The sequence below is a fragment of the Streptomyces sp. NBC_00457 genome (assembly GCF_036014015.1).
GTDB lineage: Bacteria > Actinomycetota > Actinomycetes > Streptomycetales > Streptomycetaceae > Streptomyces.
Genome location: NZ_CP107905.1, coordinates 2,288,204 through 2,749,576, shown reverse-complemented (window position 1 = coordinate 2,749,576; position 461,373 = coordinate 2,288,204). Strand labels below are relative to the sequence as shown.

General features: G+C 70.4%; 404 protein-coding genes, 9 pseudogenes and 2 riboswitches (2 of these 415 only partly in view). Of the genes and pseudogenes, 209 read left to right on the top strand and 204 right to left on the bottom strand.

Translation table 11 applies throughout. The features are described from left to right. Nucleotides 1-281: the 3' portion of an SSI family serine proteinase inhibitor gene (locus tag OG828_RS12550; RefSeq protein WP_328501173.1), read on the top strand. Its footprint begins 139 nt before the window's first position; the window shows 281 of its 420 coding nt (coding positions 140-420); the start codon falls outside the window, past its left edge; its stop codon occupies nt 279-281. 92 nt (nt 282-373) lie between these two features. On the opposite strand, the gene OG828_RS12545 is transcribed toward OG828_RS12550, so the two are convergent. The 3 genes from OG828_RS12545 to glgX form a co-directional block, all read right to left on the bottom strand. Beyond that, nucleotides 374-1,624: a M14 family zinc carboxypeptidase gene (locus tag OG828_RS12545; protein WP_328501172.1), complete on the bottom strand. Its 1,251-nt coding sequence runs from the start codon at nt 1,622-1,624 to the stop codon at nt 374-376. 603 nt (nt 1,625-2,227) lie between these two features. Further along, nucleotides 2,228-4,576 (bottom strand): malto-oligosyltrehalose synthase, encoded by a 2,349-nt coding sequence (gene treY / locus OG828_RS12540; protein ID WP_328501171.1) that lies wholly within the window; start codon nt 4,574-4,576, stop codon nt 2,228-2,230. A 64-nt stretch (nt 4,577-4,640) separates the two neighbouring features. Beyond that, the gene (gene glgX, locus OG828_RS12535) at nt 4,641-6,758 is read right to left on the bottom strand and encodes a glycogen debranching protein GlgX (RefSeq protein WP_328354390.1); all 2,118 of its coding nucleotides are present in this window, start codon (nt 6,756-6,758) and stop codon (nt 4,641-4,643) included. A 183-nt stretch (nt 6,759-6,941) separates the two neighbouring features. On the opposite strand from glgX, the gene OG828_RS12530 reads away from it, so the two are divergent. The 4 genes from OG828_RS12530 to OG828_RS12515 all read left to right on the top strand — a co-directional run bounded on the left by OG828_RS12530 (nt 6,942) and on the right by OG828_RS12515 (nt 11,316). After that, nucleotides 6,942-7,754 (top strand): Tat pathway signal sequence domain protein, encoded by an 813-nt coding sequence (locus OG828_RS12530; RefSeq protein ID WP_328354387.1) that lies wholly within the window; start codon nt 6,942-6,944, stop codon nt 7,752-7,754. 55 nt (nt 7,755-7,809) lie between these two features. Continuing rightward, entirely contained in the window at nt 7,810-9,132 is a 1,323-nt protein-coding gene (locus OG828_RS12525) for a copper amine oxidase (protein ID WP_328354384.1), read from the top strand. 102 nt (nt 9,133-9,234) lie between these two features. Beyond that, entirely contained in the window at nt 9,235-10,473 is a 1,239-nt protein-coding gene (locus tag OG828_RS12520; RefSeq protein ID WP_328504859.1) for an SAV2148 family HEPN domain-containing protein, read from the top strand. A gap of 105 nt (nt 10,474-10,578) precedes the next feature. Next, nucleotides 10,579-11,316, top strand: coding sequence for a 3'-5' exonuclease (locus OG828_RS12515; RefSeq protein ID WP_328437936.1), 738 nt, complete (start codon nt 10,579-10,581; stop codon nt 11,314-11,316). Between the two features lie 163 nt (nt 11,317-11,479). On the opposite strand, the gene OG828_RS12510 is transcribed toward OG828_RS12515, so the two are convergent. Together OG828_RS12510 and OG828_RS12505 are read right to left on the bottom strand one after the other, a co-directional pair. Next, nucleotides 11,480-12,001: a YbaK/EbsC family protein gene (locus OG828_RS12510; protein ID WP_328437935.1), complete on the bottom strand. Its 522-nt coding sequence runs from the start codon at nt 11,999-12,001 to the stop codon at nt 11,480-11,482. Then, a complete protein-coding gene (locus OG828_RS12505) occupies nt 11,947-12,939 on the bottom strand; it encodes a DMT family transporter (protein WP_328437934.1) in 993 nt (330 codons plus the stop codon). The genes OG828_RS12510 and OG828_RS12505 overlap by 55 nt, the downstream gene beginning before the upstream one ends. Before the next feature lie 91 nt (nt 12,940-13,030). Between OG828_RS12505 and OG828_RS12500 the strand changes: the two genes are divergently transcribed. Both OG828_RS12500 and OG828_RS12495 read left to right on the top strand, forming a co-directional pair. Then, nucleotides 13,031-14,011 carry a LysR family transcriptional regulator gene (locus OG828_RS12500; protein ID WP_328501170.1) on the top strand — a complete coding sequence of 327 codons (981 nt, stop codon included), beginning with the start codon at nt 13,031-13,033 and terminating at the stop codon, nt 14,009-14,011. An 88-nt stretch (nt 14,012-14,099) separates the two neighbouring features. Beyond that, nucleotides 14,100-15,344, top strand: coding sequence for a hypothetical protein (locus tag OG828_RS12495; protein WP_328354370.1), 1,245 nt, complete (start codon nt 14,100-14,102; stop codon nt 15,342-15,344). 43 nt (nt 15,345-15,387) lie between these two features. Here OG828_RS12495 and OG828_RS12490 read toward each other — a convergent pair whose 3' ends face one another. After that, complete coding sequence (locus OG828_RS12490) at nt 15,388-16,251, bottom strand: phosphotransferase enzyme family protein (protein WP_328501169.1); 864 nt, start codon at nt 16,249-16,251, stop codon at nt 15,388-15,390. Between the two features lie 191 nt (nt 16,252-16,442). On the opposite strand from OG828_RS12490, the gene OG828_RS12485 reads away from it, so the two are divergent. The 4 genes and pseudogenes from OG828_RS12485 (at nt 16,443) to mgt (ending at nt 20,748) form a co-directional block, all read left to right on the top strand. Next, complete coding sequence (locus tag OG828_RS12485; RefSeq protein WP_443062392.1) at nt 16,443-17,384, top strand: carbohydrate ABC transporter permease; 942 nt, start codon at nt 16,443-16,445, stop codon at nt 17,382-17,384. Further along, entirely contained in the window at nt 17,381-18,214 is an 834-nt protein-coding gene (locus tag OG828_RS12480; protein WP_328501168.1) for a carbohydrate ABC transporter permease, read from the top strand. The genes OG828_RS12485 and OG828_RS12480 overlap by 4 nt, the downstream gene beginning before the upstream one ends. Next, the gene (locus OG828_RS12475; RefSeq protein ID WP_328501167.1) at nt 18,214-19,494 is read left to right on the top strand and encodes an ABC transporter substrate-binding protein; all 1,281 of its coding nucleotides are present in this window, start codon (nt 18,214-18,216) and stop codon (nt 19,492-19,494) included. Before OG828_RS12480 ends, OG828_RS12475 begins: the two co-directional genes overlap by 1 nt. Nucleotides 19,495-19,502: 8 nt before the next feature. Further along, nucleotides 19,503-20,748 (top strand): annotated as a pseudogene (gene mgt, locus OG828_RS12470) (macrolide-inactivating glycosyltransferase). A 59-nt stretch (nt 20,749-20,807) separates the two neighbouring features. Here the strand turns inward: mgt and OG828_RS12465 are convergent. After that, entirely contained in the window at nt 20,808-23,063 is a 2,256-nt protein-coding gene (locus OG828_RS12465) for an MMPL family transporter (RefSeq protein ID WP_328501166.1), read from the bottom strand. A 228-nt stretch (nt 23,064-23,291) separates the two neighbouring features. Between OG828_RS12465 and OG828_RS12460 the strand changes: the two genes are divergently transcribed. Both OG828_RS12460 and OG828_RS12455 read left to right on the top strand, forming a co-directional pair. Continuing rightward, a complete protein-coding gene (locus OG828_RS12460; RefSeq protein WP_328501165.1) occupies nt 23,292-23,837 on the top strand; it encodes a DUF1697 domain-containing protein in 546 nt (181 codons plus the stop codon). Continuing rightward, nucleotides 23,830-24,261 carry a nuclear transport factor 2 family protein gene (locus OG828_RS12455; protein WP_328501164.1) on the top strand — a complete coding sequence of 144 codons (432 nt, stop codon included), beginning with the start codon at nt 23,830-23,832 and terminating at the stop codon, nt 24,259-24,261. The genes OG828_RS12460 and OG828_RS12455 overlap by 8 nt, the downstream gene beginning before the upstream one ends. On the opposite strand, the gene OG828_RS12450 is transcribed toward OG828_RS12455, so the two are convergent. The 15 genes from OG828_RS12450 to OG828_RS12380 all read right to left on the bottom strand — a co-directional run bounded on the left by OG828_RS12450 (nt 24,216) and on the right by OG828_RS12380 (nt 39,200). Then, entirely contained in the window at nt 24,216-24,965 is a 750-nt protein-coding gene (locus tag OG828_RS12450; protein ID WP_328501163.1) for a sirohydrochlorin chelatase, read from the bottom strand. The genes OG828_RS12455 and OG828_RS12450 overlap by 46 nt on opposite strands. 5 nt (nt 24,966-24,970) lie before the next feature. Continuing rightward, nucleotides 24,971-25,855: an ABC transporter permease gene (locus OG828_RS12445; protein ID WP_328354343.1), complete on the bottom strand. Its 885-nt coding sequence runs from the start codon at nt 25,853-25,855 to the stop codon at nt 24,971-24,973. Further along, nucleotides 25,842-26,660 (bottom strand): ABC transporter ATP-binding protein, encoded by an 819-nt coding sequence (locus OG828_RS12440; RefSeq protein ID WP_328354340.1) that lies wholly within the window; start codon nt 26,658-26,660, stop codon nt 25,842-25,844. The genes OG828_RS12445 and OG828_RS12440 overlap by 14 nt, the downstream gene beginning before the upstream one ends. 12 nt (nt 26,661-26,672) lie before the next feature. Next, nucleotides 26,673-27,776: an aliphatic sulfonate ABC transporter substrate-binding protein gene (locus OG828_RS12435; protein WP_328501162.1), complete on the bottom strand. Its 1,104-nt coding sequence runs from the start codon at nt 27,774-27,776 to the stop codon at nt 26,673-26,675. A gap of 223 nt (nt 27,777-27,999) precedes the next feature. Beyond that, entirely contained in the window at nt 28,000-29,355 is a 1,356-nt protein-coding gene (locus tag OG828_RS12430; RefSeq protein WP_328437923.1) for a sulfate adenylyltransferase subunit 1, read from the bottom strand. A 2-nt stretch (nt 29,356-29,357) separates the two neighbouring features. Next, nucleotides 29,358-30,293 (bottom strand): sulfate adenylyltransferase subunit CysD, encoded by a 936-nt coding sequence (gene cysD / locus OG828_RS12425; RefSeq protein WP_328501161.1) that lies wholly within the window; start codon nt 30,291-30,293, stop codon nt 29,358-29,360. Beyond that, nucleotides 30,290-30,832, bottom strand: a complete 543-nt coding sequence (gene cysC / locus OG828_RS12420) for an adenylyl-sulfate kinase (RefSeq protein WP_328371787.1) — start codon at nt 30,830-30,832, stop codon at nt 30,290-30,292. The genes cysD and cysC overlap by 4 nt, the downstream gene beginning before the upstream one ends. A gap of 20 nt (nt 30,833-30,852) precedes the next feature. Further along, nucleotides 30,853-31,563, bottom strand: a complete 711-nt coding sequence (locus tag OG828_RS12415; protein ID WP_328437921.1) for a phosphoadenylyl-sulfate reductase — start codon at nt 31,561-31,563, stop codon at nt 30,853-30,855. After that, nucleotides 31,560-31,739, bottom strand: a complete 180-nt coding sequence (locus tag OG828_RS12410; protein WP_210579381.1) for a hypothetical protein — start codon at nt 31,737-31,739, stop codon at nt 31,560-31,562. Before OG828_RS12410 ends, OG828_RS12415 begins: the two co-directional genes overlap by 4 nt. After that, complete coding sequence (locus OG828_RS12405; RefSeq protein WP_328354317.1) at nt 31,736-33,433, bottom strand: nitrite/sulfite reductase; 1,698 nt, start codon at nt 33,431-33,433, stop codon at nt 31,736-31,738. Before OG828_RS12405 ends, OG828_RS12410 begins: the two co-directional genes overlap by 4 nt. A gap of 124 nt (nt 33,434-33,557) precedes the next feature. Beyond that, complete coding sequence (locus tag OG828_RS12400) at nt 33,558-33,641, bottom strand: putative leader peptide (protein ID WP_310591794.1); 84 nt, start codon at nt 33,639-33,641, stop codon at nt 33,558-33,560. Nucleotides 33,642-33,791: 150 nt separating this feature from the next. Further along, nucleotides 33,792-34,364 carry a GNAT family N-acetyltransferase gene (locus tag OG828_RS12395; protein ID WP_328501160.1) on the bottom strand — a complete coding sequence of 191 codons (573 nt, stop codon included), beginning with the start codon at nt 34,362-34,364 and terminating at the stop codon, nt 33,792-33,794. A 119-nt stretch (nt 34,365-34,483) separates the two neighbouring features. Beyond that, entirely contained in the window at nt 34,484-35,803 is a 1,320-nt protein-coding gene (locus OG828_RS12390) for a hypothetical protein (RefSeq protein ID WP_328501159.1), read from the bottom strand. A gap of 153 nt (nt 35,804-35,956) precedes the next feature. Next, a complete protein-coding gene (locus OG828_RS12385) occupies nt 35,957-37,237 on the bottom strand; it encodes a GAF domain-containing protein (RefSeq protein WP_328501158.1) in 1,281 nt (426 codons plus the stop codon). Nucleotides 37,238-37,565: 328 nt separating this feature from the next. Continuing rightward, a complete protein-coding gene (locus OG828_RS12380; protein WP_328501157.1) occupies nt 37,566-39,200 on the bottom strand; it encodes an acyl-CoA dehydrogenase family protein in 1,635 nt (544 codons plus the stop codon). A 134-nt stretch (nt 39,201-39,334) separates the two neighbouring features. Here OG828_RS12380 and OG828_RS12375 point away from each other — a divergent pair, with 134 nt between their 5' ends. Beyond that, a complete protein-coding gene (locus tag OG828_RS12375; protein ID WP_328354303.1) occupies nt 39,335-40,486 on the top strand; it encodes a YihY/virulence factor BrkB family protein in 1,152 nt (383 codons plus the stop codon). Between the two features lie 44 nt (nt 40,487-40,530). Here OG828_RS12375 and OG828_RS12370 read toward each other — a convergent pair whose 3' ends face one another. Further along, nucleotides 40,531-41,367: an NmrA family NAD(P)-binding protein gene (locus tag OG828_RS12370; protein ID WP_328501156.1), complete on the bottom strand. Its 837-nt coding sequence runs from the start codon at nt 41,365-41,367 to the stop codon at nt 40,531-40,533. An 80-nt stretch (nt 41,368-41,447) separates the two neighbouring features. On the opposite strand from OG828_RS12370, the gene OG828_RS12365 reads away from it, so the two are divergent. Continuing rightward, nucleotides 41,448-42,386: an AraC family transcriptional regulator gene (locus tag OG828_RS12365; RefSeq protein ID WP_328501155.1), complete on the top strand. Its 939-nt coding sequence runs from the start codon at nt 41,448-41,450 to the stop codon at nt 42,384-42,386. A 10-nt stretch (nt 42,387-42,396) separates the two neighbouring features. Further along, on the top strand, nt 42,397-43,080 hold the full coding sequence (locus tag OG828_RS12360) for a helix-turn-helix transcriptional regulator (protein WP_328501154.1): 684 nt from the start codon (nt 42,397-42,399) through the stop codon (nt 43,078-43,080). A gap of 28 nt (nt 43,081-43,108) precedes the next feature. Here the strand turns inward: OG828_RS12360 and OG828_RS12355 are convergent, their stop codons facing one another. The 8 genes from OG828_RS12355 to OG828_RS12320 form a co-directional block, all read right to left on the bottom strand. Next, on the bottom strand, nt 43,109-43,498 hold the full coding sequence (locus OG828_RS12355; RefSeq protein WP_328501153.1) for a VOC family protein: 390 nt from the start codon (nt 43,496-43,498) through the stop codon (nt 43,109-43,111). Nucleotides 43,499-43,624: 126 nt separating this feature from the next. Further along, nucleotides 43,625-44,641, bottom strand: coding sequence for a DUF5954 family protein (locus tag OG828_RS12350; RefSeq protein ID WP_328501152.1), 1,017 nt, complete (start codon nt 44,639-44,641; stop codon nt 43,625-43,627). A gap of 67 nt (nt 44,642-44,708) precedes the next feature. Beyond that, nucleotides 44,709-45,749 carry a LacI family DNA-binding transcriptional regulator gene (locus OG828_RS12345; RefSeq protein ID WP_328354285.1) on the bottom strand — a complete coding sequence of 347 codons (1,041 nt, stop codon included), beginning with the start codon at nt 45,747-45,749 and terminating at the stop codon, nt 44,709-44,711. 207 nt (nt 45,750-45,956) lie between these two features. Then, entirely contained in the window at nt 45,957-46,880 is a 924-nt protein-coding gene (locus OG828_RS12340) for a carbohydrate ABC transporter permease (protein WP_328354282.1), read from the bottom strand. Next, nucleotides 46,880-47,764, bottom strand: coding sequence for a carbohydrate ABC transporter permease (locus tag OG828_RS12335; protein WP_328437910.1), 885 nt, complete (start codon nt 47,762-47,764; stop codon nt 46,880-46,882). Before OG828_RS12335 ends, OG828_RS12340 begins: the two co-directional genes overlap by 1 nt. 11 nt (nt 47,765-47,775) lie before the next feature. Then, nucleotides 47,776-49,110 carry an ABC transporter substrate-binding protein gene (locus OG828_RS12330; RefSeq protein WP_328501151.1) on the bottom strand — a complete coding sequence of 445 codons (1,335 nt, stop codon included), beginning with the start codon at nt 49,108-49,110 and terminating at the stop codon, nt 47,776-47,778. Nucleotides 49,111-49,490: 380 nt separating this feature from the next. Continuing rightward, nucleotides 49,491-50,579 carry a LacI family DNA-binding transcriptional regulator gene (locus OG828_RS12325; RefSeq protein WP_328501150.1) on the bottom strand — a complete coding sequence of 363 codons (1,089 nt, stop codon included), beginning with the start codon at nt 50,577-50,579 and terminating at the stop codon, nt 49,491-49,493. A gap of 572 nt (nt 50,580-51,151) precedes the next feature. Beyond that, nucleotides 51,152-52,165, bottom strand: coding sequence for a hydroxyacid dehydrogenase (locus tag OG828_RS12320; RefSeq protein ID WP_328501149.1), 1,014 nt, complete (start codon nt 52,163-52,165; stop codon nt 51,152-51,154). A 477-nt stretch (nt 52,166-52,642) separates the two neighbouring features. Between OG828_RS12320 and OG828_RS12315 the strand changes: the two genes are divergently transcribed. The 7 genes from OG828_RS12315 to OG828_RS12285 all read left to right on the top strand — a co-directional run bounded on the left by OG828_RS12315 (nt 52,643) and on the right by OG828_RS12285 (nt 63,711). Beyond that, nucleotides 52,643-53,989 (top strand): extracellular solute-binding protein, encoded by a 1,347-nt coding sequence (locus OG828_RS12315; protein WP_328501148.1) that lies wholly within the window; start codon nt 52,643-52,645, stop codon nt 53,987-53,989. Continuing rightward, nucleotides 53,986-54,984, top strand: coding sequence for a carbohydrate ABC transporter permease (locus OG828_RS12310; RefSeq protein ID WP_328354260.1), 999 nt, complete (start codon nt 53,986-53,988; stop codon nt 54,982-54,984). The genes OG828_RS12315 and OG828_RS12310 overlap by 4 nt, the downstream gene beginning before the upstream one ends. After that, entirely contained in the window at nt 54,981-55,826 is an 846-nt protein-coding gene (locus tag OG828_RS12305) for a carbohydrate ABC transporter permease (RefSeq protein ID WP_328437904.1), read from the top strand. The genes OG828_RS12310 and OG828_RS12305 overlap by 4 nt, the downstream gene beginning before the upstream one ends. A gap of 45 nt (nt 55,827-55,871) precedes the next feature. Then, complete coding sequence (locus OG828_RS12300; RefSeq protein ID WP_328501147.1) at nt 55,872-57,404, top strand: glycosyl hydrolase family 28 protein; 1,533 nt, start codon at nt 55,872-55,874, stop codon at nt 57,402-57,404. After that, nucleotides 57,401-60,736 carry an alginate lyase family protein gene (locus OG828_RS12295; protein ID WP_328501146.1) on the top strand — a complete coding sequence of 1,112 codons (3,336 nt, stop codon included), beginning with the start codon at nt 57,401-57,403 and terminating at the stop codon, nt 60,734-60,736. The genes OG828_RS12300 and OG828_RS12295 overlap by 4 nt, the downstream gene beginning before the upstream one ends. A 26-nt stretch (nt 60,737-60,762) precedes the next feature. Next, complete coding sequence (locus OG828_RS12290) at nt 60,763-62,007, top strand: alginate lyase family protein (RefSeq protein WP_328501145.1); 1,245 nt, start codon at nt 60,763-60,765, stop codon at nt 62,005-62,007. A 96-nt stretch (nt 62,008-62,103) separates the two neighbouring features. Further along, a complete protein-coding gene (locus OG828_RS12285) occupies nt 62,104-63,711 on the top strand; it encodes a carboxylesterase/lipase family protein (RefSeq protein WP_328501144.1) in 1,608 nt (535 codons plus the stop codon). A gap of 5 nt (nt 63,712-63,716) precedes the next feature. Here the strand turns inward: OG828_RS12285 and OG828_RS12280 are convergent, their stop codons facing one another. The 5 genes from OG828_RS12280 to OG828_RS12260 all read right to left on the bottom strand — a co-directional run bounded on the left by OG828_RS12280 (nt 63,717) and on the right by OG828_RS12260 (nt 70,005). After that, nucleotides 63,717-64,766, bottom strand: coding sequence for a LacI family DNA-binding transcriptional regulator (locus OG828_RS12280; protein ID WP_328501143.1), 1,050 nt, complete (start codon nt 64,764-64,766; stop codon nt 63,717-63,719). A 207-nt stretch (nt 64,767-64,973) separates the two neighbouring features. Beyond that, nucleotides 64,974-66,533 carry an amidase gene (locus tag OG828_RS12275; protein WP_328501142.1) on the bottom strand — a complete coding sequence of 520 codons (1,560 nt, stop codon included), beginning with the start codon at nt 66,531-66,533 and terminating at the stop codon, nt 64,974-64,976. Next, the gene (locus OG828_RS12270; protein WP_328354236.1) at nt 66,530-66,817 is read right to left on the bottom strand and encodes a hypothetical protein; all 288 of its coding nucleotides are present in this window, start codon (nt 66,815-66,817) and stop codon (nt 66,530-66,532) included. Before OG828_RS12270 ends, OG828_RS12275 begins: the two co-directional genes overlap by 4 nt. A gap of 86 nt (nt 66,818-66,903) precedes the next feature. Beyond that, complete coding sequence (mmuM, locus tag OG828_RS12265) at nt 66,904-67,812, bottom strand: homocysteine S-methyltransferase (protein WP_328354233.1); 909 nt, start codon at nt 67,810-67,812, stop codon at nt 66,904-66,906. Between the two features lie 90 nt (nt 67,813-67,902). Then, nucleotides 67,903-70,005, bottom strand: coding sequence for an autotransporter (locus OG828_RS12260; protein WP_328501141.1), 2,103 nt, complete (start codon nt 70,003-70,005; stop codon nt 67,903-67,905). Nucleotides 70,006-70,188: 183 nt separating this feature from the next. Between OG828_RS12260 and OG828_RS12255 the strand changes: the two genes are divergently transcribed. From OG828_RS12255 to OG828_RS12225, 7 genes are all read left to right on the top strand, one after another. Continuing rightward, on the top strand, nt 70,189-71,277 hold the full coding sequence (locus OG828_RS12255; protein WP_328501140.1) for a glycoside hydrolase family 43 protein: 1,089 nt from the start codon (nt 70,189-70,191) through the stop codon (nt 71,275-71,277). Nucleotide 71,278: 1 nt separating this feature from the next. Further along, a complete protein-coding gene (locus OG828_RS12250; protein ID WP_328501139.1) occupies nt 71,279-72,691 on the top strand; it encodes an RICIN domain-containing protein in 1,413 nt (470 codons plus the stop codon). 79 nt (nt 72,692-72,770) lie between these two features. Then, a complete protein-coding gene (locus tag OG828_RS12245) occupies nt 72,771-73,832 on the top strand; it encodes a rhamnogalacturonan acetylesterase (protein ID WP_328501138.1) in 1,062 nt (353 codons plus the stop codon). 225 nt (nt 73,833-74,057) lie between these two features. Continuing rightward, nucleotides 74,058-75,746 carry a DUF2264 domain-containing protein gene (locus OG828_RS12240; RefSeq protein ID WP_328501137.1) on the top strand — a complete coding sequence of 563 codons (1,689 nt, stop codon included), beginning with the start codon at nt 74,058-74,060 and terminating at the stop codon, nt 75,744-75,746. A gap of 148 nt (nt 75,747-75,894) precedes the next feature. Then, nucleotides 75,895-76,986 carry a sugar ABC transporter substrate-binding protein gene (locus OG828_RS12235; RefSeq protein WP_328501136.1) on the top strand — a complete coding sequence of 364 codons (1,092 nt, stop codon included), beginning with the start codon at nt 75,895-75,897 and terminating at the stop codon, nt 76,984-76,986. A gap of 82 nt (nt 76,987-77,068) precedes the next feature. Continuing rightward, nucleotides 77,069-77,860: an ATP-binding cassette domain-containing protein gene (locus tag OG828_RS12230; protein ID WP_328501135.1), complete on the top strand. Its 792-nt coding sequence runs from the start codon at nt 77,069-77,071 to the stop codon at nt 77,858-77,860. Next, on the top strand, nt 77,857-79,155 hold the full coding sequence (locus OG828_RS12225) for a sugar ABC transporter permease (RefSeq protein WP_328501134.1): 1,299 nt from the start codon (nt 77,857-77,859) through the stop codon (nt 79,153-79,155). Before OG828_RS12230 ends, OG828_RS12225 begins: the two co-directional genes overlap by 4 nt. A gap of 55 nt (nt 79,156-79,210) precedes the next feature. On the opposite strand, the gene OG828_RS12220 is transcribed toward OG828_RS12225, so the two are convergent. After that, nucleotides 79,211-80,077, bottom strand: a complete 867-nt coding sequence (locus tag OG828_RS12220; protein WP_328354206.1) for a LysR family transcriptional regulator — start codon at nt 80,075-80,077, stop codon at nt 79,211-79,213. Between the two features lie 108 nt (nt 80,078-80,185). Here OG828_RS12220 and OG828_RS12215 point away from each other — a divergent pair, with 108 nt between their 5' ends. The 4 genes from OG828_RS12215 to OG828_RS12200 all read left to right on the top strand — a co-directional run bounded on the left by OG828_RS12215 (nt 80,186) and on the right by OG828_RS12200 (nt 83,309). After that, the gene (locus tag OG828_RS12215; RefSeq protein WP_328501133.1) at nt 80,186-80,944 is read left to right on the top strand and encodes a cyclase family protein; all 759 of its coding nucleotides are present in this window, start codon (nt 80,186-80,188) and stop codon (nt 80,942-80,944) included. Continuing rightward, a complete protein-coding gene (locus OG828_RS12210) occupies nt 80,937-82,313 on the top strand; it encodes a hypothetical protein (protein ID WP_328501132.1) in 1,377 nt (458 codons plus the stop codon). The genes OG828_RS12215 and OG828_RS12210 overlap by 8 nt, the downstream gene beginning before the upstream one ends. A gap of 84 nt (nt 82,314-82,397) precedes the next feature. Beyond that, on the top strand, nt 82,398-82,772 hold the full coding sequence (locus tag OG828_RS12205; protein WP_328354196.1) for a VOC family protein: 375 nt from the start codon (nt 82,398-82,400) through the stop codon (nt 82,770-82,772). A 111-nt stretch (nt 82,773-82,883) separates the two neighbouring features. Continuing rightward, nucleotides 82,884-83,309 (top strand): NUDIX hydrolase, encoded by a 426-nt coding sequence (locus tag OG828_RS12200; RefSeq protein ID WP_374104734.1) that lies wholly within the window; start codon nt 82,884-82,886, stop codon nt 83,307-83,309. On the opposite strand, the gene OG828_RS12195 is transcribed toward OG828_RS12200, so the two are convergent. Genes OG828_RS12195 through OG828_RS12180 form a run of 4 tightly spaced genes read right to left on the bottom strand, consistent with a single transcriptional unit; the run spans nt 83,296 to nt 86,848 of the window. Further along, nucleotides 83,296-84,021, bottom strand: a complete 726-nt coding sequence (locus tag OG828_RS12195) for a hypothetical protein (protein ID WP_328354193.1) — start codon at nt 84,019-84,021, stop codon at nt 83,296-83,298. The genes OG828_RS12200 and OG828_RS12195 overlap by 14 nt on opposite strands. 54 nt (nt 84,022-84,075) lie before the next feature. Next, entirely contained in the window at nt 84,076-85,476 is a 1,401-nt protein-coding gene (locus OG828_RS12190; protein WP_328501131.1) for a hypothetical protein, read from the bottom strand. Between the two features lie 54 nt (nt 85,477-85,530). Further along, nucleotides 85,531-86,358: an alpha/beta fold hydrolase gene (locus tag OG828_RS12185; protein ID WP_328501130.1), complete on the bottom strand. Its 828-nt coding sequence runs from the start codon at nt 86,356-86,358 to the stop codon at nt 85,531-85,533. Nucleotides 86,359-86,413: 55 nt separating this feature from the next. Further along, nucleotides 86,414-86,848: an Rrf2 family transcriptional regulator gene (locus OG828_RS12180; protein ID WP_328354187.1), complete on the bottom strand. Its 435-nt coding sequence runs from the start codon at nt 86,846-86,848 to the stop codon at nt 86,414-86,416. A gap of 129 nt (nt 86,849-86,977) precedes the next feature. Here OG828_RS12180 and OG828_RS12175 point away from each other — a divergent pair, with 129 nt between their 5' ends. Continuing rightward, entirely contained in the window at nt 86,978-87,727 is a 750-nt protein-coding gene (locus OG828_RS12175) for an SDR family NAD(P)-dependent oxidoreductase (protein ID WP_328501129.1), read from the top strand. Between the two features lie 230 nt (nt 87,728-87,957). Here OG828_RS12175 and OG828_RS12170 read toward each other — a convergent pair whose 3' ends face one another. Further along, nucleotides 87,958-89,274 (bottom strand): jacalin-like lectin, encoded by a 1,317-nt coding sequence (locus tag OG828_RS12170; RefSeq protein ID WP_328354181.1) that lies wholly within the window; start codon nt 89,272-89,274, stop codon nt 87,958-87,960. Between the two features lie 255 nt (nt 89,275-89,529). On the opposite strand from OG828_RS12170, the gene OG828_RS12165 reads away from it, so the two are divergent. From OG828_RS12165 to OG828_RS12155, 3 genes are all read left to right on the top strand, one after another. Beyond that, nucleotides 89,530-91,257, top strand: coding sequence for a PHP domain-containing protein (locus tag OG828_RS12165; RefSeq protein WP_328501128.1), 1,728 nt, complete (start codon nt 89,530-89,532; stop codon nt 91,255-91,257). Next, nucleotides 91,239-91,766: a hypothetical protein gene (locus OG828_RS12160; protein WP_328501127.1), complete on the top strand. Its 528-nt coding sequence runs from the start codon at nt 91,239-91,241 to the stop codon at nt 91,764-91,766. The genes OG828_RS12165 and OG828_RS12160 overlap by 19 nt, the downstream gene beginning before the upstream one ends. A gap of 112 nt (nt 91,767-91,878) precedes the next feature. After that, nucleotides 91,879-92,256 carry a nuclear transport factor 2 family protein gene (locus tag OG828_RS12155; RefSeq protein ID WP_328501126.1) on the top strand — a complete coding sequence of 126 codons (378 nt, stop codon included), beginning with the start codon at nt 91,879-91,881 and terminating at the stop codon, nt 92,254-92,256. 144 nt (nt 92,257-92,400) lie between these two features. Here the strand turns inward: OG828_RS12155 and OG828_RS12150 are convergent, their stop codons facing one another. Further along, nucleotides 92,401-94,029 (bottom strand): ISAzo13 family transposase, encoded by a 1,629-nt coding sequence (locus tag OG828_RS12150; protein ID WP_328501125.1) that lies wholly within the window; start codon nt 94,027-94,029, stop codon nt 92,401-92,403. Beyond that, nucleotides 93,990-94,475, bottom strand: a complete 486-nt coding sequence (locus tag OG828_RS12145) for a glutaredoxin domain-containing protein (RefSeq protein WP_328501124.1) — start codon at nt 94,473-94,475, stop codon at nt 93,990-93,992. The genes OG828_RS12150 and OG828_RS12145 overlap by 40 nt, the downstream gene beginning before the upstream one ends. Between OG828_RS12145 and OG828_RS12140 the strand changes: the two are divergent. Together OG828_RS12140 and OG828_RS12135 are read left to right on the top strand one after the other, a co-directional pair. Continuing rightward, a pseudogene (locus OG828_RS12140) lies at nt 94,426-94,944 on the top strand (NF041680 family putative transposase); the annotation flags it as partial. The gene OG828_RS12145 and the pseudogene OG828_RS12140 sit on opposite strands and share 50 nt — an antisense overlap. Before the next feature lie 642 nt (nt 94,945-95,586). Then, nucleotides 95,587-98,364, top strand: a complete 2,778-nt coding sequence (locus tag OG828_RS12135; protein ID WP_328501123.1) for a tetratricopeptide repeat protein — start codon at nt 95,587-95,589, stop codon at nt 98,362-98,364. A gap of 56 nt (nt 98,365-98,420) precedes the next feature. Here the strand turns inward: OG828_RS12135 and OG828_RS12130 are convergent. Then, nucleotides 98,421-98,591, bottom strand: a pseudogene (locus OG828_RS12130) (RacP protein); the annotation flags it as partial. Between the two features lie 271 nt (nt 98,592-98,862). Here OG828_RS12130 and OG828_RS12125 point away from each other — a divergent pair. Continuing rightward, nucleotides 98,863-100,092, top strand: a complete 1,230-nt coding sequence (locus OG828_RS12125; RefSeq protein ID WP_328504857.1) for an MFS transporter — start codon at nt 98,863-98,865, stop codon at nt 100,090-100,092. Nucleotides 100,093-100,112: 20 nt separating this feature from the next. Here the strand turns inward: OG828_RS12125 and OG828_RS12120 are convergent, their stop codons facing one another. From OG828_RS12120 to OG828_RS12075, 10 genes are all read right to left on the bottom strand, one after another. Beyond that, nucleotides 100,113-100,919 (bottom strand): ABC transporter permease, encoded by an 807-nt coding sequence (locus OG828_RS12120; protein WP_328354160.1) that lies wholly within the window; start codon nt 100,917-100,919, stop codon nt 100,113-100,115. A 1-nt stretch (nt 100,920) separates the two neighbouring features. Further along, nucleotides 100,921-101,724 carry an ABC transporter permease gene (locus OG828_RS12115; RefSeq protein WP_328501122.1) on the bottom strand — a complete coding sequence of 268 codons (804 nt, stop codon included), beginning with the start codon at nt 101,722-101,724 and terminating at the stop codon, nt 100,921-100,923. A 1-nt stretch (nt 101,725) separates the two neighbouring features. Then, nucleotides 101,726-102,721 (bottom strand): ABC transporter ATP-binding protein, encoded by a 996-nt coding sequence (locus OG828_RS12110; RefSeq protein WP_210582705.1) that lies wholly within the window; start codon nt 102,719-102,721, stop codon nt 101,726-101,728. A gap of 140 nt (nt 102,722-102,861) precedes the next feature. Continuing rightward, nucleotides 102,862-105,765 (bottom strand): glycoside hydrolase family 2 TIM barrel-domain containing protein, encoded by a 2,904-nt coding sequence (locus tag OG828_RS12105; protein WP_328501121.1) that lies wholly within the window; start codon nt 105,763-105,765, stop codon nt 102,862-102,864. 27 nt (nt 105,766-105,792) lie between these two features. Then, nucleotides 105,793-106,668: a carbohydrate ABC transporter permease gene (locus OG828_RS12100; RefSeq protein WP_328354152.1), complete on the bottom strand. Its 876-nt coding sequence runs from the start codon at nt 106,666-106,668 to the stop codon at nt 105,793-105,795. Further along, nucleotides 106,665-107,633, bottom strand: coding sequence for a carbohydrate ABC transporter permease (locus OG828_RS12095; RefSeq protein ID WP_210582708.1), 969 nt, complete (start codon nt 107,631-107,633; stop codon nt 106,665-106,667). Before OG828_RS12095 ends, OG828_RS12100 begins: the two co-directional genes overlap by 4 nt. Nucleotides 107,634-107,653: 20 nt before the next feature. After that, nucleotides 107,654-108,916, bottom strand: coding sequence for an ABC transporter substrate-binding protein (locus tag OG828_RS12090; RefSeq protein ID WP_328437872.1), 1,263 nt, complete (start codon nt 108,914-108,916; stop codon nt 107,654-107,656). A gap of 226 nt (nt 108,917-109,142) precedes the next feature. Beyond that, nucleotides 109,143-110,999, bottom strand: coding sequence for a glycoside hydrolase (locus OG828_RS12085; RefSeq protein WP_328504856.1), 1,857 nt, complete (start codon nt 110,997-110,999; stop codon nt 109,143-109,145). Between the two features lie 113 nt (nt 111,000-111,112). Next, the gene (locus tag OG828_RS12080) at nt 111,113-112,354 is read right to left on the bottom strand and encodes an ROK family transcriptional regulator (RefSeq protein WP_328437870.1); all 1,242 of its coding nucleotides are present in this window, start codon (nt 112,352-112,354) and stop codon (nt 111,113-111,115) included. 125 nt (nt 112,355-112,479) lie between these two features. Beyond that, nucleotides 112,480-113,724 (bottom strand): FAD-binding protein, encoded by a 1,245-nt coding sequence (locus OG828_RS12075; RefSeq protein WP_328501120.1) that lies wholly within the window; start codon nt 113,722-113,724, stop codon nt 112,480-112,482. Between the two features lie 177 nt (nt 113,725-113,901). Between OG828_RS12075 and OG828_RS12070 the strand changes: the two genes are divergently transcribed. Both OG828_RS12070 and OG828_RS12065 read left to right on the top strand, forming a co-directional pair. Next, the gene (locus OG828_RS12070) at nt 113,902-115,221 is read left to right on the top strand and encodes a radical SAM protein (RefSeq protein ID WP_328354138.1); all 1,320 of its coding nucleotides are present in this window, start codon (nt 113,902-113,904) and stop codon (nt 115,219-115,221) included. A gap of 243 nt (nt 115,222-115,464) precedes the next feature. Continuing rightward, on the top strand, nt 115,465-116,946 hold the full coding sequence (locus tag OG828_RS12065) for a cellulose binding domain-containing protein (protein ID WP_328501119.1): 1,482 nt from the start codon (nt 115,465-115,467) through the stop codon (nt 116,944-116,946). A gap of 23 nt (nt 116,947-116,969) precedes the next feature. On the opposite strand, the gene OG828_RS12060 is transcribed toward OG828_RS12065, so the two are convergent. Continuing rightward, a complete protein-coding gene (locus tag OG828_RS12060; protein ID WP_328501118.1) occupies nt 116,970-117,260 on the bottom strand; it encodes a hypothetical protein in 291 nt (96 codons plus the stop codon). A gap of 57 nt (nt 117,261-117,317) precedes the next feature. Here OG828_RS12060 and OG828_RS12055 point away from each other — a divergent pair, with 57 nt between their 5' ends. From OG828_RS12055 to OG828_RS12040, 4 genes are all read left to right on the top strand, one after another. Further along, complete coding sequence (locus OG828_RS12055; RefSeq protein ID WP_328501117.1) at nt 117,318-118,790, top strand: AAA family ATPase; 1,473 nt, start codon at nt 117,318-117,320, stop codon at nt 118,788-118,790. Between the two features lie 251 nt (nt 118,791-119,041). Next, nucleotides 119,042-120,133 carry a ribosome small subunit-dependent GTPase A gene (gene rsgA / locus OG828_RS12050; RefSeq protein WP_328501116.1) on the top strand — a complete coding sequence of 364 codons (1,092 nt, stop codon included), beginning with the start codon at nt 119,042-119,044 and terminating at the stop codon, nt 120,131-120,133. A 65-nt stretch (nt 120,134-120,198) separates the two neighbouring features. After that, nucleotides 120,199-121,575, top strand: a complete 1,377-nt coding sequence (locus OG828_RS12045) for a bifunctional transcriptional activator/DNA repair enzyme AdaA (protein WP_328504855.1) — start codon at nt 120,199-120,201, stop codon at nt 121,573-121,575. Continuing rightward, nucleotides 121,572-122,051 (top strand): methylated-DNA--[protein]-cysteine S-methyltransferase, encoded by a 480-nt coding sequence (locus OG828_RS12040; RefSeq protein WP_328501115.1) that lies wholly within the window; start codon nt 121,572-121,574, stop codon nt 122,049-122,051. Before OG828_RS12045 ends, OG828_RS12040 begins: the two co-directional genes overlap by 4 nt. Nucleotides 122,052-122,130: 79 nt before the next feature. On the opposite strand, the gene OG828_RS12035 is transcribed toward OG828_RS12040, so the two are convergent. The 3 genes from OG828_RS12035 to OG828_RS12025 all read right to left on the bottom strand — a co-directional run bounded on the left by OG828_RS12035 (nt 122,131) and on the right by OG828_RS12025 (nt 125,584). Beyond that, complete coding sequence (locus OG828_RS12035; protein WP_328501114.1) at nt 122,131-122,502, bottom strand: PPOX class F420-dependent oxidoreductase; 372 nt, start codon at nt 122,500-122,502, stop codon at nt 122,131-122,133. Between the two features lie 103 nt (nt 122,503-122,605). Further along, nucleotides 122,606-124,936 (bottom strand): glycosyl hydrolase family 95 catalytic domain-containing protein, encoded by a 2,331-nt coding sequence (locus OG828_RS12030; RefSeq protein WP_328501113.1) that lies wholly within the window; start codon nt 124,934-124,936, stop codon nt 122,606-122,608. Between the two features lie 165 nt (nt 124,937-125,101). Continuing rightward, on the bottom strand, nt 125,102-125,584 hold the full coding sequence (locus OG828_RS12025) for a DUF456 domain-containing protein (RefSeq protein WP_328501112.1): 483 nt from the start codon (nt 125,582-125,584) through the stop codon (nt 125,102-125,104). 388 nt (nt 125,585-125,972) lie between these two features. Here OG828_RS12025 and OG828_RS12020 point away from each other — a divergent pair, with 388 nt between their 5' ends. After that, nucleotides 125,973-127,925 carry a PP2C family serine/threonine-protein phosphatase gene (locus OG828_RS12020; RefSeq protein ID WP_328501111.1) on the top strand — a complete coding sequence of 651 codons (1,953 nt, stop codon included), beginning with the start codon at nt 125,973-125,975 and terminating at the stop codon, nt 127,923-127,925. 30 nt (nt 127,926-127,955) lie between these two features. Here OG828_RS12020 and OG828_RS12015 read toward each other — a convergent pair whose 3' ends face one another. After that, nucleotides 127,956-129,383, bottom strand: a complete 1,428-nt coding sequence (locus OG828_RS12015) for a helix-turn-helix domain-containing protein (RefSeq protein WP_328501110.1) — start codon at nt 129,381-129,383, stop codon at nt 127,956-127,958. Nucleotides 129,384-129,598: 215 nt separating this feature from the next. Here OG828_RS12015 and OG828_RS12010 point away from each other — a divergent pair, with 215 nt between their 5' ends. Together OG828_RS12010 and OG828_RS12005 are read left to right on the top strand one after the other, a co-directional pair. Then, complete coding sequence (locus OG828_RS12010) at nt 129,599-130,204, top strand: hypothetical protein (protein ID WP_328437860.1); 606 nt, start codon at nt 129,599-129,601, stop codon at nt 130,202-130,204. A gap of 420 nt (nt 130,205-130,624) precedes the next feature. Continuing rightward, nucleotides 130,625-131,041, top strand: a complete 417-nt coding sequence (locus OG828_RS12005) for an ATP-binding protein (protein WP_328504854.1) — start codon at nt 130,625-130,627, stop codon at nt 131,039-131,041. A gap of 64 nt (nt 131,042-131,105) precedes the next feature. On the opposite strand, the gene OG828_RS12000 is transcribed toward OG828_RS12005, so the two are convergent. Both OG828_RS12000 and OG828_RS11995 read right to left on the bottom strand, forming a co-directional pair. Then, on the bottom strand, nt 131,106-132,155 hold the full coding sequence (locus OG828_RS12000; protein WP_328354097.1) for a DUF2637 domain-containing protein: 1,050 nt from the start codon (nt 132,153-132,155) through the stop codon (nt 131,106-131,108). Nucleotides 132,156-132,420: 265 nt separating this feature from the next. Beyond that, nucleotides 132,421-133,269 carry a (2Fe-2S)-binding protein gene (locus OG828_RS11995; RefSeq protein ID WP_328501109.1) on the bottom strand — a complete coding sequence of 283 codons (849 nt, stop codon included), beginning with the start codon at nt 133,267-133,269 and terminating at the stop codon, nt 132,421-132,423. Nucleotides 133,270-133,436: 167 nt separating this feature from the next. Here OG828_RS11995 and OG828_RS11990 point away from each other — a divergent pair, with 167 nt between their 5' ends. Then, a complete protein-coding gene (locus OG828_RS11990; RefSeq protein WP_328501108.1) occupies nt 133,437-134,264 on the top strand; it encodes a GntR family transcriptional regulator in 828 nt (275 codons plus the stop codon). 189 nt (nt 134,265-134,453) lie between these two features. Here the strand turns inward: OG828_RS11990 and OG828_RS11985 are convergent, their stop codons facing one another. Both OG828_RS11985 and OG828_RS11980 read right to left on the bottom strand, forming a co-directional pair. Beyond that, complete coding sequence (locus OG828_RS11985; protein WP_210571526.1) at nt 134,454-135,221, bottom strand: hypothetical protein; 768 nt, start codon at nt 135,219-135,221, stop codon at nt 134,454-134,456. A 144-nt stretch (nt 135,222-135,365) separates the two neighbouring features. Further along, a complete protein-coding gene (locus OG828_RS11980; protein WP_328501107.1) occupies nt 135,366-137,066 on the bottom strand; it encodes a PucR family transcriptional regulator in 1,701 nt (566 codons plus the stop codon). A 332-nt stretch (nt 137,067-137,398) separates the two neighbouring features. Between OG828_RS11980 and OG828_RS11975 the strand changes: the two genes are divergently transcribed. From OG828_RS11975 to OG828_RS11950, 6 genes are all read left to right on the top strand, one after another. After that, nucleotides 137,399-138,289 carry an FAD binding domain-containing protein gene (locus OG828_RS11975; protein WP_328501106.1) on the top strand — a complete coding sequence of 297 codons (891 nt, stop codon included), beginning with the start codon at nt 137,399-137,401 and terminating at the stop codon, nt 138,287-138,289. After that, the gene (locus tag OG828_RS11970) at nt 138,289-138,858 is read left to right on the top strand and encodes a (2Fe-2S)-binding protein (RefSeq protein WP_210571532.1); all 570 of its coding nucleotides are present in this window, start codon (nt 138,289-138,291) and stop codon (nt 138,856-138,858) included. The genes OG828_RS11975 and OG828_RS11970 overlap by 1 nt, the downstream gene beginning before the upstream one ends. A 4-nt stretch (nt 138,859-138,862) precedes the next feature. After that, nucleotides 138,863-141,259 (top strand): xanthine dehydrogenase family protein molybdopterin-binding subunit, encoded by a 2,397-nt coding sequence (locus tag OG828_RS11965; protein ID WP_328501105.1) that lies wholly within the window; start codon nt 138,863-138,865, stop codon nt 141,257-141,259. Nucleotides 141,260-141,550: 291 nt separating this feature from the next. Further along, entirely contained in the window at nt 141,551-143,008 is a 1,458-nt protein-coding gene (locus OG828_RS11960) for an NCS2 family permease (protein ID WP_328501104.1), read from the top strand. 61 nt (nt 143,009-143,069) lie between these two features. Then, complete coding sequence (locus OG828_RS11955; protein ID WP_328501103.1) at nt 143,070-144,227, top strand: XdhC family protein; 1,158 nt, start codon at nt 143,070-143,072, stop codon at nt 144,225-144,227. A 4-nt stretch (nt 144,228-144,231) separates the two neighbouring features. Next, entirely contained in the window at nt 144,232-145,044 is an 813-nt protein-coding gene (locus tag OG828_RS11950) for an amidohydrolase family protein (protein ID WP_328501102.1), read from the top strand. 37 nt (nt 145,045-145,081) lie between these two features. Here OG828_RS11950 and OG828_RS11945 read toward each other — a convergent pair whose 3' ends face one another. Next, on the bottom strand, nt 145,082-145,522 hold the full coding sequence (locus OG828_RS11945) for an SRPBCC family protein (RefSeq protein WP_328501101.1): 441 nt from the start codon (nt 145,520-145,522) through the stop codon (nt 145,082-145,084). 195 nt (nt 145,523-145,717) lie between these two features. Between OG828_RS11945 and OG828_RS11940 the strand changes: the two genes are divergently transcribed. Together OG828_RS11940 and OG828_RS11935 are read left to right on the top strand one after the other, a co-directional pair. Continuing rightward, the gene (locus OG828_RS11940) at nt 145,718-146,731 is read left to right on the top strand and encodes a DUF2278 family protein (RefSeq protein ID WP_328501100.1); all 1,014 of its coding nucleotides are present in this window, start codon (nt 145,718-145,720) and stop codon (nt 146,729-146,731) included. A 35-nt stretch (nt 146,732-146,766) separates the two neighbouring features. Further along, entirely contained in the window at nt 146,767-147,990 is a 1,224-nt protein-coding gene (locus OG828_RS11935) for a cytochrome P450 (protein ID WP_328501099.1), read from the top strand. 174 nt (nt 147,991-148,164) lie between these two features. Here the strand turns inward: OG828_RS11935 and OG828_RS11930 are convergent, their stop codons facing one another. The 6 genes from OG828_RS11930 to OG828_RS11905 form a co-directional block, all read right to left on the bottom strand. Further along, a complete protein-coding gene (locus OG828_RS11930) occupies nt 148,165-149,394 on the bottom strand; it encodes a MalY/PatB family protein (RefSeq protein ID WP_328501098.1) in 1,230 nt (409 codons plus the stop codon). A gap of 95 nt (nt 149,395-149,489) precedes the next feature. Continuing rightward, nucleotides 149,490-150,800, bottom strand: coding sequence for an ABC transporter substrate-binding protein (locus OG828_RS11925; protein ID WP_328501097.1), 1,311 nt, complete (start codon nt 150,798-150,800; stop codon nt 149,490-149,492). A 68-nt stretch (nt 150,801-150,868) separates the two neighbouring features. Further along, a complete protein-coding gene (locus tag OG828_RS11920) occupies nt 150,869-151,627 on the bottom strand; it encodes an ABC transporter ATP-binding protein (protein ID WP_328354051.1) in 759 nt (252 codons plus the stop codon). Between the two features lie 53 nt (nt 151,628-151,680). Continuing rightward, entirely contained in the window at nt 151,681-152,640 is a 960-nt protein-coding gene (locus tag OG828_RS11915) for an ABC transporter ATP-binding protein (protein ID WP_328437846.1), read from the bottom strand. Continuing rightward, nucleotides 152,606-153,586 (bottom strand): branched-chain amino acid ABC transporter permease, encoded by a 981-nt coding sequence (locus tag OG828_RS11910; RefSeq protein ID WP_328437845.1) that lies wholly within the window; start codon nt 153,584-153,586, stop codon nt 152,606-152,608. The genes OG828_RS11915 and OG828_RS11910 overlap by 35 nt, the downstream gene beginning before the upstream one ends. Before the next feature lie 4 nt (nt 153,587-153,590). Next, nucleotides 153,591-154,841, bottom strand: coding sequence for a branched-chain amino acid ABC transporter permease (locus tag OG828_RS11905; protein WP_328501096.1), 1,251 nt, complete (start codon nt 154,839-154,841; stop codon nt 153,591-153,593). Between the two features lie 430 nt (nt 154,842-155,271). On the opposite strand from OG828_RS11905, the gene OG828_RS11900 reads away from it, so the two are divergent. Then, on the top strand, nt 155,272-156,174 hold the full coding sequence (locus OG828_RS11900; protein ID WP_328371772.1) for a LysR family transcriptional regulator: 903 nt from the start codon (nt 155,272-155,274) through the stop codon (nt 156,172-156,174). Nucleotides 156,175-156,228: 54 nt separating this feature from the next. Here OG828_RS11900 and OG828_RS11895 read toward each other — a convergent pair whose 3' ends face one another. The 5 genes from OG828_RS11895 to OG828_RS11875 all read right to left on the bottom strand — a co-directional run bounded on the left by OG828_RS11895 (nt 156,229) and on the right by OG828_RS11875 (nt 160,132). Next, complete coding sequence (locus OG828_RS11895) at nt 156,229-156,621, bottom strand: SCO5389 family protein (RefSeq protein ID WP_328354039.1); 393 nt, start codon at nt 156,619-156,621, stop codon at nt 156,229-156,231. 54 nt (nt 156,622-156,675) lie between these two features. Beyond that, complete coding sequence (locus tag OG828_RS11890) at nt 156,676-157,635, bottom strand: ATP-binding protein (protein WP_210571570.1); 960 nt, start codon at nt 157,633-157,635, stop codon at nt 156,676-156,678. Nucleotides 157,636-157,770: 135 nt separating this feature from the next. Then, entirely contained in the window at nt 157,771-158,592 is an 822-nt protein-coding gene (locus OG828_RS11885; RefSeq protein ID WP_328501095.1) for a class I SAM-dependent methyltransferase, read from the bottom strand. A 71-nt stretch (nt 158,593-158,663) separates the two neighbouring features. Next, nucleotides 158,664-159,854 (bottom strand): GTP-binding protein, encoded by a 1,191-nt coding sequence (locus OG828_RS11880; RefSeq protein ID WP_328501094.1) that lies wholly within the window; start codon nt 159,852-159,854, stop codon nt 158,664-158,666. Between the two features lie 86 nt (nt 159,855-159,940). Continuing rightward, nucleotides 159,941-160,132, bottom strand: coding sequence for a hypothetical protein (locus OG828_RS11875; RefSeq protein WP_328354031.1), 192 nt, complete (start codon nt 160,130-160,132; stop codon nt 159,941-159,943). A 2-nt stretch (nt 160,133-160,134) separates the two neighbouring features. On the opposite strand from OG828_RS11875, the pseudogene OG828_RS11870 reads away from it, so the two are divergent. Next, nucleotides 160,135-160,473, top strand: a pseudogene (locus tag OG828_RS11870) (sigma factor-like helix-turn-helix DNA-binding protein); the annotation flags it as partial. On the opposite strand, the gene OG828_RS11865 reads toward OG828_RS11870, so the two are convergent. The 10 genes from OG828_RS11865 to OG828_RS11820 all read right to left on the bottom strand — a co-directional run bounded on the left by OG828_RS11865 (nt 160,394) and on the right by OG828_RS11820 (nt 173,284). Further along, the gene (locus OG828_RS11865; protein ID WP_328501093.1) at nt 160,394-161,320 is read right to left on the bottom strand and encodes a sugar phosphate isomerase/epimerase family protein; all 927 of its coding nucleotides are present in this window, start codon (nt 161,318-161,320) and stop codon (nt 160,394-160,396) included. The pseudogene OG828_RS11870 and the gene OG828_RS11865 sit on opposite strands and share 80 nt — an antisense overlap. Then, the gene (locus OG828_RS11860) at nt 161,317-161,925 is read right to left on the bottom strand and encodes a nucleoside deaminase (RefSeq protein ID WP_328501092.1); all 609 of its coding nucleotides are present in this window, start codon (nt 161,923-161,925) and stop codon (nt 161,317-161,319) included. Before OG828_RS11860 ends, OG828_RS11865 begins: the two co-directional genes overlap by 4 nt. Then, entirely contained in the window at nt 161,922-163,451 is a 1,530-nt protein-coding gene (locus OG828_RS11855; RefSeq protein WP_328437839.1) for a GMC oxidoreductase, read from the bottom strand. The genes OG828_RS11860 and OG828_RS11855 overlap by 4 nt, the downstream gene beginning before the upstream one ends. A 48-nt stretch (nt 163,452-163,499) precedes the next feature. Beyond that, entirely contained in the window at nt 163,500-164,639 is a 1,140-nt protein-coding gene (locus OG828_RS11850) for an ROK family transcriptional regulator (protein WP_328504853.1), read from the bottom strand. Between the two features lie 23 nt (nt 164,640-164,662). After that, on the bottom strand, nt 164,663-165,544 hold the full coding sequence (locus tag OG828_RS11845; protein ID WP_210571596.1) for a carbohydrate ABC transporter permease: 882 nt from the start codon (nt 165,542-165,544) through the stop codon (nt 164,663-164,665). Continuing rightward, entirely contained in the window at nt 165,541-166,473 is a 933-nt protein-coding gene (locus OG828_RS11840) for a carbohydrate ABC transporter permease (protein ID WP_443060122.1), read from the bottom strand. Before OG828_RS11840 ends, OG828_RS11845 begins: the two co-directional genes overlap by 4 nt. A gap of 7 nt (nt 166,474-166,480) precedes the next feature. Further along, nucleotides 166,481-167,779, bottom strand: a complete 1,299-nt coding sequence (locus tag OG828_RS11835; protein WP_328501091.1) for an extracellular solute-binding protein — start codon at nt 167,777-167,779, stop codon at nt 166,481-166,483. A gap of 219 nt (nt 167,780-167,998) precedes the next feature. Then, nucleotides 167,999-170,317: a 5-methyltetrahydropteroyltriglutamate--homocysteine S-methyltransferase gene (gene metE, locus OG828_RS11830; protein ID WP_328501090.1), complete on the bottom strand. Its 2,319-nt coding sequence runs from the start codon at nt 170,315-170,317 to the stop codon at nt 167,999-168,001. 151 nt (nt 170,318-170,468) lie between these two features. Next, nucleotides 170,469-170,694, bottom strand: a riboswitch (cobalamin riboswitch). Next, nucleotides 170,693-172,552, bottom strand: a complete 1,860-nt coding sequence (locus tag OG828_RS11825) for a SpoIIE family protein phosphatase (RefSeq protein WP_443062391.1) — start codon at nt 172,550-172,552, stop codon at nt 170,693-170,695. Its footprint overlaps the riboswitch before it by 2 nt. 42 nt (nt 172,553-172,594) lie before the next feature. Continuing rightward, nucleotides 172,595-173,284 (bottom strand): class I SAM-dependent DNA methyltransferase, encoded by a 690-nt coding sequence (locus OG828_RS11820; RefSeq protein WP_328437836.1) that lies wholly within the window; start codon nt 173,282-173,284, stop codon nt 172,595-172,597. Between the two features lie 160 nt (nt 173,285-173,444). Between OG828_RS11820 and OG828_RS11815 the strand changes: the two genes are divergently transcribed. From OG828_RS11815 to OG828_RS11795, 5 genes are all read left to right on the top strand, one after another. Next, nucleotides 173,445-173,951: a SigE family RNA polymerase sigma factor gene (locus tag OG828_RS11815; protein WP_210571625.1), complete on the top strand. Its 507-nt coding sequence runs from the start codon at nt 173,445-173,447 to the stop codon at nt 173,949-173,951. Between the two features lie 10 nt (nt 173,952-173,961). After that, complete coding sequence (locus OG828_RS11810) at nt 173,962-174,486, top strand: hypothetical protein (protein WP_328501089.1); 525 nt, start codon at nt 173,962-173,964, stop codon at nt 174,484-174,486. An 85-nt stretch (nt 174,487-174,571) separates the two neighbouring features. Continuing rightward, nucleotides 174,572-175,843 (top strand): glycosyltransferase, encoded by a 1,272-nt coding sequence (locus OG828_RS11805; protein ID WP_443062390.1) that lies wholly within the window; start codon nt 174,572-174,574, stop codon nt 175,841-175,843. Continuing rightward, entirely contained in the window at nt 175,840-177,099 is a 1,260-nt protein-coding gene (locus tag OG828_RS11800; RefSeq protein WP_328501088.1) for a hypothetical protein, read from the top strand. Before OG828_RS11805 ends, OG828_RS11800 begins: the two co-directional genes overlap by 4 nt. Nucleotides 177,100-177,126: 27 nt before the next feature. Then, complete coding sequence (locus OG828_RS11795; protein ID WP_328501087.1) at nt 177,127-178,350, top strand: hypothetical protein; 1,224 nt, start codon at nt 177,127-177,129, stop codon at nt 178,348-178,350. Between the two features lie 36 nt (nt 178,351-178,386). Here the strand turns inward: OG828_RS11795 and OG828_RS11790 are convergent, their stop codons facing one another. Next, nucleotides 178,387-179,175 carry an IclR family transcriptional regulator gene (locus tag OG828_RS11790; RefSeq protein WP_328501086.1) on the bottom strand — a complete coding sequence of 263 codons (789 nt, stop codon included), beginning with the start codon at nt 179,173-179,175 and terminating at the stop codon, nt 178,387-178,389. Nucleotides 179,176-179,290: 115 nt separating this feature from the next. On the opposite strand from OG828_RS11790, the gene OG828_RS11785 reads away from it, so the two are divergent. The 4 genes from OG828_RS11785 to OG828_RS11770 all read left to right on the top strand — a co-directional run bounded on the left by OG828_RS11785 (nt 179,291) and on the right by OG828_RS11770 (nt 183,550). Then, a complete protein-coding gene (locus tag OG828_RS11785; RefSeq protein WP_328501085.1) occupies nt 179,291-180,250 on the top strand; it encodes a 5-dehydro-4-deoxyglucarate dehydratase in 960 nt (319 codons plus the stop codon). 88 nt (nt 180,251-180,338) lie between these two features. Further along, nucleotides 180,339-181,676: a gluconate:H+ symporter gene (locus OG828_RS11780; RefSeq protein ID WP_328437830.1), complete on the top strand. Its 1,338-nt coding sequence runs from the start codon at nt 180,339-180,341 to the stop codon at nt 181,674-181,676. 70 nt (nt 181,677-181,746) lie between these two features. Next, complete coding sequence (locus tag OG828_RS11775; RefSeq protein WP_328353984.1) at nt 181,747-183,075, top strand: enolase C-terminal domain-like protein; 1,329 nt, start codon at nt 181,747-181,749, stop codon at nt 183,073-183,075. A 112-nt stretch (nt 183,076-183,187) separates the two neighbouring features. After that, entirely contained in the window at nt 183,188-183,550 is a 363-nt protein-coding gene (locus tag OG828_RS11770) for a hypothetical protein (protein WP_210571638.1), read from the top strand. 120 nt (nt 183,551-183,670) lie between these two features. Here the strand turns inward: OG828_RS11770 and OG828_RS11765 are convergent, their stop codons facing one another. From OG828_RS11765 to OG828_RS11755, 3 genes are all read right to left on the bottom strand, one after another. After that, a complete protein-coding gene (locus OG828_RS11765) occupies nt 183,671-184,108 on the bottom strand; it encodes a PH domain-containing protein (RefSeq protein WP_328353978.1) in 438 nt (145 codons plus the stop codon). Between the two features lie 122 nt (nt 184,109-184,230). After that, nucleotides 184,231-185,043 carry a DUF817 domain-containing protein gene (locus OG828_RS11760; RefSeq protein ID WP_328501084.1) on the bottom strand — a complete coding sequence of 271 codons (813 nt, stop codon included), beginning with the start codon at nt 185,041-185,043 and terminating at the stop codon, nt 184,231-184,233. A 514-nt stretch (nt 185,044-185,557) separates the two neighbouring features. Beyond that, the gene (locus OG828_RS11755) at nt 185,558-187,321 is read right to left on the bottom strand and encodes a hydroxysqualene dehydroxylase (protein WP_328501083.1); all 1,764 of its coding nucleotides are present in this window, start codon (nt 187,319-187,321) and stop codon (nt 185,558-185,560) included. 443 nt (nt 187,322-187,764) lie between these two features. Here OG828_RS11755 and OG828_RS11750 point away from each other — a divergent pair, with 443 nt between their 5' ends. Then, complete coding sequence (locus OG828_RS11750; RefSeq protein WP_328501082.1) at nt 187,765-188,379, top strand: hypothetical protein; 615 nt, start codon at nt 187,765-187,767, stop codon at nt 188,377-188,379. Nucleotides 188,380-188,694: 315 nt separating this feature from the next. On the opposite strand, the gene OG828_RS11745 is transcribed toward OG828_RS11750, so the two are convergent. Both OG828_RS11745 and OG828_RS11740 read right to left on the bottom strand, forming a co-directional pair. Next, the gene (locus tag OG828_RS11745; RefSeq protein WP_328504850.1) at nt 188,695-189,150 is read right to left on the bottom strand and encodes a class I SAM-dependent methyltransferase; all 456 of its coding nucleotides are present in this window, start codon (nt 189,148-189,150) and stop codon (nt 188,695-188,697) included. A gap of 166 nt (nt 189,151-189,316) precedes the next feature. After that, nucleotides 189,317-190,819, bottom strand: a complete 1,503-nt coding sequence (locus tag OG828_RS11740; protein ID WP_328501081.1) for a phosphoesterase — start codon at nt 190,817-190,819, stop codon at nt 189,317-189,319. A 252-nt stretch (nt 190,820-191,071) separates the two neighbouring features. On the opposite strand from OG828_RS11740, the gene OG828_RS11735 reads away from it, so the two are divergent. From OG828_RS11735 to OG828_RS11710, 6 genes are all read left to right on the top strand, one after another. Continuing rightward, on the top strand, nt 191,072-191,407 hold the full coding sequence (locus tag OG828_RS11735; protein ID WP_328353965.1) for an ArsR/SmtB family transcription factor: 336 nt from the start codon (nt 191,072-191,074) through the stop codon (nt 191,405-191,407). A 52-nt stretch (nt 191,408-191,459) separates the two neighbouring features. Further along, complete coding sequence (locus tag OG828_RS11730) at nt 191,460-192,461, top strand: cation diffusion facilitator family transporter (protein WP_328501080.1); 1,002 nt, start codon at nt 191,460-191,462, stop codon at nt 192,459-192,461. A 303-nt stretch (nt 192,462-192,764) separates the two neighbouring features. Beyond that, nucleotides 192,765-193,100 (top strand): ArsR/SmtB family transcription factor, encoded by a 336-nt coding sequence (locus OG828_RS11725; protein ID WP_328353959.1) that lies wholly within the window; start codon nt 192,765-192,767, stop codon nt 193,098-193,100. A gap of 391 nt (nt 193,101-193,491) precedes the next feature. Beyond that, nucleotides 193,492-193,908 (top strand): hypothetical protein, encoded by a 417-nt coding sequence (locus tag OG828_RS11720; protein WP_328437822.1) that lies wholly within the window; start codon nt 193,492-193,494, stop codon nt 193,906-193,908. Between the two features lie 356 nt (nt 193,909-194,264). Beyond that, complete coding sequence (locus OG828_RS11715; protein WP_328501079.1) at nt 194,265-195,176, top strand: peptidase M10; 912 nt, start codon at nt 194,265-194,267, stop codon at nt 195,174-195,176. 33 nt (nt 195,177-195,209) lie between these two features. Next, nucleotides 195,210-195,623, top strand: coding sequence for a DUF6281 family protein (locus OG828_RS11710; RefSeq protein ID WP_328501078.1), 414 nt, complete (start codon nt 195,210-195,212; stop codon nt 195,621-195,623). 246 nt (nt 195,624-195,869) lie between these two features. On the opposite strand, the gene OG828_RS11705 is transcribed toward OG828_RS11710, so the two are convergent. The 3 genes from OG828_RS11705 to OG828_RS11695 are packed head-to-tail and all read right to left on the bottom strand — an operon-like array spanning nt 195,870 to nt 197,580. Continuing rightward, on the bottom strand, nt 195,870-196,502 hold the full coding sequence (locus OG828_RS11705) for a methyltransferase family protein (protein WP_328353948.1): 633 nt from the start codon (nt 196,500-196,502) through the stop codon (nt 195,870-195,872). Beyond that, the gene (locus OG828_RS11700) at nt 196,499-197,245 is read right to left on the bottom strand and encodes a cation transporter (RefSeq protein ID WP_328501077.1); all 747 of its coding nucleotides are present in this window, start codon (nt 197,243-197,245) and stop codon (nt 196,499-196,501) included. The genes OG828_RS11705 and OG828_RS11700 overlap by 4 nt, the downstream gene beginning before the upstream one ends. Further along, nucleotides 197,245-197,580 carry an ArsR/SmtB family transcription factor gene (locus OG828_RS11695; RefSeq protein ID WP_328504849.1) on the bottom strand — a complete coding sequence of 112 codons (336 nt, stop codon included), beginning with the start codon at nt 197,578-197,580 and terminating at the stop codon, nt 197,245-197,247. Before OG828_RS11695 ends, OG828_RS11700 begins: the two co-directional genes overlap by 1 nt. Before the next feature lie 113 nt (nt 197,581-197,693). Between OG828_RS11695 and OG828_RS11690 the strand changes: the two genes are divergently transcribed. The 3 genes from OG828_RS11690 to OG828_RS11680 all read left to right on the top strand — a co-directional run bounded on the left by OG828_RS11690 (nt 197,694) and on the right by OG828_RS11680 (nt 199,529). Next, a complete protein-coding gene (locus tag OG828_RS11690) occupies nt 197,694-198,113 on the top strand; it encodes a hypothetical protein (protein WP_328501076.1) in 420 nt (139 codons plus the stop codon). A 142-nt stretch (nt 198,114-198,255) separates the two neighbouring features. Next, on the top strand, nt 198,256-198,903 hold the full coding sequence (locus OG828_RS11685; RefSeq protein WP_328437817.1) for a DUF3105 domain-containing protein: 648 nt from the start codon (nt 198,256-198,258) through the stop codon (nt 198,901-198,903). Next, nucleotides 198,900-199,529 carry a DUF305 domain-containing protein gene (locus tag OG828_RS11680; protein ID WP_328437816.1) on the top strand — a complete coding sequence of 210 codons (630 nt, stop codon included), beginning with the start codon at nt 198,900-198,902 and terminating at the stop codon, nt 199,527-199,529. The genes OG828_RS11685 and OG828_RS11680 overlap by 4 nt, the downstream gene beginning before the upstream one ends. Nucleotides 199,530-199,571: 42 nt before the next feature. Here OG828_RS11680 and OG828_RS11675 read toward each other — a convergent pair whose 3' ends face one another. Continuing rightward, on the bottom strand, nt 199,572-200,645 hold the full coding sequence (locus OG828_RS11675) for a cation diffusion facilitator family transporter (RefSeq protein ID WP_443062389.1): 1,074 nt from the start codon (nt 200,643-200,645) through the stop codon (nt 199,572-199,574). A 218-nt stretch (nt 200,646-200,863) separates the two neighbouring features. Here OG828_RS11675 and OG828_RS11670 point away from each other — a divergent pair, with 218 nt between their 5' ends. The 8 genes from OG828_RS11670 (at nt 200,864) to OG828_RS11635 (ending at nt 207,654) form a co-directional block, all read left to right on the top strand. Next, entirely contained in the window at nt 200,864-201,544 is a 681-nt protein-coding gene (locus tag OG828_RS11670) for a hypothetical protein (protein ID WP_328501074.1), read from the top strand. 87 nt (nt 201,545-201,631) lie between these two features. Next, a complete protein-coding gene (locus OG828_RS11665; RefSeq protein ID WP_328501073.1) occupies nt 201,632-202,216 on the top strand; it encodes a copper resistance CopC family protein in 585 nt (194 codons plus the stop codon). After that, a complete protein-coding gene (locus OG828_RS11660; protein ID WP_328501072.1) occupies nt 202,206-204,251 on the top strand; it encodes a cytochrome c oxidase assembly protein in 2,046 nt (681 codons plus the stop codon). Before OG828_RS11665 ends, OG828_RS11660 begins: the two co-directional genes overlap by 11 nt. Beyond that, nucleotides 204,248-204,919 (top strand): DsbA family protein, encoded by a 672-nt coding sequence (locus OG828_RS11655; RefSeq protein ID WP_328501071.1) that lies wholly within the window; start codon nt 204,248-204,250, stop codon nt 204,917-204,919. Before OG828_RS11660 ends, OG828_RS11655 begins: the two co-directional genes overlap by 4 nt. A gap of 108 nt (nt 204,920-205,027) precedes the next feature. Continuing rightward, nucleotides 205,028-205,507 carry a DUF3093 domain-containing protein gene (locus OG828_RS11650; protein ID WP_328353916.1) on the top strand — a complete coding sequence of 160 codons (480 nt, stop codon included), beginning with the start codon at nt 205,028-205,030 and terminating at the stop codon, nt 205,505-205,507. Nucleotides 205,508-205,588: 81 nt separating this feature from the next. Beyond that, complete coding sequence (locus OG828_RS11645; RefSeq protein WP_328501070.1) at nt 205,589-206,296, top strand: hypothetical protein; 708 nt, start codon at nt 205,589-205,591, stop codon at nt 206,294-206,296. Further along, nucleotides 206,251-206,985 carry a DUF1775 domain-containing protein gene (locus tag OG828_RS11640; RefSeq protein WP_328501069.1) on the top strand — a complete coding sequence of 245 codons (735 nt, stop codon included), beginning with the start codon at nt 206,251-206,253 and terminating at the stop codon, nt 206,983-206,985. The genes OG828_RS11645 and OG828_RS11640 overlap by 46 nt, the downstream gene beginning before the upstream one ends. Nucleotides 206,986-207,153: 168 nt before the next feature. Further along, entirely contained in the window at nt 207,154-207,654 is a 501-nt protein-coding gene (locus OG828_RS11635) for a DUF6174 domain-containing protein (protein ID WP_328501068.1), read from the top strand. A 157-nt stretch (nt 207,655-207,811) separates the two neighbouring features. On the opposite strand, the gene OG828_RS11630 is transcribed toward OG828_RS11635, so the two are convergent. The 6 genes from OG828_RS11630 to OG828_RS11605 form a co-directional block, all read right to left on the bottom strand. Next, on the bottom strand, nt 207,812-209,806 hold the full coding sequence (locus tag OG828_RS11630) for a copper resistance CopC/CopD family protein (protein ID WP_328501067.1): 1,995 nt from the start codon (nt 209,804-209,806) through the stop codon (nt 207,812-207,814). Between the two features lie 66 nt (nt 209,807-209,872). Then, nucleotides 209,873-210,364, bottom strand: coding sequence for a hypothetical protein (locus OG828_RS11625; RefSeq protein ID WP_328501066.1), 492 nt, complete (start codon nt 210,362-210,364; stop codon nt 209,873-209,875). Between the two features lie 126 nt (nt 210,365-210,490). Then, nucleotides 210,491-211,963: a SulP family inorganic anion transporter gene (locus OG828_RS11620; protein ID WP_328501065.1), complete on the bottom strand. Its 1,473-nt coding sequence runs from the start codon at nt 211,961-211,963 to the stop codon at nt 210,491-210,493. Between the two features lie 80 nt (nt 211,964-212,043). Continuing rightward, nucleotides 212,044-212,652: a carbonic anhydrase gene (locus OG828_RS11615; RefSeq protein ID WP_328501064.1), complete on the bottom strand. Its 609-nt coding sequence runs from the start codon at nt 212,650-212,652 to the stop codon at nt 212,044-212,046. A 106-nt stretch (nt 212,653-212,758) separates the two neighbouring features. Continuing rightward, the gene (locus tag OG828_RS11610) at nt 212,759-213,160 is read right to left on the bottom strand and encodes a hypothetical protein (protein WP_328501063.1); all 402 of its coding nucleotides are present in this window, start codon (nt 213,158-213,160) and stop codon (nt 212,759-212,761) included. Between the two features lie 345 nt (nt 213,161-213,505). Further along, nucleotides 213,506-214,648, bottom strand: coding sequence for a magnesium and cobalt transport protein CorA (locus OG828_RS11605; RefSeq protein ID WP_328504848.1), 1,143 nt, complete (start codon nt 214,646-214,648; stop codon nt 213,506-213,508). A gap of 192 nt (nt 214,649-214,840) precedes the next feature. Between OG828_RS11605 and OG828_RS11600 the strand changes: the two genes are divergently transcribed. After that, nucleotides 214,841-215,953, top strand: coding sequence for a winged helix DNA-binding domain-containing protein (locus OG828_RS11600; protein WP_328437804.1), 1,113 nt, complete (start codon nt 214,841-214,843; stop codon nt 215,951-215,953). A gap of 119 nt (nt 215,954-216,072) precedes the next feature. On the opposite strand, the gene OG828_RS11595 is transcribed toward OG828_RS11600, so the two are convergent. Then, nucleotides 216,073-216,864, bottom strand: coding sequence for a S1 family peptidase (locus tag OG828_RS11595; RefSeq protein WP_328353887.1), 792 nt, complete (start codon nt 216,862-216,864; stop codon nt 216,073-216,075). A 201-nt stretch (nt 216,865-217,065) separates the two neighbouring features. After that, nucleotides 217,066-219,990 (bottom strand): helix-turn-helix transcriptional regulator, encoded by a 2,925-nt coding sequence (locus tag OG828_RS11590; protein ID WP_328437803.1) that lies wholly within the window; start codon nt 219,988-219,990, stop codon nt 217,066-217,068. A gap of 383 nt (nt 219,991-220,373) precedes the next feature. Between OG828_RS11590 and OG828_RS11585 the strand changes: the two genes are divergently transcribed. The 7 genes from OG828_RS11585 (at nt 220,374) to OG828_RS11555 (ending at nt 231,963) form a co-directional block, all read left to right on the top strand. After that, a complete protein-coding gene (locus OG828_RS11585) occupies nt 220,374-222,044 on the top strand; it encodes an AMP-binding protein (RefSeq protein ID WP_328501062.1) in 1,671 nt (556 codons plus the stop codon). 14 nt (nt 222,045-222,058) lie between these two features. Then, nucleotides 222,059-223,639 carry an AMP-binding protein gene (locus OG828_RS11580; protein ID WP_328504847.1) on the top strand — a complete coding sequence of 527 codons (1,581 nt, stop codon included), beginning with the start codon at nt 222,059-222,061 and terminating at the stop codon, nt 223,637-223,639. Nucleotides 223,640-223,736: 97 nt separating this feature from the next. Further along, on the top strand, nt 223,737-224,768 hold the full coding sequence (locus OG828_RS11575) for a LacI family DNA-binding transcriptional regulator (protein ID WP_328501061.1): 1,032 nt from the start codon (nt 223,737-223,739) through the stop codon (nt 224,766-224,768). Between the two features lie 262 nt (nt 224,769-225,030). Beyond that, on the top strand, nt 225,031-226,161 hold the full coding sequence (locus tag OG828_RS11570) for a GH12 family glycosyl hydrolase domain-containing protein (protein ID WP_328501060.1): 1,131 nt from the start codon (nt 225,031-225,033) through the stop codon (nt 226,159-226,161). A gap of 105 nt (nt 226,162-226,266) precedes the next feature. Beyond that, nucleotides 226,267-228,516, top strand: coding sequence for a glycoside hydrolase family 3 N-terminal domain-containing protein (locus tag OG828_RS11565; protein ID WP_328501059.1), 2,250 nt, complete (start codon nt 226,267-226,269; stop codon nt 228,514-228,516). Between the two features lie 42 nt (nt 228,517-228,558). Continuing rightward, nucleotides 228,559-230,772 carry a glycoside hydrolase family 6 protein gene (locus tag OG828_RS11560; RefSeq protein WP_328501058.1) on the top strand — a complete coding sequence of 738 codons (2,214 nt, stop codon included), beginning with the start codon at nt 228,559-228,561 and terminating at the stop codon, nt 230,770-230,772. A 102-nt stretch (nt 230,773-230,874) separates the two neighbouring features. Next, complete coding sequence (locus OG828_RS11555) at nt 230,875-231,963, top strand: lytic polysaccharide monooxygenase auxiliary activity family 9 protein (RefSeq protein ID WP_328437798.1); 1,089 nt, start codon at nt 230,875-230,877, stop codon at nt 231,961-231,963. 58 nt (nt 231,964-232,021) lie between these two features. On the opposite strand, the gene OG828_RS11550 is transcribed toward OG828_RS11555, so the two are convergent. Next, nucleotides 232,022-232,705, bottom strand: a complete 684-nt coding sequence (locus OG828_RS11550) for a hypothetical protein (RefSeq protein ID WP_328353864.1) — start codon at nt 232,703-232,705, stop codon at nt 232,022-232,024. A gap of 217 nt (nt 232,706-232,922) precedes the next feature. On the opposite strand from OG828_RS11550, the gene gcl reads away from it, so the two are divergent. Further along, the gene (gcl, locus tag OG828_RS11545) at nt 232,923-234,707 is read left to right on the top strand and encodes a glyoxylate carboligase (RefSeq protein WP_328501057.1); all 1,785 of its coding nucleotides are present in this window, start codon (nt 232,923-232,925) and stop codon (nt 234,705-234,707) included. A 215-nt stretch (nt 234,708-234,922) separates the two neighbouring features. Here gcl and OG828_RS11540 read toward each other — a convergent pair whose 3' ends face one another. The 16 genes and pseudogenes from OG828_RS11540 to OG828_RS11465 all read right to left on the bottom strand — a co-directional run bounded on the left by OG828_RS11540 (nt 234,923) and on the right by OG828_RS11465 (nt 249,911). Continuing rightward, nucleotides 234,923-235,177 (bottom strand): hypothetical protein, encoded by a 255-nt coding sequence (locus OG828_RS11540; RefSeq protein WP_328501056.1) that lies wholly within the window; start codon nt 235,175-235,177, stop codon nt 234,923-234,925. Between the two features lie 326 nt (nt 235,178-235,503). Next, nucleotides 235,504-235,668, bottom strand: a pseudogene (locus tag OG828_RS11535) (catalase); the annotation flags it as partial. A 106-nt stretch (nt 235,669-235,774) separates the two neighbouring features. After that, on the bottom strand, nt 235,775-236,665 hold the full coding sequence (locus OG828_RS11530; RefSeq protein ID WP_328501055.1) for a 2-hydroxy-3-oxopropionate reductase: 891 nt from the start codon (nt 236,663-236,665) through the stop codon (nt 235,775-235,777). A 156-nt stretch (nt 236,666-236,821) separates the two neighbouring features. Continuing rightward, nucleotides 236,822-237,661 carry a TIM barrel protein gene (locus OG828_RS11525; protein ID WP_328501054.1) on the bottom strand — a complete coding sequence of 280 codons (840 nt, stop codon included), beginning with the start codon at nt 237,659-237,661 and terminating at the stop codon, nt 236,822-236,824. A gap of 179 nt (nt 237,662-237,840) precedes the next feature. Then, nucleotides 237,841-238,572 carry a hypothetical protein gene (locus OG828_RS11520; RefSeq protein WP_328501053.1) on the bottom strand — a complete coding sequence of 244 codons (732 nt, stop codon included), beginning with the start codon at nt 238,570-238,572 and terminating at the stop codon, nt 237,841-237,843. A gap of 50 nt (nt 238,573-238,622) precedes the next feature. Next, a complete protein-coding gene (locus tag OG828_RS11515; protein WP_328501052.1) occupies nt 238,623-239,159 on the bottom strand; it encodes a hypothetical protein in 537 nt (178 codons plus the stop codon). Then, nucleotides 239,156-240,430, bottom strand: coding sequence for an MlaD family protein (locus OG828_RS11510; protein WP_328501051.1), 1,275 nt, complete (start codon nt 240,428-240,430; stop codon nt 239,156-239,158). Before OG828_RS11510 ends, OG828_RS11515 begins: the two co-directional genes overlap by 4 nt. Continuing rightward, a complete protein-coding gene (locus OG828_RS11505) occupies nt 240,427-241,737 on the bottom strand; it encodes an MCE family protein (RefSeq protein WP_328501050.1) in 1,311 nt (436 codons plus the stop codon). Before OG828_RS11505 ends, OG828_RS11510 begins: the two co-directional genes overlap by 4 nt. Next, a complete protein-coding gene (locus OG828_RS11500) occupies nt 241,734-242,855 on the bottom strand; it encodes an MCE family protein (protein ID WP_328501049.1) in 1,122 nt (373 codons plus the stop codon). The genes OG828_RS11505 and OG828_RS11500 overlap by 4 nt, the downstream gene beginning before the upstream one ends. Then, entirely contained in the window at nt 242,852-243,931 is a 1,080-nt protein-coding gene (locus OG828_RS11495; RefSeq protein ID WP_443062388.1) for an MCE family protein, read from the bottom strand. The genes OG828_RS11500 and OG828_RS11495 overlap by 4 nt, the downstream gene beginning before the upstream one ends. Next, complete coding sequence (locus tag OG828_RS11490; protein WP_328501048.1) at nt 243,928-244,965, bottom strand: MlaD family protein; 1,038 nt, start codon at nt 244,963-244,965, stop codon at nt 243,928-243,930. The genes OG828_RS11495 and OG828_RS11490 overlap by 4 nt, the downstream gene beginning before the upstream one ends. Continuing rightward, nucleotides 244,962-246,173, bottom strand: coding sequence for an MCE family protein (locus tag OG828_RS11485; RefSeq protein ID WP_328501047.1), 1,212 nt, complete (start codon nt 246,171-246,173; stop codon nt 244,962-244,964). The genes OG828_RS11490 and OG828_RS11485 overlap by 4 nt, the downstream gene beginning before the upstream one ends. Nucleotides 246,174-246,181: 8 nt before the next feature. Next, nucleotides 246,182-246,997: an MlaE family ABC transporter permease gene (locus OG828_RS11480; protein WP_328353828.1), complete on the bottom strand. Its 816-nt coding sequence runs from the start codon at nt 246,995-246,997 to the stop codon at nt 246,182-246,184. Between the two features lie 3 nt (nt 246,998-247,000). Then, on the bottom strand, nt 247,001-247,771 hold the full coding sequence (locus tag OG828_RS11475; RefSeq protein ID WP_328501046.1) for an MlaE family ABC transporter permease: 771 nt from the start codon (nt 247,769-247,771) through the stop codon (nt 247,001-247,003). Next, nucleotides 247,768-248,682 carry an ABC transporter ATP-binding protein gene (locus OG828_RS11470; RefSeq protein WP_328501045.1) on the bottom strand — a complete coding sequence of 305 codons (915 nt, stop codon included), beginning with the start codon at nt 248,680-248,682 and terminating at the stop codon, nt 247,768-247,770. The genes OG828_RS11475 and OG828_RS11470 overlap by 4 nt, the downstream gene beginning before the upstream one ends. Before the next feature lie 185 nt (nt 248,683-248,867). Then, nucleotides 248,868-249,911 carry an RNA polymerase sigma factor gene (locus OG828_RS11465; RefSeq protein ID WP_328501044.1) on the bottom strand — a complete coding sequence of 348 codons (1,044 nt, stop codon included), beginning with the start codon at nt 249,909-249,911 and terminating at the stop codon, nt 248,868-248,870. 710 nt (nt 249,912-250,621) lie between these two features. Between OG828_RS11465 and OG828_RS11460 the strand changes: the two genes are divergently transcribed. The 5 genes from OG828_RS11460 (at nt 250,622) to OG828_RS11440 (ending at nt 256,626) form a co-directional block, all read left to right on the top strand. Beyond that, complete coding sequence (locus OG828_RS11460) at nt 250,622-251,272, top strand: (2Fe-2S)-binding protein (RefSeq protein ID WP_328501043.1); 651 nt, start codon at nt 250,622-250,624, stop codon at nt 251,270-251,272. Between the two features lie 12 nt (nt 251,273-251,284). After that, nucleotides 251,285-252,265, top strand: a complete 981-nt coding sequence (locus OG828_RS11455; RefSeq protein ID WP_328501042.1) for an FAD binding domain-containing protein — start codon at nt 251,285-251,287, stop codon at nt 252,263-252,265. Continuing rightward, nucleotides 252,262-254,448, top strand: coding sequence for a xanthine dehydrogenase family protein molybdopterin-binding subunit (locus tag OG828_RS11450; protein WP_328501041.1), 2,187 nt, complete (start codon nt 252,262-252,264; stop codon nt 254,446-254,448). The genes OG828_RS11455 and OG828_RS11450 overlap by 4 nt, the downstream gene beginning before the upstream one ends. An 80-nt stretch (nt 254,449-254,528) precedes the next feature. After that, the gene (locus OG828_RS11445) at nt 254,529-255,665 is read left to right on the top strand and encodes an XdhC family protein (RefSeq protein WP_328501040.1); all 1,137 of its coding nucleotides are present in this window, start codon (nt 254,529-254,531) and stop codon (nt 255,663-255,665) included. An 85-nt stretch (nt 255,666-255,750) separates the two neighbouring features. After that, nucleotides 255,751-256,626, top strand: coding sequence for a helix-turn-helix transcriptional regulator (locus OG828_RS11440; RefSeq protein ID WP_328501039.1), 876 nt, complete (start codon nt 255,751-255,753; stop codon nt 256,624-256,626). On the opposite strand, the gene OG828_RS11435 is transcribed toward OG828_RS11440, so the two are convergent. The 9 genes from OG828_RS11435 to OG828_RS11395 form a co-directional block, all read right to left on the bottom strand. Beyond that, nucleotides 256,581-257,225 carry a TetR/AcrR family transcriptional regulator gene (locus OG828_RS11435; RefSeq protein ID WP_328353802.1) on the bottom strand — a complete coding sequence of 215 codons (645 nt, stop codon included), beginning with the start codon at nt 257,223-257,225 and terminating at the stop codon, nt 256,581-256,583. The two genes, OG828_RS11440 and OG828_RS11435, sit on opposite strands and share 46 nt — an antisense overlap. A gap of 28 nt (nt 257,226-257,253) precedes the next feature. Further along, entirely contained in the window at nt 257,254-257,658 is a 405-nt protein-coding gene (locus OG828_RS11430) for a PaaI family thioesterase (RefSeq protein WP_328353799.1), read from the bottom strand. A gap of 46 nt (nt 257,659-257,704) precedes the next feature. Continuing rightward, nucleotides 257,705-259,096 (bottom strand): MFS transporter, encoded by a 1,392-nt coding sequence (locus OG828_RS11425; protein WP_328501038.1) that lies wholly within the window; start codon nt 259,094-259,096, stop codon nt 257,705-257,707. Further along, complete coding sequence (locus OG828_RS11420) at nt 259,093-259,578, bottom strand: MarR family winged helix-turn-helix transcriptional regulator (RefSeq protein WP_328437780.1); 486 nt, start codon at nt 259,576-259,578, stop codon at nt 259,093-259,095. The genes OG828_RS11425 and OG828_RS11420 overlap by 4 nt, the downstream gene beginning before the upstream one ends. A gap of 84 nt (nt 259,579-259,662) precedes the next feature. Further along, complete coding sequence (locus OG828_RS11415) at nt 259,663-260,511, bottom strand: PHB depolymerase family esterase (protein WP_328501037.1); 849 nt, start codon at nt 260,509-260,511, stop codon at nt 259,663-259,665. Next, nucleotides 260,508-260,840, bottom strand: coding sequence for a DUF4387 domain-containing protein (locus OG828_RS11410; RefSeq protein ID WP_328353787.1), 333 nt, complete (start codon nt 260,838-260,840; stop codon nt 260,508-260,510). Before OG828_RS11410 ends, OG828_RS11415 begins: the two co-directional genes overlap by 4 nt. A 3-nt stretch (nt 260,841-260,843) precedes the next feature. Next, a complete protein-coding gene (locus OG828_RS11405) occupies nt 260,844-262,205 on the bottom strand; it encodes an acyclic terpene utilization AtuA family protein (RefSeq protein WP_328501036.1) in 1,362 nt (453 codons plus the stop codon). A gap of 43 nt (nt 262,206-262,248) precedes the next feature. Beyond that, nucleotides 262,249-263,511 (bottom strand): MFS transporter, encoded by a 1,263-nt coding sequence (locus OG828_RS11400; RefSeq protein ID WP_328501035.1) that lies wholly within the window; start codon nt 263,509-263,511, stop codon nt 262,249-262,251. 105 nt (nt 263,512-263,616) lie between these two features. After that, nucleotides 263,617-264,336, bottom strand: coding sequence for a GntR family transcriptional regulator (locus tag OG828_RS11395; RefSeq protein ID WP_328353778.1), 720 nt, complete (start codon nt 264,334-264,336; stop codon nt 263,617-263,619). Between the two features lie 163 nt (nt 264,337-264,499). On the opposite strand from OG828_RS11395, the gene OG828_RS11390 reads away from it, so the two are divergent. After that, nucleotides 264,500-265,180 carry a response regulator transcription factor gene (locus tag OG828_RS11390; RefSeq protein WP_328501034.1) on the top strand — a complete coding sequence of 227 codons (681 nt, stop codon included), beginning with the start codon at nt 264,500-264,502 and terminating at the stop codon, nt 265,178-265,180. 96 nt (nt 265,181-265,276) lie between these two features. Here the strand turns inward: OG828_RS11390 and OG828_RS11385 are convergent, their stop codons facing one another. The 4 genes from OG828_RS11385 to OG828_RS11370 form a co-directional block, all read right to left on the bottom strand. Beyond that, complete coding sequence (locus tag OG828_RS11385; RefSeq protein ID WP_328501033.1) at nt 265,277-266,692, bottom strand: sensor histidine kinase; 1,416 nt, start codon at nt 266,690-266,692, stop codon at nt 265,277-265,279. Next, nucleotides 266,689-267,408: a response regulator transcription factor gene (locus OG828_RS11380; RefSeq protein WP_328437772.1), complete on the bottom strand. Its 720-nt coding sequence runs from the start codon at nt 267,406-267,408 to the stop codon at nt 266,689-266,691. Before OG828_RS11380 ends, OG828_RS11385 begins: the two co-directional genes overlap by 4 nt. 100 nt (nt 267,409-267,508) lie before the next feature. Further along, the gene (locus OG828_RS11375) at nt 267,509-269,695 is read right to left on the bottom strand and encodes an MMPL family transporter (protein WP_328501032.1); all 2,187 of its coding nucleotides are present in this window, start codon (nt 269,693-269,695) and stop codon (nt 267,509-267,511) included. Nucleotides 269,696-269,877: 182 nt separating this feature from the next. Next, nucleotides 269,878-270,804 (bottom strand): LysR family transcriptional regulator, encoded by a 927-nt coding sequence (locus OG828_RS11370; protein WP_328501031.1) that lies wholly within the window; start codon nt 270,802-270,804, stop codon nt 269,878-269,880. A 208-nt stretch (nt 270,805-271,012) separates the two neighbouring features. On the opposite strand from OG828_RS11370, the gene OG828_RS11365 reads away from it, so the two are divergent. From OG828_RS11365 to OG828_RS11330, 8 genes are all read left to right on the top strand, one after another. Beyond that, a complete protein-coding gene (locus OG828_RS11365; RefSeq protein ID WP_328501030.1) occupies nt 271,013-272,167 on the top strand; it encodes a tartrate dehydrogenase in 1,155 nt (384 codons plus the stop codon). Further along, nucleotides 272,164-273,843, top strand: a complete 1,680-nt coding sequence (locus OG828_RS11360) for a hydantoinase B/oxoprolinase family protein (protein ID WP_328353757.1) — start codon at nt 272,164-272,166, stop codon at nt 273,841-273,843. Before OG828_RS11365 ends, OG828_RS11360 begins: the two co-directional genes overlap by 4 nt. Then, nucleotides 273,840-275,912 (top strand): hydantoinase/oxoprolinase family protein, encoded by a 2,073-nt coding sequence (locus tag OG828_RS11355; protein WP_328501029.1) that lies wholly within the window; start codon nt 273,840-273,842, stop codon nt 275,910-275,912. Before OG828_RS11360 ends, OG828_RS11355 begins: the two co-directional genes overlap by 4 nt. Nucleotides 275,913-275,979: 67 nt before the next feature. Beyond that, nucleotides 275,980-277,254 (top strand): MFS transporter, encoded by a 1,275-nt coding sequence (locus OG828_RS11350; protein ID WP_328501028.1) that lies wholly within the window; start codon nt 275,980-275,982, stop codon nt 277,252-277,254. Nucleotides 277,255-277,315: 61 nt separating this feature from the next. Beyond that, nucleotides 277,316-278,302 (top strand): phosphoglycerate dehydrogenase, encoded by a 987-nt coding sequence (locus OG828_RS11345; RefSeq protein WP_328501027.1) that lies wholly within the window; start codon nt 277,316-277,318, stop codon nt 278,300-278,302. 83 nt (nt 278,303-278,385) lie between these two features. Continuing rightward, nucleotides 278,386-279,771: an acyclic terpene utilization AtuA family protein gene (locus tag OG828_RS11340; RefSeq protein WP_328501026.1), complete on the top strand. Its 1,386-nt coding sequence runs from the start codon at nt 278,386-278,388 to the stop codon at nt 279,769-279,771. Beyond that, the gene (locus tag OG828_RS11335) at nt 279,764-280,093 is read left to right on the top strand and encodes a DUF4387 domain-containing protein (protein WP_328353742.1); all 330 of its coding nucleotides are present in this window, start codon (nt 279,764-279,766) and stop codon (nt 280,091-280,093) included. Before OG828_RS11340 ends, OG828_RS11335 begins: the two co-directional genes overlap by 8 nt. A gap of 12 nt (nt 280,094-280,105) precedes the next feature. Beyond that, the gene (locus tag OG828_RS11330; RefSeq protein WP_328501025.1) at nt 280,106-281,509 is read left to right on the top strand and encodes a DUF6351 family protein; all 1,404 of its coding nucleotides are present in this window, start codon (nt 280,106-280,108) and stop codon (nt 281,507-281,509) included. A 41-nt stretch (nt 281,510-281,550) separates the two neighbouring features. Here the strand turns inward: OG828_RS11330 and OG828_RS11325 are convergent, their stop codons facing one another. Further along, on the bottom strand, nt 281,551-281,847 hold the full coding sequence (locus OG828_RS11325) for a hypothetical protein (protein ID WP_328501024.1): 297 nt from the start codon (nt 281,845-281,847) through the stop codon (nt 281,551-281,553). A 143-nt stretch (nt 281,848-281,990) separates the two neighbouring features. Here OG828_RS11325 and OG828_RS11320 point away from each other — a divergent pair, with 143 nt between their 5' ends. From OG828_RS11320 to OG828_RS11310, 3 genes are all read left to right on the top strand, one after another. Beyond that, nucleotides 281,991-283,061, top strand: a complete 1,071-nt coding sequence (locus tag OG828_RS11320) for a hypothetical protein (protein ID WP_328501023.1) — start codon at nt 281,991-281,993, stop codon at nt 283,059-283,061. 112 nt (nt 283,062-283,173) lie between these two features. Next, entirely contained in the window at nt 283,174-287,856 is a 4,683-nt protein-coding gene (locus tag OG828_RS11315) for a cation-translocating P-type ATPase (protein WP_328501022.1), read from the top strand. Nucleotides 287,857-287,890: 34 nt separating this feature from the next. Further along, nucleotides 287,891-288,052, top strand: a complete 162-nt coding sequence (locus OG828_RS11310) for a hypothetical protein (protein ID WP_328501021.1) — start codon at nt 287,891-287,893, stop codon at nt 288,050-288,052. A 16-nt stretch (nt 288,053-288,068) separates the two neighbouring features. On the opposite strand, the gene OG828_RS11305 is transcribed toward OG828_RS11310, so the two are convergent. Then, complete coding sequence (locus OG828_RS11305) at nt 288,069-289,088, bottom strand: STM4015 family protein (protein WP_328437758.1); 1,020 nt, start codon at nt 289,086-289,088, stop codon at nt 288,069-288,071. 182 nt (nt 289,089-289,270) lie between these two features. On the opposite strand from OG828_RS11305, the gene OG828_RS11300 reads away from it, so the two are divergent. From OG828_RS11300 to OG828_RS11285, 4 genes are all read left to right on the top strand, one after another. Beyond that, a complete protein-coding gene (locus OG828_RS11300; RefSeq protein WP_328353724.1) occupies nt 289,271-289,459 on the top strand; it encodes a hypothetical protein in 189 nt (62 codons plus the stop codon). A 66-nt stretch (nt 289,460-289,525) separates the two neighbouring features. Then, nucleotides 289,526-289,651 carry a hypothetical protein gene (locus OG828_RS11295; protein WP_328353722.1) on the top strand — a complete coding sequence of 42 codons (126 nt, stop codon included), beginning with the start codon at nt 289,526-289,528 and terminating at the stop codon, nt 289,649-289,651. Nucleotides 289,652-289,831: 180 nt separating this feature from the next. Continuing rightward, nucleotides 289,832-290,083, top strand: a complete 252-nt coding sequence (locus OG828_RS11290; RefSeq protein ID WP_210571751.1) for a hypothetical protein — start codon at nt 289,832-289,834, stop codon at nt 290,081-290,083. Between the two features lie 47 nt (nt 290,084-290,130). Then, nucleotides 290,131-290,487, top strand: coding sequence for a helix-turn-helix domain-containing protein (locus tag OG828_RS11285; protein ID WP_328504846.1), 357 nt, complete (start codon nt 290,131-290,133; stop codon nt 290,485-290,487). A gap of 25 nt (nt 290,488-290,512) precedes the next feature. Here OG828_RS11285 and OG828_RS11280 read toward each other — a convergent pair whose 3' ends face one another. Genes OG828_RS11280 through OG828_RS11265 form a run of 4 tightly spaced genes read right to left on the bottom strand, consistent with a single transcriptional unit; the run spans nt 290,513 to nt 295,061 of the window. Further along, nucleotides 290,513-291,208 carry a TetR/AcrR family transcriptional regulator gene (locus OG828_RS11280; protein ID WP_328501020.1) on the bottom strand — a complete coding sequence of 232 codons (696 nt, stop codon included), beginning with the start codon at nt 291,206-291,208 and terminating at the stop codon, nt 290,513-290,515. A 39-nt stretch (nt 291,209-291,247) separates the two neighbouring features. Continuing rightward, nucleotides 291,248-293,434 (bottom strand): xanthine dehydrogenase family protein molybdopterin-binding subunit, encoded by a 2,187-nt coding sequence (locus OG828_RS11275; protein ID WP_328501019.1) that lies wholly within the window; start codon nt 293,432-293,434, stop codon nt 291,248-291,250. After that, nucleotides 293,431-294,441 (bottom strand): FAD binding domain-containing protein, encoded by a 1,011-nt coding sequence (locus tag OG828_RS11270; protein WP_328501018.1) that lies wholly within the window; start codon nt 294,439-294,441, stop codon nt 293,431-293,433. The genes OG828_RS11275 and OG828_RS11270 overlap by 4 nt, the downstream gene beginning before the upstream one ends. Then, a complete protein-coding gene (locus OG828_RS11265; protein WP_328353710.1) occupies nt 294,438-295,061 on the bottom strand; it encodes a (2Fe-2S)-binding protein in 624 nt (207 codons plus the stop codon). Before OG828_RS11265 ends, OG828_RS11270 begins: the two co-directional genes overlap by 4 nt. A gap of 236 nt (nt 295,062-295,297) precedes the next feature. On the opposite strand from OG828_RS11265, the gene uraD reads away from it, so the two are divergent. The 5 genes from uraD (at nt 295,298) to OG828_RS11240 (ending at nt 300,376) form a co-directional block, all read left to right on the top strand. Beyond that, nucleotides 295,298-295,807: a 2-oxo-4-hydroxy-4-carboxy-5-ureidoimidazoline decarboxylase gene (gene uraD, locus OG828_RS11260; protein ID WP_328501017.1), complete on the top strand. Its 510-nt coding sequence runs from the start codon at nt 295,298-295,300 to the stop codon at nt 295,805-295,807. A gap of 46 nt (nt 295,808-295,853) precedes the next feature. Further along, nucleotides 295,854-296,246, top strand: a complete 393-nt coding sequence (uraH, locus tag OG828_RS11255; protein ID WP_328437753.1) for a hydroxyisourate hydrolase — start codon at nt 295,854-295,856, stop codon at nt 296,244-296,246. Nucleotides 296,247-296,252: 6 nt separating this feature from the next. Continuing rightward, on the top strand, nt 296,253-297,209 hold the full coding sequence (gene pucL / locus OG828_RS11250) for a factor-independent urate hydroxylase (RefSeq protein WP_328353702.1): 957 nt from the start codon (nt 296,253-296,255) through the stop codon (nt 297,207-297,209). Between the two features lie 119 nt (nt 297,210-297,328). Next, a complete protein-coding gene (locus OG828_RS11245; protein WP_328501016.1) occupies nt 297,329-298,705 on the top strand; it encodes an 8-oxoguanine deaminase in 1,377 nt (458 codons plus the stop codon). Nucleotides 298,706-299,008: 303 nt separating this feature from the next. After that, nucleotides 299,009-300,376 (top strand): nucleobase:cation symporter-2 family protein, encoded by a 1,368-nt coding sequence (locus tag OG828_RS11240; RefSeq protein WP_328501015.1) that lies wholly within the window; start codon nt 299,009-299,011, stop codon nt 300,374-300,376. A 24-nt stretch (nt 300,377-300,400) separates the two neighbouring features. Here OG828_RS11240 and OG828_RS11235 read toward each other — a convergent pair whose 3' ends face one another. Continuing rightward, nucleotides 300,401-301,000, bottom strand: a complete 600-nt coding sequence (locus OG828_RS11235; protein ID WP_328501014.1) for a 3'-5' exonuclease — start codon at nt 300,998-301,000, stop codon at nt 300,401-300,403. 71 nt (nt 301,001-301,071) lie between these two features. Further along, nucleotides 301,072-302,511, bottom strand: coding sequence for an MFS transporter (locus tag OG828_RS11230; protein ID WP_443062387.1), 1,440 nt, complete (start codon nt 302,509-302,511; stop codon nt 301,072-301,074). A 121-nt stretch (nt 302,512-302,632) separates the two neighbouring features. On the opposite strand from OG828_RS11230, the gene OG828_RS11225 reads away from it, so the two are divergent. Continuing rightward, entirely contained in the window at nt 302,633-303,034 is a 402-nt protein-coding gene (locus OG828_RS11225) for a winged helix-turn-helix transcriptional regulator (RefSeq protein ID WP_328437749.1), read from the top strand. Nucleotides 303,035-303,185: 151 nt separating this feature from the next. Here the strand turns inward: OG828_RS11225 and OG828_RS11220 are convergent, their stop codons facing one another. The 6 genes and pseudogenes from OG828_RS11220 to OG828_RS11195 all read right to left on the bottom strand — a co-directional run bounded on the left by OG828_RS11220 (nt 303,186) and on the right by OG828_RS11195 (nt 306,889). After that, nucleotides 303,186-303,608 carry an acyl-CoA thioesterase gene (locus OG828_RS11220; protein ID WP_328353684.1) on the bottom strand — a complete coding sequence of 141 codons (423 nt, stop codon included), beginning with the start codon at nt 303,606-303,608 and terminating at the stop codon, nt 303,186-303,188. A gap of 117 nt (nt 303,609-303,725) precedes the next feature. Beyond that, nucleotides 303,726-304,361: a hypothetical protein gene (locus OG828_RS11215; protein ID WP_328501013.1), complete on the bottom strand. Its 636-nt coding sequence runs from the start codon at nt 304,359-304,361 to the stop codon at nt 303,726-303,728. 231 nt (nt 304,362-304,592) lie between these two features. Next, nucleotides 304,593-304,877 carry a histidine phosphatase family protein gene (locus tag OG828_RS11210; protein ID WP_443062498.1) on the bottom strand — a complete coding sequence of 95 codons (285 nt, stop codon included), beginning with the start codon at nt 304,875-304,877 and terminating at the stop codon, nt 304,593-304,595. A gap of 171 nt (nt 304,878-305,048) precedes the next feature. After that, nucleotides 305,049-305,122, bottom strand: a pseudogene (locus OG828_RS49510) (histidine phosphatase family protein); the annotation flags it as partial. Between the two features lie 3 nt (nt 305,123-305,125). Beyond that, entirely contained in the window at nt 305,126-305,659 is a 534-nt protein-coding gene (locus tag OG828_RS11200) for an HAD domain-containing protein (protein ID WP_328353675.1), read from the bottom strand. Nucleotides 305,660-305,680: 21 nt separating this feature from the next. Beyond that, nucleotides 305,681-306,889, bottom strand: a complete 1,209-nt coding sequence (locus OG828_RS11195; RefSeq protein ID WP_210571778.1) for a pyridoxal phosphate-dependent aminotransferase — start codon at nt 306,887-306,889, stop codon at nt 305,681-305,683. Nucleotides 306,890-306,970: 81 nt separating this feature from the next. Between OG828_RS11195 and OG828_RS11190 the strand changes: the two genes are divergently transcribed. Then, entirely contained in the window at nt 306,971-307,597 is a 627-nt protein-coding gene (locus OG828_RS11190; RefSeq protein ID WP_328501012.1) for a winged helix-turn-helix transcriptional regulator, read from the top strand. 19 nt (nt 307,598-307,616) lie between these two features. Here OG828_RS11190 and OG828_RS11185 read toward each other — a convergent pair whose 3' ends face one another. Beyond that, nucleotides 307,617-309,125 carry an IucA/IucC family protein gene (locus tag OG828_RS11185; protein ID WP_328501011.1) on the bottom strand — a complete coding sequence of 503 codons (1,509 nt, stop codon included), beginning with the start codon at nt 309,123-309,125 and terminating at the stop codon, nt 307,617-307,619. Between the two features lie 113 nt (nt 309,126-309,238). Between OG828_RS11185 and OG828_RS11180 the strand changes: the two genes are divergently transcribed. From OG828_RS11180 to OG828_RS11125, 12 genes are all read left to right on the top strand, one after another. Continuing rightward, on the top strand, nt 309,239-310,750 hold the full coding sequence (locus OG828_RS11180; RefSeq protein ID WP_328504843.1) for an IucA/IucC family protein: 1,512 nt from the start codon (nt 309,239-309,241) through the stop codon (nt 310,748-310,750). A gap of 34 nt (nt 310,751-310,784) precedes the next feature. Then, nucleotides 310,785-311,444 (top strand): hypothetical protein, encoded by a 660-nt coding sequence (locus tag OG828_RS11175; protein WP_328501010.1) that lies wholly within the window; start codon nt 310,785-310,787, stop codon nt 311,442-311,444. Between the two features lie 141 nt (nt 311,445-311,585). After that, nucleotides 311,586-312,326 carry a DUF1775 domain-containing protein gene (locus OG828_RS11170; RefSeq protein ID WP_328501009.1) on the top strand — a complete coding sequence of 247 codons (741 nt, stop codon included), beginning with the start codon at nt 311,586-311,588 and terminating at the stop codon, nt 312,324-312,326. Between the two features lie 165 nt (nt 312,327-312,491). Beyond that, complete coding sequence (locus OG828_RS11165; RefSeq protein ID WP_328501008.1) at nt 312,492-313,682, top strand: sensor histidine kinase; 1,191 nt, start codon at nt 312,492-312,494, stop codon at nt 313,680-313,682. Between the two features lie 2 nt (nt 313,683-313,684). Continuing rightward, nucleotides 313,685-314,353 (top strand): response regulator transcription factor, encoded by a 669-nt coding sequence (locus tag OG828_RS11160; RefSeq protein ID WP_328501007.1) that lies wholly within the window; start codon nt 313,685-313,687, stop codon nt 314,351-314,353. Nucleotides 314,354-314,429: 76 nt separating this feature from the next. Continuing rightward, nucleotides 314,430-315,347 (top strand): ABC transporter ATP-binding protein, encoded by a 918-nt coding sequence (locus tag OG828_RS11155; protein ID WP_328501006.1) that lies wholly within the window; start codon nt 314,430-314,432, stop codon nt 315,345-315,347. Further along, nucleotides 315,344-316,111 carry an ABC transporter permease subunit gene (locus OG828_RS11150; protein ID WP_328501005.1) on the top strand — a complete coding sequence of 256 codons (768 nt, stop codon included), beginning with the start codon at nt 315,344-315,346 and terminating at the stop codon, nt 316,109-316,111. The genes OG828_RS11155 and OG828_RS11150 overlap by 4 nt, the downstream gene beginning before the upstream one ends. Before the next feature lie 43 nt (nt 316,112-316,154). Beyond that, entirely contained in the window at nt 316,155-317,261 is a 1,107-nt protein-coding gene (locus tag OG828_RS11145) for an alpha/beta hydrolase (RefSeq protein ID WP_328501004.1), read from the top strand. A gap of 36 nt (nt 317,262-317,297) precedes the next feature. Then, nucleotides 317,298-318,122: a sulfotransferase family protein gene (locus tag OG828_RS11140; RefSeq protein WP_328437736.1), complete on the top strand. Its 825-nt coding sequence runs from the start codon at nt 317,298-317,300 to the stop codon at nt 318,120-318,122. 47 nt (nt 318,123-318,169) lie between these two features. Continuing rightward, the gene (locus tag OG828_RS11135; protein ID WP_328501003.1) at nt 318,170-318,496 is read left to right on the top strand and encodes a hypothetical protein; all 327 of its coding nucleotides are present in this window, start codon (nt 318,170-318,172) and stop codon (nt 318,494-318,496) included. A gap of 73 nt (nt 318,497-318,569) precedes the next feature. Further along, complete coding sequence (locus tag OG828_RS11130) at nt 318,570-319,481, top strand: HipA family kinase (protein ID WP_328501002.1); 912 nt, start codon at nt 318,570-318,572, stop codon at nt 319,479-319,481. Further along, complete coding sequence (locus OG828_RS11125; protein ID WP_210571799.1) at nt 319,478-319,756, top strand: SelT/SelW/SelH family protein; 279 nt, start codon at nt 319,478-319,480, stop codon at nt 319,754-319,756. The genes OG828_RS11130 and OG828_RS11125 overlap by 4 nt, the downstream gene beginning before the upstream one ends. 3 nt (nt 319,757-319,759) lie before the next feature. Here OG828_RS11125 and aceB read toward each other — a convergent pair whose 3' ends face one another. Both aceB and OG828_RS11115 read right to left on the bottom strand, forming a co-directional pair. After that, nucleotides 319,760-321,385, bottom strand: a complete 1,626-nt coding sequence (gene aceB / locus OG828_RS11120; protein ID WP_328501001.1) for a malate synthase A — start codon at nt 321,383-321,385, stop codon at nt 319,760-319,762. 196 nt (nt 321,386-321,581) lie between these two features. After that, entirely contained in the window at nt 321,582-322,181 is a 600-nt protein-coding gene (locus tag OG828_RS11115; protein ID WP_328437733.1) for a nucleotidyltransferase family protein, read from the bottom strand. A gap of 187 nt (nt 322,182-322,368) precedes the next feature. Between OG828_RS11115 and OG828_RS11110 the strand changes: the two genes are divergently transcribed. Further along, nucleotides 322,369-322,692 carry a DUF5955 family protein gene (locus tag OG828_RS11110; RefSeq protein ID WP_328437732.1) on the top strand — a complete coding sequence of 108 codons (324 nt, stop codon included), beginning with the start codon at nt 322,369-322,371 and terminating at the stop codon, nt 322,690-322,692. On the opposite strand, the gene OG828_RS11105 is transcribed toward OG828_RS11110, so the two are convergent. Both OG828_RS11105 and OG828_RS11100 read right to left on the bottom strand, forming a co-directional pair. Further along, nucleotides 322,689-323,375 (bottom strand): DUF6304 family protein, encoded by a 687-nt coding sequence (locus OG828_RS11105; RefSeq protein ID WP_328353622.1) that lies wholly within the window; start codon nt 323,373-323,375, stop codon nt 322,689-322,691. The genes OG828_RS11110 and OG828_RS11105 overlap by 4 nt on opposite strands. Next, nucleotides 323,375-324,175 carry an IclR family transcriptional regulator gene (locus OG828_RS11100; protein WP_328353620.1) on the bottom strand — a complete coding sequence of 267 codons (801 nt, stop codon included), beginning with the start codon at nt 324,173-324,175 and terminating at the stop codon, nt 323,375-323,377. Before OG828_RS11100 ends, OG828_RS11105 begins: the two co-directional genes overlap by 1 nt. 268 nt (nt 324,176-324,443) lie before the next feature. Here OG828_RS11100 and allB point away from each other — a divergent pair, with 268 nt between their 5' ends. From allB to OG828_RS11085, 3 genes are read left to right on the top strand one after another with little or no spacing between them, the layout of a single operon-like run. Beyond that, on the top strand, nt 324,444-325,781 hold the full coding sequence (gene allB / locus OG828_RS11095; RefSeq protein WP_328501000.1) for an allantoinase AllB: 1,338 nt from the start codon (nt 324,444-324,446) through the stop codon (nt 325,779-325,781). 44 nt (nt 325,782-325,825) lie between these two features. Continuing rightward, entirely contained in the window at nt 325,826-326,941 is a 1,116-nt protein-coding gene (gene alc / locus OG828_RS11090; protein WP_328500999.1) for an allantoicase, read from the top strand. Between the two features lie 54 nt (nt 326,942-326,995). After that, entirely contained in the window at nt 326,996-328,009 is a 1,014-nt protein-coding gene (locus tag OG828_RS11085) for a hypothetical protein (protein WP_328500998.1), read from the top strand. A 3-nt stretch (nt 328,010-328,012) separates the two neighbouring features. Here OG828_RS11085 and OG828_RS11080 read toward each other — a convergent pair whose 3' ends face one another. Next, a complete protein-coding gene (locus tag OG828_RS11080) occupies nt 328,013-328,756 on the bottom strand; it encodes an SDR family oxidoreductase (RefSeq protein ID WP_328500997.1) in 744 nt (247 codons plus the stop codon). Between the two features lie 90 nt (nt 328,757-328,846). Between OG828_RS11080 and OG828_RS11075 the strand changes: the two are divergent. The 3 genes and pseudogenes from OG828_RS11075 to OG828_RS11065 form a co-directional block, all read left to right on the top strand. Then, a pseudogene (locus OG828_RS11075) lies at nt 328,847-329,208 on the top strand (AIM24 family protein); the annotation flags it as partial. A 74-nt stretch (nt 329,209-329,282) separates the two neighbouring features. Next, nucleotides 329,283-329,909 carry a dihydrofolate reductase family protein gene (locus OG828_RS11070; RefSeq protein WP_328437728.1) on the top strand — a complete coding sequence of 209 codons (627 nt, stop codon included), beginning with the start codon at nt 329,283-329,285 and terminating at the stop codon, nt 329,907-329,909. Between the two features lie 131 nt (nt 329,910-330,040). Beyond that, entirely contained in the window at nt 330,041-330,427 is a 387-nt protein-coding gene (locus tag OG828_RS11065) for a ribonuclease domain-containing protein (protein ID WP_328500996.1), read from the top strand. A gap of 3 nt (nt 330,428-330,430) precedes the next feature. Here OG828_RS11065 and OG828_RS11060 read toward each other — a convergent pair whose 3' ends face one another. Beyond that, nucleotides 330,431-330,631 carry a hypothetical protein gene (locus OG828_RS11060; protein WP_328353273.1) on the bottom strand — a complete coding sequence of 67 codons (201 nt, stop codon included), beginning with the start codon at nt 330,629-330,631 and terminating at the stop codon, nt 330,431-330,433. Between the two features lie 180 nt (nt 330,632-330,811). Here OG828_RS11060 and OG828_RS11055 point away from each other — a divergent pair, with 180 nt between their 5' ends. From OG828_RS11055 to OG828_RS11045, 3 genes are all read left to right on the top strand, one after another. Next, on the top strand, nt 330,812-332,062 hold the full coding sequence (locus tag OG828_RS11055) for a sensor histidine kinase (protein ID WP_328500995.1): 1,251 nt from the start codon (nt 330,812-330,814) through the stop codon (nt 332,060-332,062). A 47-nt stretch (nt 332,063-332,109) separates the two neighbouring features. Next, complete coding sequence (locus OG828_RS11050) at nt 332,110-332,790, top strand: response regulator transcription factor (protein ID WP_328353267.1); 681 nt, start codon at nt 332,110-332,112, stop codon at nt 332,788-332,790. Nucleotides 332,791-332,887: 97 nt separating this feature from the next. Further along, on the top strand, nt 332,888-334,066 hold the full coding sequence (locus OG828_RS11045; RefSeq protein ID WP_328500994.1) for a cytochrome P450 family protein: 1,179 nt from the start codon (nt 332,888-332,890) through the stop codon (nt 334,064-334,066). Between the two features lie 366 nt (nt 334,067-334,432). Here OG828_RS11045 and OG828_RS11040 read toward each other — a convergent pair whose 3' ends face one another. After that, nucleotides 334,433-335,455 carry a Gfo/Idh/MocA family protein gene (locus OG828_RS11040; RefSeq protein WP_328353261.1) on the bottom strand — a complete coding sequence of 341 codons (1,023 nt, stop codon included), beginning with the start codon at nt 335,453-335,455 and terminating at the stop codon, nt 334,433-334,435. 130 nt (nt 335,456-335,585) lie between these two features. Between OG828_RS11040 and OG828_RS11035 the strand changes: the two genes are divergently transcribed. From OG828_RS11035 to OG828_RS11015, 5 genes are all read left to right on the top strand, one after another. Beyond that, nucleotides 335,586-336,323, top strand: coding sequence for a GntR family transcriptional regulator (locus OG828_RS11035; protein WP_210572238.1), 738 nt, complete (start codon nt 335,586-335,588; stop codon nt 336,321-336,323). Nucleotides 336,324-336,464: 141 nt separating this feature from the next. Beyond that, a complete protein-coding gene (locus OG828_RS11030) occupies nt 336,465-337,649 on the top strand; it encodes an ROK family glucokinase (RefSeq protein ID WP_210571822.1) in 1,185 nt (394 codons plus the stop codon). Next, the gene (locus OG828_RS11025) at nt 337,646-338,227 is read left to right on the top strand and encodes a sugar kinase (RefSeq protein ID WP_328437697.1); all 582 of its coding nucleotides are present in this window, start codon (nt 337,646-337,648) and stop codon (nt 338,225-338,227) included. The genes OG828_RS11030 and OG828_RS11025 overlap by 4 nt, the downstream gene beginning before the upstream one ends. 103 nt (nt 338,228-338,330) lie before the next feature. Next, nucleotides 338,331-341,165 carry a DEAD/DEAH box helicase gene (locus OG828_RS11020; protein WP_328500993.1) on the top strand — a complete coding sequence of 945 codons (2,835 nt, stop codon included), beginning with the start codon at nt 338,331-338,333 and terminating at the stop codon, nt 341,163-341,165. A gap of 383 nt (nt 341,166-341,548) precedes the next feature. Beyond that, nucleotides 341,549-343,561, top strand: coding sequence for an SWIM zinc finger family protein (locus OG828_RS11015; RefSeq protein WP_443062386.1), 2,013 nt, complete (start codon nt 341,549-341,551; stop codon nt 343,559-343,561). A 35-nt stretch (nt 343,562-343,596) separates the two neighbouring features. On the opposite strand, the gene OG828_RS11010 is transcribed toward OG828_RS11015, so the two are convergent. From OG828_RS11010 to OG828_RS10990, 5 genes are read right to left on the bottom strand one after another with little or no spacing between them, the layout of a single operon-like run. After that, on the bottom strand, nt 343,597-345,621 hold the full coding sequence (locus OG828_RS11010; protein ID WP_328500992.1) for a right-handed parallel beta-helix repeat-containing protein: 2,025 nt from the start codon (nt 345,619-345,621) through the stop codon (nt 343,597-343,599). Nucleotides 345,622-345,661: 40 nt separating this feature from the next. Further along, on the bottom strand, nt 345,662-346,897 hold the full coding sequence (locus tag OG828_RS11005) for a mandelate racemase/muconate lactonizing enzyme family protein (protein WP_328500991.1): 1,236 nt from the start codon (nt 346,895-346,897) through the stop codon (nt 345,662-345,664). A gap of 1 nt (nt 346,898) precedes the next feature. Further along, nucleotides 346,899-347,726, bottom strand: coding sequence for a carbohydrate ABC transporter permease (locus OG828_RS11000; protein WP_328500990.1), 828 nt, complete (start codon nt 347,724-347,726; stop codon nt 346,899-346,901). Next, on the bottom strand, nt 347,726-348,685 hold the full coding sequence (locus tag OG828_RS10995; protein ID WP_328500989.1) for a carbohydrate ABC transporter permease: 960 nt from the start codon (nt 348,683-348,685) through the stop codon (nt 347,726-347,728). Before OG828_RS10995 ends, OG828_RS11000 begins: the two co-directional genes overlap by 1 nt. A 31-nt stretch (nt 348,686-348,716) precedes the next feature. Beyond that, complete coding sequence (locus tag OG828_RS10990) at nt 348,717-349,982, bottom strand: ABC transporter substrate-binding protein (protein WP_328500988.1); 1,266 nt, start codon at nt 349,980-349,982, stop codon at nt 348,717-348,719. 144 nt (nt 349,983-350,126) lie between these two features. Here OG828_RS10990 and OG828_RS10985 point away from each other — a divergent pair, with 144 nt between their 5' ends. After that, on the top strand, nt 350,127-350,897 hold the full coding sequence (locus OG828_RS10985; protein WP_328353243.1) for a FadR/GntR family transcriptional regulator: 771 nt from the start codon (nt 350,127-350,129) through the stop codon (nt 350,895-350,897). Nucleotides 350,898-350,964: 67 nt separating this feature from the next. Here OG828_RS10985 and OG828_RS10980 read toward each other — a convergent pair whose 3' ends face one another. Beyond that, nucleotides 350,965-351,972, bottom strand: coding sequence for an AraC family transcriptional regulator (locus tag OG828_RS10980; protein WP_328500987.1), 1,008 nt, complete (start codon nt 351,970-351,972; stop codon nt 350,965-350,967). 144 nt (nt 351,973-352,116) lie between these two features. Between OG828_RS10980 and OG828_RS10975 the strand changes: the two genes are divergently transcribed. After that, the gene (locus OG828_RS10975; protein ID WP_328353237.1) at nt 352,117-352,869 is read left to right on the top strand and encodes an SDR family NAD(P)-dependent oxidoreductase; all 753 of its coding nucleotides are present in this window, start codon (nt 352,117-352,119) and stop codon (nt 352,867-352,869) included. Between the two features lie 441 nt (nt 352,870-353,310). Here the strand turns inward: OG828_RS10975 and OG828_RS10970 are convergent, their stop codons facing one another. From OG828_RS10970 to OG828_RS10950, 5 genes are all read right to left on the bottom strand, one after another. Beyond that, nucleotides 353,311-354,153, bottom strand: coding sequence for an alpha/beta fold hydrolase (locus tag OG828_RS10970; protein ID WP_328500986.1), 843 nt, complete (start codon nt 354,151-354,153; stop codon nt 353,311-353,313). A 64-nt stretch (nt 354,154-354,217) separates the two neighbouring features. Continuing rightward, entirely contained in the window at nt 354,218-355,507 is a 1,290-nt protein-coding gene (locus tag OG828_RS10965; RefSeq protein WP_328500985.1) for a glutaminase, read from the bottom strand. 21 nt (nt 355,508-355,528) lie between these two features. After that, a complete protein-coding gene (locus tag OG828_RS10960) occupies nt 355,529-355,960 on the bottom strand; it encodes a hypothetical protein (RefSeq protein ID WP_328500984.1) in 432 nt (143 codons plus the stop codon). A gap of 24 nt (nt 355,961-355,984) precedes the next feature. Further along, nucleotides 355,985-356,662, bottom strand: coding sequence for an NADPH-dependent F420 reductase (locus OG828_RS10955; RefSeq protein WP_328500983.1), 678 nt, complete (start codon nt 356,660-356,662; stop codon nt 355,985-355,987). Further along, nucleotides 356,659-357,729: an LLM class flavin-dependent oxidoreductase gene (locus tag OG828_RS10950; RefSeq protein ID WP_328504841.1), complete on the bottom strand. Its 1,071-nt coding sequence runs from the start codon at nt 357,727-357,729 to the stop codon at nt 356,659-356,661. Before OG828_RS10950 ends, OG828_RS10955 begins: the two co-directional genes overlap by 4 nt. 536 nt (nt 357,730-358,265) lie before the next feature. Here OG828_RS10950 and OG828_RS10945 point away from each other — a divergent pair. Continuing rightward, a complete protein-coding gene (locus tag OG828_RS10945) occupies nt 358,266-358,712 on the top strand; it encodes a nuclear transport factor 2 family protein (RefSeq protein ID WP_328353220.1) in 447 nt (148 codons plus the stop codon). 241 nt (nt 358,713-358,953) lie between these two features. Here the strand turns inward: OG828_RS10945 and OG828_RS10940 are convergent, their stop codons facing one another. Then, on the bottom strand, nt 358,954-359,421 hold the full coding sequence (locus tag OG828_RS10940; RefSeq protein WP_328353217.1) for a MarR family winged helix-turn-helix transcriptional regulator: 468 nt from the start codon (nt 359,419-359,421) through the stop codon (nt 358,954-358,956). 166 nt (nt 359,422-359,587) lie between these two features. Between OG828_RS10940 and OG828_RS10935 the strand changes: the two genes are divergently transcribed. Continuing rightward, a complete protein-coding gene (locus OG828_RS10935; RefSeq protein ID WP_328353214.1) occupies nt 359,588-359,896 on the top strand; it encodes a GNAT family N-acetyltransferase in 309 nt (102 codons plus the stop codon). A gap of 38 nt (nt 359,897-359,934) precedes the next feature. Then, a complete protein-coding gene (locus OG828_RS10930) occupies nt 359,935-360,345 on the top strand; it encodes a (4Fe-4S)-binding protein (protein ID WP_328500982.1) in 411 nt (136 codons plus the stop codon). Between the two features lie 318 nt (nt 360,346-360,663). Here OG828_RS10930 and OG828_RS10925 read toward each other — a convergent pair whose 3' ends face one another. After that, complete coding sequence (locus tag OG828_RS10925) at nt 360,664-361,152, bottom strand: carboxymuconolactone decarboxylase family protein (RefSeq protein ID WP_328437685.1); 489 nt, start codon at nt 361,150-361,152, stop codon at nt 360,664-360,666. Between the two features lie 121 nt (nt 361,153-361,273). On the opposite strand from OG828_RS10925, the gene OG828_RS10920 reads away from it, so the two are divergent. The 8 genes from OG828_RS10920 (at nt 361,274) to OG828_RS10885 (ending at nt 368,275) form a co-directional block, all read left to right on the top strand. Then, nucleotides 361,274-362,263 (top strand): pirin family protein, encoded by a 990-nt coding sequence (locus tag OG828_RS10920; RefSeq protein ID WP_328500981.1) that lies wholly within the window; start codon nt 361,274-361,276, stop codon nt 362,261-362,263. A gap of 22 nt (nt 362,264-362,285) precedes the next feature. Beyond that, the gene (locus OG828_RS10915; RefSeq protein WP_328500980.1) at nt 362,286-362,624 is read left to right on the top strand and encodes a GNAT family N-acetyltransferase; all 339 of its coding nucleotides are present in this window, start codon (nt 362,286-362,288) and stop codon (nt 362,622-362,624) included. An 86-nt stretch (nt 362,625-362,710) separates the two neighbouring features. After that, nucleotides 362,711-364,447, top strand: coding sequence for a pyruvate dehydrogenase (locus tag OG828_RS10910; RefSeq protein ID WP_328500979.1), 1,737 nt, complete (start codon nt 362,711-362,713; stop codon nt 364,445-364,447). Nucleotides 364,448-364,473: 26 nt separating this feature from the next. Continuing rightward, nucleotides 364,474-364,716, top strand: a complete 243-nt coding sequence (locus tag OG828_RS10905; protein WP_328353196.1) for a hypothetical protein — start codon at nt 364,474-364,476, stop codon at nt 364,714-364,716. Nucleotides 364,717-364,955: 239 nt separating this feature from the next. Further along, the gene (gene pcaDC / locus OG828_RS10900) at nt 364,956-366,251 is read left to right on the top strand and encodes a bifunctional 3-oxoadipate enol-lactonase/4-carboxymuconolactone decarboxylase PcaDC (protein ID WP_328353193.1); all 1,296 of its coding nucleotides are present in this window, start codon (nt 364,956-364,958) and stop codon (nt 366,249-366,251) included. A gap of 31 nt (nt 366,252-366,282) precedes the next feature. After that, nucleotides 366,283-366,918, top strand: coding sequence for an MBL fold metallo-hydrolase (locus OG828_RS10895; protein WP_328437680.1), 636 nt, complete (start codon nt 366,283-366,285; stop codon nt 366,916-366,918). A gap of 45 nt (nt 366,919-366,963) precedes the next feature. Then, nucleotides 366,964-367,743 (top strand): exodeoxyribonuclease III, encoded by a 780-nt coding sequence (locus OG828_RS10890; RefSeq protein ID WP_328500978.1) that lies wholly within the window; start codon nt 366,964-366,966, stop codon nt 367,741-367,743. A gap of 124 nt (nt 367,744-367,867) precedes the next feature. After that, nucleotides 367,868-368,275, top strand: coding sequence for a DUF6278 family protein (locus OG828_RS10885; RefSeq protein WP_328353185.1), 408 nt, complete (start codon nt 367,868-367,870; stop codon nt 368,273-368,275). Between the two features lie 272 nt (nt 368,276-368,547). On the opposite strand, the gene OG828_RS10880 is transcribed toward OG828_RS10885, so the two are convergent. Next, a complete protein-coding gene (locus tag OG828_RS10880; RefSeq protein WP_328500977.1) occupies nt 368,548-369,306 on the bottom strand; it encodes a hypothetical protein in 759 nt (252 codons plus the stop codon). An 82-nt stretch (nt 369,307-369,388) separates the two neighbouring features. Here OG828_RS10880 and ggt point away from each other — a divergent pair, with 82 nt between their 5' ends. Further along, nucleotides 369,389-371,188 carry a gamma-glutamyltransferase gene (gene ggt, locus OG828_RS10875; protein ID WP_328500976.1) on the top strand — a complete coding sequence of 600 codons (1,800 nt, stop codon included), beginning with the start codon at nt 369,389-369,391 and terminating at the stop codon, nt 371,186-371,188. A gap of 58 nt (nt 371,189-371,246) precedes the next feature. Here ggt and OG828_RS10870 read toward each other — a convergent pair whose 3' ends face one another. Together OG828_RS10870 and map are read right to left on the bottom strand one after the other, a co-directional pair. Continuing rightward, nucleotides 371,247-373,772 carry an ATP-dependent Clp protease ATP-binding subunit gene (locus OG828_RS10870; RefSeq protein WP_328437678.1) on the bottom strand — a complete coding sequence of 842 codons (2,526 nt, stop codon included), beginning with the start codon at nt 373,770-373,772 and terminating at the stop codon, nt 371,247-371,249. A gap of 208 nt (nt 373,773-373,980) precedes the next feature. Further along, on the bottom strand, nt 373,981-374,748 hold the full coding sequence (gene map / locus OG828_RS10865) for a type I methionyl aminopeptidase (protein WP_328353173.1): 768 nt from the start codon (nt 374,746-374,748) through the stop codon (nt 373,981-373,983). 32 nt (nt 374,749-374,780) lie between these two features. Here map and OG828_RS10860 point away from each other — a divergent pair, with 32 nt between their 5' ends. The 9 genes from OG828_RS10860 to OG828_RS10820 all read left to right on the top strand — a co-directional run bounded on the left by OG828_RS10860 (nt 374,781) and on the right by OG828_RS10820 (nt 386,272). After that, on the top strand, nt 374,781-375,035 hold the full coding sequence (locus OG828_RS10860; RefSeq protein WP_210571873.1) for a helix-turn-helix domain-containing protein: 255 nt from the start codon (nt 374,781-374,783) through the stop codon (nt 375,033-375,035). A 158-nt stretch (nt 375,036-375,193) separates the two neighbouring features. Then, the gene (locus OG828_RS10855) at nt 375,194-377,026 is read left to right on the top strand and encodes a hypothetical protein (RefSeq protein ID WP_328500975.1); all 1,833 of its coding nucleotides are present in this window, start codon (nt 375,194-375,196) and stop codon (nt 377,024-377,026) included. Between the two features lie 179 nt (nt 377,027-377,205). Beyond that, complete coding sequence (locus tag OG828_RS10850; protein WP_328353165.1) at nt 377,206-378,048, top strand: nitrilase-related carbon-nitrogen hydrolase; 843 nt, start codon at nt 377,206-377,208, stop codon at nt 378,046-378,048. Then, nucleotides 378,045-379,331, top strand: a complete 1,287-nt coding sequence (locus OG828_RS10845; protein ID WP_328500974.1) for an aspartate aminotransferase family protein — start codon at nt 378,045-378,047, stop codon at nt 379,329-379,331. The genes OG828_RS10850 and OG828_RS10845 overlap by 4 nt, the downstream gene beginning before the upstream one ends. 25 nt (nt 379,332-379,356) lie before the next feature. Further along, a complete protein-coding gene (locus OG828_RS10840) occupies nt 379,357-380,934 on the top strand; it encodes a PucR family transcriptional regulator (protein WP_328500973.1) in 1,578 nt (525 codons plus the stop codon). A gap of 155 nt (nt 380,935-381,089) precedes the next feature. After that, nucleotides 381,090-381,932 carry a nitrilase-related carbon-nitrogen hydrolase gene (locus tag OG828_RS10835; protein WP_328437674.1) on the top strand — a complete coding sequence of 281 codons (843 nt, stop codon included), beginning with the start codon at nt 381,090-381,092 and terminating at the stop codon, nt 381,930-381,932. Nucleotides 381,933-382,026: 94 nt separating this feature from the next. Further along, complete coding sequence (gene hydA / locus OG828_RS10830; RefSeq protein WP_328500972.1) at nt 382,027-383,430, top strand: dihydropyrimidinase; 1,404 nt, start codon at nt 382,027-382,029, stop codon at nt 383,428-383,430. Nucleotides 383,431-383,577: 147 nt separating this feature from the next. Then, nucleotides 383,578-384,597 carry a TIGR03842 family LLM class F420-dependent oxidoreductase gene (locus OG828_RS10825; protein ID WP_328500971.1) on the top strand — a complete coding sequence of 340 codons (1,020 nt, stop codon included), beginning with the start codon at nt 383,578-383,580 and terminating at the stop codon, nt 384,595-384,597. Nucleotides 384,598-384,745: 148 nt separating this feature from the next. Then, nucleotides 384,746-386,272, top strand: coding sequence for an NCS1 family nucleobase:cation symporter-1 (locus OG828_RS10820; protein WP_328437673.1), 1,527 nt, complete (start codon nt 384,746-384,748; stop codon nt 386,270-386,272). An 18-nt stretch (nt 386,273-386,290) separates the two neighbouring features. On the opposite strand, the gene OG828_RS10815 is transcribed toward OG828_RS10820, so the two are convergent. Continuing rightward, complete coding sequence (locus OG828_RS10815) at nt 386,291-386,956, bottom strand: hypothetical protein (protein WP_328437672.1); 666 nt, start codon at nt 386,954-386,956, stop codon at nt 386,291-386,293. 228 nt (nt 386,957-387,184) lie between these two features. Between OG828_RS10815 and OG828_RS49505 the strand changes: the two are divergent. From OG828_RS49505 to OG828_RS10800, 4 genes and pseudogenes are all read left to right on the top strand, one after another. Next, a pseudogene (locus tag OG828_RS49505) lies at nt 387,185-387,391 on the top strand (gamma-glutamyltransferase family protein); the annotation flags it as partial. Between the two features lie 163 nt (nt 387,392-387,554). Continuing rightward, nucleotides 387,555-388,412 (top strand): inositol monophosphatase family protein, encoded by an 858-nt coding sequence (locus OG828_RS10810; protein WP_328500970.1) that lies wholly within the window; start codon nt 387,555-387,557, stop codon nt 388,410-388,412. Between the two features lie 132 nt (nt 388,413-388,544). After that, complete coding sequence (locus OG828_RS10805; RefSeq protein ID WP_328371726.1) at nt 388,545-389,954, top strand: phytoene desaturase family protein; 1,410 nt, start codon at nt 388,545-388,547, stop codon at nt 389,952-389,954. Continuing rightward, nucleotides 389,951-390,460, top strand: a complete 510-nt coding sequence (locus OG828_RS10800; RefSeq protein WP_328500969.1) for an O-acetyl-ADP-ribose deacetylase — start codon at nt 389,951-389,953, stop codon at nt 390,458-390,460. Before OG828_RS10805 ends, OG828_RS10800 begins: the two co-directional genes overlap by 4 nt. 67 nt (nt 390,461-390,527) lie before the next feature. Here OG828_RS10800 and meaB read toward each other — a convergent pair whose 3' ends face one another. The 7 genes from meaB to OG828_RS10765 all read right to left on the bottom strand — a co-directional run bounded on the left by meaB (nt 390,528) and on the right by OG828_RS10765 (nt 398,766). After that, nucleotides 390,528-391,502 carry a methylmalonyl Co-A mutase-associated GTPase MeaB gene (gene meaB / locus OG828_RS10795; protein WP_328500968.1) on the bottom strand — a complete coding sequence of 325 codons (975 nt, stop codon included), beginning with the start codon at nt 391,500-391,502 and terminating at the stop codon, nt 390,528-390,530. Next, entirely contained in the window at nt 391,499-393,661 is a 2,163-nt protein-coding gene (scpA, locus tag OG828_RS10790; protein ID WP_328437668.1) for a methylmalonyl-CoA mutase, read from the bottom strand. Before scpA ends, meaB begins: the two co-directional genes overlap by 4 nt. Continuing rightward, the gene (locus tag OG828_RS10785) at nt 393,661-395,460 is read right to left on the bottom strand and encodes a methylmalonyl-CoA mutase family protein (RefSeq protein WP_328500967.1); all 1,800 of its coding nucleotides are present in this window, start codon (nt 395,458-395,460) and stop codon (nt 393,661-393,663) included. Before OG828_RS10785 ends, scpA begins: the two co-directional genes overlap by 1 nt. A gap of 327 nt (nt 395,461-395,787) precedes the next feature. Next, nucleotides 395,788-396,621, bottom strand: a complete 834-nt coding sequence (locus tag OG828_RS10780) for an ATP-binding cassette domain-containing protein (RefSeq protein WP_328500966.1) — start codon at nt 396,619-396,621, stop codon at nt 395,788-395,790. Continuing rightward, a complete protein-coding gene (cbiQ, locus tag OG828_RS10775; protein WP_328353125.1) occupies nt 396,618-397,367 on the bottom strand; it encodes a cobalt ECF transporter T component CbiQ in 750 nt (249 codons plus the stop codon). Before cbiQ ends, OG828_RS10780 begins: the two co-directional genes overlap by 4 nt. Before the next feature lie 5 nt (nt 397,368-397,372). Further along, on the bottom strand, nt 397,373-398,077 hold the full coding sequence (locus OG828_RS49500; protein WP_443062385.1) for an energy-coupling factor ABC transporter substrate-binding protein: 705 nt from the start codon (nt 398,075-398,077) through the stop codon (nt 397,373-397,375). Next, nucleotides 398,074-398,766: an energy-coupling factor ABC transporter permease gene (locus OG828_RS10765; RefSeq protein WP_328353121.1), complete on the bottom strand. Its 693-nt coding sequence runs from the start codon at nt 398,764-398,766 to the stop codon at nt 398,074-398,076. Before OG828_RS10765 ends, OG828_RS49500 begins: the two co-directional genes overlap by 4 nt. A 30-nt stretch (nt 398,767-398,796) precedes the next feature. Next, a riboswitch (cobalamin riboswitch) is annotated at nt 398,797-398,981 on the bottom strand. 192 nt (nt 398,982-399,173) lie between these two features. Between OG828_RS10765 and OG828_RS10760 the strand changes: the two genes are divergently transcribed. Then, nucleotides 399,174-403,064, top strand: a complete 3,891-nt coding sequence (locus OG828_RS10760; protein WP_328500965.1) for a glycoside hydrolase family 2 TIM barrel-domain containing protein — start codon at nt 399,174-399,176, stop codon at nt 403,062-403,064. A gap of 92 nt (nt 403,065-403,156) precedes the next feature. Here the strand turns inward: OG828_RS10760 and OG828_RS10755 are convergent, their stop codons facing one another. Beyond that, nucleotides 403,157-404,101, bottom strand: coding sequence for an endonuclease/exonuclease/phosphatase family protein (locus tag OG828_RS10755; RefSeq protein ID WP_443062384.1), 945 nt, complete (start codon nt 404,099-404,101; stop codon nt 403,157-403,159). A gap of 142 nt (nt 404,102-404,243) precedes the next feature. Between OG828_RS10755 and OG828_RS10750 the strand changes: the two genes are divergently transcribed. Together OG828_RS10750 and OG828_RS10745 are read left to right on the top strand one after the other, a co-directional pair. Further along, complete coding sequence (locus OG828_RS10750) at nt 404,244-405,716, top strand: AlkA N-terminal domain-containing protein (RefSeq protein WP_328504839.1); 1,473 nt, start codon at nt 404,244-404,246, stop codon at nt 405,714-405,716. A 26-nt stretch (nt 405,717-405,742) separates the two neighbouring features. Continuing rightward, entirely contained in the window at nt 405,743-406,225 is a 483-nt protein-coding gene (locus OG828_RS10745; protein ID WP_328500964.1) for a methylated-DNA--[protein]-cysteine S-methyltransferase, read from the top strand. Here OG828_RS10745 and OG828_RS10740 read toward each other — a convergent pair. Further along, a complete protein-coding gene (locus OG828_RS10740; protein WP_328500963.1) occupies nt 406,222-406,947 on the bottom strand; it encodes an SIR2 family NAD-dependent protein deacylase in 726 nt (241 codons plus the stop codon). The two genes, OG828_RS10745 and OG828_RS10740, sit on opposite strands and share 4 nt — an antisense overlap. Before the next feature lie 59 nt (nt 406,948-407,006). On the opposite strand from OG828_RS10740, the pseudogene OG828_RS10735 reads away from it, so the two are divergent. Next, nucleotides 407,007-407,126: pseudogene (locus tag OG828_RS10735) on the top strand (DUF2191 domain-containing protein); the annotation flags it as partial. A gap of 36 nt (nt 407,127-407,162) precedes the next feature. Here the strand turns inward: OG828_RS10735 and OG828_RS10730 are convergent. Continuing rightward, complete coding sequence (locus tag OG828_RS10730; RefSeq protein ID WP_328353109.1) at nt 407,163-407,654, bottom strand: NUDIX hydrolase; 492 nt, start codon at nt 407,652-407,654, stop codon at nt 407,163-407,165. Nucleotides 407,655-407,689: 35 nt separating this feature from the next. Further along, complete coding sequence (locus OG828_RS10725) at nt 407,690-408,760, bottom strand: ADP-ribosylglycohydrolase family protein (RefSeq protein ID WP_328437662.1); 1,071 nt, start codon at nt 408,758-408,760, stop codon at nt 407,690-407,692. A 128-nt stretch (nt 408,761-408,888) separates the two neighbouring features. On the opposite strand from OG828_RS10725, the gene OG828_RS10720 reads away from it, so the two are divergent. Next, on the top strand, nt 408,889-410,040 hold the full coding sequence (locus OG828_RS10720) for a glycerate kinase (protein ID WP_328500962.1): 1,152 nt from the start codon (nt 408,889-408,891) through the stop codon (nt 410,038-410,040). Between the two features lie 75 nt (nt 410,041-410,115). On the opposite strand, the gene OG828_RS10715 is transcribed toward OG828_RS10720, so the two are convergent. Continuing rightward, nucleotides 410,116-411,336 (bottom strand): PucR family transcriptional regulator, encoded by a 1,221-nt coding sequence (locus OG828_RS10715; protein WP_328500961.1) that lies wholly within the window; start codon nt 411,334-411,336, stop codon nt 410,116-410,118. Between the two features lie 181 nt (nt 411,337-411,517). On the opposite strand from OG828_RS10715, the gene OG828_RS10710 reads away from it, so the two are divergent. Genes OG828_RS10710 through OG828_RS10690 form a run of 5 tightly spaced genes read left to right on the top strand, consistent with a single transcriptional unit; the run spans nt 411,518 to nt 416,326 of the window. Continuing rightward, nucleotides 411,518-412,324, top strand: a complete 807-nt coding sequence (locus OG828_RS10710) for an ABC transporter ATP-binding protein (RefSeq protein WP_328500960.1) — start codon at nt 411,518-411,520, stop codon at nt 412,322-412,324. A 1-nt stretch (nt 412,325) separates the two neighbouring features. Continuing rightward, complete coding sequence (locus tag OG828_RS10705; protein ID WP_328437659.1) at nt 412,326-413,096, top strand: ABC transporter ATP-binding protein; 771 nt, start codon at nt 412,326-412,328, stop codon at nt 413,094-413,096. Further along, on the top strand, nt 413,093-413,983 hold the full coding sequence (locus OG828_RS10700; protein WP_328437658.1) for a branched-chain amino acid ABC transporter permease: 891 nt from the start codon (nt 413,093-413,095) through the stop codon (nt 413,981-413,983). Before OG828_RS10705 ends, OG828_RS10700 begins: the two co-directional genes overlap by 4 nt. A gap of 25 nt (nt 413,984-414,008) precedes the next feature. Then, nucleotides 414,009-415,067 (top strand): branched-chain amino acid ABC transporter permease, encoded by a 1,059-nt coding sequence (locus OG828_RS10695; protein WP_328504838.1) that lies wholly within the window; start codon nt 414,009-414,011, stop codon nt 415,065-415,067. Continuing rightward, nucleotides 415,064-416,326 carry an ABC transporter substrate-binding protein gene (locus OG828_RS10690; RefSeq protein WP_328500959.1) on the top strand — a complete coding sequence of 421 codons (1,263 nt, stop codon included), beginning with the start codon at nt 415,064-415,066 and terminating at the stop codon, nt 416,324-416,326. The genes OG828_RS10695 and OG828_RS10690 overlap by 4 nt, the downstream gene beginning before the upstream one ends. Before the next feature lie 58 nt (nt 416,327-416,384). On the opposite strand, the gene pssA is transcribed toward OG828_RS10690, so the two are convergent. Then, complete coding sequence (gene pssA, locus OG828_RS10685) at nt 416,385-417,206, bottom strand: CDP-diacylglycerol--serine O-phosphatidyltransferase (protein ID WP_210572267.1); 822 nt, start codon at nt 417,204-417,206, stop codon at nt 416,385-416,387. A 22-nt stretch (nt 417,207-417,228) separates the two neighbouring features. Then, nucleotides 417,229-417,885, bottom strand: a complete 657-nt coding sequence (locus tag OG828_RS10680; RefSeq protein WP_210572070.1) for a phosphatidylserine decarboxylase — start codon at nt 417,883-417,885, stop codon at nt 417,229-417,231. Between the two features lie 2 nt (nt 417,886-417,887). On the opposite strand from OG828_RS10680, the gene OG828_RS10675 reads away from it, so the two are divergent. Continuing rightward, nucleotides 417,888-418,010: a hypothetical protein gene (locus OG828_RS10675; RefSeq protein WP_301985536.1), complete on the top strand. Its 123-nt coding sequence runs from the start codon at nt 417,888-417,890 to the stop codon at nt 418,008-418,010. A 46-nt stretch (nt 418,011-418,056) separates the two neighbouring features. On the opposite strand, the gene OG828_RS10670 is transcribed toward OG828_RS10675, so the two are convergent. From OG828_RS10670 to OG828_RS10640, 7 genes are all read right to left on the bottom strand, one after another. Next, nucleotides 418,057-419,262, bottom strand: a complete 1,206-nt coding sequence (locus OG828_RS10670; protein WP_328437655.1) for an acyl-CoA dehydrogenase family protein — start codon at nt 419,260-419,262, stop codon at nt 418,057-418,059. Nucleotides 419,263-419,264: 2 nt separating this feature from the next. Then, complete coding sequence (locus tag OG828_RS10665; protein WP_210572074.1) at nt 419,265-419,777, bottom strand: MaoC family dehydratase; 513 nt, start codon at nt 419,775-419,777, stop codon at nt 419,265-419,267. A 5-nt stretch (nt 419,778-419,782) separates the two neighbouring features. Continuing rightward, nucleotides 419,783-420,745 (bottom strand): HpcH/HpaI aldolase/citrate lyase family protein, encoded by a 963-nt coding sequence (locus OG828_RS10660; protein ID WP_328500958.1) that lies wholly within the window; start codon nt 420,743-420,745, stop codon nt 419,783-419,785. Continuing rightward, nucleotides 420,742-422,769: a protein meaA gene (locus OG828_RS10655; RefSeq protein ID WP_328353065.1), complete on the bottom strand. Its 2,028-nt coding sequence runs from the start codon at nt 422,767-422,769 to the stop codon at nt 420,742-420,744. Before OG828_RS10655 ends, OG828_RS10660 begins: the two co-directional genes overlap by 4 nt. 9 nt (nt 422,770-422,778) lie before the next feature. Then, complete coding sequence (gene ccrA, locus OG828_RS10650; protein WP_328371714.1) at nt 422,779-424,116, bottom strand: crotonyl-CoA carboxylase/reductase; 1,338 nt, start codon at nt 424,114-424,116, stop codon at nt 422,779-422,781. Between the two features lie 415 nt (nt 424,117-424,531). Beyond that, nucleotides 424,532-425,344, bottom strand: a complete 813-nt coding sequence (locus OG828_RS10645; RefSeq protein WP_328437654.1) for a TetR family transcriptional regulator — start codon at nt 425,342-425,344, stop codon at nt 424,532-424,534. A 160-nt stretch (nt 425,345-425,504) separates the two neighbouring features. After that, complete coding sequence (locus tag OG828_RS10640) at nt 425,505-427,310, bottom strand: 3-hydroxyacyl-CoA dehydrogenase family protein (protein ID WP_328500957.1); 1,806 nt, start codon at nt 427,308-427,310, stop codon at nt 425,505-425,507. Nucleotides 427,311-427,681: 371 nt separating this feature from the next. Here OG828_RS10640 and OG828_RS10635 point away from each other — a divergent pair, with 371 nt between their 5' ends. Next, entirely contained in the window at nt 427,682-428,257 is a 576-nt protein-coding gene (locus OG828_RS10635) for an adenylosuccinate lyase (RefSeq protein ID WP_328500956.1), read from the top strand. Between the two features lie 4 nt (nt 428,258-428,261). Here the strand turns inward: OG828_RS10635 and OG828_RS10630 are convergent, their stop codons facing one another. The 3 genes from OG828_RS10630 to OG828_RS10620 form a co-directional block, all read right to left on the bottom strand. Next, the gene (locus OG828_RS10630) at nt 428,262-428,762 is read right to left on the bottom strand and encodes a GNAT family N-acetyltransferase (RefSeq protein ID WP_328504837.1); all 501 of its coding nucleotides are present in this window, start codon (nt 428,760-428,762) and stop codon (nt 428,262-428,264) included. 171 nt (nt 428,763-428,933) lie between these two features. Continuing rightward, the gene (locus tag OG828_RS10625) at nt 428,934-430,502 is read right to left on the bottom strand and encodes an alpha/beta hydrolase (RefSeq protein WP_328500955.1); all 1,569 of its coding nucleotides are present in this window, start codon (nt 430,500-430,502) and stop codon (nt 428,934-428,936) included. 136 nt (nt 430,503-430,638) lie between these two features. Then, nucleotides 430,639-431,676 carry an Rv2578c family radical SAM protein gene (locus tag OG828_RS10620; RefSeq protein ID WP_328353052.1) on the bottom strand — a complete coding sequence of 346 codons (1,038 nt, stop codon included), beginning with the start codon at nt 431,674-431,676 and terminating at the stop codon, nt 430,639-430,641. Between the two features lie 169 nt (nt 431,677-431,845). On the opposite strand from OG828_RS10620, the gene OG828_RS10615 reads away from it, so the two are divergent. The 4 genes from OG828_RS10615 to OG828_RS10600 all read left to right on the top strand — a co-directional run bounded on the left by OG828_RS10615 (nt 431,846) and on the right by OG828_RS10600 (nt 438,378). After that, nucleotides 431,846-432,289: an SRPBCC family protein gene (locus OG828_RS10615; RefSeq protein WP_210572083.1), complete on the top strand. Its 444-nt coding sequence runs from the start codon at nt 431,846-431,848 to the stop codon at nt 432,287-432,289. Nucleotides 432,290-432,440: 151 nt separating this feature from the next. Continuing rightward, entirely contained in the window at nt 432,441-434,831 is a 2,391-nt protein-coding gene (locus tag OG828_RS10610) for an MFS transporter (RefSeq protein WP_328500954.1), read from the top strand. 144 nt (nt 434,832-434,975) lie between these two features. After that, a complete protein-coding gene (locus OG828_RS10605; RefSeq protein ID WP_328500953.1) occupies nt 434,976-437,447 on the top strand; it encodes a SpoIIE family protein phosphatase in 2,472 nt (823 codons plus the stop codon). 205 nt (nt 437,448-437,652) lie between these two features. Further along, nucleotides 437,653-438,378: a class I SAM-dependent methyltransferase gene (locus OG828_RS10600; protein WP_328353041.1), complete on the top strand. Its 726-nt coding sequence runs from the start codon at nt 437,653-437,655 to the stop codon at nt 438,376-438,378. 7 nt (nt 438,379-438,385) lie between these two features. Here OG828_RS10600 and OG828_RS10595 read toward each other — a convergent pair whose 3' ends face one another. Together OG828_RS10595 and OG828_RS10590 are read right to left on the bottom strand one after the other, a co-directional pair. Then, nucleotides 438,386-439,066 carry a response regulator transcription factor gene (locus OG828_RS10595; RefSeq protein WP_328353038.1) on the bottom strand — a complete coding sequence of 227 codons (681 nt, stop codon included), beginning with the start codon at nt 439,064-439,066 and terminating at the stop codon, nt 438,386-438,388. Further along, nucleotides 439,063-440,382, bottom strand: coding sequence for a sensor histidine kinase (locus OG828_RS10590; protein ID WP_328500952.1), 1,320 nt, complete (start codon nt 440,380-440,382; stop codon nt 439,063-439,065). The genes OG828_RS10595 and OG828_RS10590 overlap by 4 nt, the downstream gene beginning before the upstream one ends. Nucleotides 440,383-440,583: 201 nt before the next feature. Between OG828_RS10590 and OG828_RS10585 the strand changes: the two genes are divergently transcribed. Both OG828_RS10585 and OG828_RS10580 read left to right on the top strand, forming a co-directional pair. Beyond that, the gene (locus OG828_RS10585; protein ID WP_328500951.1) at nt 440,584-441,273 is read left to right on the top strand and encodes an ABC transporter ATP-binding protein; all 690 of its coding nucleotides are present in this window, start codon (nt 440,584-440,586) and stop codon (nt 441,271-441,273) included. Further along, the gene (locus OG828_RS10580) at nt 441,270-443,603 is read left to right on the top strand and encodes an ABC transporter permease (RefSeq protein ID WP_328500950.1); all 2,334 of its coding nucleotides are present in this window, start codon (nt 441,270-441,272) and stop codon (nt 443,601-443,603) included. Before OG828_RS10585 ends, OG828_RS10580 begins: the two co-directional genes overlap by 4 nt. A gap of 12 nt (nt 443,604-443,615) precedes the next feature. Here the strand turns inward: OG828_RS10580 and OG828_RS10575 are convergent, their stop codons facing one another. Continuing rightward, nucleotides 443,616-444,470 (bottom strand): helix-turn-helix transcriptional regulator, encoded by an 855-nt coding sequence (locus tag OG828_RS10575; protein ID WP_328353026.1) that lies wholly within the window; start codon nt 444,468-444,470, stop codon nt 443,616-443,618. 139 nt (nt 444,471-444,609) lie between these two features. On the opposite strand from OG828_RS10575, the gene OG828_RS10570 reads away from it, so the two are divergent. From OG828_RS10570 to OG828_RS10540, 7 genes are all read left to right on the top strand, one after another. Next, a complete protein-coding gene (locus OG828_RS10570) occupies nt 444,610-444,831 on the top strand; it encodes a 4-oxalocrotonate tautomerase family protein (protein ID WP_328353023.1) in 222 nt (73 codons plus the stop codon). Nucleotides 444,832-444,954: 123 nt separating this feature from the next. After that, nucleotides 444,955-445,788: a M55 family metallopeptidase gene (locus OG828_RS10565; RefSeq protein WP_328500949.1), complete on the top strand. Its 834-nt coding sequence runs from the start codon at nt 444,955-444,957 to the stop codon at nt 445,786-445,788. Beyond that, on the top strand, nt 445,781-447,085 hold the full coding sequence (locus OG828_RS10560) for a M20/M25/M40 family metallo-hydrolase (protein ID WP_328500948.1): 1,305 nt from the start codon (nt 445,781-445,783) through the stop codon (nt 447,083-447,085). The genes OG828_RS10565 and OG828_RS10560 overlap by 8 nt, the downstream gene beginning before the upstream one ends. A gap of 4 nt (nt 447,086-447,089) precedes the next feature. Beyond that, nucleotides 447,090-449,009 (top strand): dipeptidyl-peptidase 5, encoded by a 1,920-nt coding sequence (locus tag OG828_RS10555; RefSeq protein WP_328500947.1) that lies wholly within the window; start codon nt 447,090-447,092, stop codon nt 449,007-449,009. Then, nucleotides 449,006-449,929, top strand: a complete 924-nt coding sequence (locus tag OG828_RS10550; protein ID WP_328500946.1) for a S66 peptidase family protein — start codon at nt 449,006-449,008, stop codon at nt 449,927-449,929. Before OG828_RS10555 ends, OG828_RS10550 begins: the two co-directional genes overlap by 4 nt. A gap of 134 nt (nt 449,930-450,063) precedes the next feature. Further along, entirely contained in the window at nt 450,064-451,857 is a 1,794-nt protein-coding gene (locus OG828_RS10545) for a CocE/NonD family hydrolase (protein WP_328500945.1), read from the top strand. Nucleotides 451,858-451,906: 49 nt separating this feature from the next. After that, nucleotides 451,907-452,458 carry a GNAT family N-acetyltransferase gene (locus OG828_RS10540; RefSeq protein WP_328353005.1) on the top strand — a complete coding sequence of 184 codons (552 nt, stop codon included), beginning with the start codon at nt 451,907-451,909 and terminating at the stop codon, nt 452,456-452,458. Nucleotides 452,459-452,477: 19 nt separating this feature from the next. On the opposite strand, the gene OG828_RS10535 is transcribed toward OG828_RS10540, so the two are convergent. Both OG828_RS10535 and OG828_RS10530 read right to left on the bottom strand, forming a co-directional pair. Then, complete coding sequence (locus OG828_RS10535; RefSeq protein ID WP_328353002.1) at nt 452,478-452,825, bottom strand: VOC family protein; 348 nt, start codon at nt 452,823-452,825, stop codon at nt 452,478-452,480. Nucleotides 452,826-452,896: 71 nt separating this feature from the next. Further along, on the bottom strand, nt 452,897-453,445 hold the full coding sequence (locus tag OG828_RS10530; protein WP_328352999.1) for a hemerythrin domain-containing protein: 549 nt from the start codon (nt 453,443-453,445) through the stop codon (nt 452,897-452,899). 106 nt (nt 453,446-453,551) lie between these two features. Here OG828_RS10530 and OG828_RS10525 point away from each other — a divergent pair, with 106 nt between their 5' ends. Beyond that, complete coding sequence (locus OG828_RS10525) at nt 453,552-454,082, top strand: phage holin family protein (RefSeq protein WP_328500944.1); 531 nt, start codon at nt 453,552-453,554, stop codon at nt 454,080-454,082. Between the two features lie 24 nt (nt 454,083-454,106). Then, a complete protein-coding gene (locus tag OG828_RS10520) occupies nt 454,107-455,135 on the top strand; it encodes an SDR family oxidoreductase (protein WP_328500943.1) in 1,029 nt (342 codons plus the stop codon). A gap of 7 nt (nt 455,136-455,142) precedes the next feature. Here the strand turns inward: OG828_RS10520 and OG828_RS10515 are convergent, their stop codons facing one another. Then, nucleotides 455,143-456,234 carry an enolase C-terminal domain-like protein gene (locus OG828_RS10515; protein ID WP_328500942.1) on the bottom strand — a complete coding sequence of 364 codons (1,092 nt, stop codon included), beginning with the start codon at nt 456,232-456,234 and terminating at the stop codon, nt 455,143-455,145. Between the two features lie 22 nt (nt 456,235-456,256). Then, nucleotides 456,257-457,222, bottom strand: coding sequence for an LLM class F420-dependent oxidoreductase (locus OG828_RS10510; protein ID WP_328500941.1), 966 nt, complete (start codon nt 457,220-457,222; stop codon nt 456,257-456,259). Between the two features lie 149 nt (nt 457,223-457,371). Between OG828_RS10510 and OG828_RS10505 the strand changes: the two genes are divergently transcribed. The 3 genes in view from OG828_RS10505 to ligD are tightly spaced (each overlapping or abutting the next) and all read left to right on the top strand, a layout consistent with a single transcriptional unit that may run on beyond the window. Then, nucleotides 457,372-458,835, top strand: coding sequence for an NAD(P)/FAD-dependent oxidoreductase (locus OG828_RS10505; RefSeq protein ID WP_328500940.1), 1,464 nt, complete (start codon nt 457,372-457,374; stop codon nt 458,833-458,835). Further along, nucleotides 458,832-460,688 (top strand): transketolase, encoded by a 1,857-nt coding sequence (locus tag OG828_RS10500; RefSeq protein WP_328500939.1) that lies wholly within the window; start codon nt 458,832-458,834, stop codon nt 460,686-460,688. Before OG828_RS10505 ends, OG828_RS10500 begins: the two co-directional genes overlap by 4 nt. Further along, on the top strand, nt 460,685-461,373 hold the 5' portion of the coding sequence (ligD, locus tag OG828_RS10495; RefSeq protein WP_328500938.1) for a non-homologous end-joining DNA ligase. Its footprint extends 238 nt past the window's final position; only the first 689 of its 927 coding nucleotides appear in the window; its start codon is at nt 460,685-460,687; the stop codon falls past the right edge of the window. Before OG828_RS10500 ends, ligD begins: the two co-directional genes overlap by 4 nt.

The following is a 461,373-nucleotide window of genomic DNA, read 5'->3' as shown; positions in this document are numbered from 1 at the left end:
AGGGCGACGCCCGGGCCGGCGAGACGCCCGGCAAGCTGCTCCTGTGCGACCCGCCCAAGGGGCCCGCGCGCACGGCTGACGCCTGCGCGGAGCTGGAGGCCGCGGGCGGCGACATCGGCGGCATCCCGCAGAAGGACACCTTCTGCACGATGATCTACGCGCCGGTGACCGTCCACGCGCGCGGGGAGTGGAACGGACGGCCGGTCACGTACACGAAGACGTTCTCGAACCGGTGCGTGATGGCGGCGTCGACGGGGGCGGTGTTCGCGCGCCCCGCCTGACCGTCGGGCGGGCCCGGCCGGTACGCGCGCGTGACGGAATCCGCAAAATCACCGGCACGCGCGCGTGAACGCTCAGCGAGTCACTCGGTGCGTCACGTCGCCCGGTCGCGTGCGTGCCGTACCGCCGCGACGACCGTACGGGACTGGTGCTCCACCTGGTGCTCCAGCGGCACCCAGCGGGCGCGGAAGCGTTCCGCGAAGGCGTCGCTCCAGGTCGCGACGAGGCGCTCCAGCCGCGGCGCCGCGCGGTCGCCGTTCTCCTGCAGGACGCGCATCAGCATGGCCGCCGCCCGCAACGGCAGCCGGCGCGCGAACGCGTCCACGCTTCCGACGTACGCCATGGAATCGTCGGCGGGCTGTGTCCGCATCCAGTCCTCGGCGAGCCCCGGAACCAGCTCCAGCGCCCATCTGGCCGCGCGCAGCAGGGGCCCGTCGACGTCGGCGAGCCGCGGCAGCGCCTCGGCGAGCACCCGCTCCACCTCCAGCGAGTCGCGCAGCAGCCGCTCCGCCAGCCGCCGTATCTCGGCTGCCGGAGCCGGATGCGGCGCCGGGTCGTCCACCAGGTCGCTCGCCCACATCGGCACCTCGACGACCGCGGTCAGACCGCCGTACCGGTGCACGTGGTACCAGGTGCTGTGCCGCGCGTCGTCCGGCATGCTCGGGTACGCGGCGCCCGCGCCGGGGCCGGGCATCACATGCACGCCGGGTCCGGAGGCGGGCCAGCCGGCGACGTCGGAGGCGCCGGTCTCCACCGGGATGTGCAGCTGCGCCGCGGACTTGGCGAACGGCTCGGCGAGGCCGGGGACGTCCTTCGTCAGCTGCACCCAGCTGCCGCCCAGGTCGGTGCCGTGCAGGGTCACCTGGAGGAAGGGTCGCAGTTCGTCGATGACGCGGGTCAGGGCGCGGGTCTCCGGCGGCAGCCGGTCCGGTGGCAGAGCGGACGGCGCCCATTCCGGCTGCTCGGGTGCGGCGGGCCGGAAGAAGCCGCGGTGGTAGTCGTGGAGGCTGCGCGGCGCCGGGGTCACATGCAGGCTCGCCCCGTCGGGGTCGGCGCACAGCAGGAAGTGCCAGGAGGTGTCGGCCCGCAACTGCCGCTCGTGCAGCACCCGTTCCGCGAGGGCGAGGGTCGTCGAGCCCCCGGTCGGTTCATTGGCGTGAGCGCCGGCGACGACCAGGACTGCGCGGCGGGCGTGGCCCATCGACAGCAGGTGGAGGGGTCTGCCCGCCCGGGAGACCCCCACTTGTCTCAGGGCACAGAGGCCGGGCCGGTGAGCGGCCAACGTCCGGGCGGAGGAGACAAGTTCGGAAACGGTGGGGTAGCGCAGCTCCGGCAGGAGACTCACCCCCGTCACATCCGCCCGGCTTCGCAATCCGCAGTACCCCACGGTCACCGTGCAGTGTCAAGGCGGTGGCGGGGGAGGCTCCAGGGGGCGCCCGGATGCATTGACCGGCACCCGGAAAGGCCGTTGGTGCCTGCCGGGTTGCCGGTTCCCGTGCGGTGCAGATGCGTAGGTCCCGGCGCCCTCCGCGCTCGCCTCGAATTCACCCGAATGGGTGTATGCGGCTGCCGCTGGACGGGCAAGGTGGCCGCTTGGGTACGGCATCCATCCGTGCGCCGGGCACGGACCACCAGCTCCCCGCTCGTACGGCGTGCACCACGGCGTGGACGACCGACGCGCGCGCCCCTCCAGGGGCGACTCGTCCAGGGCTCGCGGGCTTTCCCCCGTCGAGCCGCGCCAAGCGGCTCTCGCGAAGTCGGCTGCGGTTCGGCAGCGCCCCGAAGGGGCGCGGGGCTGTGCCGATATGCGGCTCCGCCGCGATGGGGGTCCCCCCGCTCGAGCGAGTTCGAGAGTGGGGGAGCGCCCAGCCACGACGGGCCCGCAGGCGATCGACGGCCCATCGCCGCCCCGCGGCGGAGCCGCATATCGACACAGCCCGCGGAGCGCTCAGCCCACGCGCTCCAGCAGCGCCACCGGCAGCCGCTCGAACAGCTCGTCCGCGCGTGCGTGCCCGGTGAACTCACGCTCCGGAGCCAGCACATCGGCCCACCGCCCCGGCGGCAGCGGCAGCAGCGTGTCGCGCCAGCCGCCCGCCTCGGCGAGGCGCAGGGACAGCCGCGTCACGGCGGTCACCACCTCACCCGACCGCACGAACGCCACACAGTGCGCGGCGCCCGGACCCTCCGCGGCCAGCGGCGCGTACGTCGCCGAGTCACCGAAGACGTCGGCGCGTCGCCTGCGCAGCCGCAGGGCCGCCGCGGTCACCGCGCCCTTGTCGCCGGGGTGCTCCGGAGGGAAGGACACGGGCCGCCGGTTGTCCGGGTCCACCAGCGCCCGGTACTCGGCCTCCGTGCCCTGGTAGAGATCGGGCACGCCCGGCATCGTCAGCTGGACCAGGGCGGTGCCCAGCACGTTCGCCCGGATGTGGGGCTCCAGGGTGGCGCGGAAGTCGGTCACGTGTCCGCCCGGAGCCCCGCACGGCCCCGCCGCGACGAACGCGGCCACCGCGTCCTCGTACGGGGGCTCCTGTTCCGTCCAGCTCGTGTACAGCCCGGCCTCCCGCACATGCTTCAGCAGCGCCCCCTGCACCCGGTCCGCGTCCGCCGTGCCGAGCCCGAACACGGTCTGCCAGGCCGCCCACGCCAGCTGTGCGTCCGGGACGCCCTCGCCGGTGCGGGTCACCTCGGCCAGGACGTCCGCCCAGCGCTGCGGAGACTCGGTGAGCACGGCCAGCGCGGCCCGTACATCGGCGCTGCGCTTGGTGTCGTGCGTCGAGGCGACGGTCCCGGTGGCCGGCCAGTCGCGCTGCACGCGCGCGCAGTACGCGTGGAAGTCCTCCGCAGACACCGCCGGGCTGCCCGGGTTTCCACCCACCTCGGTGGCCGACAGCAGCGGCACATAGCGGTAGAACGCGGTGTCCTCCACGGACTTGGCGCGCAGCGCGGACGCGGTCTGGGCGAACCGGGCCCGGAACTCCGCGTGGCCGGGCCCGTCACCGGCCCGCCCGAGCACCAGATCGCGTACGACGTCGACGGCGCCGGCCTCCTCGGGGACGACGAAGGCCTGTCGGGACTCGGCCGCGGCCTCCTCGGTGACGACCGCGGCGGCGTCCCCGGACTCGTAGGGCCGGTAGACCTCCAGACGGACCAGGAGCTCCTGCAGGGCGGTGCGCAGCGCCCAAGGAGCCCGGTCGCGCAGCACGGGGTCCGGCGACGTGTCGCACAGGCGGCTCGCGACCCGGGTCAGCCGTTCGACCTCGGCGGCCAGCTCATGCGTGAGCACCTTGTACGCCGCCCGCCGTACGGTCGCCTCCCACTGCCCGCCACGGTCGGTCTGAGGGGCCGCGAAACGCCGGTACTGGCCGAGGAGTTCCCCGTACCCCGCCGGATCCGTGAAGAGGCCGTCCACGTGCCGCAGGGCGTCGTATCCGGTGGTGCCCGCAACCGGCCAGGACGCCGGCAGGTGCTCACCGTCCGACAGGATCTTCTCGACGACCGTCCAGCGGCCGCCGGTGGCCTCGTGGAGGCGCCGCAGATACGCGTCCGGGTCGGCGAGTCCGTCGGGGTGGTCGATCCGCAGCCCGTCGAACACGCCCTCGTGCAGCAGCTGCAGGATCTTGGCGTGCGTGGCCTCGAAGACCTCCGGGTCCTCCACCCGCACCCCGATGAGCTCCGAGATGCTGAAGAACCGCCGGTAGTTCAGCTCCGTACGCGCAAGCCGCCACCACACCGGGCGATACCACTGCGCGTCCAGGAGCTGAGGCAGCGGCAGCTCCTCGGTGCCCTCACGCAACGGGAACTCGTGGTCGTAGTAGCGCAGGACGTCGCCGTCGACCGCCAGCGCGTCCATCTCCGCCCCGACGGGATGTCCGAGCACCGGCAGCAGCAGCCGACCGCCCTGCGCCTCCCAGTCGATGTCGAACCAGCGCGCGTACGGTGACTTCGGGCCCTCCCGGAGCACCTCCCACAGGGCGCGGTTGTGGCGCGGGGCCATCGCCATGTGGTTGGGGACGATGTCGGCGATCAGACCGAGACCGTGCTCCCGCGCGGTGCGCGCCAGCCGCCGCAGCCCTTCCTCGCCGCCCAGCTCGCCGCGCACGCGCGCGTGGTCCACGACGTCGTAGCCGTGCGCGGAGCCCGGGACGGCCTCCAGGACGGGGGACAGGTGCAGATGCGAGACGCCGAGCGACGCCAGGTACGGCACGGCGGTCGCGGCGGCCTCGAACGGAAAGTCGGGCTGCAGCTGCAGCCGGTAGGTGGCCGTCGGCACCACCGGCTCAGGACGCTCAGGTGTCATGGAAACCTACGTACCCGCCCTGCACCCTTTCGTGTCATCGACTCCCCTGGACGAGTCCGTCCCCCTACACGGGCCGCTGCAACACCGTCATGCTCCGGTCCACCAGCGTCAGCCGGTCCCCGGCCTGCACCTTCGCTCCCGTGCCCGGCGGAACGCCGTCCGCGCGAGCGGTGTCGACGACCACCTCCCACTGGCGGCCGTGATTGACCGGCACCACGAAGTCCAGTGACTTGTGCGAGGCGTTGAACATCAGCAGGAACGAGTCGTCGCTGATGCGCTCGCCGCGCGAGCCGGGCTCCGAGATCGCGTTCCCGTTGAGGAACGCCGTCAGCGCCGACGCCTGCGCCGAGTCCCAGTCCCGCTGGACCATCTCCTTGCCCTCGGGGGTGAACCAGGCGATGTCCGACAGCTCGTCGTGGGTGCCCTCCACGGGCCGGCCGTGGAAGAAGCGGCGCCTGCGGAAGACGGGGTGCTCCTTGCGCAACCACACCAGCGCGCGCGTGAACGCGAGCAGCTCACCGCCGTCCTCGGAATTCTCGGGCCAGGGCACCCAGGCCAGCTCGTTGTCCTGGCAGTACGCGTTGTTGTTGCCGCCCTGGGTGCGCGCGAACTCATCCCCGTGGCTGATCATCGGCACACCCTGGGACAGCATCAGCGTGGCGACGAAGTTGCGCATCTGCCGCCGGCGCAGCTCCAGCACCGCCGGATCGTCGGTCTCGCCCTCGGCCCCGCAGTTCCACGACCGGTTGTGGCTCTCGCCGTCCCGGTTGTCCTCGCCGTTGGCGTGGTTGTGCTTGTCGTTGTACGACACCAGGTCGTGCAGCGTGAAGCCGTCGTGGCAGGTCACGAAGTTGATGGAGGCGAGCGGACGTCGGCCGTCGTCCTGGTAGAGGTCCGAGGAGCCCGTGAGCCGGGAGGCGAACTCCGCCAGCGTGCGCGGCTCGCCCCGCCATACGTCCCGTACCGTGTCGCGGTACTTGCCGTTCCACTCGGTCCACAGCGGCGGGAAGTTGCCCACCTGGTAGCCGCCCTCGCCCACGTCCCACGGCTCGGCGATCAGCTTCACCTGCGAGACCACCGGGTCCTGCTGGACCAGGTCGAAGAACGACGACAGCCGGTCCACCTCGTGGAACTGCCGGGCCAGCGTCGCCGCGAGGTCGAAGCGGAAGCCGTCGACGTGCATCTCGGTGACCCAGTAACGCAGCGAGTCCATGATCAGCTGAAGGACGTGCGGCGACCGCATCAGCAGGGAGTTGCCCGTGCCGGTGGTGTCCATGTAGTAGCGCGGGTCGTTCGCCAGCCGGTAGTACTGCGGATTGTCCAGGCCCCGGAAGGACAGCGTCGGGCCCAGATGGTTGCCCTCGGCCGTGTGGTTGTAGACCACGTCCAGGATGACCTCGATACCGGCCTCGTGCAGCGCCCGCACCGCCGACTTGAACTCCAGGACCTGCTGGCCGCGGTCGCCCCAGGAGGCGTACGCGTTGTGCGGGGCGAAGAAACCGATCGTGTTGTAGCCCCAGTAGTTGTTCAGGCCCATGTCCACCAGACGGTGGTCGTTCACGAACTGGTGGACCGGCATCAGCTCCAGCGCGGTGACGCCCAGCTCGGTGAGGTGCTCGATGATCGCCGGATGCGCGAGGGCCGCGTACGTGCCGCGCAGCTCCTCCGGCAGCCCCGGGTGCCGCATCGTGAGGCCCTTGACATGCGCCTCGTAGATGACGGTGTGGTGGTACTCGGTACGCGGGCGCCGGTCGTCGCCCCAGTCGAAGTACGGGTTGACCACGACCGACGTCATCGTGTGCGGGGCGGAGTCGAGGTCGTTGCGCTCGTCGGGCGCGCCGAAGTGATAGCCGTACACCTCCTCGCCCCACTCGATCGAACCGCTGATCGCGCGCGCGTACGGGTCGAGCAGCAGCTTCGCGGAGTTGCAGCGCAGGCCGTGCTCGGGGGCGTACGGGCCGTGCGCCCGGAAGCCGTACCGCTGGCCCGGCATGACGCCGGGCAGGTACGCGTGCCGCACGAACGCGTCGCTCTCCCGCAGTTCCACCGCCGTCTCCGAGCCGTCGTCGTGCAGCAGACACAGCTCTACTCGGTCCGCGGACTCCGTGAAGACCGCGAAGTTGGTCCCGGCGCCGTCGTACGTGGCACCGAGTGGATACGCCTCTCCAGGCCAGACCTGCATGGATACGACTCTTTCAGGTGTGCCTCGCCGCTGGGGGCGCCTTGGCCCCGAGTCTCCCCGAAAGTGAGGGAACCTCCTATGACTTACGTCCCTCTTACCTCACGACCAGTGCATACACACGTATGCCGAACCAGTGGGGCAACAGGTACTCCCAGGGATGTCGGGGGAGTAGGGGGCAACAACGTGCGCAACGCAGTGCACCGTCATCTGGGCAAGGTGGTGGCCGGGGCCGCCATCGCGGTGGCCTCGACCGCCGTGATGGTCGCCGTCACCCTTCCGGGGTCGGCGGGGGCCGACGAAACGGATGGCCGGCAGGCGGCCGGCGGGGCCGGACAGCAGGCGGTACCGGGGCAGGGCGAGGCCGTCGCACCCGGTGTCGTCGAGGAGGCCCCGGCCGAGGGCGAGAAAGGCAAGGGCAATGACCCGCTGACCGACGACGAGATGAAGCGGGCCGAACAGCTCGCGGTCAACCGGCAGTTGCTCAACGCAAGCGAGGACGTCGAGGGCGAACGCGGACCGCAGCGCGTGAGCATCGACCTGGCCGAGCCGGAGGCCGACTCCGGCGCCGGCGCGGACGGGCCCCGGCGTGCCGACGTGACGTTCTACGACTACCGGGACGACGCCCTCGTCACCAGGACCGTCGACCTCGACACCGGCAAGGTCGTGGAGACCACCAGCCGGCAGGGCGTCCAGCCGCCGCCCAGCCGGGCCGAGAGCATCGAGGCGGCGAGCCTGCTGATCGCCGATCCGCTGGGCGCGGACCTCAAGGCGGACTACAAGGACGCGACCGGCAAGGAACTCACCTCACCGGACCAGCTGCGGCTGAGCGGAGGCATCTACCGGGCCTCGCCGGGCGCCCAGCCCGCCGTACTGGACAAGTGCGGCGAGCACCGCTGCGTACGGCTGTTCACGAAGGTCAAGAACGGGTCGTGGATCGACACCATGTCCCTGGTGATCGACCTGAGTGCCCGCAAGGTCGCCGACCTCGACGGCTGAGCCGACCCTCCGTCCACTTTTCCAACCCGCACCTCCTGCAGGGAGTCACTTCTTCATGCGCGTGCAGAACAGAATCAGCCGTGCCCACCGCCGGACGGCGGCCCTCGGTGTCGCCGTGGCCGCGCTGGCCACCGGTCTGACGACCGGGACCGGACCGGCCGCCGCCCAGCCCAAGACCGCCGCCGCGGCCGCCGCCGACTGCAGCGCCGCCTACCGCATCGAGCAGAAGCTCACCGGCGGCACCACCTGGCGGATGTGCTGGAGCTACCACAGCAAGGCCGGCCTCGTCCTGGACGACATCTCCTACCAGCCCAAGGGCGAGGCCAAGCCGATCAAGGTGCTCAACAGCGGCCGGCTCGGCCAGATCCACGTCCCGTACGACGACGGAAACGCGGAGTACGACGACCTGACGGGCCAGGACTTCGCCAAGGACCTGATGCCGCTTGCGCCCGGCGAATGCCCCGGCGGCACCATCAAGACCGTCAAGGTCCCGGACCCGCACGAGGGCGAGAACCCGAACGTCAAGGGCCTGTGCACCACCACCCGCGCGCGGGGCCACGCCTACCGGATGCAGGGCGACACCGCGAACAAGGTCTTCCAGGCCCAGGGCAAGGACCTGCTCGTCTACACGGTCAACCAGGTCGGCTGGTACGAGTACATGACCGAATGGCGCTTCCAGGACGACGGCACGATCAACATGAACGTCGGCGCGACCGGCAGCCTCTCCCCGGTCGACTACGACGCGGGCGACGGACGCGGCTGGCCGATCGGCAAGGGGCCCAAGGCCAAGGCCACCAGCCACAGCCACAACGCCTTCTGGCGGCTCGACTTCGCCCTCGACGGCTCCACCAAGAACCGGGTCGAGCAGTACGACTCGACCGTCTCCCCGCCTCGCGGCCAGCAGTTCGCCCCGACGACCAAGACCACCAGCACCAAGGTCACCAAGGAACTCGCGGGCGACGCCAAGGGCTACCGCTGGTGGCGGATGGTCAGCGCGACCGGCAAGAACAAGGACGGCCACGCGCGCTCGTACGAGTTCGTCCCCGGCCCGAGCACCAAGTACCCGGGCCGCAGTTTCACCAAGCACGACATCTACTTCACCCAGTACAACAAGTGCGAGCTCTTCGCCAGCAACAACCCGGGCTGTGCCGGCTCCCACCCCAAGTCCGTCGACAAGTGGGTCGGCGGACAGACCCTCAAGCACCCCGTGGCCTGGGTCAATGTGGGCTTCCACCACATAGCCCGGGACGAGGACCAGCAGCCCATGCCGGTCCACTGGCAGGGATTCTCCATCGCCCCGCGCGATGTCACCGCCATGAATCCGCTCACTCCGGCTGAGCTGGCCGATCAGAACGGCAATCCCATGGACGGTAGTTGAGAAACGGTCCGTCCATCCGGCTGCACCTCGGGCCGCTCCCGGAGTACCCTTCCTTGATCGTTGACACGGGGAGTGCTCGGGGGAGCGGAAGGCGGTGCGCGGGTGGGCTCGGGAGGGCTGGAGCTGCCCCCTGGTGACGAGGGTCACGAGGGGAACTCCACAGACGCCCCGCCCGGCACGGTGTCCTTGGCCCGTCCGATGGACACGGGCTCCATCGGACCGGAGCTGGACTGGGACGCCGAGGCCTGGCGCGAGGTACGTACACGCGCCCAGCGAGCCGGCCGGGCCTACATCTGGCTGAACCTCGTCGAACAGCGGCTGCGCGCGGTCGTGGCCGCTGTTCTGCGTCCCATCTACGAACCCGTCCACGGCGACGAGTGGGTGGTCGCCGCGGCCGGACCCGCCGGGCAGGAGTGGGTGCAGCGCGCGGTCGCGGTACGCGAAGTCAGCCGCCGCAAGGGCTACTTGCTCGACCCGGCCGACGACAACGTGCTCAGCTTCCTCACCCTGCCGCAGCTGCGCGAGCTGATGGTGCAGCACTGGCCGTGCTTCGAGCCCTACTTCGACGAGCGCCGGGACGTCGAACTCGCCCTGGACGAGCTGGAAGTCACCCGGAACGTCGTCTCCCGCAACCGGGCCCTGTCCGAAGCGGTCCTCAACCAGGCCGAGCGGGCCTCCGCCCGCCTCCTCGACATACTCGGCACGGGCACCGACGTACCGTCCGCGCGCCGGCTGCCCGTCGACGCGGTCGAGGACCTCGTCGGCGACCGGTACGCGGACGTGGTCGCCGTGCACCCCGACCGGGTGCGGCTGCTGCGGCAGTTCCCCGCCGAGGACATCTTCGGCGGCGCCCGCCGGCTCGACGCCGTCGGTATCGGCCTCAACCTGCTCGTGCAGAACTTCTCCGGGCGACGGCTGGTCCGGCTGGCCGAGACGGGCTGCCGGGTGCGGCTGCTGTTCCTCAACCCGGCCTCCAGCGCGGTCAAGCGCCGCGAGCGTGAACTCGGCATCAAACGCGGGGAGTTGAGCCGCGCGGTCGAGATGAACATCCTGCACATGCGGCGGGTGCGGTCCAGGCTGCGCGACCCGGGCGCCTTCGAGATCCAGGTCTACGACGAGACGCCGCGCTTCACCGCCTACCTCGTCGACGGCGACGGCTCGGACGGGATCGCCGTCGTGCAGTCCTATCTGCGGCGGGCGCGGGGCATGGAGGCGCCGGTGCTGGTGCTGCGCAACGGCAACAAGGTGGTCAAGCCGGGCGAAGTCGATGAGAGCGGGCTGTTTCCGACGTACCGCGAGGAGTTCGAGCAGGCTTGGGCGGATTCGCGGCCGGTGTCCTGACAAGTCCCCCACCGGGTAAGCGGAATGCCGGTCCTCTGATTGTCAGTGGCCCATGGGAAGGTGGAGACCACTGGGGGAAAGCACCACCGAGAAGGGGGGCCAGGCATGGGCTGGCACCGAGAGCTGCTGATCGGCTTCGACCTGGAGACGACGGGCACGGACCCGCGCAAGGCGCGGATCGTCACGGGGGCCGTGATCGAGGTCAGGGCCGGGCAGCCCATAGGGCGCCGGGAGTGGCTGGCCGATCCCGGGGTGGAGATCCCGGCGGACGCGGTGGCGGTACACGGCATCAGCAATGAGCGCGCCACCGCCGAGGGCAGGCCGGCCGACCAGGTCGCGAACGCCATCGCGGACGTCCTGGCGACGTACTGGAAGACGGGCGTTCCGGTCGTCGCCTACAACGCGGCCTTCGACCTGACCCTGCTGGCGGCCGAGCTGCGGCGCCATGGCCTTCCGTCGCTGCGTGACCGCCTGGGCGGCGTCGACCCCGCCCCGGTCATCGACCCGTACACCATCGACCGGTCCGTCGACCGCTACCGCCGCGGCAAGCGCAACCTCGAAGCGGTCTGCGCCGAATACGGCGTCGCCCTCGACTCCGCCCACGACGCCACCTCCGACGCCCTCGCCGCAGCGGAACTGGCCTGCGCCATAGCCACCCGCCACCCCAAGATCGCCGCCCTCGGCCCGGCCGAACTCCACCGCCGCCAGATCGACTGGTACGCCGAAAGAGCCGCCGACTTCCAGAACTTCCTGCGCAGCAAGGGCGAGGCAGACGCGGTGATCGACGGGACATGGCCACTGCGGGAACCGGCGGAGGAGACAGTGCCGGGCGAGGCGATCTGAGCCCGGTGGGCGAGACGAACCGCGTGTCGGTGGAAGAGGCGGGGCGGACGGAGTCGGTGGACCGGGCGAAGCCATGCGTCACGTTCGGCGCGGCGGTTCGGCCGTGAACCGGCCCGCGACAGGGATGCGCCGGGCTTGATCCCCGTCGCGATGCCCCCCTCCCTCACGCCGGTGCGGGCGTTGCGATGCGTTCGATGCGGGGCTTGGCCAGTCGCTCGTAGTCGGCGCCCGAGATGAGCAGCGAGCGGTCGAGCCGGGCCGCGTTGAAGTACATCTTCGGCTGCGCCACGACGTCCGGATCGGCGACCAGTTCGAGGTCGGGATCGAAGCTGAATGGCAGGACGGTGCCGGGGACGGCACGGGCCAGCCGCTCGGCGGTCTCCGGGTCGCTGAAGGCGACGTAGCGGGCGTCGAAAAGCGCCCGGACCGCGTCCAGGTCCACCCGCCGGTCGCCGGGGACGACCGCGAGGACGTGACGTGTGGTGCGGCGGTCCACCTTGACCCGCAGCACGATGCACTTCGCGGCTTCGTGGGCCGGGTGCCCGCGCAGGGCGCAGACGGCTTCCGTTGAGCCTTCGGGTTCATGGTCGATCAGGCGGTAGTCGATGTGGGAGGCGTCCAGCAGGGAGGTCAGGTGCTCGTAAGTGTCGTGGTGGGGGAGGTCGTGGTGGGCGTGCTCGGGCATGCGGAGTCCTTGTCGCGATCCTTGTCGAGGGCCGGGGCGGAGAGGAGCCGGGGTTCTTGTGCGCTTCGGTGGGCCCGTTCCACGGCCTGCCCCCAGTAGGTGCCGGCGAGCATCAGGGCCGCCCCGAGGCCGGTGAGCGGGGTGAGGTGTTCACCGCCTAGCGCCACGCCCACCGCGACCGCCCACACCGGCTCGGTGCCCAGCAGCAGGCTGGCCCGGCTGGCGGAGGTGCGCTGCACGGCCCAGGTCTGCGCGAGGAAGGCGAACACGCTGCAGAACAGGGCGAGATAGACGAGCTGGGCCCAGGTCGCCGGGTCCGCACGGACCAGCGTCGGCAGGTCCAGGGCCGCGGCCGGCAGGAACAGGGCCGTGCCGACGAGCGTCTGCACGGTCGTCAGGTGCAGGGGACGGATCGCCCGCCCGGTAGTGAAGCGGCCGACGAGGGCGACATGCCCGGCCCGGATCAGCGCGGCGCCGAGCATCAGCAGGTCGCCGAGGCGGAGCGCGTGGAAGCCGTTGCCGGACATGAGCAGACCGACGGCCAGGACACAGACACCGGTCGCGGCGAAGAAGGAGACAGGCAGTGCGCCGCGGTGGCCGCCGCGGTCGAGGAGCGGGGTGAGGACGATGGTCAGGCTGATGATGAGGCCGGCGTTGGCGGCGCTGGTGTGCGCGACGCCGTACGTCTCCACACCCAGGACCGCGGCCTGCGTCACCCCCAGGGGCACGCCGGCCCGCAGCTCGTCACGCGTCCACCGGCGTGACCCGCGCCAGGAGGCGACCAGGCCGAGACAGGCGACGGCGGACAGGGCGTAGCGGGCGAACAGCACGAGAAGGACGGGGAGCGCGGCAGTGGCCGTCTGGGCGGACAGATAGCTGGAACCCCAGACGAGCGCGACAAGGAGGAGTACCGCATCGGTACGGCGGACGTTGGACACGCGCCCACAGTGCACCGGAGACATCCTTGAAGCCCAGTGCCACCTTCTAAAACAACCATTTAGCGGAGCTACAGAGTTCTACACTGGGGCGATGGACGAACGGCAGCTGCGGATCCTGCGGGAGCTGGGCGAACTGGGCAGCGTCACGGCGGTCGCCGAGGCGCTGCTGGTGACGCCATCGGCGATCTCCCAGCAGCTACGGCTGCTGCAGCGCGCGATCCCGGTCCCGCTCACCGAACGTCAGGGGCGCCGCCTGGTGCTCACCGACGCCGGACTGGCGCTGGCGGGCGCGGCCGTCGAGGTGGAGACGGCGCTCGCGCGGGCGCGGCACACGGTCGAGGCGTTCGTCGGGCGGCCGGACGGGGAGGTGTCGGTGGCGGCGTTCCACAGCGCGGGCGCGGCGTTCTTCCCGCTGCTGCTCCGTGCGCTGGCCGGCCCGGGCAAGCCGGTGCCGAGGCTGGCCGACGAGGACGTGCCCCAGGAGGACTTCCCCCGACTGACCCGGGACTACGACCTCGTCCTCGCCCACCGCCTGGAGCACGCCCCGCCATGGCCGGACATGGTGGCCACGACGACGCTGCTGCGCGAGCCACTGGATGTGGCCATGCCGGCCGACCACCCCCTGGCCGCCAAGCGCCGCGTCACCCCACGCGACGTGGCCGACGAGCCGTGGATCACCGTGCACGACGGTTTCCCCGTCCTGGCAGTCATCGAGGCCATCGCCGCAGCGGCCGGCCGTCGCCTCCATCTCGCCCACCGCATCAACGAGTTCGCGGTCGTGGCCGAGGCCGTGGCGGCCGGAGGCGGTATCGCCCTGATGCCACGCTGGACGATGCGCCCACACCCCGAGCTGGTCCTCAGACCCCTCAGCGGCGTCCAGGCAAGACGCCACATCGACGCGGTGCACCGCCCCGAGCGCACAGCAAGGGCAGCTGTTCGCACGGTTCTGGCCGAACTGCGCCGCGCCGCGCGAACCATCCGGGACGTCGACCGCGACAGCGAGGAGACGCGCTCAGGGTTCGCGGCAACGAGGACACCGCTCGCGAACTCGCGGACAGAGCCACCCAGTTGAGCTTCCCTGTGTTTGCCCCCGCGGAGTAGGCGCCTGCCGCGCAGGCTGGTTATAAAGGAACATCGTGTGTCACCGTCGGGGGGCGAGGATGGCGCAGCTGAAGACCTTGGAACCGCAGTTGATCGGTGGAGTCTTCCGCTCATCCGCGCCCGTCGGTATCCGCTTGGCGATGCGCCTGTTGCGGAGAGTGCCGAGGCCGTGTCGGGAGGCTGCTCGCCTGCTGATCAGCCTGCTGTACTGGCCGCTGACAGCCAAGACCAAGATTCTGCTGATCAGCCTGGTCGCGTCCGTCACCCTGCTGGGACTGGCAGAAGCGGGCGGAGCCCTGGGACCGTCGCCTGACCCGGACAGACGGTGGGCGCTGGCCCACTTGTTCTCCGCCGATGCCGAACTGAGCGGCGTAAGCCTGTCCCTCCTCCAGGATCTGGCCGGCCTGATCGTGTTGACTGTTGTCTTCGTCACGCCCCTCTTCTGCTGCCAGCAAGTGCAGGCCATCGCCGACTTCGTTCAGATGAACGAGCGCAATGGCGGAGGGACCCGGCTGTCCCCCGAACAGATCCGTCGACACGACACGCTGGTCCGCAAGACCAACGCGTGGTTCCGAATGCTGGGCCGCAGGAGTGTCTCCGCGGGCATCATGGTGGCCGCGGCGACTGGCACGATCGCGCTGTACGCCTTCGTCAACGCTCATGGCCTCATGGAGACATGGAATCCGACCGCGCTCCCTGACGCGATCTGGCGCGACGAGGTCTACGCCGGTTGGTGGGCCAACTGGCACACCCACCCCGAAATGGCGGTGGCCTTGTGTGCAGCCGGCACCTACGCCTTCCACTTCCTGGCCAAGCAATTGGTCATGGGCGTCGTCTTCACCGGCTACCTGTATCGGTCCGCGGCACTCGGTTTCGGGGTGACGCCGAACATGAGATTCGACAGCGACGGTTTCCAGGGGCTGCGTCCGTTGCGCCGCTTCATGCTGTGGACTTATGGCTCCGCCTTGGCTCACATGATCGGCTTGCTGGTCCTCTTCATGGTCTGGCTGCCGGCGTCACCTTGGATGGTGTTCATTGTGCTGGGGGTGATGCTCGTGGACATGGCTGTGATCGTCTATCCCTCCTCGATCGGTTACCACTTCGCGTTGGATGTCAAGAAAGCTCACGTCGAGTCTCTGTACGCAAGCGGCCTTCCCAGTGATGAATGTGACGCGGCGGTAGCGCGGATCTGGTCCACTCCCGTGCTTCCGGTCACGACCCGCAAGGCCGTGACCGGAATCGGTCTCTATCTACTGGCCCCTGCCATGCCTGCCCTGATCCAAGTGCTGTTCCAGCATCTTTGAGAGGTCGCCAACACTCAGCGGGCATCGGACAGTTCAGCAGGTGTCAAAAGGAATACCACCGCACCGTCTCATCCCCGTCCCGCAAAGACGCCACCCGTCGCTGAAACTCGGCCAACGCGGCAGGGTTGCTCGGCGCATGCTGGGCGACCCACGCGCAACTGGCGGTCTCCCGGGCGCCGCGCAGCACCGAGCACCCGTCCCACTCGCGCACATCCCAGCCATACGCGTCGGTGAAGGAGTCGTACGCCGCCGCAGGGAGCCCGTAGCGGTCGCGGGAAAGGGCCATGACCACCAGGTCGTGCTCCCGCAGATCAGTCGAGAACGTCTCCAGATCGACCAGCACCGGCCCGTCCGGCCCGACATGCACATTGCGCGGCAGCGCGTCGCCATGGATCGGCCCGGGCGGCAGACGCGGGACCAGGGCAGCCGCGGCCGTCGCGAAGCCGTCCCGGCGCGCACGCAGAAAGGCCGCGTCGGCGGGAGAGATCGCGTCGCCCGCAAGCCGCAGCCAGCGTTCCACCCCGCCCAGCAGATCGCGGGGCGGCAGCTCGAAGGAGGGAGAGGGCAGTGCGTGGACGACCCGTAGCAGTTCGGCCAAATCCCGCGGCTCCGCGGGCCGTACGGGATCGGGCAACCGATGCCACACGGTCACCGGATGCCCCTCGACCAGGAGTGCCTTCGGCGCGGCGGCACGCACCGCCGGCACACCCGCCGCCTCCAGCCAGAGCGCGATGTCCAGTTCCCGCCGGGCCCGGTCCAGGAGTTCGGCGTCGCGGCCCACCTTGACGACCAGGTCACCGGCGGCGAACACGGCGTTCTCACCCAGGGCGAGCAACCGCGCATCCCGTACCGGTCCGGGCAACACCCCTGCCGCGGCCAGCACGTCCCGCGCCCGTGCCTCGTCCATCGTCCACCTCCGAGTGATCCCGAGTGATCCTGAGTGATCCCTGTGCGTCCGCGTACGGCGTCACCTTCCCGCCATCCGCCGGTCAGTGTCGCATTCGCACAGGTCGCGCCGGGCGCGCGGTGTCTTGACGACACCGACCGCCTTCACGACCATGACGGGGCCCGTCCGAGCCGCGCAAAGGGGCTGATTCCGTGACATTGGTGACCGAGGTGCGAGGGGAGGGCGCGGCGAAACGCGCGCCGAGCACCGGCCGGAAACGCCCTGCCGCCGACCACGGCGCCTGGTTCCTGGTCTTACCCGCCCTGATCCCGATCCTCCTGCTGAGCGTCGGACCGCTGCTGTACGGGATCCTGCTGGCGTTCACCGACGCCCAGTCGGGCCGCACCGAGCCCACGGAGTGGATCGGCACGCTCAACTTCCGGGATCTGCTGCACGACACGCTGTTCTGGGAGTCGTTCCGGATCGGGTTGGTCTGGGCCGTCGGCGTGACCGTGCCGCAGTTCCTGCTCGCCCTCGGGCTCGCCCTGCTGCTCAACCAGGAGCTGCGCCTGAGATGGCTGGCCCGCGCGCTGGCCATCATCCCGTGGGCGATGCCCGAGGTGGTCGTCGGCGTCATGTGGCGGCTCGTCTACAACCCGGACGCGGGCATCCTCAACGAGACCCTGCGCGACCTCGGCCTCGGCGACGGCCGGGACTGGCTCAGCGGCCTGGCGACCGCCCTGCCCGCGGTGATCGTCGTCGGCGTCTGGGCGGGCATGCCGCAGACGACGGTCGCCCTGCTCGCCGGGCTGCAGAACACCCCGCGCGAACTCCACGAGGCGGCCGCGATGGACGGCGCGGGCGCCTGGCGCCGGTTCCGTACGGTCACCTGGCCCGCCCTCAGACCGGTCGCGCTGGCGATCACCGCGCTCAACTTCATCTGGAACTTCAATTCGTTCGCGCTGGTCTATGTGCTGACCAGCGGCGGACCCGGCGGCCGCACCCGCCTGCCCATGCTGTTCGCCTACGAAGAGGCCTTCCGCTATGGGCAGTTCGGCTATGCGGCGGCGATGGGATGCGTGATGGTCGCGGTGATCTCGGTGCTCCTCGCCGTCTTCCTCGCCGGCCGTCTGAGGGGAGGACAGGACACATGAGGACCAGCCAGGCGGCCCGCGCGGGCCAGTACGCGGCGCTGCTCGGGTATCTCGTCTTTCTCGCCTTCCCCTTCCTCTGGCTGATCTCGACCGCGTTCAAACCGCCACGCGAGCTGGGCAGCCTGCACCCCACCTGGATCCCGGAGAACCCCACCCTGGCCAACTTCCGCCAGGCCTTCGACGAACAGCCGCTGCTGCACGCCGCGCTCAACTCCCTCGTCGCGGCGCTCGGGGCCGCGGTGATCGCCGTACTGATCGCGACACCGATGGCGTACGTCATGGCCCGGCACCGCACCCGGCTCGCGAGGGCCGCGACCGGCTGGGTGGTCGTCAGCCAGGCGTTCCCGCTGGTGCTGGTGATCATCCCGCTGTTCCTGGTGCTCAAGAACCTGGGGCTGATCAACTCGGTGCCCGGACTGGTCATGGTGTACGTGGTGTGGGCGCTGCCGTTCGCGCTGTGGATGCTCGTGGGGTACGTACGCGCGGTGCCCGCAGAGTTGGAGGAGGCGGCGGCCGTCGACGGCGCCGGACGGCTGCGCACCCTCGTCTCGGTGGTCGCGCCGCTGCTCGCGCCGGGGATCGTGGCGACGGCGCTGTTCGCGTTCATCACCGCGTGGAACGAGTTCTTCTTCGCGCTCGTGCTGCTCAAGACACCGGAGAAACAGACGCTGCCGGTCGTGCTCACCCACTTCATCGGCGCGGAGGGCGTCGCCGACCTCGGCCCGCTCGCCGCCGCCGCGTTCCTCGCCACCCTGCCCTCGCTGGTCGTCTTCGCGCTCATCCAGCGACGGATCACGGGCGGCATGCTCGCCGGGGCGGTGAAGAGCTGATGCGGATCCGATGGATCGCCGCGCTCGTCACGGGGCTGCTGCTCACCGGCTGCACCAGCGGCGACGACGTGGCCGACGACGGCCGCGTCACCCTGCGCTTCCAGTCCCTCGCCTGGCAGGAGGAGTCCGTCGCCGCCAACAAGGAGCTGGTGGCGCAGTGGAACGCGTCCCATCCCGACGTCAAGGTCGAGTATGCGCAGGGGAGTTGGGACAGCGTCCACGACCAGCTCCTCACCTCCTTCGAGGGCGGCGAGGCGCCGGACATCATCCACGACGCCTCGGACGACCTCGCGGACTTCGCGTACGGCGGCTATCTGGCCGACCTCACCGACCTGCTGCCGCGGCGGCTGAAGTCCGACATCCCGCAGCGCAGTTGGCGCACGACGACCTTCGGGGACGGGATCTACGGCGTGCCGTTCCTCCAGGAGCCCCGCGTGCTCATCGCCAACGCGAAGTGGCTGAAGGAGTCCGGCGTACGCATCCCGACACCCGAACGGCCGTGGAGCTGGGCGGAGTTCCGGCGGATCACCGAGCAGCTCAGCGGGGACGGCACGTACGGCGTGGCCTGGCCGCTCAAGGAACCCGTCTCCGCCACGCTCAACCTGTCCCTGTCCACCGGCGGACAGCTGTTCCACCGGAATCAGGACGGCAAGGTCACCATCCGCTTCGGGACGGCCGACCAGGTGGTGCCGGACACCATCCACGACCAGGTCAACACCGACCGCAGCGCCTCGCCCACGACTCTCGGCAGCGGAGGCTCGGACACCCTGCCCGGGTTCTTCGGCGGGAAGTACGCGATGGTGCCCCTCGGCTTCTCGTACCGCCAGCAGATCGTGCAGCAGGCTCCCAAGGGCTTCGACTGGCAGGTGCTGCCTGCCCCCGCCGGAGCCGACGGGCTCGCCCAGGGAGTCAGCCCGCAGACGCTGTCCGTGGCCGAGGACAGCCCGCACAAGAAGGAGGCCGCCGAGTTCATCGACTTCCTGCTCCGGCCGGAGAATATGGTCCGACTGGCCCTGGGCGACTGGATGCTCCCCACCGGCACACAGGCACTGAAGGACCCCGCCCTGCACACCGCCGAACACGACTGGGCCACCGGCACCGCCCTCGCCGCCCACTTGCGCTCGGCACCCGCGCAGTCCGTCCGCGGCTATCCCGAGTGGAAGGACAAGGTGGCCACCCCGGCGTTCCAGGAGTACTACAGCGGCGCGATCGGACGGGACGAGCTGCGGGAGCGGCTGGAGGAGGACGGGAACCTGGTGTTGGCGCGCTACCAGCGCTGACAGCCCATATACTCCGGTTGCACGAGACGTATCGTCTCGCATACTGTCGTTCACATGACCGCCCCCGCACACATCGCCATGTTCTCCATCGCCGCCCACGGCCACGTGAACCCGAGCCTCGAAGTGATCCGCGAGCTCGTGGCACGCGGGCACCGGGTCACGTACGCGATTCCGCCGGCCTTCGCCGAGAAGGTGGCCGGGACGGGCGCCGAGCCCAAGCTCTGGAACTCCACACTGCCCGGCCCCGACGCCGATCCGGAGGCCTGGGGCACCACCCTCCTGGACCACGTCGAGCCGTTCCTGAACGACGCGATCCAGGCGCTGCCCCAGCTGATCGCCGCGTACGAGGGCGACGAACCGGACCTCGTGCTCCAGGACATCACCGCCTACCCGGCCCGCGTCCTGGCTCACCGCTGGGGCGTGCCCGCGATCTCGCTCTCCCCGAACCTCGTCGCCTGGGAAGGCTATGAGCAGGAGGTCGCCGAGCCCATGTGGGAGGAGCCGAAGAAGACCGAGCGCGGGCGTGCCTACTACGCCAAGTTCCACAACTGGCTGCAGGAGAACGGGATGACCGAGCACCCCGACCCCTTCGTCGGCCGCCCCGCCCGCTCCCTCGTCCTCATCCCGAAGGCCCTCCAGCCCCACGCCGACCGGGTCGACGAGAGCGTGTACACCTTCGTCGGCGCCTGTCAGGGCGACCGCTCGCACGAGGGCGACTGGCAGCGGCCGGCCGGCGCGGAGAAGGTGGTCCTGGTGTCGCTGGGATCGTCCTTCACCAAGCAGCCCGGTTTCTACCGCGAGTGCGTCAAGGCGTTCGGCGAGCTGCCGGGCTGGCACCTGGTCCTCCAGATCGGCAGGCACGTGGACCCCGCCGAACTGGGCGCCGTACCGGACAATGTCGAAGTACGGTCCTGGGTCCCGCAGTTGGCGGTCCTCAAGCAGGCCGATCTGTTCGTCACGCACGCCGGGGCGGGCGGCAGCCAGGAGGGAATGGCGACGGCCACGCCGATGATCGCCGTACCGCAGGCCGTGGACCAGTTCGGCAACGCGGACATGCTCCAGTCGCTCGGCGTGGCCCGGCACCTTCCCATGGAGGAGGCGACCGCCGAGGCGCTGCGCACCGCCGCCCTCGCGCTCGTCGACGATCCCGAGGTCGCCCGGCGGCTGCGGAGCCTCCAGGCCGAGATGGCCGAGGAGGGCGGCACGCGGCGGGCGGCGGACCTCATCGAGGCGGAGCTGCCACGGAAGAAGTGAGCAGGAGAGAGGGCCCGTTGGCTCCCCTGTAGCCAACGGGCCCTCCGTTCGGGGTGAGGTCAGACCCTCACCGGCTCGCCCTCGTCGTCCCGCGACGGCGTTTCCCGCGTCACGGCCTCGGGCGCCTCGTCGTGCGTGAGATCCGGCATCCGGTTCAGCCACTTCGGCAGATACCAGTTGCGCTCGCCCAGCAGTGCCATCACCGCCGGGAGCAGCACGCCCCGGATGATCGTCGCGTCGATGAGCACCGCGGCCGCGAGGCCCACGCCCATCTGCTTCATGGACTGCATGGACAGCGTCCCGAAGATCGCGAACACGGCGACCATGATGACCGCGGCGCTGGTGACGACGCCGGCCGTGGTGACCACACCGTGGGCGATCGCGTCCTTCGTCGTACGGCCGCGCAGTCGCGCCTCGCGGATCCGCGAGACCACGAACACGTGGTAGTCCATCGACAGGCCGAACAGGATCACGAAGAGGAACAGCGGCAGCCAGGTGATGATGGCGCCGACACCCTCCGCGCCCACCAGGGACGCGCCCCAGCCGTGCTGGAAGACGGCGACGAGGATGCCGTACGCCGCACCCACCGACAGCAGGTTCAGCACGATCGAGGTGATCGCGATGGTCAGCGAGCGGAAGCACAGCAGCATCAGCAGGAAGGCGAAGACCACGACGAACACGAAGACCGGGACGACCGCTCCGGCCAGCTGGTCGTTGAAGTCCTTCGAACCGGCGACCTGTCCGGTGATCGGCGCCTCGACGCCGTCGACCTTGCCGAGCGTGGCCGGCCGTACCTCGTCGCGCAGCTTGTCCAGGCTCGCGCCCGCCTTGTCCAGGTCGGAGCCGCCGACCAGCGGGACGTAGACGAAGGCGACGTTCTGCGCGTCGTGCAGCTTGATGTCCACCGGGCCGCGCGAGGCCCCCGAACTGATCGCCTGCTCACGGAAGTCCGTGAGCGCGGCCTGCACCTGGGGAGCGTTGATGTCGTCGGCCTTGACGACCACCTCGGCCGGCTCGGAGCCGCCGGGGAAGGCGTCGTTGACGCGGTTGTACGTCTGCACGATCGGCAGCGAGTCGCCGAACTCCTGGTCCAGCGTGAGGTTCTGCGTCTTCATGCCCACCGCAGGAGCCGCGATCGCCAGCAGTACACCGGCCGCGACGACGACGGAGGCGAGCGGCTTCGCGAGCACGCCCTTGAGGACGGCGGTCCAGAACCGGCTGTCCGAGCCGCCGCCCTTGCGCTGACGGCGGCGCAGGAACGGAATCCGCCCCTTCTCCACCCGTCCGCCGAGCAGCGAGAGCAGCGCGGGCAGGACGGTCACGGAGCCGACCATGGCGACGGCCACGACCATCAGCGAGGCCAGGCCCATCGCCTCGAACTCGGCGAGCCCGGTGAACAGCATGCCCGCCATCGCCACGCACACCGTGACACCCGAGACGATGATCGCGCGCCCACTGGTGGCGGCGGCGATCCGCAGCGCGGTCTGCGCGTCCCGGCCGGCCTCCCGCTCCTCGCGCTCGCGGCGCAGATAGAACAGGCAGTAGTCGACGCCGACGGCCAGACCGACCAGCAGCATCACGGAGTTGGCGGTCTCACTCATCGGCATCACATGGCTGACGATGCCCATCAGACCCATCGTCGCCATGATCGCGGTGATCGCCAGCAGCACCGGCAGCAGCGCCGCGACCAGCGCGCCGAAGGCGATCAGCAGAATGCCGAGGGCCACCGGCACCGCCGAGAACTCGGCCTTCTTGAAGTCGTCCCCGAACGCGTCGTCGAACGTCTTCATCATGCTGGCGGAGCCGATCTCCTCGATCCGCAGCGCCTCATGGTCCTTCTGAACGTCCTCGACGGCCTTGAGGACCGGCTCGACCCGCTCGCCCGCGGTCTCCGCGTCCCCGCGAATGTCGAACTGCACGAGCGCGCTGCGGCCGTCCTTCGAGATCGTGTCGCTCTCGTACGGCGACGTCACGTCCGTGACCTCACCGGTCCCCTCGACCGCCTTGACCACGGACTCGACCGCGGCCCGGAAGTCAGCGTCCGTGGCCTTGACGCCGCCGTCCTTCGCCTGGATCAGGACGGTCTCACCGGCCGGCTCGTCGATCCCGGCGTCCTCGATGATCCTGGCGGCGGTGTGTGTCTCGCCCTTGAGCTGATCGCTGTCCTTGACGTCGACCCGGCCCGCGGCCGACCCCAGCCCCATCGCCAGGACGACGAACAGCACCCAGATACCGACGGCAGCCCATCGGTGCCGGGCGCTCCAGCCGCCGGCCCGGGCGGCGATGCCCCGCACCCGTATATCTCCGTTCCCCATGACGGGCTTGCCCCCTCGTCAACGGTGCCGGCCCCCTGCCGTCACCTCCACTTCGAAGGTATGGGCCGGATAAAGCCATCTCGTCGTGCTGCCCGGTGAAGTGCCCTGCCCGCGACTCATCACTTCGGATACCGAGGTCTCACCACTGGGGAGGACTGTGGTCCCTTACATCTACTCGGAGTTCTCGGGGGCGGGGCCCAGGGTGCCCCAGCCGCATAAGCTGGGCGGATGACGACATATGCGGCGCTGCTGCGCGGAATCAACGTGGGGGGCAGCAGGAAGGTCCCGATGGCCGAGCTGCGCACGCTCATGGAGGGCCTCGGTTACGACGGCGTACGCACCTATCTGCAGAGTGGCCAGGCCGTGTTCTCCAGCGGCCACGGCGACGAGGAATCCCTCGCCGCGGAGCTGACGCGGGCGATCGAGAAGCACTTCGGCTTCGGCGTCGACGTGATCGTGCGCGACCACGCCTATCTGAAGGCGGTCGCCGAGGCCTGTCCGTTCCCGGCCGCCGACCTCGAGGCCAAACAGCTGCACGTCACCTACTTCTCCGCGCCGGTCGGCCTCGACCGCTTCGCCGAGATCGACCAGGCCGCCTACCTCCCCGAGGAGTTCCGCCTCGGCGACCGCGCGCTGTACCTGTACGCGCCGAACGGCCTGGGCCGCTCCAAGCTCGCCGAGCACCTCTCCAAGCCCCGGCTGAACAAGGGCGTGATCGCCACGTCCCGCAACTGGAACACGGTCGTCAAGCTCGTGGAAATGACCAGTGACTGAGCACGATTCCGCAGTGAAGGCGGCCATCGAGGGCGAGTTGAGGCTGCTCGCCCCCGACGTCCGCCGCTCGCCCGAACTGCTCGGGGCGCTGCTGCACCCCGACTTCCACGAGTTCGGCGCGTCCGGACGGCACTGGGACCGCGCCTCGATCATCACCGCCCTGACCTCCGGTACGGACCCCAGCTCCCGCCACGTCGTCCCCTCCCACCTGCACGGCGTCCAGCTCGCCCCCGACCTGGTCCACCTCACCTACGACACGGAGAGCAACGGCACCCGGGCACACCGCAGTTCACTGTGGCGACGGGCAGGGGAGCGGTGGCTGTTGTACTTCCACCAGGCGACACCGTACTGCTCTCAGGCGTTCCCCCCAGAACGGGCTCAGGCGCCCACGGCCACCGGCATCGGCGTGCGTGCCGCGTCGTAGCGCTTCAGCAGTACCCGCGCCACCTCCGGTGCCGGGCCCAGCACGTCGGCCAGTACGTCTGCCTCGGTCGCGCCGCGGGCGATGCGGTCCGGCAGGAAGCCGGGGGCCAGGACGTACGGGGCGACGGCGATCTTCGAGCAGCCCAGGGACCTGAGTTCCCGCACCGCGTCCTCGGTGCGGGGCAGGGCCGCGGAGGCGAACGCGGGTCGCACGGCGCACCAACCGGTGTGCCACCACTCCCGCGCGATGTCGGCGATCACCGCGATCGCCTCCGGGTCTGTGGACCCCGCCGAGGCCAGCACGACCCCGGTCGAGGACTTGTCGGCGGGCGTCAGTCCCGCCTCGTACAACCGCCGTTCCAAGGCCTGCAGGAGCAGCGGGGACGGGCCCAGTACCTCCGCCTGGCGGATCCGCAGCCGCGGCGGGGCGTCCCGCAGTACGGCGGGGATGTCGGCCTTCGCGTGGAAGGCGCGGGTCAGCAGCAGCGGCAGGGCTACGACGTCCCGGACGCCCTCCGCCGCCAGGGACTCCAGCACGCCCTGGACGGACGGGACGTTGAAGTCCAGGAAGCCGGTCTCCACGCGCAGCCCCGGCCGCCGCGACCGTACCCGGCGTACCAGGGCATGGACGGTCGCGGCGTGCCGCGGGTCGCGGCTGCCGTGGGCGATGACGAGAAGGACCGGCTTCTTGGAGATCGTGTGCATGGGACTCAGCTCTTCACCAGCAGACCGCGGGTGCGCAGGACCCAGCGCTCCAGCGGGCTGAAGATCAGCAGATCGATGGCGATACCGACGAACAGGATGAGCAGGATGGCGAGGAAGACCGTCGCCATGCTGCTGTTGGTGCGGCCCACCTCCAGCAACTGGCCGAGTCCCACGCCCAGGTCCGGTGCCTGCGCGATGATCTCCGCGGCCATCAGCGAGCGCCAGGAGAACGCCCACCCCTGCTTCAGCCCCGCCACATAGCCGGGCAGCGCCGCGGGCATCACGATGTGCCAGGTACCGCGCAGTCCGGTCGCCCCCAGCGTCCGCCCCGCGCGCAGGATCAGCGGCGGCACCTGGTCGACGCCGGACACCAGACCGTTGGCGATCGACGGCACCGCGCCGAGCAGGATCACCGCATACATCATCTCGGGCTTCAGGCCCAGCCAGATCACGGCGGCCGGCACCCACGCCACCGACGGCAGCGACTGCAGCCCGGACAGGATCGGGCCGATCGCCGCGCGCACGAACTTCACCCGGGCCACGAGCAGGCCGAGCGGCGTGCCGATGACGAGGGCGAGCGCGAAGCCGAACAGGCCCCGCGAGACGCTCGTCCAGATGTAGTCGAGCAGCGTGCCCTTCAGCCACGCGTCCTCGACCTCGGCCCACACGGCACCGGGGGAGGGCAGCTTCGCGGGGTCGTCGACGATCTTCAGGGAGATCAGTCCCTGCCAGACGACGAGGACCACGGCGATGGCGATGACCGGCGGCAGGATCTTCTCGCGGAGGGTCTGCCGGAAGGGCGGCCGGCCGCTGACCGAGGTCTCCAGCGCGTCGAGGCCCGCCTCGATGCTCCCGGGGTCCTCCGTCGTCTTCGAGTCAGTGCTGGCCATGACGGCGGATCTCCCCACGCAGTACTTCGGTGATCTCGACGGACAGTTCCGCCACGGGCGCGTCCTCGATGCGGCGGGGCTGCGGGATGCCGACCGTCCACTCGCGGGCGATCCGGCCGGGCCGCGACGACAGCAGGATGACGCGCTGCGCGAGCCGCACCGCCTCACGCACGTTGTGCGTGACGAAGAGAACGGACACCCCGGTCTCCGCCCAGATCCGGGTCAGCTCGTCGTGCAGGACGTCCCGCGTGATGGCGTCCAGCGCCGCGAACGGCTCGTCCATCAGCAGCAGCCGGCTCTCCTGGGCGAGCGCGCGGGCCAGGGCGACGCGCTGGCGCATACCGCCGGACAGCTCGTGCACCCGCTTGCCGTGCGCGCCCTTGAGCCGGACGAGTTCGAGGAGTTCCTCGGCCTTGTCGCGGCGCTCGTTCTTCGCGACGCCCCTGAGTTTGAGGGCGAGTTCGATGTTCTTGCCCGCGGTCAGCCACGGGAAGAGGGCGTGCTCCTGGAACATCAGGGCCGGGCGGCCGTCCGTGGTGATGGACCCGGCGGTGGGCGCGTCGAGCCCGGCCACCAGGTTCAGCAGCGTGGACTTGCCGCAGCCCGAGGCCCCCAGGAGCGTGACGAACTCGCCGGGCGCGACATCGATGCTGATGTCGTCCAGCACGAGCTGCTGCCCGGCGGGGCCCGGAAACGACTTCGAGACGTGCTCGATCCGGGCGGCGTGTGCGGCCGTCGCGGCGTCGTCTGCGGCCTTGGCGAGGGTCGTGGTCGTGGCCATGGTCGTCACCTCCTGGGAACTCATCGGGTCGTTCGGTCAGCTCGCGCCGAGACCGGCGTCGTCGACGGTGCTCTCGCCCTCGGCCTTGAGGACCTTGTTGAGCAGCGTGAGGTCGTAGATGCCCTTGAGGTCGGGCTTCTCCAGCAGGCCGGCCTTGACCGCGTGCTCCGCCTCGGTGTTGAGGGTGGCGGCCAGCGGGTCGTCGGTGAACTGGATCGACGTCCAGGCCGGGTCGATGACCTCGGCGGGCAGCGCCTTGCCCGAGTCCGTCTCCAGCTGCTTGTTCGCCGCGGCCTTGGCCTCGTCCGGGTTGGCGTTGATCCACTTGTTGGCCTCGACCGAGGCCTTCAGCACCGCCTCGACGGCCTTCGGGTGCTCCTTGAGGAATTCCTGCCGCACGATGATGTTCGTGATCACGAACTTCTTGTCCGGCCACAGGTCCGACTCGTCCAGCAGCACCTTGCCGCCCTCGGCGACCAGCTTGGACGCGGTCGGCTCCGGCACCCAGGCACCGTCGATGGAGCCGGACTTGTAGGCGTCCGGCGTGATCTTGTTGTCGGTGCGGACCACGGAGACATCGCCCTTGCCGCTCTCCGCGTCGACCCTCCAGCCCTGCTCCGAGACCCAGTTGAGGAACGCCACGTCCTGTGTGTTGCCCAGCTGAGGAGTCGCGATCTTCTTGCCCTTGACGTCCTTCAGGGACTTGATCTTCTCCGGGTCGACGACCAGCTTCACACCGCCGGACGCCGAACCGCCGATGATGCGCAGGTTCTTGCCGCCCGACGCGGTGTAGCCGTTGATCGCAGGGGAGGGGCCGATCCAGCCGATGTCGATGGAGTCGGAGTTCAGCGCCTCGATCTCGGAGGGACCGGCGTTGAAGATCTGGTACTGGGCCTCGGTCGCGCCGAGCGCCTTCTGGAAGTAGCCCTTGTTCGCGCCCACCAGCGCGGTCCCGTGGGTCAGGTTCCCGAAGTAGCCGATCCGGACGGAGTCGAGACCGTCGATCTTCTCCGCTCCCGCGGCCACCTTGGCGGTGCCGTCGTCCTCGGCCTGAGAGCCGTAGCCGCAGGCGGCGAGGGTGAGGAGGGGGAGCGCGGCGATCACCGCGAGGGTGCGACGTACGGCGAATGTGGCAGGCACGGGAGGGGTTCCTCTCGGAGGCCCGGCGGTCACGGTCTCTCAGGTCGCGGCCGGGAGGGCGGCAGGTTTTCGTCTACGGCGGTGGGGGGTGAGGGCGCGCGAGCGGTGCGCGTACGTCAGCACGCACATCGCGCCACCCCGCCCTGCCCGCTGCCGAGAGCGCCGCTGCCGACGCGGCCGCCCTCCTTCGCGAACGTGGAGTAGACATCGGGGGAGTTCATGGTCAGAAGTCCCACCCGTCGTCGTCGCCCTCGTCCCGGACCGGCTCCGGGGAGGCGAACGACTCGCCGACCATGCCCGCGGTGAGCGTGGTGCCGTCGTTCGGGTCGATCAGGATGAACGAGCCGGTGCGGCGCGAGTCGGCGTAGGAGTCGACCGGCAGCGGCTCGGCGGTGCGGATCTTCACCCGGCCGATGTCGTTGGCGACGAGCTGTCCCGGGTGCGGGTGCAGGGACAGGTCGTCGAGGGTGAGCCGGGACGGGATGTCCTTGACGATCGCCTTGACGGTACGGGTCCCGTGCTTGAGCAGCACCCGGTGGCCCACGGTCAGCGGGGCGTCCGCGACATGGCAGACGGTCGCCTCGATGTCCTGCGTGGTGGGCGGGGCGTCCTTGCTGGGCACGATCAGGTCGCCGCGCGAGATGTCGATGTCGTCCTCGAGCAGGAGCGTCACCGACTGGGTGGTCCAGGCGACGTCGACGGGCTCGCCGAGCAGGTCGATACCGCTGATCTTCGTCGAGCGGCCGGCCGGCAGGACCGTGATCTGCTCGCCGACGTGGAACGAACCGGCCGCGATCTGGCCCGCGTAGCCCCGGTAGTCCGGGTGCTCGGCGGTCTGCGGCCGGATCACGTACTGCACGGGCAGCCGGGCGTGGCAGTGGCTCAGGTCGTGGGCGACGGGCACCGTCTCCAGGTGCTCGAGCACCGTCGGGCCGCCGTACCAGTCCATGACCGCGGACGGCTCCACCACGTTGTCGCCCGCGAGCGCCGAGATCGGGATCGCGGTGACCTCGGGGACGCCCAGCTCGGTCGCGTACGCCGTGAACTCCTCGGCGATCGCGGCGAACACGGCTTCCTTGTAGTCGACGAGGTCCATCTTGTTGACGGCGAGGACCACGTGCGGAACCCGCAGCAGCGCCGCCAGCGCCGCGTGCCGGCGGGTCTGCTCGACGACGCCGTTGCGCGCGTCGATCAGGATCACCGTCAGCTCGGCGGTGGAGGCACCCGTCACCATGTTGCGGGTGTACTGCACATGGCCGGGCGTGTCGGCGAGGATGAAGCGGCGCTTGGGCGTGGCGAAGTAGCGGTAGGCCACGTCGATGGTGATGCCCTGCTCGCGCTCGGCGCGCAGGCCGTCGGTGAGGAGGGCGAGGTCGGGGGCGTCCTGACCTCGCGAGGCCGACGCGCGCTCAACCGCCTCCAGTTGATCGGTGAGGATCGACTTGGAGTCGTGCAGCAGCCGTCCGACGAGCGTGGACTTGCCGTCGTCGACCGAGCCCGCCGTCGCGAAACGCAGCAGGGTGGTCTCCGACAGCTGCTCGACCGACAGCGGCTCGGTGGGTTCGGTGGTGCTGGACATCGTTAGAAGTACCCCTCGCGCTTGCGGTCTTCCATCGCGGCCTCGGAGAGCTTGTCGTCGGCGCGGGTGGCGCCGCGCTCGGTGAGCCGGGACGCGGCGATCTCGGTGATCACGGCCTCCAGCGTCGTCGCGTCGGAGTCGACGGCGCCGGTGCAGGACATGTCGCCGACGGTGCGGTAGCGGACCTGCCGCTTCTCCACCGTCTCGGTCGCCTGCGGCCCGCCCCACTCGCCGGCCGTGAGCCACATTCCGGCCCGCTGGAACACCTCACGCTCGTGTGCGAAGTAGATCTCCGGCAGTTCGATGCCCTCGCGGGCGATGTACTGCCACACGTCCAGCTCGGTCCAGTTGGACAGCGGGAAGACGCGGACGTGTTCGCCGGGTGCGTGGCGGCCGTTGTAGAGGTTCCACAGCTCGGGGCGCTGGCGGCGGGGGTCCCACTGCGAGAACTCGTCCCGCAGCGAGAACACCCGCTCCTTGGCGCGGGCCTTCTCCTCGTCGCGGCGTCCGCCGCCGAAGACGGCGTCGAACTTCTCCGCCTGGATCTTCTCGGTCAGCGGCAGCGTCTGCAGCGGATTCCGCGTCCCGTCCGGGCGCTCCTTGAGGACACCGCGGTCGATGTAGTCCTGCACGGACGCGACATGCAGCCGCAGCCCGTGCTGGGCGACCGTACGGTCCCGGTACTCCAGCACCTCGGGGAAGTTGTGGCCGGTGTCCACGTGCAGCAGCGAGAAGGGAATCGCCGCGGGGGCGAACGCCTTCAGCGCCAGATGCAGCATGACGATGGAGTCCTTGCCCCCGGAGAAGAGGATCACCGGCCGCTCGAACTCGCCCGCCACCTCCCGGAAGATGTGCACGCCCTCCGACTCCAGGGCGTCGAGGTGGGACAGGGCGTACGGGGTGTCCGTACCCTCCTGCGTCGTGACCACGGTCGTCATGCCAGTCCCCTTTCGGTGAGCAGGCCGTGGAGCGCGGCCGCGGACTCCTGCACGGTCTGGTTCTGCGACTCGATCCGCAGGTCGGGCGACTCGGGCTCCTCGTACGGGTCGTCGACCCCCGTCAGCCCGGTCAGCTCGCCCGCCGCCTGCTTGGCGTACAGACCCTTCACATCCCGCTCGCTGCACACGTCGACCGGGGTGGCCACATGCACTTCCAGGTACGGCGCCCCGCTCTCCTGGTGGCGCTTGCGCACCGCCTCGCGGCTGTCGGCGTACGGCGCGATCACCGGGACCAGGGCCTTGACGCCGTTACGGGCCAGCAGTTCGGCGAGGAAGCCGATGCGCTGCACATTGGTGTGCCGGTCCTCGCGGCTGAAGCCGAGGCCGGCCGAGATGAACTCGCGGATCTCGTCGCCGTCGAGTACCTCGACACGGTGGCCCTCCGCGCGCAGCCGGCCGGCCAGCTCGTACGCGATCGTGGTCTTGCCGGCGCTCGGCAGACCCGTGAGCCAGACGGTGGCTCCGGTCGTCACTTGCATCTCCAGGGTCGGGTTGATGGTCACAGGTGCAGCCCGCACTCGGTCTTGGCGCGGCCCGCCCAGCGGCCGGCGCGTGCGTCCTCGCCCTCGAGGACACGACGGGTGCAGGGGGCGCAGCCGATGGAGGAGTAGCCGTCCATCAGCAGGGGGTTGGTCAGGACGCCGTGCTCGGCGACGTAGGCGTCGACGTCGTCCTGACTCCAGCGGGCGATCGGCGAGATCTTGACCTTCTGGCGCTTGTCGTCCCAGCCGACGACGGGGGTGTCGGCCCGGCTCTCGGACTCGTCGCGGCGCAGTCCGGTCGCCCAGGCCGCGTAGTCCTTGAGGCCTTCCTCCAGCGGCTGGACCTTGCGCAGCTTGCAGCACAGGTCGGGGTTGCGGTCATGCAGCTTGGGGCCGTACTCCGCGTCCTGCTCGGCGACCGTCTGACGCGGGGTCAGGGTGATGAGGTTGACGTCCATCACCGCCTCCACCGCGTCCCTGGTCCCGATCGTCTCCGGGAAGTGATAGCCGGTGTCGAGGAACACCACGTCAACACCGGGCAGCGCACGGGAGGCGAGGTGTGCGACGACCGCGTCCTCCATGGAAGAGGTAACGCAGAAACGGTTACCGAAGGTACGGGCGGCCCACTGGAGAATCTCCAGCGCCGAGGCGTCCTCCAGGTCACGGCCCGCCTGCTCGGCGAGCGCCTTGAGATCGTCGGTCGTGCGCTCTTCCTGAACGGTGTTCATATCTGCTCTCCCCCTGACTCCGTCTGCCGAAGCCCCCGGGCAAGCAGCCCGAGGAACTTCAACTGGAATGCGCGGTTGCACGCCGCGCATTCCCACGCGCCGTGGCCCTGTTCGCTGGGACGAAGGTCCTCGTCGCCGCAGTAGGGGCAGTAGAAGGGAGCCGCGCGCTCGCTCATGAGAGGGACTCCTCACTGGCCCGCGAGGCCCAGGCGGCGAACCGCTCGCCCTCCTCGCGCTCGGCCTCGAAGCGCTTGAGCACGCGCTCCACGTAGTCCGGCAGTTCGTCCGACGTCACCTTCAGACCGCGCACCTTGCGGCCGAAGCCCGCCTCCAGACCGAGCGCGCCGCCCAGGTGCACCTGGAAGCCCTCGACCTGCTCGCCCTGGTCGTTGAGGACCAGCTGCCCCTTGAGACCGATGTCCGCCACCTGGATACGGGCGCAGGCGTTCGGGCAGCCGTTGATGTTGATGGTGATCGGCTCGTCGAAGTCCGGGATACGGCGCTCCAGTTCGTCGATCAGCGCGGAGCCGCGCGCCTTGGTCTCGACGATGGCGAGCTTGCAGTACTCGATGCCGGTGCAGGCCATGGTGCCGCGCCGGAACGGCGAGGGCTTCACCGTGAGGTCCAGCGCCTCCAGGCCCTCGACCAGCGACTCGACCTGCTCCTCGGTGACATCGAGGACGAGCATCTTCTGCTCGGCGGTGGTCCGCACCCGGCCCGAGCCGTGGGCCTCGGCCAGCTCGGCGATCTTCGTCAGCGTGGTGCCGTCCACGCGGCCCACGCGCGGGGCGAAACCGACGTAGAAACGGCCGTCCTTCTGCCGGTGCACACCGACGTGGTCGCGCCAGCGCTCCACGGGCTGGGCGGGCGCCGGGCCGTCGATGAGCTTGCGCTTGAGGTACTCGTCCTCGAGGACCTGGCGGAACTTCTCCACGCCCCAGTCGGCGAGCAGGAACTTCAGCCGGGCGCGGGTGCGCAGCCGCCGGTAGCCGTAGTCGCGGAAGATCGAGACGACGCCCTCGTAGACGTCCGGGACCTCGTCGAGCGGGACCCAGGCGCCGAGGCGCTGACCGATCTTCGGGTTGGTGGACAGCCCGCCGCCGACCCAGACGTCGAAGCCGGGGCCGTGCTCGGGGTGGTTGACGCCGACGAAGGCGACGTCGTTGATCTCGTGCGCCACGTCGAGGAGCGGCGAGCCGGAGACCGCGGACTTGAACTTGCGGGGCAGGTTCGAGAAGTCCTTGTTGCCGACGATCCGGCGGTGGATCTCCTCGATCGCCGGGGTGCCGTCGATGATCTCGTCCTCGGCGATACCGGCGACGGGCGAGCCGAGGATCACACGGGGGGTGTCACCGCAGGCCTCGGTGGTGGACAGGCCGACCGCCTCCAGCCGCTCCCAGATCTCCGGCACGTCCTCGATCCGGATCCAGTGGTACTGGACGTTCTGCCGGTCGGTGATGTCGGCGGTGCCCCGCGCGAACTCCTGCGAGATCTCACCGACCACCCGCAGCTGCTCGGTGGTGAGCCGGCCGCCGTCGATGCGGACGCGCAGCATGAAGTACTCGTCGTCCAGCTCCTCCGGCTCCAGGATCGCGGTCTTGCCGCCGTCGATCCCGGGCTTGCGCTGGGTGTACAGGCCCCACCAGCGCATCCGGCCGCGCAGGTCGTTGGGGTCGATCGAGTCGAAGCCCCGCTTGGAGTAGATCGTCTCAATGCGTGTCCGCACATTGAGACCGTCGTCGTCCTTCTTGAACTGCTCGTTGCCGTTGAGCGGGGTGAAGTGCCCCGCGGCCCACTGGCCCTCACCGCGGTGACGGCTCACCTTGCGGCGGGGAGTCGCGGCGGCAGGGTTCTGCGGGGTGGCGGCCATGGTGGTAGTCCTTCGGACAGGCGGGAAGCGGCTCTGACCTGCGCGCGTACGGCGCATGGGCATACGTGCGCGACATTGCGCGGGAAATCGGATGGAACTGGGGGATGTCGGCGCGGCTGGGCTCTCAGCGGGCCGGACAGATGGCGCTGGACATGCGGCCGAGGTCGACGTGCCGCCGACTCACCAAGGCAATTCCAGTTCCAGACATGATGGAAGCGTGTCACGGCGATCTGGACACAGTCCAGCTTCGTCCATCATGCGGACACCCTTGTCCCGCATCGTGGGACAAGGGTGTCGTCGGTCACATGGCCCGAAACAGCCGGTGTCTGCCCAGGTCAGACAGGGTACGCCGAAGGCCTCAGGCGGGGTGCGCCCCAGGCCAGGGGCCCGGCGCGGCCACCGCCGGCTCCTCCTCGACCTTGGTGTCGAAGAGCTTGAAGCCCCGGCGCTGATAGTTGTCCATCGCGAACTCGCCGTCCTTGCTGCAGGTGTGCAGCCACACCCGCTTCGTCGGCGCCCGCCCCGGCCAGCGGTCTGCGAGATCCCACGCGCGGGCGGTGCCGTACGACAGCAGATACCCGCCGATCCGCCGTCCGCGGAAGGCCGGGATCAGCCCGAAGTGCTCGATCTCGACGACCCCGTCGTCCTGCGGGACCAGCTCCACATACCCCGCGGGCGTGCCCCGGTCGTAGGCGACCCAGGTCTCCACGCCCGGCCGGTCCAGGTGCTCCTGCCACTGCGCGTACGTCCAGCCGAGCAGGTCGGTCCAGCGGATGTCTCCGCCGACGGATGTGTACAGGAAGCGGCTGAACTCGGGGGAGGGGACTTCGGCGCGGACGACTTTCACGTCGCCCTGCGGGGCTTGGGCCGGGAGGAGGTCGGTCGGTGCGGTCTGTTCCAGGGACCAGGTGGTCACGGCGATGTTGGGCATGTCGGCCAGGGAATCATCCGGGTGGGGGAGCTGTCGATCGGCTGCGGGTTCGTTGTGGCTGGTCGCGCCCGCGCGGCGGAGCCGCATATTGATACAGCCCCGCGCCCCTTCGGGGCGCTTCAGCCTAGCGATCTGTCTACTGACGCCAGCGGCAGTGCGAACAGCACTCGGCCCGACTGTGACCAGACTTCCCCCAGCGCCTCCCAGTAGGAGAGGGACGCGGTGTGGGCGCTCCAGCAGCGGTGTGTCTCGTCGGCCCCGCATTCCGTGGCCCGGGCGTCCTCGTCGTTCTGTCGCCACAGCGTGCCGCGCCCGGCTCCCGTGCCGGCCAGGTACCAGTCGGCGCGGGCGGCGCCGGCCTCCTGGTGGGAGAGGACGCCCCCTATGCCGGCCGTCTTCGTCCGGTACGCCTCGTCGGCGTGTACGCGCCCGGCCGGGTCGGTGGCGAGCAGCCCGGTGCGGGCGGGGTCGGTGCTGAGGGAGTAGCGCCACAGGCGGGTGGGCCGGTCGTCGTCCGGGCCGGCCCGTTCGCTCACGGCCAGGCTGTCGGGCGTGGAGCTGCGGTCGAGGGAGATACCACCGAGGCAGGGGATGCCGGTGTCCGTGTCCGAGTCGCAGGCACCGCCGGTCAGGCGGTACGAGGCGACGGCGGGCAGCACCCACCGGTTGCCGTGCGCCGACCAGCCGCCATGCACCCGGCCGACCGCGGCACTGGTGACGGTGGTGCGCTGGACGCGGTCCATGTCGTACACATACAGCGCGGTGCTGTCCCCGCCGTCCGCGGTGACCAGCAGCTTGTCCTGGTACCAGACCATGCCGGACAGCCGCGAGCCGAGGGCGCGGTAGTCACGTCCGCCGTCGACCGGCACGGCGAGCAGCGCCCAGGTGTAGCTGAGCCGGCCCAGGTCGTTCGCGTCGACGAAGGCGACCCGGGCGAGGCCCTGTGCGCCGGCGGCGTCGGATCCGCTCCAGCCGGAGAGGATCGCCCGGTTCCCGCCCCACCAGCCGTCGTCGTCGGCGTCCCCGGAGGAGGTGACCGCACCGGGCTGCCAGCCCAGGGTGTCGGCCTCGTCCCAGCAGTACGCGCGGGTGGCCGCCGGTTCGACGGGCAGTGCCGTGCGCTCGGCGGCCGTGCAGCCCGAGGCGGTGCGCAGGGTGCGGTCGGCGCTGTCGAGGACGGCTCCGACACCGACGGGCTTGCCCATCTCGTCGGCGAGCCGGTCGAGCGTGCGCGCGGGCACGAGGTCTTCCTGGAGCCGGAGCGGGTCGGTGTCCGCGGCGGAGGCGAGCGGCTTCAGCGCTCCGGTCTCCTTGCCGACGTCGGCCTGTGAGGCGCTGACAATGGTGGCGGCCGCGGTCAGCGCGAGGGCGGTTCCGGCGAGGGCAGCGCGCAGCGCCCTGCCCCGATTGCGTCGGCGGTGTCGGCCGCGACTCATCATCCAACCTCCAGACGCGAGCCAACTGCGCCTGTTGGTCCTTGCGTTGACCGAGGAGCAGGTGGGGTGTGGCCCGTACAGGGATGCTACGGCAGTCCGTGGCCGCCCATGACGAAGACCCTGCAATTATGCGGAAGATGCCACCTCTTGTCCCCCTCAGGACACATGAATCGACATCCGTCCCCTGGCCACCGCCGGAGCCGTGGAGTGCGGCAGCACCGCATGCGGATCGTCCGGTAGCACGATGTCGACCTCGGCGTCCTCGCGGAAGCGGTAGGGGCGGTGCTCCAGGAACCCGCCGAGATAGCGGCGTACGCGCGACATCTCGGCGCGGACCGTCACCGTGCGGCCCGGATCGCCGAACAGGTCCTCGGCCAGCCCGGCCGCACTGCGGCCGGTGCGGTGCAGGGCCAGCAGATAGAGCAACTCGGCATGCCGGGGACTCAGTTCATGGGTCCAGGAGCCCGCGCCGCCCGACGCCGTCACCGTCACCGACCAGCGGCGCGGCTGCGTCAGATCCAGCGTGATCCGTGCGCCGCCGTGCGCCACGGGCTCGTCGTCGGCCCGCACCAGCCAGCCCTCGGCCAGCGGCTCCACCGCGCAGAAGCCCAGCGCGGGCATCCACCGGCGGCCCGGCGACAGGGACTTGGGCAGCGCGATCCGGTCCGTGTACGGCATCCCGGTCACCGCGGCCGTCCAGCCGTCCCGGTCCACCACCAGGGCCCGGCCGGCGATCCGGGCCAGCGCCGGCGCCCCGACCGCGCGCAGCCGCTCCAGCGACACCAGGTGCAGTTCGCGCAGCCTGGCCTCGGCGAGCTTGGCCACCGAATCGACCCAGGCGAGCGTGGCCGGATGCATGGTCTCCAAGGGGCCGCTGACGTCGACGACGCCGATCGGGCGGCCGTCCCTGGGGTCGGTGATCGGGGCGCCCGTACACGTCCAGGAGGCGTGCGACCGTACGAAGTGCTCCGCGGCGAAGACCTGTACGGGCCGGCGCACCACCGCCGGTGTGCCCACGCCGTTGGTCCCGACGACGTCCTCGCGCCAGTCGGCGCCGAGTTCGAAGCCGAGTCCGTCGGCCTTGCGGAGCACCGGCGAAGACCCCTCGCGCCACAGCACCCTGCCCTCCGCGTCCGCGACCACCATGATGTGGTGGGCGACGTCCGCGACCGACAACAGCCCTTCCCGCAGCACCGGCAGCACATGCCTGAGCGGCGAGTCCTCCCGGCGCCGCTGGATCTCCTCGGTGTTCAGCAGCCCGGACCTGAAGTCGTGGTCCGGGTCGACACCGCCGCGCAGCATGCGTCCCCACGACTCCCCGATCACCGGGCGCGGGGGCAGGCGGGTGCGCTGCCCGGCGAGGGTCGCGTCCCGGACCTCGCTGAGCACCCGCGCCGCCTGCGCCGCGTCGACGGCGGCGAGTTGGGTCAGGTTCATCGGCGTCCCTTGTTGAATGTTCGTCTTATAGTGCCGTTCACGGCGAGCGGAGGGATGTCCTCCGCACACAGACGTCAACAAGTTGCAACCCCTTGCAACCCTGGTGGTCTGCGCGCGCCCTGACTGAAACTTGAGCAGCGCGTCGCTTTCGGGCGGCGTTCGTGGCCTCGAATGGGCCAATGGCGGGGGTGGTGCCGTGTCGGCGCAGCACCACCCCTGCCTCCGGCGGTTGGGCCGCGTTGCGCCTACGGGGGTGTGGCTCTCGGTTTCGTTGGCGTCTGCGGGGCGGTGGGGGCTGGTCGCGCAGTTCCCCGCGCCCCTGGGTTGGTCAGGTCACCGGCGTTGCCCGGTCCACGATGGCCGCCAGGTCGAGGCTGTGGGGCAGCGTGCCGAACGCCGCGCCGCCGTCGCCGCCCAGGCGTGCGGCGCAGAACGCGTCGGCTACCTCCGGTGGGGCGTGGCGGACCAGGAGGGAGCCCTGGAGTACCAGTGCGAGGCGCTCGGTCAGTCGGCGTGCACGGGCCTCGATGTTCTCCAGGTCGGCAAGTTCCGTCAACAGGTCCTTGATCGCCGCGTCCAGGCGGTGGTCGGCACCGCGTGCCTGACCCACCTCCTGCAGATAGGCGTTGAGGGCCATCGGCTCTCGCTGCAGCGCTCGCAGCACGTCCAGGGCCTGGACGTTGCCCGCGCCCTCCCAGATCGAGTTCAGCGGAGACTCGCGCACCAGACGGGGCATCCCCGACTCCTCGACGTAACCGTTTCCGCCCAGGCACTCGGCAGCCTCCACCGTCACCGGCGTACAGCGCTTCGTCACCCAGTACTTGGCGGCCGGCACCGCCAACCGCAGGAGTGCCAGCTCCTGTTCGCCGCCGTCGTCGTAGGCGGCCGCGAGCCGGAGCGCGAGGGTGGTCGCCGCCTCCGACTCCAGGGCCAGATCGGCCAGTACGTTGCGCATGAGCGGCTTGTCGAGGAGCTTCCCGCCGAACGCCTCGCGGTGGGTGCAGTGATGCACCGCCTGTACGACGGCCTGCCGCATCAGGCCCGCCGAGCCGAGGACGCAGTCGAGCCGGGTCGCGGCCACCATGTCGATGATGGTGCGCACTCCGCGCCCTTCGTCGCCGACCCGGCGTGCCCAGGTCCCGTCGAACTCGACCTCGCTGGAGGCGTTCGACCGGTTGCCCAGCTTGTCCTTGAGCCGCTGGAGGAGAAACACATTGCGGGTGCCGTCCTCCAGCACACGCGGGACGAGAAAGCAGGTCAGGCCCTCCGGAGCCTGCGCCAGCACCAGAAAACCGTCGGACATCGGTGCCGAGCAGAACCACTTGTGCCCGGTCAGCGCATACCTCCCGTCCTCGGCCAGCGGCACGGCGGACGTCGTGTTCGCGCGCACGTCGCTGCCGCCCTGCTTCTCCGTCATGCCCATCCCGAACAGCGCCCCGGCCTTCAACGGCGCCGGGCGCAGCTCACGGTCGTAGATCATGGACGTCAGCCGCGGCTCCCACTCGGCGGCCAGCGCCGGGTCGGTGCGCAGCGCGGGCACCGCCGCATGAGTCATCGACAGCGGGCAGCAGTTGCCCGCGTCGACCTGTGTCCACACCAGGAACGCCGCCGCCCGCCGCAGATGTCCGCCGGGCCGGCCCCAGGCCGCGGTCAGGCCCGCTGAGACGCCCTTGCCGAGCAGCCGGTGCCAGGCCGGATGGAAGTCGACCTCGTCGATACGACGGCCGTAGCGGTCATGGGTGCGCAGCCGGGGCGGATTCTCGTTCGCCTGGACGCCCCACTCCTGCACCTGCGCCGACCCGGCGGTGCGGCCGAGCGCCGCCAGCTCGCCGCGGACCTCGTCGAGGAGGGCGGGGTCGAGGTGCCGTTCGACGGCCTCGGTCAGGGCCTTGTCGGCGCTGTAGACGTCGTATCCGACCAGCGGTGGGGGCTGGTTGGTCACGGTATGGGTATTGCCGGACATGTCTGCGAACCTACCCCTCGGTACGGCGCGGGTCACCACACTGGCACGACGCGCCTCACAGGGGACGGACGCGGTGACCCGGCCGCGCCACCAGGGGATGAGCCCGAGCGTCCCGCGGCGGATACCTTTGGTTCGTGCAGCCAGCAAGTGATTCCTCCGAGACGCCCCCCTCAGGCCGTCTCCACCGGGCTCGTGCCCTCTACCGGAACGTCTCCAAACGCCGGACCGCCTGGCTGTTGCTCAAGGACACCGTCAACTCGTGCATCGAGTACCGGATCCTGGGTCTCGCGGCGGAGGCGGCGTTCTTCACGCTGCTGTCCGTCCCCCCGCTGCTGCTGAGCATGATCGGGCTGCTCGGCTACGTCGACGACTGGACCGGCACCGACACCATCAGCAGCCTGGAGACGAACCTTCTGGAGGCCTCCCGCACGGTCCTGTCGGACAAGGGGGTCTCGCAGATCGCGCAGCCGATCCTGGACGACGTGATGAAGGGCGGCCGTCCCGACGTCATCTCCATCGGCTTCCTGTTCGCGCTGTGGTCGGGATCGCGTGCGGTGAACGTCTTCATAGACACGATCACCGTGATGTACGGCCTCGACGGCGTCCGCGGCATCGTCAAGACACGGCTGGTCGCCTTCGTGCTCTTCCTGGTGGCCCTGGTGATCGGCTCGGTCGCGCTGCCGCTGATGGTGGCGGGCCCGGACGCGGTGCTGAACGTCCTGCCGTGGTCGGAGACCCTCGTGCAGGTGCTGTACTGGCCCGTGGTCATCGTGCTGTCCATCGCGTTCCTGACGACGCTGTACCACGTGTCCGTGCCGGTGCGCTCGCCGTGGATCGAGGACGTGCCGGGCGCCTTGGTGGCCCTCGGGATGTGGGTGCTGGGCAGCTTCCTGCTGCGGATCTACCTGACCAACACGGTCGAGGGCGCCACCATCTACGGCTCGCTGGCCGCCGCCGTCGCCGTGATGCTGTGGATCGGCGTGTCCGCCTTCGCCGTCCTCGTCGGGGCCGCCGTCAACGCCGCCATCGACCGGGTCTGGCCGGCCGCCGCCACCGCCGCGGCCCGCGCCGCCAACGAACGGATGCGCGAGGCCCAGGTCGCCGAGTACGTCGCCCGCGCCGCCGCCCACCGCGGCGACACCGACCCCGACGACCCGGACATGCCGTCCGAGTTCCCCGAACGCTGGTCCCGCTTCCTCCCCCCGGAGGACGTGACCTCACGCCTGCGCACCCATGCGAAGAGCGCGCCGAAGGGGGAGGAGGCGGGGACGCCGGAGGGGCAGTGAGAGCCCGTGTCACACCCCCGGCTCCGAGGTCCGCTCGGCCCCGGTCAGCGTTTCCAGGCGCCGGCCGCCGCTGATTCCCGTACGAACTCCGCGAAGTCCCGCGCCTCGCGCCCCAGCACCTCCCGCACCCCGTCCGTGACATGGGCGTTGCGCCCGTCCAGCAGCCCCTCGAAGACCTCCACCAGGAAGTCCGCCTCCTCGGCCGGGACGCCCATGCCGGTCAGGAACTCCCCGTACGCCCGCGCCGGGACCGGTGTGTACCTCAGCTCGATCCCGGTGGCCGCGGCGATCTCCGCCACCGCATCCCGGAAGCTCAGCAGCCGCGGCCCCGTCAGCTCCAGCGTCCGCCCCGCATACAGCGACCCGGACGTCAGCACGGCCGCGACCACGTCCCCGATGTCCCGCACGTCCAGGAACGGCTCGGGCACCTCACCGGCCGGGAACACCAGCTCGCCCGTCTGCACCAGCCCCTCCACCAGCGGCCCCTCGCTGAAGTTCTGCGCGAACCACGTACACCGCACGATCGTCCAGTCCGCCCCCGACGACTTCAGCGCCTCCTCGGTCGCCCGTGCCTGCTCCTCGCCGCGCGCCGACAGCAGCACCAGGTGCCGTACGCCGAGCCCCACCGCCTCCCGGGCGAGCGCGCCGATGCCCTCGGCCGCCGCCGGGGAGCCGACGTCGGACGGGTACATCAGATACGCCGCGTCGGCGTCCCGCAGGGTGTCCGCCCACGTCGTCGGGTCCTCCCAGTCGAAACCCCGGGCGCGCGAGGCCGCGCGCACGCTCAGGCCGGCGCCCCGCAGGGAGTCGGCGACCCGGCTGCCGGTCCGCCCGGAGGCGCCGGTCACCACAACCGTCATGTTCTGCGTGTTCTCCGTCATGCCTCCAGCCAACGGCAGCGCGCGCCAACAGCCCATCGCTGAACGGCTCATTCCCATACGTGCGCGTCTACGCTGGCCTCATGGACGCTCTCGCAGGCCTTCTCGAGGGTCCACGTGCGCGTGGCGCCTTCATGATCCGTGCGTGCTTCGAGCCGCCGTGGGCGATCCGCATCGAGGACCGCGCCCCGCTCACGGTGATGCTGATGGTCCGCGGCGCCGCCTGGATCCTGCCGGACACGGGGGAGCCGGTTCGCCTGACGCCCGGCGACCTGGCGATCGCCCGCGGCCCGGACCCGTACACCTGCGCCGACGCCCCCGGCACCGCCCCGCAGGCCCTCATCCTGCCGGGCCAGGAGTGCCGCTACCCCGACGGCCGCTCCCTGAACGGCTCCATGGACCTCGGCGTCCGCACCTGGGGCGACCGGCTCGACGGCTCCGCGGTGATGCTGATCGGCACCTACCCGATGCAGGGCGAGATCAGCGGCCGGCTCCTTGACGCGCTGCCGCCGCTGATCACCCTCACCTCCGATGTGTGGCAGTGCCCGCTCACCCCGCTGCTCATGGAGGAGATCGTCCGCGACGAACCGGGCCAGGAGGTCGTCCTGGACCGCCTTCTCGACCTGCTGGTCATCGCCGCGCTGCGGGCCTGGTTCTCCCGCCCCGACGCGGAGGCCCCCGCCTGGTACCGGGCCCTGGCCGACCCCGTAGTCGGCCGCGTCCTCCGCCTCGTCCAGGACGACCCGGCCCACCCCTGGACGGTCGCCTCCCTCGCCGCCAAGGCCGGCGTCTCCCGGGCCGCCCTCGCCCGCCGCTTCACCGACCTCGTGGGCGAACCCCCGATGTCCTACCTCACCGGCTGGCGCCTCGCCCTCGCCGCGGACCGCCTCCGCACCACCGACGACACCATCGCCGCCATCGCCCGCCACGTCGGCTACGGCAGCGCGTTCGCCCTGTCCAGCGCCTTCAAGAGGGTGTATGGCGTGAGTCCGCAGGAGCATCGCACGCGGGTGACGTCGTAGCCTTTCGTACGTGTACACCGAGCGGGCGTCCCGGCTGCCGGGCGCGGTCGTGTGGCGCCGGACCATCGAGGACCCTGTCGTCCGGCCCGTACTGCCCGACGGCTGCATGGACCTGCTGTGGAACGAGGGTCGGCTGCTCGTCGCGGGACCCGACACCCAGGCATACGTTCCCCAGGGCGGCCCGCGCCACTGGGCGGGCGTCCGCTTCTACCCCGGCACCGCGCCCGCGTTCCTCGGCGTCCCCGCACACGAACTGCGGGACCGGCGCGTGGAGTTGGCCGACCTGTGGCCGGCCACGGAGGTACGACGCCTGCGCGGCCGTATCGAGGCGGCCGCGGACCCCATGACGGCGCTGGAGGACGTGGCGTTGCAGCGGGCCGCCGACACCGACCCGCCCGACCCGCTGCTCCTTCGGGTCGTCGCGGCACTCGACACCGGCCGCCCGGTCGCCGCCACCGCCGACGAACTCGGACTCAGCGCCCGCCAGTTGCACCGCCGCGCTTTGGTCGCCTTCGGTTACGGCCCCAAGACGCTCGCCCGGGTCCTGCGCCTGCAACGCGCGTTGGCGCTGGCGCGTGATGGGGTTCCCCTCGCCGAGACGGCGGTACGGGCGGGCTTCGCCGACCAGGCACATCTCGCGCGGGATGTGCGGGAGTTGGCGGGCATGCCGCTCAGCCAACTACTGGGACGGTGACGACCCTAGGGGGCGCGCTGCCGAACCGTCACAGGGGGGAGAACAGGTCGACCCCGTGTCCGTCCGGGTCGTGTACCACCGCGTACCGCTGGCCCCATTCGGCGTCCCACGGCTTGTGTCCGCCCTCGTACCCGGCACTTACCAGGTCCTCGTACACCCGGTCCACCTCACCCGGGCTGTCGCACAGCAGCGCCAGCGAATGCCGGCCACCACCGGCCGGAGGCTGCCACCCGGCGACAATCGACCGGACCATCTCCTCGGTGTCCAGCATCAGCCGCAGCCCGCCGGGCAGTTGGGCCTCGGCGTGCGGTCCGTTCTCGGCCCCCTCGGGGAAGGCGAAGCCGACTCGGCGGTAGAAGGCGACAGAGGCAGCCATATCGGCGACGATCAGGCCGATCGCATCGAATCGTGGAGTCATGCGACCACCGTAGGCAGCGCAGCGACGGGGGTCTTGAAAGAATCGGACACAGCAGCGCCCCGAAAGGGGCGCGGGGAACTGCGCGACAAGCCCCCACCGGCCCGCAGGCGATCGACTACGCACCCCTCACTCATGAGTGAGGCTGCCATCCAAGGGATCCATCGTCGGATGCATCTTCATCGGCCCGTACTCGTCCACGTCCGACGCCCGCGGCATCTCCGGCCCGTCCGCACCCGTGCGGAGCAACCGCTCCACCCGGCAGATCCGGAAGACCTGGCCGTCCACCTCGAACTCGTCGGCGTGGCCGAGCGCCCGGTACTCCTCGGCCGCCCGCGCGTACCGGGCCTTCTTGGTGTCGTCGAACTGGTACAGCATGGCCCAGATCTCGGCCATCCCGTCATAGAGCACGCGCCGCGCGTCATGCGGCGTGGGCTGCAGCGTGCTGCGCGGATGCCAGCCGTCGCCACCGCGCTCGACCACACCGAAACCCGTGGGCAGCAGCACGAGTTCGGGATGTGTGGTGACCGCCCGCTCGGAATCCGCGCGCACGTCGGCGGGGAAGCGGGAGCCCCGGTACGCGAAGTCCCGCAGCCCCAGCGTCAGCGCGCCCGCGGACGGCCCGTCCAGGTGCTCCGGATCGAGGACGAACTCCACGTCCAGGGGCGTGTGGCGCGTCTGCCGATCCCACGACCGCTCCACCGGCTCCCGGTCGGTGGGCCGGGGCGGCTCCAGACCGTCGTCCCCCATCCGCGCGAACTCGTCCCCGCGCACCACCCGGTACCGCACCCCGCACGCCGTCACCTCGTCCGCCGGCTCCCGCTCCAACACCTCCACCGCCGCCAGCAGTTCACGCCGTACGGCCGGATCGTCGGTGTCGTCCTTCGCGGTGAAGAACAGATGCGACTGCAGCCCGTCCCGCGCCACCTGAGGCATCCCGTCCACCAGCGGCTTCACCACCCGCCACTGGGGCCCCACGGCCGGGTCCTGCGCCGCGATCCCGAACACCGGCCCGCGCAGGGCGATGCGGGGATACCGCACAGTAGCCTCCATCGCGTCGGCCTCCCGCACCCAGGCGGCGGGGTCGTCACGACGGACCAACTCCTCCTGGAGGGCGTCGATTCGTTGCTGCCAGTCATCAGTCATACACGCATTGTCGCGGTCGATCGGTATGCGCAGAGGCCGTTCCGATGCAACAACCGTGATGGTTGACTCACCGGACCGGGGCCGTGCTCTCCCGCTGCACCAACCGCGTGGACAGTTCCGTGCGGGTGCTCTCCGGCCGGTCGCCCTCCATCATGCGGACCAGCAGCCGCAGGGCCGTCGCCGCCATCTCCGACAGCGGCTGGCGAATCGTGGTGAGGGCCGGCGTGGTCCAGCGGGCCTCGGGCAGATCGTCGAAACCGACGACACTCAGGTCGTACGGCACGCTCAACCCCCGCTCGGCCAGGGCCTCGTAGACACCCAGGGCCATCCGGTCCGAGCACACGAAGACCGCGGTGGGCGGCTCGGGCAGGTCGAGGAGTTCCAGCGTGCGGCGGCGGGCCGCGCCCTGGTCGAAGCCGGCGTGCCGGACGTACTCCGGCCGCTGCCGTATCCCCGCCGTCACGAGCGCCGAGCGATAGCCGGCGATCCGCGCGCTGCTGCACATCGTGTGCGTGCCGCCGGCGACCACGGCGATGCGCTCGTGGCCCAGCGACAGCAGATGCTCGGTCGCCGTCACCCCGCCGTGCCAGTTCGCCGCGCCCACCGACACCACGCCGGGCGGCGGATCGAGGACCGGGTCGATCAGCACGTACGGGATGCGGTGCTGCTCCAGCCACGCGTGCTGGGACGGCGTCAGCTCCGCCAGGTTGAACAGCACGCCCGACGAACCGCGTGCGGTGAGCTTGTCGAGCCAGCCGCGCTCCGGACGGCCGACCCGCGTCCGGTTCGGACCGGCCGACACGACCACTTCCAGACCGGCGTCGTGGGCCGCCGCCTCCACCCCGTGCAGCACCGCACCCGACCAGGAACTCTCCAGCGAGTGCAGCACCAGGTCGACCATCCCGGACACCCTCGCGGTGTCGAACCTCGGTCTGCGCACATAACCGAGCCGGTCCAGCGCCTCGGTGACCCGGCGGCGGGTCTCGGGTGCCACGTCCTCCCGGCCGTTGACGACCTTGGACGCGGTCGGCACGGACACGCCCGCCTCCCGGGCGACCACGGCCAGCGTCGGCCCGGCCGCCACGCTCGCACTCCCTGTACGGCCCATCGGACCCACCTCTCCGGCCCGCCCGCGGGGCCATGAAAGTTTCGACCAGCGCAGAAACAGTCGGCGCGAAATAGTAAGCGCTTCCTACCCTAGGTTCACCACAGTTCGGCGGGAAGAGGCCGGACTTCGGCGTGATCCGACGGGCCTGGGCTTTCGAAACTTCGAACGGAGTCAGCGGTCAGCCGGGGACCGCGTATGGCAGTTGGGTCACTTGAGGGCTCCCAAGGTGACGCCGGTCCGCCAGTAGCGGCGCATCGCGACCATCATGATCGCCATCGGGACGATGGACAGCAGGGCACCGGTCAGCACCAGGCTGGTCAGGTCGACGCCGGACTCCAGGCGTTTCCCGGACCAGTTGTAGAGGCCCAGGTTGAGGGTCCAGTTCTCCTCGCCGCGCAGCACGGTGAGGGGGAGGAAGAAGGCGTTCCAGGTGTTCACGAAGGCGAGCAGGAACACCGTGGCCCCGCCCGTCGTCATCATGCGCAGCACGATGCTGAAGAAGATCCGCAGCTCGCCGGCGCCGTCGATGCGGGCGGCTTCGAGGAGTTCGTAGGGGATGGTCGCTTCGGTGTACACCTTGGCCAGATAGACGCTGAAGGGATTGATCAGGCAGGGGATCAGCATCGCCCAGGGCGTGTCGACCAGCCCGATCTCCGAGAACAGCAGGTACAGCGGCAGGGTGAGCAGGGCGATCGGGATCAGGAACGAGCCGACCACCGCCGCGAACACCAGATTGCGCCCGGGGAACTCGAAGCGGGCCAGTCCGTAGCCCGTGGCCAGCGCGAGCAGCGTGCCGCCGAGCGAGCCGAGGCCCGCGTACAGGAACGAGTTGGCCGTCCAGCGCAGGAAGATGCCGTCCTCGTAGGTGAACAGCTGCTCCAGGTTGTCCCACAGGTGCCAGCCCGAGAACCACAGGCCGTTCGACTGGTACAGGCCCGTGCGGTCCTTCGTCGAGGCGACGATCAGCCACCACACCGGGAACAGGCTGTACATGCTGGCCAGGATCAGCCCGACGAGCAGAAACCGCTGGCCGCCACGGGAGCGGGCGGCGGAGTCCGGCCGGTTCAGGCGCCGGACGGGACGGCCCGCCGACTCCTTCGTGTCCTTCATGGCCTTGTCCGTCAGCACCATCAGTCCACCTCCCTCGAGGTCAGCTTGTAGAAGAGGAAGGAGGCGACACCGAGGATCAGGGCGAGCAGCACCGACAGCGTCGCGGCGTAGTGGTAGTTGCCGGCGTTGAACGCCTGGTTGTAGATGATCATGATCGGGGTGAAGGTGTCGCTGACCGTCTGCGGGGTGACGTTCCGGAACAGCGCGGGCTCGTTGAAGATCTGCAGCATCTGGATGATCGACAGCATGCCGGTCAGGACCAGCGCGCCCCTCACGAACGGGATCTTGATGCTGCGCGCGATCCGCCACTCGGAGGCACCGTCGAGCCGCGCCGCCTCGAACAGCTCACGGGGTACGCCCTGGAGCGCCGAGTAGATGATCACCATGTTGTAGCCGATGCCGTGCCAGGTCAGCAGGTTGCCGATGGCCGGCCAGACCATCGACGGGGCGAAGAAGTTCCAGTCGAAGCCGAAGAGTTCGCCGAGCGGGGTGAGCGGGCCGACCTCGGGGCTGTAGAGGTTGATCCAGACGATGGCCGCGACCACGCCGGGGATCATGTACGGCACCAGCAGCAGGATCCGGAACCGGCCGGCCACCTTCGAGGTGAGCGCGTCCAGGAGCAGCGCCAGCGCCAGGCTGATCAGCAGCATCACCGGGATCTGCACGCAGGCGAACAGCATCACCCGCAGTACGGACCCCATGAACGCCGAGTCGGTCAGACCCTGCCGGTAGTTGTCGAAGCCGGCGAACTGCTCGGTGGCGCCGCCGAGCCCGAGCCCGGACTGCTGCTCGCGATAGAGCGACTGGTAGACGGCGTAACCGATGGGGAGCAGGTACAGGAAGACGAAGCCGAGCTGGAAGGGGACCGTGAACGCGGCACCCTTCCAGCGCTGGGAGCGAATCATGTGGAAGTGCCTCAGCCCTTGACGCTGATACCGCGGGACTTCAGATCCTTGACCGTCCACTCCTGCATGTGCGCGAGCAGATCGGTGACCTTCTGCTCCTTGCTGACGACCTTGGCCCAGCCGGCCTGCATCTCCGTGAACATGGCCGTCCAGTTCGGGCCGAAAGTCCAGTCGGTGGTGACGGTGCCCAGGCTGTCCTTGACGACCTTCTGCGCAGGCGCGTAGTTCGTGCCGAGCAGCTTCTCGGAGATCGCTTCGGGGACGTACGTGTCACTGTCGGCCAGGGCCGGCATCACGCCGTTCCCGGTCTCCGGGCTCGCCATCGTCTTCACCGCGGTGGTGTCGGTGGACATCCACAGAGCCGCCTCCGCGGCCTGCTGCCGGCTCTCGCAGTCCTCGGTCACCAGGGTCACGCTGGCGGTCAGATTGGTGCCCGCCGGGGTCTTGGCCGCCTCACCCTTGAACGTCGGCCACGGCGAGAGCGCCCAGTCGCCGAACGACTTGGTGAAGTTCTGCACCATGCCGGCCATCTGCCAGGTCGAGATCTGCCGGGTCGCGGTGGAGCCGTTGTCGTAATTGCGCTGCACGGCCGCGTAGTCGGCGAAGGACAGCTTCGAGTTGAGGTCGTTGTCGATGACCTCCTGGATCACCTTCGCGGCCTTCAGCGTCCCCGCGTCCTGGAAGTCCACCTTCCAGGCGTCGCCGTCGATCGAGTACCAGTGCGCCCCGGCCTGCATCGCCAGCACCTCCAGGGTGCTCGGGTCCTCACCGGCGTAGTTGGTGATCTTGACGTTGTGCTTCTTCAGCTCCTTGCCCGCGGCGATGAAGTCGTCCCAGGTCGCCGGGGGCTCGATGCCGTACTTCTCGAAGATGTCGGTGCGGTAGATCGTGAAGTTCGGCGAGGAGCTGGTGGGGACGCCGTAGAACTTGCCCTGCACCTGAGCGGTCGTCCAGGCCCCAGGATTGAACTTGCCTTTTTCACCCTCGACATACTCCGTGATGTCGGCGAGCGCGCCCTGGGACACCCAACTCGTCACGTACTCGCCGGTGTTCTGCACCAGACAGGGCGCGTTCCCCGCCTTGACCGCGTTGGTCAGCTGCTTCTGCATCGTCAACTGGTCGGTGACCTTGGTGTACTTGAGCTGGACGTCCTTGTGACTGGCGTTGAACGCCTTGACGACGGCCTCCTGGCCGTTGGCCCAGCCCCAGAAGTCCAGGGTGACCGGACCCGAGGAGTCCTCCCCGGAGCCGGAGCCGGACCCACCGCAGGCCGAGAGCAGACCTGCGAGGGCGAGACCCGCGACGGCGGCGGAGGCGAACCTTCTCCGGGGAATGGTGAAGTTCATCTGACCGTGATCCTTCGGATGAGGGCGTTCTTGCGGAACGGCGGCGGCTCGGTGGGCTGGCCAGGAACGGCGGCCGGAAACCGGCGGCTCGCGGTTGCGGGGGGTCGGCCAAGCGGAAGCTGTAGTAAGCGGTTGCAGGGACGGTAGGCCGACGCCCGCGCGCATAGCAAGAGGGGTGCGGAACTTTTGTTACGCGGGTAGGTCCAGGAAGTTATGCGTGGACGCATGCCCGGCGATCACGAACAAGAGGGCAAATGACCAGCTCAGCGGCGGTACACCCTGCCCTCGAACGACCGTCGACAACGTTCTCGAAGCCCCCGCCCCCGACCCGGCAAAGCCTTCGGAAAACGCTTACGTAACGAACACCAATCCATCCTCCGTCAGTCGCGCCGAGCGGGCGGCTGCACGGAGTTGCGTACGACGACATGGGTGCCCAGCACCAGATGGTCGCCGTCGCTGCCCTTGCCGCGGCCGGTGTTGCCCTCGCGCCGGTCGGCCACCGCCCGTAGGGCGACGCGGCCCATCTCCTCGTACGGCACGTGCACGGTGGTCAGTTGGGGCGTGAGCTGGGAGGCGAGCGGGATGTCGTCGTAGCCGACGATCGACACGTCCTCGGGAACCCTGAGCCCGGCCGCGCGCAGGGCCTGCATGGCGCCCGCGGCGAGCACATCGGTCCCGGCGAGCACGGCCGTGAAGTCCGGCCCGTCTCGCAGGCTTGCCTCCACGGCCCCGTACCCGTGCTGGTAGTCGTACGGGCCGTACCGCACCATGCCCGGATCGAAGGGCACGCCGTACGCCTCGAAGGCGCGCTGGGCCCCCTTCAACCGGCCCCGGGCGGTGCTGAATTCGGCGTCGCCGGGCAGGACGAGGACCTTGCGGTGACCGGCCGACAGCAGATGGCTCGCCATCGCGTAGGCGCCGCCCTCGTTGTCGTAGTCGACCGTAGTCGCCGGCACGTCGCCCTCCAGGGACGGCCGGCCCACCAGGACGAGATGGGAACCGGCCGCGTCGAGAGAGCGGGCAAAACGGGCCATCCGCAGCTGGTACTCGTCGTGGTCATAGGCACCGCCGAGCAGGACCACCGCGGCGACGCCCTGCTGGCGCATGAGGTTGACCAGGGCGAGTTCCCGCTCGGGGTCGTTCCCGGTGGTGCCGACCAGGGAGAGCCAGCCCCGGAGCGTGGCGGCGCCCTCGACGCCCTTGGCCACGTGGGCGAACGCCGCACCGGTGATGTTGTCGATCAGGATCGCCACCGTGGGCGTACCACCGCCGGCCAGCGAACGGGCGTGGGCGTTGGTGACGTAGTCCAGGTCCCGGACGACCTTCATCACACGACGCCGCAGATCCTCCGACACCGGGTAGTTGCCGGACAGAACGCGCGACACACTCGCGACCGAAACACCCGCCCGCTCCGCCACGTCCCGGATGGTGGCCCGACCGACGTCAGAAGACGCCCTGCGCTGACTCACCCCTGCGGCTCCTTCACCGTCATAACCCCGTCCCACCCACGCCCAGCACCTGCCAGACACCGGTACAGAAACCGTATCCCATGCCTACTCCGGCCCACTGAGCCTGCGCCCAACCCCGGGCAAGGGCCCACCAACCCCCACTGGTCCCACGCGCCGGCCGCGAGGGAGCCGCAGGGGGCGCGCCGGTGTCGAGACGGCGAACGCGCGGAGGCGCGAAGCGTCGAGCACGATCGCCGTCTCGACACCGGCATTAAGCGCCCCCGGAGGCGACCGAGCCAGATATTCGGCACGCCAGCTGCAAGGCTGCTCGGCGTGAAGGTGCCGTCGCTTGCAAGGCTGCTCGGCGTGATCGTGCCGTCGCCTGCAGGGCTCTCGGCGTGAAGGTGCCGTCGCCTGCAAGGCTGCTCGGCGTGATCGCGCCGCCGCCTGCAGGGTGTCTCGGCGGGAACGCACCGCCCCCGCAAGGTTCTCGGCGCCAATGCACCGCCCCCCGCAAGGTTCTCGGCGCCAATCCACCGCCCCCGCAAGACCGCACCCCCCACCCCCAACCCCCCACCCCCAACCCCCCACCCTCAAGCCACCCGCCCCAAATCCCCCACCCGCACCTCATGCACCAACGCATCCCCCCCACCCACCCTCTCCATCTCCTCCACCACAATCCGCCCCAGCCGCTCCAACTCGTTCCCGAGCGACCCGGCGATGTGCGGCGTGAGGAACACGTTGGGCAGTCGGTACAGCGGCGATCCAGCCGGAAGCGGCTCTGGCTCCGTGACATCGAGGATCGCGTGCAGCCGGCCGGAGACCAGCTCGTCGGTGAGTGCGTCGTGGTCGACCAGGGCGCCGCGCGAGGTGTTGATCAGTACGCCGCCGTCCCGGATGAGGGCGAGCCGGTCGCCGTCGAGCATCCGGTAGGTCTCGGGGATGTCGGGGGCGTGCAGGCTGACGATGTCGCTGTGCCGCAGGAGGTCCTCCAACGACAGTAGCTGGGCCCCGAGTTCGGCGGCCTCGGCGGGGCTGACGTACGGGTCGTGCAGCAACACGGTGAAGTCGAAGGGCCGCAGCAGCTCCAGCAGCCGTCTGCCCACGCGCGAGGCGCCGATGACGCCGATCCGGCGGCCGACGTTGCCGGTGGAGGCGGTCTCCTCGTTGGTCGGGTAGGTGTGCGTGGCGCGGAAGCGCTCGCGGTGCGTGAACGTGTCCTTCCCGGCGAGCAGGATCATCGCGAGCGTGTACTCCGCGACCGGCAGCGCGTTGCCGGTCACCGCGCTGGAGACGGTGACGCCGTGCTTCCACAGGGCGTCACCGATCAGCGAACGGACCGAGCCCGCCGCGTGCAGGACGGTGCGCAGTTCGGGCGCGGCCACGAGGGCGTCGGCGTCCAGGTGGGGGCAGCCCCAGCCGGTGATCAGCACCTCGGCCCGGGTGAGGGCGCCGGCTGTCCTTGGGTCGGTGAGGTCCTGCACGACGAGGGCGGGGTCGATGTCGGACGCCTGCTTCAGCCGGGCCATCAGCGGCGGAGGGAAAAGCAGGGGGAGGTGCACCGGATCCATCGCGAACACGGCCCTCGGCGGGTGCGGGCTGGGCATGACTCTCCTGACATGCTGATAGAAACGTTTTCAGAAAGCGCCTTCTACGGTAGATCTGCCGAGAACGGCGGGTCAATCAGTTGGACGCACTGGAGGATACGCACTCTCTCCAAGCCGTTTCTGCGGCGTACACGCATGCAGAACAGGACGAGGCGGCAGAAACGCAGAAATCGGTTACTCCATTTTCCGCACCGGAACCCGCTCGCGGCAACCGGTTCCCGGAACCTCCACGGAGATCACCCGCACGCGCCCCGCCCACGCCCCGCAGGCGACGATGATCAAGCCGTCCTTCGGAGTGCCCCTCCCGCCCCCCACCTCATGTCGCCCAGGTTACTCAGTCTTTTCGAAAGTTCGCCCAGAGTCTTGACGCGGTATCCGCGCAGGAAGAAGCTCTGCCCCACTGCCCGACAACCGGTTGTCCAACCCGGTTGTCCACCCGCTTGTCCGGCCAGATCCCCCGTGAGAGGTGGTGCGCCCATGCACCCACGCCCCGGTGCCTCCCTGAGCCGCCGCCGATTCCTCGCCCTGTCCGCAGGAGGTGCCGCGGCCGGATCGGCGGCCCTCAGCGGCTGTGCCCTGTCGACCGCGGGAGCCGCACTCGGCGGCGGCGAGAGCATCACGATGATGGTCAAACTCGACGACATCTCCCCGGAGCTGATCCAGCAGGCCCAGAAGGAACTCGGCGTCAGGATCACCGTGGTGCAGGACGACATCACCCGGCTGATCGCGATGCTCACCAACGGCAATCCGCCGGACCTCGTCCGCGGCCTCGGCGCCCTGGACGCGCCGTACTTCGCCGCCCGGGGTGTGGCAGAGGACCTGGACCCGTACTTCGCCAAGTCGACCATCCTCAGGACCGACGACCTGGACCCGGCCAATGACGTGTGGCGGTACGACGGCACGACCCAGGGCAAGGGCCCCCGCTACGGCATGGCGAAGGACTTCTCCCAGGACTCGATGTTCTGGTACAACACCGCGCTCTTCGACAAGAGGGGCGTCGACCACCCCTCCGAGACCGATCCGATCACGTACGAGGAATGGCTGGAGAATGCCAAGCGCCTGGTCCAGCGCAAGAACGGCCAGACGACCGTGTACGGCGGCAGCTACAACGGCGTGAACCTCACCGGCCTCCTGACGAGCCTGACGGCCACCGCCGGAGGCAGCCTCTTCTCCGCGGACTTCAGCCGGGTCGACTTCACCACCCCCGAGGCCCGCAAGGCCCTGACCTGGTACGTGGAGTACGCCAAGACCAGGGTCGGGCCGAGTCTCATCCAGCCCAACCCCGACACCTGGGACGGTCCCACGTACGTCGCGAACCGCATGGCCATGTCCGGCAGCGGCTACTGGCTCGGCGGCATGATCAACGCAGACCCGAAGATCGCGAAGATCTCCCGCCTCGCCCCCGCACCCGTCTTCGAGGGCGGCCCACGGCTCAGCTCCTGCCAGGCCGGCACCGGCCTGTGGATGCCGAAGAGGGCACGGAACAAGGACGCCGCCTGGCGGGTCTTCGAGTGGTTCTTCGGCGAAGCGCCGGCCAAGGCGCGCGCGGAGGGCGGCTGGGGGATACCGACGCTCAAGTCGCTGCGCCCGCTGATGCCGCAGAAGGACTACCAGAAGCGGGTCCTCAAGGTGCAGCAGGCCGAGTTGGAGCACTTCTCGGTGACTCCTTTCACCCCCTACGCCAAGTGGGACGCCTTCGAAGCCCTGATCAACCAGGTCATGCCGGCCGCGATGAACGGCCAGATCTCCGTCGATCGCCTGGCGGGACGCCTCAACTCGGCCCTCAACGAGCAGCTGAAGCGCGGTAAGGAGCAGGTGGGATGACAGTCGGCGAGATACCAGAAGTCGCGGAGCTGCCCAAGGCCGTCACACGCACCGGCGCCGTACGCTCCGGCGACGCGCCCCGCACCTCCATGACCGCCCGTCGGCACCGGGCGTTCTACATGTTCACCTCGCCCTGGATCATCGGCTTCCTGCTGCTGACCATCGGCCCGATGGCGTACGCGCTGTGGCTGAGCTTCACCACCTTCGACGGCATCTCCCCCAACTGGCGCTACGTCGGCCTCGGCAACTACGAGGAGCTGCTCTCCGACCCGGTGACCTGGGACGCCCTGGGGCGCGCCGGTCTGTTCGCCATCACCTCGGTACCGCTGTCGATCATCGCCGGAATGGGGCTCGCGGTCCTGGTCAACCGGCCGCTCAAGGCGCGCGGCCTGTGGCGCACCCTGCTCTACCTGCCGGCCGTGGTGCCGCCGGTGGGTGCCGGCCTCATCTTCAAGCAGCTCTTCAACCGGGACTCCGGCGCCACCAACGGCGTCCTCAACATCTTCGGCATCGACGCCATCGCCTGGCTCGACGACCCGTACGCCCGCTACGTGATCCTGATGACGGTCCTGTGGGCAGCCGGAAACATCATGATCATCTCGCTGGCCGGGCTCCAGGACGTACCCCGCGAACTCCACGAGGCGGCCCGGATCGACGGCGCGAGCGCCTGGCGTACCTTCCGCAGCGTCACCGTGCCGCTGCTCTCGCCGGTCCTGCTCTTCCAGGCCGTGACCGGGATGATCGCCTCGGTGCAGACCATCATGCCGATGCTGCTCGCCGCCAACGCCACCCCGGCGGGGGTCACTTCGATCCCGCAGTCCAACTACATGTACATGATGCACGTGTTCGCGCAGTACTTCGCGCTCGGCCGTTACGGCTACGCCTCCGCGCTCCTGTGGGTGCTCTTCGTCCTGATCCTCATCGCGACCGGCCTGATCTTCAAGTTCACGTCCGGTGTGGTGTTCTACAACGTCGACCCGGAGGCGAAGAAGTGACCGCCACCACCGTGACCCCCAAGGTACGCACGTCCCGTCTCGTCCTCTACACCGTGCTCGTCGTGGTCACCGGCCTGATGCTCGGCCCCTTCGGCTGGCTGGTCATCACCGGTCTGAAGACCACGCCCGAACTGGCGGCCTCCCCGGTGCGCTGGCTGCCCGAGAACTTCCAGTGGCACAACTTCGCCGATGCCTTCACCGCCATCGACTTCCTCGGCTACGCCCGCAATTCCCTCATCATCTCCCTGATCTACGCCACCCTCGTCACCCTGAGCTCCGCCTGGGTCGGCTTCGGCTTCGCCCGCCTGAACGCTCCGGGCAAGAAGGTCCTGTTCGGCGTGCTGCTCGGCTCGATGATGCTGCCGCAGATGATCACGCTCTTCCCGACGTACCTCATCTTCGCGAAGGTCGGCATGGTCGACACCTACTGGCCGTGGGTGCTGTGGGGGCTGTCGGCCGCTCCGTATCTGGTCTTCCTCTTCCGGCAGTTCTTCGCCGGGATGCCGAAGGAACTGGAGGAGGCCGCGATCGTCGACGGCGTCGGTTACGCCGGGATCTTCTGGCGGATCTTCCTGCCGCAGTCCTGGCCGGTCCTGTCCGCGAGCTTCGTGATCGCCTTCACCTGGAGCTGGGGCGACTTCATTGCTCCGATGCTGCTCCTGTCCAGCGACAGGACCACGCTCTCCGTCGCCATCATGACCTCCTATGTCACGGACGGCGGGTTGCCGGTCAACAACCTCCTTGCCGCGGGCTCCGTGATGTACGTCGTCCCCATCCTGCTGATCTTCCTCGTCGCCCAGCGCGGCTTCGTCGCCGGGATGTCCACCACCGGTCTCAAGTAGCTCTCAAGTAGCCCCTCTTACCGAACCTTTTGCAAGGAGTTACGCATGAACGCGCCCTTGTCACGCCGGACCACCCTCCAGGCCGCCGGTGTCATCGCCGCCGCCGGCTTGGCGAGCAGCATCGCGGGCACCGCCCAGGCCGCCGTAGCCGAGGAGACCGGAACCGCCGGCGACAGCGTGGTCATCCACCCGACGCTTCCGAAGGTGCCTGTCAACAACTCCTTCACCGTCAAGGTCCGGACGCTGGGCGGCACTTGGCAGAAGCTCGGCGTCTACCTCGCCAAGCTCGCGCTGATCGACGCGAACACCGGCAGCAACAGGGCCCAGAACTCCTCCTGGGCCGCCTTCGACTTCTCCGGCACGGTCGAGGTCGAGGTCACGTACAACCCGGGCGGCGGCGAGAAGGTCCGTATCCGCCCGGACTCGTACGGCATCAAGCCCGAGGTGCTCGGCAGCACCGCGCGCTTCACCCTGGACCGGCCCCGCAATCTCGTCGTCCAGATCGACGACAAGATCTTCGACTGCCTGCACCTGTTCGCGAACCCGATCGAGCAGAACGTGCCCACCGAGGGCGACAAGAAGGTCATGTACTTCGGGCCCGGTCTGCACACCCACCCCGACCGGACGCTGAAGGTGCCCGACGGCACGGCCGTCTACCTGGCCGCGGGCGCCGTCCTCACCTCCGCCGTGATCTTCGAGAACGTGGAGAACGCCCGGCTGATCGGCCGCGGCGTGGTCTACGACACGACCGGCGGCGCTGTCTTCGTCCGCAAGTGCGAGAACGTCACGATCGACGGCGTCACGATCCTCAACCCCCGGTACGAGAACATCAGGGTCGCCGAGTCCAAGAACCTCACCATCAGGAATCTGCGTGCCTTCAGTCACCAGGGCTGGGGTGACGGCATCCAGCTCTACTGCTCCGAGAACGTCACGATCGACGGCTGCTTCCTGCGCACCTCCGACGACTGCGTCGCCCTCTACACCCACCGCTGGGACTTCTACGGCGACACCCGCAACATCACCGTCAAGAACTGCTCCCTCTGGGCCGACGTCGCCCACCCGATCAACATCGGCGTGCACGGCAACACCGACACCCCCGAGGTGCTGGAGAACCTGCGCTACGAGAACATCGACATCCTCGACCACCGCGAGCCGCAGGTGACGTACCAGGGCGCCATCGCCTTCATGGTCGGCGACAGCAACATCGTCCGGGACGTCAGGTTCGACGACATCCGCGTGGAGGACTTCCGCTGGGGCCAGCTCATCCACATGCGGGTCGAGTACAACCCGAAGTACAACACCTCGGCAGGCAGCGGCATCGAGTCCGTCTACATCAAGGACCTCACCTACAACGGCAAGAACGCCGACCTCTCGATCATCGCCGGCCTCGACGCGGAGCACGCGATCAAGGACGTCACCTTCGAGAACCTCCGCGTCAACGGCAGGGTGATCGCCGACAGCACGGGCAAGCCGGCATGGTATCTGGCCGCGGACGGCGTGCCCATGTTCGTCAACGAGCACGTGACGAACCTCAAGTTCCTCACCACCGCCGAGGCAGAGGCGGCCGCCGCGTCATGACGACTCCCGCCCCGAGCCGCCGGGGCTTCCTCGGTGGCACGGCCGCCCTGCTGCTGGTGGCGGGCGCGAGCGGGCTGCTCGCGCCCGGCACGGCCCGGGCGGCCGGGAAGAAGACCGCTGCCGGCTCCTTCACCCACCCCGGCTTGCTGCACAGCGCCGCCGATCTGGCGCGGATGAAGGCCGCGGTCGCCGCGAAGGAGTCGCCCGTCCACGACGGCTACCTCGCCTTCGCGGCCCACGCCCGCTCGCAGTCGACGTACTCGATCCAGAACACCGGCCAGATCACCTCCTGGGGCCGCGGCCCCACCAACTTCCAGAGCCAGGCCGTCGCCGACTCTGCCGCCGCCTACCAGAACGCCCTGATGTGGTGCGTGACCGGCGACCGCGCCCACGCCGACAAGGCCCGCGACATCCTCAACGCCTGGTCTGCCTCCCTGACGATGATCACCGGAGCCGACGGGCCACTCGGCGCCGGGCTCCAGGTCTTCAAGTTCGTCAACGCGGCCGAGCTGCTCCGCCACAGCGGCTACGACGGCTGGACGGACGCGGACATCGCCCGCTGCGAGCGGTCCTTCCTCGACGTCTGGTATCCGGCGATCTCCGGCTACATGCTCTACGCCAACGGCAACTGGGACCTGACGGCCCTTCAGTCCATCCTGGCCATCGGCGTGTTCTGCGAGGAGCGCACTCTCTTCGAGGACGCGCTGCGGTTCGCCGCGGCGGGCGCGGGCAACGGCAGCGTCCGCAACCGAGTCGTCGCCGACACCGGTCAGGGCCAGGAGAGCGGACGCGACCAAGGCCACGAGCAGCTCGCCGTCGGCCTGATGGGCGACGCCGCGCAGGTCGCCTGGAACCAGGGCGTCGACCTCTGGGCCTTCGACGACCACCGCATCCTCGCGAACGCCGAGTACGCCGCCCGCTACAACCTCGGCGGCGACGTCCCCTTCACCCCCGACCTCGACCGCACCGGCAAGTACATCAAGACGACCGTCTCGGACCGCGTCCGCGGCAACATCCCCCCGATCTACGAGATGTACTACGCCCACTACGCCGGCGTCCGCGGCCTCGACACCCCGTACACCGAGGCGGCCGTCTTCCGCGGCACGGGCGGCGCCCGCGTCGTCGAGGGCAGCAACGACGATCTGCCGAGCTTCGGTACGTTCACCTACGCGGGCACCAGGGCGCCCGCCCCCACCGTCCCGACGGCCCCGGCAGGCGTCACGGCAACCGGCCATGACAGGGGAGTCACCCTGGCCTGGCTGCCCTCCGCGTGGGCGACCTCGTACACCGTCCGCCGGGCGAGCAGCCCCGAGGGGCCGTACGAGGAGATCGCGTCGGCAGTCGACGGAACACTGCACACCGACGACGGCGTACGTCCCGGCCGGACGTACCACTACACGGTCACCGCTACGAACTCCCAAGGAAGCAGCGGCGATTCGGCGAGCACCTCCGCCACCGCCGGTCTCCCCGCCCCCTGGTCCACCCACGACATCGGCCCGGTGAAGATCCCCGGTTCCGCCGCCTTCGACGGTGAACGGTTCGTCCTTGAGGCGTCCGGCACCGCCGACACCTACCGCTCGGTCCACCTCCCGCTGCCGGGAGACGGCACGATCACCGCGCGGATCGTGTTTCCGCTCAGCTCGCAGTACGCCAAGATCGGCGTCACCCTGCGCGACTCCCTCGACGCGGACGCCGCGCACGCCTCGATGCTGATCCAGGGACTGCCGCTGCACACCTGGAGCGGCGTGTGGAGCGTACGGCCCAAGACCGGGGCCGCTGTCTCCGGGACCGGCAGCACGCCCGTGCCGCCCACCCAGCAGCAGGCGATCACCGTGAACGCAGCCTTCCCGATCTCTGACCTCGGCTCCCTGCCGGAGTCGGCGACCCCGCTTCAGGCCCCGTACGTCGAAGGCGCGGGTGACGGCTACCGGCTGCGGGCGCCCTACTGGGTGCGGGTGACCCGCAGAGGCCGTCGCTGCACCGGCGCGATCTCCCCGGACGGCATCCGCTGGACCGAAGTCGGCTCCACACAAGTCGAGTTGGGCCGCACCGCCGCCGCGGGCCTGGTCCTCACCTCCTGCCTCGGCGTCGACGAGGAGTACGCGGAGACCGGCACCGGCGCCTTCGACAACGTCACCGTCCTCTCGGCCTCGGCCGGCGAGGTCTGGTCGGTGCCCCGCCCCGCTCGCAGAGCCACCGGCCTCAAGGCGTCCACCGGCGCCGACGCTGTGGAGCTGACCTGGACCGACCCCGATCTCTCCGCCCGCTACAAGGTGCTGCGCTCCACGGGCGCCGAGGGGCCCTTCGAGACGATCGCGACAGGCATCGGCCCTGTCGGTTTCGGCACCCGCGTCCGGTACGCGGATGCCACCGGGACGCCCGGGACGACGTACCACTACGTCGTAGCGAAGACGAACTGCGCCGGACGGGGCCCGCTCTCCGAACCGGTCTCCGCCCCGATGCCGACCCCGGGCGTTCCCCAACTCGCCTCCACCACCGAGGCGTTCGGCAACAAGGGCATCCCCTTCCACCACCTCCTGCGCGCCTCGCACGAGCCCATACGGTTCGGCGCGGACGCGCTGCCCGACGGCCTCCGGCTCGACAGGCGCACCGGCCTGGTCTCCGGAACGCCCACCGAGAGCGGCGAGTTCAGGGTCACCACCACCGCGGCCAACGCCTCCGGCACCGGCACCGGCACGCTCACCCTCACCGTCGGCACACCCCCGCCCGCGCCCTGGACGTACGGCGACCTCGGTGACCCGGTCCTCGACGAGCGCGCCTTCGGGACGCTGGGCGTGGTCGCGATCCGCACGCCGGGCAGCACGTCGTACCACGACGGAACCTTCACCGTGCGCGGTGCGGGCGTCGATCTGACCGTCAACAACCAGGGAATGACAGGGCAGTTCGTACGACGGCCCGTCACCGGCGACTGCGAGATCACCGCCCGGCTCGTCTCCCGCACGGGCGCGAGTGCCGACCGGGTGGGCCTGCTGATGGCCAAGTCGCTGTCACCGTTCGACCAGGCCGCCGGGGCGATCGTCACCGGCGGGACCACCGCGCAGCTCATGCTGCGCACGACCGTCGCCGGACGGTCGGCGTTCACCGGGAACGGGGCAGCCGCCCTGCCCTCCCTGCTGCGGCTGAAGCGCGTCGGGACCGCCTTCACCGCTGCCCTGTCCACCGATGACGGCGCCACCTGGACCACCCTCGCCACCGGCGAGATCCCCGGGTTCGGTGACGCCCCCTACCACGTGGGCCTCGTGGTCTGCTCCCGCGACCAACTGGCCCGCTGCACCACCGAGTTCGACGAGGTGAGCATCACCCCCATGTAGATCCTCCACGGAACGGAGATGCACCAATGAGCCGCACTTCCCCCCACCGGCACCTCCCCACACCAGAGTTGAGCCGCCGCGGTCTGCTGAGGACCGCCGGCGGGCTCACCGCCGCCCTCGCCGCCGGCGGGTCCACGGCCGTGCTGACGGGCAGCACGGCCGGCGCGGCCCCCGCGACCTTCACCCACCCCGGCATGCTGCACAACGCCGGTGACATCAACCGGGCCAAGGTCAGGGTCGCCGCGGGCGACGACCCCTGGCTGTCCGGCTGGCGGAGGCTGACCGCCAACGGCCGCTCGCAGTCCACCTGGACACCCCGCGCGACGGCGACCGTCATCCGCGGCGGTGACGGCCAGAACTACCCCCAGCTCTACAACGACATCGCCGCCGCCTACCAGAACGCGCTGCGCTGGCACGTGGGCGGCACCCGGGACAACGCCGACTGCGCCGTGCGGATCCTCAACGCCTGGTCGTCGACGCTCACCACCATCACCGGAAACGCCGACCGGTTCCTCGCCGCCGGGATCTACGGCTGGCAGTTCGCCAACGCGGCCGAGCTCATGCGCGGATACCCCGGCTTTGACCTCGGCCGGTTCCAGAACATGATGCGCGACGTGTTCTACCCGCTGAACAACCAGTTCCTCACCCAGCACAACGGCGCCTGCATCACCAACTACTGGGCGAACTGGGACCTGTGCAACGTCGCGTCCGTCCTGGCCATCGGCATTCTGTGCGACGACGGTGCCAAGTACGACCAGGCCGTGAACTACTTCAAGAACGGCGCGGGCAACGGCGCCATCCGCAAGGCCGTGCCGTTCCTGCACCCGGACAACCTCGGCCAGTGGCAGGAGTCGGGCCGGGACCAGGGCCACACCGTCATGGGCATGGGCCAGATGGGCGCCATCTGCGAGATGGCCTGGAACCAGGGCGAGGACCTGTACGGCTACGACGGCAACCGGTTCATGAAGGCCGCTCAGTACGTCGCCAAGTACAACCTCGGTGAGACCGTGCCGTTCACGAAGTACACCTGGGGAACCGGCGTCAACTGCGACTACCGGGAGCACACGGTCATCTCCGACGCCTCCCGCGGCCAGGTCCGCCCGGTGTGGGCCATGCTCGACTCCCACTACCGGCGCCGCCGCAACCTGGCCGTCCCCTACCTGCAGCGCATCGCCCAGTCGGTCCACCCGGAGGGGGGCGGTGGCGACTACGGCTCCACCAGCGGAGGTTACGACCAGCTCGGCTTCGGCACGCTGATGTACGCCAAATAGCCCTCCAGGCCACCTCGCTCACCGGAATAGTCGATCGTGATGTGGTGCTCTGACATGTGCAGGGTGCACGAAGCGCGGCGAGAAGCAGGTGGGCGCATGGCGGCAGACCAGGTGGGGCAGGTGACGGAGCCGGCGGAACGTCCGGTGATCAGGACACCGTACGGGGCCGTGCGCGGCCGGTACGAGCAGGGCGTCGCGGTGTTCCGGGGCATCCCGTACGCGGCGCCCCCGTTCGGCCCCCGCAGGTTCCGGCCGCCCGAGCGGCCGGAACCCTGGGACGGGGTGCGGGACGCGGGCGCCTTCGGCCCGACCCCGCCGAAACCGCCGTACTCCGAGGCCTTCGCCCAGTACCTCTCCGACCCGGTCGTCCCCGGCGACGACTGTCTCAACCTCAATGTCTGGACCCCCGAACCCGGCCCGGGCGCCCGGCTCCCGGTCATGGTGTGGCTGCACGGCGGCGCCCTGACCCGCGGGTCCTCCGCCGTACCGGTGTACGACGGAAGCAGCTTCGCCCGCGACGGCGTCGTCTTCGTCTCGGTCAACTACCGACTGGGAGTGGAGGGCTACGGACTGTTTCCGGACACCCCCGCCAACCCCGGCCTGCGCGACCAGCTCGCCGCACTGCAATGGGTGCACGCCTCGATCGAGGCCTTCGGCGGCGACCCCGCGCAGGTGACCCTGTTCGGCCAGTCGGCCGGCGCGATCAGCACCGGCGCACTGCTGGCCGCCCCGCAGGCGCAGGGCCTGATCCGGCGTGCGGTGCTGCAGAGCGGGCCGCCGGAGGCCGCCGAGCGGGACAAGGTACGGCGGATGGTGCGCCGTATGGCCACCCGGCTGAAGATCCCCGCCACCGCCGCGGCCTTCGCCGACGTCGACCGGGAACTCCTCCTGCGCACCCAGGCCGACGTGGGCAAGCTCAGCAGCCCCGTGCTCGGCGGGCCCGCCTTCGGCATCGTGGTCGACGGCGATGTCGTCCCGCGCGACCCCTTGGAGGCCCTGGTGGAGGGCGACGCGGCGCGGGGCGTCGAACTGATGATGGGCTGGACCCGCGACGAGTACCGGCTGTGGCTGGTCCCCGGCGGTCTGCTGGAGCGCGTCGACCGGCTCGGGCCTGTCGCCCTGGCCGGCGCCATGGCCCGCTGCCGCTGCGGTCACGAGGTGCCGCGCGGCTACCGCGCCCTGCGCCCGGACGCCGGCACCGCCGAGATCGTCGGCCAGCTGGTCACCGACCACCTGCTGCGTCTGCCGCTGCTCCGCCTGGCCGACGCCCGCCCGCGGTCGTCGTACGTCTACGAGTTCACCTGGCCCTCCAGCCTCCCCGACCTCGGCTCCTGCCACGCCCTGGAGCTCGGCTTCGTCTTCGACACCGGCGACGTCCCCGAGTCACGGAAACTGGCCGGCGAGGGCGCCCCGCAGGAGCTGGCGGACGCGATGCACTCGGCTTGGGTGCGCTTCGCGACCGACGGCGACCCGGGCTGGCGGCACTGGGACGGCACCCATCCGGTCCGCATGTTCGGCGACGGCGAGCCGGAGATCGCGTTCGGCCCGCGCGATGCGGAACTCGCCCTGTGGGCCGCCGACGCGAGGGCTCGGGAAGCCGTGCCGGAATCGGAGCCCGCGGACGGCGCGGTCGTCGCGCGCGGTGCGGAACTGCGGTCGGTCGTACGACGGTTGCGGCTGCCGGGTACGGTACGGCGGTCCTGAACCGGCTACTTCGCCGCCACGGAGTTCCGGACGACGACATGCGTGCCCAGCAGCAGGTGCTCGTCCGGGGTCTCCGAGGTGCGGCCCAGTGCCGTACGGACGGCGAGACGGCCCAGCTCCTCGTAGGGGACGTGGACCGTCGTCAGGGCCGGGTGGAGGTCGCGGGCGAAGGGGATGTCGTCGTAACCGGCCAGCGAGACATCGCCGGGAACGGTCAGGCCCGCCTCGTGCAGAGCGGTCAGCGCGCCAGCGGCGACCATGTCGGTGGCCGCGACCACGGCCGTGAACTCCAGCCCCCGCTTGAGCGCCTCGCGGATCAGACGGTGGCCGGAGTCGCGGGTGAAGTCGCCGTGGAGGAGCAGCGCCGGGTCGGGTTCCAGGCCGCGGGCGCGGTGCGCGGCGAGGTAGCCGCGCTCACGGCCCTGCGCGGTGGTGTGGTCGGGCTTGCCGCCGAGGAACAGCACCCGGCGGTGGCCCTGGGAGAGGACATGGGCGACCAGGGCGTAGGCACCGCCCTCGTTGTCGTACTCGATGACCGTCACCGGTGCGCCCGGCCCCAGCGGGGGGCGGCCGCACAGGACCAGCCGGGAGCCCGCCGACGCCAGCTGGTCGGCCATCCGGCGCGTGCGCTCGCGGTACTCGGGGGTGTCGGCGGAGCCACCGACCAGGATGACGGCGGCGGCCCGCTGGGCACGCATCATCTCGACGAACTCCAGCTCGTGCCGGACGTCGCCGTCCGTGCTGCACACCACGCACAGATGGCCGAGCCGGGTCGCCTCCCGTTCCACGCCGTGCGCCATGTGCGCGAACGACGGTCCGGTGATGTCCTCCAGCACGAACGCCAGCGTGGGCGTGCCGACCCCCGCGACCGCCTTGGCGCGCGCGTCGGCGACGTAGTCCAGCTCGCCCACCGCCCGCATGACCCGGGTCCGGGTCGCCGAGCTCACCGGATACACCCCGCCCAGCACCCGCGACACCGTCGACGCGGACACACCCGCGCGCGCCGCCACATCCCGGATGGTGCTACGGCTCGCGTCCGCGCTCTTCCTCGTCATGTCCCGCCCACCCCGCTGTTCAGCTGCGGCAACACGGCGGCAACCGGTTCCCGATGCGGAGGCTAGCAGTGGGGGACGGCCGGGGACGAGAGAGCTGCGGCGGTCCGCCCGCCGGAGGGCCGGGGACGAGAGAGCTGCGGCGGTCCGCCCGCCGGAGGGCCGGGGACGAGAGAAGTGCGGCGGTCCGTCCGCCGGAGGGCCGCGGGGCTATGCCGAGGCTTCCGCGGCCTCCTCCGCCGACAGTCGCGGACGCGGCACCGTGGCTTTGAGCCGGGCCGTCGTCGTCGCCGGATCCGCCGGCCGCCGGGTGTGCCAGTCGGTGACCGCCTGATAGGCCGCCGCGAGCTCCAGCAGCCGGTCCTCCTCGTACGGGTGGCCGCCGAGGATCGCGCCGACCGGGAGGCCGGCGGCGTCGAAGCCGATGGGGAAGGCGATCTCGGGCAGCCCGAGGATGTCGAAGGGCACCGGGCCGGTCTGCAGGACGACGTCGCAGCGGCTCATGACCCCGTCCAGCACCTCCCGCAGCAGATGGTTCTTGGCCCGCTGGGCCGTGATCCACTCGTCGCCCGACAGCATCAGGCCCTGCAGCCAACTCAGCAGCGAGACACCGAACTTGGCCGGATCCGTACGCAGCCAGTGCCGGAAGGGCTCGGTGCGCTCCGCGAGCCGGGCGGCGTTGAAGGTGCCCGTCAGCAGGGTCCAGTCGTCCGGGTACGTGACCCCGACGAGCGTCACGCCGGCCAGCGCCTCCAGCCGGTCCAGGAACGCACCGCGCAGCTCCTTCTGCCCGGACAGGAAATCGGCGGGCACCCCGACCCGGGTGGCCCGGCGCATCCGGACCGCGCCCTTTCGGGAGACGACGGGTGTGGCGGCGCGGACGAGGTCGGGCACGGCGGGCAGCCCGAGCGTGCGGGGGTCCTTCGCGTCCGGCCCGGCCATGATCTGCGTCATGATCGCCGCGTCCATGGCGTCCCGCGCGAGCGGTCCCGCGTGGTCGCGGGTGAAGGAGAGCGGGATGACGCCGTGCACGGACACCCGGCCCATCGTCGGCTTCAGTCCCGTCAGGTTCTGCTGGTTGGACGGCAGGACGATCGAACCGCCGGTCTGCGTCCCGATCGACGAGGCCGCGAGCCGCCCCGCCACCGCACAGGCCGGACCGGTCGACGAACCGCCCGGGTCGACGGACGGGTCCTCGGGCGTCCAGGCGTTGACCGTGGTGACCGTGCCGTTCGGCTTCGTGGCCCGGGTCGTGGCGAGCGGCCCCATCTGCCCCTTGCCGAGCACGATCCCGCCGGCCGCGGTCAGCCGCGTCACGGCCGTGGCGTCCTCGTCCGGGACGAAGTCCTCGAAGATGTACGAGTTGCAGCGCGTCGGCACGCCTCGCGTGAAGTAGTTGTCCTTGATGCACAGCGGAATGCCGCGCAGGGCGCCTCCCGATCCGCGGTCCGCCGCACGCGCCGCCTTGAGCGCGGCCTTTGAGGTGACCTCCGCGTACGCCTGATAGGTGGCGTCGTAGCGCTCGATCCGCTCCAGATACGCCTCGGTCAGCGCCGTGGACGTGAGCCTGCGGCGCCTGATGAGGGTGACGGCCTCGGCGAGGGTGGCCTCCGTGGGGTCGGTCCGGGCGGCCTGCCGTACGTCGACGTCGGGGATGCGTACGGGCGTTGCAGCGGCCCGCGCCGGGGTCGCGGACGCCTGGAGTGCCGCTCCGCTCGCCACGGCCATCGAACTCGCCAGAAACACACGCCGGTTGAGAGCACGGCTCATCGCGGGTCCGCCTTCCCGGTCCAGGCCTCGGTGATCGACGGGTACAGCAGCGGCGGCGCGGCCTGTTGGGCGTACTCGGGCCCGTCGGCCGGCGGAGCCCAGCCGGAGATCGCGCCGGGCGTGGCCGCCACGAACGACCGCAGTGCGGCGAGTGCCTGGGCCCGCGTCGGCACCCCGGTGTCGGGGTCCGCCTCCTCCGGCAGCAGGGCGAGATCGAACCCGGCCAGCGCCAGCCGGGTTCTCACATAGGCGTCCAACTGGTCCTGCGTGGGCGGCTCGGACACGGCTGCCTCCATGATCGGCGGACGGGTATGAGGACTTCATCATCGGCGCGTGAAGTCCTCATTGAGCCCATGCTTCGCAGGAGTTACTACAGCGAGCGCGCGATCGAGGTGATCGCCTGAGGCCCCACCCGGCAGCACCCGCCGATCAGCCGCGCCCCCGCGTCCTGCCAGCCCCGCACCTGCTCGGGCGCGAAACTGGAGCGGCCGGTCCAGGTACGGGCCCCGGCGTCCCAGGCCTCGCCGCTGTTGGGGTAGACGACGACCGGCTTGCCGGTCACCCGGGCCGCGATCCGGATCGCGCCGTCGACGTCCTCGGGCGCGCAGCAGTTCACCCCGACCGCGATCACCTCGTCCGCGTCGGCGGCCGGCGCGAACGCCTCCTCCAGCGGCTGACCGGCACGCGTGCGCTCCCCGTCGACCGTGTACGACAGCCAGGCCGGGACGCCGAGTCCCCGCACCGCCCGCAGCAGCGCGGTCGCCTCGTCGGCGTCGGGCACCGTCTCCAGCGCCAGTACGTCGGGCCGGGCGCCGGCCAGCACCTCGAGCCGCGGACGATGGAAACGCTCCAGCGCGTCCACGCTCAGCCCGTACCGCCCCCGGTACTCGGAGCCGTCCGCGAGCATCGCCCCGTACGGGCCCACCGACGCGGCCACCCACAGCGGCCGGTCCGTCCGCGCGCGACGAGCGGCCTCGCGGGCCAGCTCCACACTGAGCGCGAGCAGCTCGGCCGCCCGCTCCTCGCCGATCCCGCGCTTGCCGAAGCCCTCGAAGGTGGCCTGATAACTGGAGGTGATCGCCACATTCGCGCCCGCCTCGAAGTACGCGAGGTGGGCCTCGACGATCGCCTCAGGTTGCTCGGCGAGCAGCCGCGCCGACCACAGCTCGTCACTCAGGTCGTGCCCGGCGGACTCGAGCTGGTTGGACATACCGCCGTCGAGGACGACGGTTCCGGCGGCGAGGGCGTCCGCCAGGGAGAGAGAGGTGTCGCTGGTCATGTCACGACGCTAGTCGAGCACGCGGCGGACGGCCGTCCGTGTCCAGTGCGTGAGCGGATCACCCACCATGTGGGGCGCCCCGCTCTTCCACTACGCCGCGTGCCGCCCGCCCCGCCGCCGTCCCCCATGGCCCCGTATCCGTCGCGTCGCCGGCACCATCAGCCCGCCCAGCAGGCCGAGCCCCAGCGCGTACGGCCACCAGCCGAACGTCTCGCTCTCCGCGCTTGCCGTGGGCGTGTCCGCGGGCGCCGCGCCGGCCGCCGCGCGGGTGGAGGCGGTCGGGGAGGAGCTCGCGGTGGCCGCCTTCGTCGTCAGGACGACGTCGTTGCCGTCGCCGCCCCGGTAGCTGATCCGGTACGTCGTGTTCGCGAGCTTCAGCCGGGCGCCCTCCTTCAGACCGGTGAACGTGCCGGTGGTCTTCGCCCGGCCGGTGTGGTTGAGGACGGTGATCTCACGTGCGGGCCGCGTACCGGCGGCGGATACATCGAGGTCCCCGGCCAGCCTGACCGCTCCCGCGACCTTCAACGGCTTTTCTGCCAGGACCAGTTGGCCCTTAGCGCGCTGTGTGTAGTCACCGGTCACGGCGACACCGCCCGCGACCACGCCGTCGTTCGTCACGGAGCCCTTCACCGTGCCCTTGCCGGAGAGGGCAGTGGCCACACGCAGTACCCCCGTACCCGCGTCCAGCCGTGCCCCCTCCGACAAGAGCCGAATCGCCCTGCTGCGTACGAGCGTTGCCCCGTCCCGCAGCGCCAGGGTGCCCTTTTTGACGGTCGTGGTCCCGGTGTACGTCACCGAGCCGCCCGTGAGCGTGGTCGTCGCCGCGCCCGACTGCACGAGCGACCCGCTGCCGCTGACGTGCGTCAGTTTCACCGGGTCGGTCACGTTCCGCACGACGAGCGTGCCGTCGTTCACCACCCGCCGCTGCTCCGTGCCCGTCAGCAGCGAGCCGTCGCCGCCCCGCTTGCCCGAGCCGAGTCGCAGCACCGCCCTCTTCTCCACGGTGGTCGAGCCGTCGTAGTACTGCTTGGCCGCGAAGGTGACGTCGTTGCCGGGTGTCCCGGCGATGACGATGTCGCCGGCGCCGGGTGCGGACAGCGTGTCGTGGAAGACGCCGCCGCCGATGGGGGCGCCCAGGGTCACCGGCCCGTTGTAGTCGAAGGTGAGCAGTGAACGGGACCTGGCCGCGAGCAAGTTGATGTAGACGGTCTCGGCGGTCCCCGGCATGAAGATCTTGTTCGTGGTGCCGTCGCCCCACTGGACGTTGGCGCCCTTGATGTTGGTGCCGCGCTTGTTGATGTTCTTGCGTGCGGGCGTCCAGTTCAGGGCCGGGTCGCTGAGCGACGGGTCGGTGTCGCCGCCCTGGTTCGACCAGCTGTACTGGCCGGTGAGGACGACCTTGCTGCCGGGCCGGGACTGGACGTTGATGTCGCTGCCGTACTCGCGCTGGTAGAAGTCCATGCGCTGGGTGACGGTCTGGCTCAGCGGGGTGTCGACGGTCCAGGTGCCCTGGTTGAGGACCTTGCGCATGTTGGGCAGTGACGTCGCGTACTCCGGTCGTCCGGCGTTCGCCTGTGTGCCGTTGTCGATCACCCCGGAGAAGGGGTGGGTGCCCGAGATGTCCCAGGTGCCCCAGAGGAACCTCGGCTGGGTGATCAGCCCGGAGCCGCTGATGGTGCCCAGGTTGTAGGCGCTCTTCAGGGAGAGCCGCAGGGTGCCGTCGACCCGGATGTTGTCCTGGTTGAGCCGGAACGCCGGGGTGTTGTACGGGAAGCGGCCGATCAGCCCGGTCGTGCCGCCGTTTCCGTACTGCAGCGTCGCCCCGCGCTCGACCGTGACCGCGGGCGGGTCCGGGTCGGCCGTGGTGACGTACGGGTGGTTGCCGCCCTGCGTCGTGACCCTTTGCCGCTGCCGGGACTTCGGCAGCGTGAAGTCGCTGTCCTTGGTCAGGACCAGGGTGCCGGTGCCGCGCACGGTCAGGGTGCCCTCGCCGTGGAACGCGCCGTCGTACGTCGTCGTCCCCGACGGCACGGTGACGACCGTGTCGCCGGTGAGTGTCACGTCTCGGTCCGCGAGGACGTCGGCGGTGACATCCCGGGTGCCCGCGGCCTCGGCAGGGGGAGTGGTCACCAGGAAGGCGACGGCCGCGAAGGCGCCCGCCGCCGCTGCGGTCTTGTGGGGGAAGCTGCTCACGCACAGGAGACGCGCCGGTCGGTGACGGATAACAGAAATCTGCCCGACCAAAATTCGGCGCGTCAGTCCCGTTGACCTCCCCGTGGCACCCCCATACCTTTTCGGCGTTCGTAATCACAGATGACGTTCGTGATCCCGAACGAGCCGCACATCAAACTTCTCGCCCCCCGAGAGGCAGCCCGAATGAGCCGCTACGAATCCCATGCCCTCGACCGCAGACTGATGCTGAAGGGCGCCCTGGCCGCGGGTGCCCTGGTCGCCGCCCCCTCGGTGGCCCACGCCGCCACCGACGTACCCAGCCGGAAGGCCGCGCCGTTCGTGAACCCGCTCGTCCGCAACCGTGCCGACCCGCACATCCACCGCCACAGCGACGGCCACTACTACTTCACGGCGACCGCCCCCGAGTACGACCGGATCATCCTGCGCCGCTCCCGCACCCTGAACGGGCTCGCCACCGCCGCCGAGTCGGTCGTCTGGACCAAGCACGCCACCGGCCCCATGGGCGCGCACATCTGGGCGCCGGAGATCCACCGCATAGGCGGGAAGTGGTACATCTACTTCGCCGCCGCGCCCGCCGAGAGCGTGTGGGACATCCGGATCTGGGTCCTGGAGAACTCCAACAGAGACCCGTTCAAGGGGACTTGGGTGGAGCGCGGCCAGCTGAAAACGGCGTGGGAGACGTTCTCCCTCGACGCCACCACCTTCACCCACCGGGGCACCCGCTACCTCTCCTGGGCGCAGCACGAGCCCGGCATGGACAACAACACCGCGATCTGGCTCTCGAAGATGGCCGACCCGCTGACCCTGACGGGCCCTCAAGTACGGCTCACCACCCCGGAGTACGACTGGGAGACCATCGGCTTCAAGGTCAACGAGGGCGCGTCGTTCATCAAGCGCAACGGCCGCATCTTCATGTCGTACTCGGCCAGCGCGACCGACCACAACTACTGCATGGGCCTGCTCACGGTGGACGCCGACGCCGACCTCATGAACCCGGCGAACTGGTCGAAGTCCCCGACCCCGGTGTTCACCAGCAACGACACCACCAAGCAGTACGGGCCGGGCCACAACTGCTTCACCGTCGCCGAGGACGGCCGCACGGACGTCATCGTCTACCACGCCCGCCAGTACAAGGAGATCGTCGGCGACCCGCTGAACGACCCCAACCGGCACACCCGCGTCCAGAAGCTCGGCTGGAAACCGGACGGCACCCCCGACTTCGGCATCCCCGTGGCCGACACGGCGGCCGGTTCCGCGAAGGAGAGTGCGTGAGATGAGACGTGTGTACGCGGTTCTGCTCGCCCTCTGTCTGGCCCTGGCCGGCGCCCTGGTCACCGCGGGCCCGGCCCAGGCCGCACCCCAGACCATCGTGAACGGCACGCAGTTCACCGACGTCAACGGTTCCCCCGTGCACGCCCACGGCGGCGGGGTCATCAAGGTCGGCTCGTACTACTACTGGTTCGGCGAGCACCGCAACGCCGACAACACCTTCCGTTACGTCGACGCCTACCGCTCCAGCGACCTGAAGAACTGGGAGTTCAGGAACCACGTCCTGACCGAGGCCAGCGACCCGGAGCTCGCCACCGCCAACATCGAGCGCCCGAAGGTCATGTACAACGCGTCCACCGGCAAGTTCGTGATGTGGATGCACAAGGAGAACGGTTCCGACTACAGCGAGGCCCGGGCCGCCGTGGCCGTCTCCGACACCGTGGACGGCAACTACACCTGGCGGGGCAGCTTCCGCCCGCTCGGCCAGCACATGTCCCGCGACATCACGGTCTTCGTCGACACCGACGGCGCCGGCTACATGATCTCCGCCGCCCGCGAGAACTACGACCTCCAGATCTACCGCCTGACCAGCGACTACACCGGCATCGCCGCCCTGGTCGCGGACCCCTGGCACGGCGGCCACCGCGAGGCCCCGGCGCTGTTCAAGCGGGGCGGCGTCTACTTCATGCTGACGTCGGGCGCGACCGGCTGGAGTCCCAACCAGCAGCAGTACGCCACCGCCACGAACATCACCGGCCCGTGGACCGCGATGAAGAACGTGGGCGACTCCACGACCTACGGCTCGCAGACCGCGTACGTCCTCCCCGTGCAGGGCACGTCGACCACCTCGTACCTCTACCTGGGCGACCGCTGGGGCAACTCCTTCGGCGGCACCGTCAACGACTCCCGCTACGTCTGGCTGCCGCTGACCTTCCCGACCTCCACCTCGATGTCGATGTCCTGGTCGCCGGAGGTCACCATCGACACCGCCACCGGCACGATCAGCGGCGCGAGCGCCACGTACAACACCCTGATCGCCCGGCACAGTTCCAAGTGCGCCGACGTGACCAGCCAGTCGCTGTGGCAGGGCGCGCAGCTCAAGCAGTACGACTGCAACGGCGGCGCGAACCAGAGGTACTGGTTCAAGTCGGTGGGCAGCGGCTACTACCAGTTGGCCGTGAGAAACAGCTCCCTGTGCGTCCAGGAGAACGCGAACACGGTCACCCAGGAGAACTGCAACGCGTCGGCCACCAGCCAGCAGTGGTCGCTCACCACCACCGGCAGCTACGTGAACGTGAAGTCCCGCGCGACAGGCGAGTGCTTGGACGTGAACGGCGCGTCCACCGCCAACTCCGCCGCGATCATCACGTACACCTGCAACGGCGCGAGCAACCAGCAGTGGACGCGCGGGGTCTAGAAAGCGCTTGCCAAGCGCGATACGGTCCAGCGGCCAAGCCTTGTCGAGCCTGCCGCTGTTGTCGTCGGAGGAGCCGCGCATGAGACGTTTCGCCCTGACCGCCCTGGTGGCGGTCACGCTGGGAACCGCGCTGTCCGCCGCACCCGCCCAGGCCCGCCAACGGCCGCTGGACCTGTCCCACTGCACCGCCACCGCCTGCCACTTCGACCTCCCGCCCGGCACGTACGACGTGAAGGTCCTCATCGGAGGCGAGACCGCGTCCAGCACGAGCATCACCGGCGAGACCCGCCGCGCTCTCCTCCCCGAGACGGCCACCGAGGCTGGCGATCGCGTCGCCCGCAGCTTCACCGTGAACGTCCGCACCCCCGAGGGCGAACCGACCGGACCCGACGGCACCGCGGGCCTCGACCTGGCGATCGGCGGCTCGGCCCCCGCCCTCGCCGACATCGAGGTCACCCCCGCCCGGCGCGCCCGCCAGATCTTCCTCGTCGGCGACTCCACGGTCTGCGACCAGCCCGGCGACCCGTACGCCGGCTGGGGCCAGCAATTGCCTCAGTTCCTCCGCAAGGGCGTGTCCGTCGCCAACTACGCCGACTCCGGCGAGAGCACGGTCAGCTACCTGCAGAATCCCCGACTGTGGGCCACCGTCCAGCCGTTGATCCACCGCGGCGACCTCGTCCTGATCCAGCTCGCCCACAACGACAAGACGACCGACGGGGCGACATACCGCGCCAATCTCGAGACACTGGTCGCGGGCGTACGCGAGAAGGGCGGGACCCCGGTCCTGGTGACCCCCATCGTGCGACGCTGGTTCAACTCCGACGGCACCCTGAACAACGGCACCGCGCTCCTGGTCAACGGCCTCGGCGTCGACCACCCGGCCGTGACCCGCTCGGTCGCCGCCGCGCACGACGTCCCGCTGATCGACTTGACGGCGAAGACGAAGACGCTCGTGGAGTCCTTGGGAGTCGAGGCGTCCAAGGCGCTGTACCTGTACAACGAGAAGCGGGACAACACGCACACCTCCGTGCACGGGGCCACGGTGTATGCGGAACTGGCCCGTGCAGAACTCGTCGCCCAGCATCTGGTGCCAGGGCCTGTCTTTCGGACCGGCCCGACATTGTCCTACGGCGCCTCTTGAGCCAGGGTGAGCGGGGTCTGGTGCGTGCAGCTGCAAGGCGGAGGAGGGAGTCATGGCGGAGCCATGGCGACTGACGACAACGCGGCAGATGTGCGTGCCAGACCCCGCGGCCCAGGGCTGGTCCGAAAGACAGGACCTAGGCCTGGTGCGGGTGGGATGAGCCCCTGGGGCGCTTCGACCGGAACCGGAGCGCCCCAGGCCTTTGCCGGAAGGAAAGCGCTGTTGATGGAACTGCCCCGCGACGACCGTGACCTGAGCCCGTACACCGGATACACCCGCGCCCACTGGGAGGCCGCCGCCGACGCCCTGCTCGCCGCGGTCGAGCCGTACGCGACCGAGGACCGTGCGCTGTACCACCTGCCCGGCGACCGCACGAGCTGGTCCGGCCGGCTGTCGGACGGCCTGGAGGGCTACGCCCGTACGCTGCTGCTGGCGGCCTTCCTCCGGGACGAGACCGCGCTGGAGCGTTACGCGGACGGTCTCGCGGCGGGCGTCTCGGGTATCTGGCCGCGTATCGAAGACCGCAGCCAGCCGCTGGTGGAGGCGGCCTCGATCGCCCTCGCCCTGCGACTGACCCGCCCCCTCCTCTGGGACCGTCTCGACGACGGCGTCCGGCAGCGCGCCGCGGCCTGGCTCGGCGACGCGCTCACCGCCGAAGCCTGGCCCTGCAACTGGGAGTTGTTCCCGGTCACCGTGGGCGGCTTCCTCCAGGACATCGGTTACGAAACCGACGCGTCCCGCGCGGCGATCGACCGCGGTCTGGAACGCATCGAGAAGTGGTACATCGGCGACGGCTGGTACACCGACGGCGACGGCCGCAAGTTCGACTACTACAACGGCTGGGCCATGCACCTCTACCCGGTGCTGCACGCCTGGCTCGCCGACGACCCCGAACTGCTCGACCTCTACGGCGGCCGGCTCGCACGCCATCTGGAGGACTACGCCCGGCTGTTCGGCGGCGACGGCGCCCCCATGCACCAGGGCCGCTCCCTGACGTACCGGTTCGCCACGACGTCCCCGCTGTGGCTGGGCGCGCTGACCGGCCGTACCCCCCTGTCACCGGGCGAGACCCGACGGCTGGCCTCGGGAGCGCTGCGCTACTTTCTCGACCGGGGTGCCGTGGACGACAACGGCCTGCTCACCCTCGGCTGGCACGGCCCCGACGAGGCGCTCCTGCAAGGCTATTCGGGCCCGGCGTCCCCCTACTGGGCCAGCAAGGGCTTCCTCGGCCTGCTCCTGCCGCCGGACCACGAGGTGTGGACGGCGACCGAGGAGCCAGGACCGGCGGAACGCTCCGACGCCGTGACCCCGGTCCACCCGGTCAACTGGCTGATCCACTCCACCCGTTCCGACGGCCTGGTCCGCCTCCACAACCACGGCAGCGAGGACGTCCGCTACGACCCGTACTACACCCGGCTCGCCTACTCGACGGTGACGCGGCCCTCACCGTCGTACGACAACAGCGTGATCGTCGACGACGACCCGAGCCGCACGGACATCGTGCCGCTGGGCGTGGGGGAGGGCTGGGTCGCCTCCCGGCACCGGACGGCGGGCGGGGCCCGGGTGACGAGCCTGGTGCTGGCGCGCGGGGCGGTGGAGGTGAGGGCCTTCAGGGTGTCCGGTGCTCCGGAGGGCACCTCCGTGCGGATCACCGGATGGGCGGCGCAGGACGGGGCGCGCGCCGAACTCCTGCCCGTGGTGGGCCTGAACGACGACCTCGCGGGATCGACGACCGACGGCACGCTCTTCGTCGCGCTCGCCCGGCTGACCGCCGACCCGGAACCGGTCCCTCTCGCGGACTCGGCCGCCGTACATCTCGACGAGGCGGGGGAGTTGACCGTCCGCTGGAGCGACGGCACCGAGACGCGCGTCCGGCTGCACGACGGATCCGCGCATTTCCCTGATCCCGGGTAAGAGGCTCGCCCTATCGCCGAAGAGGAAACCGGTCTTTGTAACAAGCGGACGAATGCGGCTTGACTGCTCTGCTAAAGGCATACGGCAGTCCCCAGCCGGCCGCCATCTTGCGGCCCTTTCTCGAAGGCATTCCGAAATGAACGCACCGATGCGCAGATTCGTCATAGGCACTGCCGCGGTTTCGCTGGCTTTTTCCGTGGCCGCCTGTGGGAAGGCCGGGGACGACGATTCCGGCAGTGACAGCACCGGCTCCTCCTCGGGCGGCAACTCCGTCGGCCTCCTCCTGCCGGACAGCGTCACCGAGCGCTACGACAAGTTCGACAAGCCGTACTTCGAGGCCAAGGTCACGTCCCTCTGCCCGGACTGCACCGTCGAGTACGCGAACGCCGCCGGCGACCCCGCCAAGCAGGCTCAGCAGATCAGCAGCATGGTGACCAAGGGCGTCAAGGTCCTCGTGGTCGACCCGCAGGACTCCGCCGCGATCAAGTCCTCCATCCAGTCCGCGGTGGACAAGGGCATCAAGGTCATCGCCTACGACCGCCTGGCCCAGGGCCCGGTCTCGGCGTACGTCTCCTTCGACACCGTCAAGGTCGGCGAGCTCCAGGGCCGGGCCCTGCTCGCCGCGCTCGGCTCCAAGGCGACCCCGAAGTCCAAGGTCGTCATGGTCAATGGTGACGACGCCGACCCGAACGCCGCCAAGTTCAAGGAAGGCGCCCACAACGCCCTCGACGGCAAGGTCGACATCGCCTACGAGCAGTCCGGCCTGTGGAAGGACACCGTCGCCGCGCAGAAGATGTCCGCCGCGATCACCCAGCTCGGCGCGACGAACATCGCGGGCGTCTACGCCGCCAACGACGGCATGGCCGGCGGCATCGCCAACACCCTCAAGGGCGCCGGCATCAGCGGCATCCCGCTGACCGGTCAGGACGCCGAGCTCGCCGCCATCCAGCGCATCCTAAGCGGAACCCAGTCGGCCACCATCTACAAGGCCTTCAAGCCCGAGGCCGAGGCCGCCGCCCAGCTCGCGGTCAACCTGCTGCGGGGCAAGGACATCTCCGCCCTCGCCACCCAGACCGAGACCAGCGGCTCCGGCGACAAGGTCCCCTCCCGGCTGCTGACCCCGGTGTCGGTCACGGTGGACAACATCGACGACACGGTCGTCAAGGACGGCCTTTACACGGTCGCCGACATCTGCACCGCCGGCTACGCCGCCGCCTGCGAGAAGGCCGGCCTCGAATAGGCGTCTCTTGTCATCCACCTCTTGTCATCCACCGCGCCCGCCCCGGCGCGCACGGTATTCCCGCCGGTCAGCGGCGAAGGAGATGGTTCACGTGTCCGCTACGCCCGTGCTGGCGTTGCGCGGAGTCTCCAAGCGATTCGGTGCGGTGCAGGCACTCACCGACGTCGAGCTGGAGGTCCATGCCGGAGAAGTGGTCGCCCTGGTGGGCGACAACGGCGCCGGAAAGTCCACCCTGGTCAAGACGATCGCGGGGGTCCACCCCATCGACGAGGGCGTCATCGAGTGGGAGGGCACGCCGGTCGGCATCACCAAGCCGCACGACGCCCAGGGTCTCGGTGTCGCGACCGTCTACCAGGACCTCGCGCTCTGCGACAACCTCGATGTGGTCGGCAACCTCTACCTCGGCCGCGAGCTGCTGCACCGGGGCGTCATCGACGAGGTGTCGATGGAGAAGAACGCCCGCGAGCTGCTGTCCACGCTCTCCATCCGCATCCCCAGCGTGCGCATCCCGATCGCGAGCCTCTCCGGCGGTCAGCGCCAGGTCGTCGCCATCGCCCGCGCGCTCATCGGCGACCCGAAGGTCGTCATCCTCGACGAGCCCACCGCCGCCCTCGGCGTCGAGCAGACCGCGCAGGTCCTCGACCTCGTCGAGCGGCTGCGCGAGCGCGACCTCGGCACCATCCTCATCAGCCACAACATGGCCGACGTCAAGGCGGTCGCGGACACCGTCGCCGTCCTGCGCCTGGGCAGGAACAACGGCTCCTTCCCCGTGAAGGACACCAGCCACGAAGAGATCATCGCCGCGATCACGGGTGCCACGGACAACGCCGTGACCCGTCGTGCGGGGCGTCGTACCGCGGAGGCGGCACAGTGAGCAACACCTCGAAGACCCTGAACCCCCGCTCCGCGGCCGCCGACGACCCCACCGCCGCGCCGGTCGCCGTCGTCGACCCGCGCCTGCTGGTCCGTGAGGAGGGCCTCAAGGGCTACGTCACCGAGTTCCAGCGGAAGATCAAGGGCGGTGAGCTGGGCTCGCTGCCGGTGGTCATCGGCCTGATCGTCATCTGGGCGATCTTCCAACTGCAGAACGACCGCTTCCTGAGCGCCGACAACCTGGCGAACATCAGCTACTACCTGTCGGCCACCGGCATGCTCGCCATCGGCCTGGTGTTCGTGCTGCTGCTCGGCGAGATCGACCTGTCCGTCGGCTCGGTCAGCGGTCTGGCGTCCACCCTGTTCGCGGTGTTCGTGGCAAACCAGGGGCTGAACGCCTGGCTCGCGCTCGCTCTCACGATCATGACCGGCATCCTGATCGGTGCGCTGCACGGCTGGTTCTTCGCCAGGATCGGCGTACCCGCCTTCGTGGTGACCCTGGCCGGCTTCCTCGGCTGGAACGGTCTGATGCTGTGGCTGCTGGGCGACAGCGGCACCATCAACATCCCGTCCGACTCCGGCCCGGTCCACCTGCTCGGCCAGAGTTCCTTCTTCATGGACCAGGCCATCATCGGCGCCTACCTGCTGGCCGGCCTCGGCGTCGTGCTGAGTCTCGTCGGCAACGTCAACGAGCAGCGCCGCCGCAAGGCCGCGAACGTGCCCTTCCGGCCCACCGGCGAGATCCTGCTGCGCGTCATCCTGCTGGCTCTCGTGTCCTTCGCCGCGGCGGCCGTGCTGAACAACTCCGCCGGCGTCTCCAACGCGCTGGTCATCTTCCTGGCCTGCCTGATCACCATGGACTTCGTGTTGCGCCGCACCACCTACGGCCGGAAGGTGTTCGCGGTCGGCGGCGGCACGGAGGCGGCCCGCCGTGCGGGTATCAGCGTGCCGATGGTCCGTATCTCCGTCTTCGCGATCGCCGGTGGCTTCGCCGCGGTCGGCGGCATGTTCTTCGCCGGCCAGACCGCCAGCGCCACGCTGTCCGCCGGTGGCGGCAACACCCTGATGCTGGCCATCGCCGCGGCGGTCATCGGCGGCACGTCGCTGTTCGGCGGGCGTGGCTCCGTCTGGTCCGCCCTGCTCGGCATGCTCGTCATCCAGTCGATCCAGACCGGTCTCGACCTGCTGAACATGAACACGTCGATCCAGTACATGATCACTGGGGGTGTTCTGCTGGGTGCGGTGGTTATCGACTCCGTCTCCCGTCGCAGTCAGAAGGCCGCGGGCCGCGCGTAGGGCGGTTTTACGCTGCGGGTCCGTTGTGGCTGGTCGCGCAGTTCCCCGCGCCCCTTCAGGGCGCGGTACCGTGCGCGGTGATCTCTCGAGCGATCCGGTTGAACGTCACCGCGTCTGTGCTGCGCAGGGCGAAGGCATAGACGTCCACCGTCGGCGGGGGATTGATGGTCACCAGGTCGAGCGATGCGGGCAGGGCGTAGCCGGAGGGCACCAGGGTCGCTCCCAGGCCGGCGTCCACGTAGGAGACGGCGGCACTCAGACTGGCCGCGGACGGATCGTCCGTGCGCGTGTCGCCGATCGATTTCCGTAGTTCGGTCAAGACCGGAGCGTTCGACGGGCAGGTGACCCATTCCTGTGCACCGAGGCTCCCGGCTGGCACAGAAGTCGTGGGGGAGGAGCCGTGGGGAACGGCCATCCCGAGTTCCAGTGAGCCGATGCGGTGCTTTCGCTCCCGCCACGACGACGCGTGCAGAGGACCGACGCCGACGTCGATGCCGCCCGATCCGACTGCCTCGATGAGCGATTCCGCGTCGGCGAAGTTCACGACGCGAGCCGAGAGCTTCGGCGCGGACGCCCGCAGAGTTGCCACGGACTTCGCCAGCCACAGGGTGGGCGTCATCTCGTTCGCGCCGATGATGATGTCCTTGCGCGTGCTGCTCGCCGCCCGGACCGCCACCTCCCGCGCACGCTCGACCGCCTGCATCGCCTGCTGGGCCTCGACGAGGAAGGCCCGCCCCGCGGGAGTGGTGGAGGTGCCCGTCGCCGTACGCTCGAACAGCACGACACCCAGGGAGCGTTCCAGGCTCGAGATCTGCTGGGACAGGGACGGCTGGGCGACATGCAGTGCTTTCGCGGCGGCGCAGATGGCCCCCGCTTCATCGACAGCGAGCGCGTACTCGATCTGCCGCAGAGTGACTGTCATAGGGGCAGTCTAAGGGCGACGTCATAGACTTGGCCTATAGCCATTTCCTCTTAGGTAAGTGAGAAGTGGTCTTTGTTACCTCTCCGGCGAGCGTGTTTCGCTACTCGCATGACTCCCCAGATAAACGCCGTCGGTGAGATAGACCGTCTCGCCGATACGCTGCGTGGCTTCGACATCGTCGACCTGAGCCACACGCTCGAAATCGGCATCCCCACTTTCCCGACGCATCCGAAATACATCATCGCCGATTACGTGTCGATGGACGACGTCGCGGAATTCAAGCAGCTCATCATGTGCGACCACTCCGGCACGCACATCGACTCGCCCTCGCACTTCGTCCCCGATCCCGAGGACCCCCGGCGGATCTCCACCGCCGACCTGAGCGTGTCCCAGCTGATCGGCCGCGCCGTGGTGATGGCGTTCGGCCCGTTCGAGGCCACCAGCCACCACATCAGCCTGGCGGATGTGCAGGCCTGGGAGGCGGCGAACGAGCCGGTCCGTGAGGGCGACATCGTCATCATCAACACCGGCTGGGCCCGGCACTGGAAGCGCATCCCCGAGGGCTTCGACTACCTGCGCGGCTGGCCGGGACTGAGCGGTGAGGCGTCCGCCTATCTGCGCGGCAAGAACATCAAGGCCGTCGGTATCGACTGCATCAGCATCGACCCCGGTGACGTGTCGGGCGCCGACCTGAAGGCGCACTACGAGTTCCTGCCCAACGGCGTCCTGGTCCTGGAGAACCTGACCAACCTCGACGGACTGCCCCCGGTGGTCCTGTTCGGCGCCCTGCCGCTGAAGATCGCGGGCGGCACCGGCTCCCCGGTCCGCGCCGTCGCTGTCGTCGCCGAAGGAGACTCCCGTGTCTGACCACATCACGCTGCGCGACGTCGAACTCCCCCCGCTGTCCGCGCTCGAGCCCGAGCCGGTCCTGTCGGGCGAGGTGTACGCCGGCCGGATCAGTCGCACGCGCGAGCGGATGCGCGAGCTGGGCCTCACCCACCTCATCGCCTACGCCGACCGGGAACACCCCGGCAATAGCCTCTACCTGACGGGCTTCGACCCCCGGTTCGAGGAAGCCCTGGTGGTGCTGGACCTGGACAACGCACCCTGGATCCTCGCCGGCAACGAGTCGAGCGCGATGATCCCCGGTCTGCCCGTCCCCGCGACGGCCGTGCTGTGCCAGTCGCTCAGCCTGCCCGGGCAGGACCGCAGCGTCCAGCCGCGCGTCTCCGCGGCCCTGCGCCAGGCCGGCGTCGGCCCGGAATCCCGCGTGGGACTCGTCGGATGGCGGCAGATCACGGCCGGCGACTCCCCAATCTCGCCGTACGCCTACGCCGTCCCGGCCTTCGTGATCGGTGAGATCCTGGACGTCACCCGGAACCTCACCGACGCCACGTCGATCCTCATGGGCATCGACGGCCTGCGCTCCCGCAACGAGGCCGACCAGATCGCGCTCAACGAGCACCGCGCCACCCGCGCCGCCGGCCACGCCTGGCGCGCACTCGAGGCTCTCGAGCCCGGACGCTCGGAACTGGCGACCGCCGAGCACATGGCCCTCAACGGTCTGCCCCTGACCGCCCACGTGATGCTGACCACCGGGTCCGGCAAGATCGTGGGTCTGTGCAGCCCCAGCGACCGCGTGATCGGGCACGGAGACCTGCTGTCGACCGCGGTCGGGCTCCAGGGCGGACTGACCTCGCGCGCCGGATACGTGCTGCGCGCCGACGAACTCGACCAGCGGCAGACCGACTTCGCGGCCGGCTACTTCGCCGCCATCGCCACCTGGTACCAGGGCCTCATCCTGGGGGCGTCGACCGCCGAGATCGCCGAGCGGACCACGCGGGAGCTGGCGAAGTCGTCGATCCGCCCGCTGCTGAACCCCGGGCACCTGCAGCACATCGACGAATGGCTCGACAGCCCCTTCGCCGCCGGATCCCATGGCACCGTCCACTCCGGCATGTCACTGCAAGCCGACATCATCCCCGTGGGATCCACCCCGGATCTGGCCGCCAACTGCGAGGACGCCGTCGCGATCGCCGACGCCGACCTGCGCGCGGAACTCGCCGAGCGCTATCCGCAGATGTGGGCACGCGTCACCGCCCGCCGCACCTTCATGACGCACACCCTCGGCCTGCGGATCGCCGAAGAAGTCCTTCCCCTCTCGGACCGGCAGGCAGTGCTGCCACCCGCGCTGCTCTCGCTCTCCTCGGTCCTGGTCGCCACCGCCACCGCGTAGAAACCGTCTGTCGCCCGCAGGACCGTCGACGCAACTGGCCCATATTGCGTTGCTCGGACCTGCCGGGTGACCAAGAATCACCGCATGACTTCCGCGATCCGCCATACGACCGTCGACTGCGCCCACCCCTACGAACTCGCCACCTTCTGGTCGCGGGTCCTGGACCTGCCCGTGCACAAGGACGACAAGCCCGACGACGAGGAGGTCCTGATCGAGGGCGCCGGCCTGCTCTTCATCGCCGTGCCGGAAGCCAAGTCCATCAAGAACCGCGTGCACTTCGACCTTCAGCCGCAGGACCGCACGCGTGACGAGGAGGTCGAGCGGCTCCTGGCCCTCGGCGCCACGCTGCTCGACGACCGCCGCAATCCGGACGGCACCGGCTGGGCGGTCCTCGCCGACCCCGAGGGCAACGAGTTCTGCGTGGAGCGAGGGGCGGGGGAGCGGGCGGGTACGTCGTGAGACCGACGGCACAGACCGGAAACGGCCCGGCTGGTACCGTGGATGCTTTCGTGGGTATCAGAACCTTTGTACTCAGCACCGTACTCATCACCGGCGAGGGACCGAGGAACCATGGATATGGACATCCCCGGCGACAGGCGACTGGCGGCCGCCGTCGTGATGAACGACGACCAGCAGGTGCTGCTGGTGCGCCGCAGTGAGAAGGAGCGGTTTCTGCCGCGGGTGTGGGGCGTGCCGTGCGGGAAGCTGGAGCCGGGCGAGAGTCCCGAGGACGGCGCGCTGCGTGAGCTGAAGGAAGAGACCGGGCTGCTCGGAGAGATCGTACGGAAGGTCGGCCAGTCGTCCTTCGTCAGCGACTACCGGGGCCGCGAGATCAAGAACTGGCAGGACAACTTCCTGGTCAGGCCGTTGTCCGGGTCGGTCAGCCTGCCCGAGCCCGACCAGGAGCACATCTGGCTGCGGCCGTCCGAGCTGACCAGGGTCGACATCGACGACTACAACCTCGACGTCGTACGCCAGGCCCTCATGAACTCCTGAGCAGTTCCGCCAGACCGCCGAGCGCGCCCAGGTAGTCCGCCGTGCTCAGCGGCACCTTCGCCACCGCCCCCGGATGCGGGCCCGCCGCCGTGAACACATCGGTGCTGCGCCGCCGTTCGCTTCCCGTCTCCAGGAACAGCGTCACGGTCGGCCGGTCGGTGTCGCACCAGGCGCGGTGCAGGGTGTGCGGCGGCAGGGCGTACGAGCTGCCCGCCGCGTACTGCCCCACATGCGTCAGCCGCAGCCGGGCCGGGCCCGCCGGCGCCAGCCGCCAGTCCGCCGAGCTCTCCGCCAGGGACTCCTCGTACCGGTCGGCCGCGATCCCGCCGTCGCCCCGCACCTCGTACAGCTCCATGGCCAGCCGCCCCCGGACGATGTAAGAGGCCAGCGGGGAACGGTGGTTGTGGATGTCCTCCTTGCCGATCCCGCCGGTGCCGGGATGCCACAGGTGCGCACGCAGCATGTGCCGGGGGCCGCCGTCGATCAGCAGGAGCTTGTCGAAACCGAGTACATGGCGGTACGACAGCCTGGCGCAACCTTCCGGATCGCCCTCCCCGGAGGCGAGTTCGGCGATCAGCTCCAACAGGCGCTCGGAGGAGCCCAGTTCGGCGACGACGGAACGGGCGGCGGTCGCGAACTCGCGCTCGGACAGCTCACCGTCCATCGCCGAGGCCAGCAGCCGCCGAGCCGCCAGAGCCTGCCGACCGCCCATGCGTCATCCTCCAACTCCCGCCCGTGTCAGGCGAGTTCGACCGACCTTCAGTGCTCAAGCCTCTGGCTGATACATCCATACGGCATGGGCCCGCAGCGCGCAAAGGCCTTGATACGTCATCCAGATCGGCCGGCGCAGCTGGGTGCCGTCACCGAGCCCCCAGGTCCAGGTGCCGCCGGACTGCCCGGCCCACACCGCGGCGACGGCCCCGTCCAGCCGCTCCCGCCACCGCTCCTCGAGCCCTTCGTCACGGGCGACCCGCCGTGCCGTCGGCGACATCAGGGCACGGACCACCCAGGCGGCGGTGAAGTGCCGTACGTTCAGCACCTCGTGGCGCGAGGGGTCGTCGGTGCGCGGGCGCCGTACCTCCTCGCGGAGATTGGCCAGGTCGGCGCAGGAGTCGTGCGGTCCGTCCGGGCAGGCCAGCAGCCAGCGGACGCCGTCCTCCCGGGTGGCGCGGGCGGACGCGTTGTCGCCGAGGACCACGGCCGCCCGGTCGAGGGCGACCACCGCCTGGGCGGTGTGCAGCGCGGACGCCGTGCCGTTGTCCAGATCGAGCCGGTAGTCCCAGCAGCGCAGGTGCTCGCGGCCCGGGTCGCTGAGCGCGCCGTCAACGATCGCCTCGCGCAGCCGGGGCAGCAGCGCGGAGTCGGGCGCGGCCCGCAGCAGCCCGCGCAGCACCGTCGTCACGACATGCGTCGACTCCCGTCCGGCACGGTCGAGTTCATGGGTGAACCCGGCCGCACACCGGGCCACCTCGTCCGCGAGCCGGTCCCGCGACGCCCCCGCCCGGGCCAGCGCGCCCAGCACCAGCGCGGTGACCTCCGGACGCGGCTCGGACCCCTGCGAGCGGGCCGACCAGCCGCCGTCCGGGAGCCGCAGCCGCCCCAGTGTGTCCACCAGATCGCCGGTGGACACCCGTCCGTCGGGCGCGCCGAGGTCGAGCATGATGTGCAAGCCGTAGGCCGTGCCGACCGCGGTGGGGCGGGCCGGGCTGCTCTCGCCCAGGGCGTGCGTCCAGCCGGTGAGCCGCCCGAGGTCCGGGTCGTCGACGACGGCCAGCTGCTCGGCGAGAGCGTCGTACGCACCGGCGAACACCTCGGGAAGCGGGCCGGGCGCGAGGGCCGGACCGATCGCCGGAGCCGCTGTGCTCGGCGCGCGTGCGACGGCCGCGGCCCGGGCCCGCACCAGCGCCGCCGCCAGCCAGGCGGCGAGCCCCGTGCCGAGGCCGCTCACCCCGGCGATCAGATACTTGGCGGCCTCTCCGTCGAGGGAGTCGGGCAGTACCCCGAACAGGAACTGGAACACCCCGTATCCGGCCGCCGCACAGCCGAGTCCGCCGAGCCAGCCCACGAACCGGGCCGGCTGCGCACCGCCGTCGCCGTCCCCGCCGTCCGGCACCGGGGGCACCGAACCGGGCCCGCGCGGCCTGCGGCCCAACTGCTGCTGAGACAAGGCGCGTTCCCTCCCCCGTGGCCGACGGCACGTGACATTCGCGAAGCTTCCAGTCTATGTGGTCGCCGTGGCACCTGGGACGCCGACCGGAACCAGCGTCTCCGCGAGCCGCTCGGCAAAGGGGACGGGGTGCTGGACGGCACCGAGGTGTCCACCCGGGAACTCGGCGAAGTCGCCGTCCAGCGCCTGGGCGAGGAACTCGGCGGTTCGGTGGAGGAGTTGACCGCGGGAGTCGGTGCCGGCGGCGACGGTGAGGCGGGAGGAGAGGGAGGCGAGCCTCTCGAGGTCGGGGATGTACGAGGTGAACGGGCGCAGGACATGGCGGAGGGAGAGGGCCATGGGGCTGGCCAACTCCTCCTCACGCGACAGACGTTGAACCTCGGGGATCTCCTGGGGGATCTCCATGGGCTCGCTCGACGTCAGCATGGCGGTCATCAGGGAGCCGGCGGCCGCGAGCCCCGCCGCACGATAACGGTCGCACACCTCCGCGAACATGGCCTGATGCCGTGCCCCGTCGGGCAGCACACCGACGCTCGGCGGTTCGTGCGCGACGACATGCCGCAGCCGTTCGGGATGCCGGGCGAGCAGATCGAGGGCGACGACTCCGCCGGCGCTGCTGCCGAAGACGTACGCGGCCTGCCCGTCGGGGAGCACGGCGTCGAGCACCCGGCCGGCGCCGTCGCTCCAGTCCTCGACCCGCTGGTCGGCGACGGGCAGCCCGAGGCGCCCGTGCGCGAGCCCGAGCGGGTCGTACGTCACCACGGTGAACCGCTCGGCGAGCCGCGCCGTCATCCCGTCCAGGCCCATCGGGTGCCCGGCGCCCCCGGGAACGACGAGCAGGACGGGCCCGCTGCCGGCTATGTCGTAATACAGGTCAGTCACGCGTCTCCTTGTTCGAGGGCCAGTGATCTGGTGATGTCAGGGCGCAACGGGGGCGCTAGCGAGGTGTCGCGAGTACGTCCCGGAGTACGTTCTCGAGCGTGACGCGGGCCAGCTCGTGTTTCAGGGTTTCCTCGATGCCCTCGTAGATGCCCTGCATGGCCGGCTGGATGCCGTGACCCACCACGCATTCCTGGTCCGGGGTGGTGCGGTGCATCGCGAACAGCGGGCCGGGTTCCACTGCCTCGTACACGTCGAGCAGGGTCATCGACTCCAGCTCCCGCGCCAGCGACCAGCCCGCGCCCACGCCCCGCCGGGACTCCACGAGCCCGGCCCTGCGCAGCTCGCCGAGCAGCCGTCTGATCACGACGGGGTTGGTGTTCGCGCTGGTCGCGATCTGCTCGGAGGTGGCGACCTCATGGCCCTGGCGCTGGTAGAGGCCGATCCAGGCCAGCGCGTGGGCGGCGATGGTCAACCTGCTGTTGGCACTCATGTACCCCTCCTCTCGGCCGCAACGCTTTATGTTACGACGGCGGCAGTCGTAACAGTGAAGGTTGCGACAGTCTGTCGTAACCATTAGCGTTGCGACTGCGGGGAAGAGTCAATCAACGAGGTGAGAAGAATGAGCAAGCCACTCACGGGCAAGGTCGCCCTGGTCACCGGGGGATCGCGCGGACTGGGAGCCGCGACCGTACGACTGCTGGCCGAACAGGGCGCCGACGTGGCCTTCACTTACGTCAGCTCCGAGAAGCAGGCGCAGGCCGTCGTCGACGACGTGCACGGCAAGGGAGCCAAGGCCGTCGCCTTCCAGTCCGACCAGGCGGACACGAGCCGGGCGCCGGTGCTGATCGACGACGTGGTCGCGCACTTCGGCGGCCTGGACATCCTCGTCAACAACGCGGCGATCCCCGCGGCCGGCACGGTGGACGACCCGGACGCCGACACCGCCGCACTGGACCGGATGCACGCCACCAACTACCTCGGCGTGATCGCCATCATCCGGGCCGCCTCCCGAGTGCTGCGCGAGGGCGGCCGCATCATCACGGTGAGTTCCGGACTGGGCTCCCGGGTCGGCGCCCCCGGCCTTGCCGACTACGCGGCGACCAAGTCCGGGATCGAGAGGTACACCCTGGGCGCCGCACGCGACCTCGGGCCCCGGAACATCACGGCCAACGTCGTGGAGGCCGGACTGATGGAGGGCGGCATGGAGCCGCCGGACCCCGAGACCCTCAAGGTCCTGCTCAGCTCGCTGTCCCTGCAGCGCATGGGGCACCCCGACGAAATCGCCGCGGCGATCGCCTTCCTGGCGAGCCCCGCCGCGTCATACGTCACGGGCGCGGTACTGGACGCCCACGGCGGCTACAACGCCTGAACCCGAACCAACCCCTGCCGCGCGCCCCGAAGGCCATCGCGCCTTCGGGGCGCGCGCACGCCACGTCGGACGCGGGGAGGTCGCGGACGCCCGCGTGGAGTGTCTGCCCGGGCTCGGCGTACAAGACCGTCTGGGCCGAGGTCTGTCTTCCGCTGTGAGTTCGCACCGGCGGTCGGCCGTCCGTCCCGTGCGGCGGCCGACCGCGTCATCCTGAGGGTTTGCTTGCCCCGTCAGCCGATCGGCGCGTACAGCACACCCAGCTTGTCGATCTCGGTCCCCGCGCGGCCCGTGAAGCCGACGATCTGCCAGCCGGACGGGGCCGTGAAGGTCTTCGCGGCGGACGTCGGCGTGCCGGAGGTCAGGGTGCGGCCCTTGTCCGTGGTGAAGGCGGCGGAGAAGATCCTTGTGCGGCCGTCCTTCTGACCCTGTGTCAGCTTGACGGACGTGAGGTGCTCGCCGGAGGCGAGGGTCAGGGACGTCGCCGTGCCGCCCGTGCCGCCGTGGCTGAGCGTCGTACCGCCGTCGTGGGTCAGGGAGACCGCGTCGAGGCGGGAGGCGCCGCGCAGCGTGAGCGTGCGGGGGGAGACGGTTCCCGGCAGGTCGTCCGCGTCGTTGAAGGCCGTGCCGTGCGGGCCGCCCCAGAAGTCGCTCGCCTTGAGGGAGGAGTTGACGGTGTACGAGAAGTCGACCGTGTGCGGGAAGTGGTCGGAGAGGTGCTTGCCGTCGGAGCGGAGGAACGACTTCCAGTCGTTGTTGTAGCGGGTGGCGTTCAGGGAGACGAGGTCGCTGCCGCGGTAGAGGACCTTGTCGACGACCTCGCAGTCGTTGGCCGGGGCGGCGGAGTCGCAGAGCAGGGCGTCGCTGCCCTGCGCGGGCGGGGTGCCGCCCTTGACCAGGTCGACCCACGGGTCCTTGAGACCGTTCTCGGAGATGAGCGTGCGGATGTTGTCGCCGGCGCGCGTGTACCGCGTGTTCGTGTCGCCCATGACGATCACCGCGTTGCCGGCGGAGTTCGCCTGGATGAAGTCCGACATCTGCTCGATGTTGGCACGGCGGGCGGCGAGCGCGGCGTCGTCGGAGTCCGCGTTGGTGTGCACGTTGTAGAGGTCCACGAAGACGCCCTCGGCGAGGCGGACGCGGGCCAGCGAGAAGCCCTTCGGGGTGAGGCAGTTCGTGCCGGTGCAGTTGTTCCACTTCACCCGCTGGAAGTCCTCGAAGGAGTAGTCGGAGAGGGTGTTCATACCGTCGCCGAAGGCCGCGCCGCCGCTCGTCGGCGTGCGGTGCGGGTGGGTGTCGTTGGCGTACAGGGAGGCGTGGTAGTTGAAGTCCTCCTGGACGTTCACGATGTCGTACGGCCCGAGCCGCTGACCGATCAGCGGGGTGTTGGTCTCCGGGTCGCTGTCGCCGAGGCCGAGAGGGAGGCCCGCGATGTTGTACGTGAGGACGTTGAAGGAGCCGGTGGCGGCCGCCGCGGGGGTCGAGCCGGTGGTGGCGAGGCCGGTGACGGCGAGTGCCGCGGCCGTGAGGGTGCCGAGCAGTCTTCTCATGTGGGGGTGTCTCCGGTCGGGGGAGTCGGAAGGAGCGGAAGAAGATGAACGAGGCTCAGGTTCAGCGCCAACCAGTGTGACGGTAAAGGTCAGTTGGGAGAACAGTGAGGGACGGGTTTACCCGCCGTGTCCAGGGAACCCGGCGATCACTCCCCGGCCGTTCAATGTTCATCTTTCGCCTCGATTCTCCTCACGCGGCGCATTCGCGCTGTGAGAAGGCAGCCGCAGAAGGCAGCGGCATCCAGGAGGCGCTTCATGGGACACGGGCATCACCACATACACGGTCACGGCCACGCGCACGATCACAGCCACGATCACGAGTCGGCTCCGGCGCTGCCCGCCGCCTTCGATGCCTCCGTCCCCGACGAGGCCCTGACCCCCGAGCAGCAGTCGCGCCGCACGATGCTGCGCCGTACCGGCCTGCTCGGCGCGGGCCTGGCGGCCGGCAGCGTGCTGGCCACAACGGCCGGTTCCACCGCGGCGGCCGCCGCTCCCGCCGCGCCCCTCGGCAGCAGCCCCAAGAACGGTTTCCTCTGGCTGGCCGGCGACCACCACATCCACACCCAGTACAGCAACGACGGCAAGTACCGCGTCGTCGACCAGGTGCGCCAGGGCGCCAAGCACGGCATGGACTGGCTGGTCATCACCGACCACGGCAATGTCACCCACGCCAAGATCGGTGTGGAGAAGGTCAACCCGGACATCCGCGACGCGCGTGACGCCTACGAGGACACCCTCGTCTTCCAGGGCCTGGAGTGGAACATCCCGGGCGCCGAGCACGGAACCGTCTTCGTGCACCCGGGCAAGAACGAGGTCTCGGTACTGAAGCAGTTCGAAACCGACTACGACGGCTCGGTCAAGGGCGCCTCCGACTCCACCCCGGCCAACGAGGCCCTCGCCATCGCCGGCCTCAACTTCCTTGCCCAGCAGGTCCAGCGGCGCAAGGTCAAGGACGCGCTGATGCTCGCCAACCACCCGGCGCGGCGCGGTGTCGACTCCCCGCACGAGATCCGCGGCTGGCGTGACGCCACCGGCAGGGGCCACCAGGTGGCCGTCGGCTTCGAGGGCGCCCCCGGCCACCAGGCCGGCGGTATCGCCAAGCCGCTCGGAATGGGCCGGGCCCGCGGCATCTACGACAACAACCCCAGCGCCAACTCCTTCGCCGGCTACCCGCTGGAGAGCTACCGCACCTGGGGCGGCTTCGACTGGATGACCGCCACCGTCGGCGGCCTGTGGGACAGCCTCCTCGCCGAGGGCAAGCCCTGGTGGATCACCGCCAACTCCGACTCCCACAACGTCTACACGGACACCGCCAAGCGCGGCGGCCCGGACAGCGACTACCTCGCCAACGGCAAGCACACCGACCCCGTCTACCGGGGCACGATCGACCTCACCGAAGGCGACTACTGGCCCGGCCAGTACAGCCGTACCCACGTCGGCTCCGCCGGCTTCAACTACGCCGCCGTCATGGACGGCATCCGCGCGGGCCGCATCTGGGTCGACCACGGACAGCTCATCAGCGGCCTCGACGTCCGTGTCTCCGGCGGCTACCGCTGGGCCACGCTGGGCGGCGCCCTGCATGTCCGCAAGGGCACGCGGGTGACCATGACGGCGGACATTGCGCTGGCCGGCGGCCCCAACTGGGCCGGTTTCCTGCCGAAGCTGGCGCGCGTCGACGTCATCCAGGGCGAGGTCACGGGCGCGGCCGCGGACAAGGACACGTTCACCGCGCCGACGGCGAAGGTCGTGAAGTCGTACGAGGTGAACAAGTCGACGGGCACGGTCAGGCTCACGTACGACCTCGGGCGGGTCGACCGTCCGCTGTACGTCCGCCTGCGCGGCACCGACGGCAACCGGTCCGCGGTCGGCGCGATGGGTGCGGCCGTCGACCCGGCGGGCCCGGCCATCGACGTCGTCGGCGACGCCGACCCGTGGGCCGACCTGTGGTTCTACGCCAACCCCGTGTGGGTCCTGCCCTCGTGACGCCGCACGTCCTCACCGTCGACGCGGGCATCAAGGACCTGCGCGCGGCGGACCACCTGTTGCACGCGCTGGCCGCCGAACTCGCCCTTCCCGAGGGCGCGTTCGGCTGCACGCACCTGGTGCGCGGCGACCGGCCGCGCGTCGCCCTGTCCCTCACCCTGCCCTCGCAGCCGCTCCTTCGCACCGCCCAGGAGCGGCTCACCGGCCAGGGATACGAGGTGACGGGCGGCGCGCCCGACGCGGCCGGCCGCGCGGTGGTCTACCCGGGAGTCTCGTCACTCACCGGCACCCTGACGATCGCGGAGCTGCTCACGCGCTCCGCGATCGACCGGGTGACCGTACTGGGAGCGACGGACCAACCGTCCCCCGACGCCCGCCTGATGACACAGAATCACGTACGCCCGCAGTGGAACGACGGCCAACTGGTCCTCACAGCCATGCCCGCGGCCGGCGGCGTCCTGGTCCCCTTCGAGGTACCGAACCCGACGCCGTGCTGCGCGGACCACTGAACGCAGGCAGCAGGAGGCCTGGGTTGGCGACTGCCGACGGCACAACCAGCCCGGTGACGTTCGACCCGCCGTTGGTGCGGCTTCTGTCAGACCGCTGTGGGAGGCTCCGTCGATGGATTCTTCGAACGTGATTGAGACCCTGTGGGACCGGATCCAGGCTCGGGACTGGGCGGGCGTCGCCGAGTTGCTCGCGGAGGATGTCGTAGTCGAGTGGCCGATCAGCCTCGAGCGCATCATCGGCCGGGAAAACTTCGTCGCGGTGAACCGTGAATATCCGGAGGGCTGGTCGATCCGGGTGCTCAAGGTGGTGGCCGAGGGCGAGGAAGTCGTCTCCGAAGTCGAAGTGCCACACGACAGTCTTGGCGTCTTCCGCGCAGCATCGTTCTGGACTGTCCGTGACGGGCAGATCGTCCGTGGAACGGAGTACTGGACGAGCCTGGGAGCGGACCCTCGGCCTGAATGGCGGGCCGCCTTCGTCGAATCGATGTAGTGGCGGGCCTCTCTGAGCTTGTCTCTTAACCTCTGTCCGCTTGGGTCTGCCGTCGTCTCTCCGGTAGGGCGCGGTTTCTGATCACGCGGAAGGGGAGAGCTGTTCGCGTACCCATTCGGGATCGGGGTTGGGGCTTGCAGATCATTAACACGTTGTCTTGATCATGCTGCTGGAGTCGCTGCTCAGGGCTCGAACTCGAGCCTGGAGGGCTGTGAGCGCTGAGGGCGGAGTGGCCGCCGGCGGGATGACGATGCTGTGCGCCTTCAGCAGCGTCCTGATCTTCAGCAGGGTGCGGTGCATGGCGGTCCGACTGCTGTCGAACAGCACGGCGAGGGGTTCCGCGGCCAGGGCGACCCGCAGGTGAAGGACGGCTGCCAGGACCTGGTCGGGGAAGGCGAGCCGGGGTGGGCGGCCGCGCTTGACGTCGCCGTGGAGGGCCAAAGTGTTGGTGAGGTCGCTCAGTTGCTGCCGGGACATGCCGGTCAGGGCGGGGTCAGACAGGAGAGCGTGATCCCACTCCGGGGCCGGCTTCTGCGGAGCCCGGGGTGCTGGGATGGCTGGGCAGGGCTGGGGGTGCAGGGCATAGTTCCAGTCGCCATGGAAGGCGTGTCGGGTCAGTGGCAGGGACGCCATCTGCGCGTCGCCGATCTGGACTCCGGTGGGGTAGACGTTGGTGTCCAGCTCGGCCATGACACGCAGTCCGGTGCGGGTGGTGGTCGCGGCGATGGACTGGACAATGACTTCATGGCTGGTCAGCGGGCGGCCGCGCCAGTTCATGGTGATGTGCGAGAAGAGCCGGTGCTCGATCTTGTTCCACTTCGATGTGCCCGGCGGCAGGTGGCACACGGTGATCGTCAGTCCTGTCTCGGCCGCGAGCCGGGCGAGTTCGAGCTTCCAGGCCCGGGTGCGGTAGCCGTTCGAGCCGCCCGCGTCGGCGGTGATGAGCAGTCGCGTCGCCTGTGGGTAGGCGGTCTGACCCTGGCCGCACCACCAGCGGCGGATCGATTCCACCGCGAATGCGGCGGTGTCGTGATCGGTGCCCACATTGACCCAGCCGGTGTTCGCCACGAGGTCGTAGATCCCGTACGGGACGGCCTTGCCCAGCTGGGGGTCGGCGAAGTCATGGACGTTCACCGGCGCCGGATCAGCCGCAGGCCGCCACTGGCGGCCGTTGTTCTTGAACTCGCCGACGAGCTCCTTCTTCTTGGTGTCCACGCTGATCACCGGCTGGCCAGCGTCCCGGTGATCACGGGCCTGCTCGTTGAGATAGCGGAACTGGGCATCTCGGTCGGGATGTTGGCTTCCCTCGATGGTCTTGGCGTTGGCTTGCAGACTGAAGCCTTCCTCCCGCAGCAGGTCCGCGACGGTGTCCGCACTGACTTTGTGTCCGGTCCGGGCGAGCTCCCGCGCCAGCGTGCGGGTCGACTTCACCGTCCACCGCAGCGGCGACATCGGATCGCCTCGCTCGTCCGGTTCGACAAGTGCCAGGAGAGCCGGCCGCAGCCCCGGATCGAGATCTGCGACCCTCTTGCGGCCTCCGCCCGGCCGCCGCACCCGCCCCAGAGGCCCCTCGCCGGCCTCCAACTCGGACACGCCCTTGCGGACCGTGGTCTCACTCACCGACGCCGCCCGCGCGACGGCCCGAACACCACCGTGTCCCAGAACACGGGCCTCTGCGGCCATCAGCAGCCGTCGTTGCCGCTCATCCAGGTGAGGAAACAACACCCCCAACTTCATAGTGAGTTGGGCACAGATTTCGTCCGGGATGCGCATACCACATCAACGAGCCATGGGACGGGAAGCAACACCTTGATGATCTGCAATCCCTTGGTGTGTGGCTGGCCCGCCACGACGACGGTCGGCACGGTCTCGTTGCCGTCGTTGGCTGCCCTCACCGTTGCGGCTCCTGCCGGGTCGCGCCAGATGTTGACCCAGTGCAACTGGCGGGCGCTGCGGCCCAGCCGGATGCGCAGTCGTATGCAGTACTTGCAGCCCGGACGCCAGAAGACGACCGGCCGTCCATCGCCCGCGCTGCGGCGTTGTGCCTCCCATGCGCCGATCGACCTCGGGAAGATCAGGAGCGAGTTGGCGCCGGCGAGCGCGAGGAACGCCAGCAGGAGTGCTGCGGCTGTGACGGGGCTCCCCTTGGAGATCAGCCCAGCCGCGACGGCTGAGCCGCAGAGCACAAGCAGTATCGGCAGGATCCAAGCGCGCATCATGGTGACGCACGCTATCGCCCGCGCGATGGCCCGGGACCGCATCCACCCCCGCCTGACCACCCGCTCCGCGTGGATCGACCACACCGGCGAACTCCCAGTCAATGAAGGAACGTTGATCCGCATCCAGGCCGACCATCTGCCCCGCGAGGACATCGGCGTGCGCTGGCAGGCGTTCCTGCGCCGCTTCGACCTGGAACACACTTCCGACTGATAAAGCAGACCCCTGGGGTGGACCCGGCCTCGCGGGTGAAGCCGCGGCCGATCTCCGCCGCCCTTGGGAGAGGCCAGCCGAGCCGGCACGGCTCACCCCGGCCCGTGTCGGCCGAGGGTTTCGCAACCCTCGACCCTCAACCCCCGGACGGGGAAGGCCAATTGGCTCCAATAATCGCCGCCTCGCGACCCGCTATGAGTTGGGAGAACGACCAGGCGACCCGAGAGCATCATCGAGTGCAACAGCCTCAGAGGTTAAGAGACAAGCTGAAAGCCTCTGTCTGAACCTTCCGTGGGGATCGTACGACGAGGTGGCGAGACGCTGTGACCCTGGATGAGCAGACGACGTCGGAGATGACGGGCCCTGGCCCGACGAGCGCTAATCGTCCTTCGCGGGAACCGTTGTTTCTCTAGTATGTCTACTATCAGTGAACGGGCGGATGCGGGGGGTGAAGCGTGGTGGATCCAATTTCGGTGGGACTGCTGGCGGCTTTAGCGGGTGGCGCCGGTGGTGAAGTCGGACGGCAGGCATGGGCAGGGCTGATCGCACTCGTTCATCGTCCATTTCAGCGCGGCCAGGGCACTGCGGCCGCCTCAGCGGTGAGTTCGGGGGAGGCTGAGCTGGCCAGACTGGACCATGCACCAGCGGATCCGGCGTGCGCTCACGCTCTGAGTACTGCGCTGGCAGCGCGGGCCGCCGTGGACGCGGATTTCCAGGCAAGTCTGCAGCGATGGCAGGAGCAGGCGAGACTGGTGAACACCGGTGATGGTGGGGTGCACAACCAGATCCTCGGTGGCGTCTTTCACGGAGGTGCTGTGCAGGGCCGAGACTTCTCCGGAGTCTCCATCGCCGCTCCGCCCCCAACTCCCCCCGCCTCGCCGTCAGCGGGGGACTGACGGTATGGCTGAGGCAGGGGTGGCCGGTGCTGATGGCGCTGGCCGGGACACGTCGAATCAGATCCACGATGGCGTGTACTACGGCTTGGTGATCCAGGGGCGGAACATCAGTCTGCAATTGCCTGCTCCGGTCACCTCGGCACTGTTCGGCCTGCCCCCGGCCTCGCGCACCTTCACCGGTCGCGACAGCCAGGTGGAAGAGCTGTTGCACGGGCTGGCTCCCGGTCTGCAGGGGCAGGAGGCGGCGCGCTTGGCGTTGGTGGCGGGCCTGGCCGGGGTCGGCAAGACCGAACTCGTCGTACAGACTGCCGTCCAGGCGTCGGAAAAGCCTGGTTGGTTTCCCGGAGGCGTGTTGTTCGTCGACATGTACGGCTACGACACCGAGCGCCGACTTTCCCCTGCGCAGGCCCTGCATGGTCTGCTTGGCGCGCTGGGCATACCTGTTGAGCACATTCCCCAGGAACTGCAGGACCGTTCGCGCCTCTATCGCAGCGTGCTGGCGGAATACGCCAGGCAGAAGCAGCGCCTCCTGGTCGTCATCGACAACGCCTCCGGCGCAGAGCAGGTCGAGCCTCTGCTGCCCGCCGACGGAACCACCGTGACCCTGCTCACCTCCCGCCACACCTTCGATGTGGGTGCCCGCCTCTACGACCTCGAAATCCTCGACGAGCATGCCTCCGTCGAACTGCTGCGCACGGCCCTCTCCCAGGCTCGCGGTGCCGCCGACACCCGGGTAACCGACGCCCCCGAGGACGCTTTGGCGATCGCCCGGCTGTGCGCGGGCCTCCCCCTGGCCCTGCGCATCGCGGCAGCCCTCCTTGCCGATACGCCCAGCCGCCCCCTCGCTTCTCTTAGCCAGGTCCTGTCCGACGTTCATCACCGGCTGGAGGAGTTGACGTACGAGAGCCGTGCTGTCCGGGCTGCCTTGGATCTGTCGTACGAGCAACTGAGCGAAGCCCAGGCCAGGATGTTCCGATTGGTCGCTCTCAATCCTGGCCCCGAGCTGTCCACCGCCGCAGCCGCTCACGTGACCGCCGTGCACCAGTTGCATGCCGAGCGACGCCTGCGGGAACTCGTCCGCGCCCACGTGGTCGAAGCCGGAGCTGTCTGGGGGCGCTGGCGCGTACACGACCTGGTGCGAGTGTTCGCCGGCGAAAGGGCAGCCGAAGAGCCCACGACCGCAAGCGATGTCAAGCAGCTTCTCCAGTACTACCTGGAGCGCGCTTCAAGCGCCGACGGTTACGTACTCAACCTAATGGAACCGACGCCCGAGGGCTTCACCGATCGACCCCAGGCGCTCGCATGGCTGGACGCAGAACGAGACAACCTGCTCGCCGCAGCGACTCTTGCCGACACGATGATGCACACCGACATTGCCCGGGACCTGCCGATGGCCTTGGAGAACTACCTCGGCACACACGGCCACCCGCAAGAGTGGCGTGCCAGCGCCGAACTCGCCATCCGGGCCGCGCAGACTCTGCGCGATCAGCACGGCGAGGCCCGCGCTCGTGTGTCACTCAGCGACGCACTGCGTGAGCTGAAGGCCCACGATGAAGCCATCGCCGAGGCACACAGGGCCGCGGAGATTTTCCATGCCTTGGGCGACCAACCCGGCGAGGGCGGGGCGCTGCGCGCCCTCGCATCAGCCCTGAGCGCCGCCGGGCAACATGAGGAATGTCTACGAATGTCCGAACAGGCAGTCCCCCTGCTCAGGCAAGGATCCAACCGGCACATCGCCGCGGTAGGACTCATGGATTACGGCTCTCACCTCACCGACGTCGAAAGATACGACGAGGCAATCGATGCCTTGATGGAAAGCCTTGCGACGCTGTCCCAGACCAGCAAGACCGTCAAGGCTCACGCCCTGCTGAACCTCGCCTTTGCACTGGAAGGGGCCGGTCGGCGGGCCGAAGCCATCAGCTCATTTCAGGAGAGCATTGCCTGCGCTCTTGAAACGGGCAGCGGCACCTGGGAAACCGACATTGCAGCGAGAGCATCGGCCAGCTTGGGAGAACTCCTTTCCGTGGATGAACAGCTCGACCAGGCAAGCCGCTACTTCCGGCAGAGTGCCGCCCTCTTCACCAAGACAGGCAACGACAGCCTCGCGGCCGAAGCGCTCAAGGAGCTCGGGCTCACCCTGATCGACCTGGAACAGCGCCGCGAGGAGGTCAGCGGCTCTGGGTTCACCGCGACCACCGACGAGGGGCACTATCAGCAGGCCGCAGACGCGCTCGCCGAAGCAATCGCGCTTACCCGCCGCGCAGCCGACTCCACAACCGAGGAAGTCAGGCAAGAACTGGCCAATCTATTGATCACCCTCAGCGGTCCGCTCGTCCGCCTGGATCGCCGTGATGGCGCTCTGAACGCGATCCGAGAAGCTCTGGTCATTCTGCGTCACCTGGCTGACGAGGACCCACAGGTTCACCAGCCGCCGCTTGCCGGGGCGTTGGATATGCTCGCCTGGGCACTGGCACAGGACGATGCCCAGCTACCCGAAGCGTTGGAAGCGGCCGCAGAGGCAGTCGATATTGCTACTGGCCTGGCCCAGAAAAGCCCCCAGGAGCATGCCGAACTCCTCCAAGACACCGTGGAACGCAAAGCCGCTCTGCTCGGAGAGCTCGCCAAAATATCCGTGTATAAGATCAGCCACGCCACGATGTCGCATGCGAAAGAGGGGCTCAGCCCGATGATGCTTGAGCGGGAGACTGGGCTGATGCCGTCACAGATCGCCGCAGGGACGGCGTGGCTGGACGCGTATCACCGCTCACAGCGGTCTCAGTAGGTGTTTTCTTCTTGACCCTTTGAAGGACGTTACTGAGGAAGGTCGGACTCAACGGGCAGCACCGCCCGGTCTCGCCCGAGTTGGTAGCCCGACTGCCGCGTCCAAGTCAGCGGTGGCCAGCCCTTCTTCGCGGACTGGTCCAACTCAAGGCCTGCGGGTCTGGCCTCGGGCAACACGAACCGGAGGGTGTCCACGTGGCGCCTGGCAGCGTCGCCCCGTTTCACCAGGGCCCGGTGAACGGTGTAGGTGGCTGATGCCGGGCGGCGTGCCTTCCCGCATTGCCCCCGGCCTTCTCAAGGACGCAGAGGACGGACTGGATGCCTCACGACGGACGCCTCGGCCCCGTCCCCCGGCCCGTCCTCGCCGACCAGTGGGCCGAACTGGTGGGCGCCTGAACGGCCGTAGCGGTGCGTCGTAAGGTTGCCGGAGTCTCAGGGGGAGGGCGGCTTGACGTACGACGCGCGGCGTCAGGGCGAACACGACAGCCATAAGCCGGAGTTGGAAGATGTCGGTGGTCGTCCGTTGAGGCGCAGCCGGGACTTCGGGGTTTTCTGGGTGGCGCAGACTCTTTCCGTCCTCGGTGATTCCTTCGCGCTGATCGCGCTGCCGTTGCTGATCCTCCAGGCCACCGGTTCGCTCGCCGCGATGGGGCTGCTGACGGCGGTGGGTGGGGCGGCCGCGGTTGTGGCGGCGGTGTTTGCCGGGGCCGTGGTGGACCGTGTCGACCGGCGGAAGCTGCTGATCGGCTGTGATCTCGTACGGATGGTGCTGTACGGGGTGATCCCGGTGGTGTGGCTCTTCGGGCCGCAGATCTGGCTGCTGTATGTGGTGCTGCCCCTGTGCGAGGCGGTCGGGATGCTGTTCGCCGTCGGCTATGTCACCGTCGTGCGGAGCCTGGTCGGCACCGAGCAACTCACGGAGGCCAACGGCCGGTTGAACGCGACCGCCGCCGCGGCCGGGGTTCTGGGACCGCTGTGCGCGGGCCTCGTCGCCGCCTGGTCCGGGCCCGCCACCGCCGTCGGCGTGGACGCGGCCAGCTTCGGGGTGTCGGCGGCCTGTCTGGTCGTCGTACGGTTCCGGGGGCGCCCGGGTGACGACGACCGGCCGAAGCAGCGCACCAGCCTGTGGAACGACCTGCGCGCCGGGATCGCCTTCCTCTACGGCCATCCCGTGCTGCGGTCGCTGACCGTCCTGCTGTGCCTCTTCAGCTTCTTCACCCTCGGCCTGAACGACCTGGTCATCTACCACCTCAAGCACGATCTCGGCCACGACGACGGCACGGTCGGCACCGTGATGGCCGGCGGCGCTCTCGGTACCATCGCCGGTTCCCTGCTCGTGGCCCGGATCCGCCGCCGGCTCGGCTTCGGGCCGACCTGGACGGGCGCGGTCGCGGTGTGCGGACTCGCCTTCGCCGGGCTGGGCCGGGCGCAGGACGTCCCCGTCGTGGCCGCCCTCGCCGCGGCCTTCCTCGCGTGCGTCGCCGTCGCGGGCACCTGCTCGATGTCCCTGCGCCAGGAAGTGACCCCCGAGCCCCTGCTGGGCCGGGTCACCTCGGCCTTCTGGACCCTCCAGTACTCGGCGGCCCCGCTCGGCGCCGCCGTCCTCACCTGGGCCGCGGAGCACCAGGGCACGGCACCCGTCGCGCTCGTCGCGGGCGGCTGCTGCGTACTGATCGCGGCCGCCGCCCTGTTCACGCCGATTCGGCGGTCACGCGCCACGGCCGGTTGATCCGCGGCCGGCGGCGCCGGTCATCCGTTCACGCCCGCATAGTGCCGCAGGCTCCACCGCCACAGCAGGCGCGTCGCGAGGTACGCCAGGACGCCCAGCAGTGGGGAGGCCGCTGCCAGCCAGTACGGGACGCCGGTGCTGTGGCCGTGGCCGGTGAGGACGGCGGCCGGGAAGTAGGCGACGAAGGCGAGGGGGAGGCCGTACGTCAGGAGGCCGCCCACTGCCTTCGGCAGGACGTTCAGGGGGTAGCTGCCGAAGGTGCCGAGGAGTTCCTCCAGCCAGCGACTCCAGTAGTCGGCGGCCGGGAAGCGCAGCGCGGCGCAGGCCATGACCGCGAACAGGGCCGCCTCCAGGAGCATGCCGCCGAGGACGGCCGCGATCAGGTACGAGATCCGGCCCGCCGTCCAGTCCAGGTGACTGCGGCTGAGCGCGCCCACCATCAGGCCCGCCGCGACGGTCAGGTCACCGATCGCGTTGGTCGGGAAGTAGGCGAGCTGGACCTGGCGGTACACCGGCATGGGGCGGGTCAGATAGACGTCGATCATGCCTTCCTGGATCTGCCGGCCGATGAAGTGCAGCCGTCCGAGGACCAGGACGAACAGCCCGTGCGCGAGCATCCGGATCGCCGGGATCAGCAGCACGTCGGAGCTGTCCCAGCCGCCCATCCCGGTGAACCGCGCCAGCAGCACCGTAGCGAACACGATCACCGACACCTGCCAGATCGCGCCGGCCGCGATGTTCAGCAGGAACTCGGTGCGGTACTCCATCGCGGCGCGGATGTTGAGCAGCGAGATACGCCACGCGATGCGAAAGGCCTTCAACGACATCTCAGCCTCCCTGCGAGATAACGCGCCGCGCGGCCTGCCGCCACACCCACCGGGTGAACAGCGCCAGCACGACGACCCAGGCCGCCTGAATGGCCAACTGGACGCCTGCGTCGGCCAGTTGGATGCGGCCGATGTAGATCGACAGCGGCACGCTCAGCGTCGCCTGGAACGGCAGGAAACCGCTCAGCGTGAGGAACCAGTCCGGGAAGAACCACAGCGGCGCGTAGACCCCGGACAGCAGGTTCTGCACGAAGATCAGGATCAGCATCGCGGAGTTGTTGCGGATGGTGAAGAAACACATCTGGTCCAGGACGAGCATCACGTAGTACAGCACCCACTGGCCGAGCAGCAGACTGACCGCGAACACCCCGGCCACAGCGGCCGACCGGGGCGGTTCGACCACCCCGAACGCGAGGCAGACCGCGAATCCGCCCAGCGCCCACGCCAGCCCGTACAACTGCTCACCGAGGGCACGCAGGGCGTAGTACCGCTGGGGCGGCAGCGGGCGCAGATACCAGTAGACGATGGTGCCGAAGTGCATGTGCTGCAGCACCGTGTCCCGGCCCGCGTACTGGTCCAACTCCCGCAGCCGGGAGGCGAGTACGGCCAGCACGGCATACGTGACCGCCTGGCTCTCGTTCAGTCCGGCGGTGGTGCCGGTGTGGGAGTACAGGCCGTGCCACAGCGACGCCACCAGCACCACCTGCACGACCAGCCGGATCAGCACGGCCGTCATCCGGGGCGGGGTGTGCAGCTCGCCGAGCGGGGTGACGCGGGCAGCGCGCCAGGCGTGGAGAACGGCCACGTCAGACCGCCTCGGCGTGGACGTAGGCGGCCCGCATCACGTCTTCCAGGTCCGCCTCGTCGATGGCGACGTCCGTCACCTCGTACCGCTCGATGACCGTCTTCAACGCCTGGTGCACCGTGGGCGCGTCCGGTCCGTCCGGCCCGAAGACGACCCGCGGGCCGTCCTGCCGCAGCAGTGTCATGCCCGGCAGTGGTACGACGTCGGTATGCGCGTCGGCGAGGGTCGCCCGCACCTGCCACGTCGAACCGAACTTGCGGCGGATCTCATCGAGGCTGCCGTCCAGAACGAGCCGGCCGTGGTTGATCAGGACGACCCGCTCGGCGAGCCGCTCGACCTCCGTCATGTCGTGCGTGGTCAACAGGACCGTACGGCCTCGCTGTTCCACCTGGTGCCGGAGGAACTCCCGCACCTGCTCCTTGACCACCACGTCCATGCCGATCGTCGGCTCGTCGAGGAAGACGACCGGCGGATCGTGCAGCAGGGCCGCCGCGAGGTCGGAGCGCACCCGCTGGCCGAGCGAGAGGTGGCGCACCCGGGTGTCCCAGAAGGAGGAGAGGTCCAGCAGCTCGTCGAACTCGCCGAGCCGGGTGGCGTGTTCGGCCCTCGGCACCTCGTAGATGTCCCGCAGGATCGAGAACGACTCACGCACCGGCAGGTCCCACCACAGCTGGGTGCGCTGCCCGAACACCGCGCCGATGTTCCGGGCGTTGCGCTCCCGCTCCTTGTACGGCACCACGCCCGTGACCCGGCACTCGCCGGACGTCGGTGTGAGGATGCCGGTGAGCATCTTGATGGTGGTGGACTTGCCCGCGCCGTTCGGGCCGAGCAGGGCGAGGAGTTCGCCGGGCGCCACGTCGAAGGTGACGTCCTGGACGGCGTGCTTGGCGACCCGCTCCGGGTCGACCAGGGATCGCAGCGCGCCGGTGAAGCCCGGGCGGCGGACGGTGGTGTGGAAGGTACGGGACAGGCCGCGGACCTCTATGCTTCCGCTCAACTTCGTGAACTCCCTTGCCTCGTAAACGAGTTGCGGCCGGTCGGCTTGGAGGGCCGACCGGCCGCGGGCGCATCACGACCGTCGCAGAATGTCGATCAGTCGGTCAATGGATTAACTGATCGCCCAGTTGGACTAATCGATCACCGAGGCTCGGTCACCGAGAACACGAACGAGAACTCCGCCGGCTCGGCCCGCAGGAAGTACCGCGGCAGCGGGCCGGGTCCGCACGACTGGGAGCCGATGCCGTGCTGCCCGTGGTCGAGGTTGACCCAGACCCCCGCGGCGGAGCCGCTATCGGATGCAGTACCGGGCGTGAGATCGGTGAGGTGCTGGGCCGCGTCCAGCTGCTCGTTCGTCCACCGGCGCGCGCTGAACCAGAACTCCGGGTCGCCCTCGATTCGCAGCCCGCCGAGCTCCGCCCAGCGGACGTCGGCCCGGGCGCCGTTCTCCTGCGGACGCACGTACGGCGTCTGCAGCTCGTCCACGGAGGAGTGCCAAAGGCCCAGCATCGAGGCCGACTTGGTGTCCGGGTACGCCTCGCCGGGACCGCCACCGAACCACTTCACCTGGTCCGCCTGCGCGAGCCCGAAGCGAATGCCCAGCCGCGGCAACGGCACCGTCCAGTCGCCCTCGGGCGCCACGGACACGGTCAGCTTCAGCCGCGTGCCGTCGGACGTCCACCGGTACACCGTGCGCAGGCCCACCTCCCAGGCGGCTGGCGCCACCCGGGTCCGTACGGTCAACGCGTCGTCGCTCAACTCGACGCCGTCCAGGCGGTGTCGCATGCGGTGCAGGCCGTACTTGCGCCACATCTGCGCCCAGCGGACGTCGTCCTGCCAGGAGGCGCCCTCGTCGTTGTCGGTCGGCGCTCGCCACACGTCGAGACGGAGGTCCGTGACGTTCAGCCCGCCGATCGTCTTCAGCGCACCGGTACGTACGTCGAAGGACGCCGGGCCGACATAGATCAGCCGCTCGCTCGCAGAGGGAGTGTCGCTTGCCACGACGGACGGCAACGACCGCCCAGCGACGGGCAGTTGAGCCCAGGCCACCTCGTGGTCCTTGTTCCCCCACGCGGTGTCCTCCGCCAGCAACGCCCGCACCGTCCACTGCGTCTCGGCCCCACGCCCGTCCGCCGGAGGCGGCGCCGGCAGCTTCACCTCCGCCGACTCGCCCGGCGCCAGCGGGGGCACGGACAGGCTGCCCGCCTCGACCGTCTCGCCGTCCACCTGGTACGACCACTCGAAGGCCAGCGCCGACAGGTCGGCGAAGTCGTACGCGTTCGTCACCCGTACGGTGCCGTCCGCGCCGTCGCCCTCGATGCGGACGGGCTCGATGACCTTCTTGTACTCGACGAGCCCCGGCGAGGGCTTGCGGTCCGGGAAGATCAGCCCGTCGCAGACGAAGTTGCCGTCGTGCAGCTCCTCGCCGAAGTCGCCGCCGTAGGCGAAGCCGAACCGCGCGTCCTTGATCCCGTGGTCGATCCACTCCCAGATGAAGCCGCCCTGGAGCCGGTCGTACGACTCGAAGATCCGCTGGTAGTCGGCGATGCCGCCGGGGCCGTTGCCCATGGCGTGGCCGTACTCGCAGAGGATGAAGGGGAGTTGGCGTCGCTTGTGGGTGCCGCCGTCCAGCCCGGCGCCGATCCGCTCGACCTCCTCATGGCCCGCGTACATCCGCGAGTACATGTCGGTGTCACGGCAGTCGATGTCGCCCTCGTAGTGCACGAGCCGCGAGTCGTCCCGGCCGTGGATCCACTCGGCCATCGCGGTCAGCCCGCGGCCGGTGCCGGCCTCGTTGCCGAGGGACCAGATGACGACCGACGGGTGGTTCTTGTCGCGTTCGACCATGCGGGCGGCGCGGTCGAGCAGGGCCGGCGTCCAGCGGTCGTCGTCCACGGGATTGTCGCGCCAGGCCTGCTCGGTGAAGCCGTGGGTCTCCAGGTCGCACTCGTCGATGACCCAGAGGCCGTACTCGTCGCACAGGTCCAGGAAGGCCGGGTGCGGCGGGTAGTGGGAGGTGCGCACCGCGTTGAGGTTGTGCCGCTTCATCAGCAGCACGTCCTCGCGCATGGTCGCAAGGTCCAGGGCGCGGCCCTTCTCGGGATGCCACTCGTGCCGGTTGACGCCCTTGAAGAGGATCGCCTTGCCGTTGACCTTGATCAGGCCGTCTTCGAGCACGACGGTCCGGAAACCGATGCGCAGCGGCACGCGCTCGCCCGCCGTGATCAGCTCACCGTCGTACAGCTTCGGTGTCTCGGCGGACCACGGCTGGACGGGGACGGTCACCGGCTCGCCGGTCGCGACATCGATGTCCAGTGCGGGCACGGACACCCGCCCCTCGACGTCGGAGTCGACGCGCAGGGTGCCCTCGCCGGTGGTGTGGTCGTAGGAGGCCTGCACGAAGAAGTCGCCCGCGCTGCCCGACGGGCGGTGCAGCAGGGTGACATCACGGAAGATGCCGGGCAGCCACCACTGGTCCTGGTCCTCCAGGTACGACCCCGCGGACCACTGGTGCACCCGGACGGCCAGCACGTTGCCCGTCGGCTTCAGCAGCGGCCCGACCGCGAACTCGTGCGGCAGCCGGGAGCCCTTGAACTCGCCGAGCTCCGTGCCGTTCAGCCAGACGCGGGCGCAGGACTCGACACCGTCGAAACGCAGGACGGCGCCGCCGTCGCCGGGCCAGTCGGCCGGCAGGTCGAAGACGCGGACGTGGTCGCCGGTCGGGTTCTCGGTCGGGACGTGCGGCGGGTCCACCGGGAAGGGGTACAGGTGGTTCGTATAGATGGGCGAACCGAACGCGCCGTCGCCCTGGAGGACCCAGTGCCCGGGGACCGTGACCTCGGCCCATTCCCCGGTGTCGTATCCCTCCTGCGCGAAGGAGCCGTCCTCGGCGTCCGCCGTCGCGGACAGGCGGAAGCGCCAGCTGCCGTTGAGGGAGAGCGACGTGGCGTCGGAGTCCGCGTACCAGGCGCGGGGCGGCAGGGCCCCGCTGCCCGGTGAGACGTCCTCGACGTAGTCGACGGATGGGGTGGTGCGGAAAGTCATCGGTCTCCAGGTCTTCAGAAGAGGGCGTCAGCCCTTGATGCCGGTCTGCGCGATCCCCTGGACCAGCCAGCGTTGGAGGAAGAGGAACACGAACACCAGGGGCAGGATGGAAATGGCCGTGGCCATGAAGATCAGGTGGTAGTTGACGGACTGGTTGGTCGCGTACGTCGAGAGGGCGACCTGCACCGTCCACGCGCTGGGATCCTGGCCGATGACCAGGGGCCACAGGAAGGCGTTCCAGCCCGCGATGAAGGTGATCGTCGCGATCGCCGCGAAGAAGTTCAGCGAGTTGGGCACGACGACACGCCAGTACGCGCCCCAGTAGCCGAGCCCGTCCACACGCGCCGCCTCCTCCAGCTCCTTCGGGAACCCCAAGAAGTACTGCCGGAACAGGAAGCAGGTGAAACCACTGAACAGGCCCGGAATGATGAGACCGCGGTAGCTGTCCACCCAGCCGAGCGACGAGACGAGCACGAAGCTCGGCACGAAGGTCACGGCCGTGGGCACCATCAGGGTGGCCAGTACGACGTAGAAGACCTTGTTGGCGTGCTTGTACGGGATGCGGGCGAGGCCGTATCCGGCCAGCGAGCAGATCAGGAGGATGCCCGTGGTGTGCAGGACGGCGACGACCAGCGAGTTCCACATCGACCGGGCGAAGTCGACCGTGACGTCGTCGAACGGCTCGGTGACGTTGCCCCACTGGATGTCGGTGGGGAACCACTTCCACTCCTCGCCCGTGATCTCCGGGTCCGTCATGAAGGCGTTGCGGACGATCAGATAGAACGGGACGAGGAAGAGGACGGCGGCCACGCAGGTCGCGATGTAGAGACCGGTGTTGCTCATGACGCCGCCGGGGCGCTTGGCCTTCGCCGGCTTCCTGACGTCGGGTGCTGTGGTGGTCACTGGGACTCGTCCCCCCTTCCGAAGCCCATGATCTTGCCCTGGAGCAGGGTCACGAGGCAGATGAGCACGGTCAGGACCAGCGCACCCGCGCTGCCCGCGCCGTAGTTCTGGTTCTCGCCCAGCGCCATCTTGTACAGCTCGACCAGGGGCGGCATGCCCCACGTGGCCTTGCCGAGCAGGATGAAGAACTCGTCGAAGGCCTGGTAGGCGGCGATGAGCAGCAGCAGGATCACCGCGGTGGACGTCGCCCGCAGCTGGGGCAGCGTGATGTAGCGGAAGGTCTGCCAGCCCGGCTTGGCGCCGTCGATGGCGGCGGCCTCGTACAGCTCCCTGGGGATGTTCTGCAGCGCCGCCAGGAAGAGGATCATGTAGAAACCGGCCTGCAGCCAGAGCCGGACGGTCACGATGACCAGCCAGTACCAGGGCGGATCGGGATTGTCGAGCCAGGCGATGTTCTCGACCCCGAACCAGCCGAGGAACGTGTTGGCCATACCGAAGCGGACGCCGTTGAAGATGGACATCTTCCAGATCAGCGCGGCGGCCGCGTAGCTGACGGCGGTCGGCAGGAAGAACACCGACCGGAAGAACGCCTGCATGAACCGCAGCCGGTTCACCATCAGCGCCAGCCCGAGCGACAGCGCCCAGGTGGTGGGCACGATGAACGCCGCGAAGACGGTGAAGGTGACGAGGGAGTTCCTGAAGTCCGTGTCCGTCAGGATCTGCTTGTAGTTCTCCAGGCCGACGAACTCGCTCGGCGTGACCGTGAACCGTGCCTCGAAGAAGCTGAGATACAGGCTCCAGCCGATGGGCACGAAGACGAAGATCACCAGGCCGATCAGGAACGGGCCGGTGAAGAGCCAGAAGTTGAAGGTGCTGTTCGCCCTGAGGCCCCGCCGCGGCCGGGCCTTGGAGACCTTGGCCGGGGCGGGGTTCTTGGCGACCCCGGGTGTGGTGGTGGTCGACATGTCGAGATCCGTCCGGCGCCCTATCCGAAGAGCTTCTTGAGCTCTGCGTTGACCTTCTTCTCAGCGGCGGCGAGCTGGGACTTGGGGTCACTGTTCTTGCGGACGGAGTTCGCCATCACGTCGTTCACGGCGGCGATCATGGCCTGGGTCCAGCCGATGTTGTCGAAGTGGCCGAACTCGTTGAACAGCTTCACGCCCTCGGCCGGAAGGCCGGACTTCAGCTTGGTGGCGGACTCGGCGAGCGAGGTGCGCGGCGGGATGTGGAAGCCGTAGGAGGTGGCGAAGTCCTCCTGGTATTCCTTCTGGTCGATCCACAGCCACTTCACGTACTCCTTGGCCGCCTCGACGTTCTTGCTCTTGGCGTTGACGAACATCGACCAGCCGCCGTTGTAGACCGACTCCTTGCCGGCGGAGCCGACCTTCGGGAACGGGAAGATGCCGATGTCGTCGCCGAGCGCCTCGATCATCGCGGGCATCGCCCACATGCCGCACCACTGGATCGCCGTCAGGCCCTGGGTGAAGGCCGACGGGTCCCACCAGTCCGCGGGGGCGCCGAGGAGCAGGTCGCCGCTGGTGAACAGGCCACGCAACTGCTTCAGGCCCTCGGCGACCTCGTCGGTGTTGAAGGCGGCCTTGTTGTCCGCGGTGAGGGTGTCGGCGCCGGCCGACCAGATCAGGTTGTGCTGGACCGGGGTGAGGTCGTTGCCGAGGTACGCGCCCTTGACCTTGCCGGTCTTGAGCTTGGCGGCGGCCTCGACCAGTTCCTCCAGCGTGGTCGGCACCTCGACCTTGGCCTTCTCGAAGAGCGAGGGCCGGTAGAAGAAGAACTGCGGGTCGTCGATCATCCGGACGCCGTATATCTTGCCGTCGACCGTGTGCGACTTGATGTCGGCCGCGTTGAAGTCGTTCTTGACCGGCTCGATGATGTCGGTCAGGTCCGCCACCTGGCCGCTCTTGATGAGCTGGATCTGCGGGTGGAACTCGAAGACGTCCGGCGCGTTCTTGGTGAGCAGCGCGGCGAACAGCTTCTGCTCGAAGTTGTTGCCGGTGATCCACTGGGTGGTGACGTTGGCGTCCTTGTAGGCCTTGGCGTACTTCTTGACCGCCTGCTCGACACCCGCCTCGCCGTACGCGTGGAAGTACTGCACGAGGCCGTCGCCCGAGCCTCCGCCGGCTCGCCCGGTGTTGCCGCCGCACGCGGCCAGTCCGCCGGCGGCGGCCAGACCCATCGCGGCCCGCAGCACGTTTCGACGGTCCCAGTTGGTGTTGCTGAATGCCGACATGTTGACGTCCTTGTCTCGAGTACGGCTGCGGCTCCACGGCGCGACGGCCGGTGGCTCAACCGGTGGCTCAATTCGGCTTGCGGTGCGGGACGTTAACCTTCGGCTAAGCCTTCGGCAAGGGGTTGGACGAAGTCTGCTCGAAGCGTTGTGTGGCGTTCGGGATACCGGACATGCCCGGTGGCGGGCCGCCGCACCAGCGGCCCGCCAACTCATCGATCAGGAAGGGTTACTGACGGAACCAGGCCTGATTGGTCCCGCCGTTGCAGGACCAAAGGCCCACCTTGCTGCCGTCGGCCGTCGCCTGTCCGCCGACGTCCAGGCACGTCCCGGACGCCTCGTTCACGATCTGCCCGTTGGAGTTGAGCAGCCAGCGCTGACCGGCGTCACCCGTGAAGGCCGCGCTGATCGTCAGGCCCGCACTCCCGGCCGTCAGATAGCCGCCGGAGCCCTTCAGCGCGCCCTTCGCGTCGTACGACCAGTCCTGCGCGTCCGCGCCCGTGCAGGCGTTGATCGCGGCCCCGGAGGCGTCCGCCGTCAGGCACTTCCCGGACTGCTGCCCCTGCAGCGCGCCCGTGATCGCCGAACTGCCGCGGCCCTTCTGGTCGAGGACGTACGTCGTGATGGACCGGGCGGGCAGGGAGGCGGAGACGGTCGATCCGCGCACCGCCGGCTTGGCCACCTTCGCCCAGTTCTCGTCCGCCGACGTCCGTACGGCCTGCGAAGCCCGCACCGGCGTCTTGCTGTTGAAATGCAACTTCAGCGAACTGTCCGTCGCGTTGTGGTTGTTGACGACCACGACCCACTTGCCGTTGCGGTCGTACGTCGACACCTCGACGCCGTCCGGCACTCCCGTCACGTTGTGCGCGACCGAGCCCGGCTTGACGAACTTGCTGTACTGGCCGAGCGCGTAGTAGCGCTTGGTGAAGTACAGGGTCTGGTTGCCGTTCGTGGCGTAATCGGGGTCGTAATAGATCAGGCCGTCGTTCCAGCCGGAGTCGTTCTTCGCGTACGGGTCGGTGCCGATCATCTCCGACAGGGCGACCCACCAGTGGAACGCCGAGTCGTGCGCGGTCGCGAAGTCCTTGTGGATGATCCGGGAGAGGTTCAGACCGCCGTCGATCGTCGGGTCGTACTCCTGCGCCCAGCCGGTGCCGCCCTTGCCGAAGCAGCAGACCTCGGTGGACCAGGACTCGATGCCGGCCTTCTTGGCCGTCTCGTAGACCTGCGCGCGGTTGGCGTCGCTGGGGTTGTCATACGTGTGGTGGGCGAGCTTGTCGACGTACTGGGCCGTGCCCGGCTGGGAGATCCAGCGGGGGACCTCGTCGTTGAACTTGACCGTGCTGGTGGACTCGTCGGCGATGATGCCGGTCTTCTGGCGCCGCGCGTCCTGCTCGGCGCCGAGCGCCCGCACGATGTCGTCGCGCTGGTCGACGTCGACGAGCATGCCCTCCTGGCCGCAGGAGTCGAAGCTGTTCGTCGGCTCGTTGAAGGGGCTGATGTGGTCGAATCTCTGGCCACGCTTGGCGAAGTGGTCGGTGATGTCGGCGATGTACTTCGCGAAGTCCTGCTCGTTCTCCGCCTTCAGATAGCCGCCGCAGCTCTTGCCGTTGGTCTTCCACTCGGCGGGCGCGCTGTTCACGAAGGCGACGAGGTTCTCGACGCCGTACTTCGCGGCGTAGGACAGGAACGTACGGCCGCCCTTGTCCTTGCTCCAGTCGTACGTCCCGTCGTCGTTCCGGAAGTCCTCAGGGGCGCGGGACGGGGTGGTGACCGCCGTGCCGCCACCGCCGATGTTGTAGCGGTAGTTGCTCAGGTCCAGGCCCTGCGACGAGAAGAGCAGCTTCGCCACCCGGGCCTGGACCTTGGGGTCGAAGTTCTTCAGGTCGTTGACCCACCAGGCGCCGGACGCACCGATGTTGTCGATGGTCTGGGCGGCGTAGGGGGAGACTTCCGCGGCCACCGGGTCGGCGGCGCTCGCGGGCGGGGCGGATATGAGAGGGCCTGCGACAGCGAGTGCGGCTGCGGCTGTCAGGAGGGCCGATCTCTTGCGGGGGTGAGTGGTGCGGGGGTGGGTCACGTGCATCCCTTCCGTCGTCATGAAGGTGGTGCGGTACGGCTCCTTGCGAGGGTGGTGCGCTTTGTGGCGGGCTGTTTCCTTTTCTGCGGGGCACGCCGGTGTCGAGGGCGCGACCGTGCTCAACCCTTCGGGCCTCCGCGCGCTCGCGCTCTCGACACCGGCGTGCCCCGCTGCCCAACCGACTGCAGTGCCCCTTCGAGCGCGAACGTCGCCGCGCCCAGGCACACCGGGTCGGTGGGGATGGGGGAGAGGACGATCTCGGTGGCGGCCAGGGGCCGCCTGAGCGCGTGCCGGGCGACGGCCTCGCGCACTTCGTGCAGCAGCGGTTCGCCGAGCGTGCGGGCGACCCAGCTGCTGAGCACGACCACTTCGGGGTTGAGGATGTTGACGAGATCGGCGATACCGGCACCCAGATAACGGGCGGTGTCCCGGACCACCTTGAGGGCCACCGGATCCTGCGCGGCGACACCACGCGCCAGCGCGTCGATCGTGGCCGTCTGGTCCTCGGGGTGCAGCAGCGTGCTGCCGGGGCTCAACTCGCGCAGGTTCAGCATGATTCCGGGCGCGCCGACGTACGTCTCGACGCAGCCGTGGTTGCCGCAGTGGCACAGCCGTCCGTCGAGGACGAGCGTGGTGTGGCCCCACTCCCCGGCGCTGTTGCTCACGCCCCGGTGCAGCCCGCCGCCCAGCACGAGCCCGGCGCCGACCCCGGTGCCGAGGTTGACCACGACGGCGTTGCCGTATCCGCGGGCGGCGCCGAACCACTGCTCGGCGACCGCGCAGGCGCGCAGCGGGTTGTCCAGGTAAAGGGGGTAAGCGATGTGCTCGGAGAGCAGGTCGAGCAGCGGCACGTCGTGCCAGTCCCAGTTCGGCGCGTACTCGGAGATGCCGGTGTCGCGGTCGACCTGCCCCGGCACGCTCACGCCGACGCCGAGAACGCGCGCGCCCTCGATCCCGGCCTGCGCGACCACCGAGCCGACGGCCGCGGCGACATGGGCGACGACCTGCTCCGGGAGGCTCTCGCCGGGGCGCATGTCCTCGTCGGCGCGGGCGAGCACGTTCAGCCCGAGGTCGAACAGCTCGACATGGACGTACGTCTCCGCGATGTCGACACCGATCAACGCGCCCCCCGACGCGTTGACGGCCACGAGTCCCCGGGGCCGGCCCCCCGCCGAGTCCTCGAACCCCACCTCTGTGATCATGCGGAGGTCGAGCAGCTCCCCGACGAGCGTGGCGACCGTGGCCAGGCTCAGTCCCGTGGCGGCGGCCAGCTCCTGCCGGGAGGTGGGCGACTCGGCGATGATCTGGCGCAGCACCTCGTAGCGGTTCGCGGTGCGGATGTCACGTGAGGTGCGCTTCACCGGAGCAGCCCATCCTTCCCAGCCAGGGCCGGGGTCTACGTCGGCACCGGCGCGGCGCAAGGCTATGGGCTGCCAGGACTTTCGACAAGGGGTTAGGAAAGGGGGTGTAGAAAGTCCCCCGCGGTTCAGCCGGCCAGGATGTCCCGCACGAAGGCGTTGGCGAATTTGCCGCCGGGGTCGAGCACTTGGGCCAGCGCCCGGAAGTCGCCGAGCCGCGGATACCGGTCCAACGGGAGTGCGGAGAACACCTTTCCCCAGTGCGGCCGGGCGTCCAGCCCGTCCAGCGCCTTCTCCACCCGCCGCACCACCGGCAGCACCGCGTCCGTGTCCTCGACCCAGGTGAAGTGCACGGCCACGGTGTCCCGCCCGTACGCCGGGCTCAGCCACTGCGTGTCCGCGGCGACCGTCCGCACCTCGCAGGTCTGCAGGACGGGAGCCAGCGTCGTACGGATCGCGTCCAGCGCGTGCAGCATGTCGAGGGCGTACGGGCGTGGCAGCAGGTACTCCGACTGCAGCTCGGCGCCGCTGCTGGGCGTGAACTCGGCCCGGAAGTGCGGCAGTCGCTCGTGCCACGGCCCCGGCACACCGAACTGCTCCGTGCAGTTGACCGCGGGCATGCCCGGCACGGGGTGCAGCTTCTCGGTGGCGGGTGCGGCCCACGGGAAGTCGGGCAGCGGCTGGTCGGTGCGCCGCTTGAGCCACACCTGCCGGAAGCCGGGCTCGCGCCAGTCGGTGAAGAGGCTCACGCTGTACGCCGCCGCCAGCACCGTCTCGAGGGTGTCGAAGTCCAGCCCGGCCAGCGGCAGTTCGGTGAACAGGTGCTGCTCGACTTCGTAGGACGGCTCCAGGTCGAGGGTGAGCGCGGTGACGACACCGAGCGCGCCGAGCGAGGTCACCGCCCCGCCGAACCGTTCGTCGTCCCGCCCGATGACGACGGTCGAACCGTCCGCCGTGACGATCTCCACTTCGCGCACCGGCGCCGCGAGCGACCCGTTGTGGATGCCTGACCCGTGCGTGCCGGTCGCCACCGAACCGGCCACCGAGATGTGCGGGAGGGACGCCATGTTCGGCAGCGCGAAACCCCGCTCGTGCACATGGCGGGCCAGCTCGGAGTACCGGACCCCGCCGCCGACCCGCACCGTGCGCGCCGCCGAGTCGACATCCACCTCGACGGGCAGGCCGCCCAGCGACACCAGCGCCCCCTCGACGCCCGGCTCGGCGATCTCGTTGAAGGAGTGCCCGCTGCCCAGCACCCGTACGCGGTCGCTGCCCGCCACGAGCGCGCGCAGCGCGTCGAGCGAGTGCGGGCGGTGCAGCTCCTTGGCGGTGTACGTGATGTTGCCCGCCCAGTTGGTCACGGTCTCGGCCATGCGGTAGCCCCTCCCGAGGAATACGAGAACCAGGAATCCCGGAACCAGGAATGCGAAAACCGGGAATCCCCTGGTGGAAACTACCCTGACCGGAAACACAGGGCCCCCGCCCCCACCTCCGCTCGCACGGGGGCATACCGTGAGGAGTCGAACGCCTGAGCCGGGAGGAGACACGGGATGGGCAGCCGTACCGCGCTGGTCGAGGATCTGATGGAGCGCTTTCCGCATGTGCCGCGGGAGGCCGTCTTCAAAGAGGATCTGCTCCGGGGCGGGGTCGCCTTCGACCCGTCGGCCCTCAGTGACAACGAAGGCGGCGAGGTCAAGCCGAAGTCGTACTTCATCTTCTCCTTCGACCACGGCACCTTGCCCGAGCTGGGCGAGGCCGCGCTGCGCCGCCCGCCGGAGGAGATCATCCTCACCGGAGGGCCGTACGACCTGCGGCGGACCGTCGTCTCGGTGCGGGTGAACCCGTCGTCGCCGTACCGCGTGGCCGCCGGCGAGGACGGGATCCTCGGGCTCTACCTCGACGGGAAGCGGATCTCCGACGTCGGGGTGCCGCCCATGCCGGAGTACTACCGGCACACCCTCTCCAACGGGAAGTCGGTGATGGAGGTCGCCCCGACCATCCAGTGGGGCTACCTGATCTACCTCACCGTCTTCCGGGTCTGCCAGTACTTCGGCGCCAAGGAGGAGTGCCAGTACTGCGACATCAACCACAACTGGCGCCAGCACAAGGCGGCGGGCCGGCCGTACACGGGCGTCAAGGACGTGGAGGAGGTCCTTGAGGCGCTGGAGATCATCGACCGGTACGACACCGCGAAGGCGTCCACCGCCTACACGCTCACCGGTGGCGCGATCACCAAGACGGTCTCAGGCCGCGACGAGGCCGACTTCTACGGCCACTACGCCAAGGCCATCGAGGAACGCTTCCCGGGCCGCTGGATCGGCAAGGTGGTCGCGCAGGCGCTGCCGCGTGACGACGTACAGCGGTTCAAGGACTACGGCGTGCAGATCTACCACCCGAACTACGAGGTGTGGGACGAGTACCTCTTCAAGATGTACTGCCCCGGCAAGGAGCGCTACGTCGGCCGCGACGTGTGGCACAAGCGGATCCTCGACTCGGCGGAGGTCTTCGGCGCCCGCAATGTGATCCCCAACTTCGTGGCGGGCGTGGAGATGGCCGAGCCGTTCGGCTTCACGACGGTCGACGAGGCGATCGCGTCGACCACCGAGGGCCTGCGCTTCTTCATGTCGCACGGCATCACGCCCCGGTTCACCACCTGGTGCCCCGAGCCGACGACCCCGCTCGGCAAGGCCAACCCGCAGGGCGCCCCGCTGGAGTACCACATCCGGCTCCTGGAGGCCTACCGCGCCACCATGGACGAGTTCGGCCTGTCCTCGCCGCCCGGATACGGCCCGCCCGGCCCCGGCCGCGCGGTGTTCTCCGTCAGCTCCTTCATGGACAGCCTGTCGGCGCAGGAGCCGGTCGAGGTGTGACTTCCGCCGTGCCGCCGGACGCGGATCCACAACAATGTCGGCCGGGATCGAGACTTTTCGGCGTTCCTTCCGTATGTCTCTCGTAGGAGCGCGGAGAGGCCGCGTACCCGTCGGGCACCGGATTTGAATAGCGCGCTTGTCAGTTGTGTCGAGAACGTGAAAGGCTCACGGTCTGCCGCGAGGTTTCCCCCAACTCCGTTGCCAATATAGTGAGTTGACCTCGCTCGTGGATGCAGGAGACCCATGCCCGACCTGCCGACCCCTCAGGACGCCGCCGAGGCCGCGCTGTTCTCCGAGTGCTGGGACGCGGTGCTCTCGTACGCCGACCTGTGCACGGCCGGATCCGTCGCGGCCACCCGGCTGGCCACCGAGGCCTTCGCGCTCGGCATACGCGAGGCCCGTGCCGGTGAGAGCGGCACGTCCAGGAACGCCGGCCGCCGCCCGGCCCGGCTGCCCCGGATCCCCTTGCTGCTGACGGCCGTTCGGACCACCGCGGCGGCCTGGGAGACCGACGGCCAGGGCCACAAGCTCGACCCGGAGCTGCGGCTGTGGCTCAACTCGGACAAGGCCGAGCGCTACACCGGACCTCCGCTGCACCGCCCGCTCGCGCTGCGCGGCCTGCGTGACATGCAGGAACCGGACGCGGCGCTGCTGTGGCTGGCCGAGGTGGAGGGCCTGCCGATGTCCGTCGTGGCCCGCCGGCTCGGCCTCGACCCGGCGTCGGTCTCCGACGAACTAGAGCAGGTGCGGGTCCTGTTCCGGGACCGCTGCCACCGCAACCACCTCGACACTCCGATGGCCGCGCAGTGCCGCAGCTACGCCCGGCTGCTGGACGCGGTCACCCGCTCCCCTCTCGCCGACACCCCGGAGGACCTCTCCCGCCACCTCGCCCGCTGCGTGGAGTGCGCGGAGGCCGCCGCGTGTCTGCGGCTGCACGGCGGCGGGCTGCCGGCCGCGCTCGCCGGCGGTGTGATCGGCTGGGGCGGGCTCGCCTATCTGGAGCGCCGTCGCAGAGCCGCCGAGGTACGGCTGGGCGCCGGGCGCCCGGACCCGGTGGACACGGACGGACCCCCGAACCCCGCTGCCCACAAGGCGCGCGTCGTCCGGGGCGGCCTCCTCGTCGCCGCCGTCATCGTCTCCCTGCTGGCACTCGGCGTGTCGATGATGCCCGGCGGCACCACCGACGACGGCGCCACGGGACCCACCGACGGTTCCGACCGCCAGCCGGTGGCCGTCCCCAGCATCTCCGAACCGTCCACCAGCGCGCGGCCCTCACCCTCTGCGACGCCCGAGCCGTCGGCGACCGGTTCCAAGGACGGTTCCGACGGCAAGGGGCCCGACCCGGAACCCCAGGGCACCACCTCGTCCACCGCCCGCGGCGGCGACCCGGACCCCGGGACGAACGAGCCGGCCACCTGCGAGTACGACTACGACCTGGTCAACCAGTGGCCCGACGGTTTCCAGGCCACCGTCACCATCACCACCACCTCGGCCCTGGACAACTGGCGGGTCGCCTGGTCCTTCAAGGACGGCCAGCAGGTCGGCCAGATGTGGGACGCGAGCTTCGCCCAGGACGGCTCCCGCGTCACCGCCACCGCCGCCGACTACAACAAGACCGTCCCCGCCGACGGCTCCCTCGCCTTCGGCTTCCTCTCCTCCTGGCGCGGCAAGAACTCCCCGGGCTACGACTTCACCCTCAACGGCCACGACTGCACGAAGGCCTGACGCCGGGGGCGGGCGGAAAAAGATCAGTCGATTCCGAATCGGCGGGAGACCTCGTCGATCGTGAAGCGGGCGCGCAGCCTGCAGGCGGAGTTCTGGTCGGCGAAGAATCCGGTACGCCACAGGGCCTGCCCGCGGGGTACGGCCCGTTTACCCAGCAGGTCGATGAACTTGCCGTGGGCCGTCGACACCTGCCTGCCGACGAGGAGTAGCGGTCGGCCCAGCATGGCCGGGTCGGCCTCGATGAGTTCCTCCAGCCGCGACTCCAACGGCATTTTTGGTGCGGCGGGCCCTTCGGGCAGAGCGGCGATCACCATTGAGATAGGGGTACAGTTTATAGATGTGTGGTTCTATCTTCAGGGAATCGGAGGGGTATGGACAAGCCCGTCGAGATGTTCGACCGCGACTACGAATGGTCCGCGCTGACCCGGTTCATCGAAGATGAACAGCCCGGCGCGACGCTCGGTGTGGTCTCCGGACGGCGTCGCCAAGGCAAGACCTTCTTGCTCGACGCGGCCTGCCGTGCCGCGGGCGGGTTCTACTTCGGGGCGACCGAGGCCGCCGATGCCGAGTCCCTGCGGCGCATCAGCGCTGCGCTCACCGCGCATGTGCGCCCTGCCAGTCCGTACCACTTCTCCGACTGGGCGGAGGCCGTCGACGCGCTCCTCGCGCTGGGCACGGAGCGGCCCGTGCCCGTCGTGATCGACGAGTTCCCGTACCTGGCCACGGCGAATCCGGAGCTCCCCTCGATCATCCAGGAAGCGCTGCGGACCTTGCGTGACCAGCGCAGCGCCTCCCGCACCCGGCTACTGCTGTGCGGCTCGGCGCTGTCGTTCATGGGCAGGCTGCTGTCCGGCAACGCTCCCCTGCGGGGCCGGGCAGGGTTGGAGCTGATTGTCCGCCCTCTCGACCACCGCCTGGCCGCCGAATTCTGGAACATCACGGACCCGCGCCTGGCCCTGCAGGTCAACGCGATCGTCGGCGGTACACCCGCGTATCGACGGGAATTCGCCCGCGGCGACACCCCGAACGGAGCTGACGACTTCGACGACTGGGTCGTCCGCACCGTCCTCAACCCAGAGACCCCTCTGTTCCGTGAGGCCCGCTATCTGCTCGCGGAGGAGCCCGACCTGCGAGACACCGCCCTGTACCTCTCCGTGCTGGCCGCAGTCGCCGACGGCAACGCCACCCGCGGGGGTATGGCCGGGTATCTGGAACGCAAGGCCACCGACATCGCGCACCCCATCAACGTCCTCGAAGACGCCGGCCTGCTGCACCGGGATGCCGACGCCTTCCGCGACAACCGCCCCACCTACCGCATCGCCGAACCGCTGATCGGCTTCTATCACGCCATCATGCGACCCGTCTGGGACCAGTTGGAACGCCCAGGCAGCGCAGCCCGGGTCTGGCAGGCCAGCCGCCGCCGCTTCACCAGCAACGTCCTCGGCCCTCATTTCGAACAGGTCTGCCGCGACTGGGCGCTGCACCACGCCGACCCAGAACTGATCGGCGGTCTGCCCGCCCGGGTCGGACACGGAGTGGTGCACGATCCCAAGGCCCGTGTCGGACATGAAGTGGATGTGGCGGTCGTCGGTATCGCCGACGGCTCCAGGCCACCGCTTCTCGCGATCGGTGAGGCCAAGTGGAACGACACCATGGGCATCGCCCACATCGAGCGCCTCCAGCATATTCGCGACCTCATCACCCAGGCGGGACGCTACGACACCACCGGTACCCGACTCATATGTCTCAGCGGCGCAGGCTTCAACGACAAGGCACACGCGGCCGCGCAGGCTGACCCTGATGTCCAACTGGTCGATCTGGAGGCGCTCTACGGACTGGCGTGACGCTTGCCCGTCGCGCAAGGGGCCGGCGTTCATGGGGTGCCGTAATTCGATGGCGTCGTGGCTCAGGTGTCTCTAGTGTCAGTGCTGTTCGAGCGGTGGCCGGAGGGTGCCGCGGGTGACTTGGCTTGGCTGGGAGGTGTGACCGATGGCTGTCTTCGTGATGGGCGCTGCCCGCATCCGGAAGTTCATCAAGTCCACCTCTGTGGCCGCCGGCTGACATCCTCCCGGGGCCGCCCTTCGAAGGGTCACCCTTGACTACCACCTCTGCTTTCTCCGCTCTCGCTCCCTACGGCTGGGACGAGGCGTGGGCGGACCAGTTCACCCCCTACGTGTCCGAAGGGCTGCTGCCCGGACGGGTGCTGAGGGTCGACCGCGGACAGTGCGACGTGGTCACCGCCGACGGGGTCATGCGGGCCGACACCGCGTTCGTCACCCCGAACGATCCGCTGCGGGTCCTGTGCACCGGCGACTGGGCCGTGGTCGAACCCGCGGGCAACCCCCGTTACGTACGGACGTATCTGCCGCGCCGTACCGCCTTCGTGCGCTCCACCTCCTCCAAGCGGTCCGAGGGGCAGATCCTCGCGGCCAACGTCGACCACGCGATCGTCGCCGTGTCCCTGGCCGTCGAGGTCGACCTCGGCCGGATCGAACGCTTCCTGGCCCTGGCCTGGGAGTCCGGCGCGCAGCCGATCGTGGCGCTCACCAAGGCCGACCTGGTCCCGGACGCGGCCACCCTCGCCCATCTCGTCCAGGACGTGGAGACCACGGCGCCCGGGGTGCCGGTGCTGCCGGTCAGCGCTGTCGACGGCGCCGGGCTCGATGTCCTCGCCGCGGTGGTCTCCGGTGGTACGTCCGTGCTGCTCGGGCAGTCCGGCGCGGGCAAGTCGACCCTCGCGAACGCGCTGCTCGGCGAGGACGTCATGGACGTACAGGCCACCCGGGACGTCGACGGCAAGGGCCGGCACACGACGACCACCCGCAATCTGCTGCTCATGCCCGGCGGCGGCGTCATGATCGACACACCGGGGCTGCGGGGCGTCGGGCTCTGGGACGCCGAGACCGGTGTCGGGCAGGTCTTCTCCGAGATCGAGGAACTGGCCGCGCGGTGCCGGTTCCACGACTGCGCCCACGAGGCCGAGCCCGGGTGCGCGGTGCTGGCCGCGATCGACTCCGGGGAGCTGCCGGTACGACGGCTGGAGAGCTACCGCAAGCTGCTGCGGGAGAACCAGCGGATCGTGGCCAAGACGGACGCGCGAGTCAGGGCGGAGATCCGGAAAGACTGGAAGCGGAAGGGGGCGCAGGGCAGGGCGGCGATGGAGGCGAAGCGGGGGCGGTGGCAGTAGCCCCCACCCTCATGTCCGATTTCCGCCAGCCGTGGCGTCCCGGCTGGCGGAAACTGGAACACGTGATGGACGAAGACACCAGGTACGAAGCGGTGCGCAGCCGGGACGCCCGGTTCGACGGCGAGTTCTTCTTCGGCGTCGAGACGACCGGTATCTACTGCCGCCCGAGCTGCCCCGCCGTCACCCCCAAGCGCCGCAACGTCCGCTTCTTCACGACCGCCGCCGCCGCGCAGGGCTCGGGTTTCCGGGCCTGCCGGCGGTGCCGGCCGGACGCGGTGCCGGGGTCGGCCGAGTGGAACGTGCGCGCGGACGTCGTGGGCCGGGCCATGCGGCTGATCGGGGACGGCGTGGTCGACCGGGAGGGTGTCGCCGGGCTCGCCGCACGGCTGGGATACAGCGCGCGGCAGGTCCAGCGGCAGCTCACCGCGGAACTCGGCGCCGGGCCGGTCGCCCTGGCCCGCGCCCAGCGCTCGCACACCGCACGCGTCCTGCTCCAGACCACCGCACTGCCGGTCACGGAGATCGCGTTCGCGTCCGGGTTCGCCAGCGTCCGGCAGTTCAACGACACCATCAAGGCGGTCTACGCCTCGACCCCCACCGGACTCAGGGGCGCCGCGCCGAAGGGCCGTACGGCCACCCCGGCGGCCGGCGTGCCGCTACGGCTCGCGCACCGCGGCCCGTACCAGGCCGGTGCCGTCTTCGATCAGCTCGCGGACGAGGCCGTCCCCGGCGTCGAGGACATCGGCGGACCGCGCGGGGGACGGACGTACCGCCGCACCCTCCGCCTCCCCTACGGCACCGGGATCGTCGCCGTCGAGGAGCGGCCGGGATCGCCGCGGCCCGGGTCCGGCGGCTGGCTGGACGCGCGGCTGCACCTCACCGACCTGCGCGATCTGACGACGGCCGTCCAGCGGCTGCGGCGGCTGTTCGACCTGGACGCCGATCCGTACGCCGTGGACGAGCGGCTCGGCGCCGACCCGCGGCTCGCCCCGCTGGTCGCCGCCCGGCCCGGACTGCGGTCACCGGGCGCCGCCGATCCGGAAGAGCTGGCGGTACGGGCGCTGGTGGGGCGTACGGCGGCCGAGCAGCTCGTACGGCGCTACGGCAAGGCCCTCGACGCGCCCTGCGGCAGCCTCACCCACGTCTTCCCCGAGCCCGCGGTCCTCGCGGAGGCCGAGCCGGACGGTCCCCTGGGCGCGCTCACCGCCGCCCTCGCCGACGGCTCCGTACGACTGGACCCGGGGGCCGACCGGGACGACGCGCAGGACGCGCTGCTCGCCCTGCCCGGGATGGGCGCCCGCACGGTGGCGATCATCCGCACCCGTGCCCTCGGCGACCCGGACGTGGCCGTGCCCGGCACGGACGTCCCCGACAGCTGGCGCCCCTGGCGCTCCTACGCACTACAACACCTGCGTGCAGCAGGGGAGTTGGAGCAACGATGACGTACTGGACCACTCTCGACAGCCCTCTCGGTTCCCTTCTTCTCACCGCCGACACCGATGGCACTCTCACCTCCCTCTCCGTGCCGGGGCAGAAGGGCGGCCGTACCGTCCAGGACGGCTGGCGGTCTGACGCGGGGCCCTTCCGGGAGGTGGAGCAGCAACTTGCCGCGTACTTCGCCGGCGATCTGAAGGAGTTCCGGTTGCCGTTGCGCGCGGAGGGCTCCGCATTTCGGGAGCGGGTCTGGGCCGCGCTCGACTCCGTGCCGTATGGCGCGACCACGACGTATGGCGAGATCGCGGCGCGGATTGGTGCGTCTCGGGCTGCTGTGCGGGCGGTGGGTGGTGCGATCGGTGCGAATCCGCTGCTTGTGCTGCGGCCCTGTCATCGGGTGATCGGTGCGGATGGTTCTCTGACAGGGTATGCGGGGGGTCTTGAGCGGAAGGTGGAGCTGCTTGGACTGGAAGGTGCGCTCTGAGTTTGTCTGCGGCGCCGTTGTGGCTGGTCGCGCAGTTCCCCGCGCCCCTTCGGGGCGCTCCAGATCAGGGCGTTGCGGGTCAGCCCTCTTCCAAGCCCCAGCTGTGGATCCTCCGCGGACGGATGCGGATCAGCTCCTCGCTGAAGTGGGGGCCCAAGTCGTGGGGGCCGACCAGGAGTTCGGCCTCGCCTCGGATGTCGACGCCTCGGACTCGCCAGGGGCGGGCGCTGATCATGTCGTCGACTACCAGGGCGACCTTCGGGTTTTTCTGGAGGTTGCGCCACTTCTTGGTGGAGCCCATCTCCCGGCCGCCGATCAGGATCGTCCCGTCGTCCTGGGGGAAGATCCCGACCGGGTTGGCCTGCGGCTGGCCGTGCGGGTCGACGGTGGCCAGCCGTCCCAGCCGCTGGGTCTTCAGGTACGCGCGTTCGGTTTCGGTGAATTCCGCCATGGCAGCAGACAAGCACGTCGTATGGGCCGGGCGCATCGGATGGTCGGCCTAGGACCGCGGGCCTACTCCGCGTCGGTGGCGGCCGGAGCAGGCCCGCGGCCGGTCATCCTTCCGTGCCTGGCAGCCCCCAGCGGGGCGCGTCCTCGTTGGGCCGTACGGGTGTGACGGTGAGGTCGGGCCGGTCGCCCCGGCGTGTGATCAGCGCCGACTCGCCCTTCCGGAGGGCGATACGGATGGCGCCGTCACCGGAGTCCGTGTACCGCAGCGGGCGGCCACGTCCGTCCCGTACCTCGATCGGTCCCGGGATGCCGTGCCGTACGACGCAGGGCGCGCCCGCCTCGCTGACCAGCCGGACCCAGCGGGTGGCGCCGCCCTTGCGGACCGCCGACAGCAGAAAGGCGCCCTGCGTGCGGAAGTCGTGGACCGTCAGGTCGGCCCAGGCGGCCGGGAGGGCCGGGAAGACGCGGATGATGCCGCCCCAGGACTGGCAGACCATGTCGTGCAGGGACTGGGCCGCCGACAGCGGGGTCTCGATGACCGGGCCGGACTCCTTGTACATGGTGTTGGGCTGGATGAAGCGGGTCATCAGCTCGCCGAGATATTTGAGCGCGTCCTCGCCCTTGCCGAGCAGCGCGGACATGGAGGCGGCGCCGGTGAAGGTGTAGCCCTGCAGGGCGCCTTCGAAGCCGACCCAGTGCGCCAACGACTTCTCGATCAGAGCCCGTTCGTCCGCCGTGCGGCCGGTCAGCTCGTACAGCGGGTACACCGCGAGGAGATGCGAGTAGTGGCGGTGCGACTTCGCGTACGGGATGTCCGCGCCGATCATGAAGCCGTTCGCGTCGGTCGGATACGGCGCCCGCTTGGCCAGTACCTCACGCCAGCGCGGTGCCAACTCGTCGTCGATGCCGAGCAGTTCGGCCGATTCCAGGAGGGTGCGGCAGCCCCAGGTCAGCAGCATCAGGTCGTAGTTGCAGTCGCGCGAGTTGCCGCCGTACTCCGGGGAGAAGGTGGCGGGGAGGTGCAGCTTGCCGTCCGGGCCCGGCTCAAGGAAGTGCAGGTAGTAGTTGATCGCCTTGCGGAGGAGGGGGTAGAGGACGTCGCGCAGGATGCGTTCGTCCATCGTGTGGCGGTAGCTGAGCCAGACGTTGTGCAGGGCCCAGGTGAGGTTGCCGACCTCGGGGGTCGGCGGGTCCTGGCCGGGGATGCCGACGCCGTAGCCGGTGAGGGTGCCCGCCGCGCCGTTGATCAGGTGGGGGTCGGTGGTGCGGGGGATGCCGAGGGAGTCGGCGCGGTACTGCGGGGCCATCTCCTTGGTGAGGTTGTCCCGGAACTCGCTCAACGCGCTGGTCACCGCGTCGAGTTCGAGGTGGTTGGCCCCGTGGATCAGCCAGTACTCCAGCTGCACGTTGAGGTTCCACCAGGTGTTGGGCCAGGGCGTCGACTCCAGCCAGGGGCCGCACGTCGCCATCACCGGCGCGTCACGGCGGGCGGCGGACGCCGTCTTGTACAGCTGGATCCAGTAGAAGCGCTGGATGCGGGCGTCGGGGACGGAGAGGAAGCTCTTGCGGTAGAACGCGTGCCACCAGGCCCGGTGGGTCACCGCCAGCGCCGCGTACGGAAGCGCGGAGGCTTCGCGCACCGCCTTGAGCGCCCGGTCCAGCGCCGTGGCCCGCGGATACGAGTGCGCGACATGGACGTACAGCGTCCTGGTCTTGCCCCGGTCCCGCTCCCGCCACGCCGTCACATGCTGCCCGCCCGCCAGCAGCGGCTGTACGGCGGCCGAGACGCCGGCGTGGTCGGCGACCTCGGCGGGCGGGTTGCCCTGATAGCCGTCCGGGAGCGGCCTGAACGCGGCGCGCGGGCTGATCGCGTCCGCCGGATGGAACACCCAGCGGAAGCCGCGCTCACCCGCGCTGGCCGTCACCTCGACGGCGAGCACCGAGCGGCTGGTGTGCACCAGGGCGCGGAGCGTGAGCGTGCCCCGGTCGGTGGTGAGGGTGCCGGTCAGCTCGGCGTCGCGCAGTCCGAGCCGCCAGTCCAGGCCGGTGATCGTGCCCACCGGCTCCAGGGTGAAGTGGCCGATCGGCAGCCGGGCCAGCCCGAACAGCGAGCCGAACTCGGGGCGGTGGTCCTGCACCTCGGAGTGCTGGACGTTGAAGCGGACGGCGCGGGTCTCGGCGCCCGGCTCGGCGTAGATGCCCGAGCCGAGGAAGCCGTTGCCCAGATACGGGCCCTCGTACCAGGTGGCGGGCATCCGCTGCCAGACGAGGTCCGCGTCGTCGAGGACGGTGCGCCAGGGGTCGGAGGTGTGGCTGTGGTCGTGGCCGTGGTCGTGATCTGCCGCGGTCGCCTGTGTGGGCAGGCCCGTGGTGAGGAGCGCGCCGCTGAGGGCGGATCCGGTGGCGAGGACGGTTCGTCTGGACGGTTTCGGCATGGCGGTCACTCCCGGCGGCTCTGCGACTGTGCGGCGGCTGTTGCAATTCATCGGAGCTATCCAGGAGTGCAACGTAGGGATGAGGCGGCAGGCCGTCAATATGGCGGGAGAGATCCGATCAATCGAAAGCGGCGGAGATCCGGAAAGCAACGGGGATCCAGGGCGTCAGCCCCAGAGCACCGCCCCCAGCCACGCCCCGGCGATCACCAGACACGTGAACAGCTCGGCCAGCACACTGGAGCCCCCGTTGCGCATCGCCGTACGCAATGCCGCCCGCGCTTCACCGTGGCGGCCCAGCCGGAGGCGCTCGTACAGGTAGATGCCGCCCACGAAGCCGGGGATGGTGCCCAGTACGGGGATCAGGATGAAGCCGAGGAACGCCCCCGCGCCGGCGTACACCCCCATCCGGGGTGTGGCGCCGCTCGCGCGCAGACGCCGGGGCGGCAGGGTCCAGCGGACCACCTGGGAGAGGAGCAGCGCGACGGTGGCGCCCACGAGCACCCACCAGGCGACGGGCTGCGGATCCTGCAGCGCCCACCACATGACCGCGGCCCACACGAGCCACGACCCCGGCACGCCGGGCACCAGCACTCCGCACAGGCCGAGCACGATGACCACGCCGACCAGCAGGAGGTCCAGGACTCCCATCTGTCCAGGGTGCCGGAGCAGAGGAGAAAGCGCAGGCCACGCCTACTGGGCCGCAGGTCACCACAGGCACACATCACCCCGCGCCGGCAGCACGGCGACGGTGGCCGGAAAGCGGTGGTGAAGCACAGCGAGGCGGCAGGGAAGCAGGTCACACTCAGGGTGCGGAATGACGGATGCGAACGGCGATTCGGTCACCCAGATCGTGACCCGGTCCTACGACGTGCGCCCGCGCGTGCAGCGGATCGGCGGGCCCGGGTCACTCCGGCGTCGCCGGGCGGTTCTCCCGTGGGGGGTGGGATCGCCCGGCGACTTCCCGAGCGTCATGACCGGCGCCCGATTTTCCCGATGCCCCGTTTTCATCCGGCCCGTGCGGTGGACAATTGGGGGCATGAGCCAGCAGGGGGGAAGTCCCACCGGTCACGAGGACGACTGGTGGAGGCAGCTGTACGAGGACTCCACGGACGATACGGGCCCCACGGCCGCGCCCGACTCACTGGACGACCGGTTCGCTTCGGCGGCGGGGGCGGTGGGGGAGGGGAGTACTTCGCCTTCGGCGGTGGAGGACGGGCACACCGCCCCGACGCCGGGTGCGGGTCCCCCGCCGGGGCAGCCGACGTCGGGGAGCAGAGTGCCCCCGCCGCGTGCCGAGGCCGCACCCGCAGAGGGCACAGGACGGCATCGCGCCCCCTGGGAACCCCCGCCCACCGCACCGGCGAGCTTCCCACCCGGCCCCATGCCCCCCGGCTTCACCGACGAGCCGCCCTCGACGACCGGCGCCCCCCGCACCTCGACGGAGACCCCGGCGACGACGACTCCGACGTCACCGACACCGGATGCCGGCCCGCCGCCCACCCCGAACGGCACGGAAAGCGACCCCCCGCCTCCCACCCCACCGGGCCCGGCCACGGAACCCGCCCGCCCCACTCCCCGCCACGGCACGGAGGCTCCTTCCAAGCCGCCACCCACCCACCCGGCCGCCGAGCCCCCTTCGACACCGCCGCCCACCCACCTGGACGCCGAGGCCCCGTCCGCGCCTCCGTCCACCCACCCGGCCGCCGAGCCCCCTTCGACACCGCCGCCCACCCACCTGGACGCCGAGGCCCCGTCCGCGCCTCCGTCCACCGGCCCGGCTGCCGAGGCCCCTTCCGTGCCTGCGCCCACGCGCCCGGCTGCCGAGCCCCCTGCCGTGCCTCCGCCCACGCGCCCGGGCGCCGAAACCCCCTCCGTGCCTCCGCCCACCCACCCAGCCACCGAGCCCCCCTCCGCCCCGCACCCCGTTGCCCCGCTCTCCGAACCCCCCGCCGCGTCCTCGCCCGCCCTCCCCACCACCCCCGCCCCCACGGCCACCCGCATCGACATCCCCACCGCCCCACCCCCCCACCTCGACTACGTCGGCTCCGGACCCCCCACCTACGACGCCGAACCCACCGCGCTGCCCCCCGCCGATCCGGACGATCTGGACGACCTGGTCGCCGACACCGTGCTGGACGGAGCCCAATACGGGACCTGTTCGTTGCGGGCTGTTTCGGTGCGGGGGGACTCCGCGCGGTACCGGGGTGAGCCGCGTCGTGACTCGTTGCTCACCGCGCGGTTCGGCAGTGGTGAGGAGGCGCTGATCCTCGTGGCGATGGCGACCGGGGCACGGGCGACACCGGGGGCGCACCGGGCGGCGGCCGAGGCCTGTCACTGGATCGGGCGGGCCGTGGGCCGCAGTCACGCGCGGCTCAGCGAGGACATCCGGGCGGCCCGGCGCGGTGATCTGAAGTCGGGGCTGCACCGGCTCACCGACCGCAGTCTCGGCAAGCTCCGCGCCAGCGCGGCCGAGCAGGGCATCGACCCGGAGGAGTACGCGGCCACCCTGCGCTGTCTGCTGCTGCCCGCCGACCCCGAGTGCCGTACCCGTGTGTTCTTCGGCGTCGGTGCGGGCGGACTGTTCCGGCTCAGGGACGGCGAGTGGCACGACATCGAGCCGTCGGTCGGCGACATCACCGGCGAACCGGTCGTCGGCTTCGGCTCGCTCCCGCACGAGACGCCCGACGGCGACCGGCTCACCATGGACCTGGGCATCCCGACGCCCCCGAGCCCGTACGAGCCCGCCCCCGAGCCGCCCCGCGAACCCTTCCGCTTCCGCGCCTCCGTCGCCCGCCCGGGTGACACGCTCCTGATGTGCACCAGCGGCCTGGCCGAACCCCTGCGCGGCGAACCCGAGTTGTGCAAGTACCTGACCGGCCGATGGTCGGGCCCCACCCCGCCCGGCCTCGCCGCGTTCCTCGCCGACACCCAGACCCGGGTCAAGGGCTACGCCGACGACCGTACGGCCGCCGCGGTTTGGGAGGCGTGAGTCAACCTGCCACGCCCGTAACGGTGTTGCTCACTCGGTCCAGGGGCTCCACTGGAGCTGGTAGTACGAGTACCGCGACAGGCCCTCGATGCTGCTGGTGCGGAACGGGCGGCCGTGGTCGTCGATGCGAACCGTTCCGGAGCGCCCTTGGGAGGACCAGTCGAGCTCCAGGAACCAGCGGCAGTCGCAGGTCTGAGTCGTCGCGGTGACGAGCAGCACCTCCGGGTCCTCGGAGGAGACCCGGTAGGGCATGCGCACCGCCGGGATCGGGCCGTTCTCGTCGCCGCCGTCGACCGGCCGGGCGATGGGCCGGTTGATGTCCAGGTCGACGGCGAAGTAGCGCGGCGACAGCGATCCGCCGCAGCCCTGGTCCATCGAGTACGCCTTCCCGGCGACCGGCTCCCCGCGGCCCACCACCCGGACGCGGAGCGCCTCCAGCACCACGGCTGTCTTGGAGCGCCCCTGCACGGAGATCTCCACCAACTGCTCCCGCCCGTGCACCGCTCCCAGCGCCCTGGCCCAGTTCGCGGCGTCCTGCGGCGGAGGCGGCGGGGGGACCTGCTGCGGCGGCTTGTCGATGACGTAGTCATGACTGCAGCCGAGCGCCCACTCGTGCGAGTCGGCCGTCCAGGTGAGCGGCACGTCGGCCGTCCCGCTCGGCGTCTCCTCACCGCCGGAGGAGCCGCCGCCCGACGGGCCGTTGCCGGAGGCCGCGCCACCACCGCCGGTGGGCGGCGCCGACGTGGCCGCCTTGCCGCTGACCGACGGTGACGGTGTGGCGGATCCGGAAGAGGAAGAGGGGCTGGCCGACTTGGGGGAGGGGCTCTTCGGCGCGCCGGACGTCGTCGTAGGGGTGGGGTCCGCGAGCCGGCCATCGGCCTCCACCGAGGAACTCCCGTCCGGCAGCGCGGACAGAGTGCCCAGCGTGGCCAGCAGCACGGCGGCCACGGCAGCCGTGGTGACGGTGAGGCGGCGTCGGCGGTACCAGGGGGTGGCCCGGGAAGCGGGGGCGGCACCCGAAGCACCGGCCGATACGGCTCCCGTAGAACTCCTAGCACCCGTAGCGCCGGGCGCCGCATCTCCCGTGGCGCCGAGCGCCGCAGCTCCTGTAGCGTCGGCCGGCCCGGCTCCCGCTGCGCCAGGCGCCCCGGCACCCGAAGCCCCGGCCGCCTCCTGCGTCATCTCCGGCTTCCCCGCCGGCCGTTGTCGTGCCGCCACCGCCGCCAGCCACAGCCGGTGCAGTTCCAACCGCTCCTCCGCGGTCGCCCCGCACAGCGCGGCGAAGCGTTCCACGGGGGCGAAGTCGACTGGGACCGCTTCGCCCGCGCAGTAGCGGTGCAAGGTCGAGGTGTTCATGTGCAGGCGGCGGGCCAGCGCGCCGTAACTGCGGTCCGTACGGTCCTTCAACTGCCTCAGCAGCGCAGCGAACCGCGCGACGTCGTCCTCTTCCGGCACCATTCCCCCGTATTCCCTCCCGGGACGCCATCCCAGGCACCCCCTGTATCTGCACGTCGGACGGGCTGGGACGGTTCCACCGTCGCCGACGGTGCGCCGGAGGTTGCGCCCGCCCGCCGTGACCGCTGATGCTCTGGGTGCCGCACCGACCAGGACCGGGCCGACCACCCGGAGTCGCGGCGGCTCCTGTCGTTCACACACTCACCACGGGGACACCCATGCTCAAGCAGACCCGCGCAGGCGCGCTCACCCTACTCGCCCTCACGGGCCTCATGCTCGGTTCCGTACTCACCGCACCGGCCGGCGCGACACCCCGCACGGGGTTCCTCTCGGCCGCCGACCTGCCGCCGCACCCGTCCTCCTCCTGGACCGCGGGCGCCATCACCGACGGCGTCCCGGAGGAACTGCTGTTGTGCCTGGCGGACGCGTTGCCGGGCTACGACTCCCGCTACCGTGCCTTCCACACCGAACTGGACGCGAGCGCCCGCCAGTTGAACATCGTCACGGGCACGGCCGCCAAGGCCAAGGCCCTCGCCACCCGCCTCAACAAGGAGATACGGACCTGCCCCGCCCGCATCGAGCGGGACCCGGAGATCGAGGCCACGCACAAGGACTACGGCACCCTGCCCGTCGAGGAGGGCGCCCGTGTGCACGGCCTGCACACCGCCGCCTCCTGGGGTGCGACGGACATCCACCTCCTGTCGGTCGGCCGGGACGGACGCACCGTCACGGTCGTGGAGTGGTCGCAGCTCGGCGACTTCGACGACGCGCCGGTGAGGGCCTTCAAGAAGACGACGACCACGGCTGTCGCCAAGCTCCACTGAACCTCCACTGAACAAGGCCCGAAAGCGGCGATTTCCGGCCAGCTTCACGGGCCGGGGGAACCGGTCGGACCCAGCTGCCCCACGGCTTCGTCGCATACGGCGGGATCGGCAGCGCGCCATGGGCAGTTGGGCCGATACCCCGCAGCCGCGCACCCGTACAGCGTGCGGCGTACGAAGGGTGACCCGGCCTGTCCCGAGGCCGCCTCCACCAGGGTCCATCGACAGCGCGGCGGCTGTCGTACGCATGGCCGAACAGCCGGTCGTTGACGATTCCACATGACTGTCGAGTGAGCCAACGGGCATGGATCCCCGTGAACGTGTTCGAGGCAGAGGGGAACCGACATCGGCACGCAGGCGGGGGTCATGAAAAGGCAGGCACGAGGGGGCGGTCCCACGGCGATCGGGGCCTTCTCGGCTCACATGGTGGAGGAAGAGACCGACGGCGTCACGGCGCGGCCGCAGCTGCGGCGCAGACTCGGACGCGCGGACCTGAAGGCGGTCCCGGAGGCACGCAGGGCACTGCGCGAGCTGTTACGGCACTGGGGCAAGCCCGGGCGGTCCGAGATAGCGGAACTGCTCACCAGCGAACTCGTCACCAACGCCATCGTCCACACCGACAACGACGCGGTCCTGACGGCCGTCGTAGGACCCCGCGGACTGCGGGTGGAGGTACGGGACTTCGTCGCCCGCAGGCCCCGGCTGTGCGTACCGAACGCCGACGACGGTACGCACGGCCGTGGCCTGGCCCTGGTGCAGTCCCTCGCGGACGCCTGGGGCGTACGGCCGCACGGGGTGGGGAAGGCGGTGTGGTTCGAACTCGACGCGGGGGCCGCGTGACCGCGAAAGGGGGCACGGCCCCGGGCCGTACCCCCTGACGTCGACTGCGTCCGTCCCGGCTTTCCTAGCCGAACTGCTGCTCCAGGTCCTTGAGCTTGCGCTCCAGGGAGTCGAGGCGCGGCAGCGCCATCGTGTCGTCCTCCGCGGTGAGGTCCACGGTGATCGGGTCAGAGCTCTGGCGGACGGGCTGCAGGGAGGGCCGTGAGCGTACGGGCAGGGGCTCCGAGGTGGATATGGCAGGCTCCGCGGTGACTCGGTCGGAGTCGCGCTCCAGGGCCGGCATCTCCATCGGCCGTCCGGGGCCGGGGCCGCGTCCGACGAAGCCGCGGTGACCCCGGCTGATCGCCTTGAGCTGGGCCCGCTCGACCCGCTCCTGCTCGCGCCGGCGCAGTCGGGCCGAATCCTTCTGCCGCTTGTCCTCGCGCACCTCGTCGACGGCCTCGTCCAGGCTGCGTACGCCCTCGAGGAGCATCAGCGACCAGGCCCTGTAGGTCTCGCGGGGCGCCCGCAGCCAGCGGACGACACGGATCTGCGGCAGCGGACGCGGCACCAGGCCCTGTTCGCGCAGCGCGGCCTTGCGGGTCTGCTTCAGCGCCCGGTCGAAGAGGACGGCCGCCGACAAGGACATGCCCGCGAAGAACTGGGGGGCGCCGTCATGGCCCAGACCCCTGGGCGCGTGCACCCAGTTGAACCAGGCCGCGGCACCGGCGAACGTCCACACGAGTATCCGGGAGCCGAGCGCGGCCTCACCATGGCTGGCCTCGCGCACCGCGAGCACCGAGCAGAACATGGCCGCGCCGTCGAGGCCGAACGGGACCAGGTACTCCCAGCCGCCGGACAGGTTGAGGTTCTGCTGGCCGAAGCCGACCAGGCCGTGGAAGGAGAGTGCGGCCGCCACCGCCGCACAGCAGAACAGCAGCACGTAGGAGGCGGTGCCGTATATGGCCTCCTTGCGCCTGCGGCGCTCCTCGCTGCGCTCCCACGAGTCGTCCGCGCTCGCGTCCTTCCCCGAGGTGCGCTTGCCACGCGCGAGCACCGCCACCGCCGCCAGCATGCCCAGGAGCAGTACGGCGCCCGGAAGCAGCCAGTTCAGCGATATGTCGGTCAATCTCATCTGGGGTCCCTTGCATTGGGATAGGGCGTGTAACGCCCGCCATGGTGGCCCAATTCCACCGCCCCTCAGGGGGTTTCGGGGCAAGAGGCCGCCAAGGAAGTGCAAGGGGATGCCCAGGGCGGCGTTCTGCTCGAACTGCCGCGTGAGGGGCGAGAGTTGAGTTCGAATAAGACTACCCGTACGGATGGTTCGACGGAAAGTTCCTGCGAGAAGTGAGGAAACTGTGAATCGCCTGTAACCGTGGGGCTGTCGAGTCCGCAGGTCCTCAACTGGCCGCTTCGGCCAGGAGTTTGACGACGCGGTCCGCGTCGCAGGTGCGCGGGCAGGTGGCGCAGGCGTCCTCGGGGTCCAGCGTGTAGAACATGCAGCAGCTCGCCCGGTCCCGGGTGGGCAGCGGCTCGCCGGCCGGCCCGGTCAGCTCGCGGAAGGCGGCGGAGCCGACGTACGGCTTGGTCGCCCCCGGCAGCAGCAGCTCCAGCTCCCGCCTCGCCCGCTCCTGCTCGCCGATCACCTCGGCGACGTACCAGAGCCCCTCGACGACCTCGTCGGTCGCCATGCCCCACAGCGCCCGCCCGCGCCGCCGCATCCGCGGACCGAAGGCCGCGAGCACGGGTTCCAGATGCTCGGCGACGGCCTCCCGCACCTCGCCGCGCAGCGCCTCCTCGTCGGCGACGACACGGGCGCCGGGCAGGACGGCGGCGGGGTCGCCGGGCAGACAGGCGAAGCTGTGGGCGCGGACGGCGAGGCGGCCGATGTCCAGGTCCGGGACCGTCCGGTCGTACGAGACGTCCGTCACGTGGAAGCGCGGCACCCGGCGGCTCAGGAACCACGGCACGGTGATCAGCAGACAGGCCGGCCAGGCGTACCGGTGCAGGCCGAAGCTGGCGACGACATCCGGTCGCGCGCGCTGTCCGTGGTCACGCTCGACCTGTGCGTCGTCCCAGGCCAGGAACGCGTCCAGGCCGGCTCCGCCCTCCGCGAGCGCGTCGGCGGTGATCCAGCCGCCGTCCCGGGGGGCCTGCTCCCCGGCGCCGAGCTGGGTGATCGGCAGCCCCGGGAGGACCTCGGCCAGACGCGTGTAGGCGTCCGCGAGGGCCGAGCGGGGCACGGGCATACGGGACCGCCGATCTGGTGTCGTTCCGGGGCCGGGTAGAGGTAAGCCTTACCTTACCCAACATCATTGAGATGTGAACCGGCCGCTTCTGGCCCTATGGTGCTTGACGGACGAGTAACAACCCGCCGTAATGACCCCAAGTGCCGACAAGGCCGGAGGAGGACCCCGTGAGGCAGGGCACGCAGGGCTCCACGGAGACGGGGCGTCCGGAGCGGGCGCGGATGCCGGCCGGCGGACCGCGGGTCCCGTCCCAGCCGCAGGCGGCCGACCTGGACCGGGGGCGGGACGCGGCAGCCGCGCCCGGGCCCGATGCCGGCGGTGTCCGGGGTGAGCACACCCACAGCGAGACGCCGATTCCGCGTCCCCGCCCCACCGTCCAGCGGTCCTCCGTGCGCGGGCAGATCCTCGACGCCCTGCGCACCGCGCTGGTCTCGGGCGAACTGACCCCGGGCGAGCTGTACTCGGCGCCCGCGCTCGGCGACCGCTTCGGCGTCTCCGCGACGCCCGTACGGGAGGCGATGCAGCAACTGGCCCTGGAAGGCGCCGTCGAGGTGGTGCCGAACCGCGGCTTCCGCGTCATCGAGCGCGGCGCCCGCGAGCTGGCCGAGCTGGCCGAGGTCCGGTCCCTGATCGAGGTTCCGGTGATGCTGCGCCTCGCGCGGACGGTGCCGGTCGAACGCTGGGCGGATCTGCGTCCCCTCGCCGAGGCGACGGTACGGGCGGCCGGCACCGGCTGCCGGGTGACGTACGCCGACTCGGACCGGGCCTTTCACCGCGGGCTGCTCGCCCTGTCCGGCAACGAGCAGCTCGTGCACCTCGCCGAGGACCTCCACCGCCGGGCCCAGTGGCCCCTGGTGGGTGGCCCCGCCGGACGCGGGCGCGCGGAACTGCTCGCGGACGCGGCACAGCACACGGCGCTGCTGGACGCGTTGATCTCGCGTGACCTGGACGGGGTCCGGGCACTGGTGGGGGAGCACTTCGCCGGGGCGAGCTGAGCGCACGTGGAGCGCGCGCGGGCGGCCGGCCCGTTCAGGCGGCCATCCCGCTCGGGCCGTGGCCCCGTTCGGGCCGTGTGCTCCACTCAACCCGTGGCCCTGTTCAGGCCGTGGCTCCGCGCGGGCGGACGGCCCCGCTCAGGCGTGTGCCCCGTTCGGGCCGTGGCTCCGTTCAAGCCGTGCCCCCGCTCAGGCCGTCGCCGCCGGTGGCGCGGGAGGCGCCAACTCCCGTGCCAGCCACGTCGGTACGCCCCCCAGCAGCCGGAACAGCCGGCGGGCCTCCTCCCGCAGACGCGAAGCCTCCGGCTCCACCTCCGCGTCGGCCAGGGACACCAGCGCCGGCGCCGTACCCACGAGATAGCCCAACTCCTCCCGGATGCGCAGGGATTCGGTGAAACCGTGCCGCGCCTCCGCCAACTCGCCGTCCCGCAGGGCGAGCCCGGCCAGATGGCGCCACGTGAACGACAGCAGGAGCGGGTCGGAGTGGGCCGTGGCGCCCGCGTGGGCCCGGCGGTACGCGGCGCGCGCCGCCTGCGGGGAGAGCGTCAGGTTCTCGGCCAGCAGGCCCCGGCGGAAGTCCAGCAGCGCGCGGCCCGGCGCCCCCGGCGGGATCAGCGCCGCCGCCCGGCCCAGCGCGGCCCGCGCCTCGTCCGCCCGGTCCCGGACCGTGTGCAGCGTGGCCGCGTAGGCAAGTTGCCCGCGTTCACAAGCGGCCGCGCCCCGCTCCTCGTCGGTGTGGGCCAGCGCCTCGGCCGTACGCAGCCCGTCCTCGGCCTCCTCCCAGCCCTGCTCGGTGTAGAGACACCGTTCGACCAGCAGCGCGGCCCGCTGCAACGCGGACGCCGGGGTGTCGGGCCGGAGCAGGGCCGCCGCGTCCGCCCAGCACGCGCGGGAGCGCAGCCGCCATACCGCGGTCTGGAGGGGATCGTCACCAGGGGTCGTTCCGAAACCAGACATGGCGGAATGCGCCACGTTGCCCTCCCCGAGCGCGCCGTCGAGCTATGAGTGGTGGCGGCATCTCAGCACGAATCGTCGGCCCTGGCCAAGAGGGAGTGTGAAAGTTTTCACTTGCGTTGATCTCACGCGACCGATCCGGTCACCTCAACTCATCCGCAACGCCAGGAAGAAATCGAGCTTGTCCTCCAGGCGGGACAGGTCACGGCTCGTCAACTGCTCGATCCTGCCGACGCGGTAGCGCAGCGTGTTGACGTGCAGGTGGAGGCGGGTGGCGCAGCGGGTCCAGGAGCCGTCGCAGTCGAGGAACGCCTCCAGGGTGGGGATCAGTTCGGCGCGGTGCCGGCGGTCGTAGTCCCGGAGGGGGTCCAGCAGCCGGGCCGTGAAGGCACGTCGTACGTCGTCCGGGACGAACGGCAGCAGCAGGACGTGCGAGGCCAGCTCCTGGTGGCCGGCCGCGCACACCCGGCCGGGCCGGGCCGCCGCCACCCGCCGTGCGTGCCGCGCCTCCTCCAGCGCCCCGCGCAGCCCCTCCGCCGAGTGCACGGCCGCGCTGACGCCGAGCGTGACCCGCCCGTCCTCGTCGAGACCGGCCGCCAGGGGATCCCGTACGGACTCCAGGAGCGCGTCGGCGTGGATACCCGTCTCGGAGCCGTCGTGCTCGGTCGACACCGCCGGAAGGGGTACGAGGGCGATCGCCTCGTCGCCGGTGTGGGCGACGGCGATACGGTCGGAGGGCTCCGGTCCCGTCGACAGCGGGTCGACGAGGATCTCCTCAAGCAGCGACTGGGCGACCGGCCCGCCCTCGATGTCCCCGCCGTCCCACTCCACGCGGGCCACGACCACCTGCCAGTGCGGCGCGGCGCCGAGCCCGGGCAGCAGCACCGGCGCGGCCACCCGCAGCCGGGCGGCGATCTCGGCGGGCGCGGCCCCGGTCTGCACCAGCTCCAGCACCTCCTGCGCGAGCCGCCTGCGCACCGTACGGGCTGCGTCCCGCCGGTCCCGCTCGACCGCGATCAGCTGGGTGACGCCCTGGAGCAGGTCGAGCCGTTCCTCCGGCCAGTCCCCGGCATCCGCCGCGACGGCCAGCAGCCAGTCCGACAGCACCGTCTCCCGCACGTCCCGGGCGCCCTGCGGGGAGCGCCCTTCCCCAGCCACCGCCGGGAGGTGCCCCCAGCTGCGGATCGGGAACAGTGCGTACGGCGCGGCGCCCAGCGTCACCCGGTGCGGGCCCCGCCGTCCCGTGCGGGCGGCCGCCAGATGCTCGGCCGCCAGCCGCGCACACAGGTCGGCGGGCAGCTCGGGCCCGCCCACCTTCGGGCCCGCGATGAGCCGCCCGGTCGGCGACAGCACCCAGGCGCTCAGGTCGAGGTCGGAGCCGAGGAGGTCGAGGACCACGTCGGGGCCGCCGCCCGCGGGGCCCGAGGTCATCATCCGCCGGTGCCGGTCGACCACCGCCGCGAGGTCCCCGGCGCGCTCGCCCGAGACCTGCCGTACGACATGCTCGGTGATCGTCGCGAACGCCACCGACTCATGCACCGCGAACAGCGGCAGCCGGTGCTTGGCGCAGGCGACCACCAGATCGTCCGGGACGTCCCCGAGCTCGGCCTCACCGGCGGCGAGCGCGGCCACGCCGGCCGCCACCAGGATCCGTACGAACGGCTCGGAGTCCTCGGCGTCCCGGCGCCAGGCCAGGCCCGTGAGCACCAGCTCCCCGCCGGAGAGATAGCGGCTGGGGTCCCTGAGGTCGGTGGTCATCACGCCGCGGACGGTGCGGTCCAGCTCGTCCTCGCCGCCGAGCAGCCTGAGGCCCAGCGCGTCGGTGTCCAGCAGTGCGCGCAGCCGCATTCTCGTCGCCGCCGTTCTCTGTCTCGAAATCTACGATGAATCCTGATGGGGCATGGTGGCCGCGGCCGGATCGAGGTGTCCCAGGTCACCAGGGTTGTGACTGACGTTTCCACGGAAAAACGAGGAGGTTACCGGTGACCTCCATTCATACGAATCTACAAGATGACCTCGCTGGCCAGCCAACTCCTTCATGGTTTCCGTGACTGACCGAGGAGACGCACCGCGCTGTGTACTGACGTCAATCCGCGTTAACAGAACATGAACAAGCCAGTCCCGCCGCACCCGATCTGGCTTGATCAGTACGACCCACGAGACGAAGAAGAGAGCCGGTCATGGACTTCCTTCGCCCCGCCAGCTGGGAGGAGGCGCTCGCCGCGAAGGCCGAGCACCCCACCGCTGTGCCGATTGCGGGCGGCACCGATGTGATGGTCGAGATCAACTTCGACCACCGCCGGCCCGAGTACCTGCTCGACCTGAACCGCATCGGCGAGCTCTCCGAGTGGGAGGCCGGCGAGGACACCGTGCGGCTCGGTGCCTCCGTCCCGTACGCCAAGATCATGGAGCAGCTGCGTCCCGAGCTGCCGGGCCTGGCCCTCGCCTCGCACACGGTCGCCTCCCCGCAGATCCGCAACCGCGGCGGCGTCGGCGGCAACCTCGGCACCGCCTCCCCGGCCGGTGACGCCCACCCCGCCCTCCTCGCGGCCGGCGCCGAGGTCGAGGTCGAGTCGGTGCGCGGCTCCCGTCTCATCCCGATCGACGAGTTCTACACCGGCGTGAAGCGCAACGCGCTCGCCGCCGACGAGCTGATCAGGGCCGTACACATCAAGAAGGCCGACGGGCCGCAGCAGTACTCCAAGGTCGGCACCCGCAACGCCATGGTCATCGCGGTGTGCGCCTTCGGTCTGGCGCTGCACCCCGAGACACGCACCGTCCGCACCGGCATCGGCTCGGCCGCCCCCACCCCGGTCCGCGCGAAGGCGGCGGAGGAGTTCCTGAACGCGGCGCTCGAAGAGGGCGGCTTCTGGGACAACGGCAAGATCATCACCCCGTCGGTCGCCAAGCAGTTCGCGGAGCTGTGCTCCGGCGCCTGCAACCCGATCGACGACGTCCGGGGCACCGCGAGCTACCGCCGGCACGCGGTCGGCGTCATGGCCCGCCGCACGCTGACCTGGACCTGGGAGTCGTACCGCGGCGCCCGCCGCATCACCGAGGGAGCTGCGTAATGCGTGTGAACTTCACGGTCAACGGCCGTCCCCAGGAAGCCGACGACGTGTGGGAGGGCGAGTCCCTGCTGTACGTGCTGCGTGAGCGGCTCGGCCTGCCGGGTTCGAAGAACGCCTGCGAGCAGGGCGAGTGCGGTTCGTGCACGGTCCGCCTCGACGGTGTGCCGGTGTGCTCGTGCCTGGTCGCCGCCGGTCAGGTGGAGGGCCGCGAGGTCGTCACGGTCGAGGGCCTGGCGGACTACGCCAAGCAGCGCTCCTGCGGCGACACTTGCGGAACCTCGCTCGACGAGGCCAAGGGCTGGCAGGCCAAGGGCACCGACTCGCAGACCGGCGAGGGCACGGAACTCTCCCCGATCCAGCAGGCGTTCATCGACGCCGGCGCCGTCCAGTGCGGCTTCTGCACGCCGGGTCTGCTGGTCGCCGCCGACGAGATGCTGGAGAGCAACCCCAACCCGACCGACGCGGACATCCGCGAGGCGCTGTCGGGCAACCTGTGCCGCTGCACCGGCTACGAGAAGATCATGGACGCGGTCCGGCTGGCGGCCGCCCGGCAGGGAGAGGCGGTCTAGCACCATGCCCACCAACGACGCTCCCATCGGCGCTCCCACCAAGGTCACCCAGGGCTCCCACACCAAGGGCGGCATCGGCGAGTCCACCCTCCGCCCGGACGGCACCCTCAAGGTCACCGGCGAGTTCGCGTACTCGTCCGACATGTGGCACGAGGACATGCTCTGGGGCCAGATCCTGCGCTCCACGGTCGCGCACGCCGAGATCGTGTCCATCGACACGGGCGAGGCCCTCGCCACGCCCGGCGTGTACGCCGTCATGACCTACGACGACCTGCCGACCGACGTCAAGAACTACGGCCTGGAGATCCAGGACACCCCGGTCCTCGCCCACGGCAAGGTCCGCCACCACGGCGAGCCCGTCGCGATCGTCGCCGCCGACCACCCGGAGACCGCGCGCCGCGCCGCCGCCAAGATCAAGGTGGAGTACCGGGAACTGCCGGTCATCACCGACGAGGCCTCCGCGACCGCGCCGGACGCGCTCCTCGTCCACGAGGGCCGCGACGACCACCACTTCGGCCATGTCCCGCACCCGAACATCGTGCACCGCCAGCCGATCGTACGAGGCGACGTCTCCGCGGCCCGGGAGCGTGCCGACGTCGTCGTCGAGGGCGAGTACACCTTCGGCATGCAGGACCAGGCCTTCCTCGGCCCCGAGTCGGGCCTCGCGGTCCCGGACGAGGACGGCGGCGTCCACCTCTACATCGCCACCCAGTGGCTGCACAGCGACCTGCGGCAGATCGCCCCGGTCCTCGGCCTGCCCGAGAGCAAGGTCCGTATGACGCTGTCCGGCGTCGGTGGCGCGTTCGGCGGCCGTGAGGACCTGTCGATGCAGATCCACGCCTGTCTGCTCGCCCTGCGCACCGGCAAGCCCGTCAAGATCGTCTACAACCGCTTCGAGTCCTTCTTCGGACACGTCCACCGCCACCCCGCGAAGCTGTACTACGAGCACGGCGCCACGAAGGACGGCAGGCTCACCCATCTGAAGTGCCGGATCGTCCTGGACGGCGGCGCCTACGCGTCGGCCTCCCCGGCGGTCGTCGGCAACGCCGCGTCGCTGAGCGTCGGCCCGTACGTGGTCGACGACGTGGACATCGAGGCGATCGCCCTCTACACCAACAACCCGCCCTGCGGCGCCATGCGCGGCTTCGGCGCGGTCCAGGCGTGCTTCGCCTACGAGGCGCAGATGGACAAGCTGGCCGCCAAGCTCGGCATGGACCCGGTGGAGTTCCGCCGGCTCAACGCCATGGAGCAGGGCACGATCATGCCGACCGGCCAGCCGGTCGACTCCCCGGCCCCGGTCGCCGAACTCCTGCGCCGCGTCAAGGCGATTCCGATGCCGCCGGAGCGCCAGTGGGAGAGCAGCGAGGGCGCGGACGTACGGCAGCTGCCCGGCGGTCTGTCCAACACCACGCACGGTGAAGGCGTCGTACGCGGTGTCGGCTACGCCGTCGGCATCAAGAACGTCGGCTTCTCCGAGGGCTTCGACGACTACTCGACTGCCCGCGTCCGCATGGAGGTTGTCGGCGGCGAGCCCGTCGCCACCGTGCACACCGCGATGGCGGAGGTCGGCCAGGGCGGCGTCACCGTCCACGCGCAGATCGCCCGCACCGAGCTGGGCGTCACGCAGGTGACCATCCGTCCGGCGGACACGCAGGTCGGCTCGGCGGGTTCGACGTCGGCCTCGCGCCAGACGTATGTCACGGGCGGCGCGGTGAAGAACGCGTGCGAGCTGGTCCGGGAGCGGGTGCTGGAGATCGGCCGCCGCAAGTTCGGTACGTACCACCCGGCTTGGGCGACCGCCGAGCTGCTCCTGGAGGGCGGCAAGGTCGTCACCGACGGCGGCGAGGTACTGGCCGACCTGGTGGACGTCCTCGAAGACGAGGCCGTCGAGGTCGAGGAGGAGTGGCGGCACCGGCCCACCGAGGCCTTCGACCTGCGCACCGGCCAGGGCAACGGCCACGTCCAGTACAGCTTCGCCGCGCACCGCGCCGTCGTCGAGGTCGACACCGAGCTGGGCCTGGTCAAGGTCATCGAGCTGGCCTGCGCCCAGGACGTCGGCAAGGCCCTCAACCCGCTGTCCGTCATCGGCCAGATCCAGGGCGGCACGGTACAGGGCCTGGGCGTCGCGGTGATGGAAGAGATCATCGTCGACCCCAAGACGGCCAAGGTCAGGAACCCCTCCTTCACGGACTACCTGATCCCCACCATCCTCGACACCCCGACCATCCCGGTCGACGTCCTCGAACTCGCCGACGACCACGCCCCCTACGGCCTCCGCGGCGTCGGCGAAGCCCCAACCCTCTCCTCAACTCCAGCCGTCCTCGCGGCAATCCGCAACGCGACGGGCCTGGAGCTGAACAGAACGCCGGTACGCCCGGAACACCTGACGGGCACGGCGTAAGCGGCAACGTCGCCACGTCCGCCGCCGCATGCGGCAACGTCGTAACGCCGCTGCCGTCGCGGGCAGTCGTGCCGCAGGGCGGCACGGGTGGGCGCGACGGCACCCCGACGCCGGGCAACAGCTCACCCACGCCCACCCCGACGCCGGTCAAGTCCAGTACCACGCACACGCATCGTTCGATCTCGGGCCGTCCCCCGGGTCGTGCGGCCGAAGCACCTTCCCAAATCCCGTAGCCGCCACCCCGGCGGTTCCCCATACGGGTGTCCCTATGAACCTTGGGAGCAGGCCCACATGACCCAGCAGTCACTTGAGCCGAGGACCGCAGCCGAAGACGCGGGCGAAGGCACCCGCATCCCGGCCGGCAGGTCCTGGCTCGACCGGTACTTCCACATATCCCGGCGAGGATCCACCGTCGCACGAGAGGTCCGCGGCGGCGTCACCACCTTCATGGCGATGGCGTACATCCTCCTCCTCAACCCCCTGATCCTGTCCGGCAAGGACGCCGCAGGGGACACGCTCGCCCAGAAGGCCCTGATCACCGCGACCGCGTTCGCCGCGGCCCTCACCACGCTGCTGATGGGCTTCTTCGGCAAGGTGCCGCTCGCCCTCGCCGCCGGCCTCTCCGTCTCCGGCGTCCTCGCCTCACAGGTCGCCCCGCAGATGACCTGGCCGCAGGCGATGGGCATGTGCGTGATGTACGGCGTGGTCATCATGCTGCTGGTCGTCACCGGCCTCCGCGAGATGATCATGAACGCGATCCCGCTGGCGCTGAAGCACGCGATCACCATGGGCATCGGCCTGTTCGTCGCCCTGATCGGCTTCTTCAAGGCCGGGTTCGTGCACCAGGGCGAGGGGACCCCGGTCACCCTCGGTCCGGCCGGCGAACTGGCGGGCTGGCCCGTCCTGCTCTTCGCGGTCACCCTCCTCGCGATCTTCATGCTCCAGGCGCGCGGCATCCCCGGCGCGATCCTGATCGGCATCGTCGGCGGCACCGTCCTCGCGGTCGTCCTCAACGCCCTCGACGTCATCGACCCCAAGCAGTGGGCGAGCGGCGCACCCGAACTGCACGGCAGCGCGGTCTCCATGCCCGACTTCTCGATCTTCGGCCATGTCGAGTTCGGCGGGTGGGGGCAGGTCGGCGCGATGACGGTCGGCATGATCGTGTTCACGCTCGTGCTCGCCGGGTTCTTCGACGCGATGGCGACGATCATCGGCGTCGGCACCGAGGCCAAGCTGGCCGACGACAAGGGCCGGATGCCGGGTCTGTCCAAGGCGCTGTTCATCGACGGCGCGGGCGGCGCGATAGGCGGCGTCTCCGGTGCCTCGGGTCAGACCGTGTTCGTCGAGTCGGCGACAGGCGTCGGCGAGGGAGCCCGTACGGGCCTGTCCTCGGTCGTCACCGGCCTGTTCTTCGCGGCCTGCCTCTTCTTCACCCCGCTCACGGCGATCGTGCCGGGCGAGGTGGCTGCCGCGGCCCTCGTGGTGATCGGCGCCATGATGATGATGAACGCGCGGCATGTGGACTGGGCGGACCGGGCCACCGCGATCCCGGTCTTCCTGACCGTCGTCATCATGCCGTTCACGTACTCGATCACGGCGGGTGTCGCCGCCGGCGTCATCTCGTACGTCGCCATCAAGATCGCTCAGAGCAAGGCACGGGAGATCGGGGCATTCATGTGGGCCCTCACAGGCATCTTCCTGGTCTTCTTCGCCCTCAATCCCATTGAGACCTGGATGGGCGTGCACTAGGCACGTCCGCCGGTAGCCCGTGGTGAATGCCCCTCCACAACCGCTGTAAGGAGACCGAGAGATGCTGGACATCGCCGAAGAGCTGCACCGGTGGGTCGAGCAGGGACGCGACTTCGCCGTGGCCACCGTCGTGGCCGTCGGCGGCAGCGCGCCCCGCCAGCCCGGCGCCGCCCTCGCGGTGGACGCCGACGGCACGGCGATCGGCTCGGTCTCCGGCGGCTGTGTGGAGGGCGCGGTGTACGAGCTGTGTCAGCAGGCGCTCCAGGACGGGGAGTCGGTCCTGGAACGCTTCGGCTACAGCGACGAGGACGCCTTCGCCGTAGGCCTGACCTGCGGCGGCATCATCGACATCCTCGTCACCCCGGTCCGGGCGGGCGACCCCGTCCGCCCGGTGCTCGCGTCCGCGCTCTCCGCCGCCGCGCGCGGGGAGGCGGCTGCGGTGGCCCGGATGGTCTCCGGCCCGCCGGAGCTGATGGGCCGGGCCCTGCTGATCCGCCCCGAGGGCCCGTACGACGGTGGCTTCGGCGCCCACCCCGAACTGGACCGCACGGTCGCCGAGGAGGCCCGCGCCTTCCTGGACGCGGGCCGCACCGGCACCCTGGAGATCGGCGAACAGGGTTCGCGCTGCGGAGCCCCGCTCACCATCCTCGTAGAGTCCTCGGTCCCGCCGCCCAGGATGATCGTCTTCGGCGCGATCGACTTCGCGTCGGCGCTGGTCCGCATCGGCAAGTTCCTGGGCTACCACGTGACGGTGTGCGACGCCCGCCCCGTCTTCGCCACGCGGACCCGCTTTCCCGAGGCCGACGAGATCGTCGTCGAGTGGCCGCACACGTACCTGGAGGGCACGCAGGTCGACGGCCGTACGGTCCTGTGCGTCCTGACCCACGACGCCAAGTTCGACGTACCCCTGCTGAAGCTCGCGCTCCGGCTCCCGGTCGCCTACGTCGGCGCGATGGGCTCCCGCCGCACCCACCTCGACCGCAATGAACGCCTCCGCGAAGTCGGCGTGACCGAGCTGGAGTTGGCCCGGCTCCGCTCCCCGATCGGCCTCGATCTCGGCGCCCGTACCCCTGAGGAGACGGCCCTGTCGATCGCCTCCGAGATCGTCGCGGCCCGCCGCGGCGGCAGCGGCGTCTCCCTCGCCGGCGCCCACACGCCGATCCACCACGACGTGACGTCGGCGGCGGAGCCGACGGGGCGGATCGGGTCGGTAGCCTGACCGCATGCCCGTCATCGACGCCTGGATGCAGCACCCCACACTCCGGCACTCTAACCACGAGATGTTCGAGTCCCTGCGCCGCTGGACGGGCATGGAGCGGCTCGAGGAGCCACTGCCCGTCAAGGCGACGGTGGCCGCGCTGGCCGCCGCCGATGTCGAGATCGGCCTGTCCGCGGCCTGGTACGGCCCGCAGGGGCCGCTGATCAGCAACGACGAGGTGGCCGAGTTCGTCGACCGGTCGGACGGCAGACTGCGCGGAGTGGCCGGCGCCGACCTCACCCGCCCGGTCCCGGCGGTACGCGAACTGCGCCGAGCCGTGACGGAACTCGGCTTCGTCGCCCTGCGGATCGTCCCCTGGCTCTGGCAACTCCCGCCCACCGACCGGCTGTACTACCCGCTCTACGCCGCCTGCGTCGACCTCGGCATCCCCTTCTGTACCCAGGTCGGCCACACCGGCCCGCTGCGCCCCTCCGAGACGGGCCGCCCCATTCCGTACGTCGACCAGGTCGCCCTCGACTTCCCCGAACTGACCATCGTGTGCGGGCACATCGGCTATCCCTGGACCACGGAAATGATCGCGGTCGCCGACAAACACGCCAACGTCTACATCGACACCAGCGCCTACACCGCCCACCGCTACCCGCCCGAACTGGTCGCCTACCTGCGCGGCCGGGGCCGCGGGAAGGTCCTGTTCGGCTCCAACTACCCGATGATCATGCCGAGTCGGGCACTGGAACACCTTCCCGAACTGGGCTTGGACGATGAGACCACGGAACTGTTCCTGTCCGGCAACGCGCGACGGGCCTTCAGTCTCTGAGACTGCGCGCGGGGGCCGCAGGGCCGCAGGGGCCCTTTCACGGCCGCCTGAGCAACCGATTCACCGCCCGCCCGAACACATACCGCGCCGCCCGCTCCACCACCGGATCGAAGACCCCGGGCAGCGGCCGCACCCCCAGTTCCTCGCGCCAGACGACCCGCGCCCGGCCCCCCGGCCCCAGTCGCACTTCGAGCTCCGCCCAGCCGGTGATCACACGGCCCCGCTTCTCCAGTCGGCACAGACCCGGTGTCTCGTCGCCCGGTGGGTGCCACACGGTGACCTCCATGCGGTCGTCGAAGGCGAGGGGGCCGAGCCCGGAGCGGGCGACGAACACCGTGCCCTCCCCCGTGGGGGGTGGGGTGACGACGGTGACCCGGGTCAGCGGGACGACCTCGCCATGGCGGGGCCACTCGGTGAGCCGGCGCCAGGCCTCGGGGAGGGGGAGGGGCGCGGTGCGTTCGAGGAGGAAGTCGACCACGCAATGATCGTAGGGAAGTCCGGTGCGGAATCGCGCCCCGTAAGGGGCGCGGGGCTGTATCGATTTGCGGCTCCGCCGCGTGGGCGCGACCAGCCCCCCCACCGGCCCGCAGACTTATTACCGTTCTTCCAGCGGAGCGCTTAGCATGCCCGCATAGGCGGGCAATCCGCCCGCCATCAGGGGGAGTTGTTCGTCATGCCACTGAAGGCCTATGGCGTACTGATCACACGTGCGGTCGACACCCGGCGCGAGGGCGCCGACGACACGCCGCACTACCAGATCCATCTCACGGACGACGCGGGCACGAACTACCGCGCCGCGGTCAACGTCCTGTCGCAGGAGCGGCCCAGCGAGCTGCTGTACCTCGTCGACGAGGACTTCCGGCACCCCGTCACGGACCGGCTGGAAGGCCTCACCAGCGGCTGGAACACCCTGCCGGCCGGACCCGGCGGCCCGAACCTCGACTTCGTCCGCGGCAACCTCTTCGACCCGGCGCGGATGCGCCCGCTGCCGCCGGACGCGGACGGTCCCGACAACGACCTCGCCGACGTCCTCGACCACTATGTGCGGCGCGCGGTCGACGACCCGGAGGCCCGGCTGTACGTCTTCGGCGAGCGCTGGGGGCCCGAGAACGGCGCCCAGGACAAGGTCTTCGGCTTCCGGCCCGGCAACGGCGTCCACGACATCCACATGAACCAGGGCAACAGCCGCCGCTTCCGGGGCGACGACGGGGTGTGGCAGGACGGCGGCATTCTGCTCCACTTCCCCGGACAGTCGCGCTGGGTCGGGATCTTCCTCGCCTTCCAGAGCCAGTCCTGGCACACCGACGACATCACCGGCCACGCGCTGGAAGGCGCCGACGGTACGCGCCCCGAGCCCGGCGGCCAGCGGGTGCGGGTCGTCGCCGCGCTGGTCAACCCCAAGGGCCCGGCGCCCGAGGCGGAGACGGTGACGGTGCTCAACGCCTCGCCGGACCGTGTCGACCTCACCGGCTGGCGCATCACCGACCGCCTGGGACACGGCTCCCCTGTACCGTCCGGCCCGCTGGCCCCCGGCGCTTTCCTGTCCGTGCCCCTCACGGCGGACGGCGCCCGACTCGGCAACAACGGTGGCGAGATCAACCTCCTCGACGCGGGCGGCCTGAAGGTGCACGGCGTTTCGTACACCGGGCAGCAGGGGGGACGTGAGGGCTGGACCGTGGTGTTCTGACGACCCGACGACGTGTCGCCACCGGAGGGCGCCTCATGGACCTTCACCTGCACGGCAGACTCGACGAGTTGCAGCGCGATCCCTACGCGCATTACGCGCGCGCCCGGCACACCGACGGCCTCGTGCACCTCGCCGAGCTGGACGCCTGGCTGGTGGCCCGGGACGCCGACGTACGAGAAGTCCTGCGCCGCCCCGAGGACTTCTCGTCGGCGAACGCGCTGCGGCCGGACGTGCTGCCATCGCCCGCCGCGCTCGCCGTCCTCGGCGGCGGGTTCGGCGGGCGGCCCGTCGTCGTCACCGCCGACGGGGAGCTGCACCAGCGGCTGCGCGCGCCGATCGTCCGCGGCCTGTCACCGGCGCGCGTCGCCGCCGTGCTGCCGTACGCCGCCGAGCGCGCAGCCGCTCTCGTCGACGCGTTCGCCGGGGACGGGGAGGCCGAGCTGATGTCGGCCTACGCGATGCGGCTCCCCGGCGAGGTGATCGGCAGGATCGTCGGCCTCGACCCGGCCGACGTACCCGCCGTCGTACACGGCGGGTACCGGGCCGAGGAACTGCTCTTCCGTCCACTGGGGGAGGACGACCAGGTCGCCGTCGCCGAGGACGTCGTCACCATGCAGCGCGTCCTCGACGGCTACGTGCGCGAGCGGCACGCGCACCCCCGCGAGGACCTCTGCACCGACCTCATCGCCTCCGTCACCACCCCGGGCAAGGGCGAACTCACCCTGGAACAGCGGCACGAACTAGTCGCCCACCTCCAGAACCTGCTCCTCGCGGGCCACCTCACCACCACCGCACTGATCGGCACGACGGTCCTGCACCTGCTGCGCCACCGCGACCAGTGGGAGCTGCTGTGCGCCGAGCCCGACCGGATCCCGGCGGCGATCGAGGAGGCGGCACGCTACGACACCGCCCTGCAGGGATTCCGCCGCGTCACCACCCGCCCGGTCACCCTCGCGGGCACCGAACTCCCCGCCGGTGCCGCACTGTTCGTGGCCTTCGGCGGGGCGAACCGGGACGCGGTACGGCACCCGCGCCCCGACACCTTCGACATCACCCGCACACCCGACCGCCACCTCGCCTTCGGGTTCGGCGTGCACAGCTGCCCCGGCTCACAACTCGCCCGCGAACAACTCCACATCACCCTGCGGGAGTTGACCGGTCGCCTACCGGGCCTCCGCCTGGCCGAGGACCGCCCGGTCACCATGCGCCCCACGCTGATCCACCGGTCCCCGCAGACCCTGCGCCTTCACTGGCCGTAACGGCGGATGTGGCGCGGAGCGCCAAGCGCTCCGCGGGAAGTGTCGCGATGGGCCGTCGATCGTCCGCGGGACCGTTGTGGCTGGTCGCGCCCACGCGGCGGTAGCCGCAGATTCAACACAGCCCCGCGCCCCTTCGGGGCGCTGCCGAACCGCAGCCGACTTCACCAAGGCCGCTTAGCGTGACAGCGCACGATCGATGCGTTCGAGCGCCTCAGTCAACACCTTCCGGGGGCAGCCGACGTTGAGCCGGACGTATCCCTCTCCTCCGGGGCCGTAGACCCGGCCGTCGTAGAGATTGACAGCCGCACGGTCGACAAGGAACTGGTGCAGCCCGCCCACACGAGCGTCAAGCTCACGAGCCTCCAGCCAGACCAGGAACGACGCGTCCGGCGGCATCGGCGTGATCTCGGGCAGCCGCTCTTGGACGAACTCCTGCACGAAGGCCACGTTGCCCTTGAGATAGCCGGTCAGCCGGTCGAGCCACGGACCGCCCGTGGTGTAGGCGGTCTCCAAGGCGAGACGACCGAAGTAGTGTGCGTTGATCATGAACGATGCCCGCATGGCGTTCAGCAGTTCCGAGCGCAGGGACGGATCGCCAACCGAGAGTGTGGCCGTTGGCAGGCCGGCAAGGTTGAAGGTCTTCGTGGGGGCGGTGCAGATGAATGCGCGGCGGGCGGCGTCGCTGCTGATCGAGGCGTAGACCACGTGGGGCCGACTGTTCAGTCGGATGTCGCAGTGAATCTCGTCGGAAATCACCAGCAGGTCGTAGCGCGCACAGATGTCGTTCACGGCGAGCAACTCGTCGGCCGTCCAGCTCCGCCCCGAGGGATTGTGGGGGTTGCAGAGCAAGAGCACCTTCGCGCCGGATGCGGCCAGCTCGGCCAGGTGGTCGAGGTCGAACTCATAGCGGTTGTCAATGAGCCGTAGCCGGTTCACGAGCAGCCGCCGGTGGTTACCGGTAATGGCCTCGAAGTTCGGCGAGTAGACCGGTGATTGGACGATCACCCCGTCTCCAGGGGCGGTGAAGGTGCGCAGGATCGCTGCGACCGAGGACATGATCGCAGGGGCCGGGAGGAGCGTTTCCAGCGGTGGTGTCCAGCCGTGCCTGACGGTGAACCAGTTCTGCACGATCCGGAAGTGTTCCGGGTCTCGCAGGGTGTAGCCGTAGATACCGTGGTCCGCGGCGGCGCGCAGGCGGTCGATGACGGTCGTCGGTGCCCGGAAGTCCATGTCGGCCGTCCATAGCGACAGCAGATCCTCGCCCTGGACACGCGGTGAGAATTCGTCCCATTGGTTGGCCCATTTCGCCGACCCGAAACTGGCACGGTCGTACACCGTGTCGAAGTCGGGGTCGGCGCCGTACCCCGCGGTGGCGGGCCTGGCTTTCGTCGGTCTCGTGGTCATGCGAAAAACTTCTCCACTCCACGGGCGATTCGGCAGTGTGGGTGGTCGTGGCTGCGGGGCGGATCCGCGGCCACGACCGTCGGCCAGGTACGGGCTCAGCCGTTCTGGCCGATGCCGGCCTTGATGAGTTCCGGAACGATCTTCTTGGTCTCGTCGAACGAGATCAGTACGATGGCGTCCGGGTGCTGGGCCTTCACCTTCTCCACCTCGGCCGTGTAGTTGGCTGCGGTCGCGTCGTAGAGGACATAGGAGACGACTTTGCCGCCGGACTCCTCGTAGAAGGAGCGGACGTTCTTCGCCAGTGCCTCGCCGTAGGCGTCCTGTCGGGCGAGGACTGCGATATTGCTGTGACCGTCCTCGGTGATGGTCTGGGCCATCACCTGCCCCTGCAGGACGTCGGAGGGGGCCGTGCGGAAGTACATGCCGTGGTCGGGGTAGGTGTCGAATGCGGTCGAGGTGTTTCCGGCCGATATCTGGACGGCGCCGGCCCCGGTGATCTTGTCGATGACCGACAGCGACACCGACGAGGAAGCGGCGCCGATGATGACGTCGGCGCCACCGCGGAGCAGTTTGTCGGTCTCGGACGGCGCGATGTTCGGCGACCCGTCACCGGAGTCGCCCTTCAGCTGCTTCACGCCCTTGCCGAGCACACCCCCGGCCTTGTTGATTTCGTCCACGGCCAGGTCCACGCCCGCGAATTGCGGGGCGCCGAGGAAGGAGCTGTCCCCTGTGGCAGGGAGCAGGGTGCCGAACGTCAGGACGCCGTCCCCCTTGGGGATGGGGCCGCTGACCTTCTGGTCGGCTCGGATGGTGGCCTGGTCCGGGGTGGTGCCGCTGACGTAGCGGACATTCTTGTAGTTGTTGTCCTGCCCGAATTGGTAGATGCCGACGGTCGCCGCGGACGGGCTTCCTGTCGAGTTCAACTGGATCGGGCCCGAGGCACCGTCGTAGTCGATGTCCGTTCCGTCAGCGAGCAGGCCGGCGCACTGCTTGAAGCTGGTGCATTTTGTCCCGTCCCTGGTGATACCGATCTCCTTCTCGGCGATCGCCTTGCCGGAGTCGTTCTTGGCGGCGATCGCAGCCAGGGCGGAGAGGATCGTGGCGTCGTAGGCCTCGGGAGCGTAGGTGAAGTCCTTCACCTTGCTGTTGATCTTGAGGATCCGCTGTCGGAACTCGTCGCCGATCTTGCCGCCGGGCAGGGTGGCGCGCACACCGTTGAGAGTGCCCGGCTCGAAATCACCGGAGTAGTCGGCGGTGTTGCCGTCCACGAAGTAGAGCTGGGTGCCCGCCTTGGCCGACGGCTCGTTGCCGGCTTGGGAGGGGCTGTCGTTGGAGCCGCAAGCGGCGGTTGCCAGCGCGGCGGAGGCCGAAACGGCTATGCAGATGATGCGTCGCGGGAGCGACATGGGATCTCCAAGGGTGGGTGAGGACTGTTGCGCTCTTGGCGTGGTGCATGACCGTGCCGTGGCGGGGGTCAGGAAGGTGTGCCTTCTGCCTGGGCGGCCTTGGCCAAGGTGCCGAGATACAGCTCGATCACCCGGGGGTCACGGGCCAGCGACTGTCCGGGCCCGGTGTAGGCGTTGCGTCCCTGGTCGAGGACGTACCCGCGGTCGCAGATCTGCAGGCAGCGGCGTGCGTTCTGCTCGACCATGACGACCGATACACCGGTGCGGTTGATGGCTCGGGTCTGGACGAACACCTCGTCCTGCATCACCGGGGAGAGGCCCGCTGAGGGTTCGTCGAGCAACAACACGGAGGGTTCCATCATCAGAGCCCGGCCCATGGCCACCATCTGCCGCTCACCGCCTGACAGTTGTCCGGCCCGCTGCCTGCGGCGCCGACCCAGCGCAGGAAACAGATCGGTCACGAACGCAAACCGGGGGGCGAACTTCTTGGGGGACTGATAGCACCCCATCTGCAGGTTTTCCTCGATGGTGAGCGAGGGGAAGATGTTGTTGGTTTGCGGTACGAAGCCGATGCCTTGGGATACCAGTGCGTCGGCGCGCTGGTTCGTGACCTCCTCGCCCCGCAGGCGAACCGTGCCGGTGGTGACCTTGACCAGCCCGAAGAGTGCTTTGAGCAGTGTCGACTTGCCGGCGCCGTTGGGTCCGATGATGCCGACCAGCTCGCCGGGCAGGCAGTACAGGTCGGCGCCGTTCAAGATGTTGACTCCGGGGAGGTACCCGGCGATCAGATCGTCGGCGCGAAGGATTGCGTCCTCGGCCGCCTGCAAGTGCCTTGTCCGAGAGGTGATCTGGGAGTCCGATGGGCCGTGATGGGCAGACGTCATCTCGGGACCTCCCGGTCGGCCCTCTGCTCGGCGTGGTCGTGTGTGTGCTCGACCTGGATGACGCTTTCGAGCTCGCTGATGTCGGTGTCGTGGTGAGCTCCGAGGTAGGCGTCGATGACGCGTTCGTCGGACATGATGGATGTGGGAGGTCCCTCGGCGATCACCTTGCCCTGGGCCATGACGACCACCCAGTCGGAGATCTCTCGCACCATGTCCATGTCGTGTTCGACGAACAGGACACTCATTCCCTGATCCCGCAGCGACTTCACATGCCCGAGCAGGGACTGCTTCAGCGCTGGGTTGACGCCGGCCATGGGTTCGTCGAGCATGACCAGCTTCGGTTCGACCATGAGTGCTCGCGCCATCTCGAGCAGCTTTCGCTGGCCGCCTGACAGGGATCCGGCGAAATCCTCCTCCTTGGCGTCGAGCTTGAACCGCTTGAGCAGGTCCCGGGCCCGGTCGGTGATGTCTCGTTCCTGCGCCCGCCACAGGGCGGGGAGTGCGGCGGCCCACAAGCGTTCGCCACGCTGCCCTGTGGCGCCCATCCGCATGTTCTCCAGCACTGTCAGTTTCGAGAGCACTCTGGTCAGCTGGAAGGTCCGGACCATGCCGAGGCGTGCCACTTTGTAGGCCGCCTTGCCTTTGAGCGGTGTCCCGTCGAAGGACCAGGAACCGGCGTCGGGTTGATCGAAGCCGGTGAGCAGGTTGAAGAACGTGGTTTTGCCCGCACCGTTGGGTCCGATCAAGGCGGTGATGATCCCACGTTGGATTTCGAGATGCTCCACGTCGACCGCGGTGAGGCCGCCGAAGGTGCGGCGGATTCCGTTCACGACCACAACGGGGTCGGGTTTGGCAGCGCCGGGCTCACGCGGCACCGACTGCAAGGCAGTGCCAGAGGTGAGGTGGTCAGTGGGGAAATTGTCAGTGGGCATCGAGCGCGATCTCCCTTCGATCACCGAAGATGCCTTGCGGCCGGTAGATCATCAGCAGCATCAGCACCAGTCCGACCAACATCAGCCGGATGGTTGACGCTTGGTCGGCGTTCATGAACCGCCCCACGACCGGGTAGCTCGCCAACTGCGTCAAGATCGATCCGAGGAACGACAGGACCGCCCAGAACATCACCGCGCCGACGATCGGACCAAGGATCCGAGCGGCGCCGCCGAGGATGAGCATGGTCAAGGCGATGAAGGTGAAGTCCAGGTTGAACGTGTCGGCCTGGACCGAAGCTGCCCCGAACGCGCCCACGAAGCCTCCGGCGCATCCGACCACTCCACCGAGGATGAGGGCCTGGATCTTGTAGCCGTAGACGTTCTTGCCCAGAGACCGCATCGCATCCTCGTCTTCACGGATGCCCCGGAGAACCCTTCCCCACGGTGACCGCATCAGGGCCCAGGTGAGCAGACTGATCATGATGACCAGACCCCAGCCGACCATGATGGTCCACAGCTCCTCCCGGCTGTAGGTGAGGAAGAAGCCGTCATAGTTCGGCAGCGGGTTGAGGCTTCGGAACCCGGCGGTAAAGCCGGTCACACCGTCCTTGCCGTGAAAGTACGTCCGGAACGACGTCCCGAACACAAGCCGTAGGATCTCTGCCGCCGCGATGGTGACGATCGCCAGGTAATCCGCCCGAAGACGCAGGGTGGGGATGCCCAATATCAACGCCAGCGCCACGGTGCAGGCGATCGCGAGCAGGATCGCGAGGACGGTGGGAATCCCGCTCGTGGCGATCGCCGCGCCCATGATGTAGCCGCCCACCGACAAGAAGGCGGCCTGACCGAAGTTGACCAGCCCGGCGTAGCCGAACTGAATGTTCAAACCGATCGCAGCCAGGCAGAACGAGACGGCCAGATAGCCGAAGCCGTCGTGCAGTGCCCCCGTGACGGCGCCGATGATGTCCATGTCCTCACCCGACCCTCTCGGCACGGCCGAGCAGGCCTTGTGGTCGGACGAGCAGGACCAGCACCAGCAGGACCATCGCGCCCGCGAACTTGAGTTCCGACGGGATGACCAAGGTTGAGGTCTCGACGAACAGCCCGATGATGACCGAGCCGATCATCGCGCCCCACACTGATCCCAGACCTCCGACACAGGTGGCGGCGAAGATCAACAGCAGTATCTGCGCTCCCAGTTGGTAGCTCACCGATTGGGAGAATCCCAAGAACGCCCCGCTCAGTCCCGCCAGCGCGGTGCCCACGATCCACACCGTGGCTATGACACGGCCGACGTTGATCCCCGTCGCGGCGGCCAGGGCCGGATTGTCCGACACCGCTCGTGTGGCGCGACCGAGCCGGGTGTACTGCAGAGCGAGAGTGACCGCGACGAGCGCAAGCCCACTGATGGAGATGATGACGACGTCTCGCATGGTGTAGGTGAACAGGCCGAAGGCGTCTCGGCCGGCGGGCGTGACGTATTCGCGGTAGGTCAGGGCGCGGCCACCTGTGAAGTACTGGTAGAAGTTCCGGAGAAAGAACTGCAGACCGATCGAGACGATCATCATGGCGATCAGTCCCGTTCCGCGGCGTCTGAGTGGACGCCACAAACCCTTTTCGTTCAGGTAGCCGAACAGGGCCGACAGCCCTACCGCCATCGCCACCGCCACGACGATGGGCAGCCCCACGACCCGGTTGCCGAGATAGGTGGCGAATGCCCCGAAGGTCACCAGCTCGCCGTGGGAGAAGTTTGACAGTCCCGTCGTGCCGAAGACCATGGACAGGCCAAGCGCCCCCAATGCCAGCACCAGGCCGAACTGCAGGCCGTTGTAGAGCAGTTGGGGGACCTGGTCCCACACTGTCGACACTTGACGGGTATCGGGACCGAGGGGGAAGTTCACGGTGATCGTGCTCAAGCTGCCCGTCGGCCGCAGGGTGTTCGACGCTCCGTCGCGGATCCGCACAGCATCGGGCAGCGTTTTGGTGTCCAGGATGACGGCCAAGGTGCCCGAGTCGCTGCCGGGCACAGTGATCGCGAACCGGCCCTGGTCGTTGCTGGCGCCTGTGTACGTCTTCCCCGTACTGGTCCGGACACTGATCTTCACCCCAGCGACCGGTGCATTGTCGTCGGCAGAGTTGCGCAACGTTCCCTGCACGGTCCGATCATCAGCCGCGTACGTCGGAGCGCCCACGGCCACGACGCCGAGCAGGGCGATCGCGAGCATGACCGCTCCCCGCAGTAGTGACAGGCGAGCAGGATCGCGGCGTACGCGCCAACGTGCACGGGGTGGTGTCATGGCCTCTCCGAATTCGCACGGCGGGAGATCTGATCGGCCTGCGGCGGGCGGGCGGGTGGGCCGGCAGGCAGCGACGACAGCGTGGGGAGAACTGATGACCAATACCCATGCGCTGCGGGCTGCGTCGGCCGTAGCGCGGATCTCGGGGTGGCCGAATCTCGCGGTTCTGGAATGCTAGGCGCCCACCAATGTCCGGTCCAGTCGTCGTTATCGATGCGCACTCGTCGGTTTTTTCGACCAATCAAGCCGACCTGCACCTGGTCTCTCGGCGACTCAATGCGGGTCGGCGAATGCTTTCCCGTACGATCGGTTGTCTCAAGCGACGAATCGGTTGGTCGCGAGCGGCGATTGGTGCGTGATGTACGACCTTCACCGGCTTCGGTTGCTGCGCGAACTCAAGCACCGCGGCACCCTTGCAGCTGTGGCTTCGGCCCTCTCGTACAGTCCTTCGACCATCTCGTCGCAGCTTTCGCAGCTGGAGGCCGAGGTGGGCGTCCCGCTCCTGGAACCCATGGGACGTCGGGTCCGTCTGACGCCCGCGGCGGAGATGCTGGTCGGGCATATCGAGGTGATCTTGGACCGGCTCGAGCAGGCCGAGGCGGATATCGCGCGGACGAAAACTGTGCTCGAGGGGGACTTGCGGGTCGCAACCTTCCAGACTGCCGCCAAGACCCTGGTCCTACCTGCCGTAGAATTGCTTCAGCGCGAGCATCCGCGGCTTCGCGTCCACGTGCATCAGGAGAACGAACGCACACCGCTGCGGGCACTTGTCGCGCACGAATTCGACCTGGTCCTCGCCGAGGAGTATCCGGGAGAACCGCCGTGGGCTCTGACCGGCCTGCACACTCAGCTTCTGCTCGAGGATCCTCTTCTTCTGGCCACCCCACCGGATGGCGAGCCGCCGCAACTCGCGGCTCTCGCGCACCTGCCCTGGGTCATGGAGCCCGAGGGCAATGCCGCCAGGCGCTGGGCCGACGCAGTCTGTCGCCAAGCCGGCTTTGAACCCCACGTTCGCTACCAGTCGACCGACCTCACCTTCCATGTGCGATTGATCGAAGCCGGGCAGGCGGTCGGATTCCTGCCCCAACTTGCCTTGGGCGTCCACGCTCCTACGGTGACACTCACCGAGCTGACGCCGCCGAACGCTCGGCGCGTCCTCATCGCCACCCGAACTGGCAGCCACGATCACCCGGCCGTCGTTGCCGCCCGTGTCGCGCTCGACCGAATCAGCCGCACGGCGCGGGATCTGACCCGGAGTTGACCCCTGCTCCGCCGCGACCCTGATGTCCAGGGTCGCGGCGGCAGGCATGCGGCCTCAGCAGTCGCGGAACTCCGGCGACTGGTTCAGGATCTGGGCGCGCAGAGACGTGAAGCGGGTGTACGTCTCACCGCCGCGCGCCTCGGGCGGGAACACGGCGACGCGGTGGCAGTTCTGGAAGGCGAGGGCGACGCCGAAGTGCCGCTCCAGGCTGCCGCGGATCGCGTCGCTGGACAGCGCCCGCAGCAGCTGACCGCGCTCCTTCTCGGAGGGCGGCGGAGTCTGGTTGTCAGCGAACTCGGCCTGACCGGCGCCCAGTTCGCCGACCAGGCGGGCGATCAGATCGTAGGCGTACGGCAGGGACGTACGGACCGTATCCACGAAGTCCTCTTCCCGCACCTGGCCGTTCTCGGCTTCGGCGAGCAGTTGCGGGGAGACGTCGAGCGACATGAAGGGGGTGTCCTGTCTGTTGTGCTGGTGGTGGAACGCAGGGGTGCGGTGGGGTCAGGCGAAGGCCGCGAGGGCCGCGGGGCCGTGCTCGAAATCGGGGTCGACCTGGTCGGCGAGGTCCCGGCCGGTGGCCTCGTTGGCCCAGGCGGTGGCGTTGCGGAGGTGGAACTCGACGGCGTGCCGCTGGAAGGCCGCCCAGTCCTTCGTACGGGCGTCGACGGCGGCCTGCAGTCGCTGCAGGGCCTCGGCGTTGGCGGGCTCCAGCTCGCCCTGGTCGCGGCCCTGTTCCTGGGCGCGGACGAAGGCGGACTGCTCGCAGTGGGCGAGGAGGTCGTCGCCGACGTGCCTGCGCAGGAAGTCGAGGTCGTCCGCGCCGGTGACCTTGTTGCCGACCACGGCGACCGGGATGCCGAACTCGGCCGCGTGGTCGCGGTACTGACGGTAGACCGAGACGCTCTTGCGGGTCGGCTCGACGACCAGGAACGTCATGTCGAACCGGGTGAACAGCCCCGAGGCGAAAGCGTCCGCGCCGGCCGTCATGTCGACGACGACGTACTCGCCGGGGCCGTCGACCAGATGGTTGAGGTACAGCTCGACCGCGCCCAGCTTGGAGTGGTAGCAGGCCACCCCGAGATCGCTCTCGTCGAAGGCGCCGGTGACCATCAGGGACACCTCGCCGACCCGCTGGACGTGGAGCGAGTGGATCTCGTCGTCGCCGAGCAGCCGGAGCAGCCGCGAGCCGCGCCCGGGCGGCGTGGTCTTCACCATCGCCTCGCGGGACGGGATCCGCGGGTTCGTGCCCCGCAGATAGTCCTTGATCTCACCGGTCCGCGCGCTGAGCGGCGGCGCGGCGAAGACCTCGTCCTCGTCGAGCCCGAGGGCGTAGGCCAGGTGCTGGTTGATGTCGCCGTCCATGGCGACGACGGGCGCGCCCGAGCGCGCGAGATGACGGGCGAAGAGTGCGGACAGGGTCGTCTTGCCGCTGCCGCCTTTACCCACGAAGGCCACACGCATGCCTAACCGCCCCTATTGGAAATGAATGTCATGAACGTAGATTGGTGATCGCGGGGGCTGGTGTCAAATCCGCGGACACTCAACTGGGCGGCAGGCACGGCAAGTTGAAAATTGGGTAGTAATGCGGGACGCCCGTCAGGGGAGTCGCACGAGATTGAGCCGGTAGTCCTCGACTGTCGGCAGCTTCATCGCGGCGAGGCCGGTGAGCATCTCCTGGTAGCCGCCCGGTAGTTCGTCGTACATCGCGGACGGCAGAGTGGCCAGCGTGTGCGAGGCGAGGACCTGGACTCCGGGGCGCCACTCGGCGAGCCGGGCCGGGTCCGTGCAGTTCCACGTCAGCCGTGCGTCGACCTTGCTGAGTGCGTCGTGCTCGTCCTGGGTGTCGACCATGCCGGGGCCCGTCGTGTCGAGGGCCAGCAGCGAGCCCGGGAAGCGGTCGGCGAGGAGGTCGACGACGCTACGGACGTCCTTCTCCTCGAAGTACGGCAGGACGGCCTCGGCGGCGAGGAAGTACGGGCCGTCCGTGGGCAGCGATTCGGCCCATGACGCGTCCGTCACCGATGCCGGGATCATCGTCCGGCGCGGGGTGTCCTTGAAGAAGGTCCGGCGCAGGTCGACCACGTCGGGCAGGTCGAGGTCGAACCCACGGACCCGGCCGTTGTCGACGCGCTCGTACCGGGTGTTGTGGCCGGTGCCGATCTCGACGACCGTGCCCTCGGGGTGTTCGGCGAGGAAGTCCCGCACCCAGTGGTCGAACAGACTCGTGCGCAGCACCGAGCCGAGCAGGCTAGGTCCGTCGTCGAAGCGGGCGAAGTCGTAGTCGATCGAGGCGACGATCTCCTCGGCCCGCACGTCGCGCAGGGCGGCTTCCGGCTTGCGGTTCTCCACCGCGCGGCCGTAGAGCGGGATGAGCAGGGTCTCCTGGACCGTGCCCAGACGTACGGTGTGCTGAGTCATGGCAGCCTCCCGGTTCGGTGTCCGTACCGGGCCGGGCGGTGCCGTGGCTGCGTCCACCGCCCGGCCCGGAGTCAGTGGGCCCCCGCGACCAGCTCGGGGTGCTCCTCGTGCTCGCAGGCGTCGTCGATGCCGTACGTCTCCCAGGCCGGGAAGGGGTCGGTGGCGGGCGGCGCTTCACCGGCCCGCATCAGACAGGCGGACAGCGCGGCCCGCAGCGGCTCGGCCTGCAACTCGGTGCCGATGAAGACCAGTTCCTGTGCGTACGGCGCCTGCTCGTCCCGCGCGGTGGACGGCTCGAAGCGGGCCACCGCACCGGCCTGCGACCACAGCCCGGTCACCTGCGGGCGGCTGGCCAGGGTGAAGAAGCCCTTGGAGCGCAGGACCTCCCCGAAGACTCCGCTGTCCAGCTGCTCGCTCACGAACGTCCACAACCGGCCGGGATGGAAGGGCAGTTCGGCGCGGAAGACGGTGGAGGAGATGCCGTACTCCTCGGTCTCCGGGACATGGTCGCCGTTCAGCTCCCGGACCCAGCCCGGCGCCTGCTGGGCGCGCTCCAGGTCGAACAGGCCGGTGCCCAGCACCTCGCGGACGTCGACCCGGCCGTGCTCGGCGGGGACGATCCGGGCGGCCGGGTTGAGGCGGGCGAGCGTCGCGCGCAGCCGGTCGGCCGTCGCGGTGTCGACGAGGTCGAGCTTGTTGACGACGATCACGTCGGCGAACTCGACCTGGTCCATCAGCAGATCGCTGACGGTGCGCTCGTCGTCCTCGTACTGATCGAGCCCTCGCTCCACCAGCTCGTCGCCGCCCGCCAGTTCGCGCACGAAGTTCGCGGCGTCCACGACGGTGACCATGGTGTCCAGCCGGGCCAGGTCGCCGAGGGTGGCGCCGTCGTCGCGGGCGAAGGCGAAGGTGGCCGCGACCGGCATCGGCTCCGAGATGCCGGACGACTCGATGAGGAGGTAGTCGAAGCGGCCCTCGCGGGCCAGCCGGTCGACCTCCTCCAGGAGGTCGTCGCGAAGAGTGCAGCAGATGCACCCGTTGGTCATCTCGACCAGGCGCTCCTCGGTCCGCGACAGAGCGGCCTCGCCGCCGCGGACCAGCGCGGCGTCGATGTTGATCTCGCTCATGTCATTGACGATGACCGCGACCCGCAGGCCCTCACGGTTGCCGAGGACATGGTTGAGCAACGTCGTCTTGCCCGCTCCCAGGAACCCGGACAGCACGGTGACGGGCAGGCGGTCGGACGGGTCGAGGGAAGGCATGGCGGTTCTCCTGGGTGGGCGAGCACGGCCACGCTACATGAAAATGGATTCCATTACTACGAGCGAGTGGACCGCGCCTCCAGTCGTCAGCCGGTGGCGGCGATGTGCTGGAACGCGGTGGCCAGCCCGGCCAGGTCCACGCCTTCGAGGTGGTCGAACAAGTGGCGACGGACGCTCACGACATGGACGGCCTCGGCCTCGTGCAGGCGGACCAGACCGGCGTCCGTGAGGACGGCGTTGAAGGAACGGGCGTCCTGTTCCGACTGCTCGCGCGCCACCAGGCCTTCGGTCCGCCGAGTCGGAGGTGCTCGACCACATCGCTGACGCCGACGTCGAGGCGGCGCTGCGTGCCATCCCGGAGGACTTCTGGATCGCCGTGCACCTCGCCTACGTGGAGGGCTTCACCGTCCGGGAGATCGCCGACATCATGGGGACGCCCGTCGGCACGGTGCTGTCGCGGCTGTACCGGGGGCGTAGGCAACTGCGTGCACTGCTGGAGGGGTACGCCCGCGAGCACCGGCTCGCGGGCGAGGAGCCGGTCATGTCCCGGCCTCCCGGGCTACGGCCGTCCCTGCCCGGAGTGCGGCGATGGGATCGGGAGCCTCGTCCAGTTCGATGAGGATGGTGCCGGCGCCGGGAGTGCGGGACATAGCGTCGGCCCATCCTCTCCAGTCCACGATGCCGGTGCCCAATTCGGCCATGTAGGGCTGCTGTTGGGCGAAGACCGTTTCGTCGATGGTCAGGTGGACGTCGATCGGCCTGACCGCGTCCTTCCAGTGCGCCAGCGCGATGCGCTGCGCGTGGCGATGTGCGACGGCTACGGGGTCGCCTCCGCCGAGCGCGATGTGGCAGGAGTCGGGGCACAGCCACACGTACCGTGGATCGGTCAGAGCCATGAACAGGTCGATGTCGCGCTCGTACCAGAGCGTGCTGTTCGACTCCGTGTGGAAGGCGAGCTTCACCCCGTGCCGGGCGACGGCCTCGCCGACCACGTGGGCGATGCCGGCCATCCGCGTCATGTAGGCGGCGTCGACGAAGAAGGGCGGGCGCGTGCCGAACGTCGTTCGCATGGGCAGTCCGGCGACGAGGAGTTCGGCTCCCATGTCGGCGAGGAAGGCGGCGCGTCGCTCGGCGTCGGCGACGATCCCGGGCAGGTTCTCGCTGTCCCGCCAGTCGGGGGCGTCGCTCCCGGCGATGAACGCGCTCACGACGGACAGGCCCCGGGCATCGAGTGCGCGGCGGAACGCCCGTGTGCTGCCGAAGGCACGCAACGCCGAGTCGATGTCGCCGGGCGCGAAGGTCAACTCGATGCCGGTGACGCCGGCCTCGGTCAGCGCGTCCATCACCCGTTGCCAGAAGCTCTCAGGGTTCGCCGAGGCCCAGTCGCGCACGGCGTCCGCGGATTCGAGGCCCCAGAAATCCGGGTGGTAGAAGGTGATGATGTCGGTTGCGAACCGCGGTGTCATACGGCACCTCCGCGCGCGTTGTAGACGACGACGCCATCGGCGTCGACCGCATCCCGATAGTTCCGGAACACGGCCAGCGCCTCGTCCCGGAGCACATCCCGTACGACTTCGATGCCGCGGGCCTCGAACTGCTCCGCCCAGTCCGCGCCGAGCGGGCCTTCGTCGAACGTGGTGATCTCCTCCAGCTCCGGGCCCTCGCCGGCGACCACGAGGCCGCGCACCCCGGACCACATCGTCGCGCCGTAACACTGCACGCACGGACGCCAGTTCACGACCAGCTCGTGCGTCGGCATGCCCGGGCCGCCGAGGTCCCAGCCGCCGGTCGCCCGCTGGGCGAGACCCAGCGCTACGACCTCGGCGTGCGCGCTCGACACCCCGGAGGCGAGCACGACGTTCACACCCACGGAGACGATCCGGCCGGTGTCCCGCTCGGCGACGACTGCCGCGAACGGGCCGCCGTTGCCCTCGCGCCAGTTGCGCTCGGCGAGGCGGTGCACGAGGCGCATCCGGTCGTCGCGGCCGGGGATGACGGAGGGCACGTCGGCCAGCTCGTCGTCGATCCAAGCCGGCAGGGCCACACGGTATTCCTTCGCGATGTGGATCATGATCCAACTCCCATCAGTGCAAGACGCTCGGCCACGGCGTGGGCGGCCCGCACCGCGGTCACCGTGCCTGTCAGCGTGACGTTGGCGGCCATCGCCGTCGGGATCACCCCGTTGCCGGCGAGGTACAGGTTGTCGAAGCCCCAGACCCTGCCGTCCGGGTCGCACACGCTGGTGCCGTCGTCGGCGGTGCCGGACCGGACGGTGCCGGTCAGGTGCAGGGACGAGCCCGGCGGGAGCAGCGCGCGTTCCGTGTGCGGATCGAACGGGCCGAACTCCTCGGCGAGCGCCCCGACTTCGGCCAGTGCCCGTCGTATCAGCGCACGGTCGGCGTCGGAGTAGCCGAACGCGATGCCGATGCGCGGCATACCGGCGAGGTCGGTCTCGGTGTCGGAGAACACCAGCCGGTTCTCGGGGCGGGACTCGACGGGGACGTACAGCGAGAGGCCTACGGAATGCGCGAGAGGGCGGCCGTTGTCGTCGACGTACGTCCGGTTCATGATCTGTCCGTGGAACGGCTGTACCGTGCCGTTCTGCGGCAGCCAGAGGGAGTCCGTGCAGAACTCGCCGGTGCGCGGCAGGGGCAGGGCCTCCAGGTCGAGGCCGAATCGGTCGAGGTCGAGCAGCACGCGGGCGGTGACGAAGGCGTGCTCGTTGAGGTGGCGGCCGAGCGCGTCGGGCCGTATGCCCGAGGCGAACAGCAGCTGCGGGGTGCGCAGCGCGTCGGCGCACACCACCACGGCGTCCGCCCGGAGTTCGGACTCGGCGCCGTCGGCGACCCGACGCAGCCGGGCGCCGGTGACCCGGCCGTCCGACACGACGAGGGATGTCACGAGGGTACGGGTGACCAGGGTGAAGGCCGGGTCGCCGCTGGTCGCGAGCGGAGGGAAGACCGTCCCGGGAGCGGTGCGCGGCAGGGGGCCCGATGCGGACGCGGTGACGGCCATGGGCATCGGCTGCGGGCCGCGGTCGTCCGGTCCCGTCCCGTCGTAGCGTCGACGCAGTACGTCGAGTACCAGTCGGCCGACCTCCGTCGGACCGATCGGGGAGGGGGTCACCGCGAGCACCCGGCGCGCGGTGTCCAGATCCGCCGCCCAGCGTGCCGGGTCGCCGAAGTCGAACACCTCGTCGCCCGCGGGCCACGGTGTCGCGGCGGTCCAGTGCACGCCCATGCCGCCCGCGTTCCAGGCGAGCGCCGTCGCGGGCATCGCCTCGGCGTCCTCGCCGAAGGCGAGCGCGTGGAACATGCCTGGCGGCAGATCAGTGAGGCTGCCGGCCACGTCGCGCACCACTTCGGCGCCCGTGTACATGCCCTGGATGCCGGTGGTGACCTGTTCGTTGTAGCGCGACCACAGCACCGGGTCGTCCACGTCGTGCAGATGACGGCCGGGGACCTCGCCGATCGCGGTACCGCCGTCGACCATCGTGATGCGCAGCGCCGGATCGGTGTCGCGCAGCAGTCGGGCCACGACGGATCCCATGATGCCGCTGCCGACGACGAGGACGTCGGTGCGCGGGGTGGGGGTCAAGGAATGCTCCTGTCTTGCACAAGGGGCTGTGTGAGGGGGCGTACGCGATCACGCGCGGGGGATCAGCGGGCCGAACAGCTCGGTGTCCATGCGGTCGAGCGCCAGCTTGACGGCGCCGATCAGCGGGGCGTCGCGGCCCAGGCCGGTGGCGCGCAGTTCGACCGCGGGGGTCCGGGCACGGCGCAGCGCCTCGCGCACCCGGGGCAGCAGCACATCGGCCGCGTCCTCCAGACCCCCGCCGAGCACGATCAGCGAGGGTGCGATCGTCCACGACAGGGTGGTGAGGATCGAGGCGATGTTCCTCACGAACTCGTCGACCTCCGCGAGCGCGGTGGCGTCGCCGGAGCGAGCCGCGTCGAACCGGCGGAGTGCGACGCCACGTTGGGCCGGCTCCGGTGAGGTCAGCCCGGCGACGGGGTGGTTCTCGACCGAGCCGGTCGGCATCGACACCGCTTCGACGATTTCACCGGCGGCGCCGTCGAGACCGCGGTGTACGGCTCCTCGGATGAGGATGCCGAGACCGGTGCGGTTCCCGAGCACCGCCCAGACGACGTTGTCGTGGTCGTCGGCCACACCGCGCCAACGCTCCGCGAGGGCTCCGAGGTTGGAGTCGTTGTCGGCGAACCAGGGCACAGGTATGCGGCGCGCGAGTTCATCGGGCAGGTGCACGCCTTCCCAGCGCGTCGTGTGCACCAGGCGCCGTACGACTCCGTCGTCGTCGATGGCACCGCCGGCCGCGACCGCACCGGCCCGCAGCCGGTCCGCCGAGCCGCCCGCGTCGTCGAGCGCCGCCCGCACCAGAGCCGCGGCGTCGTCGAGGGTGACCTGCGGATCCTGGTAGGCGCGCAGCGGTCGGTGCGCGCGGCCGAGGACACGGCCGCGTACATCGGCGACCGCCGCCGACGCGTCCGAGGTGGTGATGCGCACCGCGGCCAACAGGGCCTGCTCGGCCCGCAGTTCGTACCGCCGGGCGGGGCGCCCGGCACCGCCGCTCGTCGGAACCCGGTCCAGCTCGGTCACCCAGCCCGCCTCGACGAGCGAGTCGAGGATCAGCTCGATGGTGCGGCGGGAGAGCCCGGCCTGCTCGGCGAGCGCGGTCAATGTCGTCGGCTCGGCCGACACCGCCAACGCGCGCAGGATGACGGAGGTGTTGACCCGTCGTACGGCGCTCTGGTTCAGGCCGTTCATGCCGGTCGTCGGCGCGGACCGCGTCACCGCATGCCCGTTCCGGAGATGCCCTGCACGAAGTAGCGCTGCAGGAACAGGAAGAGGACGAGCACGGGCAGCATCACGACGATCGCGCCGGCCAGCATCAGGCCGTAGTCGGTGACGTGTGCCGCGGCCTGACTGGTGGCGGCGAGGCCCACCGGCAGCGTGTAACTGGACATGCTCTGGGCGACGATGAGCGGCCAGATGAAGTTGTTCCACGAGGTGAGGAACGACATGATCGTGATCGTCGCGACCGCGGGGCCGGCCAGCGGCAGGAAGATCCGGAAGAAGATCCGGAACTCGCCCGCGCCGTCGATCCGCGCCGCTTCGAGGAGCTCGTCGGGAACCGACATCGCGTACTGCCGCATGATGAACACCGACAGCGGCAGCGCCATGCCGGGCAGGGCGATACCGGCGAGGGTGTCCGCCAGGCCCAGGTCGACGGTGATCACGAACTGCGGGACGAACACCGCGGTGAGCGGCACCATCAGCGCCGCCATGACCGCGCCGAACGCGATCCGCTTGCCCGCGAAGTCGAGCTTGGCGAGCGCGTAGCCGGCAGCCGAGGCCGTCACGATGTTGCCGGCCACCACGAGGGCCGCGACCACGATGCTGTTGACCATGAACCGGCCGAAGCCTTCGGTGCTGAACAGCCGTACGAAGTTGTCGAAGGTGACGTCGGTGGGGAGCCAGGCGCCGGGGTCGGAGCGGATCTCGTCGAGACTGCGCAGCGAGCCGCTGATCACCCAGAGGAACGGCAGCATCGTGAGCAGCGCGCACAGCACCAGCGCGCCGTACAGCAGCGGTCGGGAGACGGACCGGCGGCGCACGGCGATCCGGCCGGTGGTCAGGTGGGCGTCTTCGAACGCGGCGACGGCGGTCATGTGCGGGACCTCAGCAGTCGGAACTGGACGAGACTCACCACGGCCACGAGCACGAGCATCACGAAGGACGCGGCGGACGACATCCCCAACTCGCCCGCCCCGAACTGGTGGTAGGTGTACAGCGCCACGGACTCGGTGGAACCGAGCGGGCCGCCGTCCGTGAGCAGATACGGCTCGTCGAACACCTGGAGAAAGAAGACGGTCAGCAGCACCGAGACCAGAAGGATGGTGGGCAGCAGCAGTGGCAGGGTGATGTGCCTCAACTGCCGCCACCGGCCCGCCCCGTCGAGGGCGGCGGCCTCGTACACGTCTCGGGGAATCGCCTGCAGACCGGCGAGGAACAGCACCATCGCGATGCCGAAGTTGCGCCAGATGCCCAGCAGGATGACCACGGGCATGGCCAGGTTCGGGTCGTCCAGCCAGTTCGGTCCGGCGAAGCCGACGGCGCCGAGCACCTTGTTGACGGTGCCGCCGTCGTTGAAGGCGTACTGCCAGATCAGGGCGACCGCCACGACGTTGGTGACGACCGGTGCGAAGAAGACCGTGCGGAACATCCCGCGCAGTCGCCGGATGCCGGAATTCAGCGCCAGGGCCAGCGCGAACCCGGTCCCCATGGTCAGCGGCACGCCGACGGCCACGAAGACGGCGGTGTTCACGAGGTCCCGCAGGAAACTCTGGTCCCGGAACAGCCGGAGATAGTTCTCGAGGCCCGTGAAGTCGACCGCGAACGGATGCCGCAGATCCGTGCCCCGCAGATCGGTGAGGCTGAACCCGAGCGCGGCGACGGTGGGGATCGCCGTGTAGAGCAGGAACACGACGGTGAACGGTGCCAGGAACAGCCAGGCGACAGCCGTTCGCCGGGCGCCGCCGCCCCGGCGGCGGCGCACGTTGACGATGCCGGTGGTCATCTTGACGGTGTTGGTCGTCATCCGCGGATCACTCCGCACCGGTGCCGACGCTCTCGGCGTACGCCTGGACGTTCGCTGCGGCCTTCTCCGCGCTCTCCGTGCCCTTGGCCACGGCCTCGATCTCCTTGCCCAGCCGGGTCGCGACCTGCTGCCAGGTGGTCACCTGGGGGAACGCCCGGGTGTTCTTCATCTGCGTGAAGAAGGCGTCCAGCAGCGGCTGGTCCGCGATGGCCGGGTCGTCCCAGGCGGAGATGACGGCCGGCAGCGAGCTGTATGCCTTGTACTGCGCGACCTGGGTGCTCGGCTCCGCGAGGTGGCGGACGAACTTCCAGGACGCGTCCGCGTTGTCGCTGTCGGCGAGTACGCCCCAACTGCCTCCGGCGGAGAAGGAGGCGCCGCTGGAGTCCCCGGCCGGCAGGGGCGCGGTGGCGACATGGGACGCCGTCCAGCCGTCCTTGCCCGCGGCCTTGTCGAGCTGGCCGATGACCCAAGGTCCCGTGATCATCGAAGCGGTCTTGCCGGAGGTGAAGTACGGCTGGGCGTCCAGGAAGGTGGGCGTGCTGGTGTCGGCGGCGCCCGAGGTGAAGAACGACGCGTTGTACTTGATCGCCTCGGCCATTTCCGGTGTGTCCAGGGTCCACTTGCCGTCGGATGAGAACAGCGAGCCGCCGGCCTGCCAGGCGTACATCGCGACGTCCTGGCCGTTGAAGATGTCCCAGCCGATGTCGGCTGCGAGGCCACGTCCGGCGCCGGCGTCCTGCATCGCCTTCAGGAAGGGAACCGTGTCCTTCCACGTCGTCGGCGCCTTCACGCCCGCCTTGTCGGCGAGGTCGGAGCGGTAGACGAGCGCGTAGGTGTAGGCGTACCAGGGGACCGTATAGGCCACGTTCTTGACGACACCCGCGTCCCAGAGACTCTTGAAGAAGGTGCCCTTGTCGACGAGTCCGTCCGGCACGGGCTGCAGGATCGACGGATCGAGGAACTGCGCCTGCGACTCGGGGAAGAACTGGGCGACATCGGGTCCCTTGCCCGCCGCGACCGCCGACTGGAGCTTGGTGTAGTACTCGCCGTTCGGGATCAGCGTGAAATTGACCTTGACGTCGGGGTTGTCGGCCTTGAAGGGCTCGATGACCTTCTCGAGCACATCGGCGTCGCCCTGGGCGGCCCAGACATCGACGCTGCCGGTGGCCGGAGAGTCGTCGACGGGCTCGGCGGTGCCCGTCGCGGCGGTGTCACCGCCGCGCCCGCAGCCCGCAAGGGCGAAGGTGCAGATGAGCGCTATACCGGCGGTCAGCCGTAGGGCGCCGCGGCGCAGGGAATGTGGCACGCGGGGGCTCCTGTCTCCTGAAGGCACTGAGGGCAGAGGTGCGATTCCAGGAAGGTATGGAGCGCGCATTTCGGCCAAGTGGCGCACCCGTCACGAATAATTTCGGAACTTGTAGCGAAATCCATTCGTCCCGATATGTGCAATCACCTCTGCTGCGGGGTCGTGTGCTGAATCCGGCCGGGGCGCACGGGGCGCCCCGGCCGGTGGGGAGGCAGGTGGTCAGGGTGTCGGCAGTTCGGCGCGGACCGTGTAGGCCGCGGCGACCAGGTTCTCCAGTGAGGAACGGGTCTCCGGCCAGGCGCGGGTCTTCAGGCCGCAGTCGGGGTTGACCCACAGCCGGTCGGCGGGGATCGCCTTCAGGGCGGTGCGCAGGAGTTCGGCCGCCTCCTCGGCGCTCGGCACGCGCGGGGAGTGGATGTCGTACACGCCGGGTCCGGCCTCGCGCGGATAGCCGTGGCCGGCGAGTTCACGGGCGACCTGCATATGGGAGCGGGCCGCCTCCAGGCTGATGACGTCCGCGTCGAGGTCGTCGATGGCCTGGACGATGTCGCCGAACTCGGCGTAGCACATGTGGGTGTGGATCTGGGTGTCCGGACGCACTCCGCTGGTGGTGAGGCGGAACGCCTCCGTGGCCCAGGCCAGGTAGGCGGGGTGGTCGGCGGCGCGCAGCGGCAGCGTTTCGCGCAGGGCCGGTTCGTCGACCTGGATCACCGAAGTTCCGGCCGTCTCAAGGTCGTTCACCTCGTCGCGCAGCGCCAGCGCGACCTGCCGGGCCGTCTCGCCGAGCGGCTGGTCGTCGCGGACGAAGGACCAGGCGAGCATGGTGACCGGGCCGGTGAGCATGCCCTTGACGGGGCGCGAGGTGAGGGACTGGGCATACGTCGTCCAGCGCACCGTCATCGGCTCGGGACGGGAGATGTCGCCGGCCAGGATCGGCGGGCGGACGTAGCGGGTGCCGTAGGACTGGACCCAGCCGTGCTGGGTGGCGAGGTAGCCGGTGAGCTGCTCGGCGAAGTACTGGACCATGTCGCCCCGTTCGGGCTCACCGTGCACCAGGACGTCCAGGCCGGTCTTCTCCTGGAAGGAGATCACCTCCTGGATCTCCGCCCTGATCCGGTCCTCGTAGCCGGCCGTGTCGATCCGGCCCGCCTTCAAGTCCGCCCGCGCCGCGCGCAGTTCGCCGGTCTGCGGGAACGAGCCGATGGTGGTGGTCGGCAGCGGCGGCAGGCCGAGGTGGGCGCGCTGGGCGGCGGCCCGCTCGGCGTACGGCTGGGAGCGGCGGGCGTCGGCGGCGGTGACGTCCGTGGCGCGGGCCCGTACGGCCGGGTCGCGGGTGATGGGGGAGTTGGCGCGGGAGGCCAGGTCGGCGCGGTTGGCGGCGAGTTCGGCGGTGATCGCGTCGGTGCCGCGGGCGAGGCCCTTGGCGAGGGTGACGATCTCGGCGGTCTTCTGCCGGGCGAAGGCGAGCCAGCGCAGGATCTGCGGCTCGATGTCCCGCTCGGCCGCCGTGTCGAGGGGGACGTGCAGCAGGGAGCAGGAGGCCGCGACGTCGACCCGGTCGGCCAGGCCCAGAAGGGTGCCGAGCGTGGTGAGCGACGCCGACAGGTCGTTGACCCAGATGTTGCGGCCGTCGACGACACCGGCGACCAGCTGCTTGCCGGGCAGCCCGCCGACCGCGGCGAGGGCGTCCAGATTGGCGGCGGCGGCGTCGGTGAAGTCCAGCGCGAGTCCGTCGACGGGGGCTTTGGCCAGCACCGGCAGTGCGTCGCCGAGCCGGTCGAAGTACGAGGCGATCAGCAGCCTCGGCCGGTCGGTGAGGGCGCCGAGCTCCCGGTACGCCCGCTCGGCGGCGTTCAGTTCGGCCGGGGTGCGGTCCTGGACGAGGGCGGGCTCGTCCAGCTGCACCCACTCGGCGCCGGCGGCGCGCAGGTCGGCGAGGACCTCGGCGTACACCGGGAGCAGCCGGTCGAGGAGGGTGATCGGGTCGAAGTCGGCGGCCACGCCGGGGGCGGGCTTGGCGAGCAGGAGGTAGGTGACGGGGCCGACCAGGACCGGACGCGCCGTCAGGCCCAGGGCGAGGGCTTCCTTCAGTTCGGTGACCTGCTTGGCGGAGTCCGCGGTGAACACCGTGTCCGGGCCCAACTCCGGCACCAGATAGTGGTAGTTGGTGTCGAACCACTTCGTCATCTCCAGCGGCGCCACGTCCTGGGTGCCGCGCGCCATGGCGAAGTAGCCGTCCAGGGCGTCCGCTTCGACGGCGGCGCGGTGCCGCTCGGGGATCGCGCCGACCATGACGGTGGTGTCGAGGACGTGGTCGTAGTACGAGAAGTCACCGGTCGGCACCTCGTGGATGCCGGCGCCGGACAGTTGCCGCCAGTTGCCGCTGCGCAGTTCGGCGGCGGTGGCGCGGAGGGCGTCGGCGGTGACGCGGCCCTTCCAGTAGCCCTCGATCGCCTTCTTCAGTTCCCGGCGCGGGCCCTGGCGGGGGTAGCCGTACACGGTGGCCCGTGCTGCCGCGGCTGCGGGCTTGCTTGTCACGGAGATCTCCTTCGCGAGATGAATCCCAGAGATCCCGGAGACGGGACGAGAACGCGAAGGGTGACCGACCGGACGGCAACGGCCACTGGCCGTCCGCTCGGTGGTACGCCGACCCGCCCTCGAGGTCACCGGGATGTCCGCGCACGAGTGGTTCGCACACGGGCAGTTGGCAGGTCTTCGGACTCACGGGCACGTCTCGTCGTCGTACGAGAGACATCTACTGGCCGTCGCTTCCCAGGCCCGTTTCACGGACCCAGTGCGTATGACGGCGGTCGTTCCCGTTCACCGCTGCGGGGCAGTCCCGGAATTTCACCGGGTTCCCTCTTGCGACGCATCCCGCCTGGCGGACGGGGCGAACCAGCTGCGTCGGCCAGCTTAACCCGCGGGAGGAAGTGGCTGCTCGAACCACACAACCTTGCCCGTGCTCACCCGAGTTGCCCCCCAGCGCTCTGACAGCTGGTCGACCAGGAACAGCCCGCGTCCGCCCTCGTCGCTCAGGCGGGCGTGGCGCATCCTCGGTACCACGGGGGAGTCGTCGCCGACCTCGCAGCGGAGCACGTCCGTGCACAGGAGCCGCAGGGTGATCGGGCGGGAGGCGAAGCGCACGGCGTTGGCGACCACCTCGCTGACCATCAGCTCGGTGGACTCCAGGAGGTCGTCGAGGCCCCAGCCGTGCAGGGTCCTGCGGGTCAGCCGGCGGGCCTGGCGGGCGGTCTGCGGGCGCGGAGCCATGTACCAGTAGGCGACGGTCTCCGGCAGGATGCCCTCGAACCGGGCCGCGAGCAGCGCGATGTCGTCGTCGCGGCCACCGGAGCCCAGGGTGCCGAGGGCCTGGTCGCACAGGCCTTCCAGGGTCGGCGGCGCGGATCCTGAACCAGTCGCGCGCAGCCGGGCGCACAGCCGCTCCACGCCGGTCATGACGTCCGAGTCGCGGGACTCGACCAGGCCGTCGGTGTACAGCAGCAGCGTCGCCCCGGTCGGCGCGTGGGTCTCGACGGACTCGAATCCGCCGCTGCCGACACCGATCGGCGCTCCGGGCGGGACGTCCAGCACCTCCACGCCGCCGTCGGGACGCAGCAGCACCGGCGGCAGATGTCCGGCGCTGGAGACGATCAGCCGGTGCAGTACGGGGTCGTACAACGCGTACAGACAGGTCGCGGTGTGCTCGCTGCCCAGGCGTCCCGCCTGCTCGTCGAGGTGGTGCAGCACCTCGTCCGGGGGCAGATCGAGCCCGGCCAGGGTCTGCACGCTGGTCCGCAGCTGGCCCATGATCGCGGCCGAGGTCATGGAGTGGCCCATCACATCGCCGATCACCAGGGCCACGCGGTTGCCGGGCAGCGGGATCGCGTCGTACCAGTCCCCGCCGACCTGCGCGGTCCGCGAGGCCGGCAGATAGCGGCTCGCCAGCCGGACCCCGGGCGGCTCCGGAAGCGACGGCGGGAGCATCGTGCGCTGCAACGTGTCCGCGACGGATGCCTCACGTTCGTACAGCATCGCCTTGTCCAGCCCGAGGGCGGTGTGGGTGGCGAGCTGGGAGGCCACCAGCAGATCGTCGCCGGTGAAGTCGGGCCGGTCGGGTCCGCGGATCAGGACGACGCTGCCCAGGGCGTGGTTGCGGCCGTGCAGCGGGGCGATGATCAGCCGTCGCCCGGGCGGTGCCGACCGGGGCATGTGCACCCTCCCGAGCAGCTCGGCCGCCGCCGGGGCGACGCCCGGGTCGCTGCCGAACACCGGCCGTCCGTCCTGGAGCAGCTTGGCGAGCAGTCCAGTGGTGGCCGGGTGGACGACCTCGGCCGCCTGGAGGGTGTGCGCGCTCGGCGCGGGTGATGCGGAGCCCTGGCCGGCGGGGGCCCGGAGGGACGCGTGGTCCACGGTGTGCAGCCGCAGGATCTCGGGGGCGGCGCCGATGTCGTCGCCTATCGGCAGGGGGGCGTACAGATGGACGAACGCCGTGTCGGCGAACGCCGGGACGGCCGCGCGGCACAGTTCGTACAGCGTCTCGTCGAGATTCATGCCGCGGGCGATCTGCCGGGTCGCGGCGTCGAGATAGCGGAGCCTGTCGGTCTGCGGCGGGGTGGCGTCGGGTCCGGCGGGGGCCTCGGCGGCCGGCAGGCGCACGGTCACCCCGCGGTTGTCGGAGCCGGACGGCTGCGGCCGATGCATGAACGCAGCGGATTCCCGCGCACCGGGCGCGGGACCCCCGGTGTCGTCACCGGTTCCGAGCTGCTTCGTCATGCGTGTCCTTCCGGGCGTGCGGCCCGCGCCCCGGCGAGCGGTTCAGGAGTCGTCGGGCGTGCGCCGGCAGTGCAGGAAGATCTGTACCTCGGGCTGGATGTCGGCGGCCGCCGGAGCGTAGGTGTACGAGGACTCGTCGCCGATCTCGAAGCCCGCCGTCTCGACGACCTCGCGCAGTTCGTCCCTCAGGTAGCCGGAGACGCGGATGCTCCTTCCGATGAAGGGGATCGAGAAGTCGTCCACATCGGCCTCCACCATCGACAGGGCCAACAGGCCGCCGGGACGCAGCAGATGACGGACGGTGCGCAGGGCCAGGGGGATCTCCGCGCGCGGGAGCATGAGCAGGGAGAAGAACGCGGCGACGCCGTCGAAGCGCCCGAGGTCCAAGGGGCCGCCGGGCCGCAGGTCCGCGATGTCCGCCTGATGGAACTCCCCGGTGGGCACATGGTCGCGGGCCAGCGCGACCATCCCGTCCGACAGGTCCACCCCGACCACGTCGAAGCCCGCCTCCGCCAGCTGGCGCGCGGTCGGGAGCCCGGTTCCGCACCCCAGGTCCAGCACCCGGGACCCGGCCGGCAGCGAGCCGATGAGCCATGCGGCCGCCGCGACCTGCCCTTCCTTGTGCGGGAAGGCCTCGTCGTAGCGATTGCCGATGGCGTCGAACGCCTCGGCCTGACCGGTGCGGTCGGGTCGTAGCGTTCCGTAGTCGAGCCTGTCGCCAGGGTTGCTCACCGGGTCTCCTCGGGTGCCTTATGCGGCAGTTTTTCATATTCGCCTGGTTATGTGCATGCTTCGGTGTGATCCAGATCACCGGCTGTGAATGCAGCGTGAAGGGGCTGTCAGTGCCTTCTCCCTTGTGTAGGCGAGCCGGCGAGAACTGGGGACAGCGCGGATGGAACAAGATCGGGCCGGTGAGTTCGACGAGTTCGTGGCCGCCCGCTGGTCGGGGCTGTTCCATCTGGCGCGTCTGCTCACCGGAGGCGATCGGCACCGGGCCGAGGACCTGTTGCAGGAGTCCCTGGTCAAGCTGTGGTTCGTCTGGCCGAAGATCGCCGACGAGGCACCGGAGGCCTACGTGCGCAAGGTGCTGTCGCGAGCGGCGGCTCGCTCGGCCCGGCGGCGCTGGTGGGGCGAGCGCCCCGTGGAGGAGTTGCCCGAGGTGGCGGTGACGGGTGACGTGTCCGCGACCGTGGCGGAGCGGTCCCGGCTGGAGGCCGCGCTGGCACAACTGCCGTCCCGGCAGCGGGCCGCGGTGGTGCTGCGCTACTACCAGGACCTGCCCGAGGCGCACGTCGCCCAGGTGCTGGGCTGCCCGGTCGGTACGGCCCGGTCGCACGCCTCGCGTGGAGTGGCGCGGCTGCGCCGGCTGCTGGCCGATGTCATCGAGCCGGTGGGGTGAGGGAGAAGTCATGGATCACTTCGAGCGGCAGTTGGCGCAGCTGATGCGCGACACCCAGGAGCACACCCCCTACGAACCGAAGTATCAGGACCGTCTGCGGGCGGGCGTACGAGCACGGCGCCGGGTCCGCGCGGCACAGGCGGCCGTCGGCTCCGTACTGGCGGTCGCCGGACTCGGCATCGGGCTGTTCCTGCTGCCCGACGGCCAGGTCAGGGACGAGCCCAGCGCTCCCAACCCGCGGCCCGCCGTCAGTCCGTCGTCCCCGGCGAGCGAGACCTCGCCGCCGGGCCCGTCGCCGACCGCGACTTCGTCCCCGTCCTCGTCCCCGACCGGCTCGGCGGACTCGTACGCGCCCACCACCGCACCCCCCGCGTCGGCGGGGGGCGCGACCTCGGACTCCGGGGATCCGTCCGTGGGCGCCACGGATAACGGCGCCACGGGCGAGAGCAGTCCGTCACCCACTTCGACACAGGGCGTGCCGGAGACAGGGGAGCCGTCGGCCCCCGAGTCGTCCTTCATCGGTTCGGCCGACTAGAACCCCACTCGACCACCCCAGCGATCACCCCGCGCCGCGTGTGCCTTCCGCACGCCCTGCGCCGGAGTACAGACAAGGACGAACCATGACAAACGCAGGGACGATCGCCTTCATGGGAAGGGACCGGCTGCCCCGCCCCGCCCCGCTCCCCGCGCACCATCCGGAGCCCGTCCTGGACGTGGTCGTGCCCGTGTTCAACGAGGAGGCCGATCTGGAGCGGAGCGTACGACGGCTGCACGCGCACCTGCGGGAGACGTTCCCGTACCCGTTCCGGATCACCGTCGCCGACAACGCCAGCACCGACGCCACGCCACGGATCGCCGCCCGGCTGGCCGGCGAGCTGGCGGAGACGGACTGGATACGGCTGGAGGAGAAGGGGCGGGGCCGCGCGCTGCGGGCGGCCTGGTCACGGTCCCGGGCCCCGGTGCTCGCGTATGTGGACGTGGACCTGTCGACCGGACTGGCCGCGCTGCTCCCGTTGGTGGCCCCGCTGATCTCCGGGCACTCCGACATCGCCATCGGCACCCGGCTGGCCCACGGCTCCCGGGTGGTGCGCGGCCCCAAGCGGGAGATCATCTCCCGCTGCTACAACGTGCTGCTGCGCTCCACGCTCGCCGTGGGCTTCTCCGACGCGCAGTGCGGTTTCAAGGCGGTGCGGCGCGAGGTCGCGGAGCAACTGCTGCCCCTGGTCGAGGACTCCGCGTGGTTCTTCGACACCGAGTTACTGGTGATCGCCGAGCGGGCGGGGCTGCGGATCCACGAGGTGCCGGTGGACTGGGTGGACGACCCCGACAGCCGGGTGGACATCCTCGCCACCGCGCTGGCCGACCTGCGGGGCATCGCCCGGATCGGCCGCGCACTGGCCCGCGGCACCCTGCCGTCGGCGGAACCGTCCCAGGGAGCCGAGGCCCCGGCGCCCGGTCTGTTCACGCAACTGGTGCGCTTCGCGGCCGTAGGAGCGGTGAGCACCCTCTGCTATCTGATCCTGTACGCGGCGCTGCGTCCGCCGCTGGGACCCCAGGCCGCCAACGCGGTGGCGCTGCTGGCCTGCGCCGTCGCCAACACGGCCGCGAACCGGCGGCTCACCTTCGGGCTGCGCGGCCGCGGCGGCGCCCTGCGTCACCAGGCCCGCGGCCTCGTCACCTTCTGTGTCGGCCTGGCGCTCACCAGCGGATCACTCGCGGCCCTGCACCACATCGCGCCCACCGCCGATCACCGCATCGAACTCGCCGTCCTGGTGGCCGCCAACCTCGCTGCGACCCTGCTGCGGTTCCTGCTCTTCCGGGCCTGGGTCTTCAGCAGCCGTGCAGCCCGTGCCACCCGTACCCCTCGCTCCCTGGGACGGACCGCCCGATGAACACGACGCTCACGGTCGTTCCCGACCACACCGCACCCCCGCACCCCGTCGTGCCCGACCGCCGGCAGCGGCTGCACCGCCTGGCCGTGCGCTACGGTCCGCCGCTGGCGCTGTACGGCGTACTGAAGCTCATCGGCTTCTCCGTCTTCATGTACCTGCTGGACTCCGCCGGTGACTTCCGGAAGAAGAACCCCCGCTTCGGCGGCGGCGCCCACGCCTGGGACGTCCTGGGCACCTGGGACGGCTGGTGGTACCAGCAGATCGCCGCGCACGGCTACCACCCCGAACTCCGCCCGATCCCCGGAGCCACCGGACTGATCACCCTCGAAGGGAACTCGGCGGCGTTCTTCCCGCTCTACCCGGCCCTGATGCGGCTCGTCTCCGAGGTGACCGGCCTGGGCACCTTCGGCGCCGGACTGCTCGTCTCGGTCGTCGCCTCCTTCGCCGCCGCCCTGGGGATCTACGCCGTCACCGCGCACCTCGGCGGCCCGCGCGCCGGGCTGACCGCGGCCGGGCTGTTCGCCGTCTGGCCCGGCTCCGGCGTGGAGTGGGCGGTCTACTCCGACTCCCTCTACGTCGCCCTGGCCGCCTGGGCCTGCTACGCGGTCATGCGCCGGAACTGGCTCACCGCCGGCCTCCTCACCTGCGCGGCCGGCCTCAACCGCCCCACCGCCGGCGCCCTGATCGCCGCCCTCGCCGTCGCCGCACTCCTCGCCATCCACCGGCACCGGCGCCACGAAGGCATCCTGCGCCCACTCGCGGCGGTGGCCGTCGCCCCCCTCGGCCTCTTCGCCTACCTGCTCTGGGTCGGCCATCGCATGGGCGACTACGGCGGCTACTTCAAGCTCCAATCCGGCGCCTGGGCCCACGAGTTCGACTACGGCAAGTACACCCTCGACGTCCTCACCTCCGTCCCGGTCGGCCACAAGGACTACCTCTTCGCCTGGCCCTACGCGGACATCGTCGGCGTCTGCGTGGTGCTGCTGGCGGCCGTGTTCCTCCCGTTGCTGATCCGGCTGCGCCCGCCTGCCGTCCTGGTCGTCTACACCGCCGTCACCCTCGCCCTGGTCCTGGGCAGCCAGCAGATCTTCGGCAACGTCTCCCGCTATCTGCTCCCGGCGTTCCCGCTGTTCATCCCGCTCGCCCTGGCGCTGCGCCGGCTCAGCCTGCGCCTCCAGCTCACGGTGCTCTCCATAGCCGCGGTGGCCTCCGGTTCCTACGCGGGCTACGTCCTCTTCGAACTCGGCGTCCCGTAACCCGGCGGACCCAGGAATGGATGCACGATGACCGCGACCCTGCCCGAACGGAACGTCGCAAGTCCCGTAAGGAAAGTGCCTCGTGCCGCCCCACCACGGCGGCGACTGCTCGACCGGCTGACCCCCGCGGACCGCCGGGTGCTGCGGCTCTACGCCCTCACCCGCCTCGGACTGTGGCTCGTCACCTACTGCACCGCGTGGCTGTTCCCCGCCGACGGGGACGCCAAGTCACCGGCCCCGTGGCTGTCCCACTGGGAGCGGTGGGACTGGGCCCACTACCGACACATAGCCGAATACGGGTACTTCGGCTCCTTCCCGGGGATGGACCCCGCCTCCGACAACCGGGTGGCCTTCTTCCCGGGCTTCCCGTTCACCCTCCGCGCCGTACACACCGTCATCCCCGACTGGACCGTGGCCGGGCTGCTGATCTCCCTGGTCAGCGGCGCCGTGGCGGTGGTGGCGCTGGGCCGGATCGCCGGGCTCGGCCACCCGGACGGTGCCCGGGCGGGCCAACGGGCCGTCACCTTCCTGCTGTTGTCGCCGACCGCGGTGTTCCTGGCCGCCGGATACACCGAAGCGCTCTTCCTCGCGTTCGCGCTGCCGGCCTGGCTCGCGGCGAAGAACCGCAACTGGCCCCTCGCCGGCCTGCTCGGCGCAGCGGCCACCACCACCCGGGTCAGCGGGCTGTTCCTGGCCGCCGCGATCCTCGTCGAGTTCCTGCTGGCCCGGGACGACCGCCGCGGCGAGCGCCGGATGCGCGCGCTGCCCTGGTGCGCGCTGCCCGTCCTGCCCGCCGCGGTCTACACGGTCTACTTGCACGCACAGACCGGCGACTGGATGGCCTGGAAGCACGCCCAGGAACGCGGCTGGTACCGGGACTTCCACACCCCCGCCGAAGCGTTCCGGCACACCCGGGACAACGCCTTCGACCACCTCCTGACCACCGGCTACGCCTGGGAGTTCCAGCTGGAGCTGGCCGCGATGGCGACCGGGCTCGTGCTGCTGGCCCTGCTGCTGTACCGCCGCCGCTGGCCGGAGGCCGTCTTCATCGCGCTCAACCTCTGGGCTCTCGGCACGTCGTACTGGTACCTGTCCATTCCCCGCGCCACGCTGCTCTGGTGGCCCCTGTGGACGGGCCTGGCCCACTGGAGCCTGCGGCGCGGCTGGGTGAAGGAGGCGTACCTCGTCGTGGTCGCGCCGCTGATGGTGGTCCTCGCGGTGACGTTCACGTCGGGCCGCTGGGCGGGCTGAACCCGGCCTCCCCGTGACCGGGCGCACGCGCGGCGCTCAGCGCCAGTCCGGTGCCCCCGGGGCACGCGGCAGATGGGCCTCGATCTTCGCCCGTATCTCCCGCATCACGGCGACGATACGGGCCTCGTGGTCCGGGGTGAGCCGGGCCACCGGGACCGAGCAGCTGATGGCGTCGGTCGCCGGGGCGCCGTACCGCAGGGCGAAGCCGAAGCCCGCGATGCCGGTCACCGTCTCCTGGCGGTCGACGGAGTAGCCGCGCTCGCGTACCCGGGCCAGGTCGGCCAGCAGGGCGGCGCGGGTCGTGTGCGTGTTCTCCGTGAGGGCGGTCAACGGGTCCTCGGGGAGCGGGAGTTCACCGTCGGGGCGTTCGGCGAGCAGGGCCTTGCCGAGGGCGCCGGCGTGGGCCGGGACGCGGCGGCCGACCCGGCTGATGGTGCGCAGATACTCGTGGGACTCCCGGGTGGCGAGATAGACGACGTCGCCGCCGTCGAGCCGCGCCAGGTGGATCGTCTCGCCGAGCGCGTCCGACGCCTCGTCCAGGTACGGGCGGACCGCACGGATGCGCCGGTCGCCGTCGAGATAGCTGGTGCCGGTGAGGAGTGCGCGGATCCCGATGCCGTACAGCGAGCCGGTGGCGTCGGTGCGGACCCAGCCGCAGTCGACCAGGGTCCGCAACAGCTGGTACATGCTGCTGCGCGGCACGCCCAGTTCCTCGGCGAGCTGATCCAGGCGCGAGGGTTCCTCGCCCCGGGCGGCGAGCAGTTCCAGCAGCGCGACCGTCCGGGACGCCGACTTCACGCCGCGAACACCTCTCCCCTCCGACATGGGGACATCGTAAATCTGCGGCCGTCCGTGCCCGGCCACCCATTGACCTAACCCGTTCACCCACCTAGCCTCCATCTGCATACGTGGACACCATCTGCATATAGGGATGAGATTCGTGGCAGAGATCAGTGCGGAAGCCGGACGGGTCGTCCGGCGCCTCCGGGACGGAATGGCGGGCGGGGTGCTGTCCTTCCCGCTCACGAGCTTCCGGGAGGACGGCCGGCTCGACCTCGACGCCTACCGGGAGTACCTGGCCGGCCGGCTGGCCACGGCGCCGGGGGCGGTGTTCCCGGCCTGCGGGACCGGGGAGTTCTTCTCGCTGGACGAGGACGAGTACCGCGCGGTCGTCGAGACCACGGTCGAGGTCGCCGACGGCCGGCTTCCGGTGGTCGCGGGCACCGGCTACGGCTGGGCGCAGGCGCTGCGGTTCGCCCGTATCGCCGAGGAGGCCGGCGCCGACGCCCTGCTGGTCCTGCCCCACTACCTGGTCGGGGCGCCGCAGGACGGCCTGGTGGCACAGCTGCGCCGGATCGCCGCCGGCACCCGGCTGCCGCTCATCGCCTACCAGCGGGGCCAAGTGGCGTTCGGGGCGGACGCGTTGAGGCGGATCGCACAGATCCCCGGCGTCATCGGCCTCAAGGACGGCCACAGCGACCTCGACCGCCTCCAGCGCCTCACCCTCGCCGCCCCCGAGGGCTTCCTCTTCTTCAACGGCGCCGCCACCGCCGAGATCCAGGCCCGCGCCTACGCCACCGTCGGCGTCCCCGCCTACTCCTCCGCCGTCCACGCCTTCGCACCCGAGATCGCGAACGCCTTCTTCACCGCCCTGCAAAGCGGCGACGACGCCTTCGTGACCAGGCTCCTGCGCGAGTTCTACGTCCCCCTGGTCGAGCTGCGCGACCGGGTACCGGGCTACGCCGTCTCCCTGGTCAAGGCCGCCGCCCGGCTGCGCGGCCTCCCGGTCGGCCCGGTCCGCGCCCCGCTCACCGACCCCGGCGCGGACGATCTCGCCGACCTGGAGAAAGTGCTCGACCACGGCCTGAGCCTCGTCGACGCCGTACGGCGACCTGCCTGACGCATCCGGCCGGCGGCGCCCGCGTCACCACCACCACCCGCCGCCCCGCGCCGGCGGCCCACAGTGAACAGTTCAAAGGGGAACTGCTTTGCCTCTCCTCGTAGTCGGGATCAGTGTCGTGATCCTGCTCCTCCTCATGACCCGGCTCAGGCTCAACGGCTTCGCCGCGCTGCTGCTCGTGGCGGTCGGCGTCGCGCTGGTCCAGGGCATACCGGTGGCGACCATCCCGGACGTCCTCTCCGAGGGCATCGGGGACCAGATCGGCGACACCATGCTCACCATCGGGCTCGGCGCCATGGTCGGCCGGGTGATGGGGGACTCCGGCGCCGCGCAGCGCATCGCCGGCAAGATCCTCGACGCGTTCGGGCCGCGCTGGGTCCAGGTGGCCATGGTGGTCACGTCCATGCTGATCGGCGTGACCATGTTCTACGAGGTCGCGTTCATCATCATCGTGCCCATCGCCTTCACCCTGGTCAGGGTGACCGGAGCGAGGCTGCTGTGGGTCGGGCTGCCGATGTCCATCGCGCTGTCCACGATGCACAGCTTCCTGCCGCCGCACCCCGGCCCCACCGCCGTCGCCGCGACCTTCCACGCCTCCGTCGGACTCACCCTGTTCTACGGCCTGTTCATCGCCGTCCCGGCCGGTGCGCTCATCGCGCTGGTGTGGCCGCGCCTGCCGTTCGTCAGGGCGATGAACCCCGCCATCCCCAAGGGCCTGGTCAGCGACCGGGAGTTCACCGACGAGGAGATGCCGGGGCTGGGCTGGTCGCTGTTCGTGGCGCTCTTCCCCGTGGTGCTGATCGTGGCCGCCGCGGTCACCGACATGGCCACCTCCGGCGAGAGCCCGCTGCTGAACACCGTCGCCTTCCTCGGCTCGGCGCCGATCGCGCTGCTGCTGACCCTGTGCCTGGCGATCTGGGCGTTCGGCCCGCGGATCGGCCGCAGCCTGGCCGAGGTCGGCGCCTCCTGCAGCTCGGCGGCCCAGGCGATGGCGATGATCCTGCTGGTGATCGGGGCCGGAGGGGCCTTCAAGAACGTCCTCGTCGAAGGCGGGATCTCCGACTACATCAAGGACGCCACGGACGACTGGGCCATCTCGGCGATCGTCCTCGCCTGGCTCGTCGCCGTCATCCTCCGCGTCGCGCTCGGCTCGGCGACCGTCGCCGTCGTCACCGCCTCCGGCGTGGTCCTGCCGCTGCTCGCGGGCAGTGGGGTCCACCCCGAGATGATGGTGCTCGCGGTCGCCTGCGGCTCGATCGCCTGCTCCCACGTCAACGACCCCGGATTCTGGCTGTTCAAGGAGTACTTCAACCTCTCCGTCATCGAGGCGATCAAGGTGCGGACCACCTATACGACGGTCCTCGCCGTCCTCGGCCTGGGCGGCGTTCTGCTGGGCGAATGGGTCCTCGACGTCCTCAGTCTCTGAAGAGTCTCTGAAGCCTCCGCAGCCTCCGCCCACGGCCCCTTCACCCCCGTATCCAAGGATCTTGATGAGCATGAGCCAGCCGACCGTCACCGCCTTCTCCGTCTATCCCGTCGCCGGCCGGGACTGCATGGAGCTGAACCTCTCCGGCGCCCACGGCCCCTACTTCACCCGCAACGTCGTCGTCCTCACCGACTCCGAGGGCCGCACCGGGCTGGGGGAGGTGCCCGGCGGGGAGAAGATCACGCGGACGCTGCGGGACGCCGAGTCACTGGTCGTGGGGGCGAAGGTGGGCGACTACAAGCGTGTCCTGCGGGCGATCGGCGACCGTTTCGCCGACCGCGACGCCGGCGGCCGCGGCGCCCAGACCTTCGACCTGCGCACCACCGTCCACGCGGTCACCGCCGTCGAGTCGGCGCTGCTCGACCTCCTCGGCCAGCACCTCGACGTCCCCGTCGCCGCACTCCTCGGCGACGGCCAACAGCGGGATTCCGTACGGGTGCTGGGCTACCTCTTCTACGTCGGCGACCCCGACCGCACGGACCTGGAGTACGTCCGTGAACCGGACGCGTCGGTCGACTGGTACCGGATCCGCCACGAGGAGGCCCTGACGCCGCAGGCGATCGTCCGCCAGGCGGAGGCGGCCTACGACCTGTACGGCTTCCGGGACTTCAAGCTCAAGGGCGGTGTCCTGGAGGGCGCGGAGGAGGTCAGGGCCGTACGGGCCCTGAAGGACCGCTTCCCCGAGGCGCGCATCACCCTCGACCCGAACGGCGCGTGGTCCCTGCGTGAGGCCGTCGAACTGTGCGGTCCTCTCGTCGGTACGCTCGCCTACGCCGAGGACCCCTGCGGAGCCGAAGACGGCTACTCCGGGCGGGAGATCCTCGCCGAGTTCCGCCGCGCCACCGGTCTCCCCACCGCCACCAACATGATCGCCACCGACTGGCGTCAGCTCACCCACGCCCTCGCCCTCCAGTCGGTCTCCATCCCCCTGGCCGACCCGCACTTCTGGACCATGCAGGGCTCGGTCCGCGTGGCCCAGCTGTGCAACGCGATGGGCCTGACCTGGGGTTGCCACTCCAACAACCACTTCGACATCTCCCTGGCCATGGTCACCCACTGCGGCGCGGCGGCCCCCGGCGAGTACAACGCCCTCGACACCCACTGGATCTGGCAGGAAGGCCTGGAACGGCTCACCACCGCCCCGCCCCGCATCATCGACGGCGAGATCGCGGTCCCCGCCGCCCCCGGACTGGGCATCCACCTCGACATGGACCGCCTCCTCGCCGCGCATGACCTCTACCGGACAAAGGCCCTGGGCGCCCGCGACGACGCCCTCGCCATGCAATACCTCATCCCCGGCTGGGAGTTCAGCGGCAAGCGGCCGTGTCTGGTGCGGTAGCCGGTATCGGCGCGGTACGTGTTGCCCCAGTGATATCTTCGGCGCGTCCTGAAAGTCAGTTCGAATATGGGTGGGGTTCACTTCCATGGGCAGTGTCCGAAGAAATCTCCTGATGACGGCCGGCGTGATCGCGGCCAGCGGCGCAGTGGTTGCGATGGCGGCGACCCCGGCGTCCGCCATTCTGTACGGCGCGGGGAGCGCTGGCCTGGACTCGTTCACGTACTTCGAGAGCGACGGCGAGATACTCACCTCCGAGGACAACCATGCCGACGGCCATGGCGCCACGGCCCAGTGGCGTTACCAGGGCTCGTCCACCATCAACTCGTACTACAACCCCAACGGCGCGCACAACACGAAGACCTGGAACCTCTCCCTGCCCGAGAACAGGCTCATCGATATCCGCGCCTGCCTCCAGGACGGCGCCGGAGGCACTCCGTGGAGCTGCGGCCCGTGGCAGGATGCCTCCACCGGCTGACCCGCCTCCCGATACGCGGCCGAGGGCCGGCCAACGGTTGGCGGTGAGCGAGTCGTACCCTCCTCACCTCCCGCGGGCGCTCCAGTCGGCCTTGCCCTCAGGCGGAGTTGAACTCATCGGTCATGCCGCGCGCTGTTGATCCCACAACGCGGCGACGGTATCGAGTTCCGCGCGGAACCGGTCGGCACCGGTGAAGCCACGCTCGTCGAGGAACAGCAGGGTCTTGCGTCGGCGCCGCTGACCGACGGCGACGCGCACCACGAAGCGCGAGGTGACCTGGAAGCCGTACGCCACGTGGACGACCTGCCGGTCGATCACCTCAAGCTCGTGGATGTCCGACCATGGGTGGTGCCGGTCGGCAAGAAAACCTCGGCGGGTGACGCCGTCCGCGGCCACGACCGTACCCAGCCGCAGAATTCGGACGACCACGATGAGGATGGCCACCAGACCCGCGACCGTGATCCCGGTCCTTGTCGAGCTTGGAAGGCCCATGCCCCAGGGGACCAGGTAGATCGCCCCAGAGGTCACGGCCGCTGCGAAGATCGTGTACCTGATCATGCTCGTCGGAATCCGGTACTTCCTCGGAAGCGTCGACAAAGCAGGCCCCCCTCCTGTTCCTGAGGGAGTATCAGGCCACGCCGCAGCCGCCAACGTCAATGCGCGGCTCGCATCCTTGCAGATCAGGGCAGACCTGGTTCGCTGACGCTGTCCTCGCGGCGGTGGGACCGGCCAACTGCCGCCAGGACGAAGGTGATGCTGATCAGCAGGGCCCAGGCCCCGAACTTGTCCGCTGCGACCGGCTGCCAGCCATCAAGCTGGTACGGGTAGCGCCAGGCGCCGACGTAGGTGGCCAGGTTCTCCGCCACCCACAGGAAGAAACCGATCAGCACGAACGAGAACGCCAGCGGCATCCGGTGGCGTACATGGCGCACCGTGTAACGCACCGAGGTGCCCGCCGTGACCGCCAGGAGCAGTCCAGCCAGCAGCCAGCGCACATCGGGCAGCCAGTGGTGGCTGAAGAAGTTGACGTAAATCGCCGCGGCCACGACTGCTGTCGCCCGCGGACGATAGCGGACCAGCTCCAGGTCGAACAGGTGCCAGGCCCGGCACACGTAGCTGCCGACGGCCGCGTAGAGGAGACCTCCATACAGCGGGACGCCCGCGAACTTCAGCACGGCCGGCTCCGGATAGCTCCAAGAGCCGAGGGACACCTTCACCAGCTCGAAAGCCAGGCCGATGACGTGGCAGACGGCGATGACAGCGATATCCCGGCCGTTTTCCCAGCCACGCAGCCAAAAAAGCAGGGTGAGCAGGGCGCCGTAGGCAACGAGCAGGTCATAACGCGCCACGGGCAGATGGGGCAGCACGGTGGACGCTGCGACCCCGGACAGTAGCGCGATGGCGAAAGAGCAGGCCCGGATGTGTATCCAGGCGAAATCACGCAGCTGACGAACCGATACAGCCAGGGGGCCGTTGATGCTATTGGTGAACATGGTGCCTTGTAGGACGAGCCCTCCCCTGTCCAGGTTGCTGCATCGAGGACCGGACCGGAGCGGCGGGCTTCCTGCAGGGCGCTGAGGATCGCTCCAGCTCGCCCACGCATGGCGAGTCTTCGGACTTGAGCGGTCCAGCGTCCGTGCTCACTGACTGCCTGTCACATTCCGTGCGTCCCGCCCCTTCCCGGCCGGCTGCACCGGCCCCGCCGACGGGCCGTGCCGTCCGGTCCCCGGCGAAGTGGCCAAGCTATGCAACTCGTTCGCTTGTGCAGAGGTAGACCGACCAGGCCCCGGAACTCATCGGTCGCTGCGAGGAATGCCGCTGACGCAGTGGACCGCCGACGCGGGGACACGCCAGCAGGTGCGGATCTTCCCCGGGCGTTCGGCGGCTCAACGATGAGTTCACCGACAGGTGCTGCCGCTTGGTGGCGTACCCGTGCTGCAATGGCGTGAAGGGACCGTGCGTTTACAACCGGGCGACTCCGCAGCTCCAGCCGGTTCAGCAGTGCTGTCAACCGACGTCGAAGAGATTCGGCAGTCGGAGGAGGTAACGGGTGCGGTCGTGGCGTTTGAGCGCCTCGAACTCGGGGGCCCGGTACAGCGGGGTGACAGTGCATCGCTCGGCGGCCGAACCGATCCCGTCCAGCAGGGCGTTGACGGCCTGCCGGGCCGAGGTGTTGGCGCCTTCCATGGTGGCCAGATCTATGGGCACGGCCACGTAATCGCCGGACAGGAAGAGGTTGGGGATCTTCGTGGCCGACCGCGGACGGTGGTGGAAGGTCCCCGTCGGATGGATGAGCAGCTGTTCCTCGTTGACCGGGTTCGGAGTGCCGAGTCCGTCCACGGCCGGATCGAGGAACCAGGAGTGCAGTACGGAGTCCTTCAAGACCGTACGGCCGGTGTCGTTGAGCGCCGCCTTCAACTGCGCCCACACCTCGCGGGCGACTTCGGTGCGGGTGCACTGCTTGGCCGTCTTGCCGTACAGGATGCCCGGCTGATCCCACTCGGAGACGTCCACGGACAGACAGTCCGCGACCGTGCCGTCCCCGAAGTCGGCGGGGAAGTCGTGGCCCGGCCAGTGCTGGGCCTGGGCGATCGCGGTCAGCGACCAGGGGGAGTCGATGAGGTCGAGGTGGCCGTGCAGGATCGGCGTACGTTCGGTCAGATAGAACTGGATGCCGGTCATCCAGTCCGTCTCCAGCCGGTCGCACTCGGCCAGTTGGGGGTCGGCGGCGCGCACGGCGGAGTTCCAGGTGCGGCGGGCGTGCTCGACCGGCATGGCCGAGATGTAGTGGTCGGCGGTGACGGTCCGACGGGCACCTTCCGGGTCCTCCATGACGGCCCCGGCGATCCGGCCCGCCTCCAGGGGCAGGTCCCGTACGGTCCAGCCGACGTGGAACTCGACCCCGAGTGACTTCAGATACGTCACCCAGGGATCGATCCAGGCCTCGTTGGTGGGCGCGTTGAGGATCCGGTCCAGCGGTCCGTCCGCGCCCCGCCCGAGGAGGTTGAAGGCGAAGGCCTCCAGCAAGGTGGCGACCGTACGGGTGCTGGCTTCCTCCGCCTTGGTGGCCACGATGTTGCGGGTGATGCCGACGGCGAGGATCCGCTGGTAGTCGTACGACATCCGTCCGGCCCGTACGAACTCCCACCACGGCGTCTGCTCCCAGGCTTCGTCGCGGCGCTCGTCGCAACTGGTGAGGAAGACGAGGAATCGGTTGGCGAAGTAGAGGGCCTCGTGGAGGGGGAGGTTGAAGGCGGTGTCCAGAAGCGAGGTGAGGGCGCGGCGGATCTCGTCGGGCGTGAGTTCGGCCGGGGTGTTGCCGGGCCAGGGAAGCGGGATCCGGATGTCCTCGCGGCCGCCCGACCGGGCGAACAGCATCTCCTTGGGGGCGACGAGATTGTCGTGGACACCGTTGGTGTTGCCGGGGAAGGGGATGCGCCGCATGGTGTCGGGCAGGTTGTGGTAGATGCCGGGGATGAAGCGGAAGCCGTGCTCCCCGGGCAGTGGTCCGCGGCCGCCTGTGCCGGTGCCCGGTACGTCCATGCTGCGGGCCTTGCCGCCCAGCGCCTTGCGTTCGTAGACCGTGACCCGGAAGCCGCGTTCGGCGAGTTCGTGCGCGGCCGTGAGCCCGGCGACGCCCCCGCCCAGTACGGCCACGGTCTGTGGGACCGCGCCACTCCGGGCCGCGGCCCGCTGGGGGGTTCCGAGGGCGACCCCGCCGCCGGCGGCCACGGCTGTGCCCAGGAACCCTCTGCGTGTGGCGCCGCCCATCGCTACCCCTTACCGTCGGTAACTGCTTGGCGCACGAGGATATGAGCGACGCACTGATCTCGGAAGGCGACCGACGGAGCTTGGAGCACTTTGGCTTGATGCCGCATCACCTCGGCGGCGGATCGTGCGTCGGGACAGCGCGACATCGGTGTGTTCGCGTCGGGCGATGACGCTGCTGGTCTCCGCAGGCGGCGACACGGTCCGGTCATCGGACAGCAGCCTGACCACCCAGCCGGGCGCGTTCCCGATCCCGGCACCCTGCGGGCGCGGTGATCGACCGGCGCGCATGTCAACGCTCCAACAGCGAACCGTTTCGTTGCCCATTCCGTCTCCATGGTCGATGCGGTACCTCGACGGGAGATGCCTCGGGGTGCCATCGAGGCATATGTGTGTCTAGGGGAAGGACTGCCGGAACGGTGTTAGTGAGCTACAGGAAGAGGACCGTGAGCTGGATCGCCGGGGGCGCGCTGGCGGCGATGGCCGCGGGTGTCACGGGGTGCTCGAGCGATACGGGCTCCGCCGCGGACAAGGAGCCGGCCGCAAGCAGTTCGACCCCGGCCGACTCGGAGAAGGCGAACAAGGGCAAGCAGCAGGATGGTTCGGCGGCGACGCAGCCCTCAGCCGTCCGCCAGTCCACAGCCGAGGGGGCGGTTGCCGCGTGGGTCACCGCGGTCATCAAGGGTCAGCCGAAGCAGGCGTGCCTGCTGATGGGTGAACCCGCCGCCGATTCGTCGCCCGCGCGAGCCGGCACCCCGTCGAGGTGCAACAGCAATGCGCCTGAGGTGCGGCAAATGCAGAAGAACATCGGGAAGTTCCGTACGTCGTTCATGCCCGAGCCGCCCACGAACAACCCGAAGGTGGAAGTCGCCACCGTCCCGGTCACCGGCGACAAGGCGATGGTCCCCGCCGACAAGGTCACCGTCGACGGACAACCTCTCGACAAGATCATCCTGTCTCACTCCACCGGATTGGACTCAGGACAGCTGGACGTCAAGATGGAGTCCACCAAGATCGCCGACGCCTGGTACGTGACCAATCTCGATTTCAACATCGGCTGATGCTGTGACCGGCGTGAATTCGTGTGTGCGACAGACCCCTTGAACCGGCTTCCGGAGATGCCGACTCCAAGGGAACCGACGCCGGAAGAGCTCCGGGCATACCTGAAGGGGTTGAGTCCGGACGGACCAGAAAGCCGAGGTGGACGGTGAAGCAGCGAGCGGGTAGCCATGGCGAGATGCGACTGGAGCCCGACCTGAGGGACGGGGTCGACGAACTCGTCGGCGTACTCGACTGAAGCGGTGGAGCGGGGTCGGCGCCAAGACCCATGCTGCGCGTGGGCTCGGTGCGGGTCCCGTGACGCCGTAGTCCGGCCGTCAAGACCGGACGGCGGTGCCCAGCACGTGCCGGACGTTCGGCATGAACGGCGACGGTGAGAAGCCGAACGCGTCGAGGTCGGTGATGGTGAAGCCGGCTGCGCGGATGGCCGTCTCGGTGTCGCGGTTGGGGCGGCAGCCTCCCGCGGCCCTGCGCCACACCGGGGTGATCGCGTCCGGCAGGAGTCCCGCCCAGCCGCGGGGTGAGCGCACATGCTCGTAGAAGCGCAGCTCGCCGCCGGGGCGCAGCACCTGGGCTGTCTCCGCGAGCGCGCCGGTCAGGTCATCGACCGAACAGAGCACGAGGGAGGTGACCACCGCGTCGAACTCGCCGTCCTTGCCGGGCAGGTGACCGGCCTCTCCGGCGACGACCGTGACCCGGATCGCCGCGGAGGCCGCCTTCTGCTCCGCGGCCACACGGAGTGTGTCGTCGGGTTCGAGGGCCAGCCAGTACAGACCTGTCCTGGCCCGGTGTCGATCAAGACGCCGTCATCCGACCGTCGCCTGAGTGGTTCAGGCGGCCGGCCTCGGCGCCTGAACCACTCGATTCCGTCCATTCGACCGCTCACCCGAGGCGGCGCCGGTCGCACGCCGCGGGTGGCGACGGCTCGGCGGACCTGAGCTAGCGGACCTTGACGAACACGGGGTTCGAGTAGAACCAGAGGTCGTCCCAGGGGCTTTCCAGACTGTCGGCGAGGGGTTCGGCCTCGTCGGTGCTGGTGCCGCGCACGCGGGCGTACAGGTCGGTCTCCACATTCCGCAGGGTGTGCCGGATGACGTAGTCCTTGCCCTGCTTGCGCCAGTCGCGCGGGCCGAACCGCGCCACGACCTTCGTGGTCGGGTTGGTGTCGGTGTCGAGGCTGGCGCTCGGGCCGGTGATCTGACCCACGATCAGGTCGACGCGCTGGACCTCCGGACGGTCACCGTTGCCGTTCTTGCCCTCCAGGGGCCGGAACCGGATCTCGATGTCGACGTCCGTGCGGCCACGGCTGCTCACCGTGAGCGACTCGCCCATGGCGGCCCGCTTGCCGCTGTTGCTCGCCGTGAGGTCGAGACCGGTGATCAGGTCACCGGTTCCCACCCAGATGCGGCCGTTGCGCAGGCCGTCCATGATGTCGGCGTAGTCCTGCCGGGCCAGCACCCACGTCTTGCTGTACTCGCCCGGCCAGAAGTCCGAGCCGCCCCGCGTCCAGTGCACGTGCGAGTCCGAGGTCGCGGTGATCCACCACCGGCGGCCCTCGCCGAGCAGGGAGTCCCAGAGCCCGCCGACGCGCGCCGTCATCTGGTCGAAGCCGCCATAGGTCGGGTGGCTCCCGTACGCGCCGCGAGCCGCTCCGACGAGCGGGCCCGCCTGGTGGCCGGGAGCCGCTTCGAAGCCGACGTAGATCTCCGGAGCGGCGTTGTTGCCGTTGCGGAACTCCCGGGGCGTGTCCTGCCCGTAGACGCCGAGACCGGTGGCCGAGCGTGAGGTGTGGTGGGCGATCACCAGCGGCTTGCGGGGCATGCCCTTCGCGGCCTTCAGGAACTCGATCATCTTGGCCTCGGTGTCGCGGCCGGGATCGTTGGGGAAGGCGTCGCGCTTGGCGAAGCGGCTCTCCAGCTCGAACAGTTGCTGCGCCTCGTCACGGTGGTGCGGGATCATCAGCGTGTGGTGGTCCAGGGCCGGGGCGTCGAACTCCATGCCCCAGAACTGGAGAACCTCGGGCACCAGCACGCGCGAGCGCAGCAGGTCAGGGTAAGCCTGCTCCAGGTTCACCTTCGAGTGCGTCGGTCCGCCGTGGTCGGTACACATCACCCAGCTCAGACCGAATTGCTTGGCCATGATGGCGTTCGTGACGATCGGGTAGACCGCGTCGCCGCCCTTCTGGAACTTCGGCGGGTTCGTCGACGTGTCGAACGAGCCGCTGTACTCCGAGTGCACGTGGTGATCGCCGGCCCGCCATACCCGGTGTCGGGAGTTGCCGGACTGCCCGGCCTTGCGGTCGTCCTCGTCGTCGGCCGCCGCCGGGCCGGCGCCCAGCAGCGGGCTCGCCGCCGCCAGCGTCGCTCCCACACCGGCGTACTTGACTAAACGTCGCCGAGAGATCGCCGAGTACTCAGGATCTTCGCTGTGTCTGTCCGTCATCGTGAAGCCTCTCCTTCAACTGATGTGGGGGGACAGTTGAGTTTCGAGGGAGAAACCGAACGCGCGATGAACAGTGCTGAGGACGACCGCGAACAACGATCTCCGGCACGGCGTGAGCTGAGTCAGCGTCAGTTCGAGCAGCGGGCACCACAGGCTCTGTCCGGGGTGCAGAGGAACCCCAGCCACCCCATCGATCCACGAGCGAGTGAATCCACCTTCCTTTGAATTCAGGATGTCCTGTACTCTCGTTCCATGTTGAAAGCTGCCGGAGAGGCCGAAGTGCTCACCCACTTCGGTCGTGCCCTCGCCGATCCCGAACGATGCCGACTCGTACTCGCGTTGCGGTGTGCGCCCGCGGACGCCGCCGACCTCACCGACCGCACCGGCCTCGACGGCTCGGTGCTCGCCGGGCATCTGTCCGCGCTGCGCGAGCAGGGTCTGGTGGTCGCTGTCCCCGAAGGCAGCCGACTGCGCTACGAGTTGAGCGACACCCGTCTCGGCCACGCGCTGGGCGACCTGCTGAAGGCTGCATGCAGGCCGAGCGACAGCCATACCGCGTCGGACGCGGACCACACCGGCGACCTGTGACATCGGCGTACCACCAACGACCTGTGACACCGACCGAGAACAGGGAGACCCCATGGGCACCCATGACCCAGACGCACATACACAGACGCACGCGCACGGCCATCAGCGCGGTGTGAGCGCCGACGCCGACCGGCGCTACCTCACCGGAGCCCTCGTACTGATCGTCGGCTTCATGGCCATCGAGGTGGTCGTCGGTGTCCTCGCGCAGTCACTCGCGCTGATCTCGGACGCGGGGCACATGCTCACCGACGCCATGGCCCTCGTCTTCGCGCTGGTCGCCATGCGGATCGCGGCCCGTCCGGCGCGCGGCGGGTTCACCTACGGCCTACGGCGCGCCGAGATCGTATCCGCCCAGGTCAATGGCCTCACGTTGCTGCTGCTCGCGGTCTACTTCGTGTACGAGGGGATCCACCGCCTCATCCAACCCCCCGAGGTCGAAGGGCTGTACGTGGTGGTCACCGGCGTGGCCGGTATCGCCGTGAACATCGTCGCCACCTGGCTGGTCAGCAAGGCCAACCGGTCCTCGCTCAACGTCGAGGGTGCCTTCCAGCACCTGCTCAACGACCTCTTCGCCTTCATCGGCACGACCGCTGCCGGCCTGGTGGTCTGGCTCACCGGCTGGGCCCGGGCGGACGCCATCTCAGCCCTGCTCGTGGCCGCTCTGATGGTCAAGGCCGGCTGGGGGCTGGTGCGCGACTCCGGCCGGGTGTTCATGGAGGCCGCACCTGCCGGCCTCGACCCCGACGAGGTCGGCGCCCGGACGGCCGCGCTCGAGCACGTCGTCGAGGTGCACGACCTGCACATCTGGGAGGTGACCTCCGGCTACCCGGCGCTGTCGGCGCACATCCTGGTACGGCCCGAGGCCGTGTGTCATGACGTGCGCGCCGACGTCGAGCACATGCTGCACGACCAGTACGGCATCGAGCACCTCACCCTGCAGGTCGACCACGCACCGGCCAAGCGGAACGATGCCGAGCCCCGCCCGCACTGCCCCGACCCGCATGGCCGCACGCACACCGCGGACCTGTCGGGAATCGCACCCGGCACGGCGTAACAGAAATGCGCCTGCATTCCGAACCGGCGTTGAACCGATGTTTCTGATCCGGCAGAGCAATCCCATGCAGGCGCCCGGCTGGGCTTTCCCGGCCGGGCGCCTTGTTCTGTGAGGTGGAACTCCGCCTTCCTGCAGGAAGTTGAGCTACGGCACCGTGTTGTGCCCGCGTCCGTCACCTCCGGCCATGGTGTCCAGGGCGTGGTCCTCACGCGCCCGCCCGAGCCGTACGGGAGGTCGGGCCACACATGCACCCTCGAGGCATACACGACTGTCTGAATTCAGGAAGTCCTGTATGGTCGTGGTGTGCTGACTGTTGCCTCCGACATCGAGGTGCTGGCCCGGTTCGGCCGCGCGCTCGCCGACCCGATCCGCTGCCGCATCCTGCTGGCCCTCCGTGACGCCCCCGCTTACCCCGCCGACCTCGCCGACGCCCTCGGCGTCTCGCGCACCCGGCTGTCGAACCACCTGGCGTGCCTGCGCGACTGCGGCCTGGTAGTCACCGTGCCCGACGGTCGCCGCACCCGCTACGAGCTGGCCGACCCCCGCCTTGGCCACGCCCTGGACGACCTGCGCACCGCCGTGGTCGCCGTCGAGACCGACCGTACCTGCGTCGACGCCGAAGCGAAGAACTGCTGCTGAAGACCGCGATTCCCCTCGGGCCCTCTCCGCTCGTTGTGGCACGCAGGCGAAACGGATATGGCTCCGGGCGTGGCTGCGATCACCTGGAACGTCCGGCTCGTCACAGACGTGGGCCGCAGGCACCGTAACCGGCACGGTGCTGTTGCGCCTAGAGCAACCGGGGCTCACCGAACCCGCGTTCGGCGCGGACTCTGCGGCGAGACGCGACGGGGATCCGGGTCAACGGGGAAGCGGTCCTGCATCCGTGGTGCCTGTTTCTCCACCTCGATGCCGCAGGTCAGCACCACGAGGATACGCATCGGCGCGGGCTCTCCACGTTGGGCCGCCGCAGCTGTTGAGGCCCGCAGGGATCGAACGGAACATGCGTCCGCAGCGTCTGAGGTACATGAAAATGTCGTACCAAGCCGCTGTCCTGCTCCTGAGTGCGGGGCTGTTGCTCTCCGGCTGCTCGTCCTCGTCCGACAACCCGGATGACGAGGGGTACACCGGCCCCACCCTGCCCGCCCGCACCGTCGCGAAGGACAAGTGGCAAGAAGGGCCGGCGGAGCCCGAGCAGCACAAGCCGTATCCGTACGACATCTATACGCGCTGCGGGATCAAGTGGGTGAAATTCGGGGGCCGTTGGTGGGTTCTGGACTCCGTGTTCCCCGGTGTCGAGCAGGTCAAGGGGGAGCCGCCCTCGCAGGACAGTCAGAGACTCGCCGGCTACATGACTCTGATCGGCCCGGACACCGCCAACTTCGACGCCGTCGGGATGCCCACGATGCAGTTCGTACCGACCGAGGAGAAACCGCCGGGCTGCGCCTAGCCCGGTCGCTGGCGAGTTCGAGGCATGTGCCAGTCGAAAATTAGCCATACGGAGCAAGATTATTTTGTCTCTAACCAGACAGTTTTTGTGATGATTTGACGGCTACGCTCTTCCGGATCTGTTCAATTCCCGCACAAGCGGGAGGATACGGGGGGTGGAGAGTGGCTGGGCGTAACCCAGGACTCATAGGAAGAGCGATCACGGCTTTCGCGCTCGCGGGTTCGCTGTCGGCGGTCGCCGGCAGCGCGAACGTTGCCGTGGCAGGGCCAGACGTCTGTGAGCTTTCGGAAGGGGAGCTGACCATTGGCGAGCTGCCCGCCGGCTCGTCTGTGATCTTGTGCGATGCAGTGGGGCGCGTGGTCACGTACGACGGCACCGGTTTGACGGTGCCCGAACCCAATACCGCCGTGAGCGTCGACGCGCTGGCCGCGGACGGCACGTCTCACGGATTCACACTGGAGGTCACCTCCAGCGGCGTGGTCTCCTACGACCTGACCAGTGCCAGTGTGGACACCTCCACCGCGGGCTCCGACGTACCCGATGTCCTGTCGAACCCGGTTGAGACGACGGGCGACCTGTCGCAGGAGTCGGACAGCACGGATGCGGACGCGTCCGATGCCAGCGCCGAGGCCGAGATTGCGGACGTGGACGCGGCCGCCGCTCCCGGCGCGTGCAGCGACGGAACGTACGCGACGAAAGACCAGAAAGAGTACGGCACCTACAACTGGTACATCGGTGACGGCGGCCTGCCCGGAGGGCTGTCCAAGAACGACGCCCTGTGGTCGTTCTACGAGGCGCTCGACAACATCACCGAGAGCAGCAACAACTGCGGCTACAGCGACCAGGTCGGCGCGCACAAGGCCAACTTCCTGGCCTACACGACCCGTGAAGGGGACATCAACTCCAGCAACACGTGCACCGGCTTCGACGGGCTGAGCACGTGGGACGCGGGCAATCTCGGGAACGGCACCGTCGCCGCTACCTGCTCGCGTACCTGGCCAACGCCCGGCGTCAAGAACGACCTGCGCGAGGCTGACGTCCGCTTCAACACCCACGATTTCGACTTCACGAACAAGCCGGCTGCCAACTGCTCGAACAAATACGACATCCGCAGCGTCGGTACTCATGAGGCCGGGCACATCTTCGGACTGAAAGACATCTACGGGGCGCACAACAACCTCACCATGTTCGGGAACTCGATCGAGTGCTCGACGAGGGCCAGGACGCTCGGCAAGGGTGATGTGCTCGGCCTCCGCAGCATCTACTGAACTGGAGCAGACGCTCCAAGAGGAGGCGTACCGATGAAAGCCGCACTCCCGATCGGCAGGACCGGATCCGTGTGGACGCTGCTGTCGGCAGTCCTGGTCACCATGTCCGTCGCCTGCACCTCGTCGAGCGACAGCGACGGCGGCGAGTCTGCGTCGTCCTGCGCGTACCGGGCCGAGTACCAGAACCGCACGTACTCGGGCGCAGAGGTCAGGGGCTTCACCCTCGGGAACAAGCTCGGTGCCGCCACCCTTCCGCCGTGCGACGACACGCCGAGCGATGACAGCGACGGTCAGGCGACGCCAACCTCGACGACCGCCTATGCGATTGAGGGAGTGGATCCCAGCATTGCTATCGGGTTGGAACAGGCGTCTGATGACGTCATCTTCGTCAACGTCGACTCCGACACGAAGCTGCCTGAGATCAAGAAAATGATCCAAGGCTCGTGATGCTTGAGTGCGGGACGCCGGTGCACAGGTCGCGTCGGCGCCCCGCACCGGCCCCGATCCCGGCCGCGGACGGGCAGGAACCACCACGTGTGCTCGGCTGCCGATTCCCCATCCTTCTGTCATGGCGGATGGTGTCGCACGCTGGTGTGCAGAGGTTGGGTGACGCTGACCTCGTTCCCGCTGTGCGGGCGCAGTTGGCGGGTCCATACCGGAGGTTGAGAAGCGGGCACTGAGATCTGCGCAGTGCTACGCCCCGGCTTCGTCGCCCCGGATCTGCAGTCGCCCGACACCGGGGACGAAGCGCCCGGCCTGGGCCGCGTAGGTGAGGTAGGCCGCCCCGTGGGTCGCCTGGAGGTAGGGCTCCTCGATCACGCGGACCTGCAATTCGACCGCGACGATCAGGGCGGCGAGGGAGGCGAGCGCCAGGATGTTGGGGACCATCAGCGTGAGTCCGAGGCCGGTGACACCCATCGCGGTAAAGATGGGGTTCCGGACGTACGCGAAGAGGCCGCCGGTGACCAGTGCGGTGCGCTCGTCGGGATCCACGCCGACGCGCCATGAGGCGCCCATGGCTCCCTGTGCCATCAGCGTGCCGGCCACGCCGAGCACGGCGATCGCCGCACCGGTGCCGTACACCGCAGGAGTCTCCTCGACGAGGACGGGCACGCCCGCCAGGGTCGCGGCTGGTGCGGCTACGGCGCCGAGCAGCGCCACGGCGAACAGCACTCCGGCCCACCAGGCGGCTGAGCCGGGAGTGCCGGACAGGCCGCGGAAGCCGGCGTCGCCAGTACGCCGGCGCTGGATCAGCGTGCGGATTCCGAAGGCCGCGATCAGCCACGCCCCGTAGAGCGCGAGTGCCGCCCAGGCCCAGCCGGTCATCGCTCGTCCACCTCCTTCTGCGGCCCGCGGCACGAGCAGCCCGGGCCGCATCCGCAGCCCTCCCGGTCGCCCGTCTCCCGCCCCGCTGCCTCGGCGAGACCGACCGGCACGGAGCAACAGGCCTCGCCCCGCCATGCCTGGCGTCCTTCCTTGACCGCGACGGCGGCGATGATCAGGGCGGCGGCCGGGTCGGCCCAGGACCAGTCGAGGAGGGAGTTGGCGAGCAGCCCGGCGAGCAGGACTGCGGACAGGTATGTGCACAGCAGGGTCTGTTGGGAGTCCGCCACGGCCGAGGCCGAGCCGAGTTCACGCCCGGCTTTGCGCTGGGCCGCGGACAGGAACGGCATCACCGCGAGGGACAGGGAGGCGAGCACGATGCCCGGGGTGGAGTGCGCGGCCTCGCGGGCGGCGGTCAGGGCGCGGCCGGAGTCGACGGTGACGTAGGCGGCGAGCGCGAAGAAGGAGACGGCGATGATCCGCAGGGTGGTCTTTTCGCGCGCCTGGCGGACGGCGTGCTCGCGGGCGGAGAACTGCCAGGCGACGGCCGCGGCCGAGGAGACCTCGATGACGGAGTCCAGGCCGAAGCCGATCAGGGCGGTGGAGGAGGCGATCGTACCGGCGGTGATCGCGACGAACGCCTCGATGACGTTGTAGGTGATGGTGGCGGCGACCAGGAGCCGTATACGCCGGGCGAGTTGGGTGCGGCGCTGCGGGGCGGGTCCGACGGATATCTGCACCGCCATCAGCAGCAGTCCTTCTCGTCGGCGTCCGGGCAGGTCCGGTCGGCCTCGACGGCCACTACGGCGCCGCGCAGGTCGTCCAGGGCGTGGCCGAGGCGGGCGTCGGCCAGCTCGTAGCGGACGCGTCGGCCTACGGGGACGGTGACGACGATGCCGCAGTCGCGCAGGCACGCGAGATGGTTCGACAGCCGGGTGCGGGAGATCTCCAGGCGCTCGGCGAGGTCGGCCGGATGGGCGGGCGCCTCGCGGAGGGCGAGCAGGATGCGGCAGCGGATCGGGTCGGCGAGCGCGCGGCCGAAGCGGGCCAGCGCGTCGGTGTCGGAGGCGAGTTTCAGCACAGACATGACGGTACATGAAATCATGGATTCAGGTAATCCTGAATCTATGGACTCGGGCCCGATTTGAAGCTCAACTCCCCGGCTCCGGCACCGCTTGGCTACGATCTGCGGCGATGAGCAACCGGTACCACGGCGTCCGGGGCGCGACAGGACGCGCGACCCCGCTTGTCGTGCTGCGCTGTGTCGCTCTGCTCGCCGTGCTGATGTGGGTGCTCCCGGTGTGCGCCCACAGCGCCGACACGACGCTGCGCGTGCCTGCCGCCTCCGCGCCGGACAGTGTCGTACGCACCGACGCCGCTGTCGGCTCGGCCGCCGGCCACGAGTGCCCCGAGTCGGAGCACGGGCCCGGCGACGCGCACTGTCGCTCCGCCGAGGCCGTCACCGGCACCACCACCTCCGTGCCGGTGCCGTCACCTCAGTCGGCAGACGTGACGACCGCGGTCCCGACACTGGACTCTCCTCCCGCCCGCGGAGCACCGGGCGTTCTCGTCCACACACCAGGCATCCATCACCTGCAGATTCAGCGGATCTAGGACCGGGCACACCGCACGGCCCAAGCGCATCGGGTCGTGCCCGCCGATCCCTCCTGCCCCCGCACCTGACGGGCGCGCAGGCCCTCGACCGCTCGAATCGCACCGCCGCGCCCTGCCCGCGCGGTGGGGACAAGGACATGCCATGGGGTCTTCCCGAGCCAAGGAACAGCGCGTCGCCCGCCGCGCCAAGCTGGAGGAGATGCGCCGCGCCCAGGCGGCGCGCGAACGCCGTAACAGCATCATCACCTGGACCTGCAGCGGGGTCATCGTGGCCGGCGTCGTCGCAGGCGGCTGGTACCTCGTCGACCGGGCGCAGGGCGAGAAGGCCGCGGAGGAGGCCGCTGCCGCCAAGCCGGTGGCGGGGGAGAAGTCCTTCAAGGACCTCAGCCAGAAGCACGTCAACACCCCGGTCGACTACAAGATGTCCCCGGGTGTCGGCGGCGACCACAACCAGGCATGGATGAACTGCAACGGCGACGTCTACGACAAGGAGATCGGCGAGACGAACGCCGTGCACTCCTTGGAGCACGGCGCGGTCTGGATCACCTACACCGACAAGGCCGCGGACAACGACGTCAGCACGCTCAAGGACCGGGTCACCAAGACCCCGTACACGCTGATGAGCCCGTTCGCCGACCAGTCGTCGCCGATCGTCCTGTCCGCCTGGGGCAAGCAGCTGAGCGTGGACTCCGCCACCGACCCCCGGGTGGAGAAGTTCCTCGACAAGTACGTGCAGGGCGCGCAGACCCCTGAGCCGGGTGCCGCCTGCACGGGAGGGATCGCCGCATGACCGGGGCCGTCACCCGCCGCACCCTCGTCGTCCTCGCCTGTGTCGTGTTGGCGGTCGCAGCCGCCGTCGTCGTGTGGCGGGCGGTTGAGGGCACTGCGAACGCGTCCGCACCTGGCGACAATTCCGTTGAGGCCGGATTCTCACGGGACATGGCCGTGCACCACCAGCAGGCCGTGGAGATGTCGTTCATCGTCCGCGACCGCACCGACGACGAGGAGGTGCGCACCCTCGCGTACGACGTCATCAACACGCAGGCCAACCAGCGCGGCATGCTGCTGGGCCGGCTGGAGGCGTGGGAGCTGAACAAGTCCTCCACCGAGACGCCGATGACGTGGATGGGCCACGGCGCGATGTACGAGGCGAAGGACGGCTCGCTCATGCCCGGCATGGCCACCAACACGCGGCTGGACCAGTTGCGCGAGGCCAAGGGGAAGAACGCCGAGATCCTCTACTTGCGGCTGATGACCGCTCACCACAAGGGCGGCGTCGACATGGCGCGCGGCGCGGTGAAGATGGCGGACGACGACAAGCTCGTACGGCTGGCGCAGACCATGGTCGACGGGCAGCAGGCGGAGATCGACCTGATGGCCGACATGCTCACCCAGCGGGGCGCCAAGGCGGGATGAAAGGCGCGGTGCCGCCGGAGCCCGGCGGCACCCCGCCAGGAATCAGTGGACGTGCGGCGCGTTCCGGTGCACGGGACCGTGCGGATCCTCGCAGTGCGTCCCCAGGTCGGCCGTCTCACCGGGACCGCCGACCTGGAGCACCAGTTCGGGGACGTGGTCGACCTGGAGCGTGGTGTGGTCGATGCCGTAGTCGTGGCGAAGGCGTTCCTCCAGGGCGCGGCGTACGGCGTGGCAGTCGCCGCCGGTTTCGACGAGGACGTGGGCGGACAGCGCCGCCTGGCCGGAGGTGATCTGCCAGACGTGCAGGTCGTGGACCTCGACGACGGCAGGCTGGGCGACGAGTTCGTCACCGAGCCGGTCGGGGTCGACGTCGGCGGGGGCGGCCTCGAGGAAGATGCGACCGGACTCGCGCATCAGGCCGTACCCGGCCTTGACCATCAGGGCGACCACGACCAGCGTGGCGATGGCGTCGGCGCGGGCGTACCCGGTCAGTACGACGACGAGCGCGGCGATCGCGGTGCCGATGAAGGCGAACAGGTCGTTGAGGATGTGCTGGTAGGCGCCCTCGACGTTGAGGGAGGACCGGTTGGCCTGGGAGATGCACCAGGTCGCCACCACGTTCACCGCGATGCCGGCGAGCGCGGTGACGAGCATCAGCCCGCCTTCGACCTCGGGCGGGTCGATCAACCGCTCCACGGCTTCGTACGCCAGCCAGGCGCCGAGCAGCAGCAGGGTCAGGCCGTTGGCCTGGGCGGAGAGTATCTCGGCGCGCTTGAGGCCGTAGGTGTAGCCGCCGCGGGCCGGTCGGGCGGACAGCCGCATCGCGATCAGGGCGAGCACGATGGAGACGGCGTCGGTGAGCATGTGCGCCGCGTCCGAGATCAACGCCAGGGAACGGGCCATGACGCCGACGACGACCTCGGCCGCCATGAACGTGGTGATCAGCGCGAGCGCGATCCCCAGCCAGCGCCGGTCGGCGTCGGCGGTGATGCCGTGGGAGTGCCCCGCGTGTCCCCCGGAGCCGTGGTCGTGCCCCGCGCTGTGCTCATGTCCGTGATCGCTCACGCTGTGCCCCTTGCCCCTCGTGACGGGTGCCTCGGTGGCAGTGAGACGCATCGGTGAGCGAATCGGCAAAGGCTGCACCGGTGACGTTTGTCATGTCCGTTAATACGCCTCTGACCTGCGGGAATGTGCGATCGGTGGAGGGTGGTGGGATGAGGGGCACCCGGCGGTCCGCCGCGGGCGTGCGGTGGGTACGCTGCCCAGGCGTACGGTGTTCCAGCCCGTGCCCACAGCCTCCAACCCCCGCGACGGACTCCCGAAGGCTCGACCTCATGCGACCGCTCTGCCCGCCAGGCTCCGCCTCCCCGGCGTCCGGGGTGCTGCGCGGGCTGCGGGCCGGAGTGCTCGCGGTGCTGTGCGTGCTGCTGCCGCTGGCCGGACATGCGCTGTCCCAGTGTCACGCGCCCCGGTGGATCATCGTCGCGGCGGTCGCCGCCGTGGCGGTTCCGGGCGCGGCGGTACTGACGCGGCGTCGGCTGACCGACAGCCAGGTGGTCGGCGTCCTCGCCGCAGCGCAGATCGCCTACCACGTTGCCTACGCGCTGCCCGGTGCCTGCCAGGCCGTGACCGGCCGGGGCGCGGTGCCGGGCGGTCTGGCCGGCGTGGTCGAGCACGGCGGGGACGCCGGACCGCCCGCCGGTGTGCTGTTGGCCGGGCATCTGGTCACCCTGGTCATCGCCGCCCGGTTGCTGGGCGTCACGGAGCAGTTGCTGTGGCAGTCCCGGCCGCTGCTGACCGCCGTACGCCAACTGCTGCTGTTCGTCTGGCCGTTGCTCGGCCGTGCCCATGGCACCGGACCGCAGGTCACGCTCCGGGAGAGCAGCGCGCCGCTGCGGTCGGCGGTGCTGGCGCGGCTGCACGAGGGCAGGGCTCCGCCGCGCCGAGCGCGTGCGTCCGCTGCACCCTTCGCCCTTTTCCGGCCGATGCCGATCGGCGGTCCCTGCCTGCCCTGACGGGCACGACGCGAGGACCGCCCGGCGGGCCGGTCCTCCCGTCCCGGCGGCTCCGTGCTGCCGGGGGACGACAGAAAGTCCCACACCATGCACGTCACCGACCGGCGTGCCGCCCGCACGGCGGCACGTGTCCTCGTCGTACCCGCCGCCCTCGCGGCCCTGGCCGTCACCGCGCCGCAGGCCGCGGCCCACACCGAACTGGAAACCAGCAGCCCGGGGGCCGACGCGTCGCTCGCCGGGCTACCCCCACGCGTGACACTGACCTTCAGCGACCCCATGACCCAGAAGTACGCCAAGGTCGCCGTGACGGGGGCGGACGGAGCGTCGGCCGCCGAGGGGGAGCCGCAGGTCGAGGGCAAGACCGTCACGCTCGCGCTCGACACCGGTGCTCCCGCGGGCCGTTACACGGTCGGCTACCGGGTGGTGTCCGCCGACGGGCACCCCGTCTCGGGTTCGTACACCTTCACCGTCAAGGAGACCGCGCAGACGCCGAGCCCATCGGCCACGGTCCAGCAGGAGACCGCAGCCTCCCCGTCGCCGGAGACGGGCCGGGCCGATGACCAATCCTCCGGCGCGACCGTGCCAGTCCTCGCCGGGGCCGGTGCGCTGGCCGCGTCCGGAGCCGTGGGCGCGTACCTGGTGAGGCGGAGGCGGACCGGCCATGGCGACTGACACCAAGGCCGCCGGTACCGGCCGACTGCCCCGACTTCCTTTGGTCCTGGCCGTGGCGGTAGGCGCCTGTGTCGCCGTCGCCTTGATCGCCGTATGGGCCGGCGGTGGTGCCGCCACCGCGATCCCGGGGATTCCGGACGCGGGCGCGCTGACCGCGTGGGGGCTGCCGGTGGCCCGAACTCTCACGGACGCGGCGGCCGTGGCCACCGTCGGCGCGCTGCTGCTGGTGGTCGTACTGCTGCCCGGCGGCAGGCGCCTCGGCCCCGCACAGCTCCGCTATCTCACATGGGCTGCCTGCGCGGCTGGGCTGTGGGCGGCTGCGTCGGGCGCCGTCCTGGTGTTCACGCTGTCCGACCTGTTCGCCCAGCCGGTCGGCGAGATCTCCTCGCCCGCGATCGTGGCGGACTTCGTCACCACCGACGCCCAAGGCCGCTCCTACGCCCTGACCGCAGCAGCCGCAGGCGTCATCGCCACCCTGTGCGTAGGCATCGGCAGCGCCCGCTGGGCCCGGTGTGCACTCGTGCTCGCGCTGGCAGGACTGTTGCCGCCCGCCTTCACCGGGCACTCCTCGGCGGCCGGCAACCATGACGCCGCGGTCAGCAGCCTCGCCCTGCACCTGCTCGGGGTCGCGGTCTGGGTCGGCGGCCTCGTCTTCGTGCTCGTCGCCGCCGCGCGCCGTGAGGAGCAGGCAACCGCAGCGGTCCGCCGGTTCAGCCCGATCGCCGGGTGGGCGCTGCTCGCGGTCGGCCTCAGCGGCATCGTCAACGCCGCCGTCCGACTGCCGTCCCTCACTGAGGTGTTCACCAGCCGGTACGGGCTGATGGTGCTGACGAAGGCGGTGGCACTCGCGCTGCTGGGCGGCATCGGCTACTGGCACCGTCGCCGCACCCTGCCCGCCCTCGCCGAGGGGAGGCGGCGGGCGTTCGTCCGGCTCGCGGCCGGTGAACTGCTGCTGATGGCGGCGGCGATGGGGCTCGCGGTGGGCCTGTCGCGCACCCCCGCACCGGGCGCGGGTGACGCCTCGCTGTCGCCGTCCGAGGAGCTGCTGGGCTTCCCGATTCCGCCACCGCTCGGCGACTTCCCGTGGACGCCGCTGTTCACGCAGTGGCACTTCGACCCGCTGTTCGCCTTCGGCACCGCGGGCGCCGCGCTCCTCTACCTGGCCGGCGTACGCAAGCTGCGCGCCCGCGGCGACAACTGGCCCGTCGGGCGGACGATCGCGTGGCTGCTGGGCCTGGCGCTGACCGTGCTCGCGACCATGAGCGGGCTGAACACCTACGGCAAGGTCCTGTTCAGCGTGCACATGGGCCAGCACATGCTCCTGGCCATGTCGGTGCCGATCCTGCTCGTCCTGGGGGCGCCGGCCACTCTCGCCCTGCGCGCGCTGCCCGCCGCTCCCAAGGGCTCACCGGACGGGCCGCGAGAGATGCTGCTGAAGCTCCTGCACAGCCGCTACGTCAAGCTCATCTCGAATCCGGTGGTGGCGAGCGTGCTGTTCATCGGCAGCGCCTTCGTCGTCTACTACACCTCGCTCTTCGAGACGCTGATGCGCAGCCATCTCGGACACATGGTCATGCTGGTGCACTTCCTCGCCACGGGCCTGCTGTTCTTCTGGGTGATCATCGGTATCGACCCCGGCCCACGCCGCCCGCCGTATCTCGGCCGACTGTTCGTGCTGATCCTGACGATGCCGTTCCACTCCTGGTTCAGCATCTCGCTGATGAGCTCGACCGCCCTGATCGGCGAGGGCTGGTGGACGCTGCTGGACCGGCCCTGGGTCGCCGACGCGCTGGACGACCAGTACAACGGCGGCGCCATCGCCTGGGCCACCGGCGACATCCCCGTCCTGATCACCACGATCGTCCTGGCCATCCAGTGGATGCGCTCCGACCAGCGCGAGGCCCGCCGCGTCGACCGGCAGATCGAGCGCGGCGGCGACACCGACCCGCTGGCCGCCTACAACGCCTATCTGGCGAGCCTGCACGCCCGCGACCGCCGTCCGGCCCGCCCCGACACCCCACACGAGGAATCATGAGCAAGCTCAAGAAGCAGTTGATCGTCGCCGCGGTGCTGCTGGCCGGCTTCGCCGCCGCCTTCGGCTCCTACCTGCTGCTCGCTCCCGACGACCGGAGCGGCAGTGGCGGCCTGGACGTGCAGCCGGCCGCCGAGGCGCTGCCTGTCCGCGGCAACAGCCACCGGCTCACCACCCCGGCCAGGAGCGAACTGACCATCGTGGAGTTCCTCGACTTCGAGTGCGAGGGGTGCGGTGCGTACTACCCGGTGGTGGAGAAGCTGCGCGAGGAGTACGGCGACCGGGTCACCTTCGTCGCCCGCTACTTCCCCATGCCCGGCCACCGCAACGGCGAACTCGCCGCCCGCACCGCCGAAGCCGCGGCCCGGCAGGGCAAGTTCGAGGAGATGTACACCAAGCTCTTCACCACGCAGAAGGAATGGGGCGAGTCACAGGACTGGAAGCAGGACGTCTTCCGCGGCTACGCGAAGGAACTCGGCCTGAACATGGCCGAGTTCGACGCCGCGCTCGCCGACCCCGAGGTCGCCGGCCGCGTCCAGGACGACCAGCGCGACGGCCTCGGCCTCGGCGTCCAGGGCACCCCGACCTTCTTCGTCGACGGCAGCCGGATTCAGCCGCCCGGCTCCTACGAGGCGTTCAAGGCACTCATCGAGGACCGGCTGTCCGGCTGACCGGGCCAGGAGGACGGAGCTCATGCAGTACCTCATCGGCCAGACCCGCCTCTTCCACCCCCATGAACGCCCCCACCACGCACGACGTATCCGACAAGGTGAGCCGCAGTGACCGCCAGCACGACCCCCAGCTACGACGAACGCCTGACCGCCCCCGCTTCCTGGTGGGTCATCGCCGCTCTCTTCGGCCTCTCCCTGGCCCTGGTCTTCCTGCCCTACGGCACGATCGCCGCCCTCCTCGCCCTGACGGCCGGCACCTGCCTGGCCGGGGTCCACGTCAGCTCCCAGGGGTCGATGCGGATCCGGGTCACCGACCGGCTGCTGGTCGTCGGGGACGCCCGCATTCCACTCGACGTGCTCGGCGAGCCGCAGGTCCTGCGCGGCGAGGAGGCCCGGGCCTGGCGGACGTACAAGGCGGATCTGCGTGCGTTCATGGTCATGCGCAGCTACATCACCGCCGCTGTACGCGTGGAGATCCTCGACCCCGACGACCCCACGCCGTACCTGTACGTTTCCACCCGGACCCCGGACCGGCTTGCCGAGGTGATTCGCGAGAAGTCCGGACAGGCGGGGACGGAACGAGCATGATGGGCGACCGTGCCCGGTGATCACGTGACGCGGTCCGGCGGCCGGACCGCCGGGACGCGGCCGAGCCGTGCGGGAGTGCACGTGCGGGCCGCGGCGTTCGCGCTCGTCGGCAGCGTGCTCGCCGCCCTCGGGCATGACGCGGTCGCCGAAGGCTCGGTGCCGTGGCGGCTGGTGGCCGCGTTCGCGGTCGGGCAGTTCGTGATCGTGTGGCCGTTCGCACGGCGGCGGCTCTCGCTGCCCGTGGTCACCGTGTGCACGCTGGTCGCGCAGGGCGCGCTGCATCTGTCGCTGACCGTGGCGGGAGGTACCGGTGACTCGGGTGCCGGTCATGCGGGGCATCCCATGGGCGGTGGCGCTGCCGTGCATGTGGAGGACGGGCATGCCTGGCATCACGCTTCTACGGCGATGGCCGTCGCCCATCTCGTCGCCGCGCTGGCGGCGGGTTGCCTGGTGCAGCGCGCCGACGCCGCCCTGGCCGCCGCGCTCACGGCCACCCGCGCGGCAGGCCGCGCCGCCGTCGGCGTACTGGCCCGGCTGGTGCCGCGGCTGGACGCCGTCACGGTGCCCGCGCCGACGACCGTACGTCTGACAGGCTGCTTCGCACAGCCCAGAGCGGCACGCACGCTCACCCTGGAACATGCGCTGGTGCGCAGGGGACCACCGGGACACGCACCCGTCCCAGTCCGTCCCCTCACCCGGGCCGCCGCTTCGGCGTGCCCGGCTTCACGCGCAAGGAGTTCCCCATGTCCACCCATCACGCTGCCCGTCTGGCACGCCGGGCCGCTCTAGTCGGCGCCGCCGCGCTGACCGCCACCCTCGCTCTGGCCGCACCGGCCGCCGCCCACGCGGAAGTCGAGGCTGACAAGACGCAGGCCCTCGCCGAGAACGTCACCCTCACCTTCGTCTCCGAGGCGGAGTCAGCCACCGCCGGCTTCACGGAGCTGCGTATCGTCCTGCCCGAGGGCATCGCGCCCGCCGACGTCACCCTCGAAGAGGCGCCCAAGGGCTGGAAGTTCAAGGCCACCGCCGACGGCTACACCGTCGGCGGGGCCAAGCTCGCGACCGGTGTCGACGCCGAGTACAAGGTGAAGGTGCGGCAGTTGCCTGACGCCAAGGAGATCGCGTTCAAGACCGTCGAGACCTACAGCGACGGCGAGGTCTCCCGCTGGATCGAGCTTCCCACCGGCGGCGAGGAAGGCGAACAGCCCGCGCCGGTCCTGGAGTTGAAGGCCGCCGCCCCGGGCGCCACCCCCATCAGCCCCAGCCCGACCGCGAGCCCGACCCCCAGCCCGACTCCCACCCCCACCGAAACGGCCACCGACACCGCGACCGCGGAAGCGGCCGCCAACGCCACGGACGAGAACAAGGACGAGGACAGCTCGACCGGGCTCTTCGTCGGCGTGGCGGTCGTGGCGCTGCTCGTTGTCGCGGGCGGTGCGTGGCTCGTACGGCGCCGGGGCGCCTCTGCCGGGAGCTGACCGGCGACGCCGGTGTCCCGCGGGGCGGAACTCCCGCCGCCCCGCGGGAGGTTCAGCCCGCTGAGACGGCAACTGCGGCAGACCCGCCTGGCGTGCCCGATGGGCCTGCCGAACGTTATCCGGCCCACCCACGTCATAGCGGTAGCCGTCTGTGAAGGGACTGCCGCCATGACCGCCGTACCTCTCCCCGCCCGGGCCCTGGCCACTGCCGCACTGATCGGAGGGCTGCTGTGCGCGACCGCAGCCTGCGGCACCGATACACCGCCGTCCCCCGGAACCGCTGAAGGAACCGGAAGCAAGAGCGTTGCAGCGCAGAGCCGGAACGCATGGGCTGAGCCCGATGCGTACACCTACACGCTGAAGTCGAGTGAGGGAGAGAGGTCCCTGCTCGGGACCTTCCGGGTGACGGTCCAGGACCGCGAGGTGGTGAAGGCAGTCGGCCTCGACGACAGTGGCCGACGCGTGGTCGAGCAGATGCCCGACGAAGTGCCCACCATCGGCGGGCTGCTGGAGGAGATGGAGCAGGCCCGGCGCGACAACGCGGACACGGCCGAGGCGGAGTACGCGGCCGACGGGCATCCGGTGCGGATCTCCCTGGACTGGGAGGCGAATGCCATCGACGACGAGGCCCTTTACATCATCACCGACTACCGGCCGGCCGGCGCCTAGTGCGCAGCAGTCGCCCGTTACGCCCGCGTATCCGGGCAGCATGAACCGCCGCTACATCATCTGGCGGGAGCGCGCCTCCGACGAACGGCTACGCGAGGTAGTCATCAGGGCGAACGCTGCCTGACGCGGTGTCAGTGGCCGTGAACCACGCTGCTCGTCAGGGTGCGGTTGCCGCCTGCGGCTGCAGGTCCCGGATCGTCACGTCCTTCGACACGGTGACCTGGTCCACGTCGCTGATGCGCACGGTGGCCTTCAGGGTCCACGTGCCGGAGATGGGAAAGCGCAGGCTGTCCGTCCCCCAGTAGCCGCCTCGGGCGGTCAGTTTCGCGTCGAGCGGGCCGATTCCCTGCGCACGGTGGGTCACGGTGAGACGCAGCTCGGGAACGGCGATGAGGCCGGCGTCGGCCCCGAACACCAGGGCCTCCACCCTGTTCTCACCCACCTGCCCCGGAAGGAAGGTGATCTGCACCTTGCCGTATCCCTTTGGTACGCCGGTGTCGAACGGGATCGTGGCCACCGCCGCCGGTACCTGCTGAACCCCTGCCACCGCTGCGGTGTTCTGCGCGGCGGCCCGGCTGGGTGGGGTGCCGGTGAGCACCGTGGTGATCGCCAGGACGATGAGGCCGAGAACTGCTTCGGCGGCGACCGAGCGGCGCAGGCCGCGTCGGCGCTGCTCGGACGGCGGGACGGGCGGTTCGGAACTGTCGGTGGTGTCGCGCGTGGAGGACTGTTCGGCGCTGTCCGGCGCGGCATCGCCTGCGCCGGGCAATGCCGCCTCGCCGGAAGATGAACCTGCTCCGACAGTCTGTGTCACGCGTACCGGCTTCGGTGCCGCCACCGCGAGCGCCTCCGGTGCCGACTGCGGGGCGTGGGTCCACTGCCGGGAGAACTTCGCCGCGGTCAGAACAAGGATGACGGCGGCGACCTTGAGGCAGAGGATCCGCCCGTACTGGGTGGAGGAGAGGGCGTCGAAGGAGCCGACCTGCCGCCAGGACTGGTAGACGCCAGTGGCGGTCAGGACGAGAACGGCGCCGAACGCCAGTTGGGAGAAGCGGGTGACCGCGGACCCCGGAACCGTCGTGCCGGCGGGCGCCCGGTAGAGGATCAGCGCCAGGGTGAGGAGACCGCCGAGCCATACGGCCATGGCGAGCAGGTGCAGGACCGCGACCGGGATGGCCACGGGCACCTGGAGACCGGCGGAGGCGTGCTCGGCAGCGGCCCAGGTGACCGCCAGGCCCACGGCGAGCAGGACCCCCGCGACCCGGGCACCGACGGACGGGGCGATCGGCCGGACGTCCGCATCGGTTTCGGCGTTACCCGGTGCGGCTTCGGACGCCCCCCGGTCCCGCGCCTCCGTGCTGCCGACGAGACGGCCCGTGATCGGGGCCAACGCCAGGCCCGCCACCGTGACCAGCAAGAGCCGTGTCACCAAGGCCGTCCCGGTCTTGCCCGTGAGGGTGGGACCCAGCAAGGACAAGTCGAACAGCGCGGTGACGCCCCGACCGCTCTCGTACGGGCCGCGCAGAAGCAGCAATACGAGCGTGGAGACCATCAGTGTCAGCCAGCCGGTCAGCAGCAGCCTGCGTACCAGCCGGAGGGCGAGCGCGGCGGGCCAGCACAGCAGGCCGAATCCGGCGACCCCGATGAGCAGGGCGAGGCCACCATAGGCGGCGTAGCGGGCGACGCCGTAGAGGCGGGAGACGGTGGGGTCGACCGAGGGCCCGGAGGGAAGTACCGCGGAGGTGGCGGACGGTTTGCCGATGGAGAAGGTGAACGCGCCGGAGATCGGGTGGCCGTCGGCGGAGACGACGCGCCAGGAGACCGTGTAGGTGCCCTTGGCCAGCTTGTCGGGCAACGTCACACGGACCGTGTTCGTCTTGCCGTCCGCGCGCTCGACCGAGCCCTTGTTGACCCGCTCGTTCTTGGGGGACAGCACGCGCAGGGAGCCGTCGGAGGGGCTGACCGCCTCGGTGAAAGTGAGCGTGACCTGCTGTGGAGCCGTCTTGAGTACGGCGGTGTCGGCCGGGTCGGATCCGGTCAGGGCGGCGTGGGCGGAGGCGGGCCCGGCGCCGCCGAGGAGGAACGCGAGCACGGCGCCGAGCAGCGCCAGGGCGGTCAGCGGTTTCCTGGCCCGGCGTGGTGCCGTGTGCATGGAGCAGCCTCCAGGGCAGTGGTGCGTGGGCGTCGGCGGTGGTGCGGGGCGATGGCCGAGCTGCAACTACGTGGTCGGCTTGGGACCGATGCCCTGCAGCTGCTGGATGTTTCCGCCGATCTTGGTCCGGAACTTCTCCAGCATCTCCGGCTTTTTCGCGCTGACGATCCAGCGCGTGCCGACCAGGTACTTGCCTCCGTAGATGGCGGCGGAGTCCAACCAGGTCTGCTTGTACTTCTCCTCCGGGAAGGTGGTGATGAGGTAGTCGACCTCCTTGGTGTGGCACAGGCCCTGGCGCAGTTGGTCCGCCTCGATGCGGATCTTGGGCTTGCAGCCGGTCAGGCTGGCGATCACTTCGACCTTGGCAGGCGCGACGACTCCGGCCGCCGGGGCAGCGGAGATCTTCGACGGACCGGCTTCCTCGGCCGCCTTGTCCTCGCCGCCGCTGCAGGCTGTGGTCAGGGGAAGGATCGCCAGGCTTGCGACGACGGCTGCGCGCCTCAGGGATGCGGCGGACAGGCTTCGGCCGATGGGTCCTCGCGGGTGCTGCTGGGGCACGTTGCCTCTCCATCTCGGGTGCTGTTCGTACTCGGCTTGGGATACGGGTGAACGCCGGGGGCTGTTCACCACGTATGACGTCAAAGGCCCGTGGGGCGGCCGGAACACCGCCCCACGGGTTCGTGCTCAGGCTGAGGCGGGGATGTGCTCCGGCTGGACGGTGTGCGCGTTGTGCTGGTCCGCCCAGTTCTGCAGGGCGCTCATGCAGGCGTGGTCGAGGTGGCGCAGTCCCGCGAGGTTGAGCTCGACGGAACGGTCGTGGGGCAGTTTCTCGAGGGCGTCCAGGATTTTCGGCAGCCGCAGGAAGGTCGCGTTGCCCACGATCCGGACGCGCACCGGCCCGGTGCCCGTGTCGTCGGTCTCGATGTGGACGTGGGACACCTCCCACGCGGACTTCGCCACCGCCAGCACGAGCCCGATCAGCACGCCCTCGAACATGTTGGTGACCAGAATCGCCCCCGCCGTGATCACCAACACCACGGCCTCGCCTCGGTGTTCACGCCACAGCGGACCCAACTCCTTGACCGGCAGCAGCTTGAAGCCCGCGTGGATGAGCACGCCGGCGAGCGCGGCGGTCGGGATCATGCCGAGGGCGCCGGGCAGCAGCGCGGCGAAGAGGAGCAGCCATACGCCGTGCAGGACGCGGGAGAGCTTGGTGCGGGCGCCTGCCTGGACGTTGGCGGCGCTGCGGACGATCACCGCGGTCATCGGCAGCGCGCCGAGCAGCCCGCACAGGGTGTTGCCCGCTCCCTGGGCCATCAGCTCCTTGTCGTAGTCGGTCTTCGGGCCGTCGTGCAGACGGTCGACGGCCGCCGCGCTGAACAGCGACTCGGCCGACGCGATGAGGGTGAAGGCGATGACGGTGGTCAGCAGGCCGACCTGCGCCAGTTGTCCGAAGTCGCCGAGGGCGGGCGGCTGGATGGCCTCCGCCAGACCGCTGACCTCGACCCGCTTGACGGGCAGGTCGAAGGCGGCGGTAGTGGCCAGCGCCGCGCCGACGGCCACCAGCGGGCCGGGCAGCAGTTGGGCTTTGCCCGGCAGCTTCTTCCACAGCGTCATGATCACGACGGTTCCGGTGCCGATGCCGACGGCGATCAGCGCCGGGTCCGAGAGGAGGACGTCGACGGCGAGGCCCGGCAGCCCGGCGATGTTCGCGGTGCCGCTGCCGGGTGCCTTGTGGTCGGCCAGCGCGTACAGCTGCCCGGCGATCAGCACCAGGCCGATGCCGGCGAGCATGCCGTGCACCACGGACAGCGAGATGGCCCGGAAGAAGCGGCCCAACCGCAGGGTCCCTAGGGCGAGTTGGAGCAGACCGGTGGCCAGGACGATCACGCCGAGTGCGGGCAGGCCGTACTCCTGAACGGCGGTGAACACCAGCACGGTCAGCCCGGCGGCCGGGCCGCTGACCTGGAGGCTGCTGCCGGGCAGCAATCCGGTCACGAGGCCGCCCACGATGCCGGTGATCAGGCCGATTTCGGCCGGGACGCCGGAGGCGACGGCGACGCCCACGCACAGCGGCAGGGCGACGAGGAAGACGACGAGGGAGGACGTGAGATCGGTGCGCAGGGCGCGCTTGAGTGTGGCGAGGTGCGAAGTCATGGCGTTCTTTCGAGTGGGGGAAGGAACGTCGCGTGGCATGCGACCGGAACAGGCGGGTGTGGGGCCGCTGTCCGGCCGGTTCACAGGGGTTTGAAGGTGCGGGCGCCGGGAGCGCAGGCCAGGACATCGCCGGTCTCGACGGTGTAGTACCAGGCGTGCAGGCGCAGTCGGCCGGAGGACAGCCGCCGGGCGATGAAGGGGTAGCTGCGCAGGTGGTCGAGCTGGGTGAGCACGTGCTGCTGGGTCACCGCGGTCGGGTCCTCGCCCAGCCCTTGTGTCTGCCACGGCTCATCGGCCTGGGCCCGGCGCTCGGCCCAGGACAGCCAGCGGCGTACCAGCGGCATGGTGTGCACGGTCTGCTCGCGGATGAGGCCCTGGACGGCGCCGCAGTGCGAGTGACCGCACACGACGATGTCGGGGATCTGCAGGGCCTGCACGGCGAACTCCAGGGAGCCCGCGACACCGCAGGCGGCCTGCGCCCGGTAGCGGGGGACGATGTTGCCCGCGGTGCGCAGCTCGAAGAGGTCACCTGGCGCGGCGCCGGTGAACAGGGACGGGATGACGCGGGAATCGGAGCAGGAGATGAACAGGGCCTGGGGCTTCTGCCCGCGGGCCAGGTGTGCGAAGTCCTCCTGCCGGTCGACGATCTTGGCGGGGAACGTACGGGCGTGCTCGATGAGTGACTGCATGGTCGGCCTCGTGCTCTTCGTGCGTCGACGAGCGTCGACGAGGACTCAGGGATACGAAGAGGGCGTGCTGCGCAGCCGGGCACCGCGCTGCGAAGCACGCGGCCGATCAGCAGCGGAAGGTCTGCAGTGTGCTCGGAGTGGGCGTCAGGGCGCCGCTCGGGTTCCAGGTCTCTCTCGCCGTACGCGGCTGCGCGGTTCCCGACGGGACGGCGGCGATGGTCACCTCGTCGACCGGCGTGCCGTCCGAGGACGCGTGCGACTCGACGTCGGGCGCCAGCGCGCGGGGCAGCCGGGCCGGAGCGTCGGCCGCGGTCTCGTGGTGCTCCAGGCCGGTGTCCGCGTGGATGAGGACGGTCGCGGGGCCGGACGCCTTCCTGGTCTCCGGTTCGATTGCGGGTGCCATCGCGGACACCGCGCTCGGGGCGTCGGTGGTGTGGTGCGGCGTCGTGAAGTGCAGGAGTACAGCGGCAGCCAGCAGCACGATCGCCGCCGCCACTCGCCGTATCACCACTGCACTCCTGCCGTTCCGCTCCTGCCCGACGCCAAAACGTTACCGGGCAGCGCTGCTCACGCAGGCCGAACTCCCCGGTAGCAAAGGTGAGATGGCCAACATCACGGCTGCCGTTGCAGCGGCAATGAGCCGGTTGGGCGGGGCTTGCCGGATGTAGGGAACCGGTGAGATCGAAGGGCACTGGTTCCCAGGGCCGGTGAGGGCCGATCAGGCTCTCCGGCAACCGCCTCGTCGCCACCCACTACGACCCGTACAACACCGTCTCCGGTCTCGGCGTCACCCTCGGCAACCTCGCCACCGGCGCACTCTGGGACGTCGCCCAACCTGACCGCCAGCGACTGCTCAGAGCCAGTCCCGCCGCTTGAAGATGACGTACAAACTGGTGCACACCGCCGCCATCAGGGCGATGGCGAAGGGGTATCCGAACACCCAGTGCAACTCCGGCATGTGGTCGAAGTTCATCCCGTAGACCGTCCCGACCAGCGTCGGGGCGAACAGGATCGCCGCCCATGACGAGATCTTCTTGATCTCCTCGTTCTGCTCGAACCCCGCCTCCGCCAACGCCCGCATTTCCGCGTTCTGTTGCTGGGTGACCAGGGTCGTGTTCACCGTGAGGATCTCCGTGAGGGCCTGGCGGAAGCCGTCGACGCGTTCGCTGGTGTGGGTGACGTGGTCGGCGACGTCGCGGAGGTAGCGCTGGAGTTCCTCGTCCGTGCCGTATTTGGCGAAGCCGGCCATCAGGCCGTGCAGCATGCCGACGAGGGGGCGGGTGGCGCGCTGGAACTCGACCATTTCGCGGGAGAGTTCGTAGATGCGGCGGGACACTTCGGGGTCGCCGCCGAAGACTTCCGTCTCGATCTCGTCGATGTCGTTCTGGACACCGGAGACGACGGGCACATAGCCGTCGACCACCGCGTCCAGGATGGCGTAGAGCACCGCCTCCGGGCCCAGCTTCAGCAGGTCCGTCGACTCCTCCATGCGCCGGCGGACCGCCGACAGGTCCGGTGCCGCGCCATGGCGGACCGTGATCACGAAGTCGGGGCCGACGAACACATGCAGCTCGCCGAAGTCGACCTCCTCCGGCGCGTCCAGATACCTGGCCGCCCGCAGCACGACGAAGAGCGTCTCGCCGTAGCGCTCCAGCTTCGGGCGCTGATGGGCCTCCATCGCGTCCTCGACCGAGAGGGGATGGAGGTCGAACTCGGCGGCGAGGGAGAGGAGTTCGCTCTCGGTGGGGCGGGCGAGGCCGATCCATGCCATGCCGGCCGGCTTCTCGCGCAGCTCGCGGTAGGTCTCGGCGAGGGTGGCGGGGGAGGAGACACGGATGCCGTCCTGGTAGAGGACGGCCTGGACGACGCTGCCCGGTTCGGGGGTCTCCGCCGATGCCGGAGAGGACGGGTCGGGCTCGGGCTCTGTCTCGGGTGACGGCGGCTGGTGGTTCAGGGCGCGGCGCCAGACGGACTTCCTGGAGTTCTTCGCGGCGATGGCGGCACCTCCCTGCTGGTCCCCTGCTGATCCCTATTGGTCTCTGCTAGTCCCTGCTGGTCCTGCTCCAGCGGAGCGGTTGATCACGGAGCAGGATATACGGGGCATACGACATCGGGGCGGGCGGGTGGTATGGGATCGGGTGAGAGTTGCGGACAGAAGGTGTCCGCAAGCAGCGCTAGCGTGCGGAGCATGACGAAGACGACGTCCGCGACCGCCCCCGTGCTCGGCGTCCGCGCCCTCAACCGCGCGACCCTCGACCGGCAGCTGCTGCTGCGCCGCTCGCCGCTGACCGCGCGGGCGGCCGTGGAGCATCTCGTCGGCCTCCAGGCCCAGGAGGTCAAGCCGCCGTACTACGCGCTCGCCGCACGCCTCGACGGCTTTACGCCCGAGGAGCTGTCCGGGCTGCTGGAGCGCCGTGAGGTGGTGCGTATCGTCACCATGCGCTCGACGATCCATCTGCACACCGCCGACGACAGCCTCACCCTGCGCCCGCTGGTGCAGCCCGCCCGGGACCGGGAGATCAACTACTTCCGCAAGGGCCTCGTCGGTGTCGACCTGGACCGGCTCGCCGTACTCGCCCGTGAACTCGTGGAGGACGGGCCGCGCACGATGAAGCAGCTGCGCGAGGCGCTGAGCGTCGAGTGGCCGGACGCCGACCCGCAGTCCCTGGCCGTCGCCGCCCGCTGCAAGCTGCCCCTCGTCCAGGTCACCCCGCGCGGACTGTGGGGCAGAAGCGCCCAGGTCTCCCTCACCACCGTCGAGCACTGGCTGGACCGCCCCGCCGAGCCCGCCGCCTCCGCCGACGCCACGGTCCTGCGCTATCTCGCCGCCTTCGGACCGGCCTCCGTGAAGGACATGCAGACCTGGTGCGGCCTGACCCGGATGCGCCCCGCCTTCGAACGCCTCCGCCCTCAGCTGGCCACCTTCCGGGACGACAACGGCGTCGAACTCTTCGACCTCCCCGACGCCCCCCGCCCCGACCCGGACACCCCGGCCCCGCCCCGCTTCCTGCCCGAGTTCGACAACCTGCTCCTCTCCCACGCCGACCGCACCCGCGTGGTGCCGCCGCCGAACCGGGGCCGTACCTGGCAGGTGAACACGGTCTACTGCCCGTTCCTCGTCGACGGCTTCCTCGCGGGCGTGTGGCGGATCCTCGACGGCGCCCTCGTCATCGAGCCCTTCGGCAAGCTCACCAAGGCCCAGCGCGGCGAGGTGACGGAGGAAGGAGCGCGGATGCTCCGGACGATGCACCAGGACGCGGCGTACGACATCCGCTTCGGGACCGTGATCCCGGAACCGTGAGTCAGGAACCGTGAACCCGGGGCGGGCGGACATGGACAGGGGGCGTTGCGGGCTGCTCGTGGAAGCCCGCAACGCCCCCTGGTCTTTCACCTGAGGGGTCGCTCAGGAGAACTGCCGGGTCACGATCCGATCTGCTCCGTGACCTCGTCCGAGAACGTGGTCAGCCGGGTGTAGACACCCGGGAAACCGGCCGCCGCGCAGCCCTCGCCCCAGGAAGTGATGCCTGCCAGGACGCCCCCGATGAGCAGGGGACCGCCGCTGTCGCCCTGGCAGGTGTCGACGCCGCCGGCTTCATGACCGGCGCAAACCATGTCGGACTGGACGAAGTCCGAACCGTAGGAACTGCCGCAACTGGAGTCGGACACGAGCGGGACCGTGGCCGTCCGCAGCTGGTTGGAGGAGCTGCCGCCCGCGGAGGTGGTGCCCCAGCCGAGGATGCGGGCCGTGGCGCCCGTCGCGTACACGTCGGTGTCGTCGGCGGAGACATACGGGGCGGTCGTGTACGGCATCGAGGTGGCCAGGGTCAGCACCGCCACGTCGTCGCCGTTGGTGGCGTCGGTGTAGTCGGGGCTGACCCAGATGTCGGTGACCTCGCTGACCGTGCCGTTCGTGCCGTTGAGGTAGGTGCGGCCGCCGACGACTCTGACGTCGTCGGCGCTCTCGCCGGCCATGCAGTGCGCGGCGGTGACGACTTTGGTGGCCGAGACGAGCGTGCCGCCGCAGAACTGGTCTTCCGAGGCGTCCGTGATCTGCATCGTGAACGGGTACGCCGTCGTCGTGGTCGTCGTACCGCCCACGATGGGCTGCGGGGCGGCGACCGCGGTGGGGGCCGCCAGCAGCGCTGTCGCGGCGGCGGCAGCGGTCGCCGTGACGACGGCGGCGGTCTTCGTGGCACGGGTGAGCCCGAACATGAGTCTCCTCAAGAGGTTGCCGGTGGGGGGTCGCACGGGTGTGGGGGGTTGCACGGGGGTCTCGGGACCGACCTCCGTATGCCCGGGCGAGCGGCATGGCCATACGCTAGGGGGGCGCACAGGCTCCTCCCAATGAGGGAACCCCCTAAGGGAGTTGGGGAGGGAAAACCCTCGGTCGCGCCCAGTAAACCCGCACCGGTCTCACTTCGCGCGGCGTCCTGCCGCCAGTCGGACGATATCCACGCGCGAACGGATCCCCAGCTTGCGGTAGACCCGGGTCAGGGTCGCCTCGACCGTCTTGACGCTGATGAACAGACGCCCGGCGATCTCCCGGTTCGTCGCGCCCTCCATGACGAGCGCGGCGACCTGACGCTCCATCGAGGCGAGGCCCTCCAGCCCGTCGAGCGCGACCGGCGGCTGTACGGCGGGCTCCGGCGGGCTCGCGTCCGCCGCCGCGTCCACCTGCCGCAGCCACGGCAGCGCCCGGCACCGGCGGAACAGCCGGGCCGCCTCGTCGTACGACGACGTGTCTTTTCGGTCCGCCTGCGGGGCGCCGAAGCCTGTATCGAGAGCCCGACCGTGCTCAGCCCTTCGGGCCTCCGCGCGCTCGGGCTCTCGATACAGGCGCGCCCCTTCGGCTTGGCCGGGCCGCCCGGTGCGCAGCGAGGCCAGTACGAACGCGGTCCGGGCCTCCTCCAGGCCGTAGCCCAGCTTGGCGAGCCGGTCCTGGACCGACGTCAACTGGGCGACGGCGGCGTCGTGTTCACCGCGTGACGCCCGCACCAGCGCCTCCGCGCGGTCCAGTACGGCGAGTACGCTCTCGCGGCCGAGCCGCATCGCCTGTTCGCGGGTGACGTCGATGAGGTCCTGCGCCTCGGCCGGCTCGCCGATCCGCACCAGCGCCTCGGCGAGGTCGCCGTGCCAGCGGCCGCGCGCCGGGTCGGTGATGCCGAGCCCCTGCTCCAGTTCCCGCACCCGCCGCAGTGAGCGGACCGCGTCCGGCGCGTCCCCGGCGACCAGTTGGGCGTACCCGAGGGCGGCCAGCGCCCGGGAGATGTACACCTGGTCGCCGCCCTCCTCGGCGTGCTCGACCGCCTCCCTGGCCAGTGCCAGCGCCCGGTCCACCTCGCCGCCCGAGGCCTCCGCGATGGAGGTGAGGACGGCGGAGGCCACCTCGCCGATCCCGCTGTCCCGGGCCAGCCGCAGACCCTCCCGGGCCAGGTCCAGCGCACGGCCGCAGTGCCCGGACCGCAGTTCCGTCTCCGCCACCCCCCGCAGGAAGTGCACCTCGCTCTCGACGGAGCCGCGCCGCCGCACCTCGCGCAGCAGCGCGGTGACCGTCGCCCGGGCCTCGGCCAGCTGATCGCTCATGATCAGCCAGCGGAACCGGGAGTAGCCGGCCCCGTTGTGATGGCAGGCCACCCGCGGGTCCTGAGGTTCCGTCAGCGCGCGCCGGATGGTCGCGGGGGCGTTCGTGTGGCCCATGAGGGTCTCGATCTGGGCCTGGAAGGAGAGCGCCATCAGTTCGGTGTACCGGTCGCCGGCCCGCTCGGCCAGCTCCGCCGAGTACGCCGCCGCCCGGCGGGCCTCGTCGAAGTCGCCCTCCACCAGCAGGCCCCGCCAGGCGAGCTGGTAGTGGATCAGGGCGAGCAGCTTCGGGTCGTCGCCCGCATCGGCGAGGGCCTGCGGGAAGACCGAGTCGACCTCGGTCATGGCGTGGCCCGCCGTGTCGATCACGATGATCCAGGCCCGTACCCGGTCCTCGGGCACGGTCGTCCGGCTGAGCACCTCCCGGGCGATGTCCCGGGCGAGGTCCAGGTCCCCGGCGGTGATCGCGTCCTCGGCGGCCTGCAGGCGCAGCACCTCAGAGGTCGGTTCGCCGTCCGCCGGGGTGTGCCGGGCCGCGAGCAGTCCGAGGGAGGCGGCCACGGACGGTGCGCCCCGGTCCCGGGCCAGGGTCGCGGCCTCCGCGAGCCGGGCCGCCACCTCCGGGTCGGTGCCGGTCGTCGCCAGGGCCAGATGCCGGGCCCGCTCGATCGGGTCCGAGGCCGCGGTGGACAGCGCGACATGCGCGGCCCGCCGCTCCTGCGCGGCGGCCTCCGCATACAGCGCGGCCGAGATCAGCGGATGCGCGAACCGTACGGCCGGACCCTCGGACTCGGTCGCCAGCAGGCCCAGCGTCGCCGCCTGGGCGGTCTCGGCCTCGGCGTTCTCACGGCCGGCCGCGTGCAGCAGGGCCAGCGTGGGGCGGGCGCCCGCGCTGGCCACGAGCAGGGTGTGGCGGACCTCGTCGGAGAGGTTCTCAAGGCGGCTGAGGACGAGGGCCCGCAGCGAGGTCGGCACCGGCAGCGGCTCGCCCGGCCGGGGGCGGGCGGGGCTCTCGGCGAGCGCGCGGCCCAGTTCGAGGGCGAACAGCGGGTTGCCGCCGCTGGTGCGGTGGATCTCGCGGACCGTGGACCGGGACAGGCCGGTGTAGCCGCGGTGGTCGAGGAGGTCGGAGACCTGGGTGCGGGAGAGCGGGTTGAGGCGGACCGCGAGGGTGTCCGGTGGGGACGCGCGTAGATGACGGTCGTACTCCTGGCCCTCCGTACGCACCGCGCACAGCATCCGCACCGGGGTGTCGCCGAGGCGGCGGGCGGCGAAGCCGAGGAGTTCGGCGCTGGCCGGGTCCAGCCACTGCAGGTCGTCGGCGACGATCAGGACGGGGCCCGCGGCGGCGAGCGCGCGCAGTGCGGACAGGACCGCCAGGCGCAGCGCGAGTCCGTCGCGCTGGAGGGTGGACTCGCCGCGGCCGGTGAGCGCCGACTCCAGGGCGGTGCGCTGGGCGGCGGGCAACTGGTCGGACACCTCGTCCAGGGCCAGTCCGAGCAGGTCGGCCAGGGCGAGGAAGGGGAGATGGGATTCGGACTCGGTGGCTGAGCAGCGCAACACGGTCCGTGCCGCTTCGGCATATTGCGCGGCCAGTGCCCGCAGGAGTGTCGACTTTCCAATTCCGGCGGGACCGTGGAGCAGTACGCTGCCGCCCCGGCCGAGCTGCTCACGCGCCTGAGCGACCTGCTCCTCCCGGCCGATGACCAGGTCGGGGCGGCATCTGGCAGGCTCCTTGAAGTCCCGTCGCACGGTCACCGCTCCCCTCCGTGTGTCGTGTCCGGGCCAATATTAGGCAACGGGTCTTTGAAATTCGGACGTGCGACGAGGTGAAAGAAATAACAGGGGTGAGCAGCGGGGGTGGAGCATGGGGAAATTCAAAGCACGAGTGAATGAATAGTAGTCGTCGCAGCGGGCTCGGCCCAGGCGCGTGACAGCGGCGTCCCGGCGGGGGTAGGGAGACCTGGAGCAGGTCCGGGAGCCGCCGGGCCGGGCTGCGGTCACGAGCGGGAGTGAGCCGAAGGGGCGCGCCGGTGTCGAGAACGCGAGCGCGCGGAGGCCCGAAGGGCTGAGCACGGTCGCGTTCTCGACACCGGCATGGAGCGCCCCGTAGGCGATCGACCAAAAAACTGGGAGGACGGATGACGACGTCGACGGAGGAGTTCCGCAGGGCGCGGGACTTCCTGCTGGAGCATCGTGAGGACTACGCCGCCGCGTACGAGGGCTTCGCCTGGCCCCGGCCGGAGCACTTCAACTGGGCGCTCGACTGGTTCGACGTCATCGCGCACGGCAACGGCCGGACCGCGCTGCACATCGTCGAGGAGGACGGCGGCGAGGTCCGGATGTCCTTCGGTGAGATGTCCGTGCGCTCCGACCAGTTCGCCAACTGGCTGCGCGGGCAGGGCGTCCGTGCCGGGGACCGGATCCTCGTCATGCTCGGCAACCAGGCGGAGCTGTGGATCACCGCGCTGGCCGCGATGAAGCTGCGCGCCGTCGTCATCCCGGCCACCCCGCTGCTCGGCCCCGCCGACCTGCGGGACCGGGTCGAGCGCGGCCGGGTCCGGCAGGTGATCGTGCGCCCCGAGGACACCGCCAAGTTCGCCGAGGTGCCCGGCGACTACACCCGCATCACGGCCGGCGACGCGCCCGCGGGCTGGCTGTCGTACGAGGAGGCGTACGAAGCCCCCGCCGACTTCACACCCGACGGCCCGACCCGCGCCGACGACCCGCTGATGCTCTACTTCACCTCCGGTACGACGGCCCGCCCCAAGCTCGTCGAGCACACCCACGCCTCGTACCCGATCGGGCACCTCGCCACCATGTACTGGATCGGCCTCAAACCCGGCGACGTGCACCTCAACATCTCCTCCCCGGGCTGGGCCAAGCACGCCTGGTCCAACCTGTTCGCGCCGTGGAACGCGGAGGCGACCGTCTTCCTGCACAACTACACCCGCTTCGACGCGGCCCGGCTGATGGCGGAGATGGACCGGGCGGGCGTGACCACGTTCTGCGCCCCGCCGACCGTGTGGCGCATGCTCATCCAGGCCGACCTGACCCAGCTGCGCACCCCGCCGCGCGAGGCCGTGGCGGCGGGGGAGCCCCTGAATCCCGAGGTCATCGAGCAGGTCCGCCGGGCGTGGGGCGTGACCATCCGCGACGGCTTCGGCCAGACCGAGACCGCCGTCCAGGTCTCCAACAGCCCCGGCCAGCCCCTGAAGACCGGCTCCATGGGCCGCCCCAGCCCCGGCTTCCGCGTCGACCTCCTCGACCCGGCCTCCGGAGCGCCCGGCGCCGCGGAGGGCGAGATCGCCCTCGACCTCTCGTCCCGCCCGGTCGGCCTGATGACCGGCTACCACGGCGACCCGGAGCGTACGGCGGAGGCGATGGCCGACGGCTACTACCGCACCGGAGACATCGGCTCCCGGGACGCCGACGGCTACATCACCTACGTCGGCCGGGCGGACGACGTCTTCAAGGCCAGCGACTACAAGATCTCCCCGTTCGAGCTGGAGAGCGCCCTGCTGGAGCACGGAGCGGTCGCCGAGGCCGCCGTCGTGCCCGCACCGGACGAGCTGCGCCTCGCGGTGCCGAAGGCGTACGTCGTCCTGGCAGCGGGCTGGGAGCCGGGACCCGACACGGCCAAGGTGCTGTTCGAGCACTCCCGGGAGACGCTCGCCCCCTACAAGCGCATCCGCCGCCTGGAGTTCGCCCCGCTGCCCAAGACCGTCTCCGGCAAGATCCGCCGCATCGAACTGCGCGAGGCCACCGCCGCCGGCTCGGACGCCGAATACCGCGAGGAGGACTTCCGGTGAGTTCATCGAGTTCGTTGAGTTCGTACACCCACGGGACCGGTGACACACCGCTGCTCGGCGACACGATCGGCGCCAGCCTGGACCGCGCGGTCGCCACATGGCCGGACCGGGAGGTGCTCGTCGACGTGCCGTCCGGACGGCGCTGGACGTACGCCCAATTCGCCGCGGACGTCGACGAGTTGGCGTACGCGCTGCTCGCCGGCGGGGTCGCCAAGGGTGACCGGGTCGGGATCTGGGCGATCAACTGTCCCGAATGGGTCCTCGTCCAGTACGCCACCGCCCGCATCGGCGCGATCATGGTGAACATCAACCCGGCCTACCGCACCCACGAGGTCGAGTACGTCCTCAAGCAGGCCGGCATCTCCCTGCTCTTCGCCTCCCTCCGTCACAAGACGAGCGACTACCGGGCGATGGTCGAGGAAGTACGGGACAGGTGCCCGCAGTTGAGGGAGACCGTGTTCATCGGCGACCCGAGCTGGGACGCGCTGATCGCGCGGGGAACGCCGGCCGCGTACGAGGAGCTGTCCTGCGACGACCCCATCAACATCCAGTACACCTCGGGCACGACGGGCTTCCCGAAGGGGGCCACGCTGTCCCACCACAACATCCTCAACAACGGTTACTTCGTCGGTGAGTCGATCGCGTACACGGAGCAGGACCGGATCTGCGTCCCCGTGCCCTTCTACCACTGCTTCGGCATGGTCATGGGAAATCTGGCGGCGACGACGCACGGCGCGTGCATCGTCATCCCCGCCCCGTCCTTCGACCCGAAAGCCACCCTCGAGGCGGTGCAGCAGGAGCGGTGCACCTCGCTGTACGGCGTACCGACCATGTTCATCGCGGAGTTGAACCACCCGGACTTCGCCACGTACGACCTGTCGTCGCTCCGCACCGGGATCATGGCGGGCTCGCCCTGCCCGGTGGAGGTGATGAAGCGGGTGGTCGCCGAGATGCACATGGAGGAGGTCTCCATCTGCTACGGCATGACCGAGACCTCCCCGGTCTCCCTCCAGACCCGGATCGACGACGACCTGGAGCACCGCACCGGCACGGTGGGCCGCGTCCTCCCGCACATCGAGGTGAAGATCGTCGACCCGGCGAACGGCACGACCCAACCGCGCGGCGTCCCGGGCGAGTTGTGCACCCGCGGCTACAGCGTGATGCTCGGCTACTGGAACGAACCCGAGAAGACCGCCGAGTCCATCGACGCCGCCCGCTGGATGCACACCGGCGACCTCGCCGTGATGCGCGAGGACGGCTACGTCGAGATTGTCGGCCGCATCAAGGACATGATCATCCGCGGTGGCGAGAACATCTACCCGCGCGAGATCGAGGAGTTCCTCTACGCCCATCCCAAGATCGCGGACGTCCAGGTGGTCGGCGTACCGCACGAGCGCTACGGCGAGGAAGTCCTCGCCTGCGTCATCCCACGCGACCCGGCCGCCCCGCCGACCCTGGAGGAACTGCGCTCCTTCTGCGACGGACGCCTGGCCCACTACAAGATCCCGAGCCGCCTGCGGATCCTGGAGTCCTTCCCGATCACGGTGTCCGGAAAGGTACGCAAGATCGAGCTGCGGGAGCGGTACGCCGGCTGATCCCGGCCGGGGTATTCGATCACAGTGGGGCGTGGCCCTCGGAGCCTGTCCGGCCGGGATGGGGCAGGCTCTAAGATCAGGTGCCCTGGGGGTGGTTATGGGCAGGCAGCGCCCTGGGTCGCCGACGCTGGAGGAGGTCGCGGCCCTCGCCGGTGTCGGGCGCGGCACCGTCTCGCGGGTCATCAACAACGCGGCGGGCGTGAAGGAGTCGACGCGCCGTACCGTCGAGCGGGCCATCGCCGAGCTGGGCTATGTGCCCAATCTGGCGGCCCGTTCGCTGGCCGGGCGGCGCGCGGACGCCGTGGCGCTGGCGATGACGGAGCGGGACTGGCGGCTGTTCGGGGAACCGTTCTTCTCGGAGATCGTCCAGTCGGTCGGCGACGCCCTCGCCGACACCTCGGTGCAGTTGCTGCTCACCCTGGTCCGCACGGACGCCGAGCGGCGGCGCTTCGTCGAGTACGCGCGCGGCGGGCGGGTGGACGGCGTCCTGCTGATGTCCGTGCGCGCCGAGGACCGGCTGCCCGACATGCTCGCCGAGGCCGGACTGCCCACCGTGCTGCTCGGGCGCCGCTCGGGCGACGAGCACATCACCTACGTGGACGCGGACAACGTCGGCGGCGCCCGCGGCGCGGTCGAGCACCTGCTGCGCGGTGGCCGCAGGAGGATCGCCGCCGTCACCGGGCCGCTCGACATGTACGTCACCCAGTGCCGGCTGCGCGGCTACCGGGAAGCGCTGGCCGCCGCGGGCCTCGATCCGCTGCCCTCGCTGGTCGTCGAGGGTGACTTCACCGAGGCCAGTGGGCGCCGGGCGACGGCCGAACTCCTCGAGAAGCACCCGGACATGGACGCCGTCTTCGCCGCCTCGGACACCATGGCCGCCGGGGCGCTGGGCGTGCTGCGTGCCGCCGGCCGCCGGGTGCCCGAGGACGTCGCGGTGATCGGGTTCGACGACTTCCCGCTCGGCCAGCACACCGAACCCCCGCTGACGACGGTCCGCCAGCCGCTGGAGGAGATCGGCGAGACCATGGTGCGGCTGCTGATGGAGGAGCTGCGGGAGACGGGGCAGCCCGAGGTGGCCTGGCGCCATGTCATCCTGCGCACCCGGCTGGTGGTCCGCGACTCGGCCTGAGACCGACCCTGCACGCTTCGAATGTTTCGGGAGCGCTCCCAACTCTCGTGACCTCGCGCAGGCGTTGTTCCCTTGCCTCCCTTGACCTGCGGCTTCGAAATCCTTTCGACGCATTCGCGCGCGCAGGGTTGTCAGGAACATGGACGGACTCCTAAAGTCCGGACCCACCGGTGAGGTGGGAGCGCTCCCATCCGTGGGGAGTTGGGAGCGCTCCCGAACCGGCCCCGACGAACCCGGCGCCACCTCCGAGAGAGGCACCCGCATGCGACCGTTACCGCACCGTCCCCGCCCCGCGCGCGGCCTGCTCGCCGCGCTGCTCTCCGCTCTCGCCGCCGTCGCGGCACTCCTCGTCGCGACACCGCCGGCCCAGGCCGACACCACGATCTGCGAACAGTACGGCTCTGCCGTCATCCAGGACCGCTACGTCGTCCAGAACAACCGCTGGGGCACCAGCGCCACCCAGTGCGTCACCGCCACCGACACCGGCTTCAGAGTCACCCAGGCCGACGGCTCGGTACCCACCAACGGCGCCCCGAAGTCGTACCCGTCGGTCTTCAACGGCTGCCACTACACGAACTGTTCGCCGGGCACCAAGCTCCCGGCGCAGGTCAGCACCATCTCCAGCGCGCCCAGCAGCATCTCCTACGGCTATGTCTCGGGCGCCGTGTACAACGCCTCGTACGACATCTGGCTGGACCCGACGCCGCGCACCGACGGCGTCAATCAGACCGAGATCATGATCTGGTTCAACCGGGTGGGCCCGGTCCAGCCGATCGGCTCGCCGGTGGGCAACGCCACCGTCGGCGGCCGCAGTTGGGAGGTGTGGACCGGCAGCAACGGCTCCAACGACGTGATCTCCTTCGTCGCTCCCTCGGCGATCAGCAGCTGGAGCTTCGACGTCATGGACTTCGTCGACCAGGCCGTCGCGCGGGGCCTGGCGCAGAGCAACTGGTACCTGACGAGCATCCAGGCCGGGTTCGAGCCGTGGCAGAACGGCGCCGGGCTCGCGGTGAACTCCTTCTCCTCCACCGTCAACACCGGCGGCGGCGACCCGGGCGGCCCCGGTGACCCGGCGACGGCCTGCCAGGTGACGTACGCGACCAACGTCTGGCAGGGCGGCTTCACCGCCGACGTCACGGTCAAGAACACCGGCTCCAGCGCCGTCGACAACTGGAAGCTCGGCCTCACCCTGCCCTCCGGGCAGCGCGTCACCAACTCCTGGAACACCACCCTGTCCGGCTCGTCGGGCGCGGTCACGGCGAGCCCCTTGGCGCACAACGCGCAGATCGCCTCCGGCGGCAGCCAGAGCTTCGGATTCCAGGGCACCTACAGCGGCACGTTCGCGCAGCCGACCGGGTTCAGCCTGAACGGAACCGCCTGCACCAGCGCGTGACCCGGCCGGTGCCCCGCACCGGCCCCACGGGGGCCCGCCCCACTTCCCGCACCGACGGGGCGGCCCCTTCCTCGCCCCTCCGGCCCGCACCCGGAAAGGCCCGTGATGAGTCCCAGCCGCACGCTGTCCACCCGCCGCCCCACGATCGTCGCCGCGCTGTGCACCGCGGCCCTCGCCCTGACCGGCCTGGCCGCCACCCCGCCCGCCGCCGCCCGGCCCACCGAGGTCCCGACAGCCGCCGCGGCCCTCCCGTACCAGGACCCGTCCTTGCCGGTGCCCGAGCGGGTCGACGACCTGCTCTCCCGGATGACGCTCGACGACAAGCTCGGGCAGATGACGCAGATCGAGAAGGACGCGCTCGTCCCGCAGTCCGACCTGGCCACCTATCGGATCGGCTCGGTGCTCTCCGGCGGCGACTCGACGGTCAGCCCCAACAACGCCCAGACCTGGGCCGACACCTACGACTCCCTCCAGCGCGCCGCCCTCGGCACCCCGCTCGGCATCCCGATGATCTACGGCATCGACGCGGTGCACGGCCACAACGCGGTGCGCGGTGCCACGCTCTTCCCGCACAACATCGGCCTCGGTGCCACGCGCGACCCGGCGCTGGTGCAGCGCGTCGGACGGGCGGTCGCCGAGGAGGTGGCCGGGACCGGCATCGACTGGTCGTTCGCGCCCTGTCTGTGCGTGGCCCGCAACGACCGGTGGGGCCGCACCTACGAGTCGTTCGGGGAGAAGCCCGAACTGGCCACGTCCATGGCGACGTTCGTCACCGGCATGCAGGGCGCGAGCCCGGGCGGCGACCCGGCCTCGGTGCTCGCCACTGCGAAGCACTACCTCGGCGACGGCGGCACCACCGGCGGCGTCGACCAGGGCGACACGCAGCTGTCGGAGGCCGAGCTGCGCGCGATCCACCTGCCGCCCTTCCAGGAGGCGGTACGGCGGGGCGTGGGCTCGGTGATGCTCTCGTACAGCAACTGGAACGGCGTGACATCGCACGCCCACAAGTACCTGGTCACCGACGTGCTCAAGGGCGAGCTGGGCTTCTCCGGCTTCGTCGTCTCCGACTGGGCCGCGGTCGACCAGCTCGACGGGCAGAGCGGCTTCACCGGCGCCGAGATCAGCACGGCCGTCAACGCCGGCGTCGACATGGTGATGGTCCCGCACGACTACAAGAAGTTCCTCGGCATGCTGCGCGGCGAGGTGACCGCCGGGCGGATCGCCCAGGCGCGGATCGACGACGCCAACCGCCGCATCCTCACCAAGAAGTTCCAACTCGGTCTGTTCGAACGGCCGTTGACCGACCGCTCGTACACCTCCACGGTGGGCTCCGCCGAACACCGGGCGCTGGCCCGGCAGGCGGTACGGCAGTCGCAGGTGCTGCTGAAGAACGACGGTGGTGTCCTGCCGCTGGCGAAGAACGCCAAGCTGTTCGTGGCAGGCAAGTCCGCCTCCGACATCGGCAACCAGAGCGGCGGCTGGACCCTGGGCTGGCAGGGCCGCAGCGGGCCGGTCACCGAGGGCACCACGATCCTCCAGGGCCTGCGCGCCGCCGCGACCGACCCGTCCCGGATCACGTACGACCGCTACGGCAACGGCATCGACGGCAGCTACACGGCCGCCGTGGCGGTCGTCGGGGAGACGCCGTACGCCGAGATGCACGGCGACCGGCCCGGGAGTATGGGGCTCGACCAGGAGGACCTCCAGACCCTCGCCCGGCTGAAGGCGAGCGGGGTGCCCGTCGTGGTGGTCCTGGTCTCCGGGCGGCCGCTCGACATCGCCGCCCAACTGCCCGACTGGAAGGCCCTGTTGGCCGCCTGGCTGCCCGGCACCGAGGGCAACGGCGTGTCGGACGTGCTCTTCGGCGACTACGCCCCCACCGGCAAGCTCCCCATGACGTGGATGCGCGGCGCGTCCCAGCAGCCCATCAACGACGGCGACGGCAAGAGCCCGCTCTTCCCGTACGGGCACGGGCTGACGTACGGCACGGACCCCGACCCCGACCCCGACCCGGACCCGGACCCGGACCCGGACCCGGATCCGGACCCCGAGCCCGAACCCAAGGCCTGCACCGCCCAGTTCAAGGTCGCCTCGTCCTGGTCCGGCGGCTACCAGGGCGAGATGACCGTCAAGAACACCGGCACCGGCCCGCTCACCGGCTGGTCCGTCGCCTGGGACCTGAACGGCTCCACCGTCACCAGTCTGTGGAACGGCTCCCTGACCGTGGCCCAGGGCCGTGCGACCGTCCGCAACGCCGCCCACAACGGCGCCCTGTCACCCGGCGCCACCACCTCGTTCGGCTTCACCGCCAACGGCGGCGCGGGCACGCCCGCTCCGCAGTGCACCGGCTCCTGACGTACGACCGGCACACCCGCACGTACCACCGAGGAGGGCACGATGACCAACCCGACCAGAGCCGACGGCGCCTCGCTGCCGCGCACGCGCCGACGACGGTCGGCGGCCCTGGCCACCGCCCTGGCCACCCTGATGCTCGGGGTGGCGGGCCAGATCGCGGGACAGCCCGCGGCAGCGGCGGAAGCACACGTCGACAACCCCTTCGCGGGGGCGACCTTCTATCTCAACCCCGACTACGCGGAGCACGTCGACACCTCCATCGCGCAGACGTCCGACGCCACGCTCAAGGCGAAGATGGAGAAGATCAAGAGCTATCCGACCGCCGTCTGGCTGGACCGGATCGCGGCCATCCACGGCGGCGAGGCCAACGCGGGACGCAAGAGCCTGGCCGACCACCTCGACCTGGCGCTCGCCCAGAAGAAGCCCGGACAGCCGATCACCGCGACCTTCGTGGTGTACGACCTGCCCGGCCGGGACTGCGCCGCCCTCGCCTCCAGCGGCGAACTCCCGCTCACCCAGGCGGGTCTGGACCGCTACAAGAGCGAGTACATCGACGTCATCGCGAGCGTCTTCAAGAACCCCAAGTACCAGGACATCCGCATCACCACCGTCATCGAGCCCGACAGCCTGCCCAACCTGGTCACCAACGCCTCCGACCCCGAATGCGCCCAGGCCAAGAGCAGGGGCGTGTACGTCAACGGCATCCAGTACGCCCTGGACAAGCTGCACGCCATCCCGAACGTGTACACGTACCTGGACTACGCGCACTCCGGCTGGCTCGGCTGGGACAACAACCTCACCCAGACCGTGCAGCAGTACACCGACGTGGCCAGGGGCACCGCGGCCGGGCTGAACAGCGTCGACGGGCTGATCACCAACGTCGCCAACTACACGCCGCTGGAGGAGCCGTTCCTCACCGACCCGAACAAGACCGTCGGTGGCAACCAGGTCAGGTCGGGCAAGTACTACGAGTGGAACCCGAACTTCGACGAGTCGGACTTCACGAAGAACGTTCACCGGGCGCTGGTCTCGGCGGGCTGGCCCGCCTCCACCGGCATGGTGGTCGACACCTCCCGCAACGGCTGGGGCGGCTCGTCCCGACCCACCGCCGAGAGCACCAGCACCACCCTCGACACCTACGTGACCGAGTCCAAGGCCGACCGCCGCACCCACCGCGGACTGTGGTGCAACGCGAGCGGCGCCGGGCTCGGACAGCCGCCGCAGGCCGCGCCCTCCGGTCACCCCGACTCGCACCTCGACGCCTTCCTGTGGGTCAAGCCGCCGGGGGAGTCCGACGGGGCCAGTGAGGACATCCCCAACGAGGAGGGCAAGCGCGCGGACCCGATGTGCGACCCGGACTACACCGCGCCGAACGCCGGCAACAACAAGACCGGGGCGCTGCCCGACGCACCACTCGCCGGTCACTGGTTCCACAACCAGTTCTCCATGCTGGTGCGCAACGCGTACCCGGCCGTTCCCACGGGCGGCACCGACCCGGGCGACACCACGGCCCCGACGGCGCCGACCGGGCTGCGCGCCACGGCGAAGACCGCGAGCAGCGTCTCCCTGGCCTGGACCGCGGCCACCGACGACGTGGGCGTGACCGGCTACGACGTGTACCGCGACGGCACCCGGGTCAGCTCGGCGCCGGCCGCCGGCACCGCCTTCACGGACAGCGGACTGAGCGCCGCGACGGCCTACAGCTACACCGTCCGCGCCCGGGACGCCGCCGGGAACGTCTCCGCCGCCTCCACCGCGCTGAGCGTCACCACCGAGACGGGCGGCGGCGGACCCGACCCCTCGGGCGGCCTCAAGGTCGCGTACAAGAACAACGACTCCTCGGCCACCGACAACGCCATCCGTCCCGGCCTCAGGATCACCAACACCGGCAGCACCGCCCTCGACCTGAGCGGGGTGACCGCCCGCTACTACTTCACCCAGGACGGCGGCTCGCCCACCGTCAGCGCCTGGTGCGACTACGCCGCCGTCGGCTGCTCCAACGTCAGGCTGCGGGTCGTCCCGCTGAGCACACCGGTGGCGGGCGCCGACGCCTACCTGGAGGTCGGCTTCTCGGCCGGCTCGCTGGCCGCCGGCCGGGACACCGGTGACATCCAGCTCCGGATGGCCAAGTCCGACTGGTCCGCGTTCAACGAGGCCGGCGACTTCAGCCGCACCACAGCCACGTCGTACACCGACGCCCCGGCCATCCCCGGCTACCTCGGCGCCGTACTGGCCTGGGGCGCGCCGCCCGCCTGATCCGCGTACCTCCCCACACTCCCTCGCCCGCCCGGCGCGACGCCTTCCCCGGGCGGGCGGGGGCTCCACAGCGGACGGCTACGACGAACGACAGGAGGCACCATGGTTCGACGCAGAAACCGGCTTCTCTCCTGGGCGGCGGTGCTGGCCACCCTGCTCAGCGGGCTCGGCCTGGCCTTGCTCGGCCAGGGCAGCGCGCAGGCGCACGGCGTGGCGATGATGCCCGGATCGCGGACCTATCTCTGCTATCTGGACGCCAAGACCGGCACCGGCGCACTGGACCCGACGAACCCGGCGTGCAAGGCCGCGCTCGCCGAGAGCGGAGCAACGGCGCTGTACAACTGGTTCGCCGTGCTCGACTCCAACGCGGGCGGGCGCGGCCCCGGCTATGTACCGGACGGGAAGCTGTGCAGCGCCGGTGACCGCTCCCCGTACAACTTCACCGGCTACAACGCGGCCCGCGCCGACTGGCCCCGGACGCATCTGACCTCCGGGGCGAGCATGCGGGTGCGGTACAGCAACTGGGCGGCGCACCCGGGCGACTTCCGGGTGTACCTGTCCAAGCCCGGCTACTCGCCCGCCACCGCGCTGGGCTGGGACGACCTGGAGCTCATCCAGACCGTCACCAACCCGTCCCAGTCGGGCTCGCCGGGGAGCGAGTCCGGGCACTACTTCTGGGACCTGAACCTGCCCTCGGGCCGCTCGGGTGACGCGGTGCTGTTCATCCAGTGGGTGCGGTCGGACAGCCAGGAGAACTTCTTCTCCTGCTCCGACATCGTCTTCGACGGCGGCAACGGCGAGGTGACGGGCATCCGTGACCCGGGCGGCAACCCCACCCCGACGCCCACGCCGACTCCCACCCCGACCCCGACCGAACCGCATACCGGCTGTATGGCCGTGTACTCGGTGACGAACTCCTGGAGCGGCGGTTTCCAGGGTTCCGTCGAGGTCATGAACCACAACACGGCAGCGCAGAACGGCTGGGCCGTGCGCTGGCAGCCGGGCCCCGGCACCCGGATCAGCAGTGTCTGGAACGGTGCGCTCAGTACCGGATCCGACGGCACGGTCACGGTCAGGAACATGGACTACAACCGGACCGTCGCCCCGGACGGCAGCGTCACCTTCGGCTTCACCGCCACGTCCACGGGCAACGACCTGCCGGTCGGCTCGATCGGCTGCGTCACCCCGTAACGGGCCCTCGTGTCCCGGCAGCGCCGGCTCCCGTACCGCGGGGGCCGGCGCGGTCGTGTCAGCCCGCGGGGGAGTCGAGCGCGTCGGCGTGGCCGTTGACCGGCTGCGGGGTGCCCGTGAGATCGAGGACGAAGAGCGGCACGCCCAGATCGTCGGCGCGGCTTCGCGCATCCGTGGCGTAACCGGCGAGGGAGAAGTAGACGCAGCCGGCGGACTCCGTCATGGCCGTCAGCCACAGGCACTCCACGTCCCGCAGCGAGGCCGGGCGCACGGTCGGATCGACCTGGGCCAGCAGGCCGCGGGCGGCGAGGCCGATGCCGGACGGGGGCCGCTGGTCCGCGCGGCGGATGTCCTGGTAGCCGAGCCAGCGCAGATACAGGGCGGCGGCGGTGACCGCGTCGCGGGCCGTGCGGATGGTCACCGGGGTGAAAGCGCGGCGGGGGACGGGCGGCGCGGGCTCGGCCACCGCGCCCTCGGCATCAACCCGCGCCACCGGGACCCGCAGCAGCGTCCCGCAGGGACAGCCCAGCTCCGGCCGCGGCCACTGGTCGCTGCGGCCGCACGCGGCGCAGCGCACGGTGACCCACTGCTCGTCCCAGACCTGGTGGGTGACGGCCGTCGCGGTCCCCGCCGGATCGAGCGGCGGGAGCACCGGCGCCCCGCACGCGCACGGATACGACGGCGCCGAGTAGAGCTGCTCGCGCCGACAGGCGGGGCAGCGTACCGACACGCTCTCGGACATGGCCCACTCCAGGACGAGATCACGACCGCACACCGGGACAGCGAGGCCATCGTCCTCCAGAAACGCCTGCTTGTCCGTCTCTTGACTGCCCTTCCCCGCCCCACCTACATTGATTCCAGATAGTAGAAAACTAATTCCACTATACGGAAACTGAACGGAAGTACTCACCGCGGGGCGCGACGGGAGTGCGAACGGACAGCCGAAGCAGGAGTACTCCATGGCTCGTATGACCGCTGCCCGCGCGGCAGTCGAGATCCTCAAGCGCGAGGGCGTCAGCAACGCGTTCGGTGTCCCCGGCGCGGCGATCAACCCGTTCTACGCGGCGCTCAAGGCCTCCGGCGGTGTCCAGCACACCCTCGCCCGGCACGTCGAGGGCGCCTCGCACATGGCGGAGGGCTACACGCGGACCCACCCCGGCAACATCGGTGTCTGCGTCGGTACGTCCGGCCCCGCCGGCACCGACATGATCACCGGCCTGTACTCCGCGATCGGTGACTCCATCCCGATCCTGTGCATCACGGGCCAGGCCCCGACCGCCGTGATCCACAAGGAGGACTTCCAGGCCGTCGACATCGCCTCGATCGCCAAGCCGGTCACGAAGATGGCCGTCACCGTCCTGGAGGCCGCGCAGGTCCCCGGCGTCTTCCAGCAGGCCTTCCACCTGATGCGGTCCGGCCGCCCCGGCCCCGTCCTCATCGACCTGCCGATCGATGTCCAGCTGACGGAGATCGAGTTCGACCCGGACACGTACGAGCCCCTCCCGGTCTACAAGCCCGCCGCCTCCCGCGCCCAGATCGAGAAGGCGATCGGCATGCTCAACGCCGCCGAGCGCCCGCTGATCGTGGCCGGCGGCGGAGTCATCAACGCCGACGCCGCCGAACTCCTCGTCGAGTTCGCCGAGTTGACCGGCATTCCGGTCGTCCCCACGCTCATGGGCTGGGGCGTCCTGCCCGACGACCACGAGCTGAACGCCGGCATGGTCGGCCTGCAGACCTCGCACCGCTACGGCAACGCGACCTTCCTGGAGTCCGACTTCGTCCTCGGCATCGGCAACCGGTGGGCCAACCGCCACACGGGCCGTATCGACGTCTACACCGAGGGCCGGACGTTCGTCCACGTCGACATCGAGCCCACCCAGATCGGCAAGATCTTCGCGCCGGACTACGGCATCGCGTCGGACGCGAAGGCCGCGCTGGAGCTGTTCGTCGAGGTGGCACGGGAGTTGAAGGCGGCGGGCAAGCTGCCTGATCGCGGTGAATGGGCCGCTGCTGCCCAGGAGAAGAAGGCCACCCTCCAGCGCCGTACGCACTTCGACGACATCCCGATCAAGCCGCAGCGTGTCTACGAGGAGATGAACAAGGCCTTCGGCCCGGAGACCCGGTACGTCTCCACGATCGGCCTCTCGCAGATCGCCGGCGCCCAGATGCTGCACGTCTACCGCCCGCGGCACTGGATCAACTGCGGTCAGGCGGGCCCCCTCGGCTGGACCGTCCCGGCCGCGCTCGGCGTCGCCAAGGCCGACCCGGAGGCACAGGTCGTGGCGCTCTCCGGCGACTACGACTTCCAGTTCATGATCGAGGAGCTGGCGGTCGGGGCGCAGCACAAGATCCCGTACGTCCATGTCCTGGTCAACAACTCCTACCTGGGCCTGATCCGCCAGGCGCAGCGGGCGTTCGAGATCGACTTCCAGGTCAACCTGGAGTTTGAGAACATCAACTCGCCCGAGATCGGCGTCTACGGCGTCGACCACGTCAAGGTCGCCGAGGGCCTGGGCTGCAAGGCGATCCGGGTGACCGACCCGAACGAACTGGGCGCGGCCCTGGAGAAGGCCAAGAAGCTCGCCGCCGAGTTCCAGGTGCCGGTGGTCGTCGAGGCGATCCTGGAGCGGGTCACCAACATCTCCATGTCGACGACCAACGACATCGGCAACGTCGTCGAGTTCGAGGAGCTGGCGACCGAGCCGGGCCATGCGCCGACGTCGATCAAGACGCTGAAGGTCTGACAGCCGCAAGCGCGAGAGGGGCGGTCCAGCCGGATGGCTGGGCCGCCCCTCTGCGTGCGCTCACTGGGCCGCGACGGGCCCGCCGCCCCCGTGCCGGCGGGCCCCGCATGACACCAATGTGCCCCCAGGAGAGGGCGGTTGACGCCGTGCGGGACGCTGTTCAGAGGATGATTTGAGGGTTCCGTAGACCGCGTACGACCGGTGGCGTACGTGGCTCACTGCTGATGGTGCTGATGGTGCTCGTGGTGTTCCGACAGGCCCGGCCAGTCGTCGGGGCCGCCGCCCTGCCACTCGATGAAGTCGCTCTCCGCGAGGTCCGTGACATACAGGTCGGCCAGCCGCAGGATCTCGCTCACGTCGTCCTCGTGCGTGGCGATCCCCAGTGTCTCGTCGCCCGACGTGACCCGCCGGGAGCCGTCCAGGGCCGGTGGATGCACCACGATGTGCGGATGCTCCGTTGGATGTTCCATGCCTTCAGGCTGCTGCGGACGCGACGGTTCCGCACCCCGGGAACACCGAAGAGCGCCGGATACGGGACCGTCCGTATCCGGCGCTCTTCGGCTTGGTGAGGGTGTGGCCGGGACCGCGGCGGATGCGACGGAGCCTGGAACGCCTTCCCTCAGGTCGAGAAGGGGAACTCGGTCCTTCACCACCGCACTGGCTCGCACGCCGCCACGGTCCCCGGCCTGCCCGCGCCCTGCCTCCGGCCACCCCTCATCCGGGCCGTTCGGCTGTCGCGGGCCGTCTTGGTGAGTCCTCTCAGCCCTCTCAGTCCTCGCGCAGGGCGTGGACCGCCTCCTCTCACCGCCAGCGGGGCCGACAGCGGGCGGCCGTTCTCCACCGGGCCGTCGTAGGAGTTCGGCTCGTAGTTCTTGGCGTGGCGGCCCTGGGAGCTGGACGCCATGAAGCCGTCACGGCCGTAGTTGCTGGCAACCGTCGCCTTCAGGGCGTTCACGGCGATCGGGACGCCAACGGTTTGTTGAAGTGGATTCCGGGCCGCGGCGGCGCCTGGGCGCGACAGGACAGTTGTCAGCGCCGCCGCGGCCCGGAAGTCTCGGGGGTGCTCGTCAGAGCTGGGCGCCGGAGAGGCGCTCGACCGCGCGCAGCAGCGCGCTGTGGTCCAGGCCGCCGTCGCCCTGTGTGCGCAGGGACGCGACCAGTTGGGCGACCACCGCGCCGACGGGCAGGGCCGCGCCGACGTTGCGGGCGGCGTCCGTGACGATGCCCATGTCCTTGTGGTGCAGGTCGATCCGGAAGCCCGGCTTGAAGTCCCGGTTCAGGAAGTTGTCCTTCTTGCGGGTCAGCACGGTGGAGCCGGCCAGCCCGCCGTTCAGGACGTCCAGCGCGGCGGTCAGGTCCACGCCGGACTTCTCCAGGAAGACCACGGCCTCGGCGCACGCCTGGATGTTCACGGCGACGATCAGCTGGTTGGCGGCCTTCACGGTCTGGCCCGAGCCGTGCGGACCGCACAGCACGATGGTCTTGCCCAGCGCCTCGAAGATCGGCTTGGCGGTGTCGTAGTCGGACTGCTCACCGCCGACCATGATCGACAGCACCGCCTCGATCGCGCCGGCCTCACCACCGGACACGGGCGCGTCCAGGACGCGGATGCCCTTGTCCTTCGCCGCCTTCGCCAGGTCGACCGAGGTCTGCGGGGTGATCGAGGACATGTCGATCAGCAGCGCGCCGGACTTCGCGTTCTCCAGGATGCCGTCCGGGCCGTACGCGATGGCCTCGACCTGCGGGGAGGCGGGCACCATCGTGACGACCACGTCGGCGTCCTTCACGGCCTCGGCGATCGAACCGGCGGCAGTGCCGCCGGCGGTGGCGAGCCGGTCCAGCTTGTCCTGCTCCAGGGTGAAGCCGGTGACGTCGTAACCCGCCTTGATCAGGTTCTCGGACATGGGGGAGCCCATGATGCCGAGGCCGATCCAGGCGACCTTGGGGAGTGTGCTCATTGGGGCTGCCTCTCTAACTGCGGTAATACGTCTGCGGGTTGGCGGGCGTGGGGAAATCAGCCCGTTGGGTGCGCTCCCTCTGGGGGAGTTTGAGGACGAGGCCCGTTCAGGGCCGAAGCGGGGGGCTGGGGGCGGAAGCCCCCGGTGACGGCCACCTCAGCGGGCGGCGCGCTGTTCCACCGGTAGCCAGCCGAAGGCTTCCGCGCTCGGGCGGTCGCCCGGCTTGTACTCGAGGCCGATCCAGCCGTCGTAACCCGCCTTCTTCAGCTGGTCGAGGAGGTCTTCGAGGGGCAGCGAGCCCGTGCCCGGGGCGCCGCGGCCCGGGTTGTCGGCGATCTGCACGTGGCCGGTCTTGGCGGCGTACTGCTCGATCACCTGCGGCAGGTCCTCGCCGTTCATGGACAGGTGGTAGAGGTCCATGAGGAAGCGCGCGTTGCCGAGCCCCGTCGCCGCGTTGACCTTGTCGACGATGCCGACGGCGGCGGGCGCCGACACCAGCGGGTACCGCGGCGACTCGGGCTGGTTCAGGGCCTCGATCAGCAGGATCGCGCCGATCCGGTCGGCCGCCCGCGCCGCGAGAACGAGGTTCTCCAGCGCCAGCGCGTCCTGCTCGGCCGGGTCCACGCCGTCGACGCGGTTGCCGTACAGGGCGTTGAGCGCCGTGCAGCCCAGGGACTGCGCGAAGTCGGCGGCCACATCGATGTTGGCGCGGAACTTCTCCGACTCCTCGCCGGGGATCGACAGGGTGCCGCGGTCCGGGCCCGGGAGCTGGCCGGCGTAGAAGTTCAGGCCCGTGAGCTGGACGCCCGCGTCCTCGATCGCCTTCTTGAGGGCGTCGAGCTCGGACTGCTCGGGCGTGGGGGAGTCGACCCAGGGCCACCACAACTCGACCGCGGTGAAGCCGGCCGCAGCGGCGGCCGCGGGGCGCTCCAGGAGCGGGAGTTCCGTGAAGAGGATCGACAGGTTGACGTTGAAGCGCTGCTCTGCGAATCCCATCGGGGCCGGCGCTCCCTTCCGTTGCGATCGATCGAGATTCCGTAATGGAGAGATTCCGTATTGCGGAACTTCGTTTCTGCTTAATGGAAGACTGCCTGTGGCCTGCGACAGCTGTCAAGAGCGACCGGCAAAAAAGCGCCCCCGCGCGGGTACGCGGGGGCGCTTGCGGAACGGGCGGCTCAGAGTGCGTCGACGGCACTCACCTTCCAACCTTCCGACGTGCGGGTCATCGTCATCCGCACCCGGTTCAGATCCACCCGGGAACCCGAGACCTGGGTGCTCTCGGTGACCTGGTTGACGAAGAGCAGGGTCATGACCTGGTCCGGAGAGGCCGACACGACGGAGGCCGTGGCGACCGTCGCCTTCACCACCCCGTCGTACTTCTTCGCCGTCGGCCCGACCACGGTCCGCGTGGTCTTTCGGTACTCGTCGCGGAACGTCCCGGTCAGCCGGTCGCCCGCCGCGGCGAAGTCCCGGTCCAGCCGCCGGTGGTCGTACGACAGCACGACGGGCGCCGCCTTCCGCGCGGCCTCGAGCGCCTGCACGCCTGCCTGCTCGGCCTGCTCACCAGCCCGGTACCGCTGTCCGAGTACGGCGACGGCGACCAGGCCCGCCAGGAGCAGGACGGCCACGAGCGCGGCGAGCAGTCCTCTCCGGGAGCGGCGCACACCGGTTCCGGAGTCGTCCTCCGCGAAGTCCTCCGGTGTCGGCTCCGGCGGGTCGTCCCAGCCGTCCGCGGGCTCGATGACCACCGTGCGCCCGGCGAGCGGAGGTGCCTCGGCCACTGCGGTCGCCGGGCCGGCGTCGTGGTGGCCGCGTTCCGCGCGCCTGGCCGCGGCGCGGGCCGCCGCCGTCATCGTGTGCCGGGTCGGGGAACCGGCGCCGCGGCCTCGGGTGGTGGGTTTCGCCACGGTCTTACTCCTCACTGGGCGATACGGGTCTTACGGCCAAGGGGGCGGGGTCAGCCCACGAACTCGACGTCGGAGGTCAGCCAGCGGCCGTCCTCGTGGACCAGGTCGAGTTGCAGCCGGTACGTGCGTGCCTCCCCCTTGGGCACGGCGGTGTTGGTCACCTTGCTGTCGGCGACCACGAGCACGCGGGCCGTGCGCTCGTCGGAGCGGACGATGCCCGCGTCGAGGACCTGGCCCTCGGACACGGACTTGTTCCGCGCGACGAGCTCGGTCAACTCCTCTGTCTGCGCAGCGAACTCCTTCTTGAAGTCGCCGGTCGCGCTCTTGAGCACATTGCCGCTGTCCCGGTCGTAGCGCCGGTAGTCGAGGGAGGTGAAGTTCAGCGCCGACTGCCGGGCCGCCGCCAGGATGTCCTGCCGGCGCTGCTCCGCCTGGCGCTGGTCGTAGAGCAGGCTGCTCAGCCAGAGAGCCGCCGCTGTGGTGAGGACGGTCGCCACGACGAGTCCCACGGACAGGGCTCGGGAGCGTCCGGCTCTTCCGGCTCGGGTGATCAGGCTCCGGGTCGCTTGGAACACGAGCCCGCTCATGCCATCGGTCCGACGAGCAGCCATTGCCACGACTCCTTTCCGAAGACGGTCTGCTGGCCGCCCGTCGAGCCGATCTCGACGGGCGTTCCGTCCGGGCCGGTGAACGTGCCGGTCTCCGGGTCGTACGGCGTGACGTACGCCGCCTGGTCGGCCCCGCCGCGCGCTGCCGCGCCGGGGGCGTTCTGCGCGCCGCGCACCGAGGTGGCGCTGCCGCGTTGGGCCGTGCAGCGGGCGTCAGTGTTCGCCTCGCGCGGGCTGGTGTCCGCCGGGTCGCGCCGGGCGGTGCCGTAGCCCTGGGTGCAGGGCGGCGGGTCGTCGGCGTTCACGACGAGGCCGAAGTGGGTGGTGCCGTCGCCGGGGACGACGGTGTGGCTGCCCGCGACGACGACCGGGAAGGTGACCAGGGCCTGCTCCACGCCGGGCAGCCGCGCGAGCGTGACCTGGCCGCCGCTGATCAGGTTGGCCAGCAGCACCGACAGCCGCGGTTCGACCGACTTCAGCAGCGAGCTGAGCTCGACCGCCGCCGGTGTCGCGTTGCCGATGAGCCTGCGCAGGTCCCCGTCGCTCGACTTCAACTCCGCGGTGAGCAGGGCGAGATCGCGTGAGAACGCCTTGATGGACGAGCCCTGGTCGGCCTGCGTCTTGAGCACCTTCCGGGAGTCCTCGATCAGCGAGATCGTCTCGGGCAGCGACTCGGACGCCGACTCGACGAGCGCGTTGCCCGAGTCGACCAGCCTGCTCAGATGCGGGCCGGTGCCGGAGAAGGCCTTGCCCAACTCGTCGACGGTGACGCGCAGATCGTCCTTGCCGACCGAGTTGACCAGCCGGTCGAGGCTGAGGACCAGGTCCGTCGTGGGCAGCGGCACGCGCGTGCGGCCGCGGGGGATCGTGCTGCCCTGGAGCAGATACGGCCCACCGGCCGTGCGTGGCTGGAGGTCGACGTACTGCTCGCCCACCGCCGAACGGTTCGCCACCACGGCGAGCGTGTCCGCCGGAATGCGCGGCGCCCCGTCCTCGATGTCGAGGGAGACCGAGACCCCGCTCGCGCCGGTCAGCTTCAGCGCACCGACCCGGCCCACCGGCACCCCTCGGTAGGTGACCTCGGCGCCCTTGAAGATGCCTCCGGAGTCAGGGAAGTCGGCCCGCACGGTGTAGCCGCGGCCTAGGAGGCTGTCCACGAGGCCCGTGTACTCGGCGCCGACGTAGGACACGCCGACGGCGGTGACGGTGGCGAAGGCGAGCAGTTGGGCCTTGACCGTACGTGTGATCACGGCTGTATCCCCTTCAGCATCAGCTCCGCGAGCGCGAGGTCGATCCCCGGTGGCAGCTCCCGGTCGGTGCCGGTGCCGGTGCCGGTGCCGGTGCCGGTGCCGTAGGCGGCGGTGCACACCGGTGGGCAGAGCGGGCCGCCGTCGGACGGTCCGGAAGGGGCCGTCGGCGCGTCGGGCAGGCCGGGTGCGGGCGTCGGCACGCTCGGCACGCTCGGCAGGTCGGGGAGATCGGGTAGTTCGGGTACGTCGGGGAGGTCCGGGGTGTCCGGCAGGTCCGGTGCGTCGGGGGTACCTCCCTTGTCACCCGGCTTCTCCGTCAGGTTGCCGTAGATACTCGCGAGATCGAGGTCCGCGGTGATGGCGAGGTTCACGTAGTCGCCGTTGATGGCGTCGACCGCGTTGCGCGGGAAGGGGTAAGTGGTCAGCAACTCAAGGGAGTTGGGGAGATCGGCGCCCGCCTTGTTGAGCTGCTCCAGGATCGGTCGCAGCTGTTTGAGGTTGGCGACCGTGTCGTCCCGGGAGGCCTTGACCACCTTGGTGCCCGTCGTGCCCAGCTTCGACAGGGCGGTGAGCATCCTGGTCAGGTCGCGCCGCTGGTCGGCGAGCACCTTGAGGGCGGGTGGCATGGTGTCGACGGCCTGGGCGATCGTCTTCTTCTCCTTCCCGAGCCGCCCCGCGAGCCGGTCGACGGCCTCGAGCGCGCGGATGATGTCCTCGCGCTGGTCGTCCAGGCCGCCCAGGAACGTGTTCAGCTCCTTGAGCAGGGACCTGACCCGGTTCTCGCGCCCCGCCAGGGCCTTGTTCAGCTCCACGGTGATCGTCTTGAGCTGGGCCACCCCACCGCCGTTGAGCAGCGCCGAGAGCGCGGACAGCACCTCCTCGGTCTCCGGGTTGCGGCCGCTGCGGCTCAGCGGGACGCGGTCGCCGTCGCGGAGCCGGCCCACGGGATCGGAGCCGGGCGGGGCGGACAGCGCCACGTACTTCTCGCCGAGCATGCTGGTCTGCCTCAGCTCGGCGACCGCGTTGGCGGGCAGCTTCACCGAGTCGGCGACCCGGAGTCGTACACGCGCGTGCCAGCCGTCCAGCTCGACCTTCTCCACCGCGCCCACGGTCACGTTGTCGACCTTCACGGCCGACTGCGGCACCAGGTCGAGGACATCGCGGAACTCGACAGTGACGCGGTACGCGCGGCCGTCCGAGGCCGCGCCTCCCGGCAGCTCGACGTCGTACCAGCCGTTGAACTCGCAGCCGGACAGCAGCAGCGAACCGATCGCCGCCCAGGCGAGCGTGCCTGCCTTGCGCCTCATGCGCGGCCCCCCAGGATTCCGCCGAGGGTCCGGTCGACCGTGCCCGTACTCGGCACGGCGGGAGCCTTCGGCACCTCCGGCAGGGAGCCGAAGAGCTTCTTCAGCTGCGCACAGTCCGGGTTCTCGCCGCCCTCGTCACCGGTGGTCCGCAGGACGGAGCACAGCAGCGCGGCCGGATCCTGCGACATCTGCGCGTTGTTGCGGGTGTCGAGCGTGCCGGAGGAGGCGTTGTAGGCGTTCTGGAGATTCGACAGACCGGTGGGGGCGACCTCCAACAGCTCCTCCAGCGCGGCCCGTTGGTCGACGAGCACCTTGGTCACCTTGCTGAGGCCCTTCACGTTCGAGGTCAGCGACTTCTTGTTGGCCTTCACGAACGCGGACACGTCGCCGAGCGCGGTGCCGAGGTTGCGCAGCGCCGCCGCGAGGTCCTTGCGCTCCCCGGCCAGCTGCTCCGCGACCTCGGCGAGGCTGGTGTTGAACGACCGCACGCTCTTGTCGTCGGCCGCCAGCGCCGCCGTGAACACCTGGAGGTTCCGCACGGTGCCGAACAGGTCCCCGCGGCCGTCGGACAGCGTGGTGACCGCCTCCGAGAGGTCCTTCACGGTCCGGTGGATGTTCCCGCCCTGGCCCTCCAGGTTGTCCGCGCTCACTCCGAGCAGCCGTGCCAGGGAGCCGTCCTTGTTGGCGCCCTCGGGGCCGAGCGCCTCGGCCGTGGTGTGCAGGCTGTCGAAGATCCGGTCCAGCTCGACCGGTACGGCCGTGCGCGCCTCGGGGATGACGGCGCCGTCCCGCAGCGCCGGACCCTCCCGGTACACCGGCAGCAGCTGCACATAACGGTCGCTGACCACCGAGGAGTTGATGATCGCGGCCCGGGCGTCGTCCGGCACCTTGCGCTCCTCGTCGTACTCCAGCTCCACCCGCACCCGGCCGCCCTCCGGCGTCATCGTCTTCACCTCGCCGATGCGGACGCCGAGGACACGGACGTCCGAGCCGGGGTAGATGCCAACGGTGCGCGGGAAGTACGCGGTGACGCGCACCTTCCCGGGGCGCGGCCACAGCACGAAGACGGCCGCGGCGACGAGGGCCAGGGCGAGGAGCAGTGCCAGGCGCCGCTTCATCGTGAGCCTCCCGTGCTCGGCACCACCGGGGCGGCGACCAGGTTCTGGACGTAGGAGTCGAACCAGCGGCCGTTGCCGAGGGTGTTGGAGAAGACCCGGACGTAGGGCGCGAGCAGCCGGACGCTGCGGTCCAGGCTCGACTGGTTGCGTTCGAGCATCTCGACCACCTGGTTCAGGCCCCTGAGCGCGGGGCCGATCTCCTTGGCGTTGTCCTCGACCAGGCCGGAGAGTTCGACGCCGAGCGCGGCCGAGGTCTTGAGCAGCTTGTGGATGGCCTGGCGCCGCTTGCTGATCTCCTTGAACAGCGCGTCGCCGTCCTTGACCAGGGCGGTGAAGTCCTCGGTGCGCCGGGCCAGTACGCCCGTGACGCCGTTGGCACGGTCGAGGAGTTCGCCCAGCGCCTTGTCGCGCGAGGCGACCGTACGGGAGATCTTCGACAGGCCCTTGATGGACGCCCGTACCTCGGCGGGCGAGTCCTGGAAGGTGGTGGAGATGGTGTCCAGGGCCGTCGCCAGCCGGTCGGTGTCCACCTCTTCCGTGGTGGTCGTCAGATCGCTGAAGGCCTGTACGACGTCGTACGCGGGGACGGTCCGTGTCAGCGGGATCTCGGTGCCGGGCTTCAACTGCCCCCGGCCCTTGGGGTGCAGGGCCAGGTACTTGGCGCCGAGGATCGTCTTGACCCGGATCGAGGCCCCGGTCGCGGTGCCGAACCCCGGGTCACCCTTGATCTTGAAGGTGACCTTGACGTGGTCGCCGTCCAGATCGACCTCCTCGACCTTGCCGACCTTGACCCCGGCGATCCGTACCTCGTCGCCGGGCTTGAGGCCGCCCGCTTCCGCGAAGGCCGCGCTGTACGTCTCGCCGTCGCCGATCACCGGCAGGCTGTCCGCGTTGAACGCGGCCACGGCCAGCAGCGCGAGGGTGGTCAGGCCGACGGCGCCGATCACCACCGGGTTCTGCTCGCGGAAGGGCGGCAGGTGCGGAAGCCGAAGCCGGACACGCGGCAGTCTCGGCGGCTCGACGCGCACCTTGAACAGCGGCTGGGGCTTGCGCTTCCTTCGGACCCGGATGCTCATCCCGCGCACCTCGCCCTCGCCACGTGCAGCTCGGGAGTGAGTACCTGCTTCGTCTTCGGCAGCACGATCCGGCCGTCGAAGTCGCAGAGGTAGAAGTTGAACCACGAGCCGTAGGACGCCGTCCCCGTCAGTTCATTGAGCTTGTTCGGCAGCCGCTTCAGCACGCCCTCCACCGTCTTCTCGTTGTCATTGAGCGTTCCGGTGAGATCGGTCAGCTCGGCGATGTCGTCCTTCAGGGGCGGACGCGCGTCCTGCAAGAGCCCCGACGTCGCTTCCGTCAGGTCGCCGATGCTCACCAGCGACTCACCGATCGGCTCACGGTCGGCGGACAGCCCCGAGATCACCCGGCGCAGCTGCTTGAGCAGCCCGGAGAAACGGGCACCGCGCCGGTCGAGCGTCCCCAGCACGGTGTTGAGGTTGTCGATCACGGAGCCGATCAGCTTGTCCCGGCCGGCGAGTGTCGTGGTGAGCGAAGCCGTGTGCGCGAGCAGGCTGTCGACCGTGCCGCCCTCGCCCTGGAGGGTCTTGATGATCTCGGTCGCGAGCTGGTTGACGTCCTTCGGGCTGAGCGCGGCGAACAGCGGCTTGAAGCCGTTCAGCAGGGCGTTGAGGTCCAGCGCGGGCTGCGTCCGCGACAGCGGGATCGTCGCGCCGGGCCGCAGCCGGGTGCCGTCGCCCACGCCCTCGGTCAGGGCGACGTACCGCTGCCCGACGAGGTTCCGGTAGCGGACGACCGCGCCCGTGCTCGTGAGCAGCGGACGCTCCTCGCTGACCGTGAACGTGACCTCGGCGCGGGTCCGGTCCTTGATCCGGATGCCCTCGACTTCACCGACCCGCACCCCGGCCACCCGGATGTCGTCGCCCTCCTCCAGGCCGGTGACGTCGCTGAACACGGCGCGGTAGGTGTCGGTGGGGGTGAAGGAGATGTTCACGATGGTGGCGGCGAGCAGGGCCGTCGCCAGGATCGTCACCACGGCGAAGAGGCTGAACTTGATCAGCGGGCCGGCGGTCCGGCGTGATTTCGTCGTGCTCATGCGACGCTCACCGCCGTCCCGCGCGCCATCGGCCCGAACAGCAGCGTCGCGACCGGCGGCACCTCGTCGGCGGGCACGCCCAGGACGGGGGCCACGAGGGAGCCGACGGCGCGCTGTTCGGCGCGGGTGCCGGACACCTCCGACGTACCGTCATCGAGCTTGGTGTGCGGCGCGGGCACGCTCGGGTGCGGCAGACCACGGCAGTCGGGCCCCGACCGCTCCCCGTACCGGGGCTCCTCACCGGGTTCGTACGCCGGCCGCTGCCGTACGACTTCCAGTGTGATCCGCATCCTCCCGCCCCGGAACGCCTCCTCGGAGGCTTCCTCCTGCCGGACCAGGCCGTCGAGCAGGCACGGGTACTCGGGCGAGTAGCGGGCGAAGAGATCGAGCGTCGGACGGGACACCCGGCCCAGCGTGATCAGCCGGTCACCGGTCCGGTCGAGGAAGCCGCCCGCCGTGCCGGCGGCGGCCGTGGTCGAGGTGAGCGCGGCGGCGAGCTGGTCCTTCTTCTCCACCAGCGTGCGGCTGGTGGTCACCGTGTTGCGCAGGATCCGCATCAGGTCGGGCGCCGCGTCGCCGTACACCTCGGCGACGTCCGCGAACCGCGCGATGTCCTCCTTCAGGGACGGCAGATGCGGGTTGAGCTTCCGCAAGTAGGCCTCCACGCGCGTGAGGTTGGCGCCGATCCGGTCGCCGCGCCCTTCGAGGGCCGTGGCGAACGCGGACAGCGTGGCGTTGAGCTCGCCGGGTCGGACGGTCCGCAGCAGCGGCAGCAGGTCGTTCAGCAACTGCTGGAGCTCGATGCCGACGCGGGTACGGTCCTGGGTGATCACGTCGCCGGCGCGGATCGACCGCGCGGACGAGCCGGCGGGGACGACCAGATCGACGTACTTCTCGCCGAACAGCGTCTTGGGCAGCAGCCGCGCATGCACATCGGCCGGGATGTACGACACATGCTCCGGCTTGAGCGCGATGTCGAGCGTCGCCTTCGTCCCGTCGGCCCGCACCGCGCGCACCTCGCCGACCAGCAGCCCGCGCAGCTTGACGTCGGCACGCCGGTCCAGCTGGTTGCCCAGGCTGTCGGCCTCCAGCGTGATCCGCACGACCGGCGTGAACGCCTGTCGGTAGACGGCGACGGACAGCGACAGCAGCAGGGCGAGTACGGCGATGAAGACGACGCCGTACAACCGCAGTCTCAGTACCCTCATCCGGCGGCTCACCCCGCGATCCGTACGGTCGTGTTGGCGCCCCAGATCGCCAACGACAGGAAGAAGTCAAGGACGTTGATCGCCACGATCGACGTCCGCACGGCCCGCCCCACCGCGACACCGACGCCCGCCGGGCCGCCGCTCGCGTAGTAGCCGTAGAAGCAGTGCACCAGGATGATCACGACGGCGAAGACCAGCACCTTGCCGAAGGACCACAGCACGTCGACCGGCGGCAGGTATTGCTGGAAGTAGTGGTCGTAGGTGCCCGCCGACTGCCCGTAGTAGCCGGTGGTGATGGTGCGGGCGGCGAAGTACGAGGACAGCAGCCCGACCACGTACAGCGGGATCACGGCGACGAACCCGGCGATCATCCGCGTGGTCACCAGGAACGGCAGCGAGGGCACGCCCATGACCTCCAGGGCGTCGGTCTCCTCGCTGATCCGCATCGCGCCGAGCTGCGCGGTGAACCCGGCGCCGACCGTCGCGGACAGCGCGAGCCCGGCCACCAGCGGCGCGATCTCCCGGGTGTTGAAGTACGCCGACAGGAACGCCACGAAGTTGGACGTGCCGAGCTGGTTGAGCGCGGCGTACCCCTGGAGCCCCACCTCCGTGCCGGTGAAGAACGACAGGAAGGCGATCACGCCGACCGTGCCGCCCACGACGGCGAGCGCGCCCCGGCCGAAGCTGACCTCGGCGAGCAGCCGCAGGATCTCCTTCTTGTAGCGGCGCACGGTGCGGCCGGTCCAGGCCAGCGAGCGGCCGTAGAAGGTCAGTTGAGCGCCCAGGTCCTCGAGGGACTTCAGGGGGCGGTCGAGAAGTCTCATCGCTCAGCCCCTCTGCGGAACGACCTGGAAGTACACCGCGGTCATCACGAAGTTGGTCACGAACAGCAACATGAAGGTGATCACCACCGACTGGTTCACCGCGTCGCCCACACCCTTCGGGCCGCCCTTCGCGGTGAGTCCCTTGTACGAGGCGACGATCGCGGCGATCGCGCCGAACACGAGCGCCTTGAACTCGGCGGCCCACAGGTCGGAGAGCTGGGCGAGCGTGGTGAACGAGGCGAGATACGCGCCCGGTGTGCCGTCCTGGAGAACGACGTTGAAGAAGTAGCCGCCCGCCACGCCGACCACCGACACCAGGCCGTTGAGCAGCACCGCCACCACCATCGAGGCCAGCACACGCGGCACGACCAGCCGGTGGATCGGGTCGATGCCCAGCACCTGCATCGCGTCGATCTCCTCGCGGATCTTCCGCGCCCCGAGGTCCGCGCAGATCGCCGTACCGCCGGCACCCGCGATCAGCAGCGCGGTCACGATCGGCGAGGCCTCCCGCAGCACCGCGAGCACGGAGGCCGCGCCCGAGAAGGACTGGGCGCCCAACTGCCGGGTGAGGCTGCCGATCTGGAGGGCGATGACCGCGCCGAAGGGGATGGAGACGAGGGCGGTCGGCAGGATGGTGACGCTGGCGATGAACCAGGCCTGCTGGATGAACTCCCTTACTTGGAACGGCCGTTTGGGCACAGTCCGTACGACGTCCAGGGCCATCGCGCAGAGACTGCCGGAGTGACGTAGCGCGCCGACGGGGTTGAGGCTCATGCGTGCGCCACCTCCTCCTCCCGGCGCGCGATGGCCTGCCAGCGGGGCGGGCGGGGGATGCCGGGGCTGGGCAGCAGCCGGGGTGTGAGGTGCTCGGTCTCGATGTGCTCGCCGATCAGGGCCAGTTCCTGCTCGACCTGGGCGGCGTCCTTCTCCTCCGCCATGCCGATCGGCCCCTGCATCCGGCCGTTGAGGAACTGCCGTACGACGGGTTCGTCGCTGGTCAGCAGGCGGTCGCGGGGCCCGAACATCACCAGCTCGCGGCGGAACAGCAGCCCGATGTTGTCCGGGACCTGGCGGGCCGAGGCGATGTCGTGCGTGACGATGAGGAAGGTCGCGTCGATCTGGGCGTTCAGGTCGACGATCAGCTGGTTGAGATACGCGACGCGCACCGGATCCAGCCCCGAGTCCGGCTCGTCGAACAGAATGATCTCCGGGTCGAGGACAAGCGCCCGGGCCAGTCCGGCCCGTTTGCGCATACCGCCGGAGATCTCGCCGGGCAGCTTCTCCTCCGCGCCGATCAGACCGACCATGTCCATCTTCTCGAGCACGATCCGCCGGACCTCGCTCTCCGGCTTGCGGGTGTGCTCACGCAGCGGGAAGGCGATGTTGTCGTACAGGTTCATCGACCCGAACAGCGCGCCGTCCTGGAACAGCACGCCGAAGAGCTTCCGCACCTCGTACAGGTCGTGCTCACGCAGCTTGGTGATGTCCCGGCCTTGAACCGTGATCGACCCGCGCTCCGGCTTGAGCAGTCCCACGAGCGTCTTGAGGAACACCGACTTGCCCGTGCCCGAGGGGCCGAGCATGACCGAGACCTCCCCGGCGGGCAGCGTCAGCGAGACGTCCTGCCAGATGACCTGGTGACCGAAGGACTTCGTCAGCCCTTCCACACAGATCTCGACACCCATCCGGTTCACCCTTCAGCCGTGGAGCAGCCCTGACATCTGCTCTACGGGGAGGGGCGGGGCGTCCGTCGCGGCGGACACGGATTTTTTTGGGACGGGGTTGAGGGAGGGCTATGGCAGTGCGTGGACGGGGGTGGGGCGGTGGGTGCGGCGGACGCGAATCTTCTTTCGGACGGGCTGAGCGGGGGCTATGGCAGCGCGTCGACCGGGGTGGGGGCGGAGGGCGCGGCGGGTGCTTCCGGAGTCTCGGGGGTCGCGGGGAGGGCGGGGGCGCTGGGTACGGCTCGTGGGAGGTCGCGTGCGTCCGGGGCCTCCGGGGCGTCCGAGATGGTCGGGAGTTCTGGGACGTCGGGCACGTCAGGCAGTTCGGGAGCGGTCAGGTCCGGTGCGGTGGTGATCTTCGGCAGGGGCGGCACCGACAGCGGCAGCAGCGACCGGGCGTCCGGGGTCCGCCTCGCCTCCGGGGCGGCGGCGGTCGAGGCGTCCGGGGCCGCCCGCCCGCCCGGAGCCGTTGCCCGGCCGTCCTCGTCCGGCTGTTGCCACGCCTCCGGCTGCGGGGATACGGCGACCCGAGGCGCCGCGCCCTGTCCGTCCCAGTCGTCGGCGTACGGCAGCACGAAGCCGGCCACGGCCAGCGTCGCCGCCGTCGAGGCCACCGCCAGGGCCTGGGCATGACTCGCCCGCGGCCTGCCCCGGCCGCACAGGAACAGCGCGAGACCGAGCGTGCCGGCCAGCGAGTTGCGCAGCGTCCGGCGGGCCCGGGCCAGCAGCGACTCGACCGTCCGGTAGCTCAGGCCCATCCGCACGGCGACCTGGCTCACATCCAGGTCCTCCGACTTCAGCCGGATCGCCTCCGCCTGGCGCGCGGGCAGCTCCCCGCTGCGCACGGCCAGCCATCTGGCCTCGGCCCGGTCGCACACCGCCTCCTCGACCGGCACAGGACCGGGAGCGATCAGCGTCGGGCTTTTGCGCACCTCGGCCTCCCGGCTGACCTGCCGGTACCGGTCGACGCACAGACGAATCGTCACCGTCGTCAGCCAGGCGGCGAGCCGCTCGTCGTCCAGGTCGGGGCGCTCCGCCGCGCGCAGCATCGCCTCGTGCACGGCGTCCTCGGCGTCCTCCAGGGACATCGACCTGCGGCGGGCCACCTTGAGCAACTGCTCACGGTGCGTCCACATGCGCTCCCACCGGTCGTGGGCCGCCTGTATCTCCGCCGGCATGTCCATCGCCATGAGGGCCCCTTCGCGCTCACCCGCCGGCCACGTGCGTCCGGCGGGGCGCGACATTACCGTCCGGTAGCGGCGGTTGTGGAGGGGGTGGCGTCCAACGAGTTCGCATCGTTGCCGGGCAGCGAAGCCGCGCTGGGCAGACCGTCTCCGGTGTCGGGCAGGGGGAGCGAGGGCTGCGGTGACAGCTCGCCGATGTCGGATGCGGTCGCCGGTTGACGTGCGGCTGGTGCCGCACTGGACGGCCGGGCCGGGGAATCGCGCGCCGCTCCATGGCCGCCGGCAGACATAAACATGCTTGGTGCAACAACCTCTGGATGACTGTGAGTCAAGTGGTGAAGGCTGGGTGGGTGTCCCGAACCCTTGCTCTGATCGCCGGTGGCTCCTCGGGCCGCGGTGCCGCCCATGCCCGGCTCCCGGCCGCCGACAGTGACGTCGTCCTGGTGGCCGACGGGCGGCTCGGCTTGACGACCTCGCGCCGCTCGCAAGGCCGATCCATCCCACGACTACTGCCTGGTCATGACGGGCTGGGCGCTCAGGACGCCGGCCGACTTCCCCAGCCGTAGACCGGCGAGACCCGCGCCAGCCGGAGGTACCAGCCCGCCGTGCCGCCCGGTACCTGGAACAGCCCGTCCCAGCAACCGGTGCACCCTCGCGATCGACGCGACCACCGGTACGCCCTTCACCACCCGTACCCACACCGAGGGAGCGTGGACATGTCCACCGAACGTCCCGACCCAGCAGCGACTTCCCCCGTCGACCCCCTTGTGCCCCCCTCCGTGCCGTCCCGGCGTACCTTCATCGCCGCGAGCACGGCCGTCGGGGGAGCGGTCGCGGCCGGTGGCCTGGTCGCCGGGTCCCCGCCGCTCGGCGCCGAGGCGGCGGTGGCTGCCGAGGCGGCGCCCGGCAGCCGCGTCTCCCTGACGGTCAACGGCGTCCGGCACACCGTCGCGATCGACAACCGCACCTCGCTTCTCGACCTGCTGCGCGAGCGCCTGGGCCTGACCGGTTCCAAGAAGGGCTGCAACGCCGGTGCCTGCGGCGCCTGCACGGTCCTGGTCGACGGGCGACGGGTCAACTCCTGCCTGACCCTGGCGGTGCGGCTGGAGGGTACCGAGGTCACCACGATCGAGGGTCTGGAGAAGGGCGACCGGCTCCACCCGCTGCAACAGGCGTTCATCGACCAGGACGCCTTCCAGTGCGGCTTCTGCACGTCGGGCCAGATCGTGTCCGGCGTCGGGTGCATCCAGGAGGGTCACACCGGCTCCCCGGAGGAGATCCGGGAGTGGATGAGCGGCAACCTCTGCCGGTGCGGCTGCTACGTGAAGATCGGGCGCGCGGTCGAGCAGGCCGCCGGCCGGAAGTGAGGACCGATTCCCATGTATCCCTTCACCTACACCAAGGCCGCGGACACGCGAGAGGCCCTCAACGCCGGTCGGCGCGGCGGGCGTTACATCGCGGGCGGCACCACGCTCGTCGACCTGATGCGGGAGACCGTCGAACGCCCGGGCTCGCTTGTCGACATCAGCGCCCTGCCGCTGCGCGAGGTCACCGTCACCAGGAGCGGAGGCCTGCGCTTGGGCGCCCTGGTCCGCATGGCCGAGGCCGCCGCTCATCCCAAGGTGCGCTCCCTGTACCCCGTCATCTCCCAGGCGCTGGAACTGAGCGCCTCGGCCCAACTGCGGAACATGGCCACCATCGGCGGCAACATCATGCAGCGCACCCGGTGCACCTACTTCCGGGACGTGACAGCCGCCTGCAACAAGCGCGAGCCGGGCTCCGGGTGCGCGGCGCGGGACGGCTACAACCGCAGCCACGCGATCCTCGGCACCTCCGACAGTTGCGTGGCCACGCACCCCTCCGATCTCGCGGTCGCCCTCGCCGCACTGGAGGCCACCCTCCACCTGCTGGGCCCGGACGGCGAACGCACCATGCCCTTCGCTGATTTCCTGCTTCAGCCGGGCAGCACGCCGAACCGCGAACAGGCCCTGAAACCAGGCGAGTTGATCACCGCTGTGGAGATCCCGGCCCATCCGCGCCCACTGAGGTCCGGCTATCTGAAGGTGCGCGACCGTCAGTCCTACGAGTTCGCGCTCACCTCGGCCGCGGTCGCCCTGCACATCGGCGGCGGCGTGATCCGAGCGGCAAAGGTCGCCGCCGGCGGTGTGGGCACCGTGCCCTGGAAGCTGCCCGCCGTCGAGCAGGCCCTCATCGGCGAACGCCCCTCGGACCGGCTGTGGACCGAGGCCGCCGGGCACGCGGCCGACGGGGCCCGCCCCCTCACGCACAACGGCTTCAAGGCCGAGCTGCTCACACGCACCGTCGAACGCCAGCTGCGCACCGTAGGAGGCACCGCATGAGCCAGCCACAGGCAGCGGTCGGTGCGGCGGTGCCCCGGGTCGACGCACGGCTGAGGGTGACCGGGAGAGCGAAGTACGCCGCCGACAACAGCCCCGACGGGGTCGTGCACGCGGTCATCGTCGACAGCAGCGTCGGCCGTGGCCGTGTCACCGGCATCGACACCCGTGCCGCCGAAGGCCAGACGGGCGTCCTGAAGGTGATCAGCCACCTCAACGCACCCGAACTGCCGCCCGTCGAAGGGGGATTCCCGCCGGGTGAGCCGCTGCGCCCGTTCCAGGACGACCGGGTCCGGTTCTTCGGACAGCCCGTCGCGGTCGTGCTGGCGACCACGCTGGAGGTCGCACAGCACGCCGCGAGCCTGGTGGAGGTCGCCTACGACGCCGAGCCTGTCTCGACCGACATCAGCGTGGCCGACCCCGCCGACGAACCGGAGACCTATGCACGCGGCGACGCCGACGGAGCGTTGGACTCCGCCCCGGTCCGGCTGGACTTGACGTACCGGATGGCCCGCAACCACCACAACCCGATAGAGCCGGCCGGCATCGTCGCCCGCTGGGACGGTGACCGGCTGACCGTCTGGGAGAAGACCCAGGACGTGCAGGGCACCGTGGCCACCCTGTCCGGCGAGTTCGGCATTCCGCCGGACCGCGTCCGCGTCATCTCGCCCTTTGTCGGCGGCGGCTTCGGCAGCGCCGCCCGCGCCTGGGTGCACTCCGTCATCGCGGCCCTGGCCGCCCGCGAAGTGAAACGTCCCGTGAAACTCGTTCTCACCCGCAGGCAGTTGTACTTCGGCGTGGGATACCGGCCCGCATACGAGTACGACCTGCGGCTGGGCGCCAGCCGGCAGGGCCGCCTGACCGCGTCGGCGCACGACATCCGCACCGAGAACTCCCGCTACGAAAGGCACAGCGAAGGCGTTCTGCAACCCGGCCGGATGCTCTACAGCACACCCAACGTCCGCCAGGCCTATCGTCATGTCCCGCTGGACGTGAGCACGCCGTGGTTCATGCGCGGTCCCGGCTACTCCACCGCCTCCTACGCCATCGAGTCGGCGATGGACGAGCTCGCCCACGAACTGAGCCTGGACCCGCTGAAGCTGCGGCTGCGCAACGAACCGGCCGATGACGAGTCCAGCGGGCGGCCGTTCTCCACCCGCCGCCTGCGCGAGTGCTACCTCGCGGGCGCCCGCGAGTTCGGCTGGCACCGGCGCAACCCCAAGCCCCGCTCGACGCGTGACGGTGACTGGCTCATCGGTATGGGCATGGCCGCAGGTGTCTACGACACCGAGCGCAGCGAGGCCCATGCCTCGGTCAGGCTCGACGCCGACGGCACTGCCCTGGTGCAGTCCTCGGCCAGCGACATGGGCCCCGGCACGGCCACGTCCATGACCCAGGTCGCTTCCGACGCCCTAGGCCTGACCATGCGTCAGGTGACCTTCCGGCTCGGCGACTCCCTCATGCCCCCGGCCCCCGGCCACCACGGCTCGCGGACCATGGCCAGTGTCGGATCCGCCGTCCAGGACGGCTGCGACAAGCTGCGCGAGCAGGCGATCTCGCTCGCGGTCAGGGACGAGGACTCGCCGCTGTACGGAGCCGACGCCGCAGACATCGTCGTACGAGGCGGTCGGCTGTATGTGAAGGACGAGCCCACACGCGGGGAGACGTACCAGCGCCTCCTGGCCCGGAACAACCGCAGTCACCTCGAAGCGATCGGCTCGTACGCCGGGGCGTCGGAATCGGAGAAGTTCTCCTTCTACGCCTACGCCGCGACGTTCGCCGAGGTGGCCGTCGACGCCCGCCTCGGCCTGGTACGGGTCCGGCGCATGGTCGGCGTGTACGACGCCGCCCGGATCATCAACCCAAGACTCGCCGACAGCCAGGCCATCGGGGCCATGACCGGCGGTATCGGTCAGGCCCTGCTGGAGCACACGGTCACCGACCACCGCGACGGCAGGATCGTCAACGCCAACCTGGCCGACTACCTCGTGCCGACCCACGCCGACATGCCCGACATGAAGGCGATCTACATCGAGGGGGAGGACTACGAGGCCGACCCGATCGGCGTCAAGGGGCTCGGTGAGATCGTCATCGTCGGAGTGGCGCCCGCCATCGCCAACGCGGTCTTCAACGCCACCGGCCGCCGGATCCGGGAACTGCCCATCACTCCGGAAGCCCTGCTCTGAACACCATGGCCGCCGCCGTGCCCTTTCCCCAGGGCGCGGCGGCGGTCCCCTCAACTCGCCGATCTCACGGAAAGCCCGCCATGCTGAACATCGCGGACACATTGCGCCAGTGGTGCCGCGAGGCCCGCCCGTTCGCCCTCGCCACCGTCGTCCAGGTCAGTGGCAGTGCACCGCTGCCCGTCGGCACCGCCCTCGCCGTCGACACGGACGGCACCGCGGTCGGCAGCGTCTCCGGCGGCTGTGTCGAAGCGGCGGTCTACGAACTGTGCCAAGACGTCCTCGCACACTGCGGGCCACCCACCCGCGCCGGCTTCGGCTACTCCGACGACGATGCCTTCGCCGCCGGCCTGACCTGCGGCGGCGAGATCGACGTACTGGTCCAGCGCGTGGACCCCGCCGCCGAGCCCCACCTCGTCGCAGCCCTCGAAGCCGTGGCCGCGGGACGCTCCTGCGCCGTAGCCCACATCATCGACGGCCCCGGCGAACTCCTCGGCCGCACCCTCCACGTCCCCGCCGAAGGGCCCCACGACGGCACGCTCGGCGGCGAGAACGACCAGGTGGTCGTGGCGCACGCCCACGCACTCCTGCGTGCGGGCCGCACCGCCCCCATCGAGGTCGGCGGCGACACCGACACCTGCCCCACGAAGCTGACCGTCCTCGTCCACACCCACGCACGCCGCCCCCGCATGCTGATCTTCGGCGCCGTCGACTTCGCCGCCGCCCTCAGCCAGGCCGGCCGGTTCCTCGGCCACCACGTCACCGTCTGCGACGCCCGCCCCGTCTTCGCCACGCGGGCCCGCTTCCCGTACGCCGACGAGATCGTCACCGACTGGCCCCACCGCTACCTCGCGGCCACCGAGACCGACGCCCGCACCGCGGTCTGCGTCCTGACCCACGACGCCAAGTTCGACGTCCCCCTGCTGCGGTTGGCGCTCGCCCTCCCCGTCGGCTACGTCGGCGCCATGGGCTCCCGGCGCACCCACGGCCACCGCAGCGACCTGCTCCGGGAAGCCGGCGTTCCCGAGGAGCAACTGGCCCGGCTGCACTCACCGATCGGCCTGGACCTCGGTGCCCGTACTCCCGAGGAGACAGCCATATCCATCACCGCGGAGATCATCGCCCACGCCAACCGCGGCACGGGCCTGCCCCTGTCGCACGGCACCGGCCGCATCCACCGGCCCGCACCGCCTCTGCCCCGCCTGGCGACGGCGCCGTAACTCCCGCACAGACGGCAACCAGGGTTTCCGATGCAGGGGTTGGCAACCCCTGGCAAGCGAGGAGCGGTCAGATCAGAGTGGTGGGGTGAACCTTTCCGAACTGGGCGGCTTTCTGAAGTCACGCCGTGATCGCATACGACCCGCGGATGTCGGCCTGCCGACCGGGCGAGGCCGCCGTGTATCGGGTCTTCGCCGTGAAGAGGTCGCTCAGCTGGCCGGTGCTTCGGTCGACTACTACATCGAGCTGGAGCGCGGGGCGGGCGTCCAGCCCTCCGAGCAGATGCTCGCCGCGCTCGCCCGGGCACTCCGACTGAGCCGGGAGGAGCGCGATCACCTCTTTGCCCTGGCGGGCCGTCCGGTGCCCCGGCCCGGTGGTCCGGCCGACCACGTTCACCCAGGGATGCTGGACTTGATGCACCGCCTGGACGGCACACCGGCCCAGGTGGTCACCGACCTGCGCGTCATGCTCGTACAGAACCCGCTGGCCCGTGCGTTGCTCGGCCCGCCACCGTCCACGACCGGATGGACCGCGAGCTTCCTGTACCGGTGGTTCACCGACCCGGCAGCGCGGACGCTGTACCCGCCCGAGGACCACGCCAAGGTCACCCGATCCTTCGTCGCCGACCTGCGTGCGGCCTCGGCCCGGCGCGGCAACGACCCCGAAGTCACCGCGATCATCACGGCGCTGACCGCGCGCAGCCCCGAGTTCCGCGAACATTGGGCGCGGCACGATGTCGAGTTCCGACGCCATGACAGAAAGCGTCTGATACATCCAGAACTCGGGTTACTCGAGGTCAATTGCCTCAGCTTGTTCAGCGAGGACGGACGGCAACGACTCCTCTGGTTCACCCCGGCCGTTGGAACCGACTCGGTCGCCAAACTCGAGCTACTCGCCGTGCTCGGCACCGACGAGGTTCAGTCCGACCGCAGCACGGCAGACATCGAAGGTCTGGACGCGTGAGACGCGGTGAGAAGTATGCCGTGGACGGCTGAGGACGCCGCCCGGGTGGCATAGCGAGCGGTGTCGGGAGGCCATGCGTCACGTTCCTGGTGGATCAGGAGGGAAACCGCGCCGTGCACGCCGGCACAGAGCAGTCTGGCGGTTTCGGTCCTGCTCTCCACCGGTACTCCGGCATCGCGACAGGCGGTGACCTTGTCCCGGAAATAGCGGAAGCACGCGTCTTCGTTCCGGCGACTGGCTTCGGTGGCCTCGCCATCCATCACCAGTCGGTACTGGGAGGGATGGCGAAGCCCGAACGCGATGTATGCGACGCAGGTTTCATAGAGCGCCGTCACAGGGTCCGAGATCCCCCGGGACACCGTTTCCAACTCGATGAACAGTGAATCCCACACGCGCAGGCACGTGGCGTGGACGAGTTCCCTCTTCGAGGCGAAGTGGAGGTAGACGGCCGGCGGGGTGACGCCCGCACTTGTCGCTACCGCGCGAATCGTCAGAGCGTCGGCGCCACCGTCTTCCAGTAGCTGACCGGCGATGTCGAGAAGCTGGTCGCGGAGCAGACCGCCCTGGCCCTTGGCGGCGCGAACGCGGGAGCCGGTCACAGTCAGGAGCCTTCGAGTGAGAGCGACATCAGGATGTCTTCGGGTTGACGGTGGTGACCACCTGGGTCACCCGGGCGCACAGTTCGCCTTGGGCGTCATGCACGTTGACCTCGACGACGGTGTTGCGACCCACCCGCAGGGGACGAGCTGTCGCGACGACGTCTGTGTGGGCCGGCCGAAGGAAGTGCGTGGTCGACTCCACGGTGGCCGGTGCGGCGCCGACCGGACCGTTCAGGGCGGCGCATACGGCACCGCTCACATCGGCGAGTCCCATCAACGCTCCTCCGTGGAGCCCACCGCCCACCGTGGACAGCGAGAGATCGTGCGCCAGCGTGGCTCGAACGCCGGCTGCCGTCATCTCGTCGAACACGACTCCGAGGGTCTTGGCGTACGGCGCGAGAGCGTAGACGTCTTCGGCGGCAAGCGTGGTCACGGGCTGCTCCCATCTGAGTTAACGTCGATAAGTTATCGACGTTAACTCACTTCGTCAACGGTGTTGTGCCGACGCCGCTCAATGACCGGTCGGCGATGCAGAGGAGCAGGAACAACGCGGTCACGCCGATGAGCAGCCAGGCCATGGCATGCAGTCCGGAACTGGTGGCGCCATCGTGGAAGAACACGGCGCTCGCCGCCGCCGCGAACAGTGCGCCGATGTACATGAACGTGCGCAGCAGTCCCGCGGACGAGCCCATGCGGGCCGGATCGGCCTGCGCGTACAGGGCGTTCTGGTTGGCCAGCCCGATCAGCCCGTGAGGGATGCCGACGACCGCGCTGAGCACGACGAGCAGCCAGACCGGAGTGTCGGCACCGAGGAGCAACAAGGCTGCGCAGCCGAGGCATTGGAAGAGCGCGCCGACGACGATTTTGCCCCGCACCTGGCTACGGCGTCCCGTCAGCGCGGTGACACCGATGGCCGTCGCCGACAGCGGCAGCAGAAGCAGACCGGCCTGCGGCGCGCTCAGTCCTCGGCCCTCCTGGAGCCACTGGCTGTAGCCGTAGAAGAAGGCGTACGACGTGGTGTAGGCGAGGCACTGGCGGGTGAACGTGGCAAGCAGCGGTACGTTTCCGCCGATGACCCGAAGGTCTATGAACGGCTGGTCGGTGCGGAGTTCGCGGCGGACGAACACCGAGCCCGTGGCCAGGCCCAGCACGGGCAGATACCAGTGTGCGACTGCCGGGTTCATCAGGAAGAACATGAACGCGGTCAGTGATCCGGCGAACCACAGCATGCCCGGCACATCGATGCCTGCCGTCCTGCCCGGGGGCGTCGCGCGTGGCAGCCACAGTGCGCCCAGGACAAGACACATGAGCGACAGCGGCACGTTGATGCCGAAGATCAGGTGCCAGCCACCCGTGCCGATCAGCAGGCCCCCGAGGGCCGGGCCGACGACCGCGATGACCTGGTTGGAAATCGACAGCGCGGCGAGGACGCCACTCGGGTTCTTCCGGCCGGTGCGCTCGGACTCGGAGCGCAGCAGCGCCATGGACGCCGGGAAGGCCGCCGAGGTACCGAATCCGAGGAGGACGCGGGAGGCGACCAGCACCCACAGGTTCGGAGCGAGGGTGCCGAGCAGTCCGGCCAGGCCGGCCAGCGCGGTGCCCAGCAGATAGAGCCGACGCGGACCGAACGCGTCGACAAGCCGGCCGATCACCGGCTGGCCGACGGCCGTCGCGAGGTAGAGGCCGGAGACCAGCCATGCCGTCTGCGAGGGTGGCACGTCGAAGGCGCGGCCGATGGGGATCAGCGCGACCGCGAGCATCGAGGAGTTGATGGGGTTGAGAATCGAGCCCATGATCATCGGTGCGATCAGGCGACGGTCGAAGCCGCCCCTCTCTGCCCGACGCTGCCTGCGCGTGGCTGTCCGGGTCACGCCTGCGCCACCTTGTCGAGCAGCGCCATGGCGGTGATGACCGCCCGCACCTCCTCCTCGGTGCCGTGCTGTTGCAGGGCACGGGCGAGCCACGCCTGACGGGCGAGGCGCTCGCCCCTGCGCCGTTCGTGGCCCCGGTCGGTGAGCGAGACGAGTTGCCGCCGCCCGTCATCGGGGTCGGGGCTGCGTGAGACGAGTCCGGCCTCTTCAAGGGCGATGACGGTCTTGGCCATCGATTGAGGCCGTACGCCCTCGGCGGCGGCGAGGTCACTGGCGGAGGCGGGGCCATTCCTGGCGAGGCGGCGCAGGACGGAACTCTGCGGCGGGGACGGTTCCTTCTCCCTGCCCCCGTCTCCACCCGTCGTTTCCTCGGCCGCTTCCAGCGCGTGCAGTTTGCGGCGGAGCCGGCCGACCACCACCCAGATGTCGCCGGCTGCCTGAACGGCGGCCTCGGTCAAGGGCACTTCATCCGCTGGCAGCATGCCCTCATGGTAGATAGACAGCCCAGGCTGTACAACCTCGGCTGTCTATCTGAGGCCCTTTCGAAGGACAGCAGCGGTCGGCCATCAGCTGGGGGACGCGGACACCTGGGTTTCGAGGAACTGCTGGACCGCGGGGAGGACCGCGAAGTGGTGGTGGCCGGTGCCGGGCACGATGTCGAGGCGTGCGTCGATGCCGTGTTCGCGCCAGTTGGCGCGCAGCGCGTTGATGCGTTCCATGCGGTTGGTTCCCGCGGGCACGGGCCGGCGCTCGTCGTCGGGTGCGAGTTCGGCTGCGTCGGTGTCGTTCTCGCCGATGACCAGCTGCACGGGAAGGCCGCGCAGAGCCGCCGGGTCGGCGTGGGTGCCGAATTGTTCCTTCATGTCGGCTGTGCCGTGCCACCACGTCGTCGTGGGGTCGAGGAGGGTGACGCGCCCGGGGGCGCCCACCGACAGGGACGCCACTCGGTCGGGATGGAGGTAGGCGAAGCGGTGGGCGAACTGGCCTCCTCCGGAGAAACCGTGGAGGTGGAAGCGGTCGGCGCGCACATGCCAGCGGGCCGCGGTTTCGTCGACCATGTCGAGCAGGGCTTCGTCGGGGCGGAATCCGGCAGGGGAGAGGAGCTTGTAGCTGTCCACGTCGTTCGGGCCGGTGATTCCGGCGGGGAAGAGCGGGGCGAGGACAACGCAGTTGTGGCGGTCGGCGAAGTCGGCGAAGGCATCACGGAGTGCTTCAGCGCGGCGTCTTGTTCCGTGGACGGTGACCACCAGGGGGAGGGGTGGACCGGCGGGGGTGTGGTCGGTGGGCACGTAGAGGCAATAGGAGAAGCGGGGGTCGCGGGCGAGGGCGAAGAAGGTCGTGGGGCCCGTGAGGAAGGCGATGCCAGGGTGCCCGGCGGGCAGGTCCCAGGGGGTCAGGGGGCGTTCGGCGGTCATCCGTGGTGCTCCTTGTCCACGTCGCTCACGGCGAGGTCCATCAGGGGGGCGTACTGCTGGCCCGCGTAGCAGTCGCTGTCGTGCAGGTCGCCCTGGACGGTCGGGCGGGGGAGGGAGACCTTCACGGCGAGAGCGAGCGGGTGGTTGACGAGCAGGATGTCGGCGGGGTCGGCGCCGTAGAGGTCGGCGAAGAGTTCCCTGTTGAGGAAGCCGCTGGCGACGAGGGCGTCATAGGCGGCCTGGTCGTGGCACATGAAGTCGAAGGTGAGGGTGAAGGGACCGGCGTTCTTGGACCGCACCAGGGAGCAGTAGTCGAGCAGAGTGGTCATGGGTCACAGCTCCTCGGTGGTGGTGCGGAACAGTTCTGTGGGACTGACTCCGGTGACGACGTGGTTGAGGGTGAACCGGTAGAGGGGGCCGCGGTCGATCTCGGGCGGGGAGTACGGGTAGGCGAGGGTGGAGACCAGCCCGTCGTATTCCGGTATGGGCAGGTGGCTGCTGGCGTGCGCGACGAAGGTGGCGACCGCGTGGGCCGTTGCCTGGTCGGGTGCCGTAACCGTGATGAGGACGCCGAGTTCGCGAGGGCGCAGCGACTCCGGTTCCGCGGTGGCCAGTACAGCCCCGTCGCCGTAGAGGCGGAAGTCGATGTCGACGTCGTCGGGGTCCACGACGCCGCCGAACACGTCGATTATCTTGTCCGCGAAGTACTTCTTGGCGAAGGGGAGCAGGTCGGGCAGGCGCCGGATGACCACTCGGTCGCGCACTCCTCCGACGATGACGGTCTGGTAGCCGACGAGTTCGGCGCCTTCGAGTTTGTTGCTGTAGCCGTTCGCGGGGACGAAGCGTGCTCCGCGCGCCCGGACGGTGCGTTCGTCGATCGCCTCGTAGGTGGCGTCGCTGGTGTCGAGGGTGCCCGACGGCTCCGCGACGCGATACGGGTCGGCGTTCTCGTACAGCGTGTGGGCGGCGACGGACCTGGGGGTGAGACGGCTGCCTTCGGCGAGCGTGGTGACATCGAAGTGGTCGTTTCGCAGGTGCACGAGCAGGCCGTTGGCGGACGGGGGTATGGCGCAGGCGGCGCCGCATTCGATGGTCTTGGCCATGTGCCAGGTCAGGCCGGGGTCGGCGCCGAGCATGTGGGGGAGCGCGGCGAAGAGCGCGGTGTCGCTTGCGCGTCCGGCCAGGATGACGTCGCAGCCGGCGTCCAGAGCCTCCTGGATGGGTTCGACACCCATCATGGCGACCGTGTGACTGCGGGCGAACAGCTCCCGGTCGATCTCGGGGGCGTGCGGCAGCGGCTGGAGGCGGTCGGCGTCGTAGAGGTGCTGGAGACGTTCGGTCGGCTGGTCGGAGTAGATCAGAGCCAGTTTGAAGTGCAGGTTCTGCGCCGCGGCGATGTCGCGTACGAGGGCGGCGACGCGGTCGACTCCGGTGTCCCGGCCGCTGGTGCCGCAGGATCCGATGATCAGCGGCACGCCCAGTTCGTCGCGTGCGGTGAGCAGAAGGCGCAGGTCGCGGGTGACGGCCTGGTCGGAGAGCTTGGGGTTTCCCGAGCCGAGTGCGGCCGGTCCGGAGTCGGTCGATCCGGCGTCACACGCGATGACGTGCGGGCGGGCCGCGACGCCGCGTCGGAAGGCGGCGGCGTCGAAGCCGGCGCCGAGTGCTCCGGTGGGAGCGAGGATGCGCAACTCCATGAGGGTCTCTGTCTTTCCTGGTGAGGGGATATGGGGCGACGGGTCAGTGCGAGGGGGGAGTGATTCGGCGGGCCAGGCGGGTGAAGACGGCGAAGGTGATCGTGGCGAACACCGCGCCGTTCAGGAGCATGAAGCGCCATCCGGTCGCGTCGACGGTGAGGCCGAGCAGGGCGGGGCCGAGCGCCGCACCGGTGGACGAGGCGACGGTGTACAGGCCGGTGTAGGTGCCCAGGACGTGTCTGCTGGGAGCGAGGTTCCACAACGCGACAAGCGCGTTGACGGCGAAGGCCGCGTAGCCCACGGAAGCGATCACCATGGCGATGACCGTGCCGGGAACCGTGGGGACGGAGAAGCCGATGAGCAGGCCGACGATGAACACGCCGACGCCGTAGCGCATGGCGCGCACCTGGCCCAGCCGGGACGAGGCGTAGGCGAGGGGGACGACGCAGACCAGGAAGGCGACGGCGCCGGGTAGCGCGAGCCCGCCCGCCGAGCCGCGGGACAGGTCCAGTGCCTCGGTGCCGTACGGGGTCATGAGCGAGCGCAGAGCGGACCACATGCCGGCGAAGCAGAAGATGCCCAGCATGAGCAGGGCCCGGGCGCGGGACGGGTCGCGCACCATGTCCTTCATGACCGCCCAGGGTGAGGCGAAGTCGGCGGACGGTGGGTTCGCGGCGGGGTGATGTCGGCGGCCCAGGAAGAACCAGGACGTCGTGAGCAACAGCAGCATGAGGACGGGCGGGATGGCGAACGCCAGGGTGATGCTGCGGTCGACGACGAGCAGGCTGATCAGCGACGAGACGACGATCGTGAGACTGACGCCGGCCTTCACGAAGCCCTGCGCCTTGCCCCGGTGGGAGGGGGCGACGTAGTCGGAGACCAGGGTCTCCGTGATGCCCTTGAACGCGTTGGCCATGGCCGCGAAGCCGACGACGCAGAGCATGAGCAGCGGAAGGCCGTGCGTCCAGGGGATCAGGGCGAAGGGCACCGAGGCCAGGGCGGCTCCGGTCAGGATGATCGCCCAACGGCCCTTGCCGTCGCGAGCGCGACGGTCGGACAGGAATCCCATCCAGGGCTGGATCAGGACCCCGAGGACGTTGTCCATACCCATGATCAGCCCGACGAGGCCGGCGGAGGCGATGTACTGCCGCAGCTCGGAGGGGACCTGCGCGTCGTAGAAGTTCCACACCGATTCCTGGGCGAAGACGGCCAGGGTCACCCACAGGACGGTGCCGGCGCTCATTCGCCGCGGGGCGGTGGACTCTCCGTGGGAGGGCCCTTCCACGGGCGCGGAGATGTTGGGCATGGCGGCTCCTTTGCCATATGCCATAGCACGTACGGGGTGTAGCGCCTCTGATGCCATTTGCTATAGCTTCGAAGGGGGCGGGCGAGTGACCCCTTCAGGTGACTTTCAGTTCGAGAAGCGCGCCGTGAGCAGGGAGGAGCTGGACGACCGGCTGTGCGCGTTCATCAGCTCCTCCGCCCGGCTGCCGTCTCCGGCGGCGATGGCGTCGTAGATGGCACGGTGCTGGTGATAGCGCGCATCCACGGCGCTGCGCCGTTCGTCGCTGATCTCGGACAGGACGCTGTTGCGTCGTTCGTCCGGGCCGAAGGCGTCGACCATGTGCAGCATCTGCAGCAGGGTCGCGTTCCCGCTGGCCTGGTCCACCAGCTCATGGAACTGTCGCATGCAGTGCAGGATCTCCTCGATCAGCTTCCGCTCGTCGGCGCTGCCGGGACTGACTTCGGCCGTCTGGCTGCACAGACGGTCGGCCTCGTCGAGGACGGTACGCATCTGCCGTCTCTGTGCCGCGGTCGACTTCTCCGCGGCCAGCCGCGCGGCCAGCGCGCGGAGCGAGTCGCCGATCATGGAGAACTCCCGCAGTTCCTCCTCCGCGTACTTCGCGATGCGCACGGAGCGGGGGCCGGTCCTCTCCACCAGCCGGTCCTGCTCCAGGCGGCGCAACGCCTCGCGCACCGGTGTCGCGCTGATGTCGAGAGACTCGGCCAGCCCCCGCTCGGTCACCTTCTGACCCCGCTCGAGGACGCCCGAGACGATCGCCTCACGGATCGCCGTGTACGCCTGGTCACCCAAGGTCGCGGAGACCGTGAGCTGCGGAAGCTGTCCCATGGGCAGTACGGTATTTGCTACAGCAGGATTGTCAACCGGTTGCGGGCGGACGAATTCCTGAGGCAGCCGTCAAGAAACGCTCAGGCCGACTGCGGGCCGACCGTCAAGTGCGGTGTGAATGATGTGTCGGGTCATCCCGGTCCGTGAGGCAGAAGAAGGACCCGTGAACCAAGTAATTGTCGCGGGCGGGCCGTCCCTTGTGCGGGCCGCCCTCACCAAGGTGATCGATTCGAGTAGCTCCATGAGGGTGGCCGGCACCGCCGTGCACAGCGGCGACCTCAGGGACCTGCTCCATGGCGGCGTCGAGGCGGACCTCGTCCTGCTCGACCGCTCCATCCAGGCGGCTGAGCCGGACGACTTCACCGCTCTGATCAGCGAGACCTGTGCCGTGGCCCGGACCGTTGTCTTCGGCGCTTCCCGCGCTCAGGAGGTCGACGCCCAGGTGCGCGCCGGCGCCACGGGCATTCTCGCCGCCGACGTCAGCGCGTCACAGCTGATCGCGGCCCTGGAAACCGTGAGCCGGGGTGGGCTTGTCGTGGCCCTGGGCACGGCTCCGGCTGTCAACACGGCTCAGGCACGGGTCACGCCCGAACTCACCCGAGATCTCTCCCGCAGAGAACGCGAGATCCTCACGATGCTGTCGCGCGGTCAGGACAGCGCCTCCATCGCCCGCGATCTGGACCTCAGTCCGCTCACCGTGAAGACCCACATCACGCACATGCTCAGCAAGCTCGGACTCCGCCGGCGAGGGCACCTGATCGCCTTCGCCTATGAGAGCGGGCTCATCGTGCCCGGCATCACCCACACGAGCTTCATCGCGAACCGGCTGCGAGCGGCCTCGTAAGGGACCGACCGCACAGAGGTGCCCGCACGTTCAACGGCGTTCAGCCAGGCGCACAGGCCCTACGCCTTCCGTGCCCGGTGTGCCGTGCGTGAGTCGTCACGGCCGATGGCCACGCGGGAGCCGGATGGTGACGGTGGTTCCGACTCCCACGTCCGAGTACACGGCCACCTGTCCGTGGTGGGCGTGGACGATGGCCTCCACGATGGCCAGGCCGAGACCGGAACCGCCGTACGCGCGGCTCCGGCTGGCCTCGGCGCGCCAGAACCGCTCGAAGACGCGGGGCAGGTCCTCGGGGGAGATTCCAGGACCGTTGTCGATGACAGTCAGCTCCACGGTGTCACGGCTGAGGGTGACCTCGACGCGCACGGAGGTCTGAGCCGGGGTGTGCTGGACGGCGTTGCCGACGAGATTGCGCAGGACCTGCTGGAGACGGGCGGCATCCCCGATGACGGGTGCGGGCAGGGCGGGCGCCATGGCGATGTCGCGTTGGGGGTAGATGATCTGGGCGTCCTCGATGACGCCGGCGGCCAGGACGGTGAGGTCCACATCGTCCTGCTCGACGGGCCGGCCGGCGTCCAGGCGGGCGAGCAGCGAGAGTTCCTCCACGAGCAGGCGCATCCGCCCCACTTCGTTCTCGATGTGCTCGAGTGCGGTCTCCAGGCCAGGTCCGGAAAGGCCGCCTTGGCGGTGCAGATCGAGCCATCCGGAGATGGTGGACAGCGGGGTGCGCAGTTCGTGGGAGGTGTCGGCGGCCAGCGAGCGCACGGTCGCCTCCGCGCGGGCCTGGGCGTCGAACGCCCGGTTGACCGCCTTGGCCAGCAGGTCGGCTTCGCTGCCGTTGCGATGGGTGGGCAGCCGCTCGGTCAGGGAGCCCGCGGCGATGGCGTCGGCGCTGCGGGCCATGCGGGCGAGCGGGCGCATACCCAGACGCAGAACGATGACGGACAGCCCCAGCAGCACCAGCAACGTGCCGCCGATCAAAGCCAGTTGCCGTCTGATGAGCGCGTCGGTGGTGGCGTCGTCGACGGAGGTGTCGATGCTGAGGACGACAGTCGCCGGTGTCACGGTGCCTTCGGCGGGCCCGCGGTCGATGACCAGGCCGGGACTGGGGATGCGTACGGCGCTGAGGTCGCCCCCCTCCAAGGTGACGACGCTTCCCGCGGGTGCCGTCGCGCTGAGCGCGGCCAGCTCGTCGGCGGCTCCGGCCGCGGAACCGGTGCTCAGCAGGACCTTGTTGTCCTCGTCGACGGCCACCGTGCCCAGGGGCGAGCTGAGCAGGGCGCCGAGCTGGTCGGCGTTGGCGGTCTGCGGTCCCTGGCCGATGACCCGTGTCAAACGCTCGGAGTTGGCCTTGAGGGTGTCCTGGTTTCGCTTGTCCAGGAAGTCATCCAGGAGCAGGGCGCTGATGACGGCGCTGACCACCAGGCCGACGACCAGGAGAACGGCGAGCCCCGCGAGCAGACGCAGGCGGACGCTGGAGAAGGCCCAGGGAAGACGGCCGCGGAGTGTCACGAGTCGTCCTGCTCTCGGAGGGTGTAGCCGACACCGCGCACGGTGCGCAGCAGCGGCGTACGGCCATGGTCGATCTTGCGTCGGAGGTTGGAGATGAAGCGTTCGACGACGACGGAGTCCCCGCCGAAGCTGTACTGCCACACGGCCTCGAGGATCTGGGCGCGGGAGAGGACCTGCCCCTGGTGACTCAGCAGGTAATGCAGCAGACGGTATTCGGTGGGGGAGAGTTCGATGAGTTGGCCCGCTCGGCGGACTTCGTGGCGGGGGTCGTCGAGGGTGAGGTCGCCACACCGCAGGCGTGTCTCCTCGGCGGCGGGAGTTCCGCTGCGCGCCCGGCGCAGCAGTGCCTGCAAGCGGGCGCCGACTTCGACGACGCTGAAGGGTTTGGTGACGTAGTCGTCGCCGCCCAGGCGCAGTCCTCGTACCCGGTCCTCGACGGCGTCGCGGGCGGTGAGGAAGAGGACGGGTACGTCGACGGCGCGGGCGCGCAGCAGTTGGAGGATCTCGAAGCCGTCGGCGCCGGGGAGCATCACGTCGAGGACGACGACGTCCGGGGGGCGGCGGGCGACCTGGTCGAGGGCTTCGGCCAGGTCGCCCGCCACGTCGACTTCGAAGCCGGCGAACTGGAGTGCCGAGATCAGCAGGCGCCTGATGCCGGGGTCGTCGTCGATGACGAGGACGCGGTCGGCGGTAACCGGCGTGTTGACGGCGTTCATGTGTGCTCCTGGTGGCGGCATCGGCCGCCCGATGTCTGCCGTTGCCGCCGGTGCGGCGAACTCGGTGGTTCCGGTGTCGGCTCTGCTGATCATCGCGTTGTCACAGGCTTGCTGGGGTGGATTCCTTGACGGGGACGTGGCGAGCCGCCGGCTGGGGAGCGTGGAAGTTCCCGCCCTCGACGTCGAGATGGGGCAGTACGCGGTCAAGGCGTCGCGGGAGCCACCAGGCCCGGTCACCGAGGAGCGCCAGCACCGCCGGCACGAGGGTCATACGGACGAGGAAGGCGTCGACCATGACTCCGAAGGCCAGGGCGAAGGCGATCGGCATGATGTCGGCGTCGCGGGCGAACAGGAAACTGACGAACACCGAGACCATGATGAGCGCGGCAGAAGTTACCACGCGGGCGGCGTCGCGGGCTCCGTTGAGGATGGCGGTGCGGGCGTCGCCGTGGCGGTTGTAGTCCTCCCGCATGGCGGAGACGAGGAACACCTCGTAGTCCATGGCCAGTCCGAAGAGTACGGACATCACGATGATGGGCACGAAGCTGGCCACCGGGCCCTCGCTGGGCACGCCCAGCGGGCCGGCCAGCCATCCCCACTGAAAGACCGCGACGGTGGCTCCGAAGGCGGCACCCACGGACAGCAGGAACCCGATGGTGGCCTTGATGGGGATGGCGATCGACCGGAACGCGACCATCAGCAGGAGCAGGGAGAGGCCCACGACGACGATCACGAAGGGCACGAGTGCGCCGCTGAGTTTGTCGGAGACGTCGATGCTGACCGCGGTCATACCGGTGACGGCGACGTAAGAGCCGCTCCACTGCGCCAGTGGCTGCATCTGGGTGCGCAGCCGGGAGACGAGGCCGCTGGTCTCCTCGGAGCGCGGGCCGGTCTCGGGGATGACCTGGATCCGTGCCGCCGTCTCGTCCTCGGCCATGTCCACACTGCTGACGTCCGCGATGCCGTCGACCCCGCGCAGCTCGTCCTCGACAGCGGTGGCCGTGGAGGCGACGGCGGCCGCATCGTCGTTCTCGACGAGCACGACGAGGGGGCCGTTGGCGCCGGGACCGAAGGCGTCACTGATCACGTCGTAGGCCTGGCGGCTGGAGCTGCTCGTGGCGGCGGAACCCTCGTCGGTGAGCGCCAGCTTCAGTTCCATGCCGGGAACGGCCAGGGCGATGAGCGCGGCGGTGCCCAGGATCAGGTTGCGTACGGGGTGGCGCAGGACGCCCTCGGTCCAGCGCACGCCCATGCCGGCCGTCCGGCCGCTGCGCGCTGCCTGCCGCGCGGCGCGCTTACAGCCCATGGGCAGGAACCGGCGGCGTCGGGTGGCGGACCGGGGCGCCTTGGGCGTGAGCCGGTGACCGGCCATTCCCATCAGCGCGGGCAGCAAAGTCACCGCCGTGATGACGGCGACCGCGACCGCTCCGGCGGACGCCAGGCCCATGGAGGTGAGCATCGGCACACCGGCGACGGACAGACCGGAGAGCGCGATGAGGACCGTGGCTCCGGCGAAGATCACGGCGCTGCCCGCGGTGGCGGTGGCCGTGGCGACGGACTCCCGGACCGGCATGCCCGCGCCGAGCTGGGCGCGGTGCCGGGAGACGATGAACAGGGCGTAGTCGATACCGACGGCGAGACCCAGCATGATCGCCAGAGTGGGCGCGTTGTCGGAGACGTCGAACGCCGTGGCCAGACCCATCATCGCGGCCATCGTGCCGACGATCCCGAGCACCGCGGTGAGCAGCGGCAGACCCGCCGCGAGCAGCGACCCGAACGTGATCACCAGGATGACCAGGGCCACGCCCAGTCCGACCAGCTCACCGGGCCCCACGGGCGGATGCGACGTCTCGTAGGGCTCACCGCCGTAGATGGTCCTCAGGCCGGCCTGCTGGGCTTCGTCCCCCGCGGCCTTCACCGCGTCCAACGTGCCTTCCGGCACGTCGTCGGCCTCCTTGGTGGCGAAGGTGACCTCAGCCACCGCGGTCCGTCCGTCCTCGGAGACGGTCCCGCTCTCGGACGGATCACTGACCTCGCTCACCCCGGGGACCCGGCCCATGGCCTCCAGCGGCGTACGCAGATCCGCCTCGGTCACCTTGCGGCCGGCCGGCGCCTGGAACACGACCTGCGCCGACTGGACGTCCGGCTCGGGGAAGTGCCGTTCCATCTTGGTCAGGGCGGTCTGGGCCGGTGAGCCCGGAATGGAGCTGCTGTCCGTGAAGGAGCCGGCGAAGGAGAAGCCGAGACCGACCACCGCACCGAGGGCGAGGAGCCACCCGATCAACATCCTTCGCCACCGTCGAGCACCCCACGCGCCCAGCCGGTACAAGAGCGTAGCCATCAATGATTCCCTCACTGTTCGGAAGACGACCCGCCACATCCTTCTGAGTGGACTTGACGACCGCCTCACGGGGAACCTGAGGGTTTTTTGACGGTTCGACTCGGCACCGTCAGGTGCGTTCGACAGGCCTAGCCGGCGCCCCGCGCGGCTCCGGACTGGTCCTTCACGTGTCCCAGCCGTAGCGGGAGCCGTGCGGCGAGGTAGTCGATGAGCGCGCTGACCCGTCGCGGGACATGCCCGTCCTCCTCGAGGAGGGCGTAGATGTCGGCGGCCGGTGTCGCCAGGTGCGGCAGCACCCGGACGAGTTCGCCCCGGTCCAGATGCGGCCTGACGTGCCACTCCGAGCGCATGATCACGCCCCGGCCCTCCAGCGCCCAGCCGGTCACCACGTCGCCGTCATTGCTGGACAGGCTGCCGTGCACCCGCACATGCCGGGGACGGTCCGCGTCCCCGAAGCGCCACAGCGCGAAATCGCTCTCGTTCTCCCGCAGCACGATGCAGTTGTGGTGGGCCAGATCCTCGACGCCGGCCGGGGTGCCGTACTCGGCGAGGTAGGACGGCGCCGCGCAGGGCACGCGCCGGTTCTTGGCCAGCCGCCGCATGCGCAGCGAGGAGTCGGGCGGCATGCCGACGTGGACGGCCACGTCGAACTCACGCTGGTGGGGCCGTAGCGGAAGCGCGGATGTCTGCATCCGGACGCGCAGTTCCGGATGGGCCGCGGCGAACTCGCCGAGCAGCGGCGCGATGTGGGCGCGGCCGAGACCGAGCGTGGCCTCGACGACCAGGGAGCCGCGCACCCCCGCGGCCGTGTCGGTGATCGCGTCCTCCAGCTCTCGTACCTGGTCGAGGATCGCCTCCACGCGCGCCGCGTACAGCTCACCCTCCGAAGTCAGCACGAGTCGGCGGGCGCCGCGCTGGACGAGCCGGACATCCAGACGGCGCTCCAGCGCGCTGAGGCGTTTGCTGACGACGGGCAGCGAGCAACCGAGTTCTCGCGACGCGGCCGTCAGCGTCTCGCTCGCCGCGACCACGTGGAAGAACTGAAGGTCGTCCACGGCTGAACGGCTCTTGGACGAGGGGCGACCAGAACGCTTGGGGCTTTCCACAGGGGAAAACGTACCTTGCCCGTTACGGCCTTGTAACGGGTGTCACCGCTGGCCAAGGTAGGACCCAGTCGCGCCGCGGGCCGGAACGCCTCCTCTCCTGGACAGAGCGTTCATCGCCGGACGAGCGCATCGATCACCTGGACTGGGGAGTGGATTCGTGCCGCAGAGCTATCGCATCGCAGCGATTCCGGGCGACGGGATCGGCCGCGAGGTGGTTCCGGAGGGCCTGAGGTGCCTGCGGGCCGCCGCCGAGGTGCACGGGTTCGCACTCGATGTCACCGAGTTCCACTTCGCCAGCGCCGACTACTGGCTGCGACACGGCACGATGCTGCCCGAGGACTGGCGGGACGTACTCGGTGGGTTCGACGCGATCTTCTTCGGCGCGGTCGGATGGCCGGAGGTGGTCCCGGACCATGTGTCGCTGTGGGGCAGCCTGCTCCAGCTGCGGCGGGGCTTCGACCAGTACGTCAATCTGCGTCCCGTCCGGCTGCTGCGCGGTGTACGCAGTCCGCTGCGTGACCACCGGCCGGGCGACATCGACTTCTACGTGGTGCGGGAGAACACCGAGGGCGAGTACTCCAGCATCGGCGGCCGGATCTTCGAGGGCACCGATCGCGAGACGGTGGTGCAGGAGACGGTCATGACACGCACCGGCGTAGACCGTGTCCTGCGCTATGCCTTCGAACTCGCCTCGTCCCGCCCGCGCAAGCACCTGACCTGGGCGACGAAGAGCAACGGGATCTCGATCTCCATGCCCTACTGGGACGAGCGCGCGACGGCGATGGCCGCCCGGTTCCCGGACGTGACCGCCGACAAGGACCACATCGACATCCTGACCGCGAAGTTCGTCCTCCAGCCCGACCGGTATGACGTGGTCGTCGCCAGCAACCTGTTCGGCGACATCCTCTCGGACCTCGGCCCGGCCTGCACCGGAACGATCGGCATCGCCCCCAGCGCCAACATCAACCCCGATCGCTCCTTCCCCAGCCTCTTCGAGCCGGTGCACGGATCGGCGCCGGACATCGCAGGTCTCGGTGTCGCCAACCCCGTCGGCCAGATCTGGAGCGGCGCCATGATGCTCACCCACCTCGGTGAGCACGAGGCGGCCGCGCACATCGTGGCCGCGATCGAGAGCGTCCTGGACGAGGAGCCCGGTGTGGTCACCCCCGACCTCGGCGGCACGGGGACCACGGTGGGGCTGGGGAAGGCCATCGCCGACCGGATCACCGCGAGGTCACTCGCCGGCCACGGCGGCGCAGCGGCGAGTGACCCGGCCGCCGGCGCGGCCGGAGAGGAGATCGCGGCGTCATGATCAGACCTGTCCGCGACCCGGTCGGTCTCGAGGTGCGCTGGGACCGGCTCGCCGCCGCCACCGACGAGGCGGCCTCCACGATGCTGCGCACGGCCTTCTCCACGATCATCCGTGAGTCGAACGACTACACCGTGGTCCTGATGGACCGCGCGGGCCGCACGATGGCCGAGTCACGGGCGGGCATCCCCGCCTTCGCCGCCCTGATGAGTTCGCTGACCGCGCTGGTCCTCGAACGGTTTCCGGCGGACGAGTGGCAGGACGGCGACAGTGTCATCACGAACGACCCGTGGATCGCCACCGGGCACCTGCCCGACATCGCCATGATCTCCCCGGTCTTCCACCGAGGACGGCTCGTCGCGTTCTCGGGCACCGTGGCGCACTCACCGGACATCGGTGGCACACCCTCGATGAGCGCTACCGAGCTGATCTGTGAGGGCATCCTGATTCCTCCGCTGCGGCTGTTCCGGGCCGGACGGGTCGAGCAGGGGGTCAAGGACCTGCTGCTGGCGAACGTACGACTGGCGGACCAGGTGTGGGGCGACCTGGAGGCGCAGGCCGCGGCGCACGCCGTGTGCCGCCGACGCGCCCAGGAGTTCCTCGCCGATTTCCGTGAGCCGGACTTCGAGGCGTTCGCCGCCCAGGTCCACGCGGTGACCGACACCGCGATGCGGGCGGGCGTCCGCGACCTGCCCGACGGCGTCTACCGCGCCGCCCTGGACGCGGACGGCGTCGACGGCCACCCCACGCACATCGAGTGCGCGGTGACCGTGCGCGGCGAGGAGGTCGGGATCGACTACACCGGCAGCTCCCCCCAAGTGCCCTTCGCGACGAACTCGACGCTGAACTACACCCGCGCCTACTCCATGTATCCGCTGAAGATCCTGCTGGACCCGTCCACGCGGACCAACTGGGGTTCCTACCGGTCCGTCCAGGTCACCGCGCCGCAGGGCACGATCGTCAACCCGAGGTTTCCCGCGCCCGTGGTGGCACGGCACCTCACCGGCCATCTCCTGTCCTGCGCGGTGTACCAGGCACTGGCCCCGGTGCTGCCGGACCGGGTCATCGCCGACAGCGGCGGCGCCCCCGCCCTGCGGGTCCGCTTCGCGGGCGTCGACGACTCCGGCCGGCCTTTCAGCCTCATGCTCTTCGCCAACGCGGGCATGGGCGCGGCCAAGGACTCGGACGGGCTGTCCACCACCGCCTTCCCGACCAACTCGGGCGGCGGCAGCATCGAGGCCCTGGAGGCCGCGTCCCCGCTGCACTTCCTCCGCAAGGAGCTGCGTGCCGGATCGGGCGGACGGGGCCGACGCCGCGGAGGGCTGGGCCAGACCATCGAGGTCCGCAACCCGACGAGCCGGCCGGTGCAGATGGTGCTGCTCGGAGACCGCGAGCGGCATCCCGCGCTCGGCCTGGCGGGCGGTGAACCGGGTGCCACCGCACAGGTCGTCCTGGACTCCGGCGAACGCGTCCCCCTGAAGTCGATCTCGAAGCTGGCCCCCGGCGCGTCGGTGGTCATCTCCTTCGCGGGCGGCGGCGGGTTCGGCCGGGCCGAGGAGCGCGAGCCCGAACTCCTGATCGCCGACGAGATCGCCGCCTACACCGTCCCAGCCGGTCAGCAGGACCCGCTCACAGCCCGGACGGCGGGCGGGAACGCACGTGAGGAGGTGGTCCGATGAGCCGCACGGTCCGGATCGGCGTCGATGTCGGCGGAACGTTCACCGATCTGCTGCTGCACGACCCCCGCCGGGGACTGACCTGGCCCGGCAAGCTGCCCACCACGCCCCACGCCCCCAACGAGGCCATCACCGCGGGGATCGCCCGCCTGCTGGAGGAGACGTCCACGGCCCCCGGCGACATCGCGGGCCTCGTGCATGGCACCACGCTGGTGACGAACACCCTGCTGGAACGCACCGGAGCGGTCGTCGGCCTGCTGGCCACCAGCGGATTCAGCGACTCCCTCGAAATGGGACGGGAGACGAGGTTCGACACCACCGATCTGCTCGCCCGACCGGCCCAGCCGCTGGTGCCGCGCCACCTGCGCCGCGGGGTACCCGGGAGGATCGCCGCGGACGGCCGTGAACTCGAACCGCTCGACGACCGCGCGATCCTCGCGACGGTTCGGGACCTGGCGGATCAGGGCATCGAGGCCCTGGCCGTGGCGCTGATGCACTCCTACCGCAACGCCGGGCACGAGCACCGAGTCCGGGACCTGGTCGCACGGGCCCACCCCGACCTCCCCGTCACGATCTCCAGCGCCGTCGCCCCGGTCATCGGCGAGTACGAGCGGGCCGGCACCGCCTGCCTGAACGCTTACGTGCAGCCCCTGATGTCGCGCTACCTCGACGACCTGCGGGACGACCTGACCGCCATGGGGATCGACGCGCCCCTGCGCATCATGCTCTCCGGCGGCGGCGTCACCACCCTGGAGGACGCGAAGCGTTTCCCCGTACGGCTGCTCGAGTCGGGACCCGCGGCCGGTGCCATCGCCGCGGCCACCGTCGCCCGGGCGCTGGGGGAGGAGGACGTCGTCTCCTTCGACATGGGCGGCACGACGGCGAAGATCGCCGTCGTGCAGGGGGGCAGGCCCCGGCTCAAGCACGACTTCGAGGCGGGGCGGGTCGACAAGTTCAAACCCGGCTCGGGGCTGCCGGTACGCCTGACCGTCGTCGACATGATCGAGATCGGTTCGGGAGGCGGCTCGATCGCGGCACCGGACGCACTCGGGCTGCTCAAGGTGGGACCGCGCAGCGCCGGTTCGGTACCCGGCCCCGTCGCCTACGGGCGTGGGGGCGAGCAGCCCACCGTGTCGGACGCCGACCTGGTGCTCGGCCATCTCGACGCGGAGAACTTCCTCGGCGGCGAGATGAGGCTGCGGACACGCGAGGCCCACAAGGCGCTGACACGTGACGTGGCAGGCCCCCTGGGGCTCGACACCACCGACGCCGCCGCCGGGATCGTCGAGGTCGTCACCGAAAGCATGGCCGCCGCCGCCCGTATGCACCTGTCCGAGCAGGGCAAGGACCCCGCCGACTTCGCGCTGCTGGCCTTCGGCGGAGCCGGGCCCGCCCACGCCTACGGACTGGCGAAGGCGCTGAAGATCCCCCGGGTGATCGTGCCGATGCGCGCCGGAGTCATGTCGGCCTGGGGGCTCCTGGCCGCCGCTCCGACGGTCGACGAGGTCCGCAGCCTGCCGTCGCCTCTCGCCGACGTCGACTGGGACCAGGTCGCCGCGCTGTACGGCGAGATGACGACCCGTGCCACCGAAACGCTCCGGCCGGCAGATCCGGAGCTGGTCCATGTCCGCCGCTCGGTCGACATGCGGTACCTCGGCCAGGGCTTCGAGATCGAGGTCGACGTGTCGGGGCAGGACCTCGACCCGGCCGGTCTCGGGCGTATCCGGGCCGCCTTCGAGTCCACGTACCGCTCCGTGTTCGGTCGTTCCCTCGACGGGGCCGCTGAGGTCGTGAACTGGCGGCTCTCGATGCGGCTGCCCGGTCATGAGATGTCGACGGAGGGCGGCTCCGCACGAGGACGCGACGCGAGCCGCGGTGTCCGGCCGGTCCACTTCCCTGGCCACGGGCTGCTCGAGGCCACTGTCTGGAACCGCAGCGCACTCACGCCGGGAACCGAACTGAAAGGACCGGCGATCTTCGAGGAACGCGAATCCTCCTGCTCCTTCGGGCCGGACTGCCGGATCCGGATCACCGACGACCTGACCCTCGTGGCCGAGGTCGACCGGACCTGACACGCCCACACCGACACTCCAGCCAGTAGCTGCCCGACATGGTGGCGGCGCGAAGGGACGACCCCTCATGACGACGATGTCAGCAGGGCAGCGCACACGGACCCGGCGCATCACCTTCCTGGTCGCTCTCGCGGTCTTCGCGCAGGAGTCGACCTGGAACTTCTACGAATCCCAGGTTCCGCCGCTCCTGCGGGAGCACCTCGCCAGCGCGGCCGTCGTGGGCCTGCTGATGGGCATGGACAACCTGCTGGGCATCTTCATCCAGCCGTGGATCGGCAACCGGTCCGACCGGACGAGGACCTCCTGGGGGCGCCGGATGCCCTACCTGGTGGTCGGGATGCCGATCGCCGCCGCGCTGTTCATCCTCATCCCGCACAGCGCGGCGTCCCTGCCGCTCCTGATCGCGGTGATGTTCTCCTACGCGCTCGTCGCCAACACCTTCAAGCCGATCGCCGAGGCGCTCGTACCGGACTTCATCGCACCCGAGCGACGCAGCCGGGCCAACGCCGCGGTCAAGATCGCCTCCAGCATCACGGCCATCGTCGCCGCGCTCATCAGCATCTTCCTGATCGACAACCACCTGAGCCTCGCGTTCGCGATCCCCGCGATCATCATGCTGATCTCGATCGGGGTGCTCGCGGCCACCGTGCGCGACAGCCGGTCCCCGGCCTACCAGGCAGCGGTGGCCGAGAGCGATGTGAAGCACAGCGCCGAGCGCTGCGAGCCACGGGTCCGGGACACCTTCGTTGAGATCCTCAAGGACAGCGACCGCAGCCGGCTCCTGCTCCTGGTCGCGATCCTCCTCTTCGGCAGTGCGTGGGCCGCGTCCCGGTCGCTGATCACGCCGTACGGGATGGAAGTCCTCGACATGTCGAAGGGGGCCGCCGGCGGTCTCACCCTGCCCAGCGGTATCGCCTTCATCCTCGCGGCCTACCCGGCGGCCGTGCTCGCCGAGCGCTACGGACGGCTCCGGGTCATGGCCGTGGGCATGTCGGTCTTCGCCGGTGCCATGGTGCTGGGGACGCTCATCCAGACCCCGATGGGGGCCACCGTGGCGCTGTGCCTCGCGGCGGCCGGCGCCACCTGCTTCCTGGTCAACGCGGTGGTCGTCCTGTGGAACCTCGCACCCTCGGCGCGGGTCTTCGGGACCTACGCCGGTATGTACACCGTCGGCTGGGCCGGCGGGGGCTTCCTGGGCCCGGCGGTGGTCGGCGGGATGGTCGACATCACCGGCTGGCCCCTGATGCTCACCGACATCGCCATGGTCGCCACGCTGTCGATCATCGTCGTGGCCAGGATCAGCGTGCTGCAGCGGCGCACCCCCCTGACGCTCGCCAAGTGACCAGCCCATCCCCGCAGCCCGGCGCGAACCCGGCGACGCGCGCCACCAGAGACGAGGAACCGTGCCCCGCATCCTGATCACCACGGACTACCTGCGGCCCGGCGACGAGGTCGATGACTTTCTCCGGGCGCACGGCCACACGACGGTGCACGCACCCCTGGCCGGCCGACGCGGTGCCGAGCAGCTCGTCGCCGCCCTCGACGGGATCGACGCGGCGCTCGTCGGCCACGATCCCCTGACCGCCCAGGTCCTCGCCGAGGCTCCCCGCCTGCGCGCCATCGTGCGCACCGGCGTCGGCTACGACTCGATCGACATCGTCGCCGCGGGCCGGCTCGGCATCACGGTGAGCAACCTGCCGGGGATCAACGCGAACGCCGTGGCGGAGTACACCCTCGGCCTGCTGCTGGCGGCGGCGCGGCGACTGGTGCAGAGCGCGGTGGGCGTCGCGGCCGGCCGGTGGCCGAGGGAGGACGGCAACGAGTTGCGCGGGTCGACGCTCGGCCTGATCGGATACGGGGCGGCAGCGCGCGCCGTGGTGCCCCTGGCGCAGGCCTTCGGCATGGAGGTGCTCTGCACGACCGGTGTGCCGGAGGATGAGCGGTCGGATCCGTCGGTGCGGTTCGTCGCGCTCCCAGAGCTGCTGGCGGCATCCGACTACGTGTCGGTGCACACCGCGCTGACGGACCGCACCCGAGGCCTCCTGGACGCCGCCGCCTTCCGGCGGATGAAGTCGACGGCCGTGCTGGTCAACACCGCGCGGGGCGCCGTCGTCGACGAAAAGGCCCTCGCCGACGCCGTGCGCGGCGGCGAGATCGCCGCGGCGGCCCTGGACGTGGTGAGCGAGGAGCCGCTCCCGGCCGACAGCCCGCTGCGGGACGTCGAGGGAATCGTCGTGTTCTCCCACCTCGCCGGCCAGACCGCCGAAGCCCGTGCCGCCGCCGGCCTTGAGGGGGCGGCCGAGGTGGTCGCCGCCCTCGCGGGCCGCCCCCGGTTCGCGGTGAACGCCCACCTGCTGCCCGACACCCCCACTGCCCGGGTCGACGGGTGACACCCGCTCGCCACTTGCCGGGCAGCCACAAGGAACCCGCCACATGCCCGGCACCGACAACGAAGAAGACAGGGAAGAGGAACATGGAGAACGAACGGGTCGACCAGGTCAAGGTCCTGGCACCGACCGGAATGCTCGGAGCCGGCTTCCCCGAAGCCACCATCGAGCGCGGTCTGGCGCTCGGCGCCGACGTCATCTCCGTCGACGGGGGCAGCACCGACTCCGGTCCCCACTATCTCGGCGCATCACAGCCCAAGACCACCCGCGCGGCGGTCGCCCGTGACCTGCGCATGCTCCTCAAGGCCGCGGCAGGTGCCGGAATACCGCTGATCGTGGGCTCGTGCGGCACCAGCGGCACCGACTCCGGTGTCGACTGGGTCGCCGGTATCGTCGCCGACGTCCTGGCGGCCGAGGGCCTCGAACTTCGCGTGGCCCGTATCTACAGCGAGCAGAACGCCGACGCACTCCTGGAGCGCCTGGACGAGGGCCGGATCCATGCCCTGCCCCCGCTGGGCGAACTGGAGCCGGAGACGCTGCGAAGCTGCACGCACATCGTGGGCGCGATGGGACACGAGCCGATCGTCGCCGCGCTCGAGGCCGGTGCCCAGGTCGTGCTCGCCGGTCGCGCCACTGACACCGCCATCGCCGCCGCCTACCCGCTGATGAAGGGGATGCCGGCCGGGCCGACATGGCACGCCGCCAAGATCATCGAATGCGGCGGGCAGTGCACCAGCGATCCGCGCGCGGGTGGGGTGCTGGCCACCATCGACGCCGACGGCTTCACCATCGAGCCGCTCGATCCGACCGTCGCCTGCACACCGATCCTGGTCGCCGCCCACATGCTCTACGAGACGGTGAACCCGTTCGAGATGCGCGAGCCGGACGGCACCCTGGACGTCCGTGAGTCCGTCTACACCGCCCTGGACGACCGCACAGTACGGGTCGAGGGTTCGCGGTTCCATGTCGCCGACCAGCACACCATCAAGCTCGAAGGCGCCCGCATCACCGGCTACGAGACGATGTCGTTCAGCGCGATCCGGGATCCGCACATCCTCGCGAACATCGACGACTGGGCCGAGCTCATGCGCACGATGATCAGGCAGCGGGTGGAGCAGACGACAGGCCTGGGCGAGGACAAGTACGCGTTCGACCTGCGCCTGTACGGCCACAACGCCGTTCTCGGAGATCTCGATCCGGCCGCGGGTCCGCCTCGCGAGGTGGGCGTCATGCTCCTCGTCAACGCGCCGGACCAGAGCACCGCCACCGCCGTCGCGAAGATCGCCAACCCCTTGATGCTCCACCTGCCGACGGCCGACATGGACTACCTGCCGAGCCTGGCGTTCGCCACCTCACCGGCCGAGGTCGAACGCGGGCCCGCCTACGAGTTCGTGCTCAACCACGTCGTCGACACCACCACCCCCACCGACATGTTCCGCACCGAGATCGAGGAGACCTCCCTCCATGGCTGAGACCGCCCCCACCACCCTGGGCGACCTGGCGTACGAGGTCCGGTCCAAGAACGCCGGGCCCTTCTGGGTCACCATGGAACTGTTCATGCGTGACGCGGACGGCTATCGCATCGCCGCCGACGAGACGTTCCTCAACGAGGCCACGGTCGCCCGGCTCTACGGACTCGACGAGACCGACGTGCAGATGTTCCGCATCCCGTCCCTGAACGTCGTGAAGATCTCTTTCCCGCGTCCCGTCAGCCAGGCGTCGCTGCGCGACCGTGACGTCCACTCCGGTCAGCACCATGTGCCGCTGGCGGTACTTCCCGTGCCCACCACCTGAAGGAGCAGTTCCTTGAACACGGCAACGCTGACGGCGCTGCTCGCGGCCGCGGCCGTGGGCACGCTCGGCATCGCGCCCGCCGCCCCGGCCGACACCGCGCAGCCCGCTGCCGCCACCTGTCCGGCCGGTCTGAAGGGAAAGGCCCGCTGCTACACCGGCCGGGACGCCAACGGCGCGTACTACACGATGGCTGTCCCGAAACACTGGAACGGCTCCCTCGTCGTCCACGCCCACGGCGGTCCTGACTTCTCCTACGACGAGTCCACCACCACCGAGGACCTGGAGCGCTGGGCGGTCATGGTCGACGAGGGCTACGCCTGGGTGGGCTCCTCGTACCGGCGCGGCGGCTACGGAGTCAGGATGGCCGCCGCCGACACGGAGAACATACGCCGCCTGTTCGTCCGCCACTTCGGCCGTCCCGACCGCACCTATCTCCATGGTCAGTCCTGGGGCGGCAATGTCGCCGCCAAGGTCGCCGAGACCCACGGCGGGAAGCGCGGTACCTACGACGGAGTCCTGCTGACCAACGGCTTCCTGGCCGGTGGCTCGCGCGGCTACGACACGCGCGTGGACCTGCGGATGGTCTACCAGTACTACTGCCGCAACCTGCCCCGTCCCACCGAGCCGCAGTACCCACTGTGGCAAGGACTGCCCGCGGACTCCACGATGACACCCGACGACGTCCACGGCCGACTCCAGGAGTGCACCGGCATCGACTCCGACCCGGCGGACCGGACCGCGGAGCAGCAGCGCGACCTCGACGACATCCTGGCGGTCACCCGCATCCCGGAACACTCACTGGCCACGAACATGCAGTACGCGGCCTTCCTCGTCCAGGACATCGTGGCCAACCGGCTCGACGGCCGTAACCCGTTCAGCAACCGTGGGGTTCGCTACGACGGTTCGCGCGACGACAAGGTACTCAACACCGGCGTGGCACGCTTCTCGGCCGACGCCACCGCACGCCGCGACCTCTCCTACGACAGCGACCTCACCGGACGGATCGCACTCCCGGTCCTCACGCTGCACGCGATCGACGACCCACAGGTCTTCGTCGAGCACGAGGCGGCCTATCGCGCCACGGTCCAGGCCGCCGGCCGAAGCAAGAACCTCGTCCAGACCTTCACGAGGGAGAGCGAGCACAGCACGCTCAGCAACGCCGAGTACGCCAACTCCCTGGCGGCTCTGGACACATGGGCGCGCACCGGCCGGAAGCCCACCCCCAGTTCGATCGCGCGTTCGTGCAGCGCGTTCGACACCACCTACGGAGGTGGCTGCTTCTACGATCCGGCGTTCCGCCCCGCACCCTTCGCCACGAAGGTCCGCCCCCGGCCCGGCGGCCTCCACTGGCCCGCCATGTCCGCCGCGCAGGAACAGGTGTGGAGCCGCATCGACGGCGTGGGCATCGCACCCTGAAACCGCTCAGCTCCCCACTGCTATAGCAAATTGCCCAGTGATCACTCGTGGCGGCCGGGGAAGCGTTTCCCGGTGGACGTGGACGTCGCGGGAGAGGTGGAGGGAGCCTTCTCGGCTTCGGTGGCATCCGGCGCGGCGGTGTCGGCGTGGGCCGTGAAGGCTTCACCGAGGGCCAGCGCAGCGCCCACGACGGAGACGCTCTGGATGGCTTGCCATGCGGCGGCCCTCTGCTGGCGGCGCATCCACTGCCACAGACGTCCCAATGCCGTCGGGGTTGCGGGTCGGGCGAGGCTGATGCGCGGGAACCCCTGTCCAGGGTGTGCGGCTCGGTACGGCATGACACTCCCGCTCCCGTCTCACCGGGCGATCATGACGTGGGTCCCGCAGGATGGTGCCGGTTGCCCAGTGATGGGGGTGGTGAGGCAGCCGCTTGTCGTGTGCGGCGAACCGCCGCCTCACTCCTTCGCTCAGGGAGCACCTCATGGCAGCTGCGACGGAAGAACTGATACCGGCATTGGAGGATGCCCGCCAGGCGCACACCGCGGTCCTCGACCGGTTCCGGGCGGATGCGAGGGTCACACCGCCGGGCCCGCACCGGCAGATGCTGGAGAACCAGACCGTCGAGGTCCAGTACAGCGTTCAACGCATCCGGCACCAGGTAAGCGAACTGCAACCCCGTGGCGTGATCGGCACTGCGACCGGCCTGACCCGGTCCGTCGCCTCCGGTGCGGTGCGCACGGCGATGCTGCCCTTCACGATCGGGACGGCGGTCGTGAGGAGGGTCCTGCCCGGCGGCGGGCAGGCCGACGCGCGGCAGCAGCTGAGAAACGCGGAGGACGAATACGCCACCGCGGCCCGGGCACTGGCGGCCTCCCGCGCCGGTGAAGTTCTCGCGGAACACGTCGATGACCAGCCGACCGCCGACCTGCTCAGCTCGCTGCGCCGCCAGGACGAGGAACTGCTCCGGTCCCTGGAGAGCACTCTCGCCGAACACGCCCGCGCCGTAGCGGCGTCCACCAACGGCTCACGCAACGGCTCACGCACCAGCGAGGACCGGAGCGGCGGTCTGGCCGACAGCGCCGCCCAGACGATATGGACCGCTCTCATCCAAGCCCGTGACCTCGTGCAGCGCGGCGGCCGACAGGTGAAGGGTGTGGCCGAAGGCGTGCGGAGGGAGACGCCCCGGCCCGGTCCGATGAGCGAGGAGTACCTGGGAGCGGTCAAGCGGGAGGAGGACCTGCCGATCACCGGGTTCAGCCAGCTCAGCACGGACCAGATCCGGCAGCGGCTGCGCACGCTGTCCCAGGCCGATCTGGCGGTGATCGAGGTCTACGAACGCGAGCATGCCCACCGGAAGGGCGTGCTGGAAGCCATAGAGCAGCTGCGCGGGGCCGAGCCGTGGGCCCGCTACGACGCCATGGACCCGAGCGAGATCACCGCGCGACTCCAGAACGCCCCCTCCGGCGAAGCCCGCCAGGTGCGGGAGTACGAACAGCGCCACCTGCAGCGCCAGGAGATCATCTCCGCTGCCGAGGCCCAGATCACCGACTGATCAGGTCCTGGCTGCTCAGCAGGACGGCGGGACTGGGGCGTGCACATACTGAGGGGAGTCGTGTGAGCTGCGGGGCGCGCTCACGCCCGTGTCGCCCGATGGTGGAGGCGCCGTGATCTGGCCCGTCCTCTCCTCCGTACTTTCCGGGTCGGTGCTGCCCACATCCGTCCTGCCCTCGACGCTCTCGGCTGTCTCCTCCGCCGTTCGCTCAAGCGTGGGGCGGCTGACCGCCCTACCGGCGACGCTGCCCTTCGTCGGCCCCCTGCTGCGGCCCCCCACTCCGCGGCTGTGGCAGACCCCCGGGGGCGTGCAGATCGAGGTCCGGCGGGTGGGGCAGCCCGGGCGGGCGCGCATGGCGCGCGGGTTGGAGGCCGCCCTGCGCGAGGTGCCGGGGGTGAGCCGTGCCGAGGTGAACGGCACGCTGGGCTGCGTGTACGTCGGGTGTGGGCCGGAGACCGACCTCGAGCGCGTCGCGGGCCTCGTCGCCGCCGCTGACGCCGCCGAAGAGCCCGAGGGTGAGGGTGGCGAGGGTGCCCGCCGCTCCGGGGAGGCCGGCCGGTCGCGGCCCTCGGTCGGCTTTCCGGGGGCGGCGGGGGCGTGGATCGGGGCGGCCGTCCGGGTCGGCGCGGGTCTGGTGGGGGTGGGGGTGGCGTCGGTGGGCGACGCGTTGCGGCTCCGGGGCCTGCCGCCGGTGCTGCTCTCGGCGCTTCAGCTGGTGGAGTCCGCGCCGCCGCTGCGTGAGGGCATCGCCCGCCGGTTCGGTGAGACGGCCACGGAGCGGGGCTTCGCGGCGGCGAACCTCGTGGTGACGACGCTGACGTTCCGGCCGCTGGGCGCCACAGTGGCCGCTGCCGTGGCCTGGGCCCGGTACGCGGAGGCGCAGGCCCGCCGCAGGGCGTGGGGAGACTGGTCGCGGCGGCTGGCCGTGCACGAGGGGACGTACCGTCACGACGCGCTGCCCGGGTACGATCGCCCGGCCCCGCTGCCGCCGGGGCCGGGCGACCGGTACGCCAATGTGGCGGCTCCGGCGTCCCTCGCGGCGTACGGGCCGGCGGCGATCGGCACGCTCAGCCATGACCGGGGGCTGGCGCTGTTGATCACGGGGACACCGCGCGGCCCTTGGTTCGGCCGGGAGTTGTTCTCGTCGGTGGTGGCCCGGGCCGTCTCCGACCGCGGGGCGCTGGCGCTGCGTCCGGACGCGTTGCGCCGCCTGGACCGTATCGACACTGTGGTTCTCGACGCCCGGATGCTGGCCGACGGCGGCTGGACGGTCGAGGGCGTGGCGCGTCTGACGCCACCCGGCGCCCCCGGCTCGCAAGACGGTGGGGGTTCCCCGGAATTGGTTCCGGGCGACGACGAACTGCACGCGCGAATCCACGAGTTGATCGAGTCGGGCGGACCGGCCAGGCGGCGGACCGGGCGCGGCGCCGGCCCCCTGCGGACGCGGCGTCAGGGAGCCTGGGAGCTGCGGCCGTTCAGCGTCGCGGAAGTCGCGGACACCGAGCCGGGTGCCGCCCGTGACCGTTCACCGGAGAGTTCCGCGGACCTCACCGTCGTACCCGCCGAGACGGCGGCAGCTGCGCGGCAGTGGGTCGAGGAAGGCGCGCAGGTCATGCTTGTCCTGACGGAGGGCAGGCCGGTGGCCGTGGCCGCCCTGGTCCCCCAACTGCATCCGCTCGCCCACCACTTGGTGCGCGCGGCGCGGGAGTGCGGCCGAGTGCGGCTGGTGGGCGGCCCGCCGGGGCTGCACCGCCGGTTCGGGCTTCCCGCGGCCGCGCCCACCGGGCATCGGCGCACGGCCGCCCTGGTCCGCTCCCTCCAGTCGGACGGCCACGGTGTCGCCGTGGTCTCGGCCCGGACCCGGCGCGCCCTGGTCCGGGCCGACTTGGGCATCGGAGTGATCCCGGGGGCCCGGCACGTGCCGTGGGACGCCGATGTCGCCGCCCCGCCCGATGTCGTCCACTTGTTGCTTACGGCCCTGCCGGAGGCCCGGCGGATCGGCCGGCTGTGCTCGCGGCTGGAGTTCGGCGGCGCCGTGGCGGGCTCGGCCCTGGCGCTGCTGGTGCCCCGCCCGCGAGCCTGGGTGCGGGCCCGCTTGGTGACCGACGCGGTGACCATCGCCGGGATCGCCGCGGGTTTCTGGGCGGGGTGGCGGTTGCACGGGCGTCCGGTTCCGGCGGCCGTCGAGCGTACGCCCTGGCATGCCATGACGGTGCGTCAGGTGATGACCAGGCTCGGTTCGTCGTCCCGGGGTCTGGACGAGGCCGAGGCCGTCCGGCGCCGCCAACTCGCGGGCCAGGACGGGCACGAGGGTGCCGTCACCCTGGTCGGCCGGATCGCGGAGGAGCTGGCCAATCCGCTCACCCCCATCCTCGCGGTCGGCGGCGGTGTCTCGGCGGCGCTCGGCTCGGTGCTGGATGCCGTACTCATCGGCGGGGTGCTCGGCGTGGACGCGCTCGTCGGCGGCGTACAGCAGCAGAAGGCCGAGCGGGAGGCGGAACGGCTGGTCGAGGCCACCTCGGCACGGGTGCGGGTACGCCGCCCCGACCGGTCCGAGGCGGCCTGGGCGGCAGGCGAGCACCTGGTGCGCGGCGATGTGATCGAGCTGCGGGCCGGGGACGCGGTTCCGGCGGACTGCCGGGTGGTACGGGCGCAGGGCGTGGAGGTCGACGAGTCCAGCCTGACCGGTGAGTCGCTGCCTGTGGTGAAGAACGCCGCGCCGACCGCGGCCCGGGCGGTCGCGGACCGGACGTCCATGCTCTATCAGGGGACGACGGTGGCGGCCGGCGAGGCGCTGGCCGTGGTCGTCGCCACAGGGGCGGCCACCGAGGCGGGCAGCGCGGCGGCGGACGCGGTCACGGAGGGCGGGCCGCCGGAGAGCGGTGTGGAGCGGCGGCTGAAGGCGCTGGGCCGGTGGTTCCTGCCGTTGTCCGTCACGGCGGGTGCCGTCCTCTTCGCCATCGACCTGCTGCGCCGGCGGCCGCTGGGCGCCGCGCTGGGGTCCGCGGTCAGCCTGTGCGTCGCGGCCGTGCCCGAGGGGCTGCCGTTCATCGCCACGGTCGCGGAGCTGGCGGCGGCCCGCCGGCTGTCGACCCGCGACACGCTCGTCCGCAGCGCCTCCACCATCGAGGCGCTGGGCCGTACCGACGTGCTGTGCTTCGACAAGACCGGGACGCTCACCGAGGGCCGGATCAGTCTGCGGCAGGTGTCCGACGGCACGGAGCGTCGTTCGCCCGACCGGCTCACCCCGGGGCTGCGGCGGGTCCTGGCCACGGCGGCGCTTGCGGGTCCGCCGGGGCCGGCCGCGTCGCTCGCCCATCCCACCGACCGGGCCATCGCCGCCGGGGCCGAGCTGCTCGGTGCCGCCCCCGCCCGGGCGGCCGGGCTCGGCTCGGACACCTGGGAGCAGCTGGCGGAGCTGCCGTTCGAGCCGGGACGCGGCTACCACGCCGTGCTGGGACAGGGCGACGCCGAGGCGCGGATCGCCGTCAAGGGCGCTCCCGAAGTCGTGCTGGCGCGCTGCGACTTCGTCCGGCGGGGTGAGACCACCGAGCCGTTCGTCGAACGGCAGCGGGCGGGGATCGAGGCGGAGATCGACCGGCTGGCCCGGCGCGGACTGAGGGTCCTCGCGGTCGCCGAGCGGCTCGCGCCCGCGCAGGCGCCCGGTGCCACGCCGGAACTCGACGACGCGAGTGTCGACGGGCTGTGTCTGCTGGGCCTGCTGGGCCTCGCCGACCCGGTACGGGCCACCGCCGCCGAGAGCGTGGACCGGCTGTCCCGGGCCGGGGTGCGCATCGTCATGCTCACCGGCGACCATCCCAGCACCGCCGCCGCGATCTCCAGGGAACTGCGGCCCGAGGAGGAGCCGCGGCTGATGACCGGGACGGAACTGGACGCCCTGGACGACGCCGCGCTCGCCAGGACGCTGCCGGACATCACGGTGTTCGCCCGGGTCACCCCGGCGCACAAGGTCCGGATCGTCACCGCGCTGCGCTCAACCGGGCGCGTCGTCGCCGTCACCGGCGACGGCGCCAACGACGCGCCCGCCATTCGCATCGCCGACGTCGGCATCGCCCTCGGCTCGCGGGCCACTCCGGCGGCCCGCTCGGCCGCCGACGTGGTGGTCACCGACGACCGCATCGAGACGATCGTCGAGGGCCGGTCCATGTGGGCCTCGGTGCGCAAGGCGCTGGGCATCCTGCTCGGCGGCAACCTGGGCGAGATCGCCTTCGTGCTGGCGACCACCCTGCTCACCGGACGCAGTGCGCTGAACGCACGCCAGCTGCTGCTGGTCAACCTGCTCACCGACATGCTGCCCGCCATGGCCATCGCCGCCCGGCCCCCCGCCGACCACGCCGAGCGGCTGCTCGCGGAGGGACCCGAAGCCTCGCTCGGCAAGGCCCTGACCCGCCACCTCCAGCTACGCGCCGCCGTCACCGCGGCCGCCGCCACCGTCGCCTGGGTCCTGGCCCGTGCGACCGGTACCCGAGCACACGCCGACACCGTCGCCCTCGCAGCCCTGGTCTCCTCCCAGCTGCTCCAGACGCTGCAGGACGCGGGCCGCGATCGGGTGGTCGCCGCGGCCGCTGTGGGGTCCCTGGTCGTGCTGGGCGTGGTGGTCACCGTTCCGGGGCTCAGCCACTTCTTCGGCAACCGGCCCCTGGGCCCCGCGGGCTGGACGATCGCGCTGACGTCGGCGACGGGGTCGGTCCTGCTGCCCGCCGCGGTGCGGCTCGCCGCCGGTGCGCTGGCGAATGTTCACCCGCAGGCCACCCGTGTGCGGCCTCTCGGATGACATCGCGCTGGACAAAGGAGTCGTTCCCAGCACGATGCACCCTGATCACGAAAGGCGGCTCACCATGCCGCACATCTTCACCACGATCCTCACCCAGGTGGCAGGCGCCCTGATCGAGGCCGCCCTGGTCCGGCTGTTCATGCAGCTCTGGAAGACGTTCACCGCGAACGGGCGCCCGGCGACGGCGTACGCCTGACCGCGCGAGAATCCGGCTAGTCGAATACAGCGCAACCGCGATGGACGGTGCCGTTGCCGTCCACCCACTCTTCCGCGCCGTCCGGGTCGAGATTCACCTCGACTCCCGCAGGTTCGAGAGTCTCGCGTATGCGCTGCCGCGTGGGCTCGCTCAGAAAGTTGTGGTGAAGGTCCAGCTTGCTGAGGTGGGTCAGCGGTTGGCCACCGAGGAGGGCGGCGCCGCCGTCGTCGGAGAGCTCACCCAAGGACAGGTCGATCACCTTGAGTTGAGGAACGACCGGGGCTGACGCCAGGGCAGCGGCTACGTCGTCCTGGATCTCACTGTTGCGCAGAGCCAGATGCCGTAGCCGGGGCAACCGGGTGCCGGACAGGATCGCCTCCAGATCGGCGATCTTGGAATCGCCGCCGTAACACTCCATGCCCAGCCACAGTTCAAGGTGCTCCAGCGCGGGAAGTTCACTCGCCCCCAGCCCGCGGACCATGGCCCCACGCAGACCAGCGCTCTGTACCGTCAGCCTGCGCAGTCCGTCATGGCGTAACGCGGGGAATTCCAGCCGGAAGTGAAGCGCCGTGTCTTCCGCCGACGCATAGCCGCTTCCTTCTCCCGCACGCACTCCGAGTTCTTCCAGTGCGGGAAAGCCGGCCAGCAATGGCGTGACATCGGTCTGAGAGATCGACTGGATCTGGCAATCCTCTGTCGTGATGTCCCCCACGAAAATCGCCCGCAGGGCGGGGAACCGGTCACGCACAGCCAGGAGCAGTCCGATGGCCTCGGAGGGATCCGTGTCGTCCGCGTCGCCCCAGGCTCCGATGATCAGCGCACGGACCCGTGTGGTGTCAACCGCCGCGCAGAAGCGGATGAAAGAGGTCTCCCACAGATCTTCGATGCGGCTGAGGCCGTAAGCGGGTGGGTCCCAATAGCTGGTGATCCGCCAGGCCACGGCATCGGGTTCGGGCAGCGTCACTGTCTCGTCGGAATGCGGAAAGGTGAACGCGGGGAGGCCGTGCAGCGCCGTGAGTGGGTCGGTAATTCCCATTCGTGCCGCTCCCATCTTGTGAAGTACGAGGCTGATATGGGCAGTTCTATCAGCCGACGACTGCCGGCCTCGATCGCCCTCTGGAGCAGGACGGTGTCACCCGTATGGCCGCCGCAAGACGTCGGCCTGGCGCGGCCGTGTTCATATGGGAGAGGACCTCCATTCCCGCGGAGGAGATGACAATGCACGAGATGTGGTGCGGCACGGACACCTCGGGAGAACCGATGTGGCACGTGCTGACGGCTGACAAGAATCTGACGCTGTGCGGGGTGGAGAAGCGTGAGGAGCCCGGCGGGCGGGAGAGAGCAGACAGGCATTGCCTGGCTTGCATGAAGGCGTTTCAGGCCGCCATGGCATCCATGAAGTCCTGAACCCGCAGGCCCGCAAGGATGCCGAGTACCAAGGGCAAGCCGACCTGCCCGAGCCACGGATGTGACGTGGCTCCTACACACCGGGGTCTCGGAGTCACCGAGAACGGTGAGCTGCTCGTGGAGCACTCCTCCTGCCGCTGCGGAGCCACCTGGACCAAGACCTGCCCGGTCCGGGAAGAGGACTCCGAGTAAAGCCTGGACCTCGACGAAAGCGACGACGGTAGTTGCCCCATGGAGGGCGGAGTGAGGCCGTGGTCGGTTAGTGTCGCCCCGGGGCGGACGAAGCGACTCCGTCCCCGTTCCGCCCTGATCTGCCCTCGCGGTGGGTGATCTGGGTAAACGCGCAGGTCAGAGGCGTAATCTGGGGGCACAATGCGATTGAGAGTGGAGTTCACCACCGAGCCCTTCGACCTGGACGAGGTACCCGCGCATGCGCTGGTGGCCCGCGAGGTCATCGAGGCCGGGGAACTGGACGCGGTGGACGTCGGGCCGTTCGGCAACACGGCGGAAGGCACCGCCGATGCCGTGCTCACCGCCGTGGACGCGCTGCTGCGCAAGACCTTGGAGTCGGGTGCCACCCGGGTCTCGCTCCAGGTCAGCGTGATCGGGGAGGGTGAGCGGTGAGTGAGGACGAGCCCTTCATCACGGCCGTGAAGCCGCTGGTCGACGCCATGGGCGGCATGATGCTCCCGCCCGACGAGGCCGGCCCCGACGACGTCGTGCTCTCCTGGGACGGCGCCGACGTCGTCGCCGTACGGCTGCCGCAGCTGGCCGACTCCCTCGATCACATCCTGGCCTCCATGGAGCGCAAGCAGGGCAAGCCGCTGGCCGACCTGGACCGCAAGGCGAAGCAGGAGGTGGTACGGATACTTGAGGCGCGCGGCGCCTTCTCCGTACGGCACGGTGTCGAGACCGTGGCGGGTGCGCTCGGCGTCAGCCGGTTCACCGTCTACAACTACATCAACTACACCAGCGAGCAGCGGGCCAAGGCGCGTAAGGGCGACGAGCCGTCGCAGCAGGCCGACTGACCCTTCACCACACTGACGGGACCGCTCAGCCGGTGGTGGCGATGCGGTCCAGCCACTCGGTGAGCAAGGCGCCTTCGGCGTCGGTCAGGGCAGTGGTCTGCGGCAGGGCGGCGCGCAGGGCGATCGCGTGGCCGACCGGGCCGCCGTTCGGGAGTACGTGCTGCGGGGGGTCGGTGGTGACGGTGGCGATGACCGACTCCCGGGCGATGGCCGACAGGGACGCGTCGCGTTCGTTCTCGGGCTGGGAGATCAGTGTGAGGGTCACGCCGCGACCGGTGGAGTGGATGAGGAAGGTGGCGCGGTCTTCGCTCATCCGCAGGCGCCCCGCCTCGGCGATGCGGCGGACCATGCCGGCCAGGATGACGGATGCCTCACGCGCGGCCGGGGGCTCGGTGCCCGGCCGCTGGTCGCCGTAGATCAGCGCGTAGAACGCGGGGTTGGCGAGGCCGAAGCCGATGTGGAGATCCCACCCGCGGCGCAGGTCCGCCACCGGGTCGTCGGTCGGCCGGTTGGCGGTCTTGCTGCGCAGGTAGGTCGCGAAGCCATGGCTCGCGACGGCGTCCAGCAGGCCTTGCTTGTCCCCGAAGATGCGGTAGATCGCCGGCGCCTGCACACCGGCCGCCGCGCTGACCGCACGGGTCGACACGGCGTCTCGGCCGCCCTCGGTGAGGAGGGCGGCGGCCGCCTCGATGATCCGGTCCCGGTTGTCCTTCGCGTTCACGTTTCCAACGTTAACAGATTCCCGATATCGGTTGTGTAATCAGATCAGCTTGTCCGGCGTGATGGGCAGGTCGCGGATCCGGCGTCCGGTGGCGTGGTAGATCGCGTTGCCGATCGCCGCCGTCATTCCGGTGCCCGGGGTCTCGCCGAAGCCGCGGGCGTTGAGTGCCTCGCTGGTCGGGTCGGGTTCGTCGATGAAGATGGTCTGGACGTGGGGGATGTCGGCGTTGACGGGCAGCAGATAGCCGGAGAGGTTCGGGTTGACGATCCGGGCCTGGTGGGGGTCGACCAGGGTGTGCTCGGTGAGGGCGAATCCGACCGCGCAGACCGCGCCGCCGATGGCCTGGCTGCGGATGGTTCTGCGGTTGAGGACTCGGCCGGCGTCGTACGCCCCGAGCATGCGCGTCACCCGGACCCGGCCGACCCGGGGGTCGACGCGTACCTCGGCGAATTCCGCGCCGACGGAGTAGCCGTGGGGAATGGGTACGGGGTCGGTGGTGGCCTCGACCGGCTTGGCGTGCCGGGTGAGGACCGTACGGATGTCTTCGCGGCGCCGGGGCCTGCCGGTCTCGTACAGGATTCCGTCCTCTACGGTGATCCGCTCGGCCGGAACCCCGTGCAAGGGGGAGCGTGGGTCGGCGACCGCGATGTCGATCACCGCCCGGCGGGCCGTGTCGCAGGCCCGCTTCACCGCGGCGCCGACGCCGGGAACGGTGGCGGACGCGACGGACATGAAGGCGAAGGGGTAGTCGGTGTCGCCGAGTTGGAAGTCGACGTCGGCCAGGTCCAGGCCCAGTGTCTGCGCGGCGATCTGGGACATCACCGTGTACGTGCCGGTGCCGATGTCATGGGTGCCGACCTGGACCACCGCCCTGCCCTCGGTGGAGATCACCACGCGGGCGCCCGCGCCCGGCCTGCCGCCCGCCGTGTGCGCGGCGGTGGCCATGCCCCAGCCGATCAGGGTGTCGCCGTCGCGCATCGACCTCGGCCGTGGATCGCGTTCGCTCCAACGGAACTTGGCGGCGCCCCGGCGGTAGCACTCGATCAGGTGCTTGCTGCCGAACGGTGCGCCGGTGGGCTCGGGGTTGACGGCGGTGTGGTTGCGCAGCCGGAGTTCGACGGGGTCGATGTCCAGTGCGTAGCTCAGCTCGTCGAGGGCCGACTCCAGGCCGAAGGAACCGACGGACTCCGGTGGCCTCATGAAACTCGGGGAGGGCAGATCGAGCCGTACCGCCCGCTGGGCGACGTGCACGTTGGGGCAGGCGTACAGCATGCGGGTGGAGTGACTGCCCGAGAACACGACCTGTTCGGTGCGGGTGACCTGGTGGGTGCTGACATGGTCGATGGCTGTGAGGGTGCCGTCCCGCCCGGCCCCGATCCGCAGGCGCTGGTGTGCTTCGCCGCGGTGCCCGTTGGACGTGAAGGTGTGGGCGCGGGAGAGCACCAGCTTGACCGGACGCCTCAGCTCCCGTGCCACGGCGGCGGTGAGCAGGGTGTGCGGCCACACCGGGCCCTTGGCTCCGAAGCCTCCGCCCAGGAACGGCGACAGCACACGCACGTTGCCGAGGGGGACGCCAAGTGCCTGGGAGACGCAGATCCTGGTGGCGTGGCCGCCCTGGGCGGATTCGTACACCGTCACCCGCTCGGCGCCGTCCCACTCGGCGGTCGTCGTGGACGGCTCGATGGGATTGTGGTGGTGCATGGGCGTGGTGTACGTGACGTCGATGCGGACGTCCGCCCGCGCCAGCCCCGCCGCCACGTCCCCGCGGGTGAACTCGTTGGGGCCCGACAGGCCCGGCGGAGGCACGTACGCCTCGTCCATCGCGTCGGCGACGGCGGATCGGGGCCGGCGGGCGTCGTAGGAGACGTCGACGAGCGTCGCCGCGTGCTGGGCCTGCTCCAGCGTCTCGGCGACCACGTAGGCCACCGGCTGGCCACTGTGGTGGATGTCCGGATGCTGCAAGGGGATGTAGCCCTTGAGGAAGCTGATGTACTCGGGCCGCGCCAGGTGCGGCATGTTCCGGTGGGTGAAGACGCCGATGACTCCGGCCGAGCGCTCGGCGTCGCTGGTGTCGATGCCGGTGATGCGCCCGGAGGCGACGGTGCTCATCACCAGGAAGCCGTGCAGCGTCCCGCGGACCGCGGCGTCCGCGGCGTAGGTGGCCGCACCGGTGACCTTGGCGCGACCGTCGATCCGGGGAACAGGGCTGCCTACGATCGGACTCATCGGTTGCCTTCCAGGTTGTCTCGGTTGCCTTCCAGGTCGTTGAGGATGTCGGCGAGGGCGCGCTGCACCAGCTCGACCTTGAACGCGTTGTGCTCGCGCGGCTTCGCGTCACGCACCAGGGCCCGGCCCGCCGCGGCGACGGTGGCGTCGGTCAGCGGCCGCCCGCGCAGAGCGTCCTCGGCCGCGTACGAGCGCCACGGCCGGGGCGCGATGCCGCCGAAGGCCAGCCGGACGTCGGTCACCACCCGCCCGCGCAGGGTCAGGGCGGCGGCCACGGAGACCACGGCGAACTCGAACGAGGCCCGGTCGCGCAGCTTCAGATACCGCGAGTTACGGGCCATCGGGGACTCGGGGACCTCGACCCCGGTGATCATCTCGCCGTGCCGCAGCGCGGTCTCCCGGTGCGGGGTGGCGCCGGGCAGGAGATGGAAGTCCTTGAGCGCGATCGAGCGTCGGCCGTCCGGTCCGAGGGTGCGCACGACGGCGTCCAGGGCGCTCAGCGCGACCGCCAGATCGGAAGGGTGCACGGCGATGCAGTGGTCGCTGCCGCCCAGGATCGCGTGCCGGCGGTTCTGCCCGTCGATGGCCGCGCAGCCGCTGCCGGGCTCGCGGCGGTTGCACGGGCTGCCGACGTCGCGGTAGTACCCGCAGCGGGTGCGTTGCATGAGGTTGCCGCCGATCGTGGCCCGGTTGCGCACTTGCGGAGACGCCGACGCCAGCAGGGCCTCGGAGATCGCCGGGAACCGCTTGCGGACCAGCGGGTGATCGGCCACCTCCCGCATCCGGGCCGTGGCCCCGACGCGCAGTCGGCCATCGCGCAACTCGATGCCGGAGAGGGGGAGTTCGCCCACGTCCACGACCAGGTCGGGGGCGAGTACGCCGTCCTTCATCAGGTTCGTCAGCTCGGTCCCGCCGGCTATGAACGCGGCTTCGTCACGGGATCGGGACGCGACCAGACCGACGGCCTCGGACGGACGTAACGTGCGCGCGTAGTCGAACGGCTTCATCGACCGGCTCCCTTAGCGGCGTCGCGCACCGCGTCGACGATGTTCGGGTAACAGCCGCAGCGGCAGAGGTTGCCGCTCATCCACTCGCGGATCTCCTCGTCCGAGCGGGTGTGGCCCTCGTCGATGCAGGCGACGGCGGACATGATCTGCCCGGAGGTGCAGAACCCGCACTGGAAGGCGTCCCGGCGGATGAACGCGGCCTGCACGGGGTGCAGGTCGTCGCCGCGGGCCAGGCCCTCCACCGTGGTGATCTCCCGGCCGTCCTCCATGACCGCCAGGGTCATGCACGACTTCACGCGCTCGCCCTCGATGAGCACCGTGCAGGCACCGCACTCGCCGCGGTCGCAGCCCTTCTTGGTGCCGGTCAGGCCGAGACGCTCGCGCAGCGCGTCCAGCAGGGTGACCCGGGCCTCGACCGTGAGCGGATGCTCCCGGCCGTTGATATGGAGCATCACTTCGGCCGTCGATACCGGGGACGCCACGCCCTCCGCGGCGGCGGGACGGACCGCGGCCGCCGCCACCCCGTCCATCGTGACCAGCGCGGCGGTGGTGACACCACCGGCTTTGAGCACGCTGCGGCGGCTGTGCCCGCCCGCTGAGACTTGCTCGTTCTCCGACATGCGTCGCTGTCTCCCTCTCCTCAAGGCGGGGTAGCGACGTCAACGGAAGCACGTTAGCGGCGATAGCGCAAGCATTGGAAACGGGATCTCGTTACCATCGCTACCTACGCACCGCGGGTCCGACGGGCTTTGTTACTCGGAATTTTCAACAAAGTGTTGACGTCGTCTTGTGGAGGGCGTTAGCTAGCGGCAGCCCGCTCAAGCACGCACGGCCGGTTACGGCCACGGAGGCTCCCGTGACTTCGACTTCCACGCCCCCGGGGCTGGCCCGCTTCAACGCCCTGGAGGAGCACGCGGCGTGCGCCGCACTGTACGAGGCCTGCGCCGCCACCGCCTGGGCCCGGCGACTGCTCGCCGCCCGCCCGTACGCCACCCCCGCGGACCTCTACGCCGCCAGCGATGCCGCGATGGCCGAGCTGACCGTCGTAGATCTCGAAGAGGCGATGGCCGGGCACCCGCCGATCGGGCGCCCCGAGCCGGGCGATCCCACCTCGGCGCGGGAGCAGCGCGGCATGGCCGGTGCCTCCGAGGGGCTCAAGGCGGAGATGCTGGAACTGAACCTGGCCTACCAGGAGAAGTTCGGCCATGTCTTCCTGATCTGCGCGACCGGCCGGACCGGCGAGCAGATGCGGGACGCGGTCAAGGAGCGGATCGGGAACTCGCCGGAGGAGGAGCGGGAGATCGTCCGCACCGAACTGGGGAAGATCAACCGGATCCGGCTCGCCCGACTCGTCGAAGAAGACTGAAGACTCGAAGACTCGTAGAAGAAGACTGAAGAGGAAGTCTGACGCCATGAGCACCAGCACCACCGCCTCCGTGTCCACGCACATCCTGGACACCAGCGTCGGCCGCCCCGCCGAGGGCGTCGCCGTCCAGCTCGCGGCCCGGTCGGGGCGTGACGCGGACTGGCGGGCGCTCGGCGGATCCGCGACCGACGCGGACGGCCGGTGCAAGGACCTCCCGGCGCTGCCGGAGGGGACCACACACGTACGGCTCGACTTCGCAGTGGAGCCGTATTTCGAGAAGAAGCAAGCCGATGCGCAGCAGGACGCCCCCGCGAATCGGGACAGCGGTGCCGTGTTCTTCCCCGAGGTGGCGATCACCTTCGCCGTGCGGCCCGGGGAGCACTACCACGTGCCGCTGCTGCTCAACCCGTTCGGCTACTCCGTTTACCGAGGGAGCTAGCAGACAATGGCAGTCAATTCCCGCCCAACCCACCCTGTGATTCTCGGCCAGAACCAGTACGGGAAAGCAGAGAACCGCGTCGTAAAGATCACGCGGGACGGCGCCACCCACCACATCAAGGACTTGAATGTATCCGTGGCGCTCTCCGGCGACATGGACGAGGTCCACTACTCCGGCTCCAACGCCAATGTCCTGCCGACCGACACCACCAAGAACACGGTGTACGCGTTCGCCAAGGAGCACGGCATCGAATCCGCCGAGCAGTTCGGCATTCATCTCGCCCGGCACTTCGTCACCTCGCAGGAGCCGATCCACCGCGCCCGGATCCGTATCGAGGAATACGCCTGGGAGCGGATCGAGAGCTCCGACGCCAACTCCCAGTTCATCGGCGCCGACGAGGTCAAGCACTCGTTCGTACGGAAGGGCCAGGAGACCCGGCTGACCCAGATCACGTACGACGGCTCGCAGTGGGAGGTCGTCTCCGGCCTCAAGGACCTCGTCGTGATGAACTCGACGAACTCCGAATTCTGGGGCTACGTCAAGGACAAGTACACGACGCTCCCGGAGGCGTACGACCGCATCCTGGCCACCCAGGTCTCGAGCCGCTGGCGGTTCAACTGGTCCGACGACGAGCAGAAGATGCCCAACTGGGAGAAGTCCTACGAGCAGACCAAGAAGCACATGCTCCAGGCCTTCGCCGAGACCTACTCGCTCTCGCTCCAGCAGACCCTGTACCAAATGGGTTCGCGGATCATCAATAACCGCAGCGAGATCGACGAGGTCCGTTTCTCGCTCCCGAACAAGCACCACTTCCTGGTGGACCTGGAACCGTTCGGTCTGAAGAACGCCACCGAAGACGGTGCAGTGTACTTCGCCGCCGACCGCCCGTACGGCCTGATCGAGGCCACCATCCTGCGGGACGGCTGCGAGGCGAGGATCCCGGTCGATCTCAGCAACCTCTGATCAACTCCATATCCTCGGCACCCGCGGCCGGTGAGTTTCATGGCCGGCCGCGGTACTCAAATTCCCAGGGTCCTGCCGTGCCCTCTCACTGTGAGTCCACTGAGCGAAAAGGACGCATCATGGCAGCAGCCCAGCGCATCGTCATCGAGAACTGTTCGATCGCGACGGTCGACGCCACCGACACCGAGTACGCCACGGGCTATCTCGTCATCGCCGGCAACCGCATCGAGGCGCTCGGCCCGGGCAAGGCCCCCGAGGGCCTGGAGAACGTCGTACGCCGCATAGACGCCACCGGCCACCTGGTGACCCCCGGTCTGGTCAACACCCACCACCACTTCTACCAGTGGATCACCCGGGGCCTGGCCACCGACCACAACCTCTTCAACTGGCTCGTCGCCCTGTACCCGACCTGGGCGCGCATCGACGAGCCGATGGTGTACTCGGCCGCGCAGGGGTCCCTGGCGATGATGGCCCGCGGCGGTGTCACCACCGCCACGGACCACCACTACGTCTTCCCGAAGGGCTCCGGCGACCTGTCCGGCGCGATCATCCGCGCCGCCCGCGAGACGGGCGTCCGCTTCACCCTCGCCCGCGGCTCCATGGACCGCAGCGAGAAGGACGGCGGGCTGCCGCCGGACTTCGCCGTGGAGACCCTGGACGGTGCGCTCGCCGCGACGGAGGCGACCGTCGACGAACACCACGACGACTCCTTCGACGCCATGACGCAGGTGGCCGTGGCCCCCTGCTCGCCGTTCTCGGTGTCGACCGAACTGATGCAGCAGGGTGCCGAGTTGGCGCGACGCAAGGGCGTACGGCTGCACACGCACGGATCGGAGACGGTCGAGGAGGAGCAGTTCTGCAAGGAACTGTTCGGCATGGGCCCGACCGACTACTTCGAGTCCACGGGCTGGCTCGGCGAGGACGTGTGGATGGCGCACTGCGTCCACATGAACGACTCCGACATCGCCGCGTTCGCCCGTACGAAGACCGGTGTCGCCCACTGCCCCTCGTCCAACGCCCGGCTCGCGGCCGGTATCGCCCGCGTCCCCGACATGCTCGCCGCCGGCGTCCCGGTCGGCCTCGGCGTCGACGGCACCGCGTCCAACGAGTCCGGCGAACTCCACACCGAACTGCGCAACGCGCTCCTCATCAACCGGCTCGGCGCGCACCGGGAGGCGGCGCTGAACGCCCGGCAGGCGCTGCGCCTCGGCACGTACGGCGGTGCCCAAGTCCTGGGCCGCGGCGCGGAGATCGGCTCGCTGGAGCCGGGCAAGCTGGCCGACCTGGTGCTGTGGAAGCTGGACACGCTGGCTCACGCTTCGATCGCCGATCCGGTGACGGCGCTGGTCTTCGGTGCGGCTGCTCCGGTCACTGCGTCGTTCGTGAATGGGCGTCAGATTGTGGAGGAGGGGCGGCTGTTGCACGTCGACGAGGACGCGATTGCGCGGTCGACGCGGCAGGAAGCACAGCGGTTGGCGCGGATCGCTCCGCGGTAGGTCGTAGCTCGTCTGCGGCGCCGTCGTGGCTGGTCGCGCAGTTCCCCGCGCCCCTTCGGGGCGCTCCTCACGAGGGGCGCTTTAGCCGTAAGGCAACTTGATCTCCGGTCGGGAGGGACGGCTCCCGGCCGGTAGCCGTGGACCCCAACAGGGTTCGCGGCGGCCGTCGCCGGGGTGCGCATGGACGTGCGCGCCCCGGAACGGTCCCGTCCCCCTCCCCAAACGGTCCCGCACGACCGCGCATCACCTCCTTGAAACCCACGTCAGAGCCGACGTGCTGTCAACCGACCGGAGGAGCCGCCCGTGTCCGCCCACCCCGTCGACGAAAAACTCCCCGCCGCCAGGATGGCGACGACCGGCCTGCAACATGTGGCCGCGATGTACGCGGGAGTCGTCGCCCCGCCTCTGATCATCGGCGCGGCCATCGGCCTCTCCGGAACCGAACTGACCTTCCTCACCGGCGCCTGCCTGTTCACCGCGGGACTCGCCACGTTCCTCCAGACCATCGGCGTCTGGAAGATCGGCGCCCGGCTGCCGTTCGTCAACGGCGTCACCTTCGCCGGTGTCGCCCCCATGACCGCGATCGTCGCCTCCACCGAGGACAAGTCCGACGCGCTGCCGATCATCTTCGGCGCGGTGATCGTGGCGGGGCTCCTCGGCTTCATCGCCGCCCCCTTCTTCAGCAAGGCGGTCCGCTTCTTCCCGCCGGTCGTCACGGGGACGGTGATCACGCTGATAGGTGTGTCACTGCTGCCGGTCGCCTTCGGATGGGCGCAGGGTCCAGACCCCGCCGCGGACGACTACGGCTCGACGACCTACCTGGGCCTGGCGGCGGCGACGCTCGTGATCGTGCTGCTCCTGCGCCGCTTCACCCGCGGCTTCGTCAAGCAGATCGCCGTCCTGCTCGGCCTGGTCGTGGGCACGCTCGTCGCGATCCCGTTCGGGGCCACGGACTTCGGCCCGGTGGCGGACGCGGCCGTCATCGGCTTCCCGACGCCGTTCCACTTCGGCGCCCCGCAGTTCCAGGTCGCCGCGATCGTGTCGATGTGCGTCGTGATGGTGGTCTCGATGACCGAATCGACCGCCGACATGCTGGCGTTGGGCGAGATCGTCGATCGCCCCGCCGACGAGAAGACCATCGCGGCGGGCCTGCGCGCCGACACCCTCGGCTCGGCGCTCAGCCCGCTCTTCAACGGCTTCATGTGCAGCGCCTTCGCACAGAACATCGGCCTGGTCGCGATGACGAAGATCCGCAGCAGGTACGTCGTCGCCACCGGCGGCGGATTCCTGGTGCTGATGGGCCTGTGTCCGGTCGCCGCCTCGCTGATCGCCGTCGTACCGCGCCCGGTGCTCGGCGGCGCGGGCGTCGTCCTGTTCGGCTCGGTCGCCGCGAGCGGCATCCAGACCCTGGTGAAGGCGGGCCTGGAGAAGGACAACAACGTCCTGATCGTGGCCGTCTCCCTGGCCGTCGGCATCATCCCGATCACCGCGCCGGAGTTCTACCACGCCTTCCCGGAGACGGCGAGGATCGTCCTGGACTCGGGCATCTCCACGGGCTGTGTGGCCGCGGTGGTCCTGAACCTTCTCTTCAACCACCTGGGCAATCGGCGGGACGCCCAGGACGTCACCCATCCCATGGAGGCCGGCGAACACATCGCCGCCGCCCCTTGAACCTGGGGGCGCGCGTCGGGGAACTCACTGTGCGCCGGGACCGGCCCACGCCATCAGGTTCGCGAACAACTCGGCCTGCTCGATCGCGTCGTCCAGCGCATGGTGCGTGTGCCGGCGGCGCGACAGCAGCTCACGCGGCATGGTCCCCTTGGCAACTGCCCTGAGCGGCAGCCCCGCCTTCGTCGCGTACAGCGTCTTCATGTCCAGGCAGCCGGAGTGCCCGAACGGGCTCGCGCCGGTGAAGCGGATCAGGTACCAGTACAGGAACGTCCAGTCGTACGACGCCGGGTACCCGCACATCACCGGCTGCGCCCCGGAGCTGACCTCGCGCACCCAGTCGCTGAACTCGGCGAGGGCGGTGGCCGGTTCACCGCCCTCCCGCTCGAGGCGCTCCCGGTCCAGCCCGCTCACGGCCAGCGCCTCCGGCACGAACTCCGCACTGATCGGGCGCAGCTCCCGATAGAAGGTCCGCTCCACCGGATCGGCCGGCGTGAACCCGTCGGCGTCCTGCACTCCGGCCACCGCCGCGCCGAAGCTGAGCATGGAGTACGGACCGGGGATCGGGCCGTCCGCTTCGATGTCGACGGAGATGTAGAGGCTGGGTCTGGAACGTCGTGCGCTCATGGAGTGGGAGCTTCCCAGGTGGCCGGGGATCCCGCATCCGGATTCCGCCGTTCTTGCCGCCGTCCGGGCAGTCACGGGAGTCTGTTGCCCTGCCGCGTGCGCAGCACGGCCGCCGCCAGTACCAGCGCCCCCACCGCGATCACCGTCGCCACCCGGAACGCCAGCTGATACCCCTCCGCCGTGGCCGTCACCGAGTCCGCGCCCCCGGCGAGCAGCCCGTCCGTCCGGCTCGCCGCCAGTGTGGAGAGCACCGCGAGCCCCAGTGAACCTCCCACCACCTGCGTGGTGTTGAACAACCCGGAGGCCAGGCCGGCGTCCTCCTCGTGGGCCCCGGACATCGCGAGCCCGGTCAGCGCGGGCATGGCGGCGGCGAAGCCGGTGGAGAGCAGGAGGAGCGGCGGGAGTACGTCCGTGAGGTACGAGCCGTCCACGGGGGCGCGGCTCAGCAGGGCCATGCCCGCGACGATGAACGCCAGCCCCGTCAGCAGGACCCGGTACGCGCCGTAGCGGCCGATGGTCCGCGCGGACAGGCCCAGCATCAGTACGCCGATCGCGACCGGCGCCGGCAGGAAGGCCGTGCCGGTGGCCAACTCGCCGTAGCCGAGGACCCGTTGGAGGTAGAGGGCGCCGATGAACTGGAAGCCGTACATGGTCGCGATCATCAGGATCTGGACGGCGTTCGCGCCGGTCAGCAGGCGGGAGGAGAAGAGACGCAGCCGGAGCAGGGGGCGGGCGGCGCGGGCCTGGCGGAGTGTGAACGCCACGAACAGGGTGACGGCGAGTGCGGCCAGGAGCAGGGTGGCGGTCAGGTCGCGGTCGCCGGAGCCGACGATGACGTACACCGTGAGCATCAGCGCGCCGGTGACCAGCGCCGCTCCCGGATAGTCGGCGCCCCGGCCCAGCCCCTCGCCCCGGTCCGGCGCCAGGACGCGCAGCGCCGCCAGCCATGCGGCCACGCCGATCGGCAGGTTGATCAGGAAGATCCAGTGCCAGCCGAGGGCCTGCGTCAGCGCCCCGCCGAGAAACGTGCCGAGCGCCCCGCCCGCCGCGCCGACCGCGCTGAACACCGCGATCGCGCGGGCCTGTTCACGCGGCTCCGGGAACAGCGCGACCAGCATGCCGAGGACGACCGCCGAGGTCATGGCCCCGCCCACCCCTTGCAGGGCACGCGCCGCGATCAGCGCGCCCTGGCTGGTGGCGACCCCGCACAGCACGGAGGCCGCCGCGAACACCGCGAGCCCCGCGGCGAACATCCGTTTGCGCCCTATCAGGTCACCGAGCCGGCCGGCCAGCAACAGCAGGCCGCCGAACGGAATCAGATAGGCGTTGACGACCCAGGCCAGGCCCGGACCGCTGTAACCCAGGTCGCTCTGGATCGCAGGCATGGCGACCGTGACGATATTGCCGTCGAGGATCGTCATCAGCGTCCCCGCGCACAGCACGACGAGGGACGCCCAGCGGGAGTACGTTCGGTGTGGCGCGTGGGTGGGGCGCTCGGTCAGGGACGACATGGCGGTCCGGCCTCCGCATTCTCCGTGAGTCTCCATGGGTCTCCGTGAGACCCATTGGTGCACGACTTGTAACGGGGAACATCGTGGGTGACCATGGGGGTGGGGGTAAGGAGGCAGTTCGATGTCCCAGAGGAACACCGGTGTTACCGTCCAGGTCGTGAACGCGCACGCGTGCCCGGTCCGCGAAGTTCTTGACAGGGTGGCGGGCAAATGGAGCGTCCAGATCCTGGTCGCCGCGGCGCACGGCCCGATCCGCTTCACCGAGTTGGAGCGCAGCATCGAGGGCATCAGCCGCCGCATGCTGACCCTGACGCTGCGCAACCTGGAGCGCGACGGCCTCGTCACCCGCACGGTGCACCCGACGGTGCCGCCCAAGGTGGAGTACGAACTCACGCAGGTCGCCCGCGAGTTGCACGAGACGCTGCAGAGCCTGACGGACTGGGCGGAGCGCAATCGCGTCTATATCGCCGAGTCCCGCGCGGCCTACGACACCGAGCACCAGCCGGAGTTGACGGACGCCTGAGGCCGACGGCTCATCGTGAAGCACGCCGGTTGAACTCACTGGGCCGCGGGCGGCGGGCCGCAGGCGGCGGGAGGTGGCCACCGTCACCGCCGCCCAGGGTGCGAAGCCGCCGAGGGCGGGGGCGCTGTCACCGCCCGCGGCAGCGGCTCGGTCAGAGACCGAACAGGCTCGGATCGGCGGCCAGTTCCTTGAACCGCTCGTGCGGTGCGGCGACCAGCTTGCGGGCCGTGAGGTCCAGCAGTCCGCCGACCGCCGTGATCTCGGCGGCCACCGTGCCGTCGGTCTTGCGGATGGTCTGTTCGATGCGGAAGGTCTTCCCCTCACTCCAGACGAAGGCGCAGGTCACCTCGACCTCGTCGCCCGCGACCAGCTCCCGCCGGTAACGGATGGTGGTCTCCAGCGCGACAGGCCCCACGCCCTGGGCGATGAGGCCGGACTGAGTGATTCCGGCCTCCTTCAGCAGCGACCAGCGGGCGTGCTCCGCGTAGTTGACGTACACGGCCTGATTGAGGTGACCCTGCACATCGGTCTCGTACCCGCGGACGGTCACCCGGACGGAAAACGGCTCGCTCACGGTTTTCCCTTCACATACTCGCCATCACGGCATCGTCGATGTTCTGATCGATCGATCTTGGCATGCCCATAACCCTCTTCACGCCCGGCTAGCCCTCTTCACGCCCGGCAGTCCTCTTCACGCCCGGCGCGGAGACGCCAGCAGATATCGGACCCTCGTGCGCGGCTCGGTGTACTCGCCGGCCTGCCAGCCCGCCTTCTCCAACGTCGCCGCGCAGGCGCGGAGCGCGTCGACGTCCGGTTCGTAGACGGCGACGGCCTCCGGCTGCGGGGTCGCGATCACGCGGTAACCGGGGGAGTCCAGCCCGGCGGGGCGATGCCCGGCCGCTTCCAGGGCGAGGGCGGCGGCCTGCACCAGATGGCCGCGTTCCCAGCCGCACGGCCGGTCGGTGGCGCCATCGGGGTTGGTCATCCGGCGCAGCTCGAGCAGCCCCGTCCAGGCGCTGTGCACTTCACGGACCCGGGAGGGGTCCGTTTCCGGCACGTCCTCCTCGCCGCCGACGCGGGCGGCGAAGACCCCGGTCGCCGCCGGGGGTGTCCGGACGGTCGGCTCCGGAGCGGCCTCGGGCTCCTCGTCCCGTATCCGATGCCCCGCCGGTGTCAGAAAGTGATCGTGCGGAGGCCGCGGATGCCGGAAGGCCAGCCCCCGCTTCACCAGCGCCTCCAGCTGCGCCTCCGTACCCCTGAGCCGCCCGGTCACCGGATCGGCGGCGTCGATGACACGCCGCTGCGCGGCGGTCGGCGGTCGTGTCACGGCGTACTCCTCCCCGGTCCTCTCCTCGGTCCCCGACCTCTCGGTCAGCCCATTCGAAGGCTACGACCCCGGTGTGACAATCGGGTCGATGCAGACAGGGCTACGACCTCGGGGTCCGGCCATGCAGCCAACCGGATCGGGCTATGACTGCAGGGCCCGGCCATGCGGCCGAACGCGGCCGGACGCCCGTTCCGCGCTAAGACGCCCGAGCCCTGATGTTCCACCCCGCGATCACCGGTCGCCCATGTTCCGTGCCTTGGCGAGCATGCGGTCGGCGAGTCCCTCGACCTGTTCCGGGGGCTCGCCGGGGGCCTCGGCGAGCCCCCGTCCCTGAACAGAGCCAGTCAGGCCGCTCGCGCTGGATCTCGACGGTGTGACGCCCTCGTAGCTGCCGTAGCGCCATTCCCGCAGATCCACATCGACCCGCATCTCCCGCAACCTGATGAGCTGCGCCGTCTCCCGCGCCCGTTGCAGCAGGCTGACGAATGCCGCCCCGATCCGGTGCGAGCGGATCAGCGGGACCAGGCCGCGCGCCTCCTCCCGCCCGTGCTCGGTCAGCGGGACCAGGCCGCGCGCCTCCTCCCGCCCGTGCTCGGTCAGCGGGACCAGGCCGCGCGCCTCCTCCCGCCCGTGCTCGGTCAGCGGGACCAGGCCGCGCGCCTCCCGCCCGTGCTCGGTCAGCGGGACGTCGGTCCAGCGGTGTGCCGTCCTGACCTGGACCACTCGGTCTCCCCGTGCCGGACCAGCAGAAGATCATCCATGCCTCACAGGCTATGGGCCCACCGTTCCAGCCGCGCGAACTCCGCCTCCCGAAGTCCCCGGCGCGGGTCGATCCGCAGCAGCAGCGCCGGCCCGTCGTGGTGCTCGGCGACATGCCGTACGTCCAGATCGGTGACCATGTCGTCGACCCACACGAACGGCCGCCCGGCCGCCCACTCCACGACCCGCCGCGTCTTCCAGTACAGCCCGTCGGGGTCCTTGGCGAACAGGTCCGTGAACTCGATGACCGGCAGATTCCCCGGCAGCCCGATCACCGGCGCGATCATCTCGTTGGCCTCGTGCATCCAGGTCGTCGCCCAGGCCAGCTCGTACGGCAGAGCCAGCAGCCGCGCCCCATGTCCGGGATGCAGCCGCACGCGAAGCCCCCGCCGCAGCCGCCACGACCCCGGCGCCTGCCGGGCCGACCAGGTCGTGGGACGCAGGCGACGTGTCACGTAGCCCCGGTGCCGGGTGAACACGGCGCGGTACGGGTTGAGGGGGCCGTCGACGTCGAGGAGCAGCAGGGGGCGGTCGCTCATGGGAGGCGACCTACCCGGCGGCTACTGCCGGTACCCGCTCAGGAACCGCCCGATCCGGCCGATCGCCGCCTCCAGGTCCTCCGCGTGCGGGAGGGTGAGGATGCGGAAGTGGTCGGGGGTGGGCCAGTTGAAGCCGGTGCCCTGGACCACCTGGATCTTCTCCCGGAGCAGCAGGTCGAGGACGAACTTCTCGTCGTCGTGGATCTTGTGGACGGACGGGTCGAGACGCGGGAAGGCGTACAGCGCGCCCTTCGGCTTCACGCACGACACCCCCGGGATCTCGTTGAGCTTCTCCCAGGCCACGTCACGCTGTTCGCGCAGACGCCCGCCCGGCGTGGTGAGATCGCGGATGGACTGCCGGCCGCCGAGCGCCGCCTGAATCGCGTACTGGGCGGGCGCGTTGGCGCACAACCGCATGGAGGCCAGCATGGTCAGGCCCTCCAGGTAATCGCGCGCGTGCTGCCTCGGGCCCGTCACCACCAGCCAGCCGGAGCGGAAGCCCGCCACGCGGTACGTCTTCGACAGGCCGCAGAAGGTGAGGACGACCAGGTCGGGCGCGAGCGCCGCGGTCGAGTGGTGCACGGCATCGTCGTACAGGATCTGGTCGTAGATCTCGTCGGCGAAGACCATCAGGCCGTGCCGCCGGGCGAGGTCGAGGATGCCCTCGATGATCTCCTTCGGGTACACCGCCCCGGTGGGGTTGTTCGGGTTGATGATGACGACGGCCTTGGTGCGGTCGGTGATCTTCGCCGCCATGTCGTCCAGGTCCGGGTACCAGTCGGCCTGTTCGTCGCAGAGGTAGTGAACCGCCTTGCCTCCGGCGAGCGTTGTCACCGCGGTCCAGAGCGGGAAGTCGGGCGCCGGGATCAGGACCTCGTCGCCGTCCTCCACCAGCGCCTGTACGGCCATCGAGACCAGCTCGGACACGCCGTTGCCGAGGAAGACGTCGTCGACGCCGACCTCCAGGCCGAGGGTCTGATAGCGCCCCGCCACGGCCCGGCGGGCGGACAGGATGCCGCGTGAGTCCGTGTAGCCGTGTGCCTGCGGGAGCATCCGGATCATGTCCTGGAGGATCTCCTCGGGCGCCTCGAAGCCGAAGAGCGCGGGGTTGCCGGTGTTCAGGCGCAGCACGCTGTGGCCGGCCTCCTCCAGCGCGTTGGCGTGTTCGATCACCGGGCCGCGGATCTCGTAACAGACCTCGCTGAGCTTGCTCGACTGCCGGAACTCCATGCGCCCCTCCGGTATCTGGTGTTGCTTGGTTTTACCAAGTGTGAGCTTGGAAAGTCCAATGACACGTCTAGACTGCGTCGCATGTCACCTCGCCGAAGCTACGACCAGTACTGTTCCGCCGCCCGGGCGCTCGACCTGATCGGCGACCGCTGGACCCTGCTGATCGTCCGGGAGCTGCTGGCCGGTCCCCGCCGCTACACCGACCTGCACGCGGATCTGCCGGGCGTCAGCACGGACGTACTCGCCTCGCGGCTGAAGGACATGGAGCGCGACGGGCTGACGACACGCCGACGCCTGCCCCCGCCGGGTGCCGCGTATGTGTACGAACTCACCGGACGCGGGCGGGAGTTGCTGCCGGTCCTCCAGGCTCTGGGCACGTGGGGGCAGGCCGAGCTGGGCGAGCGGCGGCCCACCGACGCCGTACGGGCGCACTGGTTCGCGCTGCCCCTGCTGCGGTCCCTCGAAGGCCAGGGAGTGGTCGAAGTCCGGCTGGAGGAGGGCGAGTTCCATGTGCACGTCGGGGCCGAGGAGGGACCCGTGTACGGCGAAGGACCCGCGCCTCGGGAGCCCGACGCCCGGCTGGTCCTGGACGCCGGTACGTGGGAGGCGGTCGGGCGGGGCGAGTCGAGCCTGGCGGACGCGGTACGGGACGGCCGTATCACCGTGACCGGCGAGGGGACACTGGCCAAGGCGCTGCGGGAGGCATGAGGGGCGCAGGGGGCCGCCGCTAGCCGACGGTCTCCCACCGCAAGGGGTTCGGGAGCCCGGCCCACTGATCACCGGGCGTCCCCGGCGACAGTCGCATCAGCGTCAGCGCCTTCGTGGGCAGCGGTTCCTCGAGCAGTGCGGCGAGATCCGGGGTGCGCGGCAGCTCCCGTACGGCCGTCTCCAGCGCCGCCCGCAACGCCGTACCCGAACCCGCCGTGCCCGCGAGCGCCCCGGCCACCAGCGAGCCGAACAGCTTGCGCCGCAACGTCGTCTCGTCGTCCGTGACGACCCGTCCGGTCAGCTCCGGCAGCGGGATGCCGTGCCGGGCCAGCCGGGCGGGGCTGACGCGGATGTCGGCGAGGTCGCGGTAGACCAGCCGCAGCGGTGCGCCCGTCGGGGACAGCACCACGAGGAGGTTCTGGCCGTGCGCCTCCAGAGCGACGCCCAGCTCCAGCAGGCGCAGGCCCACGGTGAGGGCCAGCCGTGCGAAGTCGGCCAGCCAGGCGGGGGACCGGGGCAGGTCGGTGGTGGCGAGCGCGGCCACCGGCACGACCCGCTCGCCGCGCGCCTGGTCGCCGTACACCTGGGGTGACTCCCGCAACACGGCGGCCAGGTCGGGGGAGTGGGCGGTGATCGCGCCGATCGTGCGGGTGGTGTGCAGCAGACCGTCCGTGTGCGCCGCCATCCGCTCGGCGAACGCCGACAGGATCGCCGATGTCGAGATCGACCACTGGGAGATGTCCCGCACCGAGGACGTCAGCCGGGTGCTCAGCGCCGTCTTGACGTGCGGGCCGCCGACGCCGGGCAGGGCGAGGGTGCGCAGGGACATCAGTGGATGCGCGACGGCGTCCAGGTCCAGGGGGCGCTTGAGAACGTGCTCCGCCTGCCAGGGATGCACCGGGATCAGCAGCCGCTCCCCGTCCCGCATACGGTCCGGCCACTCGCCCGTCACCAGGCACTCCCGCGCCCCGACCGGAATCAGCCCCAGCCGCACATGCGAGCTGTGCTCGGGGCCGTACGCCAGCTGCTCGTCCACCGAAAAGCCGGGCCGGGAGCGGCAGTTGGGGTGGAACGGATGCCCGTCGACGACTCGCTGCTCCCACTCCCAGTCACTGTCGGGCCACTCCCTCGAATGGCCCTTCTGCCCGGCCCGGGACAGCGCCAACGACGCCGCGCTGTGCGCGAGCTCGGAGGCGAAGTACGCCCCGTGCGGTACCGCGAGCCCCGTCATCAGCCGGGCCGGATCGTCGTACGACACCCGGTCGAGCCGTACGGCGGTGACGTACGCGGAGGTGGCGTACGGGTCGGCGACCGGGCCGTGCAGCCGCCGCCCGTCGGACAGCCGCAGCACACCCGGCCCGCGCTCGGCGATCCACGGCAGCGGCTCATGGGCCAGCGCCCGCCACAGCCGGGTCAGCACGGCCGCCCGCGCGCCGGGCAGCTCGGCCGTGTACCGCGACACGAGATCGGGGCGTACGACGGCCAGCTCGTCGGCGACCTCGGCCTCGACGGTGGGGGGGCGATGCACAGGCGGGCTCCTAAGCTTGCGGGCAGGGCGTCATGACGGGGGCGTGACGACAGACATACTGATCGTCTCCCGCCCGAACAGACCGTAGGGATCAAGTGGAACGCCTGGACCCCATGCCCCCGCCCGCCGCCGACGACCCGTCGGCACGCGCTGACGCGTATGCGGCGGCCCCGCTGCTGAACTGCCTGCTGCGCGAGGTGGCACAACGGGTACCCGGCGAGCGGCGGGTGTACCGGCTGCCCGGCCTGGACCGCCTGCTGCGGGTGCGCGGCGAACGCCGTCCCACAGAGCCCGAGTTGTACGTCGGCGGCACCTGGCAGCGACTCGGCCACACCGAGCTGGTGAAGCTCGTCGCCGAGGAACTGACCCGGCACACGGGCCTGTCCAACCACGAACTCCCCGCCGAGATGACCGACAGCCGTGACGCCGTGGCCGCCCTGCTCACCGCGCGGGCCCGCACGACCGCGCCCGACGACCCGTATCTGCGCTCCGAGCAGTCCCTGATCACCGGCCACCCCTATCACCCCGCCCCCAAGGCGCGCGGCGGCGGCCCGGCCACCGGCTGGCTGCCGTACGCCCCCGAAGCGCACGCCGCCTTCCCGCTGGCGCTGCTCGGCGTACGCGAGGACTCGGTCGTCGAGGAGGGCGACACCACCGCCCTCGACACCCTGGGCGAGGCGCCGCCCGGCTACCGGCTGCTGCCCGCCCACCCCTGGCAGCTCGACCTCGTCGGCCACGACCTCGCCCCGGCCTTCGCGGACGGCCGGCTGATCCGGCTGGGCACGACCACATTCCCGGCCGGCCCCACAGCCGCGATCCGCACGGTCTACGCCCCCGACCGCGACCTCTTCCTGAAGTTCAGCCTCGATGTGCGCATCACCAACGACGTACGCCGGCTCTGGCGCCACGACCTGCTGAAACTGCGCCGCACCGACACGGCCGTGACGCATGCCTTCGCCGCGATCGACGGCCCCGCGGCCTGGCTGGCCGACCGTGGCTACCGCACCGCCGGTTTCGCCTTCGAGGAACTCGCCGTCCTGGTCCGCGACGGACTGCGTGCGCACGTGGTGCCCGGAGCGACCCCGCTGCTCGCCTCCGGACTCGTCGAGGGCTTCGCGGGCAGCCCGCTCGACGGCACCGACGATCCGGCGGGCTGGTGGGAGGCCTATCTGCGCCAGGTGGTCCCACCGGTGCTGGCCGCCTTCGCCGACCACGGCGTCGTACTCGAAGCGCATCTGCAGAACACGCTGGTCGCCGTCGACGCCGACGGCACACCCGTGCAGGCGCTGTTCCGGGACGCCGAGGGGGTGAAGCTGCTGGCGGACGTATCGCGGGCTGCCGGGTGGGAGCGCCTGGTGTACTGCCTGGTCGTCAATCACCTGTACGAGATCGCCGCGGCCCTCGCGGAACGCCACCCCGGCCTCGACCCCTGGCCCGCCGTAGGCACCGAACTGTCCGGGCACGACCTCCCCGAAATCGCCGCCCTGCTCACCGCCCCCACCCTCCCCGGCAAGACGAACCTGCTCCTGCGCTGGACGGGCGCGGACGGGGCGGACGCCCGCTATCTGCCCCTGCCGAACCCGCTGGCCGTCTCGGTGTGTCGTGGATCACAACGGAAGGGGTGAGTCGGAGGCCAGGGGCATCTCCGTACCCTCTCGTGTGACTGTCGGGTGGTGTTCTCGCACGCTCAGGGCCGCCGTGTTCGCGGCCGTCTGCGTGCTGCTCACCTGCCTGGGGCACGTCATGATGTCGGGGACCGGGGTGCCCTGGTGGGCGATGGCCGGGGGTGCGGCGGTGACCGGCGGTACGGCCTGGCGGCTGGCAGGCCGGGAACGCGGGCCGGTCCTGGTCGGCGCTTTCACTGTCGGTGCCCAGGTCGTACTCCACGTGTCGTTCTCGCTCGCACAGGCGGTCGTCCACGCGCAGATGTCCGGCGGACCGGGAGCGCGGCATGATGCCGCGTCAGCGTCCATGGGCTCCATGCACTCCATGGGATCGATGGACCACGCGGGGGCCGCGCATTCCCTGGATCACGGCATCGTTGGCATGTCCTCCACCGGCATGCTCGCCGCCCACCTGCTGGCCGCGTTGCTGTGCGGCCTGTGGCTCGCGCACGGCGAACGCGCCGCCTTCCGCATCCTGCGGGCGCTCGCCGGCCGGCTCGTCGCCCCGCTGCGTCTGATCCTCCGGCCGCCCGCGCCGCCGCACCGCCCACGCATCCGGTCCCGCCGGGCCCGTACGGGCCACGGGCTGCGGCAACTCCTTCTCACCCACGCGATCACCACTCGGGGACCGCCCGCGGGGACCGCTGTCGCCTGACGACAGCAGGTTTGCCGAGGCCCGTCCACACGGACGTCGAGCCGTCGGCTCCCCGTATTCGGTTCCTGCGGCCGCACACACCTGTGCCCGGCTGCAGGAACCGAATGCAGCCCCGACATCAACGGAACTAGGGAGTTCTCAGTGCATCGCCCGACCCTGGCACGAAGCCTGCGCCGCACCGGCGCCCTCACCGCGTTCGCGTTCGCGGTCGCTGTAGCCGTCGCGGGACCGGCCGCCGCCCACGCGCACGTCGAGGCCGAGGGCGCCCGGGCCCTCGATCAGAACGTCGAGCTGACCTTCTCGGCGGCGTCGGAGTCGACCTCCGCGGGCATCACCAAGCTGGAGGTGATCCTGCCCAAGGGCATCACCCCGGGCGACATCACCTACAAGGAAGGCCCCGAGGGGTGGAAGTTCGCTCCCACCAGCCGGGGTTACACCGTTGCGGGACCCAAGCTCGCCGTGGGGAAGGACGCCGAACACGTCGTCACCGTCAGGCAGTTGCCCGATGCCGAGGAACTCGTCTTCAAGACCCTGCAGAGCTACGACGACGGCCGGGTGGACCGCTGGATAGAGCTGGAGGAACCCGCCGATGGTCACAGCCACGATGACGGGCATCCCGCGCCCCTCTTGGAACTGAAGCCGGCCGCACCCGGCGCGAAGCTCGTCAGCCCGAGCCCCAGCCCCACGGAGGAGCCCACAACCGCCGCGGGCGAGTCGACGACCGGGACTTCGGCGCCGGCGGCGGAGCCCGCGGCGAACAGCACGGACGGGGACGACGGCATGTCCGCCGCCGTACCCGTCGGCATCGGGGCAGCTGTCCTCCTGCTCGGCGGCGGCGCGTGGTGGCTTCGGAGCCGTAGCCGTCCAAGCGGGGCTGCCTGACGGCTGCTACTGCTCCCAAAGGGCCGATGCCCGCGGGAGCCGTCCCGTTGACGGCGGCGTGCCGCCGGTGGTGGCGCGGTAGTCGATTGCCGAGTGCAGGTGGACGGGCGCCGGGTACTCCCGTTGTCGTATGCGCCCGGGCGGCTGCGCTCATACGGTGTGGAGGTGACGACCTTCGACCGTCTGCCCGCGCGGCTGCGGGCGCTGCCGCCGGTTGCCGTGGACGTGCTCGTGGTGGGCGTGGTCGGGATGTTCACCGGGCCGGACGCGGCGGTGAACGAGCCGGAGTACCGGCAGGCGGACTGGTTGACCTGGCTGCTGCTGGCCGTCTCGCTGCTGGCGCTGCTGTGGCGGCGGCGGTGGCCGGTGCCGGTCGCGGTGGTGACCGGGGCGGCGTGTGCGGGCTGGGCGCTGTATGGGCACATCGGGGAGCTGCTGAATCTGCCGACGATCGTGGCGCTGTACACCGTCGCCGTGCAGGGCGACCGGCGGCGCACCCTGTGGACCGGGCTGGCCGCCGCGCTCACGTCGGGTGTGGTCGCGCTGTGGGTCGGCAAGGACGTGGTGAACCCGCAGGGGCTGCCGGTGCTGGAGATGTTGTGGCCGCTGGTGCCGCTGCTGCTCGGCGAAGTGGTCCGCACGCGGCGGGAGTTGCTCGACGAGTACGCCGCCCGCGCCGCCCGCGCCGAAGCGGACCGCGAGCGGGAGGCGGCCCGCCGGGTCCGTGAGGAGCGGGTGCGGATCGCGCGCGAGCTGCACGACGTGGTCGCGCACACGGTCACGGCGATGACCGTCCAGGCGGGCGTGGCCCTGGAGACCTTCGACGTGCGGCCGGACATGGCCCGGCAGGCGATGCGGCAGGTCCGGGACTCGGGCAAGGGCGCGGTACGGGAGCTGCGGGCCACCGTCACCGTGCTGCGGGAACCGGAGAGCGAGGACGACCGGGTGGAGCCGGCGCAGGGCATCGAGCGGCTCGGCGAGCTGGTCGACCGGTTCGCGGGCGGCGGCATCGAGCTCACGCTCCGCGAGGAAGGGGCGTCGGACGGTGTGCCGTCGGTGGTGGGGCTGGCCGCCTACCGCATCGTCCAGGAGGCCCTGACGAACGTCGTCAAGCACTCCCGCGCCCGGCACGCGGCGGTCTCCGTCGTCCGGCAGGACGGCACGCTGGCGGTGGAAGTCATCGACGACGGCCCGCCGTCACCGCCACCGCACGAGGGCGGTTTCGGACTGGTCGGCATGCGGGAGCGCGCGGCGGCGGCCGGGGGCACGATCGAGTTCGGGCCGGTACCCGGCGGGGGGTTCCGGGTCCGGGCGGTCCTTCCGGCCGGGCTTCCGACCGGCGAGAACGGAGAATGACGATGACCGTACGCGTGGTGCTCGCGGACGACCAGACCGTCGTCCGCGCCGGTTTCCGCGCCCTGCTGGATCTCACCGCCGACCTGGTCGTGGTGGCCGAGGCGGCCGACGGCGCCCAGGCCGTCGAAGCCGTACGGCTGACCCGGCCGGACGTCGTCCTGATGGACATCCGCATGCCCGGCGTCGACGGCCTCGAGGCCACTTGCCGTATCGCGGCCGACGGCGCGCTGGACGGCGTACGAGTGGTCATGCTCACCACGTACCAGGTCGACGCCTATGTCTTCGAGGCGCTGCGCCACGGCGCGGCCGGTTTCCTGCTGAAGGACATCGAGCCGGACGAACTCCGGGAGGCGATCCGCACGGTCGCCGCCGGGCAGAGCCTCCTCGCGCCCGCTGTCACGCGCGCGGTGGTGGAGGAGTTCGCCCGGCTGAAGGGCCCGGAGGCGGCCGGCGCCGAACGTCTCGCCGTGCTCACCGAGCGGGAACGGGAGGTCATGGCGCTGGTCGCGGCCGGGCTGAGCAACGAGGAGATCGGCAGGCAGCTGCTGATGAGCCCGCTCACCGCCAAGACCCACGTGAGCCGGGCGATGACCAAGCTGAGGGCACGGGACCGCGCCCAACTGGTGGTGCTGGCCTACGAGACGGGGCTGGTCCGGGCCGGGGAGCGATGACTCTGCTCCGCCGGGAGTAGCGGCCGACTCCCGTCGGCGGATGCCAGGAAAGCCCCCGCTTCCTACCGTCGTCGGCATGATCGAAGCACGCGACCTCACCAAACGCTACGGCGACAGAACCGCCGTCGACCACCTGACGTTCACCGTCCACCCCGGCAGAGTGACCGGCTTCCTCGGTCCCAACGGGGCTGGCAAATCCACCACCATGCGCCTCGTGCTCGGCCTGGACGCACCCACCTCCGGCACCGTCATGGTGGCGGGCCGCCCGTACCCCGAACTGCCCGCGCCCCTGCGCACGGTCGGCTCACTCCTTGACGCCAAGGGCGTGCACGGCGGCCGTACCGCCCACCATCACCTGGCCGCTCTCGCGGCGAGCAACAACCTCCCACGCCGCCGGGTGGCGGAGGTCCTGGACCTGACCGGTCTGAGCGATGTGGCAGGACAACGGGTCAAGGGCTTCTCGCTCGGCATGGCCGGGCGGCTCGGCATCGCGGCCGCGTTGCTCGGCGACCCGGAGGTGCTGCTGCTGGATGAGCCGGTCAACGGCCTGGACACCGAGGGCATCCGCTGGATTCGCACGCTGCTCAAGTCCCTTGCCGCGCAAGGCCGTACGGTCTTCCTCTCCAGCCACCTGATGAGCGAGATGGAGCTCACCGCCGACCACCTGGTGGTGATCGGCCGCGGCCAACTGCTCGCCGACACCACGGTCCGCGACTTCATCGAGACCAACTCCCGCGCCCATACGCACGTCCGCTCCCCGGAGCCGGAGAAGCTGCGCGACCTGCTGCAGGCCGAGGGTGTGACCGTACGACTGGAAGCCCGGGGCGGCTGGCGCGTGGACGGCCTCGACGCGGCCACCATCGGCGACCTGGCCCGCGATCACGGCATCTCGCTGCACGAACTCACCCCCATCCACTCCTCGTTGGAGGAGGTCTACACGGCCCTGTCCCAGGACTCGGCCGAGTACCGGACACGGCAGGAGGCCGTCCGATGACGACGCTCATCGATGCCCGGGCCGGGTTCCCGCAGGCCCTCGCCTACGAGTGGATCAAGTTCCGCAGCGTGCGCTCGCTGGTGTGGACGACCCTCGCGACGGGCGCCGTACCCGTCCTGGGTGCGGTCTTCGTCGCCGCGACCGGGAGTCTGCAGCCGGACGACACGGTCCTCGGCGGCAGCCTCTCCCTCACGGTTGTCGCCCAGATCCTGGCTGCCGTGACCGGCGCGCTGCTGATCACCGGCGAGTACGGCAGCGGCACCATCCGCACCACCTTCGCCGCCAACCCGCGCCGCACCACCGTGCTGTCCGCGAAGGTGACCCTGATCGCGGCGGTCGCGTACGCCGTGGCACTGGCCTCCTGCGCACTCGCGTACGCCGTCGGTGACGCGCTGCTCGAAGACGGCAAGTACGCCCAAGGGGAGCCGTGGCCCGTACTGTTCGGCGTCGCGGCCTCCTTCGCCGTGGCCGCGCTGCTGGGTCTCGCGGCCGGCACCCTCATCCGCCACTCCGCGGGTGCCGTCACCGCGGTCATCGGAGTCCTGCTCCTGCCCTCCCTCGTCGGCCCGCTCTTCGGTGACGCCCAGCGCTGGGTGGCCGGCCTCTCGCCGACGGCCGCCCTGCAGAAGCTCACCCAGACCTCGGACGCCACCGCCGAGACGGTCGGCAGCGTGGGCCCCTGGCCGTCCCTCCTTCTCGTCTCCGCCTACACGGGGGCGCTGCTCCTGCTCGCGGCCGGAACGCTGCGCCGGCGAGACGTATGACGACGGCGCACGTACACACCCTTGTACGAAAGGAGACTTCGCCATGTCGTGGAGCCCCGCCCGTTTACGCCTGCTCCTCGCCTTCGTCATCGCCGACCTGCTGCTGTTGCTGGCGGTGTCCGAAGCCGACGCGGCCCCCGCACCGCACGGCGCCCGAGTCGTCGCCGAGGAGCAGGGGGGCAACCGCCTCGTCGACCTCACCATCGACTCGCCCGCACTCGGCCGCACCGCCAAGGTCCGTCTGCTCACACCGGACGGCTGGGAGCAGCGCCGCCACGGCGGGAGCTGGCCGACGCTGTATCTCCTGGTCGGCGGCGACGGCAACTACCGAGCCTGGACCGAGGACTACGACTCCGGCATCCAGGACGTACCTGAGCTGCGCGACGTCCTTGTCGTCATGCCCGAGATGCCGCTCTTCGGCTTCTACAGCGACTGGTTCAACGCCGGTGCGGGCGGTCCGCCCGCCGTGGAGACCTTCCATCTCCGGGAGGTACGTCCCCTCCTGGAGCGCCACTACGGCGCGGGTACCCGTCGTGCGGCCGCAGGGGAGTCGCAGGGCGGGTTCGGCGCCCTCTCGTACGCCGCCCGGCACCCGGGGCTGTTCCGGGCGGCGGCAAGCTACAGCGGCTTCGTCCACCCCCTCCAGCACCCGCGCGCCATACGGGCCGCCATGACGTACCTGGGCCTGGACTGGAAGGCCCTGTGGGGCCACGCGGTCGCCCAGCGCACCAACTGGCAGGCACACGACCCCTATTACCTGGCCCACCGACTGCGCACCACACCCGTCCACCTCTCCAGCGGCGACGGCACGGCAGGCGCACTCGACCCGCCGGGCACGGAGCCCGACCCGGAGATCCCCGGGCTGGAGGACCCGGCCGACCCGTTCCCCGAGGAGGCGATCTCCCCGACGGAGACGCTCATGCAACGCGAGTCCCGGGCCTTGGCCGACCGCCTGTCCGCCCTCGGAGCCCCGGTGACGACGCACTTCTACGCCGGCACACACTCCCCGCCGTACTGGGCGCGCGAGTTCCACCGTTCGCTGCCGATGCTGCTGGGGGCCCTGCGTGAATGCTCAGGAGAATCTCATCCGGTCCCCATGGTGAAACCAGGGACCGGCCACAGTATGGTCAAGCCTTCAACAGGAGGGTGAGGTTCCGCGCGGCCGGGGGGTCAAGGAGGCACGGCAATGGTCATGGTCGGATCGGTCGGTCCGGGAGTGCGCCGGGTGGCGCGCGGCGTGAGACGGCGCATACGCAGACTGGGCGAGCCTCCTGTGCCGGAGTCGGCGTATCGGCTCGTACCGGACCCGGTGTTCGTCCTGTCCTCCGTGCGCTCCGGCTCCACGCTGCTGCGGGTCCTGCTCAACAGCCATCCGCAGATCCGCGCCCCGCACGAGATGCACCTGCGCACGCTCTCCGTCGACCTGAACAAGCCGTACACCAAGAAGGCGATGTCCGAACTCGACCTGGACCAGCGTGAGCTGGAGTACCTGCTGTGGGACCGGGTGCTGCACCGCGAACTCGTGCGCAGCGGCAAGCGGATCATCGTCGACAAGACACCCGGCAACGCGGGCGTCTGGGAGCGGCTGCACGAGGGCTGGCCCAAGGCCCGGTACATCTTCCTGCTGCGCCATCCCGCGTCGATGGTCAGCTCACTGATCACCAACCGTCCCGACCGCGATCCGGACGCGACCGTGCGGGAAGTGCGCGGCTACGTCGAGGCGGTCCAGGCGGCCCGCACCGCGCTGCCCGGCCTCACCGTCCGCTACGAGGATCTGACCGAGCGGCCCGAGGAGGTCACCCGGGAGATCTGCGCCTACCTCGGCGTTCCGTGGGCGCCGAGGATGCTCGACTACCGCAAGGGTGATCACGGCCCGTTCGTGCCGTACATCGGCGACTGGAGCGAGAACATCAAGTCCGGGAAGATCCAGAAAGCGCGAGCGCTGCCGGACGCGGCAGACGTACCGGCGCCGCTGCGCGACATCACGCGTGCCTGGGGGTATCCGTGTTGAGCGACATGTCCGACGTGAAGTGCCGATGTACCTGCCCGGGAGCGACGGTGTGGGTCACCGGGCCGACCGCCGCCGACCGGCGCGGCGCCGCCTACGCGCTCGCCGAACGCCTGCTGGCCGGACAGCGCCGGGTAGAGGTGCTCGACCGCCTCAACGACCATGACACGGACCCCGAACGCATCGGCCTGATGGCCGAGGTACTGGCCCGCAACGGCATCGTGGCGATCGTGCCGTGCGCCGAGGAGGGCGTGACGGCGGTGCGTGAACGCCACGCGGCGAGCGGCACACGATACGTCGAGGTGTGCGCCTCTGAGCGGGATTGCGCGGCAGAGACTGCGGAGTCGGTCCACGGTCTGCTGACCGGGCGACGCTGAGAATAATTCCGACACCGGCTGTCACGCTCGGTTACTATGCTCACTTCATGCCGGAGGCCGGAAGGACGTTTCGTTGAGAACGGTCACTGCGACCCGCTACGTCGAACGCCTCCGGTCCGGCGGCTCCGTCCCCGGCATCGTCGAGGCCGACGACCTGGGGACGTACGTCGTCAAGTTCACCGGCTCCGCGCAGGGCAAGAAGGCGCTGGTCGCCGAGGTGATCGTGGGTGAGCTGGCGCGGGCGCTGGGGTTGCGGTTCCCCGAGCTGGTGCTGGTGCGCTTCGACCCGGAGATCGCCGACGAAGAGCCGCATCAGGAGGTGCGGGAGCTGCACAGCGCCAGTGCCGGGATCAACCTCGGGATGGACTTCCTGCCGGGGGCGAAGGACTTCACGCCCGAGGTCGCCGAGACGTTCCGCGTGGACCCACTGGAGGCGGGCCGGATCGTCTGGCTCGACGCGCTGACCGTCAACGTCGACCGTACGGTCCACAGCTCGAACCTGATGATCTGGCCCACGCTCGGCATCGCACCCCCGTACCTGTGGCTGATCGACCACGGCGCCGCCCTCGTCTTCCACCACCGCTGGGACGCGACGGAACCGGAGAAGGCGTACGACTTCCGGCACCACGCGCTCGGGCACTACACGCCGGACGTGCGCGCGGCCGACGCCGAGCTGGCGCCGAAGGTGACGCGGGAGCTGCTGCGGGCGATCGCGGCCGAGGTCCCGGACGCCTGGCTGGCCGGAGAGGAGGGGTTCGCGACGCCGGACGACATCCGGACGGCATACGTGGACTACCTCCACGCGCGCGTGCAGGCCTCCACGGTCTGGCTCCCCACGGACTTCCCCACCCGGGAGGAACTCGCCGCCGAGCAGGCCCTGCGCGCGGCGAAGACACAGCGAGGCCGTCCGGCATGGCTCAAGCAGGTCCCGGACCTGCACGGCAGACCGGCGGTGGAACAGGACGGGGCGGTACACATTCGATGACCCAGCGCGTACAGATCGAGTACTGCACCCAGTGCCGGTGGCTGCCCCGCGCGGCCTGGCTGGCGCAGGAGCTGCTGACGACCTTCGAGACCGAGCTGACCGAGCTGTCGCTCAAGCCCGGCACCGGCGGTGTCTTCGTCGTTCGCGTGAACGACGAGGTGGTCTGGGACCGCCGCGAGCAGGGCTTTCCCGAGCCGACGGCGGTCAAGCAGGCCGTACGCGACCGAGTGGCCCCGGACAAGCCCCTGGGCCACTCGGACAAGCCTGCTTCCTGAGGGTCAGCCCTTGAGCCGCTCGTACGCGGGCAGCGTCAGGAAGTCCGCGTAGTCCTCGTCGAGGGCGACGGTGAGCAGCAGGTCGTGGGCCTGCTGCCAGTGCCCGGCCGCGAAGGCCTCCTCGCCGATCTCGGCGCGGATGTCCGCCAGTTCCTCGGCGGCGACCTTGCGGGCCAGCTCCGGGGTGGCCTTCTCGCCGTTCTCGAACTCGACGCCGGCGTTGATCCACTGCCAGATCTGCGAGCGGGAGATCTCGGCGGTGGCCGCGTCCTCCATCAGGTTGAAGATGGCGACCGCGCCGAGGCCGCGAAGCCAGGCTTCGATGTAACGGATGCCGACCTGGACGGCGTTGACCAGACCGTCGTACGTCGGCTTCGCCTTGAGCGAGTCGACCGCGATCAGGTCGGCCGCCTGGACGTCCACGTCCTCGCGCAGCTGGTCCTTCTGGTTCGGTTTGTCGCCGAGGACGGCGTCGAAGGAGGCCATGGCGATCGGGACGAGGTCGGGGTGGGCGACCCAGGAGCCGTCGAAGCCGTCGTTCGCCTCGCGGTCCTTGTCCGCCTTCACCTTCTCGAAGGCGACCTTGTTGACCTCCTCGTCGCGGCGGGACGGAATGAACGCCGCCATGCCGCCGATCGCGTGCGCGCCCCGCTTGTGGCAGGTGCGGACGAGGAGTTCGGTGTACGCGCGCATGAACGGGGCGGTCATGGTGACCGCGTTGCGGTCCGGGAGCACGAACTTGGCCCCGCCGTCACGGAAGTTCTTCACGATGGAGAACAGGTAGTCCCAGCGGCCCGCGTTCAACCCCGAGGCGTGGTCGCGGAGTTCGTAGAGGATCTCCTCCATCTCGTACGCGGCCGTGATCGTCTCGATCAGGACGGTGGCGCGGATGGTGCCCTGGGGGATGCCGACGAAGTCCTGCGCGAAGACGAACACGTCGTTCCAGAGGCGGGCCTCCAGGTGCGACTCCGTCTTGGGGAGGTAGAAGTACGGGCCCTTGCCGAGGTCGAGCAGCCGCTGGGCGTTGTGGAAGAAGTAGAGGCCGAAGTCGACGAGGGCGCCGGGGACTTGGCTGCCGTCCGGGGCGGTGAGGTGACGCTCGTTCAGGTGCCAGCCGCGCGGGCGCATGACGACGGTCGCGAGCTCGTCCTCGGCCTTCAGGGCGTACGACTTGCCGGAGTTCGGGTCGGTGAAGTCGATGTTCCGGGTATAGGCGTCGATCAGGTTGAGCTGGCCGAGGACCACGTTCTCCCACGTCGGGGCGGAGGCGTCCTCGAAGTCGGCGAGCCAGACCTTGGCGCCCGAGTTGAGGGCGTTGATGGTCATCTTGCGGTCGGTGGGGCCGGTGATCTCCACGCGGCGGTCGTTCAGGGCCGCGGGGGAGGGGGCCACCTTCCAGGAGTCGTCCGCGCGGATCGCGGCCGTCTCGGGGAGGAAGTCGAGCGTGGAGGTGCGGGCGATCTCGGCGCGGCGCTCCGCGCGGCGGGCGAGGAGCTCGTCACGCCGGGGCGTGAACATCCGGTGCAGCTCGGCCACGAAGGCGAGGGCCGCTTCGGTGAGGACCTCCTCCTGCCGGGGCAGGGGCTCGGCGTCGACGATGGCCAGCGGGGACGGCGCTGGTGCGGACATGAGCTGTCACTTCCTTCAGCGGGCTGCGTACGTGTGGCACGGGGTGCCAGGGTCCTCGGGTGCGGCTGACAGCGCCCGTGGAACGTCGGGGCGCTTCTGATCAGTGGATACTAGTTTCCTCATGGTGGAAGTTCAATGGTTTGTTGACGTCGAGATTCTTTGAATCGAGGCATGGTGGCGCTCGGTGCCACCATGCTCACTCAAGGTGGCTCAGGTCGCCTTCCGTGTCGATGTCGTACGCCTCGGCCACATCCCCGCACTCGACGAGCGTGATCTCCTCCTCGTGCGCCTTCAGATAGGCGCGCGCCCCGCGGTCCCCGGTCGCCGTGGCCGCGATGCCGGTCCAGTGGGCGGCGCCGAACAGGACCGGATGCCCGCGTACCCCGTCGTAGGCGGCCGAGACCAGCGACTCCTCGTCCGTGTATGCGGCGAGCACCCGGGCGACCGCCTCCGGGCCGATGCCGGGCTGGTCGACGAGTGAGACGAGCGCGGCCGTCGCGGGGGTCCCGGCGAGCGAGTCGAGTCCGGCGCGCAGCGAGGAGCCCATGCCCTGCTCCCACTCCGGGTTGTCCACGAGCACGCATCCCTCCAGCCGCGCCCGTTCCCGTACGACCGCCGCCTGCGCCCCGAGCACCACATGAACGCGGGTGCACCCGGCCGCCCGCAGGACGCCGACCGCGTGTTCGACGAGTGGCCGGCCGCGGTGTTCGAGCAGTGCCTTGGGGCGTCCGCCGAGCCGTCGTCCGCCTCCCGCGGCGAGCAGTAGCCCGGTCACGGTGTCTTGCTTGTCCGTCATGCGTCCTGCATACCTGAGACAGGGGCGCGTGACGGCTTTCCGGAGACTGAATTTCGGTCCACGCGGTGGCGCATCCCGCACCGGGTGGCGTTTACTGACCCGCGTCCCCCGGCGCCCGACAACCTTCCGGGGGTCCGGGCGCGATCACGACGTACAGGCGCACAACGGCGTGCGCGGGGGGAGAGCTGTGTTGCGGAGCTTGGGGCAGAGGCGGCCAGTGACCGGCAGCGACGAGGACCCGAGGGTGGCGGAACTGCGGACCGCGGTGTCCCGGCTGCGCCGCGAACTTGCCGCGCACCCCGCGGAGTTTCCCGACCGCGGCATCGCCGAGGACGAACTCGCTGCGCTCGCCGCGATGACGGTCAGCGGCAGCCCCGAAATCCCCCGCCTGCGCCGCTCGTTGCTCCTGATCGCCGGGGCGATCGGCTCCGTGAGCGCCCTGTCGCCGGGGCTCACGCAGGTGCGCGACGCGGTGGATATGTTCAGTGAACAGCGGCGGGGCCAGGGCTAGTTCACCGGCGGGTACGGGAACGGCCCCCGGTAACCCCCGGTGGTCCGGTGCTCGAACTGGTCGCAGAGCCAGGTCTCCTGGACGAACTCGGTGAGGTCGTCCCAGATCGCGAAGATGCCCCGGGGGCCGTGCTTGCCGTCGACCAGGCGGTAGCGGTCCTTGACGTCACGGAAGCAGGCGAGGCCGGCCATGAGGCCACGGCCCAGCGGGGAGTAGTCGGACCAGGCGCAGGAGACGCAGGCCTTCAGCCGGGCCGCACGCGGCAGCTTGCGCTGGATCTCGTGCAGCGCGTCCTCGAAGTCGTCCTGGCCGGCCTCGTTGCGGAACTCGTACCCGTCGAGGTGCAAGGTGGTGACCAGGGGCTCCTCGCCCAGACCGGGTGGCGGGCCTGCCGGACCCACGAGCCGCAGGGCGCACCGCAGCAGTCCCGGGCGGACACCGCTGCCCCTGACCTCGACCGGTATGGGCACCTCCCACTCCAGGAGGCAGGAGCACAGTGCCCCATGGAAGAACGAGAAGGCCTGCTCAGGCGGCTCACCGCTCAGCGCGCCCAGATCGTCCATCGTGTCGCCTTCGAAGCGGACGCCCCTGATCGTCGTACGGATCAGTTCCCGGCCGTCGGTCTCGAAGACGATCTCCTCCGACCCGTGCCGGTCGGTGTACCGGCCGGGCAGGCGCTGCATTACGAGGCGTGGTTCTGGCTGGTGGCCAGTGCCTCGGAGAGTTCGCCGGCCACCTGCTGGAGCACCGGCACGATCCGCTCCGTCGCCGTCTCGGTGACCCGTCCCGCCGGGCCGGAGATGGAAAGTGCCGCCGCGGTGGGGGAGTTGGGGACCGAGACCGCGAGGCAGCGGACGCCGATCTCCTGCTCGTTGTCGTCGACCGCGTAGCCGAGCCGTCGTACGTCGTCCAGGGCCGCGAGGAAGCCCTCCGGCGTGGTGATCGTCTTCTCCGTGGCGGCGGGCATGCCGGTGCGGGCGAGCAGGGCGCGCACCTCGTCGTCCGGCGTGTTCGCCAGCAGGGCCTTGCCCACGCCCGTGGAGTGCGGCAGCACCCGCCGGCCGACCTCGGTGAACATGCGCATCGAGTGCTTCGACGGCACCTGCGCCACGTACACGATCTCGTCGCCGTCGAGCAGGGCCATGTTCGCCGTCTCGCCGGTCTCCTCGACCAGGCGGGCGAGATAGGGGCGGGCCCAGGTGCCGAGCAGCCGTGAGGCGGACTCGCCGAGCCGGATCAGGCGGGGGCCCAGCGCATAGCGGCGGTTGGCCTGCTGGCGTACGTAACCGCAGGCCACCAGCGTGCGCATGAGGCGGTGGATGGTCGGCAGCGGCAGCCCGCTGCTGGCGGACAGCTCGCTCAGCCCGACCTCGCCGCCCGCGTCCGCCATGCGCTCGAGCAGATCGAAGGCGCGCTCGAGGGACTGGACCCCGCCCGTGGTGGACTTGGCGGAGTCGGTGGTGCTGGCGCTGGACGTCGGCACGGCGCGTTCCTTTCGGGACTGGCGGCCTTTTCGGGACAGGCAGGAAGAGCAGAAGCCTACCCGTCGGTCGGTTGACTCCCCGCTTGTGCGTAGCTACGTTCTGCTTGCCGGAACTGTAATTCCACTTTGTGGAAACGTCCAGAGTATTGCCGTGGGGTGCACTGTGGAGAAGTGTGCCCTTGACGGCGCGGGAACGGGAGACGAGACTCCTTCAACAGAAAGTTGAATTCCGTTACGCGGAAGTAAACGGCGGCAGAGAGGGGTCCGGGTGTCCGACGCTGAACTGGTGCTGCGCTCGACGCGCGTCATCACCCCGGAGGGGACGCGGGCCGCCTCGGTCGCGGTCTCCGCCGGCAAGATCACGGCCGTGCTCCCGTACGACGCCGAAGTCCCGTCCGGCGCCCGGCTTGAGGACTTCGGCGACGACGTCCTGCTGCCCGGCCTGGTCGACACCCACGTGCACGTCAACGACCCCGGCCGCACCGAGTGGGAGGGCTTCTGGACCGCCACGCGCGCCGCGGCCGCCGGCGGCATCACCACCCTCGTCGACATGCCGCTCAACTCCCTGCCGCCGACCACGACGGTCGAGAACCTCCGTACGAAGCAGAAGGTGGCCGCCGACAAGGCGCACATCGACGTCGGCTTCTGGGGCGGCGCCCTGCCCGACAACGTCACGGACCTGCGCCCGCTGCACGACACCGGTGTCTTCGGCTTCAAGGCGTTCCTGTCCCCGTCGGGCGTGGACGAGTTCCCGCACCTCGACCAGGAGCAACTCGCCCGCTCCCTGGCCGAGATCGCCTCCTTCGGCGGCCTGCTGATCGTGCACGCCGAGGACCCGCACCACCTCTCCGCGGCCCCGCAGCACGGCGGCCCGAAGTACGCGCACTTCCTCGCCTCGCGCCCGCGCGACGCCGAGGACACGGCGATCGCCCAGCTGATCGCCCAGGCCAAGCGCCTGGACGCACGCGTGCATGTGCTGCACCTGTCGTCGAGCGACGCGCTGCCGCTGATCGCCGAGGCGAAGGCGGAAGGCGTCCGTCTCACCGTGGAGACCTGCCCGCACTATCTGACGTTGACCGCCGAGGAAGTCCCGGACGGGGCCAGCGAGTTCAAGTGCTGCCCGCCCATCCGTGAGGCCGCCAACCAGGACCTGCTGTGGCAGGCGCTGGCCGACGGCACGATCGACTGCGTGGTCACCGACCACTCACCGTCCACGGCCGACCTGAAGACCGATGACTTCGCGACGGCGTGGGGCGGCATCTCGGGGCTGCAGCTGAGCCTGGCGGCGGTGTGGACCGAGGCGCGCAGGCGCGGTCACGGCCTGGAGGACGTCGTGCGCTGGATGTCCGAGCGGACGGCTCAGCTCGTCGGTCTCGGCCAGAAGGGCGCCATCGAGGCCGGCCGCGACGCCGACTTCGCGGTCCTCGCACCCGACGCGACGTTCACCGTGGACCCGGCGGCCCTCCAGCACCGCAACCGCGTCACGGCGTACGCGGGCAAGACCCTGTACGGCGTCGTCAGATCCACCTGGCTGCGCGGCGAACGCATCGTGGTGGACGGCGAGTTCACGGACCCGAAGGGCCGGCTCCTCACCCGCACCCCCTGATCGACCCCGCACCCGCAGCGGCCGACTCCCGAAAGGCAGACCTTGTGACGGCGACCCCGAGTTTCACCGGCGACGCGAACCCGTACGGAGGCGGTGACCCGTACGCGGACTACCGCACCGCCGACTTCCCCTTCACCCAGTACGCCGACCTCGCCGACCGGCAGCTCGGCGCCGGTGTCATCGCCGCCAACGACGAGTTCTTCGCCCAGCGCGAGAACCTGCTGGTGCCCGGGCACGCCGAGTTCGACCCGGAGCACTTCGGGCACAAGGGCAAGATCATGGACGGCTGGGAGACGCGCCGCCGCCGCGGCGCCTCGGCCGACCACCCCTGGCCGACGGCCGAGGACCACGACTGGGCGCTTGTCCGCCTCGGCGCGCCCGGCGTGATCCGCGGGATCGTCGTCGACACGGCCCATTTCCGCGGCAACTACCCGCAGGCCGTGTCCATCGAGGCCACGTCGGTGGCGGGCTTCCCGTCCCCCGAGGAGCTGCTGGGCGACGACGTGAAGTGGACGACGCTGGTCCCGCGCACCGCGGTGGGCGGCCACGCGGCGAACGGCTTCGAGGTCTCCGTGGAGCAGCGCTTCACCCACCTCCGCGTCAACCAGCACCCCGACGGCGGCATCGCCCGCCTGCGCGTCTACGGCGAGGTCGTCCCGGACCCGGCGTGGCTCGCGGTCCTGGGCACCTTCGACGTGGTCGCCCTGGAGAACGGCGGCCAGGCCGAGGACGCCTCCAACCTTTTCTACTCACCGGCCACCAACACCATCCAGCCGGGCCGCTCCCGCAAGATGGACGACGGCTGGGAGACCCGCCGCCGCCGCGACCAGGGCAACGACTGGATCAAGTACCGGCTGGTGGCCCAGTCCGAGATCCGCGCGATCGAGATCGACACGGCGTATCTGAAGGGCAACAGCGCCGGCTGGGCATCGGTATCGGTGAAGGACGGCGAGAGCGGCGAGTGGACAGAGATCCTCCCGCGTACCCGCCTCCAGCCCGACACCAACCACCGCTTCGTCCTGTCCGCCCCCGCCGTCGGCACGCACGCGCGCGTGGACATCTACCCCGACGGCGGCATCTCCCGCCTGCGGCTGCACGGCTCGCTGACACAGCAGGGCGCGGCGGGGCTGGCGGCGCGACACCAGGAACTGGGCGGCTGAACTCCGCTACCGTGAACACCCCTTGTGCGACAGGGGTGTTCACGGGGAGGCGTGATGGCGGTTCTGCTCTACTACCCGTTGGTGAAGCCACCGACGGAGGTCCTGCACCAGGCACTGCTGTACTGGGACGGGATCGCCTCGGTCGTACCGCGGGAACGCGAGGTCTACGAGGCCGCGGTCTCGGCGGAGCTGAAGGAGCTGCGGGACCGGTCCCTGTACCGGCCGCTCCACTTCGACGAACGCTCGATGGATCTGCTGTACGACCCGAGCTACAGGCGCCGTGACGGCGGCGGCAATCTCACTGCCGAGGTGCTGCGCCAGGAACTGCGCCGCATGGCGGACAGCTCTGACCGGCCCTCGCTGCCGTCGCCGCCGGAGGCCTTCATCTACCGGTCTAAGCTCGGCCGCCAGCTGGAACGGGAGCTGCTGCGCCTCGGCCTCGCCGAGCGAGGCGAGGACCATTGGTGGAGGCTCGCCGTACCGAAGCAGGTCCAGGAACTGATCATCGGCGTGCTGGCGCGCGAACTGGCCCTGGAGGGACCGGACTCGTACGTCCCGTACACCGACCGCCCGGACGCGTACGACTGCTCGCTGCGCGCCCCGGCCGAGCGAGGCCTGCGCGCGTACGAGACGGAACTCGGCGGGCTGCTCCCGGTCCCCGCCCCCGGCACCCCCACCGCCGACGTCCTCGCCTTCCGCGACCGGTACGCAGACGAGCGGCAGCGCCTGATGCGCGCCCTGCACCGACTGCTCGGCGATCTGCGGCGCGATTACGAACACCCCGCGGATGTCCTCTCCCAGCTGCGTCGCGAGATCGACGAGTCCGTGCAGGACTACCGCGGGGCCGCGAAGAGCAGCCGTATGGCCTGGGTGGAGCGGTCGGTGATGGTGACCCTCGCCTTGGGAGCGGCCGCCGGGAGCATGGTGGAACCCGGCCTGACCTGGGTCCTGGGCGCGGTCGGCGGCTATGCGCTGAACGTGGCCACCCGTGAGATCCGCCCGTTGACGAGAACCCGTGACGGCCACGACTTCAGCTACCTGCACCGGGTCAAGGAGACGCTGACGTGACGGTCACGCCGCGTGCCCGCCGTCCACGGCGAACTCGGCGCCCGTGACGTAGTCGGCGCCCGCCAGGTACGCGACCATCGACGCCACCTCCTCGGACGTGCCGAAACGCCCCAGCGCCGTCATCGCCGCCTGGCCGGGCGCGTACGAGCCGTCCCCCGGGTTCATGTCCGTGTCGATGGGTCCGGGATGGACGATGTTGGCCGTGATTCCGCGCGCACCCAGCTCCCGCGCGAGCGCCTTCGTCAGCCCGATCAGCGCCGACTTGCTCATGGCGTACAGCGTCCCGCCCGGGCCCGGCACCCGCTGGGTCATGCAGGTACCGATCGTGATGATCCGCCCGCCCTCAGACATCCGCGCGGCGGCTGCCTGGGAGGCCAGGAACACCCCGCGCACGTTCACGGCGAGCAGCCGGTCGACATCGCCGACCGAGAGGCTCGCCAGCGGCCCGAGCAGGCCGACGCCCACGTTGTTCACCAGGACGTCCAGCCCGCCCAGCGCCTCCGCCGTACGCGTCACCGCCCCGGCCGCCTCCTGCGCGTCCGCGGAGTCCGCGCGCAGGGCCACCGCCCGCCGCCCGAGCGCCTCGACGGCGCGTACGACGTCCTCGGCCGCGTCCTTGCCGCTCACGTAGGTGACGGCCACGTCCGCGCCCTCCCGGGCCAGCCGCACTGCCGTCGCCGCACCGATACCGCGGCTGCCGCCGGTCACCAGGGCCACCTTGCCGTTGAGAGTTCCGTAAGAAGTCATGCACCCATCCCAGCGGCGAGGGCTGCACGGTGCTGGCGGCGAACGGACGTCGAGGTCGCCCGGGCGGACGCATCGCCGGAACCTTGCGTGGGCGGCGGCATGGGCGGCATGCTGCGCCAGGCCATGGGCACCGCCATGCAGGTCGGCCAGCGCGTCCTCGCGGGTGAGTCGATCGCGTTCCGGGCGAGATGCGCGCCCTCGAACTCGACGGCACGCGCGCGTAGTTCGCCGAGAAGGACGCCCACCGTCGACTTCGGGATCGCCTTCCAGGGCGGCAGGACCGGCATGAAGGGCGGCGAGGGCTTCGTCCTGGACAAGTTCACCGGCCACGGCACGATGATCATCGCCGGCGCGGCAACTTCATCGACCTGAACTCGGCCGACTTCGGCGGCGAGGGACTCGGCGAGAAGCAGGGACCCACGGGCGGGCTCTTCTCGACCCACGCGGGCTGAACCGATGAGTTGCGGGTGCCGGTGGGGTCTGAGGTGATGACAACAGACCCCACCACAGAGAGAAGGCACCCGCCATGGGCAAGCTCGTCTCCCAGATCTTCGTCAGCCTCGACGGCGTCTACCAGGCACCGGGCGGCCCGCAGGAGGACACCCGGGGCGGCTTCGAGCAGGGCGGCTGGACCGTTCCCTACGCCGAGGAGGACTTCGGCGCGTTCGTCACCGAGGTCTTCGGCAGCGTCGACGCGTTCCTCCTCGGCCGCCGTACCTACGACATCTTCGCCGGGTACTGGCCGAAGGTGACCGACCCCGCCGACCCCGTCGCCTCCAAGCTCAACGCCCTGCCCAAGTACGTCGCCTCGTCCACCCTCACCGACCCCGAGTGGTCCGGCACCACCGTGCTCGGCGGCGACCTGGCCAAGGAGGTCACCGCCCTCAAAGAGCGCACCGACGGCGAGATCCAGGTCCACGGCAGCGGCGCACTCCTGCAGTCCCTGTTCGCCCTCGACCTCGTCGACACCGTCCACCTGCTGACCTTCCCGGTCGTGCTGGGCGCCGGCTTCCGGCTCTTCCCGGAGGGCGCGGTGCCGACCGCCTTCCGGCACAGCGGCGGACGGATCACCTCGACGGGCGTCTCCATCCAGTCGTACAACCTCGCGGGCCGCCCGGAGTACGGCTCCTACGAGCTGCCCGAGAACGCCTGACCATCTGCCGCCCGGCCTGCGTGAAGATGCCGGGCGGCAGGTTAATTTCCCGAAAACTCATCGGACTTGACGGGAAATTCTCCGGAGTTGACATTGACATGCCACTGTCTACGCGCGTCATCATGGGGGGCATGAGATTCCCCCCACGGATCACTCGCATCGGCGCCGCAGCCGCCGTTCTGTCCGCCCTTCTCATCGGCGGCACCGTCACCGCCACCCCGGCGGCCGCCGCCGTCGGCAGCATCTGCTACACCGACCTGCCCTCCCAGGCGCACGACACGCTCGACCTGATCGAGCAGGGCGGCCCGTACCCGTACGAGCAGGACGGGACGGTCTTCCAGAACCGCGAAGGCGTCCTGCCTTCCCAGTCGACCGGGTATTACCACGAGTACACGGTCATCACGCCGGGTTCGTCCACGCGCGGAGCTCGCCGGATCGTCACCGGTGAGGAGAACCAGGAGGACTACTACACCGCGGACCACTACGAGTCGTTCGACCTGGTCGACTACGGCTGCTGAGCCTCAGCCGGACTTCCGGCTCTCGGCGGCGGCGAACAACGCGAACCCGAGCACCAGGAACGCGACGCTCGCGTAGATCCCGTAGCCGTCGAGAAAGTCGATCCTCTGCACGAGGCCGATCTTCCAGTCGGTGAACTCGTGCACGAGGCCCATCGCGCCCTGTGCCAGGGCGATGAATCCGAGTAGCTCCAGCAATTCCTTCATGGTGAGGACACTCGCCCCGCGGACCCCCCACAGTCATCGGCCGCGGGGCGAGGCCAGTTCGACGGAAGTCCTTGATCTGTCCGCGGCCCCGCGCCGAAAGTCTGTGGCGGTGCGACTTTGGTCGTCGATCATGCATACGGGGGAAGTGGAGCGGGCCCGCACTGCGTAGATTTGTCGACCGTGACTGGTGACAAGGCGGAGCAGGCTGTGTCGGCGTTCCAGGGGCGCCGGTGGCTGTTCCCGTCCGCCGTGATCCATGAGCTCGACCCCGATGTCGGAGCGTCCGGGCGGCGACCGCGGCGCACCGCACGGGACTGGGTCGTCGACTTCTCCTGCTTCCTGCTGGCCGTCCTGATCGGCCTGGCAGCCGCGGACACCGTGAACGGAGACCCGAACACCTCGAAATCACTCGCCGGCATCGACCAGTTGCTCGGCGCCCTCGCCTGCGCCCTGGTCTGGCTGCGCCGCCGCTGGCCGGTCGGGCTCGCCGCCGTGATGGTTCCCCTCAGCTTCGTCTCCGGCACCGCGGGCGGCGCCGGCCTGATCATCTTCTTCTCGCTCGCCGTGCACCGGCCCTTCAAGTACGTGGCCTGGATCGGCGGCACTTCCCTGGCGGGCATCCCGCTCTACTTCTGGTGGCGCCCGGAGCCCGACCTGGCGTTCGTGCCGGCGGTCCTGCTCACCTCGCTGCTCACCGTCTCGACCATCGCCTGCGGCCTGCTCGTACGAGTCAAGCGGCAGCTCATGCTGAGCCTGCGCGACCGCGCCCTGCGCGCCGAGACGGAGGCGAAGCTGCGCGCCGAGCAGGCGCAGCGGCTGGCCCGCGAGGCCATCGCCCGGGAGATGCACGACGTGCTCGCGCACCGGCTGACGCTGCTGAGCGTGCACGCCGGTGCGTTGGAGTTCCGGCCCGACGCGCCGCAGGCGGAGGTCGCGCGGGCCGCCGGCGTCATCCGGGAGAGCGCGCACGAGGCGCTCCAGGACCTGCGCGAGATCATCGGCGTGCTGCGGGCCGGCGAACCCGACGAGGCCGGCCGTCCGCAGCCGACGCTCGCCGCGCTGGACGCCCTGGTCGCCGAGTCCCGCGAGGCCGGCATGAAGGTCACCCTCGACAACCGCGTCACCGACCCCGCCGCCGTCCCGGCCTCCGTCGGCCGCACCGCCTACCGCATCGCCCAGGAGGGCCTGACCAACGCCCGCAAGCACGCCCCCGGCACCGAGGTCACCGTGACCGTCACCGGCGGCCCGGGGGAGGGCCTGACCGTGGACGTACGGAACCCGGCACCCGAGGGCGAGGTGCCACCCGTGCCCGGCTCCGGGCAGGGCCTGATCGGACTGACGGAACGGGCCACGCTGGCCGGGGGGCGGCTCGCGTACGGGCCGGAGGGGGACGGGGGATTCGGGGTGCGGGGTTGGCTGCCGTGGGGGTGAGCGACTCCGGCCAACTCACCGGCCGCGACCGTGATTACGTAGGGCGCATGACTGCGATCAGAGTGCTCCTCGTCGACGACGACCCCCTCGTACGGGCCGGGCTGTCCTTCATGATGGGCGGGGCCGAGGACATCGAGATCGTCGGGGAGGCGGCCGACGGCCGTGAGGTCGAGGCACTCGTCGACCGCACCAGCCCGGACGTCGTCCTGATGGACATCCGGATGCCGTCGATGGACGGGCTGACGGCCACCGAGCGGCTGCGCGGCCGTAAGGACGCCCCGCAGGTCGTGGTCCTGACCACCTTCCACGCCGACGAACAGGTGCTGCGGGCGCTGCGTGCCGGCGCCGCCGGATTCGTCCTGAAGGACACCCCGCCCGCCGAGATCGTCGACGCGGTGCGCCGGGTCGCGGCCGGCGACCCCGTCCTGTCGCCCTCTGTCACCCGCCGGCTGATGGAGCACGCGGCCGGTGCCGCGGCCGACACCCGGCGGGCACGCGCGCGTGCCCGCATCGAGGCCCTCAACGACCGTGAACGCGAGGTCGCCGTCGCGGTCGGCCGGGGGCTGTCCAACGCCGAGATCGCCGCCGCCCTCTTCATGAGCGTGGCCACCGTCAAGACCCATGTCTCCCGCATCCTGGCCAAGCTCGACCTCAACAACCGTGTGCAGATCGCCCTGTTGGCATACGACGCGGGACTTCTGGAGGAATCCGAGGAGGACGGGCACTGATCGCGGGCGTCGGGCGTTGTCTGTGTGTCGCGGCTGTTGTGCGGGGGCTGTTGTGCGGGGGCTGTTGTGCGGGGGATGGTGTGCGAGGGGGAGGGCCATGGCGGACGTCATCGACATGGGGGAGTTCGGCGAGGGGTTCCGCGTGAACCCGCATCCGGCGTACGCACGCCTGCGCGCCGAAGGCCCCGTCCACCGCGTCCGGCTGCCCGAGTGGCACTCCGAGGTGTGGCTCGTCGTCGGGCATGAGGAGGCGCGTACGGCACTCGCCGAGCCGCGGTTGTCCAAGGACGGTGCCAAGATCGGCCTGAAGTCCCTCGACGAGGAGCTGATCGGGAAGAACCTGCTGGTCACCGACCCGCCCCAGCACACCCGGCTGCGCGGCCTGATCGCCCGCGCCTTCACCATGCGCCGCGTGGAGGCACTGCGCCCGAGGATCCAGCAGCTCACGGACGAACTGCTCGACGCGATGCTGCCGCGGGGCCGTGCCGACCTGGTGGAGTCCCTGTCCTATCCGCTGCCGATCACCGTCATCTGCGAACTGCTCGGCGTGCCCGAGATGGACCGCGCGGAGTTCCGCAAGATGTCCACGGAGGCGGTGGCGCCGAGCACCCCGGGCAGCGAGCACGACGCCTACGTCCGCCTCGGCGCGTACTTCACCGACCTGATCGAGGACAAGCGCGCCGCCGGGCCGAGCGGCGACCTGCTGAGCGACCTGATCCGCACCACCGCCGAGGACGGCGACCGGCTCTCCCCGGACGAACTGCGGGGCATGGCCTTCATCCTGCTCATCGCGGGCCATGAGACCACGGTCAATCTCATCACCAGCGGCGTCCACTCCCTGCTCACCCACCCCGACCAACTCGCCGCGCTGCGCGCCGACATGGGCCTTCTCGACGGCGCCGTCGAGGAGATGCTGCGCCATGAGGGCCCGGTGGAGACGGCGACGTTCCGGTATGCCGCGGAGCCCCTGGAGCTGGGCAGCGTCCGGATCGACCGGGGCGAGTCGGTGATGATCGGCCTCACCGCCGCCAACCGTGACGCGAGCCGCTACCCCGCTCCCGACACCTTCGACATCCGCCGTGACGCCCGCGGCCATGTCGCCTTCGGCCATGGCATCCACTTCTGCCTGGGCGCCCCGCTGGCCCGCCTCGAAGCGCGTACGGCGATACGGTCCCTGCTCGACCGCGCCCCCGACCTCGCCCTCGACGGCCCACCCGGCGAGTGGCTCCCGGGCATGCTGATGCGCGGCATGCGCAGCCTGCCGGTGCGCTGGTGAGCGGCAGAGCGGGGGGAGCTGCAGCTGGCGGGGCGTTGGGCGCCGTGGCTGGTGGTGCCGCGCTGGTCGTGGCTGGCGGTGCGCTGATGGCCGGGGCTGATGGCGCCGCGCGAGCCGTGGACGTCGGTGCGCTGAGGACTGCGGCTGACGGCGCTGCGCGAGCCGTGGACGTCGGTGCGCTGAGAGCTGCGGACGGCGCCCCGCAAGCCGTCGCTGCCCCTGCCCCGCACCTCGTGGACGTCGCTGCCCTGAAGGCCGTAGATGTTACGGACCGCTGAGGCGGCGCGGCGCTGCCGCCATCCCGCTGTCGTCCGTCACTCCGCTGTTGTCCGTCACCCCGCTGTCGTCCGTCCCGTCGGCGTCCGATTACACCGTCGTGGACGCGGAGCCGCCCGGGATCTCCGCGAGCCGTACCGGTCTTCGCTCGCGCCGGGACACGTCGCAGGCCTCGGCGATGCGCAGCGACTGCAGGGCCTCGCGGCCGTCGCACGGGTTGGCGCGCTCGCCCCGCACCACCTCGATGAACGCGGCCAGTTCGGCCTCGTAGGCGGGCCCGAAGCGCTCCAGGAAGCCGGTCCACGGCTTGTCGGCGGCCGGCGGCCCGGTCGGCTCGGTGGACGCGATGGGCGTACGGTCGTCCAGGCCGACCACGACCTGGTCCAGTTCCCCGGCGAGCTCCATGCGGACGTCGTATCCCGCCCCGTTCAGCCGCGTCGCCGTGGCCGTGGCGAGCGTGCCGTCGTCGAGGGTGAGGACGGCCGCGGCCGTGTCGATGTCACCGGCCTGCCGGAACATCGCGGGACCGGCGTCGGACCCGGCCGCGTAGACGTCGACCACCTCGTGCCCCGTCACCCAGCGCAGCACGTCGAAGTCGTGGATCAGGGTGTCCCGGTACAGCCCGCCGGACTGCGGCAGATACGCGGCCGGCGGCGGCGTCTGGTCCGAGGTCAGCGCCCGCACGGTGTGCAGCCGCCCCAGCCGTCCGGAGCGCACCGCCTCCCGGGCCCCCGCGTAACCGGCGTCGAAGCGGCGCTGGAACCCCATCTGGAGAACCGTCCCCGCGGTCTCGACCTCGGTGATCGCCTGCACGGTGCCCGGCACGTCGAGGGCGATCGGCTTCTCGCAGAACACCGGCAGCCCCGACCGTGCCGCCCGGCCGATCAGTTCGGCGTGGGCCGATGTCGCCGTCGTGATCACCACGGCGTCCACGCCCCAACGGAAGATCTCGTCCACCCCTGGCGCGGCCGTCTCCCCCAGCCGCTGTGCCAGATCCTGTGCCCTCTCCCGGTTCGCGTCCGTGAGGATGAGGGACCCGACTTCCCGATGGCGACTGAGCGTGTTCGCGTGAATGGTGCCGATTCGCCCCGTACCGATGACCCCGATGCGCATAAAAACAAACCTGCGGCCCAGGCCCTTACCCTGTCAATGCGTATGTCCGGACAATCGAACTACACAACTTCCCGTCAACCGCCCACGGGGCTACGCTCGGCCCGTGCCGAAACCAGAAGTGGACCCGACCGTGCAGCTGGACCTCAGTGTGGACCGAAGCAGTCCGGTGCCGTTGTACTTCCAGCTGTCCCAGCAGCTCGAAGCGGCGATCGAGCACGGAACGCTCACCCCCGGCAGTCTGCTGGGCAATGAGATCGAGCTCGCCGCACGTCTCGGACTGTCCCGGCCCACCGTCCGCCAGGCCATCCAGTCCCTGGTCGACAAGGGCCTGCTGGTCCGCCGCCGGGGCGTCGGCACCCAGGTCGTGCACAGCCAGGTCAAACGCCCGCTGGAACTCAGCAGCCTCTACGACGACCTGGAGGCGGCCGGCCAGCGCCCCGCGACCCGGGTCCTCGTCAACACGGTCGTCCCCGCGTCCGCCGAGGTGGCGGCAGCCCTCGCCGTCGGCGAGGACAGCGAGGTCCACCGCGTGGAACGGCTGCGGCTGGCGCACGGCGAGCCGATGGCGTACCTCTGCAACTTCCTGCCGCCCGGGCTGCTCGACCTGGACACCGCGCAGCTGGAGGCCACCGGCCTGTACCGGCTGATGCGGGCCGCCGGGATCACGCTGCACAGCGCCCGTCAGTCGATCGGCGCCCGTGCCGCCGGCGCCGCCGAGGCCGAACGGCTCGGCGAGCCCGAGGGCGCCCCGCTGCTCACCATGCAGCGCACCACCTTCGACGACACCGGCCGCGCAGTCGAGTTCGGCACCCACACCTACCGGCCGACGCGCTACTCCTTCGAGTTCCAGCTCCTCGTACGACCGTAGAAGCCGTATCCGGAATCGGTCCGCGAGCCCGCAATTCGTCTCAATGTCAGGACAAAGGGACGCCTGACGCGCCCCTTCAGGGGCGCGGGGCTTGCATCCCCGTACCGCACCTGTGGTCACCGTGAGGCAGAATCTGCGGTGATGAGCAACTACCGCGACCTACCGTTCCCGAGAGCACTGAGCAACGTCGGTGTGCCAGGCGCCCCCATCGGTTCCCGCCGCGCGCCCACGCTCCGCACAGTCGGTACGAGGGAACGCCGCTCCCACCTCACCGCCCCCCGCGTGCCCACCGTCGGCATCGACATCGGCGGCACCAAGGTGATGGCGGGCGTCGTGGACGCCGACGGGAACATCCTGGAGAAGCTCCGCACGGAGACCCCGGACAAGTCCAAGAGCCCGAAGGTCGTCGAGGACACCATCGTCGAACTGGTCCTTGACCTGTCCGACCGGCACGACGTGCACGCCGTCGGCATCGGCGCGGCCGGCTGGGTCGACGCCGACCGCAACCGCGTGCTGTTCGCGCCTCACCTGTCCTGGCGCAACGAACCGCTGCGCGACCGCATCGCCGGCCGCCTCGCGGTCCCGGTCCTGGTGGACAACGACGCCAACACCGCCGCCTGGGCGGAGTGGCGCTTCGGCGCCGGCCGCGGCGAGGACCACCTCGTCATGATCACGCTCGGCACCGGCATCGGCGGCGCGATCCTGGAGGACGGGCAGGTCAAGCGCGGCAAGTACGGCGTCGCCGGCGAGTTCGGCCATATGCAGGTCGTCCCCGGCGGCCACCGCTGCCCCTGCGGCAACCGCGGCTGCTGGGAGCAGTACAGCTCCGGGAACGCGCTGGTCAGAGAGGCGCGTGAGCTGGCGGCGGCCGACTCCCCGGTGGCCTACGGGATCATCGAGCACGTCAAGGGGAACATCGCCGACATCACCGGCCCGATGATCACCGAGCTGGCCCGCGAGGGCGACGCCATGTGCATCGAGCTGCTCCAGGACATCGGCCAGTGGCTCGGCGTCGGCATCGCCAACCTCGCGGCGGCGCTCGACCCCTCCTGCTTCGTGATCGGCGGCGGCGTGTCCGCGGCCGACGACCTGCTGATCGGCCCCGCGCGGGACGCGTTCAAGCGGCAGCTCACCGGCCGCGGCTACCGTCCTGAAGCCCGCATCGCCCGCGCCCAGCTGGGCCCCGAGGCGGGTATGGTCGGCGCCGCCGACCTCGCCCGTCTGGTCGCCCGCCGCTTCCGCCGCGCCAAACGCCGCCGCGTCGAGCGGTACGAGCGCTACGAGCGGTACGCGGAGGCTCGCCGCGAAGCCCGGGAGGCGCTGTGACGGCCCAACTGCCCCATCAGGCCCCGCCGGCGGACGAGCAGCCCGGGCAGGGCGAGGCCCGCGGCCGGGTGATCCGCCGCCGGGCGCTCACCCTGCTCATCATCGTGCTGCTCATCGGCGTACCGGCCGGCTATCTGGTGATCTCCGCCGCGCAGAGCCGGGACAGCGGCCGCGACAAGGAGGAGAAGTACTCGGCGCGGGGCCTCACCCCCGTCTGGCCGTCGAAGGTCCAGCGCCGCCTCTACCAGGTGCCGATGCCGCACCCGTCGGGCAAGGTCGCCTACTACGAGACGAACAACTGGAAGACCAGCCGGCTCTACGTCCAGTTCCAGACCCCCAACGCGAACCTGGACGTCTTCCTCAAGGACCTGGGCACCAGCCGGGCCGAGCTGAAGCGGAACAAGATCACCATCGGGAAGCGCGACCAGAAGGTCACCGGCTGGGACTTCACGAGCCCCGGCCCCTGGTACGGCCTGGTCCACGAGCAGCGGGACCCGCGGCCCACCCAGCAGGTCATGGTCAGCCTGGGCGATCCGAACAACCCGTTCATCTACGTCGTCTCGCGCGTCATCCCCTGAGGCTCCGCGCCCGCCCGGGCCGGTGGCCGGGGCCGATTGTCAGACCCCGCCCGTAGAGTCGAAGACGTCTGATCCGACACACGGGCGGGAGGTGACAGGACGTATGACCGAGGCGACCGCGGTGGCCGACCGGGCGGGGGAGTCCGTACCCCTCCGACTCGCGGCCGTCTTCCTGCCCGCCCCCGTCCCGCGCGAGGGCCGGATCGCGTTCTGGGATCCCGAGGGCGACATCGGCGGCGACTCCCCGAGCGGCGACGGCATCGGTCGTACGGAGCTGACAGTCGTACGACGTCATGGCACCGGAGTGCGCCGCAGGCCCGCCCCCGCGCTGTCGCTGCCGGTCGGCGAGGCACTGCCGCTGCTGGTGCGGGCGCGGCGCGACCCCGCCGCACACCCGGCCACCGCGTGCTGGGGCGCCGCCGCGCTGCACGCGCTGCGGCTCGCGGCCCGTGGACGCCTGCTGCCCGGGCTGACCCCGTCCGGGCACGACGCCTGGCGGGCCGGACCCCTCGAACCGGACGACATCGCGCACCTGCGCGCGGTCGCGGCGGCGCTCCCTCCCGAGGGACATGCCGTGCCCCTGCCCGGCCCCGGACCGCTTCGGCTGCCCGAACCGGAAGCGCTGATGCGCACCTTCCTCGACGCGGTCGCGGACACCCTGCCCCGCACCCCCGCCGCGCCGTACGTCTCCGGCAGGCCCTTCGCGGATACCCGCCCGCAGCATCTGCCGGATGCCCACGACTGGGCCGCGGAGGTCGCCGCCGGCATGGACGCGGGCGTGCGGATCTCGCTCCGGCTGGACCTGTCGGCGTACGACCTCTTCGACGGGGGCGAGTGGGTCCGCAGTGCCGGTGCGGCGATCGTCCAGGTGCACAGCCTCGCCGACCCCACGCTCGTCGTCGACGCGGCGGCCCTGTGGGCGGGTGAGGCGGACACGGCGTTCGGTCCACGCGCGCACGTGGACGCCGCCCTCGCCGTGCGCCGCGCGGCCCGCGTCTGGCCGCCGCTGGACCGGCTCGCCGAACAGGACGTGCCCGACGTACTGGCCCTGACCGAGGGGGAGCTGGGCGAGCTGCTCGGTGCCGCGGCCACCCGGCTCGCCGCCGCCGGGGTCGCCGTGCACTGGCCGCGGGACCTGGCGCAGGACCTCACCGCGGCAGCGGTCGTACGGCCCGCGCCGGGCTCGGCGACCGACGGCACCGGCTTCTTCGAGAGCGAGGAACTCCTCCAGTTCCGCTGGCAGTTGGCGCTCGGCGGCGACCCGCTGACCGAGGCCGAGATGGATGCGCTCGCCGAGGCGCACCGACCCGTCGTACGCCTCAGGGACCAGTGGGTCCTCGTCGATCCGGCACTCGTGCGCAAGGCCCGCAAGCGCGAACTGGGGCTGCTCGACCCGGTGGACGCGCTGTCCGTCGCGCTGACCGGCAGCGCGGAGGTCGACGGCGAGACCGTGGACGCGGTGCCGACCGGCGCGCTGGCCGCCCTGCGCGACCGGCTGACGGCGGGGGTGCGGCCCGCCGAGCCGCCGCCGGGGCTGCGCGCCCGGCTGCGGGACTACCAACTCCGGGGCCTGGCCTGGCTCGACCTCATGACCTCGCTCGGCCTCGGCGGCTGCCTCGCCGACGACATGGGCCTCGGCAAGACGATCACGCTCATCGCGCTGCACCTGAAGCGGGCCCGCAGCGAGCCCACCCTGGTGATCTGCCCGGCCTCCCTGCTCGGCAACTGGCAGCGGGAGATCACCCGTTTCGCGCCCGGCGTCCCCGTCCGCCGCTTCCACGGCCCCGACCGCACCCTGGACGACCTGGACGGCGGCTTCGTCCTCACGACGTACGGCACGATGCGCTCTGCGGCGCCGACACTGGCCCAGCAGGCGTGGGGCATGGTCGTCGCGGACGAGGCACAGCACGTCAAGAACCCGTACTCGGCGACCGCGAAGGCGCTGCGCACGATCCCGACGCCCGCGCGCGTGGCCCTGACCGGCACGCCGGTGGAGAACAACCTCTCCGAGCTGTGGGCGCTGCTGGACTGGACGACACCGGGACTGCTCGGCCCGCTGAAGTCCTTCCGGTCCCGGCACGCGCGCGCCGTGGAGAACGGCGAGGACGAGGAGGCGGTGGAGCGGCTGGCCCGCCTGGTCCGCCCCTTCCTGCTGCGCCGCAAGAAGTCCGACCCGGGCATCGTTCCCGAGCTGCCGCCCAAGACGGAGACGGACCACCCCGTTCCGCTCACCCGGGAACAGGCCTCGCTCTACGAGGCGGTGGTGCGCGAGTCGATGCTGGCCATCGAGACGGCGCAGGGGATCGGCCGCCGTGGCCTGGTACTGAAGCTGCTCACCTCGCTGAAGCAGATCTGCAACCACCCTGCGCTGTACCTCAAGGAGGAGATCCGGGGCGACGGCCACGCCGCCCGCTCCGGCAAACTGGCCCTGCTGGACGAGCTGTTGGACACCCTGCTCGCCGAGGACGGCTCGGCGCTGGTCTTCACGCAGTACGTCGGGATGGCCCGCCTGATCACCTCCCACCTGGCCACCCGGGCGGTCCCCGTGGACCTGCTGCACGGCGGCACACCCGTGCCCGAGCGGGAGCGGATGGTGGACCGCTTCCAGAGTGGTGCGACGCCGGTCCTCGTGCTGTCGTTGAAGGCGGCCGGCACCGGTCTGAACCTCACCCGCGCGGGCCATGTCGTCCACTTCGACCGCTGGTGGAACCCGGCCGTGGAGGAACAGGCCACCGACCGCGCCTATCGCATCGGCCAGACCCAGCCGGTCCAGGTCCACCGCCTCATCACCGAGGGCACCGTCGAGGACCGCATCGCCGAAATGCTCGAATCCAAGCGCGCCCTCGCCGACGCGATCCTCGGCTCCGGCGAGTCCGCCCTCACAGAACTGACGGACCGCGACCTGTCCGACCTCGTCTCACTACGGAGGCAACCATGACCTCCCGCCCCGCCGACGAGGCCCGCCGAGCCCTCAGGGAGGCCCGGGAGCGCGCGAGCCGACCTGAGTCTGGCTCCGGTGAACAGCGGCCGGGGGCGGGCACGGAGCGCGGTGCGGACGCAACGGCTCCCGAGGAGACGGTGGGCACTGGCGGGCTCGCGACTGGGGCGGCGGGGGCTGGGGGCGGCGGGGCTGTCGGTGGGGCAGCAGGGGCTGGGGATGGCGGGGCTGCTGGTGGAGTGGGTCGAGCTGAAGGCGACGAGGCTCCGGGTGGGGCGGCGCGAGCTGAGGGCGACGGGGCTCCGGGTGGGCTGGGGAGATTTGGGGATGGCGAGGCGGGGGGTAGGGCGGCGCGCGCTGGGGGCGGCGAGATTCCGGGTGGAGTGGCGCGAGTTGGGGGCGGCGGGGCTGCCGACGACGACGTACGGCCGACCACCGGGGACACCTCAGGAGGAGCACCCCGGCCGGGTGACGTGGCCCGGGCGGCGCTGCGTGATGCCGTCACTGGCAGGCGTGCCGCGCCCGCGGACAACGCTGGGGGTGCCTCGGCCGCGGACGTGTCGGACGGTGCCGCCGCGGGGGAGATCTCCGGCGAGGAGGGGAGCCGGGTTCGGGACGAGGGGGCCGAGGGCCCTGCCCGCGACCGGGCCGTGACCGGGCAGCGAGGGGGCCGCGGGGCGGCGACGCATCCCCGCGAGGCTCCGGAGGGGTCTGGCGAAGCTCGGGCCGCGCGTCCCGCGGATGTCGCACGGCAGGCGTTGCGTGCCGCTCGTGGTGAGGGGCGGGAAGAGGGGGCGGGCCGTGCGGACGGGGGAGTCGAGGCCTCGCCCAGGCCGAGTCCCCGGGCTCGGACCGCGCCGGCGGAAGAGCGGGGCCGGCACACCCGCGCCGCCCAGGGCAGAGCTCGCGCCCTGTCGGACCGGGGCGGGCAGCCCCGCGCCGCCCAGGGGCGAGCCAGCGCCTTGTCGGACCTCGTCGCCGACGCCTTCCGGATGCCGGCCGCGGACGACCTGCCTGAGGAGGAGCCCTCCGGGACCCCCACGTCCACCCGCCAACCTGGCTCGCCGAACGCCCTTGCCCGCCCCGACTCTCGCGTACCCACCCACTCCCGACCTCCATCGGGCGCGGGAACCCTGCGCGCCGGGACCGCCGTCACCGAACTGCGCCGCACCTTCCCCGCGTTCGGACCGCACCCCTCGGACGGTGGTGGATTCGCGGCGACCTGGTGGGGCAACGCATGGGTCGCGGCGCTGGAAGAAGGGGCCCTGGATGCCAAGCGGTTGGCCCGGGGACGTGGGTATGCGCAGCAGGGGAATGTGGAGGCCATCACCGTCACTCCCGGTCTCGTCCTCGCGTATGTGCAGGGCAGTCGACCGCGCCCCTACCGCGTGCAGCTGCGCCTGCGCACATTGGAGGACGCCGACTGGGAGCGGTTCCTGGACACCGCCGCCGAGCGGCCCGGGCATATCGCCGCGCTGCTGGACAAGGAGTTGCCGCAGTCCCTGGCGGACTGCGGAGTCCCGTTGCTCCCCGGCCCCGGGGACCTTGCCCCGCAGTGCAGTTGCCCCGACCACGGCCACCCCTGCAAGCACGCCGCCGCGCTCTGCTACCAGACGGCACGGCTGCTGGACGCCGACCCCTTCGTCCTGCTTCTGCTGCGCGGTCGCGGAGAGCGGGAACTGCTCGACGCCCTCTCCCGTCGCAACGCCGCCCGCGCGGCCCGCGCCGCCCAGGAGCGGGAACCGGCGCCGCTGCCGGGGGTACGGGCCACTGAGGCGCTGGCGCCGCGTCAACTCCCGCCTCTCCCCGCTCCGCCGCCCGCACCCCCGCACCCCGGGCAACCCCCGGTCTACCCGGCCGCGCCGGGCGGTCCGGACCCCTTCGCGCTGGACCAGTTGGCGACCGACGCGGCCCTCCGCGCCCACACGCTGCTCGCCGTCGGCCGTGACCCGGTCGCCGAACTGACGCTGTGGCAGGACGCGGTGCGGCTCGCCGCGGCCCGCCCGGGTTCCGGACTCACCGCCGGTACCCGTGCCCTGTACTCCTCGCTCGCCTCCGCCGCCGGCCGCACCCCTGCCGAACTGGCCCGCGCGGTCGCGGCCTGGCGCCAGGGCGGCCTTGAGGGCCTCGCCGTCCTCGAAGAGACCTGGGACCCACCCGCCGGCCGCTTCGACCGGGCGCGTCCCCTCCTCCTCGCCGCCGACCTCCCCGCCTTCCGCCCCTGGCGCAACCGCCTCACCCACCCCCGCGGCCACGTCCAGCTACGCCTGGGCCGAGACGGCATCTGGTACCCGTACGAATCGGAACCCGGCCACGACGACTGGTGGCCCCGCGGCACCCCCGACCTGGACCCGGTCGGCGCACTGACGGGCTTGGGCACGTCGCCGGGGGACTGAGGCCCCCGCACCGCCGGGACGTGCGATACCTGGGATCACCTATAGCGGCGGTCTGCCGCACCCGCGCCGGACATGATCTCTCTGGCCTCCGCGGGGATGTTGTCGCTGGTGAAGAGGGTGTTGTCCCGTACGACGTTGCCGCGTTGGCCGTCGACGAGGCCGGTGATGCCGGGATTGGTCGCGTAGTTGCCGGTCAGGGTCTGGTCGCCGGTGAGGTTGTTGTTCTGGTTGTTGGCGTGCGCCCACTGCGCGGCGGTGTCGAGGAAGACGTTGCGCTTGGCGGTGATGTAGCGGGAGCCCTCGTCGAAGTACAAGCCGAGTTGCCCGCTCTTCTCGCAGAAGTTCCCCTCGATGGTGGCGCCCGGGTTGGCGGAGAGCGTGTAGATGCAGCCGGCGTCGAACATCGTGTGCACGACGTCGCTCACGTGGTTACCGACCACGCGGAGGTCCTTCTGGGTCGTGGGCGTGTCATAGATCGGCTGGAAGTCGTACAGGCCGCGGTTGATGTACTCAGGGCTGCCGCCCTTGTCGTTGGCGCCCCACCCGAATCCGACCCCGATGCCGGTGTACGGCATGTCGGCAACGTCGTTGTGCTCGATGGTCAGCCGGGTTGCGTAGCTGGCGAAGATGCCGTCCTGGTCCAGGTACTCCAGCGCCGTGGAGAAGACGCGGTTGTCGCCGATCAGGATGTCGCTGTTGGTCATGCGCTCGTCGGACGGGTGGTGCGCGTCGGGGCGGACCCCGCCGACCACGATGCCGCCGCCGGCGCTCGCGGTGAACGTGTTGCCGGTGACGGAGATGTTCCGCGCGCCCAGTCCGACGCCGGTGGCATGGGCGTTGGCGTCGTTGCCGATGCCGAGCCCGACGGAGCCGAGGTTCACGAAGCGGTTGCCGGCGAAGGAGATGCCGTGCGCCGCCGAGACCTGCACGGCCGCGGGCGCCTGTGCCCAGCCGTTACGGGCTCCTTCGAAGCCCTTGCAGCCGACCTCGCACGACGTGAAGGCGTCCGCGGGCCGCTCGGGCTGGACGCCGGTGATGAACGTGCCCGTCTGCTGGTTGGCGTATCCGTTGGGCGAGCTGGGGTGCAGCCACGTGGTGCCGGTGAAGGTCAGTCCCTGGAAACGCAGGTCGTGGGCCGGCTCGTCGTAGGTGCCGCCGACCTCGAGCACCGTTTCCATGCGCGGCAGCTCGACCCGTGCGCGGTGAATGTCCTGTCCCTCGAGCGGCTTGTAGTAGAGCGTGCCGGCCGTCTTGTCCAGGTACCACTCGCCGGGTCGGTCGAGGAAGCTCTTGGAGTTCAGCAGCCAGAACTGCGGTGTCCTGAACGGGGACTGGATGGTGTCGTATCCGTACGTGTTGTTGTCCCAGGCGGGCTGCTGCATCGTGACGGTGGAGCCGGAGATGCTCTCCACGGGCGCGAAGCGGTTGGTGAACGACAGCTTCGCCTGGAGTTCGATGCGCCTCTGGTCGGGCAGCGCGGCCAGGTGGTCCAGATCCGGGTTGTCGAGGGTGAAGCCGGTCGGGGTGAGGGAGATGTCGGACCGGTTCAGCTCGAGGCGCGCCCGCTGTGCCGGTACGCCGTCGACGTAGAGCTGCCGGGTGTCGAAGCCGGTGCCGACGTCCGTCTTGTAGATGCCCTTCTCCGGGTCGTCCAGCTCCCAGCCCGCGACCGGTTCCGCGCCGCTCACCACGGGCTTCGCTCCGGGCGCGGCCTTCCAGGTCACCGTGTGCCCGTCGCGGCCGGAGTCGGCCGCTCCGAAGCGCAGCGGCGAGGTGAGCCGGTGGGTCCCGCTCAGGAGAGTCACGGTGACGTCGCCGTCGCCTCGGGCAGCGAGGGCCCGTGCCCGGCGTTGCGCCTCCGCCAGGGTCTTCAACGGCCGTTTGACCGTGCCCGGCCCGTGGTCGCTGGCGCGCGGAGCGCCGGTGGGAGCGACGGCGAGTCTGTGTTCCTTGGGAGCGGCGTGTGCGTCGGAGGGCAGGGCGGCGAGCAGTCCGGCGGCCAGGGTCGCGGCGGTCGCCACGACGGACGTTCTTGTGTGCCGTGCGAGGAGCGAGTGCATGGTTACGTCCCTTCTTCGCGGTCGGGGTGGTCCGGGCCGGTCAGGGTCCAGCGGTGTGCGGCACTTCGTTGACGGGATGCGGTACGAGGAACTGGGGAGGACCGGGGTCGTGCTGCTGCCTGTCGGCGCGGTGATCGGCTGCTGTGAGCAGTCGTCGTCCTGCGTGATCGGGCCGGATGCCGGGACCTCCGGGTGCGGCGGTGTGCTGTCGCCCTGACGCCGTCATCGCTTCCTCGTCGACCTCGATGCCCAGGCCCGGCGAGTGACCGAGGACGAAGGCACCGTCCTCGACGTGCAGGTCGAGGGAGAGGCCGAGGGGCGGCTGGAGGTTCTGCAGCTCGGCGGCGATGAGGTTGGGCACGGACGTCGCGGCGTGCAGGAGCGCCACGGGAGTGTCGCCGATCGGGCTGACGGGCAGGTCGTGGGCGTGAGCCAGGGCGGCGACCCGAAGAAAGTGGGTCACGCCCCAGACCGCCGCCGACTGGACGATGTCGACCGCGCCCCGGGCCAGCAGCGGCCGGTACTGCTCGAGGCCGCTGAGGTTCTCCCCGCTGGCGACCGAAGCCCGGATTCCCCGTCCTACGGCAGCCATTCCTTCGGCGTCCCAGCGCCGGACGGGTTCCTCGACCCAGGTGAGGTCGAGCGTGCGTTCCAGTTCGCAGACGTGACGGACCGCCTGCTTGCGGGTCCAGGTCTCGTTCGCGTCAAGCATCAGGGCCGGCCGCGCCCCTCGTCCGGCCTCGGTCAGGACCTCCCGTACGAGGGTCAGCCGGTCGCGGTCCCGCTCGACGTCCAGGCCGCCCTTGAGCTTGGCCGCCCGCAGGCCGTGCTCGGCGTAGGTCTGGTAGACGTGGGCCAGTTCGTCGTCGCTCAGGACGATGTCCAGGGCCGATGCGTAGGCGGGGACCCTCCGGTCGCCTCCCCCCAGAAGGCGCCACAGCGGTTCGCCCGCCGCCTTCGCCTTGATGTCCCACAGGGCGGTGTCGAGGGCGCCGATGGTCCCGAAGAGGGCTCCGGCGTGGCCGGCCTTGAAGGTGTGCCGCAGCATGCGGTCGTAGAGCGCGGTCACGCACCGCGGGTCCTCGCCGTCGATGGCGGAGAAGACGGCGTCCACTTCTATGTGAGGTCCCAGTCCGACGCCGGTGATCCCCGCGTCGGTGTCCACCAGGATGATCGGCACCGGCGTGACCCCGTCGGCGTGGACGCCGTTGGCGTCACCGATGGGCCGGCCCCATTCCTGGACGGTCGTGAGGGTGCGAAATCCGGTTATCCGCATGTCAGCCCTTCGTGGCACCGGCGGTGATCCCGTCGGCGATCTGGCGCTGGAAGAAGAGGTAGAGCACGAGGACCGGCAGTGCGGCGATCAGCACCCCGGAGGCGAAGGTGGGGATGTCGTCGGAGTACTGACCGCGCAGTGACGTGACTCCGACCATGAGGGTGCGGTGTTCCGAGGACGGCATCATCAGCAGGGAGATGAGCACGTCGTTCCAGCAGAAGAGGGCGTTGAGGATGCCGACCGACAGCAGGGCCGGGCGGCCGATCGGCAGCATGATCCGCCGGTAGACGCCGTACGTCGTGTTCCCGTCGATCCTGGCCGCGTCCATGATCTCGCCCGGGATCCCGGAGTAGTAGCTCGTCATCAGGAAGATCGTGAACGGCAGGAACTGCGCGACGTAGGCGAGGATCAGCCCGGGGTACGTGTCCATCAGACCGCTGTCCGCCATGACCCGCGCAAGCGGGACCATGATCACCTGGAACGGGATGAACAGCGCCGCGAGAAAGCACAGGAACAGGGCCCGTGAGCCCCGGAACCGCAGGTGGCTCAGCGCGAACCCGGCCATCGAGCCGATCAGCAGAAGGAGGGCCACCGCGGACGCCACCACGATGACGGAGTTGGCGAAGTACCGCCCCAGGCCGACACTCGTCCATGCCGTGGCGATGTTGTCCCAGGACAGGGAACTCGTCAGAGAGAACCGGTCGAGGATGTACTCGTGCCGGGTCTTCATGGCGACATTGGCGGTGAACACCAGAGGGTAGATCGTCGCCACTGCCAGGGCGGCCATCGGGACGGCGACCACCCACACACGCAGGCGCACGCGGCGCATCAGTGCTCCCTCCCCGCGCGGCGGAGCAGCGCGATCTGCGCGAGCCCCACCACGAGCATCAGGAGAAAGAGAACCGTCGAGGCGGCCGAGGCGAGCGCCGGCCGGTTCATCTCCCCCTGCTGGACCCAGATGTAGTACTCGGGCAGATAGGTGGCCCCCTCCGGGCCGCCGCTGGTCATCACATAGAGCAGGCCGAACATGGACGTCAGCATCCCGATCATGGTGGTGACGAAGACGAACTGAAGGGTGCGGGACAGACCCGGGACGATCACGTGCCAGATGACCTGGGGCAGCGACGCGCCGTCGACCCGGGCGGCGTCGAGGAGTGTGGCGTCCAGGGTGGAGAACCCGGCGAGGAAGACCACCAGGGCCATCCCGAACGTCGCCCAGACGTGAACGCCGACCACCGTGAACATGGCGATGTCCGGATCGCCGAGCCAGTCGACGGGGTCGATGCCGGTGTTCCCGAGAGCCGCGTTGAGCGGGCCGTCGAAGGCCAGCAGCAGGTTGAAGATCGCGCCGACGATCACCGGAGAGAGCACGGCCGGAAAGAAGTAGACGCTGCGGTAGATCCGGTGCCCGGGCACGCGCAGATAGATGAACGTCGCGAGCAGGCCCGGAATCGCCACCGCCACTGGAAGCAGCAGCACGAGCAGCCCGACGTTCTCCAGAGCTGTGCGAAAGAGCGAGTCCCCGAACAGTTCCGCGTAGTTGTCCAGGCCGACCGTGGTCCCGTCGCGCTCGCCGTCGCCGGTGAAGGAGAAGTTGACGCCCATGAGCAGCGGGACCAGGCGGAACGCCACGACGATCACGATGGCCGGGGCCAGCAGGACGTAGGGAGCGAGGCGTTCGGCACGCTGCCCACTGATGCGCCGCGGGGCATGCACCCCGGGTGCCGTACGGCGCGTGCGCTGCCCGGCCTGTGTCTCGTCGGTCCGCCCGGTATCGGCCGGGCGCACCGACGAGGGCGAACCTCGGAGCGGCACCGGTTCAGCCCTTCTGGTCGGAGTCGGCCAGCTTCTGCAAGGCGTCGTCGACGCTGGTCGATCCGCTCAGGATCTGCTGGGACAGCCTCCCCATCAGATCCAGCGTCTTCGAGGACAGCGCGACGTGGAGTGCGGGCTTGCCGGTTTCGATCTCCGACACGATCGTGGTGAGGGCCTGGCCGCCGCCCGACACGTCAAGGGTGGTGTCGGACACGACCGCGCCGGCGTCGGTGTAGAACGCCTTGAGAGCGTCCTTCGACGTCAGGGAGCGCACCAGGTCCGCGGCCAGTTTCGGCTTCTTCGTCCACTCGGCGACCCCGTAGCCGATACCGCCGTCGTACGGAAGGGCGGGAACGGCTTCGGAGTTGACGAGCGGGGCCTGCATCACGCCGATGTCGTCCGGGTCCAGGAACTCGCTGAAGTCCTTCCAGTGGCCCACGTCCGACATCAGCCCCACGATGTGGGCGGCCTCACCGGACTGGAAGCGGGCGAAGGCGTCGTTGAACAGCGCGGTCGAGTTGGCCCCGTCGTTGTTCAGGCCGGCGTCCTCGGCCTCCTTCCAGAGCTCGAAGATCTGTCGCACATGGGGTGAGTTCCAGTCCCGGTTCCCGGCGATCCAGTCGTCGTACTCCTGCGGAGTGAGGACGCCCGACCCCAGTGCCGAGAGGAAGAACTGGATGCCGATGCCCTCCTTGTTTCCGAGGGAGAGACAACTGGCCTTGGTCTTCTCGGCGATGGCCTCGCAGTCGTCGAGGAACTCCTGCCACGTCGTCGCCGGGTGTTCGGGGTCGAGACCGGCGTCCTTGTAGAGGGCCTTGTTGTAGTAGACCGGATGCCCCTGCAACGTCACCGGCGCGGCATAGACCTTGCCCTGCGCGGTGAAGGCTTCCCAACCCGCCAGCCGTTTCCTGTCCTTGGCCACGTAGTCGTCCAGGGGCAGGAGGGCGTCCGTACGGTCGCGTATCTCACCACCGCCGTTGAAGAGCATGACGTCGGGGCCCTTGCCGGACTGGATGGCCGTGCCCAGCAACGTGTAGTACTGGTCGAACGGCTGGGCGACGAACTCCACCTTCACATCGGGGTGCTTCTCGGCGAAGTCGGCTTTCGCCTGCTTGATGTAGGAGGCGGCCGACTCCTCGCCGGACTTCCAGTCCCAGACCACGAGCTTGTCGTCCGCGTTGTCGGAAGAGGAGCCGGATCCCGCGCTGCCGCAGCCGGACAGCGTCATCGCCGCGACCAGGACGGCCGCCCACAGTGCTCGCCGCTTCATGCCGATCACTCTCCGTTGCCTTGCGGGGACTCTCCGCCCGCCGATGACCCGGAAACGTAACTCGTATGACGTATGACGTCAATGGCTGTCGCGTATGATGGCGCCTTGAGTCGCCCGCGTGGTCGCGGGACCACCGGAGGAACCATGACGGCAACGCAGCCAGCAGCTGAGAGCAGTTCGGCGCCTCCCGCCTGGGCACGACGGCCGACCAACCTCGCGAAGGCGGTCACAGCCGAGCTGGTGGGGCGCATCGTTCGCGGGGAGCACCCGCCGGGGACGCCGCTGCCGCCCGAGCCCGCTCTCTGCGAGGCCTTCGCGGTGAGCCGGACCGTCATCCGGGAAGCCGTGAAGATCCTTCAGGAGAAGGGACTGGTGCAGGTCCGCCAGGGTGCCGGCACCACGGTGACCGCCCCGGCGACGTGGAACATGCTCGACGAGCACGTCCTGGCGGCGAGCATCGACCAGGACGAGAGTCTGCAGCTCCTCGACGACCTCGTGGTCACACGGCGGCTGCTGGAGTCCGACATGGCGCACGTCGCCGCCCGGCTGGCCACTCAGGACGTCGTCGATCGGCTGCGCACGCTGGTGGACCGGATGGACGAACTCGTGGACGACCACGTCACGTACGCGGAGCACGACCGCGCCTTCCACGACGTCATCATGCAGGCGTCGGGAAACCGCATCGCCCGTGGGGTGATACGCGCGCTGGAGAGCCAGGTCGTCAACACCGCGCGGTACATGGGCCGGCCCGAGCGCGCCATGTGCGTCGCGTCCAACCGCGGCCATCGCCGCGTGTACGAGCGCATCGCCGCCCACGACCCGAGCGGTGCGGCCGAGGCGATGTTCACCCACATCACCGAAGCCTGGCTCGTCCGCCGCAGCGCACCGGGGGACCCGGTGCGGCTGGACCGCTAGCGGGCGGCCGCGCCGGCGAGACAGTTGACGGCGGCGCTCGACTCAACTGCCGTCGGAGGACCGCCGGTTACGTCCCGTCGACACCCACCGCGGCGCCGCTGGTACTCCAGTCGCGTTCATGACGCGTGTCCGCGTCGCTGGTAGTGGTGCTTCCGTTCGCGGCCGAGCGCGATGGCTGCCGTGCCTGGTTCCGGAACTGTGCGGGCGACGATCCGACCACGCGGCGGAACGCGGTGCTGAACGCGCTCTCGGACAGGTAGCCCGTGGCCCGTGCGAGCTCGGAGATCGACATGGTGTCGCGGGTGAGGGCGTCGCGCGCGAGGCTCATGCGCCATTGGATCAGGTACTCCAACGGCGGGACCCCGACATGGCTCTTGAAGGCCTGGGCGAACGCGGAACGCGACATGTGGCTGATCTCGGCGAGCTCCTTGAGGCTCCAGGAGTGGGCCACGTCCGCGTGCACGGCGCGCAGGGCGGCACCGATGCCGTCCTCGTTCAGGGCGCCCAGCCAGCCGGTGGGCCGGTCTGTCTGACCGGCGTGAGCACGCAGCATGTGCACGAGCAGGATCTGTGCGAGGTGGTTCTGCACCAGCGGGCCGCCCGCGGCGCTGACCCCGACCTCGGTGGCCAGGAGATCGATCAGCTGCGCGAGCCGCCCGCCATGAGGATCGCCGACGCGGACGATCACGAGCGGCGGCAGAAGATCGGTCAGGAGGGCCGCGTTGCTGTCGTCGAACGCGATGTGCCCGACGCAGAGGTAGAGGTCCTCTTCGGACTCCGGGCCGATCCGCACGAACCCGTCTTCGGCACCCGCCCACACCGGCTCCGCGGGGCGCGGGCTTGCGTCGAGCGTGCTGGCCAGCACATAAGGCGGCGGGTTGCCCAGCATGAAGGTGTCACCCTCCCGCAGCAGCACCGGCTCGTGCCCTTCGAGGATCAACCAGCACGTGCCGCGTACGAGGCCCCCGATCCGCACGTGCAAGAACGTGTCGAAGCGCAACGCCCACTCTCCAGCGGCCCGGAGGTTGGGCCCGATCACCGTGCGGGGCCGGAGCAGGCCGATCGCGTCAGCCACTGGATCCCGAAATCCGAGCACCGACGACACCTCCTGGACGATACGTAAAGAACGCCGGACTCTGCATTATGGATAGTATCCCCGGCCTCCCGCAGTATCGATGTCGAACGGATCGGCATCGAGAGAGTGATGGAGACACCCGCAATGGGACAGCTGGAAGGCAAGACGTCGGTGGTCACCGGGGGCAGCACCGGTATCGGTCTGGCCACCGCCGTACGGCTGGCGGACGAGGGCGCGTACGTGTTCGTCACCGGCCGGCGCGAGTCCGAACTGGAGGCCGCCGTCAAGACCATCGGAGCGGACCGGGCCACCGCGGTCGTCGGCGACATCTCGAAGCCGGAGGACCTGGACCGGCTCTACGAGGCGGTCCGGGCGCGAGGCAAGGGTTTGGACGTGCTCGTGGCGAACGCGGCGATCGGTGCGTTCGTGACGCTGGAACAGACCACCGAGGAGCACTTCGACCAGACCTTCGCGGTCAACGTCCGAGGCACGCTGTTCACCGTGCAGAAGGCGTTGCCGCTGCTCAATGAAGGAGCCTCGGTCGTCCTGGTCGGTTCGACGGCCGGCGACCGTGGAGTGGAGGCGTTCGGCGCGTACGCGGCGTCGAAGGCGGCCGTCCGGTCCTTCGCGCGGACGTGGACCAACGAGCTCAAGTCCCGTGGCATCCGGGTCAACGTGGTCTCGCCTGCATGGATCGAGACTCCCGGGGGCACCGCCGCCTTCGGCGACGAGGAGACCGCCCGGGCCGTCAAGGAGAACGTCGCCGCGACCGTGCCCAAGGGCCGCATGGGGCAGCCCGAGGAGGCCGCCGCAGTCGTGGCCTTCCTGGCCTCGGAACAGAGCAGCTACGTCGTCGGCGCGAACATCTACGTCGACGGTGGCACGAACCAGATCTGAGCAGGCGCGATGCGGCGGGCGCCAGCTGAAGCGTTCCAGGCTCTGTGCCGCTGCTACTGAACGCCCGGGAAACCGAGGCTGGTTGACGCGTCTGTTTGGGGCCGCCAGGCCGGTCAGACCGTGAGCCTCGTGCCTAGTTCACTGATGCGGCGACGCCACCGCGGCTGCTGATGACGCTATTGACGATGACCGCGGTCTTGGTGCGTGAGACCGCTTCGCTGGTGGCGAAGGTACCCCAGCTGCCGCGTTCCAACAGAGGGTGACGGAGTCTTGGACCGATCGCGGGGAGCACCGTCTGCACGCCACGCGGTTTCTCGCTCTTGCCCGTATCCCTCCCGCGTTCGAGGAGCGTATATGGCGCCGCAGCCTCAGTGCCGGCTCGGCGTCATATACCCCCCTCCTCGATGGGAAGCCGTCAGGGGAGACGCACGTCATCCACCGTCACTTCGCGAGGAAGTCGCGGAGTGCGGTGTTGACCTCGTCGGCGTGGGTCCAGAGCAGGCCGTGCGGCGCTCCTTCGACCTCGACGTAGTCGGCGTCGGGGAGCGCCTTGTGGAATCGGCGCCCAGTGGCGTCGATCGGGAGGATGTTGTCCTTTGTTCCGTGCAGGATCAGTGCGGGCTTGCCGCTCGCGCGGACCGCCTCGACGTCGGCGCGGAAGTCCTCGATCCAGGCCGATACCACAGCGTAAGCGGCCACCGGAGCGCTGCGGATCGCGACGTTCCAGCTAGCGGTCACGGCCTCCTCGCTGATACGCGTGCCGAGGTTCTCGTCGAGGTTGTAGAAGCCCGCGAAGAACTGCGTGTACCAGGCGTACCGATCCGCCTTCGCGGTCGCGTAGATGCCGTCGAAGACCTCCTGCGGCACCCCGTCGGGGTTGTCGTCGCGGGCGGCGAGAAACGGCTCGAGCGAGGCGAGGAAGGCGAGCTTCGCGACACGCTCATGACCGTAGCGGCTCACGTAGCGGGCGAGTTCCCCGGTGCCCATCGAGAAGCCGACGAGGACGACATCCTGCAGGTTGAGGGTTTCAAGGACCGTGTTCAGGTCGGCGGCGAAGGTGTCGTAGTCGTAACCGGAGTTCACCTTCGACGACTGGCCGAAGCCCCGACGGTCATAGGTGATGACCCGGTAGCCCTGGGCCAGCAGCTCGCGCGTCTGGCGTTCCCAGCTGTGCCCGTTCAGGGGGTAGCCGTGGATCAGGACGACCGGCTGCCCAGAACCCTGATCCTCGTAGTAGAGCTCGATCGGCGTACTGTTCTCCGTGCCGACGGTGATGTAACCCATGATTGCTTTCCCTTCCGGCCGACGAAACGAACACCGGCCCATTTCTGTGTGTGAGAACTTTGCGCTATCGGAGGCGGGTCGGAAATACAGCTTGATCCACGTTGTCCACGACTGCGACTCGGCCACCATCGCCGGGATCGGGATCGGGCATGATCGATTCCGGGTCGACCAGGTAGACCTCGTGACCATTCAGCGTCAGCCGGCGTACGACCTCCAGCAGCACGCGTCGTGCCACGTCGTCGATCGAAAAGACCCTTGTCAGGTCCAAAGCCACCCTGGCATCCGAAGGTGAGATGCCCATGGCTTTCTGGACAACTCTCTCGGCTCCGGCGAAGCCGATGACACCTTGCAGTCGCAGGACTCGGAGCGCGTCCGGTCCGCTGCCGACGACATGGTTGGACCGCACGACGGCACGCGAGGCGGCGGGAACCTGCATCACATGCAGACCCATGTCCGAAGAGAATCGCTCGAACAGCGACACCCCGCGAACGCTGTTCCCGTGACCATCCAGTCGTGGTGAGAACGTGGCCATGCCGATCTGCCCGGGCAGCGCGCCGATCAGGCCCCCGGCCACCCCGCTCTTTGCCGGAATACCGACCTGGGTCGCCCAGTCGCCGGCAGCGTCGTACATTCCACAGCTGAACATGACGCTCAGCACCTGACGCACCACCGGTTCCGGCACCACCTGCTCACCCGAGAGAGGGTTCACCCCACGGTTGGCCAACGTCGCGGCCATCATGGCCAGATCGCGCGTGGTGACGAGCACGGAACACTGGCGGGTGTAGCCGTCCACGACGGTCCTCGGGTCCTTGGTGAGGACGTTGTGACTGCGGAGCATGTGGGCAATGGCGAGGTTGCGGTGCGCATTCTCCATCTCTGACGCACATACCGCCTCATCCATCTTCAGTCGACGACCGGCGAACGCCGAAAGGCCATGCAGCACGCGTTCCACGCGCTCCGCCGGATTCAGGTCCTCCGCGCCGGCCAGTGAGTGCACGGTGATCGCGCCGGCGTTGATCATGGGATTGAGAGGGCGCCCGGTATCGCTTTCGAGGGAGATCTCGTTGAACGCCTCTCCGGACGGCTCGACACCGACTTTGGCGAGCACAGGGTCGAATCCGCGATCAGCCAGGGCCAACGCGTATATGAACGGCTTGGAGATCGATTGGATGGTGAATTCGATATCGATGTCACCGGCGCCATAGACCTCTCCGTCAATCATGGCAAAGGCCGCACCGAGGCGCTCCGGGTCCGCTGCCGCCAGCTCAGGGATGTATCCCGCCGGCTCTCCGGACGTATCCGGTTCCACATCTCTCAGTACCTCGTCCAGATAGTCGGGAATGATGGGCCGCATTCGTCCTCCATGCACGGGGCTTCACGGCGTCACATCGTCGATGCGACCAGAGACATGACCTCGCGCTTCGCCGAGCGTTGCGCGCGTGATCACCCCTATGTCGTCAGGTGTCGGCTGGCGGAACACGCCACCATTCGCTATGAATTCGTCGCCGTTCACTCGCAGGTGGCGAGCGAACATCGGGCACAACGGCACGACGGCAACGCTTTCGCGAATGCTGTCTGTGAGTGCCGTGCTCACGAGCAACGCAACCAGAGCACGTTCACCGAAATCCTGGCACACCTCGGTATGGAAGAATATTCGTTCTTCGCTTGTGCCGGATATGGCGACGAAGTCGGTCGTGCCGACGGGTGTTCCGTCGGCACGAAAAACTGTGCAGGAGCTGATCGGGCCGGCGAGATCGAGCTCGACCGTCATGGATGCACCGGTGTTGTCAGTCGATCCTTGAGTCATGTGGCTGTCCTTCTGCAGAGAGCGTCACGACGTGGCCACAGTGCTCAGAGAGTCTTGCGGAGCAGGGGCGGCGGTAAGAGTGCGAAGCTGGTCGGCGTCGACATTGGCTCCGAAGGCGGGGGTTCCGGGTTCGAGCCGGATGCCCGCCGCGAGGTCGCCGATGGTGAGGGGGTCGAATCCGAGGGTGTCGATCAGCGCGGACACGATGGCGAGATCCTCGGGCGAGTCACCGGCGATCGCGATGGCCTTGCGTCCGAGGTCGCCGGCTGGACGAGCCTCGTCTTCGAGGTCGTGGTAGCCCATGTGGTTGAGGGCTTTCACGACACGTGCGCCCGGCAGGAACCGCTGGACGACTTCGCTCGATGAGGTGTCGGGCGGGAGGATCGCCGCGCGGGGACCGTCGACCTCCCACCAGTGGTTCATCGCGTCGATGACCAGCTTTCCCTCCAGCTTCGGGACGGGGAGGTCGCGGTGCTTGCCGAGCGGGAGAGCCAGGACCACCAGGTCGGCGGCATCCGCGGCCTGGGCCGGCCATACGGCGGTCGCTCCGGGGGTGAGGATTCTGGCGGTAAGCGCGATCTTGGAGGGGTCACCGGACCCGGAGAGCAGGACTCGATAGCCGGCGGCGACCGCGAGGCGCGCCAGGACGGTGCCGACTTTCCCGGCTCCCAGGATCCCGATCGTGGTGACGGGGTTGGTCATCGTGTCGCTCCCGCCGTGGCGGCGGGCTGGTCGGCCAGAAGCTCGCGGACCCGAGGGATGACCTGGGTGCCGTACAACTCGACCGAACGTAGACGTGCGGAGGCTGACACGGTGCCGGCGGCGGAGTAGATCATGTCGAACCGGCCCGCGTCCAGTACCCGGATGGCATGGGCGATCTTGGTCGCGACCGTCTCGACCGAGCCGACATACAGCGATCCCCGGTCCACCTCGGCGTCGAATTCTTCCCGGCGGAGCGGCGGCCAGCCGCGCTGTGCCCCGATCCGGTCGCGGATCTCCTTGTACCCAGGGTGGAAGAGCTCCTTGGCCTCTTCGTCGGTGGAGGCGACGAAGCCGGGCGAATGCGTGCCGACCGGCTGCGCGGTCGTACCGAACTCGTCGCTGGCACGCCGGTACAGATCCACGTAGGGAGCGAACCGGTCGGGGGCGCCGCCGATGATGGCGAGCATCAGCCCGAAGCCGTACTGGGCGGTGCGGAGCACGGACTGCGGTGTCCCGCCCACCCCTACCCAGGTGTTGAGGCGTCCCGAATCCGTCTTCGGGTATACGTCCGCATTCTGCAGAGCGGCACGCGTGGTGCCTTCCCAGGTGACCGGCTTCTCGTCCAGGAGCCGATGGAAAAGGTCGATCTTCTCCTCGAACAACACCTCGTAGTCCTTCAGGTCGTATCCGAACAGGGGGAACGACTCGGTGAAGGAACCGCGTCCGAGGATCACCTCGGCGCGGCCGTTGGAGAGCGCGTCGACCGTGGCGAACCGCTGGAACACTCGCACCGGATCGTCCGAGGACAGCACTGTCACCCCCGAGGCGAGCCGGATGCGCTCCGTGGCCGTCGCGATGCCCGCCAGTACTGTCTCAGGGCTCGAGATCGCGTACTCGGGCCGATGGTGCTCGCCCAACGCAACAACGTCGATACCGACCTGGTCGGCAAGGACCGCTTCGGCCACCGCGGCGCGGATCGCCTGCGCGTGCGAGACGATCACGCCCTGGTCGTTTCGGGGCCGGTCTCCGAAGCTGTCGATGCCGAACTCGATTTGCGAAACATCCATCGTGTTCACGTCGCTCAACGCTTTCGTTGTGTCGGGGTGTGGCGGTGCGTGGTTCGTGACGACCCGGCGGGACGTCCCATCCCGAGCGACCTGCGCGAGTTCCCCGCCGGCCAGGTCCCGCGCCCACACCGCCTCCGCCGATCTAGTTGACATGTAAACCATGGCACCGCTGTGGTTTACATGTCAACTAGGTCGTGTCACGGTGGGTGCGGCCGCACGTCGCGGGTCGGGTCAGTGCGGCGCGCCGTTGACTCCACCGAGGCGGCGGCGCGGCACGGGCTCACTCACGGGGCACCGGAATCTCTGCGGGTCCGGGCAGTCGGCGCCGATGAACTGGGCGTGTAGGCGGGGGTGTTGGCGGAGCGGTGAGAAGCGCCGTACGAGAAATTCCGCGCCTTCGCCGGTATGTCGTGGTCCGGGGCGCGGGATTCGCCGCGGGCGCCGGCACCCCTACCTGTATGCGGGCTCGATGGGGGAGCCGCTCCGGGCCTCCGCGGTTTCCGTACCGAGGAACACCTCAACATGACGAGAAGAGCGTGACGACCATCATGACCACGACCTCCACCGCGCTGGACCGTTACATGGGGCTGTCCGACCTGGCGGTCCATGACGAAGCGGCTCTGGACGAAGCGTTGGCGCTCTTCGCGGCGGACGCGACCGTCGAGATCGGCCCGGAGCCGGCGCACGGCAGTGAGGCCATCCCTGCCTTCTACCGTGCCCGTTTCGCCGCCCATGCCGAGATGAAGCACTTCTGGAACACCGCGGTCCTTGATGACGGCACCCTCAGGGCCGAGTGGGTGCGCGGCACGCAAGACGGACGGCAGCCTCATCACCGTCGCCGGGGTGGAATACGCCACGGTCGACGCTCAGGGGCTCATCAGCCACCTTCGCAACGAGTTCACCCGCCTCCCCGGCTGAGCCGGCCCGGTCGTCATGGCTCCGGGCCGGCCGGCGGAGCGGTGCGCGGTCTTCCGGGTCAGTGACGGCAACGATCCCGGTGGCGTCTGGGGGGAAGTGTCTGGGCATGCCGGCCGACCGTTGGTGATCTGGACCCGGCAGTGCCGCCCGACGTCGGCCTTGCCGCCGCCAAGTACGGGCGACGTACGGCTACTTGCGTCCTGACCTCGGAGGTTGACAGATCAACCATGCCGTCTTAGGGTTCCACGTGAAAACTCAGCTGGCCCCGCGCCCTCAGGGAAACCCCAGTCGCGCCCCCTCGCCCGGTCAGTCCGGCTGCTTCTCCATGTGGTCCAGGACGCGCTTGGAGATCCGGCCGAGTGTGGCGAGCTGGTTCGGGGTCAGGGCGTCGATGAAGAGGCGGCGGACGTGCTCGACGTGCGGGGGTGCGGCCTCCTCGATCGCCTTGTAGCCGGCCGGGGTGGCGACGATGAACGCTCCCCGTCCGTCGTCGGGGCACTCCTCCTTGGCCACGAGCCCGCGCTTCGCCATCCGCGTGACCTGGTGGGACATCCGGCTCTTCTCCCACTCCACGAGTTTGGCCAGATCCAGGAAGCGCATCCGCCCGTTGCCTCTTTCGGTGAGGCTGACGAGCACCAGGTAGTCGGCTGCTGACATTCCGGAGTCGGCCTGGATGCGTCGGGACAGTCGCCCGATGAGCGTCTCCTGCATGCGGATGAAGTTGTCCCAGGCGACCTTCTGTTCCGGGTCGAGCCAGCGCGGCTGAGCGTCCATGAAGGCAGTCTAACGAAATCGTTGACAGCTCATCTACCGGCGGTGGCGGCGAGCGGACGCCCTCGTCGAGAGATAAGTTGATGCGTCAACCTTGCGGGGTTAGGCTTAAGTCCTGGCTGACGGGATTCTGCCGAGTTGAGCGGGATCAGGCCCACAAGGAGGACACATGACGGTCGAAGTGAGCGACGTGCCCGAGGCGAAGCGCTACGAGGCTCGTGTCGATGGAGAGTCCAAGGTGGCGGGCGTCGCGGAATACATCCGTACGACGGAACTCGTGGCGTTCGTGCACACCGAGGTCGAGGCGGAGTACGAGGGCCGGGGAGTCGGGTCCGCGCTGGTCCGTACAGCCCTTGACGAGGCACGCGCCGCGCACCTGCGGGTTCTGGCCACCTGCCCCTTCTTCGCGGGCTGGATCAGCCGGCACCCCGAGTACCAGGACCTGCTGTACCAGTCCCGCAGCAAGGTCAGTGACTGAGAACCCGAGCGCGGCGGTAGGCGGTAGTGGAGGCGGGCATGAGCGGCGAATCCGAGCGGAAGTCATACCAGGCGGAGTCGATCACGGTGACCTTCGAGGCCAGGCGCTGCCTCCACGCCGCCGAATGCGTCCACGGCCTGCCCGAGGTGTTCGACCCGACGAAGCGGCCGTGGATCCAGCCGGACAGGACTACGGCCGAGCGCCTGGCGGAGGTCGTGCGGCGCTGTCCCTCGGGCGCGCTCCAGTACGAACTCGTGGAGGGCGGGACGGAGGCTCCCGACCGGCCCACCACGATCTCCCGTGGTACCACCGGGCAGCTGACGGTGCGCGGGGAGTTGAGTGTGGACACGCCGCAAGGTGCGCGCGCCGAGACCAGGGTCACGCTGTGCGGCTGCGGGCAGAGCCGCCTCCAGCCGTACTGCGACCACGCGGGGCCCTGCGGTCGGTGACGCGCCCGTGTCCGCTTCTCGTATGCGGCCCGGCCGCGCAGTCAGGCTCCGCGCGGTCGGTGGGTGAGAGCAACGCCTGAAGGATGCACTGCAACTCGGTGCGGTCCTGCGGGGTGATCCTCGCCGGCCTGAGGTCGTGCTCCGCCGCCAGGGCTGCGAGTGCACGTCTCCACGCCCGCCAGCAGCGCGAAGGAGCGGATCGGTGCGAACTGTGCGTCCCGCCTCGCCGCCCGCGACCTCGAAGCCGCAGCGAATCGGTGTCCTCGGCATCTGCGCCGGCGGCGTGCGATCCTCATCGGTCGGCCCGGCCCATCGCCTCTACTTCTCCTGGCGTGTCGGTACGGGGTGCTTGCTCATGATCGACACGCGGTTGAACGCGTTGATGGTGACCGCCACCCAGATCGCGGCTGAGATCTGGTCCTCGGAGAGAACCTGGCGGGCGTCCTCATAGGCGGATGCCTGGGTCGTGGCGTTCGCCGGATCGGTTGTGGACTCGGCCAGTGCCAGGGCGGCGCGTTCCGAGGGGGAGAACAGGTCAGTGTCCCGCCAGGCGCTCAGGACTCCGAGTCTCTGCGGTGATTCACCGGTGCGCAGGGCCGCCCTGGTGTGCGCGTCGAGGCAGTAGGCGCAGCCGTTGAGTTGCGACACGCGGAGGTTGATCAGTTCCACGGTGATGCGGTCGAGCCCGGCCTCGGAGGCTGTCGCCCGGACCGCCTCCGAGACCTGTACCAGGGCATGGAAGGCCTTGGGGCTCTGTTTGTCGATGAAGATTCTGCGGGGTGGGGTGCTGTGGGTCTGGTCGCTCACGTCGGGCCTCCTTCGGGCCACGCTCTCAGTGGCCCGCGTCCGTGCGGGTGTTGTGGCCATCGGTCTGCCTCCGTGGCATCATAGTTGACGTAACAACTAGACTGTTGAGAAGGTGCTCTCGGTGAGCAACCCGGAAGGCGATACCGAGGCTCTACGCTGCGGTGCGCTCGTCGAAGGCGACCGGCCGGCCGGAGCCCCCCGGGTCGACGTCCTGTCGGCGCGTGAAGTCCCCCTCGGCGGTCCGCGTGCGATGCGCGTGCGGCGGACGCTGCCCCAGCGGGCGCGCACCCTCATCGGTGCCTGGTGCTTCGCCGACCATTACGGCCCGCACCAGGTCGCCGAGTTGGGTGGCATGGACATGCCCCCGCATCCGCACACCGGACTCCAGACGGTGACCTGGCTGTTCAGCGGAGAGGTCGAGCATCGCGACACCCTGGGTACCCACTCCCTGGTCCGGCCCGGTGAGATGAACCTCATGACCGGCGGATACGGCATCGCCCACTCGGAAATCTCCACGCCGGACACCACGGTCATCCACGGCGTCCAGCTGTGGGTCGCGCTGCCCGAGGAACACCGCGACACCGCTCGGGACTTCCAGCACCACGTGCCCGAACTCGCGCAGACCGACGGGGCCGAGATCAGGGTCTTTCTGGGCTCGCTCGCCGGCCGGACCTCCCCGGTCCGGGCGTTCACGCCGCTGCTCGGCGCCGAGATCGTCATCGAACCCCACGCGGCGCTCTCTCTCGCCGTGGACGCGGCCTTCGAGCACGGCCTCCTCGTGGACAGCGGGGACATCCGCCTGATCGACACGGTGCTGCGGCCCGCCGAACTCGGCTACGTCCCGCGAGGTGCGGACACCCTGACGATGGTGAATGAGACCGACGCCCCGGCGCGGGCCATTCTCCTCGGAGGACCGCCCTTCGGGGAGGAGATCGTCATGTGGTGGAACTTCATCGGTCGCAGCCACGAGGACATCGTGAAGGCCCGCGAGGACTGGGAAGCGTCCTCCGAACGCTTCGGCGTCATCCAGGACTCTCCCAGGGGCCGCCTTCCCGCCCCGGCTCTGCCGAACGCCGTCATCACACCGCGCCGCAACCCACCGACCCGCTGAACTCCCTTACGAAAGGCACACGATGAGCGAGTCCTCCACCACCACGGTCGTCGAGCGCGCGGACGCCGATCGACGGTACGAGATCCTGGTCGACGGCCGACGTGCCGGTCTGACCGCCTACCGTGACCTGGGCGTGCAGCGTGTCTTCTTCCACACGGAGATCGACAAGACCTTCGCCGGCCAGGGGCTGGGCCCACAACTGGTCCAGCAGGCACTCGCCGACGTGCGCGCGTCCGGAATGCGGATCGTCCCGGTCTGCCCCTACGTCGCCAAGTTCCTCAAGCGGCACGACGAGTTCGCGGACATCACTGACCCGGTCACTCCTGATGTTCTGCGGTGGCTGAAGGCGCAGCTCGACTGATGCTTCTAAAGTAGATGCGTCAACTATATTGAGACTGTCGAGAGTCTTACGGGACAGGCATGCAGCCTGAGGGGAGAAGTCCGGCGATGCGGAATCTGACCGTGGCCCAGCAGATGGTGGACGTTCTGCGCCAGGCAGGCGTGGAGCGGATCTACGGCGTGGTGGGTGACAGCCTGAACTCGGTGGTCGACGCGGTGCGCCGTACCGACGGCATCGAGTGGGTGCATGTACGGAACGAGGAGGCCGCCGCCTTCGCCGCGGCGGCGGAGGCGCAGCTGACCGGCAGGCTCGCGGTGTGTGCCGGAAGCTGTGGCCCCGGAAACACCCATCTGATCCAGGGGCTGTACGACGCGCACCGCTCCGGTGCGCCCGTGCTGGCACTCGCCTCGCACATCCCGTCCCACCAGATCGGCACCGGATTCTTCCAGGAGACGCACCCGGAAAGGCTGTTCACCGACTGCAGCGACTACTGCGAGATGATCGGCACCCCCGGGCAGATGCCCCGGGTTCTGCGGATCGCCATGCAGCGGGCTCTGGGCAACAGCGCGGTGTCGGTCCTGGTGATACCGGGCGATGTCGCGCACGCCGAGGCGACTCACCCGACGGGAAGCAGCGATCTGGTCACCGAACGCGGCCGGGTCGTCGCGCCGGACACACAGGTTCGGGCGCTGGCCGAGAAGGTGAACGCGGCACGGAAGGTGATGCTGTTCTGCGGTGCGGGGGTGCGGGACGCGCACGCCGAGGTCATGGCGCTCGCCCAGAAGACCGCCGCCCCCATCGGGCACTCCCTGCGGGGCAAGGAGTGGATCCAGTTCGACAACCCGTACGACGTGGGCATGAGCGGTCTGCTGGGCTACGGCGCCTGCTTCGACGCGATGCACGAGGCCGACCTGGTCGTCCTGCTCGGCACCGATTTCCCGTACAACGACTTCCTGCCGCAGGCGCGGACCGTACAGATCGACCACGATGCGGGCCGCCTCGGCCGTCGTACTGTGCTGGAACTCGGGGTCCACGGCGATGTCCGGGAAACACTGCGGGCCGTGCTGCCGCTGGTCGGGGCGAAGGCGGATCGTGCCTTTCTGGACCGGATGCTGCACAAGCATGCCAGGTCGCTGGAGAAGGTCTCGGCCTACACCCACGACGTCGAGCGGCACACGCCGATCCACCCCGAGTACGCGGCCTCGGTTCTGGACGATCTCGCCGCCGACGACGCGGTGTTCACCGTGGACACCGGCATGTCCAACGTGTGGGCGGCGCGTTATCTGACCCCCAATGGGCGGCGCCGGGTGATCGGCTCGTTCCTGCACGGCACGATGGCCAACGCGCTGCCGCACGCCATCGGCGCGCAGTTCGCCTACCCCGGCCGCCAGGTGATCTCGATGTCCGGCGACGGTGGGCTGGGCATGCTGATGGGCGAGTTGCTCACGGTGAAGCTGCACGAGCTGCCGGTGAAGACGATCGTCTTCAACAACTCCTCCCTCGGGATGGTGAAGTTGGAGATGCTGGTCGAGGGACTGCCCGAGCACGAGACCGACCATGGGCCGGTGGACTACGCGGCGATCGCCCGCGGCGCGGGCATCGAGGCGATCCGCATCGAGCGCCCCGGGGACGTCGTCGACGGACTCAAGCAGGCGCTCGCCCACGACGGGCCGTTCCTGGTCGACCTGGTGACCGACCCCAACGCGCTGTCGATCCCGCCGCACATCTCGGCCGCCCAGGTCAAGGGATTCGCCTTCGCCGCCGGCCGGACAGTGCTCGACGGCGGCGTCGGCAAGATGCTCGACCTGGCCCGCGCCAACCTGCGAAACGTTCCCCGCCTCTGAAGATGTCCGGAAGGGAATCACCATTCATGAGCGAGGAAACGCCGGCCGCTGATCTCCGGCACGGTCCGATCCGGAGAATCGCTGATCTGCTGAGCGCACATCACGAACGAGCGAAGCGACAGCACCAGGAGGCGGACATGGCCGATGCGATCGCCGCTGCCGCTTTCGACCTGGGAGCCGACATCGCCCGCCCAGCCGCTCCACCGCACGAGCGCGTCGGCTTCGACGCCGCAAGCGATCTTGGGATCGGCCGGCAGTCACCGGAGTAGCGCCTCGGGCGGCCCGGTTCTCACCCGTCTGTACGATGCTCGGGCGTCTCGCCTCACGTACTCGCCAACAACGATGTGCCAAATCACCTGCTCACCAGGTGGACCGGGCACACGAACGTGAAGACGACGAAGAAGTGGTACCTGAAGCGGGACGTGGCGGACCTGCTTCCAGCGGCGGAGGCATGTGGAGGTCTCGCAGGGAACGTGTGACAGATCGTGACAGATGAAGGTGTGAACCCGTGACCGAAGGCAAGACAGAGACGCTGCAGTACCGCTTTGACGGGCCAGAACACCTACCAGTCCTGATCCTGGGTCCCTCCCTGGGCACCACCTGGCACATGTGGGACCGGCAGGTCCCCGAGCTGACGAAGCAGTGGCGCGTCTTCCGGTTCGATCTACCGGGACACGGCGGCGCACCGGCGTACCCGGCGGGCTCGGTCGCCGAGGTGGCCGACCGGCTGCTCGCCACGCTGGACGGGCTCGGCGTGCAGCGCTTCGGCTACGCGGGCTGTGCGCTCGGCGGCGCCGTCGGTGTGGAGCTGGCGCTGCGGCACCCGGAGCGCCTCGCCTCGCTCGCGCTGATCGCCGCCTCGCCCCGCTTCGGCACGGCCGACGAGTTCCGGCAGCGCGGGGTGATCGTGCGCACGAACGGGCTCGACCCCATCGCCCGTAGCTCCCCGGACCGCTGGTTCACCGGCGGGTTCGCCGCCGCGCAGCCCGCGATCACCGAGTGGGCGGTGCAGATGGTGCGCACCACCGACCCCGGCTGCTACATAGCCGCCTGCGAGGCGCTCGCCTCCTTCGACGTCCGGCCGGAACTAGGCCGCGTCGGCGTCCCCACCCTCGTGCTCGTCGGCTCGGAGGACCAGGTCACCGGCCCCGCCGAGGCCCGCACCCTGGTCGCCGGAATACCGGACGCGCGGCTCGCGGTGGTCCCCGGCGCCTCCCACCTGGTGCCCGTCGAACAGCCCGCCGCCGTCACCGACCTACTCGTCCGGCACTTCTCCACCGCCTGGCAGCCCGCCTACGACACCTCCACCGGCCAGGTCGCCATCCAGGCCACCCCGGTCAAGCCGGTCCTGGCCGCACCGCCGCAGCCCGCGCCCATCGCCGAGATCGCCGCGGCCGTCGTACCGCCGCAGCCCACGGGGCGGCCCGATCCGTACGAAGCCGGGCTCAAGGTGCGCCGCGAGGTGCTCGGCGACGCGCATGTCGACCGGGCGCTGGCGCAGGCCGACGAATTCTCCGGGGACTTCCAGGAGTTCATCACCCGGTATGCGTGGGGCGAGATCTGGGACCGACCAGGACTCGACCGACGGGCCCGCAGCTGCGTCACCCTCACCGCCCTGGTCGCGGGCGGCCACCTGGACGAGCTCGCCTTCCACACCCGGGCGGCCCTGCGCAACGGCCTCACCCCCCTCGAGATCAAGGAAGTGCTGCTGCAGGCGGCCGTCTACTGCGGCGTACCGGCGGCGAACAGCGCGTTCAAGGTGGCTCAGCAGGTCATCCGCGAGGAGACCACGCCCACGGAGTGATCCCGCGGCGCCCCGGAGGCAGGATGGTGTCATGAAGCTGACGAAGAAGTCGCACTCCTGTATCCGCCTCGAGAAGGACGGGCGGACGCTCGTCCTCGACCCCGGGGGATTCAGCGAGGAGGACGCCGCGGTCGGCGCGGACGCGATCCTCGTCACCCACGAGCACCCCGACCACTTCAACGAGGAGCGGCTGCGGTCGGCCATGGAGGCCAACCCGGCCGCCGAGATCTGGACCCTCAAGTCCGTCGCGGACAAGATCTCGCCGGCTTTCCCCGGCCGCGTGCACACCGTCGGCCACGGCGACACCTTCACAGCCGCGGGCTTCGACATCCAGGTCCACGGCGAACTGCACGCCGTGATCCACCCGGACATCCCCCGCATCACCAACGTCGGCTACCTCGTCGACGGCGGCCGCGTCTTCCACCCCGGCGACGCCCTCACCGTCCCCGACCGTGCCGTGGACACGCTGATGCTCCCGGTCATGGCCCCCTGGAGCAAGATCTCCGAGGTCATCGACTACGTCCGCGAGGTCAAGCCGCGGCGCGCGTACGACATCCACGACGCCCTGCTCACCGACCTGGCCCGCCCGATCTACGACAACCAGATCGGCGCCCTCGGCGGCGCGGAGCACCTGCGGCTGACGCCGGGGGCGTCGGCGGAGGTCTGAGAACCCCGGGCCGCGTTGTCAGACCCGCCCGGTAGGTTGTGGGACATGCGCATCGCGACCTGGAACGTGAACTCGATCACCGCCCGCCTGCCGAGGCTCCTGGCCTGGCTGGAGAGCAGCGGCACCGACGTGCTCTGCCTCCAGGAGGCCAAGGTCGCCGAGGACCAGTTCCCGTCCGCTCAACTGCGCGAGCTCGGCTACGAGTCGGCGGTCCACGCGACCGGCCGGTGGAACGGCGTGGCGGTGCTCTCCCGCATAGGCCTTGAGGACGTGGTCAAGGGCCTGCCCGGCGACCCCGGCTTCGACGGCGTGGTCGAGCCCCGCGCCATCGCCGCCACCTGCGGCCCGGTCCGCGTCTGGTCGGTGTACGTGCCGAACGGCCGTGAGGTGGACCACCCCCACTACGCCTACAAGCTCCAGTGGTTCGAGGCCCTCAAGGCGACCGTCGCGGGCGACGCGTCCGGCAGCCGCCCGTTCGCGGTGATGGGCGACTACAACGTGGCGCCGACGGACGACGACGTCTACGACGTGTCCGCCTTCGAAGGCTCCACCCACGTCACCCCCGCCGAGCGCGCGGCCCTCGCCTCCCTGCGCGAGGCAGGCCTGTCGGACGTCGTCCCCCGCCCCCTCAAGTACGACCACCCCTTCACGTACTGGGACTACCGCCAGCTCTGCTTCCCCAAGAACCGCGGCATGCGCATCGACCTCGTCTACGGCAACGAGCCGTTCACCAAGGCGGTCAAGGACTCCTACGTGGACCGAGAGGAACGCAAGGGCAAGGGCGCGTCGGACCACGCGCCGGTGGTAGTGGACCTGGAGGTGTAAGCGGCCTGCGCTGGAGCGCCCCGATAGGGGCGCGGGGAACTGCGCGACCAGCCCCCACCGACCCGCAGCTAAATCACCTCCGCGCCTGTGGTGCGCACGGCGGTGCGAATGACAGGCTGGGGGTATGAAGATCCCTTTTCTGGGCGACCGGAGCAAGAAGCCCGGGTTCCCCGACGCCGAGGGCATCGCCGAACTCCTTGCCGAGTGTGAACTGCTGCGCTCCCAGGCGTCCGAGGAGGGCGTCCGACTGGACGACTCCGCCGCCTCGTTGGAGGAACTCGACCAGTTGGTCCCGCGGTGGCGGGACGACGAGGAGATCCTGCCCTGGCTGGGCAACGACGCCGGTCTGTATCTGGGCACCGTGATCGTGCGTACCGTGCCGGGCGCCGCGTGGGAGATCTGGCCCAACGGCCAGCCGGTGATCCGGCTCGCTTCGGGCCGCGAGTTCGATGTCGTCGCCTCCGGCCAGGAATGGGCGTCCAGCGGGGTGCCCGAACTGTCGCAGCTGTACGCGGAGGTCGCGGAGGCGTGACCCTCAGTTTCCCTTGAACTCGCAATTCGCGGTAAATATGGCTAATGCCCGAAAGGTGCGTGTCGTGCGCTTATGCCCCTCTTATCCTGGATAGTTTGCGGCAACCACGACACAGTTGAGAGCGGGGTAGGGGGCAGCAAGTCACAGCGCCAGGCCCGCCCGGCGGCAGCCGGAGATCACTGCTCGCACTGCGGAGGCGAGGAGAAGGTCAGCTGCACGCCGGACGGGTTCCGCCCCTGTGTCGGAGCGCCCGTGGCCGAGCCCGGTGGGACTCAGGAGGCGCGGTGGGAGTTGCGCGGAGCCGCCGGCGCCGGCAGCGGCGTCTGCGCGGTCCGGGTGACATCGTCGACGAGTTCGACCACGTCCGGTCCGTAGGCCTGGGAGTTGATGACCTTCAGCAGCAGGACGAAGGAGTTGCTGCCGTGCTTGCGGGCCAGGCGCTCGTGGTTGCGGGCCAGATAGCGGGTCGCGGCCTGGTTGGTGATGGCGCGCTGGCCGCAGAAGAGGAAGACCGGACGGCTCTGCTTCGGGTCGCCCGCGGTGAGCCGGGCCAGCAGCACGTACTCGGCGACGCCCGCCTCCATGCGGTAGCGCTCGCTGCCGATCTGGAAGGCGCCCCGGTCCGGGCCGGGTTCGGGGTCGATGTTGATCCGTATACCGGGCAGCATCGCGGACATATGGGCCAGCATGCGCCGGTTCGACCCCGGCCCGCCCACACAGAACTCCGTACGCTCGCCGAAACCCTGATGGGCAGCGTCCTGCGTGATCACCTGGGTGTGCGCGCCGCAGTCCTTGATCAGCGCGGACAGCTCCAGCAGGGCGAACACGTCGAAGCGGTGCACCGCCGGTTCGGAGGTGGCCGGGTCGCGGTTGACGACGAGCAGGGACTCCGAGTTCTCCGGCAGCCCGAAGAAGGCCTGCTTGCGGCGGAGTTTCCGCTTCCACACATAGGTCCGGGCCAGCCAGCCGAGCGCGGCACTGATGCCCGCGGCCACCACGCCGAGGACGATGTTGCGTACGTCGTCATTCATGGGCGCGCATGGTAGCGGGTGCTCCTGACGGGGGCATGTCGATCCATTAGGCTGCGCGAACGGTCCCTGACTGGAGGTGCGGATGCGTCGTTCCGTCGCACGCAAGCTGTCGGTCCTGGCGGTCTCGGTCGCCATGATGTCGGTGGGGGCGGCGGCGCCTCCCGCCGCTTCCCGTCCGGCCGTCGAGAAGGTCCCCGTCGCCGTCGGCTACGGCGGCGCCGTCGCCAGCGTCGACGCGGACGCCTCCGCCGCCGGTATCGAGGTCCTGAAGCGGGGTGGCAACGCCGTCGACGCGGCCGTGGCCACGGCCGCCGCGCTCGGCGTCACCGAGCCGTACTCCTCCGGCATCGGCGGAGGCGGCTACTTCGTCTACTACGACGCCAAGTCCCGTACGGTGCACACGATCGACGGCCGTGAGACCGCGCCCCTGACCGCCGACTCGCAGCTCTTCGTGGAGAACGGCACGGCGATCCCCTTCGCCGAGGCCGTCAGCAGCGGCCTGAGTGTCGGAACCCCGGGCACGCCTGCCACCTGGCAGAAGGCGCTGGACAAGTGGGGGAGCAGGGGGCTGGGCACCCTGCTGAAGCCGGCGGAGCGACTCGCGCGTGACGGCTTCGTCGTCGACGACACCTTCCGCACGCAGACCGCCGCCAACGAGACCCGGTTCCGCTACTTCCCGGACACCGCCGAGCTGTTCCTGCCGAACGGCGCGCTTCCTGTCGTCGGCTCCACCTTCAAGAACCCCGATCTCGCCCGCACCTACGCGGAGTTGGCGAAGAAGGGTGTCGGCGCGCTCTACCGGGGCGACTTGGCCGAGGACATCGTCGACACGGTCAACAACCCGCCCGTGGAGCCGAGTTCGGGCTGGAACGCCCGCCCCGGCGACCTGTCCGCCAAGGATCTCGCCGCCTATCGCACCAAGCTCCAGGCCCCGACCAAGTCCTCGTACCGCGGTCTCGGCGTCTACTCCATGGCGCCGTCGTCCTCCGGCGGCACGACGGTCGGTGAGGCCCTCAACATCCTGGAGAACACCGACCTGTCGAAGGCGAGCGAGGTGCAGTACCTGCACCGCTACATCGAAGCGAGCCGGATCGCGTTCGCGGACCGGGGGCGCTGGGTCGGCGACCCCGCCTTTGAGGACGTACCGACGAAGGAGCTGCTGTCCCAGCGGTACGCCGATTCGCGGGAGTGCCTCATCAGGGACGACGCGGTGCTGACGAGCCCGGTCGCGCCGGGCGACCCGCGCGATCCGGCGGCCTGCGACACGGGAGGCACGGCGGCCCCGACCACGTACGAGGGCGACAGCACGACCCACCTCACGGTGGCCGACAAGTGGGGCAACGTCGTCTCGTACACGCTGACCATCGAGCAGACCGGCGGCAGCGGCATCACGGTCCCGGGCCGTGGCTTCATCCTCAACAACGAGCTGACGGACTTCTCCTTCACCCCGGCCAGTCCGGCCGTCCACGACCCGAACCTGCCGGGTCCGGGCAAGCGCCCGCGCTCGTCCATGTCCCCGACGATCGTCCTCGACCAGCACGGCAAGCCGGTCGTGGCGCTCGGGTCGCCCGGTGGGGCCACCATCATCACGACCGTGCTGCAGACGCTGACCGGGTTTGTCGACCGAGGCCTGCCGCTGGTCGACGCGATTGCTGCGCCGCGGGCCAGTCAGCGCAACCAGACGACCACCGAGCTCGAACCGGGGCTGTGGAGCAGTCCGTTGAAGGGGCAGTTGGAAGCGATCGGGCACGGCTTCCGGCAGAACGCCGAGATCGGGGCGGCGACGGGTGTGCAGCGGTTGCCGGGTGGGAAGTGGCTGGCTGCTGCGGAGAAGGTGCGGCGGGGTGGTGGGTCCGCGCAAGTGGTGTACCCCGCGCCGTAGGGGTCTGCGGGTGTGTGGGGGCTGGTCGCGCAGTTCCCCGCGCCCCTGACGGGGCGTCTCAGGCCAAGTTGCTTGGATTGTTCTGTGGGTGGAACCTCAAGCGGTCGGCCTCCGTGTCCACCGTTACCCGGTCGCCCTCCTTGACTCGGCCGTCCAGGAGTAGGCGGGACAGTTCGTTGTCGACCTCTCGCTGGATCGTGCGGCGCAGTGGCCTTGCGCCGTATTCGGGCTGGTAGCCGCGTTCCGCGAGCCAGTCGACGGCTGTGTCGGTGAAGTCGACGGTGACGCCCTGGGCGTGCAGGAGGCGGCGGGTGCGTTCCAGCAGGAGGGTGGTGATCTGGCGTAGTTGGTCGCCTGTCAGCTGGCGGAAGAACACGATCTCGTCGATGCGGTTGAGGAACTCGGGCCGGAAGTGCTCGCGCAGCGGACGCAGGATCTGTTCGCGCCGGGCCTCCTCGTCGGCCTCGGTGCCGCCCGCTCCGAAGCCGATGCCCGCGCCGCGTCGGGTGATGGCCTCGGAGCCGAGGTTGCTGGTCATCACGATGACCGTGTTGGTGAAGTCCACGGTGCGGCCCTGGGCGTCGGTCAGCCGGCCGTCGTCCAGGACCTGGAGGAGGATGTTGAAGACGTCCGGGTGCGCCTTCTCCACCTCGTCGAGGAGGAGGAGGGAGTACGGGTGGCGGCGGACCACCTCGGTGAGCTGGCCGGCCTCCTCGTGGCCGACGTAGCCGGGCGGGGCGCCGACCAGGCGGCTGACCGTGTGCCGTTCCTGGTACTCGCTCATGTCGAGGCGGACCATCCGCTCCTCGCTGGCGAACAGGGCCTCGGCGAGCGCGCGGGCCAGTTCGGTCTTGCCGACGCCGGTCGGGCCGAGGAAGAGGAAGCTGCCGATCGGCCGGTCCGGGCTGGCGAGTCCGGCGCGGGAGCGCAGTACCGCGTCGGCGACCACGCGGACCGCCTCGTCCTGGCCGACGACCCGCTGGTGCAGATGCTCCTCCAGGCCGAGCAGCCGGTCCTTCTCCTCCTCGGTCAGGCTGCTCACCGGGATGCCGGTCTGCCGGGACACCACCTCGGCGATCGCTTCCGCGGTGACCTCCAGGTCCTGTCCCTCGTCGGCCTTTCCTTCCCCGGTGTCGGTGATCTGCCGCTTCAGTTCGCCGATCCGGTCGCGCAGCTGCGTGGCCGTCTCGTACTGCTCGTCCGCGACCGCCTGGTCCTTGTCCCGGGTGAGCTGCTCGACCTCGCGCTCCAGGACCCGTACGTCCGTGCCCTTCGTCCGGGCGCGCAGCCGCACCCGGGCGCCCGCCTGGTCGATCAGGTCGATCGCCTTGTCCGGCAGCCGGCGGTCGGTGAGATAGCGGTCGGACAGCTCCACGGCGGCGACCAGGGCTTCGTCGGCGTAGCGGACCTGGTGGTGGGCCTCGTAGCGGTCGCGCAGGCCGCGCAGGATCTCGATCGCGTCCGCGGCGGTCGGCTCGGGCACCAGGATCGGCTGGAAGCGGCGGGAGAGCGCCGCGTCCTTCTCGATCCTGCGGTACTCCTCCAGCGTGGTCGCGCCCACGATGTGCAGCTCGCCGCGGGCCAGCGCGGGCTTGAGGATGTTGCCCGCGTCCATGGACCCGCCGCCCTCGCCGCCTCCGCCGGCGCCGACCACGGTGTGCAACTCGTCGATGAAGACGATCAGTTGGTCGGAGTGGGAGCCGATCTCACCCACGATGTTGTGCATCCGCTCCTCGAAGTCGCCCCGGTAGCGGGTACCCGCGACCACGCCCGTCAGGTCCAGCGCCACGACCCTGCGCCCGCTGAGTACGTCCGGCACGTCACCGTCGGCGATGCGCTGGGACAGGCCCTCGACGACCGCCGTCTTGCCGACGCCCGCGTCACCGATCAGCACGGGGTTGTTCTTGCCGCGCCGGGAGAGGACCTCGATGGTCTGCTCGATCTCCTCCTCCCGTCCGATCACCGGGTCGATCCGGCCCTGGCGGGCCAGGTCGGTGAGATCACGGCCGTACTTGTCCAGCGTCGGTGTCCCGGTGACGCGCGGCCGTTCGGCGCGGGGCGGGGTGGCGTCCGGGGGCTCCGGCGGCAGGCCGGTGGGGGCGAAGCGGGCCGCGTTGAGGATGTGCCCGGCGGCCGAGTCGGGGTTTGCCGCCAGCGCGCTGAGTACGTGCTCCGGGCCGATGTAGCCGGTGCCGCGCGTCCGGGCCAGCTCGTGCGCGTCCAGCAGGGCACGCTTGACCGCGGGGGTCAGGGACAGCGCGGTGGGCGGCGGGGCCTCCTCCGGGGCGTGCTGGACCGGGCCCGAGCGCTCGTCGATCTCCGAGGCGAGGGAGTCGGGGTCCGCGCCGGCCCGGGCGAGCAGGGTCCGCGTGGGCTCGGTCGCGAGTGCGGCACGCAGCAGGTGCTGGGTGTCCAGATCGCGGCTGCCGTGCTCGGCGGCGTACTGGGCGGCGCCGCGGACCAGCTCGCGGGCGGGTTGGCTCAGCAGGCGGCCGATGTCGATCTGACGGGGGGCGGGGCGGGGGCCGCCGAAGAAGCGGGCGAGGAATTCGCTGAGGGGGTCGGAGTCGAAGCCGCTGGTCATCGCATGTCCGTTCCGCTGATCGACGTGCTGGTGCGGACGAGTGCCCAATGCCGGGCCCGGCTACACGTGGGCTCCCTCAACACCTTGGCACGGTCGATAGGCGGCGGCATGTCGGGCGCCTACTGTTCCGGGTCGTGATCTTGGTTTGCGGGTGCGGGTTGTTCGTGGTTGCTCGCGCAGTTCCCCGCGCCCCTTACGGGGCGCTTCACTACCGTTCGGTCAAGATGCGGGGGCCTGTTTCCGTGATTGCCACCGTGTGTTCTGCGTGGGCTGCCCTTGAACCGTCGTTTGTTTTTAGGGTCCAGCCGTCTGGGGCTGCGTGGTAGTGGTCCTTGCCGCCGGCCAGGAGCATGGGTTCGATGGCGATGGCCATGCCGTGGCGGAGGGGGAGGCCGCGGCCGGGGCGGCCCTCGTTCGGGATGGAGGGGTCCTCGTGCATGTGGCGGCCGATGCCGTGGCCGCCGAAGCCCTGGGGGATGCCGTAGCCGGCGGCGCGGCAGATGGTGCCGATGGCGTGGGCGATGTCGCCGATGCGGTTGCCGACCACGGCTGCCTCGATGCCGGCGGCGAGGGCGCGCTCGGCGGTCTCGATCAGGCGGAGGTCGGCGGGGCGTGGCTTGCCGACGATGAAGCTGATCGCCGAGTCGCCGACCCAGCCGTCGAGTTCGGCGCCGCAGTCGATGGAGACGAGGTCGCCGTCGCGCAGCCGGTAGCGGGTCGGGATGCCGTGCACGATCGCGTCGTTGACGGAGGCGCAGATGACGGCGGGGAAGGGGACGGGGGCGAAGGAGGGGCGATAGCCGAGGAACGGTGATGTCGCGCCCGCGCCGTCCAGCACCTCACGCGCCACCTCGTCCAGCTCCAGCAGGGAAACACCCACGTCAGCGGCTTTTCGTACGGCTGTCAGGGCCTGGCCGACGACCTGGCCGGCCGTGTACATCGCATCGATCGAAGTGTCCGTCTTCAGTTCCACCATGCCAATTACTATACCGGTATTAGAATGGTGGCATGGTACGCACCCCACTGACTCCACAAGAGCGTGAACGCGGCGAGCGGCTCGGCCGGCTGCTGCGTGAGGCGCGCGGCGGCCGCAGCATGGCCGACGTCGCGGCGAGCGCCGGGATCTCCGCCGAGACGCTGCGCAAGATCGAGACCGGACGGGCCCCGACGCCGGCCTTCTTCACCGTGGCGGCGCTGGCCGGGGCGCTCGGTCTGTCGATGGACGAGCTGGCGGGGGGTTGCGTACTCGCGGCGGCGGCGTGATGGTCCGCGTTCGCATGGCGGTGACCGGATTCGGTCACCGCCACAACTCCTGTGCAAGGAGACTCCTGCTCACCCGTGGAAAACACCCTGTAGCGTTCCCGTAACACGGCTGGTGTTGCCTACGGACCGGAGTGTTCCGGTCTGGCAGGAGTTGAGCGATGACTGTGGATCAACTCCCGGGGCGGATGCGGGAGTTCGCGAACTACCTGGACGGTCTGCTGGCACGCCTGGATCAGGGCGCCGGCTGGTGCGCGGTGTTCTGGCAACGCGACCCCGACGGTATGCGGGCCTGTCTCGACGGACGCGAAATCCCGCCCTGGGACGTGATGGAGGCGCTCCTGCAGGACCTCGCCGCCGACTACGGCCCCGATGTCGCCGCTCCCGAAGAGGACCGGGCCCGCTCCCTGCACGCCGCCGCGCTCAACGCCCATGACGCCCGTCCTGGCGCCCGCGACGCCCTCGGGGACCGCCTGGACGTGATGCTCCGCGAACAGCGCTACGCCGCCGAACGGCAGGCCGAGTTGGGCCGTTTGCTCGCCTCCGCGACGACCCGCGAACAGGCCGACGCCGTCCGCCTCGACCTCGCCTGGGCCCGCGACGACCACGACCGCGCCACCGCCCGTTGCGCCGAACTCCGTTCCCGTATCGCGGAGTTGGACCGCAGATCGATCGGCGGACAGGCGGCGGCGATCCGCCGGGGCGGCGGGCAGGGGACATACGGGGACGGCGCGGGGGCCGGTGGGCAGGGTGCGTACGGCGACGGCACGGGGGTGCGGCGCCGCGGTGCGTACGACGGTGGCGGAAGGGGTGCCTACGACGGTGCCGGCAGTGGTGCCTACGACGACGTGTTCCCGCAGCCCGGCGATTCCCGCGGCGCCCGGCAGCACGCGGAAGCGCACCGGATGCCGCAGCAGCGCACCGCGCAGTCCCCGGGCTCCGCGTATGGTCCGCAGGATCCCGATGGCTGGCCCGCACCCACCTCCGGGCACGCGTCGGGTCCTGCCCAGCACGTGAATCCGGTACACGGCGAAACCCGGGGCCCTGGAGGTCCCGCCTCGCAGGAAGCCGAGGACGTGGGGCGCGGTCGAGGCCCGGCCCACGTGAATCCGATGTACGGCGACACCCGAGGCACTGGAGGTCCCGCCCCGCAGGAAGCCGAGGACGCCGGGCACGATCGGAGCCGGACCGCGAGGACCGCGCATCCCGACCCGGCCCCGGAACAGCCCGCGCAGCCCTCCCCACAGCCCGCCCCCAAGCAACGCAAGCGGCGCCGGGGCGGTGCGCGGTACGCCGGGATGGTGCAGGAAGAGGCCGTCCCCGTCGTCGTAGCCCCGGACGCCGTCGTGCCGGTGCTGCCCGAGCCGCCCGTCGCGGGCGGGCGTACGCCGCGCGGGGCCCGGTTCGCCGGGGTCGCCGCGGAGGAGGCGTCGGCGCCGGAACCGCAGGGCGAGACGGTGGGCTCGGAGGCGCGGCGGCAGGTCGTCGGGACGGTCGAGACGCTGGCGCGGCTGCGGGCCGAGGGGCGTAGCGGCGAGGCGCATGTGCTGCTCGTCGAGGCCGCCTACTGGCCCGCCGACCACTTTCCGCTGCTCGCCGCCGAGATGCAGCGGGCCGGGTTCGGAGCCGACTGGGCGACGCTGCTGTGGGAGGCGGCCTCGCTGCCCGCCGACCGGCTGGTAGCCGCCGCCGACGCGCTGGCCGCGGCGGGGCGCACGGCGGACGGGGAGCAGATCCTGCGGCAGGGCGTGGCGCGGCCCGCCGCCGAGATCGGGCAGGCCGTGCTCGGGCTGGCCCGTGAGGGGCGGGGGCGCGAGGTCCGGGCGCTGCTGGACGCCTATGTCCGGGTCCGCACCCCGGAGGAGGCCGCGCGCAGCGCCGAGCCCGAGCCGCAGACGCTCGTACCGCTGCTGCTGGAGGCCGCACAGGGCGTGTCGGAGGAGCGCCACTGGGACCTCGTCCACGCTCTCCGGGTCGCCGGATTCGCCGCCTGACATGTACACCAGTACGGACGGGGAGGTCATCTGACTCACCCGCGGGAGTGTGAAACGTGATCGACTCAGCGGGTTAACGACGATGGTCTTGGCAAGGCTGTCCGCGAGGCTTACTTTCGACCCTCTACGGCAGTGTCTACGTGCGTAGAGGCTCTGACGTCCCGTCGAAGGAGCAGCTCATGGCCAACGTCGTTCGTGCCGCTCTGGTCCAGGCCACCTGGACCGGCGACACCGAGTCCATGGTGGCGAAACACGAGGAGTACGCCCGGGAGGCGGCTCGCCGGGGCGCCAAGATCATCGGTTTCCAGGAAGTCTTCAACGCGCCCTACTTCTGCCAGGTCCAGGAGCCCGAGCACTACCGCTGGGCCGAGCCGGTGCCCGACGGGCCGACCGTGCGTCGTATGCAGGATCTCGCGCGCGAGACCGGCATGGTGATCGTCGTCCCGGTCTTCGAGGTCGAGCAGTCCGGTTTCTACTACAACACCGCGGCCGTGATCGACGCCGACGGCACCTTCCTCGGCAAGTACCGCAAGCATCACATCCCGCAGGTCAAGGGCTTCTGGGAGAAGTACTACTTCAAGCCCGGCAACGTCGGCTGGCCCGTCTTCGACACCGCCGTAGGGAAGGTGGGCGTCTATATCTGCTACGACCGCCACTTCCCGGAGGGCTGGCGGCAACTCGGCCTGAACGGGGCCCAGTTGGTGTACAACCCCTCGGCCACCTCGCGCGGTCTGTCCGCCCACCTGTGGCAGCTGGAGCAGCCCGCTGCCGCCGTCGCCAACGAGTACTTCGTCGCCGCGATCAACCGGGTCGGGCAGGAGGAGTACGGCGACAACGACTTCTACGGGACGTCGTACTTCGTCGACCCGCGCGGGCAGTTCGTGGGGGAGACCGCGAGCGACAAGGGCGAGGAACTCGTCGTCCGCGACCTCGACTTCGACCTCATCGAAGAGGTACGGCAGCAGTGGGCCTTCTACCGCGACCGACGGCCCGACGCCTACGAGGGGCTGGTGCAGCCGTGACCAAGGACCTGCTGGGACGCCACCGCGCCGTCCTGCCCGACTGGCTCGCCCTCTACTACGAGGACCCGCTGGAGCTCACCCACGGCGAGGGACGGTACGTCTGGGACGCCGCGGGCAACCGCTATCTCGACTTCTTCGGCGGAATCCTGACCACCATGACCGCGCACGCGCTGCCCGAGGTGACGAAGGCGGTGAGCGAACAGGCCGGGCGGATCATCCATTCCTCCACGCTCTACCTCAACCGGCCGATGGTCGAACTGGCCGAGCGGATCGCCCAGTTGTCCGGCATCCCGGACGCCCGCGTCTTCTTCACCACCTCCGGCACGGAGGCCAACGACACCGCCCTGCTGCTCGCGACGACATACCGCCGCAGCAACACGATCCTCGCCATGCGCAACAGCTACCACGGCCGCTCCTTCAGCGCCGTCGGCATCACCGGCAACCGCGGCTGGTCCCCGACCTCGCTGTCCCCGCTGCAGACGCTGTACGTCCATGGCGGCGTCCGCACCCGCGGCCCGTACGCCTCCCTGAGCGACGCCGAGTTCATCGAGGCCTGCGTCGAGGACCTGACGGACCTCCTCGGCCACACCCGCCCGCCCGCCGCGCTGATCGCCGAGCCGATCCAGGGCGTCGGCGGCTTCACCTCCCCGCCGGACGGGCTGTACGCCGCCTTCCGCGAGGTGCTCGACGAGCGCGGCATCCTGTGGATCGCCGACGAGGTGCAGACCGGCTGGGGCCGCACCGGCGAGCACTTCTGGGGCTGGCAGGCGCACGGCCAGAGCGGTCCGCCCGACATCCTCACCTTCGCCAAGGGCATCGGCAACGGCATGTCCATCGGCGGGGTCGTCGCCCGCGGCGAGATCATGAACTGCCTGGACGCCAACTCCATTTCGACCTTCGGCGGCACCCAGATCACCATGGCGGCGGGGCTTGCGAACCTGACGTATCTGCTGGAGCACGACCTCCAGGGCAACGCCCGGCGCGTCGGCGGACTGCTCATCGAGCGGCTGCGGGCCGTCACGGCGCAGATTCCCGGCGTACGGGAGGTGCGCGGGCGCGGGCTGATGATCGGCGTCGAGCTGGTCAGGCCCGGCACGGACCAGGCCGACCCGGACGCCGCGAGCGCCGTGCTGGAGGCGGCCCGCGAGGGCGGGCTGCTGCTCGGCAAGGGCGGCGGCCACAACACCAGCGGCCTGCGGATCGCCCCGCCGCTGTCCCTGACCGTCGCGGAGGCCGAGGAGGGCGCCGCGATCCTCGAACACGCTCTGAGGAGCACCCAGTAGCAGAACCTGAGCAAGGGATCACGCCATGACCACCACCGCCTTCGAGACCTTGGCGACCCTGGAACCCACTCTGTCGGTGCGCCAGGTGCTCACCCTGGAGCGGGTGCTCGCCGGGGAGCCCGAGGTGGTGGCCGGCGCGAGCCAGCTCGACCGGCCCGTGCGCTGGGTCCATGTCGCCGAGGCCGCCGACGTGGGCGTGATGCTCAGCGGCGGCGAGATGGTGCTGACCACGGGCGTGCTGCTGGCCGGGGACGAGGACAAGCAGGCCGAGTACATCCGGTCCCTGCACCGCGCGGAGGCCGCGGCCGTGGTCCTCGGACTCGGCCGCGCCTTCCCGGCCCCGCCGGACGTGATGCGCCGGGCGGCCGAGCGGTGCGGGCTGCCGATGGTCGTGCTCCATCGCCCGTTCCCCTTCGCCGAGTTGACCGAGGAGGTGCAGTCCCGGCTGGTGCGGCGGAAGTTCGCCGCGGTCAGCCTCTCCGAGGCCGTACGGACCGCGCTCACCGGACTCATCACCGCGGGCGCCCCGCTGCAACGCCTGCTCGACGAGGTCGCCCACCACAGCGCCTGTCCCGTCGTCGTCACCAACCTCGCCCACCGCGTCCTCGCCACAGCGGGGGAGCGGCCCGCGGTGGACGACGTGCTGCGCGACTGGGAGCGGATCGCGCGGCAGGCGGGCGGGAGCGAGGGGGACGGCTGGATCCGCGCCGAGCTGGGCGGGCGCGGGGAGCGGTGGGGGCAGATCATGCTCTGCGGGTACCGCGGCGACACGGCCTCCGGACGGCTGCTCGCCGACCGTGCCGCCGAGGCCCTCGTGCTGCACCGCATGCTCGGCGGCGGCACGGCGCACTCCTGGGAGGAGGAGTCGGCGCAGGGTCTGCTCACCGATCTGGTGAGCGGTGTCGTACCGGCCAGGCAGCTGCTGCCCCGGGCACGGGCGGCCGGGCTCCCGGTCAACCGGCGGACCTTCGTGCCGCTCGTCGTGCGTGACGGCGATCCGGCCCAACTCGACCGGATGCTCCGCCTGTTGGGGCTGTCCGGCCTGGTCGCCGAACTCGCCGACGGCGCCACCGCCGTCCTGCTCAGCCTGGCCCGGGACCAGGACGCCGAGGGGATGACGGCGCACTTCGCGGCGCGGCTGCGGACCGAGTCGGGGTCGGGGGAGTCCGTGGTCGCCGCGGCCGGTCCGCGGATCGCCTGGGACGACGTACCGGCCGGACTGCGCGAGGCACAGCACGTCGCCGACGCCGTGGCGGACTCCTCGGCGGTCCTGGACCTACCGGCCGTCGTACGCCTGAAGGACGTACATCTGCGGGGCCTGATCCGGCTGCTGCGCGACGACCCGCATGTGCAGTCCTTCGCGGAGCGGGAGCTGGACGGGCTGCTGTGCGAGCCGGAGGAGGACCTGCTGGCCGTCCTGCGGACGTATCTCGCCTCCGGCCGCAACAAGTCCCGCACCGCCCAGCTCCACCACGTCTCGCGGCCCGCGCTGTACCGCCGGCTCGAGGCGATACAGGGGCGGCTCGGCGTCGACCTCGACGACTTCGAGCAGGCCGCCTCGGTGCACATCGCACTCCTCGCGCACGACGCGCAACAGGGCTGAAACATGCGACGACCTGGGAAAACGGCGGTGAAACATGGGCCCACGACAGGGTGACACCGTGACACGCCGCACCCCCGCAGACGTGACACCGTGCAACTCAATCCGGCTCTTCGGACTTCTTAGGCTCCTCGCACACCGAGCGACCGGAGGTCCCGATGAGCAGAGTGATTCGTGCCGCCCTCTTCCAGACCGCGTGGACGGGCGACAAGGAGTCGATGATCCAGGTACACGAGCAGGCGGTCCGGGACGCGGCCGCGCAGGGTGCTCAAGTCCTGTGCTTCCAGGAGCTGTTCTACGGGCCCTACTTCTGCCAGGTCCAGGACAAGGCCTTCTACGAGTACGCGGAAGCGGTCCCGGAGGGCCCGATCGTCCGGCGCTTCCAGGCGCTCGCCGAGGAACACGGCATCGTGCTCATCCTGCCGATGTACGAGGAGGAGCAGCCCGGCGTCCTCTACAACACGGCCGCCGTGATCGACGCGGACGGCTCCTACCTCGGCAAGTACCGCAAGCATCACATCCCTCAAGTGCCGGGATTCTGGGAGAAGTTCTACTTCCGCCCCGGGAACGTCGGCTGGCCGGTCTTCGACACGGCCGTAGGGAAGATCGGCGTCTACATCTGCTACGACCGGCACTTCCCGGAAGGCTGGCGGGCACTGGGTCTCGCCGGTGCCGAGATCGTCTTCAACCCGTCGGCCACCTCGCGCGGCCTGTCCGCCTACCTGTGGCAACTGGAGCAGCCCGCTGCCGCCGTCGCCAACGAGTACTTCGTCGGTGCGATCAACCGGGTCGGTGTCGAGGAGTACGGCGACAACGACTTCTACGGCACGACGTACTTCGTCGACCCGGAGGCGCAGTTCGTGGGGGAGGTAGCGAGCGACAAGGAGACCGAACTGGTCGTACGCGACCTCGACATGGCCAAGCTCCGCGAGGTCCGCGACCGCTGGCAGTTCTACCGCGACCGCCGCCCGGAGGCGTACGGCCCCCTGACCGCACCATGATCGGAAGCGGTACCCGCGCCCCGCAGGGGCGCGGGGAACTGCGCGACCAGCCACACACGACCCGCACTCGACCACAACCCAGCGGAGTCAGCCCATGAACACCCGTACCGTCATCCGCGGCGGCCTCGTCATCACCGCATCCGACGAGATCCACGCCGACGTCCTGATCGAGGACGGCCGTATCGCCGCCCTCGCCACCTCCGGCACCCCCGCCGCCGAGGCCTGGACGGCCGACCGGGTCATCGACGCCACCGGGAAGTATGTGATCCCGGGCGGGGTCGACGCCCACACCCACATGGAGCTGCCGTTCGGCGGCACCTTCGCCTCCGACACCTTCGAGACCGGCACCCGGGCCGCCGCCTGGGGCGGTACGACGACGATCGTCGACTTCGCGGTGCAGAGCGTGGGCCACAGCCTCCGCGAGGGCCTCGACACCTGGCACGCCAAGGCCGAGGGCAACTGCGCCATCGACTACGCCTTCCACATGATCGTCTCCGATGTGAACCAGGAGACGCTGAAGGAGATGGACCTTCTGGTGCAGGAGGGGGTGACCTCCTTCAAGCAGTTCATGGCGTATCCGGGCGTCTTCTACTCGGACGACGGCCAGATCCTGCGCGCGATGCAGCGCTCCGCCGAGAACGGCGGGCTGATCATGATGCACGCGGAGAACGGCATCGCGATCGATGTCCTGGTCGAGCAGGCGCTGGCCCGGGGCGAGACCGATCCGCGCTACCACGGCAAGGTCCGCAAGGCCCTCCTCGAAGCCGAGGCCACCCACCGCGCCATCAAGCTCGCGCAGGTCGCCGGTGCGCCCCTGTACGTCGTACACGTCTCGGCGATGGAGGCAGTCGCCGAGCTGGCCCGGGCGCGCGACGAGGGGCTGCCCGTCTTCGGGGAGACCTGCCCGCAGTATCTGTTCCTGTCGACCGACAACCTCGCCGAGCCCGACTTCGAGGGCTCGAAGTACGTCTGCTCCACGCCCCTGCGGCCCAAGGAGCACCAGGCCCACCTCTGGAAGGGCCTGCGCACGAACGACCTCCAGGTGGTCTCCACCGACCACTGCCCCTTCTGCTTCGTAGGTCAGAAGGAGCTGGGCCGGGGCGACTTCTCCAAGATCCCCAACGGTCTGCCGGGCGTCGAGAACCGGATGGACCTGCTCCACCAGGCCGTCGTCGACGGGCACATCAGCCGCCGGCGCTGGATCGAGATCGCCTGCGCCACTCCGGCCCGGATGTTCGGCATGTACCCGAAGAAGGGCACCATCGCGCCGGGCGCCGACGCCGACGTGGTCATCTACGACCCGCACGCCGAGCAGGTCATGTCCGCCGAGACGCACCACATGAACGTCGACTATTCGGCGTACGAGGGCAAGCGCACCACCGGCCGCGTCGAGACGGTGCTGTCGCGGGGCGACGTCGTCATCAACGAGCGGGAGTTTGCGGGGCGCGCCGGCCACGGCCTGTACACGCCCCGCTCAACTTGCCAGTACCTCCGATGAGGTTCCGCCACAGCAACTAGGAGTGGCGCCCGTGACTCCGCCCCCTCAACCTCAGCTGAGCGGGCTTCCAATCCGAAGATTGCGGTCCAGCCCGAACCGACCCTTTGCGGGGCGAAAAAACGCTACCAGATCTTTGCTAGGAGACCGATGGACTTCGGACTTGTCCTCCAAACCGACCCTCCAGCCTCTCGCGTCATCAGCCTGATGAAGCGGGCCGAACGCAACGGCTTCACGTACGGCTGGACCTTCGACTCCGCCGTGCTCTGGCAGGAGCCGTTCGTGATCTACAGCCAGATCCTCGCGAACACCACGAAGCTGACGGTCGGCCCGATGGTCACCAACCCGGGCACCCGCACCTGGGAGGTCACCGCCTCCACCTTCGCCACCCTCAACGACATGTTCGGCAACCGCACCGTGTGCGGCATCGGCCGCGGCGACTCCGCGATGCGCGTCGCGGGTCGCGCCCCGAACACGCTCGCCCGGATCAGCGAGGCCATGAAGGTCATCAGGGCCCTCGGCTCCGGTCAGGAGGCGGACCTCGGGGGCACGGTCGTCAAGTTCCCCTGGATCAAGGAGGACGCCCGACTCCCCGTCTGGATGGCCGCGTACGGGCCGAAGGCGCTGAAGATGACCGGCGAGGAGGCCGACGGGTTCATCCTCCAGCTCGCCGACCTCTACCTGACCGAGTACATGGTGAAGGCGGTCAAGGACGCGGCGGTCGCGGCCGGACGTGACCCGTCCGACGTGAAGATCTGCGTCGCCGCCCCCGCCTACGTCACCGAGGACGACTCGCCCGAAGCCCTCGCCCACGCCCGCGAGCAGTGCCGCTGGTTCGGCGGGATGGTCGGCAACCATGTCGCCGACCTGGTGTCGAAGTACGGCGAGCACTCCGCCGCCGTACCCGACGAACTCACCGACTACATCAAGGCGCGCGAGGGGTACGACTACTCCCACCACGGACGCGCCGACAACCCCGACACCGCGTTCGTGCCCGACGAGATCGTCGACCGGTTCTGCGTCATCGGACCGGTCGAGAAGCACGTCGAGAAGCTGAACGCGCTGCGCGAGCTGGGCGTCGACCAGTTCGCCGTGTACGACATGCACGACGCTCAGGAAGCCACCATCGACGCCTACGGGTCGCAGGTGATCCCGGCCGTCAACGGCTAGCAGTTCACGGGCAGTCGATGCCCGTCCCCCCTTGTACGTCCCCTTCCCGCCGTTCCCGGGAAGGGGGCCCAGGGCGCACACCGCGCACCCCCCTCGGCGCCACCCGCACGGCCTTTCCCCGTCCCGACCTCCCCTGATTGGCCTGCCCATGACCGACACCGCTCCCACGGCCATACCGCCGTCCACCCAAGTCACCCTCGCCGACGGCCGGGTGGAGATCGCTCCGGACGCCCCCGCTCCGGGCGGTGCCTACGCCAACGAGGACCTGCTGCCGGTTCCCGTCGAGAAGCGCACCTGGACCACGTACAACTTCTCCGCGCTGTGGGTCGGCATGGCCCACAACACGGCCTCCTGGACCCTGGCCTCCGGTCTGATCGCCGTCGGCATGGACTGGAAGCAGGCGGTGCTCACCATCGCCCTGGCCAATGTGATCGTGCTGGTCCCGATGCTGCTCACCGGGCACGCGGGACCGAAGTACGGCATCCCCTTCCCGGTGTTCGCGCGCGCCTCCTTCGGCATACGCGGCGCCAACCTCCCTGCTGTCGTACGGGCGTTGGTGGCCTGCGGCTGGTTCGGCATCCAGACCTGGATCGGCGGTGAGGCGATCTACTTCCTCGCCGGAAAGCTCATCGGCAACGGCTGGAGCGACGCCGGCCAGATCGGCGGGTACCCCTGGACGATGTGGCTGTCGTTCGCGATCTTCTGGGCTCTCCAGGTCGCGATCATCTACCGGGGCATGGAGACGATCCGCCGCTTCGAGAACTGGGCGGCGCCGTTCGTGATCGTCGGCGCGCTCGTGATGCTCATATGGATGAGCAACAAGGCCGGCGGCTTCGGCCCGCTCCTCGACCAGCCCTCCAAGCTGGGCTGGGGCGGCGACTTCTGGAAGCTGTTCTGGCCCTCCCTCATGGGCATGATCGGCTTCTGGTCCACCCTGTCGCTGAACATCCCGGACTTCACCCGCTACGGCAAGAGCCAGAAGGCGCAGATGTGGGGCCAGGCGCTCGGCCTGCCCACGACGATGACGCTGTTCGCGTTCCTGTCGGTGATGGTGACGTCCGGCTCGCAGGCGGTGTACGGCGAGCCGATCTGGAACCCGGTCGAGCTGGCCGCCAAGACGGACAACGTGGTGGGTCTGCTGTTCGCGCTGGTGACCGTGCTGGTGGCGACGCTGTCCGTGAACGTCGCGGCCAACCTGGTCTCCCCGGCCTTCGACTTCTCCAACATCGCTCCCCGCAAGATCACTTTCCGGGCCGGTGCGCTCGCGACCTGTGTCATCGGTGTGCTGATCTTCCCGTGGAAGCTGTACTCCGACCCGCAGGGCTACATCTTCACCTGGCTCGGTCTGGTCGGCGGTCTGCTCGGCACGGTCGCCGGCATCCTCATCGCCGACTACTGGATCCTGCGCCGCGCCAAGCTCGACCTTGTCGACCTGTACCGCCCGGGCGGGCAGTACTGGTACGAGGGCGGCTGGAACTGGCGGGCGGTCGTCGCCTTCGTGGTCGGCGGTGTGCTGGCCATCGGCGGCGCCAGCTTCGACCCGCTGATCGACGGCCGGCCCATCCCGGCGCTGTCGTCGCTGGCGGACTACGGCTGGGCGGTGGGCCTGGGCACGTCGATGGTGCTGTACCTGGCCCTGATGCTGCTGCGCGGCCGGGGGAAGACCACGGTCTGACCTGGAGCGGGAGGACGGTCAGCTCTTCTTCTGGCCGTCCTCCAGCGTCGCCACGGCGTCCTTGGCGGCCTTGATGGCACCCTTGTTGATCTCGTCCGTGCTGGGCGCCTTCTTGGACTCGAAGTCGCTGCCGTTGTAGGTGATGACCACCAGCGCGTTGGACGAGCGGACCACCACCACGCCCTCGCGGGTCTGCTGCTTGTCCTGGGTGGTGAGGTTCACCACCGAGTAGCCCGCGTCGCCCAGGCCGGGCACGGCACCGCCGCCGCTGTCGTTGGAGATGCGCTGCTTGTACGACTTCTCCGCCGCCTCCTCCGAGTCCATCACCTCGAAGGACACGTCGAGCCAGCGGTAGTCGTAGCCCTTGAGCGCGTTCCAGGAGCAGGTGCGGCGCACCTTCGAGTCCGTGGACGCGATCTCCTTGCCGGCCGTCTTGGCGCCGGGGACCAGCGACTTGACCGTCTTCACGGGAACGCTGGTGCACGGGGCGGGGGCGGCGTCGTACGCCTTCGACGCCGCCGCGGTGGCGGGTGCGGTCGGCGACTGGGACGCGGTGTCCTGGCCGGCCTTGTTCTCGGCGGCCGGCGTCGAGGGGTCGGACGACAGGGCCCAGCCCGACACGGCGAGCACGGCGACCGGGGCCAGACGCGCGGAGAGGGTGAGCGGCAGGGGTAGCGAACGCACGGCGCACTTCTCGTGGGGGACGGTGCGGAACGGGGTCCGCACTGCGGACGGGACGCCAGTGTCACACGACTCCCTGTGGGTTGAAAGTGCAACTTCGCTCCGTACTTGTGCCGTGACTGAGCCACGTGCAGTAGGGGCAACTATGGGCGTTTTGCTGCACTTTGGTCACGGCGCACGCCTTGGTTACGGTCGGCTACAAGGGGCTCGGCCACCTGGAAGCGGCTGCTCGCCGAGGTCGCCGGGTGGTTCGCGACATACGAGGCGCCGGCGACGTACTACTGGAACGGCTGCACCCTGTGCAAGGCCGGACCCTGGAGCCAGGGGCCGGTCCTGCTCCAGCAGTTGGCGCTGCTCCCGGACGAACTGCCGCCCTACGGGTCCGCCGACTACGACTCAGTGCGCACGCGCGGCGACACCTGCCACCTCGACGTCGCGGCCTGCCCGGCTCGCTCACCCCGGGGTGCCGGCCGCGCACCACGCTCACCGTGGAGTCCGGAACTGCTGGCGCTGAACGCCCGAAGAGGGGTGTTCATCCCGATTCCACCCGCGGTACAGGGGGCGGGCGGGGATTGTCAGTGGTGCGTGCTCTCATGGAGGCATGATCGAGCACACCGAAACCATCGACGAGTTTCTCACGCATCACTCCGCCGACGTGGAAGCCGCGGTCCGCGAGGCGGCCGCCGCCGAGATCATGCCGCGCTTCCGCCGGCTGGCCGCGCACGAGGTCGACCAGAAGAGCGGCCCGCACGACCTGGTCACGGACGCCGACCGCAAGGCCGAGCAGTACCTCACCGAGGCACTCGGCAAGCTGCTGCCCGGCTCCGTCGTGGTCGGGGAGGAAGCGGTGCACGCCAACCCGGCGACGTACGAGGCGATACAGGACGACGCCCCCGTCTGGATCGTCGACCCCGTCGACGGCACACGGCAGTTCGTGCACGGCGACTCCGGCTTCTGCACCCTGGTCGCGCTCGCCCGGCGCGGCGTGGTGCTCGCCTCCTGGACCTACGCGCCGGCGCGCGACCAACTGGCCACGGCCGTCCGGGGCGGCGGCGCCTTCCTCGACGGCGAGCGGCTGCACGCCGGTCCTCCCGCCCCCGGCCGGGACCTCCGCATCGCCACCTCCCACCCGGACTACACGACGGACGACCAGAAGCGCGCGCTGCTCAGCCTGTGGACGGACGGCGTCGCACCGCGCGCCTGCGGCTCGGCGGGACTGGAGTATCTCGCCGTCGCCCGCGGCGAGTCGGACGCCGTCGCCTTCTCCTGGGAGGCCGCCTGGGATCACGCGGCGGGCCTGCTGCTGGTCGAGGAGGCGGGCGGCGCCCACCTGACGCTCTCGGGGGAGCCGTTCCGCGTCACGGGCGGGAACACGCTGCCGTTCACCGCGGCGCGCGACGAGGCCACGGCCCGCCGGATCGTGGAGCTGCTGTCCGAGCCGTACCCGTGGATCCGATGACGGCGCCCTGACCCGGCTCCGCTCCCCCCGACGCCCGCCCGGCCCCACCGCGGCGCGAGGGCTGTCAGCGCCCCGGCATATCCTGATCCTTCAGTGGCCATCGGCTGACAAAGGAGTCCGAAGGTGCCGTCGATGCTCGATGCGGTCGTGGTGGGTGCGGGGCCGAACGGACTGACGGCCGCCGTGGAGCTGGCCCGGCGCGGCTTCTCCGTGGCCGTCTTCGAGGCCCGCGACACCGTGGGTGGGGGCGCCCGCACCGAGGAGCTGACCCTCCCCGGCTTCCGCCACGACCCGTGCTCCGCCGCGCACCCCCTCGGCATCAACTCACCGGCGTTCCGGGCCATGCCCCTGGAGCGGCACGGCCTGGAGTGGCTGCACGCCGAGCTGCCCATGGCGCACCCCTTCACCGACGGCACCGCCGCCGTGCTGTCCCGGTCGGTCGCCGAGACGGCCGCATCGTTCGGGCCACGCGACGCGGGCACCTACCGCAGGCTGGTCGAGCCCTTCCTGCCCAGGTGGGACACGCTCGCCCACGACTTCATGTCACTGCCGCTCACCTCGCTGCCCCGGGACCCGGTGACCCTCGCCCGCTTCGGCCTCGTCGGCCTGCCCCCGTCGACCTGGCTGACCCGCCGCTTCCGCGACGAACGCGCGAAGACGCTGTTCGCCGGACTCGTGGCCCACGTCATGGCCCCGCTGAACGGCATTCTGACCGGCGGCATCGGCCTGGTCTTCGCCCTCGCCGCGCACGCCCGCGGCTGGCCGGTGGCCCGCGGCGGCTCCCAGTCGATCTCCGACGCGCTCACCTCGTATCTGAAGGACCTCGGCGGCACCGTCCACACCGACTACGAGGTCAAGCGCCTCGACGACCTGCCGCCCGCCCGCGCCTACGTCTTCGACACCTCACCCACCGCCCTGGCGCGTATCGCCGGCTTCGGGCGGTACTACGAGGGCTTTCGCTACGGCCCCGGAGTCTTCAAGGTCGATTACGCGCTGGACGGCCCGGTGCCGTGGACCGCGCCTGAGGCCCGTGCCGCCGGGACCGTGCAGATCGGCGCGGACAGCGCGGAGATCGGCGCCGCCCTGCACGCCGCGTCCCGGGAGGGCCGGGCACCCGACAAACCGTTCATGATCACGGTCCAGCCCAGTGTCGTCGACCCCACCCGGGCTCCGGCCGGGAAGCAGGTCTTCTGGGCGTACGGCCATGTCCCCAGCGGCTGGACCGGCGACCTCACCGACGCCATCGAGCGCCAACTGGAGCGCTTCGCACCGGGATTCCGCGACCGCGTCCTCGCCCGCGCGACCGCGGGCCCGCCCGAGCTGGCCGCCCGCAACGCCAACTACGTCGGCGGCGACATCGCCTCCGGCGCCGTCTCCGGACTCCAGACCCTGCTGCGGCCCAAGCTGTCCCTGTTCCCGTACAGCACCCCCCACCCGGCCGTCTTCATCTGCTCCTCGGCCACCCCGCCCGGACCCGGAGTGCACGGCATGTCGGGGCACAACGCGGCGAAGGCGGTCTGGAGGAAGCTGAGGCAGACATGACCACCATCACCCTCGTCCAGGGCGACATCACCCGGCAGACCGCCGACGCGATCGTCAACGCGGCGAACTCCTCCCTGCTCGGCGGAGGCGGCGTGGACGGCGCCATCCACCGCCGCGGCGGCCCCGCGATCCTCGAGGAGTGCCGGGCGCTGCGCGCGGCCCAGTACGGCAAGGGTCTGCCCACCGGCCAGGCGGTCCCCACGACGGCGGGCGCACTGGACGCCCACTGGGTGATCCACACCGTTGGTCCCGTCTTCAGCCAGACCGAGGACCGTTCCGCCCTCCTCGCCTCCTGCTACCGCGAATCCCTGCGGGTGGCCGACGAGTTGGGCGCCCGCACCGTCGCGTTCCCGGCCATCTCCACGGGCGTCTACCGCTGGCCGATGGAGGACGCGGCCCGGATCGCGCTGGAGATGGTGAGGGCAACGAACACGCAGGTCGAGGAGATCAGGTTCGTACTCTTCGACGACCGGGCGTACAAGGCGTTCGCGGCACATATCGACTGACGAACAGCTGGGCGCCCCAAAGGGGCGCGGGGAACTGCGCGATCAACCCCCACCGGCCCGCAGAGCACTACCTTCCGAAGGCCTTAAGAATCCGCTCCGCCGCCAGCGTCGCCGTCAACTCCCCATCCCGCACCCGCTGTTCAAGCCCAGGCGCAACCGAACGCACCGCCGGATCCGCATGCAGCCGACCGAGCAACTCATCGCGCACCATGCTCCACGTCCAGTCAACCTGCTGGTCACGCCGCTTGGCGGCAAGGCGGCCGCTGGAATCCAACAACGCACGGTGCTGCTCAAGGCGCTCCCAGACCGTGTCCAGGCCGGTCGACTCACGGGCGCTGCAGTGCAGGACGGGCGGCGTCCAGGCGACGTCCTTCCCATGCATCAACCGCAACGCCCCCGACAGTTCCCGCGCCGCCGCCCGCGCATCGCGCTCGTGCGGCCCGTCCGCCTTGTTCACGGCGATGACGTCGGCCAGCTCCAGCACACCCTTCTTGATGCCCTGCAACTGGTCGCCGGTGCGGGCCAGCGTGAGCAGGAGGAAGGAGTCGACCATGCCCGCCACCGCGGTCTCCGACTGGCCGACGCCGACCGTCTCGACGAGCACCACGTCGTAGCCCGCGGCCTCCATCACCACCATCGACTCGCGCGTGGCCTTGGCGACTCCGCCGAGCGTGCCCGCGCTGGGGGAGGGGCGGACGAAGGCGGCGGGGTCCACGGCCAGCCGTTCCATTCGCGTCTTGTCGCCGAGGATCGAACCGCCCGTACGCGTGGACGACGGATCGACGGCGAGCACCGCGACCCGGTGCCCGAGGGACGTCAGCATCGTGCCGAACGCGTCGATGAACGTCGACTTCCCCACGCCCGGCACCCCGCTGATCCCGATCCGCCGGGCCCGGCCGCTGTGCGGGAGCAGCTCGGTCAGCAACTCCTGCGCCAGCGCCCGGTGTTGAGGGCGTGTCGACTCGACGAGCGTGATGGCGCGTGCGACGAGTGCCCGCTTCCCGTCGAGCACGCCCTTCACGTACGTGTCGAGATCGATCACTGCGAGTGCCCGAGGTCGGCCGAGAGCCGCTTCACGAGGTCGTAGGCCGCGTCCGGGATCACCGTCCCGGGCGGGAACACGGCCGTCGCGCCCATCTCCAGCAGGGTCGGCACGTCCTGCGGCGGGATCACCCCACCGACGACGATCATGATGTCCTCCCGGCCCTCCGCCGCCAGCTCCTCGCGCAGCGCCGGTACGAGGGTGAGGTGCCCGGCGGCCAGCGACGAGACGCCCACGATGTGCACGTCCGCCTCCACCGCCTGGCGGGCCACCTCGCCGGGCGTCTGGAACAGCGGGCCGACGTCGACGTCGAAGCCGAGGTCGGCGAAGGCGGTCGCGATCACTTTCTGGCCGCGGTCGTGGCCGTCCTGGCCCATCTTGGCGACCAGGATGCGCGGGCGGCGGCCCTCGGCCTCCTCGAAGGAGTCGACGAGGGTGCGGGTGCGGTCGACGGACGGGGAGGAGCCGGCTTCGTTGCGGTACACGCCGGAGATCGTACGGATCTGGCTCGCGTGCCGCCCGTACACCTTCTCCAGGGCGTCGGAGATCTCCCCGACGGTCGCCTTCGCGCGGGCCGCGTTCACCGCCAGCTCCAGCAGGTTGCCCTCGCCCGCCGCCGCCCGGGTCAGCGCGTCCAGCGCGTCCTGACAGGCGATGTCATCACGCTCCGACCGCAGTCGCCGCAGCTTCTCGATCTGCTGGGTGCGCACGGAGGAGTTGTCGACCTTGAGCACGTCGATCTGCTCGTCGGTCTCCACCCGGTACTTGTTCACGCCGATGACCGGCTGCCGCCCCGAGTCGATCCGGGCCTGCGTCCGTGCCGCCGCCTCCTCCACGCGCAGCTTGGGGATGCCCGCGTCGATGGCCTGCGCCATGCCGCCCGCCTGCTCGACCTCCTGGATGTGCTGCCAGGCCCGGCGGGCGAGGTCGTACGTCAGCTTCTCGACGTAGGCGCTGCCGCCCCAGGGGTCGATCACCCGCGTCGTGCCGGACTCCTGCTGGATCAGCAGCTGCGTGTTACGGGCGATGCGCGCCGAGAAGTCGGTGGGCAGCGCGAGCGCCTCGTCGAGGGCGTTGGTGTGCAGTGACTGCGTGTGGCCCTGCGTCGCCGCCATCGCCTCCACGCACGTACGCGTGACGTTGTTGAACACGTCCTGCGCCGTCAGCGACCAGCCCGAGGTCTGCGAATGGGTGCGCAGGGAAAGGGACTTGGAGTTCTTCGGCTCGAACTGGGACACCAGCTTCGCCCACAGCAGCCGCGCCGCCCGCAGCTTGGCGACCTCCATGAAGAAGTTCATGCCGATCGCCCAGAAGAAGGAGAGCCGCGGCGCGAACGCGTCCACGTCCAGGCCCGCTTCCCGGCCCGCCCGGATGTACTCGACGCCGTCCGCGAGCGTGTACGCCAGCTCCAGGTCGGCCGTCGCACCGGCCTCCTGGATGTGGTAGCCGGAGATGGAGATCGAGTTGTAGCGGGGCATCCGCTGCGAGGTGAAGGCGAAGATGTCGGAGATGATCCGCATCGACGGCTTCGGCGGATAGATGTAGGTGTTGCGGACCATGAACTCCTTGAGGATGTCGTTCTGAATGGTCCCGGCCAACTTCTCGGGCGGTACGCCCTGCTCCTCCGCCGCCACGATGTACAGCGCGAGGATCGGCAGCACGGCGCCGTTCATCGTCATCGACACGGTCATCTTGTCCAGCGGGATGCCGTCGAAGAGCTGCCGCATGTCGTAGATGGAGTCGATGGCCACGCCCGCCATGCCGACGTCGCCGGTCACCCGCGGGTGGTCGCTGTCGTAGCCACGGTGCGTCGGCAGGTCGAAGGCGACCGACAGACCCTTCTGCCCGGCGGCGAGGTTGCGCCGGTAGAAGGCGTTGGACTCCTCGGCGGTGGAGAAGCCCGCGTACTGGCGGATCGTCCAGGGCTGATTGACGTACATCGTCGGGTACGGGCCGCGCAGATACGGCGCCATGCCCGGGTACGTCTGCAGGAAGTCGAGGCCCTCCAGGTCACGGCCGGTGTAGAGCGGCTTGACCGCGATGCCCTCCGGGGTCTCCCAGAACGCGTCGTCGCTCCCCGCGGCCTTGCGCCACTCGTCGGCGCCGACGTCGGTCCTCGGCTCCCCGAGTTCGATCCCGGTGAAGTCGGGGATTCCCATCAGGACACTCCCATGCGGTCGAGGGTGGCGGAGAGTACGGCTACGGCGTCGCAGCCCGCGAAGACGTGGTCGTCGACGGGGTACTGCCCGGGCTTGCCCGCGAGGAACACATGCGTGGCGCCCGCTGTCCTCAGGGCCTGTGCGGTGTCCGCCGCCTGCTCCTCGTACAGCGTGTCGCTGGAGCAGAGGCAGGCCTCGGCGGCGCCGCTCTCCTCGAACGTGCCCTCCGTGACGGGTTCGATGCCGCCCGCCTGGAAGAGGTTCGCGGCGAAGGTGAGCCGCGCGGTGTGGGCGGCGGCGGGGCCGAGCGCGGCGAGGAAGATCCGCGGCCGGGTGCCGGTCGCGGCGAGGTGGGCGTCGGAGCGGGCGCGCAGCGCCTCGTACGCCTCGTCGCGGTGGACGCGGGGGAGGCCCCCGGAGGGCGGCTCGGGCGCGGACGCGCGCTGCACCGGCTTCTCGGCGAGGTTCGGGAACTCGCTGACGCCGGTGATGGGTTCGCGCCGCTTGGCGAGCTTCGCGCTGCGCGCCTCCCAGGTCTCCGCCAGCTTCTCGCCGAGCCGGCCCGAGCGCAGGGCTGCCGCCTGGCCGCCGACCTGCTCCAGCCACTGGAAGAACTCCCAGCCCGCGTGGGCGAGTTCGTCGGTGAGCCGCTCCACGTACCAGGAGCCGCCCGCCGGGTCGATCACCCGGGCCAGATGCGACTCCTCGATGAGGATCGTCGAGGTGTTGCGGGCGATACGCCGCGCGAACGCGTCCGGCAGGCCGAGCACGTGATCGAAGGGCAGCACGGTGACGGAGTCGGCGCCGCCGACCCCGGCGGCCAGCGTGGCGACCGTGGTGCGCAACATGTTCACCCACGGGTCCCGGCGCGACATCATCACCGGCGAGGTCACCACGTGCTGCACCTGCCTGCCGGGCCCTCCGCTCACCTCGGCGACCCGCGCCCACAGCCGGCGCGCCGCGCGCAGCTTGGCGATGGTCAGGAACTGGTCGGCGGTGGCCGCGTACCGGAACTCCAGCTGTGCGCAGGCCCGTTCGACGGTGAGCCCGGCCGCGGTCAGCTCCCGCAGGTAGGCGACACCGGTCGCGAGCGAGGCGCCCAGCTCCTGCGCCGCCGACCCGCCGGCCTCGTGGTACGGCAGCGCGTCCACGGTCAGCGCCCGCAGCTCCGGGTACTCCTCGGCGCACCGCCGGGCGAGTCCGGCCACCGGCGCGAAGTCCAGCTGCTGACCGCTCCGGGCTTCGTACCCGAGCGGGTCGGCGCCGAGGTTGCCGCGTGCGCTGTTATGCGCGACGCCGCGCTCCTCGTACAGCCTCAGCAGTTCGCCTGCTGCCTCCTCTGTGTCCCGGCCCGCCTCCAGGACGACGGGCGCGAGGTCCAGGTACACGCCCTCGAGCACCTGGGGGAGGGACGAGACCGGGAAGCCGCCTTCACCGACGACCAGCCAGAGGGAGGTGACGCCGTTCTCCAGGTCGGCGAGGACGAGGTCGCCGGAGGCCGTCGCGTGCCGCTGCCGTACGTCCCAGCCGCCCTTGGTGTTCCCCTCCGGGCGACCACCCCGGACGAACGGGGCAAAACCCGGGAAACCGGTGTCGGGAGCGGCATCGAGCGCGGTGTACAGGGGCCGGGTGCGCAGCCCGTCCTCCAGCGCGGTGGAGAGGGCGTCCTCGGCGGCGGCACCTGTGACGTCCCGGCCAGACTTGCGCAGGACGCCCTCCACGAGGCGTTGCCACTGCTCATGGGTCGCGGCGGGGAACTCGGCGGCCGTCGAGAGCCCGTCATTGGGCAGGACTGTCATGCTCGGGATGCTAGGCGAGAGCCCTTGAACAGGAGCAGAGCAACAGGCTGTGACCTTGCCCTCGCCGCTGCTGTGACCGGTTCCTCATGTGCGGTTCCGCCGCGGGGGCGCGGGCCGTCGGTCGCGTGCGGGTCTGTGGGGGCTGGTCGCGCAGTTCCCCGCGCCCCTTCGGGGCGCTGTTGTCCCGCATCTTGCTTCGCCGGGTCCGCTTGGACCTCCCCGCGGGCCGTCGGTCGCGTGCGGGTCTGTGGGGGCTGGTCGCGCCCACGCGGCGGAGCCGCACATCGATACAGCCCCGCGCCCCTTCGGGGCGCTTGCCAGGTGCGGTTAGACCACCACCATCGCGGCTAGTTCCTCGGGAGTGCGCGGGCCCGTTGCCGTCGTGGCCAACAGGCCGTGCGCGCAGAGTACTTGGGCCGCCGCGACGCCCCACGGCAGCCGCAGGCCGGCCTGCTGGAGGAGGTCGGTGCGGGCCAGGATCTCGGCGGCCGGGCCGGTGTGTACTCCGGACGGGGTGAGCAGGGCCGTGTCGTCGGCCCAGCGCAGGGCGAGGTCCACGTCGTGCGTCGCCATCACCACCGTGGTGCCGCCCGTGCGCAGGGCGCCGAGGGTGGCGAGCAGCCGTTCCTGGCCGTCGGGGTCGAGCCCCGCGGTCGGCTCGTCCAGGATCAGCACCCGGGGCCGCATCGCGACCGCGCCCGCGATCGCCGTCCGCTTGCGCTGCCCGTAGGACAGCAGATGCGTGGGCCGGTCGGCCAGGGCAGCGATGTCCAGCGCGGCCAGCGCCTCGTCCACCCGCGCCCGCACGTCCGGATCGGGCAGCCCGAGGTTCAGCGGCCCGAACGACACGTCCTGCGCGACGGACGCGGCGAACAGCTGGTCGTCCGGGTCCTGCACCACCAGCTGCACGGTGGTCCGCAGCCGCGTCAGTCCTTTCCGGTCGTACGTCACCCGCTTCCCGTCGAGCGTCAACTCCCCGCTGTGCGGCCGCAGCCCCCCGCTCAGCAGCCGCATCAGCGTCGTCTTACCGGTGCCGTTGCGCCCGAGCAGCGCGAGCGCACGCCCCTCACGCACCTCGAAGTCGAGCCCGTCGAGCACGTCCGGACCGTCCTCGTAGGCGAAAGACGCGCCCCGCAGGGCGACGAGGGCGGCGTCGCTCATGTCAGCGGCCTTTCCAGTACGAGGGTGAGGGCGGCCAGCGTCGCGAGCAGTGCCACGCTCACGGCCGTGAAGCGGACGGAGATGCGGGCCTCGGGCACCAGGACGCGCAGGGTGCCGTCGTAGCCGCGCCCGGCGAGCCCGGCCTGCAGCCGCGTCGCCCGGTCGAAGGCCCGCACGAACGCGGTCGCGCCGAGCCCGGCCAGCGAACGCCAGGCGGCGGCCCGCGTGGTGTGCCCGAGCCGCGCGGCCTGCGCCTCCCGGATCCGGCGCATCGAGTCCAGCAGCAGGAAGCTCATGCGATACGTCACCAGCGCGACGTCGACGACCGGCGCGGGAATCCCGGCCTTCACCAGACGCGGCAGCAAATCGGACATGGGTGTGGTGAACGCGAACAGCAGCACGCCGAGCGAGGCGGCCGAGGTGCGCAGCAGCAGTTCCCCGGCGCGCACAGGTCCCTCGTCGGCCAGGGTCAGGAACCCGTCCGGGCCGCCGACCTGCACCAACAGGGTGGCCGCGCCGGTCACGCAGAAGCCCAGCGGGACACGGTAGGCCCGCCACAGCTTGCGGCCGGGCACGCCCGCCGGGCCCAGCAGCACGGCGAGCGCGGTCAGCAGCACCAGGGCCGCGCCCGGCCACGGCGGCAGCGAGATCGCCAGCACGGTGAGGCCGAGCCCGAGCACGGCCTTGTCCACGGGGTGGCGGCGGCGCCAGCGGCTGCTGTGCGCCGCCGCGTCGATGGGCAGCACGCGCGTCAGCCCTGCCCGGCGCCACGCGTGCCACCGGGCTGGTGCGCGGCCTTGTCATGGCGCGCGGCGGCCCTGTCGGGCTGGTGCGTGGCCTTGTCGTGGCGCGCGGCGTCCACGTCGGGTTCGTGCGTGGCTTGGTCACGGCGCGCGGCGGCCCTGTCGGGCTGGAGCGTGGCCTTGTCGTGGTGCACGGCGTCCACGTCGGGTTCGTGCGTGGCTTGGTCACGGCGCGCGGCTTCCCCGCCGGGTGCGGTCTGGTCGCCGGTCGCGGCCTCGGCATCGCGTGCGGCATGGCCGTCGGAGGCGGCGTCCACGTCGCGTACGGCCTGGTCGTCGGGCTCGGCCGCGGAGCCCACGGTGCGTGCGGTCCGTTCGTCCGCCGCGGCATAGGTGCCCTGCCGCGCCAGCGCCCGCTGCTCACCCTGCCGTCGCCCGCGCCGCACGCCGAAGTAGTAGGCGAGGGCGCCGGCGCCGATGGCTGCCTGGAGGGCGAACAGGCCCGACTCGATCTCGGCGGAGGGGGGCTCGTACAGCGGCGAGAACCAGGGCTCGTAGTCCGGCTCGATCTCGGTGATCGCCGCCTCCGCCTCACCGTCGGCGCCCGCGAACGGCTCCTCCTTGTCGTCGCCGAGGCCCAGCGCCAGCGGCAGCACCGCGAGGGCGACGACGGCGAGCAGCAGCAGGAGGTTGATCTTCGTGTTCCGCTTCATCGGGCCACCGCCTCGGTGCTCGCCTTCCTGGTGAGCAGCACGCCGAGCCGGGTCAGCTCGCCCTTGCTCGACTGCACGAGCAGCCGCATCACCAGCACCGTGAGCAGTCCCTCGCTCACCGCGAGCGGGATCTGCGTCACGGCGAAGATGGACCCGAACTTGCCCAGCGCGCCCAGGAATCCACTGCTCGGGTCGGGAAACGCGAGCGCCAGCTGGACGCTGGTGACGCAGTAGGTGGACAGGTCGGCGACGAACGCGCCGAAGAAGACGGCGACCATCAGCGGCACGTCGTACCGCCGGAGCAACCGGTAGATCCCGTATCCGGCCCAGGGCCCGACGATCGCCATCGAGAACACGTTGGCGCCGAGCGTGGTCAGGCCGCCGTGGGCCAGCAGCAGCGCCTGGAAGAGCAGGGTGATGGTGCCCAGCACCGCCATCACCGGCGGCCGGAACAGGATGGCGCCCAGTCCGGTGCCGGTGGGGTGGGAGCAACTCCCGGTCACCGACGGCAGTTTGAGGGCCGACAGGACGAACGTGAAGGCTCCGGAGGCGCCGAGGAGCAGGGTGCTCTCCGGGTGCTCCCTGACTTCACGGGTGAGTGACCGGGCTCCGTGGACGACGAACGGCGCGGACGCGACGCCCCAGGCGACCGCGTGCGCCGGAGGAAGGAAACCCTCGGCAATGTGCATGGCTCAGCAGACCCTCTCCAGCACCTCGTGGATGGTTGACGCGCCTTGGCCGGTCTCCTGGCTGACGGGTACCACCGCCCGTGCTCCGCCTTCCCGGGTCCTGGAGGACCCAGTGGCTGCCCGTGAGGGCCGGAGCCGGACTTCCCGATTCACAGTGGCGAGGGCCGCACCGGTATCGCACCGATTTCCCGTTCACCAAGGCGTGGTGACAGTAGTGCGCGGTGTGGGGTGGTGACAAGCCGCGCATGGGGGCGTGCGGACGGTTGCACATGGCCACACGATCAGGACTCAACAAAGTCCGACAGGAATGTTGCTTCTGAGGCGTTCGGAACCTAGTGATATGGACAGGATCCGACGCAAGCACCCAGTAGGTGCAGCGCACTGTCGTTCTGAGGAAGGTCTCGGTCATGCCGCACCCGCACGCGCACCAGCACTCCTCTCCCGCCCAACGGCCGGTCATCAGCCGCCGCCGTCTCCTCGAGTCGTCCGCCGCCGTCCTCGGCGCCCTCGCCCTGTCGTCCGCGCCGGCCCACGCGTCAACCAGGCGTGCCGCGCCGGACGCCACTCCCGAGTGGAACGGCAACATCGCCCTCTTCCAGGTCGGCACCGAGCCGCCGCACACCACCCTCATGCCGTACGCGGACGTGAGACAGGCACTGGCCGCCGACCGCACCCGCTCGCCGTACCGGCAGAGCCTCGACGGGACCTGGAAGTTCGCCTACGCCGACCGCCCCGACGACCGGAACGCCGACTTCTACCGCACGGACGTCGACGACAAGGACTGGGACACCCTCCCCGTCCCGTCGGTCTGGCAGCTGCACGGCTACGACTTCCCGATCTACGTCAACATCACCTACCCCTGGTGGGGGCCCAACGGCCTGGGGGAGGAGTCCCAGCCCCCGGCCGCCCCGACCCGCTACAACCCGGTCGGCCAGTACCGGCGCACCTTCACGGTCCCGAAGGACTGGGCGGGCCGGCGGACCTTCCTGCACTTCGAGGGCGTCAAGTCGGCCCACTACGTGTGGATCAACGGCGAACTGGTCGGCTACCACGAGGACTCCTACACCCCCGCCGAGTACGACATCACCGAGCACCTCAAGCCCGGCACCAACCAGATCGCCGTGGAGGTGTACCGCTACTCCGACGGTGACTGGCTGGAGGACCAGGACATGATCCGGCTGAGCGGCATCTTCCGCTCGGTCTACCTGTACTCCACCCCGGCCGTGCACCTGCGCGACTTCAAGCTGGACACCCCGCTGAGCGACGACTACACGGCCGCCGAGCTGTCGGTGACGGCGAGCGTGCGGGCGTACGGCACCGCGGGCGGCGGCCGGTACACCGTCGAGACGCAGTTGTACGACGACCGGGGCCACGCCGTCTGGTCCCGGCCCCTGCAGCAGACCGCCGAGGTCGGAGCGGCGGGGGAGGACGCGACCGTACAGGCTCAAAAGGCCGTACCGGCACCGCAGTTGTGGTCGGCGGAGCACCCGAACCTCTACACCGCCGTCCTGCGGCTGCGCGACCCCGCCGGAAAGGTGATCGAAACCCTTTCCCACCGCGTCGGCTTCCGCGAGTTCGCGCTCAAGGACGGGCTGATGCGCATCAACGGCAAGCCCGTCTCCTTCCGCGGCACCAACCGGCACGAGATGCACCCGGCCCGCGGCACCGCGCTCACCCGCGCGGACATGGTGCTGGACATCGAGGTCATCAAGCGGATGAACATGAACACCGTCCGGACCTCGCACTACCCGGACAACCCGATCTGGCTCGAACTCGCCGACGAATACGGCCTGTACATCGTCGACGAGACCAACCTCGAAACCCACGGCGTCCGCGACGAATACCCGGGCGACCACGCCGACTGGAGCGAGGCCTGCGTGGCCCGCGCCCAGAACATGGTCCACCGGGACAAGAACCACGCGTCGGTCGTCATCTGGTCGCTCGGCAACGAGGCGGGCGCCGGCAGCACCTTCGTCAACATGCACAACTGGATCCGCTCGTACGACACGACCCGCGTCATCCAGTACGAGGGCGACGACCGCCCCGGCGTCAGCGACATCCGCTCCGAGATGTACGAAAGTCCCGCGCGCGTGGAGGCCCGCGCCAAGGACACCGCCGACACCCGGCCGTACGTCATGATCGAGTACTCGCACGCCATGGGGAACTCGAACGGCAACTTCAAGAAGTACTGGGACATCATCCGGCGCTACGACGTCCTCCAGGGCGGCTGGATCTGGGACTTCATGGACCAGTCCGTGTCCTGGCCCACCCCGACGCGCAAGCTGTTCACCGACTCCGGGCCGAAGAAGCTGAAGGGCGAGATCCTCGCGCCCAGCGGCACCTTCGACCGTGACAAGGGCGTCTACGGCGGAACCGTCTTCGCCCGCGACGCCTCCCTCGACCTCACCGGCTCGCTCACCCTGGAAGCGTGGATCACCCCGCACGTGACCGGTTACCACCAGCCGATCCTCGCCAAGGGCGACACGCAGTACGCGCTCAAGCAGACCAACAAGAACATCGAGTTCTTCATCCACGGCGGCGGCCAGTGGATCACGGCCAGTTGGCCGGTCCCGGCGGACTGGACCGGCAAGGAGCATCACGTCGCAGGCGTTTTCGACGCCGACGCGGGCACGCTGACCCTCTACGTGGACGGCGAGGTACGGGCCACCCGCACCACCACCCGCAAGCCCGGCAGCAACGCCGCGCCGCTCTCACTCGCCACCGACGTCGACAACTGGACCCGCGAGTTCAGCGGCACCATCCGCCGCGCCCGCGTCTACGCCCGCGCCCTCGCCGCCGCCGAACTCGCCTCCGGCAGCCGTGGTCCCGGTGACGAGGGTGTGCGGTTCTGGTTCGACGCCGACACGGTCGGCTTCACCGAGAAGCGGTCGCCGGAGAAGACCTTCTTCGCGTACGGCGGCGACTGGGGCGACAACCCCAACGACGGGAACTTCGTCGCGGACGGCATCGTCACCGCCGACCGCGGCCACACCGGCAAGGCCGCCGAGGTGAAGCACGCCTACCAGGCGATCAACGTCACCGCGAGCGGCGGCCCGGGAGCGGTGACGCTCATCAACGAGAACCTCTTCACCAACCTCCGTGAATTCGACGGCACTTGGACGCTCATCGGCGACGGCAAGGCCGTCCAGCGGGGGAAGCTGACCCGCGCGCAGCTCGACGTACCGCCGCTGTCCGAGAAGAAGATCACTGTGCCCGTACGGCTGCCGGCGAACCCGGCGCCGGGCGCGGAGTACTTCCTGCAGCTGTCCTTCACCACCAAGGAAGCCACGAAGTGGGCCAAGGCCGGCTTCGAGGTGGCCAAGCAGCAACTGCCCCTGGACGCGGGCAGTCCGGCCGTGACACCGGTGCCGCTGGCGAGCGTGCCCGAGCTGCGTCACCAGGACGGAACCGCTTCCGTGACGGTGACCGGCAAGGGCTTCTCGGTCACCGTCGACAAGAGCAGCGGCCTCATCACCTCGTACGAGACCCGGGGGACCCGGCTCATCAGCTCCGGGCCCGTGCCGAACTTCTGGCGGGCGCCGACCGACAACGACAAGGGCAACGGCCAGCACACCCGCAACCAGACCTGGCGGGATGCGGGCGCTGGGCGCAAGGTCACGGACGTCGGTGTGCGGGAACTCCAGGGCAGGGCCGTCGAGATCAAGGTCAGCGGCACCCTGCCGACGTCGGTCGAGTCGACGTACACCACCACCTACACCGTGTTCGGAAACGGTGAGATCAAGGTGGACAACACCCTGCATCCAGGCGCGTCGAGCCTGCCGTACATCCCGGAGGTCGGCAGCATGCTGTTCCTGCCGGGGCGGCTGGACCGTGTGCACTACTACGGGCGCGGTCCCGAGGAGAACCACTGGGACCGCAACAACGGCACCGACGTGGGCCTGTACTCCGGGACCGTCGACGGGCAGTGGACCCCGTACATCCGGCCGCAGGAGAACGGCAACAAGACCGACGTCCGCTGGTTCGCGCTGACCGACCGGCGCGACAACGGGCTTCTCGTCAGCGGCGAACCTCTCCTGGAGGTCAGCGCCTCGCACTTCACCCCGGAGGAACTGTCGGTCGGCGCGCGCCACGACTACCAGCTCACCCCGCGTGAGGAGGTCGTCCTGCGCGTGAACCACCGGCAGATGGGTGTGGGCGGCGACAACAGCTGGGGCGCGCACACGCACGACGAGTACAAGCTGTTCGCCGACCGGGACTACGCGTACACGTATCGGCTGCGGCCGATCAGTGACGTGGGCGGGGCGACGGCGGCGTCGCGTCGCCCGACGGGGACGTGAGCGCGCCGCTGGGTGGGCGGTTCGTTCGGCTGCGGGTCGGTGGGGGCTGGTCGCGCAGTTCCCCGCGCCCCTGCGGGGCGCGGTAGCAGCCCTTATAGCCGGATGCGGGCGGCGATCGGCACATGGTCGCTGCTCGTATCCGGCAGCGTCCAGATGCTGGTGACCGTCGCGTCTCTGGCCAGGATCTGGTCGATCCTGGCCAGGGGGAAGGACGCGGGCCAGCTGAAGGCGAGGCCTCTGCGCGGGGCGCTCACGTGGGCGCGCACCGGGTCCAAACCGCGGTCGTCGACCGTGCTGTTGAGGTCGCCGAGCAGGAGCAGGTCCGGCAGTGGCTCGGCGTCCAGTGCGCGGCCGAGCAGGGCCGCGCTCTCGTCGCGGAGGGCGGTGTCGAATCCGGCGCCGAGGCGGACGGAGGGGAGGTGCGCGACGTAGACCGCGAGCTCGCCCGACGGGGTCGCGGCGGTGGCCCGCAGTCCGCGGTTCCAGTCCGTGCCCACGCCGGTCGGCCTGATGTCGACGGCGCGGACGTCGGTGAGCGGGTACCTGGACCACAGGCCGACCGTGCCCACCACGGCGTGGTGTGGGTAGTCGAGGGCCGCCGTGAACTCCCTTGCGTGGGGCGGCGTCACCTCTTCCAGGGCGATCAGGTCGGCGTCCGCCCGCAGCAGGGTGCGGGCGGTTCCGGCGGGGTCCGGGTTCACGTCGCTGACGTTGTGCTGCACGGCCGTGAGGTCGTACGCCCCGTCCGACCGGGGGAGCAGCAGCCCGCCGAAGAGAGCCAGCCAGGCCGCCAGCGGCGGCAACACCGCCGCGAGCGCGACAGGTGACCGCCGCAGCAGCGCCACGCCCGCCAGGACCGGGACGGCCAGACCGAGCCAGGGCAGGAAGGTCTCCAGCAGACTGCCCAGCCGGCCGACCCGGTTCGGTACGAGGGCGTGAAGGGTCAGCATGCAGGCGATGAGCACGCTCGCGATCCACGCGCCGCGCGGGCGGAACCAGGTGCTCAGGGCGGCTCTCGCCGGACTCACAGGGTTCATAGAACTCGTACGACGCGCAGCCCGGCGATCTCAGTTCCCGCGTGCGGTGATCCGCCCGGCCCCAGGGCACGCGAGGTCCATGTCGGATTCTCGCCAGCCACGGGGCCGGGCGGTGACCCATGCTGGAGGCATGCAGAACGCGATGCACACCGACTGGGAGCGGTGCGTGCGCGCCGTCCAGTCCAAGGACGCGCGTTTCGACGGCTGGTTCTTCACGGCCGTCGTCACCACCCGTATCTACTGCCGGCCCAGCTGCCCCGTCGTGCCGCCCAAGCCGGAGAACATGACCTTCTACCCCAGCGCCGCCGCCTGCCAGCAGGCCGGCTTCCGGGCCTGCAAGCGCTGCCGGCCCGACACCAGCCCCGGCTCACCGGAGTGGAACCAGCGCGCCGACCTCGTGGCCCGCGCGATGCGGCTGATCGCCGACGGTGTGGTGGACCGCGAGGGCGTCCCCGGCCTCGCCGCCCGCCTCGGCTACAGCACCCGCCAGGTCGAACGCCAGCTCCTCGCCGAACTGGGCGCGGGCCCGCTCGCCCTGGCCCGCGCCCAACGCGCCCAGACGGCAAGGCTGTTGATCGAGACGACCCCGCTGCCGATGGCGGAGATCGCCTTCGCGGCAGGCTTCTCCTCCATCCGCACCTTCAACGACACCGTGCGCGAGGTCTTCGCCCTCTCCCCGAGCGAGCTGCGCACCCGCGTGCCCCTGTCCCGCGGCGCTCAGGGCACGCCGGGCGTGCTGACCCTCCGCCTCCCCTTCCGCGCCCCCCTCAACCCCGACAACCTCTTCGGCCACCTCGCGGCCACCGCCGTACCCGGGGTGGAGGAGTGGCGGGACGGCGCGTACCGCCGGACGCTCAGACTGCCGTACGGCCATGGCATCGTCTCCCTGACTCCCGAACCGGACCACATCGCCTGCCGCCTCACCCTCAGCGACCTGCGTGACCTGCCCGTCGCGATCAGCCGGTGCCGCCGCATGCTGGACCTGGACGCCGACCCGGTCGCGGTGGACGAGCAGCTTCGCGCGGACCCGGTCCTGACGCCCCTCGTCGACAAGGCCCCCGGCCGCCGCGTCCCGCGCACCGTGGACGAGGCCGAGTTCGCGATCCGCGCGGTCCTCGGCCAACAGGTCTCCACGGCGGCGGCCCGCACGCACGCGGCCCGCATCGTCACCGCCCACGGCGAGCAGGTGGACGACCCGGAGGGCGGCCTGACGCACCTGTTCCCGTCGCCTGAGGCACTGGCCGCGCTGGACCCGGAGTCGCTGGCGATGCCGCGCACCCGCCGTACGACGTTCACGACGCTGGTCCGCGAACTAGCCGACGGCAATGTGCACTTGGGCGTGGACAACGACTGGACGGAAACCCGTTCCCGCCTGCTGTCCCTGCCGGGCTTCGGCCCCTGGACGGTCGACGTCATCGCCATGCGCGCCCTCGGCGACCCCGACGCGTTCCTCCCCACGGACCTCGGAATCCGCCGCGCCGCCCAGGAGTTGGGCCTGCCGTCCACTCCCGCGGCCCTCACGGCACGGGCGGCGGCATGGGCGCCGTGGCGGGCGTACGCGGTCCAGTACCTGTGGGCGACCGACAGCCACCCGATCAATTTCCTTCCTGTCTAGGGACTTTCCTGTTGAGGGACTTCGCAGTGAAACAGCACACCGTGATCGACAGCCCGTACGGCCCCCTGACCCTCGTCGCCGACGACGGCGTCCTGTGCGGCCTCTACATGACGGAACAGCGCCACCGCCCGCCGGAGGAGTCCTTCGGCCCACGAGAAGACACCCTGTTCTCCGAGGCCGAGGACCAACTGGAGGCGTTTTTCGCAGGCGAGCTGAAGGAGTTCACCCTCGAACTCCGCCTGCACGGCCCCCCGTTCCAACGCACCGTCTGGGACCAGCTCCGCAAGATCCCCTACGGCGAGACCCGCTCCTACGGCGACCTCGCCGACGCCCTCGGCAACCCCGGCGCCTCCCGCGCCGTCGGCCTCGCCAACGGCAAGAACCCCATCGGCATCATCGTCCCCTGCCACCGCGTCGTAGGCGCGGGTGGCAGCCTCACCGGCTACGGCGGCGGCTTGGAACGCAAGCGGCGACTGCTGGAGTTCGAGGGCGGGGCGGCGCTGTTCTAGCCGCCGATGGTGCGCAGCAGCTCAGGCAGCGCGGTGCCGATCGGCTCGCGGATGACCTCGTCGGCGCGTTCGTCGTACGGCGTCGGCTCGGCGTTGACGATGACGAGCCGTGCGCCGTGATCGGCGGCGACGCCGGCGAGGCCTGCCGCGGGCTGTACCTGGAGGCTGGTGCCGACGGCGATGAAGACCTGGCAGGCCTTGGTGATGGCGAGGGCCTCGCCGAGGACGGCCGGGTCGAGCCGCTCGCCGAACATGACGGTGGCCGACTTGAGGATGGAGCCGCACTCCAGGCACGGCGGGTCCTCTTCGCCGGCCTCGACACGGGCGATCGCGTCCTCCATCGGGCCCCGTGCCTGGCATCCGGTGCACACGAAACCGCGCGCGCTGCCATGGAGTTCGAGCACCTTGCGGGCGGGCATTCCGGCGAGCTGGTGGAGCCCGTCCACGTTCTGCGTGATGACCCTGACCGGCACTCCGGACTTCTCCAGCTCGGCCACCGCCCGGTGCGCCGCGTTGGGCCCGGCCTGCAGCGTCCGGTTCTTGCGCCGCATCTGCCACGAACGGCGCCGGATCTCCGGGTCGCCCATGTAGTACTCGTACGTCACGAGCTTCTCGGCCTCCGGATCCCGCCGCCACAGCCCGTTGGGGCCGCGATAGTCAGGGATTCCCGAGTCGGTGGAGATACCGGCGCCACTGAGGACGGCGACGAGGGGCTTGGTCATGTCACCGAGCGTAGGACGGGGGAGCCGGCGACGGCGACCGGGTATTCGGGGGGCCGCGTATGGCCGAGGTGACCGTCTCGCTCGATGCCGAGCTCGTCGTCGATGGGATGGTGCTCGCGGGCGTCGGTGATCCGCAGGCCGCCGTTGAGCTTGTGGTGCGTGACTACATCGAGGGCGGGACGTCGAGGGCTGAGCGCCGGGATCGGCCGGTTCCGTCAGCTCACGCGGTGGCCGTTCTCCAGTTCCGCCGGGCCCGAGCCGTCCGCCAGGACGTCCAGGGCGGTCAGGACGCGGCGGCCCAGGGCGCCCGGCAGGTGGGCGGGGAGTTCCTCGCGGGGGACGAGGCGCCAGGACAGGAGTTCCTCTTCTTGCAGGCGGATGGACTTGAAGTCGTCCTCGCCGAGGACGCCGCCGTCGTAGAGGTAGGCCACGATCGGCGGGCGGGCCGTGCCGTGCACCCAGTCCACCGCGAGCAGGCGGCCGAGTTCGACGTCGAGGCCGATCTCCTCGGCGGTCTCGCGGCGCGCGCCCTGCCGTGGGGTCTCCCCGTCGTCGGACTCGATCGTGCCGCCCGGAAGTGCCCAGCCCTCACGGTAGTTCGGCTCGACGAGCAGCACCCGGCCCTCGGCGTCACGGAAGAGAGCGGCGGCCCCGGCGAGGACACGGGGCAGGCCCGCGATGTACGTGGCGAAGTCTGGAGTGGTCACGCAGGAAGGGTAACCAGCCGCCCAGCCGGTGATCCTCACTCGCCGTCGGCCAACCGCACCGTCCGCTCCGCCAGTTCGCTGATCCGTACCCCGTCGAAGCCGAACACCGCACTGCGGACCGTGTCCTCCAGCGGGTCCTTCCACTGTTCCGGAATCGCGTCCGCACCGGTCAGCACACCGGCCACCGAGCCCGCGGTCGCGCCGTTGGAGTCGGTGTCCAGGCCGCCGCGGACGGTGAGGGTGATGGTGCGGGTGAAGTCGCCGTCGCCGTACAGGAGCCCGGCGGTGAGCACGGCCGCGTTCGGGACGGTGTGGATCCAGCCCAGCCCGGCGGTCTCCTCGGACACGGTGGTGAGCGTGTCCTCCCAGGTCATCCGGGTGTCGTGCAGCGAGACGACACGGCGCACGGTGCGGGCCATGCGGCTGCTCGCCGGGATCACGGCCAGCGCCTCGTCCACGGCGTGCCGCACCGTGGGCGCGGTGAACGCCGCCGCGATCAGCGCGGCCGCCCACATCGCGCCGTACACGCCGTTGCCTGTGTGGGACAGCACCGCGTCCCGGCGGGCGAGGGAGGCGGCGCGGCGGGGGACGCCGGGGCAGGTCCAGCCGTAGATGTCGGCGCGGATGAGGGCGCCGATCCACTCCTGGTACGGATTGTCGACGGTGGCGGTCACGGGCGGCTTCAGCCCGTTGGCGAGGTTCCGGTACGCCGCCCGCTCGGCCGTGAACGTCTGCAGATACGGCATCCGCAGCAGCCACAGGTCGCCGACCTGCTCGGTGCTGAAGCCGAAGCCGTGGGTCTCCAGCAGGTCGAGGCCGAGGATCGCGTAGTCGACGTCGTCGTCACGGCAGCTGCCGTGGATACGGCCCCGGACGCACTGGCGCCACTCGGGCCGCAGCTCGAAGCCGTCGCTCTCGTCGACCGGCTCGGGCAGATAGTCGGTGAGGGGCAGGGCGGCGGCCTGCCGCAGATATCGGTCGATACGGTCCCGCGTCCACAGATCGCCCTGCTCGACCGGCTTGCCGAGCATGTTGCCCGCGATCCGGCCCAGCCAGCCCCCGAGGATGCGGTCCGCGAGCTCGTGCTCAGTGCCCACAGGGGTCATAGGACCGGTCTACCCGATTCCGGGCGCGGCCGCTCGGGGCATGACGGCCGGGGGGTCCTCCGGTTAAGGTCACAGCGGCGCGACTGGCCTTGACAAGTGCGGGGCCCGTAGAGCAAGGGGATGCAAAAGTGGCGAACGCTGCAGGCAGGGGGGCCCAGAGGGTCCTCATCGCCGCGGACAAGTTCAAGGGGTCACTGACGGCCGTCGAGGTCGCCGAGCGGGTGACGGCCGGGCTGCGCACGGTCGTGCCGGGCCTCCAGGTCGAGGCGCTGCCGGTCGCCGACGGCGGCGACGGAACGGTCGACGCGGCGGTCGCGGCCGGGTTCGAGCGGCGAGAGGTACGGGTCGCGGGCCCTCTCGGCAACGAGGTGACGGCCGCGTTCGCGCTGCGCGGTGACACCGCGGTCGTGGAGATGGCGGAGGCCAGCGGGCTGCAGCGGCTGCCGGCCGGAGTCTTCGCGCCGCTCACGGCATCGACGTACGGCTCAGGCGAGCTGCTGCGGGCCGCGCTGGACGCGGGCGCCCGCACGATCGTGTTCGGCGTCGGCGGCAGCGCGACCACGGACGGGGGCGCCGGCATGCTGTCCGCGCTCGGCGCGCGCTTCCTGGCGGCGGACGGGGAGCCGGTGTCTCCGGGCGGCGGCGGACTGGCCGACCTGGCGTCGGCCGACCTGTCCGACCTGGATCCGCGGCTCGGCGAGGTCGAGCTGGTGCTCGCCAGCGACGTCGACAACCCGCTCACCGGGCCGAAGGGGGCCCCGGCGGTGTACGGCCCGCAGAAGGGCGCCTCCCCGGACGACGTACAGACGCTGGACGAGGCCCTCGCGCACTACGCCAAGACCCTGGAGGCGGCGATCGGCCCTAAGGCGGCCGAGTACGCCGCGTCGCCCGGCGCGGGCGCGGCCGGAGGCATCGGCTACGGCGCGCTGATCGTCGGCGCGGCGTTCCGTCCCGGCATCGACGTCATGCTGGACGTCCTCGGTTTTGCACCGGCGTTGGACCGCGCCGATCTGGTGATCACCGGCGAAGGTTCTCTCGACGAGCAGACGCTGCACGGCAAGGCCCCGGCGGGGGTCGCCGCGGCGGCCCGGGCTCAGGGCAAGGAGGTCGTCGCGGTGTGCGGGCGTCTCGCGCTGCCGCCGGAGGCGCTGGGGCGGGCCGGGATCCGGCGGGCGTATGCGCTGACGGAGGTCGAGCCGGATGTGGCTAAGTGCATCGCGGATGCGGGGCCGATTCTGGAGCGGGTCGCTGAGAATATCGGCCGGGATTTCCTGAGCTAAGTGGGTCGTCGGTCGGCTGCGGGTCTGTTGTGGCTGGTCGCGCAGTTCCCCGCGCCCCTTCGGGGGCGCTTCTGCTCAGGTCAGTCGGTCCGCAGCCGTCGTGCCCGACAGCCTGTACGCGTCCAGTGCCAGCGTCAGTTCGATCAGGTCCCTCGGGCGGGCCAGTGACCTGGACGTCAGCTGTTCCAGGCGGCGCAGTCGGTTGAAGACCGTGTTGCGGTGGCAGTACAGGCGGCCGGCGGCGCGGCCCGCTGAGCCCTCGCAGGCCAGCCATGCGTCCAGGGTCTCCAGCAGGACGGCGCGGTCGGGGGGTTCCAGGCTGATCAGTGCGCCGAAGACGTCCGCGACCAGTCGGCCCGCGAGTTCCGGCTGGCTCACGACGAGGGCGGTGGGCATGCGCTGGTCGAGGCGTACGACCTCGTGGGCGTCCGGTGGACAGGTGCGCAGCGCCAGCTCGGCGAGGCGTCGCGCCCGGCCCAGCTCGGCCAGACCGGGTACGACGGGACTGATCCCGCCGGGGCCCGAGCACCGCCCGCTCAGCAGCCGCGCCACCGCGTCCAGGTCCTGGCCGGGGCCCAGCAGCACCACGCCCACCTCGCGGTCGGCCCGCATCCGCCAGACGAACCGGTACCCGGCGGCCGGCAGTGGCCGGTGGAAGGCCTCCCGCGCGTCGCGGCGCTCGGTCCGCAGTACCACCACGGCGTACGCGCCCCGCTCCGGCAGATCGAGCCCCGCCGCGGCCCTGGCGGCGAGGCCCGGCGTCTCCTGACCCTCCAGGAGCGCGTCCAGCAGCGCGTGCAGCTGTTCGTCGGTTCGACGGCGCAGTTCCATCTCGGTCGCCCGGTACGCCTCCGACGCCACGGCGGTCTGGGCGTCGATCGCCGCCCACACGAGCGTCGCCGAGCGCATCAGCACCCCGAGCCGCTCGGGCTCCTGGCCCCCGGTGCCCTCCAACAGGGCGTCCCACACCAGATAGCCGGCGCTCCGGTACGCGTGCACCAGCAGCTCCAGCGGCAGCCCCTGCTGGGCGCGTCGCTGCCCCGCCTCCTCCGCGTACTTCAGGTCGCGGCGCGGTGAGTCGCGGGGTGCGGAGATGGTCTCGATGCCGATGCGCATCGCTTCCTCCGCCTCCCGCCACTGCTGGTCGTACGGCAGGACCTGGTCGTAGACGGAGGAGTGCTCCGCCAGCAGCCGCAGATGCTCGTCGACCAGCTCCGGCAGCCGCTCCAGGAGCGCCGTGCAGGACTCCGCGAGCACTTTCCAGTCATGACCGGTACGCCTTCTGCGCGCTCCCATGGCCGGAGGATGCCACCGGCCGCCCGGCTTGGGCAGGCCCCCGACACGCAGTGTTGTGCGCGTGCACAACGGGCGGCCGTATTCGCTGGTCACCAGCAGCGTTTCGGCCGCGACCCGTGGACGGACACCCCACCCGGTGCTGGGGTGAGCGCCACACAGGGCGGAGGAAGGGGGCGGTGCCATGGGGGGCTCCGATCTGGTCGTACGGGATCTGTCGGTGGGGTACGGCCCGGTGCGCGCTCTGCGCCGGGTGTCGCTGGAGGTGCCGGAGGCGGCCGTGGTGACGGTCCTCGGCGGGAACGGTGCGGGCAAGTCGACGCTGTTGCGGGCGGTCAGCCGCACGCTCTCCTTCCACGGCGGGGCGACGACCGGCGGCACCGTGACGCTCGGCGGACGCCGTATCGATGGGCTCGCGCCCGACCGGGTGGTGGCTGTCGGGGTGTCCCAAGTGCCGGAGGGGCGGCGGGTGTTCGCCCGGATGACCGTCGCGGACAACCTGCGGGCCGGGGCGCTCGGCGCGGCCGGCGGTCGCACCGACCGGGCCGCCGCCCTGCGCCGCGTCCACGAACTCTTCCCCGTCCTCGCCGAGCGGGCCCAGCAGCGGGCCGGGCTGCTGTCGGGCGGTGAGCAGCAGATGCTCGCCGTCGCCCGCGCCCTGATGGCCGTACCGAAGGTGCTGCTGCTCGACGAGCCGTCGCTGGGCCTGGCCCCGCTGATGGCCGCGCGGATCGCCGAGACCGTGCGCGAGATCAACGAACAGGGCACCTCCGTCCTGCTGGTCGAGCAGAACGCGGCGCTCGCCCTGCGCCTCGCCACCCATGCCCACGTCCTGGAGGTCGGCGAGGTCACGCTCTCCGGTCCGACCGCCGAACTGGCCGCCTCCGACGAGGTGCGCCGCCGCTACCTGGGCGTGGTCGACGAGGACGCGGCCGCCGACGCGGCGGGCGCCACGCGATCCCACCCTGCGCTGCCCCGATGGGAGGGCTGACATGGAGACCCTGCACGTGGACCACCTCACCGTCCGTTTCGCGGGCCTCCTCGCCCTGGACGACGTCACCTTCACCGTGCGCCCCGGCACCGTCCACGCCCTGATCGGACCCAACGGGGCAGGCAAGTCGACCTGCTTCAACGTCCTGTCGGGGGTCTACCGGGCCACCTCGGGCAGTGTCCGCTTCGGCGGCCACGAGCTGACCGGCATGCCCGCGCACCGCATCGCCGCGCTCGGCGTCGCCCGCATCTTCCAGAACCTCGCCCTGCCGCCGCACGCGACCGTCGAGGACAGCCTGCTGCTGGGCCGGCACCGGCTGACCAGGTCCGGCTTCGTCGCCGCCGGGCTGCGGCTGCCGTCGGCGGGGCGCGAGGAACGCAAGCACCGGGCACGCGTCCGGGAGATCGCCGCGTTCGTGGGCCTCGAGGACCACCTCGGCCGGCCGGCGGGCTCCCTGCCGTACGGGCAGCAGAAGCTCGCCGAGCTGGCCCGCGCGCTGTGCATGGAACCCCGGCTGCTGCTCCTCGACGAACCGGTGGCCGGCATGACGGCCGACGAGCGGCGCCGGGTCGCGGGCGTCATCGCCGGGGTCCGCGACAGCCTCGGGATCTCCATCGTCCTGGTCGAGCACGACATGGGGGTGGTGATGAGGCTCGCGGACACGGTGACCGTGCTCGACTTCGGGCGGCTGATCGCGGACGGCGCTCCGGCCGACGTACAGAACGATCCGGCCGTCGTGCGTGCCTACCTCGGTGAGGAGGCCGCGTCGTGAGCACCTTCGCCGAACTCTTCCTCAACGGCGTCTCGTTGGGCTCCGTCTACGCGCTGATCGCCCTCGGGTTCGTGGTGATCTTCCGGGCCACGGAGGTCGTCAACTTCGCGCACGCCTCACTGCTGCTGGCCGGCGGATACGTCACCGCGGTCCTCCACGACGACATCGGGTTCTGGCCCGCGCTGCTGGCCGGCATCGCGGGCGCCGCGCTGGTCGGAGCGGCCGTCGAGTTCCTGGTGATGCGCCGCTACCGGGGCAGCGACCAGAGCGTGCTGGCCATCGTGACCATCGGCGTCGACATCCTGCTCACCACCGAACTCACCCGGCGCATCGGCACGGACGTCCTGCCGCTGGGCGACCCCTGGGGCGACGCCGTCCTCACCCTCGGCCCGATCTCCCTCGCCCACACCCGGATCGCCGCCTTCGTCGCCGCCGCCCTGCTCATCACCGCGTTCCTGCTCGCCTTCCGCTACACCACATGGGGCGTGGCGATGCGCGCGGCGGCCGAGAGCCCGGAGACCGCCGCCCTGATGGGAGTCAGGCTCGGCCGGGTGTCCCTCGGCGCCTGGGCCGTGGCGGGCGGACTCGCCGCCGTGGCCGCCCTCTTCCTCACCGTCTTCCCGACGCCCGGCCTGGAACGGGCCACCTCCCTCGCCGCCCTCAAGGCCTTCCCGGCGGCGATCCTCGGCGGCCTCGACTCGACGACGGGTGCCCTGGTCGGCGGACTGATCATCGGCGTGACCGAGTCCCTCGCCACCGGCTACCAGAGCGACCTGACCTTCCTGGGCCGGGGGCTCGGCGACCTGGCGCCCTACCTCGTCATGCTCGCGATCCTGCTCATCCGGCCCGCCGGGCTGTTCGGCACGAAGGAGCTCGCCCGTGTCTGAAGCCATCGCGGGCGGCACCCGGCCGATGTGGTTCACCCGCACCCGTACGTACGTCTGGGGCGGCGGCACCGTCCTGCTGCTCGCCCTGCCCTTCTACCTGGACCGCTTCTGGCTCCAGGCGGGTCTGTTCGCCATGGCAGCCGCGATCGGCGCCATCGGCATCAACCTGCTCACCGGCGCCACCGGCCAGCTCTCCATGGGCCACGCCTTCTTCCTGGCCGTCGGCGCCTACGGCTACTGCGTGTTCGCCGGCGACGGGCGCGACGGCCTGACCGGGCTCTCCCTGCCGACCTGGCTCGCCGCCGTCCTCGCCACCCTGGTCGCCGGAGCCGCCGGAGGCCTCTTCAGCCCCATCGCGGGCCGGCTGCGCGGCGCCTACCTCGGCATCGCGACCCTCGCGCTGATCTTCATCGGCCAGCATGTGCTGTTCAACGCCCGCGACCTCACCGGCGGCTTCAACGGCCGCGACGTACCCGCCCTCAACCTCTTCGGCCTCACCTTCGACGACCGCGAACTCCTCGTCGCCAACGTGCCGTTCGGCTCCGCCGAGAAGCTCTGGTACGCCGGACTCGTCGTCCTGCTCGGCTGTGCGCTGTTCGCCCGCGGGGTGCTGCGCGGCAGGCCGGGCCGGGCCATGAACGCGATCCGCGACCACCGCATCGCGGCCGGGGTGATCGGCGTGCCGGTCGCCCGCTACCGGGCCGCCGTCTTCGTCCTGTCCTCGATGTACGCGGGCCTCGCCGGAGTGCTGCTCGCGCTGGTCTTCCAGCGGACGGTGCCCGACTACTTCGGGATCACGCTCTCGCTGGAGTACCTCGCCATGATCGTCATCGGCGGGCTCGGCTCGGTCCGGGGAGCGGTGCTCGGGGCGGCGTTCGTCTCGCTGCTGCCCCAGCTGCTGACCCGCTACAGCGACGCGCTCCCGCTGGTCTCCGACCCGGGCACGGGCGGGATCGCACCGGGCGAGGCGTCCCGGTACCTGTACGGCGCCGCCGTCGTGGCGGTGGTGCTCTTTCTGCCGGGCGGCCTGGTCAGGCTGGCCGCCCGGAACCGCGTCGTACGCAATCCAGGGGAGGAACGATGACCACGACCTATGCGGCCAGAGTCGCGGCGGGCGCGCTCGCCGCGCTGCTCGTGCTGGCCGGCTGCAGCTCCAAGGCCAAGGACGACGGCGACAGCCAGGACACCGCGGGTGGCGTCAAGACCGGTGAGGGGATCTCCGGCAAGACGATCACGCTCGGGGTGCTCACGGACATGACCGGCGTCTACGCGACCCTCGGCAAGAGCGTCACCCAGGCGCAGCAGCTGTATGTGAAGCAGCTGAACGCCAAGGGCGGCGTCTGCGGCTACCAGGTGTCCCTCTCCGTCCGCGACCACGGCTACGACCCGCAGAAGGCCGTGTCCGGGTACACGGAGCTGGCGCCGAAGGTGCTGGGCTTCACCCAGTTCATCGGCTCGCCGTTCGTCGCCGCGGTCAAGCAGCGCGTGGACGGCCAGGACAAGGGCCTGGTGCTGCCGCAGGCATGGGCGCACTCGCTGCTCGGCAGCCCGTACATCCGCGTCATCGGATCGACGTACGACATCGAGACGATCAACGCCATCGACTTCCTGATGAAGGAGAAGGGGATCAAGAAGGGCGACAAGATCGGGCACGTGTACTTCGAGGGCGACTACGGTGAGAGCGCCCTGGTCGGTGCAAAGCACATGGCGGAGGAATCCGGGCTGACGGTCGTCGAGCAGAAGATCAAGCCGACGGACAACGACATGACCGCACAGGTCGCCGCTCTGAAGAAAGCGGGCGTCAAGGCCGTCGTGATCAGCGCGGGGCCGCGCCAGGCGGCCTCCCTCGTCGGCGTCGCGGCGGCGAGCGGCTTCGGCGTCCCGGTCATCGGCAACAACTCCGCCTTCGCCCCGCAGCTGCTCGCCACCCAGGCGGGCCCCGCCCTGTCGAAGAACTACTGGGTGGCCTCCCCGTCGCTGCCCATCGGCGCCGACACCCCGGAGGCGAAGCAGCTCGTGGCGGACTACCGGGCGGCGTATCCGAAGGACGCGCTGGACAACGGCGTGGTGGCCGGCTGGACGGCGGTCTCCGTCTTCGGCGAGGCCCTGAAGAAGGCCTGCGCGAGCAAGGACCTCACGCGCGCGGGCGTCGACAAGGCGCTGCTGACGATCGACGCGTTCGACGTCGGCTTCGGCATCCCGCAGGACTTCACCGACCCGAAGGCCCCGTCGTCCCGGCAGAGCGTCATCCTGCAGCCGGACAAGGGCGTGACGGGCGGCATGAAGGTCGTACGGGAGGCAGAGGCGTCGTCGGTCGCCGAGGCGTACACGCCGGGTGCCTGAACGAGCGCAACGCAGAGGGCCCGAACCTTGCGGTTCGGGCCCTCTGTGCTGTCAGGTGTTACGGCAGCTGCGCCGCCCGTGCCTCACGCCGGTTGTCGCGGAAGTTGTTCACCCGGCGGGCCGTGGCGAACAGGGGGATCACCGCGCCCATGACCAGCTGCAGAGCACAGCCTGTCTGGAGGAGGAGCTGTCCGCCGGGAGCGCCGAACGCCCAGGCCGCGAGGAGGCCCATCCCCAGGACGATCCAGGTGAGCATCGCGACCGCGAGACGGCCCCGCGGCTTCGGGTACTCGACCCGGCTGACCATGAGCCACGCGGTGCCGAGGATCGCCAGGAGCGTCGCCACGAAGGGCAGCTCCAGGAGCACGATCGAGACCACCGTCAGCGCCCCGAAGGGGCTCGGCATGCCCTGGAACATGCCGTTCGGCGGTGTCACGCACGAGAAGCGGGCAAGCCGCAGCACCACCGCCAGAAGCACCACGACCGCTCCGACCGCGGCCACCTTCTGGTACGCGTCGTCCGCGACCATGCCGTAGACCAGGACGAAGTACGCCGGGGCCAGACCGAAGCTGACCAGGTCCGAGAGGTTGTCCAGCTCGGCGCCCATGGGGGAGGAGCGCAGCTTGCGCGCCACCAGGCCGTCGAACAGGTCGAAGACCGCCGCGCACAGCATCAGGATGACCGCCGTGGCCGCGCTGTTGCGGGCCATGCCGGTTTCCTGGCTGTCGGTGAGGTGCGGGATCAGGATGCCGGTGGTGGTGAAGTACACCGCCATGAAGCCGCACGTGGCGTTGCCGAGGGTGAGGGTGTCCGCTATCGAGAGGCGGAGAGAAAGAGGCATCTCCTCCTCTTCGTCCACCACCTCGTCGGCCTCCGGCACCCAGCCCGCCTGAGTCTCAGGATCAATCACGGTCAATGCGAGTCACCCCAGCCACGGTCTTCTGCCCGACCTCGACCGCGACCTCCACGCCCTCGGGCAGGTAGATGTCGACACGCGAGCCGAAGCGGATCAGACCGATCCGGTCACCCTGCTCGACCTTCGTGCCCTGCGGTACGTACGGCACGATGCGACGGGCGACCGCGCCGGCGATCTGGATCATCTCGATGTCGCCGAGTTCGGTGTCGAAGTGCCAGACTACGCGCTCGTTGTTCTCGCTCTCCTTGTTGAACGCCGGAACGAACCCGCCGGGGATGTGCTCGACCGACGCCACGGTACCGGCGAGCGGAGCACGGTTGACGTGGACGTTGAGCGGGCTCATGAAGATCGCGACGCGGGTACGCCCGTCCTTCCACGGCATGATGCTCTGCACCACACCGTCGGCCGGCGAGATGACCCGGCCCGTGGCGATCTCGCGCTCGGGGTCGCGGAAGAACCACAGCATGCCCGCCGCGAGCGCGGTGGCGGGTACGGCCACGGCTCTGGCGGCGCCGGAGCGGCGCGCGCGGACCAGGCTGAGGGCTGCGGTGGCGACGGTCGGGAGAAGCCACGGCGATGCTCCGCGCGCCAGGCGTACGCCTGCCAGGCTGTCGCGTGGTGCAGAGGTTTGGCTGTGGGGCATGGATGACCTTCGTAGCGGATGATGCCGCGCTGCGTGAGGGGGACGGCGGCTTTCACGCGATCGTACCGGTCGCGGGCTACAACTGGGCAAGCCAGGAAGCCGAGTCGGCAGCCGAAGAGTGTTGACGGGGTGTGATCTTCTTCGCGAAGAAAACACCCCCAACCCGGACATCTAGCCCTGGAGTCGATACTCTTCGAGCAGCCTGCGACCGATGATCATTTTCTGGATCTCGGCGGTACCTTCACCGATCAGCAGCATCGGAGCCTCTCGGTAGAGGCGCTCGATCTCGTACTCCTTGGAGAAGCCGTAGCCGCCGTGGATCCGGAAAGAGTCCTCGACGACCTCCTTGCAGTACTCGGAGGCGAGGTACTTCGCCATCCCAGCCTCAAGGTCGTTTCGTTCTCCGGAGTCCTTTTTGCGTGCCGCGTTCACCATCATCGCATGCGCGGCTTCGACCTTGGTGGCCATCTCGGCCAGCTTGAACTGGATCGCCTGGTGCTGGGCGATCGGCTTGCCGAAAGTGTGACGCTGCTGGGCGTACTGGACACCGAGCTCGAACGCACGCTGAGCGACCCCGCAACCACGCGCCGCCACGTTGACGCGGCCGACCTCCACGCCGTCCATCATCTGGTAGAAACCCCGGCCGGTCTGGCCGCCGAGCACGCGGTCGGCCGGAATCCGCAGGCCATCCATGATGAGCTCGGTGGTGTCGACGCCCTTGTACCCCATCTTGTCGATCTTCCCGGGGATGGTGAGGCCCGGACGGACCTCTCCGAAGCCGGGCTCCTTCTCGACGAGGAAGGTCGTCATCGACTTGTGGGGGGCGGTGCCCTCGGGGTGTCCTTCGTCACTCTTCACGAGGACGGCCACGAGAGTCGACGTACCGCCGTTCGTCAGCCACATCTTCTGGCCGTTCAGGACGTACTCGTCGCCGTCCTTGACCGCCTTCGACGTGATGGCCGACACATCGGAACCCAGCGCCGGCTCCGACATCGAGAAGGCGCCCCGGATGTCACCGGCCGCCATCTTCGGCAGGAAGTAGTCCCGCTGCTCGTCGGTGCCGTGCTGCTTGAGCATGTACGCCACGATGAAGTGCGTGTTGATGATGCCGGACACCGACATCCAGCCGCGGGCGATCTCCTCGACGCACAGGGCGTACGTCAGAAGGGACTCGCCCAGGCCGCCGTACTCCTCCGGGATCATCAGGCCGAACAGGCCCAACTCCTTGAGGCCGTCGACGATCTGCTGCGGGTACTCGTCGCGGTGCTCCAGCTCGGTCGCGACCGGGATGATCTCCTTGTCCACGAAGTCGCGGACCGTGGACAGGATCTCCTGCTGGATGTCCGTCAGACCGGCGGTCTGGGCGAGTCGCGCCATGGCTACTTCTCCTGCTCCTTGAGCTGGGGGCGGCCCGGCTGCTCGCCGCCGCGCTCCTTGATGTACGTCTCGGTCGGCACCATGACCTTGCGGCGGAACACGCAGACCAGCGTGCCGTCCTGCTTGTAGCCCTTGGTCTCGACGTGGACGATGCCGCGGTCGTTCTTCGACTTGGACGGCCACTTGTCCAGCACGGTCGTCTGGCCGTAGATCGTGTCGCCGTGGAAGGTCGGCGCCACGTGCTTGAGCGACTCGATCTCCAGGTTGGCGATCGCCTTGCCGGAGATGTCCGGCACGGACATGCCGAGCAGGAGGGAGTAGATGTAGTTCCCGACCACCACGTTCTTGCCGAAGTCCGTCGTGTTCTCGGCGTAGTTGGCGTCCATGTGGAGCGGGTGGTGGTTCATGGTGAGGAGACAGAACAGGTGGTCGTCGTACTCCGTGACCGTCTTTCCCGGCCAGTGCTTGTACGTCGCCCCGACCTCGAACTCCTCGTAGGTGCGTCCGAACTGCATCGCGCTCAGGCCTCCGGGATCTCGAACTTGCTGGTGCGCTGCATGCCGGCCGCACGGCCCTTGCCGGAGATGACCAGCGCCATCTTGCGGCTGGCCTCGTCGATCATCTCGTCGCCGAGCATCGCGGAGCCCTTCTTGCCGCCCGCCTCGGACGTGTAGTAGTCGTACGCGTCCAGGATCAGCTCGGCGTGGTCGTAGTCCTCCTGCGAGGGCGAGAAGATCTCGTTGGACGCCTCGACCTGGCCCGGGTGCAGCACCCACTTGCCGTCGAAACCGAGGGCGGCGGCGCGCCCGGCGACCTCGCGGTAGCCGTCGATGTTGCGGATCTGGAGGTAGGGGCCGTCGATCGCCTGGAGGTTGTTGGCGCGGGCGGCCATCAGGATCTTCATCAGGATGTAGTGGTAGGCGTCCGCCGGGTAGCCGGGCGGCTGCTCGCCCACGACCAGCGACTTCATGTTGATCGACGCCATGAAGTCGGCCGGGCCGAAGATGATCGTCTCGACGCGCGGGGAGGCCTGCGCGATCTCGTTGACGTTGTTCAGGCCCTGCGCGTTCTCGATCTGCGCCTCGATGCCGATCTTGCCGACCTCGAAGCCCATCGTCTTCTCGATCTGCGTCAGCAGCAGGTCCAGGGCGACGATCTGCTGGGCGTCCTGGACCTTCGGCAGCATGATGCAGTCCAGGTTCGGGCCCGCGCCTTCGACCACCGTCACGACATCGCGGTACGTCCACTCCGTCGTCCAGTCGTTGACGCGCACGACCCGCGTCTTGCCCGTCCAGTCGCCCTCGTTGAGGAACTTGACGATGGTGTGCCGCGCCTCGGGCTTGGCGAGCGGCGCGCACGCGTCCTCGAGGTCGAGGAAGACCTGGTCGGCGGGGAGGCCCTGCGCCTTCTCCAGGAAACGCGGGTTCGAGCCCGGTACGGCCAGGCAGGAGCGCCGCGGGCGAAGGCGGTTGACGGTCGTCATGCGGGGACCTCCAGGGGGTCGAGCTTGTTCGCTTTCCGGATCTCGTCGACGATGCGGCCGATGATTCCGGTGATGTCGAAGTCCTTCGGGGTGAAGACGGCGGCCACACCCGCGGCCTTCAGCTGCTCGGCGTCGCCATTGGGGATGATCCCACCGGCGATGACAGGTATCTCTGTGGCACCGGCCACATGGAGGCGTTCCAGCACGTCCGGCACCAGCTGGGCGTGCGACCCGGAGAGGATCGACAGGCCCACCGCGTGCACGTCCTCGGCGATGGCCGCGTCCACGATCTGCTCCGGGGTGAGCCGGATGCCCTGGTAGACCACCTCGAAGCCGGCGTCACGCGCGCGTACGGCGATCTGCTCGGCCCCGTTGGAGTGCCCGTCCAGGCCCGGCTTGCCGACCAGGAAGCGAAGCTTGCCGACGCCGAGGTCACGGGCGGTCTCGTCCACCCGGCGGCGGACGAGCGCCATCGCGGTGCCCTCCTCGGCGGTCACCGCGACCGGCGCGGAGGACACGCCCGTCGGCGCCCGGAACTCACCGAACACCTCGCGCAGGGCCCCGGCCCACTCACCGGTCGTGACCCCGGCGCGGGCGCACTCCAGGGTGGCCTCCATGAGGTTCGCGGTGCCCTTCGCGGCCTCCTTCAGCCTCTCCAGCGCCTTGCAGGGGCGCGGGTGGTTGAACGGCGGCTGGTAGCGAGTCTCACGCCAGCGCTCCAGGGCGTGCACGACGCGCGCCTCGACCGCCGGGTCGACCGTCTGGATCGCGGCGTCCAGGTCGGCCGTGAGCGGGTTCGGCTCGGTCGACTCGTAGATGTTGACGCCGACGATCTTCTCCTGGCCGGACTCGATCCGCGCCCGGCGCTCGGCGTGGGACGCCACGAGCTGCGACTTGAGATAGCCCGACTCGACGGCGGCCATCGCGCCGCCCATCTCCTGGATCCGGTCGATCTCCGCGAGGGACTCCTCGACGAGCTGCGCGACCTTCGCCTCGATGACGTGCGAGCCCTCGAAGATGTCCGCGTACTCCAGCAGGTCGCTCTCATGGGCGAGCACCTGCTGGATGCGCAGCGACCACTGCTGGTCCCAGGGGCGGGGGAGCCCCAACGCCTCGTTCCAGGCGGGGAGTTGGACGGCACGCGCGCGTGCGTCCTTCGAGAGGGTCACTGCCAGCATCTCCAGCACGATCCGCTGGACGTTGTTCTCCGGCTGCGCCTCGGTCAGTCCGAGGGAGTTGACCTGGACGCCGTACCGGAAACGGCGCTGCTTGGGGTTCTCGATGCCGTACCGCTCGCGCGTGATCTCGTCCCAGATCCGGCCGAACGCCCGCATCTTGCACATCTCCTCGATGAAGCGGACGCCCGCGTTCACGAAGAAGGAGATACGGGCGACGACATCGCCCATGCGTTCCTGCGGCACCTGGCCGCTGTCGCGCACGGCGTCGAGCACGGCGATGGCGGTGGACATCGCGTACGCGATCTCCTGCACCGGCGTGGCGCCCGCCTCCTGCAGGTGGTAGCTGCAGATGTTGATCGGGTTCCACTTGGGCATGTGGGAGACCGTGTACGCGATCATGTCCGTCGTCAGACGGAGCGACGGCCCCGGCGGGAACACATGCGTCCCCCGCGACAGGTACTCCTTGACGATGTCGTTCTGGGTCGTCCCCTGGAGCTGGGTGATGTCGGCGCCGTGCTCCTCCGCGACGACCTGATAGAGCGCCAGCAGCCACATGGCCGTGGCGTTGATCGTCATCGAGGTGTTCATCTGCTCCATGGGGATGTCCTGGAACAGCCGGCGCATGTCACCGACGTGCGACACCGGGACCCCGACCCGGCCGACCTCGCCGCGGGCGAGGATGTGGTCCGGGTCGTAGCCGGTCTGCGTCGGCAGGTCGAACGCCACCGACAGCCCGGTCTGGCCCTTGGCGAGGTTGCGCCGGTACAACTCGTTGGACGCCTCGGCCGTGGAGTGACCGGCGTAGGTCCGCATCAGCCACGGCCGGTCTTTCTGACGCTCAGTCATGTGCCAACCTCAGATGTTGCGGAAGCGGTTGATGGCGTCGACGTGCTTCGCGCGCTTCTCCGCGTCGCGCACGCCGAGACCCTCCTCGGGCGCCAGGCACAGCACACCGACCTTGCCCTGGTGGAGGTTGCGGTGCACGTCGTAGGCGGCCTGCCCGGTGTCCTCCAGTGAGTACACCTTGGACAGCGTGGGGTGGATCTTGCCCTTCGCGATGAGCCGGTTGGCCTCCCAGGCCTCGCGGTAGTTGGCGAAGTGCGAGCCGATGATGCGCTTCAGGGACATCCACAGGTAGCGGTTGTCGTACTCGTGGTTGTAGCCCGAGGTCGAGGCGCAGGTGACGATCGTGCCGCCCTTGCGGGTGACGTACACGGAGGCGCCGAAGGTCTCACGGCCCGGGTGCTCGAAGACGATGTCGACGTCCTCGCCGCCGGTGAGTTCACGGATGCGCTTGCCGAAGCGCTTCCATTCCTTCGGGTCCTGGTTGTGCTCGTCCTTCCAGAACTTGTAGTCCTCGGCGGTGCGGTCGATGATCGCCTCGGCGCCCATGGCCCGGCAGATGTCGGCCTTCTGCTCGCTGGAGACGACACAGATCGGGTTGGCGCCGCCCGCGAGCGCGAACTGCGTGGCGTACGAGCCGAGTCCGCCGCTCGCGCCCCAGATCAGGACGTTGTCGCCCTGCTTCATGCCGGCGCCGTTGCGGGAGACGAGCTGCCGGTACGCGGTGGAGTTGACCAGTCCGGGAGCGGCGGCCTCCTCCCAGCTGAGGTGATCCGGCTTCGGCATCAGCTGGTTGGACTTGACGAGCGCGATCTCTGCCAGCCCGCCGAAGTTGGTCTCGAAGCCCCAGATGCGCTGCTCGGGGTCGAGCATCGTGTCGTTGTGGCCGTCGGAGGACTCCAGCTCGACCGACAGGCAGTGCGCGACGACCTCGTCACCGGGCTGCCAGGCGTTGACGCCCGGGCCGGTGCGCAGGACGACGCCCGCGAGGTCGGAGCCGATGATGTGGTACGGCAGGTCGTGGCGCTTGGTGAGCTCGCTGAGCCGGCCGTAGCGCTCCAGGAACCCGAAGGTCGACAGGGGCTCGAAGATCGAGGTCCACACCGAGTTGTAGTTGACCGAGGAGGCCATCACGGCCACCAGGGCCTCACCCGGGCCGAGTTCCGGCACCGGGACGTCGTCCAGGTGGATCGACTTGCGGGGGTCCTTGTCGCGGGTGGTGAGCCCGGCGAACATCTCCGTCTCGTCCTTGTGCACGGTGATCGCGCGGTACGACTCGGGGAGCGGCAGAGCGGCGAAGTCGGCCGGGGTCGAGTCCGGCGACTGGATCGCTTCCAGGATGTCCTTCACGGTCACGGTTTGCCTCCGGCGGTACGCGTCCTGAGGGAGGGACGCTGAGGGTTACGTCGGTGCTGCTGAGGGTTTTGGTCGGTGCCGTCGGTTCGGCGGTGGTGCTTCGGCAGCGCTTTGTGGCGCGGGAGGTTGCCTGTGACGCAGGCGTCCGGGCGCGCAGGCCGGAGGGGCTTGCGGGGACAGCCGGCGTACGAATGGTCTCTGCACGCCGGCCGCCCGGACAACTTCAACGTATGACACCGCGTGTCACCTCGCAAGGCACTGAGTGCCAGAAGTTGCTCTCAGGTGAAATCTTTACGTAACAAATGAGCGATGATCGATCGAACGGCCCCTGAAATCTGCTCGAAAAGGGGCTCTGACATGCCAAAACGGCCACCCCGTGGGGTGGCCGTCGTCACGGTGGCGAAGGGGCTCAGCGCTCCTTGAGGGCCTGCTCGATGGTGCGCATGACTTCGTCCAGCGGCGCGTCCGTGCGGGCGACCGTCACCAGCACCTCGCCCTGCGTGGACACCGTTGCGGCGGCGGGCTTCGGGGTCGCGGTGCGCCCGGCGCCGATGCCCGTGCCGAACGTCCTGCGTACGATCGCGAAGGCGTGGTCCAGCTGTGCCTCGACGTCGCCCTGGCCCCCGGCCCGCAGCCAGCGCCGCAGCACATGGTTGTGGGCGGTGACGACGGCGGACGCGGCGACCTCCGCCAGCAGGGGATCGTCGTTGGCGTCGTCGTCGTGTGCGTGCTCGTCGAAGTGGCCCAGGAGATAGCGGGTGAACAGACGCTCGTAGCGGGCCACCGAGGCGATCTCCGCCTCCCGCAGGGTGGGCACCTCGCGCGTGAGCTTGTAACGGGCGACCGAGATCTCCGGCCGGGCCGCGTACATCCGCATGACTTCCTTGATGCCGTTGCACACCGTGTCGAGCGGGTGCTCATGTGCCGGCGCGGCATTGAGGACCGCCTCGGCGCGGATCAGCGTGTCGTCGTGATCCGGGAAGATCGCCTCTTCCTTGGAGCGGAAGTGCCGGAAGAACGTACGGCGGGCGACCCCGGCCCGGGCCGCGATCTCGTCGACGGTGGTCGCCTCGTACCCCTTCGTCGCGAACAGCTCCATCGCCGCGGCCGCCAGTTCCCGGCGCATCTTGAGCCGCTGGGCCGCGGCACGGCTGCCCGCGGCACTCTCCGGCGCGTCGGGCGGCGTGGCTGGTGTACGTGAGGACTTGGCGGGCTGGGGCATGACCCGAACGTACTGCATGTGCGCAGCTTGATGCGCACGTCCCCGGCTGCCCCCGTCCGCCCGGCCCTGCGGCCCCCCGCCCTGGACGAGCGGGGGAACCGCGGTCGGATCGAGCAGGCCGCCCCAGTCCTCGGCGTCCCTGAACCAGTCGCCGGGACGATCAGCGCCGGGCATATTCGCGGAAGCCGCGGCCCGTCTTGCGGCCGAGGCAGCCCGCGGCCACCAGGTGCTCCAGGAGCGGCGCCGGAGCGAGGCCCGGGTCGCGGAACTCGCGGTGCAGGACCTTCTCGATGGCCAGCGAGACATCGAGGCCGACGACGTCCAGCAGCTCGAAGGGGCCCATCGGGTAGCCGCCGCCGAGCTTCATCGCCGCGTCGATGTCGTCCAGCGACGCGTAGTGCTCCTGCACCATCTTGATCGCGTTGTTGAGGTACGGGAAAAGCAACGCGTTGACGATGAAGCCGGCCCGGTCGCCGCAGTCCACCGCATGCTTCTTGATCTTGACGCAGACCTCGTGAACCGTCGAGTGAGCGTCCTCGGCCGTGAGTACCGTACGGACCACCTCGACCAGCTTCATCGCCGGTGCCGGGTTGAAGAAGTGCATGCCGATCACGTCCTGCGGGCGCGAGGTCGCGCGGGCGCAGGCGACGACCGGCAGCGAGGAGGTCGTCGTCGCGAGGACCGCGCCCGGCTTGCAGACCTTGTCCAGCGTCGCGAACAGCTGCTGCTTGATCTCCAGGTCCTCGGCGACCGCCTCCACGGCCAGATCGACATCGGCGAAGGAGTCGTACGAGCCCGCCGGGGCGATCCGGTCCAGGGTCTGCGCGGCGGCCTCCGCGGTCATCCGGCCCTTGTCGACAGAGCGCGAAAGCGACTTGCCGATACGGGCCTTGGCGGCCTGCGCCTTCTCCTCGCTGCGGGCGGCGAGGACGACCTCGTACCCGGCCTTGGCGAAGACCTCGGCGATCCCGGACGCCATGGTGCCGGAGCCCGCCACACCGACGGAGCGGACGGGTCGGCCGGGGGTGTCCAGGCCTCCGGTCAGCGGGGTGAGCGCGTCGCGCACGACGGTCGCGCTGCCCGGAGCCTCGTAGGTGTAGAAGCCGCGGCCCGACTTGCGGCCGGTCAGGCCCGCCTCGCTGAGCTGCCTGAGGATCGGGGCGGGGGCGTGCAGGCGGTCGTGGGAGGCGGCGTACATGGCCTCCAGGACCGTACGGGCCGTGTCCACGCCGATCAGGTCCAGCAGCGCGAGCGGGCCCATCGGCAGACCGCAGCCGAGCTTCATCGCGGCGTCGATGTCCTCGCGGGAGGCGTACTTGGCCTCGTACATCGCGGCGGCCTGGTTGAGATAGCCGAACAGCAGCCCGTCCGCGACGAATCCGGGACGGTCGCCGACCGCGACGGGCTCCTTGCCGAGGTCCAGGGCGAGGTTGGTGACCGCGTCGACGGCAGTGGGCGCGGTCAGCACGGACGAGACGACCTCGACCAGGCGCATCGCCGGGGCCGGGTTGAAGAAGTGCAGGCCCAGCACGCGCTCCGGGTGGGCCGAGTCGGCGGCCAGCCGGGTGACGGAGAGGGCGTTGGTGCCGGTCGCCAGGATCGTCCCGGGCCGGACGATCCCGTCGAGCTCACGGAAGATCTGCTGCTTGATCTCGTACGACTCCGGAGCCACCTCGATGACGAGATCCGCGTCGGCCGCGGACCGCAGGTCGGTCGAGGTGCGGACGCGGGCGAGGATGTCCGCGCGCTCCTGCTCGGTCAGCCGGCCGCGCTCCACCGCGCGGGCGGTCGAGGACTCCAGGGCGGCGACGGACCGGGCGGCCGCGGCCTCGCTGATGTCGATGCCGAGGACCTCGCGGCCGGCCTTGGCGAGGACCTCGGCGATGCCGGTGCCCATCGTGCCGAGGCCGACGACGGCAATGGTCTTGAGCGGGGACAGAGGGGTGTCGGACTGGGGAGTGGCCATCGCGGGACTCCAGGTGAGGGTGACGACTGGGAGCGCGACCGGGTGCGCCAAGAGGCGCACGCCGGTTGCCGGTTGAGGAGTGCGGGTGTGGCCGGGCTGCGGAGCGCACACGCCCGGTGCCGGCACCGCGGGCGTGCACACGCCCGGGAGCGGCGGATCGACCGGCCCTGTCCCGGAGCCGGGTCCTGCTGAGGTACGCGATGTACCGAACCGACCAGCACTCACGACGGCTGCGTCACCAGGCCGTCATAAGCAATTCCGCGAGTGGGTAACTCGCTCGTCTGAGCTTAACCCGCGGGTAACGAGCCCGCCAGCCCCCGAGTTTGTGATGTAGGTCCCGACGCGACGGCGGCGCGTCTACGCTCGGCCTCATGGACGAAGAGTTGCGATCAGTCACGGAGCGCTTACGGCAGGAGTCGGCGGCATCGGCGGCGTTCGAGCACCTTGTGGCGACCGGCGACCACGACGAACTGGCCGATGTGCTCACCGCGCCCGGACAGCCGCTGTGGGCCAGGGAGTTGGCCGCCTTCCGGCTGGGTCTTGCCGGTGACCGCCGTGCCTTCGAGGCTCTCGTCCTCTTCCTCAACCACCGCGACCCGCAGCGCTGCGCCTCCGCCGCCCACGCCCTGGCCCGCCTCGGCGACCCCCGCACCGCCCGGGCGGCAGCCGCCCTCGCCACCAACGAACTCCGCGTCGCCTACGCCCTCCACCCGGTACGCCTCCTCACCGACCTCGGCGCCCCCGAATCCGTCCCCGCCCTCATCACCACGCTGGAACGCCGCCTCCGCCCCCACGACCCCTACCGCAAAGTCGCCCTCGCCTGCGTGGACGGCCTCGGCACCCTCGGCGACCCCCGCGCAAGACCCGTCCTCAAAGAAGCCCTCGCCCATCCCGCCCTCGCGGAGGCAGCGGTACGCGCACTGGCCCGGATCCCCGAGGAGGGGTGAGCCGTCAGCCCGCAAGCCCCTTCACATACCGCACTTCGGGAACCGCGACACCGTCCACCTCGAAGGGCTCCTCGGCGCCGTCGACACGAAATCCCGCCCGCTCGTAGAACCGCCGGGCGCGGACGTTGCCCTCGAGGACCCAGAGGAGCATGCGCCGGTGCCCGGCGGCTGTGCATCGCCGCACCGACTCCCGGAGCAGAGCCTGCCCGATGCCGTTGCCGAAAGATCCGGAGTCCACGTAGATCGCGTACAACTCGGCGTCCTCGGTGCGGACTTCGCCGTCGCGGTACGGGCCGTGGCAGGCCCAGCCGGTGATCTCGCCCCTCTGCTCGGCAACCAGGTCGACCACGCTGCCGTCGCTCTGTGCGAAGAACGTGCGACGGCGCTCGGCGTCCTGCTCCACACTCAGGCCGTCGAGGTACGACTGGGGCAGCAGTCCCCGGTACGCGGTCTGCCAGCCGCGGACGCGGATCTCCGCCACGCGGTCGCAGTCGGCGGGTGTCATCTCCCGAATCCGCACGTCGGTCACGCGGGTATCACCGCGAACGCCTCGATCTCCAGCAGGAATATGGCGCCCTGGCGGGGGCGACTCCGTCGGGGGCGGGGGTCCTGGTCAGCTCGGTCATGGGTCCATGGTGGACCATGGGTCTGACAACGCCCGCCCCCGACGGTCCGCTCAGCCGCGGAAGCCGAGCATGCCGTGGAGTGTCGCGCCGCGGGACGCGGTCGACTCCGAGCTCAGCGGCTCCGGATCGGGCAGCGCGGCGCACACCGCGTCGGCCTCACCGCCACCGCGCGGCACCGTGCCGTCGGTCAGATACGCCGCCAGATGCTTGTCCAGACAGGCGTTGCCGCTCAGCGAGATGCCGTGGTTTCCGCCGCCCTGCTCGACCACCAGGCTGGAGCCGCGCAGCAACCGGTTGACGGTCACGCCGCCTTCGTACGGAGTGGCCGCGTCGTCGGTCGCCTGGAACAGCAGCGCCGGCGGCAGCTTGCCGTTGCTGACGTCCACGGGGTCCAGCGAGTCCGTCGGCCAGAACGCGCACGGCGCGTTGTACCAGGCGTTGCTCCAGGTCATGAATGGCGCCTTCGCGTGCACCGCCCAGTTGTCCTTGCGCCACTGGCTCCAGTCACGCGGCCACTCCGCGTCCCGGCACTCCACCGACGCGTAGATGCTGTAGCCGTTGTCCCCCGCGGGGTCGATGGCCGCGAAGTTCTCGTACGCCTCGACCAGCGGGTCTGCGTTCTTGTCGTTCACATAGGCCGCGAACGCCTCGGCGAGGTAGGGCCAGTAGCCGTTGTAGTAGCCGCCCGGGAGGAAGGTGTCCTCCAGCTCGGAGGCGCCCACCTTCCCGCCGGCCGGCTTCTTGGCCAGCGCCGCCCGCATCGCGTACCACTTGGCCTCGATCCTGGCCGGGTCGGTGCCGAGCTTGTACGTCGAGTCGTACTTGGCGACCCACGCCATGAAGGCGCGGTGACGGTCGTTGAAGGCGTAGTCCTGGTCGAGGTTGTTCTCGTACCAGACGCCCGTGGGGTCGACGATCGAGTCCAGGACCAGACGCCGTACGCGCTCCGGGTAGAGCTTGCCGTAGACCGCGCCCAGATAGGTGCCGTACGAGTAGCCGAAGTAGTTGATCTTCTTCGCGCCCAGGGCCTTCCGGATCGCGTCCATGTCCCGCACGGCGCTGACCGTGTTGATGTACGGCAGCACATCCGCGTACTTCTGGCCGCAGGCCTTGGCGAAGGACTTGGCGCGGACGAGGTTGGCCTTCTCGATCGCCGGTGTGCTGGGTACGGAGTCCGGTCGCACCGGGTTGAAGTAGCCGGGCGAGCAGTCGAGGGCGGGCTTGCTCGCGCCCACCCCGCGCGGGTCGAAGCCTATGACGTCGTACTGGGCGGCGACCGTCTTGGGCAGTGTGGAGGCGACGAATCCGGCGAGTGTCAGACCGCTGCCGCCGGGGCCGCCGGGGTTGACAAGGAGCGGGCCCTGGTACTTCTTCGCGGTGTGCGGGACGCGGGACAGGGCGAGGGTGATCTGCCGCCCGTGCGGCTTCGCATGGTCGAGCGGCACCTTGAGGGACGCGCACTGGAGCGTCGGATAGTCGGTGGTGCCGCACTTCTTCCAGGTGAGTTTCGCGGCGAGTGCGGTGTCCGTGGCCTGCGGGGCGCTCGCGTCGGCGGGGACGGCCGTGACGGTCCCGGCCAGCACGGCGGCGCCGCACAGCACGGCTGCGCGTTTTCTCATGGAGTCCTCCCAGGACGGAGGGGTTTCGGACCGCGAGGGTCACGGTCCACGCCGCATCGTCCCGGAAAGCGCCCCCGGAAGAGCATGTTCTGGCAAGACTTGACCCAATCGGGTCGCGAGATGCGCCAGAACGCTCCTAAATCAGCGAAAGTTGGGTCGGTTCGGACAAGTCCGGTCCTACGGGGTCAGGTTCCCGGACCCGTCGCGGCATGCCCCCGTCCGCGGGGCCGATGCCGTACTCCTGGGCCAGTTCATGGACCTGACGGGTGATCCGGCGCTGGTACCACTTCGGCGCATAGGCGCCGGCCGCGTACAGCCGCTCGTAACGACGCACCAGATAAGGGTGGTGTTGGCCCAGCCAGGCCATGAACCACTCGCGTGCGCCGGGGCGCAGATGCAGCACCAGCGGCGTGACCGAGGTGGCCCCGGCGGCCGCGATCGCCCGCACGGTCGCCCGGAGCCGGTCCGGATGGTCGCTCAGGAACGGAAGCACCGGCGCCATCAGGACCCCGCACCCGATGCCGTGCTCGCCCAGGGTCCGTACGACGTCCAGCCGGCGCTCCGGTGCGGGCGTGCCCGGCTCGACGGTGCGCCACAGCTCGGGGTCGGTGAAGCCGACCGAGACGGAGATACCGACGTCCGTCACCCGGGACGCCTGCTTGAGCAGTTCGAGGTCGCGCAGGATCAGCGTGCCCTTGGTCAGGATCGAGAAGGGGTTCGCGTGGTCGCGCAGGGCGGTGAGGATGCCCGGCATCAGGCCGTACCGTCCCTCAGCACGCTGATAGCAGTCGACGTTCGTGCCCATCGCGATGTGTTCGCCCTGCCAGCGGCGTGAGCCGAGCTGACGGCGCAGCAGCTCCGGGGCGTTCACCTTGACCACGATCTGGGAGTCGAAGTCGATCCCGGTGTCGAGGTCGAGATAGGTGTGCGTCTTGCGGGCGAAGCAGTACACGCACGCGTGCGTGCAGCCCCGATAGGGGTTGACCGTCCAGTCGAAGGACATGCGGGAGACCCCCGGCACCCGGTTGATGATCGAGCGGGCCCGCACCTCGTGGAAGGTGATCCCGCGGAACTCGGGCGTGTCGAAGGTGCGGGTGACCACAGAGTCCGCGCCGAACAGCGCGGCATCGGTCTGGCTGCCGCCGGACTTCACTGTGAGGTTCTCCCAGCGCATGACGCCTCCTCGGTAGCGGTGCGTCCCGATTGAAACACGTGTTCGAATTATCGGGCAAGGGCAGTTTCTGATCGCTTCGGACGCCCGGGGCCACCCCGATTTGGGCCGCCGGGGAGCGGGGTGGTTGGCTTGCCCCCGCCCCCGAAAAACCAGGTCCTGGAGGAAGTCAATGGCGCAGGTCGAGGCCACTACGGAGCGGGTCGTCGCGGCGGACGCGGAGAAGGTGTTCGACGCCCTCGCCGACTACAGCGGCACCCGCGCGAAGCTGCTGCCCGAGCACTTCAGCGAGTACGAGGTGCGCGAGGGCGGCGACGGCGAGGGCACCCTCGTGCACTGGAAGCTCCAGGCCACCAGCAAGCGGGTGCGCGACTGCCTCCTGGAGGTCAGCGAGCCCACCGACGGCGAGCTCGTCGAGAAGGACCGCAACTCCACGATGGTCACCACCTGGCGGGTCACCCCGGCCGGCGAGGGCAACTCCCGGGTCGTCGTGCACACCACCTGGAAGGGCGCCGGCGGTATCGGCGGCTTCTTCGAGAAGACCTTCGCGCCCAAGGGCCTCGGCCGGATCTACGACGCGGTGCTCGCCAAGCTCGCCGCAGAGGTCGAGAAGTAGCTCAAGGCGCGGGCCTGCAAAGGCCGTTGACGTCTCACCGGTTCGAGTGGAACTCCTGGCCGACCGGCATGATGCCGTAACTCGTCGCGCTTGCTCGTAGTTGTCGCTTTTACGCGGGAATTGTGCGGCAGCGCGACGAGGGGAGCGGCACGTGGGCGGGACGACTCCGGTGCGGGACGAACCGGCACTGGCACCCCCGCGAACCCCCGCACCGCCACCGCCCCAGCCGGTCGAACTCAGCCCCCGCCGGGTGCGGTTGGTCTTCCTCGCTCTGCTGCTGGCTCTGCTGCTGGCCGCCCTGGAGCAGATGATCGTCGCCACCGCGCTCCCGAAGATCGTCGGTGAGCTGCACGGCCTGGACAGGATGTCCTGGGCGATCACCGCCTATCTGCTCACCTCGACCGTCGGACTGCCGATCTACGGCAAGCTCGGCGACCTGCTCGGCCGCAAGAGCGTCTTCCAGTTCGCGATCGTCGTCTTCGTCGTCGGCTCCGCGCTCGCGGGCCGGGCCCAGACCATGGACCAGCTGATCGCCTGCCGCGGCGTCCAGGGAGTAGGCGCGGGCGGGCTCATGATCGGCGTCCAGGCGATCATCGCCGACATCGTGCCGCCCCGGCAGCGCGGCCGCTTCATGGGCCTGATCGGCGCCGCGTTCGGCCTCGCCTCCGTCGCCGGGCCGCTGCTGGGCGGCTACTTCACCGACCATCTCTCCTGGCGCTGGTGCTTCTACATCAACGTGCCCTTCGGACTGGTCACGCTCGCCGTCGTCGCCGTCGTACTGAAGCTGCCGAAGCCCCAGGCCAAGCCCCGGCTCGACATCCTCGGCTCGCTGCTGCTCGCCGCCGCCTCCACCTGCCTTGTGCTGCTGACCAGTTGGGGCGGCACCGAGTACGCCTGGGACTCCCGCGTCGTCCTCGGCCTGGGTGCGGGCGCCGCGGTCGCCTCCCTGCTCTTCCTGGTCGCCGAGCACTTCGCGCCCGAACCCCTCATCCCGCTGCGGCTGTTCAAGGACTCCGTCTTCAACATCACCGGTCTGGTAGGCCTCGTGATCGGTGTCGCGCTGTTCGGCGCCGCCAGTTATCTGCCGACCTTCCTGCAGATGGTCGACGGGGCGAGCGCCACCGAGTCCGGGCTGCTGATGCTGCCCATGATGGGCGGCATCGTCATCGCCTCGATCGTCTCCGGACAACTCATCAGCCACACCGGCCGCTACAAGATCCACCCGGTCCTAGGCAGCGCCCTCTCCGTCGTCGGCATGTGGCTGCTGTCCGGGCTCGACATCGACACACCCCGACTGCACTACAGCATCTGGATGGCGGTCCTCGGAGCCGGCATCGGCATGGTGATGCCCGTCCTGATCCTCGCCGTGCAGAACTCCGTGCGCCCTGCCGACCTCGGCACCGCCACCAGCGCCCACAACTACTTCCGGCAGATCGGCGGCAGCGTCGGCGCCGCCGTCTTCGGCACCCTCTTCGCCGACCGGCTCACCGACGCCCTGGCCGACCGCCTCCCCGCACATGCGGGAGCCGGGCTGCCCGACCCCGAGTCGATCACTCCGCAGCTCGTTCACGCGCTGCCACCGGAGCTGCGCGACGCGTACATCCGGGCCTACGCCGACGCCATGCCGCGGATCTTCGTCTATCTGGTGCCGGTGCTCGTGCTGGGCCTGCTCATCGCCCTCTTTCTCAAGGAGAAACCCCTGGTGTCCCACAACGCACCCGCCACCGAGACGGAGCCCCCGTACGTGCACGCCACCGTCCCGCAGGCCCGTTCCCCGTACGCCGCCGGAATCCCCGTCTGCGGCACGGTGCAGCATCCCGACGGGACCGTCGTCCCGCGCGCGGCGCTCACGCTCATCGATGTCACCGGACAGCAGATCGGGCGGGGCGCGAGCGGTGAGGACGGGCGGTACGCGCTGTCCACGCCCGGGCCGGGGTCGTACGTCCTGATCGCGGCGGCGGGCGGGCATCAGCCGCAGGCCGTCTCCGTGACCGTCGGCGAACGCCCCGTCGACCTGGACGTCGTCCTCGGCGGCGCCGGACGGCTCGCCGGGAGCGTGCTCACCGCCGACGGCACGCCGGTGCGGGAAGCCACCGTCACGCTGACCAACGTGCACGGCGAGGTGGTCGCCAGCACCCGCAGCGGACGCGAGGGTGGCTACGTCATCGGCGAACTGGTCGCCGGGGAGTACACCCTCGCCGCCAGCGCGCCCGCCTTCCGGCCCACCGCGCTGCCCGTCACCGTCCAGGCCGCCCGCGAGACCCGCCAGGACATCGAACTCGCCGGCGGTGCCGTGCTGCGCGGCACCGTGCGCGCGAGCGGCGGGCGTCCCGTCGACGACGCGCGCGTGACGCTGCTCGACGCGGCGGGCAACGTCGTGGACACGCTGACGACCGGAGCCGACGGAACGTTCCGGTTCGTGGACCTGGCGAGCGGCGAGTACACCGTCATCGCCGCCGGGTATCCGCCCGTGGCCACCGTGCTCCAAGTGGCGGGCGGGGGACGGACGGAGCGTGACCTCCAGCTGGGGCACGAGGACTGAAACGCCCGACGGGCGCGGGCCCGTGCGCCGGGGCGCTCCGGTTGCGTCAATTCCCGTATTGCGGCACATCGTGAGCGGTCACCGCCGTACCGTGGTGACGGCGGCACAGATCTTGCGGAGCCGTGGGGAGAGAGGGCCGGGGACATGGACCGTGGCACCGAGAGGGACGTACCTCCCAGCCGCGGAGCTGAGGACGGCGCGGCGGAGTCCGCCGCTGTCGGACGTATCCCCCTGGCCGTGGTCGTCGTGGACCGCGACGGTCTGGTGTCGCACTGGAGCACCGGCGCACGGCGGCTGTTCGGCGCCGCCAAGGAGGACGCGATCGGCCGTCCCGCCCTCGACCTGCTCCCCGTCTCCGGCGCCCTCCCCGAGGAGGACGACGTCACCCTGTACGGGATCTACGCGGCGGCCTACGACGGACTCGGACCCGATCTCGAATCCTCCCTCGGCGGGCGGCTGTCCTACCCCGCCGCGGGCCGCGCCCGCCTCGCGGTGGCCGCGGACGAGCGGGCGGACGTCCTGTGGTGGGCGTACCCGCTGGTGGGCCCGGGACGGGAGAAGCTGCTGGTGCTGGCGGCCGACGCGGCGGGATTGCGCCACGACGACGAGGACGCGGTCTTCGAGCGGATCGCCCCCGGCTTCGCCCTGCACACCGACTTCCCCGGCGCCGAGGAACTCGCCCGCCGCCTCCCCGAGATCCTGCCGAGCATGAGCGTCGGCGAGGGCGCCCGGATCGTCGCGCAGATCCTCGAACTGGGCTACCCCGTCCTGGAGTTCAGCCAGAACGACCGGGTGCCCGTCACCCCCGACTGGGGAGTGCCCCGGCGGGCCGAGCGCAAGGCGCGTCGCGAGCGGGCGGCACGGGCGCGGGCCGAAGGTCTGCCGGTGCCGCGGGAGTTCGCCGACGAGAGCGAGGACCTCGAGTACACCGCCGTACGCGAGCGGCTGGAGTTCCTCAACGAGGTCAGCGGCTGCATCGGCACCTCGCTCGACCTGGCGAAGACCATCGTCGAGGTCAGCCGGGCCGTCGTCCCCCGCTTCACCGACGTCGCCGGCACCTATCTGCGGGAACAGGTCGTCGCAGGCGAGGGGTTCCCGGACGGCGTGCCCGACACGACGACCATGTGGCACCGGGTCGCCCTCGAACACACCGACGAACCCGGCCGCTGGGACGATGTCGTGCCGGTCGGCGAGGCCATGCCGTTCCCGGCGCACACGCCGTTCTTCCAGTGCATGACCACCGGTGAGCCCGTCCTCGTGCCGCGCATCAGCGAGCAGATGGGGCACGCCATCGCCTCGCAGTTCGAGAAGCGCGACATCCGGCCGCTGATCACGGGCCGCTCCATGCTGGTCGTGCCGCTGAAGGCGCGCAATGTGGTCCTCGGCTTCATGATCCTGCTGCGCCACCCCGAGCGCGTCGAGTTCAACGACATGGACCGGGTCACCGGCGCCGAACTCGCCGCCCGCGCGGGCCTCGTGCTCGACAACGCGCGCATGTACACGTACCAGGAGAGCGTCGCAGAGACCCTCCAGGACAGCATGCTGCCGCACATCCCGCCGCGCATGGCGGGCTGCGACATCGCCACCCGCTATCTGCCGGGCACCCTGCTCGGCCGGGTCGGCGGCGACTGGTTCGACTCCGTGAAACTGCCCGGTGCCCGCACCGCGCTCGTCGTCGGCGACGTCATGGGCCACGGCCTCAACTCGGCCGCGATGATGGGCCAGTTGCGTACGGCCGTCCAGACCATGGCCGCGCTCGACCTGCCGCCCGCGCAGCTGCTGCGCAACCTCGACGACCTCGCCCAGCGGCTCGGCGACACCTACCTCGCCACCTGTCTGTACGCCGTCTACGACCCGATCGCGAGCGAACTGCACATCGCCAACGCGGGCCACATCCCGCCGGTGCTGGTCCGCGCCGAGGACGGGCACAGCGAACTGCTCGACCTGCCGACCGGTGCGCCGATCGGCGTCGGCGGGGTGCCCTTCGAGGCGGTACGCGTGCGCGTGGAGCCCGGCGACCGGCTGGTGATGTGCACCGACGGCCTGGTCGAGGTGCGCGGCGAGGACATCGGCGTGGGACTGGCGACCCTGTGCGAGTCGGCCGCCCACCCGGCCGCCTCCATGGACGACGCCTGCGACACCATCATCCGCGCCCTCAACACCCGCGGTGGCCGCAAGGACGACGTGGCCCTGCTGATGGCCCGCCTGAACGGCATCGAGCCCGACGACGTCGCCGAATGGCGGCTCCCCCTCGATCCGCTCGAGGTCGGCCGGGCGCGTGCCGCGGTCCGCGAACAGCTCCACGACTGGGGGCTCGCCAAGCTCGCCGACGGCGCGGCGCTGATGGTCAGTGAGCTGATCACCAATGCCGTACGGCACTCCCACAGCCGTCCGATCGAGCTGCGGCTGGTGCGCGGGGACACGCTGCTGTGCGAGGTGGACGACGACGACCACGAACTGCCGACCCTGCTGAGCACGGGCCCCGGCGACGAGTTCGGGCGTGGTCTGCGGGTGGTCAGCACGCTCGCGCGGGAGTGGGGCACGAGTCGGACGAAGGCCGGCAAGACGGTCTGGTTCGAACTGACGCTGCCGCGCGCTCCGCGGGGGGCGCGGTAATTCGCCTGCGGGTCGGTGGGGGCTGGTCGCGCAGTTCCCCGCGCCCCTTTGGGGCGCTAGGGGCGCACGGGGTGTGTACGGGCTTGCGACTCTCGAATGCGGCGTGAAGGTATGCGCCACGCGCTTGATGCCGTGACCAGTGCACGATAGACCGTAGTCGCCCGTCACTCGCGATGGGCGGCCGTCGCACCCTGGGGAGTTCGGCATGAGCGTGACGAGTCGGTATCGGGAGGCCTGGGAGGGCTTCTGGCGGGAAGCTCCTGAGGAGCAGGGCGCCGTGTTCTGGGACGCGGAGCCCACGCTGACGGTGGGGGTCCATCTGGCGATCTTCGAGCCGCAGTTGCCCGACCCCAACCTGCCGATGGTGGACCTCGGCTGCGGCAACGGCAGCCAGACCCGCTTCCTCGCCGACCGCTTCCCGCACGTCATCGGCGCCGACCTGTCCGAGGCGGCCATCGACCACGCCCGCCGCGCCGACCCCGCCGGGCAGGCGACCTACCGGGTGCTGGACGCGTGCGAGAAGACCGAGGCTCAGGCGCTGCACGCGGAACTCGGCGACACCAACGTCTATCTGCGCGGCGTGCTCCACCAGGCCGAACCCGAGGACCGGCAGACCCTCGTCGACGGTATCGCCGCGCTCGTCGGGGAACGCGGCCGGGCTTTCCTCGTCGAACTCTCCGAGGCCGCACGGCCCGTCCTGATGGGCCTCGCCCAGAGCCCCGCGGGTCCGCCGCCCAAGCTGGCACCCGTCTTCCGGCACGGCATCGCGCCCGGCGAGGTCGCCGACGAAGCGGTGCCCGTGTATCTGAACGCGGCCGGGCTCACGGTCCTCGCCAGTGGTGAACTGTCGCTGATCACCACGGAGTTCGCCTCCGACGGCACCCGGATCGAACTGCCGTCGAGGTGGCTGCTGGCGGGGCGCACCGCCTGACGGACGGTCAGCCGTCCTGCCCGGCACCCGGACTGATCAGTCCCGTCTCATAGGCGGCGATCACCGCCTGGGCGCGGTCGCGGAGGCGGAGTTTGGAGAGGATGCGGGCCACGTGTGTCTTCACCGTGGCCTCGCTCAGCTGGAAGCGTCCGGCCAGTTCCGCGTTGCTGTGTCCGCGGGCCAGCGCTTCGAGCACCTGAAGTTCGCGCGGGGTGAGCGCGGACAGATCGCGGTGCAGGGACGCCGTACGGGTGTCGGCGGTCGCGAAGCGCTCCACCAGGCGGCGGGTGATGGCGGGGGCCAGCAGGGCGTCGCCGGAGCGGACCAGGCGTACGGCGGCGGCGAGATGCTCCGGGGTGACGTCCTTGAGCAGGAAGCCGCTGGCGCCCGCGGTCAGGGCGGCGTAGACGTACTGGTCGAGGTCGTAGGTGGTGAGGATGATGACGCGGGGCGGCGGGCTCTGGGCGCCGTCGAGGATCCGGCGCGTCGCCTCCAGCCCGTCGGTGCCCGGCATCCGGACGTCCATGAGGACGACGTCCGGGAGGGTGCGCCGTACCGCCGCGACGGCCTCGTCACCGTCGGCGGCCTCCGCGACCACGTCGATGCCGTCGGCGGCGAGGATCATCCGGAAGCCGGTGCGGACCAGGGCCTGGTCGTCGACGATCACCACCCGGGGCGCCTCGGTCACATCGCCTCCATCGGGATCACGGCTCGGATCCGGTAACCCCCGCGCGGGCGCCTGCCGTTGTGGAGCGTACCGCCGTACACCGCGAGCCGTTCGCGCAGCCCGATGAGGCCGCGGCCGTTGCCCTCGGCGGGCGTCGGTACACCGCCGGAGTCCTGGACGTCCACCCGCAGTTCGCCGGGCGCGTACGCGACGGTGACGGTCACGCTCGCCCCCGAGGCGTGCTTCACGGCGTTCGTCAGCCCCTCCTGTACGACACGGTAGGCGGCCAGGTCCACGCCGGCGGGCAGCTCGCGCGGGGTGCCCGTGACGGTCAGCTCCACCGGGACTCCCGTACCGCGGACCCGGTCCACCAGCTCCGCCAGCCGGTCCAGGCCGGGTTGCGGTGCCAGGTCCAGGTTCTCCGGTGAGCCGTCCGCGGCCATCGTGAGCAGGCCCATCACCTGCCGCAGCTCCGACATCGCGGTGCGCCCGGCCGCCTCCACCGCCAGCATCGCCTCACGGGCCTGGTCGGCGGAGACGTCCAGCACCTTGCGGGCCGCGCCGGCCTGGATCGTCATCATGCTCACGTTGTGGGTGACCACGTCGTGCAGTTCGCGGGCGATGCGCCGCCGCTCCTCGTCCACCGCCCGCCGGGTCGCCGCCTCCTGCTCGGCCCGCAGGGCCTTGACCCGGTGCCGCCAGGCGTGCAGGCCGTTGGCGGCCAGCGCGACCGGCGCCAGCACCAGCAGCGGGATCAGCGTGCGGTCGACGTCCGGGACCAGCTTGCCGACCGCGAGCAGCGCCGCGCCCGCCGCCAGGCTCGCCCCGGCCGCCTTGCGGTGCGGGCTGTACATGGCCGCGCTGTACGCCGCGATCAGCACCGACGCGAACGTGGCCGCCGTGGCGTTCTGGTTGACCTCGCTCAGATGGAACAGTGCCGTGGCCAAGAGCACCGCCCAGAACGCGGCCAGCGGACGGTGCCTGCGCCAGGCCAGCGGGACGGCGGTGAGGACCGCCAGCACCACCGCCCACCAGGGGAGGGGACCCAGGGAGTGCTCGACGACCGGGAAGACGGTGCCCGGTGGGGCCGGCGGGACGGGCACCAGCCCCCGGTCCGGCAGGCGCCCCTCGTGCTTGAGCATCTCCTCGGACGCGTCCTGCACATAGGACCGGTCCAGGTCGGCGCTGACGGTCCCCACCGCCAGCACCAGGGCGAGCACCGCGTCCGCCGCCCACGCCCAACGGGACAGCCGCGGGGGCACACCGGCGACACCCCGGGCCGCCGCACGCAGCCACGAGGCCGGTTTTCTCAGCGGTATCGCCGCGGCACCGTCCACCGGGCAAGTGTGTCAAGCCGACCGGGCCGGCGGGATCCGTCGTACGACGCAGGTGCGTACGCCTGGGGTGTACATCGCGGGGATGACCCGGCCCCGGCTCCACCGAGCACGGTACGGGCCTTCCCCATCGCGGCCGACGTGCGCGCCTGAAGTTCGCGCCTAGCTTCGGGCCGGACCACACCGATCCATGAGGGGCGAGCCATGACCGATCCGCTGATCGACCTGCGTGACGTGCGCAAGGAGTACGACCAGGGCCCGCCCGCGCTGGCCGGGCTGACGCTTCAGGTGCGGGCCGGGGAGGCGCTCGCGGTGCTGGGGCCGTCCGGCAGCGGCAAGTCCACGCTGCTCAATCTGATCGCCGGACTCGACCGGCCGAGCGCGGGCGGTGTCACCGTCGACGGGCTCAGGATCGACAAGCTGAGCGAGAGCGCCTCGGCCCGCTACCGGCGCGCACGCATCGGCATGGTGTTCCAGTTCTTCAATCTCCTCGACGATCTGACGGTCGCCGACAATGTGCTGCTGCCGGCCCAGCTCTCCGGCGTGCCCCGCGCGAAGGCCGCCGCCCGGGCCGCCGAACTCCTCACCTACCTCGGCATCGACCGGCACGCCCGCGCCTACCCCGGGCGGCTCTCCGGCGGCGAACGGCAACGGGTCGCCGTGGCCCGGGCGTTGATGAACCGCCCACCGCTGCTGCTCGCCGACGAGCCGACGGGCGCGCTGGACACCGCCTCGGGCGCAGAGGTGCGGGAGCTGCTGCGTGAACTGAACGGGGACGGGCAGACGGTCGTCCTCGTCACCCACGACCTGGCGCTGGCCGAGTCGTGCGCGACGCGGACGATCGAGCTGGTCGACGGCAGGATCGCGAGCGATGTGGCGGCGGTGGCGTCATGAGCGGGGCGCTGGGGAGGGTCGTACGGGCCGGTGTCGGCAGGCGCCGGGTGCAGACCGCGGTGATCGTGCTGACGACGCTGCTGTCTGTGGCCGCGTCCGTGCTGGCGGTGGGGCTGCTGGTGGCGTCGCAGGCACCGTTCGACCGGGCCTTCGCGCGGCAGCACGGGGCGCATCTGACGGCGGAGTTCGCCTCAGTGGCGCCGGGGAAGCTCGCGCAGACCGCTTCCGCCGACGGCGTAAAGGCCGCCGCGGGCCCGTTCGCCGTGACCTCCGTCCGTCTCAGCCCCGCCCACGGGGGCCCGCCCGGCATCACCCCGCCGCCCCTCACCGTGGCCGGACGGGCCTCGGCCGACGCCGCCGTGGACGACCTCGGACTGGTCACGGGCCGATGGGCGAAAGAGCCCGGCGAGATCGTGCTGGAGGCGGGATCCGGCAACCCCGGCATGGGGCCCGGCAGCACCGTCTACGCCGGGGACGTGGAGCTGACCGTGGTCGGCATCGCCGAGTCCGTGGGCGAGAGCGCCGACGCGTGGGTCGTACCGGCGCAGTTGACGGCTCTGGACGCGCAGCCGTCGTACCAGATGCTCTACCGCTTCACCGACGCGGACAGCCGCGCCGATATCGCCGCCGGACGTGACGCGATCGCCGCCGCCGTGCCCGCCCGCACGCTCACCGGCACGCAGTCCTATCTGGACGTCAAGCAGGCCGCCGAGGCCACCACGGCCGCGTACATCCCCTTCGTGACCGCCTTCGCCCTGCTGGGCCTGGCCATGTCGGTGCTGGTGATCGGCATCGTGGTGAGCGGCGCGGTGAGTGCCGCGACCCGGCGCATCGGCATCCTGAAGTCCCTCGGGCTCACCCCGCTCCAGGTGGGGCGGGCCTATGTGGCGCAGGCGTTGATCCCGGCGGCGGTGGGCGCCGCGCTGGGTGTGGCACTGGGCGGTCTGCTCGCCGTGCCGCTGATGGCGGAGCTGGCGGCGGCCTACGGGACGGGCATGCTGCTGATCCCGCTGTGGGTGAACCTGGTGGTGCCGGCCGGCGTCCTCGCGGTGGTCGCCCTCACCGCGTTCGGCCCCGCACTGCGGGCGGCCCGGCTGCGCACCGCCTCGGTGCTCGGGGTCGGTCGCGCAGCAACCGCCGCCCGGGGACGCGGAGTTCGGCAGCTGCTGGGCCGGCTGCCGCTGCCGCGCCCGGTGACCCTGGGCCTGGCGGGTCCGTTCGCCCGGCCCGCCCGCTCGGGCACGATGGCCGCGGCGGTGGCGTTCGGGGCGCTGGCGGTGACGTTCGCGGTCGGGCTGGGCAGCACGCTCTTCGCGATCCAGCGGGACGGCGAACCCGACCTGGCGGCGGGCGAGGTGACCGTACGCACGATGTCGCCGCCGCAACCCGGGGCGGCGCCCGGCGGCCCGGTGGATCCGGACGTGGTGGCGGCCGCGATCAAGTCCCGGCCGGAGACGGCCTCGTCCTACCGCACCGCCCGGTCCGAGGTGCGTGTGGCGGGCCTGAAGGGCGGGGTGCCGGTGGTGGCGTACGACGGGGACGCGGCGCACAGCCGGCACAGCATGGTGTCCGGCCGCTGGTTCGACACGAGCGGCGAGGCGGTCGCCGGTTCGCGCTTCCTGACGGTGACGGGTGTGAAGGTCGGGGACACGGTGACGTTGAGCGAGCAGGGCCGGACCGTCCGGTTGCGGATCGTGGGGGAGGTCTTCGACCTGAGCGAGGAGGGGATGACCGTCCGGACCTCGTTCTCGGCACTGGCGCCGCTCGACATCGACTACCTGCCGAGCGATTTCAGTGTGCGGCTCAAGTCCGGTGCGGATGCGCGGAGTTATGTCGACTCCTTGAACGCGGATCTCGAGGCGACCGGCGGGGAGGCGGCCCTCACCGAGCAGGGCGAGTCGACCGTGATCCGGGCCATGCGGGCGCTGATCGCGATGCTCACCGCCATGCTGGTGACGGTCGCCTGCCTCGGCGTCCTCAACACGGTCGTGCTCGACACCCGCGACCGGACCCGCGACCTCGGCATCTTCAAGGCCCTCGGCATGACACCGCGCCAGACCGTCGCCCAGGTCCTCACCGCCGTGGCCGGCATCGGCCTGGCCGCCGGGGCGATCGGCGTCCCGCTCGGGGTGGCGCTGCACGGGTACGTCATGCCGGAGATGGGGCGGGCCGTGGGGGTGCGCTTCCCGTCGGAACTCATCGATGTGTACGACGTCCCCGATCTGACCCTGCTGGCGCTTTCCGGCGTGCTGATCGCCGTCGCCGGGGCACTGCTGCCGGCGGGGTGGGCGGCGCGGACGCGGGTGGCGGGGGCGTTGCGGGCGGAGTGACGGGCGCCCGGCTCAGCCGCTTGTGTCGGCGGCCATGTCCTGGGTGCCGATGACGGACAGCAGCTCCAGTCGGGCGGCGCCCTCGGTGCCGGGCGGGGCCGAGAACCACAGCAGACGCTGGTGGCCGTCCTCGCTGAACAGGCTGTGGCAGTCCAGCTCGATGACGCCGAGGGCGGGGTGGACGATGCGCTTGTGGTCGGCCCTGCGCAGGGCCACGTCGTGGGTGTCCCACAAGGCGGCGAACTCCGCGCTGTGCCGCCGCAGCGCGGCCACCATCCGCTGCACCTCGCCGTCCCGGCCCCGCCGGGCCGCCACCGCCTGGAGGTCGGCCACGAAGACGCGGGAATGGTGCGGGTGGTCCTCGACCGGATAGAGCGTGCGGGCGTCCGGGTCGGTGAACCAGCGGTACACGAGACTCGCCCGCGGACCGCGCACCTCGGCGGCCCGACCGACCAGGGCGACGGCCAGTTCGTTCTGCACGAGGGTCTCGTGCAGGTCGGTGATGATCTGGGCCGGTGTGGTCGTGAGCCGGTCCAGCAGACCGAGCAGGGCGGGCTGGACGTGCGCGGTCGGGCCGTGCGCCGCCGGGGGCACCGGGCGGTCGGCGAGGTGGAACAGGTGGTCGCGCTCGTCGTCGTTCAGCCTGAGGGCGCGGGCGAGGGCGGCCACGACCTGGGCCGAGGGCTGGGCACCCCGGCCCCGCTCCAACTCCGTGTAGTAGTCCGCCGACAGGCCCGCGAGCTGCGCGACCTCCTCCCGGCGCAGACCGGGCACCCGCCGCCGGGGCCCGGCGGTCAGGCCCACATCGGCCGGCCGGACACGATCACGGCGGGACTTCAGGAACGCGGAGAGTTCGGGACGGGGCACGCTCCCATCCTCACCCGCGCGCCCGTCCGTATCCAGGGGGCGCCGACCCCAGGGTGGGCGCAGCCCTGGGTGTCGTCGTCGTTCCGGCACAGGGTGGAGGGGACAGCACCCGTCACCACCGACCGGAGCGTGAATCACCATGCCGTTCGCCAACTTCAAGGTCCCCGCCGGCACCCTCGACGAGAAGCAGAAGGAGCAGATCGTCACCCGTGTCACCGAGTTGTACGTCGAGATCTACGGTGAGCGTGCCCGCGCCACCACCCTGGTCCTGGTCGAGGAGGTCCCCGACGGCGGCTGGGGCATCGGCGGCCACGTCCTGACCCTGGCCGAGCTCCAGGAATCGGCACCCGATGGGGCATGATCCGCCGCCATGTCATCGACACGTGCGCACGCATGGTGGTCAAGTACCGCTCGCCGTCTGGCGACAAGTGTGCCAGGGCAGCCTCGTAGGAAGTCGCCTCGCCGGCGCGTAACGTGAGGCGGTATGAAGATCCTCATCAGCGCCGACATGGAGGGCGCGACGGGCGTCACCTGGCCGGCCGATGTGCTGCCGGGGACACCGCAGTGGGAGCGGTGCCGGTCGATGTTCACCTCGGATGTGAACGCGGCCGTGCTGGGCTTCTACGACGGCGGCGCGGACGACGTGCTCATCAACGAAGCGCACTGGACGATGCGCAATCTGCTCCTCGAACGGCTCGACGAGCGGGCCCAGATGCTCACCGGGCGGCACAAGTCCCTCTCCATGGTGGAGGGCGTGCAGCACGGCGACGTGGACGGCATCGCGTTCGTCGGCTATCACGCGGGCGCCGGCATGGAGGGCGTCCTCGCCCACACCTACCTCGCCAACTCCATCACGGGGGTGTGGGTCAACGACGTACGGGCGAGCGAGGGGCTGCTCAACGCGCACGTGGTCGCCGAGTACGGGGTGCCCGTCGTCCTCGTCACGGGTGACGACGTGGCCTGCGAGGACGCGCTCGGGTACGCGCCCGAGGCGCTGAAGGTCGCCGTCAAGGACCATGTGTCGCGGTACGCGGCCGTGTGCCGTACGCCGGCCAGGGCCGCCTCCGACATCCGGGCCGCGGCCAAGGAGGCGGCGGCGCTGGCGGTGCGGCACGAGCCCGTCGCCGGGGGACCGTTCACCGTCGCCCTGGAGTTTGACGCCGAGCATCTGGCGATGGCCGCGACCGTCGTGCCGGGGGTGGAGCGGATCGGGGAGCGGAAGGTGGCGTACACCAGCGACACCATGTATGAGGGGATCCGTACCTTCAAGGCGGTCACCACGATCGTCTCGGCCGCGGTGGAGGAGCAGTATGGCTGACCAGCAGGCGCTGGACGAGGTGGTCCGGTTCACGTCCGACCTCATCCGCATCGACACCACCAACCGCGGGGGCGGCGACTGCCGGGAGCGGCCCGCCGCCGAGTACGCGGCGGAGCGGCTGGCCGGGGCGGGCCTGGAGCCGACGCTGCTGGAGCGCACCCGGGGCCGTACGAACGTCGTCGCCCGGATCGAGGGCACGGACCCGTCCGCGGACGCGCTCCTCGTCCACGGTCATCTGGACGTCGTACCCGCCGAAGCCGCCGACTGGAGCGTGCACCCTTTCTCCGGGGAGATCCGCGACGGCGTCGTCTGGGGGCGCGGCGCGGTCGACATGAAGAACATGGACGCGATGATCCTCGCGGTCGTGCGCGCCTGGGCGCGCGAGGGCGTACGGCCCCGACGGGACCTCGTCATCGCGTTCACCGCCGACGAGGAGGCGAGCGCGGAGGACGGGTCCGGGTTCCTCGCCGACCAGCACCCGGGACTCTTCGAGGGCTGCACCGAGGGCGTCAGCGAGTCGGGGGCGTTCACCTTCCACGACGGCGGCGGGCGCCAGATCTACCCCATCGCCGCAGGTGAGCGCGGTACCGGCTGGCTGAAGCTCACCGCGCGCGGACGGGCCGGACACGGCTCCAAGGTGAACCGGGAGAACGCGGTGACCCGCCTCGCCGCCGCCATCGCCCGGATCGGCGACCACGAGTGGCCGCTCCGGCTGACCCCGACGGTCAGCGCGGCCCTCACCGAACTCGCCGCCCTCTACGGCATCGAGGCCGACCTCGACGACGTGGACGGGCTGCTGCAGAAGCTCGGCCCGGTGGCCAAGCTGGTCGAGTCCACCGTACGCAACAGCGCCAACCCGACGATGCTGGACGCCGGTTACAAGGTCAATGTGATCCCGGGGGAGGCCGTCGCGTACGTGGACGGGCGGTATCTCTTCGGCGCCGAGGACGAGTTCCGCGCGACCCTCGACCGGCTCACCGGACCGGACGTGGACTGGGAGTTCCACCATCGCGAGGTCGCCCTCCAGGCGCCGGTCGACTCGCCGACGTACGCGCGGATGCGTGCCGCGGTCGAGGAGTTCGCGCCCGAGGGGCATGTGGTGCCGTACTGCATGTCCGGCGGCACGGACGCCAAGCAGTTCTCCCGGCTCGGCATCACCGGCTACGGCTTCACCCCGCTGAAGCTCCCCGAAGGCTTCGACTACCAGGCCCTCTTCCACGGAGTCGACGAGCGGGTCCCCGTCGAGGCGCTGCACTTCGGTGTCCACGTCCTGGACCGCTTCCTGCGGACGGCCTAGCGGCATGGAGCTGGCCTTCGGCTCATGGCCGTCCCCGATCGACGCGGCCCTCGCCGCCGCGCACGACGGGCACCCCGAGTATGTCGGCTTCGTCGGCGACGAGGCCTGGTGGACCGAGCCACGGCCCACGGAGGGCGGACGGCGCACGCTCGTGAGGCGTCGTACCGACGGCACCGAGGAGTCCATGCTGCCCGCGCCGTGGAACGTGCGCAGTCGCGTCATCGAGTACGGCGGACAGCCCTGGGCCGGTGTCGCCGGACCGCTCGTCGTGTTCGTGAACTTCGCCGACCAGCGGCTGTACCGGTACGAGCCGGGCAGCGAGCCGCGTCCGCTGACGCCGGCCGGACCGCGCTGGGCCGAGCCGCAGGTGCGCCTGGACGTCGGTGAAGTGTGGTGCGTGATGGAGGAGTTCACCGGCGAGGCGCCCACCGACGTACGCCGCGTGCTCGCCGCGGTGCCGCTGGACGGCTCGGCGGCCGAGGACCGGGACGCCGTACGCGAACTGACCGACGACCGGCACCGGTTCGTGACCGGGCCGAGGATCTCGCCCGACGGGCGGCGTGCGGCCTGGCTCGCCTGGGACCATCCGCGGATGCCGTGGGACGGCACGGAACTCGTCGTCGCGGAGGTGGACGGTGTCTTCCGTGCGGCGCGCACCGTCGCCGGCGGCCCCGGGGAGTCCATCGCGCAGGTGGACTGGGCGCCCGACGGCTCCCTGCTGTACGCGAGCGACCGCTCCGGCTGGTGGAACCTCTACAGCGACGGCCGACCGCTCTGCCCGCGCGAGGAGGAGTTCGGCGGTCCGCTGTGGAAGCTCGGCCAGCGCTGGTTCGCCCCGTTGGAGAGCGGACTGATCGCCGTCGTGCACGGCCGGGGCGCCACCACGCTCGGCATCCTCGACCCGGAGACCGGCGAGGTCGTCGACGCCGCCGGCCCCTGGACCGAGTTCGCGCCGGCGCTCGCGGCGCACGGCGAGCGGGTCGTCGCCGTCGGGGCGAGCCCGCGCACCGCGTACGAGGTGGTGGAACTGGACGCCCGGACCGGCCGCGCCCAGGTGATCGGCGCCGCGCACCAGGACGCGGTCGACCCCGCCTACTGCCCCGAACCGCACATCCGCACCTTCACCGGCCCGGCCGGACGCGAGATCCACGCGCACCTCTACCCGCCCCACCACCCCGCCTGCGGCGCACCATGCGACGAGTTGCCGCCGTACGTCGTCTGGGCGCACGGCGGGCCCACCAGCAGGGCGCCGCTCGTGCTCGACCTGGCGATCGCCTACTTCACCTCGCGCGGCATCGGAGTCGCCGAGGTCAACTACGGCGGCTCCACCGGATACGGACGGGCGTACCGGGACCGGCTGCGTGAGCAGTGGGGCGTGGTCGACGTCGAGGACTGCGCGGCCGTCGCGCTGGCCCTCGCCGACGAGGGCACCGCGGACCGTGACCGGCTCGCCGTCCGGGGCGGCAGCGCGGGCGGCTGGACGGCCGCCGCGTCGCTGGCCACGACCGATGTCTACGCCTGCGGCACGATCATCTACCCGGTTCTCGACCTGACCGGCTGGGGAGCGGGGGAGACCCACGACTTCGAGTCCCAGTACCTGGAGTCGCTCGTCGGGCCGCTCGCCGAGGTGCCCGCGCGGTACGTGGAGCGCTCGCCCGCCGAGCACGCCGACCGGATCACCGCGCCCTTCCTGCTGTTGCAGGGCCTGGACGACGTGATCTGCCCGCCCACGCAGTGCGAGCGCTTCCTGGCCCGCATGGAGGGCCGGCGCGTGCCGCACGCGTACATCACCTTCGAAGGGGAGGGACACGGATTCCGCCGGGCCGACACCATGATCCGCGCCCTGGAGGCCGAACTCTCCCTGTACGCACAGGTCTTCGGCCTGCACCCGCCCGGCATCGACACCCTGGAGCTGACCAAGTGAAGCAGTTGGTACGTCCGTCCCGGCTGGCCCCCGGCGCCCGCGTGGCCGTCGTCGCGCCCAGCGGACCCGTGGCCGAGGAACGACTGCAGGCCGGACTCGACCTGTTGCGCGGCTGGGACCTCGAGCCGGTCGTCGCACCCCATGTCCTCGGCCGACACGGCGAGTTGGACTACCTCGCGGGCACCGACGCGCAGCGGGCCGCCGATCTGCAGAACGCCTGGTGCGATCCGTCCGTCGACGCCGTGCTGTGCGCCCGCGGCGGCTACGGCGCGCTGCGGATGGTCGATCTGCTGGACTGGGACGCGATGCGCGCGGCCGGGCCGAAGGTGTTCGTGGGCTTCAGCGACATCACCGCGCTGCACGAGGCGTTCGCCACGCGGCTGGGGCTGGTCACGCTGTACGGGCCGACGGCCGCGGGCGCCGACTTCACCAAGAACGCCCGGGCCCAGGAGCACCTGAGGGCGACCCTCCTCGCCCCCGAGACGGTCCGCACCATCGAGTCGCGGGGCAGCGCTCTGGTCCCCGGGCGGGCCCGGGGCGTCACCTACGGAGGCTGCCTCTGCCTCCTAGTGTCCGACCTCGGCTCACCCCACGCCCGCACAGACACTCGCGGCGGGCTGCTGATGATCGAGGACGTCGGCGAACAGCCGTACCGGATCGACCGGATGCTGACCCAACTCCTGCGCGCGGAACGGCTCGACGGCGTCACCGGGATCGCGCTCGGCTCGTGGAGCGAATGCGGTGCTTACGACGCACTGCGCGCCGTGTTCGCCGACCGGCTCGGCGGACTGGGCATCCCGGTCATGGAGGAGTTCGGGTTCGGCCACTGTGACGGGGCGTTGACCATCCCCTTCGGACTGGAGGCCGAACTCGACGCCGACACCGGCACGTTGACGTTCGACCAACCCGCGCTGCGCTGAGCCAACCGCTACTGAATCTCCGTCAAGGATCACCCGTCACAGCGATTGACCTGCGCCTGACACGTGCCACACCATGATTACCGACCAGTACCTACTGGTCGGTATCCCGGGTTGTCCTCAGTGTGGAGGTCTCCGTGTCCCGACGTGTGCCCAGATCCCGCGTCCCGCTCGTCCTCGCTCTCGGCGCCGCCCTCACCGCACCCCTCGCACTCACCTCACCCGCCACCGCGACCGGCCGCTACGGCCAATACACCGTCACCGCACTGAAGTTCACCGTCCAGGCCGGTGGCCGCACCTGCACCGTCGACGCCGACCTGTACCGGCCCGCCGGCGTGGACGCCGCCCACCCCGCACCCGCCGTGCTCGCCACCAACGGCTTCGGCGGCAGCAAGAACGACGGCTCGACCGACGCCATCGGCAAGGCGTTCGCCGAGCGCGGCTATGTCTCCCTGGTCTACTCGGGGCTCGGCTTCGGCCGGAGCGGCTGTCTCATCTCGCTGGACGACCCGGCCATCGACGGTGAGGCGGCCTCGCGGCTCGTCGACTTCCTGGCCGGTAAGCGGGCCGCCGACGACGGCACGAATGCCGACTTCGTGACCCAGGACGGCCCCGGCGATCCCCGGGTCGGCATGATCGGCGGCTCCTACGGCGGCGCCATCCAGCTGGCGACGGCCGCCGTGGACCACCGGGTCGACGCGCTCGTCCCGATGATCACCTGGAACAACCTCGCCTACTCCCTCGACCCGAACAACGTCCTCGGCAGCGGCAGCGTCCCCGGCGTCTTCAAATGGCAGTGGACCAACGGCTTCTACCTCATAGGAGAGGGCCAGCCCCTGCTGGAGCCCAGCCTCGACCCGTCCCGGATCAACTCCCTCGCCTGTCTGCACTTCGTCACCAAGGCCTGCGACACCGTCCGCACCCTCAACTCCGGCAGCTACCCGGCCGACAAGACCGCCGACATGCTCGCCTACGCGCACAGCGTGTCCCCGGTGTCGTACCTCAGCCGCGTCGAGGCGCCCACGCTGCTGGTCCAGGGGCAGGCCGACAGCCTGTTCAACCTCAACGAGGCGACGGCGACGTACAAGGCGCTCAAGGCGCAGGGCACCCCCACCAAGATGATCTGGCAGTCCTGGGGGCACAGCGGCGGCCTCACCGATCCGGCGTCCGGCGAACTCAACCTGAGCCAGGGCAACCTGGACTCCTCCTACGTCGGCAAGCGCATCCTCGCCTGGTTCGACCGCTACCTACACAACCAGCGCACCGTCGACACGGGCCCGGCCTTCGCCTACTACCGCGACTGGATCACCGACCCCGGCCGTACGTACGCCACGGCGGACCAAGTGCCCGCGCCGGGCCGGAAGATGTACCTCTCCGGCGACGGCAAGCTCGTCGACAACCGCAAGAAGGTGGCGCGCGGCAGCCGTACGTACACCAACTGGCTGATCTCCACGAGCCATTCGGAGAGTTCACTGACCGGGATCATCGGGCTGCCCGATCCGGCGCCGTACGACACACCGGGCACCTACCTGGGATGGACCAGCGAGCCGCTGACCCGGACGGTCGATGTCGTGGGGGCGCCGAGGGCCACGCTCAAAGTGGTCTCCCCGAAGACCGAGCGGACGCAGGATTCGGGCAACGCCGCCGACAAGCTCGTCCTGTTCGCCAAGCTGTACGACGTCGCGCCCGACGGCACCAAGACGCTGGTCCACCGGCTGGTCGCGCCGGTCCGTGTTCCCGACGTCACCAAGAGTTTCACCGTGACGCTGCCCGGGATCGTGCACCGGTACGAGAAGGGGCACCGGCTGCGGTTCGTGATCGCGGCGAGCGACGACGCGTACTTCGGGAACCGGGGGATCAAGCCGGTGACCGTGGTCAGCGCGCCTCACGACACGGGGGTGCTGGAGCTGCCGGTGGCGGGTGGCTCATGAAGCGGCGACAGTAGCCCGGCGACAGGGGGGCCCGTCATAGGGTGGCGGGATGCCGCACACCGCATCCCGCTATCTCGCCGAAGGCCCTCGTGTGGGCATACGCCACTTCACCTACGACGACGCCGCCGAGTTCAGCGCCCGCGCGCGGGAGAGCAAGGACCTGCACCATCCGTGGCTCTTCCCACCGGACAGCCCACAGGCGTACACCGCCTATGCGGGCCGGCTGATCGAGGACCCCACCAAGGCGGGCTTCCTGGTCTGCGAGAGGGACGGCGGGGCCATCGCCGGATTCATCAACATCAACAACATCGTCCAGGGCGCCTTCCTGAGCGGCGCCCTCGGCTACGGCGCCTTCGCGCACGCGGCCGGGCACGGGCTCATGCGCGAAGGCCTCGACCTCGTCGTCGGCCATGCCTTCGGCCCGATGCGGCTGCACCGGCTCGAGATCAACGTCCAGCCCGCCAACACCGCGTCCATCGCCCTGGCCCGCGCCTGCGGCTTCCGCCGGGAGGGCTTCTCGCCGGACTTCCTCTACATCGACGGCGCCTGGCGGGACCACGAGCGCTGGGCCATCACCGCCGAGATGCGGGCATCCGGTTGACCTTCGGCAGCGTGCGGCGTCAGGCGCGGCGGTCCACGTACTCGTAGATCGCGCCGTCCGGATGCATCACGATCATGTTGCGGCCCACCGGTGTCGTCACCGGGCCGGCGACGATGTGGGCGCCCAGGTCGGTGAGGACCTTGTGGGCCTCGTCGACGTCCGTGACGGCGATCGTCGCGGCGACCTTGCGCAGCACCTCCAGCTCCGACTCCGGCCCGCTCATCAGCAGGAAGCAGCCGACGGCGGCCACCTGGACGCCGCCGCGCTCGAAACGGAGGGCTCTGCCGCCCGCGAGGCGTTCGTAGAAGGGGACCGCGGTCTCCAGGTCGTCGACGCAGACGCGCAGCGTGGCTCCCAGAATGTCCATGCGCACGAGCCTAGTTGGCACGGCCGGGGCGGGGAGATCGTTTCGCCCGATCTCCCCGCCCCGGCACCAAGTCAGCCCATGGCCTTGCGTACGGCGTCCCGGGTGCGGTCGACGACGGCCGCGACCGGGCCGACGGCCACGTTCTTCAGGGCCGTGTCGGTGCCCGGGTGGGGACGTGTGGGAGCGAGGGCCTCGGCCGCCTGCACGGCGCGGGCCAGGGTCTCCAGCCGGTCGCGGTCGGCGGTCCGGTGGAAGTGGGCGAACTCGTACCGCTCCTCGTTCTCGGCGTGCGCCAGCACGTCCTGGCGCAGGGCCGCGAACAGGTCGAGGAACTCCGGCGAGTCCGGGTCCATGTCGTCGAGGCGGGACAGGGCACGCTTGGCCTGCTCCTCCTCCTCGATACGGTCCTTGACGACGAGTTCGCCGCCGTCGATGTTCTTGCGGGCAAAGGGGTGGACGACCTCTTCCTCGGCGGTCTCGTGCACCGCGAGAAGCCGGACGAGATCATGGAAGCTCTGCTTCCGCTCCTCGCCCTTGCGGGCCGCCACCTCGTCGAACAGTTCCCGGATCCGTGTGTGCTGCTCCTTGAGCAGCTCCACCACGTCGGTACGTTCGGTCATCCTCTTGACTTCCTCCTGCCGGCTTGCGCCTGTGGAAGGGTGCGGGCCGGACGGGTACCCGACGCCCTGGGCGTTACGCGCACGGGCCCGCGGGTACCCGGCGGCCATGGACCGCTTGGATCATCTGGAGCACTTGGACAAGGCGCTGGTCGACGAGCTGGCGCAGGTGGCGCGCGAGACCGTACGCGACGAACTGCGTCAGCAGACCCGCAAGCAGCGCCGCACGGCCGTCCTGTACGCCGCGTCCGGCGCCGTCGCCCTCTACGCGGGCGCGGCCCTCGCGCTCGCTGTGGGCCTGGCCCTCGCCATCGGACTGCCCGACTGGGCCGCCGCGCTGATCACCGCGGTGATCCTGGGCATCGTGGCCTACGTGCTGCGTGGCTCCGCCCGGCCGTCCGCGGCCCGGCCGACGCCGGAGCGCGAGGCCGAACTCGCCGCGGAACGTGAACGCGCCCTCGGCGGCATGCCGCAGGGCACCCCGGGCGCGCCGCCCTATCCGCCGGTGCCGCCCGCCACGCCGGGCACGCTCGGCGGGGCGGCCGGAGCACCGGCGACCGGCGTGCCGGGCGCCGGCATACCGCCCGCCGCGCCGCGCCCCGAGGACATCGACCCCGAGCAGCCGCACCACCGGGCGTGATGCGCGATGCGTACGCCGTCGCGGATGCCGCTGTCGAACGGCGGCAGGGCCGTCGTGGTCACCGGGGCCAGCGGCGGCGTGGGCCGGGCCACGGCTCTGGCCTTCGCCGCGCGGGGCGACCGGGTCGCCCTGCTGGCCCGGGGACGCGAGGGCCTGGCCGCGGCGGCCGATGAGGTGCAGCGCGCCGGGGGCCAGGCCCTCGTCGTGCCCGTCGACATGGCCGACCCCAAGGCCGTGGAGGACGCCGCCCAGCAGGTCGTCGACGCCTTCGGGCGCATCGACGTATGGGTCAACAACGCCTTCGCCGGCGTCTTCGCGCCGTTCACGGAGATCACCGCGGACGAGTTCCGGCGGGTGACCGAAGTGACGTATCTGGGCTGTGTGTTCGGCACGCGCGCGGCGCTGCGGCACATGCTGCCGCGGAACCGGGGGACCATCGTGCAGGTCGGTTCCGCGCTCGCCTACCGGGGGATTCCGCTGCAGTCCGCGTACTGCGGCGCGAAGCACGCGATTCAGGGGTTCAACGAGTCGCTGCGGTGCGAGCTGCTGCACGAACGGAGCCGGGTCCGTACCACGATGGTGCAGTTGCCCGCCGTCAACACCCCCCAGTTCGACTGGGTGTTGAGCCGGATGCCGGGGCGGGCGCGGCCCGTGCCGCCCGTGTATCAGCCGGAGGTGGCGGCGCGGGCGATCGTGCACGCGGCGGGGCACGGGCGGCGGCGGGAGTACTGGGTGGGCGGCTCCACGGTGGCCACGCTGGTCGCCAACGCGGTGGCGCCGGGGCTGCTGGACCGGTATCTGGCGCGGAGCGGGTTCGACGCGCAGCGGGACGAGGGCGAGCACCGCGACCCCGGCAACCTGTGGACCCCGGCCGACGGGCCGCACGGGCGGGACTTCGGGGCGCACGGGCGGTTCGACGCGGAGTCCCACGGGGACAGCCCGCAGGAATGGCTCTCCAGGCGTCGCGGCCGGATCGGTACGGCGCTCACCGCGGGCGCCGGGATCCTGGCGGCCCGCAGACTGGCCCGCCTTGTCGCCGTCAGGCGACCCTGAACGAACGTCAGGCGACCCTGAACTCCGCCACCTCGTCCGTCCGCAGCGTCAAGCCGTGGCCCACCCCGCGGAGCGGTCGTACGGAGCCGCCCGTCGGGTCCAGCGCGCCGTCGAAGAACATGTCCTCGATGCGGACGTGGTCGTGGAACCACTCGATGTGGCGGAGGTTGGGGATCGCGGCGGCCGCGGCGGCGTGGGCGTGCGGGGCGCAGTGGGTGGAGACCTCCAGGCCGTGGGCGTGAGCCAGTGCGGCGGCGCGAAGGAACTCCGTGAGGCCGCCGCAGCGGGTCGCGTCGACCTGGAGGCAGTCGACCGCGCCGGCGGCGATCATGCGGGCGAAGTACGGCAGGTCGTAACCGTATTCGCCGGCGGTCACGTCGCTGACCAGCGCGTCGCGGACCAGGCGCAGGCCGGTCAGGTCGTCGGAGGAGACGGGTTCCTCGAACCAGCCGACGCCGTGCTCGGCGAGCGCGTGGCCGACCCGGACCGCCTGCTTGCGGGTGTAGGCGCCGTTCGCGTCGACGTACAACTCGGCTTCCGGGCCGATCACTTGGCGGGCGGCGTGGACGCGGGCCAGGTCGCGGGTGACCGCCCGGCCCCAGCTCTCGCCGATCTTGATCTTGACCCGCGGGATGTGCTGCCCGTGCACCCAGCCGTTCAACTGGGCGGCCAGATGGGTGTCGTGGTACGTCGTGAAGCCGCCGCTGCCGTAGACCGGAACCCGCTCATGGGCGACGCCGAGGAGGCGGGCCAGCGGGAGTTCCAGGAGCCGGGCCTTGAGGTCCCACAGGGCGATGTCGACCGCGGAGATCGCGCACGCGGCGATGCCGGGTCGTCCGGCGTTGCGCACGGAGCGGCACATCGCGGTGTGCACGGCGGGTATGTCCAGGGCGCTGCGGCCCTCGACCAGCGGAGCGAGGTGCTTGGTCAGGAAGTCGCCGACGGCCGCCGGTCCGTAGGTCCAGCCCGTGCCCGTCGCGTCGTCGGTCGTCACCTCGGCGATCACCACGGTCGTCGTGTCCCACGTCAGCGTGCCGTCGGCCTCGGGTCCGTCCGTCGGCACCGTGTACACCGACACCACGGGCCGGTGGAGTTTCATCACTGACTCGCCCCCGTACGGATCAGTGGCCGGCCTGCTGGAGCTGCGGCAGCACCTTGGTGCGGTAGAAGTCGAAGAAGCCGCGCTGGTCGGGCCCGATCTGGTTGACGTAGATCCGGTCGAAGCCGGCCTCGTCGAACGCGGCGAGCGCGGCGACGTGTTCGTCGACGTCGTCCCCGCACACCGACTTCTCGCTCACCATCTCCTCGGTGATCAGCGGCTCCAACTGCTCGAAGTGCTTGGGCGAGGGCAGGATCTGGCCCATCTCGCCGGGCAGCAGCTGGTTGGCCCACAGCCGGTGGACGGTGCGTACGGCCACGTCGCGGTCGGTGCCGTAGCAGACCTTCACGCCGCCGCTCACCGGCTTGGTGCCGCCGCCGCCCTTGCGGAAGTTCTCCACGAGTGCCTCGTCCGGCATCATCGTGATGTAGCCGTCGCCCACGCGGGCCGCGAGCGCGGTCGCCGCCGGTCCGAAGCCGGAGATGTCGATCGGTATGGGCTCGTCGGGGACGGTGTAGAGGCGGGCGTTCTCGACCTTGTAGTGGGTGCCGTAGTGGCTGACCTCCTCGCCCGTGAACAGCCGGCGCATCACCTGGATCGCCTCTTCCAGCATCTCCATCCGGACACTGGCCGGCGGCCAGGTGTGGCCGACGATGTGCTCGTTCAGGGCCTCACCGGTGCCGACGCCCAGCCTGAAGCGGCCGTTCGTCATCACCGCGCTGGTCGCCGCGGCCTGGGCCACCACCGCCGGGTGGATCCGCACGGTCGGGCAGGTGACGGCCGTCTCGATGGGCAGTGACACGGCCTCGGAGATCGCGCCGATCACCGACCAGACGAACGGGCTCTGGCCCTGGGCGTCGTTCCACGGGTGGTAGTGGTCCGAGATCCACAGCGACTGGAATCCGGCCTGTTCCGCCATCCTGGCCTGCTCGACGAGGTCTGCGGGGCCGAACTCCTCGGTCGCGAGGAAGTAGCCGTACTCGGGCATGGGGGGACACCTCCGGGGCGGGGGCGGGCCTGGTCACCGGCCGGGTATCCCTGGCCATGGGGGCGAAACGCCCGCGCGGGCCGCGTTTGGGGCCACTGACCAGGGGGACGCGGAAAACCTCGTACGAGCGAAAGCGCCGGAGGCGAACCGTGAGTCGACCCCGCATCGTGATCGTCGGTGCCGGTTTCGCCGGGTATCAGGCGGCCCGCACGCTGTCCCGGCTGACCCGGCACCGCGCCGAGATCACCCTGCTGAACCCGACCGACTACTTCCTGTATCTGCCCCTGCTGCCCCAGGTCGCCGCCGGCATCCTGGAACCGCGCCGGGTCACCGTCTCCCTCTCGGGCACCCTGCCCCGGGTACGGCTGGTGCTCGGCGAGGCGGACGGCGTCGACCTGGACGCGCGCACCGTGCACTACTCCGACCCGGAGGGCGGCGCCGGCACGCTGGAGTACGACCGGCTGGTGCTGGCCGTCGGCAGCGTGAACAAGCTGCTGCCGATCCCCGGTGTCGCCGAGCACGCGCACGGCTTCCGCGGGCTGCCCGAGGCGCTGTATCTGCGGGACCACGTGACCCGGCAGGTGGAGCTCGCGGCCGGCGCGGACGACCCCAAGAGCTGTGCCGCCCGGTGCACCTTCGTCGTCGTGGGCGCCGGATACACCGGCACCGAGGTCGCCGCGCAGGGGCATCGGTACACGGACGCCCAGGTGCGCGGGCATCCGCTGCGGGGCGGAATGCGCCCGCGCTGGCTGCTGCTCGACATCGCGCCGCGCGTCCTGCCCGAACTGGACGAGCATCTCTCGCGCACCGCCGACCGGGTACTGCGGCGGCGGGGCGTCGACGTCCGCATGGGCACCTCGGTGAAGGAGGCCACGCACGACGGAGTCCTGCTGACCGACGGGGAGTTCGTGGAGACGCGGACGCTGGTGTGGTGCGTGGGCGTGCGGCCCGATCCGCTCGTCGAGGGCATCGGGCAGCCACTGGAGCGCGGGCGGCTGATCGTCGACCCGTACCTCCAAGTGCCGGGCCGGCCCGAGGTGTTCGCCTGCGGTGACGCGGCCGCCGTGCCCGATCTGAACAAGCCCGGCTCCTTCACACCGATGACCGCGCAGCACGCCTGGCGGCACGGCAAGGCCGTCGGCCACAACGTCGCCGCCTCCCTCGGCATCGGCGAGCGGCGCGTCTACCGCCACCGTGACCTGGGGTTCGTCGTGGACCTGGGCGGCGCGCAGGCCGCCGCCAACCCGCTCGGCGTGCCGCTGGCCGGCCCGCTCGCCGGGGCGGTCACCCGCGGCTACCACCTCGCGGCGATGCCCGGCAACCGCGTCCGGGTGGCCGCCGACTGGCTGCTCGACGCTGTACTGCCGCGCCAGGCCGTCCAGTTGGGGCTCGTACGGTCCTGGTCGGTGCCCCTGGACACGGCCTCACCGGAACTGGCGCGGGTGCCGGGCGGGGCGGAGCAGCGGGAGAAGCCACCGACGCCGGAGAAGCCACAGACGCCCGAGCGGCCCGGGACGGCGACGGAGTCCATCGAGGCACCGCACAGCACCGAGCACCCCGAACCACCCGGCCCCGTCAAGCGTTCCGACGACCCCGCGGAAGGAGCCTCATGAACACCGGTGAACTCCAGGAACTCGCCCAGCAGTTGCGCGTGGACAGCGTCCGTGCCGCGGCCGCCGCGGGCTCCGGGCACCCCACGTCCTCGATGTCCGCCGCCGACCTGATGGCGGTCCTGCTCGCCCACCACTTCCGCTACGACTTCGACCGCCCCGCCCACCCCGCCGCCGACCGCTTCGTGCTCTCCAAGGGACACGCCTCGCCCCTGCTGTACGCCATGTACAAGGCGGCCGGCGCCCTCGACGACGACGCGCTGCTCACCTTCCGCAAGCTGGGCAGCCGGCTCGAAGGACACCCGACGCCCCGGCGCCTGCCCTGGGTCGAGACGGCCACCGGCTCGCTCGGTCAGGGACTGCCCGTCGGCGCCGGCATCGCGCTGGCCGGCAAGCGGCTGGACCGCACCGGATACCGGGTGTGGGTGCTGTGCGGCGACAGCGAGCTGGCCGAGGGGTCCGTGTGGGAGGCCGCCGAGCAGGCGGCGTACGAGCATCTGGACAACCTCACCGCGATCGTCGACGTCAACCGGCTGGGCCAGCGCGGCCCCACCCGGCACGGTCACGACCTCGACGCCTACGCCCGCCGCTTCCAGGCCTTCGGCTGGCACACCGTGGAGATCGACGGACACGACGTCGACGCGATCGACCGCGCCTACGGCGAGGCACTGTCGACCAGCGGCCAGCCGACCGTGATCCTCGCCCGCACACTCAAGGGCAAGGGCGTCGAGGCCGTCCAGGACCGCGAGGGACTGCACGGCAAGCCGCTGCCGGAGGCCGACGAGGCCATCGCCGAACTCGGCGGACGACGCGACCTGCGTGTCCACGTCCAGGAGCCGCCCGCCGCCCGGATGCTGCACTCCGTGGGCACCGCGCAGCTCGAACTGCCCCGGTGGGACAAGGAGAGCCATCGAGAGGGGGTCGCGACCCGGGACGCCTACGGTCAGGCGCTCACCGCGCTCGGCACCGCGCGCGAGGACGTCGTCGCCCTCGACGGCGAGGTCAGCGACTCCACGCGGGCCGAGTTCTTCGCCAAGGAACACCCCGACCGGTTCTTCGAGTGCTACATCGCCGAGCAGCAGATGGTCGCCAATGCGGTCGGGTTCGCGGCACGCGGCTGGGTGCCGTACGCGTCCACGTTCGCCGCGTTCCTCACCCGCGCCTACGACTTCGTACGCATGGCCTCCGTCAGCGGTGCCGGCATCAACCTCGTCGGCTCGCACGCCGGTGTCGCGATCGGGCAGGACGGGCCCTCGCAGATGGGTCTGGAGGACCTGGCGATGATGCGGGCGGTGCACGACTCGACGGTGCTGTACCCGTGCGACGCCAACCAGGCCGCCCACCTCGTCGCCGCCATGGCGGGCTGCGACGGCATCCGCTATCTGCGCACTTCACGCGGCAAGAGCCCGGTGATCTACGGCCCCGACGAGGAGTTCCCCGTCGGCGGCAGCAAGGTGCTGCGCTCCTCGGACCAGGACCGGATGACGCTCGTCGCGGCCGGTGTCACCGTGCACGAGGCGCTGGCCGCCGCCGACGCGCTGAAGGGGGAGGGCATCGCCGTCCGGGTGATCGACCTCTACTCGGTCAAGCCCGCCGACCTGCCCACCCTGCGCAAGGCGGCCGAGGACACCGGCTGTCTGCTCACCGTGGAGGACCACCACGAGGAGGGCGGCATCGGCGACGCCGTCCTCACCGCGTTCCTCGACGGCCGGCCCGTGCCGCGGCTGGCGCGGCTCGCCGTGCGGTCGATGCCGGGCTCCGCGTCGCCGGAGGAGCAGCTGCACGCCGCGGGCATCGACGCCGAGTCGATCGCGGCGGCGGGGCGGCTGCTGGTGGAGGAGGCGGTCGTGCGATGAGCGGCGGCGACGTACGGACGGTGCGCGCGGGCCGCCGTACGGTCGAGGTGCACCGCCCCGGCAAGGTGCTCTTCCCCGGCGGCGGGGACGCGAAGGAGTACACCAAGGGCGACCTCGTCGACTACTACCGGGACATCGCCCCGTTCATGCTGCCCCATCTGCGGGGGCGCCCGCTGATGCTCCAGCGGCAGCCGGACGGGCTCGGCGGTCCACAGTTCATGCAGAAGAACACCCCGGACCACTACCCGGAGTGGATCACCAGGGTCGAGGTGTCCAAGGAAGGCGGCACCGTCTGCCACACCGTCTGCGACGACACCGCGACCCTGCTGTACCTCGCCGACCAGGCCTGTCTCACCCTGCACCGCTGGCTCTCGCGCACGGACAGCCTCGACCGGCCCGACCGGCTGGTCTTCGACCTCGATCCGTCCGAGGACGACTTCGAGAGGGTGCGGGAGGCCGCCCGGCTGCTCGGCGGACTGCTCGACGAACTGAAGCTGCCCTCGGCCCTGATGACCACCGGCTCCCGCGGACTGCATGTGATCGTGCCGCTGAACGGACAGCACGACTTCGACGAGGTACGGGAGTTCGCCCGCGACCTCGCCGACACCCTCGCCGACGCCCACCCCGACCGGCTCACCACCGCCGCCCGCAAGAAGGACCGCGGCGACCGGCTGTACCTGGACGT

Coding starts and splice junctions, on each gene's coding strand:
- OG828_RS11040 (WP_328353261.1), bottom strand. CDS start 335,455: ATGCGCATCGGGGTCATCGGTACGGGGCGAATCGGCACCATTCACGCG.
- OG828_RS11720 (WP_328437822.1), top strand. CDS start 193,492: ATGTCGTACCAAGCCGCTGTCCTGCTCCTGAGTGCGGGGCTGTTGCTC.
- OG828_RS12205 (WP_328354196.1), top strand. CDS start 82,398: ATGACTTCCGCGATCCGCCATACGACCGTCGACTGCGCCCACCCCTAC.
- OG828_RS11245 (WP_328501016.1), top strand. CDS start 297,329: ATGGCAGCAGCCCAGCGCATCGTCATCGAGAACTGTTCGATCGCGACG.
- OG828_RS11310 (WP_328501021.1), top strand. CDS start 287,891: ATGCACCCTGATCACGAAAGGCGGCTCACCATGCCGCACATCTTCACC.
- OG828_RS11900 (WP_328371772.1), top strand. CDS start 155,272: ATGTACGACCTTCACCGGCTTCGGTTGCTGCGCGAACTCAAGCACCGC.
- OG828_RS12195 (WP_328354193.1), bottom strand. CDS start 84,021: ATGGGCGGTCGGCAGGCTCTGGCGGCTCGGCGGCTGCTGGCCTCGGCG.
- OG828_RS10680 (WP_210572070.1), bottom strand. CDS start 417,885: ATGCCCCACAGCCAAACCTCTGCACCACGCGACAGCCTGGCAGGCGTA.
- OG828_RS12495 (WP_328354370.1), top strand. CDS start 14,100: ATGGCGCAGCTGAAGACCTTGGAACCGCAGTTGATCGGTGGAGTCTTC.
- OG828_RS12465 (WP_328501166.1), bottom strand. CDS start 23,063: ATGGGGAACGGAGATATACGGGTGCGGGGCATCGCCGCCCGGGCCGGC.
- OG828_RS11880 (WP_328501094.1), bottom strand. CDS start 159,854: ATGCCTTCCCTCGACCCGTCCGACCGCCTGCCCGTCACCGTGCTGTCC.
- OG828_RS11375 (WP_328501032.1), bottom strand. CDS start 269,695: ATGTTGATCGGGTGGCTCCTCGCCCTCGGTGCGGTGGTCGGTCTCGGC.
- OG828_RS10565 (WP_328500949.1), top strand. CDS start 444,955: ATGAAGATCCTCATCAGCGCCGACATGGAGGGCGCGACGGGCGTCACC.
- OG828_RS12445 (WP_328354343.1), bottom strand. CDS start 25,855: ATGGCCAGCACTGACTCGAAGACGACGGAGGACCCCGGGAGCATCGAG.
- OG828_RS11395 (WP_328353778.1), bottom strand. CDS start 264,336: ATGGGACAGCTTCCGCAGCTCACGGTCTCCGCGACCTTGGGTGACCAG.
- OG828_RS10640 (WP_328500957.1), bottom strand. CDS start 427,310: ATGGCCACTCCCCAGTCCGACACCCCTCTGTCCCCGCTCAAGACCATT.
- OG828_RS12430 (WP_328437923.1), bottom strand. CDS start 29,355: ATGTCCAGCACCACCGAACCCACCGAGCCGCTGTCGGTCGAGCAGCTG.
- ggt (WP_328500976.1), top strand. CDS start 369,389: ATGCGTCGTTCCGTCGCACGCAAGCTGTCGGTCCTGGCGGTCTCGGTC.
- OG828_RS12145 (WP_328501124.1), bottom strand. CDS start 94,475: ATGATGCGCGCTTGGATCCTGCCGATACTGCTTGTGCTCTGCGGCTCA.
- OG828_RS12370 (WP_328501156.1), bottom strand. CDS start 41,367: ATGACGGAGAACACGCAGAACATGACGGTTGTGGTGACCGGCGCCTCC.
- OG828_RS10540 (WP_328353005.1), top strand. CDS start 451,907: ATGCCGCACACCGCATCCCGCTATCTCGCCGAAGGCCCTCGTGTGGGC.
- OG828_RS12020 (WP_328501111.1), top strand. CDS start 125,973: ATGAGCCAGCAGGGGGGAAGTCCCACCGGTCACGAGGACGACTGGTGG.
- OG828_RS11180 (WP_328504843.1), top strand. CDS start 309,239: ATGCCCCCGCCCGCCGCCGACGACCCGTCGGCACGCGCTGACGCGTAT.
- OG828_RS12395 (WP_328501160.1), bottom strand. CDS start 34,364: ATGCCCAACATCGCCGTGACCACCTGGTCCCTGGAACAGACCGCACCG.
- OG828_RS12355 (WP_328501153.1), bottom strand. CDS start 43,498: ATGACTCCACGATTCGATGCGATCGGCCTGATCGTCGCCGATATGGCT.
- OG828_RS11275 (WP_328501019.1), bottom strand. CDS start 293,434: ATGAGTCCGATCGTAGGCAGCCCTGTTCCCCGGATCGACGGTCGCGCC.
- OG828_RS12405 (WP_328354317.1), bottom strand. CDS start 33,433: ATGGCCGCCACCCCGCAGAACCCTGCCGCCGCGACTCCCCGCCGCAAG.
- OG828_RS10855 (WP_328500975.1), top strand. CDS start 375,194: ATGACTGTGGATCAACTCCCGGGGCGGATGCGGGAGTTCGCGAACTAC.
- OG828_RS11445 (WP_328501040.1), top strand. CDS start 254,529: ATGCTGAACATCGCGGACACATTGCGCCAGTGGTGCCGCGAGGCCCGC.
- OG828_RS11840 (WP_443060122.1), bottom strand. CDS start 166,473: ATGACGACCAACACCGTCAAGATGACCACCGGCATCGTCAACGTGCGC.
- OG828_RS10955 (WP_328500983.1), bottom strand. CDS start 356,662: ATGACCAACCCCGTCACCACGATCGGGATCCTGGGAGCCGGGAAAGTC.
- OG828_RS12005 (WP_328504854.1), top strand. CDS start 130,625: ATGGTGGAGGAAGAGACCGACGGCGTCACGGCGCGGCCGCAGCTGCGG.
- OG828_RS11530 (WP_328501055.1), bottom strand. CDS start 236,665: ATGAGCACACTCCCCAAGGTCGCCTGGATCGGCCTCGGCATCATGGGC.
- OG828_RS12510 (WP_328437935.1), bottom strand. CDS start 12,001: ATGCCCGAGCACGCCCACCACGACCTCCCCCACCACGACACTTACGAG.
- OG828_RS12075 (WP_328501120.1), bottom strand. CDS start 113,724: ATGGCCGAGACCGTGACCAACTGGGCGGGCAACATCACGTACACCGCC.
- OG828_RS10725 (WP_328437662.1), bottom strand. CDS start 408,760: ATGACCCCTGTGGGCACTGAGCACGAGCTCGCGGACCGCATCCTCGGG.
- OG828_RS11190 (WP_328501012.1), top strand. CDS start 306,971: ATGTCACCTCGCCGAAGCTACGACCAGTACTGTTCCGCCGCCCGGGCG.
- OG828_RS11080 (WP_328500997.1), bottom strand. CDS start 328,756: ATGACTTCTTACGGAACTCTCAACGGCAAGGTGGCCCTGGTGACCGGC.
- OG828_RS12285 (WP_328501144.1), top strand. CDS start 62,104: ATGGCGGCAGACCAGGTGGGGCAGGTGACGGAGCCGGCGGAACGTCCG.
- OG828_RS10605 (WP_328500953.1), top strand. CDS start 434,976: ATGGACCGTGGCACCGAGAGGGACGTACCTCCCAGCCGCGGAGCTGAG.
- OG828_RS10780 (WP_328500966.1), bottom strand. CDS start 396,621: ATGAGCGACGCCGCCCTCGTCGCCCTGCGGGGCGCGTCTTTCGCCTAC.
- OG828_RS11105 (WP_328353622.1), bottom strand. CDS start 323,375: ATGCAGCGCCTGCCCGGCCGGTACACCGACCGGCACGGGTCGGAGGAG.
- OG828_RS11305 (WP_328437758.1), bottom strand. CDS start 289,088: ATGGGAATTACCGACCCACTCACGGCGCTGCACGGCCTCCCCGCGTTC.
- OG828_RS12155 (WP_328501126.1), top strand. CDS start 91,879: ATGGATTCTTCGAACGTGATTGAGACCCTGTGGGACCGGATCCAGGCT.
- OG828_RS11575 (WP_328501061.1), top strand. CDS start 223,737: ATGGGCAGGCAGCGCCCTGGGTCGCCGACGCTGGAGGAGGTCGCGGCC.
- OG828_RS10930 (WP_328500982.1), top strand. CDS start 359,935: ATGAGCGGCGAATCCGAGCGGAAGTCATACCAGGCGGAGTCGATCACG.
- OG828_RS11400 (WP_328501035.1), bottom strand. CDS start 263,511: ATGCCCAACATCTCCGCGCCCGTGGAAGGGCCCTCCCACGGAGAGTCC.
- OG828_RS11685 (WP_328437817.1), top strand. CDS start 198,256: ATGGGGTCTTCCCGAGCCAAGGAACAGCGCGTCGCCCGCCGCGCCAAG.
- OG828_RS12150 (WP_328501125.1), bottom strand. CDS start 94,029: ATGCGCATCCCGGACGAAATCTGTGCCCAACTCACTATGAAGTTGGGG.
- OG828_RS12400 (WP_310591794.1), bottom strand. CDS start 33,641: ATGTCTGGAACTGGAATTGCCTTGGTGAGTCGGCGGCACGTCGACCTC.
- OG828_RS12040 (WP_328501115.1), top strand. CDS start 121,572: ATGACGTACTGGACCACTCTCGACAGCCCTCTCGGTTCCCTTCTTCTC.
- OG828_RS11690 (WP_328501076.1), top strand. CDS start 197,694: ATGAGCAACCGGTACCACGGCGTCCGGGGCGCGACAGGACGCGCGACC.
- OG828_RS11800 (WP_328501088.1), top strand. CDS start 175,840: ATGAACACGACGCTCACGGTCGTTCCCGACCACACCGCACCCCCGCAC.
- hydA (WP_328500972.1), top strand. CDS start 382,027: ATGAACACCCGTACCGTCATCCGCGGCGGCCTCGTCATCACCGCATCC.
- OG828_RS11655 (WP_328501071.1), top strand. CDS start 204,248: ATGAGCAAGCTCAAGAAGCAGTTGATCGTCGCCGCGGTGCTGCTGGCC.
- OG828_RS11925 (WP_328501097.1), bottom strand. CDS start 150,800: ATGTCGCTCCCGCGACGCATCATCTGCATAGCCGTTTCGGCCTCCGCC.
- OG828_RS11500 (WP_328501049.1), bottom strand. CDS start 242,855: ATGAAGCGGCGCCTGGCACTGCTCCTCGCCCTGGCCCTCGTCGCCGCG.
- OG828_RS12365 (WP_328501155.1), top strand. CDS start 41,448: ATGGACGCTCTCGCAGGCCTTCTCGAGGGTCCACGTGCGCGTGGCGCC.
- OG828_RS11585 (WP_328501062.1), top strand. CDS start 220,374: ATGACGACGTCGACGGAGGAGTTCCGCAGGGCGCGGGACTTCCTGCTG.
- OG828_RS10885 (WP_328353185.1), top strand. CDS start 367,868: ATGAAGATCCCTTTTCTGGGCGACCGGAGCAAGAAGCCCGGGTTCCCC.
- OG828_RS11905 (WP_328501096.1), bottom strand. CDS start 154,841: ATGCTCGCGATCGCCCTGCTCGGCGTCGTGGCCGTGGGCGCTCCGACG.
- OG828_RS10985 (WP_328353243.1), top strand. CDS start 350,127: ATGACGGCAACGCAGCCAGCAGCTGAGAGCAGTTCGGCGCCTCCCGCC.
- OG828_RS10670 (WP_328437655.1), bottom strand. CDS start 419,262: ATGGCGCGACTCGCCCAGACCGCCGGTCTGACGGACATCCAGCAGGAG.
- OG828_RS12335 (WP_328437910.1), bottom strand. CDS start 47,764: ATGATTCGCTCCCAGCGCTGGAAGGGTGCCGCGTTCACGGTCCCCTTC.
- OG828_RS10935 (WP_328353214.1), top strand. CDS start 359,588: ATGACGGTCGAAGTGAGCGACGTGCCCGAGGCGAAGCGCTACGAGGCT.
- OG828_RS10840 (WP_328500973.1), top strand. CDS start 379,357: ATGACCACCACCGCCTTCGAGACCTTGGCGACCCTGGAACCCACTCTG.
- OG828_RS11935 (WP_328501099.1), top strand. CDS start 146,767: ATGGACCTTCACCTGCACGGCAGACTCGACGAGTTGCAGCGCGATCCC.
- OG828_RS11415 (WP_328501037.1), bottom strand. CDS start 260,511: ATGACCGCCGAACGCCCCCTGACCCCCTGGGACCTGCCCGCCGGGCAC.
- OG828_RS12275 (WP_328501142.1), bottom strand. CDS start 66,533: ATGAGCCGTGCTCTCAACCGGCGTGTGTTTCTGGCGAGTTCGATGGCC.
- OG828_RS12290 (WP_328501145.1), top strand. CDS start 60,763: ATGAGCCGCACTTCCCCCCACCGGCACCTCCCCACACCAGAGTTGAGC.
- OG828_RS11525 (WP_328501054.1), bottom strand. CDS start 237,661: ATGGGATTCGCAGAGCAGCGCTTCAACGTCAACCTGTCGATCCTCTTC.
- OG828_RS11965 (WP_328501105.1), top strand. CDS start 138,863: ATGCCCACCAACGACGCTCCCATCGGCGCTCCCACCAAGGTCACCCAG.
- OG828_RS11405 (WP_328501036.1), bottom strand. CDS start 262,205: ATGGAGTTGCGCATCCTCGCTCCCACCGGAGCACTCGGCGCCGGCTTC.
- OG828_RS12295 (WP_328501146.1), top strand. CDS start 57,401: ATGACGACTCCCGCCCCGAGCCGCCGGGGCTTCCTCGGTGGCACGGCC.
- OG828_RS11620 (WP_328501065.1), bottom strand. CDS start 211,963: ATGACTTCGCACCTCGCCACACTCAAGCGCGCCCTGCGCACCGATCTC.
- OG828_RS11160 (WP_328501007.1), top strand. CDS start 313,685: ATGACCGTACGCGTGGTGCTCGCGGACGACCAGACCGTCGTCCGCGCC.
- OG828_RS11940 (WP_328501100.1), top strand. CDS start 145,718: ATGCCACTGAAGGCCTATGGCGTACTGATCACACGTGCGGTCGACACC.
- OG828_RS12350 (WP_328501152.1), bottom strand. CDS start 44,641: ATGACTGATGACTGGCAGCAACGAATCGACGCCCTCCAGGAGGAGTTG.
- OG828_RS10905 (WP_328353196.1), top strand. CDS start 364,474: ATGAGCGAGGAAACGCCGGCCGCTGATCTCCGGCACGGTCCGATCCGG.
- OG828_RS12165 (WP_328501128.1), top strand. CDS start 89,530: ATGGGACACGGGCATCACCACATACACGGTCACGGCCACGCGCACGAT.
- OG828_RS10695 (WP_328504838.1), top strand. CDS start 414,009: ATGTGGTTCACCCGCACCCGTACGTACGTCTGGGGCGGCGGCACCGTC.
- OG828_RS11930 (WP_328501098.1), bottom strand. CDS start 149,394: ATGACCACGAGACCGACGAAAGCCAGGCCCGCCACCGCGGGGTACGGC.
- OG828_RS11955 (WP_328501103.1), top strand. CDS start 143,070: ATGCTGGACATCGCCGAAGAGCTGCACCGGTGGGTCGAGCAGGGACGC.
- OG828_RS10870 (WP_328437678.1), bottom strand. CDS start 373,772: ATGACCAGCGGCTTCGACTCCGACCCCCTCAGCGAATTCCTCGCCCGC.
- OG828_RS11355 (WP_328501029.1), top strand. CDS start 273,840: ATGAGCCGCACGGTCCGGATCGGCGTCGATGTCGGCGGAACGTTCACC.
- OG828_RS11125 (WP_210571799.1), top strand. CDS start 319,478: ATGACCCAGCGCGTACAGATCGAGTACTGCACCCAGTGCCGGTGGCTG.
- OG828_RS12015 (WP_328501110.1), bottom strand. CDS start 129,383: ATGGTGCCGGAAGAGGACGACGTCGCGCGGTTCGCTGCGCTGCTGAGG.
- OG828_RS10630 (WP_328504837.1), bottom strand. CDS start 428,762: ATGACACCCGCCGACTGCGACCGCGTGGCGGAGATCCGCGTCCGCGGC.
- OG828_RS11760 (WP_328501084.1), bottom strand. CDS start 185,043: ATGTTCACCAATAGCATCAACGGCCCCCTGGCTGTATCGGTTCGTCAG.
- OG828_RS11285 (WP_328504846.1), top strand. CDS start 290,131: ATGGGCGGCATGATGCTCCCGCCCGACGAGGCCGGCCCCGACGACGTC.
- OG828_RS12035 (WP_328501114.1), bottom strand. CDS start 122,502: ATGGCGGAATTCACCGAAACCGAACGCGCGTACCTGAAGACCCAGCGG.
- OG828_RS12120 (WP_328354160.1), bottom strand. CDS start 100,919: ATGTCGTTGAAGGCCTTTCGCATCGCGTGGCGTATCTCGCTGCTCAAC.
- OG828_RS11030 (WP_210571822.1), top strand. CDS start 336,465: ATGAGCAACTACCGCGACCTACCGTTCCCGAGAGCACTGAGCAACGTC.
- OG828_RS11675 (WP_443062389.1), bottom strand. CDS start 200,645: ATGCGTCTCACTGCCACCGAGGCACCCGTCACGAGGGGCAAGGGGCAC.
- OG828_RS11630 (WP_328501067.1), bottom strand. CDS start 209,806: ATGCACACGGCACCACGCCGGGCCAGGAAACCGCTGACCGCCCTGGCG.
- OG828_RS12000 (WP_328354097.1), bottom strand. CDS start 132,155: ATGAGATTGACCGACATATCGCTGAACTGGCTGCTTCCGGGCGCCGTA.
- OG828_RS10615 (WP_210572083.1), top strand. CDS start 431,846: ATGGCGCAGGTCGAGGCCACTACGGAGCGGGTCGTCGCGGCGGACGCG.
- OG828_RS11550 (WP_328353864.1), bottom strand. CDS start 232,705: ATGTCCGAGAGCGTGTCGGTACGCTGCCCCGCCTGTCGGCGCGAGCAG.
- OG828_RS10585 (WP_328500951.1), top strand. CDS start 440,584: ATGACCGATCCGCTGATCGACCTGCGTGACGTGCGCAAGGAGTACGAC.
- OG828_RS11795 (WP_328501087.1), top strand. CDS start 177,127: ATGACCGCGACCCTGCCCGAACGGAACGTCGCAAGTCCCGTAAGGAAA.
- OG828_RS12380 (WP_328501157.1), bottom strand. CDS start 39,200: ATGTCCGGCAATACCCATACCGTGACCAACCAGCCCCCACCGCTGGTC.
- OG828_RS12030 (WP_328501113.1), bottom strand. CDS start 124,936: ATGCCGAAACCGTCCAGACGAACCGTCCTCGCCACCGGATCCGCCCTC.
- OG828_RS12300 (WP_328501147.1), top strand. CDS start 55,872: ATGAACGCGCCCTTGTCACGCCGGACCACCCTCCAGGCCGCCGGTGTC.
- OG828_RS11140 (WP_328437736.1), top strand. CDS start 317,298: ATGGTCATGGTCGGATCGGTCGGTCCGGGAGTGCGCCGGGTGGCGCGC.
- OG828_RS12010 (WP_328437860.1), top strand. CDS start 129,599: ATGCTCAAGCAGACCCGCGCAGGCGCGCTCACCCTACTCGCCCTCACG.
- OG828_RS12055 (WP_328501117.1), top strand. CDS start 117,318: ATGGACAAGCCCGTCGAGATGTTCGACCGCGACTACGAATGGTCCGCG.
- OG828_RS12280 (WP_328501143.1), bottom strand. CDS start 64,766: ATGACGAGGAAGAGCGCGGACGCGAGCCGTAGCACCATCCGGGATGTG.
- OG828_RS11195 (WP_210571778.1), bottom strand. CDS start 306,889: ATGGAGTTCCGGCAGTCGAGCAAGCTCAGCGAGGTCTGTTACGAGATC.
- OG828_RS10950 (WP_328504841.1), bottom strand. CDS start 357,729: ATGGATGTTTCGCAAATCGAGTTCGGCATCGACAGCTTCGGAGACCGG.
- OG828_RS12500 (WP_328501170.1), top strand. CDS start 13,031: ATGGACGAACGGCAGCTGCGGATCCTGCGGGAGCTGGGCGAACTGGGC.
- OG828_RS11225 (WP_328437749.1), top strand. CDS start 302,633: ATGTCCCAGAGGAACACCGGTGTTACCGTCCAGGTCGTGAACGCGCAC.
- OG828_RS11265 (WP_328353710.1), bottom strand. CDS start 295,061: ATGTCGGAGAACGAGCAAGTCTCAGCGGGCGGGCACAGCCGCCGCAGC.
- OG828_RS12345 (WP_328354285.1), bottom strand. CDS start 45,749: ATGGGCCGTACAGGGAGTGCGAGCGTGGCGGCCGGGCCGACGCTGGCC.
- OG828_RS10835 (WP_328437674.1), top strand. CDS start 381,090: ATGAGCAGAGTGATTCGTGCCGCCCTCTTCCAGACCGCGTGGACGGGC.
- OG828_RS10895 (WP_328437680.1), top strand. CDS start 366,283: ATGAAGCTGACGAAGAAGTCGCACTCCTGTATCCGCCTCGAGAAGGAC.
- OG828_RS11495 (WP_443062388.1), bottom strand. CDS start 243,931: ATGAGCATCCGGGTCCGAAGGAAGCGCAAGCCCCAGCCGCTGTTCAAG.
- OG828_RS10625 (WP_328500955.1), bottom strand. CDS start 430,502: ATGAGAAAACGCGCAGCCGTGCTGTGCGGCGCCGCCGTGCTGGCCGGG.
- OG828_RS11730 (WP_328501080.1), top strand. CDS start 191,460: ATGGGCACCCATGACCCAGACGCACATACACAGACGCACGCGCACGGC.
- OG828_RS10820 (WP_328437673.1), top strand. CDS start 384,746: ATGACCGACACCGCTCCCACGGCCATACCGCCGTCCACCCAAGTCACC.
- OG828_RS11450 (WP_328501041.1), top strand. CDS start 252,262: ATGAGCCAGCCACAGGCAGCGGTCGGTGCGGCGGTGCCCCGGGTCGAC.
- OG828_RS12490 (WP_328501169.1), bottom strand. CDS start 16,251: ATGGACGAGGCACGGGCGCGGGACGTGCTGGCCGCGGCAGGGGTGTTG.
- OG828_RS11230 (WP_443062387.1), bottom strand. CDS start 302,511: ATGTCGTCCCTGACCGAGCGCCCCACCCACGCGCCACACCGAACGTAC.
- OG828_RS12415 (WP_328437921.1), bottom strand. CDS start 31,563: ATGAACACCGTTCAGGAAGAGCGCACGACCGACGATCTCAAGGCGCTC.
- OG828_RS12090 (WP_328437872.1), bottom strand. CDS start 108,916: ATGTCGGCATTCAGCAACACCAACTGGGACCGTCGAAACGTGCTGCGG.
- OG828_RS12215 (WP_328501133.1), top strand. CDS start 80,186: ATGACTCCCCAGATAAACGCCGTCGGTGAGATAGACCGTCTCGCCGAT.
- OG828_RS12245 (WP_328501138.1), top strand. CDS start 72,771: ATGAGACGTTTCGCCCTGACCGCCCTGGTGGCGGTCACGCTGGGAACC.
- OG828_RS10525 (WP_328500944.1), top strand. CDS start 453,552: ATGGACCGCTTGGATCATCTGGAGCACTTGGACAAGGCGCTGGTCGAC.
- aceB (WP_328501001.1), bottom strand. CDS start 321,385: ATGTCCGCACCAGCGCCGTCCCCGCTGGCCATCGTCGACGCCGAGCCC.
- OG828_RS11825 (WP_443062391.1), bottom strand. CDS start 172,552: ATGACGAAGCAGCTCGGAACCGGTGACGACACCGGGGGTCCCGCGCCC.
- OG828_RS12135 (WP_328501123.1), top strand. CDS start 95,587: ATGGCTGAGGCAGGGGTGGCCGGTGCTGATGGCGCTGGCCGGGACACG.
- OG828_RS11995 (WP_328501109.1), bottom strand. CDS start 133,269: ATGCCCGTGCCCCGCTCGGCCCTCGCGGACGCCTACACGCGTCTGGCC.
- scpA (WP_328437668.1), bottom strand. CDS start 393,661: ATGGGAATCCCCGACTTCACCGGGATCGAACTCGGGGAGCCGAGGACC.
- OG828_RS12235 (WP_328501136.1), top strand. CDS start 75,895: ATGCGCAGATTCGTCATAGGCACTGCCGCGGTTTCGCTGGCTTTTTCC.
- OG828_RS12515 (WP_328437936.1), top strand. CDS start 10,579: ATGGGCTGGCACCGAGAGCTGCTGATCGGCTTCGACCTGGAGACGACG.
- OG828_RS10960 (WP_328500984.1), bottom strand. CDS start 355,960: ATGACTCAAGGATCGACTGACAACACCGGTGCATCCATGACGGTCGAG.
- OG828_RS11485 (WP_328501047.1), bottom strand. CDS start 246,173: ATGAGGGTACTGAGACTGCGGTTGTACGGCGTCGTCTTCATCGCCGTA.
- OG828_RS12200 (WP_374104734.1), top strand. CDS start 82,884: ATGGATATGGACATCCCCGGCGACAGGCGACTGGCGGCCGCCGTCGTG.
- OG828_RS11270 (WP_328501018.1), bottom strand. CDS start 294,441: ATGAAGCCGTTCGACTACGCGCGCACGTTACGTCCGTCCGAGGCCGTC.
- OG828_RS10600 (WP_328353041.1), top strand. CDS start 437,653: ATGAGCGTGACGAGTCGGTATCGGGAGGCCTGGGAGGGCTTCTGGCGG.
- OG828_RS11290 (WP_210571751.1), top strand. CDS start 289,832: ATGCGATTGAGAGTGGAGTTCACCACCGAGCCCTTCGACCTGGACGAG.
- OG828_RS11765 (WP_328353978.1), bottom strand. CDS start 184,108: ATGATCAGGTACACGATCTTCGCAGCGGCCGTGACCTCTGGGGCGATC.
- OG828_RS12475 (WP_328501167.1), top strand. CDS start 18,214: ATGCGGATCCGATGGATCGCCGCGCTCGTCACGGGGCTGCTGCTCACC.
- OG828_RS11700 (WP_328501077.1), bottom strand. CDS start 197,245: ATGGCGGTGCAGATATCCGTCGGACCCGCCCCGCAGCGCCGCACCCAA.
- OG828_RS12330 (WP_328501151.1), bottom strand. CDS start 49,110: ATGAACTTCACCATTCCCCGGAGAAGGTTCGCCTCCGCCGCCGTCGCG.
- OG828_RS11865 (WP_328501093.1), bottom strand. CDS start 161,320: ATGACACCGCGGTTCGCAACCGACATCATCACCTTCTACCACCCGGAT.
- OG828_RS11145 (WP_328501004.1), top strand. CDS start 316,155: ATGTCGTGGAGCCCCGCCCGTTTACGCCTGCTCCTCGCCTTCGTCATC.
- OG828_RS10535 (WP_328353002.1), bottom strand. CDS start 452,825: ATGGACATTCTGGGAGCCACGCTGCGCGTCTGCGTCGACGACCTGGAG.
- OG828_RS11595 (WP_328353887.1), bottom strand. CDS start 216,864: ATGTTCGGGCTCACCCGTGCCACGAAGACCGCCGCCGTCGTCACGGCG.
- OG828_RS12340 (WP_328354282.1), bottom strand. CDS start 46,880: ATGGTGCTGACGGACAAGGCCATGAAGGACACGAAGGAGTCGGCGGGC.
- OG828_RS12180 (WP_328354187.1), bottom strand. CDS start 86,848: ATGAGTGCCAACAGCAGGTTGACCATCGCCGCCCACGCGCTGGCCTGG.
- OG828_RS10810 (WP_328500970.1), top strand. CDS start 387,555: ATGATCGAGCACACCGAAACCATCGACGAGTTTCTCACGCATCACTCC.
- OG828_RS10655 (WP_328353065.1), bottom strand. CDS start 422,769: ATGACTGAGCGTCAGAAAGACCGGCCGTGGCTGATGCGGACCTACGCC.
- OG828_RS10850 (WP_328353165.1), top strand. CDS start 377,206: ATGGCCAACGTCGTTCGTGCCGCTCTGGTCCAGGCCACCTGGACCGGC.
- OG828_RS10740 (WP_328500963.1), bottom strand. CDS start 406,947: ATGACCAAGCCCCTCGTCGCCGTCCTCAGTGGCGCCGGTATCTCCACC.
- OG828_RS10805 (WP_328371726.1), top strand. CDS start 388,545: ATGCTCGATGCGGTCGTGGTGGGTGCGGGGCCGAACGGACTGACGGCC.
- OG828_RS12060 (WP_328501118.1), bottom strand. CDS start 117,260: ATGGTGATCGCCGCTCTGCCCGAAGGGCCCGCCGCACCAAAAATGCCG.
- OG828_RS11200 (WP_328353675.1), bottom strand. CDS start 305,659: ATGAGCGACCGCCCCCTGCTGCTCCTCGACGTCGACGGCCCCCTCAAC.
- OG828_RS11660 (WP_328501072.1), top strand. CDS start 202,206: ATGGCGACTGACACCAAGGCCGCCGGTACCGGCCGACTGCCCCGACTT.
- OG828_RS11705 (WP_328353948.1), bottom strand. CDS start 196,502: ATGACCGGCTGGGCCTGGGCGGCACTCGCGCTCTACGGGGCGTGGCTG.
- OG828_RS10800 (WP_328500969.1), top strand. CDS start 389,951: ATGACCACCATCACCCTCGTCCAGGGCGACATCACCCGGCAGACCGCC.
- treY (WP_328501171.1), bottom strand. CDS start 4,576: ATGACACCTGAGCGTCCTGAGCCGGTGGTGCCGACGGCCACCTACCGG.
- OG828_RS11790 (WP_328501086.1), bottom strand. CDS start 179,175: ATGTCGGAGGGGAGAGGTGTTCGCGGCGTGAAGTCGGCGTCCCGGACG.
- OG828_RS11740 (WP_328501081.1), bottom strand. CDS start 190,819: ATGACGGACAGACACAGCGAAGATCCTGAGTACTCGGCGATCTCTCGG.
- OG828_RS12220 (WP_328354206.1), bottom strand. CDS start 80,077: ATGACAGTCACTCTGCGGCAGATCGAGTACGCGCTCGCTGTCGATGAA.
- OG828_RS12320 (WP_328501149.1), bottom strand. CDS start 52,165: ATGCCCAGCCCGCACCCGCCGAGGGCCGTGTTCGCGATGGATCCGGTG.
- OG828_RS11560 (WP_328501058.1), top strand. CDS start 228,559: ATGACCAACCCGACCAGAGCCGACGGCGCCTCGCTGCCGCGCACGCGC.
- cysD (WP_328501161.1), bottom strand. CDS start 30,293: ATGACGACCGTGGTCACGACGCAGGAGGGTACGGACACCCCGTACGCC.
- OG828_RS10880 (WP_328500977.1), bottom strand. CDS start 369,306: ATGAATGACGACGTACGCAACATCGTCCTCGGCGTGGTGGCCGCGGGC.
- OG828_RS12025 (WP_328501112.1), bottom strand. CDS start 125,584: ATGGGAGTCCTGGACCTCCTGCTGGTCGGCGTGGTCATCGTGCTCGGC.
- OG828_RS10660 (WP_328500958.1), bottom strand. CDS start 420,745: ATGACGACCGTCAACCGCCTTCGCCCGCGGCGCTCCTGCCTGGCCGTA.
- OG828_RS12170 (WP_328354181.1), bottom strand. CDS start 89,274: ATGAGAAGACTGCTCGGCACCCTCACGGCCGCGGCACTCGCCGTCACC.
- OG828_RS10785 (WP_328500967.1), bottom strand. CDS start 395,460: ATGACAGTCCTGCCCAATGACGGGCTCTCGACGGCCGCCGAGTTCCCC.
- OG828_RS12085 (WP_328504856.1), bottom strand. CDS start 110,999: ATGCACGTGACCCACCCCCGCACCACTCACCCCCGCAAGAGATCGGCC.
- OG828_RS11045 (WP_328500994.1), top strand. CDS start 332,888: ATGGCGGACGTCATCGACATGGGGGAGTTCGGCGAGGGGTTCCGCGTG.
- OG828_RS11895 (WP_328354039.1), bottom strand. CDS start 156,621: ATGTCGCTCGACGTCTCCCCGCAACTGCTCGCCGAAGCCGAGAACGGC.
- OG828_RS11735 (WP_328353965.1), top strand. CDS start 191,072: ATGTTGAAAGCTGCCGGAGAGGCCGAAGTGCTCACCCACTTCGGTCGT.
- OG828_RS10665 (WP_210572074.1), bottom strand. CDS start 419,777: ATGCAGTTCGGACGCACCTACGAGGAGTTCGAGGTCGGGGCGACGTAC.
- OG828_RS11455 (WP_328501042.1), top strand. CDS start 251,285: ATGTATCCCTTCACCTACACCAAGGCCGCGGACACGCGAGAGGCCCTC.
- OG828_RS11340 (WP_328501026.1), top strand. CDS start 278,386: ATGGAGAACGAACGGGTCGACCAGGTCAAGGTCCTGGCACCGACCGGA.
- OG828_RS10860 (WP_210571873.1), top strand. CDS start 374,781: ATGGTACGCACCCCACTGACTCCACAAGAGCGTGAACGCGGCGAGCGG.
- OG828_RS10675 (WP_301985536.1), top strand. CDS start 417,888: ATGACCTTCGTAGCGGATGATGCCGCGCTGCGTGAGGGGGACGGCGGC.
- OG828_RS11805 (WP_443062390.1), top strand. CDS start 174,572: ATGACAAACGCAGGGACGATCGCCTTCATGGGAAGGGACCGGCTGCCC.
- OG828_RS11985 (WP_210571526.1), bottom strand. CDS start 135,221: ATGTCTGGTTTCGGAACGACCCCTGGTGACGATCCCCTCCAGACCGCG.
- OG828_RS11710 (WP_328501078.1), top strand. CDS start 195,210: ATGAAAGCCGCACTCCCGATCGGCAGGACCGGATCCGTGTGGACGCTG.
- gcl (WP_328501057.1), top strand. CDS start 232,923: ATGGCTCGTATGACCGCTGCCCGCGCGGCAGTCGAGATCCTCAAGCGC.
- OG828_RS11540 (WP_328501056.1), bottom strand. CDS start 235,177: ATGGAACATCCAACGGAGCATCCGCACATCGTGGTGCATCCACCGGCC.
- OG828_RS11635 (WP_328501068.1), top strand. CDS start 207,154: ATGACCGCCGTACCTCTCCCCGCCCGGGCCCTGGCCACTGCCGCACTG.
- OG828_RS12095 (WP_210582708.1), bottom strand. CDS start 107,633: ATGTCGACCACCACCACACCCGGGGTCGCCAAGAACCCCGCCCCGGCC.
- cysC (WP_328371787.1), bottom strand. CDS start 30,832: ATGCAAGTGACGACCGGAGCCACCGTCTGGCTCACGGGTCTGCCGAGC.
- OG828_RS10755 (WP_443062384.1), bottom strand. CDS start 404,101: ATGAACCCTGTGAGTCCGGCGAGAGCCGCCCTGAGCACCTGGTTCCGC.
- OG828_RS11670 (WP_328501074.1), top strand. CDS start 200,864: ATGCGACCGCTCTGCCCGCCAGGCTCCGCCTCCCCGGCGTCCGGGGTG.
- OG828_RS11020 (WP_328500993.1), top strand. CDS start 338,331: ATGACCGAGGCGACCGCGGTGGCCGACCGGGCGGGGGAGTCCGTACCC.
- OG828_RS11665 (WP_328501073.1), top strand. CDS start 201,632: ATGCACGTCACCGACCGGCGTGCCGCCCGCACGGCGGCACGTGTCCTC.
- OG828_RS11950 (WP_328501102.1), top strand. CDS start 144,232: ATGCCCGTCATCGACGCCTGGATGCAGCACCCCACACTCCGGCACTCT.
- OG828_RS10910 (WP_328500979.1), top strand. CDS start 362,711: ATGCGGAATCTGACCGTGGCCCAGCAGATGGTGGACGTTCTGCGCCAG.
- OG828_RS11235 (WP_328501014.1), bottom strand. CDS start 301,000: ATGAGCGCACGACGTTCCAGACCCAGCCTCTACATCTCCGTCGACATC.
- OG828_RS11350 (WP_328501028.1), top strand. CDS start 275,980: ATGACGACGATGTCAGCAGGGCAGCGCACACGGACCCGGCGCATCACC.
- OG828_RS11910 (WP_328437845.1), bottom strand. CDS start 153,586: ATGGACATCATCGGCGCCGTCACGGGGGCACTGCACGACGGCTTCGGC.
- OG828_RS10990 (WP_328500988.1), bottom strand. CDS start 349,982: ATGAAGCGGCGAGCACTGTGGGCGGCCGTCCTGGTCGCGGCGATGACG.
- OG828_RS10940 (WP_328353217.1), bottom strand. CDS start 359,421: ATGGACGCTCAGCCGCGCTGGCTCGACCCGGAACAGAAGGTCGCCTGG.
- OG828_RS10715 (WP_328500961.1), bottom strand. CDS start 411,336: ATGGGAGCGCGCAGAAGGCGTACCGGTCATGACTGGAAAGTGCTCGCG.
- OG828_RS10520 (WP_328500943.1), top strand. CDS start 454,107: ATGCCGCTGTCGAACGGCGGCAGGGCCGTCGTGGTCACCGGGGCCAGC.
- OG828_RS11115 (WP_328437733.1), bottom strand. CDS start 322,181: ATGACGGACAAGCAAGACACCGTGACCGGGCTACTGCTCGCCGCGGGA.
- OG828_RS11360 (WP_328353757.1), top strand. CDS start 272,164: ATGATCAGACCTGTCCGCGACCCGGTCGGTCTCGAGGTGCGCTGGGAC.
- OG828_RS11770 (WP_210571638.1), top strand. CDS start 183,188: ATGACGGCCGGCGTGATCGCGGCCAGCGGCGCAGTGGTTGCGATGGCG.
- OG828_RS11005 (WP_328500991.1), bottom strand. CDS start 346,897: ATGCGGATAACCGGATTTCGCACCCTCACGACCGTCCAGGAATGGGGC.
- OG828_RS10760 (WP_328500965.1), top strand. CDS start 399,174: ATGCCGCACCCGCACGCGCACCAGCACTCCTCTCCCGCCCAACGGCCG.
- OG828_RS11470 (WP_328501045.1), bottom strand. CDS start 248,682: ATGGGTGTCGAGATCTGTGTGGAAGGGCTGACGAAGTCCTTCGGTCAC.
- OG828_RS10635 (WP_328500956.1), top strand. CDS start 427,682: ATGGACGAAGAGTTGCGATCAGTCACGGAGCGCTTACGGCAGGAGTCG.
- OG828_RS10645 (WP_328437654.1), bottom strand. CDS start 425,344: ATGCCCCAGCCCGCCAAGTCCTCACGTACACCAGCCACGCCGCCCGAC.
- OG828_RS11680 (WP_328437816.1), top strand. CDS start 198,900: ATGACCGGGGCCGTCACCCGCCGCACCCTCGTCGTCCTCGCCTGTGTC.
- OG828_RS12255 (WP_328501140.1), top strand. CDS start 70,189: ATGAGCCGCTACGAATCCCATGCCCTCGACCGCAGACTGATGCTGAAG.
- OG828_RS12240 (WP_328501137.1), top strand. CDS start 74,058: ATGGAACTGCCCCGCGACGACCGTGACCTGAGCCCGTACACCGGATAC.
- OG828_RS10515 (WP_328500942.1), bottom strand. CDS start 456,234: ATGAAACTCCACCGGCCCGTGGTGTCGGTGTACACGGTGCCGACGGAC.
- OG828_RS12480 (WP_328501168.1), top strand. CDS start 17,381: ATGAGGACCAGCCAGGCGGCCCGCGCGGGCCAGTACGCGGCGCTGCTC.
- OG828_RS11960 (WP_328501104.1), top strand. CDS start 141,551: ATGACCCAGCAGTCACTTGAGCCGAGGACCGCAGCCGAAGACGCGGGC.
- OG828_RS12070 (WP_328354138.1), top strand. CDS start 113,902: ATGGGCAGCCGTACCGCGCTGGTCGAGGATCTGATGGAGCGCTTTCCG.
- OG828_RS11860 (WP_328501092.1), bottom strand. CDS start 161,925: ATGATCCACATCGCGAAGGAATACCGTGTGGCCCTGCCGGCTTGGATC.
- OG828_RS10690 (WP_328500959.1), top strand. CDS start 415,064: ATGACCACGACCTATGCGGCCAGAGTCGCGGCGGGCGCGCTCGCCGCG.
- OG828_RS11060 (WP_328353273.1), bottom strand. CDS start 330,631: ATGAAGGAATTGCTGGAGCTACTCGGATTCATCGCCCTGGCACAGGGC.
- OG828_RS10570 (WP_328353023.1), top strand. CDS start 444,610: ATGCCGTTCGCCAACTTCAAGGTCCCCGCCGGCACCCTCGACGAGAAG.
- OG828_RS11980 (WP_328501107.1), bottom strand. CDS start 137,066: ATGCGGCTGCGCGCACTGCTGGACACCGACGCGCTGGGCCTCAGGCTG.
- OG828_RS10915 (WP_328500980.1), top strand. CDS start 362,286: ATGAGCGAGTCCTCCACCACCACGGTCGTCGAGCGCGCGGACGCCGAT.
- OG828_RS11150 (WP_328501005.1), top strand. CDS start 315,344: ATGACGACGCTCATCGATGCCCGGGCCGGGTTCCCGCAGGCCCTCGCC.
- OG828_RS11050 (WP_328353267.1), top strand. CDS start 332,110: ATGACTGCGATCAGAGTGCTCCTCGTCGACGACGACCCCCTCGTACGG.
- OG828_RS11085 (WP_328500998.1), top strand. CDS start 326,996: ATGGCGGTTCTGCTCTACTACCCGTTGGTGAAGCCACCGACGGAGGTC.
- OG828_RS12105 (WP_328501121.1), bottom strand. CDS start 105,765: ATGACTTTCCGCACCACCCCATCCGTCGACTACGTCGAGGACGTCTCA.
- OG828_RS11640 (WP_328501069.1), top strand. CDS start 206,251: ATGTCCACCCATCACGCTGCCCGTCTGGCACGCCGGGCCGCTCTAGTC.
- OG828_RS11335 (WP_328353742.1), top strand. CDS start 279,764: ATGGCTGAGACCGCCCCCACCACCCTGGGCGACCTGGCGTACGAGGTC.
- OG828_RS11480 (WP_328353828.1), bottom strand. CDS start 246,997: ATGAGACTTCTCGACCGCCCCCTGAAGTCCCTCGAGGACCTGGGCGCT.
- OG828_RS10965 (WP_328500985.1), bottom strand. CDS start 355,507: ATGCGGCCCATCATTCCCGACTATCTGGACGAGGTACTGAGAGATGTG.
- OG828_RS11380 (WP_328437772.1), bottom strand. CDS start 267,408: ATGAACGCCGTCAACACGCCGGTTACCGCCGACCGCGTCCTCGTCATC.
- map (WP_328353173.1), bottom strand. CDS start 374,748: ATGGTGGAACTGAAGACGGACACTTCGATCGATGCGATGTACACGGCC.
- OG828_RS10750 (WP_328504839.1), top strand. CDS start 404,244: ATGCACACCGACTGGGAGCGGTGCGTGCGCGCCGTCCAGTCCAAGGAC.
- mmuM (WP_328354233.1), bottom strand. CDS start 67,812: ATGACCAGCGACACCTCTCTCTCCCTGGCGGACGCCCTCGCCGCCGGA.
- OG828_RS11410 (WP_328353787.1), bottom strand. CDS start 260,840: ATGACCACTCTGCTCGACTACTGCTCCCTGGTGCGGTCCAAGAACGCC.
- OG828_RS12525 (WP_328354384.1), top strand. CDS start 7,810: ATGCGCGTGCAGAACAGAATCAGCCGTGCCCACCGCCGGACGGCGGCC.
- OG828_RS12250 (WP_328501139.1), top strand. CDS start 71,279: ATGAGACGTGTGTACGCGGTTCTGCTCGCCCTCTGTCTGGCCCTGGCC.
- uraH (WP_328437753.1), top strand. CDS start 295,854: ATGAGCACCAGCACCACCGCCTCCGTGTCCACGCACATCCTGGACACC.
- OG828_RS10510 (WP_328500941.1), bottom strand. CDS start 457,222: ATGCCCGAGTACGGCTACTTCCTCGCGACCGAGGAGTTCGGCCCCGCA.
- OG828_RS10710 (WP_328500960.1), top strand. CDS start 411,518: ATGGGGGGCTCCGATCTGGTCGTACGGGATCTGTCGGTGGGGTACGGC.
- OG828_RS11975 (WP_328501106.1), top strand. CDS start 137,399: ATGGACTTCCTTCGCCCCGCCAGCTGGGAGGAGGCGCTCGCCGCGAAG.
- OG828_RS10560 (WP_328500948.1), top strand. CDS start 445,781: ATGGCTGACCAGCAGGCGCTGGACGAGGTGGTCCGGTTCACGTCCGAC.
- OG828_RS12230 (WP_328501135.1), top strand. CDS start 77,069: ATGGTTCACGTGTCCGCTACGCCCGTGCTGGCGTTGCGCGGAGTCTCC.
- OG828_RS10580 (WP_328500950.1), top strand. CDS start 441,270: ATGAGCGGGGCGCTGGGGAGGGTCGTACGGGCCGGTGTCGGCAGGCGC.
- OG828_RS10555 (WP_328500947.1), top strand. CDS start 447,090: ATGGAGCTGGCCTTCGGCTCATGGCCGTCCCCGATCGACGCGGCCCTC.
- OG828_RS11490 (WP_328501048.1), bottom strand. CDS start 244,965: ATGAGCACGACGAAATCACGCCGGACCGCCGGCCCGCTGATCAAGTTC.
- OG828_RS10765 (WP_328353121.1), bottom strand. CDS start 398,766: ATGCACATTGCCGAGGGTTTCCTTCCTCCGGCGCACGCGGTCGCCTGG.
- OG828_RS10620 (WP_328353052.1), bottom strand. CDS start 431,676: ATGCGCTGGGAGAACCTCACAGTGAAGTCCGGCGGCAGCCAGACCGAT.
- OG828_RS11065 (WP_328500996.1), top strand. CDS start 330,041: ATGAGATTCCCCCCACGGATCACTCGCATCGGCGCCGCAGCCGCCGTT.
- OG828_RS11755 (WP_328501083.1), bottom strand. CDS start 187,321: ATGGGCGGCGCCACACGCAGAGGGTTCCTGGGCACAGCCGTGGCCGCC.
- OG828_RS11815 (WP_210571625.1), top strand. CDS start 173,445: ATGGAACAAGATCGGGCCGGTGAGTTCGACGAGTTCGTGGCCGCCCGC.
- OG828_RS11505 (WP_328501050.1), bottom strand. CDS start 241,737: ATGAGGCGCAAGGCAGGCACGCTCGCCTGGGCGGCGATCGGTTCGCTG.
- OG828_RS10530 (WP_328352999.1), bottom strand. CDS start 453,445: ATGACCGAACGTACCGACGTGGTGGAGCTGCTCAAGGAGCAGCACACA.
- OG828_RS11810 (WP_328501089.1), top strand. CDS start 173,962: ATGGATCACTTCGAGCGGCAGTTGGCGCAGCTGATGCGCGACACCCAG.
- OG828_RS11420 (WP_328437780.1), bottom strand. CDS start 259,578: ATGCTGCCAGCGGATGAAGTGCCCTTGACCGAGGCCGCCGTTCAGGCA.
- OG828_RS12045 (WP_328504855.1), top strand. CDS start 120,199: ATGGACGAAGACACCAGGTACGAAGCGGTGCGCAGCCGGGACGCCCGG.
- OG828_RS11775 (WP_328353984.1), top strand. CDS start 181,747: ATGAGCCAGCCGACCGTCACCGCCTTCTCCGTCTATCCCGTCGCCGGC.
- OG828_RS10890 (WP_328500978.1), top strand. CDS start 366,964: ATGCGCATCGCGACCTGGAACGTGAACTCGATCACCGCCCGCCTGCCG.
- OG828_RS10705 (WP_328437659.1), top strand. CDS start 412,326: ATGGAGACCCTGCACGTGGACCACCTCACCGTCCGTTTCGCGGGCCTC.
- OG828_RS49500 (WP_443062385.1), bottom strand. CDS start 398,077: ATGAAGCGGAACACGAAGATCAACCTCCTGCTGCTGCTCGCCGTCGTC.
- glgX (WP_328354390.1), bottom strand. CDS start 6,758: ATGCAGGTCTGGCCTGGAGAGGCGTATCCACTCGGTGCCACGTACGAC.
- OG828_RS11465 (WP_328501044.1), bottom strand. CDS start 249,911: ATGGCGATGGACATGCCGGCGGAGATACAGGCGGCCCACGACCGGTGG.
- OG828_RS10970 (WP_328500986.1), bottom strand. CDS start 354,153: ATGGGTTACATCACCGTCGGCACGGAGAACAGTACGCCGATCGAGCTC.
- OG828_RS11885 (WP_328501095.1), bottom strand. CDS start 158,592: ATGACTCAGCACACCGTACGTCTGGGCACGGTCCAGGAGACCCTGCTC.
- OG828_RS11000 (WP_328500990.1), bottom strand. CDS start 347,726: ATGCGCCGCGTGCGCCTGCGTGTGTGGGTGGTCGCCGTCCCGATGGCC.
- OG828_RS11475 (WP_328501046.1), bottom strand. CDS start 247,771: ATGAGCCTCAACCCCGTCGGCGCGCTACGTCACTCCGGCAGTCTCTGC.
- OG828_RS12450 (WP_328501163.1), bottom strand. CDS start 24,965: ATGCACACGATCTCCAAGAAGCCGGTCCTTCTCGTCATCGCCCACGGC.
- OG828_RS11600 (WP_328437804.1), top strand. CDS start 214,841: ATGACGAAGACGACGTCCGCGACCGCCCCCGTGCTCGGCGTCCGCGCC.
- OG828_RS12440 (WP_328354340.1), bottom strand. CDS start 26,660: ATGAGTTCCCAGGAGGTGACGACCATGGCCACGACCACGACCCTCGCC.
- OG828_RS11300 (WP_328353724.1), top strand. CDS start 289,271: ATGCACGAGATGTGGTGCGGCACGGACACCTCGGGAGAACCGATGTGG.
- pucL (WP_328353702.1), top strand. CDS start 296,253: ATGGCAGTCAATTCCCGCCCAACCCACCCTGTGATTCTCGGCCAGAAC.
- OG828_RS12390 (WP_328501159.1), bottom strand. CDS start 35,803: ATGATGAGTCGCGGCCGACACCGCCGACGCAATCGGGGCAGGGCGCTG.
- OG828_RS11460 (WP_328501043.1), top strand. CDS start 250,622: ATGTCCACCGAACGTCCCGACCCAGCAGCGACTTCCCCCGTCGACCCC.
- OG828_RS11515 (WP_328501052.1), bottom strand. CDS start 239,159: ATGAGCGGGCTCGTGTTCCAAGCGACCCGGAGCCTGATCACCCGAGCC.
- OG828_RS12310 (WP_328354260.1), top strand. CDS start 53,986: ATGACAGTCGGCGAGATACCAGAAGTCGCGGAGCTGCCCAAGGCCGTC.
- OG828_RS11615 (WP_328501064.1), bottom strand. CDS start 212,652: ATGCAGTCACTCATCGAGCACGCCCGTACGTTCCCCGCCAAGATCGTC.
- OG828_RS10500 (WP_328500939.1), top strand. CDS start 458,832: ATGAACACCGGTGAACTCCAGGAACTCGCCCAGCAGTTGCGCGTGGAC.
- OG828_RS11890 (WP_210571570.1), bottom strand. CDS start 157,635: ATGCGTGTGGCCTTCGTGGGTAAAGGCGGCAGCGGCAAGACGACCCTG.
- OG828_RS11555 (WP_328437798.1), top strand. CDS start 230,875: ATGGTTCGACGCAGAAACCGGCTTCTCTCCTGGGCGGCGGTGCTGGCC.
- OG828_RS12385 (WP_328501158.1), bottom strand. CDS start 37,237: ATGAACCTGACCCAACTCGCCGCCGTCGACGCGGCGCAGGCGGCGCGG.
- OG828_RS10975 (WP_328353237.1), top strand. CDS start 352,117: ATGGGACAGCTGGAAGGCAAGACGTCGGTGGTCACCGGGGGCAGCACC.
- OG828_RS12315 (WP_328501148.1), top strand. CDS start 52,643: ATGCACCCACGCCCCGGTGCCTCCCTGAGCCGCCGCCGATTCCTCGCC.
- OG828_RS11850 (WP_328504853.1), bottom strand. CDS start 164,639: ATGAACGGCCTGAACCAGAGCGCCGTACGACGGGTCAACACCTCCGTC.
- OG828_RS12410 (WP_210579381.1), bottom strand. CDS start 31,739: ATGAGCGAGCGCGCGGCTCCCTTCTACTGCCCCTACTGCGGCGACGAG.
- OG828_RS11155 (WP_328501006.1), top strand. CDS start 314,430: ATGATCGAAGCACGCGACCTCACCAAACGCTACGGCGACAGAACCGCC.
- OG828_RS11325 (WP_328501024.1), bottom strand. CDS start 281,847: ATGCCGTACCGAGCCGCACACCCTGGACAGGGGTTCCCGCGCATCAGC.
- OG828_RS11010 (WP_328500992.1), bottom strand. CDS start 345,621: ATGCACTCGCTCCTCGCACGGCACACAAGAACGTCCGTCGTGGCGACC.
- OG828_RS11070 (WP_328437728.1), top strand. CDS start 329,283: ATGGGCAAGCTCGTCTCCCAGATCTTCGTCAGCCTCGACGGCGTCTAC.
- OG828_RS12460 (WP_328501165.1), top strand. CDS start 23,292: ATGACGACATATGCGGCGCTGCTGCGCGGAATCAACGTGGGGGGCAGC.
- OG828_RS11845 (WP_210571596.1), bottom strand. CDS start 165,544: ATGACCGCCGTCGCCGCGTTCGAAGACGCCCACCTGACCACCGGCCGG.
- OG828_RS12065 (WP_328501119.1), top strand. CDS start 115,465: ATGCCCGACCTGCCGACCCCTCAGGACGCCGCCGAGGCCGCGCTGTTC.
- OG828_RS12175 (WP_328501129.1), top strand. CDS start 86,978: ATGAGCAAGCCACTCACGGGCAAGGTCGCCCTGGTCACCGGGGGATCG.
- OG828_RS11570 (WP_328501060.1), top strand. CDS start 225,031: ATGCGACCGTTACCGCACCGTCCCCGCCCCGCGCGCGGCCTGCTCGCC.
- OG828_RS11970 (WP_210571532.1), top strand. CDS start 138,289: ATGCGTGTGAACTTCACGGTCAACGGCCGTCCCCAGGAAGCCGACGAC.
- OG828_RS11565 (WP_328501059.1), top strand. CDS start 226,267: ATGAGTCCCAGCCGCACGCTGTCCACCCGCCGCCCCACGATCGTCGCC.
- OG828_RS11320 (WP_328501023.1), top strand. CDS start 281,991: ATGGCAGCTGCGACGGAAGAACTGATACCGGCATTGGAGGATGCCCGC.
- OG828_RS10825 (WP_328500971.1), top strand. CDS start 383,578: ATGGACTTCGGACTTGTCCTCCAAACCGACCCTCCAGCCTCTCGCGTC.